The sequence below is a fragment of the Comamonas odontotermitis genome (assembly GCF_020080045.1).
GTDB lineage: Bacteria > Pseudomonadota > Gammaproteobacteria > Burkholderiales > Burkholderiaceae_C > Comamonas > Comamonas odontotermitis.
In genome coordinates, this window is record NZ_CP083451.1 from 2,328,326 (window position 1) to 2,710,000 (window position 381,675).

At 59.5% G+C, this 381,675-nt stretch carries 360 protein-coding genes, 1 tRNA gene, 2 rRNA genes, 8 pseudogenes and 2 riboswitches (1 of these 373 running past the window's edge); of the genes and pseudogenes, 177 read left to right on the plus strand and 194 right to left on the minus strand.

What is annotated here, in order from left to right; all coding sequences use genetic code 11:
* The first annotated feature begins 41 nt into the window (after positions 1-41).
* Positions 42-872 (plus strand): hypothetical protein, encoded by an 831-nt coding sequence (locus LAD35_RS10755; protein ID WP_224149075.1) that lies wholly within the window; start codon positions 42-44, stop codon positions 870-872.
* A 299-nt stretch (positions 873-1,171) separates the two neighbouring features.
* On the opposite strand, the pseudogene LAD35_RS10760 reads toward LAD35_RS10755, so the two are convergent.
* The 13 genes and pseudogenes from LAD35_RS10760 to LAD35_RS10820 form a co-directional block, all read right to left on the minus strand.
* A pseudogene (locus tag LAD35_RS10760) lies at positions 1,172-1,480 on the minus strand (transposase); the annotation flags it as partial.
* Positions 1,386-2,087 carry an IS3 family transposase gene (locus LAD35_RS10765; RefSeq protein ID WP_317986697.1) on the minus strand — a complete coding sequence of 234 codons (702 nt, stop codon included), beginning with the start codon at positions 2,085-2,087 and terminating at the stop codon, positions 1,386-1,388. The pseudogene LAD35_RS10760 and the gene LAD35_RS10765, both read right to left, overlap by 95 nt.
* Before the next feature lie 8 nt (positions 2,088-2,095).
* Complete coding sequence (locus tag LAD35_RS10770) at positions 2,096-2,335, minus strand: hypothetical protein (protein ID WP_224149076.1); 240 nt, start codon at positions 2,333-2,335, stop codon at positions 2,096-2,098.
* A gap of 60 nt (positions 2,336-2,395) precedes the next feature.
* Entirely contained in the window at positions 2,396-2,614 is a 219-nt protein-coding gene (locus tag LAD35_RS10775; RefSeq protein ID WP_224149077.1) for a helix-turn-helix domain-containing protein, read from the minus strand.
* Positions 2,615-2,671: 57 nt separating this feature from the next.
* Positions 2,672-3,589 (minus strand): alpha/beta fold hydrolase, encoded by a 918-nt coding sequence (locus LAD35_RS10780; RefSeq protein ID WP_224149078.1) that lies wholly within the window; start codon positions 3,587-3,589, stop codon positions 2,672-2,674.
* Positions 3,590-3,849: 260 nt separating this feature from the next.
* Positions 3,850-4,920, minus strand: a complete 1,071-nt coding sequence (locus tag LAD35_RS10785) for a branched-chain amino acid ABC transporter permease (protein ID WP_224149079.1) — start codon at positions 4,918-4,920, stop codon at positions 3,850-3,852.
* 13 nt (positions 4,921-4,933) lie between these two features.
* A complete protein-coding gene (locus tag LAD35_RS10790) occupies positions 4,934-5,917 on the minus strand; it encodes a branched-chain amino acid ABC transporter permease (protein ID WP_224149080.1) in 984 nt (327 codons plus the stop codon).
* Positions 5,918-6,008: 91 nt separating this feature from the next.
* Positions 6,009-6,737, minus strand: coding sequence for a branched-chain amino acid ABC transporter ATP-binding protein (locus tag LAD35_RS10795; RefSeq protein ID WP_224149081.1), 729 nt, complete (start codon positions 6,735-6,737; stop codon positions 6,009-6,011).
* A complete protein-coding gene (locus tag LAD35_RS10800) occupies positions 6,734-7,516 on the minus strand; it encodes an ABC transporter ATP-binding protein (RefSeq protein ID WP_224149082.1) in 783 nt (260 codons plus the stop codon). The genes LAD35_RS10795 and LAD35_RS10800 overlap by 4 nt, the downstream gene beginning before the upstream one ends.
* Before the next feature lie 110 nt (positions 7,517-7,626).
* Positions 7,627-9,114, minus strand: coding sequence for an extracellular catalytic domain type 2 short-chain-length polyhydroxyalkanoate depolymerase (locus LAD35_RS10805; RefSeq protein ID WP_224149083.1), 1,488 nt, complete (start codon positions 9,112-9,114; stop codon positions 7,627-7,629).
* A 152-nt stretch (positions 9,115-9,266) separates the two neighbouring features.
* Positions 9,267-10,466: a substrate-binding domain-containing protein gene (locus LAD35_RS10810; protein ID WP_224149084.1), complete on the minus strand. Its 1,200-nt coding sequence runs from the start codon at positions 10,464-10,466 to the stop codon at positions 9,267-9,269.
* 147 nt (positions 10,467-10,613) lie between these two features.
* Positions 10,614-12,122 (minus strand): sigma-54 interaction domain-containing protein, encoded by a 1,509-nt coding sequence (locus tag LAD35_RS10815; protein WP_224149085.1) that lies wholly within the window; start codon positions 12,120-12,122, stop codon positions 10,614-10,616.
* A 91-nt stretch (positions 12,123-12,213) separates the two neighbouring features.
* Positions 12,214-13,722 (minus strand): sigma-54 interaction domain-containing protein, encoded by a 1,509-nt coding sequence (locus LAD35_RS10820; protein ID WP_224149086.1) that lies wholly within the window; start codon positions 13,720-13,722, stop codon positions 12,214-12,216.
* A 193-nt stretch (positions 13,723-13,915) separates the two neighbouring features.
* On the opposite strand from LAD35_RS10820, the gene LAD35_RS10825 reads away from it, so the two are divergent.
* The 4 genes from LAD35_RS10825 (at position 13,916) to LAD35_RS10840 (ending at position 17,677) form a co-directional block, all read left to right on the plus strand.
* Positions 13,916-15,307 carry a GntP family permease gene (locus LAD35_RS10825; RefSeq protein WP_224152660.1) on the plus strand — a complete coding sequence of 464 codons (1,392 nt, stop codon included), beginning with the start codon at positions 13,916-13,918 and terminating at the stop codon, positions 15,305-15,307.
* Positions 15,308-15,371: 64 nt separating this feature from the next.
* Entirely contained in the window at positions 15,372-16,148 is a 777-nt protein-coding gene (locus LAD35_RS10830; RefSeq protein WP_224149087.1) for a 3-hydroxybutyrate dehydrogenase, read from the plus strand.
* Between the two features lie 69 nt (positions 16,149-16,217).
* Positions 16,218-16,634 (plus strand): cupin domain-containing protein, encoded by a 417-nt coding sequence (locus tag LAD35_RS10835; RefSeq protein ID WP_224149088.1) that lies wholly within the window; start codon positions 16,218-16,220, stop codon positions 16,632-16,634.
* 164 nt (positions 16,635-16,798) lie between these two features.
* Positions 16,799-17,677, plus strand: coding sequence for a PhzF family phenazine biosynthesis protein (locus LAD35_RS10840; RefSeq protein WP_263434653.1), 879 nt, complete (start codon positions 16,799-16,801; stop codon positions 17,675-17,677).
* A 60-nt stretch (positions 17,678-17,737) separates the two neighbouring features.
* Here the strand turns inward: LAD35_RS10840 and LAD35_RS10845 are convergent, their stop codons facing one another.
* Positions 17,738-18,514, minus strand: coding sequence for an IclR family transcriptional regulator (locus tag LAD35_RS10845; RefSeq protein WP_224149090.1), 777 nt, complete (start codon positions 18,512-18,514; stop codon positions 17,738-17,740).
* A gap of 187 nt (positions 18,515-18,701) precedes the next feature.
* On the opposite strand from LAD35_RS10845, the gene LAD35_RS10850 reads away from it, so the two are divergent.
* The 9 genes from LAD35_RS10850 to LAD35_RS10895 all read left to right on the plus strand — a co-directional run bounded on the left by LAD35_RS10850 (position 18,702) and on the right by LAD35_RS10895 (position 28,334).
* Positions 18,702-20,024: a CitMHS family transporter gene (locus LAD35_RS10850; protein WP_317986745.1), complete on the plus strand. Its 1,323-nt coding sequence runs from the start codon at positions 18,702-18,704 to the stop codon at positions 20,022-20,024.
* A gap of 10 nt (positions 20,025-20,034) precedes the next feature.
* Positions 20,035-21,039, plus strand: coding sequence for an amidohydrolase family protein (locus tag LAD35_RS10855; protein ID WP_224149091.1), 1,005 nt, complete (start codon positions 20,035-20,037; stop codon positions 21,037-21,039).
* A gap of 32 nt (positions 21,040-21,071) precedes the next feature.
* Positions 21,072-22,040, plus strand: coding sequence for a Bug family tripartite tricarboxylate transporter substrate binding protein (locus LAD35_RS10860; RefSeq protein ID WP_224149092.1), 969 nt, complete (start codon positions 21,072-21,074; stop codon positions 22,038-22,040).
* Between the two features lie 25 nt (positions 22,041-22,065).
* Entirely contained in the window at positions 22,066-23,040 is a 975-nt protein-coding gene (locus LAD35_RS10865) for a tripartite tricarboxylate transporter substrate binding protein (protein WP_224149093.1), read from the plus strand.
* 9 nt (positions 23,041-23,049) lie between these two features.
* On the plus strand, positions 23,050-24,252 hold the full coding sequence (locus LAD35_RS10870) for a CaiB/BaiF CoA transferase family protein (protein ID WP_224149094.1): 1,203 nt from the start codon (positions 23,050-23,052) through the stop codon (positions 24,250-24,252).
* A complete protein-coding gene (locus LAD35_RS10875) occupies positions 24,249-25,079 on the plus strand; it encodes a citryl-CoA lyase (protein WP_224149095.1) in 831 nt (276 codons plus the stop codon). The genes LAD35_RS10870 and LAD35_RS10875 overlap by 4 nt, the downstream gene beginning before the upstream one ends.
* 59 nt (positions 25,080-25,138) lie before the next feature.
* Positions 25,139-25,909 carry an alpha/beta hydrolase family protein gene (locus LAD35_RS10880; RefSeq protein WP_224149096.1) on the plus strand — a complete coding sequence of 257 codons (771 nt, stop codon included), beginning with the start codon at positions 25,139-25,141 and terminating at the stop codon, positions 25,907-25,909.
* Complete coding sequence (locus LAD35_RS10885; protein WP_224149097.1) at positions 25,888-26,265, plus strand: alpha/beta hydrolase family protein; 378 nt, start codon at positions 25,888-25,890, stop codon at positions 26,263-26,265. The genes LAD35_RS10880 and LAD35_RS10885 overlap by 22 nt, the downstream gene beginning before the upstream one ends.
* A gap of 455 nt (positions 26,266-26,720) precedes the next feature.
* Positions 26,721-28,334 (plus strand): inorganic phosphate transporter, encoded by a 1,614-nt coding sequence (locus tag LAD35_RS10895; RefSeq protein ID WP_396022790.1) that lies wholly within the window; start codon positions 26,721-26,723, stop codon positions 28,332-28,334.
* Positions 28,335-28,419: 85 nt separating this feature from the next.
* Here the strand turns inward: LAD35_RS10895 and LAD35_RS22390 are convergent.
* Positions 28,420-28,650 (minus strand): annotated as a pseudogene (locus tag LAD35_RS22390) (integrase core domain-containing protein); the annotation flags it as partial.
* A 197-nt stretch (positions 28,651-28,847) separates the two neighbouring features.
* On the opposite strand from LAD35_RS22390, the gene LAD35_RS10905 reads away from it, so the two are divergent.
* Positions 28,848-30,557: a gamma-glutamyltransferase gene (locus tag LAD35_RS10905; RefSeq protein WP_224149099.1), complete on the plus strand. Its 1,710-nt coding sequence runs from the start codon at positions 28,848-28,850 to the stop codon at positions 30,555-30,557.
* 128 nt (positions 30,558-30,685) lie between these two features.
* Positions 30,686-31,018, plus strand: a pseudogene (locus LAD35_RS10910) (IS21 family transposase); the annotation flags it as partial.
* Positions 31,019-31,367: 349 nt separating this feature from the next.
* Here the strand turns inward: LAD35_RS10910 and LAD35_RS10915 are convergent.
* Positions 31,368-32,498 carry a hypothetical protein gene (locus LAD35_RS10915; protein WP_224149100.1) on the minus strand — a complete coding sequence of 377 codons (1,131 nt, stop codon included), beginning with the start codon at positions 32,496-32,498 and terminating at the stop codon, positions 31,368-31,370.
* 448 nt (positions 32,499-32,946) lie between these two features.
* Here LAD35_RS10915 and LAD35_RS10920 point away from each other — a divergent pair, with 448 nt between their 5' ends.
* Entirely contained in the window at positions 32,947-34,464 is a 1,518-nt protein-coding gene (locus LAD35_RS10920) for a caspase family protein (protein ID WP_224149101.1), read from the plus strand.
* 348 nt (positions 34,465-34,812) lie between these two features.
* Positions 34,813-36,351: an IS3 family transposase gene (locus LAD35_RS10925; RefSeq protein WP_224148987.1), complete on the plus strand. Its 1,539-nt coding sequence runs from the start codon at positions 34,813-34,815 to the stop codon at positions 36,349-36,351.
* 55 nt (positions 36,352-36,406) lie between these two features.
* Here LAD35_RS10925 and LAD35_RS10930 read toward each other — a convergent pair.
* The 5 genes and pseudogenes from LAD35_RS10930 to LAD35_RS10950 all read right to left on the minus strand — a co-directional run.
* Positions 36,407-36,733 (minus strand): annotated as a pseudogene (locus LAD35_RS10930) (IS3 family transposase); the annotation flags it as partial.
* 591 nt (positions 36,734-37,324) lie between these two features.
* Positions 37,325-37,612, minus strand: a complete 288-nt coding sequence (locus LAD35_RS10935) for a hypothetical protein (RefSeq protein WP_224149102.1) — start codon at positions 37,610-37,612, stop codon at positions 37,325-37,327.
* Complete coding sequence (locus LAD35_RS10940; protein ID WP_224149103.1) at positions 37,609-44,847, minus strand: RHS repeat-associated core domain-containing protein; 7,239 nt, start codon at positions 44,845-44,847, stop codon at positions 37,609-37,611. Before LAD35_RS10940 ends, LAD35_RS10935 begins: the two co-directional genes overlap by 4 nt.
* Before the next feature lie 424 nt (positions 44,848-45,271).
* Positions 45,272-45,460 carry a hypothetical protein gene (locus LAD35_RS10945; protein ID WP_224149104.1) on the minus strand — a complete coding sequence of 63 codons (189 nt, stop codon included), beginning with the start codon at positions 45,458-45,460 and terminating at the stop codon, positions 45,272-45,274.
* A gap of 285 nt (positions 45,461-45,745) precedes the next feature.
* Positions 45,746-46,669, minus strand: a complete 924-nt coding sequence (locus LAD35_RS10950; protein ID WP_224149105.1) for an NAD(P)H-binding protein — start codon at positions 46,667-46,669, stop codon at positions 45,746-45,748.
* 1,743 nt (positions 46,670-48,412) lie between these two features.
* On the opposite strand from LAD35_RS10950, the gene LAD35_RS10955 reads away from it, so the two are divergent.
* Complete coding sequence (locus tag LAD35_RS10955) at positions 48,413-48,700, plus strand: hypothetical protein (protein WP_224149106.1); 288 nt, start codon at positions 48,413-48,415, stop codon at positions 48,698-48,700.
* A gap of 794 nt (positions 48,701-49,494) precedes the next feature.
* Here the strand turns inward: LAD35_RS10955 and LAD35_RS10960 are convergent.
* The 3 genes from LAD35_RS10960 to LAD35_RS10970 all read right to left on the minus strand — a co-directional run bounded on the left by LAD35_RS10960 (position 49,495) and on the right by LAD35_RS10970 (position 55,337).
* On the minus strand, positions 49,495-51,924 hold the full coding sequence (locus LAD35_RS10960) for an AAA family ATPase (RefSeq protein ID WP_224149107.1): 2,430 nt from the start codon (positions 51,922-51,924) through the stop codon (positions 49,495-49,497).
* A 307-nt stretch (positions 51,925-52,231) separates the two neighbouring features.
* Positions 52,232-53,500, minus strand: coding sequence for a phospholipase D family protein (locus LAD35_RS10965; RefSeq protein WP_224149108.1), 1,269 nt, complete (start codon positions 53,498-53,500; stop codon positions 52,232-52,234).
* 1,162 nt (positions 53,501-54,662) lie between these two features.
* On the minus strand, positions 54,663-55,337 hold the full coding sequence (locus tag LAD35_RS10970; RefSeq protein ID WP_224149109.1) for an SOS response-associated peptidase family protein: 675 nt from the start codon (positions 55,335-55,337) through the stop codon (positions 54,663-54,665).
* Positions 55,338-55,435: 98 nt separating this feature from the next.
* Between LAD35_RS10970 and LAD35_RS10975 the strand changes: the two genes are divergently transcribed.
* Genes LAD35_RS10975 through LAD35_RS10990 form a run of 4 tightly spaced genes read left to right on the plus strand, consistent with a single transcriptional unit; the run spans position 55,436 to position 57,491 of the window.
* Positions 55,436-55,816: a LexA family protein gene (locus LAD35_RS10975; protein ID WP_224149110.1), complete on the plus strand. Its 381-nt coding sequence runs from the start codon at positions 55,436-55,438 to the stop codon at positions 55,814-55,816.
* Between the two features lie 2 nt (positions 55,817-55,818).
* Positions 55,819-57,111, plus strand: a complete 1,293-nt coding sequence (locus LAD35_RS10980; RefSeq protein WP_224149111.1) for a Y-family DNA polymerase — start codon at positions 55,819-55,821, stop codon at positions 57,109-57,111.
* 1 nt (position 57,112) lies between these two features.
* Positions 57,113-57,280: a hypothetical protein gene (locus LAD35_RS10985; protein ID WP_224149112.1), complete on the plus strand. Its 168-nt coding sequence runs from the start codon at positions 57,113-57,115 to the stop codon at positions 57,278-57,280.
* Complete coding sequence (locus tag LAD35_RS10990; RefSeq protein WP_224149113.1) at positions 57,267-57,491, plus strand: hypothetical protein; 225 nt, start codon at positions 57,267-57,269, stop codon at positions 57,489-57,491. The genes LAD35_RS10985 and LAD35_RS10990 overlap by 14 nt, the downstream gene beginning before the upstream one ends.
* A gap of 6 nt (positions 57,492-57,497) precedes the next feature.
* Here LAD35_RS10990 and LAD35_RS10995 read toward each other — a convergent pair whose 3' ends face one another.
* From LAD35_RS10995 to LAD35_RS11005, 3 genes are all read right to left on the minus strand, one after another.
* Positions 57,498-59,462: a S8 family serine peptidase gene (locus tag LAD35_RS10995; protein ID WP_224149114.1), complete on the minus strand. Its 1,965-nt coding sequence runs from the start codon at positions 59,460-59,462 to the stop codon at positions 57,498-57,500.
* Between the two features lie 164 nt (positions 59,463-59,626).
* Positions 59,627-59,797 carry a hypothetical protein gene (locus LAD35_RS11000; RefSeq protein WP_224149115.1) on the minus strand — a complete coding sequence of 57 codons (171 nt, stop codon included), beginning with the start codon at positions 59,795-59,797 and terminating at the stop codon, positions 59,627-59,629.
* On the minus strand, positions 59,794-60,084 hold the full coding sequence (locus LAD35_RS11005) for a hypothetical protein (RefSeq protein WP_224149116.1): 291 nt from the start codon (positions 60,082-60,084) through the stop codon (positions 59,794-59,796). Before LAD35_RS11005 ends, LAD35_RS11000 begins: the two co-directional genes overlap by 4 nt.
* Between LAD35_RS11005 and LAD35_RS11010 the strand changes: the two genes are divergently transcribed.
* On the plus strand, positions 60,083-60,427 hold the full coding sequence (locus tag LAD35_RS11010) for a hypothetical protein (RefSeq protein WP_224149117.1): 345 nt from the start codon (positions 60,083-60,085) through the stop codon (positions 60,425-60,427). The genes LAD35_RS11005 and LAD35_RS11010 overlap by 2 nt on opposite strands.
* On the opposite strand, the gene LAD35_RS11015 is transcribed toward LAD35_RS11010, so the two are convergent.
* The 18 genes from LAD35_RS11015 to LAD35_RS11100 all read right to left on the minus strand — a co-directional run bounded on the left by LAD35_RS11015 (position 60,405) and on the right by LAD35_RS11100 (position 74,216).
* Positions 60,405-60,749 carry a hypothetical protein gene (locus LAD35_RS11015; RefSeq protein WP_224149118.1) on the minus strand — a complete coding sequence of 115 codons (345 nt, stop codon included), beginning with the start codon at positions 60,747-60,749 and terminating at the stop codon, positions 60,405-60,407. The two genes, LAD35_RS11010 and LAD35_RS11015, sit on opposite strands and share 23 nt — an antisense overlap.
* Positions 60,746-61,375, minus strand: coding sequence for a glycoside hydrolase family 108 protein (locus tag LAD35_RS11020; RefSeq protein ID WP_224149119.1), 630 nt, complete (start codon positions 61,373-61,375; stop codon positions 60,746-60,748). The genes LAD35_RS11015 and LAD35_RS11020 overlap by 4 nt, the downstream gene beginning before the upstream one ends.
* The gene (locus LAD35_RS11025) at positions 61,372-61,611 is read right to left on the minus strand and encodes a hypothetical protein (RefSeq protein ID WP_224149120.1); all 240 of its coding nucleotides are present in this window, start codon (positions 61,609-61,611) and stop codon (positions 61,372-61,374) included. Before LAD35_RS11025 ends, LAD35_RS11020 begins: the two co-directional genes overlap by 4 nt.
* 51 nt (positions 61,612-61,662) lie before the next feature.
* Positions 61,663-61,977 carry a hypothetical protein gene (locus LAD35_RS11030; protein WP_224149121.1) on the minus strand — a complete coding sequence of 105 codons (315 nt, stop codon included), beginning with the start codon at positions 61,975-61,977 and terminating at the stop codon, positions 61,663-61,665.
* On the minus strand, positions 61,974-62,273 hold the full coding sequence (locus LAD35_RS11035; protein ID WP_224149122.1) for a hypothetical protein: 300 nt from the start codon (positions 62,271-62,273) through the stop codon (positions 61,974-61,976). Before LAD35_RS11035 ends, LAD35_RS11030 begins: the two co-directional genes overlap by 4 nt.
* Entirely contained in the window at positions 62,273-62,812 is a 540-nt protein-coding gene (locus tag LAD35_RS11040) for a hypothetical protein (protein WP_224149123.1), read from the minus strand. The genes LAD35_RS11035 and LAD35_RS11040 overlap by 1 nt, the downstream gene beginning before the upstream one ends.
* Positions 62,813-62,815: 3 nt before the next feature.
* Positions 62,816-63,442, minus strand: a complete 627-nt coding sequence (locus LAD35_RS11045; RefSeq protein WP_224149124.1) for a hypothetical protein — start codon at positions 63,440-63,442, stop codon at positions 62,816-62,818.
* A gap of 162 nt (positions 63,443-63,604) precedes the next feature.
* Positions 63,605-64,135 carry a hypothetical protein gene (locus tag LAD35_RS11050; RefSeq protein WP_224149125.1) on the minus strand — a complete coding sequence of 177 codons (531 nt, stop codon included), beginning with the start codon at positions 64,133-64,135 and terminating at the stop codon, positions 63,605-63,607.
* Positions 64,136-64,138: 3 nt separating this feature from the next.
* On the minus strand, positions 64,139-64,726 hold the full coding sequence (locus LAD35_RS11055; RefSeq protein WP_224149126.1) for a capsid cement protein: 588 nt from the start codon (positions 64,724-64,726) through the stop codon (positions 64,139-64,141).
* Positions 64,723-65,169, minus strand: coding sequence for a hypothetical protein (locus LAD35_RS11060; protein WP_224149127.1), 447 nt, complete (start codon positions 65,167-65,169; stop codon positions 64,723-64,725). Before LAD35_RS11060 ends, LAD35_RS11055 begins: the two co-directional genes overlap by 4 nt.
* Positions 65,170-65,229: 60 nt before the next feature.
* Entirely contained in the window at positions 65,230-67,041 is a 1,812-nt protein-coding gene (locus LAD35_RS11065; protein WP_224149128.1) for a coiled-coil domain-containing protein, read from the minus strand.
* Positions 67,042-67,043: 2 nt separating this feature from the next.
* Positions 67,044-67,484: a hypothetical protein gene (locus tag LAD35_RS11070; protein WP_224149129.1), complete on the minus strand. Its 441-nt coding sequence runs from the start codon at positions 67,482-67,484 to the stop codon at positions 67,044-67,046.
* On the minus strand, positions 67,481-69,838 hold the full coding sequence (locus tag LAD35_RS11075; protein ID WP_224149130.1) for a hypothetical protein: 2,358 nt from the start codon (positions 69,836-69,838) through the stop codon (positions 67,481-67,483). The genes LAD35_RS11070 and LAD35_RS11075 overlap by 4 nt, the downstream gene beginning before the upstream one ends.
* Entirely contained in the window at positions 69,835-71,001 is a 1,167-nt protein-coding gene (locus LAD35_RS11080; RefSeq protein ID WP_224149131.1) for a hypothetical protein, read from the minus strand. The genes LAD35_RS11075 and LAD35_RS11080 overlap by 4 nt, the downstream gene beginning before the upstream one ends.
* Complete coding sequence (locus LAD35_RS11085; RefSeq protein WP_224149132.1) at positions 70,995-71,681, minus strand: hypothetical protein; 687 nt, start codon at positions 71,679-71,681, stop codon at positions 70,995-70,997. Before LAD35_RS11085 ends, LAD35_RS11080 begins: the two co-directional genes overlap by 7 nt.
* Entirely contained in the window at positions 71,682-72,755 is a 1,074-nt protein-coding gene (locus LAD35_RS11090) for a hypothetical protein (RefSeq protein ID WP_224149133.1), read from the minus strand.
* A gap of 10 nt (positions 72,756-72,765) precedes the next feature.
* Complete coding sequence (locus LAD35_RS11095; RefSeq protein ID WP_224149134.1) at positions 72,766-73,569, minus strand: hypothetical protein; 804 nt, start codon at positions 73,567-73,569, stop codon at positions 72,766-72,768.
* An 83-nt stretch (positions 73,570-73,652) separates the two neighbouring features.
* Positions 73,653-74,216 (minus strand): hypothetical protein, encoded by a 564-nt coding sequence (locus LAD35_RS11100; RefSeq protein ID WP_224149135.1) that lies wholly within the window; start codon positions 74,214-74,216, stop codon positions 73,653-73,655.
* Between the two features lie 154 nt (positions 74,217-74,370).
* On the opposite strand from LAD35_RS11100, the gene LAD35_RS11105 reads away from it, so the two are divergent.
* The 4 genes from LAD35_RS11105 to LAD35_RS11120 all read left to right on the plus strand — a co-directional run bounded on the left by LAD35_RS11105 (position 74,371) and on the right by LAD35_RS11120 (position 76,301).
* Positions 74,371-74,673: an AbrB/MazE/SpoVT family DNA-binding domain-containing protein gene (locus LAD35_RS11105; protein WP_224149136.1), complete on the plus strand. Its 303-nt coding sequence runs from the start codon at positions 74,371-74,373 to the stop codon at positions 74,671-74,673.
* Positions 74,667-75,002: a type II toxin-antitoxin system PemK/MazF family toxin gene (locus LAD35_RS11110; protein WP_224149137.1), complete on the plus strand. Its 336-nt coding sequence runs from the start codon at positions 74,667-74,669 to the stop codon at positions 75,000-75,002. The genes LAD35_RS11105 and LAD35_RS11110 overlap by 7 nt, the downstream gene beginning before the upstream one ends.
* A 12-nt stretch (positions 75,003-75,014) precedes the next feature.
* On the plus strand, positions 75,015-75,851 hold the full coding sequence (locus tag LAD35_RS11115) for a hypothetical protein (protein ID WP_224149138.1): 837 nt from the start codon (positions 75,015-75,017) through the stop codon (positions 75,849-75,851).
* A gap of 165 nt (positions 75,852-76,016) precedes the next feature.
* Entirely contained in the window at positions 76,017-76,301 is a 285-nt protein-coding gene (locus LAD35_RS11120) for a hypothetical protein (protein ID WP_224149139.1), read from the plus strand.
* Positions 76,302-77,129: 828 nt separating this feature from the next.
* Here the strand turns inward: LAD35_RS11120 and LAD35_RS11125 are convergent.
* The 13 genes from LAD35_RS11125 to LAD35_RS11185 all read right to left on the minus strand — a co-directional run bounded on the left by LAD35_RS11125 (position 77,130) and on the right by LAD35_RS11185 (position 91,233).
* Positions 77,130-77,621: a hypothetical protein gene (locus LAD35_RS11125; protein ID WP_224149140.1), complete on the minus strand. Its 492-nt coding sequence runs from the start codon at positions 77,619-77,621 to the stop codon at positions 77,130-77,132.
* 7 nt (positions 77,622-77,628) lie between these two features.
* A complete protein-coding gene (locus LAD35_RS11130; RefSeq protein ID WP_224149141.1) occupies positions 77,629-78,654 on the minus strand; it encodes a hypothetical protein in 1,026 nt (341 codons plus the stop codon).
* A 136-nt stretch (positions 78,655-78,790) separates the two neighbouring features.
* The gene (locus tag LAD35_RS11135; RefSeq protein ID WP_224149142.1) at positions 78,791-80,776 is read right to left on the minus strand and encodes a hypothetical protein; all 1,986 of its coding nucleotides are present in this window, start codon (positions 80,774-80,776) and stop codon (positions 78,791-78,793) included.
* Between the two features lie 253 nt (positions 80,777-81,029).
* Positions 81,030-82,310: a hypothetical protein gene (locus LAD35_RS11140; RefSeq protein WP_224149143.1), complete on the minus strand. Its 1,281-nt coding sequence runs from the start codon at positions 82,308-82,310 to the stop codon at positions 81,030-81,032.
* 472 nt (positions 82,311-82,782) lie between these two features.
* A complete protein-coding gene (locus tag LAD35_RS11145; RefSeq protein ID WP_224149144.1) occupies positions 82,783-83,682 on the minus strand; it encodes a hypothetical protein in 900 nt (299 codons plus the stop codon).
* Positions 83,683-83,689: 7 nt separating this feature from the next.
* Positions 83,690-84,337 (minus strand): phage adaptor protein, encoded by a 648-nt coding sequence (locus LAD35_RS11150; protein WP_224149145.1) that lies wholly within the window; start codon positions 84,335-84,337, stop codon positions 83,690-83,692.
* 9 nt (positions 84,338-84,346) lie between these two features.
* Entirely contained in the window at positions 84,347-84,805 is a 459-nt protein-coding gene (locus LAD35_RS11155) for a hypothetical protein (protein ID WP_224149146.1), read from the minus strand.
* A 59-nt stretch (positions 84,806-84,864) separates the two neighbouring features.
* Positions 84,865-85,902, minus strand: a complete 1,038-nt coding sequence (locus LAD35_RS11160) for a N4-gp56 family major capsid protein (protein ID WP_224149147.1) — start codon at positions 85,900-85,902, stop codon at positions 84,865-84,867.
* 19 nt (positions 85,903-85,921) lie between these two features.
* Entirely contained in the window at positions 85,922-86,827 is a 906-nt protein-coding gene (locus LAD35_RS11165) for a hypothetical protein (protein WP_224149148.1), read from the minus strand.
* A 35-nt stretch (positions 86,828-86,862) separates the two neighbouring features.
* Positions 86,863-87,084: a hypothetical protein gene (locus tag LAD35_RS11170; protein WP_224149149.1), complete on the minus strand. Its 222-nt coding sequence runs from the start codon at positions 87,082-87,084 to the stop codon at positions 86,863-86,865.
* A 48-nt stretch (positions 87,085-87,132) separates the two neighbouring features.
* Positions 87,133-89,340: a portal protein gene (locus tag LAD35_RS11175; RefSeq protein ID WP_224149150.1), complete on the minus strand. Its 2,208-nt coding sequence runs from the start codon at positions 89,338-89,340 to the stop codon at positions 87,133-87,135.
* Position 89,341: 1 nt separating this feature from the next.
* Positions 89,342-90,637 (minus strand): PBSX family phage terminase large subunit, encoded by a 1,296-nt coding sequence (locus tag LAD35_RS11180; protein WP_224149151.1) that lies wholly within the window; start codon positions 90,635-90,637, stop codon positions 89,342-89,344.
* Complete coding sequence (locus LAD35_RS11185) at positions 90,634-91,233, minus strand: terminase small subunit-like protein (protein WP_224149152.1); 600 nt, start codon at positions 91,231-91,233, stop codon at positions 90,634-90,636. Before LAD35_RS11185 ends, LAD35_RS11180 begins: the two co-directional genes overlap by 4 nt.
* A 28-nt stretch (positions 91,234-91,261) precedes the next feature.
* Between LAD35_RS11185 and LAD35_RS11190 the strand changes: the two genes are divergently transcribed.
* Complete coding sequence (locus tag LAD35_RS11190; protein WP_224149153.1) at positions 91,262-92,050, plus strand: hypothetical protein; 789 nt, start codon at positions 91,262-91,264, stop codon at positions 92,048-92,050.
* A 3-nt stretch (positions 92,051-92,053) separates the two neighbouring features.
* Here LAD35_RS11190 and LAD35_RS11195 read toward each other — a convergent pair whose 3' ends face one another.
* The 13 genes from LAD35_RS11195 to LAD35_RS11255 form a co-directional block, all read right to left on the minus strand.
* On the minus strand, positions 92,054-92,542 hold the full coding sequence (locus LAD35_RS11195; protein ID WP_224149154.1) for a hypothetical protein: 489 nt from the start codon (positions 92,540-92,542) through the stop codon (positions 92,054-92,056).
* On the minus strand, positions 92,539-93,012 hold the full coding sequence (locus LAD35_RS11200) for a hypothetical protein (protein WP_224149155.1): 474 nt from the start codon (positions 93,010-93,012) through the stop codon (positions 92,539-92,541). The genes LAD35_RS11195 and LAD35_RS11200 overlap by 4 nt, the downstream gene beginning before the upstream one ends.
* Positions 93,009-93,323, minus strand: coding sequence for a hypothetical protein (locus tag LAD35_RS11205; RefSeq protein WP_224149156.1), 315 nt, complete (start codon positions 93,321-93,323; stop codon positions 93,009-93,011). The genes LAD35_RS11200 and LAD35_RS11205 overlap by 4 nt, the downstream gene beginning before the upstream one ends.
* A gap of 199 nt (positions 93,324-93,522) precedes the next feature.
* Entirely contained in the window at positions 93,523-93,855 is a 333-nt protein-coding gene (locus LAD35_RS11210) for a hypothetical protein (RefSeq protein WP_224149157.1), read from the minus strand.
* A complete protein-coding gene (locus tag LAD35_RS11215; protein WP_224149158.1) occupies positions 93,839-94,195 on the minus strand; it encodes a RusA family crossover junction endodeoxyribonuclease in 357 nt (118 codons plus the stop codon). The genes LAD35_RS11210 and LAD35_RS11215 overlap by 17 nt, the downstream gene beginning before the upstream one ends.
* Positions 94,192-94,365, minus strand: a complete 174-nt coding sequence (locus tag LAD35_RS11220) for a hypothetical protein (protein WP_224149159.1) — start codon at positions 94,363-94,365, stop codon at positions 94,192-94,194. The genes LAD35_RS11215 and LAD35_RS11220 overlap by 4 nt, the downstream gene beginning before the upstream one ends.
* Positions 94,366-94,409: 44 nt before the next feature.
* Positions 94,410-95,108, minus strand: coding sequence for a hypothetical protein (locus LAD35_RS11225; RefSeq protein ID WP_224149160.1), 699 nt, complete (start codon positions 95,106-95,108; stop codon positions 94,410-94,412).
* Entirely contained in the window at positions 95,105-95,422 is a 318-nt protein-coding gene (locus LAD35_RS11230; protein WP_224149161.1) for a LexA family transcriptional regulator, read from the minus strand. The genes LAD35_RS11225 and LAD35_RS11230 overlap by 4 nt, the downstream gene beginning before the upstream one ends.
* A complete protein-coding gene (locus tag LAD35_RS11235; RefSeq protein WP_224149162.1) occupies positions 95,413-95,961 on the minus strand; it encodes a hypothetical protein in 549 nt (182 codons plus the stop codon). Before LAD35_RS11235 ends, LAD35_RS11230 begins: the two co-directional genes overlap by 10 nt.
* A 2-nt stretch (positions 95,962-95,963) precedes the next feature.
* Positions 95,964-96,713: a helix-turn-helix domain-containing protein gene (locus LAD35_RS11240; RefSeq protein ID WP_224149163.1), complete on the minus strand. Its 750-nt coding sequence runs from the start codon at positions 96,711-96,713 to the stop codon at positions 95,964-95,966.
* A 138-nt stretch (positions 96,714-96,851) separates the two neighbouring features.
* Positions 96,852-97,718: a hypothetical protein gene (locus LAD35_RS11245; RefSeq protein ID WP_224149164.1), complete on the minus strand. Its 867-nt coding sequence runs from the start codon at positions 97,716-97,718 to the stop codon at positions 96,852-96,854.
* Positions 97,708-98,571, minus strand: coding sequence for a ParB/RepB/Spo0J family partition protein (locus LAD35_RS11250; protein ID WP_224149165.1), 864 nt, complete (start codon positions 98,569-98,571; stop codon positions 97,708-97,710). The genes LAD35_RS11245 and LAD35_RS11250 overlap by 11 nt, the downstream gene beginning before the upstream one ends.
* Before the next feature lie 171 nt (positions 98,572-98,742).
* Positions 98,743-99,045, minus strand: coding sequence for a hypothetical protein (locus LAD35_RS11255; RefSeq protein ID WP_224149166.1), 303 nt, complete (start codon positions 99,043-99,045; stop codon positions 98,743-98,745).
* Positions 99,046-99,447: 402 nt separating this feature from the next.
* Here LAD35_RS11255 and LAD35_RS11260 point away from each other — a divergent pair, with 402 nt between their 5' ends.
* Positions 99,448-99,687: a hypothetical protein gene (locus tag LAD35_RS11260; protein ID WP_224149167.1), complete on the plus strand. Its 240-nt coding sequence runs from the start codon at positions 99,448-99,450 to the stop codon at positions 99,685-99,687.
* Positions 99,688-99,839: 152 nt separating this feature from the next.
* Here LAD35_RS11260 and LAD35_RS22395 read toward each other — a convergent pair whose 3' ends face one another.
* Positions 99,840-100,070: a Cro/CI family transcriptional regulator gene (locus LAD35_RS22395; protein WP_224149168.1), complete on the minus strand. Its 231-nt coding sequence runs from the start codon at positions 100,068-100,070 to the stop codon at positions 99,840-99,842.
* Between the two features lie 72 nt (positions 100,071-100,142).
* On the opposite strand from LAD35_RS22395, the gene LAD35_RS11270 reads away from it, so the two are divergent.
* The 3 genes from LAD35_RS11270 to LAD35_RS11280 all read left to right on the plus strand — a co-directional run bounded on the left by LAD35_RS11270 (position 100,143) and on the right by LAD35_RS11280 (position 101,303).
* Positions 100,143-100,619 (plus strand): helix-turn-helix domain-containing protein, encoded by a 477-nt coding sequence (locus LAD35_RS11270; protein ID WP_224149169.1) that lies wholly within the window; start codon positions 100,143-100,145, stop codon positions 100,617-100,619.
* Between the two features lie 107 nt (positions 100,620-100,726).
* Entirely contained in the window at positions 100,727-100,930 is a 204-nt protein-coding gene (locus tag LAD35_RS11275; RefSeq protein WP_224149170.1) for a hypothetical protein, read from the plus strand.
* Positions 100,899-101,303 carry a DUF2335 domain-containing protein gene (locus LAD35_RS11280; RefSeq protein ID WP_224149171.1) on the plus strand — a complete coding sequence of 135 codons (405 nt, stop codon included), beginning with the start codon at positions 100,899-100,901 and terminating at the stop codon, positions 101,301-101,303. The genes LAD35_RS11275 and LAD35_RS11280 overlap by 32 nt, the downstream gene beginning before the upstream one ends.
* A 43-nt stretch (positions 101,304-101,346) precedes the next feature.
* On the opposite strand, the gene LAD35_RS11285 is transcribed toward LAD35_RS11280, so the two are convergent.
* The gene (locus LAD35_RS11285) at positions 101,347-101,604 is read right to left on the minus strand and encodes a hypothetical protein (RefSeq protein WP_224149172.1); all 258 of its coding nucleotides are present in this window, start codon (positions 101,602-101,604) and stop codon (positions 101,347-101,349) included.
* A 3-nt stretch (positions 101,605-101,607) separates the two neighbouring features.
* A complete protein-coding gene (locus LAD35_RS22400) occupies positions 101,608-101,946 on the minus strand; it encodes a helix-turn-helix transcriptional regulator (RefSeq protein ID WP_396022791.1) in 339 nt (112 codons plus the stop codon).
* Between the two features lie 1,130 nt (positions 101,947-103,076).
* On the opposite strand from LAD35_RS22400, the gene LAD35_RS11295 reads away from it, so the two are divergent.
* A complete protein-coding gene (locus LAD35_RS11295; protein WP_224149174.1) occupies positions 103,077-103,409 on the plus strand; it encodes a hypothetical protein in 333 nt (110 codons plus the stop codon).
* Positions 103,410-103,469: 60 nt separating this feature from the next.
* Positions 103,470-103,790, plus strand: coding sequence for a hypothetical protein (locus LAD35_RS11300; protein WP_224149175.1), 321 nt, complete (start codon positions 103,470-103,472; stop codon positions 103,788-103,790).
* Positions 103,791-104,306: 516 nt separating this feature from the next.
* On the opposite strand, the gene LAD35_RS11305 is transcribed toward LAD35_RS11300, so the two are convergent.
* Entirely contained in the window at positions 104,307-104,504 is a 198-nt protein-coding gene (locus tag LAD35_RS11305; protein ID WP_224149176.1) for a hypothetical protein, read from the minus strand.
* Here LAD35_RS11305 and LAD35_RS11310 point away from each other — a divergent pair.
* From LAD35_RS11310 to LAD35_RS11355, 10 genes are all read left to right on the plus strand, one after another.
* Positions 104,503-104,706, plus strand: coding sequence for a hypothetical protein (locus tag LAD35_RS11310; protein WP_224149177.1), 204 nt, complete (start codon positions 104,503-104,505; stop codon positions 104,704-104,706). The two genes, LAD35_RS11305 and LAD35_RS11310, sit on opposite strands and share 2 nt — an antisense overlap.
* 9 nt (positions 104,707-104,715) lie before the next feature.
* Entirely contained in the window at positions 104,716-105,006 is a 291-nt protein-coding gene (locus tag LAD35_RS11315) for a hypothetical protein (protein WP_224149178.1), read from the plus strand.
* On the plus strand, positions 105,006-105,203 hold the full coding sequence (locus tag LAD35_RS11320; RefSeq protein ID WP_224149179.1) for a hypothetical protein: 198 nt from the start codon (positions 105,006-105,008) through the stop codon (positions 105,201-105,203). Before LAD35_RS11315 ends, LAD35_RS11320 begins: the two co-directional genes overlap by 1 nt.
* Positions 105,193-105,516: a DUF551 domain-containing protein gene (locus tag LAD35_RS11325; protein WP_224149180.1), complete on the plus strand. Its 324-nt coding sequence runs from the start codon at positions 105,193-105,195 to the stop codon at positions 105,514-105,516. Before LAD35_RS11320 ends, LAD35_RS11325 begins: the two co-directional genes overlap by 11 nt.
* A 1-nt stretch (position 105,517) precedes the next feature.
* A complete protein-coding gene (locus LAD35_RS11330; protein ID WP_224149181.1) occupies positions 105,518-105,877 on the plus strand; it encodes a hypothetical protein in 360 nt (119 codons plus the stop codon).
* 103 nt (positions 105,878-105,980) lie between these two features.
* The gene (locus tag LAD35_RS11335; protein WP_224149182.1) at positions 105,981-106,127 is read left to right on the plus strand and encodes a hypothetical protein; all 147 of its coding nucleotides are present in this window, start codon (positions 105,981-105,983) and stop codon (positions 106,125-106,127) included.
* On the plus strand, positions 106,124-106,387 hold the full coding sequence (locus tag LAD35_RS11340; RefSeq protein WP_224149183.1) for a hypothetical protein: 264 nt from the start codon (positions 106,124-106,126) through the stop codon (positions 106,385-106,387). The genes LAD35_RS11335 and LAD35_RS11340 overlap by 4 nt, the downstream gene beginning before the upstream one ends.
* 337 nt (positions 106,388-106,724) lie before the next feature.
* Positions 106,725-107,375, plus strand: coding sequence for an ATP-binding protein (locus tag LAD35_RS11345; protein ID WP_224149184.1), 651 nt, complete (start codon positions 106,725-106,727; stop codon positions 107,373-107,375).
* A gap of 45 nt (positions 107,376-107,420) precedes the next feature.
* Positions 107,421-108,092, plus strand: coding sequence for a hypothetical protein (locus tag LAD35_RS11350; protein WP_224149185.1), 672 nt, complete (start codon positions 107,421-107,423; stop codon positions 108,090-108,092).
* Positions 108,093-108,100: 8 nt separating this feature from the next.
* Positions 108,101-108,313, plus strand: coding sequence for a hypothetical protein (locus tag LAD35_RS11355; protein ID WP_184711719.1), 213 nt, complete (start codon positions 108,101-108,103; stop codon positions 108,311-108,313).
* On the opposite strand, the gene LAD35_RS11360 is transcribed toward LAD35_RS11355, so the two are convergent.
* Positions 108,306-108,563 carry a hypothetical protein gene (locus LAD35_RS11360; RefSeq protein WP_224149186.1) on the minus strand — a complete coding sequence of 86 codons (258 nt, stop codon included), beginning with the start codon at positions 108,561-108,563 and terminating at the stop codon, positions 108,306-108,308. The genes LAD35_RS11355 and LAD35_RS11360 overlap by 8 nt on opposite strands.
* Positions 108,564-108,642: 79 nt before the next feature.
* Between LAD35_RS11360 and LAD35_RS11365 the strand changes: the two genes are divergently transcribed.
* The 13 genes from LAD35_RS11365 (at position 108,643) to LAD35_RS11425 (ending at position 115,698) form a co-directional block, all read left to right on the plus strand.
* Positions 108,643-109,446 (plus strand): hypothetical protein, encoded by an 804-nt coding sequence (locus LAD35_RS11365; protein WP_224149187.1) that lies wholly within the window; start codon positions 108,643-108,645, stop codon positions 109,444-109,446.
* A complete protein-coding gene (locus LAD35_RS11370; RefSeq protein ID WP_224149188.1) occupies positions 109,443-109,709 on the plus strand; it encodes a hypothetical protein in 267 nt (88 codons plus the stop codon). Before LAD35_RS11365 ends, LAD35_RS11370 begins: the two co-directional genes overlap by 4 nt.
* Complete coding sequence (locus LAD35_RS11375) at positions 109,709-110,197, plus strand: hypothetical protein (protein WP_224149189.1); 489 nt, start codon at positions 109,709-109,711, stop codon at positions 110,195-110,197. Before LAD35_RS11370 ends, LAD35_RS11375 begins: the two co-directional genes overlap by 1 nt.
* Positions 110,194-110,382 (plus strand): hypothetical protein, encoded by a 189-nt coding sequence (locus LAD35_RS11380; RefSeq protein WP_224149190.1) that lies wholly within the window; start codon positions 110,194-110,196, stop codon positions 110,380-110,382. Before LAD35_RS11375 ends, LAD35_RS11380 begins: the two co-directional genes overlap by 4 nt.
* A 3-nt stretch (positions 110,383-110,385) precedes the next feature.
* Entirely contained in the window at positions 110,386-110,790 is a 405-nt protein-coding gene (locus LAD35_RS11385; protein ID WP_224149191.1) for a hypothetical protein, read from the plus strand.
* Positions 110,787-110,978: a hypothetical protein gene (locus LAD35_RS11390; RefSeq protein WP_224149192.1), complete on the plus strand. Its 192-nt coding sequence runs from the start codon at positions 110,787-110,789 to the stop codon at positions 110,976-110,978. Before LAD35_RS11385 ends, LAD35_RS11390 begins: the two co-directional genes overlap by 4 nt.
* Complete coding sequence (locus tag LAD35_RS11395) at positions 110,975-111,259, plus strand: ASCH domain-containing protein (RefSeq protein ID WP_224149193.1); 285 nt, start codon at positions 110,975-110,977, stop codon at positions 111,257-111,259. The genes LAD35_RS11390 and LAD35_RS11395 overlap by 4 nt, the downstream gene beginning before the upstream one ends.
* Positions 111,256-111,879, plus strand: a complete 624-nt coding sequence (locus LAD35_RS11400; protein WP_224149194.1) for a hypothetical protein — start codon at positions 111,256-111,258, stop codon at positions 111,877-111,879. Before LAD35_RS11395 ends, LAD35_RS11400 begins: the two co-directional genes overlap by 4 nt.
* Entirely contained in the window at positions 111,876-112,583 is a 708-nt protein-coding gene (locus LAD35_RS11405; protein ID WP_224149195.1) for a hypothetical protein, read from the plus strand. Before LAD35_RS11400 ends, LAD35_RS11405 begins: the two co-directional genes overlap by 4 nt.
* 665 nt (positions 112,584-113,248) lie before the next feature.
* The gene (locus tag LAD35_RS11410; RefSeq protein ID WP_224149196.1) at positions 113,249-113,935 is read left to right on the plus strand and encodes a KilA-N domain-containing protein; all 687 of its coding nucleotides are present in this window, start codon (positions 113,249-113,251) and stop codon (positions 113,933-113,935) included.
* A 169-nt stretch (positions 113,936-114,104) separates the two neighbouring features.
* A complete protein-coding gene (locus tag LAD35_RS11415; RefSeq protein WP_224149197.1) occupies positions 114,105-114,320 on the plus strand; it encodes a hypothetical protein in 216 nt (71 codons plus the stop codon).
* A gap of 57 nt (positions 114,321-114,377) precedes the next feature.
* A complete protein-coding gene (locus LAD35_RS11420) occupies positions 114,378-114,596 on the plus strand; it encodes a DUF4224 domain-containing protein (RefSeq protein ID WP_224149198.1) in 219 nt (72 codons plus the stop codon).
* 1 nt (position 114,597) lies between these two features.
* On the plus strand, positions 114,598-115,698 hold the full coding sequence (locus LAD35_RS11425; protein ID WP_224149199.1) for a tyrosine-type recombinase/integrase: 1,101 nt from the start codon (positions 114,598-114,600) through the stop codon (positions 115,696-115,698).
* A gap of 91 nt (positions 115,699-115,789) precedes the next feature.
* Here the strand turns inward: LAD35_RS11425 and LAD35_RS11430 are convergent.
* From LAD35_RS11430 to tolB, 5 genes are all read right to left on the minus strand, one after another.
* A tRNA-Lys gene (locus LAD35_RS11430) sits at positions 115,790-115,865 on the minus strand.
* A 73-nt stretch (positions 115,866-115,938) separates the two neighbouring features.
* Positions 115,939-116,739, minus strand: coding sequence for a tRNA threonylcarbamoyladenosine dehydratase (locus tag LAD35_RS11435; protein ID WP_224149200.1), 801 nt, complete (start codon positions 116,737-116,739; stop codon positions 115,939-115,941).
* Position 116,740: 1 nt separating this feature from the next.
* The gene (gene ybgF, locus LAD35_RS11440; protein WP_224149201.1) at positions 116,741-117,502 is read right to left on the minus strand and encodes a tol-pal system protein YbgF; all 762 of its coding nucleotides are present in this window, start codon (positions 117,500-117,502) and stop codon (positions 116,741-116,743) included.
* A gap of 8 nt (positions 117,503-117,510) precedes the next feature.
* Positions 117,511-118,047 (minus strand): peptidoglycan-associated lipoprotein Pal, encoded by a 537-nt coding sequence (pal, locus tag LAD35_RS11445; protein WP_224149202.1) that lies wholly within the window; start codon positions 118,045-118,047, stop codon positions 117,511-117,513.
* A gap of 67 nt (positions 118,048-118,114) precedes the next feature.
* Complete coding sequence (tolB, locus tag LAD35_RS11450) at positions 118,115-119,428, minus strand: Tol-Pal system beta propeller repeat protein TolB (RefSeq protein WP_224149203.1); 1,314 nt, start codon at positions 119,426-119,428, stop codon at positions 118,115-118,117.
* A 126-nt stretch (positions 119,429-119,554) separates the two neighbouring features.
* Here tolB and msbA point away from each other — a divergent pair, with 126 nt between their 5' ends.
* Positions 119,555-121,375, plus strand: coding sequence for a lipid A export permease/ATP-binding protein MsbA (msbA, locus tag LAD35_RS11455; RefSeq protein WP_224149204.1), 1,821 nt, complete (start codon positions 119,555-119,557; stop codon positions 121,373-121,375).
* A 148-nt stretch (positions 121,376-121,523) separates the two neighbouring features.
* Here the strand turns inward: msbA and LAD35_RS11460 are convergent, their stop codons facing one another.
* From LAD35_RS11460 to mltG, 6 genes are all read right to left on the minus strand, one after another.
* Positions 121,524-122,279 (minus strand): ankyrin repeat domain-containing protein, encoded by a 756-nt coding sequence (locus tag LAD35_RS11460; protein ID WP_224149205.1) that lies wholly within the window; start codon positions 122,277-122,279, stop codon positions 121,524-121,526.
* Positions 122,280-122,320: 41 nt separating this feature from the next.
* Positions 122,321-123,127, minus strand: coding sequence for a TatD family hydrolase (locus LAD35_RS11465; RefSeq protein WP_224149206.1), 807 nt, complete (start codon positions 123,125-123,127; stop codon positions 122,321-122,323).
* Positions 123,128-123,346: 219 nt separating this feature from the next.
* Positions 123,347-123,736, minus strand: a complete 390-nt coding sequence (locus tag LAD35_RS11470) for a PilZ domain-containing protein (RefSeq protein WP_224149207.1) — start codon at positions 123,734-123,736, stop codon at positions 123,347-123,349.
* 142 nt (positions 123,737-123,878) lie between these two features.
* On the minus strand, positions 123,879-124,910 hold the full coding sequence (locus LAD35_RS11475; protein WP_224149208.1) for a DNA polymerase III subunit delta': 1,032 nt from the start codon (positions 124,908-124,910) through the stop codon (positions 123,879-123,881).
* A 2-nt stretch (positions 124,911-124,912) separates the two neighbouring features.
* Positions 124,913-125,599 (minus strand): dTMP kinase, encoded by a 687-nt coding sequence (gene tmk, locus LAD35_RS11480; RefSeq protein WP_224149209.1) that lies wholly within the window; start codon positions 125,597-125,599, stop codon positions 124,913-124,915.
* 100 nt (positions 125,600-125,699) lie between these two features.
* Entirely contained in the window at positions 125,700-126,719 is a 1,020-nt protein-coding gene (mltG, locus tag LAD35_RS11485; protein WP_224149210.1) for an endolytic transglycosylase MltG, read from the minus strand.
* 9 nt (positions 126,720-126,728) lie between these two features.
* On the opposite strand from mltG, the gene ygfZ reads away from it, so the two are divergent.
* The gene (ygfZ, locus tag LAD35_RS11490) at positions 126,729-127,649 is read left to right on the plus strand and encodes a CAF17-like 4Fe-4S cluster assembly/insertion protein YgfZ (protein WP_224149211.1); all 921 of its coding nucleotides are present in this window, start codon (positions 126,729-126,731) and stop codon (positions 127,647-127,649) included.
* 350 nt (positions 127,650-127,999) lie between these two features.
* Here ygfZ and LAD35_RS11495 read toward each other — a convergent pair whose 3' ends face one another.
* The 3 genes from LAD35_RS11495 to LAD35_RS11505 form a co-directional block, all read right to left on the minus strand.
* Complete coding sequence (locus LAD35_RS11495; protein WP_224149212.1) at positions 128,000-128,908, minus strand: YbgC/FadM family acyl-CoA thioesterase; 909 nt, start codon at positions 128,906-128,908, stop codon at positions 128,000-128,002.
* Positions 128,909-128,974: 66 nt separating this feature from the next.
* Positions 128,975-129,925: an alpha/beta hydrolase gene (locus tag LAD35_RS11500; protein ID WP_449720091.1), complete on the minus strand. Its 951-nt coding sequence runs from the start codon at positions 129,923-129,925 to the stop codon at positions 128,975-128,977.
* Positions 129,926-130,154: 229 nt separating this feature from the next.
* Positions 130,155-131,042 (minus strand): 2-keto-4-pentenoate hydratase, encoded by an 888-nt coding sequence (locus tag LAD35_RS11505; RefSeq protein ID WP_224149214.1) that lies wholly within the window; start codon positions 131,040-131,042, stop codon positions 130,155-130,157.
* A gap of 193 nt (positions 131,043-131,235) precedes the next feature.
* Between LAD35_RS11505 and LAD35_RS11510 the strand changes: the two genes are divergently transcribed.
* Positions 131,236-131,685: a putative signal transducing protein gene (locus LAD35_RS11510; protein WP_224149215.1), complete on the plus strand. Its 450-nt coding sequence runs from the start codon at positions 131,236-131,238 to the stop codon at positions 131,683-131,685.
* A 221-nt stretch (positions 131,686-131,906) separates the two neighbouring features.
* Positions 131,907-133,760 carry an AMP-dependent synthetase/ligase gene (locus LAD35_RS11515; RefSeq protein ID WP_224149216.1) on the plus strand — a complete coding sequence of 618 codons (1,854 nt, stop codon included), beginning with the start codon at positions 131,907-131,909 and terminating at the stop codon, positions 133,758-133,760.
* A gap of 199 nt (positions 133,761-133,959) precedes the next feature.
* Here the strand turns inward: LAD35_RS11515 and LAD35_RS11520 are convergent, their stop codons facing one another.
* On the minus strand, positions 133,960-135,033 hold the full coding sequence (locus LAD35_RS11520) for a TRAP transporter substrate-binding protein (RefSeq protein ID WP_224149217.1): 1,074 nt from the start codon (positions 135,031-135,033) through the stop codon (positions 133,960-133,962).
* Positions 135,034-135,376: 343 nt separating this feature from the next.
* Positions 135,377-136,552, minus strand: a complete 1,176-nt coding sequence (locus LAD35_RS11525) for a saccharopine dehydrogenase family protein (protein ID WP_224149218.1) — start codon at positions 136,550-136,552, stop codon at positions 135,377-135,379.
* Between the two features lie 297 nt (positions 136,553-136,849).
* Here LAD35_RS11525 and LAD35_RS11530 point away from each other — a divergent pair, with 297 nt between their 5' ends.
* The 8 genes from LAD35_RS11530 to LAD35_RS11565 all read left to right on the plus strand — a co-directional run bounded on the left by LAD35_RS11530 (position 136,850) and on the right by LAD35_RS11565 (position 144,440).
* A complete protein-coding gene (locus LAD35_RS11530; RefSeq protein WP_224149219.1) occupies positions 136,850-137,227 on the plus strand; it encodes a hypothetical protein in 378 nt (125 codons plus the stop codon).
* A gap of 313 nt (positions 137,228-137,540) precedes the next feature.
* Complete coding sequence (locus tag LAD35_RS11535) at positions 137,541-138,455, plus strand: dihydrodipicolinate synthase family protein (protein WP_224149220.1); 915 nt, start codon at positions 137,541-137,543, stop codon at positions 138,453-138,455.
* A gap of 14 nt (positions 138,456-138,469) precedes the next feature.
* On the plus strand, positions 138,470-139,105 hold the full coding sequence (locus LAD35_RS11540) for a TRAP transporter small permease (protein WP_224149221.1): 636 nt from the start codon (positions 138,470-138,472) through the stop codon (positions 139,103-139,105).
* Between the two features lie 17 nt (positions 139,106-139,122).
* Complete coding sequence (locus LAD35_RS11545; RefSeq protein WP_184711566.1) at positions 139,123-140,388, plus strand: TRAP transporter large permease; 1,266 nt, start codon at positions 139,123-139,125, stop codon at positions 140,386-140,388.
* A gap of 26 nt (positions 140,389-140,414) precedes the next feature.
* Positions 140,415-141,401: a TRAP transporter substrate-binding protein gene (locus LAD35_RS11550; protein WP_224149222.1), complete on the plus strand. Its 987-nt coding sequence runs from the start codon at positions 140,415-140,417 to the stop codon at positions 141,399-141,401.
* Between the two features lie 52 nt (positions 141,402-141,453).
* Entirely contained in the window at positions 141,454-142,707 is a 1,254-nt protein-coding gene (locus LAD35_RS11555; protein ID WP_224149223.1) for an NAD(P)/FAD-dependent oxidoreductase, read from the plus strand.
* A gap of 46 nt (positions 142,708-142,753) precedes the next feature.
* Positions 142,754-143,689 carry a 4-hydroxyproline epimerase gene (locus LAD35_RS11560; protein WP_224149224.1) on the plus strand — a complete coding sequence of 312 codons (936 nt, stop codon included), beginning with the start codon at positions 142,754-142,756 and terminating at the stop codon, positions 143,687-143,689.
* A 76-nt stretch (positions 143,690-143,765) separates the two neighbouring features.
* A complete protein-coding gene (locus LAD35_RS11565) occupies positions 143,766-144,440 on the plus strand; it encodes a GntR family transcriptional regulator (protein ID WP_224149225.1) in 675 nt (224 codons plus the stop codon).
* Positions 144,441-144,525: 85 nt separating this feature from the next.
* Here the strand turns inward: LAD35_RS11565 and LAD35_RS11570 are convergent, their stop codons facing one another.
* A complete protein-coding gene (locus LAD35_RS11570; protein WP_224149226.1) occupies positions 144,526-144,948 on the minus strand; it encodes an acyl-CoA thioesterase in 423 nt (140 codons plus the stop codon).
* Positions 144,949-145,218: 270 nt separating this feature from the next.
* On the opposite strand from LAD35_RS11570, the gene LAD35_RS11575 reads away from it, so the two are divergent.
* From LAD35_RS11575 to LAD35_RS11595, 5 genes are all read left to right on the plus strand, one after another.
* The gene (locus tag LAD35_RS11575) at positions 145,219-146,925 is read left to right on the plus strand and encodes an electron transfer flavoprotein-ubiquinone oxidoreductase (protein WP_224149227.1); all 1,707 of its coding nucleotides are present in this window, start codon (positions 145,219-145,221) and stop codon (positions 146,923-146,925) included.
* Between the two features lie 196 nt (positions 146,926-147,121).
* Positions 147,122-147,781, plus strand: a complete 660-nt coding sequence (locus LAD35_RS11580; RefSeq protein WP_224149228.1) for a lipocalin family protein — start codon at positions 147,122-147,124, stop codon at positions 147,779-147,781.
* A 287-nt stretch (positions 147,782-148,068) separates the two neighbouring features.
* Positions 148,069-149,037: an ABC transporter substrate-binding protein gene (locus LAD35_RS11585; protein ID WP_224149229.1), complete on the plus strand. Its 969-nt coding sequence runs from the start codon at positions 148,069-148,071 to the stop codon at positions 149,035-149,037.
* Between the two features lie 111 nt (positions 149,038-149,148).
* Positions 149,149-150,033, plus strand: a complete 885-nt coding sequence (locus tag LAD35_RS11590; protein ID WP_224149230.1) for an ABC transporter permease — start codon at positions 149,149-149,151, stop codon at positions 150,031-150,033.
* A 21-nt stretch (positions 150,034-150,054) separates the two neighbouring features.
* Positions 150,055-150,849, plus strand: coding sequence for an ABC transporter ATP-binding protein (locus LAD35_RS11595; RefSeq protein ID WP_224149231.1), 795 nt, complete (start codon positions 150,055-150,057; stop codon positions 150,847-150,849).
* A gap of 99 nt (positions 150,850-150,948) precedes the next feature.
* On the opposite strand, the gene LAD35_RS11600 is transcribed toward LAD35_RS11595, so the two are convergent.
* Positions 150,949-152,394, minus strand: a complete 1,446-nt coding sequence (locus LAD35_RS11600) for an MFS transporter (protein WP_224149232.1) — start codon at positions 152,392-152,394, stop codon at positions 150,949-150,951.
* An 88-nt stretch (positions 152,395-152,482) separates the two neighbouring features.
* Here LAD35_RS11600 and LAD35_RS11605 point away from each other — a divergent pair, with 88 nt between their 5' ends.
* A complete protein-coding gene (locus LAD35_RS11605) occupies positions 152,483-153,142 on the plus strand; it encodes a helix-turn-helix transcriptional regulator (RefSeq protein WP_224149233.1) in 660 nt (219 codons plus the stop codon).
* Between the two features lie 10 nt (positions 153,143-153,152).
* On the opposite strand, the gene LAD35_RS11610 is transcribed toward LAD35_RS11605, so the two are convergent.
* Complete coding sequence (locus tag LAD35_RS11610) at positions 153,153-154,613, minus strand: MFS transporter (RefSeq protein WP_224149234.1); 1,461 nt, start codon at positions 154,611-154,613, stop codon at positions 153,153-153,155.
* Positions 154,614-154,795: 182 nt separating this feature from the next.
* Between LAD35_RS11610 and LAD35_RS11615 the strand changes: the two genes are divergently transcribed.
* Together LAD35_RS11615 and wrbA are read left to right on the plus strand one after the other, a co-directional pair.
* Positions 154,796-155,686: a LysR family transcriptional regulator gene (locus LAD35_RS11615; RefSeq protein WP_224149235.1), complete on the plus strand. Its 891-nt coding sequence runs from the start codon at positions 154,796-154,798 to the stop codon at positions 155,684-155,686.
* Between the two features lie 317 nt (positions 155,687-156,003).
* The gene (gene wrbA, locus LAD35_RS11620; RefSeq protein ID WP_224149236.1) at positions 156,004-156,603 is read left to right on the plus strand and encodes an NAD(P)H:quinone oxidoreductase; all 600 of its coding nucleotides are present in this window, start codon (positions 156,004-156,006) and stop codon (positions 156,601-156,603) included.
* 103 nt (positions 156,604-156,706) lie between these two features.
* Here the strand turns inward: wrbA and dkgB are convergent, their stop codons facing one another.
* Positions 156,707-157,513: a 2,5-didehydrogluconate reductase DkgB gene (gene dkgB / locus LAD35_RS11625; protein ID WP_224149237.1), complete on the minus strand. Its 807-nt coding sequence runs from the start codon at positions 157,511-157,513 to the stop codon at positions 156,707-156,709.
* 153 nt (positions 157,514-157,666) lie between these two features.
* On the opposite strand from dkgB, the gene LAD35_RS11630 reads away from it, so the two are divergent.
* Positions 157,667-158,581, plus strand: coding sequence for a LysR family transcriptional regulator (locus tag LAD35_RS11630; protein WP_224149238.1), 915 nt, complete (start codon positions 157,667-157,669; stop codon positions 158,579-158,581).
* Positions 158,582-158,721: 140 nt separating this feature from the next.
* Here the strand turns inward: LAD35_RS11630 and LAD35_RS11635 are convergent, their stop codons facing one another.
* Positions 158,722-161,832, minus strand: a complete 3,111-nt coding sequence (locus LAD35_RS11635) for a DUF5979 domain-containing protein (protein WP_224149239.1) — start codon at positions 161,830-161,832, stop codon at positions 158,722-158,724.
* A 736-nt stretch (positions 161,833-162,568) separates the two neighbouring features.
* On the minus strand, positions 162,569-163,030 hold the full coding sequence (locus tag LAD35_RS11640) for an Lrp/AsnC family transcriptional regulator (RefSeq protein ID WP_224149240.1): 462 nt from the start codon (positions 163,028-163,030) through the stop codon (positions 162,569-162,571).
* Positions 163,031-163,396: 366 nt separating this feature from the next.
* Between LAD35_RS11640 and LAD35_RS11645 the strand changes: the two genes are divergently transcribed.
* From LAD35_RS11645 to LAD35_RS11740, 20 genes are all read left to right on the plus strand, one after another.
* The gene (locus tag LAD35_RS11645) at positions 163,397-164,521 is read left to right on the plus strand and encodes a sterol desaturase family protein (RefSeq protein ID WP_224149241.1); all 1,125 of its coding nucleotides are present in this window, start codon (positions 163,397-163,399) and stop codon (positions 164,519-164,521) included.
* A 104-nt stretch (positions 164,522-164,625) separates the two neighbouring features.
* On the plus strand, positions 164,626-165,432 hold the full coding sequence (locus LAD35_RS11650) for a nucleotidyltransferase family protein (protein WP_224149242.1): 807 nt from the start codon (positions 164,626-164,628) through the stop codon (positions 165,430-165,432).
* A 134-nt stretch (positions 165,433-165,566) separates the two neighbouring features.
* Entirely contained in the window at positions 165,567-166,826 is a 1,260-nt protein-coding gene (locus LAD35_RS11655; RefSeq protein WP_224149243.1) for a glutamate carboxypeptidase, read from the plus strand.
* 311 nt (positions 166,827-167,137) lie between these two features.
* Positions 167,138-168,115 carry a TRAP transporter substrate-binding protein gene (locus LAD35_RS11660; RefSeq protein ID WP_224149244.1) on the plus strand — a complete coding sequence of 326 codons (978 nt, stop codon included), beginning with the start codon at positions 167,138-167,140 and terminating at the stop codon, positions 168,113-168,115.
* Between the two features lie 167 nt (positions 168,116-168,282).
* Positions 168,283-168,777, plus strand: a complete 495-nt coding sequence (locus LAD35_RS11665; protein ID WP_224149245.1) for a TRAP transporter small permease — start codon at positions 168,283-168,285, stop codon at positions 168,775-168,777.
* Complete coding sequence (locus tag LAD35_RS11670; protein WP_224149246.1) at positions 168,774-170,048, plus strand: TRAP transporter large permease; 1,275 nt, start codon at positions 168,774-168,776, stop codon at positions 170,046-170,048. The genes LAD35_RS11665 and LAD35_RS11670 overlap by 4 nt, the downstream gene beginning before the upstream one ends.
* A gap of 208 nt (positions 170,049-170,256) precedes the next feature.
* Positions 170,257-172,548, plus strand: a complete 2,292-nt coding sequence (locus LAD35_RS11675; RefSeq protein WP_224149247.1) for a hypothetical protein — start codon at positions 170,257-170,259, stop codon at positions 172,546-172,548.
* A 111-nt stretch (positions 172,549-172,659) separates the two neighbouring features.
* Positions 172,660-172,762, plus strand: a riboswitch (glycine riboswitch).
* Between the two features lie 21 nt (positions 172,763-172,783).
* Positions 172,784-172,897: riboswitch (glycine riboswitch) on the plus strand.
* A 52-nt stretch (positions 172,898-172,949) separates the two neighbouring features.
* Positions 172,950-174,086, plus strand: a complete 1,137-nt coding sequence (gene gcvT / locus LAD35_RS11680; protein WP_224149248.1) for a glycine cleavage system aminomethyltransferase GcvT — start codon at positions 172,950-172,952, stop codon at positions 174,084-174,086.
* A 72-nt stretch (positions 174,087-174,158) separates the two neighbouring features.
* Entirely contained in the window at positions 174,159-174,533 is a 375-nt protein-coding gene (gcvH, locus tag LAD35_RS11685; protein WP_224149249.1) for a glycine cleavage system protein GcvH, read from the plus strand.
* Positions 174,534-174,661: 128 nt separating this feature from the next.
* Positions 174,662-177,556: an aminomethyl-transferring glycine dehydrogenase gene (gene gcvP, locus LAD35_RS11690; RefSeq protein WP_224149250.1), complete on the plus strand. Its 2,895-nt coding sequence runs from the start codon at positions 174,662-174,664 to the stop codon at positions 177,554-177,556.
* Positions 177,557-177,691: 135 nt separating this feature from the next.
* A complete protein-coding gene (locus LAD35_RS11695; RefSeq protein WP_224149251.1) occupies positions 177,692-178,447 on the plus strand; it encodes a sulfite exporter TauE/SafE family protein in 756 nt (251 codons plus the stop codon).
* A gap of 293 nt (positions 178,448-178,740) precedes the next feature.
* Entirely contained in the window at positions 178,741-180,723 is a 1,983-nt protein-coding gene (locus LAD35_RS11700; protein WP_224149252.1) for a diguanylate cyclase domain-containing protein, read from the plus strand.
* 141 nt (positions 180,724-180,864) lie between these two features.
* Positions 180,865-181,311 carry a hypothetical protein gene (locus LAD35_RS11705; RefSeq protein ID WP_224149253.1) on the plus strand — a complete coding sequence of 149 codons (447 nt, stop codon included), beginning with the start codon at positions 180,865-180,867 and terminating at the stop codon, positions 181,309-181,311.
* A gap of 111 nt (positions 181,312-181,422) precedes the next feature.
* Positions 181,423-181,818 (plus strand): hypothetical protein, encoded by a 396-nt coding sequence (locus LAD35_RS11710; protein WP_224149254.1) that lies wholly within the window; start codon positions 181,423-181,425, stop codon positions 181,816-181,818.
* Positions 181,815-183,248: a TolC family protein gene (locus LAD35_RS11715; protein WP_224149255.1), complete on the plus strand. Its 1,434-nt coding sequence runs from the start codon at positions 181,815-181,817 to the stop codon at positions 183,246-183,248. Before LAD35_RS11710 ends, LAD35_RS11715 begins: the two co-directional genes overlap by 4 nt.
* A gap of 1 nt (position 183,249) precedes the next feature.
* On the plus strand, positions 183,250-184,647 hold the full coding sequence (locus tag LAD35_RS11720; protein ID WP_224149256.1) for a multicopper oxidase family protein: 1,398 nt from the start codon (positions 183,250-183,252) through the stop codon (positions 184,645-184,647).
* A gap of 16 nt (positions 184,648-184,663) precedes the next feature.
* Positions 184,664-185,146 carry a cupredoxin domain-containing protein gene (locus tag LAD35_RS11725; protein ID WP_224149257.1) on the plus strand — a complete coding sequence of 161 codons (483 nt, stop codon included), beginning with the start codon at positions 184,664-184,666 and terminating at the stop codon, positions 185,144-185,146.
* 37 nt (positions 185,147-185,183) lie between these two features.
* On the plus strand, positions 185,184-185,690 hold the full coding sequence (locus LAD35_RS11730; RefSeq protein ID WP_224149258.1) for a DUF411 domain-containing protein: 507 nt from the start codon (positions 185,184-185,186) through the stop codon (positions 185,688-185,690).
* A 29-nt stretch (positions 185,691-185,719) separates the two neighbouring features.
* The gene (locus LAD35_RS11735) at positions 185,720-186,085 is read left to right on the plus strand and encodes a copper-binding protein (RefSeq protein ID WP_224149259.1); all 366 of its coding nucleotides are present in this window, start codon (positions 185,720-185,722) and stop codon (positions 186,083-186,085) included.
* A gap of 52 nt (positions 186,086-186,137) precedes the next feature.
* Positions 186,138-187,352 carry a leucine-rich repeat-containing protein kinase family protein gene (locus LAD35_RS11740; protein WP_224149260.1) on the plus strand — a complete coding sequence of 405 codons (1,215 nt, stop codon included), beginning with the start codon at positions 186,138-186,140 and terminating at the stop codon, positions 187,350-187,352.
* Between the two features lie 53 nt (positions 187,353-187,405).
* On the opposite strand, the gene LAD35_RS11745 is transcribed toward LAD35_RS11740, so the two are convergent.
* The 4 genes from LAD35_RS11745 to LAD35_RS11760 form a co-directional block, all read right to left on the minus strand.
* Positions 187,406-191,251 carry an ExeM/NucH family extracellular endonuclease gene (locus LAD35_RS11745; protein WP_224149261.1) on the minus strand — a complete coding sequence of 1,282 codons (3,846 nt, stop codon included), beginning with the start codon at positions 191,249-191,251 and terminating at the stop codon, positions 187,406-187,408.
* A 192-nt stretch (positions 191,252-191,443) separates the two neighbouring features.
* Positions 191,444-192,274 (minus strand): MetQ/NlpA family ABC transporter substrate-binding protein, encoded by an 831-nt coding sequence (locus LAD35_RS11750; RefSeq protein ID WP_224149262.1) that lies wholly within the window; start codon positions 192,272-192,274, stop codon positions 191,444-191,446.
* A gap of 236 nt (positions 192,275-192,510) precedes the next feature.
* Complete coding sequence (locus tag LAD35_RS11755) at positions 192,511-193,140, minus strand: hypothetical protein (protein ID WP_224149263.1); 630 nt, start codon at positions 193,138-193,140, stop codon at positions 192,511-192,513.
* Between the two features lie 248 nt (positions 193,141-193,388).
* Positions 193,389-193,559, minus strand: coding sequence for a hypothetical protein (locus LAD35_RS11760; RefSeq protein WP_224149264.1), 171 nt, complete (start codon positions 193,557-193,559; stop codon positions 193,389-193,391).
* Positions 193,560-194,097: 538 nt separating this feature from the next.
* Between LAD35_RS11760 and LAD35_RS11765 the strand changes: the two genes are divergently transcribed.
* The 6 genes from LAD35_RS11765 (at position 194,098) to LAD35_RS11790 (ending at position 199,383) form a co-directional block, all read left to right on the plus strand.
* Positions 194,098-194,880 carry an energy-coupling factor ABC transporter ATP-binding protein gene (locus tag LAD35_RS11765; RefSeq protein ID WP_224149265.1) on the plus strand — a complete coding sequence of 261 codons (783 nt, stop codon included), beginning with the start codon at positions 194,098-194,100 and terminating at the stop codon, positions 194,878-194,880.
* 5 nt (positions 194,881-194,885) lie between these two features.
* Positions 194,886-195,479, plus strand: a complete 594-nt coding sequence (locus LAD35_RS11770; RefSeq protein ID WP_184710039.1) for an energy-coupling factor transporter transmembrane component T — start codon at positions 194,886-194,888, stop codon at positions 195,477-195,479.
* A 35-nt stretch (positions 195,480-195,514) separates the two neighbouring features.
* Positions 195,515-196,126 (plus strand): biotin transporter BioY, encoded by a 612-nt coding sequence (locus LAD35_RS11775; protein ID WP_396022745.1) that lies wholly within the window; start codon positions 195,515-195,517, stop codon positions 196,124-196,126.
* A gap of 8 nt (positions 196,127-196,134) precedes the next feature.
* On the plus strand, positions 196,135-197,676 hold the full coding sequence (locus LAD35_RS11780) for an AMP-binding protein (protein WP_224149266.1): 1,542 nt from the start codon (positions 196,135-196,137) through the stop codon (positions 197,674-197,676).
* An 89-nt stretch (positions 197,677-197,765) separates the two neighbouring features.
* Positions 197,766-198,944: an acetyl-CoA C-acyltransferase gene (locus LAD35_RS11785; RefSeq protein WP_224149267.1), complete on the plus strand. Its 1,179-nt coding sequence runs from the start codon at positions 197,766-197,768 to the stop codon at positions 198,942-198,944.
* Positions 198,945-198,966: 22 nt separating this feature from the next.
* Positions 198,967-199,383 (plus strand): hypothetical protein, encoded by a 417-nt coding sequence (locus LAD35_RS11790; protein WP_224149268.1) that lies wholly within the window; start codon positions 198,967-198,969, stop codon positions 199,381-199,383.
* On the opposite strand, the gene LAD35_RS11795 is transcribed toward LAD35_RS11790, so the two are convergent.
* Complete coding sequence (locus LAD35_RS11795) at positions 199,366-200,079, minus strand: nitroreductase (protein ID WP_396022746.1); 714 nt, start codon at positions 200,077-200,079, stop codon at positions 199,366-199,368. The genes LAD35_RS11790 and LAD35_RS11795 overlap by 18 nt on opposite strands.
* Positions 200,080-200,693: 614 nt before the next feature.
* On the opposite strand from LAD35_RS11795, the gene xth reads away from it, so the two are divergent.
* Complete coding sequence (gene xth / locus LAD35_RS11800) at positions 200,694-201,470, plus strand: exodeoxyribonuclease III (protein ID WP_224149269.1); 777 nt, start codon at positions 200,694-200,696, stop codon at positions 201,468-201,470.
* Positions 201,471-201,676: 206 nt separating this feature from the next.
* Here xth and LAD35_RS11805 read toward each other — a convergent pair whose 3' ends face one another.
* From LAD35_RS11805 to LAD35_RS11870, 14 genes are all read right to left on the minus strand, one after another.
* Entirely contained in the window at positions 201,677-203,005 is a 1,329-nt protein-coding gene (locus tag LAD35_RS11805) for a dicarboxylate/amino acid:cation symporter (protein WP_224149270.1), read from the minus strand.
* Positions 203,006-203,392: 387 nt separating this feature from the next.
* Complete coding sequence (locus LAD35_RS11810; protein ID WP_224149271.1) at positions 203,393-204,310, minus strand: ferritin family protein; 918 nt, start codon at positions 204,308-204,310, stop codon at positions 203,393-203,395.
* A gap of 167 nt (positions 204,311-204,477) precedes the next feature.
* The gene (ntrC, locus tag LAD35_RS11815) at positions 204,478-206,040 is read right to left on the minus strand and encodes a nitrogen regulation protein NR(I) (protein ID WP_317986698.1); all 1,563 of its coding nucleotides are present in this window, start codon (positions 206,038-206,040) and stop codon (positions 204,478-204,480) included.
* Between the two features lie 67 nt (positions 206,041-206,107).
* The gene (glnL, locus tag LAD35_RS11820) at positions 206,108-207,190 is read right to left on the minus strand and encodes a nitrogen regulation protein NR(II) (RefSeq protein WP_224149272.1); all 1,083 of its coding nucleotides are present in this window, start codon (positions 207,188-207,190) and stop codon (positions 206,108-206,110) included.
* A gap of 27 nt (positions 207,191-207,217) precedes the next feature.
* Positions 207,218-207,712 (minus strand): hypothetical protein, encoded by a 495-nt coding sequence (locus tag LAD35_RS11825; RefSeq protein ID WP_224149273.1) that lies wholly within the window; start codon positions 207,710-207,712, stop codon positions 207,218-207,220.
* A 378-nt stretch (positions 207,713-208,090) separates the two neighbouring features.
* Positions 208,091-209,506 carry a type I glutamate--ammonia ligase gene (gene glnA, locus LAD35_RS11830; protein ID WP_224149274.1) on the minus strand — a complete coding sequence of 472 codons (1,416 nt, stop codon included), beginning with the start codon at positions 209,504-209,506 and terminating at the stop codon, positions 208,091-208,093.
* Between the two features lie 328 nt (positions 209,507-209,834).
* On the minus strand, positions 209,835-210,728 hold the full coding sequence (locus LAD35_RS11835) for an EI24 domain-containing protein (RefSeq protein ID WP_224149275.1): 894 nt from the start codon (positions 210,726-210,728) through the stop codon (positions 209,835-209,837).
* A gap of 114 nt (positions 210,729-210,842) precedes the next feature.
* Complete coding sequence (locus tag LAD35_RS11840; protein WP_224149276.1) at positions 210,843-211,901, minus strand: sterol desaturase family protein; 1,059 nt, start codon at positions 211,899-211,901, stop codon at positions 210,843-210,845.
* A 70-nt stretch (positions 211,902-211,971) separates the two neighbouring features.
* Entirely contained in the window at positions 211,972-212,736 is a 765-nt protein-coding gene (locus tag LAD35_RS11845; RefSeq protein WP_224149277.1) for a polysaccharide deacetylase family protein, read from the minus strand.
* A gap of 57 nt (positions 212,737-212,793) precedes the next feature.
* A complete protein-coding gene (locus tag LAD35_RS11850; protein WP_377779998.1) occupies positions 212,794-213,771 on the minus strand; it encodes a YVTN family beta-propeller repeat protein in 978 nt (325 codons plus the stop codon).
* A 138-nt stretch (positions 213,772-213,909) separates the two neighbouring features.
* Positions 213,910-214,992: an asparaginase gene (locus tag LAD35_RS11855; protein ID WP_224149278.1), complete on the minus strand. Its 1,083-nt coding sequence runs from the start codon at positions 214,990-214,992 to the stop codon at positions 213,910-213,912.
* A gap of 196 nt (positions 214,993-215,188) precedes the next feature.
* On the minus strand, positions 215,189-216,121 hold the full coding sequence (locus tag LAD35_RS11860) for an N-carbamoyl-D-amino-acid hydrolase (protein ID WP_224149279.1): 933 nt from the start codon (positions 216,119-216,121) through the stop codon (positions 215,189-215,191).
* Positions 216,122-216,136: 15 nt separating this feature from the next.
* On the minus strand, positions 216,137-217,573 hold the full coding sequence (locus tag LAD35_RS11865) for an N-acyl-D-amino-acid deacylase family protein (RefSeq protein ID WP_224149280.1): 1,437 nt from the start codon (positions 217,571-217,573) through the stop codon (positions 216,137-216,139).
* 25 nt (positions 217,574-217,598) lie between these two features.
* Positions 217,599-218,573: a Bug family tripartite tricarboxylate transporter substrate binding protein gene (locus tag LAD35_RS11870; protein ID WP_224149281.1), complete on the minus strand. Its 975-nt coding sequence runs from the start codon at positions 218,571-218,573 to the stop codon at positions 217,599-217,601.
* 124 nt (positions 218,574-218,697) lie between these two features.
* Between LAD35_RS11870 and LAD35_RS11875 the strand changes: the two genes are divergently transcribed.
* The 3 genes from LAD35_RS11875 to LAD35_RS11885 all read left to right on the plus strand — a co-directional run bounded on the left by LAD35_RS11875 (position 218,698) and on the right by LAD35_RS11885 (position 223,663).
* Positions 218,698-219,642 (plus strand): LysR family transcriptional regulator, encoded by a 945-nt coding sequence (locus LAD35_RS11875; RefSeq protein WP_224149282.1) that lies wholly within the window; start codon positions 218,698-218,700, stop codon positions 219,640-219,642.
* Positions 219,643-220,622: 980 nt separating this feature from the next.
* Positions 220,623-222,995 carry a DNA polymerase II gene (locus LAD35_RS11880; protein WP_224149283.1) on the plus strand — a complete coding sequence of 791 codons (2,373 nt, stop codon included), beginning with the start codon at positions 220,623-220,625 and terminating at the stop codon, positions 222,993-222,995.
* A gap of 458 nt (positions 222,996-223,453) precedes the next feature.
* Positions 223,454-223,663, plus strand: a complete 210-nt coding sequence (locus tag LAD35_RS11885; RefSeq protein WP_224149284.1) for a CsbD family protein — start codon at positions 223,454-223,456, stop codon at positions 223,661-223,663.
* A gap of 102 nt (positions 223,664-223,765) precedes the next feature.
* Here the strand turns inward: LAD35_RS11885 and LAD35_RS11890 are convergent, their stop codons facing one another.
* A complete protein-coding gene (locus LAD35_RS11890) occupies positions 223,766-224,776 on the minus strand; it encodes an SDR family oxidoreductase (RefSeq protein WP_396022747.1) in 1,011 nt (336 codons plus the stop codon).
* Positions 224,777-224,968: 192 nt separating this feature from the next.
* On the opposite strand from LAD35_RS11890, the gene LAD35_RS11895 reads away from it, so the two are divergent.
* The 3 genes from LAD35_RS11895 to LAD35_RS11905 all read left to right on the plus strand — a co-directional run bounded on the left by LAD35_RS11895 (position 224,969) and on the right by LAD35_RS11905 (position 226,705).
* Entirely contained in the window at positions 224,969-225,550 is a 582-nt protein-coding gene (locus LAD35_RS11895; RefSeq protein WP_224149286.1) for a hypothetical protein, read from the plus strand.
* Between the two features lie 348 nt (positions 225,551-225,898).
* The gene (locus LAD35_RS11900; RefSeq protein WP_224149287.1) at positions 225,899-226,216 is read left to right on the plus strand and encodes a plasmid stabilization protein; all 318 of its coding nucleotides are present in this window, start codon (positions 225,899-225,901) and stop codon (positions 226,214-226,216) included.
* 117 nt (positions 226,217-226,333) lie between these two features.
* Positions 226,334-226,705: a low affinity iron permease family protein gene (locus tag LAD35_RS11905; RefSeq protein ID WP_224149288.1), complete on the plus strand. Its 372-nt coding sequence runs from the start codon at positions 226,334-226,336 to the stop codon at positions 226,703-226,705.
* Positions 226,706-226,845: 140 nt separating this feature from the next.
* Here the strand turns inward: LAD35_RS11905 and LAD35_RS11910 are convergent, their stop codons facing one another.
* The 16 genes from LAD35_RS11910 to LAD35_RS11980 all read right to left on the minus strand — a co-directional run bounded on the left by LAD35_RS11910 (position 226,846) and on the right by LAD35_RS11980 (position 240,878).
* Positions 226,846-228,012 carry a benzoate/H(+) symporter BenE family transporter gene (locus LAD35_RS11910; protein ID WP_224149289.1) on the minus strand — a complete coding sequence of 389 codons (1,167 nt, stop codon included), beginning with the start codon at positions 228,010-228,012 and terminating at the stop codon, positions 226,846-226,848.
* A gap of 43 nt (positions 228,013-228,055) precedes the next feature.
* Positions 228,056-229,402, minus strand: a complete 1,347-nt coding sequence (locus tag LAD35_RS11915) for an MFS transporter (RefSeq protein ID WP_224149290.1) — start codon at positions 229,400-229,402, stop codon at positions 228,056-228,058.
* Between the two features lie 15 nt (positions 229,403-229,417).
* Positions 229,418-230,398, minus strand: a complete 981-nt coding sequence (locus LAD35_RS11920; RefSeq protein ID WP_224149291.1) for a Bug family tripartite tricarboxylate transporter substrate binding protein — start codon at positions 230,396-230,398, stop codon at positions 229,418-229,420.
* Positions 230,399-230,418: 20 nt separating this feature from the next.
* Positions 230,419-230,697, minus strand: a complete 279-nt coding sequence (gene catC / locus LAD35_RS11925; RefSeq protein ID WP_224149292.1) for a muconolactone Delta-isomerase — start codon at positions 230,695-230,697, stop codon at positions 230,419-230,421.
* 18 nt (positions 230,698-230,715) lie between these two features.
* Positions 230,716-231,519, minus strand: a complete 804-nt coding sequence (gene pcaD / locus LAD35_RS11930; RefSeq protein ID WP_224149293.1) for a 3-oxoadipate enol-lactonase — start codon at positions 231,517-231,519, stop codon at positions 230,716-230,718.
* Complete coding sequence (locus LAD35_RS22295) at positions 231,516-231,644, minus strand: hypothetical protein (protein ID WP_263434654.1); 129 nt, start codon at positions 231,642-231,644, stop codon at positions 231,516-231,518. Before LAD35_RS22295 ends, pcaD begins: the two co-directional genes overlap by 4 nt.
* Positions 231,644-232,309 carry a 3-oxoacid CoA-transferase subunit B gene (locus LAD35_RS11935; protein ID WP_224149294.1) on the minus strand — a complete coding sequence of 222 codons (666 nt, stop codon included), beginning with the start codon at positions 232,307-232,309 and terminating at the stop codon, positions 231,644-231,646. The genes LAD35_RS22295 and LAD35_RS11935 overlap by 1 nt, the downstream gene beginning before the upstream one ends.
* Positions 232,310-232,329: 20 nt before the next feature.
* Positions 232,330-233,031, minus strand: a complete 702-nt coding sequence (locus LAD35_RS11940; protein ID WP_224149295.1) for a 3-oxoacid CoA-transferase subunit A — start codon at positions 233,029-233,031, stop codon at positions 232,330-232,332.
* 30 nt (positions 233,032-233,061) lie between these two features.
* Positions 233,062-234,411, minus strand: a complete 1,350-nt coding sequence (locus LAD35_RS11945; RefSeq protein ID WP_224149296.1) for an MFS transporter — start codon at positions 234,409-234,411, stop codon at positions 233,062-233,064.
* Between the two features lie 40 nt (positions 234,412-234,451).
* Complete coding sequence (locus LAD35_RS11950; RefSeq protein ID WP_224149297.1) at positions 234,452-234,868, minus strand: RidA family protein; 417 nt, start codon at positions 234,866-234,868, stop codon at positions 234,452-234,454.
* Positions 234,869-234,936: 68 nt separating this feature from the next.
* On the minus strand, positions 234,937-235,710 hold the full coding sequence (benD, locus tag LAD35_RS11955) for a benzoate diol dehydrogenase BenD (RefSeq protein WP_396022792.1): 774 nt from the start codon (positions 235,708-235,710) through the stop codon (positions 234,937-234,939).
* Between the two features lie 14 nt (positions 235,711-235,724).
* Positions 235,725-236,744, minus strand: a complete 1,020-nt coding sequence (gene benC, locus LAD35_RS11960) for a benzoate 1,2-dioxygenase electron transfer component BenC (RefSeq protein WP_224149299.1) — start codon at positions 236,742-236,744, stop codon at positions 235,725-235,727.
* 18 nt (positions 236,745-236,762) lie between these two features.
* Positions 236,763-237,263 carry a benzoate 1,2-dioxygenase small subunit gene (gene benB / locus LAD35_RS11965; protein ID WP_224149300.1) on the minus strand — a complete coding sequence of 167 codons (501 nt, stop codon included), beginning with the start codon at positions 237,261-237,263 and terminating at the stop codon, positions 236,763-236,765.
* Complete coding sequence (locus tag LAD35_RS11970; protein ID WP_317986699.1) at positions 237,260-238,621, minus strand: Rieske 2Fe-2S domain-containing protein; 1,362 nt, start codon at positions 238,619-238,621, stop codon at positions 237,260-237,262. The genes benB and LAD35_RS11970 overlap by 4 nt, the downstream gene beginning before the upstream one ends.
* Positions 238,622-238,703: 82 nt before the next feature.
* Positions 238,704-239,639: a catechol 1,2-dioxygenase gene (gene catA / locus LAD35_RS11975; RefSeq protein ID WP_224149302.1), complete on the minus strand. Its 936-nt coding sequence runs from the start codon at positions 239,637-239,639 to the stop codon at positions 238,704-238,706.
* A 51-nt stretch (positions 239,640-239,690) separates the two neighbouring features.
* Positions 239,691-240,878, minus strand: coding sequence for a muconate/chloromuconate family cycloisomerase (locus LAD35_RS11980; protein ID WP_224149303.1), 1,188 nt, complete (start codon positions 240,876-240,878; stop codon positions 239,691-239,693).
* A gap of 144 nt (positions 240,879-241,022) precedes the next feature.
* On the opposite strand from LAD35_RS11980, the gene LAD35_RS11985 reads away from it, so the two are divergent.
* Positions 241,023-241,973: a LysR family transcriptional regulator gene (locus LAD35_RS11985; RefSeq protein WP_224149304.1), complete on the plus strand. Its 951-nt coding sequence runs from the start codon at positions 241,023-241,025 to the stop codon at positions 241,971-241,973.
* An 11-nt stretch (positions 241,974-241,984) separates the two neighbouring features.
* Here LAD35_RS11985 and LAD35_RS11990 read toward each other — a convergent pair whose 3' ends face one another.
* The gene (locus tag LAD35_RS11990) at positions 241,985-243,322 is read right to left on the minus strand and encodes an aminotransferase-like domain-containing protein (RefSeq protein WP_224149305.1); all 1,338 of its coding nucleotides are present in this window, start codon (positions 243,320-243,322) and stop codon (positions 241,985-241,987) included.
* Positions 243,323-243,464: 142 nt separating this feature from the next.
* On the opposite strand from LAD35_RS11990, the gene LAD35_RS11995 reads away from it, so the two are divergent.
* Genes LAD35_RS11995 through LAD35_RS12010 form a run of 4 tightly spaced genes read left to right on the plus strand, consistent with a single transcriptional unit; the run spans position 243,465 to position 246,035 of the window.
* Positions 243,465-243,869, plus strand: coding sequence for a VOC family protein (locus LAD35_RS11995; RefSeq protein WP_224149306.1), 405 nt, complete (start codon positions 243,465-243,467; stop codon positions 243,867-243,869).
* A gap of 36 nt (positions 243,870-243,905) precedes the next feature.
* Positions 243,906-244,535 (plus strand): LysE family translocator, encoded by a 630-nt coding sequence (locus LAD35_RS12000; RefSeq protein ID WP_224149307.1) that lies wholly within the window; start codon positions 243,906-243,908, stop codon positions 244,533-244,535.
* Between the two features lie 57 nt (positions 244,536-244,592).
* Complete coding sequence (locus tag LAD35_RS12005; protein WP_224149308.1) at positions 244,593-245,438, plus strand: PhzF family phenazine biosynthesis protein; 846 nt, start codon at positions 244,593-244,595, stop codon at positions 245,436-245,438.
* A gap of 21 nt (positions 245,439-245,459) precedes the next feature.
* Positions 245,460-246,035, plus strand: coding sequence for a DinB family protein (locus LAD35_RS12010; protein ID WP_224149309.1), 576 nt, complete (start codon positions 245,460-245,462; stop codon positions 246,033-246,035).
* 61 nt (positions 246,036-246,096) lie between these two features.
* Here LAD35_RS12010 and LAD35_RS12015 read toward each other — a convergent pair whose 3' ends face one another.
* The 7 genes from LAD35_RS12015 to LAD35_RS12045 all read right to left on the minus strand — a co-directional run bounded on the left by LAD35_RS12015 (position 246,097) and on the right by LAD35_RS12045 (position 256,869).
* Positions 246,097-248,943 carry a nitrate reductase gene (locus LAD35_RS12015; RefSeq protein ID WP_224149310.1) on the minus strand — a complete coding sequence of 949 codons (2,847 nt, stop codon included), beginning with the start codon at positions 248,941-248,943 and terminating at the stop codon, positions 246,097-246,099.
* A gap of 79 nt (positions 248,944-249,022) precedes the next feature.
* Positions 249,023-249,421, minus strand: coding sequence for a nitrite reductase small subunit NirD (gene nirD, locus LAD35_RS12020; RefSeq protein WP_224149311.1), 399 nt, complete (start codon positions 249,419-249,421; stop codon positions 249,023-249,025).
* A gap of 22 nt (positions 249,422-249,443) precedes the next feature.
* Positions 249,444-251,912 carry a nitrite reductase large subunit NirB gene (nirB, locus tag LAD35_RS12025; protein ID WP_224149312.1) on the minus strand — a complete coding sequence of 823 codons (2,469 nt, stop codon included), beginning with the start codon at positions 251,910-251,912 and terminating at the stop codon, positions 249,444-249,446.
* Positions 251,913-252,244: 332 nt separating this feature from the next.
* Entirely contained in the window at positions 252,245-253,057 is an 813-nt protein-coding gene (locus LAD35_RS12030) for an ABC transporter ATP-binding protein (RefSeq protein ID WP_224149313.1), read from the minus strand.
* Complete coding sequence (gene ntrB, locus LAD35_RS12035; protein ID WP_224149314.1) at positions 253,054-254,046, minus strand: nitrate ABC transporter permease; 993 nt, start codon at positions 254,044-254,046, stop codon at positions 253,054-253,056. The genes LAD35_RS12030 and ntrB overlap by 4 nt, the downstream gene beginning before the upstream one ends.
* Before the next feature lie 26 nt (positions 254,047-254,072).
* Entirely contained in the window at positions 254,073-255,344 is a 1,272-nt protein-coding gene (locus LAD35_RS12040; RefSeq protein ID WP_224149315.1) for a CmpA/NrtA family ABC transporter substrate-binding protein, read from the minus strand.
* A gap of 250 nt (positions 255,345-255,594) precedes the next feature.
* Entirely contained in the window at positions 255,595-256,869 is a 1,275-nt protein-coding gene (locus LAD35_RS12045) for a nitrate regulatory protein (protein WP_224149316.1), read from the minus strand.
* A gap of 461 nt (positions 256,870-257,330) precedes the next feature.
* On the opposite strand from LAD35_RS12045, the pseudogene LAD35_RS12050 reads away from it, so the two are divergent.
* A pseudogene (locus tag LAD35_RS12050) lies at positions 257,331-257,671 on the plus strand (transposase); the annotation flags it as partial.
* Positions 257,672-257,679: 8 nt separating this feature from the next.
* On the opposite strand, the gene panC reads toward LAD35_RS12050, so the two are convergent.
* Both panC and panB read right to left on the minus strand, forming a co-directional pair.
* Positions 257,680-258,531: a pantoate--beta-alanine ligase gene (gene panC, locus LAD35_RS12055; RefSeq protein WP_224149317.1), complete on the minus strand. Its 852-nt coding sequence runs from the start codon at positions 258,529-258,531 to the stop codon at positions 257,680-257,682.
* A 48-nt stretch (positions 258,532-258,579) separates the two neighbouring features.
* Positions 258,580-259,464, minus strand: coding sequence for a 3-methyl-2-oxobutanoate hydroxymethyltransferase (gene panB / locus LAD35_RS12060; RefSeq protein ID WP_224149318.1), 885 nt, complete (start codon positions 259,462-259,464; stop codon positions 258,580-258,582).
* Positions 259,465-259,824: 360 nt separating this feature from the next.
* On the opposite strand from panB, the gene LAD35_RS12065 reads away from it, so the two are divergent.
* Positions 259,825-260,118 (plus strand): hypothetical protein, encoded by a 294-nt coding sequence (locus LAD35_RS12065; protein WP_224149319.1) that lies wholly within the window; start codon positions 259,825-259,827, stop codon positions 260,116-260,118.
* A gap of 365 nt (positions 260,119-260,483) precedes the next feature.
* Here LAD35_RS12065 and LAD35_RS12070 read toward each other — a convergent pair whose 3' ends face one another.
* The gene (locus LAD35_RS12070; protein ID WP_224149320.1) at positions 260,484-261,389 is read right to left on the minus strand and encodes an IclR family transcriptional regulator; all 906 of its coding nucleotides are present in this window, start codon (positions 261,387-261,389) and stop codon (positions 260,484-260,486) included.
* A gap of 37 nt (positions 261,390-261,426) precedes the next feature.
* On the opposite strand from LAD35_RS12070, the gene LAD35_RS12075 reads away from it, so the two are divergent.
* From LAD35_RS12075 to LAD35_RS22405, 9 genes and pseudogenes are all read left to right on the plus strand, one after another.
* Complete coding sequence (locus LAD35_RS12075; protein ID WP_224149321.1) at positions 261,427-263,040, plus strand: acyl-CoA carboxylase subunit beta; 1,614 nt, start codon at positions 261,427-261,429, stop codon at positions 263,038-263,040.
* A 36-nt stretch (positions 263,041-263,076) separates the two neighbouring features.
* On the plus strand, positions 263,077-264,240 hold the full coding sequence (locus tag LAD35_RS12080) for an acyl-CoA dehydrogenase family protein (protein WP_224149322.1): 1,164 nt from the start codon (positions 263,077-263,079) through the stop codon (positions 264,238-264,240).
* 37 nt (positions 264,241-264,277) lie between these two features.
* Positions 264,278-265,153, plus strand: a complete 876-nt coding sequence (locus tag LAD35_RS12085) for an enoyl-CoA hydratase/isomerase family protein (protein ID WP_224149323.1) — start codon at positions 264,278-264,280, stop codon at positions 265,151-265,153.
* A 7-nt stretch (positions 265,154-265,160) separates the two neighbouring features.
* Positions 265,161-267,191, plus strand: coding sequence for an acetyl/propionyl/methylcrotonyl-CoA carboxylase subunit alpha (locus LAD35_RS12090; RefSeq protein ID WP_224149324.1), 2,031 nt, complete (start codon positions 265,161-265,163; stop codon positions 267,189-267,191).
* On the plus strand, positions 267,188-268,990 hold the full coding sequence (locus LAD35_RS12095) for an acyclic terpene utilization AtuA family protein (RefSeq protein WP_224149325.1): 1,803 nt from the start codon (positions 267,188-267,190) through the stop codon (positions 268,988-268,990). The genes LAD35_RS12090 and LAD35_RS12095 overlap by 4 nt, the downstream gene beginning before the upstream one ends.
* A 41-nt stretch (positions 268,991-269,031) precedes the next feature.
* Entirely contained in the window at positions 269,032-270,075 is a 1,044-nt protein-coding gene (locus LAD35_RS12100; RefSeq protein ID WP_396022748.1) for a tripartite tricarboxylate transporter substrate binding protein, read from the plus strand.
* A gap of 5 nt (positions 270,076-270,080) precedes the next feature.
* Positions 270,081-271,298 (plus strand): CaiB/BaiF CoA transferase family protein, encoded by a 1,218-nt coding sequence (locus tag LAD35_RS12105; protein ID WP_224149326.1) that lies wholly within the window; start codon positions 270,081-270,083, stop codon positions 271,296-271,298.
* A 453-nt stretch (positions 271,299-271,751) separates the two neighbouring features.
* The gene (locus LAD35_RS12110; protein ID WP_224149327.1) at positions 271,752-272,573 is read left to right on the plus strand and encodes a DKNYY domain-containing protein; all 822 of its coding nucleotides are present in this window, start codon (positions 271,752-271,754) and stop codon (positions 272,571-272,573) included.
* 61 nt (positions 272,574-272,634) lie between these two features.
* Positions 272,635-272,727, plus strand: a pseudogene (locus LAD35_RS22405) (IS5/IS1182 family transposase); the annotation flags it as partial.
* 292 nt (positions 272,728-273,019) lie between these two features.
* Here the strand turns inward: LAD35_RS22405 and LAD35_RS12115 are convergent.
* The 7 genes and pseudogenes from LAD35_RS12115 to LAD35_RS22410 form a co-directional block, all read right to left on the minus strand.
* Entirely contained in the window at positions 273,020-273,808 is a 789-nt protein-coding gene (locus LAD35_RS12115) for a hypothetical protein (protein WP_224149328.1), read from the minus strand.
* A gap of 177 nt (positions 273,809-273,985) precedes the next feature.
* The gene (locus LAD35_RS12120; protein WP_224149329.1) at positions 273,986-274,336 is read right to left on the minus strand and encodes a hypothetical protein; all 351 of its coding nucleotides are present in this window, start codon (positions 274,334-274,336) and stop codon (positions 273,986-273,988) included.
* A gap of 212 nt (positions 274,337-274,548) precedes the next feature.
* A complete protein-coding gene (locus LAD35_RS12125; protein WP_224149330.1) occupies positions 274,549-275,385 on the minus strand; it encodes a hypothetical protein in 837 nt (278 codons plus the stop codon).
* Positions 275,386-275,401: 16 nt separating this feature from the next.
* Positions 275,402-275,542 (minus strand): annotated as a pseudogene (locus LAD35_RS12130) (SsrA-binding protein); the annotation flags it as partial.
* Positions 275,543-276,132: 590 nt separating this feature from the next.
* Complete coding sequence (locus tag LAD35_RS12135) at positions 276,133-276,510, minus strand: hypothetical protein (protein WP_128572591.1); 378 nt, start codon at positions 276,508-276,510, stop codon at positions 276,133-276,135.
* Positions 276,511-276,701: 191 nt separating this feature from the next.
* Positions 276,702-278,105 carry an AAA family ATPase gene (locus tag LAD35_RS12140; protein WP_027920142.1) on the minus strand — a complete coding sequence of 468 codons (1,404 nt, stop codon included), beginning with the start codon at positions 278,103-278,105 and terminating at the stop codon, positions 276,702-276,704.
* 329 nt (positions 278,106-278,434) lie between these two features.
* On the minus strand, positions 278,435-278,605 hold the full coding sequence (locus LAD35_RS22410) for a plasmid mobilization protein (RefSeq protein ID WP_371260264.1): 171 nt from the start codon (positions 278,603-278,605) through the stop codon (positions 278,435-278,437).
* 525 nt (positions 278,606-279,130) lie between these two features.
* On the opposite strand from LAD35_RS22410, the gene LAD35_RS12145 reads away from it, so the two are divergent.
* The 5 genes from LAD35_RS12145 to LAD35_RS12165 all read left to right on the plus strand — a co-directional run bounded on the left by LAD35_RS12145 (position 279,131) and on the right by LAD35_RS12165 (position 282,787).
* Positions 279,131-279,340: a TraC family protein gene (locus LAD35_RS12145; RefSeq protein ID WP_000101767.1), complete on the plus strand. Its 210-nt coding sequence runs from the start codon at positions 279,131-279,133 to the stop codon at positions 279,338-279,340.
* Between the two features lie 2 nt (positions 279,341-279,342).
* Positions 279,343-279,567, plus strand: coding sequence for a hypothetical protein (locus LAD35_RS12150; RefSeq protein WP_016943284.1), 225 nt, complete (start codon positions 279,343-279,345; stop codon positions 279,565-279,567).
* 268 nt (positions 279,568-279,835) lie between these two features.
* Positions 279,836-280,627: a P-type conjugative transfer protein TrbJ gene (gene trbJ, locus LAD35_RS12155; protein WP_000425121.1), complete on the plus strand. Its 792-nt coding sequence runs from the start codon at positions 279,836-279,838 to the stop codon at positions 280,625-280,627.
* A 250-nt stretch (positions 280,628-280,877) separates the two neighbouring features.
* Complete coding sequence (trbL, locus tag LAD35_RS12160) at positions 280,878-282,458, plus strand: P-type conjugative transfer protein TrbL (RefSeq protein ID WP_224152673.1); 1,581 nt, start codon at positions 280,878-280,880, stop codon at positions 282,456-282,458.
* A gap of 2 nt (positions 282,459-282,460) precedes the next feature.
* The gene (locus tag LAD35_RS12165) at positions 282,461-282,787 is read left to right on the plus strand and encodes a hypothetical protein (RefSeq protein ID WP_027920145.1); all 327 of its coding nucleotides are present in this window, start codon (positions 282,461-282,463) and stop codon (positions 282,785-282,787) included.
* Between the two features lie 551 nt (positions 282,788-283,338).
* Here the strand turns inward: LAD35_RS12165 and repC are convergent.
* The 8 genes from repC to guaB all read right to left on the minus strand — a co-directional run bounded on the left by repC (position 283,339) and on the right by guaB (position 290,972).
* Positions 283,339-283,551 (minus strand): replication protein C, IncQ-type, encoded by a 213-nt coding sequence (gene repC, locus LAD35_RS22415; RefSeq protein WP_349496257.1) that lies wholly within the window; start codon positions 283,549-283,551, stop codon positions 283,339-283,341.
* 333 nt (positions 283,552-283,884) lie between these two features.
* Positions 283,885-284,796, minus strand: a complete 912-nt coding sequence (locus LAD35_RS12170) for a replication initiator protein A (RefSeq protein ID WP_224149331.1) — start codon at positions 284,794-284,796, stop codon at positions 283,885-283,887.
* A 227-nt stretch (positions 284,797-285,023) separates the two neighbouring features.
* The gene (locus LAD35_RS12175; protein ID WP_000410046.1) at positions 285,024-285,254 is read right to left on the minus strand and encodes a helix-turn-helix transcriptional regulator; all 231 of its coding nucleotides are present in this window, start codon (positions 285,252-285,254) and stop codon (positions 285,024-285,026) included.
* A 284-nt stretch (positions 285,255-285,538) separates the two neighbouring features.
* On the minus strand, positions 285,539-286,747 hold the full coding sequence (locus tag LAD35_RS12180) for a tyrosine-type recombinase/integrase (RefSeq protein WP_024248387.1): 1,209 nt from the start codon (positions 286,745-286,747) through the stop codon (positions 285,539-285,541).
* Positions 286,748-287,055: 308 nt separating this feature from the next.
* Positions 287,056-288,672: a glutamine-hydrolyzing GMP synthase gene (gene guaA, locus LAD35_RS12185; RefSeq protein ID WP_224149332.1), complete on the minus strand. Its 1,617-nt coding sequence runs from the start codon at positions 288,670-288,672 to the stop codon at positions 287,056-287,058.
* Between the two features lie 32 nt (positions 288,673-288,704).
* Complete coding sequence (locus LAD35_RS12190) at positions 288,705-289,145, minus strand: type II toxin-antitoxin system VapC family toxin (RefSeq protein ID WP_224149333.1); 441 nt, start codon at positions 289,143-289,145, stop codon at positions 288,705-288,707.
* Complete coding sequence (locus LAD35_RS12195) at positions 289,142-289,402, minus strand: type II toxin-antitoxin system Phd/YefM family antitoxin (RefSeq protein ID WP_224149334.1); 261 nt, start codon at positions 289,400-289,402, stop codon at positions 289,142-289,144. Before LAD35_RS12195 ends, LAD35_RS12190 begins: the two co-directional genes overlap by 4 nt.
* A gap of 94 nt (positions 289,403-289,496) precedes the next feature.
* Entirely contained in the window at positions 289,497-290,972 is a 1,476-nt protein-coding gene (gene guaB, locus LAD35_RS12200; RefSeq protein WP_224149335.1) for an IMP dehydrogenase, read from the minus strand.
* Positions 290,973-291,113: 141 nt separating this feature from the next.
* On the opposite strand from guaB, the gene LAD35_RS12205 reads away from it, so the two are divergent.
* Positions 291,114-291,668 carry a DUF4124 domain-containing protein gene (locus tag LAD35_RS12205; RefSeq protein ID WP_224149336.1) on the plus strand — a complete coding sequence of 185 codons (555 nt, stop codon included), beginning with the start codon at positions 291,114-291,116 and terminating at the stop codon, positions 291,666-291,668.
* A gap of 66 nt (positions 291,669-291,734) precedes the next feature.
* Here the strand turns inward: LAD35_RS12205 and LAD35_RS12210 are convergent, their stop codons facing one another.
* Both LAD35_RS12210 and LAD35_RS12215 read right to left on the minus strand, forming a co-directional pair.
* On the minus strand, positions 291,735-292,079 hold the full coding sequence (locus tag LAD35_RS12210; protein ID WP_224149337.1) for an RnfH family protein: 345 nt from the start codon (positions 292,077-292,079) through the stop codon (positions 291,735-291,737).
* On the minus strand, positions 292,072-292,512 hold the full coding sequence (locus LAD35_RS12215; RefSeq protein WP_224149338.1) for a type II toxin-antitoxin system RatA family toxin: 441 nt from the start codon (positions 292,510-292,512) through the stop codon (positions 292,072-292,074). Before LAD35_RS12215 ends, LAD35_RS12210 begins: the two co-directional genes overlap by 8 nt.
* Before the next feature lie 134 nt (positions 292,513-292,646).
* On the opposite strand from LAD35_RS12215, the gene smpB reads away from it, so the two are divergent.
* Positions 292,647-293,120: an SsrA-binding protein SmpB gene (smpB, locus tag LAD35_RS12220; RefSeq protein ID WP_184709842.1), complete on the plus strand. Its 474-nt coding sequence runs from the start codon at positions 292,647-292,649 to the stop codon at positions 293,118-293,120.
* A 94-nt stretch (positions 293,121-293,214) separates the two neighbouring features.
* A complete protein-coding gene (locus LAD35_RS12225) occupies positions 293,215-293,613 on the plus strand; it encodes a COG4315 family predicted lipoprotein (protein WP_224149339.1) in 399 nt (132 codons plus the stop codon).
* 65 nt (positions 293,614-293,678) lie between these two features.
* On the opposite strand, the gene LAD35_RS12230 is transcribed toward LAD35_RS12225, so the two are convergent.
* From LAD35_RS12230 to LAD35_RS12255, 6 genes are all read right to left on the minus strand, one after another.
* Positions 293,679-294,785: an enoyl-CoA hydratase/isomerase family protein gene (locus LAD35_RS12230; RefSeq protein WP_224149340.1), complete on the minus strand. Its 1,107-nt coding sequence runs from the start codon at positions 294,783-294,785 to the stop codon at positions 293,679-293,681.
* 230 nt (positions 294,786-295,015) lie between these two features.
* Positions 295,016-296,071 carry an acyl-CoA dehydrogenase gene (locus LAD35_RS12235; RefSeq protein ID WP_224149341.1) on the minus strand — a complete coding sequence of 352 codons (1,056 nt, stop codon included), beginning with the start codon at positions 296,069-296,071 and terminating at the stop codon, positions 295,016-295,018.
* Between the two features lie 16 nt (positions 296,072-296,087).
* A complete protein-coding gene (locus tag LAD35_RS12240) occupies positions 296,088-297,245 on the minus strand; it encodes an acyl-CoA dehydrogenase family protein (protein ID WP_224149342.1) in 1,158 nt (385 codons plus the stop codon).
* A gap of 14 nt (positions 297,246-297,259) precedes the next feature.
* A complete protein-coding gene (locus tag LAD35_RS12245) occupies positions 297,260-298,237 on the minus strand; it encodes a Bug family tripartite tricarboxylate transporter substrate binding protein (RefSeq protein ID WP_224149343.1) in 978 nt (325 codons plus the stop codon).
* A gap of 78 nt (positions 298,238-298,315) precedes the next feature.
* On the minus strand, positions 298,316-298,825 hold the full coding sequence (locus LAD35_RS12250) for a MaoC family dehydratase (RefSeq protein WP_224149344.1): 510 nt from the start codon (positions 298,823-298,825) through the stop codon (positions 298,316-298,318).
* A 25-nt stretch (positions 298,826-298,850) separates the two neighbouring features.
* Entirely contained in the window at positions 298,851-300,026 is a 1,176-nt protein-coding gene (locus tag LAD35_RS12255; protein ID WP_224149345.1) for a CaiB/BaiF CoA transferase family protein, read from the minus strand.
* Positions 300,027-300,132: 106 nt separating this feature from the next.
* Between LAD35_RS12255 and LAD35_RS12260 the strand changes: the two genes are divergently transcribed.
* Positions 300,133-301,032 carry a LysR family transcriptional regulator gene (locus tag LAD35_RS12260; RefSeq protein WP_224149346.1) on the plus strand — a complete coding sequence of 300 codons (900 nt, stop codon included), beginning with the start codon at positions 300,133-300,135 and terminating at the stop codon, positions 301,030-301,032.
* Positions 301,033-301,091: 59 nt separating this feature from the next.
* Here LAD35_RS12260 and LAD35_RS12265 read toward each other — a convergent pair whose 3' ends face one another.
* The 8 genes from LAD35_RS12265 to LAD35_RS12300 form a co-directional block, all read right to left on the minus strand.
* Positions 301,092-301,586: a YcxB family protein gene (locus tag LAD35_RS12265; protein ID WP_224149347.1), complete on the minus strand. Its 495-nt coding sequence runs from the start codon at positions 301,584-301,586 to the stop codon at positions 301,092-301,094.
* A 181-nt stretch (positions 301,587-301,767) separates the two neighbouring features.
* Positions 301,768-303,597 carry a translational GTPase TypA gene (gene typA / locus LAD35_RS12270; protein WP_224149348.1) on the minus strand — a complete coding sequence of 610 codons (1,830 nt, stop codon included), beginning with the start codon at positions 303,595-303,597 and terminating at the stop codon, positions 301,768-301,770.
* A complete protein-coding gene (gene truB, locus LAD35_RS12275; RefSeq protein ID WP_224149349.1) occupies positions 303,594-304,625 on the minus strand; it encodes a tRNA pseudouridine(55) synthase TruB in 1,032 nt (343 codons plus the stop codon). Before truB ends, typA begins: the two co-directional genes overlap by 4 nt.
* Positions 304,626-304,628: 3 nt before the next feature.
* Positions 304,629-305,006, minus strand: coding sequence for a 30S ribosome-binding factor RbfA (gene rbfA / locus LAD35_RS12280; protein WP_184709727.1), 378 nt, complete (start codon positions 305,004-305,006; stop codon positions 304,629-304,631).
* A gap of 95 nt (positions 305,007-305,101) precedes the next feature.
* Positions 305,102-307,948 (minus strand): translation initiation factor IF-2, encoded by a 2,847-nt coding sequence (gene infB / locus LAD35_RS12285; protein ID WP_224149350.1) that lies wholly within the window; start codon positions 307,946-307,948, stop codon positions 305,102-305,104.
* Between the two features lie 23 nt (positions 307,949-307,971).
* Positions 307,972-309,456 (minus strand): transcription termination factor NusA, encoded by a 1,485-nt coding sequence (gene nusA, locus LAD35_RS12290; RefSeq protein WP_224149351.1) that lies wholly within the window; start codon positions 309,454-309,456, stop codon positions 307,972-307,974.
* 69 nt (positions 309,457-309,525) lie between these two features.
* Entirely contained in the window at positions 309,526-310,122 is a 597-nt protein-coding gene (gene rimP / locus LAD35_RS12295; RefSeq protein ID WP_224149352.1) for a ribosome maturation factor RimP, read from the minus strand.
* A gap of 205 nt (positions 310,123-310,327) precedes the next feature.
* Entirely contained in the window at positions 310,328-310,693 is a 366-nt protein-coding gene (locus LAD35_RS12300) for a thioredoxin family protein (protein WP_224149353.1), read from the minus strand.
* Between the two features lie 203 nt (positions 310,694-310,896).
* Between LAD35_RS12300 and LAD35_RS12305 the strand changes: the two genes are divergently transcribed.
* Together LAD35_RS12305 and LAD35_RS12310 are read left to right on the plus strand one after the other, a co-directional pair.
* Positions 310,897-311,874 (plus strand): DnaJ C-terminal domain-containing protein, encoded by a 978-nt coding sequence (locus LAD35_RS12305; protein ID WP_224149354.1) that lies wholly within the window; start codon positions 310,897-310,899, stop codon positions 311,872-311,874.
* Between the two features lie 2 nt (positions 311,875-311,876).
* Positions 311,877-312,203, plus strand: coding sequence for a MerR family transcriptional regulator (locus LAD35_RS12310; protein WP_224149355.1), 327 nt, complete (start codon positions 311,877-311,879; stop codon positions 312,201-312,203).
* A 150-nt stretch (positions 312,204-312,353) separates the two neighbouring features.
* Here LAD35_RS12310 and LAD35_RS12315 read toward each other — a convergent pair whose 3' ends face one another.
* The gene (locus LAD35_RS12315) at positions 312,354-312,524 is read right to left on the minus strand and encodes a hypothetical protein (RefSeq protein WP_224149356.1); all 171 of its coding nucleotides are present in this window, start codon (positions 312,522-312,524) and stop codon (positions 312,354-312,356) included.
* A gap of 351 nt (positions 312,525-312,875) precedes the next feature.
* Between LAD35_RS12315 and LAD35_RS12320 the strand changes: the two genes are divergently transcribed.
* Positions 312,876-313,490: a lipocalin family protein gene (locus tag LAD35_RS12320; RefSeq protein WP_224149357.1), complete on the plus strand. Its 615-nt coding sequence runs from the start codon at positions 312,876-312,878 to the stop codon at positions 313,488-313,490.
* Between the two features lie 125 nt (positions 313,491-313,615).
* On the opposite strand, the gene LAD35_RS12325 is transcribed toward LAD35_RS12320, so the two are convergent.
* The 4 genes from LAD35_RS12325 to LAD35_RS12340 all read right to left on the minus strand — a co-directional run bounded on the left by LAD35_RS12325 (position 313,616) and on the right by LAD35_RS12340 (position 317,992).
* Entirely contained in the window at positions 313,616-314,368 is a 753-nt protein-coding gene (locus tag LAD35_RS12325; RefSeq protein ID WP_377779929.1) for an ABC transporter ATP-binding protein, read from the minus strand.
* Complete coding sequence (locus LAD35_RS12330; RefSeq protein ID WP_224149359.1) at positions 314,365-315,144, minus strand: ABC transporter ATP-binding protein; 780 nt, start codon at positions 315,142-315,144, stop codon at positions 314,365-314,367. The genes LAD35_RS12325 and LAD35_RS12330 overlap by 4 nt, the downstream gene beginning before the upstream one ends.
* A 66-nt stretch (positions 315,145-315,210) precedes the next feature.
* Positions 315,211-316,851, minus strand: a complete 1,641-nt coding sequence (locus tag LAD35_RS12335; protein WP_224149360.1) for an ABC transporter ATP-binding protein — start codon at positions 316,849-316,851, stop codon at positions 315,211-315,213.
* A complete protein-coding gene (locus tag LAD35_RS12340) occupies positions 316,844-317,992 on the minus strand; it encodes an ABC transporter permease (protein WP_224152675.1) in 1,149 nt (382 codons plus the stop codon). The genes LAD35_RS12335 and LAD35_RS12340 overlap by 8 nt, the downstream gene beginning before the upstream one ends.
* A 50-nt stretch (positions 317,993-318,042) precedes the next feature.
* On the opposite strand from LAD35_RS12340, the gene LAD35_RS12345 reads away from it, so the two are divergent.
* Positions 318,043-318,627 carry a DUF2127 domain-containing protein gene (locus tag LAD35_RS12345; RefSeq protein WP_224149361.1) on the plus strand — a complete coding sequence of 195 codons (585 nt, stop codon included), beginning with the start codon at positions 318,043-318,045 and terminating at the stop codon, positions 318,625-318,627.
* 22 nt (positions 318,628-318,649) lie between these two features.
* Here the strand turns inward: LAD35_RS12345 and LAD35_RS12350 are convergent, their stop codons facing one another.
* Together LAD35_RS12350 and LAD35_RS12355 are read right to left on the minus strand one after the other, a co-directional pair.
* Positions 318,650-319,678 (minus strand): microcin C ABC transporter permease YejB, encoded by a 1,029-nt coding sequence (locus tag LAD35_RS12350; RefSeq protein ID WP_224149362.1) that lies wholly within the window; start codon positions 319,676-319,678, stop codon positions 318,650-318,652.
* A gap of 137 nt (positions 319,679-319,815) precedes the next feature.
* Positions 319,816-321,675, minus strand: a complete 1,860-nt coding sequence (locus LAD35_RS12355; protein WP_224149363.1) for an extracellular solute-binding protein — start codon at positions 321,673-321,675, stop codon at positions 319,816-319,818.
* A gap of 110 nt (positions 321,676-321,785) precedes the next feature.
* On the opposite strand from LAD35_RS12355, the gene fabI reads away from it, so the two are divergent.
* Entirely contained in the window at positions 321,786-322,586 is an 801-nt protein-coding gene (fabI, locus tag LAD35_RS12360; RefSeq protein WP_224149364.1) for an enoyl-ACP reductase FabI, read from the plus strand.
* Between the two features lie 107 nt (positions 322,587-322,693).
* Here fabI and rhuM read toward each other — a convergent pair whose 3' ends face one another.
* Complete coding sequence (gene rhuM / locus LAD35_RS12365) at positions 322,694-323,677, minus strand: RhuM family protein (protein WP_224149365.1); 984 nt, start codon at positions 323,675-323,677, stop codon at positions 322,694-322,696.
* 113 nt (positions 323,678-323,790) lie between these two features.
* On the minus strand, positions 323,791-326,265 hold the full coding sequence (locus LAD35_RS12370; protein ID WP_224149366.1) for a heavy metal translocating P-type ATPase: 2,475 nt from the start codon (positions 326,263-326,265) through the stop codon (positions 323,791-323,793).
* A 241-nt stretch (positions 326,266-326,506) separates the two neighbouring features.
* Between LAD35_RS12370 and LAD35_RS12375 the strand changes: the two genes are divergently transcribed.
* The gene (locus LAD35_RS12375) at positions 326,507-327,379 is read left to right on the plus strand and encodes a DNA ligase (RefSeq protein WP_224149367.1); all 873 of its coding nucleotides are present in this window, start codon (positions 326,507-326,509) and stop codon (positions 327,377-327,379) included.
* Between the two features lie 184 nt (positions 327,380-327,563).
* Here the strand turns inward: LAD35_RS12375 and LAD35_RS12380 are convergent, their stop codons facing one another.
* Positions 327,564-330,113, minus strand: a complete 2,550-nt coding sequence (locus LAD35_RS12380) for an arginine/lysine/ornithine decarboxylase (protein WP_224149368.1) — start codon at positions 330,111-330,113, stop codon at positions 327,564-327,566.
* Between the two features lie 169 nt (positions 330,114-330,282).
* Here LAD35_RS12380 and LAD35_RS12385 point away from each other — a divergent pair, with 169 nt between their 5' ends.
* Together LAD35_RS12385 and LAD35_RS12390 are read left to right on the plus strand one after the other, a co-directional pair.
* Positions 330,283-330,717 carry an NfeD family protein gene (locus tag LAD35_RS12385; protein ID WP_224149369.1) on the plus strand — a complete coding sequence of 145 codons (435 nt, stop codon included), beginning with the start codon at positions 330,283-330,285 and terminating at the stop codon, positions 330,715-330,717.
* A 279-nt stretch (positions 330,718-330,996) separates the two neighbouring features.
* Positions 330,997-331,914 carry an SPFH domain-containing protein gene (locus LAD35_RS12390; RefSeq protein WP_224149370.1) on the plus strand — a complete coding sequence of 306 codons (918 nt, stop codon included), beginning with the start codon at positions 330,997-330,999 and terminating at the stop codon, positions 331,912-331,914.
* A 127-nt stretch (positions 331,915-332,041) separates the two neighbouring features.
* Here the strand turns inward: LAD35_RS12390 and kdgR are convergent, their stop codons facing one another.
* Together kdgR and kduD are read right to left on the minus strand one after the other, a co-directional pair.
* Positions 332,042-332,824: a DNA-binding transcriptional regulator KdgR gene (kdgR, locus tag LAD35_RS12395; RefSeq protein ID WP_224149371.1), complete on the minus strand. Its 783-nt coding sequence runs from the start codon at positions 332,822-332,824 to the stop codon at positions 332,042-332,044.
* Positions 332,825-332,872: 48 nt separating this feature from the next.
* Positions 332,873-333,670 carry a 2-dehydro-3-deoxy-D-gluconate 5-dehydrogenase KduD gene (gene kduD / locus LAD35_RS12400; RefSeq protein WP_224149372.1) on the minus strand — a complete coding sequence of 266 codons (798 nt, stop codon included), beginning with the start codon at positions 333,668-333,670 and terminating at the stop codon, positions 332,873-332,875.
* Positions 333,671-334,010: 340 nt separating this feature from the next.
* Here kduD and kdgT point away from each other — a divergent pair, with 340 nt between their 5' ends.
* The 11 genes from kdgT to cydX all read left to right on the plus strand — a co-directional run bounded on the left by kdgT (position 334,011) and on the right by cydX (position 347,056).
* Positions 334,011-335,033, plus strand: coding sequence for a 2-keto-3-deoxygluconate transporter (kdgT, locus tag LAD35_RS12405; RefSeq protein WP_224149373.1), 1,023 nt, complete (start codon positions 334,011-334,013; stop codon positions 335,031-335,033).
* 53 nt (positions 335,034-335,086) lie between these two features.
* On the plus strand, positions 335,087-335,848 hold the full coding sequence (locus LAD35_RS12410; RefSeq protein ID WP_224149374.1) for an SDR family oxidoreductase: 762 nt from the start codon (positions 335,087-335,089) through the stop codon (positions 335,846-335,848).
* A gap of 137 nt (positions 335,849-335,985) precedes the next feature.
* Entirely contained in the window at positions 335,986-336,831 is an 846-nt protein-coding gene (locus LAD35_RS12415) for an ureidoglycolate lyase (RefSeq protein ID WP_224149375.1), read from the plus strand.
* Between the two features lie 300 nt (positions 336,832-337,131).
* Positions 337,132-337,461: a hypothetical protein gene (locus LAD35_RS12420; RefSeq protein ID WP_184709776.1), complete on the plus strand. Its 330-nt coding sequence runs from the start codon at positions 337,132-337,134 to the stop codon at positions 337,459-337,461.
* 176 nt (positions 337,462-337,637) lie between these two features.
* Positions 337,638-338,660 (plus strand): P1 family peptidase, encoded by a 1,023-nt coding sequence (locus LAD35_RS12425; RefSeq protein ID WP_224149376.1) that lies wholly within the window; start codon positions 337,638-337,640, stop codon positions 338,658-338,660.
* A 41-nt stretch (positions 338,661-338,701) separates the two neighbouring features.
* Positions 338,702-340,129: a TAXI family TRAP transporter solute-binding subunit gene (locus tag LAD35_RS12430; RefSeq protein WP_224149377.1), complete on the plus strand. Its 1,428-nt coding sequence runs from the start codon at positions 338,702-338,704 to the stop codon at positions 340,127-340,129.
* Between the two features lie 457 nt (positions 340,130-340,586).
* Complete coding sequence (gene cydD / locus LAD35_RS12435; RefSeq protein ID WP_224149378.1) at positions 340,587-342,338, plus strand: thiol reductant ABC exporter subunit CydD; 1,752 nt, start codon at positions 340,587-340,589, stop codon at positions 342,336-342,338.
* Positions 342,335-344,059: an amino acid ABC transporter ATP-binding/permease protein gene (locus LAD35_RS12440; protein ID WP_224149379.1), complete on the plus strand. Its 1,725-nt coding sequence runs from the start codon at positions 342,335-342,337 to the stop codon at positions 344,057-344,059. The genes cydD and LAD35_RS12440 overlap by 4 nt, the downstream gene beginning before the upstream one ends.
* 71 nt (positions 344,060-344,130) lie before the next feature.
* On the plus strand, positions 344,131-345,732 hold the full coding sequence (locus tag LAD35_RS12445) for a cytochrome ubiquinol oxidase subunit I (protein ID WP_224149380.1): 1,602 nt from the start codon (positions 344,131-344,133) through the stop codon (positions 345,730-345,732).
* A 4-nt stretch (positions 345,733-345,736) separates the two neighbouring features.
* Entirely contained in the window at positions 345,737-346,891 is a 1,155-nt protein-coding gene (gene cydB / locus LAD35_RS12450) for a cytochrome d ubiquinol oxidase subunit II (RefSeq protein WP_224149381.1), read from the plus strand.
* Positions 346,892-346,924: 33 nt separating this feature from the next.
* Positions 346,925-347,056 (plus strand): cytochrome bd-I oxidase subunit CydX, encoded by a 132-nt coding sequence (gene cydX, locus LAD35_RS12455; protein WP_224149382.1) that lies wholly within the window; start codon positions 346,925-346,927, stop codon positions 347,054-347,056.
* A 156-nt stretch (positions 347,057-347,212) separates the two neighbouring features.
* On the opposite strand, the gene LAD35_RS12460 is transcribed toward cydX, so the two are convergent.
* The 3 genes from LAD35_RS12460 to LAD35_RS12470 form a co-directional block, all read right to left on the minus strand.
* Positions 347,213-347,926, minus strand: coding sequence for a GNAT family N-acetyltransferase (locus LAD35_RS12460; protein ID WP_224149383.1), 714 nt, complete (start codon positions 347,924-347,926; stop codon positions 347,213-347,215).
* Between the two features lie 118 nt (positions 347,927-348,044).
* Positions 348,045-349,445 (minus strand): L,D-transpeptidase family protein, encoded by a 1,401-nt coding sequence (locus LAD35_RS12465; protein ID WP_224149384.1) that lies wholly within the window; start codon positions 349,443-349,445, stop codon positions 348,045-348,047.
* Between the two features lie 141 nt (positions 349,446-349,586).
* Positions 349,587-350,840 (minus strand): L,D-transpeptidase Cds6 family protein, encoded by a 1,254-nt coding sequence (locus LAD35_RS12470; RefSeq protein WP_224149385.1) that lies wholly within the window; start codon positions 350,838-350,840, stop codon positions 349,587-349,589.
* Between the two features lie 561 nt (positions 350,841-351,401).
* Between LAD35_RS12470 and LAD35_RS22350 the strand changes: the two genes are divergently transcribed.
* From LAD35_RS22350 to LAD35_RS12575, 21 genes and pseudogenes are all read left to right on the plus strand, one after another.
* The gene (locus tag LAD35_RS22350) at positions 351,402-354,941 is read left to right on the plus strand and encodes a hypothetical protein (RefSeq protein ID WP_317986703.1); all 3,540 of its coding nucleotides are present in this window, start codon (positions 351,402-351,404) and stop codon (positions 354,939-354,941) included.
* An 87-nt stretch (positions 354,942-355,028) separates the two neighbouring features.
* Positions 355,029-356,504: a hypothetical protein gene (locus LAD35_RS12480; RefSeq protein ID WP_224149386.1), complete on the plus strand. Its 1,476-nt coding sequence runs from the start codon at positions 355,029-355,031 to the stop codon at positions 356,502-356,504.
* Positions 356,505-356,867: 363 nt separating this feature from the next.
* Positions 356,868-358,733, plus strand: coding sequence for a peptidase domain-containing ABC transporter (locus LAD35_RS12485; protein ID WP_224149387.1), 1,866 nt, complete (start codon positions 356,868-356,870; stop codon positions 358,731-358,733).
* Positions 358,730-360,208 carry an HlyD family type I secretion periplasmic adaptor subunit gene (locus LAD35_RS12490; RefSeq protein ID WP_224149388.1) on the plus strand — a complete coding sequence of 493 codons (1,479 nt, stop codon included), beginning with the start codon at positions 358,730-358,732 and terminating at the stop codon, positions 360,206-360,208. Before LAD35_RS12485 ends, LAD35_RS12490 begins: the two co-directional genes overlap by 4 nt.
* Positions 360,209-360,210: 2 nt before the next feature.
* Positions 360,211-361,920 (plus strand): TolC family protein, encoded by a 1,710-nt coding sequence (locus LAD35_RS12495; RefSeq protein ID WP_224149389.1) that lies wholly within the window; start codon positions 360,211-360,213, stop codon positions 361,918-361,920.
* An 87-nt stretch (positions 361,921-362,007) separates the two neighbouring features.
* Complete coding sequence (locus tag LAD35_RS12500) at positions 362,008-362,217, plus strand: Flp family type IVb pilin (RefSeq protein WP_224149390.1); 210 nt, start codon at positions 362,008-362,010, stop codon at positions 362,215-362,217.
* Positions 362,214-362,780, plus strand: coding sequence for an A24 family peptidase (locus LAD35_RS12505; protein WP_224149391.1), 567 nt, complete (start codon positions 362,214-362,216; stop codon positions 362,778-362,780). The genes LAD35_RS12500 and LAD35_RS12505 overlap by 4 nt, the downstream gene beginning before the upstream one ends.
* A gap of 174 nt (positions 362,781-362,954) precedes the next feature.
* On the plus strand, positions 362,955-363,965 hold the full coding sequence (cpaB, locus tag LAD35_RS12510; RefSeq protein ID WP_224149392.1) for a Flp pilus assembly protein CpaB: 1,011 nt from the start codon (positions 362,955-362,957) through the stop codon (positions 363,963-363,965).
* Positions 363,966-364,084: 119 nt separating this feature from the next.
* Positions 364,085-365,557 (plus strand): type II and III secretion system protein family protein, encoded by a 1,473-nt coding sequence (locus tag LAD35_RS12515; protein WP_224149393.1) that lies wholly within the window; start codon positions 364,085-364,087, stop codon positions 365,555-365,557.
* A gap of 4 nt (positions 365,558-365,561) precedes the next feature.
* Positions 365,562-367,046: an AAA family ATPase gene (locus LAD35_RS12520; protein ID WP_224149394.1), complete on the plus strand. Its 1,485-nt coding sequence runs from the start codon at positions 365,562-365,564 to the stop codon at positions 367,044-367,046.
* Between the two features lie 7 nt (positions 367,047-367,053).
* Entirely contained in the window at positions 367,054-368,373 is a 1,320-nt protein-coding gene (locus tag LAD35_RS12525) for a CpaF family protein (protein ID WP_224149395.1), read from the plus strand.
* Positions 368,370-369,338 (plus strand): type II secretion system F family protein, encoded by a 969-nt coding sequence (locus LAD35_RS12530; protein WP_224149396.1) that lies wholly within the window; start codon positions 368,370-368,372, stop codon positions 369,336-369,338. Before LAD35_RS12525 ends, LAD35_RS12530 begins: the two co-directional genes overlap by 4 nt.
* 88 nt (positions 369,339-369,426) lie before the next feature.
* Complete coding sequence (locus LAD35_RS12535; protein ID WP_224149397.1) at positions 369,427-370,416, plus strand: type II secretion system F family protein; 990 nt, start codon at positions 369,427-369,429, stop codon at positions 370,414-370,416.
* 54 nt (positions 370,417-370,470) lie between these two features.
* On the plus strand, positions 370,471-371,289 hold the full coding sequence (locus LAD35_RS12540) for a tetratricopeptide repeat protein (protein ID WP_224149398.1): 819 nt from the start codon (positions 370,471-370,473) through the stop codon (positions 371,287-371,289).
* Between the two features lie 12 nt (positions 371,290-371,301).
* The gene (locus LAD35_RS12545; protein ID WP_224149399.1) at positions 371,302-371,715 is read left to right on the plus strand and encodes a DUF3613 domain-containing protein; all 414 of its coding nucleotides are present in this window, start codon (positions 371,302-371,304) and stop codon (positions 371,713-371,715) included.
* A gap of 42 nt (positions 371,716-371,757) precedes the next feature.
* A complete protein-coding gene (locus tag LAD35_RS12550) occupies positions 371,758-372,282 on the plus strand; it encodes a TadE/TadG family type IV pilus assembly protein (protein WP_224149400.1) in 525 nt (174 codons plus the stop codon).
* A gap of 1 nt (position 372,283) precedes the next feature.
* On the plus strand, positions 372,284-372,796 hold the full coding sequence (locus LAD35_RS12555; protein ID WP_224149401.1) for a TadE/TadG family type IV pilus assembly protein: 513 nt from the start codon (positions 372,284-372,286) through the stop codon (positions 372,794-372,796).
* Positions 372,793-373,233, plus strand: a pseudogene (locus tag LAD35_RS22420) (pilus assembly protein TadG-related protein); the annotation flags it as partial. The gene LAD35_RS12555 and the pseudogene LAD35_RS22420, both read left to right, overlap by 4 nt.
* A 6-nt stretch (positions 373,234-373,239) precedes the next feature.
* Positions 373,240-374,952, plus strand: a complete 1,713-nt coding sequence (locus LAD35_RS12565; protein WP_224152865.1) for a hypothetical protein — start codon at positions 373,240-373,242, stop codon at positions 374,950-374,952.
* A 50-nt stretch (positions 374,953-375,002) separates the two neighbouring features.
* Complete coding sequence (locus tag LAD35_RS12570; RefSeq protein WP_224149402.1) at positions 375,003-376,421, plus strand: sigma 54-interacting transcriptional regulator; 1,419 nt, start codon at positions 375,003-375,005, stop codon at positions 376,419-376,421.
* Positions 376,422-376,487: 66 nt separating this feature from the next.
* Complete coding sequence (locus tag LAD35_RS12575; protein ID WP_224149403.1) at positions 376,488-377,735, plus strand: glycosyltransferase; 1,248 nt, start codon at positions 376,488-376,490, stop codon at positions 377,733-377,735.
* A 24-nt stretch (positions 377,736-377,759) separates the two neighbouring features.
* Here LAD35_RS12575 and LAD35_RS12580 read toward each other — a convergent pair whose 3' ends face one another.
* The 3 genes from LAD35_RS12580 to LAD35_RS12590 all read right to left on the minus strand — a co-directional run.
* Positions 377,760-378,500: a 16S rRNA pseudouridine(516) synthase gene (locus LAD35_RS12580; protein WP_224149404.1), complete on the minus strand. Its 741-nt coding sequence runs from the start codon at positions 378,498-378,500 to the stop codon at positions 377,760-377,762.
* A gap of 89 nt (positions 378,501-378,589) precedes the next feature.
* Positions 378,590-378,702, minus strand: a 5S ribosomal RNA gene (rrf, locus tag LAD35_RS12585).
* Between the two features lie 148 nt (positions 378,703-378,850).
* Positions 378,851-381,675: ribosomal RNA gene (locus tag LAD35_RS12590) — 23S ribosomal RNA — on the minus strand (it continues 52 nt past the right edge of the window).

Sequence of the window (381,675 nt, forward strand, 5' to 3'; positions counted from 1 at the left end):
TTGGGGTGGAGATCCATCCCACTTTTTCTAATGAGACTTTTATGAAAACGAACAAAATATCTAGTGCACTTTTGGGAAAAAGGACATTTCCCCAAACGCCTGCGAAGAGCGCTTTTGTGGCTCTATTCGCAGGCGTGTTCCTGGTCGGCTGCTCTGGCAAACCGTCCTCTGCAGAGATTGAAAAGGCAATGACCCTTGAGGTTCAGAAAAACTGCGAATATGCTTCGGTGACAAATGTGGAGGTGCTCAATACGCAGTACGGCGATCCGCAAAACAAAGAGCGCATCCATGTAAAGTTCACGGGGGATGTCAATGTGAAGATCACCGGCAAACTTTTGGAGTCGTGGGACAACTTTGACAAGGCCAATGAGATCTTTTGGGCCTGGGGCCTTGCCATTCAGGACTTCAACAAAGAAATTGATGAAGCACGCTCAAAAATAGATGATGCGTACGATGCGGAGAGAGCAGAGTACAAAGAGGCTATGTTTAACGGAGGCGCGTCACCCGAGTTATGGGAGCAAGAGCGTGTAGCAAAAGCTAGGGCAGATGAAAAACGTCAACAGATGGGAGAGTGGATCAAGAAGAATGCCAATGAGATTTTCGAGAAATATGACAAACAAGCCCAGGGTATGTTGAGTAGTTATCTCGATAACGGTATAAGACGGTTTGATCGGATCTCCAAACCAACGGTGCCCTTTGGATGTATGAGCTTTGATCCAAAGACGCCGCTGGGCTTACTCTATGAGAACGCAGCTCAAGGAGGAAAGAACATTGACCCTTACTTCTCGCGCAAGGGTGCAGTCGTGGGTATGCAAGCCGAGCGTACGATGGTGAAGACTGAGAAGGGGTGGATGTTGCTAGGGCAGATGTAGATAAGCTAGACACAGAATTTCAGCTGGAGTGTCGACGTACATATGGCACACATACCGAGGCAATTGCCTCGGTATGTGTGCCTTTTTTTCTTGCTGCAATTGGGCAATCAGACCTTGGCGGGAAACTCAGAAACTCCGTGTTTAGGGCGAGATGGGAATTATACAGAAGGTTGACTGAATCGCTCAACTTAAAGGATAGCGAATTGACTTATGGCCTGCTTCCAATCTTGGGCTGAGCGACTTCATTTGAGTGGCGCTGTTTAGCCGGGCTAATCGGGCGATACCTCGGTGGCGCATTACTCTAGCACAAGGTTCTCGATCTCCCGTACCGTCATGCCTCGGGCATACAAGGCGACGATCTTGTCGTCGAAGCGTATGAAGCGACGCTCGTGCTTGGGGATCAACAGTGGGGCGAAGCTGCCCTCGCGGTCACAGGGTACATTAACGCGGATCTGGCCATCCTCGATCAATACCGTCTTGGTCCCCTTGCCGTTTCGCTGATTGTTCACCGCGTCAGGCTTGTCTGCGCCGACAGGGTAACCCAAGTGATGGTTCTTCTCGCCGGCCAGGGCACGTTCGATGAAAGCCTTCTTGAAGGCTTTGCTTGACACCATAACTCGCCAGCATCGCTCTGTAGGGCTGCATCTTGTAGTGCCAACCTTGGTCGGAGTGCACGATCAGGTCAGCGGCGGACTTGGCGCGCGAGAGCGCTGTCTCGAGCGTGCCGGAAACCAGCTCGAAGACTGGCCGCCGTGCCATGCGGTACGAGACGATCTCGCCGCAGTACAGGTCCATGCAGGCTGACAGGTAAAGCTTTTGGCCGCGTACATTGAACTCGGTGACATCGCTCGCCCACTTCTGGTTCGGCGCAGTCGCGCAGAAGTCACGCCGCAGAACGTTGGGTACGTGCGCATCACTCATGCCCGGGATATGCCGGGAGCGCTTCTTCGCCCGGATCAACGCACGCAGCCCCATCTTTTGCATCAGACGCTGCACGCACTTGTGGTTGACCGGCTCCGCCATTGAATTACACAGCGCTGCCGTGATCCGCCGGTATCCGTAGCGGCCCTTGTGCTCGTCATACACAGTACGAATTCTGGCCTCCATGGCTCGTTGTTGGTCGACGCGCTGGGCCGCCTGGCACTGGTAGTAGAACGTGCTGCGCGCCAAGCCTGCTACCTCCAACAAGTCCGCCAGCTTATAGTCATGCCTCAACCCGGTAATCAGGCGCGCTTTGTCGGCGCAGCTGACATCTTCGACCGGATCAAGGCATGCAATTTTTTTAGGTACGCGACCTCCGCGCGCAGTCGGTCGTTCTCTTCTCGCAGGATTTTCTCCGCATCGGCAACGACCGTGCTCAACGGTTCTGCAGAACGTCGTTTTGGCTTCATCTTGGGCTGTTCTTCTTTCCCGCTCTCGCGCGCCTGCAGGCGGCCTTGATCGAGATTGCGTCGCCAGACCACGACCTGATTGGAATTGCGGATGTCATAGAGCGCTGCGACCTGGCGGCTGGAGAGCTGCTCTCAATCCTGATGAACCAGCACCTGCAGCTTGAACTGCGCACTGTACGCGCTGCGCTTGGGGCGCAAGCCGTCGATGCCGTACAGTCGGTAGTGGCTCACCCAGGTGCGGACCTTCTCCTCAGGCACCGACCACCGACGAGCCAAAAGCTTCGCGCCGCCTTCGCCTGCCAAGAAGCTCTGGACCACTTCCAGTTTGAACTCCGTCTCGTACTTCTTCATGAAACCCCTTGAAGTTCGTCCAACTTCTGGGGGTCAGCTCAATCCCGGGGCGATTCATTACCCTATGATGGCGCCGTCCCGTACAGACAAATTACAGGACCGCTCAAAATTTTCTGCGTGCGCTAAGAAACGGTCCACTATTGCATAGTGCCTAGGCGTGTTGAGCGCAGGTGCATGGCCGCAGTTTGGCACCTCCACGACCTGGAGTAGTCCGTGCATGCCAGGGCCACGCCTAAGCATTTCATCTGTTACCTCGCGTAGGACTAGATCGGAATGCTCTCCACGTAAGCACATTACAGGGATATCTAACGCATCGTAGTGATCCCATATCAGATAGTCATTTTCGTATTTAGTGAATTGCTGCACCATATCCGGGTCGTAGTGTGTTGTCACACGACCATCGGGCAAGCGGCGCATAGAGGTTTCGGTCAGGCGGCGCCACTGCGCGTCACTGAGCCACCCGTAGGGGAGGTAAACCTCTCTAAAAAAAGCCTCGAGCTCATGAACCGTGTCAAATACGGGCGGACGACCAGCATATGCCTTTATGCGCGCCAGGGCCTCGTCAGCAAGGCGTGGTGCGTTGTCATTAAGCAGCAGGCTGCGGATTCGCCCCTTTAGCCGAGGCTCGTAGCGGCCAGCCGCGCCAACGGTGCCAATGGCGCCGCCCATTGAAGTGCCAATCCAGTGCGCACGCTCGACGCCAAGCCTCTCGAACAGATCGCCTGCGAGCCGCGCGTAGAAAGCCAGGCAGTATTCCTCCTCGGGCTTTGTTGCCCACTGGCTCAGGCCTCTGCCCAACGTGTCGGGGCAGATCACCCGGTAGCGGCCGCTCAGATGTGCAGCTAGATCATCCATATCACGCCCCGTGCGTGCCAGGCCATGCCAAGCAATCACCACAGGTGCATCGCGAGCACCCCATTCCATGAAATGGACTTCGTAGCCCGCGCAAGTGGTGTAGTGAGATGAGGGAAACATAGGGGGAAGACCTTGTTATAGGAATAGAGAACGGGAAACAAATTTGTTCGTGCCTACTACCACTGATCTTGTGTTCAATTGACTAGTGGATCGGTCTCTTCATCGTGGCGAGACAGGGGATAGCATCGCCTGCCGCGAATGCCGGGTATTTGTCGGGAATAATGACGGAGCCTGCGAGCCACACGGCGTTCAAGCCTCCTTCATGGGCTTTGTCTCCTGTTGTATTCACGTAAACAGGGAATAGATGCCAGAGGAAATCATCAAACCTTGCGCTGAGTGCTCACACGCAGCCTTCCCACCACGCCGGTGGGGAAGTAGTAGACCGACAGTACGAACAACAGGCCGAGCCACAATAGCCAGCGGTCCGGCGAGAGCAGCGCCGAGAGCCAGGGTAGCGCAGACGTTGCTTCACTCGCGAGGCGCAACAGGTCCTGCAAGTAGCTCTGCGCCGCCAGGAACAGCACGGCGCCAATGACTGAGCCGTAGATGGTGCCCATGCCACCTATGACGACGATGAGCAGGCAGTCCATCATGATCTCGAACGAGAGGGACGTTTCGGGTCCGTTGTAGCGCAGCCAGAGCGCGAGCATGGCTCCCGCGAGCGTGGCGAACAGTGCAGAGATGACACTCGACGTGGTGCGGTACACCACCACGCGGTAGCCGATGGCCTCGGCGCGGAACTCGTTCTCGCGGATGGCCTGCAGCACGCGGCCGAACGGCGAGTTCACGATGCGCAGCAGCGCGAGCACCAGCAGCACGGCGGCCACGAAGAGCAGGTAGTAGCAGATCAGGCGCCCGTCGATAGTGACGCCGAGGAACGGATCGTCGAAGAGCTCGAAGCTCGGCGACAGGATCTCGGGCACCTTGAAGGTAAGTCCATCCTCGCCGCCCGTGATGTCGGACAGCTGCGATGCCAGCGTCTGGAACGCGGCAGCCACCGCCAGCGTGATCATCGCGAAGAAGATGGCACGCACGCGCAGCGAGAACAGGCCCACGGCGAGCGACAGCAGCAGCGAGAGCATGAGCGCCCCCGCTAAGCCCACGGCCAGCGCCGACCAGGTGGGCCCCATGCGCGTGGTGGCCACGGCCACGCCATAGGCGCCGATGCCGAAGAACATGGTGTGCGCGAAGCTCACGATGCCCGTGTAGCCCAGCAGCAGATCGAAGCTCGCCACCAGCACCACGAACACCAACACCTTGGCGGCCACGGACAGCGCCTTGACACCGGGAAAGATGAAGGGCGCGAGCGCCAGGCCCAGCAGCAGGGCCATGAGTATGGCGGCCAGCACGCGGCTTCGCGGATAGTCGCCGGAGAGGAGTCGGTTCAGCATGTAGTTGCCTTCTTCAGCGGTTCGCCACGGGGTACACGCCCTGCGGGCGCCACAGCAGCACGGCCACCATGAGGGCGATGTTGGAGAACAGCGCCACCTTGGGCACGAGAAAGCCCGTGTAGTTGGCCATAAGCCCCACAAGCAGCGCGCCGATGAGCGCGCCGCCCGTGCTACCCAGGCCGCCGATGATGATCACGATGAAGATCAGCACGTTGACCTGCGCGCCCATCTGCGGCACCACGCTTTGCTGGTACAGGCCCCACATCACGCCGCCCAGTCCGGCGAGCGCGCTGCCCACCACGAATACGCCCACGAACAGGCGGCGGATGCGGTAGCCCAGCGACTCGACCATCTCGCGGTCCTGCACGCCGGCGCGGATCAGGAGGCCTACCTTGGTGCGCGACAGCGTCCAGGCCAGCACTGCAAATACTGCCAGCCCCACGAGCACAGCCACCACGCGGTACTTCTCCACCGCCGCGTCGCCGATAAGCCAGGAGCCTTTCATGCCGCCCGGCAGCGGCAGCGGAATCTGCTGCGGGCCCCAGATGACCTTGATGAGTTCCTCGCCGATGATCATGCCGCCCATGGTGATGAGGATCTGCTTGAGGTGCTGCCCGTACACGGGCCGCACGATAAAGCGCTCGAACGCCAAGCCGATAGCTCCCGCCACGAGCATGGCCACCACCATGGCCGACAGCACGGCCACAAGGTTGCGCCAAAGTTCACTGCTGTCGGTGTAGTAGCCCAGGGCGCCGAGCACGCTCGTGGCCACGAAGGCACCCAGCGCGATGAACACGCCGTGGCCAAAGTTCAGTACATCCATCAGACCGAACACCAGTGTCAGGCCCGACGCGATGATGAAGATGATCATACCCATGGCCAGCCCCGCCACCGTGAGCGTGAGCCAGGTACTAGGCGAGCCGATCAGTGGTAACACGATCAGCGCGAGCAGCGGCACTAGGGCCACGGGCTTCCAGTCAAAGTCGCGGGCATTCATGCACGGCCCCTTTGCTGCAAATGGATAGCTGCATCATCGATGGCATTCCATGCCTGAGGGGCGCGCGAAAGAGGTATTTCCTGTTTGAATTTCATAGCGACAATCCAAGCAGCGATTGCTGCAATGCGTCGTCGGCCGCGAGCGCAGCCATGCTGCCCGCATGCACCACGCGGCCGTTGTCCATCACCGCCACGCTGTCGCCCAAGCGCTTAGCAAAGTGGATGTTCTGCTCGACGAGCAAAATCGTCACGCCGCTTTTTTTCAACTGATCAAATGCCTCGATCATGTTGTTGATAATGGCAGGCGCCAGGCCCTTGCTTGGCTCGTCGACGATAAGCAGATCGCGCGGTTCAATGATGGCGCGCGCCACGGCCACCATCTGCTTTTGCCCCCCGCTGAGCTTGCCCGCTGGATGGTTCCAGAACTTCTCTACGGCGGGAAAGAGTTGGAAGATCCATTGCAGCCGCTCCTGGTCCATACGCGCGGCGTTACTCGCTTGGCGTGCGGCGAGCAGCAAATTCTCTTTGACCGTCAGGTCGGCAAAGATGCCCATGTTCTCGGGCACATAGGCAATGTTTAGGCTCGCGATCTGGGGCGTTTGCAAGCGCGTAATGTCGCGCGGGCCAAAGTGGATACGGCCCTGAGAGGCCTGCCACAGACCCATGATGGTACGCAACGTCGTTGTCTTGCCCGCGCCATTGCGGCCCAGCAGCATGGTCAGTTGGCCTTTAGGCACAGCCAAATCCACGCCGTGCAGGATATGGTAGACCCCGATGTGGGTGTGCACGCCCTCCAGTTGCAGAAGATTTTCGGCACTCATGTGGCTTCCTCACCAGCATTTTTGCTGATGCCCAGATAGGCTTCTTGCACCACGCTCGACGCGATCACCTCAGCCGGTACGCCATCGGCCACCAGCGTGCCGTTTGTTAGCACGATAATGCGGTCGGCCAGCTCGCGCACCACGTCCATCTTGTGTTCCACCAGCAAGATGATCTTGGTCTTGTCCTTTTTGAGCGCGCGAATCAAGTTCAGGATTACCGGAGCCTCGTCATGGCTCATGCCGGCAGTGGGCTCGTCAAACATATACACGCATGGCTCCAGCGCCATCAGCAATGCGACTTCGAGCTTGCGTTGGTCACCATGTGGCAGACTGGCCACGGGCGTTTCGGCCCGGTCGGCCATGGCCACCGCCTGCAAGATGGCCTGCGCCCGCACCACCAGTGTGGAGTGGTCGCTCCAGATGCTCCAGAGGTTCAGCCCCCGGTGGTGTTTGCCTGCTTGCCGGGCCTGTACAGCCAGGCGCACGTTCTCCAGGACCGAAAGATTCGGAAACAGATTGGTCAGTTGAAACGCCCGACCCACCCCCACACGCGTACGCGCCGATGCAGACTGCCGCGTGATATCTTGCTCGCCTAGCATCACAGAGCCGCTGGAGGCACGCAACTGCCCTGAGATGAGGTTGAAATACGTGGTCTTGCCCGCACCATTGGGGCCGACAATGGCGGTCAGCGTGCCTGGCTCAAAAGCGCAACTCACGCCATTGACCGCCACATGGCCGCCAAAGCGAATGGTCAAATCCTTGGTGGCCAAGGTGCTCATGGGCGGTGCTTCACTTTCACAGTCAATAAAAAGATGGGCGCGCCCGCTCGTAGGCGGTGCGCTCCAGGGATGCTGCACGAATCCAATCAACGCATCTCTGGCACTTTACTTCAGGGGCAACTGCCAATCACGTAGTAATTTGGCCCGGTCTGCTTGAGCGTCTTGGTCACGAACATGTTCCACAGCCCCATGGCTTGGTTGGAGCCATTGGCATAGGCATTGCCCATTTTCTGATAGGCGCGGCCCGCTTGCACATGGGCGTAGTTGCTGGCTGTGGTGCAGGTGACCGGGTCAGTGCCGGTGCCATCGCTTGCTAAGGTTGTGCCACTGACTGCATTCGATGCCGCACCTTCGGCCCCGTTGAGGTCCACAGCGCGCACTGCCCAGCTATAGGTAGTGGCAGCCGCCAGACTCGTTTCCGAATAACCCGTGGACTCCACTGTCAGCACATTGACCTTGCTGCCGTTGCGGTAGACGTTGTAGCCGCTCGCGTCAGCGACTTCGTTCCAGCTCAACTCCATGGTCTTGGCGGTCGCGCCCCACAGGCGCAGGCCCGAAGGAGCAGGCAACACAGGATCGGGATCAACGCTGCCTGAAGAACCACTGGAGAGACGATCCACCATGGCTTTGATGGCAGCCATCTGCGGACCAGACTTCTTCGCATAGTTGGCGCTGTCATAGCCCCACCAGTCCCAGCAGCCATTGGTAGCGGTGTAGGTGGTTTGGGGGTAAATCACCACCATATTGTTGGTGTCAGCCCAGCGGTTGTAGCCGGTGTTGCGCACGTATTTCTGCTGGACGCTGTTTACGTTCTGCTGGCAGCCATGCAACACCACATGCAGCTTGCAATCGGCGGTACCGCCCGCCTTGCAGGCCTCGGGCACATAAGCCCAGCCCGTGGCAGCCATGCCATGGTTGGTGATGAACTCGCTCTGGTTGAACTCAAGGTAGTTGCCCTCGGCTAACGCATTGTTGTTGCGCGGGTTCAACGTGCCGTACAGGTGCTGCAAAATGGCACCCGCCAGGTCGAAATTGCAATCGTTGATATAAGGCGAGCCGTTGGTGGAACAGGTGTTGCCAAAGTCGTCAGTGATCATTGCGTGCTCGGCGGCCATGTCTTTTTTATAGACCACATTGGCGTCTGGCACAAAGCTGTTGTAATACGTGCGAAGCGTATCCATCACGCCTTGCTTAACCGTGCTGTCAAGCGTGCCGGAAAACAGGTACACCTTGGAGTTTTGCAGGTTAGCCACTGGATCAATCGCCCCCTGCCCCGCCCAGGTATTGGTGGTGCTGACCAAGCTGCTCGTAGGGATGCCCGAGGGAGTCTTCATGCAGCGGCCTGTGGCATTCGTGATGGAGCCCTCCGCACAGTAGAACGGGCCACCCGCCACAATGCCCGCGCCCTTGGCAAATGTGCCCGAATAGGCCACATGCAGTTGCGCGGCCATGAACCCGCCGGACGACAAGCCCGACACCGTGACCTGGGTTTTGTCCACCTTGAGTGCTGGTAGGTTGACGGCGGCAACAGCCGCTCCTGTAGAGAAAAGCGCCAGTGCGGCGATGGCGGTGGCCGCCTGGATGCGTGTAGAAGCCATATTGTCTGTCTCCATGTAGTAAGTTTTTAGGAAAAGCTCCGCCTGCCCCGGGCACTTAGGGGTATCAGGCAGTCGATAAAGTCAGTGGGAAAGTGGCGGTCACCCTTGTAAGGCAACTCCCGACAACCTCTCTGCCGGGCGCGGCCTGCCGTCTAGCGCTTGTTGCGAATCGGCACGTTCATATCTTCAGGGGTGATCTCTCGCACCAGCTCTGGCACGCCCCATGCGAAGGCAGGGTCCACCTTGATCTTGAAGTGGTACATGCTTTGCATGGCCTGATGATCTTCCTTGCGGAAGGTCATCAGGCCCTTGGGCGTATCAAAGCTCATGCCTTCCATGGTCTTGATGAGCTTGTTGGTGCCTGTGTCGCCGTTGGTGGTCTTGAGCGCTGTCACCAGGGCCATCGCGGCGCTGAAGCCGCCCGCGGTAAAAAAGTCTGGCGGCGCCTTGAACTGCTTGTAGTGCGCTGACACCATGGCCTCATTCACCGGGTTCTTGGGAATGCCAAAGTAATAGTAGGTGGCGCCTTCCATGCCGGGGAAGTTTTTGTAGCTAGCCATGGCGGGCAGGATGTTACCGCCGGTGAACACCTCAATGTTGAAGCGCTTTTTTAAATCTTGTGCGGCCAGCGCATTAAAAGGCGGCGTGCCGCCAGCCCAGATCACCTCAATCGCCTTACGGCCGGGCTTGTCCTTGAGCGCATCAGCCACGCGCTGGATGCCAGCAGTGAAGTCAGTAGTGTTCTGCGGCAGGTATTCCTCGTGCACGATCTTTGCGTGCTTGAGCGCATCCTTGAAGGCTTTTACGCCATCGCGGCCAAAGGCGTAGTCCTGTGCCAACGTGGCCACTGAGACACCGTCCTTGTCCATCGCCACTGCGTTGCTGATGGCGTCCTGGCTGCTATTGCGGCCAGTGCGAAAGATGTACTTGTTCCACTTATCGCCCGTGATCGCGTCGGCCACGGCGGGCTCCACCAGCAGGATTTTCTTGTATTCCTCCGCAACCGGCAACAGCGCCAGCGCCACGCCCGATGAGGTGGGGCCGACGGCAATATCGGCCTTGTCGTCTGAATAGGCCGCCGCCAGCAGGTTCTTGCCCATGTCGGGCTTTCCTTGGTCGTCTTTTTCGAGGACAACAATCTTCTTGCCACCCACGACCATGGTACCGCCAGTGGCGTATTCCAGTCCCATCATCAGGCCTGCTTGGGTTTGCTTGCCGTAGGCTTCTAGTGGGCCGGTTTTGCTGTAGACGTGGGCGATGCGGATTTCACCAGACTGGCTGAATGCCGGAGTGCTGAGAGTGGTGAGAGTGGTGGCCAGGGCGGCCATGCCGACCAGTGTACGACGCAGCATGTGATGTCTCCTATTGTAATACCCTTGTACTGCACAGTTCGTGCCACTTTATAAACCATTGATTTTTAAAGAAATTTATATATCAAATTCATATCGTCTAAAATTTAGACAAAATTATTGTTTAAATATTAGACATATGCCTGACATTTATTCAGGGTTTTCCAGTCTCCCATAGAGGGTGGCCCGCGAAATGCCGAGTTGCCTGGCTGCAGCTAATTTGTTGCCGCCATGGGCAGTCAGAGCCGCCTTAATGACTCGACGCTCCAGCTCCGCAACTTGAACGGCCAGAGGACGCAGCAGGTTTTGCGGGTCTGAGCTCCCTCCATGCCCATCAATATTCTGCTCAGGAGCGACAGGCTCCACTCCAGCCTCGCGCAAAATGACAGTGAGCTGCATTGCATCGATGGACAAGGAGTCGCAGCGCATGACAGCCTGCTCCAATACATTGCGCAGTTCTCGGATGTTGCCGCGCCATGTTTGGCTCGCGAGCAACGCCATCGCATCAGGCAACAGCTCGGGCGGTGCAGTGCCATTGCGTAGCGCTAGGTCTTCGCACAGCACCTCAATTAGCGCAGGAATGTCACTGCGCCGTTCACGCAGCGCCGGAACGCGCACGGGTAATACATGCAGACGGTAGAACAAATCCTCGCGAAAGCGTCCCTCGCGCACCAACGCAGGCAGATCACGTGAGGTTGCCGCCACCACACGCACGTTGAACGGCACGAGCCTGTTACTACCCAAAGGCTCTATCTCGCCCTCTTGCAGCGCGCGAAGCAGCTTGGCCTGAAGGCTTGGCGGCATGTCACCGATCTCGTCAAGAAACAGCGTTCCACCGTCGGCCAGCTTGAACTTGCCATCGCGCCCCTTACGGTCCGCCCCCGTATAGGCCCCGGGTACCACGCCGAAGAACTCGGCCTCCAGCAGCGTGTCGGGAACGGCGGCGATGTTCACACTGACGAAGGGACCACTTGCGCGACTCGACGCCGCGTGGATAGCATGTGCAAGCAGCTCCTTGCCTGTGCCCGTTTCACCCAATAGCAGCACAGGACTAGACGACTGAGCCGCTCGCCGCGCCCTGCGCTTAACCTCGACTGCCGCAGGGCTAGAACCCACGAAGCTCGCAAACGTGTATTTGGCACGCCGCTCACCTCCACCCACAATACCAGCCTTGGAGCGCTCGCGCTGTGCAGCCAGTTCACGCCGAGCATCGTCTAGATCGCGCTGCAACAGCGCAAACTTGCCGATAAGCGGTTGCAGTGTAGTCTCTGGGTGATCAAACAATACAATACCAATAGCGCCGATTACCCGGTCAACATCATCACGCAGTGGAATGCGGCTCACCACAAAGGTGCCGGCCTTGTTGGTCAGCAGATCGATGAGCACAGGCTGGCCAGTTTCAAGCACACGGCGCATCTGTGTATTGGGGATTACCTCCTCGACCATGCGACCCACGAACTGATTCACCGAACCCACACCCAAATCGGGAAGAAAGCGGCGGTAGCCCTCATTCACCCAAACGACACGCCCCGCCTTATCCACGAGAAACATCCCCTGACTTATGTTGGAGAACAAGTGGAACATGGAGCGCGCAGCTAGCTCCAAAATGCCCTGGGCATCGAGCGGTAAGGCGGGCATTTCGTCGGCGTGCAGGGTCATACCGCCATCGTAGCATTCATGAATCTTTTAGATCAGGATCATCTACGCCTGACTCCATGAGCCTATTGCCCAACTGCTGCTGCACCCTGCTCTACAACAGCTCAGACTGGTGATTGATGAGGCCCGAGCTTTTATGTGCGCTCAACTTCTTGTAAAAAGAGGCCCGGCTGATGCCTATGCTGGCGGCAGCACTAGCGACATTGTCGGCGTTCGAATGGAGCGCATGAACCAAGTATTGAGCCTCGAACTGCGCCATGGCCCGGGCGTAGTCCAACTGTTGTAGAGGACGTACTGCCGCTCCATTTGGTTTTGCAGGCTCATCCGAAGGTGCTAGTGCAGGTGCTACGGGCACACCCAGCAAGGAGGATATCTCACCGCCATCCACCTCACCACTATCGTGCGTCACCACCAACCGCTCAAGAGTGTTGCGCAACTGGCGCACATTCCCCGGCCACTGATATTCACCAAGCAACTTGAGCGCGGCTTCGGTCAGCACCGGTACATCGCACTCCACCTTTGAGCAAATTTCCTCAAGCAGCACATAGACCAGAGGCAACAGATCGGGTTGGCGTTGCCGCAATGGCGGCAATTGGATGGGGAGCACGTTCAACCGATAGTAGAGATCAGCACGGAACTTCCCCGCCTCCACCAATGCCAGCAAATCAGCTGAAGTCGCCGCAATGATTCTCACGTCAACACTGATGACCCGGTTAGAACCTATGGGTTCGATCTCTTGCTCCTGGATGGCTCTCAGCAGTTTGCTTTGCAGCATAAGTGGCATCTCGCCAATCTCATCCAAAAAGAGGGTTCCACGATGTGCTAGCTCAAATTTGCCCTTGCGCCCCTTGCGATCTACCCCTGTGTAAGCGCCAGGATCTGCACCGAAGAATTCAACCTCGAGTAGCGTATCCGGGATAGCCGCGACATTTACGCTCACTAGTGGTCCAGCGGAGCGGGAGGAGGCTGCATGGATCGCGTGGGTCAAAAGCTCCTTGCCGGTTCCGGTCTCGCCCAAAAGCAGCGTAGGAGCCCCAGACTGAGCAGCAAGGCGCGCCAACCGCTTGACCTCCAGTGTTGCAGAGCAGTTTCCTACAAAACTTGCGAAGGTGTGCTTGGCACGACGCGTTTGTTCTAGTGTGCGACGCGCACTGGCCAATTCCTCTTTCGCCCGGGAGTAGTGTGCAAGTATGGGCGTAAGCGTCTTGAGTTCATCAAATAAGGCAAAGCCGACGGCTCCGACAGTAGCACCTGTGTTGTCCCTAATAGGAAGACGGATCACGACCATGGGATCCTGCTGAGTCTCCAGAACATCAAGCAAGATGGGCTTGCCAGTTTCCACCACATCCCGCAGCAAGCTGTTGGGAACTACTTTTTCACAGTCCAGACCTATCGCCGCTTGAGGTTCGTCAAAACCAAAGCGTGCAGCATAACGCTTGTTGATCCATACCACGCGCGCCTGCGCATCCACGACGATCGTGCCCTCGCTGAAATTCTCAAATGTTCGAAATAGGGACTCCATGGCGCGTCGAGCCACAAAATCGTAGTTCGTTAGCACGTCGAGGTCCTGTGCGCGAAGCGGGTCTTGTTGTACTGTCTCCATTTCGAGAAATATATCAAATTCGAGACAAACTGCAAGAGAATTTTCTCCATTTCGAGAAAAATTGAAAAGAGACTGAGCAAGTCCGAGAGTGGGAGAGCAGCAAAGCCACATGGCATGGTTGTTGCAGCAAATGCGCTATCGCCTGCGGATTGTTTCGACATGCGAGGCCCATAAAAACTTTCTCGGAGACCGAATGTCGTTAGTTATCGTTGTTGCAGCACTTGCTTTCCTAATGTTCGCCGCCTACCGAGGCTACAGCGTCATCCTGTTTGCCCCCCTAGCCGCCCTTGGCGCCGTTCTACTCACCGATCCCTCCGCGGTCGCCCCAGTGTTCACCGGTATCTTCATGGAGAAGTTGGTCGGGTTTCTGAAGCTCTACTTCCCTGTATTTCTGCTGGGTGCAGTGTTTGGCAAAGTCATTGAGCTTTCAGGATACTCCCGTGCGATTGTGGCAGCAGCCATCCGTTACATCGGCAGCTCACATGCGAATGCCGTCATTGTGGCGGTCTGTGCATTGCTGACTTATGGCGGGGTTTCACTGTTTGTAGTGGTGTTTGCCGTTTACCCATTTGCCGCGGAGCTCTATCGCCAAAGCAATATACCCAAGCGCCTCATGCCTGGAGCTATAGCGCTCGGTGCCTTCTCGTTCACAATGGACTCACTGCCAGGAACGCCACAGATCCAGAACATCATCCCGACCACATTCTTCAATACAACCTCATGGGCTGCACCAGTGCTTGGGATTATTGGAGCGGCATTCATCATTTGCGTAGGCCTGTCTTATTTGGAATGGCGCCGACGCGATGCCGTCAAGCGAGGTGAAGGTTATGGGGCTTCGCTTATCTTTGAGTCAGAGCCAGTTCACACAACATCTTTACCAAACCCACTGCTGGCGATTGCACCCTTGTTGCTGGTTGGAGTCTCCAACTTTGCACTGACTAGACTCATTCCAATGTGGTATGGCACCCAAAGTAGTGCCGCTCTGCCTGGGATGGCCAAACCGGTCACGATCCCGACTGCTTCAGTGGTTGCGATCTGGGCAGTAGAAGGAGCGTTACTGCTGGGGATTGCGTTTGTTTTGTTGACGGCTTTCGGAACTGTGCGTGAGCGTTTTTCCGAAGGAACAAAGACTGCCGTTAGCGGAGCGCTTCTCGCATCCCTGAACACAGCATCCGAATATGGATTTGGAGGAGTGATTGCAGTATTGCCAGGGTTTCTTGTTGTCAGCGATTTTCTCAAGAGCGTTCCTGATCCATTGATCAATGCTGCAGTTTCGGTCAGCTCACTTGCGGGCATCACTGGATCAGCATCCGGAGGTATGAGCATCGCCCTTGCAGCAATGGGCGATACCTTTATCCACGGTGCACAAACTGCAGGCATCCCATTGGACGTCTTGCACCGGGTGGTTTCAATGGCAAGCGGCGGCATGGACACCCTGCCCCATAACGGAGCCGTCATCACACTACTGGCTGTAACTGGGCTGACGCACCGAGAATCATATCGAGACATCTTTGCCGTTACCATTATTAAAACACTTGCCGTGTTCTTTGTGATCGCAGTTTTCTATACGACGGGTCTTATCTAGACTTATTTTAATAAGGTTTACATCGTCCTATGCGAGACGACTATAGTACTCACCGAAAGAATCTATGAAAATTTTGACTGGAAAAACTGCCTTAGTAACAGGTTCCACGAGTGGCATTGGCCTCGGGATTGCAAAAGCATTAGCACAAGCAGGCGCAAATATCGTTCTCAATGGGTTTGGCGATGCTGATTCAGCCCTTGCAGATATTCTAGCAACCGGTGTACAGACTATGCACCACCCGGCTGACATGCGTAGTCTTCGAGAAATAGAATCCATGTTCACTGCAGCCAAGGCAAAATTTGAGATGGTGGATATTTTGGTAAATAATGCAGGAATCCAACATGTCGCACCAATTGAGTCCTTCGATCCTCAGAAATGGGATGACATCATTTCCATTAATCTGAGCTCAAGCTTTCACACCACTCGGCATGCACTGCCTGACATGCTCGCGCGCAACAGTGGCCGCATTATTAATATTGCTTCAGTACATGGGCTGGTTGGATCCGCTGGAAAGTCTGCTTATGTGGCAGCCAAGCATGGATTAGTTGGCCTCACAAAAGTAACCGCCTTAGAAACTACTAAAACCGGAGTGACCTGCAATGCCATTTGTCCCGGCTTCGTTCTGACACCCTTAGTACAAAAACAAATCATCGACCTGGCAAACGCAGAACACATCTCCCTAGACGAGGCTCAAGCACGTTTACTGGGAGAAAAGCAGCCCTCCGGTCGCTTTGTCACACCGGAAGAGCTAGGAAATATCGCGCTAATGCTTTGCTCACCCTTGGCAGCGGAGATGCGAGGTACCACCATAGTTGCAGATGGCGGTTGGACGGCCCAGTAAAACACAGATTTTTGGCGGCATGTAGCAGCAACGATATTATTTTTTATTAACCTTTAGAAATATTTAATCATGACAGTTCAAGAAAACACCTTTTCCCATATCAAACCCAGTGATACTCCCTTTACAAGTGGCGGATTACGTGATTTCTTCATCTACCGTGATCTGGGCATCGCCAATGCCACTGGCGGTAAAGTGGTAGCCCATCTTGTGCGAGCAAATAGTGCCCCCGAAGCAGGAACTGGTTGGCATACCCATGGAGCAGATTTCCATATTGTCTATATGCTCAAAGGCTGGGCAAAATTCATGTACGAAGATAAAGAGACATTGGTTGAGGCCGGCGACTGCGTACATCAACGTCCCGGCATCAGGCATTTTCTTTTCGACTATTCGCCAGATATGGAGTACTTAGAAGTAGTTGGACCAGCAGACTTCACCAGCATAGACACAGAGGGCCCCTGCGCTGTTCCCGAGCCTGCCAAGTGGTAAATTTTTTAGCCATAGCGGTTTCAAATCTGAAGTGAACCCCTCCCTGGGGCGTAGTCAGGTTGGCATGGAAATCACACACGCGATACACGTGTACGCGCAGTCTTGTCAAATACGCTCTTAGAAAAATTTCAACTCAGTCAATAATGAAGAGTCTACGAGTCAATTTGTACGATGCATTTGCCTGCGAATTGCACGGCGGCAATGTGGCCGGGGTTGTCTATTGTGAGGCCCCTCTGGCCACCCGACTGATGCAGCACCTAGCCGCAGAACTGGCAGCACCGACCACTGGCTTCGTTTCGCGGGAGTCAAACGGCTGGCGCATTAGGTTTTTCACGCCGAGCCAGGAGATTGACATGTGCGGCCACGTCACAGTCGCGGTGTTCTCATCCCTGGTTGATGATGGCCTGCTGCCGGTCGACCAAGCAACCCGCACCTACGCGTTCACGAAGGCCGGACGTATGGATATCGTAATCGCGGTGGATGGGCCGCGCCCGATGATCGAGTTAAAGCAGCTGCCGCCGAGGTTTCGCGATGTGCACATCAACAAAGATCAGATGGCATCACTGCTAGGGCTCGCAATCGACCGATTGCACCCGTCGCTGCCGCTTGAAGTGGTATCCACAGGGCTGAGCCATTTAGTAGTACCCGTTGTACACGTTGAGGCACTGCGGGAGCTTAAACCGAAGAATGAAGCCTTGGCCTGCCTCAGCAGGGAACTCGGTGTGGACACAGTCCCAGTCGTAGCGTTCAACGGCCTACCAGTGTCCGTGATGGCGAGATCTCGCGACCTTTGCCCCGGCATCGGCAATGCGGAAGAGCCCGCGTCCGGCACGACTAATGGTGCATTGGCTTGCTACATGGCAAAGCACGGGCTGCGCGACAACTCTAGCTCGATAGGATGCGCTGAGCAAGGGGTCGAGATGGGGCGCTACAGCCTGATCGAAAGTAAGCTTCTCTTCGATGCTCACGGATTGGTAATGGGCGTTTCGGTGCGCGGCCAGGCACTACTTTCGTTGACTGGATTGCTGCATCTACCCCAATGAAGTTGCCTCAGGCCCGCTACGACGATCCCAATTCCATATCTATTGAGTTCGTCTACCTGACTAGGGGCAGTCCAGTCCAGCCACTCTGGCCAAAGCCTGCACATATCGACCAGGGGAGCCGCCGAACTCCAATGTCGCTCGGCGCCCCATTTCAAGCAGTTCTGCGACAGCGATTTCCATCTGAGCAGGCTGGCCGAGCCTTGCAAGTGGCCCAGACACCGTCAACGCTCCCTTGAGTTCTCCTAAGGCGCCGAACACTGGGACGGAAGCCGAGGCCGTTTCGGGGTCCCGCTCTCCGTATGACGTTGCCCATAAGCGCGCTCGAATGAGGTCGCCGCTTGGCTTTGCCTCTGTAAACGCAAGCAGGACCTTGCCTGACGCGCCGCGGCTGACGTCAAACTCCTCTCCAATCCGGATCGAGACCCGCACAGCGCGCGCGGGCTCAACGCGGCTGACAACCAATCGCCGGGCGCCCGCTCGCACATAGAACGAAGCAGTCTCTCCGAGTTTGCCGCTGAGCTCTGCAAGCAGCGGCTCAATGATCGAGTCCACCCGAAATGAGCGCTGATAGATCGCTGCCAAACGCATCGGTTGGGGGCCAATGGCGTACTGACCGTCGTCAAGCTTGCGCATGAAGCCGCCGTGCTCAAGTGCCGCGAGCAGGCGAAGCACCGTGCTTTTATAGAGGCCAGTACGGCGCGACAGCTCTGTGAGCGAAAGTCGCTCATCGGTGGGCTCAAAGGCCCCCAGCAATGCGAAAGCCCGATCGAGGACAGCAACGCCGCTTGAGCTATCGGGAGTTTCTATATCTGGTGGGGACTGGGCTTCTGATGACATGCCATTCTTTTGGAGTTCCGCCTAGTAGAACACGGTTGTAAGCTACTTTGTATTAAGGGTTTATACCTATTTCCCACCTCTAACGCAGTCATTACAGTTCTCTTAAATAGAACCAAGTTCTATCGGATAGAACAAATTGCTGTAAATCTAGATGTGTTGTGGTCTCAAATAGGCCCATTTATTGAAAGTGGTGGAGATAGTGGTGTTGCTCGCTCTCGGTTACGGCATGGTCATCACCTTCATGGTGCTGATCATGACCAAGCGCATGGCTGCTCTGGTCGCGCTCGCGCTGGTGCCGATTGCGTTTGGCTTAATCGCCGCATCGCCCGATTCGATCGGCAAGATGATGATCGATGGCGTCACCAAGCTTGCCCCCACGGGCGTGATGCTGACCTTCGGCATCTTGTACTTCAGCATCATGACGGATGCGGGGTTGTTCGACCCGTTGGTCAAATGCATCGTGCGCTTCGTTAAGGGCGATCCGCTGAAGCTGTTGGTGGGCACAGCCGTCATGAGCACTGCTGTTGCATTGGACGGCGACGGTGCTACCACCTATGTGATCTGTGCAGCTGCTTTGCTACCGATCTACAAACGGCTCGGCGTGAAGCTGCAGTACATGGCCACCGTGTTGCTGATGTCAATCGGCATCATGAATATCGTCCCCTGGGGAGGTCCCACAGCACGTGCGGCTGCCGCAATGCACGTCGACGTAGCGGAGGTGTTCATTCCGTTGATCCCGGCCATGCTTGTCGGCTTGGCATATCAAATCGCTGTAGCCGCCATCTTCGGCTTGCGCGAACGCCGCCGGCTCGGTGTTCTAAGCTGCCCAACCGAGGTGTCAAACATCATGGCAGTGGCACAGGTGCCCTCCGAGACGCGCCGGCCAACGCTGATGGCTCCGAACCTATTGCTGACAGGGGTGCTGCTGTATTGCCTGATCAAGGGTGTGCTTCCCTTGCCGGTGCTGTTCCTGGTAGCCACGGCCCTGGCTTTGATGCTCAACTACCCCAAGCTCAAGGACCAGCAGGAGCGCATTGCCTCCCATGCATCGAACGTGCTGGCCGTGGTCTCGCTGATCTTTGCCGCTGGCATCTTCACGGGCATCCTCTCCGGCACGGGCATGCTCGACGCCATGTCAAACAGCCTGCTAAATGTGATGCCGGCATGGATGGGACCGTACATAGCCCCGGCGACCGCACTGCTCAGCGCTCCGGCCACCTATGCACTACTGAGCAACGACGCTTTCTACTTTGGCGTGCTGCCCATCTTGGCCAATACCGCCAGCGCATACGGCATCACACCAGCAGAGATGGCACGAGCCTCGCTGCTGGGCCAGCCTATCCACCTGCTGAGCCCGCTGGTGGCATCGACCTACCTTCTGGTCGCTCTGCTGGACATCAACTATGGCGACAACCAGAAAGCCTCACTGCTTTGGGTATTCGGCATGGTGCTCGCGATGATCGGCGGCGCATTGCTATTCGGAGTGATTCCCTTCGTCTCGAACTTATGAGGTGCGTGCGATGAGTACCAACTACATTGCTGTCCGTGAGGACTGGCTCAAGCTCGGCGAAGAAGAAGCGATCGAGCCGGCGCTTGCCATTATCGATGCGCACCACCACTTCTATGACAGGCCCGGATGGACCTATCTGCAGGACGCCTACCAGGCCGATGCTCGCAGCGGGCATGCGATCGAGTCCTCCGTCTATATGCAAGCGCTTACCCGGTATCGGCAACAGGGCCCAACAGCATTGCAGCCCGTTGGAGAGACCGAGTTTGTGGTTGCTGTCACATCCAATAGCCACGCGTCACAAACTGCCAAGGGCATCGTTGGCTATGCCGATCTGCGCGCAGGGGCGGACGTGGGCGCTGTGCTCGATGCGCACATCAAGGCTGGCGAGGGGCGCTTTCGCGGCGTCCGGCACCTCACCACCTGGGATTCAGACACCTCCTTGGCCAATCCTCTGACCGCTGCAACGCAAGGCCTGCTGGGCGATACGGCCTATCGTGCAGGCCTTGCGACGCTGCTGTCCCGCAGCCTGTCCTACGATGCCTGGCTGTTCTGGCCGCAACTGGACGAACTATACGAGGTTGCCGCCGCGCTCCCTGAGCTGCCGATCATCATTAACCACTGCGGCGGCATCGTTCGCATTGGTGCCTACGCGGGTCGCGACGACGAAGTGTTCTCGCGCTGGTCCGCATCGATGCGCAAGCTTGCACAGCTGCCTAACGTGCACGTCAAGCTCGGGGGCCTGGGCATGCGCATCAACGGCTTTGGCTTCGATGCTGAGCACCTCCCTCCGTCCTCCGATCAACTGGCCGCAACTTGGCGGCCGTGGATGCTGCATTGCATAGACACGTTCGGTCCCGAGCGCTGCATGTTCGAGAGCAATTTTCCCGTCGACAAGGGCTCATACAGCTTCGTCAATGGTTGGAACGCCTTCAAGAAGCTCACGGCAGATTTCTCCGCCTGTGAGCGCCAAGCCCTTTTCCAGGGTACGGCAAGCCGCGTGTACCGGCTCGTCTGACGCATTCGCATCGTACACATCCCGGAGACATCATGAACCTTTTTCCTCGTCTGGCCATCGCTTGCACGTTTGGCGTTGCTGTCGTTGCGCAAGCGCAGACACCTTACCCCAACCAACCGATCAAGTTGATAGTGCCGTTCCCTCCAGGAGGCGGCACGGATGCGGTTGCGCGCATGGTGCTGGACAAAATCCGCATTGGCACAGGCTGGACCCTGATCGTAGAGAACAAGGCCGGCGCGGGCGGCAACATCGGCATGGATGCTGTTGCAAAGGCAGCGCCTGATGGCTACACGCTGGGCATGGGCCAAACTGCCAACTTGGCGATCAATCCAACGCTTTACGCCAAGATGCCCTACGACGCGTCAACAGCTTTCACGCCTATCGCGACAGTTGCCGGTCAAGCGGTTGTATTGGTTGTCCGAGACAACTCTCCTTACAAGTCGTTGAAAGACCTAGTCAATGCCGCGAAGGCTAAACCCGATTCGCTGACCATGGCCTCCGCAGGCAGCGGCACCGTCGGCCATCTCACCGGCGAGGTCTTCACGAAGCAAGCTGGAATCACCACACGGCACATCCCATACAAGGGCGCCGGCCCCGCAGCCAATGACCTTCTGGGCGGCCAGGTCGATTACTACTTTGCCACGCCACAAACGGTGATCTCCTTCGTCAAGGCCGGCAAGTTGCGTGCACTTGCGGTCAGTTCCGCCAAGCGTATGCCTGCGCTCCCTGATGTGCCCACTGTGGCCGAGAGTGGATATGCCGGCTTCGATACCACCGACTGGAAGATGCTCGTGGCACCGGCCAAAACACCACCAGCGATTGTGGCGCAGCTACAAGCTGAAGTCGCCAAAGCCCTGGCACGCAGCGACACCATCGCCACGCTTCTAGCGGAAGGCAGCACACCGGTCGCCGGTTCGTCTCAGGATGCTTCGGCATTGCTGAAGGCCGAGCAACAACGCTGGGGCGCCGTCGTTCGCTCCGGGAACATCAAGATCGACTAGTCACCCTGTACAACGGAAACCTCTCATGAATATCGTCCGCATCCTTTCGGCTGTCGCATTCGCAGCTGCGTCGACTGCCACCGCACCGGTTTCACACGCCCAAACCTTCCCTGCGCGCCCCATCACGATCATCGTGCCCTATGCCGTCGGTGGCACCACAGACATCGTCGCCCGCCTTGCAACCAACCAAGTCGCCAACGGCCTGGGCCAGCCGTTTGTTGTGGATAACCGCGTTGGCGGCGGTGGCCTCATTGGCTGGGGCACTGTGGCGCGCTCCACTCCGGATGGCTACACGGTGCTGACCACTGAAATGTCTTTCACCATCGCTCCAGGCTTGCTGCCCAAGATGCCGTTCGATGCGCAGAAAGGTTTCTCACAGATCATCACTGCCGCATCTGCTCCCCACGTCCTAGTTGTCAATCCCGCTCTGCCAGCCAAGACTGTCCAAGAGTTCGTCGCATTGGCCAAAGCCAAACCTGGCGCCATGAACTATGGTTCTGGCGGCAATGGCACGAACACACACCTGGGTGGTGAGCTGTTCAAGAGCGCCGCAGGCGTGGACCTGATGCATGTGCCTTACAAAGGCGCGGGGCAGGTGCTGACTGATCTGATGGCCGGCCAAGTGCAGGCACTCGTGACCTCGCTGCCCACGGCACTGCCGCACATCAAGTCTGGCAAGCTACGCGCTCTCGTCGTCACCAGCGAGAAGCGTTCGCCGTTGCTCCCCGACGTTCCATCTGCTAAGGAAGCCAACCTGCCAAGTTTCGTCATGGACTTCTGGGTCGGCTTCGCCGCCCCTGCGGGCACGCCACAACCCACAATCGACAAGCTGAACCAGGCATTCGTCGCCGCGCTCAATTCCGAGGACGGCAAGCGCCGTCTGGCGGAACAAGGGCTGACCCCCGTGGCCAACACACCAGCACAGGCGACACAACTCGTCGCAGCAGAAATAAAGCGTTGGGCGACGGTGGTGAAGACTGCCAACATCAAGGCTGAGTAAGGAGCTGCCATGGCGATCAAACCTTTAAGCGGCATCCGAGTATTGGATCTCACGAATGTCCTCGCTGGGCCGTTCGCGTGCCACCAGTTGGCTCACATGGGCGCTGACGTCATCAAGGTCGAGGCGCGGTTAACCGGTGACCTAGCGCGGCAGTTAGGAGCCGACCACGACTTGAACAAAGCGATGATGGGCGTGTCCTTCCTGGCACAGAACCCGGGCAAGCGTTCCATCACCCTGGACCTGAAGCATCCCAAAGGCAAGGAAGCCCTGCGACGCTTGGTGCGCACTGCCGACGTGGTGGTTGAAAACTACCGTCCGGGGGTGATGAAGCGTCTGGGCCTGGGCTATGAGGATCTTCTGAAGGAGAATCCCACGCTAATCTACTGCGCGATTTCTGGCTTCGGTCAAGATGGTCCTCTGCGCGACTTGCCAGCATACGACCAGATCATCCAGGGCATGTCCGGTGTCATGAGCATCACAGGCGCCCCGGAGAATGCGCCGTACCGTGTGGGCTATCCGGTTGCCGACACCATCGGGGGCATCACAGCAGCCTTCGCCATCGCCGCTGCACTAGCGGATAGCAAGCGCAGCAGTGGCGTGTTCATCGACGTGTCGATGCTGGAGGCGGCCATGGCTACCATGGGTTGGGCGGTGTCGAACCACCTGATTGCGGGTCGCGAACCTAAGCCATTGGGCAACGACAACGTCACGGCGAGCCCTTCAGGTACCTTCCGCACCGGCGACGGCCTATTGAACATCGCAGCCAACAAGCAAGAGCAATTCGAAGCCGTGTGTGATGTGCTGGGGCATCCGGAATGGAAGAAGGACTCACGCTTTGCCGAGCGCCAGGGCCGTTTGCAGCATCGCACTGAGTTGAAGACGCGCGTCGAGGAAGCGCTGTCTAGCAAAACTGCGGACGAATGGTGGCAGCTATTGAACAAAGCTGGTGTGCCAGCAGGCCCGGTCTATACCGTGCCACAGGCACTAGACCATCCGCAGATCGCAAGCCGCGGCATGGTCGGCACCTTCTCAGAAGTGCCTGGTGTAGGCCGCGACATCCGCCTGGTTCGCACCGGCTTCAAACTAAACGGCGAGACTCCAAGCGTCGTCCACCCGCCGCCCCAGCTTGGCGAACACACGGCAGCTGTTTTGGCCGAGCTCGGCTACACGGACAGCGAAATTCAAGAGCATATCAAGGAGAAGGTTGTATGAGCACGAATGATCCCCGCGTCTCTGACTGGTGGCGCACCTCCATCATCGAAATGCGCCCTGGCGTGATCCGATTCCGCGGCTACGCCATTGAGGACTTGATCGGCCAAGCCGGCTTCGCGCAGATGATATGGCTGATGACACGCGGCGAATTGCCTACTGACAGCCAGGGCCGTTTGCTCGACGCCGCCCTGATGGCCGGCGTTGACCACGGGCCGCAGGCACCAAGCATCGCCATCGCACGCATGGCTACCACCTGCGGTGTGGGTCTGAACAACGCCATGGCATCCGCAGTTAACGTGCTAGGCGACGTTCATGGCGGCGCCGGCGAGCAGGCCGTAGAGATGTTCGAGGACATCGCTGCACGGCAGGCAGCGGGCGCCTCACTTGAAAACAGTGTGCGCGGCGGCCTGGACACAGCCATTGAGCAACACGGTAAATTCGTCGCAGGGTTTGGACACCGATTCCACCCTGTGGACCCGCGCTCGCCCCGCCTAATGCAACTGGTCGAGGAGGCTGCAACGGCCGGCATCGTTGATGGCAAGTTTGCGGCGATTGGGCGCGCGGTCGAGCGTGAGCTGGCAGAGCGCAAAGGCGGCCGCCGCATCCCCATGAACATCGACGGCGCCACTGCTGTGATCTACGCCGAACTGGGGTTTCCGGCGCCTCTAGCGCGCGGCCTGTTCTGCCTATCGCGCTCGGTGGGCATTCTTGCACATGCATGGGAGCAGAAGCAGCAAGGCGGACGTAACAAGGGTCCTTTACCACGCGAGTACCTGTGGACTTACGACGGCCCTGCGCCGCGCGCAGTTCCGCAGCGCGATGCCTGAAGCTGTTCGCGCCGCACTCGACTGTTTTGACTTCCAAAGGAGGAGACATGAGCCTAACTATGCAAACCATCGTCCGCTGGAGCGCTATTGCACTGGCAACCATCTTTCTTGCCGCCTGCGCGACGCCGGACCGCGAAGAGCACCTAGCCGAGCGCAGCGCATTCTTCACACTAGGTAAATATGCTGGCGACAAGGGAAAAGAGGTGATGCGAGGTGCGATGTACGTCGAGCACCTGCGCCCAGCGCATACCACGCAACCTTACCCGATCATCATGTTCCATGGAGCAGCCCAGACGTCCATGAACTGGATCAGCACGCCGGACGGTCGCAAAGGTTGGGCACCCTACTTCCTGGAGCGGGGTTACGAGGTGTATTTGATCGACCAGCCCGCCCGCGGACGTTCCGCCTGGCATCCCGGCATCGATGGCACGATGCGCAACCTCCCCGCCCCTGTCATCGAGCAACTGTTCACTGCGTCGGCTGCTCTGGGAAAATGGCCACAGGCCAAGCACCACACGCAATGGCCTGGCGATGGCCCGAACAAGGGCCGTGTGGGTGACCCTGTGTTCGATCAGTTCTACGCCAGCCAGGTGGAGTATTTAGCCTCCAATGCCGAGACCCAAACGCTGATTCGCAGCGCCGGCGAGGCCCTGCTGGACCGCATCGGTCCGGCCATTCTGTTGACACACTCTCAGGCGGGCCCCTTCGGATGGCTTCTCGCCGATGCACGTCCGAAGCTAGTGAAGCAATCGTCGCCGTGGAGCCAAATGCTCCGCCGATCCAGGCCTCGCCCGTCTTCAGGGCCAGCATGCAACTCGCCTGGGGTGTGACCGACATCCCCGTCTCCTACACCCCCGCGATCCGAAGTACCGACGAGCTGGTGCTAGAGCAGGAAGCTACAGCCTCACAGCCGGACCTCGTGGCATGCTGGCGGCAGAAAGAGCCGGCGCGAAAATTGACCCATGTCGGCGGACGGCCGATCCTGGTCCTGATTACGGAATCCTCCTACCACGCACAATACGACCACTGCCTGTCGAACTGGCTGACTCAGGCAGGAGTAGCTAACGAAATGGTGCGACTCGAGCAGGTCGGCATCCGAGGGAACGGACACATGGTGATGCTAGAGAAGAACAGCCTCGAAGTGGCCTCTTGGATAGACCGCTGGCTACGCAGCAAAGTCCGATAAAGAGCGTGCCTAGCCCTGGCAAGCCAATCAGGACTTTGGTCGAGAGCCGAGGTTGGTGCGCATTCCACCACCGCGCCGCCTTGGGCATCGCGGCTTACGGATTTGTAATGCCTGAACGCCTCAGCGCCGAAGAAGGTGTCGGCGATTAAAAAACTTCGTCGAACTCCAAGTGCCTGCCCTTCCCGAAGATTACGTCTCCCGCGGCAGTCCTACGCGCCCAGCGCCATATGACAACGTCGATCACGAGCTTGCGTCAGAAACCGGGCCACTAACTGATCATGCGTCTCCCGCCAGTGTCCGTGCTGAGGCGGGGCAGGCATAAAATTGCTCTTGTGACACATTAAGATTGGCAAGCCTTCTCTTAGGGTAATGATCTTGTCATACACGTTGAACAAAATTGTGAATGTCTATACACAACACAGTGCCATCGGCACATAAGCGACATGAGCAGTTCCATGGCCTCTTCAGGAGGCTTGTCAGCGAGTGCTGTCAAGCCAGATTTCAATCAGAGATCCAGCCCTGTGCAGGTAGTGATCTTTCTAGGTTTGTTGGGCATTGGCTTAGGCTATATGGCTTGGGCCTTGGTGACGGATGTCACCGGCTCGCCGGGTGGCAACAGCATCACAATGGTGGCCTTCTTGCTGCTGGCCGTGGCACTGCTGATTGCGCTGGGCTTTGAGTTTGTCAACGGTTTCCACGACACGGCAAACGCCGTTGCCACCGTTATCTATACACATTCAGTGCCGCCAAATGTAGCGGTGGTCTGGTCGGGCCTGTTCAACTTCTTGGGCGTGCTCACGTCCAGTGGCGCTGTAGCCTACGGGATCATCTCATTGCTGCCAGTAGAACTGATTTTACAAGTCACCTCCGGTGCGGGCTTTGCGATGGTGTTCGCGTTGCTCATTGCCGCGATCATCTGGAACCTGGGCACATGGTGGCTGGGCTTGCCTGCATCGTCCTCACACACTATGGTGGGGTCAGTGATTGGCGTCGGCGTAGCCAACGCGATCATGCGGGGACGGGACGCCATGAGCGGCGTGGATGGCCACCAGGTGTGGGGCGTCTTTAAGGCCTTGCTGGTCTCGCCGGTGGTAGGCTTTTTCTGCGCCGCGCTGCTGCTGTTGGCCATGAAGGCATTGGTGAAGAACCGCAAACTGTACGAAGAGCCGACTGACAGTGCACCTCCGCTTTGGATTCGCATCTTGCTGATCTTCACCTGCACCGGTGTGTCATTCGCCCACGGCTCCAATGATGGGCAAAAAGGCATGGGCTTAATCATGCTGATCCTCGTTGGTGTAGTGCCCATGGCCTATGGCCTGAACCACGCTGTGACTGAGAAGCACACACCCCAGTTTGTCGCAGTCGCCTATGCCACTCAGGCCAATCTTGCCAAAGTCTCGACCTTACCCGCGCCGGGGACCGATGCGCTCGCACGCAGCACCGTGTCCGAGTTTATCCGCACCAAGGAAGCCAGGCCCGAGGTAATCCCCGCTTTGGCCGAGCTAGCGGGCAGCATTGGCAAGCAGGTGCAAGAATACGGCTCGTTGGCCAAAGTGCCCTCCACGGCAGTGGGCAATGTGCGCAACGACATGTTCCTGGCCTCGGAGGCCATTTCCGTACTGACCAAGAGCGATGCGATCTCGCTTGATGAAGCCAGCAAAATGCAGCTCAAGACCTTTCAGGCCGAACTGAACACCTCCACCAAGTTCATCCCCGTCTGGGTCAAGGTGGTAGTGGCCATTGCCTTGGGACTTGGCACGATGGTGGGTTGGAAGCGCATTGTCAAGACCGTCGGCGAAAAGATCGGCAAGACCCATCTGACCTACGGCCAGGGAGCGGCCGCTGAACTGGTCGCGATGACCACCATTGGCGCAGCCGATGCATTTGGCCTGCCGGTGTCTACCACCCATGTACTGTCATCGGGCATTGCCGGTGTTATGACTGCTAATGGATCGGGCCTGCAAGCTTCAACCTTGCGCAATATCGCCTTGGCCTGGTTGCTGACCCTGCCTTGCGCCATGATGCTCTCGGGAAGCCTGTACTGGTTGTTCAGTCATCTCCTCTCCTAAAAACGGGGCGGAGGAAATGAGCCGTCCTAAATTCGGTTGAGAGTTTGGACGATTGAACAGGCCGGATCAACCCGGTCAATGATGCCCGGTGCACTGCATCGGGCGTTTGCCTTTTCAGGGATGTGTGCAGCCTCTTGCTGCTGTATATCCGAATGGCCTCTGCCACCATCTGCCTGGCCTGAGCTAGGTCCGACGCCCGGTACTGCCGGATAGCAGAGAGCCTTTGCATTCTTCCGCCCAAAAAATGACTTACGCCGAGTGGATCGTTTGATTCAAGTAGATCTTTGAAAATCGTTCGGTTGATCGCGGTTTGCACCTATGCGCTCTTCATGTGTACAGCTTCCAGACCATGACAGTCTAAAAAGCAGCTCACATGATGGATCATTTGATTCAAATCATACTTAAAAAGGTACAATTACTCCAAACCACTTAACTCTAAAGCGACTTTCCGGGGACGTGGAGCGCACCGGAGGGTGCCAGTCGCTGATCATTCATAGCAGCAGGAGAACACGGATGAATTACGTAAAGACTGCGGTGTACAGTGGCGCGCCCATTGAAAGCCACTTGAGTGAAGCAAACCACACGATGATGTCTCGACGGGGGCTCATCTTTGCCGCAGGGGCCTGGGCATGCACGAGCGCTCAGGCGAGATCCGTCGACACTGAGCGCAATATGGGTCTTCCATTCAGGGAAGCACCTCCGGGGCATGTCCATCGCAATTTCGGCTATGGGGCATCCGCAAATCATCCGGCTGCTGTTGATGCGGCTCAGCAGATTCGCCTTCAAGGGGGAGGCGTTTTTGACATGTATCTGGCCGCGCTAGCGGCCGCGTGGGTCGTTGATCCAGCCAACTGCAGCCCTTTCGGCCGCATGCAGGGGCTGTACTTAAGCAATGGAAACTATAGCTGCCTACATGCGGCGACCCAGATCCGAAATGAGCCTGGATCAACAGTGCCTTTCTCAGGAAACATTCCGGCCTACTTTCACATGCGTAACTCGGGGCGGCTCAGACTATCCATGGCATCGATTCTGGCCCCAGCCATTGCTATCGCCCTGAAGGGCTATCGCCCCACGGATGCGCTGCGCGTTGCAATTCGAAGTTCAGCAGAACAGATGCATCCGACAATGAGAGCGATCTATGTGGATGATGATGGACAGGTGCGGTCGCACATCCGTAATCCTCAATTGGCCGAATTCCTTGAAGTGCTTGCCATGGTACCCGATGAAGGCGGCCTCTGGGATGAACTCTATACTCGCTCGCCAGGGCCATGGCATAGGAACGAGCTTCCGACTAACGCGCCTCGCCAAAGCCAGCCTAAGGGGTTTGATGTACGCGCTCCCGATGGACAAACCTATCAACTGCGTACCACTGGGAATCTTGAGACTTGGGGTACATGGACGCTACTCAGCGCCTCAATTACAGCCGATCTCCAAGCTTCAGGCGTGCTCTCCACGTTAGAGACCGCCATGGAGGCGTACCTTTTGGCGACAATCTTGGTGCTAGACCGGATCCCTTTCAAAGTGGGCACGCTCAAGCCCAAAACAGCCAATCCATCGGTGGACATTGACCTGCAGCATGAGAGCCGCGAGATAGCCCAGCGTGTGCGAAAACTACTTGCCGCTTCACGTGCTGACTTGTGGGCGGACCTGGATCGTACCTACTTCGCCGGAGGAGCTAGCAACACAGATGATACGAACACTAACGCGTTTGCCTTTGCCGTAAACGACGAATTATTGTCCTTCACAACGTCAATGGGTCCTTGGTTCGGCTCAAAGCGCTCATGGTTCGGCGCTGGCCTCGCGTATAGCTACGCCATGAAATCTGGTCAGCTCTTCACCGGCCAAACGCACGACGCCACCGAGATGTCCTCATTGATTATCGAGCGCGAGGGGAAACCCTGGCTAGCAATGGGGGCAGCAGGGAGCGAGAGAATCTTCGGTTCGCTCACTTACCTACTATTTCTAAAACTAGGGCTCAATCACGGCGTTGATATGGCAGAACTAATGATGATACCGCGCCTTTTCCCCAAGGATAGCAAGGTCCGCATCCATCCGGATATGCCGAAAAGCATTCAGCAGCATCTTGTCGATCGAGGATTCAATTTGGATGTCACGAGGTACGACTTGCAAAAGCACCTAGGGATCGTCAACTTGGTTGAGCAGGTAAGGCCGGGCGTCTTCCGCAGTGGGGCTGACCCTTCAGGTGACGGCGGTGCGCTGTAGATGAGGACGCGCACTATCTTGGCACCTGAGTGCAGGCGAGGCTTACTGGGCTTGATGTGATTTACATTCAAACCTGACCCACGCACTAACGCTAGCACGCTGCTTAATTGAGCAGCGGGAGACCAGGACTGATAGACGTGACAATACTGAATTTCACGGTCCATAGGCTTTGGGCCCTGGGAGAGCTGTTGTCCATCAGAGAAATCGCCCGGGCCTATCGCGCAATGCCATCCGCAGGTACCTGCGCGCAGGCGCCGCCAAACCGCGCAACGCCAATCGGGTTGGCCCTGCCAAGCTCGATCTTCGCATTGAAACTTGCCGGCTGGCTCAAGATTGAAGCTGGCCGATCTCGCAAAAAGAGGCGCTCCGTCAAGCAGATATTCGCCGATCTGCAAGCACTGGGCTACACCAGCTCGTACGCGCAGCGCTGGGGGGCGCAAGCCGTCGATGCCGTGCAGTCGGTAGTGGCTCACCCAAGTGCGGACCTTTTCGTCAGGCACCGACCACCGACGAGCCAAAAGCTTCGCGCCTCCTTCGCCTGCCAAGAAGCTTTGGACCACTTACAGCTTGAACTCCGTTTGGGATTTCTTGATGAAACACCTTGAAGTTTGTCAAACTTCTGAGGTCAGTTCACTTGAGTTGGACAAGCGCCAAGGGGCGCCATCAAGAAATCGAACAAGTTCTTGCCCGAGGTCCGTGAGCGTGCGGTGAGGATCGTGCAAGAGCACTGTGGTGAATCTGTGATTCACATACCGTTGAAGTGAGGTGCCTATGTTTGATTCGTCCGGGCGAGGGGGGATCCGAATGTGCTCAGCCCCAGTTTCGTATCTCGCGCGCGACAAGCACTTCCGCGTAACTTCGGTCCAGCTTTTGCGCGACCTCGCGCCGAGCGGCGATCTTGGCAGGCTCCATAGCCTGCCGAGCTTGGTCGCTCAAAGCCTGCTCAAGCTGGGGAAGGAAATCCTGATCTAGGGTCCGTCCTACGGCTTGATTACCCATCTTGTCATCAAGCAGCAAGAGGCGAATGGGATTGAGGCGCAGCAGCCGGCGCCAGCGCGCGTCGAATGATACGAAATAAGGCAGAAAGAAAGAGCACAGTTGTGTCTGTCGGGCCATGTCCTGCAACGAACGCAGGTGGGTCAAATCCCAGGCCATGCCTCGCGCATCCTTCACGATATCGGCCGATGGGCTCATCAGTGGCCCAAAGAAGGCATTTGGTTGCTTGGTGCTCAAGCCATTCCAGATCAGAGCGAGTTCCGTGATTGGGATGCTGCCGAGCTCGAAGATGGAGAAATCCAGCAGGCCGCGAAGGATCGAGGACAGGTCCTGTTTGTGGTTACGTCGCAGCGTCGCCAGCCGCAGTAGCAGAGCCTGCGTGCCCAATGCCTTCACCTCCTGTCTGAGCACACGCGCATCAGTGTACTGACTCGAGAGAAACGCCTCTTCGCCAGGGCGCAGGCGCTTTGCGAGGGATTCGATGTTTTCGCCGAAGTCAAGTCGGCTCGAATCTGCCAAGAAAGCAGGCCAATCAAGATGGTCTAGCATACGGAACGCGATCAGCGTTTCCAGGGGACGCTGGTTCGCCTGGTCGTCACGTGCAAAGCGGATGTTCTCGTTCAAAAACGGGAGGATATCGAATTGCACTCGAGAGTTCTTTGCTTTCAGGCGCAGAACCAAAACTACCCGTTCGCGTTCGACTGCACTCATGTTCCTGCCGTAGACGAGAGCACGTAGATTCTGCGCAAAATTGGAGTCGAAGCTAAGAGAGTAGTCGAGCCGGACCTCCGAGCATCCACCCGACAGGCGCGTCTGCAGCGCCGTTTGCCAAGACAAAAATCGCACGCGAGGGCCTTCAAAGATTGGGGTGACGTAGTCGCAGGAGCGCAGCCCGAGGTCCAAATCAAGATTAATGGCGCCCGGATCGTCGGTGCATGCAACCATGCGAAGATGGACGCAATCCTCCGCGTAGTTGTCCTCAATGTATTGAAGTAGACGGTCATCTCTATTGAGTATTGCTTCATAGAGAGCATCGACGAGGGGTCTATCAAGCATCTCGGTGGAAGTTTAAAGTGGAGTTGAGTTAAAGATGGCGATGACGATGGTGGTTGAAAATCGCAACGGCAAGGCGGAATTGAATGACGTTGTATTTTTCGCAAATTGCTTCCGAATATTGTTCCACTCTATCATTTCGAAGATGCTTTCTTGGCTACTGCTAGTAGGATGATTGGACGATGACCGCTGGGATCGAATGTAGTACTGTCGGTTAGCGCGGTCCAAATATGTTAGCGATCTGTCGATGTGCCTTGAGGTTTGAGAACGACATGATGAAATACACTGAACCGGCCCGAAGTGTGGGTATTCCACTGAAGCATCGCAGAGCCTGCCGCGCATGAGCCCCCGCCTTCAAGCCTTGGTAATTGGCAATGGCGCTTACCAGACAACCTCCAAGCTGTTGAACCCTGTCAATGACGCCGAAGACATTGGCCATCTGCTCGAAACGTGTGGTTTCACAGTGTTGAAAAGTACCGATAGCACGCACCATGAGATGGATCAAGCGTTAGACGAGTTTCAGGTTGCGCTAGAGACGAGCGATGTGGGTTTGTTTTTCTTTGCGGGACACGGGGTGCAGATCAAGGGGGAAAACTACTTGGCTGGCGTGGACGTGAAGGTCAAGGATGAGATTTCCGCCAAGCACTCATCGCTGGCTCTGAATCGCGTCATCGAGGTTATGGACAATTCGGCATGCGCGACCAGCATCGTCATTTTGGATGCCTGCCGCAACAATCCATTCACCCGCGCGTGGTCGCGTTCGATGGAGGACCGGGGGCTCGCTCCAGTGTATGCGCCGCGTGGTACCTTGATCGCCTACGCAACCTCTCCAGGCCAGACGGCTAGTGACGGCAAGGGGCGCAATGGCGACTACACCGCCGCGCTGCTGCAACACCTGACCACTCCCGACTGCTCCATCGAGACCATGTTCAAGCGGGTGCGCAATACCTTAGGTGCCGCCACGGAGCAACAACAGATTTCATGGGAGCACACCTCGCTGGCAGGCGAGTTCTTCTTCAACCTGAGCTTGAGTGTCCGTATCGACATTTACGACAAGACAGCGCTCAGCGACAAGTTATTCGTGCTGGATGACGCCAAGACTTCACACAAAGTAGTTCAGGAGTTGAAGTCCTCCAACTGGTACGCACAAAACGCCGCTATCGACAGTTTCACAGTCGATGTCGCGAACCAAACGTCAATAGACACATTGTTTGTGATCGGACGCAACCTGTATCAAGCTGCGTGTGGGAATGCGAACAATGCGATCAGCTACATTGAAAGATTTGCGTCGCGTACAACAGGCATCGAAACAACAAAGCGTAAAGCCATATTGGACGGTATGTTGTTCGAAGCCTTCTATGACCCGGACGCCAAGTTGCGCGACTCGTTTAAACTCCGGCAGTTTGGAAGCTTGTTCGCTTTGCAGTTGCATGACGAGCTAATGTCTAGCTTCGATTTCATTGCGGAATGCCTGCTGCTTGACATCGGGAGATTCCATGCGATTCCTGGCAAACGCCACGAGGTGGCGGTCGACGTCAAGTTTAAAGCGCTGGACGATGGCGACGACCGGCGAATCGTGGAGGCCGTCATCTTTGGCGGCAAGAACATCCTATGGCTGGAGGATGATGACTATCTTCCCGATCCAAGCAAAGACCCGAGATATTCCAAGTTGAACCGGGAGACCTTGGAGGCACGTTTGTCAGAACAAATGATTGTCCCAGCCCACTTGCTGAAGATCACCTATCCCACGCCGGGGCTATTGGACAGCAACTCCATTCATTTCCCGCTCGGCTGGACCACCCGCAAACGTCCCGGGCCTTCCGCTTCAACACCAACGCTCGACAGCGCGCTTCCTTGAATCCTGAAGACTTGCGAGAACCGTGAAGGTAGGCGAACCTGCAGCATTGTCCACATTTGAAGCTTTAGCGAGAGATAGCTGAAGTACATCTGTCATGATTCGCTTCATGGCCTTTGCATTGGGGAGGCACGCGACTGCAATTGCTACTGCAGATGAATCGCCCTGCCCATGCGACGACAACCTGCTTTGCCTTTGACGTGCCATCCGCTGGCTGAAGGCAAGTCCGCACAAAAGCACCTACGGAAATAGCGGCGAAGATGAGCATGCAATGTTCAGCTCTGTTGATTTCCATGCAAACCTGACCCACCGGGGATGCGGACGAAAACTTGGACTACCAGGAGGTAGTTCATGTATTCCTACGAAGATCGAATCCGAGCCGTTGAGCTCTACATCAAGCTGGGCAAGCGCGTCAGGCCCACCATCCGGCAGCTGGGCTATCCGACGAAGAATTCTTTGAAGGGTTGGTACAACGAGTACCAACTCAAGCTCGACTTGTCCGCTGGCTACGCAGGCCGTGAACCGAAGTTCTCGCAGGCGCAGAAGGCCGCAGCCATCGAGCACTACCTCACCCATGACCGATGCATCGCGGCCACCATGAGGGCGCTGGGCTACCCCGGTCGTGGAACGCTTACCAAATGGGTGCGTGAGGCATTCCCTGAGGCCAGAAGGGCTCTGGTTAGCAGTGTGGGTCAACGAAGGTATCCCGAGAGCTTGAAGCAAGCGGGAGTCATGGAGCTTTGCACTCGGCAGCAAAGTGCGCAAACAGTGGCTGATAAGTTCGGCGTATGCCGGCCAACGTTGTACAACTGGAAGAACCAGCTGCTGGGACGTGAGGCACCCGCATCAATGAAACACACCGATCAATCACCGCAGGAGCGAGAGCGCGAAGAACTCGAGCGCCAGGTTGAGATACTGCGCCGCGAAGTCAGGCAACTGCGCCTTGAGCAGGACCTCTTGAACAAGGCCAATGAACTGTTAAAAAAAGGTCTGGGCGTCGATCTGCAGCTCCTGTCCAACCGGGAGAAGACACTGCTGATTGACGCCCTCAAGGAGCACTACCGCCTGCCAGAGCTCCTCGCACAGTTGGGTCTTGCACGCAGCTCGTACTTCTACCATCGGTCCCGCACAGTGGTCGGCGACAAGTACCTTGTGGTGCGCCAGTCCCTTACCGAGATCTTTGAGTCCAACCACCGCTGCTACGGCTACCGCAGGCTGCAAGCCTCTCTGGCCAGAGAGCAAGGCCCGATCTCCGAGAAAGTGGTGCAGCGGCTGATGAAGCAAGAGAATCTGGTCGTCGCAAAGCCCAAGCGGCGCAGGTTCGCGTCCTACCTCGGCGAGATCAGCCCGGCACCAGATAACATCATCAACCGTGACTTCCAGGCGGCCACCCCAAATGAAAAGTGGCTCACGGACATTACAGAATTCCAGATCCCAGCAGGCAAGGTGTACCTGTCACCCATCATCGATTGCTTCGACGGCATGGTGGTGAGCTGGACCATTGGAACGAGCCCGGACGCAGAGCTGGTCAACTCAATGCTGGATGCAGCTATTGAGACAGTGGCAGACACAAGCGATCGTCCAGTGGTCCACTCTGATCGTGGTGGCCACTACCGTTGGCCAGGCTGGCTCTCTAGGATGAGCGAGGCGAACCTCACCCGCTCGATGTCTCGCAAGGCCTGCTCTCCTGACAACGCGGCTTGCGAAGGCTTCTTCGGCCGCCTCAAGAACGAGTTGTTCTATCCTCGGGACTGGAAGGGCACGACCATCGAGCAGTTCATTGAGGTGGTCGACTCGTACATCCGCTGGTACAACGAGAAGCGGATCAAGATATCCCTTGGCTCTCTCAGCCCTGTTGAATACCGGGCGAGCCTTGGACTTGCGGCGTAAACCAGTCCAAGTTTTTATCCGCATCCCCGGTGGGTCAGGTTTGCGTGGAAATCAACAGCATCACATCGTGCACATCGTCACCCGTATAGCCTTCTGTGGAAGCCATCCAGCTTATGGCCTCGCGGTCACAGCAGTCCAGCGCAAACGTTGTGTGCACGGCCTCGCCGTTATCACAACGGAACTCAAAGCCATCCGAGCACCCGCGCTGGTTACTTGCATCCACCGACACTCGCCCATCATGACGGCGCTGGGGGCGTGCTACTAGGCTAGGACGTTGGAGTAGCAGGCCATGCACCCGTATGACCTGATAGACCCGCTTGTGGTTGACCGCGGACCGCCCTTGGCAAGCCCGCTCGCTGCGTAGCAGCGCCCAGGCGCGGCGTGCGCTTGTCGTGAGCCTGACGCAGACACGCAATCAAGTCACGGCGCAGCTCTCCCACGGGTAAGGCATAGATGCATTTGTAGATGGTTTCGTGTGACACGTGCCTCTTATGGCCCTTGGGGTGCAGGCACCCCAGTATCAGGGCAATCTGCTCGGATGACCAGCGCAGGCGCAGGAATATGCACACCAGGGCGAACAAAACCAAATCAGGGTGGAGCTTACGCGGGGCACGCGCACTGCAGCGGCGCTGCTGGCAAGTGCGCTAGCCACCGAGCTTGCGTAACCCTCAGGATTACTGTTGCCCCCCCCTGCTCGCGGCTGACTGTACGGGCCAAGCGCCCTAACACTGCAGCGATGGAGCGCACGTTGTGGTGTTATTGCTTGAGGCTGGCAATCGTCATTCGATCTTCTGGCTATAGCTGCTGGTGCTGGCGATTCTTATGCATGGGCTGACCTTAGTTGATCAGGTGTTGCACTTCACTGTTGAATCCACCTTGAGAATTTTTAAAGAAAGTATTTATTAAAAATACTGTAAACCCTTTTTTAAAATAAAACAATCACAAAAGAAAATTCATGTAGACAAAAGTCTATTCATTTCAAAAAATTACCAAAGACAATCCACAATGCAATAAAAATTATCAAAAAAAACCCATTTATCCAAAAATTTAAATTTTTAGAAAAAGCATAGAAAATAGGAAAAAACAAAGCTGTCGCCAATATATAAAACTCCAATCCGTGCATTCTTCCAAATGTAATACTTGGTCCAGCCATTAATGCGTATATCGATACACCAAATGCGCTCAGTAATTCAGATTGTAAAAATCCACCAACCACAATCGAGTAGAAAAAATAAACAGCAAATATTTTCGCCAATTTCATTTTTTACATCCGCAATTTTCAAATAAATTTCTAGTGTTGGAAATCGCATTTTCTCTCGATTTTTTACTTGGAAAAATATCCATCAAAAAATGATCCAACTCAAATCTTCCATGGTACTGCTGATAGCCTTCATGTCCACCTGCTGCTTGATCTTGCACTACATGTATAGCTCTTCCGATGCTCTCTGTAGTTCCAATTTTCATCTGTTCTGCAACGAAGGTAGACGCAATTTTTGCAGGATTCCCTGTAATGGAGTTACTTCCCATTGCATGCCAACTAGCGCTCCCTAATGACTGGGATTCATTCCAACTTGGCATCCAGTCCCCTGCAGCCGACGCATATCCAAGGCTTCTTACATATTCCGCACTAAATCCGCATGACCATAATGCTTCAATAGTTAAACCAATATGCTGATCACTGGTAAATAATCCGAGAGGATCGGTGTTATTAACTGAGTCCTGCAAGACATACCCATACAGATTGGTATCGCCACCCTTAAACAGAATTGGGTCCTTCGCAGTCCATCTCCCCGTCTCCGCGTCATAATCCCGAGCCCCGAATCGCGTCAGGCCCGTATCAGGGTCGTACAGCCCTCCAGCAAACCCAAAGGGCTGGAAATTGGGGTTGGTGTCTTCTGTCACGTTGCCCCATACGTCATAGTCTAGGCGCTGTTTGACTTCTCCCGTCTGTGTATCAATCACCAGCCGCACACTGCCCAAGTGATCGGAGATGAACTTGTACTGCTTTCCATCACGCTGCATGCCCGATGGCGAGTTGAGGTTGTCGCCATACAGAAAGACGCTCTTGATGGCCCCTGCTGCATCCAGCTGGGCAATGGGCCGCAGGCTGTCGAGGTACAGCAGGCCGTACTGCAGCACTCCGTTCGTTCGTTTGCCTATACGGCGGTTGGTTGGATCAATGATGTACTCGATGCTGGTGTTGTCTGCAAGCTTGACGCTGCGCAGGTTGCCCAAGCTGTCATACACATAGTCTGTTTTGCCCGCTGCTGTGGTTTTAGAGAGCAGGTCTCCAGCATCGTTGTACTGGTAGGTGTTGCCCTTCCAGGTAAGCAGTCGGTCTTCTGTGTCATAGGTGGCAATGGGGGTACCGTTTTCATGGGTGCGGTTGCCATTGGCATCGAACGACCATGTGGTCTGCGTACCATCCTTGGTGTAAGAGACAAGGCGTCCAGAGTTATCGTAGCTGTATTGGTAGGTGCTTTGCCCACCTATGAGCTGTTCCTTTTGTGCAGTGATGCGGCCAATGTCGTCGCGCTCATAGTCAAACTGGGCAGCAAAACCATAGGTGGATGTATTTGCAAGCATTGCGTTGAGCAATGCATTCATTTCATCAAAAATCACCTGTATTGCCGGGCTGACGAAGCTGGTACAGGGCAGATAATCCCACCCAGTGATCAGGCAAGGGCCGCCTTTGAGCCTTCCCTCCAAGCTGCTGAGGGCTTGTTGAATTCCAGCCAACGATGCTCCATCTTGAGCAATCCATACCTCGATGCTTTCTAGCTCATTCCTAACCAGCTCCACACAATAGTTAGGCTCTCGCGTGACGGGACTGCCGTATTGGGTCAGGTATTGACTCCGGGTATCAGCATCTAGGTACTTGTCATCAGGAACCCAGCGGATACCGTCCGTGGTGTCCCACCAACCAGAGGAACTACAGTTGTCTTGCTTGATGACTTCAGGCAACACCGCGGCAGTCAACAAGCTGGCCTTGGATGCAAGGGCGACCAAGTCCGCCTGCTTGTTGGGTATAAAAATCGAGCCAGGCGCGACATGCGATGCGCGGCCCACTTCCATGAAGCTGTTGTAGTGGTATGTGGACGCGTATTTTTTGAACGAAGTGGTACTCAGCCTGCCGTCGGCTTTTCTGCCAATGCTCAAGTCTCCAAACTTGGAGACCCTTTTAAGCGCGTCGTATTCAAAGGGCAGTGAGTAGGCAGATGAGCCCGCCGTGATGTCGATCTTGGTTGCAAGAATGCTTCTGTTCAGGTTTCTCTGAACACTTCCGTTGATGTCCCCGGACCAACGCGTTCCACTTGGGATGACGTTGGTGTAGTCAATATCAATCTTGTTGCTTCCAAGTGCGATGGATGTGGGTGCTCCAACATTGTCGTAGGTGATGTTGGTGGTTCCCTGCCCATGCTGAATGCTAGATGGCCGTCCACCCAGGTCGTAGGTGATGGCAATGGACTGGCCTCCGGGGCGAGTGATTTTCGTCAACTCCCGGTCAAGGTTGTAGGCCCAAGTCGTGGCCTTCGATGCGATGTCGTAGCTTGCAGGGTTATTGATTGCGTTCCAAGAAAAGCGATGTTCGACGCCTGCAGGGGTGCGCAGGCTGGTCATGTTGCCTACCGGGTCATAACGGTATTCAACCGATCTGCCATCAGGCCCAGCGGAATTGGTCAATTGGCCTTTGGCATCGTATTCAAACTTGCTCTCTTGTCCCAATGCATTGGTGATGCTCGCAAGCTGCCCTTTGCCGTTGCCAGCGGTGTGGTAGGCCATTTGCGCAAAACGGGTGGAAGACACAGGAGTCTGGTCTTGCACTGACGAATAGCCATCACTTTGAATTCGTGTTGGCCGTCCCTTGCCATCTCGCTCAATAGAAACACTTGCACCATCCGTTGGTGTGACGGATGTTGGCCGCATTTGGTCATCGACAGAGGCGTAGGCCTTCTCTCCCAACGGCCCTGTGAGCTCCAAATAACCATTCCTATAATCTATCTTGCTTGATATCCCATTCTCATTCCATGAAGCACTCCATACCCCAGATCCAATGTTGCTAGACACATTAACTCTATTGTATATAGAATCAAAACTGCCTGCAAAATAAATATACTCATCTTTGGTGTTGGACGAGGAATTATATCCATCTGCGCCATATCCTCTTGAAGAGTAATCGCTCAAGCTGTGTCGCAGACCGTTCTCATACGTGGTCGAGAAATTATTAGAATAATACGGTGATGACGTCCATTTTTTCACCAATCCATCAGGATTGATGATGATCTTTTCTGAGCTGTAGTATTGCTGAAGTGGTTGGCTGTATTTGAATACACGGCCTTCAGCACTTGTCAGGATGTTGAATTTCCTCTTTTGCCCGGCAAAATCCTCCTCGGCGGTTCCTAACGACCAACCACCTCCTGCCGCATCCTTATTCCAGGCAAGACGACCATCAGACCAGCCGAATTTATCCGTATTGCCATTCGGGTCTGTATAAGATGCCAGCCGCTTCTGACTCACCAAATCAGTTCCATATGCCATTTGGTGCACGCCCCCACCAGGAAGGCTGACCTTGGACAACATGCCCATGGCATCATAAGAAAACGTAGTGACTTGGTCATCAAAGCCTCGGATGGAAGTGATCCGTCCTGATCCATCGCGGTTGATCAGCGCAGTATCACCATCGGCGGTTTTTACCGACGCAATATGGTCTCCGTTATAACCATATTCAATGATGGATGCACCTGAGAAAGCATTGACCGTGGACTTTATCTTGCCATTCAAGTCAAAGACATCGGCAAACAGCCCGTCATCGCGCAGAACATAAGAGTCGCCATTGGCATAGCCCGGCAATTTTCCTGTTTGCTTATAAATATAGTTATCAATTCGCCAGAGCTCTTTGGCCGAATTGAGGAAGAATTTATCTTTAATGCCAGTGGTGCCCACCATCCCGGAGTTATTTATGTAGCGGTAATAGCCTCTTTTACTGTCATAAAAATACAAACCCCCTTCATTATCTGGAACCATAGACTCAGAAAAATTAATCTCCAGACCAACCCCAAACCCATCGTCCACTCCAGTACCGCCACCTGCCATCAGTTTGATGGATCCACCAGGGCTTATATAGGATATTTTATAAGCGTTTGAATTTGAGAATATCCAGATACCGCCACGGTTATCATTTTTTACATCATAGATATAACCCAAGTCCTGAATAGCCAGACTAGTACGCTCACCATTCGAGGCTATCTGATTTAATTTTAAATTAACATCTGTATAAAAGATATTGTTATCTGCATCGATTGCAAATTTTTGAATATCTAACTTTCCTGAAGTGGCATACTTAATGTTAAGTGTTCTAACAGTTCCAGATGTCTCTATAACTCTCACCACAGTTCCATCTTGATCAGCAAGATAGATGGAGCCATCAATTCCCTCAACAATATTCCTTACACGATTAAAAAGTGCGTTCTTAGCCAGGCCCCCGTCACCGGAATAGCCCATTTGATTTTCGATACCTGCGATGAGCTCATACGATCCACTAGTAGAAATTTTATAAATTAAATTATCATTATTTGCACCATTACTGGAAGCAATGCTATAGAACCCACCACTTTTTGAGGCAATGAATTTAGAGAAATAATTCCCAGGTTGGAGATTTTCTAGTTTTGCTACTTTTGCAAAATCCTGAAGGCTGACCTTGGCAATTTCTGGCTGCTGCCCTCCGGTGTAAAGACGTCCATTCGATTTGTCGTAGTACTTCAGTCCGGTCAAAACCCAGCCGCCAGCATTGCTGACAAATACGTCGGGGCTGTCGTTCTTGAGAAATGTGGTCCAGCTCATCGTGGCGTAAAACTCTGTGTTGCCAGAGTCTCGTGACATGCCAACACCACCACCTGCGCGGGAAGAGAGTGCGGAAAACGCCGAACCTGCACCTGCGCCTGATGCGTAGTAGACCAAGGGGTATACATGCTGCACACCAATTTGCGCCTTTGCGCCTTGCGGCATGAAGCGGCCATAGGCATCTTTTCCGTTCCATTCGAAATCCCAGAATGCGCCTTCCTGGAAGGGACCGTAGGCCGTATGCTCCAACCGTTGGCCCGCAATATCGGCGCGGACCTTGATCTTTTTCAGGCTCGCTGGCACAGGCTTGTCTTTTTTGAGCAGTGGCACACGATAGCTGGCAGCAGAGGTTTTGCGACTGTCGTAATACAGGTTGAAGGGCGAGCCTGGAATGGCGATTCCTTGTCCGAGCGAGCGGTCCTGGAAGATGTCGCAACCAGCCTTGGCGCAGCAATCCTGGCCAGACTTGCATGTATCGTCGTCTGGATCAGCTGGAGGCTCGGGCGGGCCATCTGCATCGTTGGGTGGACCATAGGGCTGATTCAGGTCCCAGGGCGTAAAGTGGCTGATTCGCGTGCGCCAGAGTTTCTTGCCTGCGGGATAGATTTGTCCAAGCACAGCCAGCTCCTGATCGGAGAGCCCCAAGCTGCTCAATTCATCAGGTGTGGCTGGGCGGGCTTCTTTGCTTACCTGAACTGTGGCTTTGCCTGCATCAATACTCAAAATGCTGATGACACGGCCGTTTTCGGAGCCAATCCAGGTTGCCTGTTCGTAGTCGTACCATCCCAAGGGAACCGTTTCCCCGATGGGGAATTCCAGAAAATTCTCCAGGTAAAGCGGTATGGGCTGGCTCAATTGCACAGACTTGGCGCCGGCAGCAATGGCTTCATCAGAAGACAGCTCCACCGCATAGGTGTAGCCCACCGAGATAGGCAGCATGCCAGGCATGGCGTTGGGGCCTGTTTCGCCCATGGTGTATTCCGTGGCCCGGAAGGTCAGTTGCGGCAATGGCTGCGTGCTTCCATCTGCCAGTTTGAGTTGGGCCTGGGTGTTGGGTGGGAAAAGGGCCAATGCTGTCCGTTGCCCACGCGTGTCGTTTGTGGTGGAGCCCATTCCTACTTGCCACTGCTCGCTACCAAGAGCAATGGCAGTGGCACGGCTATCCAAAGTGATCAGCGCTACTTCTTCTGCAATATTGAAGTCTCTCCAGTTGGTGTCGAGCTTGCGTTGCGCTTTCATGTAACCGGGCTTGCTGTATTCCAGCACCATCATGCCCAGTCCATTGGCCGCCATGTCGAACCAGCCGTCGCTTCGCGTTTGGGTGTGCCCAAATTCTGGATGACCCCAAACGCTCACCGTTACGCCGGGGAGCGGGTTGCCATTGCGGTCTGTGACTTTGCCACGCAAGACGATTGCCTTTTCCGGAGAAATGACTGTAGGGTCAATGGCTTTTTGCGTCGGATTGGGGCCTTTGTAGAGAAATTCGCTCGATTGTGCGAACGGGGTTCCCAGTTGCAGCGTTGTCGCCTCTTTGGCGGGGTCTGCAGGAATGTCTGCTGGGTTGGTCACCGAGAGCAGCAAGCTTTGGGTCGTGGTACGCCCTTGACCATCGGTAGTCGACAATGTGATCAGGTGTTCACCAACATCCACGGATGTAGGCGTCCAGTTCAACTGTGCTGGGTTGCTGCCTGAAGCGGCCAAAGCACCAGGGGTTTTAGAACTGCGAACCACCGAGACGGATAGCGGCTTGCCATCGGCATCTTTGGCTTCGACCTGCAAGCTCCACGGCTTTGCGACTTCCAGTTGCTGAGCATGGGTAACACTCAATGTGGGATTTTTGAGCCCCAGGGGATCGGGATTTACGGGGTCAACAGGTCCTCCATCGGTGCGCCCTGCATTGGCGTCGATTCGGATGAAGAACTGTCCATCGCTGATCGCGCCGTAGAGGGCCATCAGATCCGGGGTGTTGAGAACATTGTCACCTTGGGGGTCAGTGGCGAGTGCCGATATACCGGCCCAGTCCGAAATGCTGGTGTCGTGGATGCTGAGTTTGGAGAGTGCATTGGCCGCACTGACAACGCCGGTGACCAAGGCAGAAGATGCCAGCACGATGGTGCAGATCGCCACAACAGCATTGCCTTTGATGCGGCCTGTTTTGATGCCCCACCAGCCAGCCACAGCCATGGCGGCGGCAAGTGCCGCAATGAGTGCGGCGCTCATCAGTGGCACTGGCGTGGCGCTGCTGGTTTGAGGGTTTGGAACCGTGAGACCGATGGAGCCATTCCCCTGCCCGCTGACAGGGCTGATGAGGTAATCGCCCGAAGCACCTACATTGAGCGTCAGGTACTGGCCTGGCTTGACGCCCAGTTGCGCCATGGGAATGGCCGCTTCAATGTGCTCGGTGATTTTTCCTGCCGCTGTTGTGCTGGCGAGCTTGCGGGCGCCGGACTCTACCGGAGCGGGGCTGCCCCAGGCATTGTTGCTGCAGGAGGCAAGGGTAACTGCGTTGACGGTTGCACCCGTTGTGTCCTGGGTGGTGTCGATATGGACCTGGTAGTCAATGCCGGAGAGGCTTTGCGAACCCGAGGCATCCTGAACCGTGGCAGAGCACCCAGTAATGCCACTATTTGCGCCACCGTCCGTATCAATATACAAGGTGTAGCGCTGACTCCCAGTGGCTTGTGCAAATGTAGGGGAAGGAAAGCATGCGTAAAGCGCAACGGCAATTGCCAGGAATTGCAATGCCCACAAGCTGATGGATTGGCTAGTCTTCTGCACCGCCCAATCGAGGAAAACACGAATTGAGCTGGTCTTGCTTGCGCGCATACATCTGTCCCCTCATGTCACAGCAATAGCTGAAGACACCTTGGATTTGTTAATTAATTGCTGGAGACTATTTCATAAGGTAAAGTCTTTGTCAAAGATGGTTGCTAGAGGTAGCGGCTTTGACACCACAGGTCGATCAATGGCCAAGGGCTTTTGGCCGGTTTTGGTGGTCTAGGACGAAGAAGTGATTTCAACTCTTGAACGTTCGCTCGCTCGCCTGCATAGCCCCTGAACGCTTTAATATGTTCCAGGGCTATAGATAGAGCTTGCGCGATACGCCAGCTCCCTCAAACCAAAATACCGTGGCACCAAGCAGGCCTAGACCTTGCTCCCACTCCGGCGCAGCAGAGAATAGGATAGTTGCAATGCGACCATGAACAGCAGCAGTCGTTGTAATGCAGAACTCGACGCCATAGGTTTGCTTCAGGCTGATCTGAGTCATTCACGATCTAGGACCTCAACGGCAGCAATCGCCCACATCGGTCGTTGAGCTCCGCCTGTTCTGAGCGCCCGCTTCATGTACGGAACTGGCCATTCGGCAGTTCGGTTCTCTGCACACCGCCTCGAGTGACGGCTTCTGCGCGCACCGACAGACTCATATCGCCCCATAGCGGCTGTGCGCAGTGCTCCGAAGCGGTCACTCAGAAAACACGATGAGTCGACCGACTGTGATCCAGAAAGCCTGTGCAAGAAAAGGCCCCCTTTCTTTCAGGAAGGCCTTCTTGCTCTATCCCCTGAGGATCACCGCCTGATGTGCCTGCAGAAACTCTCGCATGCCCATTGGGGTCAATCCAGGCAACGCTCTTAACAACTCGCGCAGGTCGCTGACTGGGATCTCCATTTCGCCCTTTGCAGTGCTGCGGTCCATGCCGGCGAAAACGCTGGCCATGCCTGGTAAAGCACCGCATTTGCGCCACGCCGCCTCAAGCTGATCCGGCGGTGTTTCAAGTGCCTCGATCCGGGTGCTAAGGACTTCCGATGCCAATGACGCAAGGGCGCGGGCATCCAACGCTTCTTCCCCAGCTACAGAAAGCACACGACGTCCGTCAAAGCCATCCACCAGCGCAGCCGCAGCGGCCGCGGCGCAATCAGCGCGCGCAACCAATGTCATGCGCCCGCGGCCTTGCGCGCAAGGTAACTGACCGCTCCTGCAAGCCAGTGGCAGGGTCGCGAGCAGCAGTTCGGCATAGATCGCATTGCGCAGAATGCTAAAGCCCGTCTGCCCTTGACGCAGTTTTCGTTCGGTTGCCGCATGGTCGACTGCTATCGGGCTCGGCTGTGCAGCACCGGCAGTAGCAAACGACGTGTAGACCAAATGCTGCACACCGCAGCGCCAAGCTGCCTCGATAGCGTTGCCGTGCTGTGTGGAGCGGCGTGGTGGCACACCCTGCGTGTTGGTGCTCACCAGCAGCATGCGCGACGCTCCCTTGATGGCGACATCAAGCGAGTCGGGTTGGTCAAAGTCCGCAAAGCGCACCGATACACCGCGAGCCGCCAAGTCTTCCAGCTTGTGAGGTTGACGGGTGGTTGCAATGATGGGCTGGTGTGGCCGATACCGCAACAGCAGCTCAATCACTTGGCGCGCGAGCGCGCCAGAAGCTCCGCTTACCAGCAACGAGCCGCTGGTGGAACTGGAACAAATGGAGTTCATGAGAAAAGGTCTTTCGTGTCTGGAGCGCTCTGATTGGCACTCCGTCAGATTCGGTGGTTCCTCCAGGCGGTCAGGCGCGCACATGCCGCGTGCACAAGGCAAGCGAGCAGACCCTAAACAGTGGAGGCGATAAAATGGAAGCGACCCGCGCGCATTAAAGCGCGGGCGGCTTCCAGAATCAGCGAAAGACAATTTGCATGAACGAATAATCGCACACTTTCTCGAGTACAGCTACTCTATTCAGCGCGACCAGCTTGTCAGGGCGAAGGGTAAAGGACGACGAGCATTCAAACGACCAGGCAACCGCTTGCGGGAAAATTCCGCATCAGCGGCGGATGACTGTTGTTGGCCGATCTGCGTCTATCGCATAGTGGCAAAAAAACGTTCAACGCTTAAGCATTCTGTTGCATTTACTAGGGGACAATACATTCAACGATTGAACTGGCCCACCGCACGTTGTCCGCAATAGGCCCTAACGTGCCCCGCCTCCAACACTATGGAAAAATTCGATTGCTGAAATTCGAACCGCTTCCATGGTATAGCAATACTTCGCTCCTCATCAAATAGATAGAAGTCTGGCAGAGCAATCAGCGAGCAGTCTCCAGGCAGTCCGCACGGCGCTCCGTGGAGAGAGTCGTCACTTTCGCTAGCTTTTAGAAATCCATCCACTCGCAAAAGTCGAGTGCAGGAAAACTCAAACACAACATCTGCACGGACACTCCCTGACTCACCCCAACTTGCCGGCGCATTCACAGGCAACTGCGTGAATTGCCCAAGAATCGCAAGTTGGTCGAACTGTGCACGCCAAGCATGCGGAGCGAACGTGCTGAGCGGTGGCGGGCTCCCGCAATAGGGACCGAGTACGCCCTTTGGCTCAGTGAGAAGCGAGGTCCATTCAATGGTTGATATGGTATGCATCAAGGTTTGGTAGTTATCGGCATTGTCCTTTGAATTATGACCTCTACCCCGTCTTTGAACGGGTGGTCCCTTCTCACCCCTCCATCCTACCGAGTGCGCCCCGCCTTGACCCATCTCAAAGCACCCTCCCCACCCTTGCCCTACTATGGACCCTGCCTCTGGGAGCGGAGGCACTATGCTGTAAATGCTTAGCCCGCTGCACGCGGGCTTTTTTTGCGCAACTCCACCTTGGGCTGCAGCAAGGCAGTCTCCCCAGCTAACATTTGTTTTGATAATAAAAGTTGCTATATTTATTTGTCAGACCTATGATTCCCTGGCTTCTGAGAGGTGAGATGGAGAAGCACATTGGCGCAAACCACGCTACAGCCCGCATCATGCGGGCTTTTTTTCGCCTAACGGTGGCGCAGACGTGACAAACGCAAACCTCAGACACATAGCTTCACGCTACTATTGCTTCAGTGATTCCTGCCGAGTTCGTGCTCTCCTCCCTCTCTCCCGTAACTTGCACGAGATCCTTGATCCCTCAAGGTCGGCTTTTTATTTGGCGAACTTTGCCACCCTCGAGGTGGCATTTTTTTGCCTGTGATGTAGCATTTCCGCAGTAGGACGGCATGAACGGGCAACTAGATCCTCACATCGAACTGATCCGCAAAAGGTAATTGGGCAAACTTGTATTTGGGTATGCGAATGAACTGTGATCGCCGTTTTTTACTATCGATTGCCGCATGGCCCGCATTATCGATTGGCTTGCTTTCCTGTGGCAATCAGCGAAGCACCTCCCCAACAGTGTCAATTCAAGGCACTGTTCCTTCAGGAGAAGTCCCCTTGGTTGCTGGTGACTCTTTAGCACTGGAGGTGATAGTGAGAGCGCAGGGTTTAAGCGGCCCCTCTCAAGTTGGAATGGTCATTCAAAGCGCTGACGGAAAAGTACTCGGTGGTTGTGAGCCTATCTCGATCAGCAACGGTGTTCCTACAAGATTAGCCGCAACCATTCGCATCCCTGAAACCACCACTGTCCGCGTAATTACTCCGTTGTACCTTGGCAACTCCGACAAGACCGATGTTCTAGACATCCGTAGCTTTAAGGTTGTCGGTAAGCGCGCAAAAGAATAGATTACCACTGCAAAGTCATGGTGTGTCACTGACCGCCGTATAGGCTCCGTTCCATGGCGCGTAGCCACCACCAGGCAAAAGAAAACCCGCCGAAGCGGGCTTGTCCTAATTCACCACCACCCCTGTCCAGCCCTACTCCTCCTACCCCCCATGCCCAGGCTAGGCTAGGCTTGGTCATGCTCATCTGCAAGAGCTACCTGCACTCGTGGCGGAGGAAGCTGGTACTGCAAAAAATGAGGGCTTGGGCGTAAAAAAGCCCTCCGGAGAGGGCGTTGTCTTTGGGATGTTGATTTCGACGCAGAAATGACCCAGTAACCCCCGGGATTTCCGTCCAAACCTGACCCACGTACTAACCCTAACCTGCTGCTTTGTTAAGCAGCAGGAGACCAGGAGTGATAGCTGATACGGCAGACCTCAGGGATCGGCAGCGCCTATTCATGAGCCGCGATGGCGAACTTCAGTCCCACTGGCAGCACTAATGATCACTTCGGTTGCTCACCTGAAACCGGTCGTTGGGTGGCCGCTAGCGGTGGTGCTTGGCCGGCCGCTATGTGGCCGTGACCGAGAGGTCGGAATACCATCGTGAGCAGCAGCAATCGCTGCAGAGCCGAAGTTGGTGCTTTGGGACCTACTTCAGGCTGGCTTGCTGTCACTCAAGGCAGAAATTTCAATGACTGATGATGCTCAGTGCAGTCATTGAGTTGAGTCTTCTATCTACAAAACACTAGTCGATTCACTGTGAAATAAAAAAGCACCCTAACAAGTGCTTTCTTCAGGTTGTAGCATTGAAAGAGTCAATCAACTCGCTCAGGTTCGCCAATGCTTTTCAAGAGAGCGTTGTATTGCACCTTATCTGATGCATAGATCTTGTCCAAGACAAAGTTGGCAACTTTGGCAATCTCAGGAATTTCAACAGGCTTGAAGCCTCTGTCTGGAACTTCCTCCAAGTGCGAGAACTCGTTGCTAAGGCGATTGACGAGGGCAATGGCTATGTCCTCCTCGTCACCGAAGAACTTCTTGACCCGTTCAAAGGGTTCGCCTTTGTTGTCGTGGTATGGGAACTTAAAGAACAAGAAGGCCTCTAGGAATTTGCGCAGATTATTGCCAAAACCAAAGAATGGCTCGTGGTTCTCTGCTGCGGCTGCTTGGTCCTTGCACTTATAGATTTGGTGGAAGAGGTAGTGAAATTCGGTGGTGTAGTCTTTGAGGTAAGACGGCATCAACATAATGTTGCTTGAGCCACCGTTTCGTTCAATCATGAAGTATTCATGATCGCTGACACTCTTTGCCTTCCCACCATCTGCTGCTGGTACTTTCTTCGACGGAATGGAAAGACGCTTGAGATACTTCAGAAAGTCCAAATTGTGCGTGGATATAAACAATTGCTTGTAGCGGTACGCATTTGGGCAATTTGGCTTCTTCACTGGTCTGGTTATCAAGCTTTCAATCAAACTAAACATAAAGAAGATGTGATTGCCATCCAAGCTTGAAATCGGATCGTCAATGTAGATGATTAATTCTTTGCCTTTGCTCTCTGGAGCTTCAAGCTTGGCCATGAAGTAGCAGAATGCGATGAGGCTGCATTCGCCTTCAGAAAGGTTGTAAGCAGCGTTGCCGCCTCGCGTGATCTCAAACTTGACTGAGGCTTTGTCTGCGTCGTCACGGGCTTCTAGTTTGATACCGTCATGGCCGAAGAAATTGTTGAGCAATTCATTGACTCGTATTGCCCCTTTTCGCTCATCCTTTTGTTTAGCCCTCAATACTTGGATCTCAGCCTCGGCTTCACGAATCTCTTTTTCTGCATCGGTGAAGACCGTGCTTGCGGTGTCAGCGGTGGTCTTAAGTGTGGCGATCCGGCTAAGCTCCTTGTCATAGGTTATGGCCTCAGCAAAGGCGAACACATCAGCCAATCGAAGCGACTCTGTGGCACTGGTTTTGTCTTTTTCCAACGTGGCAGTCTTGCTGTTGCTTGTGCCGATCAGTGCGTTTATGTCGGCAACGTGCTTTGCGATTTCCTTGGGGTCATGGGAAGGAGTCTTGAGAGCAGTGAGCTGGAACAGGTTGTTCTTCCGAGTCTCAAGCGACTTCTTCAGTGCCTCCAGATCTTTTTTGTAGACGGCTAGCGCTTCGGACAGAGCTTTGCTACTGGTTTCAAACGCTGTGCGCTCGACAGCGTAGAACTGAGAACCCGTGAAAGTGTTGAGTCCCGCGACGGTGTCAATTTCGGTCGTCACTGCCGTGATTGCCGCATCCAAGGCCGTTTCCAGATCCCCAGACTCCTTGCTGAAATGCTCATCGAGCACCTGCCAAATGTCGTGCGGCAGATCCTGTCGGCAGAAGGCACATGTATCGCGCTTCTCGCGGTGGTGCCCCATACCCTGCTTGACCCAAAGTTGCAAGGCGCTGTCTTTGAGCAGTTCCTCAACGGCCTTGCTAGGCGTGATCGTCTTGGACAGTAACGGTTCGGCTATGGCGGTCAAGGACTCCAACTTGAGAGCGACAACCAGAGTCTCTGTGATGTCGGGTAACGCTTCCTGCTTGAGCAGCTTGATCCGACCTGCTTGTTCTTCGGTCGTGAGAGCGACGAAGCCTGGCTTGCTGATCGTGGCGATGTCACGTCTGATGTGTTCGATGTTGTAGACGGGGCTGCGGAAGTTCGGGTTCTTCTTGATTTTCTCCGCGGCATGTGAGCGTAGCTTGTCGTCCAACTCATTGGACGCTGAGATGTGGGCAGACTTGGCGCGGTCGCGCTCTTTCTTTTTGGCTTCCAGATCAAACCGAAGCCCTGCCTTGCCTTCCATGCTGCCAAGCTTGGCTTCAATTGCAGCGATGGCGTCGTCAATCTCTTTGTTCTGCTCACCGACGATAGCAAAGGTCTTAATCACTCCACTGGCGTCCTGATTGACCAGAAAGCTGAGGTTGTCGGTTACGAAGTCGCGGTTGTAGACACGCACGTCGTAGTTGTGGGCCAGCAAGTCAGTATGGGCGACAGCACCATTGTCGCCTGTCAGGGTGAAGGCCGAACCGACATAGTTGGGGGGAAGTTTGCGAGTCTCCAGCGAACGGAAGACCCGCGAAAGAGTGGTCTTTCCAGAGTAGTTACGCCCGTACAGCACGTTAAGGCGCTTGAAATACTGGGTCGTCTTGCCTCTGTCCTTGACCGTTTTTTTCCAGTCCAAAGCTTGGAAGCTGCCAAAGCTGGCTATGTCTACCTGATTGATCACCGACTCAGTCCCCCTATAGTGGCACGCAGGCTGCTTGCAACGAAATGTATTCTCAGTCTACTAGGCGTTCCGCTGGTGGTCTAGGGTCTATTCACGTAGATCGTGCCAGTCTTCAAAGCTGAATCGAATTGAGTTTCCTCGAGAGACTGTGGCTTGACTGAACTAATTTATTTATTGTGGATGACTGCTGTTTTGGAAAGAGCAGTCATTCATGTTGTGAACTCGACAGGCAGCAACCGCTGCAAAGAAGAATTAGCCGACAAGGCGGCCTGCAGCCGTTCTCCATAGCGATCGAAGAGCTGCGAACTCAAGAGATCTGTCGAACTTTAGATCCGAAGAATCGCAGAATTTTAGTGGTGCGACCATTGATAACAGGGAGCGCTTCCTTGTTGCGCCATCCAATGAGTTCCTGGACATTAGATTGTCCGAACTCGACGAGTTTGTAGTCCTCGTTGTAGATCATATTTGCCATACGCTCGATCACATCGCCCTCTCCAAATACCAGGTAGGCAAGGGATTTGCGGACTCGTTCAGAGTTGTTCGCCGCCAGAAATGCCTTCTTCCATGTTGGCATGCCGCCATCGAAGAATCTGAGCCGATCATGAAAGGAGTGGCACGTGCATAGGGCGTCAAAAAGTTCGTCGTCGCTCGCCTCAATCACAGCATCGCGAGACCCAAACACACGCATTAACCTAGGGTAATTCTCGCTGACAATCTTGCCCTCAAAATGGGGGGACTTGCGCGCCGCCCAATGTTTCACCAAATCGGCAATAAAGGCTATCTGCTCGGATTCGGTCCTGAACGGTCCTGCTGCCCACGATTCGCCGGTCGCTTGAGTGTCGCGCACGAAGCTAATAAACGAGTCGATTTCGAGCCTCAACGGAATGTCTTGCTCGCTTGCTTTCCGGTATCCCGTTGCCTCATAGGCGCGGCGCACAATTGAAAATGCGCTAACAGCCTCCTGGTAGGTCCTCCGGTAGTTCGCTAGGAACAGGGATTGCTTGCTACGTATCTTCTCGCCGCGCTGGATGTTAGCGGGTGCAGTGTCCCCAAGCTGCCGAGCTATCTCATGCGAGAGCTTTTCCGCAGCATTCTCGTGCACTTCGAATTTTTTGTAAGCGACTTCATAGGTTTGTAGCATCGCCTCCGTAGGAACGTCTGCGCCATCCCAGTAGTTTTGGAAAATACTGGCGAGCTCGGTGAAACGCTCATCGTCGCCCGAAATTCCGACCATCACCTCTTGATTCGAGGTGATCGCCGAATGCGTGAGGTTGGCGGATCCCACTAGCGCGACCTCATCGCCAAAGATATAAAGTTTGGGGTGGAAACTCGTAGAGGTGTAGACCCGCAGATCCACCTTTCGGCGCACCGCCTCTATCGCCGATGGACTCGTAGGAAACCCGAGCCTAACAACCAATCGAACCTTACAACCCTTATCGACTAGGCGATTTACGACCGCGGCTTCAGTGAAAAACGCTACGGCGACAAAGACCTCGCTATCCTTGACAGCTCTCCGCTCGAGCTCATTGATAACGAAGTCGCGGCGCTGAGTCCTGTTAGCAAATACATTTAACATAGCCTCCTACCCCATAATCGAATAGTTCTATACGACGCGCCAGCGCCAAAATGCACCACAAATATCGTCAGCATGGGGCCTCAAGTATGGCGACCGATGCTGACTCAGCTGCCCTCTTATTGCAAGTTTCCATAGTACAAGAAGAGAGAGGTGAGGATGGCTGTTGGCGGTCAATCGCAGATGAGATCAGCGGGCATAGTCATTGACCGCACTATGCGCCGACGCCGTACGTCGGTTTGTGGAGACATGCAGCCATCTTTATACCTTCCCATTGAGGCAAGTGCTCCTAGATTTACGGTTTGGGACGTGCATGGCGCATCAGTACTGCACCAACATGTAGTAAGGGGCGCGATGCCGCTCACAGCGGAAGCTGGGCAGCGGAAGCTGGGCAGCGGATGCCGAAGGACTGCAACCGCTGTATAGCGGCCACAAAGGGCGGATTGCCTATGAGCCGTTTACCCACTTTCATGAAGCCCAGCAGCGTGACCATACAATTTGAGATTGCCGACCACACGCGCCGGAAACAATGATCACGAGTAGCTATATTTCGCAAACGGCTGGTAGCTCAAATGTGCAATAGCACGAGCACGCCATGGAGATGATCAACTGGGACTTGGGGCAATCCCCCTCCCTGCTCCACACGGTAGGGGGGTCGGATTTCTCCCTTGAAGCGATAGCAAATGTCTTTATGCATTCGGCCAGCGATCTCTCCATCAACCTCGCCCTGCATCCACACCTACCTATGCACTGAAGCGAAGTCGCTTGTGCACTAGACCGACGTTGATCACCATACAAAGCAAGCTGATGAACGACAGCACTGGCTATGCCGCTCTCATGTGCAAGCGATCTCCTGAGCACAAGATCAAAATAGAGCGTATTGAAACAAGTTGCCTACAAATTGCCTACAGGTTCACCAAAAACAAAAACCATGCTACAAATAATGCAGCATGGTTTCATTGTATCTCTTGGTGGGTCCTGCGAGATTCGAACTCGCGACCAACGGATTAAAAGGCCACTGAGATATCTAAATAATTCAACGCCTTAGCTTTAAATTAGTTCCGCAAATATTGCGCCAAAAGCACACGTAACCTCATGATTCTCAATGCACCTGAACTGCTTTGCGGAACAGATTTGCCGTGTGTTATGACATGGATTATTGTTCCTAGCCTCTTGGCCGTCCTTGAACAACTTCCAGGCTGGGCAGCTTGATCAGTGCCAGCGCATCCTCAATGGATCCGTTCAGCCACCGATCCCAGGCCTCTTCCTCGATAGGCACCACCGCCCGCTTGTCCTGCTTTGCCAGCGGCAGCGGCTCCTTGGTCTTGGGGTCAAGCTCGGGCTTGTGCATTCGGTTGAGCAGCGGGTGGGCATTGCAGTTCTGGGTCAACATGGTGAAGTTGGGCCAGACCTCCCCCGTCTCCTTGTCCACCCATTCCGAATACAGGCCACCCAGCATCCACGGCTTTTCGTCCTTTCGGGTGAACGTCCACCACACATTTTTTCCGCTCTCCCAGTTCGGCTCGTCATAGCTCAGTGCGGGTATCAGGCAGCGCTGACCCTTGGCCCAGGCGAACCTGAACGTCCACCTTTTCTCTATCCCCTCGATGCGCGCATTGTTGGTGCTCAGGCGCCGCCCCTCCCTCGTCATAGGTATGTGGGTCTTGGAGTCAGGCGGGATCATGCCCCATTGCCCGACCACCCAGCCATCAGGCGTGTAGTACGGCGCGTCATTCAGCGGCCCGACGACGGGCTTGAAAGGCCGGTGCTTTCTGATCTTCTTCCCAGGTGGCAGTTCCGTGAACAGTTCCATCTGAGCGGGCTGGTAGACATTGCACATGCACACTCCTAGGGTTGTTTTGCGGATTGCAATATACTGTATGCATGCACAGTGTTTTACAACCCATATCGCTGGAGATGAGCCCCATGGTACTCCCCATGGCTGGTTCCACTGTGCGCGCCGGCTTCCCGAGCCCTGCGGAGGATTGGAGCCAAGAGCGGCTGGATTTGACCAAACTGCTGGTACCGCACCCAGCATGCACCTTCCTGGTCAAGTCTGGAGGCCTGTCCATGAAGGACGCAGGGATCGATGACGGCGACCTGCTGGTGGTGGATCGCTACATGAAGGCGCAACACCGGTCCATTGTCGTGGCAGTGGTGGATGACGATTTCACGGTCAAATACCTGTACCGTCGCAACGGGCGCGTCCGGCTGCAGGCAGCCAACCCCACCTTCCCCGACATCATCCCTCACGACGGCCAGACGATTGAGGTCTGGGGCGTCGTCACCGCCTGTATCAAACGCTTCGTCAAGGTGTAGCCATGTTCGCCCTGGTGGACGGCAATAACTTCTATGTCTCCTGCGAGCGTGCATTCCGCCCTGCGCTGGTCGGGCGGCCCGTGGTCGTGCTCAGCAACAACGACGGCTGCGCAATCGCCCGGAGCAATGAAGCCAAGGATCTGGGGATCAAGATGGGAGCGCCCTATTTCCAGATCAAGCACCTGGAATACACGTCGGACTTGGTAGCCCTCTCTGCAAACTTTGCCCTCTATGGCGACATGAGTGAGCGCATGATGAGCCTGGCCGCAGGCCTGGGGCCAGAGCAAGAGATATACAGCATAGACGAGAGTTTCATTGGCCTGCAGGGCGTGCGCGATGTGACGCGGCGTGCCTGGGCGATCCGTGAGCGCATTGCTCGGGGCGTGGGCATCCCGTGCGGCATTGGCATCGGCCCGACCAAGACCCTGGCCAAGCTGGCAAACCACATTGCAAAGGACGCCGAGCGTAAGCCCGGCAGCTACCCGGCGCACCTCGCGCGCGTCTGCAACCTGTCCGAAATGCCACCAGCCGAGTTGGCCGCCCTGCTGCAGGCCACCCATGTGGGCGACATCTGGGGCATCGGCCGGCGCATCTCCAAGCAGCTCAATGAAGCGGGCATTGCCAACGTCTGGCAGCTGACCCAGGCTGATCTGGGCACGATCCGCCGTCGCTGGTCGGTGGTGCTGGAGCGCACGGTGCGCGAGCTGCGCGGGGAAAGCTGCATCGCCTTGGAGGATGAACCACCTCCAAAGCAGATGATCGCCTGCACTCGGTCCTTTGGCCGCCCAGTGGAAGACCTGGCGCCACTGATCGAGGCCGTCAGCGAATACGCCAGCCGGGCCAGCGAGAAGCTGCGGCGCCAAGGCGGCGTAGCCGGGCAGGTTCAGGTGTTTGCCCACACCAGCCCGTTCCGGCCGGGCCCCCGCTACAGCCGCGCCATCCTGGTGCCGCTGCTGCGGCCCACCGCCGACACTGCGCTGATTGTGCGCAGCGCCATCAAGGGGATCACCCGGATCTACGAGCCCGGATACCAACTCATCAAAGCCGGGGTCATCCTGCTGGACATCAGCGACCGGGCAATCGTGCAGGAAGAACTGGATTTAGGCGACGACGGAAAGGACCGCAGTGCGCTCTATGGCGCGCTGGACAAGCTCAACCAGCGGTACGGCAAGGGCACGGTGCACGTTGCCTCGACCGGCATTGACAGCGACAGCGCCCGATGGGGCATGAAGCAGGAGCGGCGGACGCCGCGCTACACCACCAATATTGATGACATCCCAATAGCGAGGTGCTGAAATGACAAACCAGCAGTTTTTTATTTGGAATCGCCGTTCTGATATTGTCAGGCAGCTATCAAAACAGAAGCAATCATTACAACCCAACCAGCGCATCGCACCAAAACCGATGACGCCGGCAGAAATCCAGTGCTTGTATAAGAGGCTTGGCCCCGATGTCCCTTACTGAACGTCAAAAGAACGTAGTCGCCCTCTGGCGGACATGGCGCAAGAACATGCGCGATCTCAACGATGGGTGGTTCCCGTACTACGACACGGGCAAACAGATCCATCTGTTCTATGAGTACCTGGGAAAGTCCCACCCTTCTCTTTTGGACATGCCAAAAGAAAACCCATACCTTGTGATCAAGGCATGGGTAGAAAGAAACTTGGACCTCTAAGTATTTCTAGTAAACGCCATAGACCTCGATTTCCGAATAAGCGAGCCACGAAGCAGTATTTGTGCCGCTAATACGTATGTAACGGGCATCTCCGCTCATTGGAATATAGATTGGCGCAAAGTCAAATTGCGTGGGCTCCGTAAAATTAGTCATTACAAATGAATTTCCCGTTGAATTACTAGCTGAACCGCTCACAGTAAAATGAACTGCATTATTGTATGACGGCGCATTGGTTCTTAACGTAATTCGAATCCCGCGAACTTTACGAATTACGCCCATATCCAATATCACATCATGAGAATAGGCGCCAGGATTATAGAAGAATGAGGCATCATAAAATTTCTCATCTTTCAGAGAATTAATATCAACATTACCAAGACTACCCGATAGCGAAGAAATGGGAAATCTAGCAATTGGAGAACTCACAGGAGAGTAAACCGCCTTACGGAGTACATCTCCTGCGCCATTTGAAGTTCCTGGAATCGCATAGCGATTGTTCAGAATTTGCTGTTCACGTTCTATAGGTCGAGTTTGATTATTTCCATAACGCGAAGCCAAGGCTGCAACAATAGGTGCTGCGAATGATGTTCCTGACGATGTCTGGAATGTATTGTTATAAAGATTCCAACCGTAGATTAAATACCCAGGTGCCCAAGCCTCTATGCATCGCCCTATATTTGATCCAAGATCAGAATTTGCGGCACCAGGAAAGCTAGTTGGCGAATTATCCTCCGGCATTATTTGATCATTCATATCAAGTGCACCAACAACGATGATCGCATCATTCAGCCGCGCATTTCCTTGATAGTTATATGACATCAAGCATGCATCTGTTGAATAATTACCCGCAGATTGAGTAATCAAAAACCTATTACTAGCCTTCTTGGCAACAATACCCTTATCTGCATAGTCGTTCCAAGTATTATTTGCCTGCAATCTGGAGGTATTCTTATCATTCGAAGAGATGTTGATAACTGAAAATTCGCCAAGAACCTCTGCCAATCCAGCAGCTTTATTAAGATTTTCTTTCAAAGACTCAGCGAGCCAATTTTGAGCTGGATCAATTGCAAAGAATCGAATACCTTGACCAGGGTTAATACCTCTCCCATATAAATTATTCGACTTACCACCAATGACTTGAGTAACGTATCCCGAGTGAAATTTTGAACTGTAATTTTGCCTCGTAGCTGGAGATTCAGCCGTATACTCAGCATAGCTTACAATATTCACTTCGCTACTCATGTCAATATTGTTGGCAGTATCCAACACATATATGTTATGAGATGGAGTTATTGTTGGATTATCTGCATTCACTGACCTGACAAACCACGGAAGCATTTCGCTATTTGGCGCAGGCACTGCCGGAATATTTGCCCAAGCGCTGACAACATCATCTCCACCAACAACAACTTCTTTGATTGACAAAATGTAATCTTGATTCAGAATGAATTCCGCAGTATCAGCATCAGTCTCCATTTGAAATGAAGAGCTAAGCCAGGAATTGACATTCCTGACTTCAATGCCAAATTTATTCGAAAATTCTTTGATAAAAAGCTGCATCCCAGGCTGAATTAAATTATTTGCATCCTCCAATCTAATTGATTTTGCAATCGTTTTATAACCATCATCTATTGCTTTTTGGTTATATATTTTCATAAAAAATGGATCTATAGTGACCTCATATCGCTTTAAGTCAGCTTGATCCGAGGTTGTACTAAAATTTATTTTCTTTTGATCTGCCCTTGGGAAATTTAGTAAGCGATTTGTAGATTTTTGCGACAAAACCGTATCTAAAATGTAGTCCTTCGTAAAGCGTGACTGTGCATATGATCCAATTGAGAAAATAGTAGCCAACGCAAGGATTGATATCTTGATTTTTTCCATAGATAAATTTCCAGATAACTGACTGATGTTGATAAATCTCATGTCTTGCATCGCTCTAGCGATCATGAGAAAAATCAATCTAATCATAATTTTCTCAAATAACATTAGTGTTTTCACCAATGACCTGGGTAGGGCTTGTGCATACTGCATTCGCTTATGCGTATGCAGTCCGCCTATAAATTCATAGTGATATAAAAAATAAAAAACCCACACCTCCTGGAGAAGGCATGGGTTGAGGCGGATCTGGAGCTTTAAGCGGCCACGCGATTTGCCAGCAGGGTTGCAATCCAGCTGCGCACACTGAATGGACGACGCTTGCCAGCCAGATCGGCTTTGGCTTGGCTGTTGCTCAGCACCTTGAATGGCCGGCCGCTGCGGCGCTTCAGTTCTTCCATGTTCTGTTGGCCAGGGGTTGTGTTCATCGGTTGATCTCCCAAGGATTGCCAGCGGCCGGCTGGCTCGGGTTGATAGGCGCAGTGCACACCGCCAGCGCGGCGCGCAGCTTGTCTTCGTAGGCTTCGCGGCGGTCGATCTCAGCCAGCGCAGCGCGCAGCAGCACGAATGGCAGCGCGCCAGGCTCCAGCGTCTCTGTGGGCATTACCGGGCGGGCGGGTTCAGGTTCGCGGCATTCGACCGGCACAGGCACCTTGACCTGCACGTATTCAGTTGTCTTGCAACCAGAAAGCAGCAATGCCAAAATCAACACCATGAGCACAAGCAGCGAACATCCAACTCCAGAGGAAGTCATCCGCGCGCGCGCAGCGCTCTTCCGGCTGGAAGGCGAGCTTTTCCTGCTGAAAGGTGAACTGTGGCGGCTGGATGGTGAGCAGAGACTTTCAGCTGGCAGAGCTGAACTGCAAAAGTACATTGCCGTAGCAGAAGCGGCAGGAATCACAGACGAACATCCATTGGTCAAAGCCTTGATGAAGCATTGGCCAGAGCCACCAAAGATTCCAGAATTGCCGGAATTACTGCAGCACTTACCAGAGCCACCAGAGCTCTCAGAATTACCCAAGCTGAACATTCCCTTCATCTCGCAGCCCTCCCCTTGAGCCACTCATCGCCCAGATGCTGCATGCTGCTGCAAGCATTCAGCGGGTCGCGCGGCTGCAAACTCAGGGTGTAATCGGCCCGGCGCTCCAGGGGTTTCGCCTTCGCTGCAGCGTCGGCACGGAGCTTCTTGGCATCGGCGGCCCGACGGTTGGCCAACTCGCGCAGGTCTTCTGTGGCATCGCTGCAAGCGTTCAAATCGGTGCGAACGCTGTTCAAGCTGGTGGTGGCCCGCGTGAAGTCGTCACGCTTGCCCAGGTAGGCCCAGCCCAAAAGCCCGTTCAGGGCCAGGCTGACAAGCAGGACAATGTGCACGGGGTTCATGGCGCGGCCTTTTCCGCCACAGACTCGCCGCAGCGCGCCAGCGGCACATTGCCCAGCCGGTTATCCACCCAACCCACGGTGAAACTCGGCATACCCAGTTGCATGTAGTGGGCGCCCTGCTGCACGTCCAGCAGCTTCAAGGTCAGCTCACAGGCCTTGACGCGGCCCCGTTTGCGCTCCAGCGCCCGGTAAGCGGCAATGGTCTGGGCGCCGATCTGGCCGTCCACTGCCACCTTGACGTAGTCTTTTCCGCCCCGGTTGAGCAGGTTCAATGCTTCCTGGTACCAGCGCGCGGCACGAACAGGGCCTGCATTCACACCGGCATCCACCAGCTTGTGACCCACTGCAGGAGACAGGGCGATCACGCGATCGAACCCGGGTTTGCGGATGTAGTCCTGCGTGTAGATGTCAGCAGCAACTGCCTTGGGCAAATCCTGCATCGCCCCTTGGTAGCCATGAGCGCGGGCTACCTGCTCGGTGATTCCGTGATTGGTGGCGCCGCCTGGGTCCTTTGGATCATTGACGAAACCGCCCTCAATTCCAAAGACAGCGACTACCGTTGCCGCCACGGCAGCCGCAACAGATGCCCAGGCCTTAAAGGACGAACGGCCAGCATCCCCGCTCATGGCTTGCCCCAGTCCGTTTCACCATCACGACTACGCCGCGGTGGCCGGGGCTTGATCCAGCCTGCGCGCTCAAATACCGGGCGCCAAACCTTCTTCCAGAACCACTCACAAATCAGTAGAGCTGAGTACAGGAATGCAGCCGCTGCGGCGGCCTTTTCCCACGAGGTGATTCCGAAAGCCACCCAAACGCTGATGAGCTTGGCGACTGGAATGCTGATGTTGCTGCGTTCGTCCATGCCCTGGATGATCCAAGGCTTGTCGCTGGCAGGCGAACCCTAGAGGGGTGCTTAGATCACGATCTGGGCAGCGGCGATGAACATCTCGTCGAGCTGCTGATCCGTCAGGCCCAATGCTTGCGCAGCTCTCGTCAGGAAAGGTGACTCATACCGGCGCCATGTGGAGGTGTGATTCCAGGCGAGATCCACCCACATGGCTTCTTCTTCGTCTGTAATGCTGGCGAAATACGCCTCCACTTGAGGGATGAGCTTCATCGACCCGAGAATTGCACGCCCTTGCGCCCGGCTGATTTCAGCTGGCACGCGGGCGCGGCGCTCTTCTTCGGCGATCTGCTCAGCCGTTTTCATCTGGGACCAGTCGATCATGCTGCAGCTCCTGGTAAAGCAATGCCCCCGTCTGGTGGGTCCATGATGGGCGCTGGAAAACACGCTTCCTGCGGTGCATCCCACGCAATAGGCAGCAACAGCGTCACCTGCAGCTGGCCGCCTGTGCGGGTCACGCTGCCAATGATGTGCTCACTGTCAACAGCATCCCCTGGCAAGATTGCACCTTCAGGAAGTTTGGAGAAGTCGAAGGCTTGTCCGTTCACAGTCAACCTGTCACCCTTCTTGGTGACTTTGAGAACGCCGTCGCGCACCTGTGGAGAAAGATCGATACGCATTAGAACCACCTCCCGATTGCAGTGACGCGGGTTGTGGCAGTGCCAGATTGGCTGGACAAAGCCAGAGGGAAGAAGTTGCACAAAGTGGTTGTACTGTCTCCGGGCGCCATCGGCGTAAGCTGGCTGCCAATACGAGTCTGCGGGATTACCTGGGGAGCAACCGCAAAAGTGGCCGGGAATGTCCAACCCTGGGTTGCAAAATAGAACCCGCTGGCCTGTGTGTTCAAGTTGAGGGATTCGGTAAACGAATGCTGGCAGATCATTGTGCCGTCAGCAAAGCGCACAAACTCGCCATTCGCATTGCTGCCCCGTTGGACGATTGCGCCTGTTGGCACGCCGCCTGACTGAGATACCGTGCCAAGAATAGGTGCTACAGCGGCGGATCCAAGGCCCAATGCTGTGCGCACATCGGCCACGGTACCAGCGGAAACCCCAGTTCCGCCCGCAGCTATGCCGAGAAAGTCGCCTGCGGCAAATTCACGAAGCTCGCCGGTCGTGCCCGAGGTCGGAGTTAGTTTGAGGGGTGTTTGTGCTGCCATATCTCACCCTTGGTAGAAAACAAAGAATTTCACAGGCCGTCCCAGAACCGTTGTGGATGCAGTGGCAGTGGTGGACAGTCGCAGGTGCGTGGTATTCGCAGAAATGTTGAACTGGGCGTCACTGAACCCGTTCCCATCCATCACAAGGAACCCGTCCGAGGTGGTCACGACTGCTCGCACCAGACAAATAACAGCCTGGCTCAGCCCATGCGCAACAATATTCCCGGTCGTACCTGTTGATGCAGGTGCTGTGCCAGTCAGAAGCAGGCACTTCAGGTTCGCAGGTGCCAATTCGCCAAGCTGGGCACCACCACTGAGGGTGCTTGCGCCCGTCACGCCGAGTGCGGAGACATCAGCTCCTGCGCTGAAAGTCTGTTTGCCACTCCAAGAGCGCGCCACGCCAGTGATGTAGCTCACCAGATTGGATAGGGTCAGCTTGAAGTTGGCCGCCGCGCGCCGGATGACCAGCAGATCAGCATCCTGGCCAGAGGCAGCAGTCAGACCATTGAAGTCCGCATCCAGCTTCCCCGAGATGTCCACGGGAGCGGAGGATTCTGGGTTCAAGCCGATGCGCCACACCCCAGCCGCGCCAGTGGATACCTCCCGGCTGGTGCCGTTGGCGAGGTACACAAGCGCAGGCCCAGACGCCCCGATGGTGATTCTTCGGACGCCTCCGCCCGCTAGAGTCACAGGGACACTGCGCTCAGGAGTATCCAGCGTCTCGCCCGCAGGCAATTGCCGGCGCACGCCAGCAATCGAAACAATGGGTCTGCGGACGGCGCTGGGCATGGCTTACAGGACCACGTAGCCCTGATCGTCGGTCACAAGCTCGGTAGCACTCTTCGCGACGCCCAGGTACTGGCTCACCTTGCTCACATTGGCCGTGTCGGTTTCATCCAGCGGGGTGTTGATGACCCCGCCCGCGGTGCCCAGGAAGTAGCGCGCACCGACCGTCAGCCCCGTGAGCCCTGCATTCGTTCCATCCAATGGATAGCCGGTGCCCACCGCACCATTGACCACGGAAGCGATCACATAGCCGTCGGCTTGCCGGCCATTGCTGTTATCCGCCAGCCGCATGCTGAAAACACCCGCGTTGTCCCAGAAGTTGATGAACTTGCCAGCGCCAATTGCTTCGGAGGCCGTGGCCTGGGTGGTATTGGCACCAATGCCGACTGGCATCATGCTCAAGTCCCATCGTCCATCAGGCCCAAGTGCGCCGAGCTTGCCGGCATCAGCCACACCCGCAGACGTAGCGATCCCGAAAATCTGTTTGGTCTTGCCCGCGACGCGCGCCAGGAAGCCTTGTGTGGGTTGGGTAGCCATGGGTCACTCCATTTCAATAGGGTCTTGGATGTTGAGCAGCAGCCGGGTCGGAGACAGCGCTACGCCGATAAGTACGTCGAAACCTGTAGCAGGCGAGGTTTGGGTGAGCTGGCCAGCAGCGCCGAGATACACGCGCACGCCGGGTGTCCAGCCCCAAGCGGCATCGTCAATGGATCCCAGGCGCTGCACCAGTACCTGCTGATTGGCTTCGGCAGCCGTGGTGGTCACACCCAGGAGCGTGAACACCTCGCCCGCTTCCGTAGCATCCGCCAGCCATACCCGGCCAGCAGCGCCCTCAAATACTGCGCGCAATGCACTCAGCTGCTCGCCCGCCGTGCGCTCGAGCACCTGGCCGCCAGCTGGCCCAGGGATACCCGGTGGGCCCTGCTCTCCGGCGGCCACCACAACCTGGGTGTCTTCAACAGGAAGCACCAGCAAATCGGTTTCTTCGTCCAGAGTGACCACCGAAGGCGCAGCATCCTCAATGAACACCGCCGCCTCGGGCACTGGCATGACCAGCACATCGGCTGGCTGCTGGTCCACGATCACATTGGCATCAGGAACCTGGATCACCACGTCTTCGGTGTTCATCGGGTGCCCTCCGGCTCCACGGACCAGGTGATTTCAGCCACGCGGGTTACGTCGTTATTGGGGTGGACGATCTCCAGCTGACCAATAGCCTGGCTCCAAGTCTCGGGAGGCTGGTCGCCGTAGGGAATACCGCTGGTGGTCGCGGCATCCAGCACGAATTTGATCCATCCATTGCCCTCTGAGAGGTCAATGCGGCCGTTCTCGGTCGTCAGCTCCAGCAGCACAGCAGACGCGAGCACCTCACTGCGCAACTGCATGCGTGCCTTGCAGTCGGTCAAGTCCACCGGCACCAGATCGGAATCGGGAACCGGCGCGCCATTGTCAGCGCGCACCAACTTGCCGCAATGTACTTTGGTGGGGTAAGGGGCGGTGCACCAGCGGAAGCCACGCCGGAACGTGGCGCCCTGGTAGATCGTGTAGCAAAAGCGAGCAGGCGCTGTCATGGCTGAAAGTGTCAGCCAGCAGCGCCCGCAGGTCGAACCCTATACGGGGGAGCGCCTCAATCAATCCACCTGATGGACGTAGGTATCGGACGATCCGGCGCTGATACCCGCCGATGCGCTCACCATGGACCAGGCCGAGCCCACCTGCTGCGAACCGGTCACCAGCATGACCTTGGCGGCATCCATGCGCGCATCGTTGGCGTGGATGATGGCGTCGTTGTTGGCCTTCTCCACCCGGTAGGTGATCTCGCGCACAGCGTTGTACTGTGCCACCTCGGCCTCCCAGCGCCGCGCGAACGAGGTGGCCTGTGCCTCTGCAGCATGGGCACCGGCGCGGTAGCCGTCCAGGATGACGGAAGACTGGCGCGCCGCAGCCTCAATGCGTGTCGACTCAGCAGCAAGTCGCGCTTTCCAGCCATCCCACTCCAACCCCTTCGCAGAGATCAAACCTTGGTAGCGGGCCACCTCGGCACGCGCGCGCTCGGCCTGGGCTCCCACCTTGGCGCTGTAGGCCTGCACCATGCGGCCATAGACTTCTGCCTTGGTGCCTTCTGCGCTGATCTGCACCTTGTAGAGTTCAGATTTGGCTTGCTCGGCGTTGATCGTCGCCACGAAGGCCTTGATCTGCTCGCCGCCCGCTTGAATGCGGGTGCGCTCCACCTCCACCAGCGTCTGGGCAGCCTGCACCTGAACCTTGTAGATCTCGACGGCTGCCATGCGCGCCTCGATCTCGGCCTTGTAGCGATCCACCAAGCTCTTGTTGATGTCGGCCTTGGCCTGCTCAGCCAGCAGCAGCGCCCGGAACACTTCAACCTTGGTCTGCTCCGCCTTGATGAGCGTTTCATAGGCAGAGGCAAAGGCCTGGTAGCCCACCAACAGCGCCTTGTACTGCTCGAGCGCGGCGTTGTGTACGGCAATGGCATTGTCGGCAGCGGCCTTGGTGGATTCGTACACCAGCATTTCCCACTTGTAATGCTGGTCCATCAGCTGGCCTTCCAGCTGCAGCGCGGCCTGGATGGAGTTTTGCAGGTTCTGCTGCTCCAGGTCGGCCTGCTTGATGGATACATCGCGCGACAAGCCGGAGAGCTTGTCCTGCAGTTCACGGCGGGCGTCAGCCAGCTGGCCAGCCATCACGCCAGACGGCAGCGGATAGCCCAGCGCCTCGGCAGCCCGCATCACATCCTGTTCCCGGGCCAGGGCGATTTGCGTCTCACGGTCGCGGCCACGGTCCCAGATCTGCTGCTCCACGATGGGTGACAGGCCCGTGCCGCCATGGATGCGGGCGTTCAGCGTGGCCTTGAGGCTGTCCAGCAGCTGCGAGGCGTAGCGTGCACCCGGGGTGTAGCGCATGGGCTCCGGCTGCAGGATGGCCAACTCCGGGATGTTGTCGAGCTTGGCCAGCCAGTCCTCGTGCAAGTCGATCCCGCCAAAAGTGTGCACCTGCAAATCGAGCATCTGCGGGCCGTCAGGCAGGACCACCACGGGCGCATCAGGCATAGCCACATCCCGCATCTCAGGGAGATTGGGGGCCTGGCCTATGGTGATGGTAGGCGCTACGCCGAAGTTAAGCGTGGGCGCTGGGGTGTTGAAGTCCGAGAACTGCACATCCTTCATGCTCCCGGTGAAGGGGCTGGGCATGCCGTCGGGCAGATCGAAGTCGATGCCCGGCACCTTGGGCAGTTCGGGGATCGGCGGCAGATTGGGCGCACCCAGCGTGCTCCATTGGATGGAAATCTGAGGCGGCTGGTAGATGCTGTCATTGAGCGCCTTCTGGAAGGTGCTCACCTCTGCAGCGGCTTTGTCAGCCAGAACCACAGAGCGGTCGTACTTGTCTTTGACGATTTCGGCGGGGCCGTTGACTCCGGTTGCCATGGTTAGACTCTCCGTGTTTTGGATTCAAGGGTGAGGATCTCGATGCGGTCGAGGCTGAATTTCTGGCCGGCCGGGTTGCTCAGGGCAAAGCCCAGGTAGTTCTCGCGGATGCCCTTACCCACGATGCACCGGGTCTGTTCGCTGCACCGCAGTGGAAACTCATAGGCCCAGGGCATGCCATTGGGCCCGAGCACACTGAACTGCGCGCAGCCCGCGCCCTTCATCGACAGGTAGACCATGCTCAGGCGCTTCTTGAGCGTCGATTCGCGCAAGGTGGCCGGCAGCCGGATATTGGCCACGATGGGCTGGCCGTTGTCGGTATCGCCGCCCAGCGTGTAGAGGCCACTGGCATCGCCCGCATGGGTGGGCGTGATGCTTTGGAAGGCGAAGCCGGTGTATTCCGACACAGCGCCACTCAGGGTGTTACAGACGATGGTATTCATACGGATATGAGATGTGCGCTGAATGACTGCAGGGCTCCTGCACTCTGGGGCACCAGAGCATCCAGGGGAGTGAGCACGCCTGCAGGAGAGATGGCTTGGGCATAGACCACCTGCCCAGCTTCATTGGTGACCAGCAGTGCACCCCCACCGCTGTTGGGATCGATGGCGGTTTTCACCCACTGGAGGCCTTCCACTTTGGCCACTGGGTAGATATCCTTCACTCGGTCAATTGCGCTGTCTTTGGTGATTTCGACATCGCCAATGCCGCTTGGAATAATCACGCCGGCTACTGCCGGAACGTGCGTGTTATCCGGTAGGCTCCACAGCGCCCCAATTTTTCCGCGCAAAAGTGAGTGATTGCGGTCAGCAGGAGTGAATGGGCTGAATGAAAAAACACCAACCAGCGTATCGTCCTTGCGCCGCGTGTAGGAGCTTTCAGTGGGTGTGAATTCGACTTCAAATATCTTCTTGTTTTTGAGCAGCACCACCAGTTTCGCAGTAGTACCAGCAGTAGAGACAGTCGTGAACTCACCGGCATTGTTCACCGTGTATTGGCTGGTGGTGATTTCAAGGCAGGCAATGATCCCGAGAATGGGGTTGATATGGACAATTTCTCTGCGCACATGCCTTCCGGAGATACCGGTATAGAGAACTTCCTTTTCTTCTACGCCTGATTCCGAATACCTGCCCCTTGCGTAGTTCTGCTGCATACGCACAACCAAATCAACATCATTGGTGACCAGCTCGCCCCATGGGGTTTCCAGCGTTGTTTTGGATCGAAGTGTCGCCGCACGCTTGGCGATGTATTTTTCGCCAAGCATCGTGAAATCAAACTGCAGGTCAGGCGCCGGATCAGCGTCGAAGTAGGCATTGAAGTCAATAAAGTTGTCCAGGCCTCCGCTGAAATCTGGCGTTATATCGTCCAGATCGATATAGCTGAGAGTGTCATTGGCGGTCCTCCCATTTACCTTCCAAAGTGGTGCACCAAATACAGAATGCACCAAGCCATGGTCGAAATCCTCATTTACCGAAGATTCAACCACTGCATTCTTTTCATCCTCAACTCTTGCAAAGAATGCAATCTTCTGGTCCTGCCAGCCACGGGCAAGATACACAGGCACACGGTAGTTCTTCTTCTTGCGCACGCGCTCGACCGTTTCAGCACGGCCACGCACATCTTTCCAACCAATATCGGTTTGGTGATATGTCCTGACATATTGACCAACACCCGGATCGAAGTATGCAATGTAGCTGGTCGATTTCAGGGGTGTCAGTCCAGAGTCAGCCCAGCCATGCTTGCTGAACTCGAAATGCGTCTGCTCCACCAGATCACCGAATTCATTGGGCGCTTTGGGGGGCTCTAACAGGGTCAACTCAGGCAGCGCGTGCCGAACCACAACAGCCGAATAATCGCCATTTGGAGAAAGTGTCACCTTCAACTCGTGGGTAACGAAATCCACCCAGCCTTCGCCCGTGTCCGTGGCGCCGACTACATTGCCAATGGCAGAAACTGACCAAGCAGGGAAGAACACAGCTGATCCATCGCGCAACCGGCTGAAGGTGGCAACACCATACAAATGGGATTGTGTAAGGTTGAAATCAGGGTTCGATGCCTGTACGGTTTGCTTGGAAGGCGGTACGGTATAGAACTCATCGGGCGTTTCCTCAAACACCTTGCGTTTTGCGAGATCAGCTTCATAAATCTGGGCCGTGAGTGCATCGGTCCGCACCACCTGCACATACTTGCCGGCAGGCGATACCACATTGGCCACATTGGAGGCGCCTCCGCTCTGGAGGCCATAGGCCACCCCCTTCTCTACAGAAGTTGCCCCACCGGCAACAATCAAGCTCGGCAGGTTCTCTTCTGAAAACCTTCGCGATAGATTGGGAGTTGCCCCGCCAGAAGCTGTGTCGTCCGTGAAATATGCATTCCTGGTGCTCGATGCCCATACCCCCGAGCCGCCATAGACGATGGGCGCCCGCCGAATAACCCAGGCTTCATTGCGATAGGCCAGCACATATTGGTACCGCGCGCCAAGATCAAAGGTGGCAAAGAAGCTGACCCCACCCATGGCAAGCCCCTGCTCAGCGACCCCCACAGGCCAGATGGTCATCACCGTGCTATTGCCAATGGTGACGATCTGGTAGCGAGAGCCGTCCTTCAGAACCCCTTGTTCGTTCGGGTTGCGCCAGAACGAGACGCGGCTGCGGCCACAAAAGCGAGCAAACTCCGTCTGGGCCATGGCCAGTTGCTCTACCGTGGCGCGCCCGCCCATGACACGAAGCGCCGGCGGCGCCATGCTGGTGGTGCGGCGCCCGTCAGGCGTCAGGGCATAGGGGTTCCACAGACTCATTGCGTCGCCGCCACATACTGAGGGATGCCGTCCACCTCGCGCCAGGTGGCGCATACCTCTTTGACAGTGGTGCGGTAGCGGTTGGCCGTCAGGCTGGAAGTCTGGCCGCCGTTGAAGCCTGCCACGATCTCGCCACCGGCAATACACACCATGCCCATCCCCGTGCCCGCGCCATCTCCGAACTTGAGGCGATCACCGCGCACCGAAACGCCTGAGCCCAGAACCACGGGGCCGCGCTTGGTGGGCTGGTGGGCCAGCTGGTCCCAGGTGGTGCCCGAGAGGAATATCAGGTCCTGGTCGGTTCCCACGTAGACGCCATCGTCCACTGGCTGGATGGCTGTGATCTTGCCCGCTAGCTGCTTGAAATCGCGCCAGTCCGAGAGGTGCGTCACTGACGGGCGGCTTGCCCAGAGTACATTGCCCTGCGCTACCAACACACGGCCGCGCCAGAAGGCCGTGATCGTTCCCACCGGGAATGGCTCTGCGCCCAGGGTGCGGCAGGGCAGCACCAGCGATGCATTGTTGCCACCGTATTCAAAGCTGCTCCCCGTGGTGGTGCCGGCCAGATAAGCGCCCTCCCCGTCCTTGCCGCTCAGGTAGACATTGATCGCATAGCCAAAAAGCACCGGCAGGCCACCCAGGCGCAAGCCGCCCTGCGCCACCGCCACAGGCGCCGAGCTGATGGCAGGGCCTTCCAGGCGATCCGTGATGCGCACATAGCTCAGGGAGTAGCGGTAGTCGCCGGGGTCAAGCTGTCCGAACGCGGTATCTGGCAGCCCCAGCGACTCAGGCACCGGTACGCTGCGCTCTACGCCTGTGCGCCCATCGGTCACCCCATGGATCAATCCATTGGTGTAAGTGGTGCGACCGTCTGGCAGATCGCAGTACCAGACGCGATCTGAGCCCAGCGCCGGATGGATGACATGCCGCGCGCCATCGGGCCAGATGGCCATGAGCACACTGCCGCAAGTCGCCAGCATGTAGCCCTGTGCCTGGTGCAGGTTCTTGTGGCAGGCCTCATCAGCCAGCGCGAAGCCTCCCCGGCGCGTGATCTCGCCCGTGAGGCCAATGTCTACGTTTTCGGCGGCGATCAGGTCTTTGCCCGTCAGCCGGTGCCCGGGCTGCAGGTTGTTGATGCCCGTGAAGTCTGCAAAGGTCAGCATTCCGTCCCCCGATGAACTGTTGGCGGGGTCAGCCGCAGCGCGATGGATGGCCGCACAAATGCGACTCTGTGCGCGCTGGGCACTCCAAGCCTTAATGGATAAGCGGATTGCGATATTGATTCAAGAGCATCCACCACAATGCTTGCCGTGCCCGCCCGCACCAGCCGCAGGCTCGGCACATGGACAGTGGCAACCGCCGAGGGCGTGCCCAGGCGCAGGGGCTTGGACGATGCAGCAAACCCAACCCGGACTGCGGCAGGCTGTCCCAGGGACAACGGCTGCGCACCTGCGGCAAAGGCCACGGGGGTTGCGGATGGCGTGCCAAGTCGCAGCGGAATAGCCCCCGAAGTCGTTGCAGAGACAGGCCCCGCCTCTGCTCGGGGTGTGCCCAAGGCAAGCGGAAACGTGCTCTTGGCGAGCACATCCGTATGGGATGGCGTCTGAATCTGCAGCGCACTGTGGTATTCGGTCTTGACGAGGCGAATGCTGGGGATCACCAGATCCACATCAAAGCCCACCTTGGCGCGCAGCGGCCCCAGCCGCAAAGGGTGGCTGCCCAGCCCTTCCAACTGGAACTCCGCCATGTGCTGGCCAGTCACCACCAGGCGAATGCTCGGCGTGCCCGAAGCCGATTCGCCGTTGGTGTTGATGGCTGCGCCGTTGATGAGCGGGTAAGACATTTATGCGCCCGCGTCGAAGAAGAAGCCGCGCCAGTAGAAGCGCCCATAGAACTTGCCCGTGGCCGGCGTGTCTACCCGGAATCGGATGCCGGAGACAATCCCGCCATAGCTTGCAACAGGAATGCGGTGCACCTGGTTGGCTTTGGTGACCGTATCCAGCGCAACATGGTCAACCAGCGAGTGCTCGGTGTCCTCACCCCGCAGGAGGATGGATACCACCGGAGCTGTCGTAGCTTCGTAGTAGGTGCAGATGAAGCCCACTTCCGACAGCACCAGGCTGGAAGTCTGGCTGGGCATGTTCAGGATGATGTTCAACGGGTCCGGAATAGGCACCCATTGCCCCACCTCAGCTCCAGCATCAGGCCCGATGGCTGGAAATGGCGAACCCGATGCGTCAAAACTCGCCAGCGGCGTGTGGATGTACTCTGAGCTGGAGTGGTAGTCGCCCAGGTCAAGCAGGTAGTTGAAGCCGGTCGCCGTTGGCGCCTTGACGATACTGCGGTCCGAGAGAAAGCCACCCTCTGCATAGGCTGGAATATCGTTACCCAGTTCCAGGTATGCAGTGCCCCCTACTGACTCCTGAGACATATTCATGTCCTGCTGGAATTCGCCCTGGTCTCCAGATACAGCACTTGCATGCAGGCTCTGGAGCAAATGCACGCCAGAAATCTGCACCACGTTGTAATTGTTGGCCACCCGGCCATTCACCACAAAGGAGCGCTGCCCGTCACGGTCTGCCCGATATGTGCCAGATTCATCCGTCTGCAGGAAATTCTTGAGCTGCCCTGCGGTGATGCGGGCCTGGAACTTTGATCCTGCCGGCCAATCCCGTGCAGACGTACCTTCCTTGCCGCGCTCCACCGTGAAATTGACGCCATCAGCGGTCAGGATGGAAACAATCTCATATTCACCAGGTATGGCGTCATTGGTGATGGTCGCACGCTGCAACAGGCGCCCGCTGGAAAAATCAGCGAAAGCAGCACTGTCCGCCACCTCGATCACGGTGGCATCGATCAGGATGGCCTGCGCCAAGGTTGTGTCAGCGTTGTTGCTGAAACCGTCCTTTTTGATCATGGCTGGCCCCTTATGCTGGGATCAGCGAGAAGATCTTGGCGTTGCCATCCGACCAGCGCAGCTTGAATCCGCCGCCATTGCCAGCGAAAGGCAGGCCCATGATGTCATCCTTGATGATCTGCAGTACAGGCGAAGTGGCGGCATCGGCACCCTGGCGGTACAGTGCAACAGAACCAGGTGATTTGCCTGCAGGGACTGTGCCGAAATCCACATCGGTGGCATCAAAGACACCGCCAGTGATGGATTTGCCAGTCAGCTCAACGGGCGTGCCGATGATCTCGCCCAGGTCGGCCAAGTTTTGGTAGGTGCCTTCATGGTCAAAGGTGGCCGGCAACATCGCAACCTTGAGGGTATCCGTGAGGAAGTTCACCCCAGCCTTCATCACCAGCTCGCCGCCAGAGGGAATGAAGGGGTCATTGAGCACTGCGATCTTGTCCGGACCATCATTCCAAGGGAAGTTGATCGCGCCGCCATTGGTCGCCATGGGCAAGCCGGTCACAGTGTCAAAGAAGAACAGTAGCGGCGAAGTCGAGGCGTTGCCAGTGTTCTTGTAAATCGCCACGGACTTGGCCGTATTCCCAGGCGGCAGCGGGTCGGTCGCCACATCGTCAGCGTCGAACACTCCGCCCGTCACATCCTTGTTGGCCAGCACCATGTCTGTGCCAATGCGTGTTCCCAGGTTGCTCAGGAACTCATGCGCAACGCTGTAGGTGTAGGTGGGAGGCAGGAGCGCGACACGAAGGTCGTCGTTGAGCAGGTTGATCTGGGCGGAGAGCAGTTTCTCCATCCCCTTTGGATAGCTGGTATTGGGCACTTGGCGCACTCCTGGTTGATGGTTTCCAAGGAGTGTTCCAGTGAAGAAGCTTGGTGGCGAACCCTAGAGGGGTGACGAAGCCATCAAGCAAATTTCCATAATGCTTCGTAGATTTGCTTCTTGATGAGGCTAGTGTCTATCGACCAGACCTCACTGGGCGTTGCACCATCAAAAGCCTTCAGGCCGTGCAGCGTCGCCAACTCGTGGTGAGCAGCCTCCAATGCCTTGATTAGCACCGACAAATCTCGCACAGGCATTTCTTGGGCCAAAAGGTCACCCATCGCACTTGCCACATGGCGGTTGGCGTTTTCTGCTTTCTGTGCTGTATCGGAATATTTCTCCCCGATGAACGAACGCGAACCAGGAGTTGGATGTGCAGCGCATGCAGATTGGACTCTGAGCGATGGGGGTTCGTAAATAGATGCAGAAAGTGCTTCATGAAATTCACGAACTTTCTCTGCTTCCTTCCTGAAAACCTCATCGCGCGCCTCTATGCAAGCTGATTGGCCAGCAGCAAACAGCTCAAGCGACCTAGCCTCTCGCTCTTTTCGCTGCTTGCGGTCATTGAACACATAGACAAACGCCGTCAATGACAGTGCCAGCGCGACAAAGCACAGCGCCCAAGTTACTCCATCCAAGAGATCCATCGTCAGCCTTCCACGCCGCCCACCGAGGCGGCTTTCGCTTCATGGTCGGCTATGGCAAGGGGGTGGGCAAGCCCTAGAGGGGGATTGGTCACGCCATAGGGGGTTGCACAAGCATCTCAAAAGTTATAACATAGTAATAACTTCAGGAGATCATATGGAACTAACTATTCGCGCATTTGGAAACAGCAAAGGCATCGTCTTGCCTAAGGCACTCCTGTCTCAGGCGGGCCTAACTGGCGCAACAGTTGCAAGTGCAGAGGTATTGGAGGGCGCTATTGTTATCAAGGCTCTCCCATCCGTTCGCAATGGATGGGCAGATGCTGCAGCCAAAGTTGCAGCAGCTAAAGATGATCACCTTGTCATGGGTGAGTTCTCGAATGCTGGAGACGAAAACTTGGCATGGGACGATTCGCCTGCCCCTCTGGCAAATGCACCCAAGGAGGCCGTGGAGTGGTAAGCAGCAGCCAACACGTCAAACGCGGCGAAATCTGGCTGGTCAACCTTGACCCAACCCAGGGAAAAGAAATCCAGAAGACCCGACCCTGTGTGGTGCTGACACCCAACGAAATGAACTTCGAAATGGGAATCGTGACTGTCGCACCAATGACGACTGGCAGCCACCCAGCGCCGTTCCGCGTTCCGGTCACCTTTCAGAGCACCAAAGGCTTGATCCTACTCGATCAAATGCGAGCAGTAGACAAGTCACGGCTGGTTGAGTGCAGAGGCGAGGTGAAGAGCCAAGTGGTTCAGTCTTGCCTCAAAGTTCTACAAGAAATGTATTCCTGAGCTGTCAGCCAAATGAACACAAGACTTGCTTCAAGCCTCTCGCACTACTTCACTGCGCGCTGGCACCGTGGCCCCAAGGTGCACATTGCACCGACAGCCCGTGACTTGCCTGTACCAGCACCGGAAGACGCGCGCGGTTTGTACTGGCGCGGTGATGTGCACCTGGTTGCCGCCCAGCCAATGGACTCATTTGCACAGGCGCTGGTGCATGAAGCTGTTGGCCACCACGGGCTCCGGCAACTGATGGGTAGCGAGTGGAAGCACTTCATGCGTCACATCAGCGATGGGATTCGTGCTGGTGAACCTGGGCTGCAGCACATCCGCAGGCATATCCGCCGCTCTTACACGGACGATGCTGGCCGCTACATGCTCACCTCAAGGCAGGAGGCCGACGAGGTTGCAGCCTATGTGGCAGAAGAAATGGTTTGCTATGCAACCGGGAGCATCAAACCGGACCGGCCACTGACTCAGGCGCTTCAAGCAGTCAAAGGTCGGGTTCTGCGCGAAGGACTCTGCCTCGACCGCAATGTCTCTCGATCCGAGCTTGAAGGTGCCCTCTTTCTCGCTGCCAAGCACTTGGAAGGCTGGCCCTGGCTGCCAGTGCGTCACCGCATTAGGAGGTTTTGGGGCACTTGCGCTAATATGCTAGGCATGGTTGACAAGTACAAGCCTCCTATGTCCATGGCCGAGTCCGAGCGTTTGCTGCGGAATGAGGCTCAGCGGATTAAAGACAAGGAAGAACGCGCTTTCCTATTCAATGGAATATTCGGAATTCTGTGCCTCATTGGACTAGTAGTGTGTGCAGTGCTTGTACTACTTGGCTTCGGAAAAATTTTCTTCGGCCACTAACCCCGCCCTCCCCCAAGACGAGCCCACTGATGTGGGCTTTTTGCTGGGTGCGGGTGGACGAGGACACGCCGAATGCGAAGGCTTGAAGCATTTCTGCATCGTTCAGCTTATCCCATAGGAACTTCGAGATACATTGCCGTATATATTTACTTCGAACAACACTCAATGAATGACTCTTCACCCAAAGACATCAAGCGCTCTATCAGAAATAAGTACAAACGCCGATTGCGTTGGCTCGCTCATGCTGTAGAACAATATGGATTTGCAGCAACCGAACGCATTGAAAATGGAGGCAATATTCGAGATAGAGAAGATATAGAAGCGATTCTCAAGGCCATTGAACCGTTAAAGAAATTTCTTCCCAAACAAGATGAGCGTGATGAGAAAGCCAACCGCAGCATCAGTGAAGCCCTTGGTATCGAATTTACGCCCCTCGACAAAGATGCATAACTCTGTGCGCAAATATTCGCCGCCTTGACCCATCTCAAAGCGCCCTCCCCGCTACCGCTCTACCATCACCTTGCCTCTGGGAGCGGAGGCGCTTTGCTGTAAGTGCTTTGCCACCCCGGAGGTGGCATTTTTTTACCCACCATGTAGCACCTCCACAGATGGATGGCTTGGCCGGATAGACACCTCAAGGCGTAAGTCTTTGTGTAATCAGGATTTAGGGGATTAAAGAGAGTACTGTGGGGCGAGGCGATCCATCTTGCTTCGCCGCAATAGACCGGAGGTCTATATGTTCTCCCTACTACTTTACAAGCGCCATCTTGAGTTCTGGCGCGATCTCCAAGAGATCTTCCTCAGGCCCCTAGAGGAAGTCACCCTTACACCCAAAGCAGCGCCTCCAGCCACTCCCGCCTATGACTCAGAACCAGCAGAGCCGAAGGTTCCGGAGCAAAGGTAGCTGAGGCGGCAAGCCAGAAGCACACTCCATGAGAAGCCCCCTAGATCATCTATCTACGCATATTCGCAATCTTCTTGCTGCTCATGGTGCTACAACCCTTGAACAGATTGCAGACATGTATCCTCACAAGCTACTGAGCATGCGCAGATTTGGATTCAAGGCACTGCGAAAGGTCGAGTGGCTTCTGCCAGACCAACCCTATTTCGCTCAAACATCTCCCAAAAGACCATTGCGGTGCATGTGCTCATATTGCAGGAATGCAAAGTAGCTTGCTACTACCATCCGCCTTCGGGCGGTTTTTTGTTGCCTTGGCCACCGCCAGGTAAAAGAAAACCCGCCGAAGCGGGTTTTTGACTCAGAGTTCAGCGAATGGTTCAGCCTCGCAAATCCTTTAGTGCAGTCTTTCTCCTAGTCTCAATATCTGCCTGTAATCGTATGCTTTCAAGGAAGTGCTGCACTTCCTTATACCAATACGGCATCAATACAAGATAGGATAAACAAACGCCAAGTAGAAATCCAAACGCTGCTGCATAGAGAACTGAAGTGGCAGGCAGATTCAAGACTGCTAGCAGCCAAGCAACAATGGTACAAGCCAATCCTATACCTGCCATCCAGAAAATCCGCCCCCGAATTACCTCGAGCCGATAACCCAACCGCTCCTGCTCTCGAGACGAGAGCGATGACACTGAAGTATGAAGGCCATCGACCATACGAAGAACCACGAACTCAATGGTCCAAGCAAAGGCGAATATTCCCGACAACCACTTGAGTGCACCAGGCTCAAGCAACTCAGGCAGCACGTACCATGCCAAGCCAAACAGAATTGGCGACATAGTCAGAATCACCAAGCGGAAAATCTTCAGCATCTTTCTTTCATGGATCTACCACGCCGTTTTCCAGCTGTGAAGTGAGCCACTGGCCCATGCTATCCCATAACTTCTGCTCATCAGGTAGCTTGTTAGCGTGCACCTCAACCTCCAGAGTCGAGGAAATCTTCAATTCTTGACCGCGCACCTTGCTACCGTCTTCAAGCTCTAGTTTCACCTGATCGGCCTCAATGTCTCGTAGGGCAACACCTAGCATGTCCATAAGTGCGACTGCATCTTGCCCCTTAGATCGCTTGTAAGAAGGATAGCGAATCTCTATCCATAGTTCGAGATTTCCATCAAACACGCCGTCCAATCCTAACTTCTCAAATGATTCTTCGTCATTGAAGTAGCTTTTAAGCATGTCCATCACTGGCCCAACCGGCCTAAATTTTGTCGCTGACTTCGCAGGCTTCTGGCCTCCTTTTTGGCTCTTGACGCCAAAACTCTGGTCTGCTTGCATCTCCACCTCAGCCATCATGGGCTGGCCAAATGCAATCTTCTTAACATGCGAACGTTTAATTTTTTCCTTTGTTGCCTTCTGAGCCTCATCCGACAATGCAAAAGAGGATGTAGCAGGCAATTGATTTGTCCGCTCTTTCAGGAGCCAACTCAAGTGCGCCTCTAGGCCAGCTGCGCGCAAAGACGCGCTCTGAACAAGCGCAACATGATTGCCATGTATAGCAAAATACACAACACCAGGAACAAACTGCTGCTGGACTCCGCCCTTCTTTGCGGGGGCCAACATGCTCAAGCGGAGACTCGCGGCAGACGGATCGTCTTCTATGACCGGCTGCGAGGCGCCTCGCTCAAAGGCTGTCAAGTATCCGCACAAACATCTATTGAGCGTTGCATGGTGTCCGATGCACCTCAATTCAGTACTTTGCGGGTTGAGAGGCTCCAATCTGTCAGCTGGCTTTGATTTTACTGACAAGGCAGCCGCCACCAATTGCTGCAATGTTTGTCCATTTTTCGGGCTAATTACGCATCTCCGGTAACTGATGGTGCGCAGAATGCTTGCTTTGGTGGCCAACGTTTGCTCCGACGTTTATGAGGAATCCGAAGACTGTCAGTGACAGTCCCTGCAACGCCATGTTACACAGTAGCCATGAGCAAAATTTGCTTACCCCACACTCATAGTCGATCTCTATTTAAGTTACGAAATTTCTCTATCTGCTAGCGACCGCCCACCCGCCCGGCACCTGCACGACCTTCTTGCGCTGGCGGAGACCGGCCATCTCTGCGTCCAATCTGCGGGAGTAGACCGGCTGCTCAGACTGGGCCGACTGCGTGGCGGCGTTTAGGGCGATTGCGGGGGTCGCTGGGTTCAGTTGGGTGCGCTGGGCTGCCGACTTCACGAATCCTGGATTGGTCATCACACTTGCGAGGCCTCTGCCAAGTACTGGAGTGGCCGCAATTCCCATCAGCATCGGAATGTTCCCAGAGGCAATAGCTCCGGCGAGTCCAGATCCCATCCCAATCAGCGACGTTTGGCGTGCTGTGCCGCTAGGATTTGCAAACACCTGAGCACCATCACGACGAAGAGATGCCATCCGGCCCATGGTCTCGATGCGCTGGCGAAGGCCGGGCATGCCGGAGTTGGCGAACAGAGCGTTGCGCGCTGGGGCGGACATTGCCGCCAAATTGGTCAGGAAGGTCTCAGGACTGAAAGCCGAGCCCATCTCATCCTGAGCCGAGTTCCGAGCGCGGCCTAAGCGTTGGAGCACAGCTGCAGTGACCTCGCGGCGGTTTTCGTCGGGCATGGACTTCATCAACCGTTGAATCTGGGTTCCACCGTCGGCCAGGCCACTGGTTGCAGCCTTGAAAATCTTCTCAGGTGCATCGCGGTTGACGATGCCCTCAAGCTGCTCCAATCGCTGGATGCTGGATTTGGTGTACTGGTTTGCACGGCTCCAGGCTTGCTGAGCCTTTGGGCCTACCTGTTCTGCTGCTCCACCCAAATCATCGCTCAGAGCGCTGTACAAAGCTCTCCATTTCGAGCGCGGAACATCTGCCACCAGCGAGTTGTCAGCAATCTCTTGACCAACCATGGTGCGCAGCTTCTGCACCGCCTGATAAGGCAGTTGACCAGGCTGAGGCGCAACACCCATGCCCTGCATGCCGGGGTTGACCCGTCCCTGGGCAAAGCTGTCCAGATCCTTAAGGAAGGCCTGCTCGATGCTGCCGATCTTGGAGTTTTTGAAGAATCTCGACAGACTAGGCGCGCCCGCAATGCCTTCGTTCAGCGCGGCCAGCGCATCCCTGGTGCGGTCAACCTGAACTGGTGTTTGCGCAGGGATGAACTCGTCCAACTTGCCATACAGATTTTTCTGGACGGTTTTCACGTTGTTCTTGAATGTGTCCACGCCCTTGGCAATCGCCTCGCCCGCGCCCCAGCCGTTGGCATTCGGAGCCAGCTTGTTGGTAATGTCGTCTACGGCATCCTGCAGGGCCTTCGCTTGAATTTCTCCACGGCGGGCCATAAAACCGGAGCTACCAGGAACACTGGACAGCCCCGTTTCTGCAGCTTGGATTGCACGGGACTGGGTAGCTTGACCCAGGGTTGGGGTAATCCCCGCGGCCTTTTCGAAAGTGTCGATGTTGTCAGCCATTTGCTGCCGGCCAGCCTCTCCGCCGCGAACCGCGCCACGAAGTGCAGCCTTGCCTGCGAAACTGCCAACCGTTGGTGCCAGCCCCCCAGCCAAACCGGCAACCATCTGAGCCACCTCCCCACCACCATTCTCGCGCGTAATGCCTGATGCAGCACCAGAGGCAGCGCCGCTGACGGCTTGTAACTTCGGCGCCTCCATCAGCATGCCGCCAACGCCCTGCGCTACAGAGCCTGCACTCTTTGCAAGGAGTGGCCCTGCACCGAAAACTCCCGCAAGTGCGCCGGCACCGCCCTCCGCCACGTCTTGTGCAATGCGCTCACTGGCAGTCTCTGGCTGCGGTAGCCCTGCATGGGTCGCCAGATTGCCCGTTGCCTCCTTGAGCATCTGCAGGCGCGGCCCGTTGCCCTCGCCCATCACGGCGTCGACCGCTGCGTTCAGTGGCTTAGCGATCAGGTTGTCAGTGACCATCCCGGGAACGCTGGCCAGACCTTGCGCAAGACTTCGCACACCCAGGCCCAGGCCACGGGCCACCTTGTCGCCCATGGATGCTTCCTCTACAGGTGGAGCATTCCGAGGCTTCAGGCCAGCAAGCAGCTCCTCGTTCGACATTTTTGAATAGTCCGGGCCGGCGGCTGTAGCTGGAGCAGCCGAAACACCTGGGGTCGTCGCTGGTTGCTGGACCGATGGCGTAGGAGCCTGGGATGTTGCAGGCCCAACAGCAGGTGCTGGGTTACGGGGAGGCAGGGAGGCCAGCAGCTCATCGTTGCTCATTGAAGAGTAATCAGGTGCTGCCATCTCAATACCCCATTTCTTTCAGACGTGCCGCCAAGGCAGGATCAGATGCCGCGCGCCGTTGAAGCTCTGTGACTTGAGCATTCCCGGTGTTGGCTGCTACTGCTGCATTGCCAGCACCCACCACCTGACCAATTCGCTGCTCTGAATTAGGCACTTCTGCCTTGATGCCAGCCGTGGCGATGGCCCGGTTTTTCAGCTTCTGATCGATTACCTCAGGGGAGTCACCTGGCTGCGGAAAGTACTGCTGGCGGGCATTGGCAAACTCACCGTCGCTGATTGCAGCCCCGGATTCACGGCGCAGCACAGCGTTGATGAAGTCCCGCTGGCTCTGCTCGACCTTCTGCTGCTCTGCACTTTGCGTCCAATTTGCAGCTGCACCCATACCGACGGCATCAGCTGCACGCTTGAATAGCCCAGGCTGGTTTACGCCTTGATTGGCCAGATCCGATAGCGTCTTGTCGGCCTCCTGCATACGGCTGCCGAACTGCAGCGCCTTGGACTGGACATCATTGAGCGGCGCTTGACTCTTGTCCGCTGGCCCACCAGGGATCGCCTCTAGCCCGCCGCTGGTATTGAACCGATAGCCTGCAGGAGCATTTGCACGGCTGGCAGCTGCCGCCCTCTCCTTGGCCGCTTCAATGGATCCCAGAGCATCAATCATGGAGCGCTGCATGCCAGAGTCTGCTGCAATGTTCGCCTTCTGCAGCTCCGTCTGGTTCGCCTGCTGGCCCAACATGGCCTGCACCAAAGAGCGCTGCTGGTTACCCTGCTGCTCCATCCCCTCCCGCTGCAGGCCTGCGTTGACCTGGTTGGTAGCCATATCGAGGCGTGGTTGTTCCGCCCGGGCCGACAGATCCGCGCGGGCGGCATCCTGGAAGGCCGCTTGGGCGAGTGAGGGCCCATTGATCCGGCCACGACGGGAATCAAATGCGCCGCCGTTGTTCGTGATCGAGCTGGCAGATACCTCCAAGTTGCGCAGATTGTTGCGAGCTTCCCAGTCATTGCCGCTGTGAGCTACCTGTGGTGCATTGAACTGCGGTACCTGTTGCTGCGGCTGCATGCTGAACGCCCGGTCGATCAGAGACTGGCCGGCAGGAGGCTTTGCGGCTGCAGGAGGAGTGTCAAAAGCCCGCGCAACCAGCCCGCCACCCATGCCAGGAGAGCCTGGACTTGCACCATTTATTGAGACATCGCCTCCCACGTTTCCACCGCTGTAGGTATTCGTGGTCGGGTCGAAGCTCACCTTGTTGGACTGTGGAGTCCCTGCAAAAGCACGGCTCACCAGCGAATCTTGAACGGGCGCAGGCGCTTGGGGGTTTGCAACGCCACTATTGGTGACGTTTCGCTGCAATGGGCCTGCTACAGGGCTGGCAGCTGGAGTCGTTGCAGGGGCTGAGGGAGGCTTTGGAGGCGAGGCCATAGCCACCTGCACCATTCCAGGCTTAGAGGCTGCCGCAGCATCTCCGAACGAGTTTGGCCGCGGCGCTCGATAGTCATCCATTGGGATCTGATCAATAAGACTCTGGCGTTGATCATTCGTTGCCATTCCTGCACCTCTAATAGTTCAGATTGCAGTGTCTACAGAGGAGGGATTTACGTCTAACCCTGTAGGGGGTACAATATTGACACCGTGTCCCAGACAGGCAGTGCTAGCTAGGTTGTGCAGTGTTAATGGCAGTTCGCAAGGACTGTGAAAGTACGAGAGGTGGAAATCGGCGCCACCCCCTCCTAGAAGGCCCGCAAAGCCCCGATTGCTAACGCTTCGGGGTTTTGTCGTTTCTGGCCCTCAATCCCTCAGGAACCACTGTGCGGACCTCATAGCCGCTCTCTGTCTGCTGCAAGGGCATGCGTGCATCGAAGGTACGGCCAGATACCGGATCTCTCACGCCAGAATTCAAAAGCGATGGATTCTGCGCCTGCTTGGCCACGTTCAAGTCTGGGCGCGCACGATTGGCCATTGCCATTTCTGCAAACTTAGTCACGTCTGCTGGTTCAAAGCCGTCTTTGTTGATACGACCAGCCAAGAGATGCTCTGTAGCGGCATCAGTCATGTGCACATCGCGTGTTGGCGCTTCTTTCCCGAAAAGCTGGCTCAAGCCTTTAGCCTGCCCTTCAGTCACATCCCCCAGCCGATAAGTCCCGCTCCCCTTTCCAGCAGTCAGGTCAGCCAACAACCGAGTCTTCCCCTCTGGGGACATGGCCGCCATCATGGCGAGACTCTTGGGCAATGCCGCTGGGGTAGCGAGATTGGCAAGAAGCTCTGCAGCAGGCCGACGCTCAGTGGAGATTGCACCAACATCCTCAAGCTTCTTACCAATCCATTCTGAACCGGCTACTGGAGCAGGATGCTGGTATCCCATAGGGGCCATCGCCATGGCAGTCACATCTACGGGCGCACCGGCCAAGGAAGCCAGGCTGCGCCCAGCGAGATCTCGAATGCCAGATGCGACTTGAGGCGAGGTGGCTTTTTCCACCTCATTGGCAAAAGCCGCGTCGATCAGGGAGCGCGCAGGCGCTCTCGGCGCCGCATTGCTTTGGCCAGCGCCAAACAGACGCGCAACAAGTCCATCCGGAACGGGTGCTTGCGCCTGAGGCGAAGCATAGTTGTCGAACGGAATGGAGTCGATGAGGCTGCGAGGTGGGTTGGAAGCCATGTGAACCTTATGCGATTGGTCCAGGCATCAATCCATCGCCCTGGCGTACCCAGGTTTCGTTACGGCCGCTGGACTTGCGCCCAAACTCGGCTTCGAAGTTGGCAAGGGCAAAGGCAGCCTTGGATGGGTCAAAGAGATCAGAATCGGTCTGGCTGTAGACCTTGTAGAGCATCCATTCGACTAGGGCGGGATGCATCTCAGGGCGGATTTCCGGCGAATCGTTGGTGAGGCTTGCCAAGCGCTTAGAAGGAAGCAGCTGCAGTGTCAGGCGAATGCTACAGTCCACATCCGGCCTAGGCCAAAGATTGAGCTTGCTGGTATTGATTCCCGAGACCAAATACCGCGGCTGAGCGCGATTGCCATGGTCCTGCCAGCCACAGAAAATGGTGTCCATCCCATCAGCGGTGATCCCCTCCAATGGCTGGCCACCAACAGATGCACGAATCACGCGAATGGCGTTCGCTGGCAAGGCCACATCTTCTGCACCAGCCTTTGCCTCAACAAAGACTGTTCCTACCAAGAGTTGCCCACGCCGGCATGCCTCCACCTGCGCCTCATTGGCGTAGATAGTCAGAAGCCCGTCATCGGCAAGGAATGGCTCACAAGAGTCCTTGCTCTGTGCACGATAGGCGGCGATCAGCTCTTGGAGATTCATGGCCGTGCCTTAGCGCGCCTCTGCCAGCACACCAGTCAACCATGCGCCGCCGTTGGGGTTGGGGTCGCTCATGACGCTGAAGGGGAAACGCAGGCTGTGCATGGAACGCAACTTGTTGAAACCCTGCTCACCCAGGCGCTCGTCCAGGGTCTGAGCAAAGTCGGTACGCTTGGATCGGGCCAGAACCTCCACATACTTGCGCTTCACCTGGACGGGCTCACCTCGTGGAATGAACTGGTTGACGCCATTCACACCAACTTGAACAAGCAAAGGTTCATCAGCATTATTGGGAGGGTTGACCATGATGGTTACCCTCTCGTTCATGAACGCCTCCATATCGATGGCCTTCTTCGGCATGGGCTTGTCGACCACATCGATACCTGCATGGCCTCCGATCTCGCCCACGGTGCGAATTTCCTCCGCCCCCAGGAATTGCGAGTCTGCATCGATTTGTTTGCGTGTTGCCATTGTGCTTGTCCAGTCAGTTGAAAATGCCCGGCACCCTCATGGAGCGCCGGGCGTGCCCATTACAGGGCGGAGACACCTGCCTCAATCAAGGCCATCCAGCCTTCGTTGAGCAGCGTGCACTGCATGTAGAACTTGGCGCCCACATAGCCGCGCTGGCCCAGGGGATCACTCTTGTCCTTCTGGCCAGGGGGGATGTAAGTGGGATCCACCGCATCGGAACCACGCAGAGCCAGTTGGCCCCAGGCATCCTCACCAACCACGATGAACGGATATACGTCCACCTTGGTGGCTCCCATCAGGCCCGTGGAGCCGATGTCAGCACCTGCACCCAGATAGGGTGCCAGCTCAGGGCTGGTGATAAAGCGGAAGTTCTCGCAAGAGCCCAGTTCCTGCGCATGGACCGGCTTGCGGCTGCCATAGGCACTGACATGCACGAAGCCAGGCAGATCGCGGATATCAGCTTCTGCGTCCGAGTGCACGAACACCAGATAGCTGGCTTCCACCGGCTTGGTAGCGATATCCACGCTGGGGGCCAGAATGCCCGTCACACGCTTTGCGTGGTTCGCCTGCAGGTTGCGGCTGACCTTGCGCAAGGTGTTCAGAGAAATCTTGCCGTCCACCGTGGCACGGCTGGAGCCAGCGCCACCGTAGAACACGTTGGTGCAAGACTTGATGACACCATAGCGGATCATTTCACGCAGCAGGCCCACGCGCTCGCCGCACTGCTTCTTCATTTCAGCAGGCACGTCGTCTTCGTAGGTATCCACCACCTGGTCGGTCAACTCATACAGGCAGCCGTACTGCTTGATGGTTGTGGTGATGTCCTGTGGCACCAGCGTGTCAGCTGCAGGCGTTACGCCTTCGGTCAACTCGTGGGCAACGGCATCCACCACCGGGCGGTTACGCGTATTCCAGTCCGTATTTGCCGCGCCAAAAGGCAGGTAACGGCGGTAAACGACCGTACGGCCGTTGTTTTTGGGGATGGCACGCTGAACACCAGTGATGCCCAGCACTTCCACGCCAACAGCGTGCGCCAGGATCTCACCCTTCAGTTTGCCAATTCGCTCCGCTGGAGCAGTTGTCTTGAATTGAGCCATGATTTAACTCCTTGTTGGGCTATTGCCCTAAAGTGCGTTTGAACGCAGCTTCCATTGCTTCCTGTTCTGTAGGCGCGGCTTGGGGACGCTGGGCAGAGCCTGTTGGCGTAACGGCACGCTGCAGTCGCTGTTGACCTTTTGCCGCCTTGTCAGCTGCTTCCTGCCTCCCAGCAACCCACTTGTCGTATCCATTCACCACAGAGGCGAGTGCTTCGGCGGTTTGTGCCGCCTGAAACGCCTGCCGTGTTTCATCCCCTTGCGCAGCCAGCCACGAACCAAATGGTTGTGACTGCACCTTTTCACGCCACCCTGGTTGAGTGCGATCCATCACAGCAAGCTCGATGAACATCTGGTCTGGCTCGGCCTGCGCCACCACTTGACCAGTGGCCACTGGTTCTTGCGGCGCGACGGGCGGGGCTGCCAGAGGCTGCGGCTGCTGCGACTTAATTAACGCTTGGATGCCTCGGTACACATCCGGATAGTCCTGCTCAAGCTGCTTGATTTCAGGCAAATCTTCAACAGATACAACTGCTGGTTGCGATGCCAGAACCTGTGGAGCTGGTGGTTGCTGCTGCAGGCGGCCATTCAGCTCACCCACCTTCCCCTCAGCCCTTCGCAGGCGCTGCTTGAGCGTTTCCACCTCAGATGCGCTTTCAACCAGGCGCTTTAGCTCACTGCGCTTGAAGCCTTCAAACAACTCGGGGTCATCTTCTGCAGGAAGCTTCTCAACTGGCGTTTCACCGGTCTTGTTAGCTTCCTCAGCATCTGATGCCTCAGGCTGTAGTTCAGGCTCCTGCGGCTCTGCCTCAACCTCAGGCTCTTGAGGGACCTCGGCTACCGGCGTAACCGGTGCGGGGGGCTCAAGTCCACTAGCCTCAGCAAATCCACGTTCAAACGCTGCTAGCTCCTGTTGCTGCTCGTCCATGCGTCATGCACTCCTTAAATCCACTTCCACCAAGGTCAGTAGGTTGGCCCAACGTTGGTGCTCAATTCCGGGTCAGGCTTATTGGCCAGAGCCAGTAGTGACTTAAAGGCTGCAATTCGCCCTCGCATCTCTGCAGTGGCTATTGCATCCAGCACAGGCGAATCGTTCTTCTCTCTCAGAATGGCAATTTGTCCCTCAGCGAACTGTTGAACTGCCCGCCAAGTCTGAGAGCTAATATCGACTGCCTGCTTCGTCATGGAGGCAGTTTCAATTGGGAGGGATTAAGCGTCCAACCCTACAGGGGGTTACAGCACGCCATCAAGGCGTTGTGTCTCTATACCTTGCTTCATGCCGATGTCAGGACTCACCGGGTTACCTGGATGAACAGGATCCGTGTTCTCCTGTGGCTCGATGGGTGGAATGGCAGAAGTGTCAGCCTCGGGGTAGATTGGCGCTATATCCTGGTCTTTGAATCCAACCGATCGAGCCAGGCCATCAGCAAGCCCTGCCGCTTGAGGCACTGCTGCAATAACCTGAGCGGTCTGAACTCCGCTGTAAAGCGTCTCCATGCCGACATTGGTAGCCTCTGCATCTGCTTTGCGAGCCAACGCCAACTCTTTGGTCTGCTGGGCCTCCAGTAGACCTGCCTTGGCCTCCAGTGTTGGATCAGGTGCTGGTTGCTGCGCTTGCGTGGCCTCTTCGTCCATCTGGAACTTCTTCGGATCCAGGCGTTGCCCCTTGCACAGCTCAGCAGCCAGTTTGGCTGGATCGAGTTTGTAAAGCGGATTGGCAGCTGCTTGAAGCATGGACATCAGGAATTGCTGCTGCGCATCACGCTCTACCAGGGCAGATGACGCACGCACATCAACCTGAAAGTCACCCTTGATACTCTCGTCATCGCTGTAAATCATCATCCAGTCGAAGTAGCGACGGATATGCGGAGCGGTCATGTAGTCGTCAAAGCGCTTGGCAAGGCGTCGCAGCACACTGGTGGCATTGTTGTTCTGCATCTGCATGCCACCCAGGGTGTTGGGCGCATCGCCGCGGATACCCTGCAGCATGGCAGGCATGCCGGTTGTGTCCTCGGCCATCTTGAGCGCGAAGTTGATGATGTTCATCAATTCGTTCTGCACAGACGGGACAACAAAGGCGTTGAAGGCGCCGCGCACATCCTGAACTGTGGCATTTGCTTCTGCACGCCACACCTTGCCTGGGCGAAGCGCATAGCTCCCATCAGCAGGTGTTATGTTGTTGCCAATGATGATCTGCGGCGCCGCCGACAGTCCGCCGTTGTCCATCATGGCCCGGGCACTAGCATTGAGCATGCGCTGCGTGGTACGAATCTGGCGGCTGATGCCCATGCCCCATGGCATGCCAGGGCGACGCTGCCAGGCTAGAACGTCATAGGGGAACTCACCATTTTCCTGGGGGCTCATGACACACTTGACCAGCCGATCATTGATCAGGACCGCCATGGTTGGCACACGATCTTCATCATCCTCTTCCAGATCAACACCGATGGCTGCGAGGTGCTCCTTTGCGCAGTAGCCGTAAAAGATCCACATCTCGTACTCATCATCGCCTGGGCGGTAGGTCGCCTCGGTGCCTTCGCGCACACGGCTTGGCCCTTCTTTGAGAGCAGCCTTCAGGGCAGTGGTGTCGTAGCTCTCATCAGCCAGCAACTCCTTGATCTGGCGCTTGCTAATGCACTCGCGCTCCCAGATATAGCTGCCGTGGTGAATGTTCTCTCCGCAAGATGGATCAGGGAAGAGGTTCCATGGATCAATGCGCTTGCTTGCTGGCTGGATTTCGTCCACCTTGACCATTGCAGTCAAGCCGGTCACTGGGTCCTTTTGTGTCACCCGGACAGTGCGCATGACCGGGAATGGCCCTTTCAGGACGCCGGATCCAATGCGTGCCGAATCTTCAATGACCTGACGCACCTCTCCATGCCAATTTGATTCAACCAATGGATCCTCAATTGCATCCTGCATCCGCAAGGCGGCTTCTTCAGCCTGGGCCTGCTGCGCCTCCAGTTGTGATTGCAACTGCTCGGGCCCCTCAGCGCCCATCTGTTGAGCAAGCGCAGCCAGTTTGATGGGTGAAATCTGCGGCAATGGCGTTGGCTTGATCTCCCAGCACCGATCATCGATTGGCAGCAGCATGTCCGATACTCGTGCGCTTGCTGCGTCCGTATAGCTTCGGGTGATGTTCAGGAAGATGACAGAGCGACCGCCCTCATTCCTTTTCATGCTCTGGCCGCTCAAGATGGCAGTCTTACGGCTGCGGTAGAGCTGGTTTGCATTTTGAAAATCGCGGTTGGCATCATCAATGCCCTGATAGTGCTCCTCATCCTCCGTCCACTCTTCCTCGATCCCAGATCCGGCACGGCCAGAAATGGCCTCTTTCCGCTTGGTCAGGAGCGTATTGAGGAAAGTGCGGCCAATATCCGCTCCAGAATCTGGGCGGTCATGCTGCATGTCTGCCTGGTTGTTTTCTGTGATTGCTTGCATGTCAATATCCCATCTCTGGATCATGTGCTACCCAGCTTGAATTAATTGCTATAGGGCGCTCTTGCTGGGCTCGATACATGTGTTCAGCCGACATAGCGATATATCGGAATGCATCTGCCCCGTGGCTGTACTCATCGTGCAGCGGGCCCATGGGCTCGTTCGTCTTGCTGTTGACCGCGCGCTGGTAACGCTTCAGGCATTCCAGCAGCCTGGCGGCCTTGCTCTTGTCGAAGTAACAGCGAGGGAATAGCATGCGCGCAGACTTGATCCCTTCTTCCACACTGAGCGCCGGATTGCACTTAACCTGGCGCCGGCCCAGTAGACGCAGTTTTTGCTCTGCGGTCTGTCCAGTTTGGAAGTTTCCAGCGTTGCCGTCGTGTGGCAGATAGTCCCACCCCCAGCGGTATGGGCGTTTGTCCAGTTGGGCGACATACCAATCCAATGTCCGGTGGCTGTCCTCTATGTAGTCGATGATCCGAACATCCTGCGCGCCGCCAATCTGGACCATAGCGATGGTCATAGAGTCATTCCAGCCCAAGTCCCAGACAGTATGAACCGGCAGACGTGTGTCATAGGGCACATTGCCAACACGTTGGTCTTGGTACAGCGCTTCAATCTCAAAACGATAGATTGCTCCAGCAGAAACGGTGCGGGCCTTGCCCTCCCAGATATGCTCATAGTCTTCCTTGAGCATGGAACGCTTGGCCTTGAGGCGTTCTTCATTCAGGACATCTGGAAACCAGGGGTTGTCCCGCCAGTTGATGTCACAAACCCAGGTATCTTCTGAAGGTGTGGCAATGAAACGCTGGTAGGTTTCATCGGTCTCCATGTCCGGGTTCAGGGTCAGCCAGATCTCGCTGCCTTCCTTGCGGATCGTGGGTGTGAGTGTGTCCCATGACTTTTTACTCACCCCATGGGCTTCTTCCACCCAGACAAGATCCACCCCTTCAAAGGACTTTATCGAATCCACTGTGTGGCTCTGCAGGCCTGAAAACACGATCAGCGTGCCATTGGCGCCCCGAATCTCCGTGTCCAGCACTTCATAGAACGCTTGCAGGCCAAGCTTGATGATCTTGTCCTTGAGCAGCCGATGCACAGAGTCGCGCATGGACTTCTGGATTTCACGGGCGCAGAGGATGCGCAGTGGGTTCCGAGCGCCCTTCTCCAGCAGCACCTCGGCAACACCGTGTGACTTACCTCCACCTCGGCCGCCCTTCATCACTTTGTACCGGCAAGGCTTGTACAGGCCGGCCAGCTTGGCTGGGATTTGCACGTTGATAGCAAGGGGTGCGTTCATTCGTCATCCTCGGAACGCGCAGGGGCTTCGACGAAGGTGACAGTTGACTGAATGGAGATAGGAGCACCACCTGGGCCACTGTGTTCAGCCTGGAGCTTGTCGCCGTATTTCTTCGGAACCAGCTTAGACAGCAGCCACTTACGCGCATCTACTCGCAGACGGTTGCGGGCTACAGCTGTTGCGTCGAATACCACCTCCGTATTGCCGTCACCATCCTCGTCTCTGCTGCCATGTTTGTCGGCCTTAACCATGGTGCACTCTTCGTCAGCAATGGACAGGATGTCTTCTGCCATCGTTTCGGCCTGCGCCTCTCGCGCGCGCGCGTAACGCTCTCTGAGCTTGTCGCCCTCTTCCCCATCCTCAGCGAGCCATCGCATAAAGGTGGCCATTGCAGGCATACCCGGCTCGGCACAGATGGAGCGCAGGCTGTTCCCCTCTACAAGCTTCTGCAGTACAGCATCCGTGACAGTGCGATCAAGGGCATGAGGTGGCCTTGCTGCAGACGCACCTTTGCCTGCCGCCTTCTTCTTGACAGCAGGCTTAGCTTTAGAGTTCTTGGGAGTTGCAGGCCTTGTGCCTTGCTTTGGTGTTGCCATTCCCTGAGTGTTCAGGGAAGGCTTCGTGATGTCGAACCCTACGCGGGGGGCAATGGCATACTTCTTAGCAGTTGATCTAGGAAGCCAAATGCACAAAACTGAAAAACCACTTCAAGCCAACGCAAAGAAAGACTATTCCAGACTCCTGCACGCCTTTAGTCCCAAGGTTGGCGCATGGCTTACTGTGTTGTACCTACTAGGGATGGCAACACTGGTTGCCATTAGGTGGGAAGATTTCTGCGCGATGAAGCTGAACGAGATTGGTGATTTCCTTGCTGGCAGCTTCGGGCCTGTGGCTTTTTTGTGGTTGGTTCTTGGATACCTACAACAAGGGCGTGAGCTACGCCTAAATAGTGAAGCTCTAAATCTTCAAGCAGAAGAACTCGCAAACTCTGTCGCTCAGCAAAAAGAGATTGCAGAGGCCACAAAGACTCAAGTCAACCAATTACTTGAGAATCATCGTGCAAATCTCAAAATTAATTTTACCCTTGGCATCAACAGAGGTGATTACCTCAATGCAGCACCCGTTGAAATAGAAATAAAGAATTTTGGCTACAGGTGTATGGATATTGACATTTTCATTTCTAAGGCCAGCCAGTTTTCTAGCAATCCAGTTTACGAACAATTAAATTTCAATATACCAGTGCTAGACACTAACGACTCAATTGTGCGCAGATTTATACTTAGCACTGCGGTAGATCTCTCTAAGGAAAGAATTACTATTTCCTACAAAGATGGAACAGGAGAGCGAATTAACAAGCACCATATCGCAACAGTAGCAAATGGGCGATTGCATTTTGGGCCAGTAGGCGAATAAAAATTAGATTAACTCAATTGCCATCTGCCGCCCATCCGCCTCCAGCATCTCCTTGAGCCCCGCCACCTGACGCTTGAGCTTCTCCACCTGGTCGGCGAGGCGCACCGTCAGGTGCGTATGCTCCACCACCGCGGCTTGGGCTGCAGATCCTGCTGCAAGCGGGGCCAGCATCCGCCACTCTCCCGGCGTCAGTGACATCACTTGGTCGCCCTTCTCGATCTTGGCGTATCCCCGAGGGAGGATGGTTACGCTGACTGCCTCTGACTGCTCAGGCACCTCGGCAGGCTCATACAGCCCCCGCTCAATGCTGATGATCTTGTCCTCTCGCTTGAGGGATTTCAGGGCTTCGTCGACCGTCACAGTCTTCAATCCCGTTTGGCGCACCAAGGCATCCCGAGTGATTGGGGCGCCGAGGTCGTAGAGTTCCCATACTGCTTCACAGACGCGGGCCTTGGCAGTTCGCTCTTGGGCTGGGGTCAGCTTTTCGGTCATAGGGCCTCCTTTTCCTGTTGAATCTCTGTTTCGGTGATTAGCCACTTGGGAAGATCCCTGGGCCACTTCCCTTGCATCTCGATTTTTCTGCGGGTGTCTGCGCCCCAGGCTTCGGCAACGATGGCGGCGGCAAGCCGCGGATAAAGCTCGTACTGGTCGAACTTTGGGTGGCACCCCTTCACCCCAGGCCGGTCGCAGCACAGCGGGAAGCAGGTGCGATCATCAGTTTTGAGGCCAGTGCCTTTGCCATGATTGGCATGCGCGGCCTGGCTGTACCCGACGATCTTGCAAGCGATACAGGGAAGGCTTGCCACCAGTCGGCGGTAGCCCTCATGGCGTAGAAACGCGCCCTTTGACACTGGGGTAGCTGCCGTCGATGCCTGTGCGTAGTTCGGCGCAGCAGGCAACGGCCGGCACACAGGCTTTGGGGCGATCTGTCGCTCTTGGCGCTTGAATCCACTGCGCTTCATCGTGCGCCCTCCAGCAATCGACGCGCTTCGCCCAACTTTTGATGGACCACCAGCACACTCACCTTATTGGCGTGTGCAAGCGCCTCAACACTGACACCTCGGCTGCGTTCCAGATGCAGATTCATCAGGCGCATTGGCGTCCAGTGGCAGAACTTGCCTTTTTCAACCCGGTGCAAATACCCTCTGTAGACGCATTGCACCCACTTCTGGCTCATCTTGTACTCATCGGCGATCTGCCTCCAGGTCATCCGGCGAGCAACACAGCCGGCCAGGTCGTAGAGTTGGGCATCCGTCCATTGTTTGCGGCTCATTTCCGTGTGTCTCCCAAAGACTGCCATGTGCGCTGAACACCAGCTGCGATGTCGCTATAGATTTGGTTTAGCTCTCGCTCACGTCTCAAACGGCAATACTCTTGCCATCTTTGATAGGCAGAGAGAGGGGTCGCCCCCACCCCAAACCCTATACCTCCAAGGCACAACCAATACCCATACTTAAGGTAAATCCTTGGCTTCATCGCACCACCCTCCCCTCTGCCCGATTGCTTGCTTCCTGTGACCTCCAGATTTCCACCTGCAGCTCAGCTGCCTTCATCTTCCAGCGGAACAACTCCTCAGCCTCTACAGCCGATTCCAAGCCGTTGAGCAGCTCGATGTACTCGGGGTGGCTATAGGCGTAGGCTTCACGGTCGGCAACGGTCTTGCCTTCCGCCTGCTGCATGAGGATGGCCTTCTTGGACTTGCGGAACTCCTCCAACTGGACACGCTTAGCCTTGGCTGCCGCGTAGCGGGGCGCAGTCTGGAGTAGGTAGTCAACCGCAACTTGAGGATCAATTGGCTCGGACATGGCGCACCTCCACTTTCACCATTCCGCCGATCTGGTCGGCCTTGTCGATACCCAGCTTCCAGTTCTTGTCATCAACTCCCAGCACATCAGCCAGACCATCGAGGCCCGACTTCATGCGCGCCAGAGCGTTGTCCAGGTCAAATGAGCGGCGGCTCGGCGGGAAAAAAAGCAGATCAATGTGCAATTTCTGCACTTTGGTCCGGCCAACACCTTGAGCCCGTGCCTGTAAAGCGCACTCGGCGCGGTACGCCTTCTTGGCCTTAGCCACTACCGCCCAGTGCAGGCGTGCGTTGGGACTCAGCGCCTTTGGCGGCCATGGCAGCGTCAGGGCAGCGATCAATCCAGAGGCTTGGCCTCCTCCGGCGATGGCTTGAACCCCTTGGCCTTGAGTTGCTCCCGCACAGCCTCCCGCATCCCGGCCCAGGCACCCGCCGCATCCTGGTCGGCTTCCAGCTTGGCAGCCTGCGCCCTGCTGTACTGCCACCAGCCCGGCGTCATTGCCAACGTCACCAGCCAGTCCCGTGTTTTTAGAAATTCGCTGCATTGCTGCCCCCTCATGCGGCCTTACGCTCAATAAGTTGAGTGAATATCCCGTTTGCCGCGTACTCCCGGCGATTTCGTCCAGACCGAATTCCTTGCGCTGCAGCTTTGGTAATCCCGAAATGGTCGGCAGCCTGCTGATTCGTCCCGACGAACGCACGCAACCCACGCACCATCTCGTCCGTGATGTGCGAACGCTTCTTTCTGCCAATCGATTGGCGCATGCGGTGCAGAAGAGTCATTTTTTTGCCCTTCTGCGCATGGCCACGCTTTACCTTCTTGATGTGACTAAAGGCCACACATGCAGGGTCTTCGCACTTGGGAAGCAGCACATCACTGTTTGTCAACGACTTGCCCGTGGTCGTCTCCCAGATCAGCCTACGCACCGATGTCTTGGGTTTACCACCTGGCACATACACCAGAGGCCCCTGCCGGCCATTTGTTGATCCAGACCAGAGTTCGCAGCCGCTTTCCTTGTCAACACGACACTTGCCAAGGAGGTACGCGAGAAGCTCATCAGCAGACATTTGCCAATCTGGCAGTGCGTAGCCAGTCCATTCACCGACATGCAGCCTTTTGATGCGGCCTTCTGCCTCCAATTGCTTGAGCACTGGTGCAATGTTCTTGCGCCAGTTGAAGCTCGCGGTGTCTCCCAGGCTTTGCGCCAGTACCAACCCTTTGCTGACGAGTTCCATGATTTGCTCTTTGGTCATGCCTCGACCCCCTTGATGCGGGCAAAGCGGTACTTGCCCACCGCGTTCTTTTCCAGATAGCCGAACCGAACCAGCGCATTGACATGCCACTGCATTGCGTTAGGCGTCATGCCAAAACGCTTTGCAGAAACATTGATGGGAGGCAGCTGATCGTTCTCAGTGAAGAACTCGCGCATGAATGCCAAGATGCCAAGCTGGTCTGGAGTGGCGACGGTAGCCGGCGTTCTCCCGCCCTTTCGCAGCACTTCGGTCTTGCCGGTACCACGGATGGCAGCGGCCAGCGCGTTCGCTTCCTTCATGTAGGTCACTGCCATGCCATCCGCCCTTCCATACCCAGGGCCAGACGTGCTTCGCGCTGGCTGTACCTAGTGACCGACTTGTCATTGCGCTCAACACGCCACAAGATGCGACGCGCCCAGTCTTTGCCGTCGTTCTTGGGTTGCAGATCAACCTTAATGGGTTCAAGCTTTGGAGCAGGAAGGGCCTTGATCCCCTGCTCTTGCGCATAGGTCTTGCGGGGCGTCAGTGCTTCACACACCGCCTCAAACTGCGGCAGATTGGGCGGAAACTCGGGGTGCTCTCGTGTCAGCTTCTTGGCTGCGGCCTCAATGGTCGCGGCGGGAAACTTGCTCAATGCAGCATCCCAAACTTTCATGGTCGAACGAATCCCGAGATCCCGCCCCTCCGAATCGGTCACCCCAGTGGCGAACTTTGAGAGAAACAAGGAGCCATAGGAGCCTTGCAAGGTCACAAACAGCAGCTTCACAGTGCTACCCACTTGACGCTCTGCAGCTGGAGTGCTTTGCTGCGCTGCGCGCACAACGGCGTCTTCGAATTCAACAACGTTGTGCATGGTCATGCCTCGTAAATGGTTGCAGCAGCTGCTGCGAATTTGTGAGATGAGGATGACCGTGAGCCAGAATGCTGAATAAGAGCATTGCCACCTGTCTTCGGCTCAAACAGACCCTGCCAGCCAGCAATGGCTGCGTTTTCCAAGGCCAATGCGTGGTCTATGCCTTCCGCTCTCCACTTGGCCAGCTTTTCAACAGCCATCTGCTTTTGGGCATCAGTGGCGTTCTTGCGTTTAGCACACGAGTGCCACGCATCCCAATGCGCTTGATCAATCCAGTCCGGCAGAACAAAGGTCGAGGCGCGCTTGCGCGTCTTTTTGGATTGTTCAATGGACTGTTCAATGGATTGTTCTTTGCGTGTAGCCTGATCGGCTACGGGTGGTGTAGCCCGTTCGGCTACCGTTTGAGTAGCCTGTTGGGCTACCGTCGCCGATTCGGCTACCGTAGCCTGATCGGCTACTTTTTCACCAATTGGCAGATCAGGAACATTCAAGGTGTAGCGAGTGGATTTCGAAAATCCCCCAACGCCTTCCTTAGTGATCCAGCCAAGATTCACCAGGGCAGTAGTCGCACTGCTGATGTTGGATGGATGCAAGCCCGTGCGCTCTGCGATAGAGGCGCGAGACGGCCAGACAGTGTTTGTCGCTTTATTGCGGAATGAGAAGAGCGCAATCAGGACGCGGGTTTGCTCAAGCGTCAATCGCTTGTCCATCACCACCTCCATTGGCACTACTGAGAATTGGCTTTCTGTCATTCCTGTTTCCTATCTATCTGATGCCTTGCCCTACTTTTCTGCTTCTGGTACATTTCGTTCAAAGCATTTACTTCGAGGTTTTTGCTAATGAAGCCCGCACGGTTGCAGCCGATGCGGGTTTTCTCTTGGGGCTAACGCTCAACAGAAATCTGTGCGAAAATCTGATTGCATAACGCCCTTGGCTGCACCTCCGCGTGCAGCCTTTTTCTTTTCGGGGGCGTCGTCTGCCTGAACTGTCCAACCGAAGACGACCCGTACTTGCGAGTACGAAGCAGTTGAGTCTTTGATTTGCACCTTCGTGAGCTTTGCTTTCTCAGGCGAGAAGGCGATCAGGCATCGGCTGAGCATGTCAGCGGTATCAGATGCACGGATTCGGCCATCCACATGAGAGCGGTACAACGACTGAGCGACTGGTGGCATGGCGTCAAAGTGGCTCATTACAAGCGAGCGGTAGACGCTGCGAACATAGTCCACATCAACACCGTTCTTCATCGACATCACTGCTGCCAGGCGTACAGGTGCGGAACTCCAAGTTCTTGCAGCAGTGGGGCAGAATGCAAGCAATGCGTCGTGGTGGCGCTTGATGTTTTCAATGATCGGAATCAACATCGTTGGGGTGACGCTCGACTTGTTGTGAACACAGATCGCCGCGATCAGGCGTGCGGTTTCCACTAGGCGTCGGTCTTCAGAGCGCAAAGCATCTGCAGCAGTCCGCTTCACGCCAATATCCATCGCCTTGAACGCCTCATCCGACAAGCCGCGAGTAACAAGCATCGGAAAAGATCCATCGCGCAGTTCAGAGATTGCGGTCAGACGATGCTGACCATCGAGCAGCACTCCTCCTGTGGAGAAGGCAATGCCTTGGTGGGTTGGCACATACTCGCCGCGCTTGAAAGCCGCCTTCAGGCCTTCCACTGTGGACCTGCGCAACGTGCGATTGCTCGAATTGCAGCTCAGCCAGGTGGCTGCCATTGCAGGAGTCACATTGATAATTTCAGTCTTCATTGCATATCGCCTTTGTTGTCAAAATGGCGCCTTCCACCTCGGCGAGGAGTTCGCGCTCTTCTTGGGTAAAGCTGTCAGCGGCATTGATTGCGCCAATCAGCAGCCGTGCATAGGTGCACAACATTGATACGCCGCGCTCTTGGGCGGCTTTAAGTTCTTCGCGGATAGCATCGGCCTTGGGGCCTGTCTTGGGCTTGCCAACATGGCGGGCGGCCTTGGCCACCTCTTTGACGCGGCCTGCTTCAACTGCAGCGCGCTGCTCTGGCTCAGGCAGTTCAGCAACGAGGGCCGCTGCCGAAATTGACGCCTTGCCGCTGTCCATGGCCTGGACAAGCTCTGGTACAGCGTGTTGCACCACTTTCTTAGCCTGCTCGTAGGTCTTGCCGTTGCCGAAACCGGTGGCCTTGGCGACCAGGTCTCGGGTGTCGCCCGTCGGTTCATTCAAGCCGGAAAATTTTCCGGCTTGATCCTCAGTTTTGCGATCTCCACCGTGGCGCTGCGCGAACTCCCGCTCAATTGCCTCGCCAATAGCAACCCTCTCAGAGGGCGTGAAGTCCTTGCGGAACTCGTTCTCTGCCAGCTCGCCCTTGAGCAACGAATCCAGATTCACAAAGCGCGCCTTGATCTTGTCCAGGCCCAGCTGCTTGACTGCGCGCAAACGGCGCTCGCCGAACACCAGCCTATAGGCCGAGTCGATGCCAATAGGCTGCAACAAGCCCAGCTCTTCGATGCTTGCAGCGAGCGCGTCTATGTCTCCAAAGTCCTTGCGGAATCGGTCTTGCACAACCACCAGATCTACCGCTACGGAGATGATGTTTTCTGTAGCCGAAGATGCGCTATGTGAGGCAATCATTTCTGCACCTCGCATTCAGCAGCGTGCATCGCCTGGCGGTATGCATTGTTGAAGAAATGCCACAAGGGAGTGCCTTGCTCGTGGTGGTTAGCCTCCACCAGCGGAACTCCTTGCGTAGCGGCGTACCTAGCCTGCGAATGGAGCACAGCGGGAGTAAGAGTCTTGATTGATTCAACCATGAGCACCTCCAGATTCGGGGGCCTCAATAGAGCCTATGAGCTTCGTGAGTGCCTCAATACACTTGGCTTCATGGTTAGATTTATCCAAGACCAATTGCCTGTAAGACCGCTTGTGAACGGTCATGTAAATGAAGTCGCGCAGCAAGCTGGCAGTGTCAGTGCGGATGCTTGCGCAGTACTGGAGCCACAACTCTTGAGTGACCGGGTCAATCTTGGTTTTGGCTTCTTCTGTCAGCTTGCCCAGGGGGCCAGCAATGCCTCGGGCAAGCATCGGAATTTCGTCGTGGTCTGCCATGGCGTGATCCTTGTTGAAAGTGCCGAAGTAGCCCGGCAAGTAATTCGTTTTGAGGTTTCGGAGGCTGATCCGCCTGTTAGCGGTGCTGCTCGGCGTGCTATGACTCGGCGAATTCGAGAACTGCCGAAGAACAATCAGGTGCGGCTGGATGAGGACCCGGGTCATCGAATGGCTCATCCATCTCATCCGGCGGAGCGCCCTTGATCAGAGGCCAAACACCTGGGTGGCACTCGATCTGGGTCGCATGCGTCAACTTAAACGGGATGCCATTGCGCTTGCATACGGTGCCTGCGGGCAAGGTGAAGGTGAAAGGATCAGCCAAAGGTCGCCTCCGTATGGGCGCCCGCCCAGCCATGGCTTACGATGGAAGCTCCTACACAACCACCGCCATGGAGGGCGAGCATGAGCAAAGAGCTACTGGACGAAATCCGCACCATCAAAATGATTTGCATCGCCAACTTCATCGAGTTGCAAGAAATCCGGCACAAGCTGGACATAGCAGTGCAGACCAAAGACGACCAGTACGAGTACGCCAACAACACGCAGGAATACGTGAAAGCTCTAGACCAAAAAATGCATCGACTTTTCAAGGACGATCTCCCTCAGCTTTGGGAGCACACTGTCGGAAAATCGGAGGGCTAAAAGTCTGCTCTTCGTGCAAGCGTTCGATGGCTGCGGCCATCGTGCGTTGCGCCACTTCAAGTGCATACGTCGCGTCCGCGTATGACAAGCCATCCAGTTGGCGGAGCACATCAACAGCTTTCGTCTTGATGGATTCAGGGGTGACGAGACACTCAGCCATGGGCCACCTCCTTTTGCTTGGGGGTGCGGCGAGTTGCTCGAACGCGCAAAGCGGGACGATCTGCTCGAAGCTGCCCATTGGTAGCAAGTTGGGCCTGGTATTGACGTCCGTCAGGTACAGAACCAGCAGCAACCCATTCAGCAATGGTTGATTGCGCACATCCCAGCGCTCTAGCTGCTGCTGCCTGGGTTTGGAAAAAGGATATGAGCTGCTTTGGGGACATGCCCCATTATTTCGGAATTCCAATCACCCTGTCAATTGGAATTCCAATTTTTTTTGCATCCAACATTGCACCATGACTCCACTCCCGACCTTCAAGACATTTGGCGAGCGCCTAGCTTGGTGGATTGATGAGCGCGGCTTCTCGCAAAAGGAACTTGCAAAGCAGGCTGGCATGTCACAGGGCGCTCTCAGCGAAATTTGCAGCGGACTGTCCAAGCGCCCCTCCGCTCAGAATTTCATGGCGCTAGCCACCTTGTTGAAGCTACGGCCTGAATATTTGCTCTGGGGCGACGGCCCCGCAGAAGCTACCAGCTTCGCCCAACTAACTGGGCTAGAGGCGCAGCTTGTGATGCTCTTTCGGGGCCTGGCCAATGACGCCCAGCGCGACGCACTGCTCATTGATGTCAACGATGCGTACAACAACAGTAGGACTGTCAAGAAAGCAACCGCCGCTGATCCATTCAATGGCTCTAAGCCAGCCCCATCTCCAGTAAAAGAAAAAGCGCCGAAGCGCACAACCAAGAAGGCTAGCGAGTCTCACTCGCATTGATCCTATGTGGCGGCTCGTTGTATCTTCGGTTTTCAATACGAAGGAATGCCCAACCGTATTACGGTTTAATTAGCGACCTGCTAAAATTTAAGGCTAGGAGGTCAGAAATGAAACATACTGCGAAGTTCCTGGCCGCATTGCTCAGCGGTCTTGGTGCAGTAGCAACTACGTTTGCTGCACCAACATTTCAGCATCGACCACACGGCTCTGATTTGCAGCGTATGCGCGGTGATGTGGAGCGTGTTGGAAACACGATGAACAAGGTGATCCGCCGAGAAAATGAACGCCAAGCAGCAAAAGCCAACAACTAAGACGCCTTCAACGCCAGCTCCTCAAGGGGCCTCTATCGTATCCGCTCAATGGCAAGGGCCTTTGCCACCGCCTGGCGCGCTTGAACAATTCGACAGAATTATTCCCAATGGCGCAGAGCGCATTATGGTGATGTGCGAGAAGGAGCAAAGCGCCCGACTTGAAAATGAGCGCATCTACACTTGGACGGAAGTAATCATTGAGGCGGGCGGTCGCATTGTTGGTGCGATTCTTGTTCTGGCTTGTATAGGGGCGGCAATCTGGAGCATTAGCCAAGGTGCAGACTGGAAAGTGACTGTTGGCTTCCTTAGTGTTCCCGTCATGGGAGCAGTTGCCAAGTTGTTTGATCGCAGCATCCGAAGCCGTAAAAATTGAGCCAGCATCCACTTCAAGCCGCCCCAGGGCGGCTTTTTCATGTCTACACAGTTGACCGCCCTTCATCTAGCTCGAAGTCAGAAATCAAGCCGCCCTCGCCAACTGCTCCCAGGACAGGAATCATGTACGAGCTTCGGTAATGCACCAGTCCACCCAGCGTGATTGCCTGGGCCTGCTGCTCTGGAGTCAAGCGTTCATAGACTGTGGCCAGCCAGGCTGCATAGTAGGCGCCAACATCACGAGGCCTTGGGATCGGCAGCTCCGGCGAGCTGATCAGCTTCAAGATTTCTTCCTTATTCATTCTTCACTCCTTGATTGAAAGTTCTGGCGATATCTGCAGCCCCGCCAGGAAACTTGCCACTTCTGGAGACTGGAATGGTCTACCAAACAGTAGCGTGTGAGCGCATGTGCAATACAGCATTGCCAGCTGCGCAAGTTGGACGGCAGAGGGGCAACTAGCCCCTGTCTCCCAGGCAGACACGCACTGGCGCGTCACCTGCAGCACCTCGGAAACATAGCCCTGAGACATCTTGTCCCGCTTCCGGGCCTCCTTCAGTCGCACGCCTAAGAGTTCCTTTTGGCCTTCTTCCATGGGTCCTTCATTCACTGTTTTTTTATACAGTATTGCACACGAAATTGCCATGCGCAACCGCAAATTTGGCTTGCTATGCAAAGGAGATTTGCACTCCAGGAAAAGAGATAGCGTGCGAACCAGACTCCATGCGACTTTTGCAAAAAAAGTGAAAAAAGTTTGGAATTCCGATTGACAGAAACGTTTGGAATTCCGATAATTCACCCATCGCAGCAACAACCGCGAAACGACCGAAGGGGTAGCGATCCGGCCCCTGAACCGACTCGATGCAAGAGGAAGGTCTAGCTCCAGTGGAGCGCAGCTAGTTGCAGAACGCGATGGGTGTGAAGTGATCGAGCTAACTCCCCTTCTTTAACAAGAGAGAGCGATGTGATGGGCGGCAGCACGGAAGGACGTGTGTGCAGCAAAGCGCGGTGAACAACCCCATTGGGTTCTATAGGCGATTCCTAGGAGAGCGGCTATAGATGCCAATGGGCTGGCAGATGGCCTTGATCCAAGCGGAAAAGTGCAGCCCAGCATGCGGGCAGCCAATGTCGAGTTTGGCCCGCCCATTACATCGCTCTCCTGGTGTGATTTGGAGAGGCGGCGGCAGGAAGCTTTTGCCTGCACCTTGCCAGTGGTATGAGGCCTCCGGTCTGGCTGGCCGGCGCGGTTAAGGATCTACCCGGTCGCCGCGTGATACGCCTTGCGAAGTAGCGATTCGCCCGCCTCTCCCAATCACATCAGACCATATAGCAGCAATAGCCACAGGCAGTGATACACAGCCCAGGCGCGGGTTAAACCCGTCTCCAAGCCGAGCGAGTCGGTACACGGAGCAAACGGAAGGCCTACGGGCAGGAAGTACGCGGAAATTTCAGGTGCGCCGCGTGAGACCAGAGCACTACAACAACACTGGGCAGCCCAGCGCTGCGAAGGAGAAAACATGCGAGATGCATGAGCCGGACAACCCGGCTGCCACCTGGCCGAGCAGTCTCTCGGAGTTGCCGATAGGCGAGTTACCCGGGCAAAGAAAGCGCACAGAGCGCACGGGGTACTAGGGAGTGGCGAACCCGTAACGCAAGCAGTGAAGCCGACGCAAAGATGACCGAGCAATCGGCGCTCCCCTCTGGGCGACATCAGAGGGAAAACACAAGGCGCTTCAAACGAGGCGCCTTTTGCTTTAGTGAGAACAGGAGCAAATAGTGCAACACGAGATTCCAGAAACCCTCCCAACTAGCTGTGGCGTCCCGCATAAGCGAGCGCAAAAAGTGCTTCTGGACACTGGTGGTCACGCTGCATTGGCAGCAGCGCAGCTGGAATTAGAAGAGATTCGAAAGCAACATCCTGGGATTGCTGGACTGACCCTGGCAATCGCTGTGGTTGCCCGTCATGCAGCAGAGAAACAAATGAATTCCTCACGCGAAGTTCTGATCCAAGCCGCACATGCTGGTTTGCCAATCGAGAACCATGCCATCGCACTTGAATTCACTAATGAAGGTTTGCGGCTCAAAGCATACGACGGCCAAACCGGATAGGCCCAACCCCCAAGCGCCCTACTCAGGGCGTTTTCAATTTATGCGCACAGGCGCGGAAGGATGAAGATGGAAGCAAAGCACACGCCAGGGCCTTGGCGCTTCGGAGAATTTGAACTGTATCCAGGTGCAGGCTTGCGCTTCAACATATCGCAAGCAGAAAGCGCAACATACACCCCTCATTACTCAGATGTGGCCCAAACGATCTCAGGCGAAGAATTGAGCATTCAGGAGGCAAACGCCCGCCTGATTGCTGCAGCCCCTGAACTGCTGGCTGCGCTGCAGTTCTACGCAAACCCTGAGGTCTACAAACCAGATTCAGTCGGTCGCACAACAGATCTAACGTGGGTAGCCCAAGAAGCCATCGCCAAGGCAACCACATAAGCACCCCAAGAGCATCATTTCAGCTGATTTGATGCTTTTGGTACTCATATCCTCGAAAGAGGGCCATCACAGATAGGGAATGCGCAGGCTGATGCGCTGGGGAAATCGAGAGCCAGGGGCACCGCCGAAGTAGGCGCAAGGTTCCAAAGCCGGAGATCAGCACCGGCCCCTATCTGTGATGGTGAAAGCGCAATGGTGATGCGCAGAAGGCTGAATGTCGTCAATTCACGCGGCCTAATTCGGTCAGTGCCGCAAGCCGGGATCACCTCCGGCCACCATCTTCATTTTTCGGGCAAAAGCGAATGCCGCCTCTGGGTGCTACCGGGGGAGCGCACGGTGCAGCGAGTAGCCCACCCCATTCATAGATGTTGCCAACCAAGGCAAATCTATTCACCAATCTATTCATATTTACCGCAAGCCACTAATCAGAAAAGCATCCTGGCTTGGACTATCTATTCACGAAACACACTCCAGCACTACCACGCTGGATTCGCCACCTCCGGGTGGCTTTTTTATCTAGACGACTCCAGCAAAGGGGTCGTCAATTGCGGCCTTGTCCCATGCGCTCAATTTGATGTCAGCACGGCTCGTTCTCTCGTCAAACGCAAGGGCCTCCACTGACACAGAAACAAGGCGGCCTGACACGGCCAGTAGCGCTGCAGCCAGCGCTTTCTCTAATTCTTCGGTCGAAACATTCTTAAGAGGTGCTGACATGACTTCTTCTCCAATCTTTAAAGCTTTGAATCTTCTCGCGGAAATTTATGGTCGCACGCCATTGTCGCCTGCAGCGTGCACAGCATTCCAGCAAGCCACTGGAATTCAGGATGAGTCGTTGCTGGTCAACAAACTAAGCCACTGGCTCAAGACCTCTGACCGGTTTCCGTTGCCGCTTGACTTCCGAACAGAGCAATCCTAGGAGAAGCCAATGAATGACTTGTCCAACCATTACGCACTGAGCCGAGCTCAGGCCCGATGGGATGGCATGGAGCCATCATTCCCAGCTCCATCGCTGACCAGCCCATTCCTGCCGAAGTTCTCCGGTGTAGTGGACACCGCGTTCAAGAACTTCGATCCGGGAACGCTTGATGCCATCTGCTGCCAGTTGCTGGCAGGAAACAGCACTGCTGTAGGCGATTTACTGCACGACTACCTGCTGGAGGTCTGCCAAGACGGGGTTGAAGAAGCCTTAGACGAAGAAGCAAGGAGGGATTGGTAATGGAACACCTCAATGCGCCCTACCTGCGGGCCTTGGCGAGTGGCCAGCAAGTGCTGGTGAAACCGCCCTATGACGACGAATTCATACCGCTTTTCGATGCATCCAGCACAGCCCTGGCAGCACTCCTGCGGCCCAGCACGATCGTGAACCCAGGAGTCTGGGAATTCAAAGTTAAGGAGATTGAAGATGACGAGTGAGAACAGCGAACAGACAGCGGCTCCAATAGGATGGATCAGTGTGGATGACCGCCTGCCAACCCCAGGAACACCTGTGCTTCTGGATATTGGTAGCAAATACCCAATCAGAGCCATGTGGGCTGCCAAGCACACCATCGAAGCAGGCGATGACGACACCGACTGGGGCGAATATGTCGAAGCAGACGATATGTACTACTGCCCCGAAGGCTGGTACGAATGGAACGTTCATGAGGAAACGCACTGGAGTGTGAGCGCCAAAGCTATCGCGTGGATGCCGTTGCCTCATCCGGTCACCAAACACATGGAGGTGTGAGATGACCGAACGCGAACTTCTTGATCTGGCTGCCAAGGCCGCTGGGATTGAAATTACCTGGGAGCATGGCCAAGATTTCCCAGAGCGCGTGGAACTGTTCCGGGGGCACCTTGCCAACTATGAACCTTGGAACCCGCTGACCGACGATGGCGACGCACTGCGACTGGTGGTGACTCTTGGCATTGAGGTGAGTTATCACCACGATAAATGCCAGTCTCTGGCGGTGGTTCCAGGCACCTCTCGTGGGCGGGGTGAGTATTGGCATTCTGGTGAACCAATGGAAGCCACCCGCCGCGCCATCGTCCATGCCGCAGCTGCAATCCACTTAGCCAAGGAGCCCCCATGTTCATCTACAAGCTAGGCGCTCATGTGAGTGAGACCCATTACCCATCCCGCCAAGCCGCAACTGATGCGGCCTTTTCTTTGTTCAATGGGCCCGTTGGCGGCCTAGTTGTGAGGCCAGCATGACCCCAATGCCCACCATGCCATCGCGCCCTCTTGTCGCCCCGCGAGGCGAGAAGCAAAGCCGCTATGTGCCAGCGGTAGCAACCGACATCCGCAAGACATTCGACAAGTACCGGCGCCTGATCGCGCTGCAGGAGAAGAAATGAATTTCCCATACACCGGCTGGGTACTGATGCCCAGCTTCAAGCCAGTTGAGTTGACTTTTGTGAAAGACCGTGGCGGCTGGCACAGAGCAGAGAGGGGCAAGGATTATTCAATCCATGACATTTTCCCCGACAAGCACTCTGCAATCTCTGCTGGTCATGCTGCTTTGGTGGAGCAGCAGCTTGCTGTGAACAAGAAGCAAGCCAACATCCAAAAGCGCCGAGCAGCGCTGGAGAAGGCGGCAGGAGAGGCCAAGACTTGAGAACCCTCTTCCACGCATTCCTCTGGAGCGCCATCACGGCGCTTTCTTTTTGTGCGGCCGCTGTGTATGCGGGCGCGATTGTTTAAGGACGCTCTATGCAAACAAGCCCTCGCCAGAGGCAATTGCCTGGCCGCGTAGAAGCGCTGCGCCTGGTAATCGGCCAAGGGGTAGCAAAGAGTAGCCCCGCGTTAAAGCACCTCGCCGGGATGCATGTGCGCCACCAGCCTATGCGCCGACCTCTGCTCGAAACCATCACCTTCTCCAGCGGAATTGACCAACTGTCCGCTGAGGAGCGGGCAGCAATGCCTTTCTAACCAAGCAGCCCCAAGGAAACACCATGTCCATAGCGACCATGATTCTCGGCAACTCAGGCAGTGGCAAGTCCACCAGCCTGCGCAATCTTGACCCGGCATCAACCCTACTGATCCAGTGCATCAACAAGCCTTTGCCGTTTCGCGCAAGTGACTGGAGGCCTTGCACCAAGGCAACGCCAGAGGGGAATGTTGTCCGCACTGATAAGCCAGACGCGATCCTGAAAGTGCTTCAAGGCAGCACCCAGGACATCGTGGTGATTGATGACTACCAGGCGGTGCTGATCAACGAACTGATCAGCCGAAGTGCCGAGCGCGGCTACGACAAGTTCACTGACATTGCCAAGAACGCATGGGAGGTGTTCCAGGCCGCTGGGCGCCTAGCGGATCACCGCCGTGTCTACATCCTGACACATACGCAGACTGATGAGACTGGGCAGATCCGCATGAAGACCGTCGGCAAGATGGTGGACAGCATGATCGTGCCAGAAGGCTATTTCACCATCGTTCTGCGCACAGAGGTGATCAACAGCCAGTACCTATTTGCTACCCAGTCCAATGGACAGGACTGCTGCAAGTCTCCCATGGGGATGTTTGCGGATCAGCACATTCCCAATGATCTAGCCGAGGTGGACAAGCAGATATGCGAGTTCTACGGCCTCACAGCAACCGCCTAACAGGGCGGCTTTTTAATCCCAAGAGCAACCAAGTAAGGAAACACCATGTACACCATTGACAAAAATGCGGCACGCGAGGCAGAGAATTTCAGCAGCTTTCTGACCGAAACCGGGAAGTACAAAGGCAAGTTCATTCGAGCCGAGAAGCTGGTAAGCACCAACAAGGGCACTCACGGCGTGGGCTTCACCTTCGAGTCTGACTCGAAGCAAACCACTCGCTTTGACATCTGGACAATGAATGCCCAGAACGAGCACTTGATGGGATTCAAGACCATCAATGCAATCATGGCTTGCATGAAGCTCAAAGGCGTCACAGTGGCCCAGGGTGAGGTTGAGCGATTCGACTACACCACCAAGCAGTCGTTCAAAGAACAGGCTGAGGTTTTTCCCGAGCTGGTGAACTGCCCTATCGGTTTGGTTCTGCAAAAGACCGAATACGAGAAGATGCGCGATGGTCGCAAGACAGGAGAAACTGGTTGGCGTTTGGAGCTGACTGCTCCGTTCGAGGCTGCCACAGAGTTCACAGCTGCTGAGATCATGGATCGGGCCACGCAGCCCAAGAAGCTGGCATCCATCATGGCCAGCTTGGCAGACCGGCCATTGAAGGCACGCCCTGTCGCGCAGCCCAGCCAAGGCAACTATGGCTACAGCGAGCCGCCTGCAGGCCATCCAGCGAACGGCGGTTTTAACTCGCCAGATGATGACTTGCCATATTGAGGGCGATCATGCTGCCAGACACAAGCGACACTGAAAAGATGGCGCTGATCGGACGGCAGACGGTGTTGCGCAAAGCTAAGCGTGAAGCACTGCAAGAGCTGCGCGACACCGTTGTTCCAATGCTGAACACGGGCGAAGACTCCAGCAACATCAGGGCTCTATTGCTGCCGATCATTGACCGCGTAGAGGCCTGTAATCGGGCACTGGCAGACCTTAGCTAGCCAACGGAACCCGCGTCCCATCCTTGGCAATCAGCGCATTGCTCTCTCTGACTACGAGCTTGACGCCATGGAACTCGTTGAAGTCATTGCCTTCAAGCGGCTTCAGTCCAACAGACTTCCTGATCAGAGTCCGGCCTGCATTCAAGTCATCCAGGGCAATCTTGGTCAGTTCAAAGCACTGCGGATAGGCATTGTCATTGGCTTTCCAGTGCTCACGTAGAGCGCCAAGCATCGAGTCGTAGAGGGTCATAGCCCGCTAGTCTACCGCCCCCAGTGGGCACCTATTCACAGCCCGCCCTGAGCGGGCATTTCCATTTAGGGAGGCCACCATGGCTGACACCATCACCCTGGCTATCGACGCCCTCGCCTCTGCCGCGTTCATTGAAGGCGGGGTATCAATCGAGCGCACCGACGAAGCACGCGAATTCACCGAGCAGCGCAAGCGTGAACTGATCGAAGCAATCGCAGTGGGCCAACTCCAGGCAGTGGCAGCACAGGCGCCCGCAGCAGTGGCTGTGCCTGAGGGCTGGAAGCTGGTGCCGCTGGAGCCGACTCATGACATGCTTGCACAGGCATCTATGCGCCTACAGCAGAACACGTTCCCAGCAGAATCTGAACTGGAATTTCAGGCAGATGCACACACCGCCTGGGACGCAATGCTTTCCGTCGCCCCAGAACTTCCAGCTACCGAGGATTCCTCGGCAGGTGACGTGGTGGAGGTGCAGGCCGAGCCGGTGGCGTGGCGTTACAAGAGGCGTGGAGACTGCTTTGGCGACTTCTGGTTCAAGCCAGCCGGGAAATCTGCAGATTATCTACGCATTGGCCGGGAAGATGGGGTGGTGCTTGCGCCTTGTCCAGATCACTTCGACTGGACGCCTCTCTACACAGCACCCCAGGCCCAGCCCGCTGATGCGCTGGATGCAAAGCGCTATCGGCTCTTGACGATCAAGGATGTGATCGAGGCCGAAGATGAATTCCTGCAAGACGACTGCAGTTGGAAGAAGGACGAAGGAAGGATATGGGTGGGCGCAGGTTGGACACCTTTGCTGCGGACCGTGCGCCGCGCCCTCGTTAGAACAGAGGCAACCACTGACAACGCCCAGGCTGCATCCCAGGAAGGCGGTACAGCATGATCGCGCAACTCTTTATCGCCTTGTTCGGCGTTACTGCCGTAGCGCTATCGCAGTCAACCCTGGCATCTCGCCGCCGTTGGGCTTCCGTCTTTGGCCTTGTGGGGCAACCGCTCTGGTTCTATGCCGCTTGGCAGTCGGAGCAGTGGGGAATCTTCGCTCTCTGCTTCCTCTACACGCTGTCTTGGGGCAATGGCTTCTATTCAAACTGGATCGCCGCCATGGCTGCGGCCCAGGAAGGCGGCAATGCCGCGAAGGAGGCGTGATGCCAATTAGCCCAGAAAATCGGGCGCGCTACCCAGCCAACTGGCAGGAGATCCGCGCCCATATCTTGGCGCGTGCCGGTAACCGATGCGAGAAATGCAAGGCGCCAAACCATGAGCGCATCGCCCGCGGCTGCGATGACGATGCCAACACCTACATGCTGGATACCGCAGATGTCTATGACGCCGACACCGGTCAGCATCTCGGCCAGTGCCGCATGAGCGACTACAGCGTTGCGCGCATGGTCGACATTGTGCTGACCATCGCCCATATCCACGATCCTGACCCGGCGAACTGCGCGGATGACAACCTGATGGCCCTCTGCCAACGCTGCCACAACAAGCATGACGCCCCCATGCGCGCCGTGAATGCTCGGGCAACGCGCAGAGCACGACTTGCCGTTGGCGATCTCTTTGAGGTTGAACAACGCGCCCAGGCGCAGGAGGGCCAGCCCGCCCAGGCCCAACCACAGAAGGACAGCAACCAATGACCGAAACAGCAGAGCAAAGACATGAACGCTGGGAGCGTGAACGCGAAGCTGACTTGGCCGCTATCACCTTGGGCCTGGCCTACCAGACCGAGCAGCACGGAATCATTTACTGGGGCGGGAACGGTGAGCAGTTCCGTTCAGGATATTGGGCGGGCAAGGCAGCCCAGGCCAAGAAAGAGGAATGAGATATGAAATTCCAAATAGAAATTCAAATCGAAGGCAAGCCGCCGCATGTCGAGATTTACGACAAGCACGAGGTACAGAGCCACGCGCGGGCGGTGAAGTGGGCGCAAGAGACCGTGGCTATGTTCAATGCAACGCTGCGCCACGGGGAGCGCCCCAGAACCCTTCTTTCCGTCACCATCATTGATGAAGGCGCAGCTGGTCTGCCGCACACCTGGCAGAAGCAGAACCTGGTGACACAGAGCGACGGCCACGGCGTTTTTGACATCATGAAGTGTGCAGAGTGCGGGGCTACTGGCCGTAGATATGGGCTCAGCGAGAGCATCACGCGCAGCCAGGCCTATCGCGCCAAGAAGTGGAACAACTGCCCGGGCTCCAAGCAACAGCCCGCCCCCAAGGAGGCGCCATGACCCGCCTTTTTTTCGTTTTGGCTCCAGCCATCATCGCTGGTATGGCCGTCTTCGCTTTCGCGCTTTTGCTTGGGAACACCAATCGCGCAGCAGCTGTTCCAGCCTTTCTTCTGTTCTTCTTTGTAGTCGGGGTCGGATGGAGCGCCACAACCCCGCTACCAGAGCGCGGAGAAGGACCTCAGAAATGACCACCCTCCACCTGCCCCTCAAGCGGGAATACTTCGAGGCCATCCGAGACGGCACCAAGACCGAGGAATACCGACTCTGTACACCGTACTGGCAGAAGCGCCTGTACTCACCTTTCGGAAGTTACGACGAGATCGTGCTGACCCTGGGCTACCCCGCCCGAGACGACCACGCCCGGCGTCTTGTGCGCCCTTGGCGCGGCTTCACGATCAAGACCATCACCCACCAGCACTTCGGCACTGAGCCGGTGCAGGTTTACGCCATCGATGTGAGGGCACCATGACCGAATACGAACCAACCCAAGAGCAATTTGAACAAGATGTCGCCAACTGGGGCATGGAAACGTTGCTCGACACCGGCCTCTATCGCCACCTACGTTTTCGCATGAGTTCCGGCGGCTTCCGCTGGTTCGACATAGTGACTTGGCCTGGCAAGCTGGTGATTACCGGTGACTGCGAAACCTACACGTTCGCTCGCTTGGAAGACATGTTCGAGTTCTTCCGCAGTAGTGGTCGCAGCATCAACCCAGGCTACTGGCAGGAAAAAATCTGCGATGGCAGTGACCGAGCCCGAGATTTTGATTGGGACCGATTCTGTGCAGAAGCCCTTGCCGAGTTCGATAGCGCAACTGCCAATGAAACTGACGAAGAGCGCAGAGCCACGGCGCGCAGGGATCTTGAAGACGAACTAGATGAAGCAGACCCTGACAAATTTGGCGCCATTCAGTTTTTGCGCAACTACCAATATCGCCCAGATGGCTACCAAGAACCGGCCTACTTTTGGTTTGACCTGTCGGAGAGCCCGCCCGATGGTGAAGGTTGGAATTACCACTATATCTGGTGCTGCCGCGCCATCGCTTGGGCAATCGAGCAGTACGACGCTCAGAAAGTGAAGGCACCATGACCGACAAGACAGAAGCACAGCCCGAAGCGCTGCGACTGGCCGACCTTTACACAGCTGAGAATTGGCCGGGCGACCTATCGCTGAACAAGTGGGCCTTGTCCGCTGCCACCGAACTGCGCCGCCAGCACGCCGAGATACAGCAGCTCAAGGCCCGAGTGCATGAGCTTGGGCAAATGCACGACCATTCAAATCTTGTTGTTGATGCTGCAAAAGAGCGTATTGCAACCCTGGAGGCCCAGCTATCAGCGCGGCAGGCTGTGCCGAATCCATGGCAACAGGCCATAGACCATGAGTTGGTTTGCTTGCATCACGGAGTGGCAGGAGAAGCGACCAAGGAATCGGCATTGAAAGCGCTGCAGGAATTAATTCAATGTCACGTAGAGATTGCCATTAACCCGCAGACCAACGGCGGCTTGTCGCTGCAGCCACATACAGAGGCGCAGCCCGTGCCGAAGGGATGGCTACCTGTTTGGGCAGTATTCAGAACCCGGCCTGACGAGAACGGCGGTAAGGAGTTCCTTCACTACGCGATGTGGCACGACGACACCATTCTGAGTGAAGGCGAGCGCTATGTGCAAGGGTACTTCGTCCCTGGAGCCGCCCCTCCCCCACCTGAGCGGGAGCCGCTGAGCCAAGAGCAAAAATATGCTGTGATCCAGGAATGGATCATGGATCGCGTACAAGGAGCCGCCAATGCCCGGTAACTTCTTCGACCTACCGCAGGATCAAACCTGCCGCCACCCGGAGCACTTCGCGCCAACGCATCTCTACATTCCCCAGGGGAAGGGTTGGCACCACCTGCACCGCGTGCAGAGAAGGCACCTATCAGGCGGACTGGAATGGCTACTCCACATTCCACCGGTGCAACAAATGCCGCCGTGTGCCGTTTGACCTGAGTGGCCTCTCTCCAACCCTAACGCAGAAAGCCAGCGAATGAAGATTAGACCAATTTGGGAGAGTAATGCCCCTATTTTGCATGGGCACAATGCACTGCTCAAAAAATAATCAAAGACGCTAAGTCCGGTGAAAAGCCATACTTTTTGCACTTATCCACAGACTTAAAAACAAACAACTGTGCATAAATTATCAATAACACTTAATAACAACTCGTTTTATTGCAATTTTTCCTAGCTCTCTGCTAGGATTGGATGCATATCGCCTTGGTGCATAACTAGCATCCTCGATTGCAAAGCCAAAAAAAAGGACCATCCCAATGGGCAGTCCTTAATTCTGGCATCACCCCTGATTGCCGTCCGGCAAGACACATTGCAATCAGGATTTCGTTGTGCGTCGGTGATTTTAACTTGCTAGCGCCTTCAGTGCAAGCCAGTGATTTCCCCACGCATGGGTACAACCGCGAGGATTACCTATGAGTTTTAATGTCCGGGACTATGAAGGACACCCAATTACCTTCCGCGATGACGGCTGGTTTAATGCCACAGAGTCAGCGAAACGCTTCTCTCAAGAAGTACATGAATGGCTCCGACTGGCAACCACTGAGCGTTACATCATCGCCCTCGGAAAGGCACTCGGTTTTGAACCGGGATTTTCCCGGGACAAGCTTGTTCGTACTTCTAAGGTGCGCGGACAAGCTGGGACATGGCTACATCCAAAGCTAGCAATCATCTTTGCACGCTGGCTCTCAGATGATTTCGCAGTATGGTGCGACTGTCAGATTGATAGCGTAATCCGGGGCTCGCAGGACTGGACCCGTGCACGCCATTTATCTGTGGCATCCGCCAAGTTGCTGCAGACGATGATCAAGGAGTGCCGCGAGGCCGATGGCAAGATTGCCGAAGATGTGCATTACATGTGTGAGCATAAGTTGGTTAACTCTTTGCTGACGGGCCAATTCAAGGGGATTGACCGAGACAACCTGACGGGCTGGCAACTTGACTTCATCGGTCACTTTGATATGCGAGACAGCTTCCTGATGGCGCGAGGTATTGAGTATGCTGAGCGCAAAAAACTCCTTGGCGAAGAAGCGAAGGCGTGGCGTGCTGAAAATGTGCTCCGCATCGAAGCCGCCAACGAAGATCAATGCCATATCGCATAGCCCTTCAACACTCAACCACCAAGCCCGCCCAGTGCGGGTTTTTTGCTGCCCGATAGGAGCCACCAATGAAACCAACTAGGCGTCAAATCCGCCGCGCCAAGAAAGAGCGCGAGCAAGACAAATGGAACCAGCCCCGCTCTTGATGCGGGGTTCTTTTTTGGAGGAATGCATGAGCAAATTACGCCTATCTCCTGCGCAGCGCACCATGCTCCACAACGCTGTCAACGGGAAGCCGCTGCTGCTTGGGTTGACGCGCACCAGCGTCAGCCATCGCACCCACAGCACCGCTCAGGCCTTGCACCGCGCCGGGATGCTGTACGGCATTGACCATAAGCCAACTGCCGCAGGCATCGCCTATTTCAAGGCAACTGCGCTGAGTGACTAATGATCTTATGAACAATCTGCCGTCCCAAGAGATGGCATTTTTTTGGAGCGAGCAGGAATGTCCACCCTATTCCTAAATGAAACTGAACTTGCCGAATTGACTGGCCGAAAGTACAAATCTCGTCAGATTGAATGGCTTCGGTCCTCTGGCATACCTTTTCGTGTCAATGCGCGTGGCCATGCAGTTGTTACACGCGGCGCAATTGAAGGCCGTAAACCAGAACCTGAACCAGTTGCACAAAAAAGCTGGAAACCGCGTGTAGTAGGAGTTCAGTGATATGGGCCGCAAATCCAGCCGCTGGACAAACCTGCCTCCTGGTATGCGCGCCAGAGAGCGTGGGCAGAAGGTGCACTATTACTTGGACACAGGTGGCAAACCTCGCAAAGAAATCCCGCTAGGCTCTGACTATGTATTGGCTGTTCAGAAATGGAGCGAGCTTTCGGCCGCCAAAAAACCTAAGGATGCGCAACGTACCTTCCTTGATATCGTCCCAGTATATCGAGCCAAGGCATTGCCACTAAAGGCAGCGCGCACACGCACTGATAACGAAAAGGAGCTGGAATGGTTGCTTAAGTTTTTTGGTGACCCACCTGCTCCATTGGATGAAATTGAGCCATTGCACATTCGCCAGTACATGGAGTGGCGTCTTGAAGAGGCAAGAAAACTTGCTGAAAACGAGAATAAAGAACGGGCCGGGAAAGGGCTAGCCCCCCTTACTATCCCTCCGAACATTGGTCACGTTCGCGCCAACCGCGAGAAAGCCCTGTTCTCCCATATGTGGAACTTCGCCCGCAAAGAAGGAATCACCAAGCAACCGAATCCTTGCGCTGGAATCAGTAAGTTCAAGGAAACAGGGAGGGATACCGTTATCGGTGATGCACTCATGAATCGCATCATGAAGCATGCAGCTACGCCACTACAGTTCGCAATTCGGCTTGCAAAGTTGACAGGCCAACGCCCTGCTGATGTGTTGCGAATGAGCGAAAACCATATCGCAGACGGAATTTTGCATGTTCAACAAGGCAAGACAGCGGCCAAGCTGCGCATCGAAATCATTGGCGAGCTTGCCACTCTATTGACGGAGATCAAAGCTTACAAAGCTCTAGTTCAATCCGCAACTCATCATTTGCTGGTCAATGAGAGTGGCCAGTCGTTGACGAAGAACATGCTTCGCGACAGGTTTGACGATGCTCGGGAATTGGCCCAAATTCCAAAAGCAGATTTTCAATTCCGTGACTTGCGCGCCACAGCTGCTACAAGCTTGGATGACAGCTCGGGTATCAAGGATGCCCAGGCCTTGCTTGGTCACACCACAGAAGCGATGACTGCAAGATACATCCGTCACAAGGTAGGAAAAAAGGTGAAGCCTGTAGCCTAATTGCGGAACATGGCCTTTAATTGCGGAACGTCAGGAAAGAAAAAAGCTCCTGTGCACTTAGCGTAGGAGCTTGATTCATCAATAGATTGTTTGGTGGGTCCTGCGAGATTCGAACTCGCGACCAACGGATTAAAAGTCCGCTGCTCTACCGACTGAGCTAAAGACCCGCCTTGGTTTGCTTAGTCGCTAATAAAAGCTCCCTTGCTCATAACAGACTTAGATTATAGCGTAAGTTTTTTGTCATTTTTTCGAGAATGCCAGTTTTTCCATGATCCAGCCAGCCGCACACATGCCAAAGGTTGCGGTGACCGCCACCGATGAGCCGTAGCCGTGGCAGTTGAGCGAGCCGTCGCCATCCACCGCGCATGACGGATCGGGGCCCGCCACGGCTTCCTTGCTGAATATGCAAGGCACATTCATTTTCTTGCCGTCCTTGGGCGCGCCATACTCCTTGCGCAGGCGGTACCGTACCTGGGCGAGCAGCGGGTCATGCGTGGTGTGGGCCAGGTCTTCCTGCTCCACCTTCCAGGCATGGCGCTTGCCACCAGCAGCGCCAATGCAGACAAAGGCACGTTTATGGCACAGACCCCAGGCCGCCATGGCCACCTTGGCACGCACCTGATCGCACGCATCCACAAAACCGTTGACGCCGTCCAGCAAGGTGGCGCAGTTTTCGGGGGTCAGAAAGTCTTCGACCAGGTCCACCTGACAGTGCGGATTGATCTGCGCGATGCGCTCACGCATCGCATCGACCTTGGCCATTCCGATGGTACTGGAGAGCGCATGGATCTGGCGATTGATGTTGGATTCAGCCACATTGTCCAGATCGATCAGGCGCAAGCGCGAGACGCCACTGCGGGCCAGCGCCTCTGCAGTCCATGATCCAACGCCACCAATGCCGACGACGGCAATACAGGCCGCACGCATGTTGGCAGCCGGTGCTACGCCCAAAAGGCGGTCCAGGCCACCAAAGCGCCTTTGGAGATCTGCGTCCATCTCGGCGTCCTGCCGATCGGACGCCGCAGGAGACAGATCGCTCATATCACTTGAGTTTGGAGAGTCGCTCTTTGGCCGCGTTGGCCGCATCGCTTTCGGGGTAGGCCTTGAGCAGGTCTTCCAAGGTCTTGCGCGCTGCCTTGGTGTCTTTCAGCTCAATCTGGCAATTGGCGATCGACAGGGCCGAATCAGGCGCGCGCATGTGCTGCGGCGCTGTGGCCAGGATTTGCTGGAAATTGCTGATGGCCGGCTTGTAGTCACGCGTGGCGTAGTAGGCATTGCCCAGCCAGAAACGTGCGGATGGCACATAGCCACTCTTGGGGTAACGCTGGACGAAGCCACTGAAAGCGCTGGCTGCATCGGCAAACTTGCCGCTGCGAAACACGCCCAGGGCCGCTTCAAAATCGCGTTTTTCAGCGGGATCGGCCTTGAATTCCTGACCGTCCACGGTAACAGCGACGGGCTCGAACTGCTGTAGGCGTGCTTCCATGCCCTTGGCCAGATCGGTCTGCCCGCGCTTCAAATCAGCAACCTCACGTCGCAGGGTCTCGTTTTCGCCTCGCAGCTTGTTCATCTCGGCGCGCATGGATTCCATTTGCGACTGGAAGTCCAGCAGGCTGCGGCGCACCTGCGAGGTGTCTTCGCCGTTCTGGTTGCTGCCCTGCGTGACCTGGTCGACACGCTGGCGCAATTCCAGAATGGCGCGGCGCGCGTCGGCATCTTCAAACAGTGCGGCCTGGGCGGCGGTTGCGCATGCCCACAAGGCGGCAAGCGCAATCAAACGAGGGGTTCTGCGAGTGAGGATCATGGAGCCTATTAACGGTAGTTCAGTTCAACGCGGCGGTTTTGCGCGTGTGCGTCTTCCGAACTACCTTCAGCAGCCAGCTTTTCCTTGCCAAAGGATACGGCTTCCATCTGGTTGTCGGACACACCCAGCACGTTCAGCGAGCGGCGCACGGCTTCCGCGCGCTTCTGGCCCAGTGCCAGGTTGTACTCGCGGCCGCCACGGTTGTCGGTATTGCCTTCCAACATGACCTTGCGCGAAGGATTGGCCTTCAGGAACTTGGCGTGCGCATCGAGCGTGGATTGGAAATCTGGCTTGACAGAGTAGCTGTCAAAGTCGAAATAGATCACGCGGGCAACGCCCACGGGGCCCTGACCATTGGCGCCGCTCTGGTTCAGGTCGACACCGCCCACGGTGCTCTGGCCTGCACCGCCGGTGCCTGCGCCATTGCCTGCGGTTGTTGCACCCTTGTCTTCCACAGGGGCGTTATCCAGCGAAGGGGCAGAACTGCAACCAGCCAGCACGGCAGCGGCCACCAGGGCCAACGAAGCTTTTTTGAACGACAACATGTATAACTCTCCGAAAGGATTTTTCGTATAAAACTACTGACTCAGAACACTAGCAAAATTCTTGTTTTTAGGGTTGGTATGGGCCCCAATCGGGCTCACGGATGTCTCCATTCTGCCCGGCCAGTCGTGCCTTGATCTTGCCATCAAGCGTCGTGGTCATGAGCGCTTCACGACCTCCTTCGCGGGTGGCATAGACAATGAGTCGGCTGTTCGGAGCAAAGCTGGGGCTTTCGTCGTTGCTGGTATCGGTCACCGATGTCACAGTACTGGAAGCCAAGTCCATGACCTGCAATTTATAGCCACCACCGGCACGGGTGATGTAAGCAAGTGTCTTGCCGTCAGGACTGATAGAGGGAGAGATGTTGTAGGAACCGCTAAACGTCACGCGTTCAGCACCACCGCCCTGGGCACCCACGCGGTAGATTTGCGGTGCGCCGCCACGGTCGCTGACAAAGTAGATATAGCGACCATCCTTGGAATAGGTCGGCTCGGTATCGATACCGCTGCTTTGCATCAGGCGGCGTGGCTCACCACCACTCGATGGGATGGTGTAGAGCTGCGAGCCGCCATCTCGGCTGAGGGTGACGGCAAGCGTGCTGCCGTCCGGCGACCAGGCCGGCGCGCTGTTGGAGCCCCGGAAGTTGGCGATCAGGCGGCGGCGGCCGGAAGACACCTCGTGCACGTACACCACGGGTTTGCGTGATTCAAACGAAACATAGGCCAGCTGTGTGCCGGCAGGCGACCAGGTGGGCGAGATGATGGGCTCGGGGCTGGAGAGCGCCGATTGTGCGTTTTCGCCATCCGAATCCGCCACCCACAGGGTGTAGCGGGCGCCATTCTTGGTGACGTAGGCGATGCGTGTGGAGAACACGCCCTTCTCGCCGGTGATCTTTTCGTAGATGTAGTCTGCAATCTTGTGTGCCACAAGGCGCAAGTCAGCCTGCGGCACGTTGTAGCTCTGGCCACCCAGATCGGCGCCCTTGACTGCGTCCCACAGGCGAAAGCGCACGTCAAAGCCGTTGCCGCCACGCGCCACGCTGCCAACCGACAGGTATTCCGCGCCCTTGGCGGTCCACTTGGCCACATCGGGGCGGGAGGTCTCATCCAGCTCCTCGCCCGATGCGTCCACCGCCTTGAACAGGCCGCTGCGGATCAGGTCGGCCTGGACGATGGCCGAGATTTTCTGGGGCGCACTGCCTTCACCGCGAAACTGGGGAATGGCAATGGGATACTGCCTGATGCCGACACCCGTCACTTCGACGCGGAACTGCGCCAGTGCCGGGAGTGCTGGGGCTGCCAGTGCAGCGCCGAGAAGGTGACGACGATGGAACAGCGGCTTGGCCGCCTCCGAAGAAATAGATGGGAAGCGTTTTTTAGTCATTACCGACCATCATAAATGCGCAATGTATGCCGAACATGCCTCAGAAGGCAGCAGGATGTTACACACCCTACAAAATCACTATTATCTTCCAAGGAAGACAGCCGGCCATTCTAGAATCTTGCACACATGTCCACAACAGAAAAACCATCTTCCGCGCATGCATCTGCGGCCGCGCCAGCACCTTCGGGCAGTGATCCTGCTAGCGCGGTAGCCCAGTTGTCACTGCGCGCACGCCTCTCCCGCCTCACCCCATACTTTGGCTACCAGCGCTGGACCTGGGTGCTCGCCGTGCTGGCCACGGTGGTAGTAGCTGGGACCGAGGTGGCCATTCCCGCCCTTCTGCAACCCCTGGTGGACAAGGGCTTTACCGGTGGCACCCTGCCGCTGTGGGCTGTGCCTGTAGCAATTGTTGGCGTTTTTTTCATTCGTGGTGTTGCGCAGTTCATCAACCAGTACGCACTGGCACGCATTGCCAATGACGGGATGATGCGTCTGCGCGAGAACCTGTTCAATCGCGTGCTGGACGCCCACCTGAGCCTGTTTTCCAGGCAATCGGCCAGTGCGCTGTCCAACACCGTGGTGTACGAAGTACAGAACGGCGCCACCCTGATCGTGCAGGCGCTTCTGATGCTTTCGCGCGACGGTTTCACGGTGATTGCACTGCTGCTTTACCTGCTCTATACCAATTGGCAGCTCACCTTGATCGTGGCGGTGCTGCTTCCCAGCGTGTCATGGATCATGAAAACGCTCTCCAAACGGCTCTATCACATCACCAAGGCCAGCCAGCAGGCCACCGATGAGCTGGCCTATGTGGTGGAGGAGAACGTACTCGCCCACCGCGTGGTGCGCATCCACGCCGCCCAGCCAGCCCAGGCTGGCCGCTTCCTGACGCTGAGCCGCAGACTGCGCCAGCTGGCCATCAAGGCCACGATCGCGTCGGCTGCCATGACGCCGCTCACCCAGTTGCTGGCAGCCGTTGCGCTGTCCGTCGTGATCTGCATTGCGTTGTGGCAAAGCCGCGCCACTGCGGTAAGCGCCCAGGAAGTGACGGTCGGCAGCTTCATCTCCTTCATCTCCGGCATGCTGATGCTCATTGCCCCCATCCGGCGCCTTGCCGATGTGGCCAACCCGCTGACACGCGGCGTGGCAGCGCTGGAGCGCGGCCTGGGCCTGCTGGGCGAGGTACCGCCCGAAACCAGTGGCCAGCACCGCGCAGACAAGGTGCGTGGCGCTGTCCAGCTGACCGATGTGACTGTTGAATTTGGCAGCGACAAGGCCCCTGCCCTGCGCCACCTCTCGCTCACCATCCATCCGGGCGAAGTGGTGGCCCTGGTGGGCCCCTCGGGCGCCGGAAAGACCACCCTTATCAATCTGCTGCCGCGTTTTGTGGAGCCCTCCAGTGGCTCGGTCAGCATCGATGGCGTGCCGCTGCACGACTGGGATCTGCACAGCCTGCGCAGCCAGTTCGCCATGGTGAGCCAGGATGTCGTGATGTTCAACGACACCATTGCAGCCAACGTAGCCTTGGGCGCGCCGGTCGATGAAGCGCGCCTGCAACAATGCCTTGCAGCCGCCAACCTGCAGGATTTTGTGGCACGCCAACCACAGGGCGTGTACAGCATGGTCGGCCACAACGCCAATCAGCTTTCAGGAGGCCAGCGCCAACGCCTGGCCATTGCACGCGCGCTGTACAAGGACGCGCCAATCCTGATCCTGGACGAAGCCACCTCCGCACTCGATACCGAATCGGAGCGGCTGGTGCAGGAGGCCCTGGCGCGGCTGATGCAGGGGCGCACCACCGTGGTGATTGCGCACCGCTTGTCCACCATCGAGCACGCGGACCGTGTGGTGGTAATGGAGCGCGGCCAGGTGGTGGAGCAAGGCACCCACGAGCAATTGCTGGAGCTCGGGGGCCTGTATGCCCGGCTGCAGTCGCGGCCCCACTGACGCCACCACCTAGCTCGGCACAAAAAAAGCACCGAATCTTTCAGAAGATCTGGTGCTTTTTGCTATAGATTTTGCATAAAAGGTGCTTTACTGGTACACGCCAGCGCATGGTTTCATGAAAATCAGCGAGCCAACAACCGACGAGCCATCACCAGTTGCTCTGGATCTTGCGTTTGCCCTGTGGGAAGGCCGGCTGTTGCGGCACATGCCCGCCCGGTGCGCCAGCAGGTCTGGCAGGCTCTGCCGCGCCAGCCGCTGAGGCAGTGCCCGCTGCACCGCCCGCCTGGGCCAGCCAGCGCACCACTTCGGCGCGGTCCGCCCGGGTGGCAAAGTCCACAGCCGTCAAGCCCTGCTGGTTCTTCAGCTTGGGATCGGCGCCTTCCTTGATCAGCAATTCCACCGCGCTGCGGGTGCCGTACTGGGCGGCCATCATGAGCGGCGTGGTGCCATTGGGTGATGCGGCATCGATGTAGGCGTGGTGCTGCAGCAGGAGTGCCACCATCTTCAGGTCGGAGCCGTCTTCGCTGGGGGCCGATACGGCGTAGTGCAGCGGCGTCCAGCCTTCGCGGTTCACATCGGCGTCGCGGGCAATCAAGGCCTTGGCCAGATCCACCTGCCCCTTGATGGCAGCCATCATGAGCGGCGTCTCACCCTTGCTGTTGGGCTGGTTGACCTTGGTGGAAGGCAGATCGATCAGCCCCTTGGCGGCGCGGTAGGAATCGAGCTTGAAGGCCTGCGTCAGCCCCGTCTCGCCGCGCTCGTTCACGGTGTTGGGATCAAAGCCTTGTTTGACCAGGGCGGCAATGCCTGGCGCGTCGTCGCGGATGATGCGGGTAAAGAAGTCATCGTAGGAGCCTGCCTGCGCCAGGCCGCCAATCGCTGCAAAAACAATAGCAGCAAGCACCCTTCGGTATTGCGCTCCAGGCCTATTTTTCCGGAAAAGCGTCATGCCAGCACTCCTGAAAACAGCCGGTCAAAGTTGCGGTTGGTGGCTTCTGCCACGGCTTCCACAGTCATGCCGCGTACCTGCGCAACCTGCTTTGCCACAAACGGCACGTAGGCGGGCGTATTGGTCTTGCCACGAAAAGGCACGGGCGCGAGGTACGGGCTGTCGGTTTCGATCAGGAGCCGGTCTTCGGGCACAAAGGCTGCCACATCACGCAGATCCTGCGCGCTCTTGAAGGTGACGATGCCGGAAAACGAGATGTAAAAGCCCAGGTCCAGCGCGGCACGCGCCACTTCCATGGTTTCGGTAAAGCAGTGAAAGACGCCGCCAGCGCTGCCCGCGCCGCCAGTCTCACCCTCTTCCCGCAGAAGGCGCAAGGTGTCCTCAGAGGCGCTGCGCGTGTGGATGACCAGCGGCTTTTGCACCTGCTGTGCAGCCCGGATATGGGTGCGGAAGCGCTCGCGCTGCCACTCCAGATCGGCAATCGTGCGCCCGCCCTTGCGGTCTTCCATGCCGTAGTAATCGAGCCCGGTCTCACCGATGGCCACCACACGCGGCAGGCCCGCGCGCTGCACCAGATCGTCCACGCTCGGCTCGGTCAGGCCCTCGGTGTCAGGGTGTACGCCAACGCTGCACCAGATGTTGTCATAGCTGGTGGCCAGCGCATGCACGTCGGGAAACTCTTCCATCGTGCAGCTGATGCACAGGGCGCGCGTCACCTGGGCTTCGGCCATCTTGGCACGGATAGCCGGCAGGTCCTGGGCCAGTTCAGGAAAGTTCAAATGGCAGTGGGAATCGGTAAACATCAAAAGGTCAGCAGCAGGCACCAGGAGCGATGCCTTGAAAATCAATGGGGCCGGGAATCTGCAGTGTGCACAGCCAAGGGCAAGGCCCTTGCGTTGTGTCACCGGTATAACTCAAGTCAAGAAATTACCGCTATTGTCTCTGCTCATACGCATTGACTGCTGTCCTTAAAAGCAAAAAACCCTGTCAGACAGGGTCGCGAGAGGAGCAGCCAAGACCGGTCAAATGGTTTGCGTGGCGCGATCCGCCTGCAGTGCCGTGCCCAGAATCTGCTCGATCTTGTAGCGCAACTCGTCGGTTTTGGGGTCTTTCGGGAAGCGCACACCTATGCCCTGGGTTCGGTTGCCGCCGGCGCCTGCGGGTGTCACCCAGCCCACTTTGCCGGCAATGGGGTAACGCTGCGGGTCCTGCGGCAGTGTGAGCAACAGATATACATCGTCCCCCAGCGCGTAATCCTTGGGCGTGGGCACAAAAATGCCGCCGTCCTTGAACAAGGGAATGTAGGCGGCGTACAGCGCTGCCTTTTCCTTGATGGCCAGCTGCAGCACGCTGGGGCGCGCAGCAGCGGCAGACGCTGCGGACGCAGCAGATGCGGGGGTAGGACTGTTCATAGCCTGCAAGGATAACCAAATGTGGTGTCAGCTATCAAGCACATAGCGCAAACTGCGCATGGTTGATGCGCAAGCACCACTTTTACCGAAATTCCGGCCGATTTCAGATGCATTACCGAGCCGGGCCACCATGCCTGCGGTATCAGCGGCGTGACTGCAGCACTGACGCCGCCTGCGCGACCAGCGCCTCCAGCATCAGGCCCTGGTTGAATGGATGGTCTGCCGTCTTCATCGACTGCGTGAGCGCCTTGCTCCAGCGGCTGAGGACCGCAAGGGTCGGCGGGGCGGGCAGATCGGCCTTGTCGAAAAAGCGCGGCGCTGCCCCCACACGCAACATCAGCAGGTCATGGCAGAGCTTTTGCAATGCATCCACCACTTGCGGCCCTGCCAGGCTCGCCAACGCCCCGGCCTGGCCCTGGGCAAGCTCCTTGGGCAGCTTTTTCCAGACCTGTGGCGAGCGCCCGGCCTGCAGTTGCGCGAGTGCGTCTTCGGGGCGGCCGCCTGCGGCCTGCAGGGCGCCTGTGATCTGGTCTGCAGGCACGCCCTGCCCGGCCAGCCAGGCGCTGGCAGCCTCTGCCACCGGCCACTGCATGGTGTGCGACAGGCAGCGGCTGCGGATGGTGGGCAAAAGCTGGTGCGCCGCCTCGGTGGCCAGCACAAAGCGGACATCGCCTGGCGGCTCTTCCAGCGTCTTGAGCAGGGCATTGGCGGTGACGGCATTCATCTGCTCGGCCGGATACACCAGCACCGCCTTGCCCTTGCCGCGCCCGGATGTGCGCTGGGTGAACTCCACCGCATCGCGCATCGCGTCGACGCGGATTTCCTGGCTCGGCTTGCGCTTCTTGTCGTCAATATCGGCCTGCGCCTTCTCGGGCAAGGGCCAGCCCAACGCCAGCATGGTGGTCTCGGGCATCAGCACGCACAGGTCGGTGTGCGCGTGCACGTCAATCGCGTGGCAGCTGGCGCATTGCCCGCAGGCGCCATGCGCACCGGGCGCATCGCACAGCCAGGCACGCACCAGTTCCATGGCCAGTGCAAACTGCCCCAGGCCCGATGGCCCCTGCAGCAACCAGGCGTGGCCACGCTGCTGCAGCAAGGCATCGCGCTGCTGGGCAATCCAGGGCGCGACTGGCGGCGTCACCGCCTGCGCCGTGTTCTTTTCAGAGGTCGCCATGTTCAGGCCTCCACCGCCAGCCAGCCGCGCTGGGCAACGGCGGCGCGCACGGCCTGCCATACGTCGGGGCGTGGCTGGTTGGAATCAATGCGCGCAAAGCGCCCGGGCTGGGCAGCGGCGCGCGCGCCATAGCCTGCGGCCACCTGCGCAAAAAAGGCCTGGGGCTGCGATTCGAACCGATCAGGCACGCGTGCATGGGCCAGGCGCTCGGCCGCCACCTCGGTGGGCAAGTCAAACCACACCGTCAAATCCGGCTGGCGAATGAAATCAGCCCCCAGCGCTTTATTGGCTTGCACCATGCGCTCCAAAGTTAATAGCACCTGCAGATCGAAACCCCGCCCGCTGCCCTGGTAGGCAAAGGTCGCGTCGGTGAAGCGGTCGCACAGCACCACATCGCCACGCGCCAGGGCGGGCTCGATCACCTGCTGCAGGTGGTCCCTCCGACCGGCAAATACCAGAAGCGACTCGGTGAGCGCATCCATGGGCTCGTGCAGAAACAGGGTGCGCAGCTTTTCCGCGAGCGGCGTGCCGCCCGGCTCGCGCGTCGTCACCACCGTGCGCCCTGCGGCCACAAACGCATCATGCAGCCCCTGGATGTGCGAGGACTTGCCGGCACCATCAATGCCTTCAAAGGTGATGAACAGGCCACCGGGGGCCGACGCGGGAGGGGCGGAATGGGAGGGTGTCATGCTGCGGGGAATTGTACGCAGCTTGCGGGCCGGATTGGGCAGCAGGTTCGGCAACGGATTGCTCACCGGATCGGACTGCCACTGCTGTGACCCACCCCGCTCACTTGCCCCGCTGGAAGGTATTGACCGCGCGGTTGTGCTCGTCCAGGCTCTCGCTGAAATGGCTGCTGCCGTCGCCCCGGGCCACAAAGTACAGCGCCTTGGTCTTTTCAGGCTGCACGGCGGCGATCAGCGAGGCCTTGCCCGGCATCGCAATGGGCGTGGGCGGCAGGCCGGTGCGCGTGTAGGTGTTCCATGGCGTATCAGCCTGCAGGTCGCGCTTGCGCAGGTTGCCGTCGAACTTGTCGCCCAGGCCGTAGATCACTGTCGGGTCGGTCTGCAGCAGCATACCGATGCGCAGGCGGTTGGCAAACACCCCCGCCACCAGCCCCCGGTCGGCTGCCTTGCCGGTTTCCTTCTCGACGATGCTCGCCAGAATCAACAGCTCGTCCGCCGACTTGAGCGGGCTGTCCTCCTGCTTGAGCGACCAGGCGGCTTCCAGCCGCTTGTCCATGGCCTGCATGGCGCGGCGCAGCAAGGCGATATCGCTGCTGCCCTTGGAGAAGGCGTAGGTGTCCGGAAAAAAGCGCCCCTCGGCCGCCACACCCGGCTTGCCCAGCGCCTCCATGATCTGCTCGGGCGTCATCACCGCGCTGTCGTGCTTGAGGTTCTCTTCCTTGGCAAGTGCGGCCCGCACCTGCCGGAAGTTCCAGCCCTCGACAATCGTCAGCACGCGCTGGCTGTCTTCGCCACGCACCAGGCGCGCGAGCAGACTCTGCGGCGTGGTGCCCACGGGGATTTCGTAATTGCCCGCACGGATCTTTCGGTCCTGCCCAGAGAGGCGGAACCACCAGTACAGCAGATCGGCATTGACGCCGATGCCCGCCGCCTGCACGGCCTGCGCCACGGCGCGCGGGGGTGTGCCCGGCTCAATCTCCAGCTCCACAGGCTTGTCGCCCACAACGATGGGCTGGTGCAGCCACCAAGCGCCCGCACCCGCCACGGCCAGCGCCGCCACCACGATCAACACCAATAAACGCTTCACAACCCTACCACCTCTGTGCAATGGATCGCGCATCATAATTCACCCATGACACAAGCATTACAAGGACATCTCGCCCTTCAGCACCTGGGTGTGATCCGCGCTGAAGGCGATGACGCCGCCATTTTTCTGCAAGGGCAGCTGACCAACGATGTGCAGCTGCTTCCCGTAGGCCAGGCCCGTCTTGCGGCTTTTCTCTCTGCCAAGGGCCGCATGCAGGCCAGTTTTATTGTCATCAAACGTAGCGCTGGTGAGTTCTGGCTCATCACCAGCCGCGATGTGCTGGCCGCAACGCTCAAGCGCCTGTCCATGTTCGTGCTGCGCGCCAAGGTCAAGATGAGCGATGCCACCGATGCCGTGAAGCTGATCGGCCTGGCCGGTGACGCCGTGCCTGCCGAGGCCCGCGAACTGGCACCCTGGCAGACGGCGCAACTGGGCGATGCATCTATTGTGCGCCTCTTTGCCGCCAGCGGCGAAAGCCGTGCGCTGCTGGCAGCCCCCACAGACAGCGCCCTGCCCGATGCGGTGGCGCACAGCCCGCTGCTGGATGCAGCAGCCTGGCAACTCTCACTGGTGCAGGCTGGGGTGCCGCTCATCACCCAGCCCGTGGTCGATGCCTTTGTGCCCCAGATGGTGAACTTTGAATCGGTAGAAGGTGTGAGCTTCAAGAAAGGCTGCTATCCGGGCCAGGAAGTCGTGGCACGCAGCCAGTTCCGCGGCACGCTCAAGCGGCGCATGTACCGCGTGGCGTCACCCGCGCAGCCCACCGTGGGCCAGGAAGTATTTGTCGCCAGCGACGCCGAGCAACCCGTGGGTACCGTAGTGCAGACTGCCGCCACGGCCAGCGGGTTTGAGGCATTGGTGTCGATGCAGATTGCCGCAGCCACCGATGCCCTGCACCTGGGCAGCAGCACCGGCCCTGCGCTGCAGGTGCTGGCACTGCCTTATGCGCTGAAGGACGATATCTGAGCAAACCCTCTTGCCTTGCGCCTTCTGGCAGGGGCATCTGGCCAAAAATTCATCAAAAATACGACAGATAACCGCCGCTTTCCGCCAATTTTTTGCCAAGTACCTGTTACGCAAGGAATTTTGGCACTATTGCCGTAGTTTTTGCTAAAATTGGCGGACTTTGCAAGCAGGAGCTGCCATGTTGGCTCCACTTGCAAAACGCTACAACTACTCAAGCGCATCTTGACCATCACTCCTCGCCGGGACTGGGAAACCAGGCCCGGCTTTTTATTTGGCAAGATGGCAATGCACCAGACGCTATCAAAAACAAAGTGCAGGCGCTCACCCAGCGCACGCCCGCAAGGTTTTTTCTACAAATCCCGGGTCATCGAGACATGGGGAATGCCCGCTTCCTCGTACCGATCCCCCACCACGGTAAACCCGGCGCGGCGGTAAAAGTTCTCTGCCGTGCACTGGGCATGCAGCTCCACCTGGCGCTTGCCCTGGCGGCGCGCAGCGTCCACCAACGCATCCAGCACCTGGCGGCCCAGCTGGGTGCCACGCAAGGGGCGGGCCACGGCCATGCGGCCGATGCGCATCACATCCGCACGGCTTTCCTGGTTGGCGCTGGGCAGCATACGGCCCGTGGCCACGCACATGCCCAGACCGTTGATGGCGACGGCATGCAGTGAGGTCACATCAAATTCGTCAGCCTCAATTTCCTCGGGGATGCCCTGCTCGCGCACAAACACCTGCATGCGCAGGCGCATCGCCTCCTGACCCAGAACGTTCCAGCTGCCGGTCCTGACCTCCACCACCTCCTCGCCCGCCTCGTAGCGCTGCACCATCTGGCGATAGGCATCGGGCAGCGGCACAGGCCGCTGCGCGCCATCGGCAAACACATAGACCATGGTGGCCGAAACCAGCAGCCGGTCGGCACAGAAAATGCCCGCCTCGAACTGCACCGAGGTATTGCCAAGCCGGGTGACGCGGATGCCGATATCGATCACATCGTCCAGCCGGGCCGAGGCGTGGTACTCGATCTGCGTGGCCTTCAGAAACAGCTCGCCGCCCAGGCGCTGCGTGCCCTCTTCATATGGCACCGCCAACTGGCGCCAGTATTCGGACATGCCGATATCGACATAGTTCAGGTAATGGGCGTTGAAAACCACCTTCTGCAGATCCACTTCGGACCAGCGCACACGCTGGCGGTTACGGCAGCGGAAGTCGCTGAGGGATTGGGCGGGTTGGGGAAACAAAATGACGGGTGCTGCTGACATGGTGTATCTGAAAAACGGGGAGGAATGCAGCAATCCTTTCGCAGGATTGCCATCGATGGGCTGCAATCAATCAAACGCGGCCCTCAATGCCTGGGCCATGTTCGCGTGGCAGGCTCTGGCCTCCTTCAGCGCCCGGCCCATCTTCACAAATTCGTGCGCCACGCCAGCATACATCTCCAGCTCGACCGCCACGCCAGCCGCTCGCAGCTTGTCAGCGTACAGCACGCCTTCATCCACCAGCGAATCACACTGCGCCAGATGCAGGCTGGCGGGCGCCACACCGCGTACGTCAGGTGCCAGCAGCGGGGCAAAGCGCCAGTCATCGCGGTCGGCTGGGGTGCGGGTGTAGTTGGCGAACATCCAGCTGATCATGGGCTCGGTCAGAATGGGGCCTTGCGCATACCGGGCGTGCGAAGGCGTATCCTGGTGCGCGGTGCAACCCGGGTAGATGAGCAACTGCAGCGCCAGTGCAATGCCGGCATCGCGCGCCAGAATGGCGTTGACCGCCGCCAGGGTGCCGCCCGCGCTGTCGCCGCCCACGGCCATGCGCCGGGTATCGGCCCCCAGTTGCATGCCCTCCTGTGCCAGCCATTGCAGCGCATCCCAGGCATCGTTGCTGGCCGTGGGAAACTTGTGCTCCGGCGCGAGCCGGTAATCCACCGAGATCACCATGCAGCCTGCCTGGCGCGCGAGTTCGCGGCACAGAGTGTCGTGCGTGGCCACGCTGCCGATGGTGAAACCACCGCCGTGGGTGAACAGCAGCACCGGCTGCAGCGGGTCCCAGGTCGCGGCATAGAGGCGTGCAGGGATCGGATAGCCATCCCGCGCGGGAATGTGGAGGTCTTCGACACGGTCCAGCGCGGGCTTGGGAATCTCCAGCACGCCCGAGCCCACCTCATAGCCCTGGCGCGCCTGCTCCACCTGCAGCTCCCACATCGGCGTGTGCTGGGCACGGGCCATGCGCTCCACCACGCTGCGCATGGTAGGCGTCAACTCGGCAAGCACCCCGGCAGGCATGGGCAGTTCTACGGCGGCATGGGCGGCAGATCGGGCGGAGGATTCAGGCATAAACGCGGCTTGGCGCAATATGGTAATGCGCTACAAGCTATTAAAACAAGAGCAAAATGACCGTGCGCATGGTGCCAAACGCTCCACCGCCCAGCCATGCGGACTGCGGCGATTATCGGCCATCCGACCGGCCAATCGCCGTCACCTATGCTCCCATACCCATCAGCCCATGGCAGGCTTATTCAAAGGTGACTTCCACGGGTTGTGCGCCCGGCAAGCCTTTGTAGTCGATAGTGATGGTCTGACCCGCCGCCGGAGGCAGCAAGGCCGAAAAGGACCCCAGGCTCACCCAGTCGCCCACCTTCAGCACATGGCCTTCCTTCTGCAGCGCCTGCGTCAGCCAAATGACGGCATTGAGCGGCTGCGCCATCAGATCACCGCCACGGCCACCGCCCAAGCGGGCGCCGGTCTGGTCGCGGATGGTGATTTCCATGCCCTGCAATGCCGCCAGAAAGGCATAGCGCTCGTCACGGAATGCTGGAATCCGTATCGAATCGCCAATCACGCCCAGGCGCGAGCCCACGTTGATCGCCTCCACCGATGCGCCATTCAAGGTCTTGGGGTCTTCCACCATCAGATCGGGCAGCTCGATATAGGGCACCACGCGGTCAATGCTGTTCAGTACCTGCAGTGGCGTCGTGGCGCGGTTGATGGCGGTGCTGGAGACACGCACCAGCATATCGGCCTCGAACAGGGGCCGCGCGCCAAAGCTGGCAGGCACCACCGTGCGGTTGGCCAGCAGCGCGCCCTTGTAGAGGCGGCCCCACACGGGCTGGTCGGTGTTGAAACGCTTTTGCACGGCAGCGCTGGTCAGGCCTGCCTTGTAGCCCACCGGTTTGCGGCCCGCCGCTTCAAATGCAGCCATGAGCTTGTTGCGCGTGCATTTGCCATCTTCGGCGCTCATCTCGGGCGGGTTGGCGGCAGGCGTCCTGGCTTCATAAGCCTGAACCCACTGGGCAATCTGCGCGTCGTCCAGACAGACCGCCTGGGCCCAGGGGGCCGCTGCCAGAGCCAGCGCGGCCACAGCAAGGCGGGAGGGACGAAAAAACGAGGGCTGTTGCTGCATCCAAAATCTCCAGGGCGTTCCAGACAATGCCTCCAACATACCATCGGCATCGCAAGGCCCGACTCAGGGAAACCACGGCACGCGCCCACAATCCAGGGCCTCGCTCAGAGTTCTTGATGTATATCAAGCAACAACCCGCCCGAAGCACGCCTGGCGCTATAGTTGTTGATAAGAACATTTTCAGGAGGCATCCATGCGCAGCGTGTACGAACCCTCTGGTGCCATCCAGGCCCATGTGCTGCAGGATGTGCTGCGCCAGCACGGTATTGCCAGCCATGTACAGGGCGAACATCTGCAAGGGGCGATCGGCGAATTGCCCGCCGGCAATCTGGTACGGCTGCTGGTGGCGGACGGCGATTTCGCAGCGGCCCGCCGCGCCGTGGAGGAATGGGAGCGCGCCATCCCGATGGACGAGGAAGATCTGGCGCGGCTGGACCGCAGCGCGATGGCAACTGCGGCCACCACACCCTCCCCCGCGCCAGTTGTCGGCACTGCGCAGGCCCTGCCGGTGCTGGCATCCCGCGACCGAAGCGACCAAGGCAGCCAAAACGGCCAAGGCGGCCATAGCAGCTCCATCAGTGGCCTGCCGCTGGCAATGGCCATCGGGATTGCAATCGCGCTTCTGGCGTGGGTTTTTCTATGACTTTTGAGGCTTTTTGCCAAAAAAGTATCGATTGAAGATACCTCGCTGGCCTCTTTCGTACACCCTGCCACGAAAAAGCGCACCGGCCGCAACGCGCATCCACAATCGCGCCCATCGCACACCGGTGGGCCGCAAGAGCGTGTTTACGATCGTTCACTGCCCCCGCTGGCCAAAACAAGTGCCAATCGATGCGATGATTGCCATGAGGAGAATGGAAGAACATGACGACGAGCCAAGGCCAGATGCCCGATCTGCGCACCATTGACACCCTGCCCGCGCTTTTTCAGTACCGCTGCAACACCACCCCGGCCCGCGAGGCCTACCGATGGTTCGATGCACCCAGCAACCAATGGCAGTCCTTCAGCTGGAGCGACATGCAACAGGCCGTTGCCACATGGTCAAGCGCCATCGGCAACCTGCAGCTCGAACGCGGCGCCCGCATCGCCACCCTGCTCACCCACAGCGTGCACGCCATCTGCATTGACCAGGCGGGCCTCGCCCAGGGCTGCGTGACCGTGCCGCTGCATGCCAACGACAACGCCGGCAATATCGCCTTCATCCTGGCCGACGCAGGCGCTTCGCTGCTGCTCGTCAACCGGCTCGAAGCCTGGCAGAAGATCGCCGCCACCGGCACGCCGCTGCCAGCCCTGCGCTGTGTGGTGGTGGACGACCCCAACCAGCCCGCTATCGAAACAGGAGCTTCTGGCGCAAGTGAGGCAGGCGCCGTCCGCATTGTTCGCCTGCAGGAATGGCTGCAGGCACCGGCAGTTTCCGCTGTAGCAGCCGCCTCTCAGCCCCAGGCCGAAGATTTGGCTGCCATCGTGTACACCAGCGGCACCACTGGCAAACCCAAGGGCGTGATGCTGAGCCACCGCAATGTGATGAGTGACGTGAAGGCCGTTCTTGGCCGCGTGGTGCCCACACAGGACGATGTGTTCCTGTCCTTCCTGCCCGTCTCCCACACCTTTGAGCGCACCTGTGGCTATTACCTGCCCATGGCCGTGGCCAGCACCGTGGTGTATGCGCGCTCGGTGGCGCAACTGGCCGAGGACATGCTGGCCGTGCGGCCCACCATCCTCGTGTCGGTGCCGCGCATCTATGAGCGCATCTACGCCAAGGTCCAGGAAAAGCTGGCCGGCTCTGCCTTCAAGCACGCGCTGTTTGCTGCGGCCTGCTCCAAAGGCTGGGCACGCCACTGCGAGGCCCATGGCCTTGCCAACAAGGATGCACCTCAGGGTGGCCTGGCGCGCCTTTTGCCCTGGAACTTTCTGCAAAAGCGTGTGGCGCAGTCCATTCTGGACCTGTTTGGCGGGCGCCTGCGCATCGCCGTCACTGGTGGCGCAGCCATTCCGCCCGTCGTGTCGCACAGTTTCCTGGGCCTGGGGCTGCAATTGGTGCAGGGCTTCGGGATGACCGAAACCTCTCCGGTGCTGACCGCCAACTCGCTGGAGCACAACGACCCCTCCACCGTGGGCAAGCCGCTCGCAGGCATGGAAGTGCGCATCGGCGAGAACAAGGAGCTGCAGGCGCGCGGCCCCAATGTGATGGTGGGCTACTGGAACCGCCCCGAAGACACGCAAAAGGCGTTTACCGATGATGGCTGGCTGAAAACCGGCGACCAGGCCGAGATCATCGATGGAGAAGTGCGCATTGTCGGCCGCATCAAGGAAATCATCGTGACCGCCACCGGCGAGAAGGTGCCGCCCAGCGACATCGAGCAGGCACTGTGCGCCGATCCGCTGTTTGAGCAGACCATGGTGGTGGGCGAGCACCAGCCCTTCATTGCCTGCGTGGCCGTGGTCAACCGAGAAGAATGGAAGCTGCTGGCCGCAAGCCATGGCCTCGACCCGGACAACAGCGTGAGCCTGCAGGCCCCTGCCGTGTGCAAGGCAGTGCTCCAGCGCATCGAAAACCTGTGCCACGGCTTTGCCAAATATGCAGTACCTCGTGCCGTGTACCTGGTGGTCGAGCCCTGGACCGTGGACAACGGCCTGATGACCCCGACGCTGAAGCTGCGCCGCCCGCAGCTGATGCAGAAGTACGCGACCGAGATCGCGGCGATGTACGCCAAGTAAGTCGGCTGCGTTACCCGCCTTCTATCGGTCACCAGACAAGAACATCAGGAACAGAGGACAACAGAAGGCAACAGAGGACGATTGCTATAAAATAAAGAGCATCCTGCGCTTACCTGATAAGCGCAAGAAGCTCTTTTTATATGAAAATCGCCGTATCTTCACCCGCAGGCGCGGCAAAGCGCGGCCCGCCTGGCGAGGATCAGCTCTTGCTGGTGGGGAAGTAATAGGTGATCAGCGCGCTCGCGCCCTCCACCCCTGCCTTGCTCGACCATTCGCGGGCAAACTTCTCGCCCATCAGGTCGAGCGTGCGACGCAGCTCGTAGCTGGGCTGGCTGATCTTGGTGCCGTGCTCCACCAGCACGCGCTGGGCGGCATCGTCCGCATCGCGCGCCAGTTGCCAGCCACGCGCCTCGGCCTGCTTGGAGGCAGTCTCCAGGGCCTTTTTCGCGTCCTCGGGCAGCTTGGCCCAGTGCTTTTCGCTCATCAGGATCAGGTTCTTGGGAATCCAGGCGCGCATGTCCACAAAAATACCCATGGCGTTCCACGACTGGCTGTCCACGCCGGTCGTGCTCGATGTCACCATCACATCGACCTGTCCGCCCTGGATTGCCTTGGCCAGGTTGTTGGCTGCCGTATCGACCGGCGTGGCACCCGCGACCTGGGCGATGAACTTGGTAGCATCGTTGTTGACGCGGAACTTCTGGCCCTTCACGTCTTCAAGCTTGTTGACCGGCGCACGGGCAAACAGCCCCTGGCCGGGCCACGGCGCGGTGTAGAGCACGCGGATACCCTGTTTTTGCAGCAAGGCCTCGATTGGCTGACGCGTGGCCTCCCACAGGCGCTTGGCATCGTCAAAGCTGCGTACGATAAAAGGCAAGGAATCAATGCCCAGCAGCGGGTACTGCTGCGCAAAGTTGGACATGAAGATCTCGCCAATGGCCAGATCGCCCTTGCTGAGCGCGGGCATCACCTCGGTCATCGGCATCAGCTTGGCATTGGTGACCACATTGATCTGCAACGCCCCCTTGCTGGCCTCACCGGCCTGCTTGGCAAACTGCTGCAGGTTCTGGGTATGGAACAAGGTGTCGGTATAGGCACCCGCACATTGCAAGGTGGTGGTTGCGGCCTGCGCACCGGCGGGCAGCCAGCTGGCAACGCCTGCACCAGCGGCGGCGCCCAGCGTGGCCAGCAGTTGACGCCGTGTTGGACGGGCAAGCGGTGCCAGTGCCTGTGTCGCCACCGATGCATGAGCCTGTTTGTTGTGATCCACCATAAAACCTTTCCCTCGATGAAGTTCCGCAGGTCGCCAAAGCGCCGCGCACCCTGCCAATGCGAAAACTGCGTTCTGCCAGCCAAGCTTGAATCATAGTCTTACACGACTGACAATTGGTCATAAAGCGCACGGAATCTACCGTGGACATTCCAACTAGGCAATGCGCGTTTGTCTTAGGCGCAACATTTCTTGATATATGTCACGACTGAGACGGATGCGCCTATGGCACTGGCCCTGGCCCTCCTCACCGCAGCCACCATGCCCGAATAGCGCTTGCGGCCCAAAAGAAAAACTGCCCGCACTTGCCATGCAAGCGCGGGCAGCTCCCTGGGAGAGAATGGTGTTATGCCGCCAGTGCCGCGTTCAGATCCTGCGCACGGTAGTACTGGCCAAAGCGGTTGGCGATGAAATCCGAAAACCGGATGGATTCCTGGCCGATGAAGCCCTTTTGCGGCAGCACCTTGCCCGCCACCAGATCAAGCGCACAGCAGATGCCTGCGGCCGTGGTCAGCTGGATGGCGGTGAGCGCGTGGCCGGCCACCGTGGTGCCCACGATGCGGGCGGAATAGGATTCCTGCATCAGGCGCCCACCCTTGCTGCCCGTGGCGCTGGCAAAAATCACGATCACATCCTGGCGCGTGGCAGGGATGGCGCTGTCAAAGATCTTGTTGAGCAGCTCGCGCTGGTCGCGCAGCTTCAGCTCGTTGAGCAACAGTTTCAGAATGGCGCAGTGGCCCGGGTAGCGGATCGACTTGTAATCCACATTGCGGGCCTTGCCGGCCCAGGTTTCGGTCAGGGTGCCCAGGCCGCCGCTGGTGTTGAAGGCCTCGTACTCGATGCCGTCGAGCGCAAAGGTCTCCAGGCCTTCGAGCGCATGCACGGTCAGCGGCTCGCCGTCCACCAGGGCCTCACAGGGGTTGATGTATTCGTTGATCAGGCCCTCGGTGCTCCAGGTCAGGTTGTAGCGCAAGGTGCCCTGCGGGTAGCGTGGCAATGCGCCCACGCGCATCTTCAGGTCATGCAGTTCGTCAAAGTGCTGGGCCACGTCGTTGCCCACGATGCCGATGAAGCCCGGCGCCAGGCCGCATTGCGGCATCAGCACGCTGCCAGCCTTGGCCGCCAGCTTGCGGATTGCGTGGGTGGACTGCACGTCTTCGGTCAGATCGAAATAGTGCACGCCCAGCTTGGCTGCCAGCGTGGCCACCTCGATTGCCATGTGGAAGGGCAAGGCATTGAGCACGGCAAACTGCCCCTGCATCGCCACGGCCAGGTCGTCTCCCTTGCCGATGTGCACCGTCTCCACGCCCAGCGCCGCGACAGCCTTGAGCTGGGCCTTGGACTGATCCGCCATGCGCAGCTGGTAGCCGCCAGCGGCCTGCAGCAGCACCGCCATGGCAAAACCGATTTTTCCCGCGCCCAGAATGGTGACTTTCTTCACTTCAGCACTCCCTGCCGCACCCGGCGAAATGGCAGTGGATGAGTTGGCTTTTCCCAGTTTTTTCTTGGCTTTGTCGCCCATGATTTTTCTCCTTGAATCCGCAATCTGGATGGAGAAATGTTACAAGCAACTCATGTCAATATGAACATGTTAAAACGTCATATTATTTGTTTTATATAGTCAATTTGGCTTTTATTTTAGTCATTTATACCAAAACAAGCACAAACCCTTGAGTCGAGAAATACCAGAATGCGAACATGGAGCAGCCCTGGTGAGCACCCGCAACTTGCGCTGCAGGCACAATGGCAATCCCTGCAACGCCCAAGCACACATCCATAACAAGCCGGGCATCCCTTTTTCAGCGTTTTTCTCACTGCCATGGCCGGTTCTGCATCCAACTCCATCCTGCGTTTTCTGCTTGCCCGCGATATCCGCAAAGGCAAGTCGCGTGAAGACCTGCTGGCCAAGCTGGAGGCCGCGGGCTTCAGCGGCGAGCACGCCGTGCAGTTCATCGCCCAGGCAGAGCGCAAGGTGCTGGCCCGCAACCGGCGCTGTGCGGTGATCTCCGCCATCGTGGTGCTCGTTCTGCTGGCCCGCCTGGTCTGGGGCCCCTACGCAGACCATCCCGACATGCAAATGCTGCTGGGCGTATTGGCGGCCATTTTTTCAGGTGCAGGCTTTTATTTCTGGTTTGTAGCGCGCTGGCAGGCCCCTCCTGCAAAGGTTCCTGCAAAAGTACCAGGTTCGGGGCGTTGACGGCCACGGTGCCAGGCAGCCCGTGACCGGCTGCTTCACCACCTTCCCTCCAAAGGCCCCGCAGGGGCGAATACGGGTGCGGGCGTAACCCTCCCCGTAGCGTTTCCGCGTACGGCATTCCCGCTGCATGGGTTGGCAAGCCCGGTTTGTACAGGCACTCTCGCCGTGCGCCCCACCCCATTACACCCAATTGCGCCAGCCGCCTAGCGTGCTTTTCCTGTGCTCGAAAATACCTAAAGGATATTTTAAATATCTCATTAATATATTTAACAACTTCAACCGGGCGATCCGCATCTACATCAGGAGCACACGCATGAGCAATCCACGCTGGCAAGGCATTTTCCCTGCCGTCACCACCAAGTTCCACGCTGACGAAAGCATCGATGCCGAAGGCACGGCTCGCCATATCGATTTCCAGATCCGCAATGGCATCCATGGCGTCGTGACCTGCGGATCGCTGGGCGAGGCCAGCACCCTGTCGCTGGAAGAGAAGCTGGAAGTGGCGAAGATTGCCCTCGACGCATCGGGCGGCCGCGTGCCGGTGCTGGCCAATGTGTCGGAAACCAGCACCCGCGAAGCGCTGCGCTACATCGACGGCGCCAACAAGCTGGGCGTGGCAGGCTTCATGGTCATGCCATCGGTGATCTATGTGGCCGACTCCCGTGAGGCGATGGCCAATGTGCGCGCCATGGCCAATGCGGCCCAAAAACCCATCATGGTCTACAACAACCCGGTCGCCTACCGCGTGGACCTGAAACCCGAGCACTTTGTCGAGCTGGCAGACAACCCGCACATTGCCGCCATCAAGGAAAGCACCGGCGATATCCGCCGCATCACCGACCTGCGCAACACCGTGGGCGACCGCTACCAGCTGTTCTGCGGTGTGGATGACCTCGCCTACGAAGCCCTGGCGCTGGGCGCTGACGGCCTGCTCGCCGGCGTGGGCTGCACCTTTCCGCGCGAGACGGTGGCGCTCTACGACCTAATGAAGGCCAAGAAGTTTGACGAAGCCCTCAAGCTCTATCAGTGGATGACGCCGATGCTGCACCTGGATGTCTCGAACAAGCTGGTGCAAAACCTCAAGCTGATCGACGTGCTGGCGGGCACGGGCAGCGAGCACATGCGCCTGCCGCGCATGCCCGTGGTGGGCGAAGAGCGCGAGTTCATCACCCGCATCGTGAACAAGGCCCTGGCCACCCGTCCGGCCCAGTACCGCTCGGTCGACTAAAACGGCAGCCCGCCATGCCTTCACAAGAACATACAGGCAACGAAGCACTGGCGGGCCCGCTGTGGGCCCGTGGCCTGCAGCGGGCCTCTGCCGCCATTCTGGGCCTGGAGCGCTGGGCGCTGTCCGGGCTCATGGGGCTGATTGCGGCGCTGATTCTGCTGAACGTCGCCACCCGCTACAGCGGCATGCCGATCTACTGGGTGGACGAGGCGGCGGTGTATCTGGTGGTATGGCTGTGTTTCATTGGTGCATCGGCCATGACCCGACTGCGGCTGGACTTTGCCGTCACCTTGCTGACCGATGCCGTGGGCGAGCGCGCTGCGCGCTGGCTCAAGATGGCGGCCACGCTGTGCGTACTGCTCTTTGGCCTGGCCATGATCGCCATGTGCTGGGTCTGGCTGGACCCGGTGGGCATCGCCAGTTTCGGCTTTGATGCCAAGGCCTATGCCGCCGAAAGCTTCAACTTTCTCTACACCGAGCGCACGCAGACCCTGAACTGGCCCACCTGGCTGGTGCAGATCGTGGTGCCGCTGTTTGCCGTGAGCTTTACGGTGCATGCCGCAGCCAACCTGGCCGAAGACATGGGCGTGGTGCCGCGCGCCACCATCCAGGGGTTCGACCTGGGCAATGCAGAAGAGACCGTCAACTAATCGCCCGGCCGCACACCATGATCACCAGCATCTTCTTTCTTGCCATCATGCTTTTGGGTGTGCCCATTGGCGTGTGCCTGTGCCTGGCGGGCATTGTCTATATCGTCGACACCGACGCCACCGTCCTCTTCCAGTCCTTTCCCACACAGATGTTCGGCGGCGTGGACAGCTACGGCCTCATCGCCATTCCCCTGTTCATCCTGATCGGCGAGATCATGAGCAGCGGGGGCATCACCCGGCGCCTGGTCAGCCTGGCGATGGGCTTTGTCGGGTCGGTGCGCGGGGGGCTGGCCTACGTCAACATTCTGGCCAACATGATGCTGGCATCCATCATCGGCTCGGCGACCGCGCAGGTCGCCATCATGAGCAAGATCATGGTTCCCGAGATGGAGCGCCAGGGCTACGACAAGACCTTTGCCGCAGGCGTCACCGTCTATGGCGGCATGCTGGGCCCGATCATTCCGCCTTCGGTGATGTTTGTGGTGTACAGCGTGCTCGCCCAGGTGGCCGTGGGCGACATGCTGATGGCAGGCATCCTGCCCGGCATTTTGCTGACGCTGCTGTTCTTCCTGGTGATCGCCTGCATGGGCTTCATCTACAACTACCCGCGCAGCGAGCGTAAAACCCTGCGCGAGCGTGCCCGCACCATCGTGCAGGCCTCTCCCACCCTGCTCATCCCCATCGTCATCGTCGGCTCCATTCTGGCCGGCGTTGCCAACCCGACCGAATCAGCGGCCGTTGGCGCACTGGTGTCGGCCCTGGTGGGCAAGTTCGTGACGCGGGAATTCCGCTTTGCCATGCTGCCGCAGATTCTGCTGCGCTCTGCCGTGTATTCGGCCATTGTGCTGTTTCTGGTGGCGGCGGCAGCCGTGTTTTCGTGGCTGCTCATCTACGGCAAAGTGCCGCAGGCAGCGGCTGCGTGGATTCAGACCGTCGCCAAGGATCCGGTGAGCTTTTTGCTGCTCACCAATGTGATTCTGCTGGTCATCGGCACGGTGATCGACGGTATTCCCGGACTCATCATGACCGTGCCCATCCTGCTGCCCATTGCCACCGAGATCTACCACATTGATCCGCGTCACTTCGGCGTGGTGGTGGTGGTGAACCTGGTGCTCGGCCTGATGTCGCCGCCCGTGGGCCTGTCCTTCTTCGTGGCCGCCGCCGTCACCGGCGCCAAGCCGGGCAAGATGTTTCTGGTCACTTTGCCGTTCTTTCTGATCTGCTGCATCGCACTGGTGCTGCTGTCGCTGTTTCCGCAGCTCTCCCTGGCCTTGATCAAGTAACCGCAACTCCTCGAAAGGTGTTTTCCATGACCCATTCACGCCGCCGTTTTCTGCAATGCAGCGCTGCACTGGCAGCCCCCGCCTTCATCGGCCAGGCCCGCGCCCAGGCCAAGGAGTTCCGGCTGGGCCTGATCACGCCGGGCGGCCACTCCTGGAACCGTGCTGCACTCGCTTTTGGGGAGCTATTGAAGAAGGAGACCAACGGCCGCCTCTCGGCTGTCGTCTTCCATTCCGGCCAGTTGGGCAACGAAGCGGCCATGATGCAGCAGATGCAGACCGGCGCGCTGGACATGGGCTGGATACAGGCCGCCGAGCTGGGCTCGCGCGTCTCCACCATCGCCGCCATCAATGCGCCCTACCTGGTGCGCTCCACCACCGATGTCGCCAAGCTCGTGCGCCACGACGCCGCCCTCAAGCTGCTGGAGGTGCTGCCCAAGGAGACCGGCACCATTGGCCTGGGCTGGGGCATTACCGGCATGCGGGTGGTGTTTGCCACCAAGGACATCACGGGCGTCAAAGATATCAAAGGCATGAAGCTGCGCATCAACCCGACGCCCGCCTACCGCGATTTCTACCAACAACTGGGCGCAGCGCCCACCCCCATTCCAACGCCCCAGGTGTTTGATGCCATGGCCAACGGCCAGGTCGACGGGCTGGAAGCCGACATTGAACTGTCGTGGAACCAGCGCTACGACAAGGTCGCCAAAGGCATGCTGCAGATGAACGCGCTGTTCATGCCGTTTGCGCCACTGGTGTCCGGCCGCATCTGGGCCAAGCTCGACAACAAGGACAAGGAGCTGATCCGCGAGCTGGTGCGCCAGTCCCTCGATGCGCAGATCAAGGACATCGTCACCACCGAGCTGGGGCTGATCGACAAGTTCAAGGCCACCAATTTCCCGATGCGCAGCGAGCCTTCGCTGGACGTCGCCGCCCTCGCCCGCGATTACGACAAGATCTGGCTGCCCAAGGCACCCGCCATTGCCGAGCTGCGCAAGGTGGGAGCCTCGCTGTGAAGCAGCCCGCCATGGCCGCCGCACCCGCCCTTTCTGATTGACAATGCCCTCCATGCAAGCAAGCACCTCCTGCGATGTCATCGTGATCGGGGCCGGCATCATCGGCGCCATGTCGGCTTGGTACCTGCAGCGCGAGGGCCGCTCGGTCACGCTGCTGGAGCAGCAGCAGATCGCGCATGGCGCCAGCCAGGGCAACGCCGGCATTCTTGCCTTTCCCGAAGTCAGCCCCATGGCCGCGCCCGGCGTCTTTCGCAAGGTTCCGGGCTGGCTGCTCGATCCGCTCGGGCCGCTCAGCATCCGCCCCGCCTATCTGGCGCAGATCACGCCCTGGCTGTGGCGCTTCTGGCGGGCCAGCAGGCCGCAGGCCTATGCACAGTCGCTCGCTGCGCAAACACAGCTGATGCATCTGGCTCAGACGGAGATGCAGCAGGTGATGTGCGAGCGCGCGCTGCAGTCGCATTTCCGGCAGGTGGGAACGCTTGATGTGTACGACACCGAAGCGAGCCTGCAGGCCGCGCAGAAGGACTGGGACAACCGCGCACAGGCGGGGGCCCGTTTTCACCGCGTGGGCCGTGCCGACATCGACCGCCTGCAACCCGGCCTGGCACCGCAGTTTCAGCACGGCATGTTCACCCCCGAGGGCACACAGGTCGGCAACCCCAGGCAACTGACGGAAGCGATTGCGCAACTGGCTCTGCAAGCCGGGGCAGTGCTGACCACGGGCGCGGCGCGGGCGCTGTCCACCACGCCCGCAGGCGCCCAGGTGCATCTGGCCGATGGCCGTGTACTGCAGGCGCGCACGGTGGTGGTGGCCTGCGGCGCCTGGAGCAAACCGCTCGCAGCCAGCCTGGGCGATATGGTACCGCTGGATACCGAGCGCGGCTACATCACCACCTTGCCGCTGCAAGGCTTTGCACTGCAGCGGCAGCTCTACTTCAACGACCACGCCTTTGTCGTGACGCCGCTGGCCGATGGCATTCGCGTAGGCGGCGCCGTGGAACTGGGTGGTCTGGCACTGCCGCCCAACTTCGAGCGCTCCCGCGCCATGCTGGCCAAGGCCCAGCGCTTTCTGCCGCAGCTCGATACCCAGGGCGGCACACAGTGGATGGGCTTTCGCCCATCGATGCCCGACAGCCTGCCCGTCATCGGCACCGCGCGCGCCACCCCCAACGTCGTCTACGCCTTTGGCCATGGACACCTGGGTCTCACGCAATCGGCGGGTACGGCCCGCCTGGTGGCCGATCTGGCCTGCCAGCGCACGCCGCCGCTCGCCCTGGCATCCTTCAGCGCGGCGCGTTTCGCCTGAGCATTTTTTCGCCCCTCTTTTTCAGCCACCCTCGGAGCTTTCTGCCATGCACAAAATCCATATCATCGACAGCCATACCGGTGGCGAGCCTACCCGCCTGGTGATCGATGGCTTTCCTGACCTGGGAACGGGCAGCATGGCCGAGCGCCGCGCCCTGCTGTCCGAGCGCCACGACGATTGGCGTGCCGCCACCGTGCTGGAGCCGCGCGGCAGCGACGTGGTGGTGGGGGCCCTGCTGTGCGCGCCGGTCAACCCGGCGCATGCAGCGGGCGTGATCTTCTTCAACAACAGCGGCTACCTGGGCATGTGCGGCCACGGCACCATCGGCCTCGTAGCGTCGCTCGCCTACCTGGGCCGCATTGGCCCCGGCGAGCACACTATCGAGACCCCCGTCGGCAATATTTCCGCACACCTGCACGAAGACGGCAGCGTGAGCGTGCACAACGTACCGTCCCGGCGCTACCGCCACCACCTGACGGTGCAGGTGCCCGGCATCGGAGCCGTCACCGGCGACATTGCCTGGGGTGGCAACTGGTTCTTTCTCATCAACGACCACGGCCTGCGCGTGCAAAGCGACAACCTGGACGCCCTGACCGACTACACCTGGGCCGTGCGCCAGGCGCTGGAGGCGCAAGGCATACGCGGCGATGATGGCGGCGAGATCGACCACATCGAGCTGTTTGCACCAGACGACAGCGCCGACAGCCGCAGCTTTGTGCTCTGCCCCGGCAAGGCCTATGACCGCTCGCCCTGCGGCACCGGCACCAGCGCCAAGCTGGCCTGCCTGGCGGCAGACGGCAAGCTCGCACCGGGTGCCGTGTGGCGCCAGGCGAGCGTGATCGGCAGCGTGTTCGAGGCCAGCTACCAGCCAGGCGCCGAAGGCCAGGTGCTGCCCACCATCCGGGGGCGCGCCCACCTCAGCGCAGACGCACACTTGTTGATAGAGGATGGTGATCCGTTTGCCTGGGGAATTAGGCTGTAGACTTTGCTGCGCGGCATCCGATTCGTTGTTTGACGCTGATGGCCTCACCGTCTGGCAGGCATTCTTTCCGTATTCCATGAGCCCACGCACCGCCCAAACCAAGCCTCTTCCTCCCCCCAAGCGCCGGGCTGCCGATGTGGCCTATGACGCCATTGAGGCCTTGATCTGCACGCTGGAGCTGCAGCCGGGCAGCCCGGTGGTCGAAGCCGAAATCGCCGAGCGCACGGGCCTGGGGCGCACACCGGTGCGCGAGGCCTTGCTGCGGATGGTGTCCATCGGGCTGATCGAGCCGCAGCCCCGGCGCGGCCTTCTGGTGTCGGGCATCGACCTGGCGGGCCACCTGGACATCGTGGCCACCCGCCGCGTGCTGGACCAGCTGATTGCCGCCTGTGCCGCACGCCGGGCCACCACCCACCAGCGAGAAGAAATCGTGCGCTGCGCAGCCCGCATGCACGATGCGGCAGAGCGTGGCCGCATCGACGACTACATGCGCGCCGACCATGAACTCGACACCATCAGCCACCTGGCCAGCCGCAATCTGCCTGCCGTCAACTGTGTGGTTCCGCTCATCGTGCAATGCCGCCGCTTCTGGTACGCGTACCAGCACGCAGGCGATCTGATGGAAGGCGCCCGCGCCCACCTGGCGTTTGCGCAGGGCATTTCATCTGGCAACGAAGCGGCAGCCGTCGCGGGCTCCAACCAGCTGATGGACTACCTGGAGCACTTTGCGCGCCGGATCATCGACCAATGATCGGCCAGAGTTTTCGATAAAAAAACAGCCTCCAGCGCATAAGCGTCAAGCACCATAAGCTATATATTCAATAGCAATACCGCCTTCAGCCATCCACCATCGCCCGCATCCACGCGGGCAGATCGACGGCCTTCTGGCGGTCAAAATCCACCCAGATCACCGTGGCGCCACCGTTGGCATACACCACACCGGGCTCGCCTGCCTTCTCGATCTCGTACCAGGTCTCGAATGCCGTGCGGGCCGGGTCGCTCACAGACATCTTCACCACCAGCTGCGCCGGATACTCGATCTGGCGCAGGTAGTTGCAGAAACAGTTGACGACTACCGGCCCCTGGTTGCCATCGTGCGGCGTCTCGCGCGTGGAGCGCAGCCACTCGACCCGGGCGCTCTCCATGTAGCGAAAGTACACGGTGTTGTTGACGTGGCCGAGACAGTCCATGTCTCCCCAGCGGACATCCATGGGAGAGTCGTGCACCCAGCGTTTGTGATCAGGCAGCAGGATTTTCATGCCCGCCATCTTACGGTCTATACAGACCGGGTGCTGCACCGCAGCAACGCAGGCTGTCGCCGACTTTCAGGCACGCGAACCCGCCGTCTCAGAAAAACAGAGTGCTGACGCGCATTTACCGCAATAATCTAGGGCTAACCCTAGGACCCAAGCAGTTACCGCACTGCAACATACACATAAAATCCTTGGCATTGCAGGACACCATGCGCGCAAGACATGGCAGTGTGATTTGCCTGAGCCTTTTTCAAGAATTACCGATACGGAGCCCCGATGACCAACGAAGAAATACTGGCCCAATTTGGCCCCCGCGAGTCGATGGAGTACGACGTCGTCATCGTGGGCGGTGGCCCCGGCGGTCTGGCCACGGCCATCCGCTTGAAGCAGCTGGCTGCAGAGAAAGGTACCGATGTTTCCGTCGTGGTGCTGGAAAAAGGTTCGGAGCCCGGCGCGCATACACTCTCGGGTGCCATCATGGACCCGCGAGCCCTCACCGAGCTGATCCCCGACTGGAAGGAAAAAGGCGCCCCGCTCACGCAACCCGTGACGGAAGACGCCATGATCTTCCTCACCGAGAAATCGGGCCTGCGCACCCCCAACTGGCTGCTGCCTCCCTGCTTTCACAACGAAGGCAACTACATCGTGCAACTGGGCTATGTCGTCAAGTGGCTGGCCGACCAGGCCGAAGCCCTGGGCGTGGAAATATTCCCAGGCTTTGCTGCCGCCGAGGTGATCTACAACGAAGACGGCTCCGTCAAGGGCGTGGCCACCGGCAACATGGGCGTGGGCAAGGACGGCAACCCGACCGATGACTTCCAGCTCGGCATGGAACTGCACGGCAAATACACCATCTTTGCCGAAGGCGCGCGTGGCAATCTGGGCAAGCAGCTGATTGCCAAATACCAGCTGGATGCGGGCAAGGATCCGCAGACCTACGGCATCGGCGTCAAGGAGCTGTGGGAAATCGATCCCCAACGCCACCAGCCGGGCTTTGTCATGCACACCGCCGGCTGGCCGATGAACAACGACACCTATGGTGGCGCCTTCCTCTACCACCTGGACGACAACAAGGTCACGCTCGGCTTCATCACCGGCCTCGATTACTCCAACCCCTATCTCTCCCCCTTTGAAGAGATGCAGCGCTGGAAGACCCATCCCAATATCCGCTACTACCTGGAAGGGGACGAGGCCAAGGGTATCAAGCCTGCCAAGCGCATTGGCTACGGCGCCCGCGCCATCACCGCAGGTGGCCTGATGAGCCTGCCCAAGACCGTGTTCCCGGGCGGCGCGCTGGTGGGTTGCGATGCAGGCTTTCTGAACGTGAGCCGCATCAAGGGCAGCCACGCCGCCATCAAGACCGGCATGCTGGCCGCCGAGGCTGCGTACGATGCCATCGTGGCAGGCCGTCAGGGCGATGAGCTGAGCGCCTACCCTGCAGCGTTCGAGAAGAGCTGGCTGTATGAAGAGCTGAACAAGAGCCGCAACTTCAAGAGCTGGTTCAAGAAGGGGCTGGTGACGGCATCGGTCATGAACGGGCTCGAACAGTTCGTGCTGCGCGGCAATATTCCCTGGACCCTGCACCGCGACAAGCCCGACCACGCCTACCTCAAGCCCGCGTCGGAATGCCAGCCCATCGAATACCCCAAGCCCGATGGCAAGCTGACCTTTGACCGCCTCTCCAGCGTGTTCATCAGCAACACCAACCATGCGGAAAACCAGCCCGCGCACCTGACGCTCAAGGACGCCTCCATCCCCGTAAACGTGAACCTGGCCAAGTTTGCCGGCCCCGAGCAACGCTACTGCCCAGCCGGCGTGTACGAGTTTGTGGCCGACGAGGAAAAAGGCGGCTCGGCCCAGCGCCTGCAGATCAATGCGCAGAACTGCGTGCACTGCAAGACCTGCGACATCAAGGACCCGACTCAGAACATCGTGTGGGTAACACCGGAAGGTGGCGGCGGCCCGAACTACTCGGGCATGTAGGCCCGTCTCACCCTTTCCCCATGGCCGGCAACGGCCATTTTTTTCGCCCCAACCCGGCTGCATTGGCGGCATTGCGCCCTTCCGCAGCCCGCCCTGCTGCCCCACGGCAGTCTTTACCTAGCCTGCCACGGGGTTCTGCGGCAATACCGACATTTACCGACAAGACAGTGTCCGCTCGCGCACCAGAATAAGGCACATGCCAATGCTTCTCGGTTTCAGTGCTACCCACGCCAAGCGCTCCCTGTACAGTTTTGTATGCGGTGCGCTCATGCTGGCTGCGCCCGAAATTGCATCGGCGCAGGCGACACGGGCCGCAACGGCCGCGGCCCCCGCAGCGACCACTGCGCCGCCCAGTGCAGTGATCCTGGAGCTGGCCACCCGCTACAGCGCCGAGCGCTACATGGGCCTCTGGTACAAGGTGGGCAAGACCGAGATACCCAGCAATGAGCTTCGTACCCGGGAACGCTACGAAATGCTGCTGCGCTACGACGGAGCCGTGCGTGTCATCTACACCTACTACCTGCCGCTGTCCAACCAGTGGAAACGGGTCGAGGATTACATGGAGCCGCTGGACAAGAATGGCAGCACCTTCCCCAGTGACCACAGGATCGACCCGCCCGTCACCTTCCGCATCAACCGTTTTGGCAACCTGCTGAGCGTCGACTACCGCACCTTTGCCATCGACGCCAACTACCAATGGGCGCTCGTCAAGGGGCCTGGAACAGGCTCCTATTTCGTGCTCTCCCGCTCGCCCACCATCCCGGAGCCGCTGCGCCGGGCCCTCACGCAGTTAGCCAAACGCAACTACCCCGACATGGGCAACCTCGTCTGGTCCAGCCTCGAGGGCGAGAAGTAGCCGTCTGCCAGCACCTTTGGCCATGCATGTTTACTGCGCCACCCATGCAAAAAACCAGGAACATTGCATTTTTGTAGCGTCAAAAATCGATTTCAAGCACTTTTATTTCCACATCAAGTCCAACTGCGCCTGCAAGCATTCATTTTTTCCGCATCGTCGCAACTAGGGCTCTCCCTGAGTTCAAAAACCATCATCACCCGTTAACAGGGGTGTAGACTGCTGCCACTTGCTTGCAACGCGCGGCGCTGCAGCTACGAATATCAACACACCCTGGCGGAGATACACGAATGAAGAAACTGGCATGGGCGCCTCTGGGCGCAGTGGCACTGGCAATTGCTGCAATCGCGCCGGCGGAGGCCGCCGATCAGAAATCGGTTGCCGTAACCGCCATCGTTGAGCACCCTGCACTGGATGCGGTGCGCGACGGTGTCAAGGCCGCTCTGAAGACCGAAGGCTTTGAAGAGGGCAAGAACCTGAAGTGGCAGTACCAGAGCGCCCAGGGCAATCCTGGCACCGCCGCGCAGATCGCCCGCAAGTTCGTGGGTGACAAGCCCGATGCCATCGTGGCCATCGCCACGCCTTCGGCACAGGCCGTCGTCGCCGCCACCAAGACCGTGCCCGTGGTGTTCTCCGCCGTGACCGACCCCGTTGCTGCCAAGCTGGTGCCCAGCTGGGAGCCATCCAAGAACAATGTGACCGGTGTGTCCGACCTGCTGGCGCTGGACAAGCAGATGGAACTGGTCAAGAAGGTCGTGCCCAACGCCAAGCGCGTGGGCATGGTCTACAACCCGGGCGAAGCCAACTCGGCTGTGGTCGTGAAAGAGCTGAAGGAGCTGCTGCCCAAGATGGGCATGACCCTGGTGGAAGCCGCTGCACCGCGCTCGGTGGACGTCTCCAGCGCCGCCCGCTCGCTGGTTGGCAAGGTCGATGTGATCTACACCAACACCGACAACAACGTCGTGTCCTCGTACGAAGCCCTGGTCAAGGTTGGCCAGGATTCCAAGCTGCCGCTGGTGGCATCGGACACCGACTCGGTGGCACGTGGCGCCGTGGCCGCCATGGGCATCAACTACCGTGACCTGGGCGAGCAGACCGGCCGCATGGTGGCGCGCATCCTCAAGGGCGAAAAGCCCGGCGACATCAAGACCGAAGTCTCGACCAAGATGGAGCTGTTCGTGAACCCCGGCGCTGCCGAGAAGCAAGGCATCAAACTGAGCGACGAGCTGGTCAAGTCGGCCGCCAAGGTGGTTCAGTAATGCCACATTGCCTGCTGCCGTGCTGACCGTGCAGCGCAGGCGATGACAAGATGCAGCCCCGCCAGAAGCGGGGCTTGTTTTATCTAGCCACCTCTTAGATAAGAAAAATCCATGACCTTATTTTCATTTTTGGGAGCCATCGAGATCGGCCTGATCTTCGCGCTGGTCGCGCTCGGTGTGTTCATCTCCTTTCGCCTGCTTCGCTTTCCTGACCTGACGGTGGACGGCAGCTTTCCGCTGGGCGGCGCCGTCTGCGCCGTGATGATCACCAGCGGCTACAGCCCCATCATCGCCACCATTGGCGCAGCACTGGCAGGCGCCGTGGCAGGCCTGATCACCGGCTGGCTCAACGTCAAGCTCAAGATCATGGACCTGCTGGCCTCCATCCTGATGATGATTGCGCTGTACTCGGTCAATCTGCGCATCATGGGCGGCCCCAACGTGCCACTGATCAACGACCCCACCCTCTTCAACCAGCTGCAGCCCTCCGGCATGGAAGACTACGTGTTCCGCCCCCTGCTGCTGATCGTGATCGTGATCCTGGCCAAGCTCGCCATGGACTGGTTCTTCCTCACCGAGCGCGGCCTGGCCATCCGTGCCACCGGCACCAATGCCCGCATGGCACGCGCCCAGGGCGTCAACACCGGCGGCATGATTTTGCTGGGCATGGCGGTATCGAACGCACTGGTGGGCCTGGCTGGCGCGCTGTTTGCCCAGACCCAGGGCGGCGCAGACAGCTCCATGGGCATCGGCACCATCGTGATTGGCCTGGCGGCGGTGATCGTTGGCGAATCCATCCTGCCGTCGCGCAAGCTGATTCTGGCAACCCTGGCCGTGGTGATCGGTGCCATCGTGTACCGTTTCTTCATTGCCCTGGCATTGAACAGCGACTTCATCGGCCTGAAGGCCCAGGATTTGAATCTGGTGACCGCGCTGCTCGTGACCGTGGCACTGGTGATACCCCAGCTCAAGCGCAAGCTCAGCAAAAAGCCCTAAGCCCAGAATCGGAGAATAGCCATGCTGAGCGCAAAAGACCTCAAGATCACCTTCAACCCCGGCACGCCCATCGAAACCCGCGCCCTGCGCGGCATGACGCTGGAGATCCCTGCCGGCCAGTTTGTCACCGTCATCGGCTCCAATGGTGCCGGCAAATCAACCTTCCTCAACGCCATCTCGGGCGACCTGATGGTCGACACCGGCAGCATCGTCATCGACGGCGAAGACATGACGCGCAAGCCCGTCTGGGACCGTGCCCACAAGGTCGCCCGCGTCTTTCAGGACCCGATGGCTGGCACCTGCGAAGACCTCTCCATCGAAGAGAACATGGCCCTGGCGCACGAGCGCGGCAACTTCCGCGGCCTGTCCAAAGCCGTCAAGAACGCCAACCGCGAGCTGTACCGCGAGCGCCTTGCCACCCTGGGCCTGGGCCTGGAAAACCGCCTGACCGACCGCATCGGCCTGCTCTCGGGCGGCCAGCGGCAGGCCGTGAGCCTGCTGATGGCAGCGCTCCAGCCTTCGCGCATCCTGCTGCTCGACGAGCACACCGCAGCGCTTGACCCGCGCACGGCCGACTTTGTGCTCAACCTCACCGCACGCATCGTGGAAGAAGGCCAGCTCACCACGATGATGGTGACCCACAGCATGCGCCAGGCGCTCGACGTCGGCACCCGCACCGTGATGCTGCACCAGGGCCAGGTCGTTCTGGATGTGAGCGGCGAAGAACGCGCCCGCATGGATGTGCCTGACCTGCTGCAGATGTTCGAGAAAGTACGTGGCGAAAAACTGGCCGACGATGCCCTGCTACTGAGCTGACAGGTTTCGCGCATCCAACCCGGCACCCAACAAGGCAGCGGGCCTCCACCACGGTGGACCCGCTGCCTTTCTGCTTTCATCGCTACCGGTTGACTCGTATCAAGCTCGCAGGTAGCGCCGCACCGACCAGGCGGCCATGGCCGGAAAGATGGCAAACACCCCAAACAGCCAGGCCGCAGAGAAACCCAGCACGGCCCGATCGCCTGTCTGCGCGAGCCCCAGCGCATTGGCCGCCAGGCCCACCAGGGCTGCCCCCACCGCCATGCCATACAGCTGCACCGTGGTGATGGCCGATGCGGCCGCATCCGCCTCCTCCTTGCCTGCGTTCAGCATGATGGCATTGAGCACATGCGGCCAGGCCATGCCCACCCCCAAGCCCAGCAGTGCCAATGCCATGCCGCTGGCCACCAGCGCCACACTCCCCTGCCAGGGCATGGCCAGCGCCAGGATCACCAGGGCCAGCGCGCACAGCACCGGCCCCCGGAACATCAGCGCCCGTCCCGCCGCCCCGCTCTTGCCGGAAAACAGCACCGATGCGGCCGACCAGCCGCCCGCCAGCAAGGCGGTGACATACCCAGCCGTCAATGGCCGCAATCCATGCAGGTGCTGCAGCAGATAGGGCACGAACACCTCCGTCATGGTGCCGATCAACAGCAGCGCCACGGCGGCATACAGCATACCCAGCGGGTGGGCAAGCGTGCTGCCGCCCTGGGGCAGCAGGCGCTGCGCAGCATGGCGCTCACGGGCAATGGCATAGGCACCGGCCAGCAGGCCTGCGGCAGCCAACAGCCACTGCCACAGCGGCGCATTCACCACACTGGCCGCAGCCACCAGCAGCACCGACAGCGCCAGCAAGGCAATCTGCTGCACGGCAATACCTGCATCGTTCGAGCCAGCGCGGCTGAGCAGGCGCGAAGGCGCCAGCTGGCGCTGCACCAGAAGCATTTGCAGCACAAGCAAGGGCAGCAAGGCCCCGAAAGCGAGACGCCAATGGCCCGCCTGGGCAAACAGGCCGCCCACCGCTGGCCCGCTCAGGGTGGCGATGCCCCACATGGCCGAAATCAGCGCAATGGCACGCGGCCACAGCGCAGGCGGAAACACGAGGCGGATCAGCGTGTAGCTGAGCGCGCCCACGGTGCCGCCACCCAGGCCCTGCACGGTTCTGCCTGCCAGCAGCAACGGCATGGAACTGGCCATGGCGCACAGCAAGGTGCCCAGTGCAAACACCAGCAGGGCAGCCAGCATTGCCGCACGCGCACCGTGCCGCGACAGCAACCGCACAGACAGTGCGGCCCCCACAATGGAAGCCACCACGAACAAGGTCGTGCTCCATGCGTACCATGCCATGCCACCGATCTCCTGCACAACCGACGGCAGGATGGTGGTGACAATGTGCACATTGATGGCATGCATGGCGACGGCGCCGGTCAAGGCCAGGGCCGTGAGGCCGTGCTGGCGGCCGAGCAACTGGCCCCAGCTGGCGGGGGCCAGTTGCGCATCCGCAGTGCTGCCGGGTGCTGATGCCGAAGAAGTGGTGGTTTCCATGGATATCCTTGCCGATAGATAATGCAAGTATTCTCTTTGAAAATTACCCACCCTCATCAATAAAACAAGTTATCACTTGCATAAATAAATGCAATCCCATTCCGCCACCACCGAACACTCCTCCACCATGCGCATGCTGGAGGCGCTCAAAAAGCAGGCGCCAGCCAGCACCGCAGAGCTGGCCCGCACCTTGCAGATGACCTCCGAGGCGGCGCGCCAGCAGATCAACCGGCTCGCTGAGCAGGCGCTGGTGCAGGCCCACATGCAAAAGCCCGCCGGTGCCGGCAGGCCCCGCCAACTGTGGACCCTGACGGCCGCAGGCCAGCGCCATTTTCCGGATGCCCATGCGCAGCTCACCGTGCAGTTGATCGGCTCCATCCAGAAGTTGTTCGGCCAGCAAGGCATGGACAGCCTGATCAGCGAGCGCGAAGCACAATCGCGGACACGCTACCAGGCGCACTGCACGGCCCCGCAACTAGCACAGCGCCTGGCCCAACTGGCCGCCATCCGAACGGAAGAAGGCTATATGGCGCATGTGGAACCACATGGCCAGGGCTGGCTCCTGGTCGAAGACCACTGCCCCATCTGCGCGGCGGCAAGCGCCTGCCGTGGGTTCTGCCGCTCGGAGCAAGCCCTGTTTCAGGAGGTGCTGGCAGATGTAGCCACCCTGGAGCGCAGCGAATACCTGCTGGAAGCAGGCCAGCGCTGCGTGTATGTGGTGCAACCGCTGCAGCAGCCAGGCCACTGAATTTCAGCGTTCAGGCCGACGCAGCCACCCTTGCTGCGGCGCGCTCAGGCCTGGCCATGGCCGCGCAGACCAGCAGTGCCAACAAGGCCGGCAGTGCAGCGCCCCATTCCGCGTACTGCAGGCCCTGCGCATTGGCCTGGCGCCAGGCTTGCTCGCCGGCATCATGCAGGCCGGCCAACGGCGCTGCCGCCACCATCACCAGCACCGCCAGCCCCAGGGCAGCGCCTACCTGCTGGGCCGTCGCGGCCACGCCCGATGCCACACCCTGCTGCCCGGGCGCAATGCCCTCGCCCACCAGCACCCACATCCCCGTCCAGCTGGCACCCTGGCCGATGCTCATCACCACAAAGCCGGGCACCAGCCACCAGTAGTTGGCCGCCTGTGGCAGCACAGCTGCCGTCCACACCATGCCCAGCAAACCTGCCACCCAACCGGCCAGCAGCACGGATCGCGCGCCGTGCCGCACAAGCCCACGCTCGGCCAGGCGAATGCCCACCGTGCAGACGATGGTGGGCAGCACGAAGGCCAGACCCGCCTGCATGGGGCTCCAGCCCAGCACCTGCTGAAAGTACAGGCCCAGAAAGTAGTACTGCACGCCATAGCTGCCCATGAAAAGCATGGCCAGCAGCATGGCCGTCTGTAGGCCGCGCACACGCAGCATGGCCAGCGGCATCAGGGGTGCCGCGACACGCTTTTCGATGGCGACAAAGGCCGCCAAGGCCAGGATGGCGAGCAGCAGCACCGTGGCGGTGCGCCAGTCCGTCCACCCCCACTGCGGGCCTTGCACCAGCGCCGCCACCAGCAGACTGCTGCCCACGGTGACACTGACGCAGCCAGCCACATCAAACCGGCGCCGCGCACGCGGCACACTGGGCATGGCAGGCAGATAGCGCAGCGCCGCCACGGCGCAAGGCCAGGCAATCGGCACCAGTACCCACAGCACCCAGTGCCAGCCCAGGGTTTCGGTCAGCACGCCGCCAAGCAAGGCCCCTGCGGCAAGGCCTGCAGCACTGGCCATGCTCCAGACGGCCAGCGCGCGGTTGCGCGCAGCGCCTGCGGCGTACAAGGTATTGATCATCGACAAGGTGGCCGGGAACAGCAAGGCCGCGCCCACGCCCTGCCCGGCGCGCGCAGCCACCAGTTGCCAGGCCTCGGCGGCAAAACCGCCCGCCCATGAGGCGAGCCCGAACAGCGCCATGGCAGCCACATACATGCGCCGCTGGCCCAGCAGGTCGGCGCAACGCCCGCCCAGCAGCAGGCAGCCGCCAAAGGCCACGCTGTAGCTGCTGATCACCCACTGCAGGTGGCGGGCATCGAGTTGCAGCTGCTTGCCCATGGCATCGAGCGCCACGAAGACGATGGTCGCATCCAGCGCGATCAGGAGCTGCGCGAGCGACAACAGCGCAAGCGCGGCACGGGGATGGCGCAGCACGGTTGGTGCTGCGCTGCTTGAAACAGATTCTCTAGGCATGGCTTCATCACTCAGGAGGAAAAGGCCTGCAGCGCATGGCGCCACGCAGGCAGTGATGACCGGTCAGGCAGGATCGTATTTAATTCACCAGCAAAGATAAATACGAAAAATATCTTTTACTTATGCAAAAATGAATCAATCAATTACCAATCAATTCCCAGACAGACGATGAGACTGATGCCATGGACCTGAATGCCGTACACATGCTCGTCAAGGTGGCCGAGATGAAGAGCTTCACCCAGGCTGCACACTGCCTGGGCACGACGCAGTCGCGCATATCGCGCGCCATTGCACAGCTGGAGGCTGAGCTCGGCACCCGGCTGCTGCACCGCAATACGCGCAATGTCTCGCTCACCCCCGATGGCTGCACGCTGGTGGACCGCAGTGCCGAGCTGATCGCCGGCCTGGACGAGGCCCGCAAGCTGCTGCTGGACCGCCGCTGCGAGCCCACGGGCGTGCTGCGCATGACGGCGCCCTCGGTGCTGGGGCGCGTAGTGCTGACACCGCTCCTCGGCCAGTTGCTGGAGCAATACCCGGCCTTGCAGATTGATGCCAGCTTCACCGACCGGCTGGTTGACATGGTGGACGAGGGCTTTGACGCGGCCCTGCGCATCGGCCCGCTGGCCGACAGCCGCATGATCGCCCGCAGCCTGCCGCCGCTGCATTGGGTGACGGTGGCCTCTCCGCAGTATCTGGCCCGGCACGGCACGCCGCAGACGCAGGAGGCGCTGGCCGAGCACCGCTGCCTCTCCGTCTACAACCACTACCGGGGTTTTCTGGTGCCCTGGCAGTTCAAGCTGGCAGAAGGCAAGGCCGAAGACTGGCTGCCGCCCGTCAGCATCAGCTTTGACAGCGGCGACCCGCTGATTGAAGGCGCCTTGGCCGGGCTGGGCGTTGCACAGGTCATGGAATTTGCCGTGCGCGAGCACATTGCCAGCGGGCGCCTGGTGCGCGTGCTGCCCCAGCTCGAAGGCCGCAGCCGTGAGCTTTCCCTGGTCTACCCCCGCACACGCCATGCCTCCCCCAAGATCAAGGCGCTGGGCGCGCTGCTTTTGGCGCACAGCCACTGGTAACAGTGTGGGCCCTGCAGTGCCCCGGGGCATCCCGCCCTTTTTGCTATTAATTTCAAAGTTAAAGCGCTTTACCAGCAAGCGCTGTAAGCCGGTTTACGCACGAGTTTCGGCGCCAGAGCGCACGCGTCGTTCAAATTCATGCAACGCTGCGTTCAAATCGCGCATCTACTGCGCACAGTGGATCTGGCTACAGTTGTGTTTCAGGAAATCACACAGAGCCGGACATCCAAAAGCAGGTCCATGTCCATGTGGTTTTCATGTTCTGGCGCCGTGCCCGCTTCCCGGGCCGGCCACTCACTCACACAAAGGAAATCGCAATGGCTAAAGTTCTGGTTCTCTACCATTCCATGTACGGTCACATCGAAACCATGGCCGCCAAGATTGCCGAAGGCGCCAAGAGCGTGCCCGGCACCGAGGTGACGGTCAAGCGCGTGCCCGAAACCATGCCTGCAGACGCTTTCAAGGCTGCCGGCGGAAAGACGGACCAGGCAGCCGCTGTGGCCTCGCCTGCCGAGCTGGGCGACTACGATGCCATCATCTTCGGCACCCCCACTCGCTTTGGCAACATGAGCGGCCAGATGCGCAGCTTTCTCGACCAGACCGGCGGCCTCTGGGCCAAGGGCGCGCTGGCAGGCAAGGTTGGCAGCGTGTTCACCTCCACCGGCACGCTGGGCGGCCAGGAAACCACCGTCACCTCGTTCTGGAACACCCTGGCCCACCACGGCATGGTGATCGTGCCCGCTGGCTTTGGACTGCCTTCGCAGTTTGACCTGTCGCAAGTCAAGGGCGGCTCGCCCTACGGCGCCGCCACCGTGGCAGGCGCCGACGGCTCGCGCCAGCCTTCCGCTCCCGAGCTGGATCTGGCCTTTGCCCAGGGCGCCAAGGTCGCCACCCTTGCTGCCAAGATCGCAGCTTAAGAACGTGTTCACGATCTCTACGCAGCCGTCTGCTTCCTTGCAGCGGTTGCGTTGAGTTCCAGCGGGCCCGCCCTCACTGCAGGGTGGGCTCGCCTGCAAACGCTCAGTCCCAGGCTGGTGCCAGGCCTTCGGGGTTGACTTCGCGGCCGTTGCGCTCCAGTGGCGCGATCAGGGCCATGTCCTCGGCGTCCAGTTTCAGATCACGAGCCAGCAGGTTACTGACCAGGTTTTCGCGCTTGGTCGACGACGGAATCACCGCATAACCCAGTTGCAGTGCCCAGGCCAGCGCCACCTGCGCCACCGTGGCCTGGTGCTTGTCGGCAATCCTGGCCAGCACCGGATCCTTGAGCACTTTGCCATAGGCCAGGGTCATGTAGGAGGTCACCTGGATGCCCTGCTCCTGGAGGAAAGCCGTCAGCTTGTGGCCCTGCAAATAGGGGCTCAGCTCGATCTGGTTGGTGGCAATTTCGCCCTTGCCCACCGCAGCAATCGCCTGGCGCGCCAGTTCGATATTGAAGTTGGAGATGCCGATCTGGCGGGTCAGGCCCAGCGCCTTGGCCTCGGCCAGCGCCTCCATGAATTCGGGCAGTTCCACGCCGTTGCCCGGCGCAGGCCAATGGATCAGCGTCAAGTCCACATGGTCGGTGCGCAGCTTTTTCAGGCTCTCACGCAGGCTGGGCACCAGCTTGGCCCTGCCGTAGTTGTCGGTCCAGATCTTGGTGGTCACGAAAAGATCAGCACGCGGCACACCGCTCTCGGCAATCGCCTGGCCAACCTCGGCCTCGTTGCCGTAAATCTGCGCGGTATCGATGGCGCGGTAGCCCACGTCCAGCGCATTGCGCACCGAATCGATGACGGTCTGGCCGGTCAGGCGGAACGTGCCGACGCCAAAGGAAGGGATAGGGTTCATGAAAGGACTCCTCAGTCAGGTGAATGGAACGCAAAGGACAGGATGCAGCCGTGCTGCAGTTGGGCCGTCGCGCTTGATGGATGACAGTGTGCCCGGTTAATATTTGCAGATTAAGCCCCTTATTCACCAATGTCTCTTGATTAAAAATCAATAATGAAAACCACCCTCGATGAATTGCAAGCCTTTGCGGCCGTGGTGGACACGGGGTCGATCACGGCAGCCTCCGAACTGCTCGGCCTGACGATCTCTGCCACGAGCCGCACCCTGGGACGGCTGGAGGAGAAGCTGCAGACCACCCTGCTGCGCCGCACCACGCGCAGGCTGGAACTGACCGAGGAAGGCGCCACCTTTTTGCAGCGTGCCCGGGCCATCCTGTCCCTGGTGGACGAAGCCGAAGAGCAGATGGCCGCCCGCCGCGTGCGGCCTGCGGGTCGGTTGCGGGTGGACGCGGCCACGCCTTTCATGCTGCATGTGCTGGTGCCGCTGATCGAAGGGTTCAGCAAGCGCTACCCCGAGGTGGAGCTCGAGCTCAACTCCAACGAGGGCATCATTGACCTGATCGAAAAGCGCACCGATGTGGCATTCCGCATCGGGGTGCTGAAGGACTCCACCCTGCACGCCCGCCCCATCGGCACCAGCCGCGTGCGGGTGCTCGCGAGCCCCGCCTATCTGGAGCGCCACGGCATGCCGGCCGAGCCCGCACAGCTCACCCAGCCGGGCGCGCCGTACACCTTGCTGGGCTTTACCCAGCCCGAGTCACTGAATGACTGGCCGCTGCGCGGTGTCGATGGCAACGCCCTGCACATCCAGCCCGCGATTAGCTCATCCAGCGGAGAAACGCTCAGGCACATGGCCCTTGCAGGCCTGGGCATTGCCAGTCTGTCGGATTTCATGACGCGCGAGGACCGCCGCAGTGGCCAGCTCGTGCAGCTCTTTGCAGCGCAGACATTGGACGTGCGCCAATCCATCCATGCGGTCTACTACCGCAACACCGCCCTTGCGGCACGCATCACCTGCTTTGTGGACTACGTGGCCCAGACCCTGGGCCAGCAGGCGTTCGAGGATTGAATCCGCCCTTCACAGTCTTCACAGCGCTTTCGGGCGGCCATGGCAGACGCATTCGCCCTTCATTAGCGAACATGCCCAGCTGCTGATGCAGCCGGGCATGCCTGGAATGTGCTTGCAGTCTCTATATCTATAGCAAGCGATCAAATGCGGCGCTGGCGTGAGGCACAGCAGGCCCCCAACCAGCCCACCATCAGCGCCAGCAGCAGATACCCCAGGGGCCCGCCCGCCGGAACCGGCTTTGGTGTGGGCTTGCTACCACCATCGCCACCACCGTCGCCATTGTCCCCGCCGCCATCACCACCGCCGGTCAGCGGGTTGATCACTTCGGCCTGTGCATTGCCCCCTGTGGGAACGACAACCGGATTGCCGGTGTAGCTTGGTGCTCCCCAATTGAACTTGGCTGGCGCAGCGGCCTTGCCGGTTTCGGTGATCGTGCAGGAGGCATTGGCGGGCAGCGCCGCCAGGCTGACCGAGGCCGTCTGGCCATTGACCACGGCAATGCTGGCAGTGCGCACACCGTCCACACCGCAGTCCAGCGAGAAATCGAATGTGCCATTGACCGAAGCCACGGCTGCCGCATCTCCGGTGATCCGCTTGGTCAGTTGCAGCCCACCGGTCTGGCGCTGCACCCGGTTGGTGACTGTAAAGCCCGTATTCTGCGCGCTGACCTCGGGCGTTCCCACCCAGATGTAGCCTGTAGGTGCTGCTGGCGGGGTGTCTTCGGTTGCGGTGCAGGTGTCGCCGTCAAAGAAAGAAAGCGGGGTGCTGGTGCCGCTGGTGGCGCCCGCAGGCACAGTGGCCGACCAGGCCTGCGCAGGCTGCGAGCCGCACACCATGGTGCCGGTGAAGGTCATCGGGCTGGCCAGACCCGTGGTCAGGCCTTCGATCACCTTGGTCACCGTCCGGGCCGTACTGGTGTTGAAGATCTGCAGATTCACATGGCTCTCGTTGGAGGCCAGGATGGGATCGACCACGCCGGAAGCCACGGCGGCATAGCCGGTATTGGTGTAGGTTCCGGGCAGATAGCCTGCAGTGGTGCGGATCACGAACTGCACCGCCCCCCCGTTGCCCAGGGATGCAATGGTGCTGCTGACCGTGCGCGTTGCTGCATCGTAATTCACCGAAGCACCGCAGGCAGCCGGAGCCGTCAGCACGGAGCATGCTGCATCAACGAAAGTCACGCCCTGGGGCAGCGGATCGGAGAACAGCACATTGGCGGTATCGGAGGGGCCGGCGTTGTAGACATCCACGGAATACGTCACCATGGCGCCGCGATTGGCCGTAACCGGCGCCACCGATTTGTTGACCGAGACGTTGGAGCAACTGAAACGCGACATGGTCACGGTGGCAACGTTGTCCGAAGGTGTCTGCTCATCCGTGCCATCGGGCGGTCCTGCAGAAAACTCATTGACCAGATAACCCGAAGGCCAGTTGCAGCCGCTTTGCGAGTAGCCATAGGTCAGCGAATAGGTGATCGTCAGCGAGCCGCCGACGGGCAGCTTGGGAACCGCGGCCTGGAAGGGCAAGGAAAAGCCGCTGATGCTGCCTGAATATGGCGCAGGAAAGGCCGATGCATCCGGGCACACGGCGCCATTGGCCGCCGAGCAATTGATCACCGATGACTGCACATCGAGGCTTGAACCCAGCTCAAAAGGGATCAGGCGATCGGCGATGCTGGCGCCATCGGCCGGGTTGGGCCCCTTGTTGGTCACCGTCACGGTGTAGGTGACAGGAACGCCCGGCTGGTAGGCGTCGGAGCTTTGTGTCTTGGTCACTGCAAGATCGGTTCTCGGGCAATCCGGCGTTGCTGGGACGATGATGGGCACTGACACAAAATTGTTGCCGGTATTGGAGTCCTCCAGGCCGTCTGGCGGATTCGCAGCGAACTCGTTGTTCAGCCCCCCAAGCGTTCTGCCGCATGGAATCGGGGCATTGATGCGCGTCTGCACCTCATAGACGATGGTGAGGCGCCCGTTGACCGGCAGGACCGGCACCTGCGTATTGAACAGCGTGGCGCCTGACGCATTGCCCGATGGATTGAGGAATTCGGAATTCGCAGGGCATACCGCGCCGAAATCCGCCACGCAGCTTTGGAACTGCGCTGTCGCATCGAAATATGCGGCAGAGCCGCCGTGGGTTCTGATCACGTCGGAGATGTACGCGCCGTCGGCAGCCTCTGGCCCCGCATTGGTCAGCACCATGGTGTAGGTGACGAGGTCTCCCATCTGTGGCGTGACCGGGTCCTGGGTCTTGAGCACCTGCAAGTCTGTCTGCCGGCAAGGGGGCGTGCCGGGCACCTGCAGGATGGCCGCTTGCTGGTTGTTGTTGGGGCTGGTGTCATTCATCCCGTCGAGCAACTGGATCGAAGCGGTGTTGAACAGCTGCCCGGCAGGCCTGCCGCAGGCGGCATTCGGCAGCAGATAGGGTGTCATGGTGTAGGTCACCGTCACGGCGCCGCCCGGTGGCAGCGCCGGAATGGTGGCGTTGAACACCGGGCTGTAGCTGCCCTGCCCGGAACGGTTGGGAAAACTTGCGTTGTCCGGGCACTGCGCGCCGCCGGTTGCCGTGCACTGGTTGAACACCAGATCGGCCGCGATATGGCTGATGAAGCTGTTGGAGAGCGTATCCCACAACACCACGCCGTCTGCGGCGCCCGGCCCGTTATTGGTGAGCCTGATGGTGTAAGTGAGGGGCACGCCAGATTGGTAGGTGTCTGTACTCTGCGACTTGGTAACCTCCAGGTCCACCTCGTAGCGCATGGCGGTGCTGACGGAGCTGGTGTTCGAATTGGGCAAGGGGTCCGTCACACCGGCGGGCGGGCTGATCGTGGCCGTATTCGTCAACGTGGTCGGGCCGGTGACACCGAACCGGCCTGTGATCTCCACCCGCACCTTGCCCAGGTTGGGAAATGTCGACAGCGTGCCAGACACCGTTCCATTGACGACCGACAAATCGGCGGGGCATACCGCGCCACCCGTTGCCAATGTACATGTCGCCTGCACATTGGTAACCCCGGCCGGCAATGGATCCTGGAAGCTCGCACCATTGGCGGCATCCTGGCCGTTGTTATCCATTTCCAGGGCATATGTAAAACCTGTACCACCGATACCCGACGAAGGGCCGAATTTGGTGATTTGTACATCGGCTGTCTGCGCCCAGGCGTGCAATGGTGACGTTACCAGCACCAGCGCAGAAAAAATATATTGAGCAGCCGTCAACAAAATACTGAAAAGTGGATTTTTTTGTGCCATGGAACCGATCCTTTATCTTTGTATAAAGGCCTCTCCAAAAATAAATAAAAATGCACAATCCACGATTTCCACATATATTAACTGCGTGCAGAAATCAAATACCCAACATTCCAATGGAAGTGCGCCCCCCGAAGATCTCTCACTGGCTCTTCAGGAAGCACAATTATCCAGACCAATAGTCTTCACGAGAAGACTTAGTAATTTTAAAAAATCTTAAAACAACATTTGTTTACACTTATACCCAATAAGCCTTACAACACTCATTGCGGCCTAACACACAATGGAAGAAGTTGCAACATTCATTCTGACAGGAAATAATTTAATAGAGTATTTGTATAATGCATCGAGGCATACATGGTAAATCAATAAACTCATGCAGATTTTTTATTATTGATTTTACACATGCATTATTGATATTTTCAGAAATTCTCTTTTAAAAAAGAAAATCACATTCTTTATATTCTCGGATTTTCTTACGCACAGCAAGGCAGGGGCTATGAAAGACGCTTGCCATTGCGACCCGTCGCACTACCACCGATACGCCATTGCTTCGTTGGGGACGCCTAGTTGGGGACGCCTGGTTGGGGACGCCAAGTCTCGTCATGCATTGGCATTGCCCGTGACACCGCCTGACATGGCCCGGCCTGACGCGGCACTGTCTGGCACCGCATGACATCCGTCGCCGCCGCAAGGCTGCCAGGTGACGTTGGCAGCTCTCAAACCGCCATGGGCCCGTTCACACACCCAGTGGCAGATCTGCCTTTTTCAGCGTCCGCAACACGAAGCTCGACTGGCTGTGACGGATGCCCTTGATCTTGTAGAGCTTCTCGCGCAGCAGGCGCTCGTAATCGCGCGTGTCTTTCACCACCACCCGCAGCAGGTAGTCGTACTCGCCGGAGACGAGGTGCGCCTCCACCACCTCGGGGATGGTGGCCAGCATTTCGCCAAACTTCTCCAGCGTGTTGTCCGAGTGGCTGTCGAGCGTGACCTGCACCAGCACCGTATCACCCAGGCCCAGGGCCTGTGAGTTCAGCCGCACGGTATAGCCTTCAATCACGCCCGCCTCCTCCAGCTTCTTGATGCGGCCCCAGCAAGGCGAGGAGCTCAACCCCACGGCATGGCCGATGTCCTGCAGGCTGGCGCGGCTGTTGGACTGCAGCACCGCAAGAATTTTTCGATCCAGACGATCAAGCAGCATATTTTTCCACCATCGTTCATTGATAAGAATTTTTTTCTGATTTTATGAAAATTATCAGACAAAACAAAAATTCTTCCCAGCGACCCAGGCCCATACTTTGGGCATCGAAACACTTTTACCGAAGCCGCTTTCTTGCAGAGCCTGCTTACCGGCAGTCCCTCTCACCGCCCGCCCCCAGGCAGTTACCGCTGCCGTGGGGGCGAGTTGTTTTGCAGCTGTTGCACGCCGTCAACAGTGTTCCTGCAGGCTCCAGGTCCGCTCCCCGGACGTAACAGAACTGTTGCAATTAGAGGACCACGGCATTCTGTCCTACAGCTGCTGCCCGTGGCATAGTGGCGCCAAATCACAAACGACAACGAAGCAGCTATGTTCAAGCGACTCAATGATCTGTCTGAAAGCCACGGCTCCCTGCAGGCTGGCAAGGGGATGGTGGCAGGGGTGATCGCCCTCATCCTGGCGGCACTGTGTTTTCTGGGGGTCATGGCATTTCACTTTCCGCAGTACCTGACGACACCCGAGCTGCGCCGCAGCTATAACGTGGATGTCATGCGGCAGCTGCTGTTCTGGTGCATGGTGATCTCAGGCGGCCTGTCGGTGGCACTGATCGTGCTTGGCCGTGTGCGCTGGCTGGCTGCGTCGGCTTTCGGGCTGGTGGTGCTGTCGGCGCTGCTGGGCGGCCACAAGGTGCCGGTGGGCGAATTTGCCACCAACACACCCTATATTGGCCTGGACTGGTTCATCCTCGATCTACTGGGCAGTTCGCTGATCTTCATCTTCATCGAGAAGCTGTTTGCACTGCGCAAGGATCAGCCGGTGTTCCGCCCCGAATGGCAAACCGACTTCCACCACTTTCTCGTCAACCACATGGTGGTGGGCTTCATTCTGCTGGCCACCAATCTGATGGTGCACAAGCTGTTTGGCTGGGCCGCCAACGACGGTATCCGTGGCTGGGTGGCCAACCTGAACTTCTGGGTGTCGCTGTTCCTGATCATCCTTGTGGCCGATCTGGTGCAGTACTGGACACACCGTGCCTACCACGAGGTGCCGCTCTTGTGGCGCATTCACGCCGTGCACCACAGCGTCAAGAGCATGGACTGGCTGGCCGGTTCGCGCCAGCATATCCTGGAGCTGCTGATCACCCGCACCCTGGTGCTGGCCCCCATCTATGTGCTGGGTTTTTCGAAGGAAGTGATTGATGCCTACATCATCATCGTCGGCTTCCAGGCCGTGTTCAACCACGCGAACGTGAGCGTGCGCCTGGGGCCGCTGCGCTACATCATCGTCACGCCCAACTTCCACCACTGGCACCACAGCCAGGACCAGGAGGCGCTGGACAAGAACTATGCGGCGCACTTTGCCTTTCTGGACTACCTGTTTGGCACCGCAGTCAAGAGCGACAAGCTCTGGCCCCAGGCCTACGGCGTGCTGGGGGACTATGTGCCCAACGGGTTCCTCAAGCAGCTGAAGTTTCCCTTCACCTGGAAAGGCTGAGCGCCCACCCCCATCCACACAGAGCCTCCCTATCGGAGGCTCTATAATTTTGATAGCTTGCTGCGCCCTACGGGCAAGCGCCAGAGCCACTTTTGCAGATAACCATGTCATCCACCACCGAATTCCGTGCCCAGGCCATGGTGCTGGCCGCAGGCCGGGGCGAACGCATGCGCCCGCTCACCGATCACACGCCCAAGCCGCTTTTGCCGGTGCTTGGCAAACCGCTGATGCAGCACAGCCTGGAGCAACTGGCCGCAGTCGGTGTGGACCGCATCGTCATCAACACCGGCTGGCTGGGCCAGCAAGTGGCGGATGCCTGGCCTGCCACGACCGACATGGACGGGCATGCCGTGCAGATCCGCTACTCGCGCGAAGACCTGGACTTTGGCGGCGGCATTGAAACCACCGGCGGTATCAGCCGCGCGCTGCCGCTGCTCGATGATGCGTTCTGGCTGGTATCAGGCGATGTATTCATCCCCGGTTTCCCATTTGATGAGGCTCTGCGCCAGCGCTTTGCCCAGTCGAGTGACCTGGCCCACCTGTGGTTGGTGCCCAACGCGCCACACCACCCCAAGGGGGACTTTGTGCTGACGGAGGATGGCCGCGCCGATGCTGGCCGCGCCTTTGCTGGCCGCGCCTATACCGGCCGTGCCTATGCAGGCCGTGCCGAGACCCCTGCCGCAGACGACGGCCGGCCGCGCCTGACCTACTGCTCTGTCGCCCTGCTGAAAAAGGAACTGTTCGCGCCACCGTTCTGCGACATTCCGACCGGCAACCCACAGGGCCTGAAGATGCCCCTGGTCAACCAGTTGCGTGCGGCCATGCTGGCGGGGCGTTGCGGTGCCAGTCGCTATGACGGGGTCTGGGTGGATGTGGGTACACCCGAGCGCCTGGCGGCCATCGGGGGATGATGGCGCCAGCACGCAGGCGGCTGAGGCGGTCTCTGCCGTGACAGCCTTGGCTTGGCGCTGTTCACATTCCAGCAACAATTGGGCGGTAAACGCAGCGCGCTCACCGCGCCCCCTTCCCCACCCTTTTGATTGCCATGAAAAAAACCTTGCTGGCCATCGCCGCTGCTGCGGCGCTTTCCTTGACCGTATCGGGCTGCTCCGACAGCAGCGCAGCCTCCATCAGCTACAACGCCACGCTCGACCAGGCTTCGCAGGCCGAGAAGGCGGCGGTCCTCAAGACGCTGCAGGAACTGGTCAACATCGAAACCGGCACCAATGACGCGGTCGGCATTCCGCAGATGGGCAACTACCTCGAAGCCCGCCTGCAGGCGCTGGGCGCCAACGTCGTGCGCCACAAGGCAGAAGCAGGCGTGGTGGGCGACAACATCGTCGGCACCTTCCAGGGCAGCGGCACCAAGAGCCTGCTTTTGATGGCACACATGGACACCGTGTATGCGCGCGGCATCCTGGCCACGGCTCCGTTCAAGGTCGAGGGCGACAAGGCCTATGGCGCAGGCATTGCCGATGCCAAGGGAGGCATCGCCGTCATCCTGCACAGCCTGGGCTTGCTCAAGGCGCAGAACTTCAGCAAGTTCAAGACCATCACCGTGATGTTCAACACCGATGAGGAAAAAGGCTCCTTCGGCTCGCGCGACCTGATCCAGAAGCTCGCTGCTGCCCATGACTATGTGCTGTCGTACGAGCCCTCGGGCCTCGAAGAAGGCTTTGGCACGGCCACCTCGGGCATTGCCTATGTACAGGCCGTTGTGCACGGCAAGGCATCGCACGCGGGTGTGGCACCTGAAGCGGGCATCAACGCGCTGACCGAGGCATCGGCCCTGGTACTGCGCACGCAGGATGTTCAGGACAAGTCCAAGGAGCGCGGCTTCAACTGGACCACCATGACCGCCGGCGGCACCGCCACCAACATCATCCCGGACAAGGCCGTTGTCAACGCCGATGTGCGCTACGGCAAGAACGAGGACCTGGAGCTGATGAAGGGCATGCTGGACAAGGCAGCTGCCACGCCCCACGTGCCCGGTGCCACCATCGACATCAACCTGACCCGCGGCCGCCCGGCCTTCAATGCCACCGATGACGGCGTCAAGCTCATCCAGAAGGCCATCACCATCTATGCCGACGTAGGCGGCAAATCGCAGATGTACACCACGCGCGGCGGCGGCGGATCGGACGCGGCCTACGCTGCCCTCTCCGGCAAGCCGGTGATTGAAGGCCTGGGTCTGCCCGGTGCCAACTACCACTCCAACCTGGCCGAATACGTGCTGACCGAGCCCATCGCGCGCCGCCTGTACCTGTCGGCGCAGCTCATCTCCGACCTGGGCCAGGGCATGTAACCGCCTCTGCGATACCTCTCGCTCTTCCCGGCGCCAGCAGACACTGGCGCCTTTTTCATTATTGGGATCGACCGCAAGCGGCTGTCCACCCTGCGACAGCCAGGATGAAATCCGTTTCAGGCAGCGCAACACCTAAATCCCATGCTATCAAGCACTTAGCGATTTTCGCCTCTTCTGCTCTTCAACGCTGCACCGCAGCATCATAAAAACCCCAATATGGATTCACGCTGCTTTGTCCACAATGCAAAGCTCGCGCGGACATTCCGCAGATGGCAATAACGATCAATCGGCGAGGCCGAGGAGACAAGATCATGCAGATGAAGAAACTGGCTTGGGGTGTGGGATTGGCCGTGGGTCTGATGGCAGGCAGTGTTGCCAGCGCTCAGACCACCATGCGCATCAGCATCTCGGTGGCGCAGAATTCACACCAGGGCGTGGCCATTGACACCTTTGCCAAAGAGGTGGAAAAGCGCACCGGCGGCCGCTACAAGGTGCAGACCTTCTACAACGGTTCGCTGGGCGGTGAGCGTGAATCCATCGAAGCCGTGCAACTGGGCACCCAGGAGCTGGCCTTCAGCTCCAGCGGCCCCGTGCCCAACTTCGTGCCCGAGACCAAGATCCTCGACGTGCCCTTCCTCTTCCGCGACAAGGCGCATGCCCGAGCCGTGCTCGATGGCCCCATCGGGCAGGAGCTGCTCGGCAAGTTTGATTCCAAGGGCTTCAAGGCCCTGGCCTGGGCAGAAAACGGCTTTCGCCACATGACCAACTCCAAGCGCGCCATCAACAGCCCCGACGACACCAAGGGCCTGAAGATGCGCACCATGGAAAATCCGGTGCATATCCAGGCCTACAAGGCGCTGGGCATCATCACCACGCCGATGGCCTTCCCCGAGGTATTTACCGCACTGCAGCAAGGCACGGTGGACGGCCAGGAGAACCCGCTGCCGGTGATCACCTCGGCCAAGTTCGACCAGGTGCAGAAGCACCTGTCGCTCACCGGCCACGTCTACTCGCCCTGCATTCTGGTGATGAACAAGGGCGCCTACGACAAGCTGAGCGCCGACGACAAGAAAGCTTTTGTGGAGGCGGCCCAGGAAGCGACCAAGGCCAACCGCGCCCGCGTGGACCAGGATGACGCCAACGGCGTGGCAGAACTGCGCAGCAAGGGCATGCAGGTGATCGAGAACGTGGACAAGGCCAAGTTTGTCGCCGCGCTCACCAAGACCAACGCAGACTTCGAGAAGCAGTTTGGCAAGGCCAACCTCGACCGTATCCGCGACTACAAGTAAGCCCGGGCCGGGGGCCGCTCCTGTGCACAGGCCGGCGGCCCCTATCGATTACTCTCATTTTGATAGCTGCTTGCGCTTGACTGTTGAGCGCAAACAGCTGTTTTTTGTTAAGAAACTGGAGGAGAGAGCCCACGCACTGCCCACGCAGGCCTGCGCTTTCGAACACCATGAAAAACGCATTTCTTGCCCTGGAGCGCTGGACATCAGGCTTTGCGATGGCGGTCGCCTGCCTGATGCTCGCCGTTGCCTCCACCCTCGGCATGTTCCAGATCCTGACCCGTTTCGTGCTGGAGGAACCCGCCGAATGGACCGAGGTACTGATCCGTTTCAGCCTGATATGGATGGTGTTCCTGGCCATTCCCATGGCGTTTCGCCAGGGCGCCATGGTGAGCGTTGACGTTCTGCGCCGCTGGAGCCCGCCCGCCTTTGGCCGCGTGCTGGACTGGCTGGTGTGCATTGCCACGCTGGCACTTCTGGCCGTGATCATCTGGTGGGGCTGGGACTACGCCCGGCGCGGCGGCGTGCAGACCATGGCCGGGCTCGAATCGCTGTCCATGTTCTGGGCCTATGTGGCCATGCCGATCGGCGGCGTGTTTGCCGTGATCGGCGTCATCGGCAACCTGCTGGACCCCAAGAATACCGAACTGGAGAACGCGCAATGACCGCCGTGATGCTTTCCACGATGGTGCTGTGCTTTGCGCTCACCGTCTCCGTCGCTGTCTCGATTGGCCTCGCCTCGATGCTGGGCATCCAGGCCAGCAACGCCAACATGCTCATCTCGGTCAAGGAGATGTTCGGCGCGATCAACAAGTTTCCGCTGGCGGCCATTCCGTTTTTCATTCTGGCTGGCAACCTGATGGAGACCGGCGGCATCTCGCGCCGGCTGGTGGAGTTCGCCAAGAGCATCGTCGGCGGCGTGCAGGGTGGCCTGCCCATGACCTGCGTGCTGACCTGCATGATCTTTGCCGCGGTCTCGGGCTCGTCGGTCGCCACCACGTTTGCCATTGGCGCCATCCTGATCCCCGCCCTCATCAAGCACGGCTACCCCAGGAGCTATGCCGCAGCGCTGCAGGCAACCAGCGCCGAGCTGGGGGTGATCATTCCGCCATCGATTCCAATGATTCTGTATGGCGTGAGCGCCGAGGTATCGATTGGCGAGTTGTTCATTGCCGGTTTCGGCCCGGGCCTGCTCATCAGCGCCGCGCTGATGGTCTTTGTCTGGGCATATTGCAAGTACAAGGGCTGGGGCAAGAACGACGGTGAAGGCCGCCTGGGCTTTGGCAAGGCCACGCTGCAGGCAGGTTGGGCGCTCTTGATGCCGGTCATCATTCTGGGCGGCATCTACGGCGGCGTATTCACGCCGACCGAAGCATCGGCGGTGGCGGTGTTCTATGCGCTGGTGGTGGGCATGCTGATCTACCGTGAAATCAAGATCAAGGACCTGTACGCCATCTTCCGCAAATCGGCCATCTCGTCGGCCATCATCATGTTCATCATCGCCAACGCCGGGCTGTTTGCCTTTCTGATCACGCGCGCCGGCGTTCCAGAAATCATCGGCCACTGGCTGGAACAGGTACTGCAAAGCCCTGCCATGTTCCTGCTGGGCGTGAACGCAGCCCTCTTCGTCATCGGCATGTTCATCGAGACCAGCGCAGCCATCATCGTGCTTGCGCCCATCCTGGCGCCCGTTGCCCAGCACTTTGGCATCGACCCGGTGCACTTCGGCCTGATCATGGTGGTGAACCTGGCGCTGGGCATGATCACGCCGCCCTTTGGCGTGAACCTGTTTGCCGCCTGCACTGTGGCCAAGATCTCGCTCGACCAGATCATCAAGTACCTGCTGCCGTTTGTCGGGGTGATCCTGCTGTGCCTGATGGTCATCACCTATGTGCCCGGCATCTCACTGGGTCTGCGCGATCTCGTGTACCGCTGATATTTCCCTCTTTGCTCCACAGCAAGCCGCGTCAATGGACGCGGCTTTTTTCATGCTGCCCTCTGGCGTTCGGCACGAATTGTCAAAAAATCTTTCACACAAAGTATGAATTTGTGTCAACAGGAGCGCATCTTCATTTCGACATTATAATTTTTAAACATCGAAATTTAATTTTCGTTTGTCTTAAACTATCGATAGAGAGGGATGGATGAGAGCTAGTCTTCCACACCGCTGCAGAACGCCTGCCGCTTCACACTCGCAATGGGTGGCCCTGGGCCTGTTAGCCTCGGCAAGCGTGCTTGCGCCCGCCGCGCATGCCGCCAATGTCGATCTGGTCACCAATATAGAACCGGTTGCCTCGAACGTTCCGGCGCAGACCTTTGTGCCTTACCAGCTCAATGTCAGTTTCTCCAATATCAATGGCACGGCCACCAACGCAAGGGGCAGCATTGTGCTCCCGGCCAACGTCACATCCGTTGCGCTGACCGCAGCCAGTGGCAATGCGCCCAGTTGCCCTGCCGCATCGGCCTTCAGCCCTGTTCCCGCAGGCACCACCGCAGGCGGCGAAACCATGAGCGCCACCCTTCCCTTGATGCTGAACAGGCAGCAATGCAATTACGTGCTCAGTGTCACACCCACCAAGGCAGATTCCGCTTATCTGATGCGGTCATCGATGGCTGCAGGCAGCGGAGATACTGAAACCACGCCATCGACCAATACCAGTGAAAACCCGTTTGCAGTGACGCAATCGAACATCACGCTCGCGGTCGACAAAAAAATCACTGGCGGCGCCACGCAGGACCCCAACGATGCAACGCATTGGATCGGCAACGCCTACAACGCGCCGATTGAATTCACGGTCACCTATACCAACAAGTCTGCAACACCGGTCTCGCTGGGCGCCATTGCCAGCAAATGGAGCGACTGGGAAGGCAGTTGGTCGCCACAGATCGTGCCCAGTGGCTCCGATGGCGGCCTGACCAGTTGCGCGAGCAGCGTGGATGGTGCCGGCAGCGCCATTTGCCAAGCGCTTGGTTTCTCCGGAGCTTCGTCGCAGGCTGGCACCAATGTCAACACCTTCCTCAACACCAACACCACGGGCTTTGGCAATGAAGTGATGCAGGCGGGTGAGAGCGTCACCATCAAATACTGGCGCTCGTTCAAGGCCCCCCTGTGCGGCAGCCCCGCGCTTGCCAACACTGCCACCTGGGCCGTCACGGCTGATGGCGTCAACCTGCAGTGGGACGGGTCAGGCAGCGACAGCAGCACGGTTTCATTCTCGTTTCCAATAGCTCTTTCTACCCAAGGCAGGGATTGCACGGCAGTCAATCTGAACGTGAAGGCAGACAAGAAGCTTCTGTCTGTTCAGGACAAGACAGGCCTCGCCAAGGCCAGCAACCTGATTGAGCAGGACGGCGATGTCGCCATCTACGAACTGACTGTCGACTTGAGCCAGGACACCGCGCCCGCGGGCTCCAACCGTGATGGGATTGACTTCAACGTATACGACACGGTACTGCTCGCAAAGGGCAACATGCCAACGCCTGCACCCGCCAACGCCTTGCAGCTGCAGATGGAATGGATCAGTTGCCAAGACAGCAACGGCAACTGCATTCCGCCCAACAACCCCATACAGCCGTATCGCCCATACTTCACGCCCTCGGTCAGCCAGAACATCCATGTGAAATGGGGTACCAAGGCTGTGATGCAGATCGCACTTCGCTTTAAAATTGATAGCAATCTGCAATGCATGCAGCAAAACGATGCACTGCAGAATCAGGCCGCCTTCAGCGTAGTGTCCGTATCTACCGACGGCTACACCTTTGGCCCTTCCTACATCCAGTCGCCCAGCAATGCCAACCTGCAGGCTACACAGATCAATGTGTTGCCCAATGCGCCTTATTGCGTCAACCTTACGACCAACAAGCGGGTAACCCCCATGGAAGTGCCCGATCTGGCTACTCCGGTGGTGTTTGATCTGCAGTTTGCCAACAATACCTCGCCAGACGGTCCTAAAACGGTACGCCAGGCCATCGCCAAGGACGCCTTGGGCCCTGATTTCAAGGCCACTGCCGCGTCTTGCCGTGTGAGCACCGGCAATGCCACCGTTCCCACCGGCTCGCTGCTGGGCAGTATTGCAGGGGCAAACAACGAGTTGCAGTTGCCCATCACCGACATGGAGCGCGGTGCAATCGTCAACTGCACCATCACCGGCAACCTGTTGCGGTCAGGCTCATTCAAGAATGTCGCGACCGTGGCGCTGCAAGGTTCGCCAGCCAAGGCCCTGTTGAATGACGGCGCAACCGAAGTGGCCGTGAAGGATCTGATGCCGGAGGACGATGTCGCTACGGTCAACTACATGACCGCAGATGCAGTGATGCCCCCGCCCGATCCAGCAGCGCCCAAGCCTGCTCCAGTACCGGCCAACGCACTGTGGAGCTTGGCGGGGCTTGGCATAGCCATTGCTGCACTGGCCCGACGCAGGCAGAGAATCTGCTGACAAAATGAAAACGCCCGGCAAGCCGGGCGTTTTTTTGCATAGAACGCATGCAGCTGCCCTGTCACAAAATTATGGGCGTGCTTTTGGGATATGCCGCGTTTACCGGTAAAATCGCGGCAGTCAGGAGAGAGTCTTCGCCCCAACCGGGCAGCAAGGCCGCCGAAGGCGCAGGCTTCGATGCCGAACGCTCAGGCAAAAGGACTGGCACACGCTGATGCAGGCCTTAGCGCCGCCAGCGTCCCCAGCTGGAGAGAGATGGTGCCAAGACACCATCCACCGAAGGAGCAAGCCCCCCACGCCTCGAAGGTGCGGGGTGAATCTCTCAGGTAAAGCGGACAGCAGGGCAAACAGCATGCGGCTGGCAACAGCTGCGTGGCATTGTTATTTGCCCTGGAGTTTTCATGTCCGCCTCTGCTTCCGCCGCTCTGCTCTCCACGCCATTGAATGCCCTGCACCTTGAGCTGGGCGCCCGCATGGTGCCATTTGCCGGCTATTCCATGCCTGTGCAATACCCCGATGGCCTGATCGCCGAGCACAAGCACACGCGCAGTGCCGCAGGCCTCTTCGATGTGTCGCACATGGGTCAGTTGCGCCTGGTTGGCCCCGACGCCGCTGCCGCCTTTGAAACCCTGATGCCCGTGGATGTGATCGATCTGGCGGTCGGCAAGCAGCGCTACGGCCTGCTGCTGAACGACGACGGCGGCATTCTGGACGATCTGATGTTCTTCCGCGTCTCGCAGGATGAGCTGTTCGTCATCGTCAACGGCGCCTGCAAGGTGGCCGACATTGCCCACATCCAGGCCCGTATCGGCACCCGCTGCCAGGTCGAGCCCATGCCCAGCCACGGCCTGCTGGCACTGCAGGGCCCGCAGGCGGTAACCGCCCTCTCACGTCTGGCGCCCGGCGTTGAAAAGCTGGTCTTCATGACGGGGGGCAACTTCGATGTGAAAGGCATCCCCTGCTTCATCACCCGCAGCGGCTATACCGGCGAAGACGGTTTTGAAATCTCGGTTGCAGGCGACCAGGCCCAGGCGCTGGCGCGCCTGCTGCTGGCCCAACCCGAGGTCAAGCCGATTGGCCTGGGTGCCCGCAACTCGCTGCGCCTGGAAGCCGGCCTGTGCCTGTACGGCAGCGATCTGGACACCACCACCACGCCCCCCGAGGCAGGCCTGAACTGGGCGATTCAGAAGGTTCGCCGCACCGGTGGCGCACGTGCTGGCGGCTTTCCCGGGGCCGAGAAGGTACTTGCACAGATTGACAACCCCGCGACGCTGCCCCGCAAGCGCGTGGGCCTGATTGCACAGGAGCGCATTCCCGTGCGCGAACAGGTGGAAATCTGCACGCCCGATGGCAAGGCCATCGGTGCCACCACCAGCGGCCTGCTCGGCCCCACCATCGACAAGCCCATTGCCATGGCCTATGTGGAGCCAGCCTTTGCAGCCATCGGCACCCGCCTGAACGCGATGGTGCGCGGCAAGCCGGTGCCGGTCGAGGTGGTGACGATGCCATTCGTGGCCCCCAACTATTTCCGCGGCTAAAGTAGCTGCTGGCGTGCGCTGTTGCGCGCCGTTCCGGACATCAGATTCACGCATACCAACTGGAGTTTTCCTATGACGATCAAGTTCTCCCGCGACCACGAATGGATCAACGCCGCTGACGCTGGCGCCGCTGTTGTCGGCATCACCGTGCACGCCCAGGACGCGCTGGGCGATGTGGTGTTTGTCGAGTTGCCCGAAGTGGGCGCCTCGTTCAACCAGGGCGATGTGGCCGGTGTGGTCGAGTCCGTGAAGGCCGCCGCCGATGTGTACATGCCGGTGACCGGCGAGATCGTCGAAGTGAACGAGGAACTGCGCAACGACCCATCGCTCGCCAACAGCGACCCACTGGGCGCAGGCTGGTTCTTCAAGGTCAAGCTTGCCGATGCATCGCAGCTCGACGCCCTGCTGGACGAAACCGCCTACAACGACTTCGCTGCCAACTCGTAAACCCTGGCCACTTGCATTGGCAGCATGCGTACATGCTGCCAATGCTTTCACTCACATATTCATAGCTGCTTCCGCCCGCCTATCCTGCGCTAGTGGCACTTTCAAGCACAAACATCTGGATTCCCACCATGCTGATGTCCTCCAAAGAGCCCCTGGCCGCGCTGGAAAACGCCACCGAATTCATCCCCCGCCACATCGGCCCTGACGCCAATGACCAGCAGACCATGCTGGCAGTCATCGGCAAACCCAGCCTGGACGCCTTGATCCGCGATGTGGTGCCGGCCTCCATCGCCCGCGCCAAGCCCATGGATCTGCCCGCGCCCGTGACCGAAGCGGCGGCGCTCGCCGAGCTCAAGGCCATCGCAGGCAGGAACCAGGTGCTCAAGAGTTTCATCGGCCAGGGCTACTACGGCACCTTCACACCCGGCGTGATTCTGCGCAACATCCTGGAGAACCCCGCCTGGTACACCGCCTACACGCCTTACCAGGCCGAAATCTCGCAGGGCCGCATGGAAGCGCTGGTCAATTTCCAGACCATGGTGTGCGACCTCACCGGCATGCCGATCGCCAATGCGTCGATGCTCGACGAGGCCACTGCCGCAGCAGAAGCCATGACCCTGGCCAAGCGCTCGGTCAAATCCAAGAGCAACCGCATCGTGCTCGCGGGCGATGTGCACCCGCAGACCATCGAAGTCATCCACACCCGCGCCCAGCCGCTGGGCATCGAGGTGCTCGTGGCCAACAGCAAGGAAGAGTGGGAAGCCGCGATGGCAGGCGACTTCTTCGCTGCCGTGATCCAGTACCCCGCCTCCAGCGGCTGGATTGTCGACTGGAAGGCCGATGTGGACGCCATCCACGCCAAGCAGGCTGCCGCGATTGTGGCCACCGACCTGCTGGCGCTGACCCTGCTCACGCCACCCGGCGAATGGGGTGCCGATATCGTGGTGGGCAACAGCCAGCGCTTTGGCATGCCCATGGGCGCCGGCGGCCCGCACGCCGCCTTCATGGCCTGCCGGGACGACTACAAGCGCTCGCTGCCCGGTCGCCTTGTGGGCGTCAGCGTCGATGTGCACGGCAAACCCGCCTACCGTCTGGCACTGCAGACGCGCGAGCAGCACATCCGCCGCGAAAAGGCCACCTCCAACATCTGTACGGCGCAGGTGCTGCCGGCCGTCATCGCCAGCATGTATGCGGTCTACCACGGCCCGGCGGGCTTGAAGCGCATCGCCCAGCGCGTGGCGCGCTTCACGGCAATCCTGAGCCGCGGCCTGGCGCAGCTGGGTTTCAGCGCCCACCACCACGACACCGCCTTTGACACGCTGTCGCTGCACACCAAGGACGCCACGGATGCAATCCTCGCCCGGGCCCTGGCCAAGGGCGCCAACCTGCGCAAGGCCTGGAACGAATACATCTGCATCAGCCTGGACGAAACCACGACGCGCGCCGATGTGGAACTGATCTGGAGCATCTTCGCCCAGGAAGGCGCCACCCTGCCCTCCATCGACGCGATGGACCAGGGAGCCACCTCGCTGATCCCGCAGGAATTGCAACGTACGAGCAGCTACCTGACGCACCCGGTCTTCAACGCCCACCATTCCGAAACCGCCATGCTGCGCTATATCCGCAGCCTGAGCGACAAGGACCTGGCACTGGACCGCAGCATGATTCCGCTGGGCTCGTGCACCATGAAGCTCAATGCCACCAGCGAGATGATCCCCATCACCTGGCCCGAGTTCGCCAACGTGCACCCCTTCGCGCCTGCCAACCAGTTGCAAGGCTACGCCGAGCTGGACGCGCAGTTGCGCCAATGGCTGTGCCAGGCCACCGGTTACGCAGGCATCAGTCTGCAGCCCAATGCGGGCTCGCAGGGCGAATACGCCGGTTTGCTGGCCATCAAGGCCTACCATGCGTCCAAGGGCGAAGCGCATCGCAATATCTGTCTGATTCCCAGCAGCGCCCACGGCACCAACCCTGCCAGCGCGCAGATGGTGGGCCTGCAGGTGGTCGTCACCAAGTGCGATGACAACGGCAACGTGGACATGGCAGACCTGAAGCTGGCCTGCGAAAAGCACAGCGCCAATCTGGCCTGCATCATGATCACCTACCCTAGCACACACGGCGTGTTCGAGACCCAGGTGAAGGAGCTGTGCGAGCTGGTGCACAGCCATGGTGGCCGCGTCTATGTGGACGGCGCCAACATGAACGCCCAGGTGGGCCTGGCGGCGCCCGGAGAGTTCGGTGGCGATGTGAGCCACCTGAACCTGCACAAGACCTTCTGCATTCCGCACGGTGGCGGCGGCCCCGGCGTCGGCCCTGTCTGCGTGGTGGAAGACCTGGTTCCCTTCCTGCCTGGCCACGCCACGGCAGGCATTCCCGGCAAGGTAGGCGCCGTCAGCGCCGCGCCGCTGGGCAATGCTGCCGTGCTGCCTATCAGCTGGATGTACATCCGCATGATGGGTGAGCCCGGCCTGAAACTGGCCACCGAGACCGCCATCCTGAACGCCAACTACATCAGCGCACGCCTCAAGGACCATTTCCCCACGCTGTACGCAGGCGAACACGGCCACGTGGCGCATGAATGCATTCTGGATCTGCGCCACTTCAAGGAAACCTGCGGCGTGATGGCCGAAGACGTGGCCAAGCGCCTGATCGACTATGGCTTCCACGCGCCTACGCTGTCGTTCCCCGTTCCCAATACCTTAATGGTGGAGCCGACCGAAAGCGAAAGCCTGCACGAGCTGGACCGCTTCATCAACGCGATGATCGCCATTCGCGGCGAAATCGCCCAGATCGAAGCAGGCCAGCTGCCGCAGGACGACAATCCGCTCAAGAACGCGCCTCACACCGCCGAAACCCTGCTGACTGCCGAGTGGAACCATAGCTACAGCCGCGAAGCCGCCGCCTACCCTGTGCCCCACCTGCGCCGCGCCAAGTACTGGAGCCCCGTGGGCCGGGTGGACAACGTCTACGGTGACCGCAACCTGTTCTGCAGCTGCGTGCCGCTGGCCGACTACGAGTCCTGATGGTTACAGTGGCTACAGCGCTCCTGCGCGCCAGCTACTAAGATGACAAACGGCCCACACGCCCTGCGGGCCGTTTTCTTTTATCGTTTTCATTAAAAAGAGCCTCTGGCGCTTAATTGATAAGCGCTACCAGCTATGGAAATCATAGTCATCATCCTGGGAGCGGCCCTCGCGGGCTTTGTGCAGGGCCTGTCCGGCTTTGGCTACAGCATGACGGCGATGGCACTGTGGGCATGGACGCTGGAGCCCACGCTTGCCGCCGCTCTGGCCGTCTTTGGCGGCCTCACCGGGCAGATCATCCAGGCTTTCAGTGTGCGGCGCGGCTTTGACTGGCGCATGCTGTGGCCCTTTGTACTGGGAGGGCTGTGCGGACTGCCGCTCGGGCTGCGCCTGCTGCCTCTGCTGAATGCACAGCTGTTCAAGACCGTCCTGGGCGTGCTGCTGGTGGTTTTCTGCCCCCTCATGGCTTTTGCACACCGGCTGCCACGCATCGCCGACTGGCGCTGCATGCAGGGGGCCGTGCTGCACATCGCCAACGGAGCAGCGGGGCTGGCAGGAGGCGTGATGGCCGCCCTGGGCGGCTTCTCGGGGGTTGTGCCCACTCTGTGGTGCCAACTGCTGGGCATGGCCCGCGACCGGCAGCGCCAGGTGATCCAGAACTTCAACCTCACCATGCTGTCCGTCACCTTTGCCAGCTATGTGGCCACCGGCTTCGTCACTTTTCGGATGCTGCCACTGTTGGCCGTCGCGCTGCCTGCCATGCTGCTGCCTTCCATCTGGGGCGGGCGACTCTACCAACGCATCAGCGATGCAGCCTTCCGCAGGGTAGTGCTGGGTCTGCTGACCCTCGCGGGCCTTGCCATGCTGGTGTCTTCGCTACAGCACCGATAGTGGTGCTATGCAGAGCCCTCCCCACATGGGCGGGACGCAGATTGCCCGGCGAAAGCCCATTGCCATTGCCCGCAGGCAGGAGGCATCTGCACGCACTATCGCCACGCAACGCCACATCTTCTAAGTGAATAAACACAAACTTCTTCAACAAATGTAAGAACCCCTGACAGGAATGGAAACAAATAGAGACAAATTGGATAATAGCGTTTCATAGCACCCTACACTGTTCTTCATAGTCGCAATATTGCTGCGCCCGGATGTCCTCCCCCGTCGCTCGATCCTTCGCCACCCCTTTGCAGGAACCTGTCGCTGTACGCGGCCCGGTCGCCTCGCGATGGCGTGCGCGCAGCCTGCGCACCTACCTGATAGTGATGATGCTTGCGGCGGCGCTGCCGGTCTTGATTGCCAGCATCTACACCGTGCAGCACGTGGCCCATTCCTACCGCGACAACAGTCTGCGGCACATGCTGGACACCACCAAGAATCTGGGACATATCATCGAGAGCGATCTGGCCAGCCGCGCAGCCATGCTCCAGGCCTATGCAGCCAACGCACAGTCAGAGGACGCAGAGGCCATGTCCAGATGGCTGACCCTGACGGACATGGGCTCCGACAGCACCCTCATCGTCACCACGGCCAGCAATGCTTCGCCGATCCTGGTCTCCGCGCATTCGAGCGTCAAAGGCTACGTCCCGCCGGACCTGGTGCAACAGGCACTGGAAGGCAAGACGCCTGTGTTTTCCCAGCTGTTCTTTCATGACAACAAGCCACGCATCGCCATTGCCGTGCGCGTGCAACAAGACAGGGGCAAGGTGATGATACTGACCACCACGCCACAGAGCCTGGTCAGCGCAGCGCAGGACACGTCTGACCAAGGTGCGCTGATTGCGGTCACCGACGGCAATGGCCGCATGCTAGCCCGTTCGGTGCAGCCGGAACGGTATATCGGCACCCCGGTACCGGACTGGCAGAAACTCAAGGAAGTGGGAGCCTCCAGCGGCGCCTTTGAGGCCGAGCGTGCCGACAAGGGCAGCGTCATCTTCGCCTTTCAGAAAATCAAGGGCACACCGGGCTGGGTCATTGTTGCCGGCGAGTCACTGGGCGCTTTCAATGCCCGCTGGCAGAAGCCCATGTTCAATATTGCCTTGGTGGGCACCCTGGCTCTCACGGTGGCAGTGCTGCTGAGCACCTGGGTATCGCGCCAGTTGCTGCGTCCCATCCGCCAGTTGACGGATGCATCCCGCACAGGTTCTGCCTACGAGACGCCTGTAACTGATGACAGCCAGGTGCTGATGGTGAAGGAATATGAAAGCCTGCGCCAAAGCCTCGTCAATGCGCGCGCGCAGCTTGAATCCGCGCTCGGCCACCAGCGCCAGATCGCCCACGCGCTGTCCGTCAGCGAACAGCGCACCCGCACGCTGGCACACGCCGGTGCTGCCGTGCTGTGGACGCTGGATGCCCAGGGGCGCGCTACCTCCATGGTCGGCTGGGAGGTGCTTGCGGGCACGCCTGACGATACGGCCCTGGGCTTTGGCTGGTTGCGCCGCATCCACCCGGCGGATGTAGCGGATCTTCGTCGCCAGGCAGCCGACCTTCTGGCCGACAGCGAACATGCGCTGGATGTGGAGTTCCGGCTGCGCACCCATGACGGCCAGTGGCGCTGGATGCGCGCGCGTGGCGCTGCCATCCTGGGTCCGGGTCGGCACATCCACGAATGGCTGGGCGTGCTCGAAGACGTGGACGACCGCAAACGCGCCCAGGCTGCCGTCGCCTACCTCGCCCACCACGACCCCCTCACCGGCCTGCCCAACCGCAGCCTGCTGCAGACCCATATCAACAGTGTCGGCAGCGCCCGGGCCTATGGCGCCCTGCTCTATCTCGATCTGGACCGGTTCAAGCAGGTCAACGATACCCTGGGGCACGCGGCAGGCGACGCACTGCTGTGCTCCGTTGCCGAGCGCCTGCGTGGTCTGCTGCGCGACACCGATCTGGTAGTACGCCTGGGCGGAGATGAATTCTGCATCGTGCAAAAGGCATCCTCCCCGCACGCAGCCGCCAGCCTGGCCCAGCGCGTGATCGATGTGCTGAGCGCAGACTATTTTCTTGAAGGGCAGCGCGTCAACATCGGCGCCTCGGTCGGCATCACCATGCACCTGGGCCAGACACAGACGCTCGACCCGGACCGCCTGCTGCGCGAAGCCGACATTGCTCTCTACGAAGCCAAAAAACAGGGCCGAGGGCGCTACGTGTTCTATACGCCCGAACTCTCCGCATGAACCCAGCCCCTGCAACTGCCCAAGACTGCCGCACAATCCCCCAGTCCAGGGTACATGGCGTACACTTGGGCCTGATTCGCGGCTTCAATGGCCTCATATCGAAGCGGAACTTTTTTTGCGAATAGCCGCTCTACTCTCATCATGCGCTCCTGCCTGTCCCTGCTGCTCGTTCTCACAATGGTCCTGCGCGGCCTGCTGGGCGACGCCATGGCCATGGGCATCGTGGCGCCCGTCGCCCAGACGGGAGCACACGCCGCGCATGCTGCGCGCAGCATCACCCCGGCCGAACAGCACGAGAGCCACCATGGCAGCAGCGCCAACCATGGCGATGCAGCACTTGTCGGCCAGCAAACGCACGAGGCAGCGGCGGCCCACTGCACTGCTGCCGAGCCCGCTCACTGCAGTGACAGCGCTGCACATGGCGCCAACTGCTCGGCCTGTGGCATCTGCCACTCTGCGGTAGGCCTTCCCGCGATGGCAGTGCAGGCCTCAGTGCCTTCTGCGCCTCAGCAACTGGCAGACGCGGCCACGCGCTTTGCCAGCACCTTGCCCGCCTCCATCATCAAACCTCCCATTTCTGTCGTCTGACACCCTAGGTGCGTCCGCAATTGACAGCAGCCACTGTGTCTGCCGTCTGCGCCAGAAGCAAAAGCTCTGACTCTGCGGTCGTGAACATGGTTTCAACGACAGGAATTTCTCATGCGCCACGCGCGTCTCCCATTCGGCACCCGAAAGTGCCTGGCCGTCGGCATTGCCGCAGCGGCCTGGGCCATGGCTTTTCACAGCCTTGCCCAACCCAGCCAGCCAGCCGTCAACCCGGCTGAACCTGTGCCCACCCTGAGTGACCCCGCCTCGCCCCAAGCGCCCACGGCACCCCTGCGCCACCAGCCCATGGCTGCAAGCGGCACCATCGTGGCCCAGCCGGGCGATTGGAAAGAAGCCAACGCTGCTGTAGCCGACTTTCCACGCGGTCATGCCGATGTCATCCGCTGGGAAAAGGACCATGCTGCCATGCATGACCGGGCAGCCGGCGAGGCGCACGTCTGCCCGCACCACCCGCAGCATCATCGCCACAACCCCGGAGGCCAGCCATGAAGCGCGCCATCCTCCGCCTCTCGCCGCTGCTCGCCGCCCTGGTGCTGGCCGGCTGCGCAAGCGTGTCGCCCGACGGCCTGCGCAGCGATGTCGCCCAGCGCACCGAAGGCCGCCTGCCGCCAGGGGCACAGCTCCCGCCCATCGATGCCAAGGCCCGCCAGGAAGCCAAAACGCAGATCAACCGTTGGCTGGAGACACCCGTCGACGCCGATACCGCCGTGCGCATTGCGCTGCTGAACAACCCCGGCTTGCAGGGTCAGCTCGCTCAGCTGGGCGTTGCAGACGCGCAGCGCGTGCAGGCACTCACGCTGCCCAACCCCAGCTTCACCTTCGGCCGCTTTCGCAACAGCCAGGAGCGCGAGATCGAGCGCCAGCTCAGCTTTGGCCTGGTACAGCTGATCACCCTGCCATGGCGTAGCCGCTGGCAAGGATGGCAGATGGAGCAGGCCACGCTGACCGCTGCACAGCAGGTGCTGCTGCTGGCCGCCGATACGCGCCGCACCTGGTTGCGCGCTGTCGCCGCCGAACAGGCGCTGGCCGCCAACGAGCGCATGCATGAAGCCGCCTCGCTGGGCGGCGAGCTCGCTGCACGCATGGCGCAGGTAGGCAACTTCAGCAAGGTGGACCAGGCGCGCGAATTGGCCCTGCAGCAGCAGGCTGCCGCGCAGTTGGCCCGTGCCCGGCTGAATGCGCAGCTCGAACGAGAGCAACTGGCCCGGCGCATGGGGCTGTGGGGCCAGCAACTGGCCTTCCAGCTACCCGCGCAATTGCCTGAACTCCCCAAAAGCGCTGGCGACCTGCGCAGCGGCGAGGATGCCGAGGCTACCGCGCTGCGCCAGCGGCTCGACCTGGGCGCACTGCGCCGCGACCTGGATGTGAGCGCAGGCCGCGAGGGTTGGGCTGCGATTGGCTCTATCTTTGGCGACATTGGCGCCACCTACAGCAACAACACCAGCACCGAGCGGGACGGCGGACACAGCGACAAGACCCAGGGCTGGGAGTTTGATGTGCCGCTGCCGCTGTTTGACTGGGGCTTTGCCGCACGTGGCGTGGCACAGAACGAAGTGCTGCGCAGCGCGGCGGTGCTGCGTGACAGCGCCATCCGGGCCCGCAGCGAGGCACGCAGCCAGTGGCTGGCCTACCGCACCGCCTACGATCTGGCCCAGCAGCAGCAGGCAGAGGTACTGCCGCTTGCACGGTTGGTGCAGGAAGAAACCGTCTACCGCTACAACGGCATGTTCGTGAGCGTGTGGCAGCTCCTGGCCCAGGCCCGTGCAACCACACAGGCCGTAGTGACTGCTACGGAGGCCCAGCGCGACTTCTGGCTGGCCGAGACCGATCTGCAACTGGCGCTCACCGGCACATCGCCCGGCACCGCCCCCGCCATCAACACCGCAGCGCCCGCTGCCAGCACTGAACAAGGCCACTGATATGCAACGCCGCCAATTCTTCACCGGCGCGGCCACCGCAGTGGCCGCCGCCACTGCATCCGCAGCCGTCAGCAGGGTCGCCATGGCTGCCCTGCCCGAGCCTGTCTCTCAGGCCAGCGCCGATACCGCAGCACCGCTGAGTCCGCCCAATGGTAGGCCTTACCACCCGGTCGTTACCCTGAATGGCTGGACCACGCCGTGGCGCATGAACGCCGGCGTCAAGGAATTCCACCTGGTGGCCGAGCCCGTGGTGCGCGAGGTAGCACCCGGCTTTTTCGTCAACATGTGGGGCTACAACGGACAGTCGCCGGGGCCGACCATCGAGGTGGTCGAAGGCGACAAGGTCCGTATCTTCGTCACCAACCGCCTGCCCGAGAGTACCACCATCCACTGGCATGGCCAGCGCCTGCCCAATGGTATGGACGGCGTGGGCGGACTCAACCAGCCCCACATCCCGCCCGGCAAGACCTTTGTCTATGAGTTCGAGGCACGCCGTCCCGGCACCTTCATGTACCACCCGCACTCCGATGAAATGGTGCAGATGGCCATGGGCATGATGGGGCTGTGGATCACCCACCCCAAGGCGAAGCACCCTTTGATCGCCGATGTGCAGCGCGACTATGCATTCCTGCTCAGCGCCTACGCGGTCGAGCCCGGTGCCATGACGCCCCGGGTGGGCGAGATGACGGATTTCAACATCTGGACCTTCAACAGCCGCGCGTTTCCGGCCATCACACCGCTGGTGGCGAGACAAGGCGAGCGCGTGCGCATCCGCGTGGGCAACCTGACCATGACCAACCACCCGATCCACATCCATGGCCACGAGTTCGAGGTGACCGGCACCGATGGCGGCCCCGTGCCACGGTCTGCGCGCTGGCCCGAGGTGACGACCGATGTGGCAGTAGGCCAGATGCGGCAGGTGGAGCTGATGGCGGACGAACCCGGCGACTGGGCCTTTCACTGCCACAAAAGCCACCACACCATGGGCGCCATGGGACACGAGGTGCCGACCATGATCGGCGTCGACCACCGGGGCCTCGTCGGCAGGATCCAGAAGATCGTGCCCGACTACATGCTGATGGGCGAGCGCGGCATGGGCGACATGGGTGCCATGCAGATGCCCTTGCCCGACAACACCTTTCCCATGATGACCGGCAAGGGCCCGTTCGGAAACATCGAGATGGGCGGCATGTTCACCACCTTCAAGGTGCGCAGCAACCTCGCCGCTGGCGACTACAAGGATCCGGGCTGGTATGCGCAACCCAAAGACACAACGGCCTATGAGTGGCAGGGTGCACCACTCGACGCGAAGGCGCCACGCCAGACCCTGCCGGGCGCGGCTCCCGGCGCACCCACGGTGCACAAGCCAGCCAATGCATCAGGCCACGCCAACCACTGAATAAAGGATTAACACCATGAAAACTATCAAATTCATAGCTGCTTGCGCTCTTCTTTCAAGCGCCAGTACCGTATTTGCACACGGCAATGAAAGCCATGCTTCCGTCCCTGCCACCAAAGAGCAAAAGGAATGGGGCATCGGCGGCGATGCCAAGGACGCCAAACGCACCATCACCCTGAACATGACGGACGACATGCGTTTTACCCCCTCGCACTTCAGCGTCAAAAAGGGCGAAACCGTGCGTCTGCGCGTGCTCAACCGTGGCCAGGTGATGCACGAGGTGGTGCTGGGCACCAAGGCCTCGCTCGACCAGCATGCGCAACTGATGCTCAAGTTCCCCGGCATGGAACATGCCGAGCCCTACATGGCCCATGTCGCCCCCCAGAAAAGCGAAGACCTGGTCTGGAACTTCAACCGCACGGGCAACTTTGATTTTGCCTGCCTGATTGCGGGCCACTACCAGGCGGGCATGACGGGCACCTTCACCGTCACCGACTGACCCCATGCACACGATGAACACCTACCCACGACCTACCATGAAACAGACTCCCACCCGCCGCCGCGCATTGCACCTGCTGGCCACTGCCGCTGCCGTTACCGCAGGCCTGTCTTCCGGCTTGCCCGCCCTTGCCGCCAGCCCCGCCCAAACGCCCATCGAAGTCTGGAAAGACCCGAACTGCGGCTGCTGCAAGGACTGGATCGTGCTGATGGAAAAGGCAGGCTTTGCCGTCACCGTGCATGACACCGGCAACAGCGCCATGCGCACCAAGCTGGGCCTTCCAGCGCGCCTGGGCTCCTGCCACACCGCATTGGTGGGCGGCTATGTGGTTGAAGGCCATGTGCCGCCGGCCGACGTGCACAAGCTGCTGCAGCAAAAGCCCAAGGCACTGGGCATCGCGGTGCCCGGCATGCCCGTGGGCAGCCCTGGCATGGACGGCCCCGAGTACGGCGGCCGCAAGGATCCGTTCGATGTGCTGCTAGTCACCAAGAACCTGATGAACAGCGATGTCTCGACCAAGGTTTTTACCAGCTACCGCAGCTGATCCCCGTTATCACCCATCTGGAGAATTTCATGAAAAGCATCACCACCACCCTCGCTGCGCTGGCACTGGCCTGCGCTATGGCACCCGCGCTGGCACAGGAACACGCTGCCCACGGCAGCCCTGCTGGCTCTACCGAAAAAGCGCCTGCAACTGCCGCCACCAATGCCGACGCTGTAATGACGGCTGGAGAAATCACCCGTGTCGATGCACGCGGGGGCAAGCTGACCATTCGCCACGAAGACATCAAGAACCTGGAAATGCCCGCCATGACCATGGTTTTCGCCCTGAAAGACGCGGCGCAGGCCGCGCAGTTCAATGCGGGCGACAAGGTGCGCTTTCATGTGCAGGATGACGGCGGTACCCTGACCATCACCCGTATCGAGCGTGCCAAGTAGGTCTGCGTAATTTTGCAAACGCATGCGCTGCCAGCGCCTACACTGTGCAGCCATGCAAAGCCTTCAAGCATTTCACGAGCAACTGCACAGCGGCGCCCTGCTCGGCACGCGCCAGATCAAGCTGTCTGCGGGTCTGCGGGAGTTTCCGCGCGAACTTTTTGCGCTCGCAGACACCCTCGAGGTGCTCGATCTCTCGGGCAACCAACTCAGCACGCTGCCAGGCGATCTGACGCGCTTTACCCGCCTGCGCATCCTGTTTGCGTCCAACAACCCGTTTACCGAACTACCGCCTGTGCTCGGCCGCATGCCGCAGCTGGAGATGATCGGCTTCAAGGCCTGCCGCATCCGCGAAGTGCCAGCGGAAAGCCTGCCGCCAGCCTTGCGCTGGCTCATCCTCACGGACAACCAGATTCGCCACCTCCCGGGCATGCTTGGCGAGCGCCCGCGCCTGCAAAAGCTCATGCTGGCCTGCAACCAATTGCAGAGCCTGCCCGCAAACCTTGCGCAGTGCACCAAGCTGGAACTGCTGCGCATCTCGGGCAATGCGTTTGCACAGATTCCGGAGGTGGTGTTTGCACTGCCGGCGCTGGCGTGGCTGGCCATTGCAGGCAACCCATTGACTCAAAAAAATGAGCAGCTTGCGCTTTCCAGGTCAGCGCAATCCATGCAACCGGCCATTCCCTACCAAAGCCTGGAGCCGCATGAGCTGCTGGGCGAAGGCGCCAGCGGGCACATCTACCGTGCTTCTCGCATCGGTGGTGGGGATGTGGCGCTCAAGGTCTTCAAGGCAGGCCAGACCAGCGATGGCACACCCGCGTCCGAACTGGCCGCCGGCCTGTCCGCAGGCCTGCACCCCCACCTGTTGACGCCGCTCGCCCCGGTTTCGGGCCACCCGCAAGGCAAGCTGGCCATGGCCTTGCCACTGCTGCCACCAGGTCTGCAGGCTCTGGCCGGCCCGCCCAGCATGGACAGTTGCACGCGCGACGTGTATGCCCCTGCCTCCCGTTTTTCGCCAGCCATCGCGCAGCGCCTGCTGCAGAGCATCGAGGGCGCTGTCGGCCACCTGCATGCGCGCGGCATTCTGCATGGCGATCTGTACGCACACAATGTGTTGTGGAATCCGGCAACCGGCGATGCGGTGCTGAGTGACCTGGGCGCTGCCGCGCTGCTGCATGGCTTGCCGCAAGCGCAGGTGCAGCAGTTGCTGCACATGGAGCAGCGCGCCATGAACATCCTCCAAAGCGAAGTCCAGGCCCGTACCGCCTGACGCCACAGGCGCGCACCACTGCGCGCCGTGGTACGCGCCGCCCTCTGGCTGCTTCAGCGCTGCGTCTTTCCGCGACGCGCGATGGACGTGTGGCGCAGGAATGGCAGGAAGGAGAGTGCCAGCGCCAGCAAGCCCCATGCGCTGAGGGTTGGCACTGGCGTTGCCATGGCCGCCTGTGGCACCACTAGCGCCGTCGGGTCTGCAATGTTGCCATCGGCTACCAGGTCATCATCCCCCAGCCCGCCGTCCTGCAGCTCAAAGCGCACCACCTGCCCGTTCACTTCCGACGGTACACGGTACCAGTGCTTTTCCTGCCTGTCGGATGTACGGCCCCATTTCCACAGCTGCGCGCCCTGCGGCAGCGGCTGCGCGTAGTTCATGGTGACGGAGAGCTTGCCGCCCTGCTCGCAACCGGTGGCATTCAGCACCATCAGGCCATCGGGCAAGGTGGCACCGGGGCTCGGCAGTTGGGTAATGCCCAGGCTTTGGGCGCTGACATACTGCGGAGGCGCCGCCAGCTTGCATCCGGCTCCCTGCAATACCCCCGTCACGCTGCCGCCTGCACCCGGTGTGAGCGCAAAGCTGGTATCAGGATTGCCGGTGGCCGATGCCGTGAACGCATAGCGTGCGGTAACTGCCGTGTTCACGCCGTCGCTCAGGCTCAGGCCCACACCGGCATCTCCCGGTGCCTGTGCCACAAAGCGCGCCTTGGCCAGCTCACCATTGATCTGCGCTGCAGTGCCCTTGAGCTGGGTTCCCGCCTGCTGCGCATCTGCATCAGCAACGCCCTGCACGCTTCCGTTGGTAGCGGTCAGCGTGAGTGTGAGCTGCTCGCTGTCTGCGTCTTCCACGCTCAGTGCAGCAAGCGGTGCGCTCTGCCCCACCGATATCAGTACCGCGCTGCCAGGAACGCCCTTGATCACCGGCGGCTGGTTAACTGGCAGTGCATCCAGGTTCAGGCCCAGCACGATCGGGTTGTGGTCGCTGGAGCGGTAGGCCGTTGCGGCGTAGAAGGACTCGGGCTTGCCATACTCGGTGTTGTAGTCGAGTACCGTCGGTTCTTCGGCGTTGATGGCCCACTTCACCGCCTTGCCCACCTTGGAGACCAGGGTCGGGCTCACGAAGATATGGTCCAGCGAGCCCCACAGCCCGTCAAAGGAGTACGAATAGCCGTGCGTCACCTTGGTGAAGCCGTTCGACTCCAGATAGGTGACCGGGTCTTCCTTGGCATAGGCGTTGAAATCTCCCACCAGAATCACCTTGTCGGTGTCCGAGCCGGTGGGCTGCGTCGCCAGCCAATCCTTGAGCTGCATGGCTGTCTTGACCCGCGCCGGGTTGTTGTTGCCCTGGCCATCCAGCTTGTCTTCGTTACCGCCCGTAGCCAGCAGCGAACCCTTCGACTTGAAGTGGTTCACCACAAAAGTAAGCTGCTCGGAACCTGACGCGGTAGGTACCGAGAAGGTCTGCGCAATCGGCACACGCGCACCGCCCACGCCCGGCGTGAAGGCGTCGTAGGTACCAACGTTGGGAACCGCCGCCGCCCCCACAGGCGTAACACGGTCGCTGCGGTAGACAATGGCCACCGTGATCGCATCCGTGCCCGCTCCGGCAATCGTCGCGCTGCCTCCTTGGTTGAAAGGAGCCTTCACATAATCGTAAGTGGCGCCAGCGGGCTTGTCAGCGTTCGCATTCATGGCGTCCACCAGCAGTGCCAGCGCGCTGTCGCTGCCAAAGCCGTTGTTCTGCACCTCCATCAGGCCATACACATCGGCCTGCAAGCCAATCAGATTGGCAACGATCTTGGCCTTCTGCCTCTCCAGCTCTGCCGTATTGTTGGCGCCGCGAATACCGATGCTGTTGCCCAGCGGCGTGGTGAACACATCCTTGGTATTGGTGCTGGTATCGCCCACCTTGCTGAAGAAATTGAGTACATTGGCCGATGCCACCTTGACCCCAGCCGCACCCACTGCCGCCTGCAGGTCGGCCACGGTGGGGCGTGCGGCGCCCGTGAAGCTCAGCTTCTGCGTCGGCTGCACGCGGTAGCTGGTCTGGTAGATTTCCGGCGGAGACGATGCCTGGTAGAACTGGTCGAGCACGCCCACGACGGCATCCACCCCGTCGCCCGCGCGCAACGTGTTCGATGCAGACAGATCGTTGCCGCCACGGCCCCGCACCACCACCGGATTCTGCTTGCTGCTCAGGTCATCCAGAATGATCTGGCTGCGCTGCATGGTGTTGGCATACTGCGCATAGCCGCTCACGCTGGGAGCGTTTTCGTCAGTGAACTGCGGCAGGATCTTGTCGGCCGACAAGGTCACATCGCCAAAGCGGCCGAGCGTGTAGTTGTCCGACACCACGAGCTTGCCGCCTGCGGTGGCCGATGCCACCTTCACCAGCATGCCTTCGTAACGCTCCCAGCTTGCCATGTCGGCAATCGGCAGCGTGATGGAGATCGGCGTCGGCAGCACGCCTGCGCCCTGCACCTGGAAGGATGTCAGGTTCTTGAGCTGCGTCTGCTTGTTGTATTCGTCCACCGTGCCACTCAGCTGCACACGCTTGCCCACCGTGCTGTCGTCCACACCGGGGTTCTGGCCGCCATAGTAGACAAAGATGCCTTCCGATGTGCCGGCATCGCTGTCGTAATTGGCCTCTTCTTCCTGCACATAGAAACCGCTCAGCCCTGGTGCAATGCCGGTCACCACCCCATTGATGGTGACGGGCTTGCCCAGCAGCGGTGATACCTCGCCAATGCCCTGGATGGCGTGGATGCGGGTGACCGTGGGCGCGGCTCCGGTCGTGAAGCCCAGATCGCCCGTAACCCAGGCATTGCCCGATGCATCCTGCACCGGCGCACCCACGGCGACAATGCGGTAGGCAGTATCCGGCGCCAGCGCCACGCCTGGGTTGAGCGTGACGGTCCGGCCGCCGAACACCACCTTGGCTGCGTCCTGTACAGACATCGTGGCGAGCACGGTGGCGCCCTGCAGCAGTTCAAAGCGCCCATCACCCGCCTGCACTGCTTCGGAGAAGGTCAACGAGAAGCTGCTCGTCGTGGTTGCGACGCCGGTGGCATTGCTGGCAGGCACGCTGGACTGCAGGGTGGGCGCTGCAGTGTCCGGCCCGGCCGTCTTGATCACCACGTCATCAATGGCCAACCCATTGCTTGACCCGCTGGCCGTGCGCTTCTGCACCCAGCGCAGCCTCAGCGTCTGGCCCGCGCCCCAGCCCAGGCCATGCAGATCGCCGCCCACCAGGGGCACCAGGCCTCCGCCACCGCCCTGCGTATTGCCCGCCACGGCGCCAGCGGTGCCGCCGGTCACCGGCGCTAACCAGCCAAACAGATCACCTGCAGGGTTCCAGGTCTGTACAGAGCCAAAGCTGTCGCCCAAGCCCCACTCCAGGGTCATGCCCTGTCCCGCCGTGCTGCCGCCATTGCGCCATTGCTCACCGTTGAAGCGCAGGTTCACTGCATCGATGGCCGCGCCGGTGCTGTTGACCAGCGCCAGCGCAATCCAGCCCGCAATGGCGCCGGATCCCGGAGATCCGAAATAGGTACCGCTGGAGGCCAGCACGCCCAGTGCACGGTCTGACGCATCGGCCCCAAAGCTGTAGAAACTGCCACCGGTGCCGCCGCCGCTGCCCACGGCAATCTGCGAGATGGCCGCACCATCCTTGTTGAACAGCGACCAGCCTGCCAGCGTGCTGTCATTGACCCAGGGCGCAGTAGTGCCGGTATTGGCGAGCGTATTGAAATCCTGCGCGTAGCTGCCGCCAAACGATACCGGCGCCGCCCATGCGCTGGCGGAAACCAGGCTGAGCACCAGGCCGCTGCACAAGGCATTCAACGGAAATGGAAGACGCAGGCGTGAGGAAGATGGTGTATTTGGTTGGAGTGCCATGGGTGTGTGATCTGCTCGAAGAACGCCCCACCCTCCCCGGGTGAGATCGGGGCGATTCTTGGCAAATCACATGACCGCGTGATGACCGCTCGCAGTCAGTTTTGTGGCACCGAAGGTTCGGTAGATGCGCACCCAAAAGAAAAGGGCCGCAAATGCGGCCCTGGGTCTCGCGCCACGCATGGGCGCTACTGCTTACTGCAGGAATGCAGGCTTGGCGTAACCGGCAAACTTGGTATCGACCACCGTCTTGAACTCGTTGGAGCGGAAGGCCTCGGCCAGGTCCTTGGCCCACTGTGCATCCTTGTCCTTGGTCTTGACTGCGGCGATGTTCAGATAATGCTCCGGTGTCTTCTCCAGCAGCACAGCATCCTGCAGCTTGAGGCCCGAGGAGATGGCAAAGTTGCCATTGATGATGGCGAACTGCGCGTCATCAAGCGAGCGCGGCAGGTGCGCCGCATCCAGCGGCAGCAGCTTGATCTTCTTGGGGTTCTCGGCCAGATCGAGCTCCGACACGCGCAGCGGATTCACGCCAGGCTTGAGCTTGACCAGACCCGCCTGCTGCAGCAGCAACAGGCCGCGCGCGAGGTTGCTCGGGTCATTGGGCAGCGATACCTTGTCGCCCTCTTTCAGATCGGCCAGCGACTTGCGCTGCTTGCTGTACACCCCCATCGGCGCGATCGGGCCCTGCACCAGCGCCGTCAGATCGAGCTTGCGGTCGCCCTTGAACTGGTTGAAATACACCTCGTGCTGGAAGAAATTGGCGTCCAGCGAGCCATCGGCCAGCGCCAGATTGGGCTGCACATAGTCATTGAACTCCACCAGCTTGACCTTGTAGCCCTTTTTCTGCAGCAGCGGCACGATGCCGGCCTGCAGCTGGTCGATGTTCGAGCCCGCCGTGCCACCGATCACCAGCTGCTTCTTGGAGGCATCCTGCGCGAGCGCAGGGCCTGCCAGACCCACAGATGCCGCTGCCAGCACAGCGGCGGCGATCAACGAGCGGCGGGTGGAGAAAAAGGTCGTCATGTCTACTATGCTCCTGGTGCTGCGCACCTTGTCATGGGTTGGGAATGGGCACAGTATCTGCGCAGCTCTTCACAATCCCAACGAATAATTTCTCCCATTCTTATACCGCCAAGGCATGAAGGTTTTGACGCCCCCCGAAGCTGGCTCATCAAGAATCGCCGCCTTCGCTTTTCCACAAAAAAAGCCAGCGCATGCGCTGGCTCCCGTACCGGCCCTATACAGGGCTATCGTTTTGCTTATTTGTGCTTGCGCTTCTTGCCGCCTTGCTTGCGCTCCGGCTCGCAGGGGGCAGCATTGGTTTTGACCATGTGCTCAGGCCACAGGCTGTAGCTCAGGTCTTCGTCGGTGCTGCCGTTCACGTTCAGCGGGTAGAGACCAGGCGCAAACTTCTTGCATTCCTTGTACTGTTCGGCAGGGCTGGTCAGTTCGGGACGCACTTCGTAGCTCAGGTTCACCGCGCCGTCGGACTTGGGGTCCTTGGCGGTCACATCGATCTGGTTGCCGGTGCGCTTCCAGGTACCACGGTAGAGCACCTGCTTGCCGTCATCGGCCTTGGCCTTGTAGACCACACGATTACCCTTGAGGAATTGCACGCTGAAGTTGCTGTTGCCTTCGCCGTTGGCAGTGGCGTAGCTCTGCTGCACGAACTTGTTGGCCTTGGCATCGGCGAACTGGGCCGTAGCCTGAGGCACTGCAGGCGCCGGCGCGGGCTTGGCCGCTTCTGCAGCCTTGGCATCTTCCGCCTTGGCCTCCTCAGCCTTGGCAGCTGCAGCCTGTTCTTCTTTGGATGGGCCGGATGCGCAGCCTGCCAACAGCAGCGCCGCCAACAGCGCGCTGGTAGCGCCCAGTGGATTCAGTCGTTTCATAGAGACCTCAAGTAATTGGCTCTCGCCGAGCCGGATATGGAGGAAAGCCCGCCCGCCACTCACAGCAGCACAACGGCAAACCATAGAAATTATGAATCGACGAGGCAAAAGCGAATCTTTTTACCCATCAATTTTTTGCGATGCGTTGCGCACACGCTGCATGCGGCATTCCGTCCGCGCAAAAAAGAAGGCCGCCCGAAGGCGGCCAAAAATTGCCAAAACGCGGCTTGGATGTACCCAAGCGGCATCTACCTCCCCCGCAGCACCAGCTGCAAGCCTTTGAGCATGTGAGCGAACGAGTCGGCAGCCTGCGCCGTGGTGTGGGGCCAGACCAATACCGAAAAAGCCAGGGCCACTGCAACGATCAATCCAACGAAAGTGGCGAAATCTTGCCAGTGGTAATGCGGATGTTCCAACATGGAGGCCTCCTTTCGTACAGGTTGCGTGTTATCCATCATTGGAACCCAGCAACCCGCCTTGTGGTGTCAGCCGAAATCGACAAAGCCCCCATAGCCAATTTGGCAGTTTTTGGGAGTTTTTTCTCATATTGAGATAAAAAACCACGCAACGCCTTACAAAACAAGCGCGTCAAGCTATTAATTTTGAAGCAATCGTTCCGTCTCAGGGCAGCTTCGGTAGTACGCTGGCCATGAAAGATGGCTGCAATTTCCCGCCGGATGCGCACCGCTTCCTTGCAAATCCATCTAACTTCTGGCATTTCACTGGCATCTGGCAGCCATCTTCAGGCATGCATTTCATTGTCGATGGACGCACCCGCCAGCTTGCAAGATGGCGCAGGTGCGACAATACTCGGCAACCCCACAAGCTTGGCGCTGTCGCACACCTGCCGTGAAGCAAAGCGCTTTCTGCAGTGCATTCGACCCGCACACGCCAAGGCTCCAAAGGGTTCCAAAACTGCCAAACCAGGCTATTGCTTTCAGCTTTTTTCACCTTGCCATGACTGCCATTCCGCCCACCCCGCCAGATACGGGCATCCACCTGCAAGACGTGCACCTGACGCGCGGCGCCCGGCCCGTGTTTGCCGGACTCAGCCTGTCGCTCACCGAGCGGCGCGTTGGCCTGATCGGTGACAACGGCGCAGGCAAGACCAGTCTCTTCCGCCTGCTGTGCGGGCTTGAAATTGCAAGCCAGGGACAGGTACACATCGCAGGCCATGATGTGCAAAAGCACCGCGAACAACTGCCCGGCTTGGTGGGCATGATGTTTCAGAACCCGGATGACCAGATCATCTTCCCCACGGTGGAAGAAGAGCTGGGCCTGAGCCTGCAGTACCAGGGCATTGCGCGCAAGGCAGCCATGGTGCGGGCCCGGCAATTTCTGGCCGAGCGGGGCCTGGCCGAATGGGCGCCACGCGCCGTCAGCAGCCTGAGCCAGGGCCAGCGCCAGCAGGTCTGTTTTCTGGCCATGCTGATGGCTGCGCCTCGGGTAATGCTGCTTGACGAGCCCTTTGCCAGCCTTGATCTGCCCGGCCAGGCGCGCCTGGCGGCCGATCTGGACCGCACAACCGCACAGATCGTGGTGTCGACCCATGTGCTCAGCCATGTGCGCCACTTCGAGCGTGTGGTGTGGCTCGCTGGCGGCCTGGTGCGCGGCGATGGCCCGGGCGAGGCCGTGTGCGCAGCCTACGAACTGGATGTGAAAACACGCTCTAACGCTCAGACAGAGAGCGCAGACAGCTTCGAAAACAGTAGCAAAGCCGCTGTTGCGGTACAAGGCTGACCGGCATGGGTACGCTCTACAGTGACATTCCCAGCTGGCTGCACCGTGTGCCAGCCGGTGCCAAACTGCTGGCACTGGCCCTGTGTGGCCTGGGCCTGCTGTTTGTCGTCGATATACGCGGCCAGGCCGCTGCCTTTGCCGTGGTGCTGGTGCTGTACGCGAGCCTGGGAGCCGCCTCGCGCCCCACGCGGCGCCTGGTCGTGGCCGCGCTGGTTGCCTCGGTACTGGTAGGCGCGCTGCATGCCGCCACTGGTCAACCGCTGGTAGGCTTGGCCAGCGGCCTGCGCTTGATGAGTGCCACCATGCTGGGTGCCATGCTGACGGCGACCACGCGCTTTGGCGATCTGCTGGATGTGGCCGAATGGCTGCTGGCCCCTCTGGCCCGCTTTGGTGTGCCCGTGGAGCGGCTGGCGTTGCAGTTGGGCCTGATGATGCGGTTTGCCGAGCAGTTTTTTGTGCAGTGGCAGCGCCTGGCAGATGCCTACCGCGTGCGCACCGGCCGCGCCGGAGGCCTGCGCCTGTTCGCGCCGCTGGCCATCCACATGCTGGTCACCGCCCGCAAGGTGGCCGATGCGCTGGCGATACGGCTCAAGCTGTGACGCCGATCCCCGATTTGATTGATGAAAGCCTGTTCATGACCATGACCTCCACCTCCCACCGCGAATCCCGCGCCCAGCGCATTGCCCTGGTGGCATTGTTTGCCGCGCTGATGGCCGCATTCGGCATGATTCCCAAGATCGATCTGCCTTTGGGCGTGCCGATCACCGCACAGACCATGGGCGTGATGCTGGCCGGCTGCATGCTGGGCGCCAGCATGGGCTTTCAGGCGATGGCGCTGTTCCTGCTGGCCGTAGCGCTGGGCTTACCGCTACTGTCGGGCGGACGCGGCGGCATGGGTGTGTTCTTTCTGCCCTCTGCCGGTTATCTGGTGTCGTGGCCGTTTGCTGCCATCGTGACGGGTCTGGTCATGCGTGCGCTGTCGCGGCCCGCAGGCACTGGCCCTGCTTCGCCCAAGCGCCTCACACTGGCCGCATTTGCAGCCTCGGTGGTGGGCGGTGTGCTGGTGGTCCACGTGTTTGGCGTGGTGGGCCTGATGCTGCTGGCCAAGCTGAGCCTATTGCAGGCGGTCATCGGCACCCTGGTGTTCGTGCCGGGCGATCTCATCAAGTGCGTGCTGGTGGCCGTCATCGTGCACACCGTAGCCCGTGGCCTGCCCGACTGGCGCTTTGGCGGCCGGGCGCTGTGAGCCAGCCGGTGCTCCCCCTGCAGAATTGGCAGCGCCTCGTCCACGGCCCGCTGGCGCACTGGGCGCAGGTGCAGCCCAACGCCGTGGCCATTGACGACGGCACACAGCGCATCCGCTTTGCCCAATTGCATGCCGCAGTGCAGGCGGGTGCCGATCAGTTGAACGCCAGCGCCGCACCCAGCACACGGCTGCTGGATGCCGCGCAGTCCCCCATCGCTCTCATCACCGATTTTCTGGCCACCAATGCCAGCGGCCGCTGCGCTGCACTGGGCGATGCCGCCTGGCCTGCTGCCCAGCGCGCCACTGCAGCGCAATGGATTGGCGACCTGGCAAGCCAGACGCCGGTCTGCGCAGACACAGAAAGCGCAGACCGCTATCCTTTTTATATTGGCTTCACGTCGGGCAGCACCGGAAAGCCCAAGGGGTTCCGGCGGCACCACCAGTCATGGGCCGAGAGCTTTCGCGTCTGCGTGGATACATTCGGCACGGCAGCGCAAGGCCCCGTAATGGCGCCGGGCAACCTGTCGCATTCGCTCTTTCTGTTTGGCGCTCTTCTGGGGCTGTGGACGGGCGGCGGCGTTCAATTGCAGCCGCGCTTCTCGGCCAGCCAGTGCCTGCGCAACCTGCAGTGCAATGCCACGCCCTGCTTGGTAGCCGTGCCCAGCCAGTTGCTGGTGATGCTGCAACTGGCCGAGCGCCGCGCGCTGGCGCCCATCGCGTCGCTGCAACTCGTCCTGATCAGCGGCGCACGCTGGATGCGCCAGCACACCCCTGCGCTGCAGACGCTGTTTCCCAATGCGCGGATTGTGGAGTTCTACGGAGCATCCGAAGCCAGCTTCATCGCCTGGATGGATGCCGATGTCGCAGCCCCACCGCAGGTGGTGGGCCGGGCCTTCAGCAATGTGCAACTGCAGATTCGCAGCGAGACAGGCGCCGCCTTGGCCGGAGGCCAGACCGGCCAGATCTGGATCAAGAGCCCGATGCTCTTCATGGATTACGTGGGCGACAGCCATGATGCCACCGCCGCGCTGCAGGATGGCGAATGGTTGAGCGTGCGCGACATGGGCAGCCTGGACGCGAGTGGCCAGCTCACCCTGGTAGGCCGCGAAAAGCGCATGATCGTCACCCAGGGCAAGAACCTGTTCCCCGAGGAAGTGGAAAACCTGCTGTGCGAGCACCCGCGCATCGCCGCCGCATCGGTGCACGGCGTTGACGACGCACTGCGTGGCAAACAGGTATGGGTGGCGTTGCAACTCAAGGATGCAGCGCCCGCGCCATCTGCGAGCGGCGCGCCACGGCAGGTACAGCCGGCGCTGGATACGCTCGACGCCGCACTGGCCGCAGAACTCTCCGCCTGGTGCCGCAGCCGGCTCGAAGCCTACAAATGCCCGCGCCGCTGGCTGGGCTGGTTCGCGGTCGCACCCGCTGCGCCATGGCCGCAAACTGCCAGCGGCAAGACCGACCACACGGCGATTGCAACACTGCTGCAAAGCAGCATGGATCCACCCATGGCATCCGTGGTTGCAACAGCAGACACGGCGACACGTTAAAGTAGCCCCTGTCGCGCTGCGAAAGGCGCTATCAAAATAAAAGCTGTCAGCGTCCTCTTATAAAGCGCTAGCGGCCGTTTCCTTCCAAAATGCCTGCACACCCCGTCTACATTGCCAGCTACGCCCGCAGCGCCGTGGTTCCGGTGGGTGGCGCCTTCAAAGCCCTGCATGCGCATGAGATCGGCGCGCCCGTGCTGCATGCGCTGCTGGCCAAGGCAGGTGTGCCCGCCAGCCAGGTGCAGACGGTGGTACTGGGCAATGCGCTTGGCGCTGGCGGCAACCCGGCACGCATGCTGGCCCTGGCTGCGGGCCTGCCCCAGACCTGCGCTGCCTACACGGTCGACACCCAGTGTTGTGCGGGGCTGGATGCGGTAGCGCTTGCCGCCAGCCTAATTGCCAGCGGCCAGGCCGATGTGGTGGTTGCGGGCGGCGCAGAAGCCTGGAGCCGCGCGCCCATTCGCGCCACACGCCCTTTGCATGCCGGTGATGTGCCCGTGCCCTACGAGCGCCCCGCTTTTGCGCCGCCTCCGCATGACGATCCAGACCTGCTGCTGGCCGCCGCCCGCTATGCGGCAAGCCAGGGCCACACCCGCGCCGCACAGGATGCCTACGCCGCCGCCAGCCACGCCCGTGCGCTGCAGGCCGCGCACGTGTTGGCCGCAGAGATCGTGCCCATCCAGGGTGTAGCGCAAGATGCCTTTGCGCGCAGGTTGGGAGCAAGGCAGCTGGCTCGCCTGCCCGCCATCGCCCACACTGATGCCGATGTGGACACCACCACACGCGCAGAGCACGCCGTCAGTGCTGTTGCGATCTCGCCCAAGGCCGATGGCGCGGCACTGGTGCTGCTGATGAGCGAAGCCGCCTGCTCGCGCCTCCACACAAGGCCCCGCGCCCGGTGGCTAGGCCATCAATCGGTGGGCGGCACGCCTGCCATGCCCCTGGTGCTGGCCGCAGAGGCAGCCCGCGGCCTGTTGCAGGCCCACCAATGCCACTGGGCGGAGCTGACAGCCATCGAGTTGCACGACGCCTTTGCCGTGCAAGGCCTGCAGTGGCAGGCTCTGCTGCAGTCAGAAGGTGCGAGCGCAGATGTGCTGAACCGACACGGCAGCGGTATCGCGCGCGGACATCCGATTGGCGCGTCGGCCACCGTTGCCTTGGTGCGGGTGCTGGCGGAGCTGGAGCAGGCACCACCCGGAGGGCTGGGATTGGCAGCAATAGCAGGTGCTGGCGGACTGGGGAGCGCAAGCCTGGTGCAGCAGTTGCTCTGATGCATTGATGAATGTCGACCGTATGAAATACATACTGAACACATTGCTGTATCTATTTGCAGCGATCGGGGTGCTGAACACTGGGGTGATGGCCTACGCCCATTTCGGGCGTCCCCTGACCTGCACGCAGTCTGCAATGGCCAAAGCCAATGCGCCCGACAACAGCCAGTGGGCAGAGATCTCCTGGCAACAATGCGACAGCCAGGCAGACCCGGAGCTGCGCCTGTCCCTCTACACCAATGGAGGGAAACGCGGCTACAGCACACGCATCGGCGACCCCACCACTACCGAAGTAGGCCTCAACTGGACCGCCAACCAAACGCTGGAAGTAATCTACCCCGCGTCATACGCGCCCACGCAAATGGCGACACACCTGGCAGGCATTCAACTGCACTGGAAAAAGCGCGCAGCCAGTGGTGATTCAGCAACCGCCCCCTAAGCGCTGAAAGTACTCGCCAAGGGCTGCCCGCGCAGTCACCGTCTGGTTCACTGGCGCATCGGTGTCTTCATACCCCATGGCCATGCCGCACACCACCGTTTGCGATGTCGGCAGTTGCAGCACCTCGCGGATCAGGCCCGGGTACGAGGCCATCGCGCCAATGGCGCAGGTCGCCAGGCCGCGCGACTGGGCAGCCAGCATCAGCCCGTAGATCGCCATGCCCAGGTCCATGTAGCCGCCCGGGCCAAAACCGCTGTCGATGGTAATGATGAGCGCCACCGGCGCCTGGAAGAACTGAAAGTTGCGGCCAAACTGCGCGGTGCGACCAGCGGCATCCCCCCGCTCCACACCCAGCGCGCCATACAGGGCCTGTGCGGCAGCCACCTGGCGCTTGCGCAGCGACATGGGCAGCGGGTTGGGGAAATAGCCGTAGTCTTCCGCCTCCTGCGCACCCGCCTGATAGGCCTGCTGCAGGCGGCCAGACAGTTGTTCGCGCAGATCGCCGCATACCTGCCAGAAATAGCCAGGCTGCAGGTTGGCGCCACTGGGCGCACGGCGAGCCTCCTGCAACACGGCGTGCAGCACAGCATCGGCCACCAGCTGCGGAGTGAAGGCGCGCGCCGAGCGGCGCAACATGGCGGCTTGCGAGGCAACCCCCTCTGCGGAAGCAAAAGAAAGGAAATCAGGCTGTTTCATGGCAGTGGGCGCCATTGTAGACAGTGATGGGCCGGCGATCCGTTTTCAACGGCTGGGCTTTTTCGCACCGATCCTTGACCCTACGGCAGTCAGGAAATGGCAACATCTGACCCATCTCCAATGAAACTGTTCATTCATACAGTATTTTTTGCTATACTGATTTTCCATACAGTATCAACAACCGCACCAAAGGCACGCGGCAATCCATATAAAAAACCATCAGTTCTTCGACACATACCGCTTCTGACACTCGAAATACCCGTGTCATGTTCGCGTTGCAACCTGTCTGCCCCGGCCTTGTACCCCTGCCCCCATGTGCATGCTGTCCGGATGAAATTTTTTGAGCGAAAGCGGATGCTGGTGCGCCCCATGCACCGGATGCAGCGAGTAGCTCCCCTTCTCCTTCGGCGCCAGCGCTTACTGAGCGTCGTTCAGCCACCCTTGCGGTGGCTTTTTTTTGCCATCAGGAGCGTGCCTGCGCCGGTACCCTGCCAGCAACAGCCTTTGCGTCACCCACCCGGCGCGCGTGCTCTACACTTGGCCCATTGCAATGCGCTGTGCGTTGCCCATCCATGGCCTCGCCATGGAAATGGATGAAACGGAATTTCTGAGATATGCAAATTGCCACCTGGAACGTCAACTCCCTCTCCGTCCGCCTGCCGCAGGTGCTGGACTGGCTGGCAGCCAATCCAGTCGATGTGCTGGGGCTGCAGGAGCTCAAGCTCACCGATGACAAGTTTCCGCACGATGCCTTTGCGGCTGCCGGCTACCAGGCGGTGAGCTTCGGCCAGAAGACCTATAACGGCGTGGCCCTGCTGGCCCGGAGTGTCATTGCCGATGTGGTGCGCGCCAACCCGCACTTTGAGGACGAGCAGGCGCGCGTCATTGCAGGCACCATCTCCAGCCCCGCAGGCGACATCCGCGTGGTCAACTGCTATTTCGTCAATGGCCAGGAGCCAGGATCGGAGAAATTTGCCTACAAGATGCGCTGGCTGGGCGGGCTGGAGGCCTATATCAAGGCCGAACTGGCCGCACACCCGCGCCTCGTGCTGGTCGGGGACTTCAATGTGGCCCCGGAAGACCGCGATAGCTACGACCCCGATGGCCTGCGCGAAACCATCCACCACACGACCGAAGAACGCAACCACTTCCAGGGCCTGCTGGCCCTGGGACTGACGGATGCCTACCGTATGTTCGAGCAGCCCGAAAAAAGCTACAGCTGGTGGGACTACCGCATGCTGGGCTTCCAGAAGAACCGTGGTCTGCGCATTGACCACATTCTCGTGAGCGAGGCGCTCAAGGGCAGCGTGAGCGCCTGCATGATCGACCGCGTGCCGCGCAAAAACAAGCAGCCGAGCGACCACGCACCGGTGGTGATCACCCTGGGTTAATCAAGACCAAAGCCATGGAGACGCCTTCCGCAGGCGCTTGATGGCGCCAACGCTGCAAACTGCGGTTTTTCGGCACTGCCTGAACGGCGGCGCAGGCTCCCTGGAAAAACAGACCGACAATGAAAACGGGCGCTGCATGAACTGCGCGCCCGTTTGTTCTATGGCTTGATCAATCTCTGCCAGCAGCCAGGTTGCCTCAGCCTGCATCAAGCCTTCTCAGGCTCCTGCACCGCGTGCATGGCGAGCGCAGCTTCCTCATCGAGCTTGCGCGCCAGCGCCTCGGCATCTGCCTCCGACAGCAATTCGCCTTCCCATTTGGCGACCACGGCCGATGCCAGCGAATTGCCAACCGCATTGGTGGCCGAGCGGCCCATGTCAAGGAAAGTGTCCACGCCCAGGATCAGAAGCAAACCTGCTTCCGGAATATTGAAGTGGCCCAGGGTGGCAGCAATCACTACCAGCGATGCGCGCGGCACGCCAGCAATCCCCTTGGAGGTGAGCATCAGCACGAGCAGCATGGTCACCTGGGTGGCCAGCGACAGCTCGATGCCGTAGGCCTGTGCGATGAACAGCGTTGCAAAGGTGCAGTACATCATCGAGCCGTCCAGGTTGAACGAGTAGCCCATGGGCATGACAAAACTCGAAATCTTGCGTTTGACGCCAAAACGGTCGAGCGCATCAAGAATCTTGGGGTATGCAGCCTCCGAACTCGCGGTGGCAAACGACACCATGAAGGCCTCCTTGATGAGTGCCAACAGCTTGAACACGCGCTTGCCAAGGAAGGCGAGGCCCGCCAGCACCAGAATCGACCACAGGATGAACAGCCCCAGATAGAACTCGCCCATGAAGACCGCAAATTTCAGCAGAATGCCCAGGCCGTTGACCGCCACGGTCGACGCCATGGCCGACAGCACCGCCAGAGGCGCGAGCTTCATCACATAGCCGGTGATCTTGAGCATGACGTGCGACAACTCGTCAATCGCCGCGAGCAAGGTCCTGGCCTTGTCGCCCAGCGCCGCCATCGCCACGCCAAAGAACATCGAGAACACCACGATCTGCAGGATCTCGTTGTTCGACATGGCTTCGGCAAAGGATTTGGGCACCGTGTGGTTGATGAACTCACGCAGCGTGAACTTGCCCGTGGCCAGGTTGGTGGCCGCGCTCACATCCGGCAGCGGCAATCCCAGGTTGTGGCCCGGTTGCAGCACATTGGCCAGCACCATGCCCAGCAACAGCGACACGAGCGATGCTGTCAGAAACCACAGCATGGCCTTGAAGAACACCCGGCCAACCGAAGCGGCATCGCCCATGTGTGCAATGCCCACGACCAGGGTAGAGAACACCAGCGGCCCGATCAGCATCTTGATCAGGCGCAGAAAGATATCGGAGACCAGGGAGATATAGCCGGCGACTTCCTTGACCTCGGCCGGGTCCGACACGCTGGCATGGACGATATAGCCCACCACGATACCCAGCACCATGGCGGCCAGAATGACCAGGGCCGACGACATGCCCTTTTTGCCCGTTAGAGCCATAACGATTACCTTCAATCAGAGCGGTTGTTGGTGCCATCAACGCTCCTAGCGGGGCTCTTGATGCACATCGGCGGTTGTTGTTCTCGTGATCCGGATGTACACATTCCTCTCCGATACCGCGCAGTCTGGCGCGCCAAGGCGCATGCAGGACGCCAGCAGGAGGGAAACCATGAGCCCGCTTTTGACAGCAGGAATGCAATATTCTGCGGGTGCGATTGTAATCGCAACCTCCTGCCTCCCACGGCGCAGGGGGGCCGAATTCCCGTGCGCCCAGCAGGTATCTTGCCTGCCGGAATGCGCATGCGCTCTACCGAAAATAATCAGGTAAAAATGGCTGCAAGCGACCAGCTGGTAGGCGTACAACCTTCAAATTCAATAGCGATAAAATCAGCGGGCACGTGCATCCTGCATGTGCTGCAACTCATCGATATAGCGGCGCAATTGCTGGGCCTGGCCCTGCAGCAGCGGGCGCAATTCCAGTGGCAGGGCAGATTCCAGCACACGCTGGTAGCGCTCCGCAGCCAGCACCAGGCACAGGCTGCATTCGGCGATGAGGTCGCGGTCGGTCACCATGTTGGCGCGCTGCTTGAAATCCGTCCAGCGCCGGTGCAGGCAACCGGCTGCGCTCTGGCCGGGACGCTCCACCAGCGGGCCGCTTTCGGGCAAGGCCAGCAGCACATCCTGCAATTGCCAGTTCAGCGCACGAAACTGCTCGGCCAGTGCATACAGATAGGTGCGCAGCGCAATGGCACGGGCCTGCTCGCTGCCAGCCACCAGGCATTCCTCGCAATCCTTCAGGCCAGTCTGCAGCACCCGCAGCGCATGCTGTACTTGCGCGGCCGACAGCTCCTCGCCGCGAATGCCTTGCAGCGCGTGCTCATACGCGGCGCAGGCAATTTCGCGCGCCTGTGGCCAGGTGAGCGTGCTGCTGCCGCGCACGTGCTGCCACTGCACTTCCAGTTGCGGTGCCACTTCGTCAAAGCCCTGCGGATTGCGCTGCGCGGCAAACCAGCCAAGCGACAGCGCGAGGCGGTATGTCTCAAACGGCTGGCCCACCACGTAAAAATCCATGCCCTGGTAATGGCTGCGCCAGTAGGCCTCTTCCCGCGCGGGATTGCCCCACTGCCCCTTGGCCTTGGGCGGCAGACCTCCGGCCAGCAGGCTGTGCACCACGTCGCCCGCCACATGGGCCATGCCATTGGCTGTGGATACCGCCAGCCGCACGGTATTGAGCATGGCTGAGCGCTGGCGCCCTACCCGCTCCGGCGAGTTGCGGTAGGCCTGGGCCGTGAACACCGAAGACATTTTTTGCATGCTTGTACACGTAGGAAAGCTGTTTCAGCCCATTGTGACATGCTCCAACGAGAGCCGCCCACGGCCCGCTGCCTTCGCTGGCTTCATCGTTCACCGCAGTAGGCCTAAAGGCAATACAGCCCGCATGCTGCGGGCTGTGCTTCAAACCACCAAGCCGCCTACTCGTCGCCTGCTGCGAGACCCAGTTCCTGGATCTTGCGCGTGATGGTATTGCGGCCAATGCCCAGGCGCTGCGCGGCTTCGATGCGTTTGCCGTGCGTGGCAGCCAACGCTGATCGGATCAGTTGGGATTCAAACCGGCGGCTGAGAATGTCCCACACTTCGGTGCTGCCCGACTGCAGCAGCGCATCGGCCTCCCGCGCCAGATCGGATTCCCATGGTGGTGCGGAACCTGAGGTAGCTGCAATGGAAGGGCGAGGTGCTTCTGCAAACGGTACAGCATTGCCATTTGCTACTGAATTAATAGCTACTGACGCTTGTGGAACAAGCGCAATAGGCGTCTCTGGCATCAGGGCCTGCGGTACCGGTGCAGCGGATATGCCAGGCCCAGCCGTGCTTTGCAGCACTTCGGGTGGCAAATCCTGCTCGGACACACGCTGGGCTGGCGCCATCACGGTGATCCAGTGGCAGATGTTCTCGAGCTGCCGCACATTGCCCGGAAACCCGAACTGCGCCAGCCGTGCCAGCGCGCCTTCGGACAGCTGCTTGGGCTCCACCCCCAGCTGGCGGGCACTGGCCGCCAGAAAATGGCGAGCCAGCATCGGAATGTCTTCCTTGCGTTCGCGCAGCGGCGGCAGCCGCAGACGGATCACGTTCAGGCGGTGAAACAAGTCTTCGCGGAACACGCCCTTTTGAACGCGCTCTTCCAGGTTTTGGTGCGTGGCGGCAATCACCCGCACATGCGATTTGACTGGCACATGGCCGCCCACCCGGTAGAAATGCCCGTCGGAGAGCACACGCAGCAGACGGGTCTGCAGATCGAACGGCATATCGCCGATTTCGTCGAGAAACAGCGTTCCGCCCTCGGCCTGCTCAAAGCGACCCCTGCGCTGGGTCTGCGCGCCGGTGAAGGCGCCGCGCTCATGGCCGAACAATTCGGATTCGAGCAGGTCCTTGGGAATGGCTGCGGTATTGATGGCCACAAACGGTCCGCCCGCCACCGGAGAGTGCTTGTGCAGCGCGCGCGCCACCAGCTCCTTGCCCGATCCGGATTCGCCGGTCACCATCACGGTCACATTGCTTTGCGACAGGCGCCCGATGGCACGAAAGACATCCTGCATGGCGGGCGCCTGGCCCAGCATCTCGCCGCTGCCCGCAGACTGGGCCGGGTCCGGCATCTGGCTCTGGCTTTGTTGCACGGCACGCTGGATCAGCTCCACCGCCTTGGGCACGTCAAATGGCTTGGGCAGGTACTCGAAAGCACCGCGCTGAAAGGCTGACACCGCGCTGTCGAGGTCGGAGTACGCCGTCATGATGATGACTGGCAACTCGGGCTGGGCTGCATGCAACTGCTCCAGCAGCTGCAAGCCGTTGCCGCCCGGCATGCGGATGTCGCTAACCAGCACGGACGGTGCCTGCGATGGATCCTCGTTCGAGGCGAGCGCCTCCAGTACCTCCTGCGGATGCACAAAGCTGCGCGTGGGCAGTTGCTCGCGCGCCAGCGCCTTCTCGAGTACGAACCGGATCGAAGGGTCGTCGTCCACTATCCAGATGGGTTTCATTGTCGCTATCGCCCTTCCAAATCTACAAACCATGAATCGTGGTCCTGGCCGGGCTGCGCCATGCAAGCTAATCCGTCAACGGCAGCATGATGCGAAAATCCGTGCGCCCAGGCTCGCTCTCGCATTCAATCAGACCTTCGTGCCTTTGTACAAAGGTCTGTGCCAGCGGCAAGCCCAGGCCCGTGCCGCCATCGCGTCCGGTCACCAAGGGGTAGAAGATCCGCTCCTTGATGTCCGGCTCGATACCAGGACCATTGTCGATGACATGCAATTCCAATGCCAACTTGTGGCGCTTGCGGCCCAAGGTGAGCTGGCGCGCAATGCGCGTGCGCAGAATGATGCGCGCCGTTCCCTGTGCCATCTGCGGCTCCAGCACCTGCGCGGCATTCTGCACAATGTTGAGCAGCGCCTGGATGAGCTGCTCACGGTCGCCTCGGATCTCAGGCAGCGAGATATCGTAATCGCGCTCGATCTTGAGGCCGTTCGGATATTCCAGCAGCACCAACTGGCACACGCGCTCGCATACTTCATGGATGTTCACATCACCTACGGTGTGCGGATGGCGGTGCGGAGCGAGCAACCGGTCCACCAGGGCCTGCAGGCGATCGGCCTCGTGGATGATGACGTCGGTATATTCTTTGAGCTGGCGGTCCGGCAGCTCCATGTCCAGCAACTGCGCAGCGCCTCGAATGCCGCCCAGCGGGTTCTTGATCTCGTGCGCAAGGTTGCGGATCAGCTCTTTGTTGGCCAGAGCCTGCTCACGCACGCGCTCTTCGCGATCCTGGCGCACCTGCTGCTCCAAAGGCCACAGCTCCACCAGAATCTCGGCATCTTCCTGCCACCATGACAGGTTCACATGCACCGGAAAGGCGTCCTGCAGGCTGCGACGCAACTGCGCCTCGAACCTCAAGGACGAAAAGCGCTGCGCCCGCGCATCCACCAGCGCCTTGTGCAGGAGCTCATCGTCCTGAAAGAAAACACCCAGCTCGTGGCCCAGAATGCTTTTGCGCGATACGCCCAGCGCGTTTTCCAGTGCGGCGTTGACACGCACGGCAGCGCCATCGAGCCGAATGACCGCCACCAGGGTTGCGATGTGCTCCAGCGCTTGCCACTCGCGCCATTCGCGGTCGGCTGCGGTCAGGTCAGGCATGGGTTGGGCAGCAGGAAGAAAGTGGGATCAAGGTGCAGGCAGACGCTGCAGCTCTCTTTGAATACCGGCGATATCGCTGTCCATGCGGGTTATCTCCGCCTTCAGGTCTTCCACACGCTTGTTGTAGAAGGCCGGGTTGCGCATCTCCAGCGCATTTTTTTGCGGCTCGCCATTGTTGTACTCACGGGCCAGATCCGCCTTGCGCGTCTCGGCCTTCTTCAGTTCGGTCTCTAGGATCAGTCGCGCATCGGAATCGCGCGCGCGGCCCTCTGCCGAGGTGGAACGTGGCGCAGGCGTTGCGGCTGCCGGCGCGCGGGCCGGACGTGGCGCGGCTGCAGACGGCGCGGGCGCCGGGCTGGCCGCCCCTGCGCCACCTTGCGGGCGCGTGCCCTGCACGATGGTCACATTGGCAGCCTCGATCTGGGCACACCCCCGCTGGCGCGCCTTGGCCGCGTCATTGGTGTACTCATTGCCACAGCGATAGATGCGATCCTGCGCCACAGCGCCCTGTGCACCCGCCATTGCAACCGCCAAAAACAACCACTTGATATGCATAACCTCGATTCGCCCATTCACTCCACAGTGGCAAGTATCACGCCAATCTGTACATCAAAGATTCCAGCACCCCATTGCAACAGCAAACAAATACCAGCTGCAATCACGTTTCATAACGCGGGCAACTGCTGCGGCGTGCACAGGCAGTGTATAGACAAACAGAGGCTGACCATGAATAACAGTTCCTTCTGTTACAGATTCGCAGCACCTTCACCACACATCGCACGGCCCGTGCCATAGTCTTGCTATCAACTTCATATCGAAACGAGACAGAAAAAACGGCCTGTGCAATACAGGCCGTTTTGCAGCAGGACAGCAACAATGCCGCCCTTGCTTCCTGGTGCTTTACAGCGAATAGTACATGTCGAACTCGACAGGGTGCACCGCCTGGCGGAAGCGGGTCACCTCGCTCATCTTCAGCTCGATGTAGGCGTCAAGCATGCTGTCGCTGAACACGCCGCCCTTGGTCAGGAAAGCGCGGTCTGCATCCAGGGCTTCCAGTGCCTGATCCAGGCTGTGGCACACGGTAGGCACCAGCTTGTCTTCTTCGGGTGGCAGGTGGTACAGATCCTTGGTGGCTGCTTCACCTGGGTGGATCTTGTTTTCCACGCCGTCGAGGCCAGCCATCAGCAGTGCAGCAAAGCCCAGGTATGGGTTCATCAGCGGATCGGGGAAGCGTGCCTCCACGCGGCGGCCCTTGGGGTTGCTCACGTAAGGAATGCGAATCGATGCCGAGCGGTTCTTGGCCGAGTACGCCAGCTTCACTGGAGCCTCGTAACCAGGCACCAGGCGCTTGTAGCTGTTGGTGCCAGGGTTGGTGATGGCGTTCAAGGCACGGGCGTGCTTGATGATGCCGCCGATGTAATACAGCGCGAAATCCGACAGACCCGCGTAGCCGTCGCCAGCAAACAGGTTCTTGCCGTCCTTCCAGACGGACTGGTGCACGTGCATGCCGGAGCCATTGTCGCCAGCGTAAGGCTTGGGCATGAAGGTTGCCGTCTTGCCGTACGTGTCAGCCACGTTCCAGATCACGTACTTTTGCACCTGCGTCCAGTCAGCGCGCTCAACCAGGGTCGAGAAACGGGTGCCCAGCTCGTTCTGGCCGGCGCCTGCCACTTCGTGGTGGAAAACTTCGACGGGGATGCCCAGCGATTCGAGCAGCAGGGACATTTCCGCGCGCATGTCCTGCGTGCTGTCGACAGGAGGAACGGGGAAGTAGCCGCCCTTGACGCGTGGACGGTGGCCACGGTTGCCGGAGTCGAACTTGGTGCCGCTGTTCCAGGGGGCTTCGTATTCTTCGATGTCGTAGAACGGGTTGTTGGGTTCGGTGCTCCAACGCACGCCATCAAAGATGAAGAATTCTGGCTCGGGACCGAAGTAGGCCGTGTCGCCCAGGCCAGAGGCCTTCAGGTAGGCTTCGGCGCGCTTGGCGATGGAGCGGGGATCGCGGTCATAGGCCTTGCCGTCGCCTGGCTCGATCACGTCGCACTGCAGGAACAGTGTGGTTTCGTCAAAGAATGGATCGATGTTGGCGGTGTTCGGATCGGGCATCAGCAGCATGTCCGAGGCTTCGATACCCTTCCAGCCGGCAACCGAAGAGCCGTCGAAAGCGTGGCCCGAGGCGAACTTGTCTTCGTCAAAGTGCGAGATCGGCACCGTGACGTGTTGCTCCTTGCCACGGGTATCGGTGAAACGCAGGTCAACGAACTTGACCTCGTTCTCGTCCAACATGCTCATCACATCTGCAACGCTCTTGGCCATCTATAGCTCCAAAGAAAAACATCAATAAAAAGACTGTGGCAAGACTAAAGCAGATTGCGTGCCAGTTTTATGACATCTGCCCGGTCCATGTTGCCGGCAACTACCCGGCCCGGCCTGCCACCGTACCGAGCGTGACTGTACCGCGCTTTGCCAGCTTGGGACAGCCGTTGCAGGGGAATTTGTACAACTCCCTGGCCTGCCCCCACCCTGCTATCGCACCACCTCGGTGCAATTTACCGCCCACGCACAAGCCTCGGCAGGATGCACAGTTTTGACGCTAAATTGCACCAAATTGGTGCAATGTATATTCTACCGCGCACCGATTTGGTCACTTCTCTGGCTGCTCGCCTGCAGGAAGCGCGCCCTCCAAGGCCTTGCCATCGCCCCATTGCGCTTCCGCCACCGGCATCTCGTCCTGCTCTGCACGCAAGGCCTGCAGGGCAGCCAGCCCGAAATGGATGAACCACAGCGAAGAGAATGCAAAGGTGATGGCGTAGATCCATACCGCCAGCGGCACCAGCACCACAAAGCCGATGGTGAAGACGATGCCCGAGGCCCAGACGATGCTGGGCGCAATGCCGATATAGCCGCTGATCACGCCCATCAGCAGGAGCGGCCAGCGATGGCGCTGCAGCAGCGCATCGCGCTCGGACTTGCTCGCGTGCTCAGCCAGTGCGTCGACACTCATGACCCGGTAGGTCAGCCAGCCCCAGATGACGGGCGGCACCACCAGCACAAGGGGAGGAATCAGCCACAACGGCATCGTCACCACAAAGGCAACCACGGCTACGGCTGATGTGCCCAAGGCCCACACTACACTGGCCACGAGGCCTGTGCCGTGCTTTTTGGCCAGCGTGGCAAAGCGCTGCTCCGTCACCATGCGCAGCAGCGCCGGTGTCATCAGCAAGGCGATGATGAGCAGTGCCAGCACGGCCGCCATCGGGGTCATCAGCACCAGCACCACAAATGGCGCCACGCCAGCGGCAAAGCCTTCGGTGCCGCTGCCACCAAACCAGCTGAACATGGTGCGCAGCCAGCCGATGGTCTCCACCCAGTGCTGCACCGCTGCCACGCTGGCCGTCCAGTAGAAGTAGCTCCAGCCGCCCAGCACCAGCAGCATCACGACCAGCGGCACCAGCGACAGCGCAATCACCTTGGGGCGAAAGCAGTACGCTGCAGCGCGCCAGAAAGAATCAAGCATCAGGCTGGAGCCTTGGGACATAGGAGGGGTTCCTTATGCATTAAAAACCGATGATCATGCTAACCGGCAACGGCCAGCCCTGTCGATTCAGCGCCCCACAGCCCCCAGGCGCGCCTGTAAGCACCGGGACAAGTATCAGGCCTTGTTCAGCAGGCGGAGCACCCCGCGCCACTGCTGGCTCCAGAAACCGCTGCCGTAGTCGCGCAACTGGCCTTGCCTGTTGGGCTGCACCTGGTCGCGGATGCCGGTCGGGTCGTAGCGCAGCTCAAAATTGGCAGTGCCAAACAGCATGTCCCACCAGGGCAGCAACACACCGAAGTTGCAGCCTCCCAGGCGCGGGCGGGCTTTTGTAGTGTTGATTGCTTCTTTTTTGATAGCATTCTGCGCTTGACTGTCTTGCGCTGTAGACGTATTTCCCTCCAAACCCTTGGCTGGCGACTCATGCCCGATGCCAATCGCATGGTGGCGGCGGTGAAAGCGTGGGCTGATCCACAGCCGCTCGCCCAGCGTGCCAAACCATACGCGCAGATTGGCATGTTGCAGGCTCTCGCTCAACTGGGTGATGGCGACGATGGCCACAAACTGGCTCGGGGCCATACCGATCAGCACGGCGACCAGCACCAGAATGCTGTCGGTCAGGATATCGTCCAGCAGGTGGTTGCGGTTGTCGCTCCACATCGTCATCTGGCGCTGCGAATGGTGCAGTGCATGCAGCTTCCACCACCAGACGAAGCTGTGCTGGCCACGGTGGATCCAGTAGGCCACAAAGTCGAAAATCACCAGATAGATCAAGAGGCTGACCCAGGCCACATCGGTCACGCCCGGCCAGAGTGCGTCCACATGCCAGGTCTCAAACCCTTGCATGCGCAGGCTGCCTACCAGCCAGTCCCACAGGGGGTCGATGGTAAAAAAGAGCGCCAGGCGGAACAGCCCCAGGCGGTGGATCAGCGTGTAGAGAATATCGATGCGGATGGCGTGCTTGTCGGTCACCGCCTCCACCGGGCGCCAGCGCTGCAGCGGCGCAATCACCAGCACCATGATGACAATCTGCAGGCAGCCCACCAGAAACCAGCCAGCGGCGGTGTAGCCATCTTCCAGAAAGTTGGCCAGGCCCATATTGAACAGGAGCGGCTGGAACACCTGTTCAAACACCCATTGCTGGGCATTGTCAAAAAGAGAGCTGAAGAATTCCATAGCTAGAAATTACCTGTGCCTGCGCGCGGCAAGCCCATTCAGTGTGCCAAAAAACCGCTGATCAAGGCAGTCAATGGCTGCGAATCCATTCACGGTACTGGGGGTGATCGCGCAGGGTGGCAAAGCAGAAGCCCTGTGCCTTGAGGCCCTGGATCAGCGGCTGCAGCACGGCAGGCGCCCAGGGATCCTTGCGGTCCCAGATGCCCAGGTGCGCCAGAAGAATGTCGCCGGAGCGGATGTTTCTGAGCGCCTTGTCCAGCAGCATGGCATTGGGATATTTGTCGCTGGGCAATTCATCGCCCAGAAAACCGGCGGGCGACCAGCCTACGTGGGCGTAACCGCAGCTTTGCGCCGCAGCAATCAGCGCGGGCGAAGTCTTGCCGCCAGGCGCGCGAAACAGCGGCAGTGGCTTGGTACCGGTGATCTGCTGCAGGCGGTCTTCGGATTTCTTGATTTCGGCACAGTATTGGGGCACGGTCATCACCGCAGTCTTGCCCGCAAGAGGCCCCTGCGATGGGCGCACCGTGAAGCTGCGCACAGCGCCCTGCTCCGTCTTCCCATCGGCACGCCAGTACACATGGTCCCAGGTATGCGAGGCAAAGGCATGGCCTTCAGCCGCGCGCGCCTTCCACCAGGGGGTCCAGTGCTCGCCCAGGCTTCCGTCACCCTCCTTGGTGCGCTCGTTGGCGGCAAAAAAGGTGACTTTCACATCTTCCTGCTGCAGCACCTCGGCAATCCTGTCGGCCACTCCCATGTGGCCGGTATCCAGCGTCAGATAGACGGGTTTGCTGCAACTGGCTGCCGAGTTTGCATGATTTTTCGCTCCTACGCCCATAGGCAGAGCGCCAGCAGCTATCAAAAATAGAGTGCTCAGACGCATGCGCGGCCCGTATCAGCGCGGAGCATGGTCCAAGGTCCAGATGCCGTGCGGCGACTTGCCAACCTTGACCTGGTTCACCACCTTGCGTTCCTTGGTGTCGATCACGCTCATCTTGCCCGCCCAGCGGGAGCTTAGATAGATATAGCGCCCGTCAGGCGTCACATCCATGCAATCGGGACCGCTGGGGCCCGGGTACTTGTCCACCACGGTCTGGCTTTGCATGTCGAGCTTGCTGATGGTGTTGGCCACGCGGTTGCTGACAAACAGATGGCGGCCGTCACCCGTGGCACGGAAAGCGTGCGCGCCCTTGTCCGTCTTGATGGAGTTGACCAGTTTGGGCTGTGCACCTGCCACGTCGAACACCTGTACACCCTCGCCGCCGGTGAGCGCCACAAACACGAACTTGTTGTCGGGGCTGCCGTACAGATCGGCCGGCATGGGGCCGGTCTTGATGCGCCACTTCAATGTCTGGCTGGCGATATCGATGGCGACCAGCTCATCACTGTCCTGCATGGTGGAGTAGATCGTCGTGCTCTTGCTGTCGATCCACAGGTGGCTGGGCGTCTTGCCGGTGGAAATGCGCTTGACCAGCTTCGGGTCGGTGCCGTTCCAGCTGTAGATATCGATATGGTTCAGGCGGTTGGCCGCGGTGACAAACCACTTCATGTCGGGCGAGAAGCGCAGATGGTAGGGATCGGAGATGCCCTGGATCACACGCTGCACATCTGCAGTCTTGGGGTCGACAAAGGTCAGCGAGTCACCCGTGGCATTCGCCACGATGACGGATTTGCTGTCGGGGGTGAGGTACAGGTGGTGCGGCTCCTTGCCTGTAGGAATGCGCTTGACCTCTTTCCAGGTCGCAGGATCAACGACGCTGATATTGGCATCCAGCGAATTGAGCACCAGAATGGGGTTTGCCGCCTGGGCGGCCAGCGCTGCCGCTGCCGAAGCGGCCACCAGCAGGGAGCGGGCGAGATTAAAGGGCTTCACAAGCAATCCGTACAAGTAACGCAGCGAGTGTAGCCGCCCGCAAGGCGGTTACCCACAGTACCCGAATGGCGGCAATGTAAATATTCGTCGACTTCGGGCAGGAGCGCCCGTTCTCAGCGCGCGCAATGCAAGTGCACCTTAATATTCGTCAAAGATTCGCTGCAGCTCCTTGGGATCGCTCGTCCGGGTGAGGGCCAGCATCAGGAGAATGCGGGCCTTTTGCGGCGAGTGCATCATCGAAGCGACAAAGCCCGCTTTCCTGAACTCTCCGGTTGGCGTCACGATGCCGGTCGTCACACGCGAGCCGGTAACGACTGCAACGCCTTTTTTCTGGGCTGCTACCAAGCTGTTCATCGTGGCGACCGGCATATTGGCGTGCCCTGTTCCTGCATTGACGATGCCACGTGCACCGGCCGCCACTGCCGCATCGACCAAAGTGCCGTCCGAACCCAGGGTCGTGTAGTTGATATCGACGCGCGGCAAGCTCTCGAGCTGGCTGACGTCGAACTCGCTGTGGGAGGTATGCCGCTTGAGCGGGCTGGAGATGAAGAAAGGCTCGGAGTTCTGCATGTAGCCCAGTTCTCCCCCATCCGGGCTCTTGAACGTGGCCGCATTGGTGGTATTGGTCTTCATTACCCCGAAGGCGCTGCTGATCGTGTCGTTCATGCTCACCAGAACGCCCTTGTCCTTGGCCGCAGGGCTTGCAGCCAGCGCCACGGCATTGACCAGATTCAATGGTCCGTCAGCACTGATGCCGGTGCTGGGACGCATGGAGCCGACCAGAACCACCGGCTTGCTGGTCTTGACCACCAGATTCAGGAAATACGCTGTCTCCTCCAAGGTGTCGGTGCCGTGGGTGATCACCACGCCGTCCACATCCTTGGTCGCCAGGAGTTCATTCGTGCGTCTGGCCAGCGCCAGCCAGTTGGCAATGCTGATCTTGGAGCTGCCCACGTTGAAGAGTTGTTCACCAGAGATATTGGCGAACTTCTCGATCTCCGGAACTGCAGCCACCAGCGCCTGAATTCCCACCTGTTTCATGCCTGCACCCGGCCCATAATCGGTCAGCGCCAGGCTGTCAGCACCGCGGCTGGCGATGGTGCCACCCGTGGCCAGAATGGCAACATTGGCTTTGCCAGGGGTTTGTGCCAAAGCTGGCGCTGCACTCACAGCGAGTGCAGTGGCGCTCAGCACGCAGGCTGCGAATTTCTTGAGATTCATGATGAAGAGCTTCCGTGGGGCTGTTGAAAAATGGGGACAGATATGTGCTTTCCTGGTGGTGTGCCATGCAGGTTGATGCGCTGCGCCATCGGACGGCTTGAGTGAAACAGTCTCTGGATGCTTCAACACAGACTAGCCAGCCGCCCCACCTTCAAACCAGCGCAGCACAAGGTATCGAGGTTGAGGTTTCAAGCGCTCAGGGCAGCGGCTCTCCTGCCCCCACCCGATCCACGATCAGGCGGTAGTGCTCCGGCCGGCGATGTTTGGCAAAATTGAAGACGTGCTGGCGGAAATGCTCGCCCAGCGAGAGATCGGCGCTGACACAGATCACTTCGTCCTCTTCCGTCAGCGTGCAGGCCACAATCTCTCCTGTCGGTGCCACGATGACGGAACTGCCGATCATGTGGTGCCCGTCTTCGGAACCGCATTTGCCTGCTGCAGCCACCCAGACCCCGTTCTGGTAGGCATTGGCCTGCAGCGAGATCAGGTGGGTAGAGGTGCGCAGGTGCACCGGCTCGTTCCAGTGAATGTTGAGCGAGGGCGTGTTATAGCCCAGCATGACCACCTCGGCACTCTGCAGCGCAAGGACCCGGTAGGTTTCAGGCCAGCGACGGTCGTTGCACAGGCACATGCCATACTTCACGGCCTCCGATTCAAACACCCTGAAACCCAGATTGCCCACATCGAAGTACTTCTTCTCGAGGTGCTGAAAAGGGACATCGCTCTTGAGGTCGGCGTGGCCCGGCAGGTGGATCTTGCGGTACCTGCCTGCGATCTCGCCATTGCGATTGACCAGGATACAGGTGTTGTAAGGCCGACCATCCTCCGCTAGTTCGGCATAACCCAGGTAAAAGCCCACGCCCAGCTTGCGCGCCTCATCAAACAGCGGCTGCACTTCGGCGTTGGGCATCTGCGCTTCGAAGAACCGCGCCTGCGCCTCGGATTCGTCCATCCAGTAGCGCGGGAAGAAAGTCGTGAGCGCCAGTTCGGGAAACACCACCATCTCTGCACCGCGCGCCTTGGCTTCCCGCAACATGGCCACCAGCCGCAGAACTACTGCGCTGCGGCTGTCTGTCAGGTGTACAGGCCCCATCTGTGCGACCGCCAGGCCCAGCTTTCTGTTCGACATATCATTCATTCCTTTTCATTGAAGCTTTGGTTCCCGCCGGCGCAGAACCTGACCGGGCAGCGCACCAGTGGCCTGGTGCCCATTCCATACCTGGCGACCATTGACCCAGACCTGCTCCACGCCCTGGCTCACCTGCATGGGCTGCTCGAAGGTTGCGCGGTCGGACACCCGTTGCGGATCGAACACCACCAGATCGGCAAACCAGCCAGGCTCCAACCGCCCACGGCGATCCAGGCCGTATTGCTCGCAGGCCAGGCCCGTCATCCGGTGGATGGCCTCCTCCAGCGACAGAAGCCCGCACTCACGCACCATGCGCCGCAGCACCCGCGTAAAGGTTCCCCACTGGCGCGGATGTGGATGCGGATCGAACGGCAGGCCATCGGACCCCACCATGGTGAGCGGAAACTGGAAGATGCGATCCACATCGCCCTGGTCCATCAAAAAGTAGATGGCTCCAGCGGGTGACAGACGCGCCAGTGTTTCTTCGTCGTCCAGGCCCCACTGCCGCTGCAGGTCGGAAAAATCCCGTCCCTTGGCCTCCGGGCACGCCGTGGACCAGGTGATCATCGTGCGACTGGCCAGGCGCACGCGATCCAGTCGCAACATGGTGGAGGTGGCTGGATAGGGATGGCAATCCACACAGACCGGCTGCGTGGCACTGGCTTGCTGGATCATTGCCAGCGTTTCTGCCGAACGGCCATGGTTGCGCTCTCCAGCCAGCTTGTGGTGGGAAAAGACCACCCTGCAATCTGCCTCGCGCCCCACGGTCAACGCTTCCTGCATGGCAGGAACAATGTCGTCCGCCTCGTCGCGCAGATGCGTCGCATATACAGCCCCCCGCCCTTTCAGCGGCTGACAGACATCCAGCAACTCCTGGGTGGAAGCATGGCGCGCAGGTGGGTAGAACGTCCCTGTGGAGATGCCGAATGCCCCCTCGTCCAGGGCTTCCGTCAGCAAAGCGCGCATCTGCGCACGCTCTGCGTGCGTGGCCTCCCGCTGATGATCGGCCATGACGCCGACGCGCAAAGTCGTATGGCCTACCAGAGCAATCACATTGACTGCGGCGGGTTGCGCTTTGAGCGCCTGCAGCCAGTCTCCAAAGCGCTCGAAACGGAATAGCTCTGGCGGGCCGAGCAGATCCAGCGGCTGCGGTACGTTCGGGTGCACCAGGGGCGCCAGACTGATGCCGCAATTGCCGGTGACCACGCTGGTAATGCCCTGCGAGACCTTAGGTGTCATGTCGCGGTGCGCCAGCAGATAGCCGTCGTCATGGGTGTGGGAATCGATGAACCCCGGCGCAATGACCTTGCCTTGCAGGTCGACCACCGTGTCGTCTGGTTGCACAGGCACGACTCCCACCGCCACAATCCGCTCACCGTCCAGAGCCACGTCGCCAGCAAAAGCGCTTTGACCGGAGCCATCCACTACCAGGGCATTCTTGAATATCAGCACTGTCGCCTTCGCTTTCCGGTACTGATCAGTTGAGCTTTTCGATCTTGCTGGACTGGATGATCTCAGCCCATTTTTTGGTTTCTCGTGCAATCAATTGCCTGAAATCATCCGGTGTCCCGCCCACGGGCTGGGCTCCGAGGCCGTTCAGGCTTTCCCGTACATTGGGAGCCTTCAGCACCTTGTCCAAGTCGGCAGCCAACACCTTGGCCTGCTCGGGCGTCATCTTGCGATTGCCCACCACCCCTCCCCACGAGACGATTTCATACCCTTTGACCCCTGCCTCATCCATTGTGGGTACCTCAGGCAGCTGTTCAATGCGTTTGCCCAGCCGGGTGACGGCCAGTGCCCGCACCTTGCCAGCCTTGATGAGCGGCACTGCCTCGGAGCTGTTGACGAACATATAGTTCAACCGCCCACCCATCAGGTCCTGCAGCGCAGCGGGGCCTCCCTGGTAGGGAACGAACAGGGTGTCGAGCTTTTCAAGATGGTTGAGCAGCTCACCGCTCATGTGCCCAGTGGTACCCACACCAGACGCCCCGTAGGAAAGCTTGCCAGGGCTCCTGCGCGCCTCGGCCATCAGATCCTTGACGGAGTGGACGCTCGAGCCTGCAGGCACGATCAGCACGTTGTACAGATTGAACAGGTGCGAGACCGGCACCAGATCCTTGTCCACGTCATAGGGCAAGGTGGAGAACAAGGAGCGATTGACGGCCAAGGTATTGATGTTGCCGTAACCGACGGTGAGGTCATTCCCCCTGACCACCTGCACAATGCCAATATTGCCTGCAGCACCGGGCTTGTTCTCCACCACCACGGTGCGATGGATGTTCTGGGCCCACTGGTTGGTCACAATGCGGCTCAGCACGTCGGGCGATCCGCCTGCGGCAGATGGCACCACGAAGGTGATGGGCTGGCCGGCAGTGCCCTGGGCGGCCGCCGCGCCAGCGAGCAGCACGACAGGCAACAATAATGCGAGACGGGACAGGTGGCGACGATTCATGGCTGGCAATCCTTCATGGGTCTGAATATTGCTTGCAGCGTAAGGGACGACACCCGCTCTCCCAAATTGAAAAATGTTCGTGCATTCACAAACAAAGTTATCTACACCAGGGGTAAACACCAAGATGCGAGACATTCCACCGGAAACCACCGCACAGCCATCCCGCCCCCGCACACTGAACATGCGGCAACTGGAGGTATTCCACGCCATCATGACAACCGGCACCATCAGCGGTGCAGCCCTGGCGCTGCATGTGTCTCAACCGGCGCTGAGCCGCGCTCTGGCACACTGTGAATCCCGGCTCGGTTACCCCCTGTTTGAACGCCTGGGCCGCAGGCTGCAGCCCACGCCTGAAGCGCTGCGCCTGCACGAAGAGGCGCGCGACGTATACCGAGGCCTCGACCGGCTCAACACCTTGGCGCAGCGCATCGGACAAGGAGGAATGGACACCTTGCACCTGGCCTGCAGCGCCACGTTCGCCAATACGTTGATTCCGCAGGCCCTGAAGCAATTGATGCGGTACAGCCCGCACCTGCGCATCGATTTCCGCACCGCCACCTATGACGAATTGCCCGACTACCTGCTATCGGGACAGGCCGACGTCGGCATCTCCTTGGTGGAATCCAGCCACCCCGGGTTGAAATCCCGCCTTCTTGGCAGGCAGCATCTGCTGTGCGTGCTCCCCATCGGGCATCCGCTGGCCAGCCAGACAGCCATTGATCCCCTGCAGCTTTGCGATACCGCCTGGATCGGCTACCCACCAGACACGCCACTGGGACGCCTTTGTGTCCAGGACCTGGCAATGGATGACACCTCGGCAAGCATTCAGGTTCGCTCGCCAGCCATCGCCCTCAGCTGCGTTCAGATGGGCCTGGGCGCAGCAATTGTGGACGCCTCCTGCGTCTCGCAGATGTCAACCCACGACTGTGTAACCCTCCCACTGACCAGCGCCGTCCACACGGACATCTGGGCCATCACATCGGCGCGGCAGCCATGCTCGGCCGCAGCCCAGCATTTCATCGACGCCTTGCATGCAATCATCCGTCAGATGACCGCCGACTGCCCATAGCCAGGTAGACGAACCCTGTCTATTTCTTGCGCATAGAAGGTCGTCATGCGTACGCGGAGGTTTACTTTGTCGGCTTGAACCCTGTGAAACCTCCTGATCAAGGGACGTTGCAGATCCAACCTTGGTAGTGCCTGGCATGGCATGGCGCGGTGCGACCTGGCGTGGCCCTGCCTGACGCGGCCTGGCGCCTCGTCTTCATCGCCAATCTACGATTGCCAGGTTGCGCAACCTCCTTCATATACTGTATAAATATACAGTTACATGAGGAGAAGCACATGCCCATCACGCGTTACTGGCGATGGCACATCAGAGTCAATGGACGCTGGCAAGAGACGAGCCACCACGAGTGCGCTATCACAATGAAAGCAAAGCACCCGGAAGCCATGCCTGTTCTTGGATCGCTGATCAAGCTTTTTGTACTGGCCCCTGCCCCTATCGTCGATTCAAGGCCTCTCAGGCGATACCCGTTGCCACCAGTACCTGGGCAATAGGCTCTTCTGCTTGAACATGCAGCAATACAACTCGGCTTGGCAGCCGAAGGGCTTCTTGTTGAGGGCGCCCCACCGTCAACGCCACCACTCCACAAGCCGGACACCTTGCCTGCGAACGGTTCTCCAACCTACAACGGAACTGTCCAGAGTCCTGGCTCGTCTTCCACAGTGGATCTCGTCATCACTGGCCCCTGCGTCTATTCTGAAACGATGCAGGCAGTCCTCAATCCCAACCTGCCAACACCGGTGCCATCCTTGAGTGCCTGGGCGTGGCTTCGCTGTCGCTCCTGCTTGCAATGGTGGGCATGGCGCGAGGCCGCAAACAGTAGGCCTGAGTGAAATGTGATGCCTATGAAACCATCTTCGGATGGCTTCTTTCCTGGTTTTGCACAAGTGCGTCACTCTTTCGGTCAGTCCGAGCGTTCAGGCGCTCTCCATGGCGGACAATTGCGACCATATCTGTCCAACCATTGCTTTGCGTCATCTGCCGTGCCATCCCCCAAACGCCAAGGATTCATCCTGACCCGCAATTGGCGAGATACGCCTGCGGGTACCGAGATCGAGTACTGGCTGGCGACCGATTCCGGCCCCTTGAAGGTGCTCTTGAAGGCCCAGACCTCAGTGGCTTTCGTCGAGGCCCGGCACCAGGGGGCGGTGCAGACACAGCTGCTGGCCATGCCCGATGTGGAGTTGCGGGCGCTGGATCTGAAGAGTTTTCACCAAGAGCCCGTGCTGGGGATCTATGCAAAGCATTTTCGCCAGTTGGGACGGCTTGCACGCGCCCTCCAGCAGGTGGGCATCTCCCTTCTCGAAGCCGACGTTCGCCCACACGAGCGCTATTTGATGGAGCGGTTCATCACTGCAGGCGTCCAGCTGGAAGGTGGGCAGCTCGAGAACTCGGCACTGGTGGACTGCAGGCTGCAGCCCGCGCCCGATTTCCGGCCTGCACTGAAGGTGGTGTCACTGGATATCGAGACAAGCCAGCACCAGGACCTCTACTCCATTGCACTGGACGGAATGGCAGAGCGCGTGGTGTTCATGCTGGGCGAGGCGCCTTTCGAGCCCAAGCAGCCGCCAGGCTTTGCGCTGGTCTACTGCGCAACGCGCAAAGCGATGATCGAAGCGCTCAACACGTGGTTCGAACGCAATGACCCGGACGTGATCATTGGATGGAACGTCATCCAGTTCGACCTGCATGTGCTGCAGAAGACCGCAGACGACTGTGCGACACCCCTTCTGCTGGGCCGCGAGCGCAGGCCTATTGCCTGGCGCACCCATCCTGGCAAGCAAGGCTATCTTTTCGCGCCCATGCCCGGCCGGGCGGTGATCGATGGCATCGAAGCGCTCCGGGCTGCCATCTGGAGCTTTTCCTCTTTCAGCCTTGAGAACGTGTCACGTGAACTTCTGGGCGAGGGCAAGGACATCGGCGACGAGTACGACAAGATGGCGGAGATCGAGCGGCGCTACCAGGACGACAAACCCGCGCTCGCCATCTACAACATCCGGGACTGCGAGCTGGTCCTGCGCATCTTCGAAAAGACAAAGCTGCTGCAGTTTGCCATGGAGCGCGCCCACACGACGGGCCTGCAGCTCGACCACTTTGGTGGCTCCATCGCCGCGTTCAGCCACCACTATCTGCCCCGCATGCACCGCCTGGGATATGTGGCGCCCAGCGTGGGCGACATCCAGGGGAAGTCTTCCCCCGGAGGCTATGTACTGGATTCCAGGCCCGGCTTCTACGACTCCGTCGTGGTTCTGGACTACAAGAGCCTCTACCCTTCGATCATTCGAACCTATCTTGTGGACCCTGTCGGATTGGCCGAGGGCCAGCATGCCGGCAACCCCGAACGGCTCATCAAAGGCCCCAAGGGCACGCGCTTTTCGCGAGAGAAGCACTGCCTGCCGGAAATCGTGACCACGCTGTGGCGTGCCCGTGACGAAGCCAAGCGCGCCAGGAACGAGCCCCTGTCCCAGGCCATCAAGCTGGTGATGAATTCTTTCGCCGGGGTGCTGGGTGCATCGGAGTGCCGGTTCTTCAACCCGGACCTGATCTCCTCGATCACCCTGCGCGGCCACGAGATGGTCAAGGCCACCCGTGACCTGGTAGAAAAGCGCGGGTACGAAGTCATCTACGGAGACACGGATTCCATCTTCATCTGGCTGGGGCGCGCCCACTCCAATGAAGAGGCGCATGTGGTCGCAGCCGAATTGGCCCAGGACATCAATGCGTGGTGGGCGCAGAGCTTGCGGCAGGAGCAGGACCTCGAGAGTTTTCTTGAAATCGAGTTCGACACGCATTACAAGAAATTCTTCATGCCCACCATCCGTGGCTCGGACATCGGCAGCAAAAAGCGCTACGCAGGCCTGAGCGTCGACGCGGCTGGCAACGAGGCAATGGTCTACCGAGGCCTGGAGATGGCGCGCAGCGACTGGACGCCTCTTGCACGGCAGTTTCAGGAAGGCCTGCTCTCGCGCGTCTTTCAAGGCGTACCTTACCGATCATTCGTGATCGAGTATGCGCAATCCACGCTGGCGGGCAAGATGGATGACCAGCTCATCTACCGCAAGCGCCTGCGGCACCGCCTGGATGCCTACGTGGCGAACGTGCCACCCCAGGTGCGGGCCGCCCGCATTGCGGATGCGTACAACGCGCGCATGGAGCGCCCCTTGCAGTACCAGAGCGGAGGCTGGATTCGCTACGTCATCACCAAAAATGGTCCAGAGCCGCTGGAGAGTCGCCAATCTGCCATTGACTACGAGCACTACCTGACGAAACAGCTTCAGCCCATTGCCGACTCGATTCTTCTTCCCCTCGGAGAAGACTTCAACACGCTGACATCTTCCCAGCAGGAATTGTTCTAGGGCGCGCCACGGGATCGGCGATACCGGCAGGCAAATTCGAATGTCGGCCTTCTGTCAGTACGCCAAATCACCATGCCCCAGAACCGCTGGATGCGGTGCCATTGCGCCCCAGTCCCCCCGCTCATTGCCAATGCCCACTTTGGGGGCTGCTCCCCCACATCGCGGCATTCAATGCGGACCCCAGCAGCACTTCTGACGCCTGCAATTGCAGCTGCAATCAACCCCGGGTGTCGGCCAAGAGCAGACCGCGGCTGAATCGAAAGTCGACGATTGGCTCAGTTGCATTAGCGGCTCTCAGTGCGTGATGCGTAGGGAAACTCGCATGGCAATGCTTCACGAAAACCTACAGCCACGGGATTTATCTTGCTCTAACATGAATACTCCATCAGCAGTGAATCATTTGAGATTTTATTCTCAGAATATTTCACCATTTTTTATAAATCACAGGAGTTCACACCATGAATGAAGACACCATCAAGGGCAATTGGAAACAATTCAAGGGAAAGGTCAAAGAACAATGGGGAAAACTGACCGACGATGATTTGGATGTCATCAACGGTCAGCGCGAACAACTGGTAGGAAGGATTCAGGAGCGGGAGGGTATTGCCAGAGACAAGGCGGAAGAGCAGGTAAAAGCCTGGGAAACCAGCAATAAATATTACTGGTAAATACATTCCAGCACCTGATGTTTCAAAGACAGTATTTCTATATTTGAAATGACGCATTATAAAAAAGGACTCAAAAAATGAGTCCTTTCTTTTTCATAAAATTCATGCCTCCCCAACGGCTCCTGTAATCGGTAAAACAATACCTGTGATGTAGCTGGAGCATACTGGCGCTGCCAGGAATACATAGGCCGGAGATATCTCCTCGGGCTGCGCGGGACGGCGCATGTCGGTATCCTCGCCAAACTTGCGAACATCCTTGGCCGCCTTGTCGGCAGGATTGAGCGGAGTCCAGACCGGGCCCGGCGCAACCGCGTTGACGCGAATTCCCCGCGCCGCCAGATTGCTCGCAAGCGCCTTGGTGAATGCATGGATGGCGCCCTTGGTGGCGGAGTAATCAATCAAGTTGCGACTGCCGCGCAAACCCGTGACCGAGCCGGTATTGATGATGCAATCCCCCTCACTCAAATACGGCAGTACCGCCTTGGTCATATGGAAATAGCCAAAGATGTTGGTCTTGAATGTCTCCTCAAGACGCTCTTCGGTGATGTCTTCGATATCCGCCGCATGCTCCTGAAAGGCAGCATTGTTCACCAGCACGTTAACCGACCCGAACTCCTCCAGCGCCCTGGCCACCAGATCTTCACACAATGCCGGATCTTGCACGTCGCCAGAGACGGCAAGGCACTGCGCCCCCTCCGCCTCCACCAGACGGCAGGTCTCTGCCGCATCGTGGTGTTCGTTGAGATACCCAATCGCTATATTTGCTCCTTCACGGGCAAACAGAATGGCTACCGCACGGCCAATCCCAGAATCTCCACCAGTGATGATGGCAACCTTGCCTTCGAGTTTGGCACTGCCAACATAATCTTGAGCAAGGCTTTCTGGCTGCAATACCATATCCTTTTGCAAGCCAGGCTTTTTCAGCGTTTGCTCCGGCATCGGAGGCTCAGGCTCGGCATGCCCGGGCCCTGGCGCAGCCTTTTCATCCATATTTTCTTCTGAGGCCTTTGCAAGATTGTCATTGAGCCGCTGTTGCTTCTGGATTTCAGATTGTCTTTTTACAGCAGCTTCAGCCTTTTCATTGAATTTATCGATGGGATTGGACATGGTCATTTCCTTGTCTATAAAAACATCACCATATCGCTGCAAACAGCGTATACACGTAGGGTTTATTCACCTCTCTTCTCAAAATATCAACATGATGTAAATGGCATAGGATCACACCTACGGTTCATATTCTCCTTGGATGGCATTCAGCACATATTGATGGCCCTATCATGGAAATTCATCATCAGGAGATATGCAATGAATAGTTATTTGAAAATCACCAGTGCGCTTGCCATTTCGCTGTATGCTGCCTCTGCATTTGCATTGACCAGCGACGAAGTGAAGACAGAGAAAAAGAGCATTGAAGCGGCTTACAAATCTGCAATGGCCCAATGCAAAACCCTGAGCGGTAACGCCAAGGACATCTGCGAGAAAGAAGCGAAGGGCAACGAGAACATCGCCAAGGCAGACCTCGACGCCAAGGAAAAGCCCAGTGACTCCACGCACTACAAGGCACGTCTTGCCCGCGCGGACGCAGCCTATGAAATCGCCAAGGAGCGCTGTGATGACCAAAGCGGCAATGCCAAGGATGTGTGCAAGAAGGATGCGCAGGCCACACACGTGAAGGCCAGGGAGGATGCCAAGGTCAAGCGTACGCAGGAAGCGCCGTCGAACATGACTCCTCAAGACAAGGCAGCCAATGTCTCCGAGGCTCGCAAGGATGCAGCCCAGGCCACCCGTGACGCGGAGTACAAAGCTGCCAAAGAGCGTTGCGATACGCTGCCCGCAGCCTCGAAAGATGCCTGCGTGAACGATGCCAAGACCCGATTCGCTCAGTAACGTACCGCTGAGCATCGCCACATGCTGTACGACACGCAACATGTTCTGCATTCAGGCAATCCAGGGCTTTCATCATGCGCCGCGCCAGCATGTGTGGAAGTGAACAACCCACCGATGCAAGACCGCCAAACCGGGTGAAGGAATGCAGAACCTCATGCGTAGCAGCAGCTGCAGAGGCAGGCCTGCGCGGCTTTTCTTACCGACAACACGGCTGCCTGACTGCCGTCCTTCGGCCATTCATGGATGAAGGTGACCAGAGCCCTTGGTCCTACGGCGCACACCGGGGCAGCCCATTTTCAGGGAGTTGCGTTGCGATCCCAGCAGACCATTTCCCCCAAGGAGTCTATCGTGCCAAGAGGTGACAAATCTTCCTATACCGACAAGCAAAAGCGCCAGGCCGAGCATATCGAGGAGAGCTACGAAAGCCGTGGTGTCAGCAAAAAGGAGGCCGAACGGCGGGCTTGGGCCACTGTGAACAAGGAGACGGGAGGCGGCAAGAAATCCGGTTCGGGCCGCGGACATTCCGTGGATCACTCCGCGTCACGCAAAGGCGGGCGTCTGGGAGGCAAGGCATCCGCGAGCCGCACCGCAGAGGAGCGCTCAGCTTCCGCAAAAAAAGCAGCTGCCACGAGAAAACGCAACGCCGAAGCAGCAAAGCACGAATGAATGCGGAGGCCGTCCCCTGATTTTCCAGATCGTCATTCTCCCCGCGCCCCTGCCCTCCCCATGCGATTCGGGCCACCAGGAACGCATACGGCGCAGTGCGCTTCGAAAGGCTTGACCATGCAAAGACATTCCGTATTCAGCCAGCTTGCCAGAAGAGTCGCCAGACTGAGCGGGCGACCAGCCAGTTTTGCCATCGCATGTGCAGTCATCGTGCTCTGGGCCCTGTCAGGGCCGATCTTTCGTTTCAACGATACATGGCAGTTGGTCATCAACACCGGCACCACCATCATCACATTCCTGATGGTGTTCCTGATCCAATCCACGCAGAACAGCGACACGGAAGCCATCCAGATCAAGCTGGATGAACTCATCCGAGCAATCGAGCCCGCACGCAATCGCATGCTTTCCCTCGAAGAACTGGATGAAACGGAACTGGATGAACTGCGCAAAGAGTTTGACGAACTGGCAAAGAAAGCCAGACAAACCTGAAGCCATTGCAAAGGAAAAATACGCACTGACATGGCTCATCGGGCCGATGCGTGCCGATATGCATCGATGCTTGTGACCACTTTGTTGTTCCTGGTTCAGGCGCCATGAATGGTCATCGAGCAACTCCTTTTCCCAGGCTCCTAGGCAGCCGAGCGACGCAGATGCAACAGGCCATGCGACGCCATGCCGAACACCACGCCCCAGAAGGCTGCGCCCAATCCGAACAGCGTCATCCCCGATGCCGTGGCCAGGAAGGTGATGACCGCTGGCTCGATGACGGACTCCTGCGCCAGCAAGCCGATGTTGGAGGCAATCGCACCGATCAGCGCCAGGCCCGCCAGCGCGGCGATCAGCGCAGGAGGAAAGGCGCTGAACACCAGCACGATGGTGCCTGCGAATGTGGCGCCCAGGAGATAGAAAACACCATTGGCCATGCCAGCGACATAGCGCTTGTCCGAGTCGGGGTGTGCATCCTTTCCCGTGCACAGCGCAGCAGTGATTGATGCCAGCACGATGCTGATGCCGCCAAAGCACGCCACCAGCAGCGATGCCAGCCCCGTACCTGTGACCGCTGCCCGTGACGGGACGTGGTAGCCGGCCAGGCGCAGCACGGCCATCCCCGGGAGGTACTGTCCCGTCAGGCTCACCAGCAGCAAAGGCACGGTAAAGCTCAGAAAGGTGCCGAGATTGAACACGGGTGCGACGAATACCGGCTCGGCCAGTACCAGCTCCAGGGCCTGCAGATTGGTCTTGCCTGTGATGCCCGCGACCGCAAGACCGAGCACCGCCACCAGCACCACGGTATAGCGCGGCCAGAATCGCCGCCCGGCCAGATACGCAACCAACATGACTAATACCACGGCGGGCAAATCCATGCTGGCACGGAAAGCCTGCACCCCGAATTGGAAAAGAATGCCGGCCATCATGCCCGCTGCAATGCCCTTGGGAATGAGCTGGACGATTTTCTCAAAGTACCCGCTCAGGCCGATCACGACAACCAGCGCCGCCGCGCTCAGATAGGCTCCCACGACCTCTGGCATGGAGATATGCGGAAACAGGCTCAGCAGCAACGCTGTACCGGGCGCGGACCACGCCGTGATGACGGGTATGCGCAGCCACCAGCTCAACAGCAGGCCACTGAGACCTGCTCCCATCGAGATGGCCCAGATCCACGAGCTCAGCGCCTGCGGCGGCATATGGCCGGCCTGCGCGGCCTGAATGAAGATCACCAGTGGCCCACAGTACGAAATCAGTACTGCCAGAAATCCCGCCACCCAGGCGCTGAGGGACCAGTCCTTGAAGTTCATGAATCCACACCTCCCCCCATGTCCGGCGCTTGGCTTCCCAACATCAATGTGCAGCCAGCGGCGCTGACTCGGCAGTGGCAGAGTGCAGCCTCAGGCTCAGAACCGCTATGCCTGCCCACACCAAAGGTACCGCCAACGCCAGAAAAAATCCTGACGGACCGCCCCAGGCCAGAAAGCCGCCGCCTATCGCAGACCCCATAATGGCGCCAGCACGGCCCATACCGATGGACCAGCCCGTTGCCGTGGCACGCAATGCCGTGGGGTAGGAGCCCACGATCAGATAGTTCAGCGCAATCTGCTGGCCCCCAATGCCAAAGCCTGCGGCCCCAGCAAGCACAAACACCAGCGCCCAGTTCTGCCCCGCGACACTCAGGCCCAACGCCACCGCAATGCCAACGGCGAACATCAGGATCAGCAAGCGACGCGTGTCAACGCGTGGCAACAGAAATGACAGCGGTATGGCGCAGATGATGAACACCGCATTGACAATCACCGTCCCCATTGGTGCATCTGCCGCAGGCAGACCCGCCGCCTTGAGCACCGTTGGCAGCCACGACAGCAGCATGAACCAGGCCACCCAGTTGAGCAGGTAGATGGCCCAGATCGCGACGGTTTTCCCGGCATTGCCGTCGGTGAACAGCGCACGCACGCTGGCCCTCTCCACTGCAGATTCGGGCACCGTGAAATGCGCGCCCGCAGGCAACGGGCGGCTGAGAATCTTTGACAGCACTTTGGCGATATAGCGCTGCCCGTCGGCATCCCCTTGCGCGGCGCGGAAATACAGCGACTCCGGCAGCATCAGTGCGATGACTACCAGCATCGCCAGAGGCACCGCTCCCCCAACGATGAAGATGCCCTCCCAGCCAATCAGCGGCAGCATGCGCGCAGCAAGCAGCCCGCCCAGCATCGCACCGGCAGGCAGGCCCAGCAACACGCCGGTCATGATGGCACCACGGTGGCGGGCCGGCCCATACTCGGCCGCCAGCGCCAGCAGCACGGGCGTGCAGCCTCCCATGCCCAGCCCCGCGATGAAGCGCAGCACCAGGATATGGCTGGTGTCGGTGGACCAGGCCGTGGCAAGCGTTGCGCAGCCAAAGATCACCAGGCTCAGCATGATGGTCGGGCGACGCCCGATGCGGTCCCCCACCATACCCAGCGTCATGGCACCGATGGTCATGCCGATGATGCCGGCCGTGAGGATGGGGGCCAGCGAACCTGCAGGCAAATGGAAGGCAGCCAGAATAGCCGGCCCAGTGAAGGCAATGGCCTGCGTATCGAAACCATCGAACAGCGCAATGACAAAGCACAGTGCAAGCACCCGCCATTGGAAGGCGCCCAGCCGTTCGTTATCGATCAATGACGGAATCGCGTGTTCGGCAGCGGAGTTCATTGTCCAGTCTCCCGCTCAATCCAGACGGATGTTGCGTTCCTTGACAAGCCGGCTCCAGCGGTCCAGCTCCTGATTCAGGTGCGAGGCTAGCTCCTGCGGCGTGGAGCCGATAGGCTCTGCACCCACTCCAGCGAGCTTCTTCAGGGTGTCCGGCTGCTTCATCGCACTGTTGAGCACCTGATTGAGCCTGGCCAACACGGTGGCGGGCGTGCCCGCAGGCGCAAACACCGCAAACCAGGGCGACACCTCATAACCGGGCACGCCCGCCTCGGCGATGGTGGGCACGTCGGGCAGCGCGGATGAGCGCCTGGCCGTGGTCACGCCCAGGGCGCGCAGCTTGCCTGACTGGATATGCGGCCGCGCCGAAGTGATGCTGTCAAACATCAGATCGACCTGGCCACCGAGCATGTCAGTGACCGCCGGGCCGCTGCCCTTGTAGGGGACGTGCAGCAATTGCACACCGGCCAGCGCCGCAAACATTTCTCCTGCCAGGTGGATCGAGGTGCCGTTGCCGGCAGAGGCATAGGTGAGCTTGCCAGGCTCGCGCCGGGCATGGGCCAGCACGTCCTTGACGGACTTGTCGGCGCTCTTGGCCGCATTTACCACCAGCACATTGGGCACCACGGCCAGCAGGCTGATGGGGGCGAAATCCTTCACCGGGTCATAGCTCAGCTTGGTGTATAGCGCCGGGTTGGTCGCCATGCCTATGGACGTGATCATGATGGTGTAGCCATCGCCCGGCTGCTTGGCTACATAGTCTGCACCGATGTTGCCGCCGGCACCGGGCCTGTTCTCGATCACGAACGGCTGGCCCAGCTCCCGCGCGGCCTGGTCACCCAGGGTGCGGGCAATGGCATCCATCGCGCCACCAGGTGGAAAGGGCACCACCCACTTGATGGGCCTGCTGGGCCAGTTCGCTTCGGTCTGGGCGATAGCCACGCCGGGCAAAACAAGAGCTGCAGCAAACAGCGAAAGCATTCGTCGGTTCAGGTTCATGGCGATCCTCCGCATTCGGTCTACCGGATGGAAGAAGGGTGCTTGGCCAGCGGCGTCACCGTGATTTTCATGAACGGGAACAGCGGCAGCTGGCTCAGTGTGTCGTGCAGTTCGTCGTTGCTTGCTACGTCGAACACGCTGTAGTTGGCGTACTCGCCCACCACGCGCCACAGATGCGGCCATTTGCCCGAGTGCTGCAGCGCTTGCGAATAGGCCTTCTCCTCGGCCTTGATGCGCGCAGCCTCTTCGGACGGCAGGGTGGCAGGAATGTCGACGATCATGTGAACCAGATACAGCATGGGTTTTCCTTTGAGTGATCAGGTGCTGGCGAGAAAGTCCAGCACGGCTTGGTTGAAGGCCTGGGGGACCTCCAGATTCGAGAGATGTGATGCGGGCACCGTGGCGAGTTGCGCGCCGGAAATTCCGGCTTGCATGGCTTGCGCGTCAGCCACGGTGGTAACCGGGTCGTTTTCGCCTGCCAGCAACAGCGTGGGTGTGAGAATCTTCCCGAGGCTGGCACGCAGATCCGAGGTTGCCAACGCCTCGCAGCAGGCGGCATAGCCTTCGGGGTCGATGCGTGCAATACCGTGCTGCGCGCGTCGCACAACTTCAGGGTTGGCACTCACGAAGCCTTCGGTAAACCAGCGACCCGGTGCGGAATTGGCGAGCTCTTGCATACCCGCGGCACCGCCGATGCGCACCATGGCGGCGCGTTCGCGCCAAGCCTGTTCGTTACCTATCTTTGCGGCGCTATTGCAGACAGCGATGGCATCAAAGCGCTGGCCCGCATGCACGCCCAGCCACAGCCCCGTGTGGCCGCCCATCGATATGCCGCAAAAAGCAGCCTGCTCGACCTGCAGCGCATCGAGAACCGCCAGCGCGTCCTGGCCCAGGTCGTCAAAACTGTATGGCCCTGGCGTGACCGAACTGCCTCCATGGCCGCGTGTGTCATAGCGGATCAGCCGGTGACGCCCGGACAATGCCGCTACCTGCGGCGCCCACATCTCCAGGGTGGTACCCAGGGAGTTGCTCAGAATCAGCGCTGGCGCAGCAGGATCGCCATCGATGGCAACCCGGAAGTCGCCACGCTGGGTGGTCAGTTGGAAAGCTGCTTGGCTCATGGTTTCTCCACGCAAACGGGTTCAACGATCAAGGCAAGGTTCGGGCCCACACCGATGCATATGGCGCGCAGGTCATACCAACCCGACGTTGTGCGGATGGCATCGCAAACGAATACGGTGCTCATCAGAAGCCCTCCTTTACTGCGGCGGCGATAGGCAAGCCCACAATGCCTTCCAATGCCTCGCGGCTGAGACCGGGCACCCCGTCGATCCATTGCAGGCCTGCGCTCGTGCAAGCCAACGTCGCCAGATCGGTATAGATGCGCTTGACGCAGGCAAGGCCCGTCAGCGGATAGCTGCACTGCCTCACCAGCTTGCTCTCGCCCTTCTTGGTGAGCAGGTCCATCATCACCCAGGTCTGCCGGGCTCCGACAGCCAGATCCATGGCGCCGCCAACAGCGGGAATGGCACCGGGCTCGCCCGTGCTCCAGTTGGCCAGATCACCGGTGGCCGACACCTGGAATGCGCCCAGCACGCAAATGTCCAGATGGCCACCACGCATCATGGCAAAGCTGTCGGCATGGTGGAAGAAGGCCCCCCCGGGCAGCAGAGTCACTGGCTGCTTGCCGGCATTGATGAGGTCATAGTCCTCCTGCCCCTCGGGCGGCGCGGCCCCCATGCCCAGAATGCCGTTTTCGCTGTGCAGCACCACTTCCACCCCGGCGGGCAGATGGTTGGCTACCAGGGTGGGCATACCGATGCCCAGGTTTACATAGGCGCCGTCGTGGATGTCCTGCGCAATCCGCCTTGCCATTTCATCCTTGGTTCGGCGCTGGTAGTTCGTTGTCATTCCATGCTCCTTGCTGGATTTCAGCCTCTTGCCTTGAAGCCACCGGCTTCCGTCTTCACGCGCGGTACCTGCACCACTCGCTGCACGTGGATGCCGGGGGTGACAATAGCCTCGGGGTCCAGCGCGCCCAGCTCCGTCAATTCAAAGACGCTGGCGATGGTGAAGCGCGCGGCGGTGGCCATGACAGGGCCAAAGTTGCGCGCAGCCTTGCGGTAGGTCAGGTTGCCCCAACGGTCGCCACGCTCGGCCTGAACCAGCGCCACGTCGCCATGAATAGGCTGCTCAAAGACATACCAGCGGCCTTCGATCTGGCGTGTTTCCTTGCCCTTGGCCAGCTCGGTTCCATAGCCTGTGGGACAGAAGAAGCCGCCAATACCGGCTCCTGCCGCCCGCAACCGTTCGGCCAAGTTGCCCTGTGGCACCAGTTCCAGTTCGATGCGGCCGCTGCGGTAAAGCGCATCGAACACCCAGGAATCGGCCTGGCGCGGAAAACTGCAAATGATCTTGCGCACCCGCCCAGCCTTGAGCAAGGCCGCCAAACCCTGGTCGCCATTGCCCGCGTTGTTATTGACCAGGGTCAGGTCCTTGGCGCCCTGCTCGATCAAGCCTTCGATCAGTTCGACGGGAATGCCTGCCGTGCCAAATCCCCCCACTAGTACCGTGGCGCCGTCTTTCACACCGTGTAAGGCATCGGCTACGGTGCGTACTGTTTTATCGATCATGCAAACTCCTCTCTGCGCGGTACCGCCGGATCAGACAACGGGGCGGGCTACAGCTCCTGAGACGCTGGGCAGTTCGGCCTTGCCGCTGTACCAGAGAATGAAGCAGCCGATGGCCAGCGCCGCCACGAGGCCGGGCACGGCAAACACCAGGAAATTCAGCTTCAGCGGCAGGGCCGCTGCCATCAGCCAGCCACCCAGCAGCGGACCAACGATGGCGCCCGTGCGGCCAATGCCCGAAGCCCATCCCAGCCCCGTGGAGCGAATGGCCAGCGGATAGAACTGCGCTGTATTGGCGTACAGCAGGATCTGCGTGCCGATGGTGGTGGCGCCCGCGATGGCGATCAGCAGGTACAGCACGGGCATCGGGCTGTTGAGGCCCAGCAGTGCGATTGACACCGTTCCCAGTGTGAAGAAGGCCACCACGACCTTGGGCAGACTGAAGCGATCGCCCAGCCAGCCACCGGCAATCGCACCGACCACCCCGCCGAAGTTCAGCATCAGCAGAAATGACAGGCTCGATCCCAGGCTGTAGCCGGCACCAGCCATCAGCTTGGGCAGCCAGGAGCCCAGCGCATACACCATCAGCAGGCAGCAGAAGAAGGACAGCCAGATCATGAAGGTACCCATCGCACGGCCCTGCTGGAACAGATCAAGCATGGGCACGCTCGCGCCCTTCGCATCGGCCTGTACCAGATGCACATCGGCACCCAGTTGCTCCAGAGGCACCACCTGGCCCAGCATCTGGCGCGCCTTGACCTGCTGACCCTGGCGCAGCAGAAAGCCGACCGACTCCGGCAACTTCCACAGGATGACGGGCAGCAGCACCAGCGGTACGGCAGCGGCCCAGAACATGGACTGCCAGCCAAAGCGCGGCAGCATGTAGATACCCAGGCCGGCGCACAGCACGCCGCCCAGCGAGTAGCCGCTGAACATGATGGCCACCAAGGTGCTACGAGCGCGCTTGGGCGCATACTCATTTACCAGCGCCACGGCATTGGGCATCAGGCCGCCGCAGCCCAGGCCCGCGATGAAGCGAAAAATGCCAAACTCGGTGGGTGTCGAGGCAAAGCCACTCAGAAAGGTCGAGACGCTGAAGAGCACGAAGCTGATGGCCACGCCCTTCTTGCGGCCAATGCGGTCCGCCAGTGGGCCGAATACGAAAGCGCCAAACATCATGCCGAACAGCGCATAGCTACCCAGCGCGCCGGCCTCCACCGGGGTCAGCCCCCATTCCTTCATCAACACCGGCAGCACTGCGCCATAGATGAACAGGTCATACCCGTCAAACACCAGCAACAAGGCACACAGGAGCGTCACCATCCAGTGAAATCGGGTGAAGCGGGCGTTGTCAATGATCTGGTTGACTTCAATTGTCTTCATGTCGGTCTCCTGCTGTTTTTCTGTGTCAGGACTGAGTCTTTCAGCCTGGTTTGGACTGGCCAGCTGGCAGCACCGCCACGGCCTTGATTTCCACGATGTACCCCGGCGCACCGCCAAGCATGTGCGCGCCAACTGCCGTCCACGCTGGCAGCGGATGCGCTTTGAAGTAGCGGTTGCGCACCTGCATGAACAAGGGCAGGTCGCGCATGTCTGTATGAAAGCTCGTCAGGTCGACCACATCTGCAAGCGACGCACCCGCCGCCTCCAGTACGAGCCGCAGGTTGTCGAACGCCTGCGCGATCTGGGCCTCACGGGCCTCAACCAGTTGCATCGACGAATCTCGCCCGATCTGGCCCGACACATAGACGGCATTGCCCACTTTCAAGGCGGGGGCGTAGCCGATCTTTTCGTATACCGCCTCCATTCCCGGCGGAATAACGGCTTTGCGATCACACATGGAATCTCCTTGCCCGGCGAGCGAGCGCCGGTTTTCAGGGTGGGAATGGAAGGTGCGGAAGCTGCCGGTCAGCCGTTGTCACCGCCTGCTACCGGCAGCACGGCGCCCGTGATGTAGGCAGCTTCATCCGATGCCAGGAACAGAATCGGCCCGACCTGGTCGTCCAGGCTGCCGTAGCGCTTGAAGAAGCTCGATTCAGTGACCTGCTGAACCGCTTCACCCATCCATACCTGCTCTTGCGCGCTGTCGCCCTCCGCGTTGCGAGGTACCCGTCTGGGCGGCGCGTTGGTTCCACCCGGCGCGGTTGCAACGACACGGATATGCTGTTGCGCATACTCCATCGCCAGAGCCTGCGTCAAGGCATTGACACCGCCCTTGGCCGCCGAGTACGGCACGCGGCGGATGCCGCGCGTGGCGTTCGATGAAACGTTGACGATGGTGCCGCCACCGCGCTCCAGCAGATGCGGCAGCACGGCATGGCAGGCATACAGCGTGGGCATCAGCGAGCGGCGAATTTCCGCATCGATCTGTGTGGGCTCGAAATCCGCATAGGGCCGCATGCGGATGGCTCCGCCCACGCCGTTGATCAGGATGTCGATTCCGCCAAACGTCTTCACCGCAAATGCCATCGCTGCGTCGGCGCCTTCATAGGTTTCGAGATCGGTGACAAAGCCCACTGCATGCGGGCTGCCCGCCTCGACCGCCACATCGGTGATGAAATCGGCGCGGTCAACAAACAGCACCTTGCCGCCTTCGGCAACGGCACGCAGCGCTACTCCGCGTCCGATGCCCTGAGCAGCGCCAGTGACCACCATCACTTTTCCGGCAAACCGCTGGTTCATGCTCGTATTTGCGCTCATGACACTACCGCCAGGTTGGGTGTGAACTTCTCGTAGTGGAAGCTTGCAGGCGCAATGCCTTCTGCCTTGAAGTGCTTTTGCACCGCCTCCACCATGGGCGGCGGGCCGCACAGGTAGACATCGACGTTGCCGCTGTGCAGCACCTCTGGTGCCAGGTGCTGGGTCACATAGCCCTGGCGCGGATGCGTGGTCTGCGGATCGGCGACGCAGGTGCTGAACGTGAAGCAAGAGATGCGGGCAGCATACGCCTCCAGCCGATCGACCATCACCAGGTCCTGGTCACGGGTCACGCCATAGACCAGATGCACGGGTTGACTCGTGCCGTGCATGGCCAGCACCTCCAGCATGGACAGAAACGGCGCCAGCCCTGTGCCGCCAGCCAAGAACAACAGCGGGCGTGTCACCGAGCGCAGATAAAAACTGCCCAGCGGCCCGGTCATCTCCAGCATCTGCCCAGACTGTGCTGTGCCCAGCCAGGTGCTCATCAGGCCGTCTGGCACCTGCTTGATCATGAAGCTCATGCGCTGCGCGCCGGGCATCGAACTGAATGAATAGGACCGGTGCTGGCCACTACCCGGCACACCGATGTTCACATACTGGCCCGGGAGGAACACTGGCGCCGTATCGGCGACATCCAGCACCAGTTCATAGGCTGCATCGCCAAAGGGCCCGACCTGTGCCACAGTAGCCTGGAAGGCAGCGGTACCCGTCTTGCAAGCGCTGGATGGCACGGGCACGGAGATCACGCAGTCCGACCTGGGTACCATCTGGCAGGTCAGCACCAGGCCCTCGGCGGCTTCGTCCCCCGTCAGCGCGTCCTCAATGTAGTCATCTCCCAGGTCGTAAGCGCCGCTTTCGGCCTTGCATTTGCAGGTGCCACAGACACCGTCGGAGCAGTCCATGGGCAGGTTGATGCGATGGCGGAAGGCCGCATCCAGCACCTTTTCGTTGGCACTGCAATCCACGAAACGGGTCACCCCGTCTTCAAAATTCAGTGCAATGCGATAGCTGTTCATTGTCGATCTCCCTGGTGGTCAGATGTGATAGACATCGATGACCTGACGGATATAGTCGTTCTTCAGAACAATCTTCTTGCGTGCAATCAGAAAGCCGCCATCCGCCTTGCGCAGCGTGACGAACACGGTGCCGAAGAAGTGATCGGTCAACTTGTAGCGGTGGCTCAAGGTATGAAAGTTGTAGCGCACATCCACCGTATCGCTGTGCTCGGCCAATACCTCCACATTGGTAATCATGTGGTTGGTGCGTGGCTCGGGCATGGAGGCGCTGGAGCGCTCTGTCTTGATGCGGAAGACCCGGTCTTCCAGGCCGTTGCGGTTGGGGTAGTAGATCAGCGAGATCTGGCTTTGCGGATCATCGGTGAGCCGGTCGTCATCGTCCCAGGCGGGCATCCAGTACTCGGCATCGGGGGCGTACAGCGCCAGCCAGGGCTCCCATTCGCGGTCATCCAGATGGCGCGCCTCGCGATAGAGAAAGGCGCAGATGGCGTTGTATTCTATGGAGGCAGCAGCGTTCATGGCTGAACTCCTTCCCGTTCCTGCTTCAAAGCCTGGCGCATCGTCCTGGCCCAGTAGCTGTGCTGACACACGAACAGGCCCTCGTCTTCGCTACGCTCTCCGCTGAGCAAGGGATTCATGCCCATTTTTCTTGCGTTTTCGTCGGGTCCGTCGATCCACAGCGGCTCGCCACGGCTCATGTCGTTCCAGCGCACGGCCGTGCCGGCATACCCAGCCTGGCAGGCTCGGAACTCCTCCAGATCGTCCGCCGTCCCCATGCCGGAGACATTGAAGAAGTCCTCGTACTGGCGGATGCGGATGGCGCGGTCTTCGGCGCTTTCGCCCTTGGGGCCGAAACAGAAGATGCTGATCTCGGTCTGGTTCACGCTCAGCGGCCTGGCAACGCGGATCTGCGTGCCGAACTGGTCCATCAGGAATACATTGGGGTACAGGCACAGGTTGCGGGTCTGGCTGACGATGATGTCCGCGCGCTCCTGGCCGACGCGCTGGGCGAGTTGCTTGCGCTGGTTCCAGATCGGACGCACCTCGGGATTCAAGGTATTGGTCCACAGCAGGATATGGCCATTCTCGAAGCCATAGACGCCGGCCACCGATTTGCTCCAGTTGTTGGCATCAGTGGCCTTGGTGCCCTCCTCGTGGCGGCGGCCCATGGTGGCCGCATAGTTCCAATGCACCGAGCTGACGTGGTAGCCATCGCAGCCGTTCTCCATCTGCATCTTCCAGTTGCCGTCATAGATGTAGCTGGAGTTGCCACGCAGCACCTCCAGACCATGGGGCGCCTGGTCCACAATCTGGTCGATGATGACTTTCGTCTCGCCCAGGTAGTCCTCCAGTGGCTGCACGTGGGGGTTCAGGCTGCCGAACAGAAAACCACGGTAGCTCTGGAACCGCGCTACCTTGGTCAGATCGTGCGAACCGTTCTGGTTGAAGGAGACTGGGTATTCGGTTGTTTTCTCGTCCTTGACCTTGAGCAGCTTGCCACTGTTGTTGAAGGTCCAGCCATGGAATGGGCAGGTAAAGCTGCCCTTGTTGCCATGTTTGCGGCGACACAGCATGGCGCCTTTGTGCGCGCAGGCATTGATCACCGCATGCAGTTCGCCGTGCTTGTCGCGGGTGACGATGATGGGCTGGCGACCGATCGTGGTGGTGTAGTAGTCGTTGTTGTCTGGAATCTGGCTTTCGTGTGCCAGATAGACCCAGTTCGATTCGAAAAGGTACTTCATCTCCAGTTCGAACAGCTCGGGATTGGTGAATATGTCGCGGCGGCAGCGAAAGACACCGGTCTCCTTGTCGTCTTGCACCGCCGTTTCCAGCAGCGTCTCGACAGCGTCGTATTTGTCAGCAGCAGTCGTGTTCATGGTAGGGTCTCGTTGGGGTGCAGCCATCCCCCGTGGCGCTCGGCCACGGTCTGGCTCTAACAGGGAAACAGGGGAGGTAGGTTCAGGCCGCCAGGCGCGGACGGTCGACGATCTGGTTGTCGACACCGTCGACCAGGGCGCTGAGCGTCAGGTCGAATTCGATCTCCGCGAACGGGCCACTCAAACCGTTGGCCTGGATGCTCGCCGCATCGCTGCGCTCCACCAGCGGGGGCACCAGGCCTTCACGGGTTGCGTAGGCAAAGTCATCGAACACCAGCGGATCGCCATCGATGTTGATCTGCGTGGTCAGCTTGCGGTGGCCGTTGGCCGTGACAAACAAGTGGATGTGCGCGGGACGGTTGCCGTGCCGGCCCAGTTGATCGAGCAGTGCCTGCGTGGGCCCATCGGGCGGACAGCCGTAGCCCACGGGCACGATGCTCTGGAACTTGTAGCGGCCTTGCGCATCGGCAATGATGGTGCGGCGCATGTTGAATGGCTTTTGCTCGCCAGTCGGATCGAAATGGGAGTAAAAGCCCTTTGTGTTGGCATGCCATACCTCGACCTGCGCACCGGGAACCGGCTTGCCATCCGCGCCGTAGATGGTGCCGTGCATGATGAGCGTGTGACCGGCTGTGTCGCTGCCGTCATCCAGTCGTGCAAAGCCCTGCGCCACTGGCGCACCCGCCACATACAGCGGGCCTTCGATGGTACGCGGCGTACCGTTCTTCACTCCCAGTGCCTCGTCCTCGGCGTCCATCCGCATGTCGAAGTAGCGGTCCAGGCCCAGACCGGGAGACAGCAGGCCAGCCTCCCCACGGGAGCCCAGCTGATTCAGGTAAGCCACCCCGGCCCAGTATTCGTCCGATGTGATGTCCAGGTCTTCGATGGCCTTGAACAGGTCGGACAGGATGCGGTGGATGACCTGTTTGGCGCGTGGGTTGCCGCCGTCATTGGTCAGACCGCTGGCCAGGCGCAGAAAGTCCTGCACTTGCGAGGTGTTGAAAATTTGAACGCTCATCGCAGTCTCCTTTTTATGGATGCTTCGTGGAAAAGGTGGGAAGAAATCAGGTCAGGCCGCAGCGCCAACAGATATGCGGGGGCGATCACGGCGGAAATGCTGTATCCGGTCTTCGTCCAGCGTGACGCCCAGCCCCGGCGCCGCCGGCACTGTCAGATGGAAATCCTTGTATTCGAGAGGCGTGGTCAGGATGTCTTCGGTGAGCAGCAGCGATCCAAACAGCTCGGTGCCCCATTGCAGCTCGCGGAATGTGGAGAACGCATGGGCCGACGCAATGGTGCCTACCCCGCCTTCCAGCATGGTTCCTCCATAAAGCCCGATACCCGCTGCATCGGCAATGGCGGCTACCTGTTGTGCGGCCTGCAATCCGCCGGACTGCTCCGTCTTGATGGCAAAGACGTCCGCGCCCGCCGCTCGTGCCAACGTAAAGGCCGAAACCGGGCCGGTCAATGACTCATCGGCCATGATGGCAATCGGATAGCGGCCCTTGAGGCGCGCGAGCACCTCAGCGCTGGCCACCGGCTGCTCGGCCAGTTCGCAGCCAGCATCCACCAGCCCTGCCAGTCCGCGGTGTGCGTCCAGCTCACTCCATGCCATGTTCACATCCACCCGCACCGAGGCTTTGTCACCCAGCGCCTTCTTGACGGCTGCCACGTGCGCCACATCGTCACGCACTGGATTGAGGCCGATCTTGAGCTTGAAGATCTGGTGGCGGCGCGTCTCCAGCATGCGCTGCGCTTCCTCGATGTCGCGCCCCGTATCGCCGGAAGCCAATGTCCATGCCACGGGCAGGCGCTCGCGCAGCCTACCGCCCAGCAGCTCGGAGACGGGCAATCCCTTGCGTTGGCCCAACGCGTCAAACAGGGCCGTCTCGACGGCGCACTTGGCAAAGCGGTTGTCGCGGATGGTCTTGCCCAGGCGGGCCATCAGCGCCGACACGCGGTTGGCATCCGCGCCCCGCATCTGCGGCGCGAAATAAGTGTCAATGGCCAGCTTCATGCCCTCTGGCGACTCGGCGCCGTAGGCCAAGCCACCAATGGTGGTGCCTTCGCCAATACCCACGGTGCCATCCGAACAGCGCACGCGCACCAGCATCAAAGTCTGGCCGTTCATCGTCGCCACCGACAGTTTGTGCGGGCGAATGGTCGGCAGATCGACCAGCAGGGTCTCTATCTGATCCACGACAACCGTGCCTGCAGAAAGCAACGTTGGGTGCTGAGGGCTGTGTGTGTTTTGCATGGCTCGTATTTAACGACGGCACCCCCGCTGCAATCCAAGACCAAATTGATCTAAATCAATACCTCAAAGGTATAGTTAATCAATTACCCATTTAAAAACAATCATTTAAAATCTCTCAATCCCATCTGAATATGGTTTTCCCGTATGGATTTGCGCCAGATTCGCTATTTCGTGGCCGTAGCGACCACCCGTAATTTCACCCGCGCGGCGGAACAGATGCATATCGCGCAGCCGCCACTCAGCCGCCAGATCCAGCAGTTGGAGGATGAACTGGGTGTGCAACTCGTCCAGCGCAACAGCCGCCCGGTGCGCCTGACCGAAGCGGGACGGCTGTTCTACGAGCAGGCACTACAGGTGCTGCACCGGGTGGATCAGATGAAAAACGCCGCCCGGCAGGTGGGACGCAGCCAGCGACAATCGATCTCGATTGCGTATGTGGCGTCCACGTTGTATGGCGGACTCCCCATGCTGGTGCGCATGTTCCGCAAGCGCTACCCGGACACCGATGTCCACCTGGTCGACATGGGGTCCATTCAGCAGATCCAGGAGCTCAAATCCGGCCGCATCGATCTGGGCTTCGGCCGCATCCGGACCAACGACAGCTCGGTGGCGCGCACCGTGCTGCGCGAGGAAAAGCTGGCCCTCGCAATCGCACCGGGATCGCCGCTGGCAGCTGATGGTGGCCGCATCACCCTGCAGGCATTGGCAGACCAGCGCCTGATCGTCTACCCCAAGGACCCGCGCCCGAGCTTTGCCGACCACGTGCTCGGCCTGTTGCATGACCAGGGCATCCAGCCCGTCGAAGTCCACGAAGTGCGCGAGTTGCAGGCTGCGCTGGGCTTGGTGGCCGCAGAGATGGGCGTGTGCATCATGCCGGCAGCGGCGCGGCTGCGCTCCGACCTGGTCTACCGTCTGATCGATGACGAGCGAGCCACCTCGCCCATCATCCTTAGTCACCGGTTCAACGATGATTCCTGGTATATCGCTGCAATCAAACAGTTGATTGCCGAGATGTATGCCCAGAATCCGCCCTGGCTTGATTTCGAGACCAACGCATTCCCGGCTGCAGATGCAAAGGCAAGGCCGCGCGCATAGCATCAAGCCCGTCACTTGAGCAATGCTGCCAGAATTGCCAGAGATTCATTCAGTTCCTCCCAACTGGCGCCGCCCAGGCAGATTCGCAGGCCGCTGGCGCTATCACCGGGTCTTACCATGGTGCTTTGCGGCAAGGTCAGCTTCACGCCCATGTCCATAGCTGCAGAAAAGACACCATCGGCGACATCGCGTTTCATCGGTAGCCAGGCGTTATAGGCATCAGGGTGCCAGACGAGACCGCGAGTGCCCAGGAGCGAGGCTGCCAGTTTGGACCGCCGCCGGGCCTCATGGCGTAGATCTTGCTGGATCGCAGCAATCACGCCAGTGGCCAGCCAGTCATCGACCACTGCGCATGACAGGGCGGACGGAGCCATTGGCAGCTCACGCAGAAAGTCCTGCGCGGCCTCGCACAGACTGGGAGGCAGTGCCAGCATGCCAATCTGCAGCCCCGGGCCGAGCGACTTGGAAAGCCCGTTCACGTGCAGGGCGATCTCGGGAGCCAGTGTCGCCAACTGGGGCAACCCTGGAGATGACGCTGCATACACACCATCTTCAATGATCCAGGCACCCGCTTGTCGACAAATCTCTGCAATGGCTTGCCTTCGATCAACCCCCATGGTGGCGGTTGTCGGGTTGTGCAGCGTTGGCGTGAGGTAGACCGCCCTCCCCTCTGTGGCCTTGATACCTGCAAGTGCCTCGGCGAGCGCCTGCGGCACCATCCCTTCGGAATCGATCTGGGCACCCTGAATCCGGTACCCCCTGCGCCGGGCCAGAGCGATAGCCCCGGGATAGGTGATCCGTTCAGTCAGAATCACCCCATGCCTCCCGCACACAAGATCAAAGGCCAATGCCAGTGCCTGGCGGGCTCCGCTGGTCAGAACCAGGTGCGACGGCTCCACACCCAGACCGAGCGTGTCAAGCCAGCGCGCAAGCACGCGACGGTGTTCAAGATGCCCACCGGGGGGAGCGTACAGATTGAAGTGATCCGCATCGATCTTGCGAGCGATCCCTGTCAATGTTCGCGCCAGTAGCCGCGCACCAAGCGCAGCCGGCGGCGCATTGGCTGAAAGATCGATCTGCCGGCCGCCATGGGCCTGGAGGATTGCCACAAAGGTTCCCCGCCCTTTGATGCTGCGCGTCAGGCCTCTGCGCTCCAGGGCGGCATAGGCCTTGGTCACCGTGCCCAGGCCGATCTGCAATGTCCTGGCCAGATCCCGGTGCGCTGGCAAACGATCGCCGCCTGCCAGCCGGCCTTCGATGATGTCACCGGCCAATGCCAACGACAGCCGTTCGGCGACGTTCGCGCCCGTGCTTGCCAGATGAGGAATCCAGGGTGATTGAAGGAGCACGCTCGCGGCCTCAGAAATATAAGTGTAACGTTACACTATTTAAATACTTCAATAGTGTAACGTTCATACCGATGCTTCTGGAAAGCAGTTTCCCCTTGTGAGAAGGGCCTGACCGCGATGCGGGAAAGGGATGGAGAGCAGGATGTTGAGCCACATTACTGTCGGAGCACGCGATCTTGGGCGAGCGGGTCGCTTTTACGATGCAGTGCTCTCCCCGCTTGGATTGAAGCGCAGAATCGTCTCGCCCGATGGCGGGCCTGCCGCGCTGTGCCGGGTCGGTGCACATGCCACCTTGCCGCGCTTTTATGTCTACAGCCCCTTCAACGGTGAACCGGCAACTGCTGGCAACGGCAGCATGGTGGCCTTTCTTGCACCATCGATAGCGGCAGTGAACACGGCTTATGCCGATGGACTTGCGCATGGCGGCTGCGATGACGGCGCGCCTGGGCCCCGCCCCCACTATGGCGAGGGCTATTACGGCGCCTACCTGCGGGACCCCGATGGCAACAAGGTTCATATCGTCCATCGCGCGGACCTGCAGCCGTAGCGCAGTTCGCGCCACGTAATTCTGGAGCAAACCATCATGACCGCAAGCCAGTTCGCACTCGTCTACGGCACCTATCTCATCGCCACTGCCAGCCCCGGACCGAGCAACATGGCCATCATGGGCACGGCGATGCGTGACGGGCGCCGCCCCGCGCTCGCTTTGGCAGCCGGTGTGGTCACGGGCTCGCTCTTCTGGGCGATCCTGGCAGCCACCGGCGTTTCTGCCGTATTGACCACATATGCACAGGCGCTTGTCGCCCTCAAAATCGCTGGCGGTCTCTACCTGCTCTGGCTGGCCTTCCGCGCAGGAAAATCGGCCATGAAGCGGTGCCACAGCATTGACGAGGTGAGCGTATCAGGCAAGGCGCTGCGCTATCGCTTGCTCTATCGGCAGGGCGTTCTCATGCACATCGGCAATCCCAAGGCCATCATGTCCTGGGTCGCCATCATTTCGCTGGGAATCCACCACAACACCCCTGCCGATGGGGTGGCGGTGATTGTGGGTGGCTGTGTGCTCCTCGGAATTGGGGTGTTCGGCGGCTATGCCATCGTCTTCTCAACCACCTCGATGATTGCCCTGTATGCACGCTTGCGGCGGTGGATCGAAGGCGTGCTCTCGGCGGTGTTTGCAGTCGCAGGGCTGAAGCTGCTGGCCTTGCGCAGTTGAAGACCCTGGCCTTTGCACAGCTCCTCTCCCATTGATTCCAGGTACAGGATCCCAACGATGACCTTCGCTATCCATATGGTCGATGTCTTTGGCTCGGGCGCGCTTTCCGGCAATCCGCTGGCTGTCGTCACCGGTGCCGATGCGCTGAACACACACGACATGCAGCGGCTGACGCGGTGGCTCAACCTTTCCGAAACGGCATTTGTGCTCGCCCCCAGGCATCCGGAGGCGGACTACCGGGTCAGAATCTTCACCTTGGACAGGGAGATGCCTTTTGCAGGGCACCCTACCCTCGGAAGCTGTCACGTCTGGTTGTCCGCCCACAACCGCCTCGAACACAAAGCGGCGATCGTCCAGGAGTGCGGTGCAGGGCTGGTCCAGCTCCGGCGCGATCGAGGGCGGCTTGCATTCGCTGCGCCACCGCTGATCCGTTCTGGCCCGCCAACTCCACCCGAACTGGACGAAGCGCGGCAATTGCTTGGAATTGACGCCAGCGACATTCTGGACGCCGCCTGGATCGACAATGGCCCGGGATGGCTGGGGATCCGGTTGCTTTCGGCGGAGAAAGTGCTGTCGCTCAACCCAGCCAGGCGATGGCACACCCGCATTGATGTCGGCGTAATCGGCCCACACACCAACGGCAGTGATCCTGGGTTCGAAGTTCGGGCCTTCTTCTCAGACCATCTGGGAGCCATCGTCGAAGACCCTGTCACCGGAAGTCTCAATGCCTCGTTTGCCCAATGGCTGTTCGCAACCGGAATGGTCCATGGCGACTACATAGCCGCTCAAGGCACATGCCTCGGCCGACAAGGCCGCATTTATTTGAGCCGCGACGATGCCCGTCAAGTCTGGGTCGGCGGAGAAACACGCACCCATATCGAGGGAGCGTTGCGTGGCCTTTGAAAACATAGGAAGAGTTTGAGCATGTCGACAACCATACGGGGCGCAACCACCCCGGCCCACGCCTGCGATGGCGCCACATCATCAGCCACGGCGATCAACACCTTGAAAATGCTGGTTCGCTACAAGCGTTGGGCGAATGGCCTGACTTTCAAGACTGTACTGGAGCTTCCTGAGGGGGAGGCCCTTCGCCAGAGGCCAACGCGATTCGGCAACATGGTGCACACCTTGAACCATGTGTATGTGGTGGACGATATCTTCAGACACCATCTGCAAGGCAGGAAGCATGGCTACACAGCACGCAATACCGAGCACACGCCTTCTGCCGTCGATTTATGGGAAGCCGTGCAGGAAATGGATCGCTGGTATATCGATCTGGTCGACACATGGTCGAATGACGACCTCGCGAAAGTCGTCCATTTTGAATTCGTTGGCGGCGGGCAAGGCGCCATGACCCGTGAGCAAATCGTGCTGCATGTGGTCAACCACGGCACCTATCACCGCGGCTTTGTCGGCGACATGATGTACCAGGTGCCCTTTATGCCTCCGTCCAACGATCTGCCGGTCTTCATCAGGGATCATTACTGCAGCGAACACTGAAAATTCCCAGGCCAACCGAGGATATCCTCTGGTGCAGGATCTCGACGGGCTTGTTGGGAACTCAGGCAACAGCCGGTAGGGCCGGAACCGCCTGAACCAGTTGCTTGATCTTTGGAATACAGGAGCCGCAACGCGTGCCACAGCCCAGTGAAGACTTGAGTTGTGCCAGCCGTTCGTCGGGCGAACCCTCGCATGCGGATAGCTGCTTGCTGATGCTGGCCTCGTCCACATTCATGCATGCGCATACCTGCGGCGATCTGGCCGGCATGGCGGCGGGCGGCTTCCTGCCCGATGACAGCAGCAGACGGCCATAGGTTTGCACCGATTGCTCGTCACGCAGAACCGGCCCTAGCCACTGGCCCGCGCTGGCATCTCCGCAGAGTAAAAAAGCATCGAGCCGTGGTTCCCCCGCTTGGCGCGCTACCACCATGGCCCGGCTGCACTGGCGGCGCGCATCTGCATAGCGCATGGCCTGCGGCCCATCGAGCTGCAACAACCGATGCAGACGCGCCAGCACTTCGGCGGACGGTGCCTCATAGGCCGCCGCGCGAAACTGCACGCCGGTGCGGCCTTGGCTTGCGTGTTCCAGGGAGACAGTGCGGCCGAAAAGCACGCAACTGGCAAAGTCGAACTCGGCCATCAACGCTGCCAGCGCCTGGCGAACGGACTGCACCTGCGCTTCGCCCAACCATGCCATGCCCAGGCACGTCCAGGGCAGTTCTGCCTTGAGCAACCTGACGGCCACGTGCTTGAGCTCGGGTTGCTTGGAGCGCGGGCAGCGCTCGGGCGTGGTCAGCGCATTGACGCCGGCCAGTTTCTGCCCCCGGGAGCCCATCCCGCTCAGATGCATGCTGCCCCAGTGCATGGGCAAATAGAGCTGCGCGGCCTGCAGCCCTGGATCCGCCTGCACGGGCAGGACGATGGCGCCATAGCGGTTGGAGACATGGACCAGATCGCCGTCCTGCAACTGCAGCCGCTGCATGTCCTGTGGGTTGACCTGCAGCTGCGGCTCGCTCGCATGCGCAAACAGCCGCCCCAGCTGACCAGTCCGCGTCATGCCGTGCCACTGGTCGCGCAGGCGGCCGGTGTTGAGGCTGAAAGGATGGCGTGCATCACGCGGTACGGCCACTGCCTGCCAGGGCTGAATGTCAAAACGGGCTCGACCGTCGTCAGTTGCAAATATTCCATCACCGTACAAGCGCTGTTTGCCGTGGCTTGCTCCGCTGGGCATGGGCCATTGCTGCGGGCCCCCTGCCTCCAGCAAGTCCCAGCTCAGGCCCGTGATGTCCAGATCGCGACCGCGCGTGCTCTCGCGGTGCTCGTTCCAGATGGCTTCGGCGCCCGCTGGCGGGTTCTCCGTGTCGTAGGGAAACAGCGTGGGCTGCCCCGGGCGCAAGCGCTGCTCCAGGCGTTGCGCCAACTGCACGCCGATCTGCCAGTCATGGCGCGCCGCCCCTGGCGCGGCAACGGCGGCCCGCACGCGGGAGATGCGCCGCTCGCTATTGGTCACCGTACCCAGCTTCTCACCCCAGGTAGTGGCAGGCAGCAGCCAGTCGGCATAGGCCGTGGTCTCGGTCACGGCGAAGGCCTCCTGCACCACGACCAACTCGGCCCCCTCCAGCGCCCGGCGCACCATGGCCTGCTCGGGCAGGCTCTGCGCGGGATTGGTGCAGGCGATCCACAAGGCTTTGATCTGTCCGTCGGCTGCGGCTTCGAACATCTCCAGTGCGGATTTTCCGGCTTGTGCAGGCACGGCATCCACGCCCCAAAGCCGAGCCACCTCGGCCCTGTGCTCCGGATTGCCCATATCGCGGTGCGCACTGAGCAGATTGGACAGCCCCCCCACCTCGCGCCCACCCATGGCATTGGGTTGGCCTGTCAGCGAAAGCGGCCCCGCGCCGGGTTTGCCGATCTGGCCGGTAGCCAGATGCAGGTTGATCAGCGCCGCATTGTTGGCTGTACCGCTGCGGCTCTGGTTCAGGCCCTGGCAGTACAGGCTGAGCGTGGGCAGTCTTGGCTCACCAGGCTCTTGTGCGCCGCCCCATGCCATCCAGCGTGCCGCCCGGTACAAGTCTGCCGGCGGCAGACCGCAGATGGCGGCAACCCTCTCGGGCGTAGCCTCGCGCACCAGTTCCTTGAGCTGGGCGAAGCCACTGGTGTGCTGCGCAATGAAGGTGCTGTTCGTCCAGCCTTCCCACAGCATGATGTGCAGCAGCCCATGGCACAGCATCACATCGCTGCCCGGTTGCAGCGGTAGATACAGATCCGCCAGCTCGGCGGTTTCCGTACGGCGCGGGTCGGCCACGATGATCTTCAGGTGCGGGTTGTGAACCTTGGCCTCTTCCACGCGCCGGAACAAAATCGGGTGTGCCCAGGCCATATTGCTGCCCGTGATGAACATGCAGCCCGCGAGGTCGATATCAGAGTAGCAGGCAGGCGGCGCATCGGCCCCCAGCGTGGCCTTGTAGCCCGCCACGGCACTGCTCATGCACAGGCGGGAATTGGTGTCGAGGTTGTTGGTTCCCAGCAGGCCTTTGACCAGTTTGTTGAAGACGTAATAGTCCTCGGTCAGCAGCTGGCCGCTGAGGTAAAAGCCCAATGCATCGCTCCCATGCTCGGCGTGAATCCGGGCCAGGTGCCCGGCCAGCTCGCCCAGTGCCAGATCCCAGCTTACGGCCTGCGGCGCCGCAGTGCGCTGCAACCTGCGCATGGGTTGCAGCAAACGGGCCTGCTGGGCATAGGCGGGTGCGGCCGTCAGATGCAAGGTGCTGCCCTTGGTACACAGGCGCCCCTGGTTGGCGGGGTGATCGATGTCCCCGCGCACGCCGACAATCTGCAGCCCATCGGACTCGATGACCACGCCGCAGCCGACACCGCAATAGGGGCAGGTGGATTTGGTCTCACGCATGGAAAACCTTCAGTCAAATTGCGCCGTGGCGCTTATCACAAAATCGCAATCAGCTATCTAATAGATAGCAAACAAGGCGCTAGACAGAAGCACAGGGGGATTTGCCTGCACAATGCGCGGGCCCTGCATGCGGCCGGGTCTGCTCCAGCGCGCGGCTGGCCAGTTCGTCGGCCCGCAACTGCACCTCGCCGTCCTGCACCCGCACGCTGAAGTGCGGCGTGCAACCCTCGTCGGGCTCCGCAGCTTCACCCGAGCGCAGTGCAATGGTCCAGTTGTGGAGCGGACAGGCCACGCTGCGGCCGAACACAATGCCTTGCGACAGCGGACCGCCTTTGTGCGGACAGCGGTCCAGCAGCGCAAACACCTCGTCCTCTGCATTGCGGAACACTGCCACATCCAGGCCACGGGCGCGCGCCACCCGGCGGGCCCCCAGCACGGGGATGTCGTCCATCGTGCAGATAGAAATCCATTCACTCATTTCGGGCTCCTCGGTGGTTGGCTCAGGCGCTGTCTCTTGCCGTTTGTGCAGCCGTCAATGGCTGGAACTGCCGCACATCCACGGCTGCCTTGTCGGTCTCGAACCAGGGATCGGGCTCGCCCTCCAGGGCGAACTGCAGTTGCTCCCACAGCACCTTGCGGCCTTCGGCATCATCCAGAATGCGCTTTTTCACATAGTCCAGACCCACGCGGTTGATGTAGTGCACGGTGCGCTCCAGGTACCAGCCTTCCAGGCGATACAGCTGCATGAATGCACCGGTGTACTCCATCACCTCGTCGGCAGTCTTGAGCTTGGTGAAGAAGTGCGCGACCTCGGTCTTGATGCCGCCGTTGCCGCCCACGTACATCTCCCAACCCGAGTCCACGCCGATGATGCCTACGTCCTTGATGCCGGACTCCGCGCAGTTGCGTGGGCAGCCGCTGACGGCGAACTTCACCTTGTGAGGTGCGTACATGCGCCACATGGCACGCTCCAGGTCCTTGCCCATCTGGGTGCTGTCCTGCGTGCCCATACGGCACCATTCGCTGCCCACGCAGGTCTTGACCGTGCGCAGCGCCTTGGCATAGGCATGGCCGCAAGGCATGCCGATATCGTTCCACACGCCCTGCAGGTCTTCTTTCTTCACCCCCAGCAAGTCGATGCGCTGGCCGCCCGTCACCTTCACGGTAGGTATCTGGTATTTGTCCACCACATCGGCAATGCGGCGCAACTCGTCAGCCGTGGTCTCACCGCCCCACATGCGCGGAATCACACTGTACGTACCGTCCTTCTGAATATTGGCGTGGCTGCGCTCGTTGATGAAACGGCTTTGCGGGTCGTCCCTTGCCTCCTTGGGCCAGGTGCTGATCAGATAGTAGTTGACAGCCGGGCGACACGAGGCGCAGCCATTGGGCGTGCGCCATTCCATGAAGCGGTACACGGCATCGGTAGTCAACAGCCTGTGCTCACGAATCGCGTCGCGCACGGCTTGGTGGCCGTGGTCGGTACAACCGCACATGGCCTTGGTCTTGGGCGATGCGGAATAGTCGCCGCCGGCCGTGAACATGATGATCTGCTCCACCAGCCCGGTGCAGGAGCCGCAGCTGGCACTGGCCTTGGTGCGCTTGCGCACCTCTTCCAGCGTGAACAGGCCTTTTTCCTTGATGGCCTTGCAGATGGCTCCCTTGGTCACGCCGTTGCAGCCGCACACCTCGTCGCCATCGGCCATGGCCGCGGCCTTGTTCTGGCCCTGGTGGCCGGTATCTCCCAGATTGGATTCGCCAAACATCAGCTTGTCGCGGATATCGGCCACGCTGCGGCCTTCGCGCAGCAGCTTGAAATACCAGCTGCCATCCACCGTATCGCCATACAGGCAGGCGCCGACCAGCTTGTCATCCTTGATGACCAGCTTTTTGTAGACTCCCGCATAGGGGTCGCTCATCAGAATCTCTTCAGTATCGCCTCCGCCCTGGAAATCGCCTGCCGAGAACAGGTCGATGCCCGTGACCTTGAGCTTGGTCGAGGTCAGCGACCCCAGATAGCGGCCGATGCCGAATTCGGCCAGATGGTTGGCCAGCACCTTGCCCTGTTCAAACAGCGGCGCCACCAGCCCATAGGCAGTCCCCCGGTGCGCAGCACATTCGCCCACTGCGTAGATGCGCGGGTCGGTCACAGTCTGCAGCGTGTCGCTGACCACAATGCCGCGATTCACATGCAGATGCATGGATTCAGCCAGCCCCGTGTTGGGACGTATGCCGACGGCCATGACGACCAGATCAGCCGGAATCTCGCTGCCATCCTTGAAGCGCACCGCGCGCACGCGGCCGCTGGCGTCACCCAGCAATTCCTGCGTCTGCGCATGCATGCAGAACTGCATGCCTCGCTCGGAGAGCGATTGCTGCAGCATCTGGCCGGCCCGATCGTCAAGCTGGCGCTCCATCAGCCAATCCCCCACATGCACAACCGTCACCTGCATGCCGCGTTTCATCAGACCGTTCGCGGCCTCCAGTCCGAGCAGGCCACCACCGATCACCACCGCATGCCTGAGTGTCTTTGCCGCCTCGATCATGGCCTCGGTGTCGGCAATGTCCCGGTAGGCCAGTACACCCAGCAGGTCCTTGCCGGGAATGGGCAGAATAAAAGGGTTGGAGCCCGTTGCCATGATCAGGCGATCGTAGCCAGCACTGGCTTCTTCGCCCTGGGCATTGACCGCATGCACCGTACGGCGGGCACGGTCCACGGCTGTCACGGTATAGCCTGCGTGCAGCAGGATGTGATGGTCCTGGTACCATGCCCAGTCATTGAGCACGATATCGCTGAGCGTCTGCTCCCCGGCCAGCACCGGCGACAGCAGGATTCGGTTGTAGTTGGGATGCGGCTCGGCGCCAAACACCGTGATGTCGTACAGATCGGGAGCAATGGCCAGCAACTCTTCCAGCGCGCGTACGCCCGCCATTCCGTTGCCAATCATGACCAGTTTGGATTTTTTCATCTCAGTCCCCGTGGGCTTGGGAAAAAAAAGACGTCTGCGCGTTGCATGACCGGCATGAACGCGTAGACGTCTTTGTCCTTGGACTCCGGCGCAACCTTGCACCTTCACCCTGTGGCCCACCTTGGCCACGCCCAACAACATGCAATTGCCATGCCAGATCTGTCATCCCGAAAACCACACGCCCTGAGATCGCACGCATGCGCCTGGGCCCATCCCTTTTAGGCCATGGCTCCCGGGCTTGCATGCACTGTTTTCGTGCCTGCGCCCTTTCCTGCTGTGCGAAAAACGCGCATGGCGCCCGAAGGCGCCATGGGGCGGGATGGGATCAAGGCTCAGACCGCCTTCTCCACATGACCCTGGCGGGTGTAGAGAAAATCGATCACTGCCTTGCGATAGCTTTGATACTGCGGACTTTCGGCCAGCTCTACCCGGTTTCGCGGGCGAGGCAATTCCACATTCAGCACCTCCCCAATCGTGGCTGCCGGCCCGTTGGTCATCATCACGATCTTGTCGGACAGCAGCACGGCTTCGTCCACATCGTGCGTCACCATCACCACTGTGCTATGCGTGCGCGCCACAATCTCCAGCAATTCATCCTGCAGCTTGGCACGCGTCAGCGCATCGAGAGCGCCAAACGGCTCATCCATCAGCAACACCTGGGGCTCCATGGACAACGCGCGCGCAATGCCTACGCGCTGCTTCATGCCGCCCGATATTTCGCCGGGACGCTTTTGCGCAGCATGGGTCAACCCAACCAGGGCCAGCGCCGCGTCGGTGCGCTCGGCCAGCTGCGCCCGGGTTTCGCTCCTGGCAAAGACACGCTCCACGGCCAGGTGCACATTGCCCCAGCAGGTCAGCCAGGGCAGCAGCGAATGGTTCTGGAACACCATGGCACGCTCGGGCCCTGGGCCCTTGATTTCCTTGTTGGCGCACAACAGTGCTCCGTCCGTGGGCATGGTCAGGCCAGCAATCAGATTCAGCAAGGTGGACTTGCCGCAGCCCGAATGCCCGATGAGGCTCGCGAACTCGCCCTTGGCGATATTCAGATGGATGTCGCGCAGCGCCGGAAACAGCCCTTTGGCAGTCTTGAAGGTCTGCTCCACGCCATGGATCTCGATGTACTTGGCGGACCGCGATCCATTCATGATTTCACCTCTTCAAACGTGAAGGCCGAAGCCAGCTTGACCAGTGCCCACTCCAGCACCAGGCCCACGATGCCGATCACAAAGATGGCAATGATGATGTTCTTGACGTTGAGGTTGTTCCACTCGTCCCAGACCCAGAAGCCTATGCCCACACCGCCGGTCAGCATCTCGGCGGCCACGATCACCAGCCAGGCCGTGCCTACGGCTAGACGAACACCCGTCAACATATAAGGAAGCACGGCTGGAAACAGAATGGTGGTGGCGATCTTCCATTCCGACAGGTTCAGCACCCGGGCCACATTCATATAGTCCTGGGGCACACGTTGCACACCCACAGCGGTATTGATGACCATGGGCCAGATCGAGCAGATGAAGATGGTCCAGATGGCCGCCGGATTGGCGCCCTTGAACACAAGCAAGCCGATCGGCAGCCAGGCCAGCGGCGAGACCGGACGCAGCAGGCTGATCAGGGGATTGAACATGCGCGAGAGAAAACTGAAGCGCCCGATCAAAAAGCCCAGCGGAATGCCCGCCAGCGCGGCCAGGCCGAAGCCGAGAGCCACGCGCTGCAACGAGGACAGCACGTTCCAGCCCACACCCTGGTCATTGGGGCCGCTGCGGTAGAACGGGTCCCTGAACACCTGCACAGCCTGCTCCCAGGTCTCCGCCGGGGAAGGGATGCTCTTGCCGGTGCTGCTGGAAACCAGAGACCACAGCCCGACCAGCAGCGCCAGCCCCAGCACCGGAGGCAAGATCCGCGCAAACAGTGGCTCTGTCCATTGGCGTAACGGGCTGGGCGCCACAATGGCCGAAGCCGAGGCTTGCGCTCTGGGTTTGGTATCTTTTTTCACATCAGACCTTATGTGCTCTTCGCCAACAGCTATCTTTTTTGAATCTTCAAGCAGCGCATCATTGGCCGCCTGGGCGGCCAGTTGCGAATCGTGAGAGGGATCGGATTCGAGCGGTGAATGGAATACGGCACTGACCATGGTGACTCTCCGGCGGGGTGGCGGCCTCAGGCCTTGATCTTGAAGCTGTCTGCGTACTGGGCCGGGTTCTTGCCGTCCCAGACCACGCCATCGATCAGCTTGCTGCTGCGCATCGGTTCCTTGGGCACACTGACCTGGAGTTGGCTGGCAGCCTGCTGGTACAGGTCGATGCGATTGATCTGCCGAGCCACAGCCAGATAGTCGGGATGCGACTTGAGCAGACCCCAACGCTTGTGCTGGGTCAGGAACCACATGCCATCGGACAGATAGGGAAAATTCACCGCCCCATCGTTGAAGAACTTCATGTGGTTGGGGTCGTCCCAGGTCTTGCCCAGACCGTTCTGGTACCGACCCAGAATGCGCTGGTTGATCGCGTCAACACTGGTGTTGATGTAGGACTTCTGGGCCACGATCTCGGCCATCTTGGTCTTGTTCTGCAGGCTGGCATCAATCCAGCGGCCAGCCTCCAGAATCGCCATCATTACGGCACGGCAGGTATTGGGGTTCTTCTGCGCGAACTCGCCCGTGGTGCCCAGCACTTTCTCGGGGTGGTCCTTCCAGATGTCTTGCGTGGTGTTGGCCGTGATGCCAATGCCATCCATGATGGCGCGGTGGTTCCAGGGCTCACCCACGCAGAAGCCATCCATGTTGCCCACGCGCATATTGGCCACCATCTGGGGCGGCGGCACAGTGATCAGCTTGGCTTCGGACAAAGGATTGATGCCCGCCGCCGCCAGCCAGTAATGCATCCACATGGCGTGGGTGCCGGTAGGAAAGGTGCCGGCAAACGTGTATTCGCGCTTTTCCTTGCCCATCACCTTGGCCAGGCTGGGCCCATCTACCGCGCCCTTGTCTGCCAGGGCCTTGGACAGGGAAATCGCCTGCCCGTTGTTGTTGAGATGCATGAGCACGGCCATGTCCTTCTTGGGGCCACCCACGCCCAGTTGCAGGCCATAGACCAGACCATAGAGCACATGGGAAAAATCCAGTTCGCCATTGACCAGCTTGTCGCGCACGCCAGCCCAGCTCGCTTCCTTGCTGGGAATGATCTTCACGCCGTATTTCTGATCCAGCCCCAGCACCGAGGCCATGACCACGCTGGCGCAATCGGTCAGCGGGATAAAGCCTATCTTGACCTCTTTCTTCTCCGGGGCGTCGGAGCCCGCAGCCCAGGCGCCATGGTGACCCAGTGCACCATACAGCGCTGCACCGCCAGCCGCACGCAGGAAATCACGTCGGCCGCCAATGGATGCGGGCTCCAGCTTGGAATTCATCGACAAAGCAAGGCGTTGGCTCATGAGAAAACTCCATCAAGAATCGTGGTGAAGGCGATCCAGAAAACAAAAGGCGCCCTTCCCTCCTCGGGTGAGAGGAGAAAAGGACGCCGTTGTCCCAGGTCGCTCGTAGTTACGCTTTCAGCGCGACCGCCTTTGGTCTGCTGTACAGCAACAGTCATGCACAAACCATGCCAGCGCTTTCTCAGAGGAGAAGACTGGTTTCAGCGCCGATCTGGCCCAAATTTGGTGCAGCGCAGCAATCACGGGACTGTCAAAGCGATGAATTGGTGCTGGCAGGCAGCAGTTCCAATGTGGCCAGAATGGCATCGGCCACATCAAGCATGCGCCGGTTCTGGTTCATGGCCGTCTGGCGAATCAGCTTGTAGGCGTCGCCCTCGCTAAGCTGGCGGTAGTTCATCAGCACGCCCTTGGCCCGCTCTATCGTCTTGCGTTCCTGAAGCGTCGCGCGTGCCTTGTCGATCTCGGCCTGCATATCCTGCAGGCGCATGGATTGCTCCTGTACCAGCGAGACAATGCTCTTTTCGAGTTGCAGCCCATAGGCGCCCTCTGCAGGCAGGGTGGCTGCAGGCTGTCTTGCCCCCAAAAATGCCTCCGCAGCTTCAGCACGCGTCTGCGGCTGCCTCTCCAGCAACTGGCGCTGCTGGCTCAGCGCGGCACTGGCCAGCTCACGCTTGCGCAGGCATTGAACCTCCAGCTCCTGGGCCAGAAACGCCTCAATCTGGTGCATGGCATCGAGCCGGCTGGAACAGGCCTCAAACCAGGAAGCGCTCAGACCCTGCTCCAGCGGTACGCCATCCCCGGCCGTGCAGCCCATGCGGCGCAGCCGCTCGATCACCGTCATATCGGGGCAGGCCCCGCATTGCAACTGCCATCGCTCCCTTCCTGCCAGACTCGCGAAGTCGGCAAACACCTGAAAACATCGCTCCTGCGAATCGATCAGGTGCAGCCAATGGCGCTGACGCTCGGTGTTGCCAATCCCTTCTGTAAACGCTGCGACTCCAGTGGCACGCTCCTGCCCGGCCAGTTCCTTGCCTTGCATGAAATGAAACAGCGCCACCAGCAACTTCGCGATGTCGGGATCGCAGGCGCTGTCGGCGGCCTCGAACACCACGGTCAGGCAGGCGGCAATCATGCGGATCAGCGCCTGTGTGCAATCCTCGGCGCTCAGCTGCAATGCATCCCGCTGGCGGCGCAGCAACGGTAGCGCTTCAAAGCCCTCAAGCGCACTGGCGATCGCATTGAACAGCCGCGCGCCATGTGCGCCCGGCAGGCGCTCACCCAGCTCATCAAGCACCAGGCAGACCCTGCCCATGACCGCGTCTACATGCGGGCCATGCTCCAGCAAGCTTTGACGCGCAAACGCTCCACCACTGAACAGATACATATTCGAGAGTCCCCGCTCCTTCTGAAGCGCGTGGACCAGCTCTGACATGCTCGCCACAAGGCTGCTGGCACTGCTGATCTGCTCCAGCGCAGCCATCTCACTTTGCCGGGCAGCGATCAGATAGTGCAGAGGCGTTTTCATGGGGCATGTCTTTATCAGCATTTCAAACCTGTAAAGATGCACAATTCATGCCATTTTTGAATTAACGGATATTGACTGGGTGTTGCTGGCTGGAGTACGACGGACTGCAAGCAAACGACAGTCTCACATCGTGGCGCTCTCGAGCGCGTCGATAGACCAACGCTTGCCACTCTGCGGAGCAAAGCACTTCATGCCTTGTTCAGTCGGATGTTCAAGGCACCTCGCACCTGCGATGCTGCGTTGTGTACCTTCCAGTTCGTGGTGTTGGTATCGCCGCAGAATCCAGCTCCATTTACTCATCCGACGAGCCTGCCACTGCAGCGTGCGGAGTTTGCGCCACAGCCCAACTCATAGAGCCTGTTCAAAGCCTTGCCTGGATGTGAAAAGCTTGGCGGGGGAGAAAGAGCTAGCCAAGCGACATCAGTCGCGAACAATTCGAGATCATCAGGCCACTGCTGGAGAGCGCGCACTTGATTGTGGACGCGCAGAGCGCAAAGAACACGGATACAGCGGCCCTGAAGAGCCATGACGCGGGCAAGAAGGTATCGGGCATCAAGCGCCACATTGCAATAAATACGCAGGGTTTGCCGCATGCAGTAGCCGTGACCACCGCTGAGGTGACGGATCGCAAAGGAGCGAGCTGCACAGCTTCAAGGTCATGCCCAAGCGCTGGATCGTTGAGCGCAGCTTTGCCTGGCTGGACAAGAACAGGCGGTTATGGAAGAACTGCGAGCGGCTGCTCAATACCAGTTTGCAGTTCGTCCATCTGGCCTTCTTGGATCTGTTGCTCAAAAGAATTTGAACAAACGCCTAGAACTCCAGGTTGTCAATCAGGCGCGTACTGCCCAACCGAGCAGCGCCAAGCGCCACCAGCGGAACATCTGGTATCGGCCCCGTTTGCGGTGGCACACGAAGGCTGTCGCGCTCGCGCACGGTGAGGTAGTCCGTTGCCCAGCCTTTGTCGTGCAGCAGCTTCGCTGCTTCAGCTTCCAGATCGACAAGCTGACGGTGACCCGCGCGCGTGCTGGCCGCCAGTTGCTGCAGGGCACTTGAAAGCGCACCAGCTCTCTGGCGCTCCTCAATGCTCAGATAACCGTTGCGCGAACTGAGCGCCAGGCCATCTTCTGCGCGCGCGGTTTCTACGCCAACGATTTCAATCGGCAGGGCAAACTGCTGAACCATGCGGCGCACCACCAAAAGCTGCTGATAGTCTTTCTTGCCAAATACCGCAAATCCGCCACCTGTCGATCCGAAGACACAGGCAAACAGCTTCATCACCACCGTGCAGACGCCGGTAAAGAACCCCGGGCGAAACTCGCCTTCGAGAATATCCGCGATCTGCGGATCAGGCAGAACCTTGAACACCTGTGGTTCAGGGTATAGATCGAGCTCGCGCGGCGCGAACAGCACGTCGCAACCTGTCGCTTCCAGCTTTGCACAATCTGCCTCCCAGGTACGCGGATAGCTATTGAAATCCTCATGGGGCAGGAACTGCAGCCGGTTGACGAAAATGCTCGCAACAGAGACGTCCCCAATCTCGGCTGCGACGCGAACCAGTGACAGGTGGCCCTCATGCAGATTTCCCATGGTGGGTACAAATCCAGGCCTGCCACGTTGTGCCAGGGCTGCGCGAAGTTCAGGGATGGTCTGTGTGATTTGCATGGTAGTGGCTCAATCGTTTCGCACTGATGAAAATGAAAACTGGAAAAATCACCAGGCATGGAGCACATCGTCTGGAAATTTCCCTTCCTTGACGGCGCGCACATAGGCCTCGATGGCGCCTCTGACCGAGCCTGCGTCCTTGAGGAAATCATGTACAAATCTGGCGTTGTTGCCAAGGTTCACGCCGAGCATGTCGTGCATCACGAGCACCTGCCCTGCGGTACCGCTACCTGCGCCGATGCCAATCGTATGGCAGCGCTGCAGGGCCTGCGTGAGCTTGCGCGAGAGTTCGGCAGGCACCATTTCGAGCACAAGCATGGATGCCCCGGCATCCTGAAGCTCCAAGGCCTGTTCGTGCAGTGTGGCTGCGGCCATGGCGTCGCGGCCCTGTACGCGATAGCCCCCCAGCGCATGCACGGTCTGTGGCGTGAGGCCCAGGTGCGCACATACAGGAACGCCGCGTTCAACCAGAAATTGCACCACAGACGCGGTCCAGCCGCCTCCTTCCAGTTTGACCATGTGCGCACCGGCCTGCATCAGGCGCGTGGCGCTGTGTATGGCTTGCTCGGGGCTTGCGGAATAACTGCCATAGGGAAGATCGGAGATCAACCAGGCGGTTCCTTGGGCACGATGCAGACCTCGCGCCACGCACTCCGTGTGGTAAGCCATGGCGTCCAGCGAAACGCCGACGGTGCTATGCAATCCCTGGCACACCATTCCCAGGGAGTCGCCAACAAGAATGCACTCCACGCCGGCGGCATCTGCGATGGCGGCATAGGTGGCATCATAGGCAGTGATCATGCTGATCTTCTCGCCCGCCTCCCGCATCTGGTTCAGACGAGGCAGGCTGATGGGCTTGCGCCGAGGTAGAGGGGAAGCGGGAGGAATCGTGCCGTAAGGTGTTCCACCGGTGGTGCTGACAGGGATCGACATGGCGTCTCCTTGTGTTCCTTGCTCGAAGTTGTCGCGAGTATAGGGGACTTGCCCGAGACAGTTCCTACAGGTCTGAATCGTCCCAGTTTCAGGGAAGCTGATTGGTTCAAGCCAAGCCACCACAACCGTGGTCTGATTGACGAGTGGTACTTTGATGCTTTGCCAGTCTCCGTTTCCCAGCCTGAAGAACATTGGCACCACCAAACCGCCTCCGGGCGTTTTTTCTCACAGTGCTCAGTACAGACAGCCAACGGCAAAGCCTGCTGCCGCAGGCCTTTTTTACCCTTAGTCGCTGCGAAACCCTATCCTGCCTAACACTTGTTCAAATAAGCACCTCCTAGGCCGCCATATGTCGAATCTATGATTGCGCTGATCCCAACTGTCGCACCTCGGCTCACAGGACTCACCATGCTAAGAAAAATCCTTGACCATTGGCTAACGTATGTAGTGGCCACGCTGCTAATACTCGCTTCCGGTGTACACAGCTACTTGCAACTAGTAGCCTATGAAGCTGGAGAGCGGGTCGTGATGAGTGGCCGTCTTTTTTGGCTCTATCGACACTGTGGAAAAGGGGCTGATGTCGCGCTGACTTTGCTGCTGGCGGCACTTTTCATATGGGCGGCCTGGTTCAAGTATCGCAATCGCCAGCAATAAAGATAAAAACGCCCGCACGGCGTTAAGCAACGCAGGGCTCTAGGCAAGTTCCGCGAACTTCAAGGCCATCCGAGCGACCCAATCCTGCTTCCCAAAGTCCATGATTTAGCCCTTCTGAGGTCAGGTCACGGCATCTTCAAGAGGCTTGAAGTCATAGCAATAAGCGTGATGCAGCTCGTGCCCATAAAACCACTCACGCGTATCAGGGCCGATGTGGCCCTGACCTGAAGTAAGGTGGCGCCTCTCCTCCTGCCTTACGGCTGATCATTCTCTAGATACAAGAAAGATCTAGCGCAAAGAGCGCTGTGGCCCTCTGTAGCAGTGATAGTGCAGATCAAAAAGTCGACAATGGATTGCGGAATACTCTAGAATCTGGCGTGTGTTTGCATGGCTACCACTTCCTGCCTCAGCCAGTTGCCAATATCAATGGCCGCATTTCTGCTCAGGCGAGACGACGGAGCCACGAAACCCAGGGCAGCTTCGCCGCTGACCCCAAAGGAAAAGCGAACGCCCACGCCTCGCACGCCCTTGCCGTGGATGTGCGAGAAGCCTTGTTTCCGCCCCTCTTCCACCCATCTGCGCAGACGGGCAAGTGTCATCCGGTTCTTCAGATACTCTTCTTGAAAGCGCTCGTAATGCGCCAGTACTTCGCCATCGCCCATGTGCGAGAGCATGGCGAAGCTCGGCACACCCAGGCCCAGCAGGCGGATGCCGCCCACAGTTTCGCTGAAGGTTTTGACTGGTCGCGAACCAGCTTCCATATGCAGGCAATGGCTGTAATCACCCGCCCGCGCGACGAGAAACAAGGGCTCATCCACGCGACGAGCAAGGGATTTCATCAAGGCCGTGTATTGCCGCACCAACGGGGGCCGAGGCATGCTGGCCTGGCCCAGGGCATAGGCTTCCAGACCCAGACGATAGCCTTCGGTGCGCGCTTCTCGGTGCACCAATTGGTGCCGCTCCAGCGCTTTGATCAAGCGATGCACGGTGGTGCGATCCAGCCCCGCCCGCTGCACCAGCGCCGGGATCTTGATGCCTTCTCCATGTTGGGCTGCCACCAGACTCAATAGCTCTAGGGCGCGATCCACACTTTGGGCACCATGGGATCGGCCTGGGCCGCTTCCATCTGCGGCTATTTGCTTAGCTTTCGTCATGGCTACATAGTGCACCTTCACAGGCATTGACACCCTCGGGTAATCCCTGATTTGTGCACATAGTGCACAAAACCTGCTTTTTCGTTTGTCTTGTCGAACTGCATCTTTTTCAATCACGGACAACACCATTGATTGCCCTTGCGCAGCTTTCCCCATGACACCGTTTGACACCCGCATTCAAGTCCACAGCCCAGAGTACGGGCTGCAGCGCTCCGGCATGCTCGCACTGATTGAGCAGTTGCAGGCACTGGAGCAGCGTGCGATGCACAAGTCTGCCCAGGCCAAGGCCACCTTTGCCAAGCGCGGCGCATTGCTCCCCCGCGAGCGCCTTGCTCGCCTGCTCGATCCGCTTGCGCCGTTTCTGCCGCTGTGCAATTTGGCAGGCTATGGCATGGACAGCGACGATCTGGATGCAACCATCCCTGGCGGCTCTCAGCTTGCCGGCATCGGCATCGTCAATGGCGTGCGCTGCATGGTGGTGGCGACCGACTCGGGGATCAACGCCGGTGCACTGACCGAAGCGGGCAACCAGAAGCTCATGCGCTGCCAGGAGATTGCACTGGAGAACAAGCTGCCCTTCATCCATTTGGTGGAATCGGCCGGCTCCAACCTGCGCCAATACCGGGTGGACAAATTCATCCGGGGCGGCGGCATGTTCTACAACCTGGCCCGCATGTCGGCGGCTGGCTTGCCGGTCATCACTGTGGTGCACGGATCATCCACCGCAGGCGGTGCCTATATGCCGGGTCTGTCGGACTATGTGGTCATGGTGCGCGGTCAGGCACGTGCATTTTTGGCCGGACCGCCTTTGCTCAAAGCTGCCACCGGCGAGATTGCCAGCGCCGAAGACCTGGGCGGCACCAATATGCATGCGGCTATCAGCGGCCTGGCCGAGTACGTGGCCGAAGACGATGCCCACGCCATTGCCATCGCTCGCGACATTGTGAGCAGCCTGAACTGGGATCCGGCCCAGGCCGGCAGCAACACCGTTGCCCCACGCCTGGAGCCCGAACAATTGGCAGGCGTGATGGTGCTGGAGCACAAAAAGCCCATGGATATGCGCGAAGTGATTGCCCGCCTGGTGGATGACTCGCGCTGGATGGATTTCAAGCCCGACTATGGCCCAGCCACCATTTGCGGCCATGGCCGCATGGACGGGAGTGTGGTCGGATTCATCAGCAACAACGGCCCGCTGGACCCGGCAGGTGCCACCAAGGCTGCTCAGTTTATTCAGTTATGTAACCAAAGCCAGACGCCAATCGTCTTTTTGCAGAACACCACGGGTTTCATCGTGGGCAGAGCCTCGGAAGAGGCCGGCATGATCAAGCACGGCTCCAAGCTGATCCAGGCCTTGTCGAACTCTACCGTGGCACAGGTCACCATTTACTGCGGTGCCTCGTTTGGTGCTGGCAACTACGGCATGTGTGGCCGTGCCTTCAAGCCGCGTTTTTGCTTTTCCTGGCCAAACGCCCGCACAGCGGTCATGGGCGGCGAACAAGCGGCGGCCACGCTGGAGATTGTCGAGCGCGCCAAAGCAGAGCGAAAAAATGAGCCCGTCAACGAGGCTGCGCTTGCGAAGCAAAAGACGGAAATCGTCGCCCACTTCGACAAACAGGCCAGCGCTTTCTATACCAGCGGCCATCTGCTCGACGATGGAGTGATTGACCCGCGCGCTACCCGCGATGTGCTGTTGTTCGCACTGGCCACCATCCGCGAGGCTGAGCAACGACGTCTTCGCCCTCTCTCTTTTGGTGTGGCGCGCTTCTGATGCTGCCATCACTCCTTTGACTTCCAGGAATACACCATGCTCTATACCGCCGAACACCATGAACTGATGGCCAGCCTCCGTCGCTTTGTGACCAATGAGATCGACCCGTTTGTCGACGAATGGGAAGCCAACGAGATTTTTCCCGCCCACGCGCTTTTCAAGAAGATGGGGCAATTGGGCTTTCTGGGTATTTCCAAACCTGAAGCCTACGGTGGTCTGGGCCTGGATTTTTCCTATGCTCTGGCTGCTGCCGAAGCCATAGGGCATGCCAAGGCCCAGGGCGTCAGCATGGGTGTTGGCGTACAGACCAATATGGCAACACCCGCGTTGGCGGCCTTTGGCTCCGACGCGTTGCGCCAGGAGTTTCTGGCCCCCGCCATTGCGGGTGACGTGGTCTGCAGCATCGGTGTCTCCGAGCAAGGCGCGGGCTCCGATGTCTCGTCGCTCAAGACCACGGCGCGCCGCGATGGCGATGACTACATCATCAATGGCTCCAAGATGTGGATCACCAATGGCACCCAGGCCGACTGGATCTGCCTGCTGGCCAATACCTCGGAAGGTTCGCCGCACAAGAACAAGTCGCTCATCATCGTACCGCTCAAAGAGAAAGGCCAACGTGCCAAGGGCATCAGCGTGCAGAAGATCAAGAAGTTCGGCATGTGGTCTTCCGACACCGCACAGATCTTCTTTGACGACGTGCGCGTGCCCGTGCGACACCGCATTGGCGAAGAAGGCATGGGTTTCATCTACCAGATGAAGCAGTTCCAGGAAGAGCGTCTGGACGGTGCAGCCCGCCGCCTCGCCAGCATGGAGCTGATCCAGGAGACCGCCGACTATCTGCGTCAGCGCATCGCCTTTGGCCGCCCGCTGCTGGACAACCAGTTCATCCAATACAAGCTGGCCGAGCTCAAGACCGAGATTGAGGCCTTGCGCTCACTGGTGTACCGCGCCACCGCCGCCTATGTGCAAGGCGAAGACGTGATCGAGCTGGCATCCATGGCCAAGCTCAAGGCAGGACGCCTGGGCCGCGAAGTGGCCGATTGGTGCATGCAGTTCCAGGGCGGCATGGGCTACACCTGGGAGAACCGCGTCTCTCGGGCCTATCGCGACTACCGCCTCGGCTCGATCGGTGGCGGGGCCGACGAAGTGATGATGATGGTGATTGCCCGCAAGATGGGGTTGATGGATTTCAGCGTCTGAGCCCGCGCCCTCCCGCCCAGCCATACCTGAAAATTCCATGAACCACTACAACCACTTGCGAGTGAACCGCGTCCAGGACGTGCTGTTCGTCAACCTGCACTGCCCAGAGACCCGCAACGCGCTCTCGCCTGAAGTCACAGCCGAGCTCTACCAGGTGAGCACGCTTGCGCAAGCCGATGCAGCCCTGCGCGCCATCGTGCTGCGCGGCAGCCAGGGCTTTTTCTGTGCTGGCGGCAATATCGGCAGCTTCCAGTCCCGCCTTGATGCCCACCAACAGACGGAGCCAGCGCAAGACCCCATTGCAGCCCGCAACCGCGAATTCGGCAAGTTCCTGGAGCTGTGGTCTGCCTTGCCCATCCCCATCATTGCTGCGGTAGAAGGCGCTGCCATGGGCGGCGGCATGGGCCTGGCCTGTACGGCCGACATCGTCCTCGCCACCGAAGACGCCAGGTTCGCGCTGACCGAAACCGCCCTGGGCATCATTCCTGCACAGATTGCCCCCTTTGTGGAAGCTCGCCTGGGCCGGCGCAACGCCTTGCGTCTGGGCTTGTTCGGCGAGCGTGTCAGCGGAGCGCAGGCCGTTGCACTGGGTCTGGTGGACGAGCTGGTACCCAATAGTGACGCGCTGGATGAGCACCTGGCGCTATGGCTCAGCCGCATGTGTCGCTGCGCTCCGGGGGCCAACCAGGCGCTCAAGCGCTTGTTTGTCCGTAGCGACCCCGTCCAGCCTTTGCCTCAAATGCTGGATGTTGCCGCCGAGTCCTTTTCGGCCTGCATGCGCAACGAAGGGCCGGAAGGCATTGCCGCCTTCAAGGAAAAGCGCCCCGCACGCTGGCATGCCAGCTTCAACGCCGAGCAGATTCGCCAAGCCCAAGGCAGCGATCAAGCAACGCCCGCCACTCCCAATACCTGAGCCGCCTATGTCCGTCACCAAACAAATCCGTCCCTTTCACAGCGTGCTCATCGCCAACCGGGGCGAGATTGCACTGCGTATCATTCAGTCCGCACGCCTGCTGGGTTTTCGCACGGTGGCCATTTATTCCGACGCCGACCGCGACAGCCCCCATGTGCAAGCAGCTGATGCCGCTGTCTGCGTGGGCGCTGCACTGCCGCGTGAGAGTTACCTGAACATCGAAGCCATTCTGGCCGCGGCCCAACAGGCGGGAGCCGATGCGGTCCATCCGGGCTACGGCTTTCTGGCCGAGAACGAAGACTTCGCCAACGCCGTAGACCAGGCTGGCCTGGTCTTTATCGGCCCGACCGGCGCAGCCATCAAGGCCATGGGCAACAAAGCCCACGCCAAGCAGTTGATGATGCAAGCGAATATGCCCTGCATTCCCGGCTACCAGGGTGCCGACCAGGCAGATGCCGCCTTTGTTGCAGCGGCTCAGCAGATGGGCTATCCCGTCATGGTCAAGGCGGCGGCAGGTGGCGGCGGCCGGGGCATGCGCCTCGTTCAAACGGCAGCAGATCTGCCAAGCGCTCTGGCATCGGCACGCTCCGAGGCTTTGCAGGCCTTTGGCAGCGCAGAACTGATTCTGGAGAAGGCCATTCTGGCCCCGCGCCACATCGAGATCCAGCTGCTGGCCGACAGCCACGGCCATTGCATCCATCTGGGCGAGCGCGACTGTTCCATCCAGCGCCGCCACCAGAAGGTGATCGAAGAAGCACCCTCCACCGCAGTCACCCCAGAGATACGCCAGCGCATGGGTGACGCTGCGGTCAAAGCCGCCCAGGCGATCGGCTACATCGGCGCCGGAACCATGGAGTTTCTGCTCGATGCCCATGGCGACTTTTTCTTCATGGAAATGAACACCCGCCTGCAGGTTGAGCATGCAGTGACCGAGGCCATCACCGGCCTGGATCTCGTGGCATGGCAGTTGCGCATCGCTGCCGGCGAGGCACTCGACTTGCAGCAAAGCGACATCGGCATCCACGGCCACGCGATTGAAGCCCGACTCACAGCCGAAGATGTGGCTGCAGGCTTTCTGCCACAGACTGGCAAGGTCCTGTACTGGCAAGCACCCAATGCAGCCACTCCTGCTTCACTGGCCACGCATCTGCAGCCTTTGGAGGTGCGCGTGGAGCAGGCATTGCGCAGTGGCTGCACCATCAGCCCCTATTACGACTCCATGATTGCCAAGGTTGTGGTGCATGGCAGCAACCGCGAAGAGGCGCGGCGCAAGTTGGTAGCCGCCTTGCAGAACTGCGTGTTGCTCGGGGTACCCAGCAACCAGCATTTCCTGGTCGAATGTCTGCGCAGCCCTCAGTTCACCCAAGGCAAGGACATCCACACAGGCTTTGTGCAGCAGTATATGGGCCACTGCCTGGCGGCTCCACCAGTGGCCTGTGCTCGCAGCCTTGCTTTCGCAGCCTTGGCGCTGTTGGCTCGCGCCCCTTCCAGCAGCCATCTGCAACACTCCCCTTCCGTGCTGGAGCTCGCCGTTGGACAGCAACGCTGGCGTGCCGAGGTACAAGCCATGGGTGACGCCTGGAAGATCAGCCTGAACGCCTCCGAGGCACAAGCTGGTGCCGATGCACTGGTTTTCCTCCTGCGCGATCTGCGCTGGTTCGACGCCGAGCACCAGCACTTCCAGGTGGAGTGCAATGGCCTGGTAGAAAAGGCCATCGCCGTGCGCGACGGGCTGCAACTGGAGCTGTTCCATGCCGGACAGGCCTGGCACATCGAGCAAGCCGATGCACACAAATCCAGCCATGCCGTGCAGAGCGGCGGCGCAGTTACCGCACCTCTGACCGGCCGCGTGGCTGCCGTGGTGGTGGAGCTGGGTCAGACCGTCAGCCAAGGCCAACCACTGGCGGTGCTGGAGGCCATGAAGATGGAACACAGCTTGACGGCCCCCATCGCCGGCCGGGTGGTGGAGTTGCATGCCAGCCCCAACACCCAGGCCACCAAAGGCAGCCTGTTGCTGCGCATCGAGGAGCTCGCATGAGCACCGCACCCTCCTCTGCCAGCCGCAGCGTCCGTATTGGTGGTGCCAGCGGATTCTGGGGTGACTCCAGCATTGCCACACCCCAGTTACTGCAAGTGCCAGGGTTGCAGTACCTGGTATACGACTACCTGGCCGAAACCACCATGGCCATCCTGGCGCGGGCCCGCAGCAAGAACCCAGCGCTTGGCTACGCCACTGATTTCGTCAGCGTCGCCATGGCTCCCCATCTGCGTGAACTGCACACCAAAGGCATCCGGGTGGTGTCCAACGCAGGCGGGCTCCACCCCATGGCTTGCGCCCAGGCATTGATCCAGGAGGCAGAAACCCAGGGCCTGGCGCTGAAGATCGCGGTTGTCACGGGTGACGACGTGAGTGAGATCTTCACCACGCTGCGCCAGCAAGGCCTCAAGGACATGTACACCCACGAGATGCCGCCCGAGCAGTTGAGCTCTGCCAACGCCTATACCGGGGCGCAAGGCATTGCACAAGCTCTGGCCATGGGGGCCGATATGGTCATCACCGGTCGCTGTGTGGACAGCGCCGTGGTGGTAGGCGTGCTGGCCCATGAGTTTCAGTGGGCCTGGGACGACTGGGACCGCCTGGCCGCAGGCACCTTGGCAGGCCATGTCATCGAATGCGGCGCGCAGGCGACCGGCGGCCTTTTCACCGACTGGCATCTGGTGCCGGACTGGGCACATATGGGCTACCCGGTGATCGACTGCGAGCCGAACGGCGCTTTCACACTGAGCAAGCCAACAGGTACGGGCGGGCTGATTCATCGAGGCGCCGTCTCGGAACAGATTCTGTACGAGGTGGGAGACCCCGCCTGCTACCTGATGCCCGATGTGACTTGCGACTTTCGCCAAGTCACGGTGCAGACCATCGACGCCAACAGGGTGCGAGTGCAAGGCGCCCGAGGCCAAGCGCCTACGGCGAGCTACAAGGCCAATGGCACCTACTTGGATGGCTACCAATTGCAGGTATTGATGGCGATACGCGGTTTGGACGCACCGGCCAAGGCCCGCAAGACCGCGGATGCCTTGCTCCAGCGCACCCGGGAGCAATTGGCCAGCCAAAACCTGCCCGACTATTCGGAAACCTGTGTGGAACTGCTGGGCAGCGAATCGCTCTACGGGCCCAACGCTCGGCCGCTGCCTACGCGTGAAATCATCTTGCGCATTGCTGCACGCCATACCATGGCCAAGGGCCTTTCATTTCTGCAACGCGAATGTGCGTCCGCAGGCACCTCGATGGGGCCGGGCACCCGTTCCTCCTTTTCTGGGAGGGCAGATATTCAGCCTGTTTTCAAGGTCTTCTCCTTCCTGGTTCCCAAACAGCTGGTTTCGATGACGGTCACGCTCCAGGGAGAGTCGAAACAGCTGATCGCTGCGCCCACGATTACCGAACCATCCTCTGCGCCACACCACGCCCTGGCTACTGCGGCGCTGGCACTGAATGGCGAGCGTGAGCAAGTCGAGCTGGTTCGCATTGCCTGGGCACGCAGTGGCGACAAAGGCGATGATGAAAACATCGGCGTGATTGCCCGAACCCCCGAGCTCTACCCTGTGTTGCTGGAGCAGTTGACCACCGCGCGGGTCCTGCAGTACTTCAGCCATCTGGTGCAAGGCACTGTCCAGCGCTACGAAGCACCTGGCCTGCATGCCGTCAACTTTGTTCTGCACAACGCCCTCGCCGGCGGCGGCGTGTGCAGCCTGCGCTCAGACCCTTTGGGCAAATCATTTGCACAAATGCTGCTGAGCATTCCGGTTCTGGTCCCGCGGCATCTGCTTCTGGACTGAAATTCTCTTTTCACGACAACCATATACCCCGAGGAGACAACATGAACCAAGTATCAGCAACACCAGCGCAGCGGCCTGCGGCAACAGCTTTGGCAACCGGCAAACGAAAAGGCTTGGGCATTCGCCTGACACAGATGGCCCTGGTGCTCTGCGCCGCCATCGCCGTCCCCTACGCCATGGCGCAAGAAAACTATCCCAGCCGCCCGATCCGCGTGGTGGTGCCCTATACCGCTGGCGGTGTCTCTGACACAGTGACGCGCCTGGTCACCCAGAAGCTGTCCGAGCGCCTGAAAACACCGGTAGTGGTGGAGAATCTGCCTGGCGCCAACGGCCAGATCGGCTCGCAGAATGTGGTCCGGTCCACCCCCGATGGCTACACATTGCTGGTCGTCGTGGCAGGCCACGTGGTAAACCCCAGCCTATACCCCAAAATGAGCTTCTCACCGTTGGCCGACCTGACCGGCGTGAGCCAGTTTGGGCATATCCCGTTGCTCATGGTGTCCAGCGCCGCACTGCAACCCAAAACCCTGCCTGAATTTGTGCAATGGGCCAAAGCCAACCCTGACAAGGCGAGCTTTGCCTCCAGCGGCACGGGCTCTGGCGCGCATCTGGTTGGGGAGCTGTTTGGACAGGCAGCCAAGGTCAAGCTCACACACATCCCCTACAAAGGCATGGCTCCTGCCTTGACCGACATGTTCTCTGGCCAGGTAGCCATGGCGTTCGACTCAGTGCAAACCATGATGCCGCAGGTCAAGGCCGGCAAGCTGAACGCACTGGCCATCACCAGCGAAAAGCGCTGGCCCAGCATTCCCGACGTACCCACCATGAGCGAACTCGGTTACCCGAGCATGACCGGTGGCAGCTGGATCGGCTTGCTCGCCCCTGCCAAAGTTCCCAGCGCCATCATCAACAAACTCTCGGCTGAACTGCAAGCGGCCATCGACTCTCCGGACGTGCATGCCAAGCTCATAGAGTACGGCATCGACCCCGTCGGCGGAACGCCCGCCCAGTTCAACAGCTTTATGCACAGCGAAGCCAAGCGCTGGGCACAGGTCGTCAAGCAAGCCAATATCCGCCTGGAGTAAGCACCATGTCTGCCATTTTGCAAAACATCAAGGTGCTCGACCTCACACGCGTCATCGCTGGCCCCCTATGCACACAGCACCTTGCCGACATGGGAGCAACCGTCTACAAGATCGAAAAGCCCAACGACGGCGACGATACCCGTCGCATGGGGCCTTTTCTCCCGGACGAGGATGGGAAAGACAGCAACGATTCGGCGCTGTATCTGGCCTATAACCGCGGCAAGCACTCGGTCACCATCGACATCAGCCAAGCCCAAGGAGCCGATCTCGTGCGCCAATTGGCGGCGCAATGCGATGTGGTGGTCGAGAACTACAAGGCGGGTGGGCTGAAAAAATACGGGCTGGACTATGCAAGCCTGCAGAAGATCAAGCCCGATCTGGTCTATTGCTCGCTGACCGGCTTTGGACAGACGGGCCCGATGGCCCAGCGGCCTGCATACGACTTCATCCTGCAAGGCATGGCTGGCATGATGAGCACCTGTGGTCAGCCCGAAGGCAGTGCAGGCGCCGGCCCGATGCGAACATCCATCCCGATCACCGACGTGGTCACAGGGCAGAATGCAACCATCGCGATTCTAGGAGCGCTATTCCACCGCCAGCGCACTGGCGAAGGCCAGTACATCGACTGCGCCATGATCGACTCGGCCGTCGCGCTCAATGGCCATCTGGCCTTGGGATACTTGATGACCGGCAAGAGCCCGGAGCGCGTGGGAAACACCAATCCTATAGCGTCACCGTCCGAAGTGTTTGCCTGCTCCGACGGACAGCTCATCATCGCAGCGGGCAACAACACACAGTTCAATGCCTGTTGCCACGTACTGGGCATGCCAGAACTTGCAAGGCAAGCCGAGTTCGCCACCAATGCCAGCCGCGTAGCCAACCGCGACAACTTGCGTTCCGCCATGGCCGAGGCAATTCTCAAGCACTCCCGATCCGTACTGCTGGATGCCTTGGAAAACGCCGGAGTCCCCTGCGGCCCCATCAATGACATGGCCCAGGTTTTTGCAGAACCCCAAACGCAACATAGAGCGCTGGCGCTCACCTTGCAACATGGAAGGCAAATTGACGTTCCAACGCTACGCAGTCCCCTCAACTTTTCCCGAACGCCTGTCAAGCATCTAAGTCCTCCTCAGTTGGGGGCTCACACCGTACAGGTTCTCCGAGAGGTACTGATGCTTCCCCCGGAGACATTGGCGCGCTTGGAAAAATCCGAGGTCATCTGACCATCTTCCCGCACAAGGAGGAGAGGCAGTCCATACACCAATGCTGCCGCAGTTGCTGGCGCCGATGCTCGTTTCGCCAACGCTACGGCATGATTCCTTCTGAGGTCAAAGGTCCAATGCAGCGTACATAAGATCATCGTGCATCCGTGTCAAGCAACGACTGATGTGCTCGTATCAGACGCTTTTCAAGCACCATCTTTTGACTCCTACGCAAACCTGAGCCCCCGGAGGTTACTAGGTCATTTCTGCGTGGAAACCAACACACATGAGGAGAATCCGTCAAGAATACAGCCTCACGGACTCCTCCGCTCTCAGGGCACGCCCCTATTTCTAATGCCTGCATCCCAGAAGGAGCAGCAAAGCAATATGGATGTCTTTGAACCCTGTGCTCCGCGAATTCAAACGGCTCTATCAATGCCACACACCAGAATCCGCATTCTCATGCTAAGTGCCATGGTTGCAATGCAAGGCTGCGATGGCAACCCAGGCTATCAGCGCAGTAGTGCGACAGGCTGGCGTTACGGCGACGCCATTTTTTCACCAAAAGACCCCGCGACCTTTCAACCCCTTGGACAGTACTTCGGGCGTGATTCTCAACAAGGCTACTGCCGAGATAGCCCTGTGGAAGGTAGCGATGGCGTCACATTCGAGGCATTGTCCGAGCACGAGGCTCGCGACCAACATTCTGTGTACTACTGCGACACATACCGCAAGTCACAGGAATACTGGGCCTACCAGCACTTACGCATAACCATCATTGCAGGTGCCGATACCGCCACCTACCATTCGCTGGCATACGGCTACGCTCGTGACCGGCACCGTGCATACGATCAAGGTAAGCCCTTCGCGGTGCGCGACGCGCTGAGTTTCGAGCCATTGAGCCGTCGCTTTGCACGCGACTCACAGCGCGGCTATTTTGAACGCGCGGAAATTCCCGGCAGCCACGGCCCGAGTTTTTCGCTACTGCTCGAAGATGAAGGTTACGCTCGCGACCGTCGCCAAGCATGGCACGGCCATATCGAGGTCAACCAACCCAATCGCGAACCATTCCCCATCGTACGCGCTTTGCGAGGCGTCGACTTGGCCACGTTGCGCGCTCTGGGGCGCGGCTACGCTGTCGATGCACGACAGGTTTGGTACCAAGGCGTTCCATTGTCGCAGGCCGATGCGGCCAGCTTCACGGTTCGGAGCGCCATGGCGGATAACGTGGATGCCCAGGACCGCTCGCACCTTTGGCAGGAAGGGCGCATCGTGCCCGCAACTTCTGCACGCTGACACCATCCATTGGACAGTAGCGGCTCAGCCATCGACTGAGAAATGTCACAAATGAGAAGTCATCCCCGTTATCCCTCCACGCAAAGGAGCGCGGATATGCAGAGGATCTGCACTCACTCATTGCAGTGAAGCAGTCAAGGCGTGCAAGCGATTGTGTGAAAAGCAGAACGTTTGAGCAGCCGGTGGCCACCCTCAACATCAGCGCGTTCACTTTCCTTCGATTCACCAAGCTGAATATGCCCAAACAGTGGCCGTGGCACAACTACGTATAGGGCTGGGGGCGGCCTCATACGGTATTGCGCAACAGCGCATGTGCCAACGCGATTCCCAGAGAAATGGATAGGAAATCCAGGCGGGCCATCCCGCCTGCTGAATCGAGAAATGCCCCTGCTGCAAGCGCTGACAGTTGTATTCGCAATGCAACCGGGATTGCACACGGGTGCGAGCTATCTGTCCAAGGGGAAAAGATAACGAGTGGCCTCAGGCTTGAGTATGGACTTGAGCTTGCCAAATGAGAGGCTCACGCCGCGACCAAGGCACACGCTCCGGGCATGGCCTATGCGTGAGACCACGAAACCAAGCTTGCCCGGCGCCTCGAACATCAGCGCCATGAAGTCGGGCAGCATGTCCGTGCAGTCGTCGTCATCCCGGGGTTCGCGCCGACTGGTAACCGCCTTCCGGATGAATCTCACCAACTGCGGGCTGTATTCGCGCACCTCCGAGCCATGGCTGTAGCCCTTGATAAGGCGCGAGAAGTCTAGATAGCCGCCATGCAGCAGATCCAATGTGAACGGATCGAAGTGATTGTTGGGGTGCGCTCCGCCACAAGAAGGGGAGCCGGACTCGGTCACGCTCATCAAGGTAGTGGAAAGATAGCTGAGCTTGATTTGCTCGTGATCGAAATAGCCCAGTGACCCTGCCTCGGGGTCGAGGCTCTTATAGACGGCAGCCTTGCAGGCCAGCGCCTGCAGACTCATAGTCCAATGACGCTGCTCCAGCAAGGCATTGGCTATGGCCAGTATTCGGGCATCCGGGTGACGTGTCAGGCGCGGATACCAGAATCGGGTACGCGCATCGCGCACGAGCCGCCAGGCCAGGTTGGAAGCCACCACAACCTCTTCGCCCTGCTCCAGCGGGCGGGCCACGCGTAGATAGTCGTAGGGCGTGGCCTGCATGCTGATGGCAATACCCTCCGCAATCCCGCTGCCCGCGCCTTGCACAATGGCCAGAGTCACGGCTTCCACGCCTCGCGGTGCAAGCTTCTCGGGGTCATACTGCGCAACGCGACCAAGGCTGAACGGCAGCCTGCCGCCACGGATGCCATCTTCCCACTCGCCTGTCAGCGCATCGCCTTGCAGGCGGGCATGCCAGATAACCTGCCGCCGCGCTGCGTCTTCGAACAGTGGCTCGTCCTACGTTGTGGCATGCAGCCTTTTTTCCAGCAACTCGCCCGTCAGAGGTTGGGCCTCAGCCAATTGGTCCAAGCGGCCCCGGAGTGGAATGTCCGCTCCATGGCGCAAATAGAAATAGCGCCCTTTGCGCGTGCCGTCTGCCTGGGACTCGCCCAGCTCCATCACTACATCGGCGCTGCCCAGTACTCCGCGATAGACCTCAACGGGAGCGGCCCAGGCGAGGCTTGAGGATGCAATGAAAAAGGCCATTGGAAAGAACAGCAGCTTGGAGATTATTTTCACCATATTAGTGAGTACAGGGTTGTTGGCGATCAGCAGAGCCATCCCCTTGGACTGTCTGCTTTTCGACATGGCTGGTTTCTCAAAACAATCTGCATCACACAGCTGGAATCACCCCGTTTTTTGAGGAGGCTTAACACTCTGAGAGGATTGAGCCATGACGAAGTCGAACAAGTTTTCACCCTAGGTACGCAAGCGTACCGTACGTTTGGTGCACGAGCATTGAGGCGCGTAGCCAATCACAACCGTCTCCCTGAGCGATGTGTACAGAGCCAACGCTGTACCTAGTCTGTCGCATCGGGACGGACGTTCGAGCAGTCCTTTTTCTTCTCATCGCCCTTAACGGACATGATCAGGCAGCGGATTCTCGCGTCCCGCACGCCCACATAATTCTTCGAATGACTGATGCTTGTCGAACCATCGGGATAGCTCACCAGATAACGGTAGCGGTCTTGCGGGACGGACTGAGCAGTGATGGGCTTGTCGTCATGCACCTTGAAAACCAGGTACATGGTGCCCGAAGCCGATGGATCAAAGGTCGGAGGGAGAATGAAACCGAGCGGCGCCAGCCGCAGCTCCTTTTCTGGAGCGTCGTCGTCCGTGATGATCACCGGGACGTATGGAAAAACCATTCTCACGCTGGGGGTGCGGACCGCGTCTTTCGCTTTCGCGAATTCAAAGCTGATCCGATTGGCCTTCACCTCCCTGCCTTTGACCAGCGGGTGCCGCGAGGTGTAAGCGAACGCGGTCTCCAGAGAAGTCAGCATCCACTGACAAGGCCCGCCGCCATCAATAGCAAGATGGCCCTTGTACTGATTACCCATCGGTTCCTTGACGAGCTCCAGGTCCTCATAGTGGGAGGCCCGCATCGTCGCAACGCCACTTTGGGACTGCCCGCCTACGCCATAGCTGCGAGGCTCCTTGCATCGAGCCGAATCGTAGTGGAGCTTTACAGGCAGCGGCCTGGCACCTTCGGGAAGTGTCACCGCCAGCGTCAGCCAGCGGGCGTCGGCGGCAGGACTTTGCGTGCAGTCGGCTTTCTGACTGGTATCGAGCGTTGATGCGCAGCCCGCCATCAAGAAGCAGGCTGCGATAAGTGGGGTGCCCAATACGCGTTTCATGATGCTGGGCTGCGATTTAGCGATGGCCGCACTTCATCGCGCGCTCGGCCTTGCCCTTGGCCAGGGCGATGTCGCATTTGCCGCGGCCATCCTTCCAGTGCAGGTTGATGGGCACAAGTGTATAGCCCTTCTGCTCGACCTCGCCAACCAGGCGCTTGCTGCAGCTGGTGAACTGCCCCTCAAAAGTTGAACACCAATCCAACCTTTGAGGGGGTACATTGGGCTGCAGCCCGGATCCTTCTGACGGTATCGTAGGCAGCATTTTCTTCCGCCTCAAAAGATACCGTCACGACAACCGTCAAATGCGCAAGCTTAGGCAAAGCCGGGTGAGACACCATAAGACTCCTAAGCCTTTATCGCATTTGGAATTTCCGTGATTTCTGAGACTATTTGAGGCAGCGTGAGACGATGCTATTTCACTCCCACTCAATTATCAATTATCATTTTTAATCATTAAAATTCAATGAGATAAAAACTCATCACTTCACCAAAACCATGAAAAATACCATTACTGAATCATATGGATGGCTTAGATTCTGCACAGGAATCGTGTCCAAACGCTCTGTTTATCTGCCTCAACAGGATAGCCAGCTCGGAGTGATCCCCGTCGCGAATAACCTCATCTAAGAGTTGAAGTGAATAGATTGGATCGGCTCGAAAATTCTGAGCCACAACCTCATCATGCTCACGGTCTTTCATTCCAAATAACCATTATCTAATTAAACCGAGCAGCTAATTCATCAGAAGTTAGGTCAGCAGCTCTTTTAGATAAAGAGTGCTGGCATTGAATACTTCACGCTTGTAAGGCTTATCTGGCAGCGTTTTCCCAATCTTCTCAATTTTAGGTACAGTTGGTTTTTTTTGCAAAAGGGCCGGTTTTCCACCATAAAGAACCACAAAACGCTCTTGCAACGAAAATTTATGCCCATAAAAATCTTCCAACAAACCCAATGCATAACGAACAAACTGCCGCGTACTCTTGAATTGACCGCAGTACCCAACCGGATTACCCGACTTCAAATCTATGTAGAGCGCAGTTAACTCCCTTTCCTTTGCGATCAGTACAACACAATCACAAGCCCGGTGATGGTCATGCCCATTGCCAGCCGTCAACAGTGGCGACATTAGTGCGTTCCTCCCGCGCCCTTTATCAGGATTAAAACTGAACCATTCCCCATTCGGAGCCAGTAGTTTCACTAGTTTTAACTTAGCGAGGGCGTCGTCCTCTTTAATCAATATGTTCGTGTGTTGATCACCACGGTATGTACAGCATGAAAGCGATAATCGTAACGCCTCAAGCTCCGCAACTAAAGGCATCAGAGGTCACCCCCATACAAAATTTCACCTTGTATGGCATTCATGACCTCAATAGTGTCATCAAAAGTTTCTACCTCAATTCCGCGATCAGGGTAGATATTAGCCAGCTTCAGCGTCCTTACTTTACCGCGCCGACCAGCACCAGTTGAGGGCTTTGCTATTGTTGCCGTCATGTAAAGTCGAACAACTGCCGGATCAAGAAGTTCCTCATCTACATACTTGTATTGCTGCTGAACAGATCTCGTATGTTCTGTTCTTTGATGCAGCATGATCAGTGTATTTAACTCTTTGACCAAGTAGTCGCTGTGAGTCGTAATGAATACTTTGATACCTGCGTTGACCATACGCGCCACAAGCCGAGCAAAAGCTCGCTGATTCTTGGGATGAAGATTCAGTTCCGGCTCATCAATGATAAAAATATCACCGGAGCGCGCTCGGCATCGCAAGTAGAAACCAACATCCAGCAGGGCGCGAATACAACTCGACGCCTCATTCATCGTAAAGCGCTGTTTACCTGCACCTTTCGCCTGATAGACAAGCTCTTGTTTTACAACCTTATAACTGCCACCGATGATGGCGTCGAAAGCGACTAATAATTCAGGATTATCCGCTGCCAGCTCCCCGGTTCTCTTGTCAATATCCTCAAGCTGTCTGACAAAATCAACGTTATCTTCAACTGGCCACGCATAATCAGTCTCAATTTCTTGAAGTATCTTAAAAGGATTTCTTCTGAGTTCTTTTGAATCAATCTGATTTATGGCCTTAAGCATACGAGTGCGAGCCATATCTAGCTCTTTACGGAAAATTGCTGCTCCCGTTCTTTCGGCACTGGATATGTGAACTCTAGGCAAATGCTGCGCGAAGACAATCTCAGCAATAGCGTCTACGATGAAATCGGTTAGCCCTCCGAAAGGGCGCATGATAACTTCTTCATCCGCCACCAACACTTCAAGCATAACGCTATCGGATTCTTTGGTTAAGGTGGCAAGAACTTTCCCCCCCGTGCCAGCCTTCACGGTTCGTTGAAACGCCTTACTTGAAATATCAGTTTCAAGGCAAGCACTTGGTATGAATACTGTTTTTTCAAATATCTCAGCTTGGGTAGCGAACGCTCTCGGCAATCCGCCGACATAAATTTTACCCATTCTTTTCAAGTAGTCGTCGATCTTTCCATCGAACATCGCCCCAAGATCGATACGATATTGATTAGAATCTTTTAAAAGGGTGTCAATTTCGTCTTCTATAACTACACGAAGTATTTGCCTCCAACTGCGCAAAAAACCATACACTGCATAAGTTGCGTAAGTTTTACCCGTGTTATTTTCTCCGCATATAAGCGTGAGATTAGCTAGCTCCAGGTCAACCTGATCTAGTAAGCCGAGATTTTCAAATTGAAAGTGCATCAGCGCTACGCTCCGTTTTATCATTGATCCTTCGCAATCAGTGCGCGAGTTTTGCGTGTAGCGTTAACCGAACACACATGCATAATTATTTGCAGGATTAGCACTCATCTAAACGGGCCGACTGAAACAGGATCCCCAAGCCATAACATCGCCCCTCGTTCCACACCCGAAAAGTGGTTTAATCAAACGCCATTTTAACCAGCAAATAGCAAAAAAAACACCAAAACAGAACCACTCGCGTGGCTATTTACGCGCGAAAACAACTTGGCTCATTTTGGCTCTGATTTCTGACTGCATAACGCTGAACTCAATCATCAGATTCTCCACGTCTATGGATGTGCGCCTTCCCCTCGGCGCGGCAACAACCACAATTTTAGCAGTCCAGCTACCCGCCCGAGATTTCCATTCAGCTTCACAAGCACGCATACCGCTTCAAGGTCAGCCCGAGACCATATCTGCCGATTCAGCCCTACCGCTCTCAGAAATGCAGAGCAGGACAACCCCTTGGACGATCCGCTTCTCCCTTTGGTGCTTTGTCCTCTTTTATCCCAAACTCCAAGCGCGATTGGTGAGACGCGGCAGCGACCGTCAGCCTCGCAGAGCAGGATGCCATCGAGCCGCAGGCGAGTAAGGGGCGGTGGTGGAGGCCTTAGCTGCGTAGCAGCGTAGGCCTACAACACACATCTTGCCTGCTACCTCTCTGCGATTCTATGCGACTGGAGCAGAATCGCCAGTAAAATATGGCGTAATCGCGTACATTCGCGCTAATTCGCATACACTCGCGTAGCATCGCATTAATCAATTCTTCTAATCGCATAGAATCGCATACATTCGCATAAAAACGCGTTTCCGACTGAGTTCATGAGCATCAAGGACGGACTGACACCAAAAGGAGGGGGCTTTGAGAGGCCATCAGCTAGGCCAGCCAAATCTAAGTCTTGTAAATTGCTCGACCCGGGTGAGAACATAGCCTCCGTTTACGCGCTTTTTTCGAAACTCGATCATCAAGAAACAACGGAGTAATCATGGCACGAAAAACCCTCGCAGAGCGCCGTTCTGATGCCCTTTCGGAGCTTGAAATGGCGAAAGCCAGATTGGCAAAACTCGACAATGAGGCAGCCGAAAGAATCGGAAGAATTGCAATAAAGTCAGGATTGGTTAATCTTGAGCTTACGGACGATCAAGTCCGAGAAGAATTCGACAAAATCGTGGAAAGGATTAGCAAGGGGAATTGATCATGAAGACAGCTCACCGCATCAGCGCATTGGCCAATCAACTCAACGAACTGCAAGCCTGCCTCGGTCGAGCCAGTGGACGGCCTAGCAAGAGCGTTATGGAAGCCCAGCGCATAGCGGCCGAGCTGGCTTCTTCACTCGAAGATTGGCACCTTGAAACGCTACACATCCCTGAACCGGAGCGTGACCTTTATCGCGCACAGAATCCCTATTACGCTGCCCACTGACGCCGCGCACCGCCTTATCAAAAGCTCACTTCGGTGGGCTTTTTTTGTCCGCAAAACGTATCAAACCGGACAGCCGAGCCCCTTTCACGCGTCAAGAAAAACGCGATCAAAATCATAGCGTTGAGAAACAATCTCGTGAAGATTGACGGACAGTTTACGGACATAAATCATTGAATTCTATGCGGATACAAGATTATCCGCATATTTAAAACCGCTCCATATCGGTCAATAATCAAACCTCGGACGATGACAAAATGAGGTATTCGGTATGGAAATGGAATCGCAAAAAACGTCGGCTTATGCCGCCCGAAAATTCGGTCGAGGCGCGGCGCTCGCTCTAGCAATGGCGAGCGCAGGCCTTGGTGTAAGTCTCTACATGGCACCGGCTCCGGCCTATGCCATCTACTGCTCGAACTGCTCTACGTTCTATCAGCAGATGTACGAATACGCCGAAGCGGTGAATACGCAACTGAACACCGCGCAGCAGTTGCAGACGCAGATCCAGCAGTACGACAACATGATTAAGCAGGGCATGTCACTGCCCAGCCGCATGTTCAACACCATCACTGGCGACCTCCAGCGCGTGGCCAGCGTCTACAACTCGGCGCAGTCGCTCGGCCGCAACATCAGCAATCTGGACGAACAGTTTCGCCAGCAGTTCAAGGGCTATGACAGCTATCTGAACTCGATTGGCCAAGGGCAAAACAACATGCCGCAGCGCTATCGGGACTGGGCACAATCCGGCTTCGATAACGCCCGCACGGCCATGCAGGCCGCTGGCGTGAATACCAGCACATTCGAGGATGAGAACGCGATGCTGGACCAGTTGGTAAGCCGTTCACAGTCGGCCGTTGGTCGCCAGCAGGCCATTCAAGCAGGGAACGAGATTGCGGCGCAGAACGTGCAGCAGCTCCAGAAGCTGCGCGATCTGGTGGCCACACAGATCACCCTGCAAGGCAACTACATGGCGCAGCAAAACGAACGACAGTCCGTTAGCGATGCCTCCGAACAGCAATTCCGCAGCCGTGAAAATACACGCGGCCCGTCTGAGGGGTTCTAACCATGATGATTTCTAAGGCGCTGATTGCCGCCCTCTGTCTCGTCTCGGCCCTTGGTGGGTCGGCACTGACGGCCGTGGTCGTCACGAACGCCGCCGCGCCGGAATGCGCAGCGGTCGGCAATGGCCATCAGGATGACCAATTCCGCAGCCGCCCAAACACTCGCGGCCCGTCTGAGGGGTTCTGACTATGCGACGTTCAACCGTTTACGCACTTGTCGGCGCGGTGCTCTTGCTATCCGCAACTAGTGCGATGGCTGCCGGGGTCGATTTGGCGCAGAGCAACACGTCTATGAACAGCCTTCTGCGGCTGATTCAGAACGCTTCAAACCAATGGGCACCGCGCCTGCATGATTACGCCTTGTGGCTCTTGGGATGCCTTGCCGTCATCCAGTTAGTTTGGACTTTTGCTCCTTTGGTCATGCGCGGGGCTGAACTGGGCGACATCCTCCATGAACTGGTGAAATTCATCCTCGTGATAGGGTTCTTCTATGCGATGCTCGATCACGCGACCGAGTGGGGCGGGGCCATCGTCAACAGCTTCCGGCAGGCCGGGGCGCACGCGGCAGGGTTGGGTAGTGCGGAGCTGATGCCGGGGGATATGTTCTCAACTGCTGTGGACTTTTCACGGCAGGTGCTGACGGCCGGTGTTTCGATGTTCAGCCCAATCACATCGGTTGTGGTGGCCGTATCTGCATTGATCGTCCTGATGTGTTTTACGTTTATAGCGGCTCTGGTGTTCGTGACGCTGGTAGAGGCCTACGTCATCATCAATGCCGCCGTCCTGTTTATGGGTTTCGGTGGCTCTCAATGGACACGCGAATATGCACTGGCTCCCATTCGCTATGCCGTTGCGGTAGGTGCCAAGCTGTTTGTCCTGACTCTGATTGTGGGTCTGATCATGCAGGTTTCCGCAGAATGGTCGGCAGCCTACACCAACGACGAAGCGTCGTTGATGACCTTGGTCGGCCTGTCTTTGGTGTGCGCCTACCTGACCAAAACCATCCCTGAACTGATCGGCGGCATGATTAGCGGCACGTCGATGGGCGGCGGCTCTGCAATTGGGGGCATGGCCGCAGCCGGTGCAGCCGGTGCGGCGGCCGCAGTCGCTACTGTTGCAACAGCAGGGGCAGCAGCCCCGGCCGCAGGAGCACTAGGGGCCGCAGGAACTGGCGGAGGCGCTGCCAGTGCCGCGGGTGGTGGACTGGCCTCCGCACTGAACGCCAGCATGGCAGGCGGCAGTACCGCAGGGGGCATCGGTGGTGCGACGGGCGTCAGCAGCGCTGGAATTGGCGCAAGCACAGGAGGGGGCACCGGTGCGGCCGCAAAGGCCGCAGGTTCTCGCGTCGGGGGTGGTGCCGCGTCAGGATCGGCGAATCCAGTGTCGGCGGCCGCTTCGCCAGCTAGCCAAAAAGCAGGCAGCGGCTTGAAACAAGCCGCCAAACAGGCCGGAAGAGCGGCCAAGGGCGGTGACGACGATACGGATCAGCAGGCCGTCGCTCAGCAACGGCAGATGACACCAAAAGAAGGGACCGGCGGCAACGGCAAGGTTGTTGCGCAGGGCGCCGAGGTGGCCACACGGGCGCTTGGCGTGCTGGGCGCTATCAGCGTACCCGGTATGGAAAGCTCCCACGGGCTTTCGCTCGGGGGCACCGGGTCTCCCCCTCCCGTCCCCGGCGGCGACAGTCCAACGCCTGATGACGGCGCAGAGCCGACTACACAAGCGGAATCCAACATTATTCGTCCGACATCGGACACAGCTAGGACCGGAAATGTCGGCGCGCTCAATGTGCCCGGCATGGATTCTGGCGTTAACTCTCAATCGGAGGCGTAATCATGATGAACGATGTATTTTTTGGCCTGATGATGCTCGGCGGCTTTTTTGTTCTCGGTATTGGTATGTGGGCGCTTGGCCAATGGCTCCGACGCAAAGGCTTTGGCCCGCAGCTCGATGCACTGGATAAGCAGTACACGGCACTACAGCATCGGGTGAACCGATTGGCTCTGCCTGCCGCTGCGCATTTCTACGGCGGCATGGGTATGCTTAATCGCATGCCACTTTTCGGCAGCAAGAATCAGGTGGTATTGGTAGAGCGTGTGAGAATGGCCATCCTTCAGATGGAAGAGGAAGAACGGCAGCGACGCAGGGTCATCAATCGCTGACGCGCACAGCCAGTTCCATCACCCACAACCCCGCCTGAGTGCGGGGTTTTGTTTTCCTGCCGCAGCATCTCCGTCTATTACACACCGCAAAAACGGCCTGTATCGCTCTGTGAGAAGTTTTCACACATGACAGTCACAACAACATTCCGACACTGAAAAAACGCCGCCACGGCCCATACAGCAGGGATTTTGGACGCTTTCGCAGGCCGTAAGAGGCCTTATGTCGATTTTGGCCCTGCCCTTCCCTTTTTGGTGCCTGATCGTCTTTTTGCCGGTTTCAACGGCTCGACCAGGTGCTGCGACCGGTGGGTAATCCACGGAACTAGCCGCGTCGGCGACGGCAGGCCCGCCCTACTTTTTTGGTGCCCAACGGCCGTAGGCCGACCAAGAGCAGCAAGCTAGGAGCTGCGCCATCAAGGCGCGGCACTTAGCGCGCATGCTGGAGATTCTTAGAGAATCTTAGATGGAATTTGCGAACGGCCCGCAAACGCCCGCCGTTGCTGGGTTTTCAGAAACCGGCCGGGCGCCGTTAAACAGGGGGTGGGGTGCCGTTAAACAGGGGGGAGCGGCGTTACGGTCGGATGCCTTGGGTCGCCCGTTTCTCCTTTGCCCTTAGCGTACTCGTCCAGCCTCCAACCCACGGCAGCAAGCTCGGCCAGCGCCTTGGGGCGGAGCGAACGCCTTTCATGAGGGAGGGGAGCTGCCGCGAAGCGGTGGGAACCCCGCAAGGGGCCACGCTTTTGGATCGTGGCGCGATTTCGCACGAATAGGAGTTCCGAACTAACGGATGGGGGCCATCGACTTATGCACAGGCAAAAGGGTTTTAAACAGTTTTATATATAGTTTTAAAAGATTTAGCGTAAAAAGAAGGAAATTTAATCTTTTAATTCAATGGATTACGCGCGATGCCGGTTCCTAATAGACGGATACCGGTTCCTAATAGACGGCGAAACGGTTCCTAATAGACGGTTTCAGGTTCCTAATAGACACTCTATCCACAGCGTGGCGGGTTGTTCCCACTTTGTCCGCCAACTGTCCGTCAATCAAAATGAAAAAAGCCCGCAACGGGGCTCTTTTGCGATCTCACTCACCGTCTATTAGGAACCGCCCAGCGGTTCCGACGAGGAATTGCGGTGCCTCATGACCAGTAGAGGGCCATCCTTCCCCGCTTCTTCGCACAAGGCATATTCAGGCAGGTCATCGGCTTTGATGATCCCGCGAAGGAAGAAACAGAATTTTTTGAACGAGCCACCGCTTCCACTGCGTTCGTAAAGGGTCTTGAAAGCCCATTTAGCGCTATCCCTGCCTGCGGCACGGCGAGCCAGTCGGTAGATAAAGCGTCCTATGCCCGGCTCGATCAGAAAGTAGTCCCGGTGTACTGTAAGTACCTCCGGCCGCTTGCCCTCGGTGACTTCTCGATAAATCCACTCCGGGGCTTCAATCTCGACAGAACTTATCTTCTTGGTGTCCGTGCGTGACAGAACACGATAGCGCGCGATCAGCCCCTCGGCTTCGGTTGTCCGGAACTTGCCGCTTTCGCGCACTGTCTTGATGGTAGTACCCCGCAACCGATCTAGCGCGGCTTCCACTCCCTTAACCTGACTACTACCGTTACCACGTCGGGCAAATCTGAGGATGTCGCTAACATGCAGCCGAAACACTCTCCCCGGCTTGCCACCCTTTCCTTCTCGATAGCGGTTCATAGCTTCGGTCAAGTGAGACACCATCATCAGCACAATGTCGTAGTCCCAAATGGAGGCCATTCCGTGCGCTCCTGCGGACACTTCCACGTATCCATCCGGCAGGTCGTAGCGGATCAGTTCTCCGGCTCGCTTGTCCTTCTTGGATAAACGGAACACGGCCACATCCATGACGCTGCGATTGTCGCGGCCGCCCACGTCATAAAGGCTGGGCGCAAAAAAATCTGGCTGAGCGTCGCCTTGTGGAGGCTTGCGGACAAGTGACAACGCTTTGTCCCGCTCTTTTGCCCTTTCCATCTGTTCATGCACGGTCGAGACGTTAGACGGTCTACCGCGTTCAGCAGCCGGAGTTCGGTCACTGTTCCGCTTCCTGATATTTTCAAGGCGTTCCAGTAGCCCGCCAGAGTCGCCTATTACCGCGCCTATGGGCTTAAGACCGCTGTTTCGGCTACTCATGCACGGCCCAACCGGAGCTGTATTAAGCCCAGTACAAGCGGTCTACTCGTAAATGTCGCCTGCAAGTTGGCCGCCACAATTCAGGCCCCCATTCCGGGACGAGGGGCCGGGCTGGAATGTTTGCACGCATCAATCCATGCCTCGACCTCCGCCAAATCCCACACGACCTTGCGGCTACTGAGCGCAATGCGCTGAGGAAATTTCCCCTGCTTTTCAAAGTTGTAGATCGTGCGCTCGCACAGCGGAATCATCTCCAGCAGCTGCTTTTTGCTAATGAGAACTTTACTTGCTCTCCTTAATTCTTTTTCCACACCGAATACCTCGTTTTGTCATCATCCGAGGTTTAATTATTGCTACACAATTCCGGAAAACTCCAGCATCTACGATGATATTTTTTCAATTAAATCAATCACTTAGTGTCCGTAAATTCAACGTTTGACGGACAATCTTGATAACGCAAACCGCTGTTTTAATTAGGTTTGCAATAGGCACTTAAACCCAATTTATCGCGTCCGGAAATTCATCGTTTTTCGGACAAAAAAAAGCCCACCGAAGTGGGCATTTCGCTACAGAATGCAGGTCTCTAGGCTCCGAATCAGTCCTTGAGGCGGGTCTTCCTGATTGTCCACTCGTCGATCATGTCGGCCCAATCTTGGAGCATCGCCCGGCGCTGATCGCGGTACTCGGCCTTGTTGTAGATGGCACGAACGCCCTTCTGTTCGTGCGCAAGGCACTTCTCGATCCAGTCGGTGTTATAGCCCGCCTCATGCAACAGCGTGCTGGCTGTGCGCCGCAAGTCGTGCGGTCCAAACTTGCCAAGTGACTGCCCTTCCTTCTGGGCCAGCCGATAGGTAAGGGTAAGCACCTGATTGAGCGTTGCGCTGCTCATCGGCAAGTCTGAGTCATAACGTGATGGCAGAATGTATTCCGAACCGCCGGCGAAGGTCTTCAGCGCGATGAAAATATCCAGCGCCTGCCTCGACAGGAACACCAAATGGGGATTGCGGCGCTTCATCCGCTCCTTGGGGATTGTCCAGAGCGCGTCGGTGAAATTGATTTCGTTCCACGTTGCGTTGGTCAGTTCGCTTTTGCGAACCATCGTTAGCAACAGCAGCTTGGCAGCCGCTCGAATTGAAGGTGTGGTGCCGATACGCTCCATGTACTGGTACATCAAGCCAATTTCCTCGGGCGTCAGTGCTCGATCTCGCGGCTCAAACTTGGCGATAGTTGACGGGCGCACCAAATCGGCCGGGTTCTCAACCTTCTGTCCGCGTTCGATAGCCCAGCGGAAGACCTGCATCATAATTTCGCGGCAAAGCACGGCCGTTGATGGCCTGCCTTGTTCCACGATGGCATCAGTCAGCGCCCGCAAGTCCTCGTGGGTAATTTCTATCAGTTTCCTGTTGCTGAATTTCGGCTTTAGCTCTCGCTCGTATGTTCCACGGCGCATGTCGCGGGTGGAATCTGCCATTTGATAGCCGCGCAACCACTTCTCGGCCCACGCGCCGAATGTCTCAGCATCCTTGACGCGGGCTTTGTCCCGCGCTTTCTCCTTGGCTGGAGATTTCCCTGCGGCGATCATCTTCTTGGCTTCGCCCAGCCGTTCGCGAGCTTCCGCTAGCGTGATCCCTCCGACACCATAGCGGCCGAAGGTGATGGTCTCTTGCCTGCCGTGGATCGAGTAGTTGTAGCGGAACGAAATCGAACCCGCAGGGGTGATGGCCACGTAGAGGCCGTCACGGTCATTCACTTTGTACAGCTTGTCCTTTGGCTTGAGGTTGCGCAGCTTGGTATCAGTCAGCATGGTCGGGTTGGGTTTCCTCTCAAAAATACCATGCTCAAAAAGCCCCACAAATCCTCAAAAAACTTCTTTAAGGACAATGCGTTACCTAAATTCGATACCATGAACACCCCATCAGAGGCGGCATGGTATCGAGCGCCGAACATGGCATCAGGTTCAAATCGTACCATCTACCATGCCATAGAAACGGTGTGCTTGGCGATGCGAAAATTTGCCAGACAGTGCTACGCCAAGAACGAAAAAAGCCCGCAATTACGCGGGCTTAGGGGTGTTTTAATGCTTCTTGGTGCCAGTCTGTGCCGGACGCGGGATCACTCCCACTCAATGGTCGCAGGCGGCTTGCTCGATACGTCGTAGGTCACGCGGTTGATACCGCGCACTTCGTTGATGATGCGGTTGGACACGCGCTTGAGCAAGCCGTAAGGCAGTTCGGCCCAGTCGGCGGTCATGAAATCGCTGGTCTGCACGGCGCGCAGGGCCACCACGTAGTCGTAGGTGCGGCCATCGCCCATCACGCCCACGCTCTTGACAGGCAGGAAGACGGTGAAAGCCTGACTGGTCAGGTCGTACCAGCTCTTGCCGCTTTTTTCGTCGATCCAGTTGTTCAGCTCTTCGATGAAGATGGCATCGGCGCGGCGCAGCAGGTCGGCGTACTCCTTCTTCACTTCACCCAGAATGCGCACGCCCAGGCCAGGGCCGGGGAACGGGTGGCGATACACCATGCCACGGGGCAGGCCCAGGGCTACGCCCAGTTCGCGCACTTCATCCTTGAACAAATCGCGCAGCGGCTCCAGCAGTTTCAGGCCCAGCTGCTCCGGCAGGCCACCCACATTGTGGTGGCTCTTGATGGTGGCGGCCTTCTTGCTCTTGGCGCCGCCCGACTCGATCACATCGGGGTAGATGGTGCCCTGCGCCAGGAAGGTGGCGCCCTTGCTGCCAGCTGTGGCAGCCTTGAGCTTGGCGGCCTCGGACTTGAACACATCCACAAAGAGGCGACCGATGATTTTGCGCTTTTGCTCGGGATCGGTCACGCCGGCCAGCTCGCCCAGGAACAGCTCGGACGCATCGACCCGCACCACCTTGGCGTGCAGCTTGCCCTCGAACATCTCCATGACCATGTCGCCCTCGTTCAGGCGCAGCAGGCCGTGATCGACGAACACACAGGTCAGCTGGTCGCCGATGGCGCGGTGAATCAAGGCAGCGGCCACGGAAGAATCCACGCCGCCAGACAAGCCCAGAATCACCTCTTCATCGCCGACCTGCTCGCGGATCTTGGCAACAGCCTCTTCGATGTAATCACCCATGATCCAGTCGGCCTGGGTGCCGCAGATGTCGAGCACGAAGCGGTTGAGCAGCGCCTGGCCTTGCACGGTGTGCGTGACCTCCGGGTGGAACTGCACGGCGTAGTAGCGGCGCGCTTCGTCGGCCATGCCCGCGATAGGGCAGGACGGCGTGGAGGCCATGATCTTGAAGCCTGGGGGCAGCTCGGTGACCTTGTCACCGTGGCTCATCCAGACCTTGAGCATGCCGTGGCCTTCGGGCGTCGTGAAATCCTCGATGCCCTTGAGCAGTTCGGTGTGGCCGTGGGCGCGGACCTCCGCGTAGCCGAATTCGCGGCTGTTGGAGCCTTCGACCTTGCCGCCCAACTGGGTGGCCATGGTCTGCATGCCGTAGCAGATGCCCAATACCGGCAGACCCAACTCGAACACCGCGTCAGGGGCGCGGTCGTCCACTTCGTAGACGCTGGCATGGCTGCCCGAAAGGATCACGCCCTTGAGCTTGCCGTCTGCGGCAAATTCGCGCACCCATTCGCTGCTGACGTCGCAGGGATGGACTTCGCAATACACATGGGCCTCCCGCACGCGGCGAGCGATCAGCTGGGTGACCTGGGAGCCAAAATCGAGGATGAGGATCTTGTCGTGTTGCATGGTGTTCAGGGGCTAGGGTGACAGAAAGGGAATCAGAAATCTTCGGGCGCCAGCAGTGCAATGCCGCGCTTTTTTGCAGCAGCCTGCTGGGCTTGGTCAAAAGTGGCCAGCGGCAGGCGCAACGATTGCGCCAGCCACAGATAGGCGGCATCGTAAACAGGCAATCCGGTATCCAGCGCCACATCGAGCACGGCCTTGTGCTGCGCGGGAGCGAGATCGTGCAACTCCACGCGGTGGCGTATGGCCTCCAGCACGCTCCACAGGCCTTCAACGCTGGTGGTGGGGATGCGGCCGTTGTTCACTCCCGATGCGATCAGGTTTCCGCACTCCCATTGCCAGAGGTTGGGGGCCTGCGGATCAACTTCGTCGCGGCGGATACGGGTGTAGAGGCGCTGGGTATGCGGGCTGGCGTTGTCGGGCAACAACCAGGCGGCGGTGACTGTGGCGTCCAGAATGAAGGCCGTTGCGCTCATGCCTGGCTCCTGCCTGTCTGGCGCATGGCTGCTACACCATTCGCAGCATCTGGCGCGCGAACAGTCTGCTGCAGCGCGTGAATCTGCTGCAATTCCCGGGCAATCTGCTCATCGGTGATCACGGGCTTGCGGCGCACCGGCAGCATGCGCACGACTTCCTTGCCGTGCCGTGTGATGCGCACTTCCTCGCCCTGCTCCACCGCCTCGATCAGAGCGGAGAAGCGGGTCTTGGCTTCGTAGATACCAACAGATTGCATGGGCTGAAAATAAAAAAATCTGGCCTGAAATTGAATTCAGACCAGATTTTATCACAAAGACCAGAATTTGGGATTCTGATCAGATTAGCGCTGTTTAGTCAGCCCGGTAGTTCGGCGCTTCCTTGGTGATCTGCACGTCGTGCACGTGCGATTCACGGATACCGGCAGCAGTGATTTCAACGAACTCGGCCTTGTTGTTCATCTCTTCGATGGTGTTGCAGCCGCAGTAACCCATGGCCGCTCGCACGCCGCCTGCCATCTGGTAGACGATGGAGACCATCGAACCCTTGTAGGGAACGCGGCCTTCAATGCCTTCTGGCACCAGCTTGTCGGCATTGGGGTTGCCCGTGGAGGATTCCTGGAAGTAGCGGTCTGCCGAGCCTTGCTGCATGGCGCCGATGGAGCCCATGCCACGGTAGCTCTTGTACGAGCGGCCCTGGAACAGAATGACTTCGCCCGGCGCCTCTTCGGTACCGGCGAACATGCCGCCCATCATCACCGACGATGCGCCAGCGGCGAGCGCCTTGGCAATGTCGCCCGAGAAGCGGATGCCGCCATCGGCGATCAGCGGCACACCCGTGCCGGCCAAAGCCTTGGCCACGCTGTCGATGGCCATGATCTGTGGCACGCCCACACCTGCCACGATACGCGTGGTGCAGATCGAGCCAGGGCCGATACCGACCTTGACCGCATCGGCGCCTGCCTCAGCCAGCGCCAGCGCAGCAGCGCCGGTGGCGATGTTGCCACCCACCACATCGATATGTGGATAGTTCTGCTTGACCCAGCGCACGCGGTCGATCACGCCCTTGCTGTGGCCATGGGCTGTATCCACGATGATGGCATCGACACCGGCCTTGGCCAGCAGTTCGACACGCTCCTCGGTACCGGCACCCACACCAACGGCAGCGCCCACGCGCAGCGAACCTGCACGGTCTCGCGCGGCATTCGGGAACGTGGTCTGCTTGGTGATGTCCTTGACGGTAATCAAGCCCTTGAGCTCGAATGCGTCATTGACGACCAGGATGCGTTCGAGCTTGTGCTTGTTGAGCAAAGCCTTGGCCGCTGCAGGCGTGGTGTCATCCTTTTCATTGACGGTGATCAAACGCTCGCGCGGCGTCATGATGTCACGCACCTTGACGTCGTAGCGGGTTTCAAAGCGCAGATCGCGGCTGGTCACAATGCCAACCACCTTGCCGCCGTCGCACACCGGAAAGCCCGAGATACCCAGGTTTTCCGACAGCTCCAGCACCTGAAGCACGGTGTGCTCAGGGGTGATCACGACAGGATCGTGCACCACGCCAGATTCATGGCGCTTGACCTTGGATACTTCGACGGCCTGCTGTTCGGCTGTCATGTTCTTGTGAACAATCCCGATACCGCCTTCCTGGGCGATGGCAATCGCCAGGCGCGCTTCCGTCACCGTATCCATGGCGGCAGACACCAGGGGCAGGTTCAGCGTGATATTGCGGGAGAATTTGGTAGAGAGAGAGGTGTCCTTGGGCAGGACTTGGGAGTATGCGGGCACCAGCAACACATCGTCGAAGGTGAGCGCTTTTCCGATCAGGCGCATTGTGAAAGCTCCAAAAAAAGGATTCTACCGTCTTTTGCAAATGGTCTGCAGGAGGCAGAATTTTCTGCAAGGGGACACCCAGTGTTTTGCGCAACCAACAACTTGGTGCGCCATTTATAGATGGCGCGCTACACTGCTTCCATGAAATTAATCAAGCTGCTTCTCATCTGCGCGTCCCTGGGTGTGGCTGCGCCCGCCATGGCCCAATGGCAGTGGATCGACAAGGACGGCCGCAAGGTCTTCAGCGACCGTCCACCAGGGCTGGATGTGCCTGATAAGAACATTCTCAAACGGCCCAAGGGCTATGGCGGTGTCCCAGGCGCCAAGACTTCGGGTACCGGCCCTGCCCTGCGCGACGTTGCTGCTCCGGAGGAAGGCGAAGCGACGACCGCCTCCGAAGGCGCCGCCCCCGCAGCCAAGCCAGCGACCAAGACCGCCAGCGGCAAGGACAAGGAACTGGAAGCCAAAAAGGCCGCAGAAGACAAGGCCAAGGCCGATGCAGACAAGGCAGCCAAGGAAAAACAGGTGGCCGCCAAGGCTGACAACTGCAAGCGCGCCCAGCAAGCCAAGGCCATGTACGACACCGGCAAGGCAGTGCGCATGCCCAACGAAAAAGGCGAAATGGTGTTTCAGAACGCCGAACAGCGCGCAGCCGAGATCAAGCGCACCGACGACGCGATTTTCAACAACTGCTAAACCGTCGGCCAGCCGGCAAAAAAGCCACGCAATGCGTGGCTTTTTCATGCGCAGGTCTGCCCTGTATCAGGCGCCATAGCCTTGCTTGGACTGCGGCCTGCGCCGCGAAAACAGCCCTGCCCGGCGCGCGCCCTGCTTGGCAAAACGCTCACGGCGCGCCTTCTTGGGATCTACCTTGAGGGGCTGGTACAACTCGATCCGGTCTCCATCGGCCAATACCGTATTGCGCGGCTGCACGCTGCCCCAGATGCCAACATCCTGCTCCGCACCCAGCACCTGGCCACTGCGCTGGGCAGCTACTGCCAATGCATCAGCCACCGTGGCCCCCACCTGCAACTGCAACGCAAACGACTGCACCTGCCCATCGCACGCCCATGCCACCTCGACATCGATAAAGGCAGACTCAGCCATAGATCTTCTCGGCGCGCTGGATGAAGGCGTCCATCATCGTTGCGGCAATCTTGTCAAAAATGGGGCCCACCACGGCGGCGAGCGTCATGCTGTCAAACCCGTAGCTCAGATTCAACTCCACCTTGCAGGCGCGCTGGCTGCCATCGCCCACCGGATAAAAATGCCAGTCACCCTGCAGGTGGGAAAACGGGCCCTTGACCAATTGCATCTGCAGGCGCCTGCCAAGCTCGTAGGTATTGCGGGTGATGAAGGATTTCTTGATTCCTGCCAGCGCAATACCCACTTCGGCCGTCACTCCGTCTGCATGCTGCTCCAACACGCGCGCATGATCGCACCAGGGCAGAAACTCCGGGTAACGGGGCACATCGGCCACCAGATCAAACATTTCCTGGGGGCTGTACCAGATCAGAACGGACTTGTTGACGGTTTTCATGCAAACGCTGGAGGCGGACCGCATGCGAGAACGCGGCCCTGAATATTCATGGAAAATCACGGATTGGGCAAAAACGCCAGCGCCAACAGCCTTACAGCTCTTGGAAACCTCGTTTTGCCCCTAACATTGCAATTATGTCGAAGACGAACAACACCAACAGCCGCATAGCCGATAACAAGAAGGCGGCATTCAACTATTTCTTTGAAGAGCGCTTTGAAGCAGGCATGGTGCTGCACGGCTGGGAAGTGAAAGCCCTGCGCGAAGGCAAGGCCCAGCTGACCGACGGCTACGTGCTGATCAAGAACGGCGAACTGTTCCTGCTGGGCTGCCAGATCAACCCTCTGAAGACCGCCTCCACCCACGTCAACCCGGATTCGGCACGCATCAAGAAGCTGCTGATGAAAAAGGACGAAATTCGCCGCCTGATCGGCAAGGTCGAGCAAAAGGGCTACACCCTGGTGCCCATCAATCTGCACTGGAAGAATGGCCTCGCCAAATGCGATATTGCCTTGGCCAAGGGCAAGGCCGAGCACGACAAGCGCGATGTGATCAAGGAACGCGAGAGCAAGCGCGAGGTCGAGCGCGCAATGAAGGTGCATACGCGCTAGGCAAAACAGCCCATATCGGGCATCTGTCCCACACGCGGGCGCCCCGTCTTCTGGTTAGAGTGGCTGGGTCTCTTGTCCACCAAGGAGCTCACCCATGTTCCCCCGCATCTCGACTCTGGCCCTCCCTTTGTCCGCCCTGCTGCTGGCCGCCTGCAGCTCAACCGGCACCATGCACAGCAGCGCCAGCACGCCCGTCAAGGCAGCTGACGGCAGTCTGATCGGCCCCAATGGGCACACGCTCTACACCTTCAGCAAGGATGCCGTGGGCAGCGGAAGCTCTGCCTGCTATGGGCAATGCGCCACCAACTGGCCGCCGCTGCCTGTGGCTGAATCGGCCAAGCCTGTTGGAGATTTCAATATCATCGTCCGCGATGACAACAGCCGCCAATGGGCGTACAAGGGCCAGCCGCTGTACTACTTCGTCAAGGACGGCAAGCCTGGTGACAAGACCGGCGACGGTGTAGGCGGCGCCTGGAAGATTGCACGCCCCTGACAGCGACAGCGCCACTGGCAAAAAAGCCGCACGATGTGCGGCTTTGCTTTTGAAGGGGCGATCCTTTACTCAGCCCAGCCCTTCAGGTGCGCCAGCGGATGCGCAGGCGCGGGCCAGGGGCTCACAAACATCCGGGCCACTTCGCCCAGATCCACCTCTTCAATCCGCGCGGGACTCCAGCGCGGGTTGTGGTCCTTGTCCACTGCCAGCGCGCGGATGCCTTCGAGCGTCTCGCTCTTGCGATCTGCCCGCAGGTAGAAGCAGTGGCGCACCATGTCGCGTTCCATGCGCAGATCGTCGGCCAGGGTCTGCTGGCGGGCGCGGCGGATCTGCTCCAGCACCACAAACAGCATCAGCGGCGAGCGCTTGCGCAAGGTCTCTGCCGTTGCCTTGGCGAAATCGCTGTCAGCCGCTTCCAAGGCCTTGATGATGGCGGGTACATCGCCTTTGGAAAAATATTGGCCAATTTCAGCATCAGCGCCCGCTTGGCGAGCGGGAGCTGCTACCAATTTTGAAGCAACATAGTCTTCCACCGCCTTGGCATCGACAAAGCTGCCAGCGGCCAGCCCATCCCATACGGCTGCCTGCTCACTGCTGGGCAGATAGCCATCGGCAAGCTTGTATGCAATGGCGTCGGCTGCGCCGATCATCTGGCCGGTCAGCGCCAGGTATTCGCCCACGTGGCCGGGACAACGCGAGAGGAAATACCCGCCGCCCACGTCAGGGAACAGGCCAATCGCCGTCTCCGGCATGGCCATCTTGGTGCGCTCGGTCACGATGCGCAGGGTGCCGCCTTGGCTGATCCCCATGCCCCCACCCATCACGATGCCGTCCATGAAGGCGATGTAGGGCTTGCCAAAGTGGTGGATCAGGTGGTTGAGCGCATATTCCTCGGTAAAAAAGTCTTCCAGCTCGGGGTTGCCCGCCATGCCCGCTGCGTGCAGAAAGCGGATATCGCCGCCTGCGCAAAAGGCTCCGAACGCGCCCTCCTTGTTGCTGCCGCGAATGGCGACGGCAACGATGTTCTCGTCCTTCTGCCAGCGCAGCAGCACGTCCATCAGCTCGCGCACCATCGCCAGCGACAGCGCGTTCAGCGCTTTGGGGCGGTTCAGGGTGATGAAACCGATGCGGCCATGCACCTCGCTTTGTACGTCTTCCGTGTAAACCGACATACTGACTCCTTATCGTTATTCCGTCTCGCAATCATCCGATTACTTTGTCGGCGTTGTGGGGGCGCCGAACCTTGTCGTGCGTCAGCATTGCCTGCGCTTTGCCTTCGCGTACTCGAATGATTGAGAAACGGATGTAAAAACAAAACCGCAACCATAGCCGAAAAAAGGCGCTGGCTGCGGCCAATCAGGTGCCAAATCCGGCAGCGGACAGGGATGGGCGTGGCGCCGCGTCAGGCCGCAGCGGTGCTGTCGGTGATCTGGCGGATCACATCCAGGCTCATGCCGCCAGCCGCCACCAGGGCCTGGCCTGCCTGCAACTGCCAATAGCTTTCGCTGCCTGCCGTCTGGCGCCACAGGTGCAGCCTGCGGGTGAACAGTTGCAGGTCAAACTCGGTGGTGAATCCAATCGCGCCATGGACGGAATGCGCAAGCGACGCCACCTCCACCGCCGCCTCGCCCGTGCGCGCCTTGCCCACAGCCACTTTGAGCGGATCGGCCAGCACGCCACCTGCCTCGCAGGCGATCTGCGCTGCCATGCGCGCCGCGCTGACGTGCTCGGCCATTACCGCCAACTCGTGCTGAATGGCCTGAAACTTGCCGATCGGCCGGCCGAACTGCTGGCGCTCGTTGGCAAAATTGAGCGTGCTCTCGAACGTGGTGAGGAGGCTGCCTGCCAGCAACGCCGACACCAGCCCCGCCTGCGCCACCAGCAAGGATGCAGGTGCGGGCACGCGCGTGGCCGATACCAGGGTTTCGGCCTTCCAGCGCAGATCGGCATCGAGTACAAAAATGCTCGGGCTGGCCTGCGCACCAGCCACAGGCAACAGCACCAGTTCACCGCCGTGCTGGCCCAGTACCCATTGCGCCACGCGGGCGCCGCGTACACCAGATGTACCAACGCCGCCGCCTTCCACCAACAGATGCGGTGCAAGCGCAATCGCGCCCTGAGGTACAGCCACGCCAGCTGCCACCAGCCAGCCCCGCGCCAGCATGGTTTCTGCCAGTGGCAGTGGCATGGCGTGCTGGCCAAGCAGATCCCAGACGGCAAAGGCGTCGCGCAGCGCAAGGCCAGCGCCGCCCTCGTCCTCGGGTAGCAACAGATCGGCAAAGCCGGTGTCCTCGATCTGCTGCCACAGGGTTGCCGCCGTGGCAGAGATTTTGGTCAAATCCGTCTCTGGCGCGCAACCATTGTGCGCTGCCACTTCATTTTCTATAGCACGCACTATCGCGGGCGTGCATTGCCCGGTCAGCACATCACGCAGGGCATCGATGATCAAATGGTCCATGTTCTTCTCCTTGCGGTCAGCGCAGGCCCAGACCGCGCGCGATCATGCCGCGCAGAATGCTGCGGGTGCCGCCGCGCAGCGTGTAGCACGGCGAGACCAGGGTGAGGTAGTTCAGCGTCAGCATCAGTTCGTGCGGAATGGCGGCGCCTTCCCGCGCCATCAGGTCATCGGCAATCGCGGCGGGAATGTACTGCTCCAGCACCGTGCCCTGGTCTTTGACAAGAGCGGCCTCCACGATGGGGCTCTGGCCCTGCACCAGCTTTTCCTGCACCGCCACGGACAGCGCACGCAGCGGAGCCAGCCGCGTCAGGATCTGGCCTGCGAGCCTGAGCGATTCAGCGCGCGGCGTCGCCTCGGTGCGCAAAAAGGCCAGCCACTGGTCGAACAGCACCACCGATGAGAACAGGCGCTCGGGCCCGCTGCGTTCAAAGGCCAGCTCGGCCGTCACCTGCTCCCAGCCCTGCCCTTCGGCACCCACCAGCGCATCGGGCGCCAGTTGCACGTTCTCGAAAAACACCTCGCAGAAGTGGCTGTCGCCCGACATGTCTTCGATCGGCCGCACGGTCACACCGGGCAGGTTCAGGTCGACAATCAGTTGCGACAGGCCCTTGTGGCGGTCTGCCGCCTCGCCCGAGGTGCGTACCAGCGCAATCATGTACTGGCAGTGCTGGGCGTTCGTTGTCCAGATTTTCTGGCCGTTGAGCAGCCACCCCGCATCATTGGGCACGGCGCGCGTGCGCACACTGGCCAGGTCCGATCCGGCGTTGGGCTCGCTCATGCCGATGCAGAAAAAGCTCTCGCCCCGCGCCACAGGCGGCACATAGCGCTGCTTTTGCGCCTCGGTGCCGTATTTCAAGATCAGCGGCGCACTCTGGCGCTCTGCAATCCAGTGCGAACCCACGGGCGCGCCAAAGTTCAGCAACTCTTCCACCACCACGTAGCGTGCAAAGGCGCCCTGCGCATGGCCGCCGTAGGCGGTGGGAAACGTCATGCCCAGCCAGCCTTTTTCGCCCAGCCTGCGGCTGAAGGCCGGGTCATAGCCACTCCAGGATTTGGCGCGGATATGCGCAGGAATGTCCTTGACCGCATCCTGCAGAAAGGCGCGTACTTCGGCGCGCAGTGCCTCGCCTTCCGGTGGAATGCGCGTCAGGCCCAGTCCATTGAGAATTGTCATGGTCTTGCTTTCAATCAATCCAGAGACACGCCCGTGCTTTTCACCACCCCCGCCCAGCGCTTGATTTCGCTCTGGATGTAGTCGCCATACGCCTTGGGGGTCGAGCCCAGTGGCTCGGTGCCTTGCACGCGCAGCTTCTCCAGCACGCCCGGGTCCTTGAGGGCCTTCATCAACTCTGCATTGAGGCGTTCCACGATCGCATCTGGCGTTTTGGCGGGCACCATCACGCCTTGCCACGCGCCAGCCTCAAACCCTGTCATGCCGCTTTCAGCCAGCGTAGGCGCATTGGGAAAATTGGGAATGCGCGCCGCGGTACTCACAGCCAGCAGCTTGAGCCTGCCGTCCTTGATGAAGGGTGCTACCGAATTGATGGTGTCGGTCATGAAATCGATCTGGCCCGCGACCAGATCCACGTCGGCCGGAGCGCTGCCCTTGTAGGGCACATGACTTGCATCAATTTTGTAGTGCTGCACCACCTGAAACGCCGCCAGATGGGTGACATTGCCGTTGCCGGCCGAGCCATACGAGAGCTTGCCCTTGTTGTCCTGCGCGTACTTCACGAATTCCTGCACGGTGTTCGCGGGCACCTTGGGATTGACGACGAGCCCCAGCGGTACCACCGCCGTCAACGCCACCGGGCGCAGGTCCTTCGCCACGTCATAGCTCAGTTTTTTGTAGAGCGATGGGCTGAGCGCAATCGACGAGGTGTTGTAGAGCACGGTATAGCCGTCAGCCGGCGCCTTGGCCACCATCGCGTTGCCGATGTTGCCATTGGCCCCGGGGCGGTTGTCCACAATGACCGACTGCCCCAATTGCTGGCCCACCTGCTGCGCCAGCACGCGCGCCACCATGTCCGTGGGCCCCCCTGGCGGAAAGGGTACGATCAGCGTGATCGGCTTGCTTGGCCAGGCATCCTGCGCCTGCGCCGCACCACAGACGGCCGCCACGGTGACGGCGAGCAGCGCCGTGCCACGTAAAAATCCGCATTTCATACTGTGTCTCCTGTCGTTTTCTCATCAAGGCGCTAAAAGATAGGCAAAAGGTACAACGCCAACCACAGCCGCGCAGGCCTATGCCCCTCGGCCCGCCAGCAGGCGCACGGCGGTATACACCATCACCTGCTGCTGCCGCTGGTTGTAGACCTCGATCCGCGATGTCACCACCGCGCGGCCACCTTTGCTCGTTGGTTTGATGTCGGTCACCTCCACCAGCGCCTCAACGGTGTCGCCTACCACTACCGGGGCCAGAATCTTCTGGTGCAGCTCCAGCATGGCCAGGCCCGTGCCCTGGATCATGCTTTGCAGGATGAAACCTTCGATCAGGGTGTAGGTGAGCGCACCGGGCACCGGGCGGCCCTGAATGGCGCCGCCGTCGTAGCCGTCTTCGATGAAGATCGCTTCGAGCATGCCCGTGGTGTTGATGAAATTGACCAGATCGGTCTCGGTCACCGTGCGGCGGAAAGTGCGCAGCTGCTGGCCCACCCGCAGGTCCTGCCAGACAAAGCCTTGCCCCATGCGGGGCGTGCCTGCCAGCGCAGCCGCACGGTTTTCAGTAGAAGAAATCAGGTTGCTCACGCTCATTCTGTCTCCGCTTCATGCTATCTATTCAGGAGTCATTCGACTGCAAGGCCGCAATGCGCGCCTCGTCCCAGCCAGCCGCGCGCAGCAGCTCCTGCGTGTGCTCGCCCAGGCGCGGTGGCATGCCGATGGGTGGTTGCGCACCATTGATACGCACGGACGAACGCGGAAACTTCACCACGCCCATTGCGGCGTCTTGCTTTTCCACAAAGAAGCCCGTGGCCTGCAGGTGCGGGTCATGGGGCAGATCGTCCATGCGCGCCACCGGCGCAGCAGGAATCTCCAACTGCTCGCAGGTAGCCAGCCAGTAGGCCGTGTCCTTTTGCGCAACGTAGCCGCTCATCGTCTCGAGCAGCAGGGCAATGTTGCGGGTACGCATTGCCTGCGTGGCAAAGCGCTCGTCCTGCGCTAGCTGGGGCTGGCCGATAGCCGAAAAAAAGCGGCGCCAGTGCGCGTCGGTATACGGCATCATGCAGACATGGCCGTCCTGCGTTCTGTAAGGCTTGCGCCAGGGTGCCATCACGCGCGGATAGCCTGCCCCGCTGAGTGCAGGGGTGAAATGCATGCCATAGAAGTGCTCCACCAGGTTGAAACCCACCATGGTTTCGTACATGGGCACCTCGACAAAGCTGCCCTCGCCCGTGCGCTCGCGCTGGTAGAGCGCCGCCAGCACCGCATGCGCGCCCACGAGGCCGCAGGTCTTGTCGGCCGCAATCGTGGGCAGGTAACGGGCCTCGCCCGTCTGGCGCTCCATGAGGTCTGCCAGGCCGCTCATGCCCTGGATCACGTCGTCATAGGCAGGCAGGCCGGCATAGGGGCCATCTTCGCCAAAACCGTGCAGGCCCACGTAGATGAGGCGTGGGTACTGCCTGCGCAGGCTGTCCGGATCAAGCCCCAGCCTGGCGAGCTTTTGCGGCCGCATGCTGTGCATGAAGACATCGGCACCCTGCAAGAGTGCATGCAGCGCCGCCTGCGCCTCGGGCTTCTTCAGATCCAGCACCACGCTCTTCTTGCTGCGGTTGGAGCCCATGAACATCGCCGCCATGCCCGGCTCCACCGCCGGACCGGTGTAGCGCGTGGAATCGCCCCCCGGCGGCTCGATCTTGATCACCTCCGCACCGTAATCGGCCAGCACCTGGCTGGCCATGGGGCCGAAAATCACACTGGAAAGATCCAGCACCCGCACGCCTGTCAATGCACCCAAGGCTTGCCTCCGTCGTTGTGGTGATAGCAATGGAGGCGATTATTTGATATGTTTGACACACGTGTCTATGTCGTAATTGACAGCTGCTGATATGCAGGAGGTATCAATGGATCTGCGCCAACTGCGCCACTTCGTCACCTTGGCGCAAACCCTGAACTACCGGCAGGCAGCCGAGCAGCTGCATATGTCGCAACCCCCCCTGTCGCAATCCATCCGCAAGCTGGAAGACGACCTGGGCGTGCAATTGTTTGAGCGCGACCGGCGCGGCACCGTACTGAGCACTGCAGGTGTGGCCGCGCTGGAGAGCGCCAAACTCGCGCTCTACCATGCCCGGCAGGTCAAGGCCGTATCGCAGGCCACTGCCAGTGGCGAAATCGGCCGCTTGCACATCGGCTTCATCGGTTCAGCCACGTTTTCGCTGATTCCGCAGCTGGTACAAGCGTTCCGGGCGGCCTACCCTGCCATCGACCTGGTGCTGACCGAATCGACCACGCGAGAAATCTGTGCCCACGTTGCCAGTGGCGATTTTGATGCCGGCCTGCTGCGCTACCCGGTCACACAGGCCACTGATCTGTCCATCACCATGGTCGAGCCCGACCGCCTGATCGCCGCCCTGCCAGCCGGCAACCCTCTGCTGATCAAGGACGAGCTGCGACTGATCGACCTGGCCCATGAACCCTTTGTGAACTACCGCCCGAGCGAAGTGCCCGGCTTGCACGCCCTGGTGGTGCTGGCTTGCCAGAATGCGGGCTTTCTACCGCAGATCAAGCAGCATGCCGTGCAGGCGCAGACCCTGGTGAGCCTGGTCGGTGCAGGCCTGGGGGTAGCGCTGGTGCCCGCCGTGGTGGCCAAGGCAGCCACGCCCGGTGTCGTGTTCCGCGAGCTGGCCGATACCGCCGATCTGCCGCAGATCGGCATTGCGCTGGCGCTGAACCAAAGGCAGCCGGTGGCAACGGCGCAGCGGCTGCGCGAGTTGCTGATGCATCAGCAGTACGGCGCGCCTTGAAGCTTCTGCCGTTGTGCAGCAATTGCCGGGATACAGGCAGCAACGGAAAAGCAGAAAAACTAAGGCGTCGGCGGTCCGATCTGCGAGGCACATTGCCGAAAATCATCGACTGCAGCGGTATCGGCAAACCACGCCTTGGGCATCACCTCGTACAGGTTGTCTGCGATGTACAGCAGGAAGACATGCCTGTCTTCCTTCCATTTGCAGTAGTCTGCCCAAGGCCGCTGGCTGCGTCCGCTCGGACCTTGTCCCTGCAGGTGTTGCGCGTCCCATGTCATCGTGAACGCGCCCGAAAGATCCTTGTACTGCCCATGGAGCTTGTTCACCTTGTAGGGCACATAGAACTTCTCGGCAATCCACTGTCCCAGCAGACCGCCGATGCCCGCCGCCAGCACAACCAAGCCCCACCGATACGCCAACGCAATACCCACCGCGCCTGCCAAGGCCAGCACTGCACAGCAGAGGTATGCAATCCTGACCGCCCGGGCCCGGTGCAATTGCTGCGCCTGCAGGTAAATCGTAGGAGTTATCCGGCCTGAAACAGTGTTTGCCATGGTCTCGCTCTACAACAGTTGGAGATTTATACCATTGCATCTGTCCAATACCGCAGCAGGTACGGCAGCGGATCGCCAGGCACCGCTACAGATTGGGTGGCTTGGCTGCCCAGAACGTGAAAAAGGCCGCAAAAGCGGCCTTTGGGAGGTATTGGAGCGCTCTGCGGCACCCCAGCACGGATTACATACCTTCGCGCTGTGCACGCTTGCGGTCGTGTTCCTTCAGGTGGCGCTTGCGCACGCGCAGGCTGACGGGGGTGATTTCCAGCAGTTCGTCGTCCTCGATGAACTCCACGCCGTATTCCAGCGACAGCTCGATAGGAGGCGTGATCTTGATTGCATCTTCCTTGCCCGAGACGCGGAAGTTGGTCAACTGCTTGGTACGGGTAGCGTTCACCACCAGATCGTTGTCGCGGCTGTGGATGCCGACGATCATGCCTTCGTACACGGGATCGTTGGCCTTGACGAACATGCGGCCACGGTCGTCCAGCTTGCCCAGGGCGTAGGTGAAGATTTCACCGTCGTCCATCGAGATCAGCACGCCGTTCTTGCGACCGCCGATTTCGCCCTTGTAAGCCTCGTAGCTGTCGAAGATGTTGGAGATCAGGCCGGAACCACGGGTCAGGTTCAGGAATTCGTTGGTGAAACCGATCAGGCCACGGGCTGGAATGCGGTATTCCAGGCGGACACGGCCACGGCCATCGGGCTCCATGTTTACCAGTTCACCCTTGCGCTCGCCCAGAGCCTGCATCACGCCACCCTGGTGGCCTTCTTCGATGTCGGCGGTAACCAGCTCGATAGGCTCGTGCTTTTCGCCGTCCACCATCTTCATCACCACGCGGGGCTTGGAGACGGCCAGTTCATAGCCTTCGCGGCGCATTTCTTCCAGCAGAATGGTCAGGTGCAGTTCACCACGGCCAGACACTTCGAAGATACCGTCTTCGTCGGTTTCCTTGACGCGCAGCGCCACGTTGGAGCGCAGCTCCTTCTGCAGACGGTCCCAGATCTGGCGGCTCGTCACGAACTTGCCTTCGCGGCCAGCCAGCGGCGAGGTGTTCACGCAGAAGTTCATGGTCAGCGTGGGCTCGTCAATCTTCAGCATGGGCAGCGGCTGAGGATTGGAGATGTCGGTGATGGTTTCGCCGATACCGATGTTTTCAATACCGCTCACCAGCACGATCTCGGAAGGACCGGCTTCGGTGGCCTGCACACGGTCGATACCCTGGAAGGTGTGCACCTGGTTGATCTTGCCGTTGTAGCTCTTGCCATCCGGGCCGGCCATCACGGCCACTTGCTGGCCGGGCTTGAGCGTACCCTGGGTGATGCGGCCCACGCCGATACGGCCCACGAAGGTGGAGTAGTCCAGCGCCGACACCTGCATCTGCAGCGGCGCCGTGGCATCGCCTTGCACCGCTGGCACGTGTTCCAGAATGGTTTCGAAGAGGGCCGACATGTCGGGACCCCATTGCGCGCCGGGCTCGCCCTCTTCCTTGGACGACCAGCCATTGATACCCGAGGCATACACCACGGGGAAATCCAGCTGTTCATCGGTGGCGCCCAGCTTGTCGAACAGGTCAAAAGCGGCGTTCACGACCTTGTCGGGGTTGGCACCGGGCTTGTCCACCTTGTTCACCACCACGATGGGCTTGAGGCCCAGCGCCAGCGCCTTCTTGGTCACGAAACGCGTCTGGGGCATCGGGCCTTCCTGCGCATCGATCAGCAGCACCACACCGTCCACCATGGACAGCGCGCGCTCCACTTCACCGCCGAAGTCCGCGTGGCCGGGGGTGTCGAGGATGTTGATGTGGGTGCCGTTCCACGACACTGCGCAGTTCTTGGCCAGAATGGTGATGCCGCGCTCGCGTTCGATGGCATGGTTGTCCATCACGGTGTCCACGACCTTTTCGTGCTCGGCAAAAGTGCCGGACTGGCGCAGCAGTTGGTCAACCATGGTGGTCTTGCCATGGTCAACGTGGGCGATGATCGCAATATTGCGGATTTGTTTGCTCATGATGTTTCCAAAATGCCGCTGGCTTGTGGACGCGGCGTTCCTTCCAAAATTTGTTGAATCTCGATGGGGCTGAGAAGCCGGTCGGGAATGAGTTCCCGCGCCCGGATGTGCGCCACGCCCAGCAGTGCCGGTAGGTGGTCATTTGCCTCCAGGCCGCCCAGCGGCACATCGCCATAGACGGCGACAGCCTCCGCATCCGCCCAATCACCCCGCCGGCGCAGGCCGGACAGAAATCTGGCTGCATTATCGCCATCGAGCATGACACGCGTGTGCGCCGCCAGCAATGTATCTGCCGGCAGTGCATATTGCAGGCGTTCGGCATCAGGCGTTGCTTCGATCTGCTCGATGGTGACGGTGCGCGAGAGGTCAATGCCACCGGTCTCGATGCGGCGCAGGCTGCGCAGATGTGCGCCCGCCCCCAAGGCCGTGCCAATGTCTTCCGCCAGGGTACGCACATATGTGCCCTTGCTGCATTGAACGAGCATCTTGATGGCAACGAACGATTGCTCGTCTTCGCAGACAGCCAGTTCCAACCGATAGATGGTGACCGCGCGCGCTTCGCGCTCGACAGTGATGCCGGCACGCGCATACTCATACAGGGCCTTGCCATCGCGCTTCAAGGCGCTGTACATCGGCGGTACCTGCTGAATGTCGCCGGTGAACTGCGCGGCAACCAGGGCCAGGCGTTCAGCGGTCAGGGCAGCGCGTTCTGCAGCACCCAGCTCCCATGTCTGCACCACATCCCCTTCGGCATCGCCGGTGGTGGTGGTGGCGCCCAGGCACACCAAGGCCTCGTAAGTCTTGGGCGCATCGAGCTGCAGTTGGCTGAACTTGGTGGCCGCGCCAAAACACAGCGGCAGCACGCCGGTCGCAAGCGGATCAAGCGTACCGGTGTGGCCAGCCTTTTCAGCGCGCAGCAACCACTTCACTTTCTGCAAAGCGTCGTTACTGGACAGGCCAATGGGTTTATCGAGCAGCACCACCCCATGCACAGGGCGCCGCTGCACCCTGGTGCGAGTGGCGTTCATGCTTCAACCTTCTTCGGGGCCGCGCGACGCCACTGCCTTGGCGATCAAGGCGTTCATGTCAGCCGCACGCTCGGTGGTGCGGTCGTAGATGAAGTGCAAGGTCGGCACGGTATGGATGTGCAGGCGCTTGAACAGCCCATTGCGCAGGAAACCTGCGGCCTGGTTCAGCGCGTCCTGGGTCTGGTCCGGATCACCCACCAACAGGCTGAAGTACACCTTGGCGTGGGCATAGTCCGGCGTCACCTCTACGGCTTGCAGGGTCACCATGCCGACGCGCGGATCCTTCAACTCGCGGGCGATCAACTCCGACAGATCCCGCTGGATCTGGTCGGAGACTTTGAAGCTGCGGTTCGGTGCAGCAGATTTGCGTTTGGTTGCCATGTATAAAAAGTGAGCTGAAGGCGCTTGTCGCACAAGGGATTCAAGGTCTTCTCAACCTCCAATCCTTGCACGACTTGCGCCAGCAGCTATCGCCTTTAGAGCGTACGGGCGATTTCCTTGATCTCGAAGACTTCCAGCATGTCGCCTTCTTTGATGTCGTTGTAGTTGCGCAGCTTGATACCGCACTCGAAGCCTTCCTTGACTTCCTTGACATCGTCCTTCATGCGGCGCAGCGACTCGATCTCACCCGTGTAGATGACCACATTGTCGCGCAGCAGGCGGAAGTGCGCACTGCGGGTGACATGGCCCTGGGTGATGTACGAACCCGCCACAGTACCGATCTTGGAAGCCACGAACACGGTGCGGATCTCGGCCATACCGATGATCTCTTCGCGCTGCTCGGGCGCCAGCATGCCCGACATGGCCGCCTTCAACTCATCGACAGCGTCGTAGATGATGTTGTAGTAGCGGATGTCGACATCATTGCCTTCAGCCGTCTTGCGTGCCTGGGTGTCTGCACGCACGTTGAAGCCGATGACGATGGCCTTGGAAGCCAGTGCCAGGTTGACGTCGGATTCGGATATACCACCGACTCCGGCATACACCATCTGCACCTTGACCTCGTCGGTCGACAGCTTGAGCAGCGAAGCAGCCAGTGCCTCCTGCGAGCCCTGGGTGTCGGCCTTGATGATGATCGGCAAGGTCTGCACATTGCCTGCGCCCATCTCGGCGAACATGTTCTCCAGCTTGGCGGCTTGCTGCTTGGCCAGCTTGGTGTTGCGGAACTTGCCGGCACGGTAGGTGGCAATTTCACGGGCGCGGCGCTCATCGGGCAGCACCATGAAGTCGTCACCAGCTTGCGGCACGTCGGACAGACCCTGGATTTCGACCGGGATCGAAGGACCTGCGTCCTTGGCAGTCTTGCCGTCCTCGTCCACCATGGCGCGCACGCGGCCATAGGTCTGGCCTGCCAGCACCACGTCGCCCACCTTGAGGGTACCCGACTGCACCAGCACCGTGGCTACAGGGCCGCGGCCCTTGTCCAGCTGGGCTTCGATCACGATACCCTTGGCATTGGCGTCCACCGGAGCCTTCAGCTCCAGCACTTCGGCCTGCAGCAGCACCTGCTCCAGCAGCTCGTCGATGCCCTGGCCGGTCTTGGAGGACACGGCAACGAATGGCGAATCACCGCCGTATTCTTCAGGCACCACCTCCTCCACCACCAGCTCCTGCTTGACGCGGTCTGGATTGGCTTCGGGCTTGTCTGCCTTGGTGATGGCCACCACGATAGGAACACCAGCCGCCTTGGCGTGCTTGATGGCTTCCTTGGTCTGTGGCATCACGCCGTCGTCGGCTGCCGCCACCAGAATCACGATGTCCGTGGACTGGGCACCACGGGCACGCATGGCCGTGAAGGCCTCGTGACCCGGGGTATCCAGGAAGGTGACCACGCCGCGCGGCGTTTCCACATGGTAGGCACCGATGTGCTGGGTAATGCCGCCGGCTTCGCCCGCAGCAACCTTGGTGCGGCGGATGTAGTCCAGCAGCGAGGTCTTGCCATGGTCGACGTGACCCATCACGGTCACCACAGGTGCACGTGGCAGGGCTTCGGCTTCGGCCTGGTTCTCTTCCTCGACGGTGAATGCTTCTGGATCATCCAGTGCAGCCACGTGCGCCTTGTGGCCCATTTCCTCCACGACGATCATCGCGGTGTCCTGGTCCAGCGGCTGGTTGATGGTGACCATCTGGCCCATCTTCATCAGCGCCTTGATCACTTCGGATGCCTTGATGGCCATCTTGTGGGCCAGTTCGGCCACGGTGATCGTCTCAGGCACATGAACGTCCAGCACGCGAACTTCCACGGGCGCAGCGGCTTGGTGGTGGTCGTTGCGGCCATTGCCTCGGCGACCGCCGCCACGGGGGCCGGCGCGCCAGTTGTTGCCACGGTTGCCCACACCGCCGGAGCTGTCGCCACGGGTCTTGATTTCCTTTTTCTTGCCGTTGTCGTTCTGGTTGCTCCAGCTCGATGACAGCTTGGCCGACTTGACTTCCTTGTTGACGCCAGCGCCCGGGCCGGTCTTGGCCGCACCCGCTGTACCCGTAGTGGCAGGCTTATGCAGGGTACCCTTCTTGGCGTCAGCCGGCTTGACTTCCTTCTTCTCTTCCGAAGGCTTCTTGGCGACGAGCACCTTCTTGGGCGCATTCATCATGGCACGGATGGCCTCGGCTTCGGCCAGCGCCTTGCGGCGACGGTCGTCCAAATCTGCGGCGCGCGCAGTCTCTTCCGCAACACGGGCCTGGGACTCTTCCTCTGCCTTGCGCTTGGCATCAGCCTGCGCCTCGGCGCGAGCGGCAGCTTCTGCGGCATGCTCACGCTTTTCTTCTTCCTTGGCAGCCTTGGCTTCAGCAGCCTTGGCGACTTCGGCAGCAGCGTAGGCGGCAGCGCGCTCTTCGGCTTCACGCTCCTTGCGTTCGCGCTCTTCACGCGCAGCACGTTCCTGAGCCAGGTCAGCCTCCTGCTGGCTAATCGAATCGGCTTCGCGGCGGGCTTCTTCCTCGCGCTTGACCAGATCGGCCTTGTGCTCGGCTTCCTTTTGCTTGGCTTCGGCGTGCTTGATGGCTTCTTCCGAATTGGCTTCCACCACATCATCGCGCTTGACGAAGGTGCGCTTCTTGCGCACTTCGACCTGGATCGTGCGCGCCTTGCCCGTGGCATCGGCCTGCTTGATCTCGCTGGTCGACTTCTTGGTCAAGGTGATCTTCTTGCGGTCTGCAGAGCCATGAACAGCCTGCAAATGCGTCAGCAGCTTTTGCTTGTCTGCCTCAGTCAGTGCATCGGACGCAGCTTGCTTGGGCAGGCCTGCAGATTGCAGTTGCTCCAGCAAGGTTTCCGGCGATTTTTTGAGTTCAGCGGCGAACTCAGCAACAGTATTACTCGACATATCTTGTTCCGTGCCTCCCGACCTTATTCCTGTCCATCAAACCAGTGCTCGCGTGCCTTCAAAATCAAGGCCTTCGCGTCTTCTTCTGACTGGCCGGTCAGCTCGGTCAATTCATCAATGGCCAGATCGGCCAGGTCGTCGCGCGTGTGGATTCCACCAGCTTCCAGTTGGGTCACCAACTCAGGCGTCATCCCTTCGAGATCACGCAATTCTTGGGAAACACCGGCAACACTCTCTTCACGGGCAATGTCCATCGTCAGCAGCGCATCCTTGGCGCGCGAACGCAGTTCATTGACCGTTTCTTCGTCAAAACGCTCGATCTCCAGCATTTCCTGCAGCGGCACATAGGCCACTTCTTCCAGGCTGGAGAAGCCTTCTTCGATCAGGATGTCGGCGATTTCCTCGTCCACATCCAGCTTTTCCATGAACAGCTTGCGCGAGGTGCTGGTTTCCTCTTCCTGCTTGAGGGCAGATTCGGCAGCATCCATGATGTTGATCTTCCAACCCGTGAGGTCGGAAGCCAGGCGCACGTTCTGGCCGCCGCGGCCGATGGCAATGGCAAGGTTTTCCTCGTCCACCACCACATCCATGGCGTGCTTTTCTTCATCCACCACGATCGATGACACATTGGCAGGCGCCAGTGCACCAATCACGAACTGGGCAGGGTCCTCGGACCACAGCACGATGTCGACACGTTCGCCAGCGAGCTCGTTCGTCACCACATTGACCCGGCTGCCGCGCACGCCGACGCAGGTACCGATCGGATCGATGCGCTTGTCGTGGCTGAGCACGGCAATCTTGGCGCGGCTGCCTGGATCACGGGCGCAGCTCTTGATCTCGAGCAGGCCTTGTTCGATCTCGGGCACTTCGTTGCGGAACAGCTCCACCATGAATTCGGGGGCCGAGCGCGACAAGAGGATCGGTGCGCCACGCAAGGTCAGGTCCACGTCCATGATCATGGCGCGCACACGGTCACCATTGCGTAGATTTTCCTTCGGAATCATTTCCGCACGACGCAGTCGGCCTTCGACACGGCCCGATTCCACGATCAGGTCGCCCTTGTCCATGCGCTTGACGGTGCCCGAGAAGATCTTGTCGCCACGCGCCATGAACTCGTTGAGCAGCATTTCGCGCTCGGCGTCACGGATCTTTTGCAGGATGACCTGCTTGGCAGCCATCGCGCCGATGCGACCGATGGGCAGGGATTCGATCTGCTCTTCCAGGAAGTCGCCGATCTGTGCATCGGGCTTGCGGTCCACCGCATCCATCAGCATTTCTTCGGCTTCCGGGTTCTGCAGACCAGCGTCGTCAGGCACCACCAGCCAGCGGCGGAAGGTGTCATAGTCGCCCGTATCGCGGTCGATGGCCACACGCACATCCACTTCGCCTTCATACAACTTCTTGGTTGCCTGGGCCAGGGCAGATTCCACAGCGCCAAAAACCACATCGCGCTCAACGTTCTTTTCGCGCGCGATGGCATCCACCAGCATCAACAATTCGCGATTCATGCGACGACTCTCCTATTTCAATCTTCAAACAGAAAGTGGAGAACAGACCCACTTCCCATAGCACTCGATTCAGCCCTGCTCATCGGCAGCAGGCGCTGCAGCACGGCCTTTGAAACTGACAATGGGCGCCAGGCGCGCCTCGCGCAACTCCTCCAGCGTGAACCCCATGCTTTGCAGCGGTGCAGGCGGACGCTTCTTGCTGACACGCGCACCAGGCTTGACCGGCGGCGCATCGCTCCAGACGATCTGCCAGCCTCCAACCTCGGTACGCTCCAGCGTGCCGCGAAACTTCTTGCGATTTGCACTGATGCCGGTACCTTCGGCGGCAGCGCCAATGGCTTCCTTCAAGGTCAGGTCAATCACTTCGCCGGTAAAGCGGATGAAATCCTGCTCATGGCGCAGCGGACGATCGATGCCGGGCGAGGACACTTCCAGGCGCGTGTAATCGACTCCGTCGACTTCCAGGGCAAACTGCAACTGGCGGGTGACTTTCTCGCAATCCTCAACCGTCACAAACTGCTCTGGCACACCCTCGGGGCGGAGGTCTTCCGCAGTCCAGGGCAGATCAATGGTGATGCGCAACAGGCCACCAGCGGAGCGTTCGATCTCCACCAGGTCATAGCCCAGGCCAGTCACCGTTTGTAAGGCGATTTCTTGCAAGCTCACGTGTAATATTTATCCCGCAAATACGAAAAACCCGAGAGCCACGGAAAGTTACACATTCCGCAGCTTCGAGCCGAAAAACATGCGACCAAAAAAAACGGGCGGTTGGCACCGCCCGGTTGGTCGTGTATTACATCCATTATAGGGGCAAACCAGTAGCTTTGCAACGACTGGACACCGATTGCGTACCCGCGTGCGTTCCCTGCAATCAAGCCCGCGCGGCCAGCAGTTGGCGCACATTGGCCAGCAATGCGTGGGCTGCATCCCCGGGAGGCAGCGCAGGCGCTCCAGAAGCGGCAAAACGCTCCAGCATGCGCTGCAAGACGCCGATCTGCGGCAGCAACGGCCCCAGAAATACCGGCTGGTCGCCCTGCCCCACAAGCACCGTGGGAAACGTTGCAATATCCAGATCGCCCACCACGTCTTCCTCGTCTTCCACATCCAGCCAGGCGAACTGCATGGAAGGCAATTGCGCTGCCAGCGCATCGAACACCGGCTGGTACTCCTTGCAGGTACCACACCACTCAGCGCACAGACACACCACCAGCCAGGGTGCAGACGCAGCCTCTGTCATACAGACTTTCCCCTTCAGCAATTGCAAAGCCGTGTTTGTACCACCATTGGCAAGCCCGAATCCCAGGTATTAATTTGCAAAACTTGCCGTTGCAGGCTTGAATCATTGAAAAAAACTACCATTTTGTGCTTATTCGGTTGCACACTGGACAATGCAATGGTCAGTGAACGCAGCCAGCCAAAAATCGGGAGCACTCATTCACCATGGATAGCAAAAACTACTACCAAGTTCTCGGAGTGGAAAAAAAGGCCTCGGCGGACGATATCAAAAAGGCGTACCGCAAGCTGGCCCGCAAATACCACCCCGACATCAGCAAGGAAAAGGATGCCGACAAACGCATGGCCGAATTGAACGAGGCCAATGCCGTGCTGTCGGATGCGGAAAAGCGCGCCGAGTATGACGCCATGCTGGACGCGCCGAGCGGCTTTGCAGGCGGGGCGCGTGGCGGCAACCCTTTCCAGAATGCCGAGGGGTTCAATCCGGGCGATTTCAACTTCAGCCGCCAGCACATGGACGGCGACGCCGACTACAGCGATTTCTTCAACCAGATGTTCGGCCAGGCCCGTGCACAGCGCGGCGCTGGCGGGCCCGGCAGTGCGAGCGGCCGCATGCCCCCCATGCGCGGCGAAGACCAGCACGCCAGCATCGAGCTGGATCTGATCGACAGCTACCAGGGGGCCGAACGCATGCTGACCCTGCATGGCCGCCAGGTGGACGAGCACGGCGACGTCGTCACGAAAGAGCGCCAGTTACAGGTCAAGATCCCCAAGGGCGTGCGCGAAGGACAGATGATCCGCCTGGCCGGCCAGGGCGGCCCGGGCTACAACGGCGGCGAAGCGGGCGACCTGCTGCTGGAAGTGCATTTTCGCGCCGACAAGCGCTGGCGCACGGAAGGCAAGGATGTCTACATGCCTCTGCCGGTGGCGCCATGGGAGGCTGCGATTGGCGGCTCTGCCGAGGTGAATACGCCTGCGGGCACGCTGGAAGTGACCATTCCCGCCGGCTGGTCGGCAGGGCGAAAGCTGCGCCTCAAAGGCAAGGGGCTGCCCGCCGCAACGCCAGGTGACCTGTATCTGGAGCTGCAGTTGACCACGCCGCCAGCCGACAGCGCCGAGGCCAAGGCCGCCTACGAGGCGTTTGCCCAGGCCTTCCCTCGCTTCCAGCCCCGCCAAGGAGTCTGAATATGAACCACTACACCGCCAGCATTCACACCACTACGCTGGAAATCCTGGACGACGACGCACTGGACGCCGTCACCCTGGCCCGCGCCTGTCACCGCAGCGTGGAATGGGTGCAGGCCCGCGTCGTGGACGGTGTGCTCACCCCCAGCACCGGCACGCGCCACGCAACTGCCGTAACCAGTTGGCGCTTTGCCAGCCCCTCCATCGTGCGCGCCAGGCGCGTGGCACAGCTTGAGCGCATGTACGACGCCGACCCGCAACTGGCCGCGATGACCGTGGATCTGATGGAGGAAGTGCTGGACCTGCGCCGCAAGCTCCAAGGCTTCTGACAGTGCCGCAGGCAATAAAAAACCGCACCCTATGGTGCGGTTTTCTGTATGACAGCCGGCGGAAAATGCGCCATCCGCATGCCGCGCCTGATCGTGGCAAGCGCGGCATGCGGACGGCACAAAAACGGTTCGCCGCCGCTACGGGGCGAATTAACCGCCCTTGTGCGTACGCTTGCCTGGGTTCTTCTTGGTGCGGGTAGCCACACCGCGAGCGCGGCTCGACTTTTGACCACGGCCTGGGGTAGGCAGGCTCTTGCCATTGGGCAGCGCTGGTTGAGGGGTGAACTTGCGATCAGCTTCCGTAACGATTTTATTGCCCATGCTGGGACCTCGCGATAAAGACAAAACCCTTATTAGGCCACAGAAGCAGCGGAACAAAGAAAAACCAGAGACTAAATCCCACGCATTCGTGCGAAATTAGCCGACTAAACCACGCCAACACCTTGTTTTTCAATAGCCTCATTGCATGGCATTCACGAGGGTGCTTGTAAATTTCTTGAACCTGCTTACGATCCTGTGATCAATCAAGCCATCGAGACTTGCACAAATTCAGCCCAGGCCCCATGTTTTGGCCGCGAGAATATGGCTGTAGAGGCCCGCTTGCCTGGTTGTCTGTCCGTTTGTTTGTACCAGTGCCGCCCATTGTTTATTGCTTGAGGAGAAAGGTTTTCTATGGATGAGCGAGAACCGCAAGATTCCCAGCCCGGTCGCGCGCCGTGGCTGCCTGTGGTCACTGTGGGTCTGTCGGCCCTTGCGGCCTATGCGGTGTACCGGTGGTTCGGCAACCATTCCAGCAAGGTGGTGCCCGCCGCGCAGATCGAGCCGGTGTCCGACTTTGACGTGGAGCGCTTCGTTGGCGACTGGTATGAGATCGCGCGCATCGAAAAAGGCCTGGGCAAGCCGCTGACCCGCTCGCGCATCGAGTACGAACTGCAAGATGACGGCAGCCTGTCCATCACCATGCGGGGCTTTCATGCCGGCACCCACCGCTGGGTGGAATCCACTGGCAATGCGCGCTTTGTCGGATCCCCGCACTTTGGCGCGATGAAAGCATCTTTTCTCGGCCCGTTCTATGAGGGCTACCACATTGTCGCCATCGATCCGAACTACCAGTGGGCCATGATCATGGGCGACACCACGGATTCGTTCAAGTTGCTCTCGCGCGAGCCGGTACTGGACGGCGAAACCACCGAACTGCTGCTCTACCAGGCGGAGCTGATGGGAGTGGAGGCCGAACGCATCCATTGGGTGATGCAGGACGGCGTGAATCCGACGGGGCAATGGTAAGGGATAGAAATCCACTCTGGCGCGCATCCATAAAGCGCCAATAGCTATCAAATTAATATCAAAAAGGAGCATTTCTGCTCCTTTTTGATTTTCAGGCTTTGCACTGACCTTGCCCGGGCCTTCCGTTACACACCAACCAGCCGGGCCCCAGCCCTCTCCCGCTCCAGCAACGCCACCATGCTGCCTTCGAACTGGATTTCGCCCTTCTCCAGCACATAGGCCCGGTCGCTTACCAGTTGGGCGAAGTGCAGGTTCTGCTCGCACAGCAGGATGCTCACGCCATGCGCCTTGAGCTGCAGGATCATCTGCACCATCTGCTCCACGATGACCGGCGCCACGCCTTCCGAAGGCTCATCGAGCAGCACCAGGTAGGGGTTGCCCATCAGGGTGCGCGCCACAGTCAGCATCTGCTGCTCACCACCGCTCATCTGGCCCCCTGGGCGCTCGGGCATGGCTGCCAGATTGGGAAAGAAGGCCAGCAGGCGCTCCGCCGTCCAGTCGCTCGCCACCGTGCCGTCCGGCCAATGGCGGGCAGGCTGGCGGCCCACCTCCAGGTTCTCCAGCACCGTCAGCTCGGTGAAGATGCGGCGATCCTCGGGCACGTAGCCCAGGCCCAGGCGGGCAATCTGCCAGGCTTCATGGTGCGAGATATCGCTCCCGCAAAAACGCACCTGCCCGCTGCGCCGTGCCAAAAGACCCATGATGGCCTTGAGCGTGGTGGATTTGCCCGCACCGTTGCGCCCCATCAGCGCCACCACCTCGCCACGCCGCACGTTCAGCGACACATCAAACAGGATATGGGCCGCGCCGTACCAGGCGTTGAGCTGGCGGGCCTCCAGCAGCACATCTGCGTTTTCAGCATTCACGGCGCCGTTCATGCCGCCTCCCCGTGGGCTGCCGCCTCGTAAGTAGTGCCCTTGCCCAGGTAGACAGCCTGCACTTCGGGGTTGCTGCGCACCTCGTCCGGCGAGCCTTCGGCGATCAGGCGGCCACGCGCCAGCACGATGATGCGGTCCGCATAGGCAAACACCACATCCATGCTGTGCTCGGTGAACAGTACCGCCATGTCGCGCTCGCGCGCCAGGCGCTGCGTCAGCGCCATCAACTGGTGGCGCTCGGCCTGGGCCATGCCGGCCGTGGGCTCGTCCATCAGCAAAAGTGCCGGTTGGTGCGCCATGGCAATGGCCAGTTCCACGCTTTTCACGTCGCCATAGGCCAGTTCGCTGCAGGGGCGATCTGCCTGGGCCTGCATGCCCACCAGCGCCAGCAGGGCAAGCGCCTCGTCACGCCGGAAATCACGTGCCTTCTGCCACAACCCAAAGCTGCGGCCTGCCGCCGACAGCAGCGCCATCTGTACGTTTTCAACCACCGTCAGCGACGCAAAGGTTTCCGCAATCTGGAAGGTGCGCCCGACCCCCAGGCGCCAGATCTCGCGCGGCAGCTTGCCCACCAGCTCGGTGCCATTCAGGCGCACCGATCCGGCGTCTGCCCGCAACTGTCCACCCACCATGTTGAAGATGGTCGTCTTGCCTGCGCCATTGGGACCGATCAAGGCCAGCACTTCGCCGCGCCGCAGCGAAAAGCTGACATCGGCCACCGCCTGCACGCCGCCAAAGCGCTTGCCCAAATGGCTCACCTGCAGCAATTCCGTCATGATTTATGCATCAAAACAATATCCAGCCCTTGCCCATCAAGCGCAATCAGCTATTAAAACAATAGTTCACGGAGCCACCGGCGACAGCTCCAGGCTTGAAGCCATCAGGCGCTGGGTATAGGCCTCGCGCGGGGCGTCCAGCACCTGCATCACTTCGCCCGATTCGACAATCCGCCCGTCCTTCATTACCAGCACCTGGTGCGCCATGGCGCGAATCACCGCGACATCGTGGGTGATCAGCACATACGACAGCCTGCGCTCCTTTTGCAGCCGCTGCAGCAAGGCCAGCACCTGCTGCTGGATGGTGACATCGAGCGCACTGGTGGGCTCATCGAGCACCAGAATATCGGGATTCACGATCAATGCACGGGCAATCGCCAACCGCTGGCGCTGGCCGCCCGAGAATTCGTGCGGGTAGCGCTCAAGCAGACCAGGGAACTGCTCCTCGGTCAGGCCCACTTCTCGCAGCAATGCCAGCACCTGCTGCTGCAGATCGGCGGTGGGCATGCGGGGGTGGGCCAGTTGCAGCCCCTCGCCAACGATCTCCTGCACCGTCATGCGCGGCGACAGGGACGAGAACGGGTCCTGGAACACCACCTGCACCTTGCGGCGCAACTGCTGGTTGGCAGCCGTGTTGCGCTGCGCGGGCAATTGCCAGGGCTGCTGCTCGATGCGCAGCTCACCCGTGCTGGGCAAGAGGCCCAGAATGGCCTGGGCCAGGGTGGATTTGCCTGAGCCCGACTCGCCAATCACGCCCAGTGTCTGGCCCTGCGCCAATTGCAGGCTGGCTTCGCGCACCGCCTCGAACCGACCCTTGCGGAACCAACCCTTGAAGCCCGGCAGCGGCGTGGCATAGGCCACGGACAGGTTCTGCGCCTGCAGCACAGCCTGCGCACCCGCCTGGGGCGCGACGACATCGCGCTGCGGCGTGCTGGCCAGCAGCTTGCGTGTATAGGGATGCTGCGGCGCAGCAAATACCTCGGCCACACTGCCCTGCTCCACCAGCAGGCCTTTTTCCATCACAGCCACCCGGTCGGCAAAGTGCCGCACCAGTGGCAGGTCGTGCGTGATCATCAGCACCGCCATGCCTGTCTCGCGCTGCAGCTCGTTCAGCAGATCCAGAATCTGCCCGCGCAGGCTCACGTCCAGCGCTGTGGTGGGTTCATCGGCAATCAGCAGCTTGGGTTTGCAGGCCAGTGCCATGGCGATCATGGCGCGCTGGCGTTGCCCGCCACTCAACTGGTGCGGATAGCTGCCGGCGCGCCGCTCGGGCTCGGGGATGCCTGTGGTGGCCAGCAGTTGCACGGCCTGCGCCCAGGCCGCCTTGTCCGACAGCCCTTGCTTGAGTTGCAGCACCTCTGCAATCTGCGCGCCCATAGTCATCAGCGGGTTGAGTGCCGTCATCGGCTCCTGAAAGATCACCGCGATCTCATCGCCGCGCACGGCCTGTATCTCACGCTCTGAAATTTGCAGCAGATTGCGCGCACCCATCAAGGCCTCGCCGCGCAATTGCGCGTCACCCACCAGGCGCAGCAGCGACAGTGCCGTCACGGATTTCCCCGATCCGGATTCACCCACCAGCGCCAGCTTTTCGCCCGCATGCATCGAAAAACTCACACCCTTGACCACGTCCTGGCCACCAAAGGCCACATGCAGGTCGCGCACCTGCAACAGCGGTGCGGCCTCTGCCCGAATGGTGTCAACCATGGCGCACCTCCGCGTGTCCGGGCTGGGCAGGCAAGGAAGTCGCTACAGTTTGTGTAGCCGTCTGCGCCTTGTTGGAGGGCGCTGCCGGGGTATTGAGCTGCTTTCTCGGATCGAGTGCATCGCGCAGCGCATCGCCCATGAAGGTGAGCAAAAGCAAGGTGATCACCAGAACACCAAAGGTGGCAAGTGATATCCACCAGGCGTCAATGTTGTTCTTGCCCTGCGAGAGCAGCTCGCCCAGGCTTGGCGTGCCGGGCGGCACGCCCAGGCCCAGGAAATCCAGCGAGGTCAGCGTCAGGATTGCGGCACTCATGCGGAAAGGCAGAAAGGTCACGACCGGTGTCAGGCTGTTGGGCAGAATGTGCCGCCACATGATCTGCCAATTGGGCACGCCCAGCGCGCGAGCAGATTTGACATAGTCCAGCTGCCGGTTGCGCAGAAACTCGGCGCGCACATAGTCTGCCAACCCCAGCCAGCCAAACAGGCTCAGCAGAATCAGCAGCAGCGCCACGCTGGGCGCAAACACCGCGCTGAAGATGATCAGCAGGTACAGCTCGGGCATCGAGCCCCAGATCTCTGACAGGCGCTGCAGCAGCAAGTCGGTCTTGCCGCCGAAAAAACCCTGAATTGCGCCCGCCACCACGCCCAGCAGCACGCCAATGGCCATCAGCGCCAGGCCAAACAGCACGCTGACGCGAAAGCCGTACAGCAGCTGCGCCAGCAGGTCGCGCCCCCTGTCATCAGTGCCCAGCCAGTTGTCGCGCGACGGAGGCGAAGGATTGGGCGCCTTGGCAAAGTAATTGATGGTGGATTTACCGTAGCGGTTGATGGGGAAAATCGCCCAATTGCCATCCTTGGTCAGTTGCTGCTGGATGAAGGGATCGAGAAAATCGGTAGTGGTGTGGAAATCACCACCAAACGTGGTTTCCGGGTAATCCTTGGCCAGCGGAAAGTAGGTGTGCCCTTCGTAGCGCACGACGAGCGGCTTGTCGTTGCTGATCACCTCTGCAAACAGGCTCACCACCACCAACACCACAAAGACCACCAGGCTGTAGAACCCCAGCTTGTTGGATTTGAAGCGGCGCCAGGCACGGGCGGCGGGAGAGCGGCCCGGGGCCGCAGTGGAAACACGCTCGGTCATCGGTATGGTCTGCGGAGACTGTGCTGGCACAGCTCCCCTCCTGTCGCTGAATGGTTGGGCCTGTAGCCGACTATATCGTCATTGAAAGCACCATTGACGGCACTATTGATAGCGCCATTGGCCGACAGCAAAACGGCGCGCCTTCGGCCATGCTGTGCGCCATGCCTGCTGCCAATCCCCCCCATGCCCTGCGCACTGCGCTGCAGGGCATTGCCGTCTTTGAAGCCCTCAAGGGCGTTGCTGCACTGCTGGGCCTTCTGGGTCTCTTGAGCCTGCTGCACCACGATCTGCACCACCTCGCGCTGGAGCTGATCGGGCACTTCGGCCTGTCGCCCGAAGCCCGCTACCCGGCAGTGCTGATCAACTGGGTGGACAGGATCAATGCCAGCTCCATCCACACCCTGGTGCTGCTGGGCTCCCTCTACATCGCACTGCGCTGGCTGGAGGCCTGGGGCCTGTGGCACGACAAGGCGTGGGGCGAATGGCTGGGCGCGCTGTCTGCGGGCCTGTACATCCCATTGGAGATTCGGCACCTTCTGGCGCATCGCCACTGGCAGGGTGCGCTGGTGCTGCTGCTCAACCTCGTGCTGGTGGCCGTGCTGCTGCGCCGCCTGTATCTGCGGCGCAAGGCGTAAGGGGTGGCTGGGCATGCGCGCCTCAGTCAAACTTGACACGCGGATCCACCCACACGTAACACAGGTCGCTGACAAGCTTGGTGACCAGGCCGATCAGCGTAAAGAGGTACAGGGTGCCCAGCACCACCGGGTAATCGCGGCGGATCACGCTCTCGTAGCTGAGCAGGCCCAGCCCATCGAGCGAGAACTGCGTCTCGATCAGGAGCGAGCCGGCAAAGAACGCGCCAATGAATGCCGCAGGAAAGCCGGTCACAATGGGCAGCAATGCATTGCGGAACACGTGGCGCCATAGCACCTGTCGCTCCGACAGGCCTTTTGCGCGCGCCGTCATCACATACTGCTTGCGGATTTCCTCCAGGAAGGAATTCTTGGTGAGCATGGCGGTCACCGCAAAACTGCCCGCCACCATGGCCGTCACCGGCAAGGTGATGTGCCAGAGGTAATCGATGATGCGCGCGCCCCAGCTCAGAGCCTCCCAATTGGACGAGGTAAGCCCGCGCAGCGGAAACCATGCCAGTTGCCCGGCAAACACCACCAGAAGCAGCACGCCCAGCACAAAACCGGGAATGGCATACCCTACCAGCACGAACAGCGAGCTGACCAGATCGAAGCGTGAGCCTGCCCGCACCGCCTTGGCAATGCCCAGCGGCACGGCCACCAGATAGCTGATCAGAAAGGTCCACAGGCCCAGGCTGATGGAGACCGGCAGCTTCTCCTTGATGAGTTGCCAGACGCTCTTGTTCTGAAAGAAGCTGCGGCCCAGGTCAAACCGGGCAAACTGGCCCACCATCTGCACAAAGCGCTCGGCAGGCGGTTTGTCAAAGCCATAGAGCGCCTTGATCTCGTCGAGACGCTTCTGATCAATGCCCTGGCCGCCGCGGTAGCTCATGCCGCCGCCCTCTGCACCACCGCCAGCACCCGCCTTGGCCTCGGCCAGGTACTGCTCCACCGGGCCACCGGGTACGAACTGGATCACGACAAAGGTCAGCAGCAGCACGCCCAGCAGGGTCGGGATCATCAGCAGCAGGCGTTTGAGGATGTAGGCGAACATGCGTGCGGGGCTCCTGCGTCAGGCGTCTGCGTGGCTCACGGAATCGATATCCGTCGAAAATACTATCAAAAACATAGCTCCTTGCGCTTGCACAGTGGGCAGAAAAGGCCTTTTTATCATAGTTTTTCGGGATCGCTTCAAGGCTTGGCTGTTTCTGCCGTCAACGGTGGCAGCCGCGCCCACCAGTTGTTGATGACCCAGGTTTCCCCCGGCGCATAGGCCGGAATCTGCGGCGGCACAACCAGGCGCCAGGCGTCGTACACCATGCGGTGGCTGCCTGCGTAGTACTGCGGAATCAGGTAGTGGCCTGCAACAATGATGCGCTCAAGCGCATGGCAGGCCGGCAGCAGCTGCTCCTCGGTCTTGGCACTGCTCATCTGGGCGATCATGGCGTCGACGGCGGGGCTCTTCAAGCCGATGAAGTTGCCCGAGCCTTCCTGATCGGCAGCGGCACTGCCAAACAGCTCTGCATATTCCTGGCCCGGGTTGTTGGTGCCGGGAATGTTGAGCGTGATGATGTCAAAATCAAACTTGTCCATGCGCTGCTGGTACAGCGCGAAATCCACCACGCGCAGCTTGAGCGTGATGCCCAACTTTTCCAGGTTGCGTGTCCAGGCGCTGACCACCTTGGCGCCCCCTTCGCTGCTGTCCAGGTATTCCAGTACCAGCGGCTCACCCTTGGCATTGCGCAGCAGGCCGTCGCTGCCCACTTTCCAGCCCGCATCTGCCAACAGCTTCTGCGCCTTGCGCAGATTGCCGCGCAGGGTATGTTCGCCCCCCGCTTCGCCTGAGGCACCGTCCGTGCGGGGCGGCTCCTGGATGGGATCCAAGGTTCCCGCAGGCAAATCCTTTTCAAAAGGCTGGAGCAAGGCCAGTTCGGCTGCGCTGGGCGCGCCATGGGTCTCGCAGGCCGTGTTGCCAAACAGGCCATGCACCCGCTGGTAGGCGCCATAGAACATCTGGCGACTCATCCACTCAAAATCGTAGGCCAGTCCCAAGGCCTGCCTTACGCGCGCATCCTGCAAGAGCGGGCGGCGGGTGTTCAGAAAATAGCTTTGAAAGCCCGACGGCAGCTTGTTGGCAAAATCCCCCTTGCGCAGCTCTCCGCTGTCAAAACGCTTGCCATAGAGGCGCCGCGCCCAGTCGCCTGCGCTGAAAAAACGCATCAGGTCGAATTCGCCCGCCTTCAAGGCCTCCAGCCGTGCCGTGCTGTCCCGGTAGATCTTGATGGTGACCTTGTCGAAGTTGTTGCTGCCCACGCGCACCGGCAGATTCTTGCCCCAATAGCCCGGGTCGCGCACGTAGGTGATGTCCTTGCCGAAGTTGACCGGCCCGATCTTGTACGGGCCGCTGCCGATCGGAATGTCGGTCACGATCTGGTCAAACGGCTTGGCCTTGCCATCATCGCCCTTGCCCCAGTCGCGGCTGAAGACCGGCAGACCGCCCACCGTCAGCGGCAGATCGCGGTTGGGCTTTTTGAAGCGAAAGCGCACGGTACGGTCGTCAACCACATCGCAGCCGTCCACATCCACCAGCAGGGTTTTATACCCGGGTGATACATATTTGCTGATCAGCGTTTCATAGCTGTGTTTCACATCCTGCGCGGTGACGGGCTTGCCATTGTGAAAGCGCGCCTCCTTGCGCAGCCGGAAGGTGGCAGACAGGCCGTCTGGCGCCACCACCACATCCTCGGCCAGCAGGCCGTAGCCGGTGGCCGTTTCGTCCAGGCTGCCGGTCAGCAGGCTCTCGAACAGCATGTCGCTCAGGTAGGCCGGGGGCGAGCCCTTGATCGTGAACGGGTTGTATTTGTCGAAGGTGGAGTAACGCAGGCCGCTCACCAGCCGCAGCTCACCGCCCTTGGGGGCGTCTGGGTTGACATAGCCAAAATGCTTGAAATCCGCGCCATAGCGCGGCTCGCCCCACAGGGCATAGGCATGGTTGGCCCAGGCAGGAGCGGCAGCGGCCGCACACAATATCAGCGGAAGGCAAAAGCGCATGCGACAATTCTGCCTCAGCCGGGGGCCTTGCTGCGCATTTTGTGGCGAATGGGCGTCCGACCATTTTTTGGCCGGTCTGCATTGGATCGGTACTTATCAGGAGAAGAACAATGGGTTTTCTGACCGGCAAGAAGCTGCTGATCACGGGTGTGCTGTCCAACCGCTCCATCGCCTACGGCATTGCCAAGGCCTGCCACGAACAAGGCGCCGAGCTGGCTTTCAGCTATGTGGGTGAGCGTTTCAAGGACCGCATCACCGAATTTGCCGCCGAATTCAACTCCAGCCTGATTTTTGACTGCGATGTGGCCGATGACGCACAGATCGAAGCCATGTTCAAGGGCCTGGGCGAGGCCTGGGGCAAGTTCGACGGCTTTGTGCATTCGATCGGCTTTGCACCGCGCGAGGCGATTGCCGGCAACTTCCTCGACGGCCTCTCGCGCGAAGGCTTCCGCATTGCGCATGACATCAGCGCCTACAGCTTTCCCGCCATGGCCAAGGCTGCACTGCCTTACCTGAACGACAAGTCATCGCTGCTGACCCTGTCGTACCTGGGAGCCCTGCGCTCCATCCCCAACTACAACACCATGGGCCTGGCCAAGGCATCGCTGGAAGCATCGGTGCGCTACCTGGCCGAGGCCGTGGGCCGCACCGAAGACGGCCGCGCCATCCGTGCCAACGGCATCTCGGCCGGCCCGATCAAGACGCTGGCTGCCTCCGGCATCAAGGATTTCGGCAAGCTGCTGGGCCGCGTGGCCGATGCCGCCCCGCTGCGCCGCAACGTGACCATTGAAGACGTGGGCAACGTCGCCGCCTTCCTGCTGAGCGACCTGGCCTCGGGCGTGACCGCCGAGATCACCTACGTGGACGGCGGCTTCAGCCAGACAGCAGGCCTGTCGGCCGACCAGGTGTAAGAAGCAGCCCCCGCTTTTTCCGGATAAAAAGGGCCCCGCAAACGGTTGCGTTTGCGGGGCTTTTCTATCGGTTCGAAACCATTACCGGCGATAAAACAGATCACAATTCATCTATCGCCACGGCCTTTTGCCAGCATGTGCATGATCAGACGAATCAGCACGTCCTTTTGCGAGGGATGAGATTCGGCCACCAAAAGCGCCAAGGCCGCCAAACCAACGTCATTGATCACAGGCTGGCCCTCAGAATCCAGCAACCGCCCATTTCGATGCAGGAACTCGACAAATAAAAATGCGCCACTGCGCTTATTACCGTCCGCAAATGGATGGTTCTTGATCACAAAATACAGCAAATGGGCGGCTTTGGACTCAATGCTCGGATAAGCGGGTTCGCCGAACACGCTTTGGTCCAGATTGCCCAGTAGCGCGCCCAGTCCATCTCCCCGCTCTTTTGCAAACAGTTCGGTCGCCTCACCTCGTCGCATCAAATCGGCCTTAAGACCGGCCAGTGCCATTCGGGCTTGATCAACGGTTGGCAACCGACCGCCCGGTTGGGCAAATGGCTCGGTAAGCAAGCCTTCGTCGTAGCGTTGCAGCCATAAAAAGGCATGGGTGTAACGCGTCACGATATCCACCAGCCCGCGACCGGTTTCTACCGTCAATTCCGGTATCTGTGCCGCCTTGCGCACCAACTCCAATGCCGTGTGCAGTTCTGCAGCGTTTGCTTCCAATCTGTGACGATGGAGGGTGTAGCCTCGCGTGAGGTGTTCGCGAAGCACTCCTGTGGCCCATTGGCGAAACTGCACGCCTTGTTGCGATTTGACCCGGTATCCGACAGAGATGATGACATCCAGGTTGTAAAAGCGTACGGGCCTATCGGAATGGGCAACGTGCAAAATTTGCACATTGCTTTCTTCTGCCAACTCGCCTTCCTTGAACACATTGCGGATATGCTTGGTAATTACCGAGCGCTCGCGGCCAAAAAGCTGGGTCATCTGCTCCTGGCTGAGCCAAACGGTATCGCCCTGCACTCGCACATCGACCAGGCCTTGCGGCCCGGAGTAAATGGCAATGGGATGAATTGCATCATGCATGTCTGGTATTACATCAGAACAAAGGGATTGCACTAACCCTTTTTGAGTTGGGCCTCAATATTGGAGGCCAACTTATACGCAGCAACCGCTGACAGCTATTATTTTTATAAACCTCAGTGGTAGCGCTTGAGCCGCAGCGCATTGCCCAGCACGAACACGCTCGACATGGCCATGGCGCCTGCGGCAAACACCGGCGACAGCAGCGTGCCGTAGAACGGGTACAGCAGACCTGCAGCGACCGGAATGAGCGCCACGTTGTAGGCAAAGGCCCAGAACAGGTTCTGGTGGATATTGCGCATCGTGGCGCGCGACAGGCCGATGGCGGTGACCACACCGCGCATGTCACCGCCCATCAGCACCACATCGGCCGATTCGATGGCGATATCGGTGCCCGTGCCAATGGCCACGCCCACATCGGCCTCGGCCAGCGCAGGGGCGTCGTTGATGCCGTCGCCCACATAGGCGAGCGCACCATGCTCGGCCCGCAGGCGCTTGACGGCGTCAACCTTGCCATCAGGCAGCACTTCGGCCACCACCTCGTCAATGCCCAGCTGCCGGGCAATCGCTTCGCCAGTGCGGCGGTTGTCGCCCGTGATCATGGCCACCTTCAGCCCCATGGCATGCAGGCCATCAATGGCCGCCCGCGTGGTGGGTTTGATCGGGTCGGCCACCGCAATCATGGCAGCCAGCTGGCCGTTGATGGCCGTATACAGCGGCGTCTTGCCTTCGGCACCCAGACGTGCGGCATCTTCGGCGAATACCGAGACATCGGCTCCCAGTTGCGCCATCATGCGGTCGGCGCCCACCTCTACCCGGGCGCCGCCCACCTGGGCCCGCACCCCAAAGCCGGTCACCGATTCAAATCCGGCCAGTTGCGGCATCTGCAGGCCTTCCGCCTTGGCGGCTTGCACGATGGCCTGCGCAATCGGGTGCTCGGACTGGCTCTCGACGGCTGCCACCGCAGACAGCACCGCAGCGCGCTCAAAGCCGGGCGCCAGCACCAGGTCGGTCAGGGCAGGCTTGCCTTCGGTCAAGGTACCGGTCTTGTCAACGGCTACGACCTTGGCGTCCTTGAGCAGTTGCAGGGCTTCGCCCTTGCGCAGCAGCACGCCCAGCTGCGCAGCGCGGCCCGTGGCCACCATGATGGAAGTGGGCGTGGCCAGCCCCATGGCACACGGGCAGGCAATGATCAGCACCGCCACGGCGTTGACCAGGGCAAAACTGAGCGCAGGCGCGGGCCCTGCCAGCAGCCATACTGCAAATGTGAGCACGGCGGCAATCATCACGGCCGGCACGAACCACATGGTCACCTTGTCCACCACCGCCTGAATCGGCAGCTTGCCGCCCTGCGCCTGCTCCACCATGCGGATGATCTGCGCCAGCACCGTCCCTGCCCCCACCTTAGTAGCTTCCAGGGTCAGCGCGCCCTTCTGGTTGACAGTGCCGCCCACCACCTCGGCGCCCACCTCCTTGCGCACGGGCACCGGCTCACCGCTGATCATGGATTCATCCACAAAGCTGTCGCCTGCGGTCACCACGCCGTCGACGGGAATGCGCTCACCTGGGCGCACCTGCACGGCATCACCCTGGCGCACCTCGGCAATCGCCACCTCCACCCACTCACCACTGCGCTGCACCAGCGCAGTCTTGGCCTGCAGTTGCACCAGGCGCTTGATGGCCGCAGAGGTATTGCCCTTGGCCTTGGCCTCCATGAAGCGGCCCAGCAGGATCAGCGCAATGATGACCGCTGCCGCCTCGAAATACACATTGACCGTGCCCGCCGGCAGCCACGACGGCGCAAATGTGGCCACCACGGAGTAGAGATACGCCGCAGACGTACCCACCGCCACCAGGGAATTCATATCGGGCGCTGCGCGCAACAACGCTGGAATGCCCTTGGCGAAAAAGCGCCGCCCAGGCCCCGCCAGCGCCAGCGTCGTCAGCACAAACTGCAGCAGCCAACTGGCCTGCTGCGGCAGCCACTGGCTGACCCAATGGTGAAAGCCGGGGATCAGGTGCCCACCCATCTCCAGCACAAACACCGGCAAGGCCAGAGCCGTGGCAATGAGCAGGTCACGCTTCAAGGCCTGCAATTCATGCTGCTGGCGCTCGCTTTGCTGATCGGCGGCCGCCGTAGCGTCCTGTATCGGCCGGGCTTCATAACCTGCCTTGGCCACCGCCGCCAGCAAAGCTGGCAGCGCCACTTCGCCCGTGGCCTTGATGGATGCCCGCTCGGTGGCCAGATTCACGGTGGCGCCTTGCACGCCTGGCACGGCCTTCAAGGCACGCTCGACCCGGCCGACGCAGGACGCGCAGGTCATGCCCTCCACGGCCAGCTCAATCTGCTGCACAGGCACGGCATAGCCCGCCTTGGCGATGGCTGCAATGGCATCACCGCCCACAGCCGATGCCTGCGCGTCGGCAGCCAACTGCAGGCTGGCACGCTCGGTCGCCAGATTCACCGAGGCACTTTGCACGCCCGGCACGGCTTGGAGGGCACGCTCCACCCGCCCTACGCAGGATGCGCAAGTCATCCCTTCAATGGGCAGCTCCAGCGTGGCGGGGTTCTTCAGGATTGCTTGGGTCATGGCGTTCTCATCTTTGTTGGATCACGTTGTCCGCCACTCTAAAGATTGCCATGGTGTGAAGGTCAAGCGCAGGGTTTGCCGGTTGGCAACAACAGCCATTTTGGCCACCAACCCTTATGCAGCATACGCAATGCATTCATTTTTTATAGCAGGCGTTGCCAAACGACGGGCGGCATGGCCTGGATTGGGGGGCGAGCGCTAGCATGCAGCCATTCTTTTCATGCGGTATTCAAAGGCCCCCATGCTCCCCACGCATATTCCACCCCGATTGCGCTATTGGTTGTTTGGCTTGCTGCTCCTCATCGTCTCCGCTGCACAGGCCGCCGACAGACCCGCCCTGTGGCTGGCACAGAAGTACCCGGGAGGTCTGGATCTGCAGCAGTACTGGGTGAGCGAAAAGTACGACGGCGTGCGTGGCTACTGGGACGGAACTGCATTGTGGACGCGCCAGGGCGAGCGTATTGCCCCGCCTGCCTGGTTCACCACAGGCTGGCCCGCAACGCCAGTGGAAGGCGAGCTGTGGGCGGGGCGCGGCCGCTTTGCCGATGCCCAATCCACCGCACGCAAGGTTGTGCCCGCCGATGCCGAATGGCGCCGTATCCGCTTCATGCTGTTTGACGCGCCCGCCACGCCCGGCCCCTTTGGTGCGCGCCTCCCAGCACTCGCACAGTTTGAAAAGGCAGCGAACCAGCCCTGGGTGCAAGCCGCACCGCAATGGAAGGAAACCAGCGAAGCCAGTTTGCTGAAACGCATGGCGCGCGTCGTCAAGGAAGGCGGCGAAGGCCTGATGCTGCACAAGGCGAGTGCCCCGTACCGCAGCGGCCGGGGCGACGATGTACTCAAACTCAAACCGCAGGACGATGCCGAGGCGCAGGTGATCGGCCATATCCCCGGCAAAGGCAAATACGCAGGCCAGACCGGCGCCCTGCTGGTACGCACAACGACAGGCCTGGAATTCAGGCTGGGCAGCGGCCTCAAAGATGCGGACCGCCTGCATCCGCCCGTCACCGGCACTTGGGTCACCTACCGCTACCGGGGCTTGCACGACAGCGGCTTGCCGCGCTTTGCCAGCTATTGGCGCGTGCGCGAAGACGCAACGCCCGTTGCCCCGTGATTGATACGCTTCAAAAAGCGTCGCTAAAAGCGCTTGACTGGCAGGCGCTCTACTTCATTTTCAAGCTGAAACCCCGCAGGATTCATCTCCCCGGCCTCACCACGCCGACAAGTACCGGCAACCATAAAAAAAGCAGCAACGCAGTGCTGCTTTTTGCTTTCGAGCCGAGAGACCCGAGCGCCTGTCAGGCCTTGGGCGTACGCGGCTTGGGTGCCTTGGCAGCCCTGGTGGACTTGGCAGCGGCCTGCGGAGCCTTCTCCACAGGCGAGATCTTGCCGACGCTGGCGTCGCCTACAGGCTTTTCAGCCTTCAGCGCCTTCTTCATGGCCGCTTCCGTCTTGATCTTGCCGGATTTGGCGGGCGCACGGCCTGCCAGCATGGGGCTGGTTTTCTTGCCAGCGGCCACGGGCGCCGAGATCACCTGCGTCTGCACGGCCTGATCGCCCGCATCCAGCGCCACGCAGTCCGCGTAGTAGCGCACTTCGCCCTTGTCGTCCACCAGCTCCACGAGGCCGTGGATATCGGTCTCGAAGCCGGGGCAGAGTTTGGAGAATTCGCGCGCGAAGATGAGGTAATCGACAATCTTGCGGTTGAAGACTTCACCTGGAATCAACAGCGGAATGCCCGGTGGGTATGGCGTTACCAGACCCACGGTCACGCGGCCTTCCAGGTGGTCGATCTCGACGCGGTCCGTCTTGCGGCGGGCAATGTGCGCGTAGGCGTCCGAGGGCTTCATCGCAGGCGTCAGCTCCGACAGGTACATCTCGGTCGTCAGGCGCGCGATGTCGTACTTGGCGTAGAGCTCATGCACATGCTGGCACAGGTCACGCAAGCCCATGCGCTCGTAGACCTTGTGCTGCTGGCAGAACTCGGGAAGGATGCGCCACATCGGCTGGTTCTTCTCGTAGTCGTCCTTGAACTGCTGCAGCGCGGTCAGCATGGTGTTCCAGCGGCCCTTGGTGATGCCGATGGTGAACATGATGAAGAACGAGTACAGGCCCGTCTTCTCGACCACCACGCCGTGCTCGGCCAGGTACTTGGTCACGATCGATGCTGGAATGCCGGTCTTGTCGAACTTGCCGTCCAGGTTGAGGCCGGGCGTGACGATGGTCGACTTGATCGGATCGAGCATGTTGAAGCCGTCGGCCAGCTCGCCAAAGCCGTGCCAGCTGTTGGAGCTGGCCTTGCCGCTCTTGCTCTTCTTGCCCTTGATGATCCAGTCGTCGGCGCGGCCCATGCCCTCTTCGGCCAACTCGTGCGGGCCCCAGACCTTGAACCACCAGTCGTTCTTGCCGAACTCGTCTTCCACCTTGCGCATCGCGCGGCGGAAATCCAGGGCCTCGACAATCGACTCCTCCACCAGCGCAGTGCCGCCGGGCGGCTCCATCATGGCGGCAGCCACGTCGCAGCTGGCGATGATGCTGTACTGCGGACTGGTCGAGGTGTGCATCAGGTACGCCTCGTTGAACAGGTTGAAGTCGAGCTTCTGGGTCTGGCTGTCCTGCACCAGCACGTGCGATGCCTGGCTGATGCCGGCCAGCAGCTTGTGGATCGACTGCGTGGCATACACGACCGAGTGCTTGGGGCGCGCGCGCTTCTTGCCCATGGCGTGATAGCTGCCATAGAAGGGGTGGAAAGCCGCGTGCGGCAGCCATGCCTCGTCAAAGTGCAGGTTGTCCACATAGCCATCGAGCTTTTGCTTGATGGTTTCGGTGTTGTAGAGCACGCCGTCATAGGTGGACTGCGTGAGCGTCAGCACGCGCGGCTTGACCTTCTTGGGGTCCACGCCCTTGAGCAGCGGATTGGCGGCAATCTTGGCTTCGATGGTCTTGGGCGAGAACTCGCTCTCGTGGATCGGGCCGATGATGCCGAAGTGGTTGCGCGTGGGCTTCAGGAAGACAGGAATCGCCCCCGTCATGATGATGGAGTGCAGGATGGACTTGTGGCAGTTGCGGTCCACCACCACCACATCCCCGGGCGCCACGGTGTGGTGCCACACCATCTTGTTGGAGGTGGACGTGCCGTTGGTCACGAAGAAGCAGTGGTCGGCGTTGAAGATGCGTGCGGCATTGCGCTCGCTCTCGCCGATTGCACCGTTGTGGTCGAGCAGTTGGCCCAGCTCTTCCACCGCGTTGCAGACGTCGGCGCGCAGCATGTTCTCACCGTAGAACTGGTGGTACATCTGGCCGATGGGGCTCTTGAGGAAAGCCACGCCGCCGCTGTGGCCGGGGCAGTGCCAGCTGTAGGAGCCGTCTTCCGCGTAATCGAGCAGCGCCTTGAAGAACGGCGGCTGGATGCTCTCGAGGTAGTTCTTGGCTTCACGGATGATGTGCTTGGCCACGAACTCGGGCGTGTCCTCGAACATGTGGATGAAGCCGTGCAGCTCGCGCAGGATGTCGTTAGGCAGGTGGCGGCTGGTCTTGGTCTCGCCATAGATGTAGATCGGCACATCGGGGTTCTTGCGGCGCACTTCGGAGATGAAGTCGCGCACATTGCGCACGATCAGATCTTCGTCGCCGCCCTGCGTGAATTCCTCGTCATCCACCGACAGGATGAACGCACTGGCGCGGCTTTGCTGCTGTGCGAACTGCGAGAGATCGCCATAGCTGGTCACGCCCAGTACCTCGAAGCCCTCTTCCTCGATCGCATGGGCGAGGTCGCGGATGCTCAGACCGGAGGTGTTCTCCGAGCGGAAATCCTCGTCGATGATGACGATGGGAAAGCGAAATTTCATGGGCAGTGCCTCACAATGAACAGAGCAAACAACAGACAAGAAAAGAAACAGGCGCGAAGTGTACGGAATTTAGAACTCCGTTTTATGTAATGAATGTCAATTGCCGCAAAATTGATCAACATATCGCACAATGCAGCAACAAGTCTGAGCGAACAAGGAGGAATCGACAATGGCACTCTCAAGTATCTGGTGGCTGATGGCGGGTATTGCCGTGATTGCCGAGCTGCTGACCGGCACACTGTATCTGCTGATGGTGGCCATTGGCCTGGCTGCCGCCGCCATTGCCGCGCACCTAGGTGCTGGCGAGACAACGCAGGTAGTGGTGGCTGCGGCTGTGAGCGCGGCAACCGTCCTCGCGTGCTACCTGCGGCAAAAGCGCCTGGGCGCCCTGCACAACACCCAGGGGGACCGCAGCATTCACCTCGACATTGGCGAGCAATTGACTGTGGACCACTGGCAGCCCGACGGCACTGCCCAGGTGCGCTACCGCGGCGCGCAGTGGACTGCCGTTCTGCAGCACGGCACGCAACCCACGGCCAGCGGCCACTACCGCGTTGTGCGGCTCGATGGCAACCGGCTGATGGTGGAGCCTGCCGCCGCGTAGTGCCATCTAGTGTCACCGGCAGGGATGCCGCCCGGGCATGTCGGCGCCACGGCCAGGCGTGTCTCGATCAAAAGCAGGAAGATCGGCCGCCATCGCGCACCAGTGGTGCGGCCCTGCCTCCAAAACAATAGCATTCACCCACCCAGGTCATTGCGGCGCCGCATCAGGGCACGCATGTTTTAATCGGGCTACGGGCTCCTATTGAGGCCCACAGGCCCTCGGGCCACTGCCGCCCGCAGTCACTGCGGTCACCGCCGGAATCCATCCAGAGGAGAACACATGGAAATTGCAATCATTGCCCTTGTCATCGTGGTGATATTTGTCGCCATGTCCGTCAAGATCGTGCCCCAGCAGCATGCATGGGTCAAGGAACGCCTGGGCCGCTATGCCGGCACACTGGCGCCAGGCCCGCGCTTCATCATCCCGTTCGTCGACAAGGTCGCCTACAAGCACAGCCTGAAGGAAATTCCGCTCGACGTGCCCAGCCAGGTCTGCATCACGCGTGACAACACCCAGTTGCAGGTCGATGGCATCCTGTACTTCCAGGTGACCGACCCGATGCGCGCCAGCTACGGCTCGTCCAACTACATCATGGCCGTCACCCAGTTGGCTCAGACCTCGCTGCGTAGCGTGATCGGCAAGCTCGAACTCGACAAGACCTTTGAAGAGCGCGACATGATCAATGCGCAGGTGGTCTCGGCCATTGACGAGGCCGCGCTGAACTGGGGCGTGAAGGTGCTGCGCTATGAGATCAAGGATCTGACGCCACCGGCAGAAATCCTGCGCTCCATGCAGGCGCAGATCACGGCAGAGCGTGAAAAGCGTGCGCTGATTGCCGCCTCCGAAGGTCGCCGCCAGGAGCAGATCAATATCGCAACCGGCGAGCGCGAGGCCTTCATTGCCCGCTCCGAAGGTGAAAAACAAGCCGCCATCAACAAGGCCCAGGGCGAGGCCGCATCGATCACTGCCGTGGCCGACGCGACCGCGCAGGCACTGGAGCGCATTGCCGCCGCCATCCGCCAGCCCGGCGGCGAGCAGGCCGTGCAGTTGAAGGTGGCCGAGCAGGCTGTCACCGCCTATGGCCAGTTGGCCAGCGATGCGACCACCACCTTGGTCGTGCCCAGCAACATGACGGAAGTCTCCAGCCTGATCACCTCGGCAATGAAGATGATCCAGACCACGCAGCGCGGCAACTGACCGTCCAACCCATATGGACGGGCTTCAATGTCCGTCCATAAAGCGCAAACCGCTACTGAATCAGTAGCGGTTTTTTCTTGTCCGTGCGACGAAGGTATGCGTCCGGCGCCAGGCCCCGGTTTACGGCTTACTCCACTGGCCGCCAGCCCAGCCGGGCCGAGATCGACTGGCTGGCCGCTTTCAGCAGCGCGGTATAGCGCTCTGGCGTATTCGCATCGCAGCGCATGGTGGGAAAGGAGATCGACAGCGCCGCAATCACCTTGCCAAAGCGGTCGAACACCGGCACGGCGATGCAGCGCAGACCGGGTTCGGCTTCTTCGTTGTCTTCGGCAAGGCCGAGCTTCCACACGCGCGGCAGGATCTGCATCACCGCCTCGGCCGTGTCCAGCGTCTGCGGCGTGAAAATCTTCAGTGGCTGCAAATCCAGCAGCGCCCGCGCCTTGCTGGGCGTCATGTGGGCCAGCAGTACCTTGCCGATGGCCGTGCTGTGCAAGGGCTTGCGCCGCCCGATCCGCGATTGCATGCGCAACCCGAAATCCGATTCGATCTTGTGGATGTAGATGATGGCGTCTTCATCCAGGGCGCCCAGGTGGATGGTTTCGCGTGTCAGCTCGCCCAGGCGGCGCATGTCTTCATCAGCCTCACGCACCAGATCCGTATTCTCCAGCGCCTTGCCGCCCAGCTCAAACAGCTTGAGCGTGGCGCGGTACAGCTCCGATTCGCCGTCCTGCGCCACGTAACCCAGGGCCTTGAGCGTCTGCAGCAGCCGGTGCACGGACGATTTGGACAGCGCCAGCTGCTGGGCCAGCTCGGTCACACTCACATCACGCCTGTTGCCCAGGCACTCCAGAATGGCAAACGCCTTCTCAACGGCAGCTACGGTGTCGGATTTGTCCTGGATGGTGGTCATGGGCAGCAAAACGGGGCGGTCTATGTCTTTGAGGATGTACAGATCCCATTATCGGGCCAGCCAACCGCCATCGACAGCCAGCGTATGGCCATGCACATAGTCTGCCGCAGATGAGGCCAGGAACACGGCCGCGCCGCCCAGGTCTTCCGGCGCGCCCCAGCGGCCTGCCGGAATGCGCTGCAGTATTTCGCGCGTACGGCCCGCATCCTTGCGCAGCGCCTCGGTGTTGTTGGTTTCGATATAGCCCGGAGCAATCGCGTTCACATTGATGCCCTTGGCCGCCCACTCATTGGCCAGCAGGCGCGTGAGACCCAGCACCCCACTCTTGGCCGCCGTGTACGAAGGCACCCGGATGCCGCCCTGAAAGGACAGCAGCGACGCAATATTGATGATCTTGCCGCCGCGCCACGCCCCACCCTGCTCCACCCCACGTGCCAGCATGTGGCGCGCCACCGATTGGGACAGGAAAAACAGCGTCTTGAGGTTGGTGTCCATCACGGCATCCCAGTCTTCCTCGGAGAAATCCAGCGCATCGGCACGGCGGATGATGCCTGCGTTGTTCACCAGCACATCCACATGGCCCATGTCTGCCAGTGCCTGCTCCATCACGCCCGGGATGGCGCTGGTGGATGCCAGATCGGCCCGCACCGCCACAAACCGGCGGCCCAGCGCACGAACCTGCAGCGCGGTCTCGGTCGGCTCACTGCGATTGACACCCACGATATCGGCCCCCGCGCGCGCCAGCGCCACCGCAATGCCTGCACCGATACCGGTGTTGCACCCCGTCACCATGGCCACACGGCCACGCAGATCAAAAGGGTTGAAGGGGACAGCCGTTGGAGACATGGGGTTCCTTTTGTTTTTGTGAATGACGCCGGGATGGCGTTGCTTGCAGATCGATGGCGGCCATGGGTCTCACCAGTCATGGCCCAGAGCCGGGCAATCCTTGAGACATCTTCGGGCCCACACCATCACAGAGATAAGACAAGTATAGAAATCAAATTTATTTTCCGGAACCATGTTCTATTTTTTTCTAATTTTTTTCATTATTTTCAAAATTCCTAGGGTTTACATCATGATTTTTTATGGAATTTCTATGAAACACTGCATGCGTCAAGACTTTGTTGTCTGACAACAAACAAACCACACATAACAAAAGCGCCTGCCGCGGCGCAAGGAAAGAGACATGCACATCAAGAAAGCCATCGAGCGCGTGCCCGGCGGGCTCATGCTGATTCCCCTGCTGCTGGGCGCCTGCGTCCACACCTTTGCGCCCGATGCGGGCAAGTACTTCGGCTCGTTCACCAATGGGTTGATGACGGGCACGGTGCCGATCCTGGCCGTCTGGTTCTTCTGCATGGGCGCCACCATCAACCTCAAGGCCACTGGCGTGGTACTGAAGAAATCGGGCACCCTGGTGCTCACCAAGATCCTGGTCGCCTGGGTGGTCGCCATGATCGCGACCCGGCTGCTGCCTCCCGGCGGCATTCAGACGGGTTTGTTCACCGGCCTCTCGGTGCTTGCCCTGGTGACAGCCATGGACATGACCAATGGCGGCCTGTACGCCGCGCTGATGCAGCAGTACGGTACCCAGGAGGAAGCCGGTGCCTTTGTGCTCACCTCCATCGAATCGGGCCCACTCGTCAGCATGCTGATCCTGGGCGCCACCGGCGTGGCCGTTTTCGAGCCACGCCTTTTTGTCGGCGCAGTGCTGCCGTTTCTGATCGGTTTTGCGCTGGGCAACCTCGATGCCGAACTGCGCGAGTTCTTCGGCCGCTGTGTGCATCCCTTGATTCCGTTCTTCGGCTTTGCACTGGGCTGCTCGATTGACCTGGGCGTGATTGCCAAGAGTGGGTTCACCGGTGTGTTCGTCGGCCTGGCAGTCATCGTCATCACCGGCGTGCCGCTGATCCTGGCCGACAAGGTGATCGGCGGCGGCAACGGCACGGCAGGGCTGGCAGCTTCGTCCACTGCAGGCGCCGCGGTGGCCAATCCGCAGATCATCGGCAACATGATCCCCGAGCTCAAGCCCATGGCCGATTCGGCCACCGCCATCACCGCCACGGCCTGCCTGCTCACCGCCATCCTGGTGCCGATCCTCACCGCGATGTGGGCGCGCAAGTACGGAATGCTGCGAAATAAGGAGCAAACTGCGCAAACTGCACCTGCGCAAAACCCCAATTCACTGGTGCAGGATGGCCATTTCTGACCACCGAACACAGCCAACCCCCAAGGAAAGATCGACAGGAAAGATGAGAAAGAATGAGTAATTTGACCCTCCCCTCCCAACGCCTTGCAGGCAAGGTGGCCCTGGTGACCGCAGCTGGCCAGGGCATTGGTCGCGCCAGTGCCGAGCGGCTGGCCGCCGAAGGCGCGCGCGTGATCGCCACCGACATCCACATGCAGTCGCTCTCGGGCTCCGGCCTGGATGCACGGCAGCTTGACGTGCTGGACAACGCCCAGGTGCAGGCGCTGGCGGCCGAACTGGGGCCCATCGACATCCTGTTCAACTGCGCAGGCTTCGTACATGCGGGCTCCATCCTGGAATGCAGCGAAACCGACTGGGACTTTGCCTTCGACCTGAATGTGAAGGCCATGTACCGCACCATCCGTGCCTTTCTGCCCGGCATGCTGCAAAAGGGCGCTGGCAGCATCATCAACATGTCGTCGGCTGCCTCCAGCATCAAGGGCGTGCCCAACCGCTTTGCCTACAGCGCCTCCAAGGCTGCCGTCATCGGCATGACCAAGTCGATTGCCGCCGATTACTGCACCAAGGGCGTGCGCTGCAATGCCATCTGCCCTGGCACGGTCGATTCGCCATCGCTCGCCCAGCGCATTGCCACGCAGGCGCAGCACGAAGGCCGCTCGGTGGACGAAGTGCGCGCCGCCTTCATCGCGCGCCAGCCCATGGGCCGCGTGGGCAAGCCCGAGGAAATCGCGGCGCTGGTGGCCTACCTGGCTTCCGACGAAGCCGCCTTCACCACGGGCCAGGCGCATGTGATCGACGGCGGCTGGGCCAACTGACTACAGCTGCTCGCAACGAATGACAACGAGTGGGTAGCGGCTGCGTGACACCCCTCGCACCCCGCCCTGCATAGACTAAAGAACATTCTCAAACGGCCCAAGGGCTATGAGAACATTGTTTTGATAATGGAGACTGCATGAAACTGCTGCGCTACGGCCCTGTGGGCCAGGAAAAACCCGGATTGCTGGATGCCAGCAACACCTTGCGCGACCTGTCTGGCGTGGTGGCCGACATCCACGGCGACACCCTGAGCGATACGGCGCTCGCCAAGCTGCGCGCCATTGACCCGGCCACCCTGCCCGCCGTCGGCGGCCAGCCCCGCATTGGCCCCTGCGTAGGCCGGGTGGGCAAATTCATCTGCATCGGCCTGAACTATGCCGACCACGCCGCCGAATCAGGCGCGGCGATTCCCACCGAGCCCGTGGTGTTTGGCAAATGGACCAGCGCCATCTGCGGCCCCAACGACGACGTCGAGATTCCGCGCGGATCGACCAAAACTGACTGGGAGGTGGAACTGGGTGTGGTGATCGGCAAGCCCGCCAAATACATCACCGAGGCCGAGGCGCTCGACCATGTAGCTGGTTACTGCGTGATCAATGATGTGTCCGAACGCGAATGGCAGATAGAGCGCGGCGGCACCTGGGACAAGGGCAAGGGGTTCGACACCTTCGGCCCCATCGGCCCCTGGCTGGTGACGCGTGACGAAGTGCCCAATCCGCAGAACCTCACCATGTGGCTGGATGTGGATGGCAAGCGCTTCCAGAACGGCAACACCAAAACCATGATCTTCACCGTGGCGCAGATCATCGCCTACCTCAGCCGGTGCATGAGCCTGCAACCAGGCGATGTGATCTCGACCGGCACGCCACCCGGCGTCGGCCTGGGCATCAAGCCCACGCCCGTCTACCTGAAGGCGGGCCAGACCATGCGCCTGGGGATTGAGGGCCTGGGCGAGCAGCAGCAGACCACGGTCGCCGCCTGATCCACTGTGGCACCGAACGGCCCGCACGGCGTTGCCCTGCGGGCTTTTGCTATCTAAGCGCTGGCATCTTCGGGGCACCCGGGCCATGTGGATCATTGCTCAGGTCTTCTCGGCGATCTCGGGTTCGGTGGTTGCCAGCAGCACCTTATGCATCAACGAAAGCAATCCAAATTGAGATTCAGATAGAACTTCAACTATCAAATACCTGTTAACGCTGACGTACAAACCAACCATTGCTCATCTTTTGATACAGGAATATCCGCTAAGCTTCGCAGCTTCATTCGCCCATCATGAATGCCCATGAGCCGCCTGCTTGCACAACTTCTTGTTCCTTTGGCCCTGGCCAGCCTGTCTGCTCCCGTCTGGGCGCATGACGACGACCACCATGGACGCCGCCACCATCGCAAGGAGTACAAGGAAGAGTACTGGGACGGCCAGTGCAAGGTCGAGCGCAAGTGGAAGAAGAATGGCGAGTACAAGGAAAAGCGCAAGTGCCGCGACCGGCCCGTCGTCTACCAGCAGCCGGTGTATGTGGAGCCGCAACCGGTTGTGGTGGCCCCCCGCCCCGTGATCGCCGTTCCCAGGCCCGAAGCCATTGTGATCAGCCCGCAGATCGTGATTCGTCCCTGACGGCTGTGCGTCAAGCCACTTGAAGCATTTATGAGCCCTGGCGCCCGATGGGAAAGCGCCTCTAGCTATATAAAAAATAGCAAATCAGTTCACTGCAAAGCGCTGTCAGACACTTGTTTGACAGCGCTTTGGATTTTGTGGCACCTGCGCGCTCAGCCTTGGCCCACAATCGGCCCATGTCTTTCAACGCAAAACAATTTCCGGCCACGGGCGCCATCACCCTGGTGCAAGGCATCGAGGTCGGTCACTTCACGGACAGCCGCCGCCCCACGGGTTGCACAGCCATTCTGGCCAGAGATGGCGCGGTGGGCGGCGTGGACGTACGCGGCGCCGCCCCCGGCACGCGCGAGACTGACCTGCTGCACCCCACCAATCTGGTCGAGCGCGTGCACGCCATCGTGCTGGCCGGTGGCAGCGCCTGGGGGCTGGATGCTGCCAGCGGAGCCATGCGCTGGCTTGAAGAGCAAGGTGTGGGCCTGGACATCTCGGTGGGCCGCATTCCCCTGGTGCCTGCGGCCGTACTGTTTGATGTGCTGGTGGGCGATATGCGCGTGCGCCCCGACGCCGCCGCCGGCTATGCCGCATGCAAGGCGGCCAGCCGCGCCATGCCTACGCAAGGCAATGTGGGCGCCGGTGCGGGCGCTGCCGTAGGCAAGATCTTTGGCATCGACCGCGCCATGAAAGGCGGCATTGGCACGGCTTCTGTCACTGTCGACGGCGTGACCGTGGGCGCCATCATTGCCTGCAACGCACTGGGCGATGTGATCCACCCCGACACCGCCCAGGTGGTAGCGGGCGCGCGTACCGCAGATGGCAGGCAACTCATGGATACGCGCCGCGCCCTGCTGCGTGGCGAGCCGCCCAGGCCGTTGTTGGCGGGCACCAACACCACCATTGGCGCGGTGGCAACAGACGCCACCATCACCAAGGCCCAGGCGAGCCGCCTGGCCACCGTCGCACACGATGGCCTGGCGCGCGCCATCAACCCGGTGCACACCATGTCGGACGGCGACACGCTTTTCTGCCTGGGCACGGGTGCCACCGGCCGCAGCCCTGGCATGATGGTGCTGGCCACCATGGCCGCCGAAGCCGTGGCCCAGGCCACCTTGCAGGCTGTGCTGCACGCGCGCAGCTTACATCTGGATGCCGGAGAAAACCACAAAGCGCTGCACTTGCCCAGCGCCGCTGATTTACAGTAAGCGGTCTTCCAATACCGCTGCATGCGCAGCACCCGAACACCATGGGTGACCGATCCACCACGATGCGCCACAAGGCCTACCAACTGCGCCAGACGTTGATCACGCTGGTGCTCAATATCCGCGATGCAGTGGTGTCCGGCGGGCCCTTGGTGATCATTGCGGTGGCGCTGATCGTGGCGGCCTACTGGTGGCTCAAGCCCAATCCGCCGTCGCAAGTGACGCTCGCCACCGGCCCGGCGCAAAGCGCCTATGCCAGTTTTGGCGACCAATACCGTTCGGCACTTGCCAGCAACAAGATCATGGTGAATCTGGAGGCCAGCGAAGGCTCGTTCAGCAACCTCCAACTGCTGCGCGAAGGCAAGGCAGACCTCGCCTTTGTGCAAGGCGGAACGGCCAGCCTGACCGATGAAGACCTGGAAAGCCTCACCTCGCTGGGCGCGCTCTTTCTTGAGCCGGTCTGGCTGTTCTACCGCACCGATGCGGCGCAGCGCCTCAACAAGCGCCCGCAGTTGACCAGCATGACCCAGCTGGCCGGCTGGAAGGTGAATGTCGGCACGGCTGGCAGCGGCGTGCCCACCCTGTTCAACCAGCTGCTCGAGGCCAACCACCTCAGCCCCAGGCAGCTGACGCTGTCGCAATTGACGGAAACACCGGCCACGGTCGATTTTCTGGCGGGCAAGCTCGATGCCATGGTCTTCGTCTCCGCGCCCGAATCCCTGATGGTGCAGATGCTGCTGCAAACGCCCGGGGTGCAGTTGATGGATTTTCCGCAGAACGAGGCCTATGGCCGCAAGTTCAGGTTCTTGACGCCGGTCACGCTGCCGCGCGGCATCGTGGATCTGGCAGCGAACGTGCCGCCGCGCAATGTGCACCTCCTGGCATCCACCACCTCGCTTCTGGCGCGCGACGATACCCACCCCGCCATCAAGCAGCTGTTTGCCCAGGCGTCGCAGAACATCCACAGCAATGCAGGTTGGTTCAACCGGACGCGTGATTTTCCCAATACCAAGAGCAGCGAGTTGCCGGTGGCGCAAGAAGGCGTGCGGGCCATCAACGAGCCCTCTCCCTGGCTGCAGCGCTATCTGCCTTTCTGGCTGGCCAACCTGGTGGAGCGCATGTGGCTGGTGATGGGTGTTCTGCTGGCCTTCATGCTGCCGCTGTCACGCATCGTTCCGCCGCTCTACCAGTTCCGCGTGCGTTCGCGGGTGTTCAAGTGGTATGGACGGCTGCGCGCCGTCGAGCATGAAATGGAGCAGCCCGACCCTGACCGCGCCGGTATCCGGGCCGAGCTGGAGGAACTCGGCCGCAAGGTCGAGAAAATCACCGTTCCGCTCTCCTACGCCGACGAGCTGTACGCGCTGCGCAGCCATATCCATTGGGTGCTGCAGAAGCTGGACATGCAAAGCCGGGAGCCCGCACAAACCACACAGGGCCCAGCCAATGGGCCAGACCACTCTCCCGCCATCTGACCCTGCTGCGCCAGGCCCAGGCGCAGAGCAGCCTCCCGGTCCGACATTGCTCGCCCATTCGTAACGGTTGACGGATAACGGGCGACAACACCCGCGCCCCGATAGCCTCGGGACAAACCTTGCATTTCTTGACTTACAGCAAGGTCTCGCCACGCCCAACGCACCAGAATGCGGGTAAACCTTGACGTCAGGCAATGTGTTGCCGCGCGCATGAATGGTAGTGCGGTGCCGCACGAAATCAGCTTTATCCGTCTGGAATGTCTTTCTCAAGCCGGCTCAACTGCTAATTTTGATAGCAAAAAACCGCGTGCATTGCGCACGGCTTGGCGCAACAATGCGCCAAGGGATTGACTGTCATCAAGATTCGAGCCTAAGCCCTTGGCATAGGTCAAGTGTTATTTGTATTTACAATACTTTCACTAATTCTTGAAAATTAGAAATTCTATAAATATTCACAATGGCCTCCGACCCGCCCACCTCTTTCACCGCCCCAGCGACAGGTGCGGTGCAGCGCCCCTCCAGAGGCGGAGCGTGGCTGCAAGTGGTAGCGGCATTGCTGTGGCTGCCGCAGGCAGCGGTCATTGCCTGGAGCATTGGTGCCCTGCAACAGGGTTCGGCCTGGAATGAGGTTTGGAAGGCGATGGCCTGCTTCCTGGCCATCGGCCTGGTGCGTGCGCTGGTCGATGCTGCCGGCCTTCGCCTCGCCTTCACAGCAGCACGGCGCTATACGCAGCAGTTGCGCCAGCAGGCGCTGCAAACGCTGGCATGGCGTGCGCCCACCGACAGCCAACGCCCTTCCCCCGGCCTGGCTGCGAGCGTGCTGAACGAGCAGGCCGACCAGATCACGCCTTATTTTGCGCGCTACACCACGGCCCGCAGCAAGGTCGTGGTGGTGCCCTTGGTGATCCTTGCATGCGTGGCCTGGTTTTCATGGGTGTCGGCGCTGGTGCTTCTGGTGGCCGCACCACTGATTCCCATCTTCATGGCCCTGGTGGGCTGGCGTGCTGAGGCCGCCAGCCAGAAGCACTTGCAGGAAATGGGCAACCTCAACCAGTTTCTGCTGGACCGCCTGCAGGGCCTCGCCAGCATCCGCGGTCTGGGCGCCGTTCCTTCGGTAGCCAGCCAGCTTGCCGCCACGGCCGAGCGCCTGCGCAGCAACACCATGGCTGTCCTGAAGATTGCATTCCTGTCATCGGCAGTGCTGGAGTTGTTTTCTGCGCTGGGCGTGGCCCTGGTTGCCGTGTACGTGGGGTTCCACCTGCTGGGCCAGTTGCCGTTTGGCAGTTGGGGCGGTCAGCTCAGCCTGGCCCAGGCCATGTTTGTGCTGCTGCTCGCACCAGCCTTCTTCGAGCCGCTGCGCGAGCTGTCAGCCGTCTGGCATGACAAGGCTGCCGGCCTTGCCGCAGAGCAGGCACTGCAGGCGCTGCAAGAGCCCGGGCCCCGGTTGGTGGGAGCCAGTCACCACGACGCAGCTGCCCCAGAGGTGGATTCGAACCCAAACACCCCACACGGCCTGCACATTGCACTGCATGGCGTGGGCTTTTGCTACACCGAAGGGGGTGCGCAGGTGGTGAATGGCTTCAACGCCGACATCCAGCCTGGTGAAAAGGTGGCGCTCTGGGGCGAAAGCGGCAGTGGCAAATCAACCGTGATGGCATTGATTGCCGGGCTGGCAGAACCATCGCAAGGCTGCATCCATATCGGAGGCCTGCCCCTAGACAGCGCCAACGCTGCCGCGCTGCGCAGTCGCATGGCCTGGGTTGCCCAGAAACCGCATTTGTTTGCCACCAGCCTGCTTGGTAATATCAGCCTGGGCCGCAATCTGGATGACACCCTCTTGCGGCAAGCCGTGCACAGTGCCGCGCTGGGCGATGTGCTGGCCCAGCGCGGCAACGCCATCATCGGAGATGGCGGCCTGGGCCTCTCCGGTGGCGAAGCGTTGCGCCTGACCCTGGCCCGCGCCGCAGCCAATCCGGGCTGCCAACTGGTGCTGGCCGACGAGCCAACCGCCCATTTGGATGCCGAAACCGCGCAGTTTGTGCGCCAGGGTCTTTTGCAACTGGCTGCAGGCGGCGCCACCCTGGTGGTGGCCACACACGACCCGCTGCTGGCCGCCTGCATGGACCGGGTACTGCCCATTCAAAAGGACAGCGGCAGCACCCTCCCCTTCTGCGATGACGAAAAACGCAAGGAAGGAGCCACGGTATGACAAGCTGGAACGCCCTGCGCCCCATCGTCCAACTGTTTGTGCGCTCGGGCTACCGCCGCCAGTTGCTGACCGGCATGCTGCTGGCCGTTGCGACCGTGCTCGTGGGCATGGCGCTGCTGGGTCTGTCCGGCTGGTTTCTGACGGCCTGCTATGTAGCAGGCCTGTCCGCCGCAACCGCCCTGGTATTTGATGTGTTTGCACCGGGTGCCGGCGTGCGCCTGCTCTCGGTACTGCGCACCGCTGCCCGCTATGGCGAGCGCGTGACCACGCATGACGCCACCCTGCGCGTGCTGGCCCAGCTGCGGGTACAGCTCTTTTCGCGCTTTTCTGCCGCGGATGTAGCACTGCGCCTGCGCCAACGCCCCGCGCGCCTGCTCTACCGCCTGACCTCCGACATCGACGCGCTGGACGCCGTGTATCTGCGTCTCTTCACCCCCGCTGCAGCCCTGCTTGCCAGCACCGTTGCCACTGCACTTGCCTTGGGGCTGTTTCTGGATTGGCGCAGTGGCCTGCTGGTGGGTGCCCTGGTGCTGGCGGGCGGCATCGCCTGTATCGCCTGGTGCATGCGCCGGGGCTTTGCGACGGCCATCAGGCGCAGTTTTGCGGGGGAACATTTGCGTGCCACCGTGATTGATGCAGTCGGTGGCCAGACCGAGCTGGTGATGGCCGGCCGCCTGCACCACCAGTTGCAGCAGGTACTGGCCGCAGAGCGCCAGCAGATGGCCGCTGACATGCGCCTCAACCAGATCGAGGCCCAGGTGGGTATTGCCATTGCGATGACCGGGCACGTCGCCACGGCCGCCGCACTGCTGTCTGCGGGCTGGCTGGTGCTGCAAGGCCAGATCGGTGCACCGATTGCAGCCCTGGCCACCCTGGTGCTGCTGGCGGCCCTGGAGCCGCTCTTGAACATACGGCGCGGCGCCATGGAAGCGGGTCGCACCCTGCTGGCTGCCCGCCGCCTGGCTCCCCAATTGCAGACCACTCCCTCCCTCGCTGATCCTCTGCCACCCGCCACGGGCCTGGTGGTCGATCTGCAAGACGCCAGCGTTCAATACTGTGCCAGTGCCCTGGCGACGCTGCAACACATCGATCTGCAGGTGTGTGATGGCGAATGGCTGGTACTCGCCGGCCCGAGCGGCACGGGAAAATCCAGCCTGCTGGCCTTGATGGCAGGGGAGCTGCAGACCTCCACCGGCAAGGTACTGCGCCTGCCTGCCGCGAGCCTGCCGCAGCGCACCGAACTGTTCCATGACAGCATTGCCGGCAATCTGCGCCTTGCCTGCCCCGACGCCAGCAACAAAGCCTTGTGGGAGGCGCTGGAGGCTGCGGGCCTCGCGGCGGTGGTCGCAGCACTCCCTCAGCAATTGGCCACGCCTTTGGGCAGCCAGGGCGCCGGCCTGTCGGGCGGCGAATCGCGCCGCCTCGCCTTGGCAAGACTGCTGCTGCACCCGGCACCGCTTACGCTGCTGGATGAACCCACCGAAGGCCTGGACCGCCACACCGCAGACCAGGTGATGCAGGCCATTGCCGGTTGGCACGCTGCACGCCGCACGAGTACCCCAGGCAAACCCGCCGCCATCGTCATGGCCAGCCATCTGCAGCGCGAAGCGCGCCACGCAGACCGCATTGTGTGGGTGGATCCCGCTTGCACCACATGGCAGGATGCGCGCAAGGGAACACCCGAATTTGATGCGCTGATTGCACGGCTGCGACCGGGTTGAACACTGCCCGTTCACCACTCACCCTCATTTCATCTGGATCGATAAATACCAAGAACGGAAAGGACCATTTCATGGATATCGACATTGTCGGGCTATCAAGGTTGCAGTTTGCAATCACTGCCCTCTACCACTTCCTCTTTGTCCCATTGACCTTGGGCCTGTCGATGTTGATCGCCATCATGGAGACGGTGTACGTGATGACGCGACGCGTCATCTGGCGACAAATGACCAAGTTCTGGGGCACGCTGTTTGGCATCAACTTCGTGATGGGCGTTGCCACGGGCGTGGTGATGGAATTCCAGTTCGGCATGAACTGGAGCTACTACAGCCACTACGTGGGCGACATCTTTGGTGCGCCGCTCGCTATTGAAGGCCTGATGGCCTTCTTCCTGGAAGCCACCTTCGTCGGGCTGTTCTTCTTTGGCTGGGACAAGCTCTCCCCCGTCAAGCACTTGATCGTGACCTGGCTTACAGCCCTGGGCACCAATTTCTCCGCGCTGTGGATTCTGATCGCCAATGGCTGGATGCAGAACCCCGTGGGCGCGGTGTTCAATCCGCAGACCATGCGCATGGAAGTGAACGACTTTGGCGCCGTGCTGACCAATCCGGTAGCGCAAGCCAAGTTTGTGCACACCGTGTCGGCCGGCTACGTATGTGCTTCCATCTTCGTGCTGGGCATTGCTGCCTGGTACCTGCTCAAAGGCCGCCATGTGCAGCTTGCCAAGCGTTCGATGACCGTTGCGGCCGCCTTTGGCCTTGCCGGTGCGCTGTCGGTGGTGGTGCTGGGCGATGAGTCGGGCTACCTCTCCGGCGAACACCAGAAAATGAAGCTGGCAGCCATCGAGGCCATGTGGGAGACCGAGCCTGCACCCGCCTCCTTCACCGCCATCGGTTTTCCCGACCAGGAGGCTCGCGAGACGCACTATGCCGTGCATATCCCATGGGTGATGGGCCTGATTGGTACCCGCTCGCTCGATACCGAACTGCAGGGCATCAACGACCTGGTCAAACACGCCGAGGTGCTGATCCGCGACGGCATCAAGGCCTACGATGCGCTGGAGAAGATCCGCGAAGCGGGCTCTACCACCACCATCTCGCCAGAGTTGAAGGAGCAGTTCGAAGCCAATGGCAGCGCGCTGGGCTATGCCCTGCTGCTCAAGCGCTACGTGGATGACCCACGTCAAGCGACCGACGCGCAGATTGCCAAGGCTGCATCCGACACCATTCCGCAGGTCGCACCGCTGTTCTGGACCTTCCGCATCATGGTTGCACTGGGCATGTTCTTCATCGTGCTGACTGCCGTGTTCTTCTACCTGGCGTCGCGCCACCAACTCGACAAATACCGCTGGCTGCTGTGGGTGGCGGTGTGGTCCATCCCGCTGCCGTGGGTGGCCATTGAATGCGGCTGGTTTGTCGCCGAATTCGGCCGCCAGCCCTGGATCATCGAAGGTGTGCTGCCTACGGCCGTGGCCGCATCCAACCTGGGTGTCACCACCCTGCTGATCACAATTCTGGGCTTCGTGGCGATCTACTCGGTGCTGTTTGTCATCGAGATGAAGCTGATGCTCAAGGCCATCAAAAAAGGCCCCGAGCTGGAGCCCGAGCAACAGGAGCCCCAGCCGCTGAGCTATGCCTCGGTTGCCACTGCACAACCTACCTATTCAGGAAAGTAACACCATGATCTTGCATACACTTTTGGATTACGACACGCTACGTGTCATCTGGTGGGTGCTGCTGGGCGTGCTGCTGATCGGCTTTGCCGTGATGGATGGCTTTGACCTGGGTACCGGCATGCTGCTGCCTTTCCTGGGCAAGAACGATGTGGAGCGCCGCGTCATCATCAACGCGGTGGGCCCTACCTGGGAAGGCAACCAAGTCTGGTTGATTCTGGGGGGCGGCGCCATCTTTGCCGCATGGCCCCAACTGTATGCCGTATCGTTCTCGGGCTTCTACTTGGCGATGTTCGTGATTCTGATCGGTTTGATTCTGCGCCCTGTTGCCTTCAAATACCGCAGCAAGAACGAATCCAAGGCCTGGCGCAATGGCTGGGACTGGGCATTGTTCGCGGGTGGCTTCATCCCCACCCTGATCTGTGGCGTAGCGCTGGGCAACGTGCTGCAAGGCGTTCCCTTCCGCCTGACACCGGAGCTGTTCATCCACTACGACGGCAGTTTCTTCGGCCTGCTCAACCCGTTTGCCATCCTGACGGGTCTGATCTCCGTCGCCATGCTGACCATGCACGGCGCCGCCTGGCTGGGCATCAAGACCGAAGGTGCTGTTGCGCAGCGTGCCCGCACCGTGGGCTCCATTGCCGCCCTCCTGACCGCCGTGCTGTTTGCGCTAGCCGGCGTCGTGCTGTGGAAATTTGTGGATGGCTATGCCATTACCTCTGCCGTGAACACCACCGGCCCGTCCAACCCGCTGTTCAAGACCGCCGCCCACATGCCCGGCGCGTGGATGGCCAACTACAGCAAGTACCCCTGGACCATGGCCGCACCTGTGCTGGGTGTCCTGGGCTGCCTGATTGCTGCAGTGCTGATGCGCGCGCGCAAGGAAGGCTGGGCCATGATCTTCAGCGGCCTGGGCATCGCCGGAATCATCCTGACTGTGGGTGCATCCATGTTTCCGATGATCCTGCCGTCCACAGTCGATCCGCGCTTCAGTCTGACCGTCTGGGATTCTTCGTCCAGCCACATGACCTTGTTCATCATGCTGGTGTGCACCCTCATCTTCCTGCCGATCATCCTGGCCTACACCACCTGGGTGTACCGCGTACTGTGGGGCAAGGTCGATGAAAAGCAGATTCGTGAAGGCAGCGGCCACGCCTACTGAGCCTGGGCTGCGTATCAATAGAAAGGATTATTTATGTGGTATTTCGCCTGGATCCTCGGACTTCCGCTGGCCGCCGCGTTTGCCGTGCTCAACGCGATGTGGTTTGAAATGACCGAAGACCAAAAGCTGCGTGACCAGTTGATGGACGACCCGAACGCCAACTGAAGAAATGCAGCCGCCGTCCCTGCCGTAAAAGGGGCGGGCCTGATACAAAAGGCCCTGGCATCACGCCAGGGCCTTTTCATTGCTATCAATTTTTAGTATCAAGCGCAATGCAGATAAGCGCCCGCACCTGATTTCTCTTGTTTCGGACGATGAGAATCACCGAGCACCACGTAGCTCAGCCAATGAATGCTTCTGACGCCCGGCGGCGTCAAAATTACCAGGCGAGAGCCATGCTTGGAATGCTGCAGCGACTGTGGGCCAATCGCTGTCGATGATGGCGAACCACGCCGTATCGCGGCTGCGCCCCTTGTACACCACCGCCTGGCGGAAGATGCCTTCAAAACTGAAGCCCAGGCGCTGTGCCGTCTTGCGCGAAGGCGCGTTGAAGTGATCACATTTCCATTCGTAGCGCCGATAGCCCAGTTGATCGAACACATAGGCCATCAGCAGATATTGCGCCTCGGTCGAAATCGGGGTTTGCTGCAGCAGCGGCGAGAAGGTGACGCTGCCAACCTCGATCACGCCATTTTTCGGGTCGATCCGCATCAGCGCCATGGTGCCCACCGCCTTGCCGCTGGCCAGATCAATCACGGCATAGTGGCGCGGATCGGTACTCGCCTCCGCGCTTTCCAGGTAGCCGTGGTACGCCTGCGCATCGGCAAAGGGCCCTACGGTCATATAGGTCCACAAGCGCTCATCGGGGGCGCTGCTGAAGGCCGCATGCAGATCGGCGGCGTGCCGGGCGGCGCTGATCGGCTCCAGCCGGCAAAACCGGCCTTCGAGGGTGACGGGCGCGGGCAACTCGCGCGGTGCCCAGTCGGGCAGATCACAGCCAATGGTTTGGCCAAATTCGTTGGTACGGTCGGTCATGCCGGGCAGCTCCAGGGGCAAAAACAAAACCCCAGTGTGACAGCATGGTGGTTTTCAGAGTTGCTCGCTACCCTCCGGACAAATGCCCCTTTTCATGACAGCGCGCCTCAGGCGCCAGTCAATTCTGCGTGTCTTCCGAAAACAGCTTCCACTCGCTGCCCACCTTGCGCCAGTACTGGCGCAGCGACAGGGGCTCGGCCTGGTTCTTTCCCTTGAGGCGGAAATTGGCAATGCGAATCTCGCCTTGTGCATCTTTCCAGGCAAAGACTGATATGTCCTGCAGGGCAGCACCGCCTTTGAAGACCGTCGCCATGCGCTCCTGCATGGCCTGTCCGCCCGCCGAGCTTCGCCAGTCTGGCTGGTAGAGCGGCGACAGCGCCGTCTGCGCATCCGCCTGGCTCCAGCCCTGCTGCCAGCGATCCAGCACGGAGAGAAAAGCGTCGCGCTCGCGCCCCATGGCGGCGTCGGCAGCCGCGACCCAGTGCAGGCGCTCACGCACCAGCACTGGCGAGAGGCGTCCCACAGTTCGCATCAAATGCGTCAGATCGGTATTGGCTAGCACCATACAGCCGTCGCTTGCGAGCGGCAGGCGGGCAAACTGGTCTGGCGGCGTACCATGAAGCCAGATGCCGCTGCCCGAGCGCCCGACCACCTTGTCCCAGTCATTGGGGTAGTTCACCGTCAGGGCTCCCTTGCCGTAGAACTCCGGCAGCTTGGGGCCGGGAATCTGCCTGCCGATGAAATACACCCCCTCGGGCGTGCGCTGGTCTCCCTCTTCGAGTTTGCCCATGCCCAGCTTGCCGACAGAGACGTAATAGTCGCCGGTCAAGCGCGGCTTGCCGCCTTCATTGGCAAACAGATATAGCCGCGACTTGCTCGCATCAATGGCAATCGCCTGGCGCACCGAGGGCGCCAGCGCCAGAAACTCAGCAGGAATGCTGCCGGTCGCCGGCAAGGCATTGGCGCCCTGCACGCGGCGCTTGATCTCGTCCTGCAAACCGCGCAACTGCTCCATGCTGTCTGCGCCGGGAGCTGCACTGGGTTGCGGCGTATGTTTGACCCGCATGGCCCCCGCCTCCGGCAACGGCGCAGGAGACAGCGCGCCCGCATGGCCGGTCTTGTAGCGCAGCAAATCGGCATACACCAGCTGCGCAGCCTGAAAATGCGGTACATCCGAAGTCAGCCGGGATGCCTCCTGCAAAGCCACATCCAGTTTTTGCTGCTGTACCAGATCAATCACCTTCAACAAGCGCGCCTCGGCACTGGCGTGAATGGCGGCAGGCACCGATGCTGCCACCGGCACAGCGGCCAGCGCAGCGACGGTTTTGCTGCCTTTGGCGGGCTCCGAGGTCTTGGTTTTTTTCGCGCGTCGGCTTTCCTTGGCGGATGCAGCAGATTTGGCCGAAGAGCCGGTAGCCGCGCGCTGGCTCTGCGTGGCGCTGCCGGTTTTGCTTTCCGCTGCCTTTCTGGCATGCGCAACACCGAGCGCGCCGCTTGCGGCGACCGCCAGTGCTCCCATGGCCAATGGCCGCCAAAATTGCTTGCTAAAAGGCATTGCCCAGACATCCTCATCCCGCCGCCCGACCACAGGTGGCGCGCTGCGCATGATACCGCGCCGCTCTATTCCTCAGACGCTATTGGTGCGAGATGACACGCAACATCACCCACCGGTTGCTTCGCGGACGATGTGCCACTGCCCCTTCTCGTGACGCAGGCTCAAGGTCTTGCGGGTAGTGGTCTTGAGCGAGCCCGCTGCATAGTACTGGCGGAACTTGGCTGTTGCCTGATCGCCATCCAGGCTGACCTGCAGGTTCTGCACCTTCACATCGATCGACTGCTTGCCGACAATGCGTGCCCGGCGCTCCTCTTTCCAGGCCGCCAGGCTGCCTCCGCCGGCCGGCTGGAACTTGTCGCTGTATGCATCGAGATAGGCCGTCATGTCCTTTTTCTCCCAGGCTGCCGCCCAGGCATGCACGGCGCGCTCCACCTCTGCCACTGCGCTTTGGCGTGCAGCAGGCTTGGCCTCCGCGACAGCAGCGGGCTTGGCTGCTGGCTCGTCCTTGGGCTTGGCGCTTGCTGCAGGTTGTGCCGGCGCTGGAGCTGGGGCCACGGGCGCAGGCGCCGCCGGTGCTGTAACGGGAGCTGGTGCTGGTACTGGTACCGCAGGTTTGGCAACGGGCGCTGACTCTGCCTTGGCGACCACAACGGGCTCGAGCTTGGCCACAGGTTGCGGCTTGGGTGGCTGCAGAGGCTCCGGCTTTGCTTCGGGCTTGGGCTCGGGCTTTCGTTCAGACGCAATTTCGGCCTTGGGCGGTGCTTTTACCGCCGACGGTGCCGCAGCACTTCCGGCATCTGCCACCACGGTCTTTCCCCGGCTGGCGGTGCCAGGCACGATCTGGGTGATCAGGGCCAGCTTGGGACGAATGTCCTGGCGCGAACCGTCCAGCTGCAGAGCCTTGGAATAGGCCTCGCTCGCCATGCGTGCGTACAGGTCTCCCAGGTTTTCGTGGGCGGTGGAATAGCTGGGGTTGGTGCGAATCGCCTGCTCCAGTGCCTCGGCAGCCTTGCGCTCCTGCCCATCGGCGGCATACAGAACCGCCAGGTTGTTATAAGGCTCGGGCATGTTGGGATATTCGCGCGTCAGGGCCGAGAAAATCTTGATCGCCTGTGCATTCTGCTTTTGCTCGGTGGCGATCACCCCACGCAAAAAACGCATCTCCACGTCTGTCGGGTTCTGCTGCAGATGGCTATCCGCCTGCTTGGCAGCCAGATCCGCCTTCCCTTGCTCCAGCAACTGCGTTACCTCTTCAGCAGCGCGGGCCGCCAATGCAGGCAGCCCATGCAGCGCCACGCCACACCCCAGCAATAGCGCTGCCCAGTTGCGATTCCAGTACAAGCGGCGATTGGGTTGCACAGGTGGCAAGACGTGAGGCGCAGTCATCATAAGCAATGGTTCTCTCTGCAATGGCTGGAAAAGGCAGGCAAGGCTGCCGGACATCGAAATGAGCGACATTGTGAGCCACCTGCGTACGCGCGCGACCAAAGGTCGCTAATTATACATTTAGATACATGTATTTTTATCGATAGCACGGGCGCATAAGCAACGGTAGCCCAATCGTCATCAGCATAAGCCATCAGCGTTTGCGGGCAATGCGTATTTTCGGCTCCAGATCAGCACGAATGCGCTTTTCGGCGCACCTCAGGGTAAACGCCAGGCATGGCAAAAAGCTACGGCTCCGTGGTGCCGACGTTACGTAACGTTCCCCGTAACACAGCACGAAACAGCACTGACCAATCCCCATGCCTATCGACGCGGGAGAAAAACACATCAAATGAATCAATAAGTTAGAAACATCTCATTTTTCACCCCACTGTTTCCACATGTTGGCACGCCTATTGCGCTAACCCCGGACATCTGCCGTTCGGCTTTGTTTCCGGACTGGCCGCAAAACCAATTTTTAAAGGGAAACAGTACATGACCGCCGCCAACACATCGACCCTCTGCGTGACCAACGATGCCGCCAAATCCGGCGACGGTGCAAAAATGGCTTCCGCCTCGCTCACCCAAGCGTCTGCCGGTGTGCAGATCGTGCGCGGTGGCCAGTCAACGGCTGCTCAGGCAGGAGGCAAGCTGCAAATCGGCGACACCATTGTGGTTCCGGCTGGCGGCAACGCCCAGGCCGTCATCACCAACCATGACGGACAATCGCAGATCGCCACATTGGCGGCCAATACCGAAGCCACGCTGGATAGCTGCGATAGCGGCGGCGCTGCAGGCGTGGCGGCATTCACGGCGGCTTCGGGCAGCGTGGAAACCGTTCCTGCAGCTGCAGATGCGGCCTCTCCTGCTGCCAAAACAGAAGCAACCGACAGCAACGACGATGCAGGTGGCGCCGTTCTGGGCGACTTCTTGCTTGCCAGCCTGGTCGGCATTGGTGGCGGCGTGCTTGCAGGCGCACTGCTGAACAGCGGTGACGATGACGATGATTCCAAGCCCACCAACCCAGGGACCGAAGAGCCCGGCATGACTGATCCGACGGACTCGACGGATCCAACGGATACAACCAATCCTACGGATACGACCAATCCCACGGATACGACCAACCCGACGGATACGACCAACCCAACGGATACGACCAACCCAACGGATACGACCAATCCCACGGATACAACCAATCCCACGGATACGACCAACCCTACGGATACGACCAACCCTACGGATACGACCAACCCTACGGATACGACCAACCCTACGGATCCAACCCATCCTACGGATCCAACCCATCCTACCGATCCGACCCATCCTACCGATCCGACCCATCCTACCGATCCGACCCATCCTACCGATCCGACCCATCCTACCGATCCGACCCATCCTACGGACCCGACCCATCCTACCGATCCGACCCATCCTACCGATCCGACCCATCCTACCGATCCGACCCATCCTACGGACCCGACCAACCCGACGGATTCCACTGACCATGGTCTGATCACCTCGGTACAGGATTTGGTGGACAACCTGCTGGGCGGCACGGTAGCTGGCCCCGTTGGCAATCTGATCGACACCCTGGTCAACCCCAATACCGGTACGCTGGCAGCGGTAACCGGACTGCTGGAGAGCCTGACCTCCGTCAGTGGTGGCCCCCTGGGTGTACTGACCGAGTTGGTGGATGGCTTGACGCTGATCGATGGCCAGGCGCTGGAGCCACTGATCGATACGCTCAACGGCTTGCTGCAAGGTCTGAATGAACTGGGCACCGGTGGCTCCATCGGCAACGTAGTGAACAATGTGCTCGGCGGCTTGCTAGATGAAGGCGGTCTACTGGGTGGCCTCCTGGCTGGCGTAGGCTCTTTGCTGGGCGGGCTGCTGGGCGACGGCTCCGGCAATCACCCGGGCAATCCTGACTCTGGACTGGTGACTGCGATCCAGGATGTCGTGAACGACCTGTTGGGTGGCACCGTGGCAGAGCCGGTCGGTCAGTTGCTCGATGCATTGACCAACCCCACCGACGGCCTGCTGTCTGCAGTCACCGGCGCGCTTGAGAGCCTGACCACTGTGGAAGGCGGTCCTCTGGGCGTGCTCACCGAACTCGTCAACGGCCTGGCACAGATTGATGGCGAGGCCCTCCAACCTGTGATCGGTACTCTCAATCAACTGATTACAGGCCTTGGCAATGGCCTGGGTGAAGGTGGATTGGGCGGACTGGTCGGAGGCCTGCTGGGCGGACTGATCCCTGGCGGCGGCACCGGTGGCGGCAATGGCGATGGCATCGTGACCTCGGTGCAGGATGTAGTAGACGGCCTGCTGGGCGGCACCGTGGCAGAGCCGGTCAGCCAGTTGCTCGATGCACTGACCAACCCCACCGATGGCACGCTGGCCGTTGTGACTGGCGTGCTGGAAGGTCTGACCAACGTGGACGGCGGCCCCCTGGGCGTGCTGACCGAACTGGTCAATGGCTTGACGCAAGTGGACGGCCAGGCGCTGGAGCCCGTGATCGGCACCCTCAACCAATTGATCGCCGGCCTGGGCAATGGCCTGGGTGAAGGTGGTGGCGGCCTGGGCGGATTGGGTGAACTGCTGGAAGGCTTGCTGGGCGGCTTGATCCCTGGCGGCGGTACTGGTGGCGGCAATGGCGATGGCATCGTGACCTCGGTGCAAGACGTGGTGGACGGCCTGCTGGGCGGCACGGTGGCAGAGCCGGTCAGCCAGTTGCTCGATGCACTGACCAACCCCACCGATGGCACGCTGGCCGTTGTGACTGGCGTGCTGGAAGGTCTGACCAACGTGGACGGCGGCCCCCTGGGCGTACTGACCGAACTGGTCAATGGCTTGACGCAAGTGGACGGCCAGGCGCTGGAGCCCGTGATCGGCACCCTCAACCAACTGATCGCTGGCCTGGGTAGCGGCGTCGGGGGCGATGGCATCAGTGGTCTCGTCCATGGCCTGTTGGGCGGCGTCCTCGGCGGTGAAGGCGGCTTGTTGGGCGGTGTCCTCGGCGAAGGCGGGCTGCTCGGTGGCGTGATTGGCGGTGACGGTGGCCTACTGGGTGGTGTGCTCGGCGGTGACGGTGGCCTCCTCGGTGGCGTCCTTGGCGAAGGCGGCCTGGTTGGTGGCTTGCTCGGCGGTGAGGGCGGCCTGTTGGGCAGCGTCCTCGGCGGCGACGGTGGCTTGCTCGGTGGCGTGATCGGTCAAGACGGCCTGGTCGGCGGGTTGCTGGGCGGCGAAGGTGGCCTGTTGGGTGGCGTGATCGGAGGTAACGGCGGTCTGCTTGGCGGCGTCATTGGCGAAGGTGGTCTCGTGGGCGGTCTGCTCGGCGGCCTGACAGGCAATGGCGGCGGCGCTGGATCGCACGGTCTGGTTTTGTCGGTTCAGAACACTGCCGGAGACCTGCTGGACGGCACCGGTCTGGCTCCGGTTGCCAATGTGCTGGATGCCTTGGTGGAGCCAGTGATCGGCCTGGTACACGACACGGTGGCAGGTATTTCCACCGGAGGCGCAGCGGGCGATGCTGCTGGCAACCTCTCTGGTCTGCTCGATACCGTTCTGAACCCGGTTGCCGGCATTCTGCCCGGTATCACGGATGCTGCAGGTGGCACGGACGATCTCAATGTCGCCGCGCTGGCAGAGGGCTTGCTGGGTGGCGTTGGCACCACGCTCAACAACGTGCTCGGCGAGGATGGATTGGCTGGCACCCTGACAGGTGATCTGACAGGTAGCTTGACTGGTGGCCTCACGGATGGTCTGACCAGCGCCGATGGCGCAGTCAACCAGCTGCTGCAAGGGCTGCTGGGCAACAACGGTCTGACCAATGGCCCGCTGGGAGGTGTATTGGGCGGCGGCGGACTGCTGGGCTTGGGAGGCTCGGTCTCCGTTACCTCCACGGCAGCGCAGGCCTCGGCCGATCTGCATCCGGTTTCGCTGGCCATCAGCAGCCACGTCAGCGGAGCAGACGCCGTAGGCTCCAGCGGCGTGCTCAGCCAGGATCTGCAGCACCATAGCCTGGCACTGTAAGAGGCGTAGGCCCCCACCGCCACAGACCTGTGGCGGTGGGGAACAGAACTTGAGGACTAGAGGGCTTGTCACCCCTGCGAGAACATCATGATGAACGTATCGCTCTTCAGCCGCCCCGCTCCGACTGCAGCCGCCGCCATGGCTGCAGACGACCACCGCGCGCTGCGAGCGGAGCCCGTTGATCTGGCGCAACAACTGGATCTGGCTTTCCGGTTTGTTGCACAGCATGTGGTGTCGCTCCCCGACCCCTATGCCTGCTGCGTGCTGTTCTTTACCGTTGCCGCAGAAGAGTTGCCAGTCAGCAGTTTCAGCATCCGCCGCGTGACCCTGCACGCCGCCTGGCGTGAAGGCGCCACACGCGTGCGCCAATGGGCATGGGCCCACAACGCGAGCGGCGTGGAGCTGCGTATCGACTGGGCCTGCGGCATCCAGCCCGTAACGCCTCAGCAGAGCCAGTTGCGCACGGCAGACCCCACGCGCACCTGGGCGCTGGCCGACGACGAGCTGGAATACACAGAGCTGCTGACGGCCCTGGGCAAGAACACGTCGCGCAATCTGGCCGAAGTGCAAAGCCTCTGCGACCCTGTTCCCGTGACCACACATGCGCGCTGGCAGTTGCTGCTGGAAGGCGTATACATTGACCAGCAAGGCGAGCTGACAGCACTTCCCCGCCCTCGCCTGTCTCCCAGCCATCTGCGCCATGGCCCAGCAGGCCCCATGCTGTACCGTGCCACGCAGCAGTTGCTGGCCCAGCACCAAAGCGATGACGGCAGCTGGCCGGAAGCAGGAACCCTGCTGGACCATCTGGGCATCACCTACGCCTTGCTGCTGGCACACAAGAACACCCAGATGGAGTCTCTCAGGGACGACGCAGGCACCCGGGCCTGCCACCGTGCCATCGCCTATCTGATCGAGCAGATGCGTCGCTGGAGCCTGCATGACTATGCCAGCGAAATGCTGCATGCCATGAGCCTCATCGTGCTGGTGCGTTACACGGAGCAGTTCCCTGGCGCCATCGCGTCTTCGACCGTGAGCAACCTGATCACTTTGCTGTCCCAACAGTTGGGCGGCGTATCACCTGCCCTCCCAGGTGATACGCCGCCATGGGGCGGGCTGAGCCTGGAAGCCCTGCGCCGGCGCCAGCAGCAGTCAGCACCCGATGAACTGCTGCCCTTCCAGGGCTCCAGCCGCAGCTACGACGGCAAATGGCTGCACGCAAGCTGGCCCCAATTGCGCCTGATCGCCGACGACGGTGGTCGCCCCTCGCCCGCTGCCCAGCCCTGGACAGCCATCGCGGTCATGGAATGCGCGCTGCGCCAAGGGCAACCGCAATTCATGAGCGACGGCATGCAGACGCAGTTCAAAGCCAATATGCAGACCCTGTTTCGCGCCTGCTACCAACGCATCGTGTGGCCGGAAGTCGCGCTGTTTCAAGCCAGCAACCACCGCAAGCAGGCAGCCTTTTTCTCGCCTCGCTCAAGCAATGCACTGGTCAGCGACTGCCGAGTTGCCAGCCAGTTGCTCATCACCATCAACGCAGCCATGCACTTTGCAGGCGCCTGAACGCGGCGCCCCCCAAAGACAAGCTCTCCACGACTGGCAGCTGGGTACCACCCGGCACTCACGTTTATTTATTATTTATTTGTATCAATTAATAAAAAAGAATAACAAAATCCATCACCAATTTTCCAAATTCCCTCAAAGTTACGTAACTTACGCACAACTTGCTATCACTACAGAACGCAGTTGTCATTTACTAACATTCATAAAAGTGCAGATTGTCACTTTTTAATACCTATATGGCACTATTTATGGAAATTATTGGTTACATAACCTTCCGATGGTTACTCAATGTCTGCACAATACTTTGGAAACGGTTCCTGATCATTGGTTTCTCGTTGTTATCAACCCGACAGTTTTCCAGCCATGATTGAATTCCTGCTTCCTTACAAACTGGTCTCTGCAGCATCTGCTGCAGCGCCAGCGGGTGTGGCAGGGCCGTTTTCCAGGGCCATTGCCAACAGCTTTGAACGCTCTTCCAGCCACCTGCGTCAGGCAGCCTGGCTGTCGCTGCCCATCAGCCTGCTGGGCTTGCTGCCTTCAATCTTTTTGTTACAGGTGTACAACCGCGTCATCTCGCGCGGTGGCAACGCCACCTTGATCGCCATGGTGGCAGGTGTGCTGTGCTTCTTGATTCTGGAGTTGTGGTTGCGGCGCAAACGCGCTCGTGCCTTGCGCGAAGCAGGCGCCACGATTGACCGCGACCTTTCTCAATCCTTGATGCAATCCATGCTGCGCCACCCCATGCTGGCACTGGAGCAGCGCTCATCCAGCCAGTGGCTGCAGCTGTTCCGCGATATTAGCGCCTTGCGAACATGTGTGGCTGGCGGCGTCGCCTCCTCCATGCTCGACCTGCCGATGGCGCTGGTGGCCTTGATTGTGGTGGGCATCATTGCCTGGCCCGTGCTGCCGGTCATTGTGGTGGCCATGCTGATCCTGGGCGTGCTTGCCTGGTGGTGGGCCGATGAAGTGCGCAGCGGCAAGGTTGAAGAAGTGGAACAAGCCCGCCAGCTGGACCGCAGCACCGCCGAAATCTGCAACGCACGCGCCTCGCTCAAGGTACTCGGATATGACGCAGCTGCGCTGCAGGCCTGGCAGGTCGGCTACGACCGCTGGTTGGCCGAAAGCTTTCGCAAGAACGGCGAGATGGAAAACGCCAAGGAATTCACCCATGTGCTGCTTACCCTGTTCTCGGTGGCGGTCATCACCATGGGAGCCATTGCCATCAATGCGCAATGGATGACGATTGGCAGCTTGATGGCAGTCAATCTGCTGTCGAGCAAGGCACTGGGCCCCATCGCCCAATTGGCCAGCAACTGGCGCTCCCTCGCCCGTGCCAACGAATCCGCTGCACGCGTACAGGCCGTGCTGCAGGAGCCCCTGGAGAACCCATCCCAGAACATCGAATTGCCTCGCCCACGCGGTCAGTTCAGGCTCGACCAGGTCAGCTTTCAGTATCCTTCGGGCCACCAGGCGCTGAACAAGGTCTCGCTCAGCATGGGCCCTGGCGGCATCCATGCCATTGTGGGACGCAATGGTGCCGGCAAATCCACACTGGCCAAGCTGATGGCCGGGCTGTATCAGCCCACCGCCGGAGCCATCTCCATTGACGAATACGACATGGCGCAGTTCTCACGCGCCGACCTGGGCCGCTGGGTGGGATGCCTTGCCCAACAGAACTACTGGTTCAGCGGCCCGATCGTCGATGGCTTGCGCATGGTCAGCCCCGACGCAGACGACGCCAAGATCATCCGTGCCTGCCAGCTCTCGGGCGCGCACGGCTTCATCAGCCGACTGCCGCACGGCTATCAGACCGAACTGGGCGAAGGTGGCGCGGGCCTCTCTGCCGGTGAGTTGCGCAAGCTGGCCGTGGCACAGCTTTTCCTGCGCAATCCTTCGGTACTGATCCTGGACGAGCCCAGCAACGATCTGGATTTCGAAAGCGAGACTGCATTGCTGCAGGCATTGCGCCAGATCGCAGCCAAGCACACGGTTGTGGTCGTGACGCACTCGCTGCGCGTGGCCTCGCAGGCCCAACAGATCTACCATGTTCAAGGGAATGGCCAGGTCGAACACGGTACTCCGGAGCGCATGTTGCCCAAGCTGTTTGGGGTAGTAGCCCGTACCAGCGGACCCGAGCAGCACCAGCCACAGGCGGCACCAGCAGCCAATCAACCAACCGTGAGCAACGATGATGAGCGGGGCGCGATCGCACAGGAGGCCACACCATGACCCGTTCTGGCCGCCACCACGATTTGCCCGAAGTGCTGCAAAATGCCGCACCTGCCGCACCTGCCGCACCTGCCGCACCTGCCGCACCTGCTGCAACGCACGACCGCCATACGCATGCAGCAGCCCCCGATGCCGCCAACGACCACGCCCCACCAAAGCTGGCGCCGTCAATTGGCTCCCCCCTCGTCTCGCCATCTGTACCCACCCGCCCGCCACTGTTGCAGCGCCTGGCAGGTAGCCGCAAGGTGATTGCCTCTGCCGTGGGTGTGCTGGTACTGATGGGACTGTTCTACCCGGTTGAGAACGTCGTGGTCGCCAGCGGTCAGGTCATCCCGTCTGATCGCGTTCAAGCCGTTCAGCATCTGGAAGGCGGCATCGTCACCGCCGTTCATGTCAAGGAAGGCCAGACTGTTGTCCAAGGTCAGCCGCTGCTCGATATCGACCTGGGTGGTGCCAGCCTCAATCTGGAGCAACTCACCGCCCGTCGATCCACTGCACAGGCCATCAAGACCCGGCTGACAGCAGAAAGCCAGGGCCGCCGCCTCATAGCCGCAGACTTTTCCGCCGATCTGGAATCGCGCATCGTGCAAGCGGAACTGGGTGCATTTGCCGCACGCGGACTGGAATACCAGGGCAGCATGGCTGCTGCTCAGGCCATGCTGCAGCAGGCGCAAGGCGATGTAGCGCAGATCCAGGCACGCATCACGGGCCTGCAGACCGGCCTGAAGCTGTATGAACAGGAAGCCAGCATTGCCAACCAGCTTGCAGCCGAGCAACTGATTGGCCAATTGGAAGTGATCGACAAGCAGCGCGCGCTCGAACAGGCCCGCACCGACCTGGCCGCAGCCAGGCAGAATCTGGTCAGCACACGCGCCAAGGTAGAACAAGGCCAGGCCAAGCTGGTGGAAACACAGGGCGCCTTCCGTCGCAGGGCATCCGAAGAGCTGGCGCAGACCGAGCGTGAACTGCACAGCCTGTCCGAAGACCTGTCGCGGGCCCAGAACCAGCGCACCCGCACGGTAGTGCTCGCCCCTATCGATGGCGTCGTCAAGGGCCTGCGCAGCTCGGGCACCGGCTGGGTTGTCAAACCCGGTGAGCCTATTCTTGAAATCGTGCCGGACAAGGACGAAGTCATTGTGGAGGCGCGCCTCAACCCCGCAGACCGTGGCTATGTGCACGTCGGCCAGTCCACCAAGGCCAAGGTCACTGCCTACGACTACCTGCGCTATGGCTTTGTGCCTGGCAAGGTCACACTGGTGTCGGCCGATGCCGACCAGGACCCCAAGCAGCCGGACACCGCCGCGTATTTCCGCATCCAGGCCAGCCTGCAGCAGCCCTGGGTGGGGCGTGCCGACAACCGCATCACCACAGGCATGCAAGCCGAGCTGGATCTGCTGCTGGGTCGCGAGCCATTCATCTGGTATCTGCTGCGCCCCGTTCTGCACATCCAGAGCGAAGCCTTCCGGGAGCCATGACCATGACAGGTACATTGCTCCATTTCCAAAAATCCTGGCGCCGCCAGTGGTGGACAGCTGCCTGTGCTTTCGGCCTGGCTGCGGCCTCTGCGGTATCTGCCCAGACCGACGGTGTTGCAACAGCGGTAACTGCCACTGCGGTAGAAAGCACGGAGCTTGCAGCGGAGGCTTCTGCGCCACCGGTCGACGCCATACAGGGTAGCCGTGAGCTTGAACTGCTGCTTGCGCCGCAACTCAGCCCCCGGTCATTGGCAGGTGAAGCTGCGCAAAAGCAACTCTTGACCGCGCTCTACGCCATGCTGAGCGAGTACCCGGATGTGCGCAAGGCGCGCTCTGCGGTCGATGCAGCAGGCAACGACGTGAGCACCGCCAAGAATGCCCGGTGGCCGTCTCTCAAAATTGGTACTTCGTCGGGCAATGCCTCGCTCGCGCAAAGTCAGAAACGCGAATCCTACACCGCAGTCAACGCCGAAGTGCGCCTGAGCCTGCTCGATGGCGGCGCCATCGATGCGGGCATCCGGTCTGCAGAGTCCACCGAGGCTGCGCAAGGCAGCGCACTCTACAGCACCCGGCAGAATGTGCTTCTGGAAGGACTCACGGCGCTCTTGGAGCTGCACCGCTTTGACACCAAGGCTCGCATCGCAGCCGAGTCGGCAGACATTATCGGCCAGCTCGCCCGCGTGGAAGAGCGCCGCGCCGAATTGGGTGCGGTCGGCCGCAATGACCTGCGCCAGGCCGCATCACGCCGAGCCAGTGCCCTGGCCCAGCAGCATGCCTTGCAATCTCAGCGCATGGATGCACAGGCCCGCTTTGTGCGCTACTTCAACTACACGCCCAGCGTCACGGCATTGCCCCAGTTGCAGATCCCCAGCAATTGGATGCCTGTGGACGAAGCCGCTGCCCTGCAGGCATCAGAGCTGCAAAGCTCCGAACTGAAGGAAATCGCGCATGTAATCGAGCGCGCGCAGGCAGAGGTGGATCGCAGCAAGGCGCAGCGCTGGCCCACCTTGTCTGCTGTGGTGGCCCACACGCGCGACCCCAAGAGCGTGCTCTACAACGACGGCACCCGCTATGGGCTGGAGCTGAACTGGAACTTCGGCAACGGCTTCGAGCTGCGCGACCGCATTCTCAAGGCCTTGAACGAATTACAGGCCCAGCAGGCACAGCAGGAAGCCGTGCGCCGCCAGGTGCATGAAGCGGCCGCCGCCGCCTGGGGCCGCTGGCAGGCCGGGCGTGACCGCGAAATGCAACTCTCCGATGCCGTGCGCGAAGCGCGCGGCGCCTTTGAAGGCTATCGGCGCCTCTTGCAGGTCGGCCGCGGCAGCCTGTCCCAGGTGCTCGACGCCCAGCTCGACATGCAGCGCCTGATGCTGGACGAAGCCGATGCCATTTACGACCAGCGCATCAACGCATTGCGCCTGGTACGCACCACGGGCCAGCTCTTGCCGACGGAGTTGCCTCCGCACTGGCTCGACCAGCTGTTTGCACAGGGTGCCCGCCCTCTACCTCCATCCAGTTCGGGCACACCAGCTGTGCCCCCAGTACCCGGCAGCGTTGAACCCGGTACGGCACCCACCAATCCATCTCCCCCTGTTTCCACGATTTCCGTAGCAACCGCACAGCGCTTGCCGTTGCAGCTCGCACCCCGGCTCAACCCCGTGATGCTGGCTGCGCCCCTCTATCAGGACATGCGCTATGCCGTGCGCTGGTAGCCACGCCTTTTCCAATACAGCGGCCGGTGTTCGCCCATCGCCAGCCACTGTTTTCCTCCATGGGCCTTGTGAAAACTGGAGACCACTATGACGAACTTCATCAAGAACTTCTGGATGGACGAAGAAGGCGCTACTGCGATTGAGTATGGGCTGATTGCAGGATTGATTGCCGTAGCGATTATTGCGGCTGCTACCGCAGTTGGTGGCAACCTGAACAATCTCTTCTGCTCCGTCGTTACCGCGCTCAGTGGTATTCCTGGCGTCACTGCCGCTGCGGCAACTTGCACTCCCGTATGACCACCACCGGGCTCCTTTCCAGCATCCTGCTGCTATGGCTGATCGCCATAGCAGCCATGGATCTGCGCAGCCGCAAGGTACGCAACTGGATGGTACTGCTGGGCCTAGCGACAGGCGCAGTGGCACTGTTCAGCGGCGTTCAACCGTTCTGGGTAGAACCCTGGGGTGGCCTGATTGGCTCGGTCGCGGCATTTGCCGTACTGCTGCCGTTCTATGCGCTGCGCTGGATGGGGGCCGGAGATGTCAAATTCGCCGCTGTGATAGGCCTGTGGTTTGGTCTTTCGCCATACCTGCTGGTCATCTGGCTTGGCGGCAGCCTGCTCGCCGGCCTGCACGGCATGGCGGTGCTGGCATGGCGTCGCCTACAGACCAGCGGCTACGGCAACTGGCTGCAGGCCCATCTGCCTGCACCACTGGCCGCCAGCATGGTGCCTGCAACCACAGTCCCCATCACAGCTGCAGACGGAAAGCACGCCATTCAGCGCAGCATTCCCTATGCGGGCTATATGGCGATTGCCGCCATCTGGGTGGTGCTGCGCACCGGCCCCAGCCTGGCGAACTGAGGACTTCGCAATGCCCACTGCTCTCCCACACCCTCCTCCCAACCCAGGCACCCCGGGTGCTTGGCCCTGGAATCTGCGAGGCGCGCAGCCAGCGCCGCAGTTCCCAAAGCCAAGCATCTGCTGCACCACAGCAATGCAGAGCCCACCACAAGCAAATCATCAGGAGCACACACGATGAACCTCACCAAGATACTTGCTGGCTTGCTGCTGGTGCTTGCCATTGGCCTGGGGGTGGCTGCCTGGATGCTGGGCCGCCAGCCAGCCCGCCCGGTACAGACACCCAACGCATCAACCGTGCAGGCACCGGCGGCGCCATCTGCAACCTACGACGTAGTCGTGGCGGCCAAGGCAGTGCCTGCGGGCCAACGCCTGACCGCAGATGATGTGAAACTGGCCCAACTGCCTGCCGCTGTCGCCAACAGCTTTGCCAGCACGGCACCCGTGGTAGGCCGCACCACGGTCGTGGCACTGCCTGCCGATGCCCCCCTGTTCGAACAGCACCTGCTCAGCGGCCTGGCCCTGCAGATCGAAGCCGGCCAGCGCGCCGTATCGATTGCCGTCAAAGAACCCATGGCTGCAGGCAACCATGTACGCCCCGGTGATTTTGTCGACGTGTTCTTTACCCTTGACGGCAAGAACGACCAGGCAGACGTGGACACCCAGACCCGCCTGCTGATGGCCCGCAGCCGCGTGTTGGCGTATGGCGCCGCCAGCGTGGAAAACCCACCGCCCACCGCCGCACAACGCCAGGCCCAGCAAGACAGTGACAGCAGCACCCGCCGCAGCAACACAAACGCAGCACCGCCTGCCCCCGCAAATACCGCCGTGCTGGCAGTACCGCTGGAAGATGTCGAGCGCCTGACCCTGGCCGAGAAATACGGCCACCTCACCCTCGCCCTGCGCCACCCGGATGACACCACGGTGCCCAACCCAGCCTTGTTCGCCACATTGCCTACGGTACTGCAGCCGGTGGCCGGTAAATTGAAAAAGGACGAGACCCTGCAAGCTGCAGACCGATCCTTTGCGGGCCTGCGCTTCAAGGATCTGGCAGTTGGAGCGCCAGCCAGAAACGAGCGCCGCGCCTCGCAGCCCGCTACCACCAGAACGGCGTCCACCTCAGCAGTTCCTCGCACCCAGGCGGTCGAGGTGTACCAGGGCGCTGCGGTACAGACAGTGAACTATTGATTGAAAAGGAATATGCCGTGAACGCCCATCACGCCCATGCATGAAACGCAAACAGCTATTCATTGAAGAGTGATCGAGAACAACAAAGCCTGCATTGCTCCAGGCAGGAGGCCAGCAATATGACCCCTACTACGCACCCGCACGCCGCTAAGCTCCACCTGATCACCAGTTTGATCGGAGTGGGCCTGGGCACATTCGCACAACCCGCAGCGGCACAAACGCCCGCTGTTGAAGCCATGCGAGCCGATCCAGGCAGACCTGACACGCAGGGCGATCGTGGCACGCCGCTGGAATTGACTGTGGGCAAGCAACATCTGCTGCCCCATGGTGCAGCGGTGGCGCGTATTGCCGTCGGTGATCCCAATGTGCTGGACGTCAAGGTGCTGCGCGATCTGAACAGCGCCTCGCCCGGTGCAAAAGGCACTCCCGAACTCTTGCTCACGCCCAAGGCACCGGGCCAGACCACACTCGTCGTCTGGCCTGCCAAGGGCGAAGCGCAGCACTGGCTGGTGCGCGTGAACAACCCGCGACTGTTATTGGAGAGGCGCCTATCCAGCCTTCCCGAGCATGCCCAGGCAGTCGCCGTTGCCAGCGCTGGCGCCCCCAAGGGAGCGTTCCTTGAGGACCGCTCGCAGATTGAGGTGACCAGCAACACCGTACAAGTCGATGTACAGGTGGTGGAATTCAAGAAGAACGCGCTGCGCCGTGCCGGTGTGAACCTGCAAAGCGGCGGGCCCAACAACCACGGGTTCCAGTTTGGTGTGTTCACGCCGGGCAGTGGCAGCGGCGGTAGCAGCAATGGCGGCAGCAATGGCAGTGGAGGCAGCACAGGTGGATCGGGATCCGATTCCGGCACAGGCACAGGCTCGGGGTCAGGCGGAACATCAGCCATTGCCAGTGCGATGAATCTGGTGCTGGGTTTTGGCAAGGCGTTCAGCGGCGCCGGAATTACTGCGCAACTGGGTTTTCTCGAAGGCAATGGCCTGGCCCGCGTATTGGCCAAACCAACGCTGGTGGCACATACAGGCCAGAGCGCAAGTTTTCTGGCGGGTGGTGAAATCCCGATCCCGGTACCCAGCAGCGCCAGCAACAACATCTCCATTCAGTACAAGGAATTTGGCGTCAAGCTGCAACTGACGCCCACCATCCTGTCAGATGAACGCATTGCACTCAAGGTTGCGCCCGAAGCCAGCGATCTGGACTACTCCAATGGAGTCACGATCAGTGGCATCACGGTGCCTGCACTGCGCACACGCCGTGCAGACACGATGGTCGAACTGGCAGACGGCGAGAGCTTTGTCATTGGCGGACTCGTCAGCCGCAACACCATGTCCAGCGTCAGCAAGGTGCCGCTGCTGGGCGATCTGCCGATTCTGGGCGCATTCTTCAAGAACCTGAACTACACGCAGGATGAAACGGAACTGGTGATCATCGTCACCCCGCGGCTCGTTCAACCCCTGCCGGCCAATACCAATCTGGAGGCGATGCTGCCAGGCGTCAGCTCCGAACAACGCAATGCCCGCAACGTGTGGGCCCCCTACATGCTGGGCACGCCGCCGGGCAGCGCCGCATTGCCGGGCTTTTCGTACTGATGCCATGAACAGCGAATCCCTTGCCCCCACTCCGGTTGCGGCACCCGCCGCAACACCGTCACTGGCCGACTTGTTGTCAGTGCGGCCACCTGCGCAGCAGGACACAGGTGCGGATGTCGTATCCATGCCATTTCTGCGCAGCAACCCGGAGCATTTCTCCTCAATAGGCACAACATCCCCTGGCGGATCGGTGGACACACGCCAGGACGGCAGCCTGACAGCACCTGCGCCGCCCGCGGGAACATCACAACGCGTGCCATTGGTACTGGTGCATGGCAATGGCAGCGATGGTGCGTTGGTACAGACGTGGATGCACCGCGTGCTCAACGGCAGCGAGCTGTATGGAATGCGTTTCCAGGACAACCTCTTTGACGCCGTGCACCGCCAGCAACCCCAGGCGATACTGATCCAGTTCATTCCCGGCGCCATGGAACCGGCCGTGGCTATGGCATCGCAGCTGCAGACAGTCTTTCCACATATTCCGCGCGTTGCCGTGGGACGCGCCAATGATTCGCAATGCATGCTGGCGGCGCTGCGGTGCGGCGTGCAGGATTTTCTTGATATGGATGGCCCGCTGGATACCGCCCAGCAGACCATTGCGCACCTGCTCAGCCAGCCGCCGGTGATGGAGCCCAACCGCCATCAGGCGCCGGTGACGGCCCTGCTGTCGGCGCGCGCTGGCCTGGGCTGCAGCCTGGCAGCCAGCCATCTGGCCTGGTACCTCCAGCAGCATCTGGCAGCCCACATGCCGCACACGGGCCTTGCCAGCGACGACGCAGAGAGCCTGGCCTGTCTACTGATCGAAATGGGGTCTCCAGGCGGCGACTGTGCCATTTATCTGAACACCCCGGGTGAGTTCAGCTTTGGCGATGCAGTCAGCCAGCATCGGCGCATGGACAGGCGTATGGCACAAAGCGCGCTGGCTCGCCACGACAGCGGCCTGCGCCTGTTGACGCAGCCTCGCCCGATACATGCGGTAGCGGCAGCCGACGTGGATGCCCTGTTGTCACGCCTGGGCCAGTATTTTGAACATATCGTGCTCGACCTCGGCGCTGTGGCATCGCCCCAGCTTGCGATGGAAATACTGCCCAAGGCCAGTGACATCTGGCTGTTGTGCGACCAGAGCGTAGCCAGCATGGTGTGGACGACCGAACTGCTCAAGCAACTCGAAAATCACCAGATCGACCGCGATCGCCTGCAACTGATCGTGAGCAGGCATGACCCGCGCCTGGAGATGAGCGCGCAGCAGATGTCAAAGCAACTGCAATTGCCATTGCTGGGAGTCATTCCAGAGCGGCGCCGTGAGCTGGCCCAGGTCGTCAATCTGGGCGCCCTGCTGCCGCTGCAGCCCAGACGTGAGCCTTATGTACAAGCCCTTGATGGTTTGCTGCGCCGGTTGCTGGCTGCAAACCATCCAGCAACGGCTCCGCACGCATCCGCCCCATCCAGCCCCTGGGCTGCGTGGTTGCAACGTTTGAAGAAACACTGAGCAGCCCATGACACCCACTGCATTCCCTTCTACAGCAGCACCCGCGGCCGTCAGCGAGTTTGAGGGCAGCGCCCTGTTTGCCGATCTGAAGAACAGTGCCTATGAACATCTGCTCAGCCGGATCGAGGAACTGGGCGCTGAATTTGGCCGTTGGTCGCCAGCTGCGATTGCGCAGTTTGTCTCTCTGGAACTCGACAGCTACATACGCCTGCACGCCGTGCCTGTGAACGAGGTCGAAGCGCAACTGGTTGCCCACGCGCTGACCCGCGAGCTGACCGGCCTTGGCCCCTTGCAGCCGCTGCTGGAGGACCCGCGCGTGGAAGACATCCTGATCAATGGATCGGAGGTGATCTACGTATCGCGCGGCGGCATTCTGCAACGGGAGCCTTCGCACTTCAAGGACGATGAGCATGTACTGCGCATCGTGCGGCGCATTCTGGCGCCTTTGGGGCGCCGTCTGGACGAGTCCAGCCCCATGGTGGACGCACGCCTGCCCGAGGGCGGCCGTATCAATGTCATCATTGCACCCCTGGCCATCGACGGACCGTCGGTGTCCATTCGCAAGTTCCGCAAGGACCCTCTCACCCCCAAGGAGCTGGTGCGTCTGGGCACCTTCAACGAAGACATCTGTCGCATCCTGGAGATGGCAGTACAGGCGCGCTGCAATATTCTGGTGAGTGGCGGCACCAGCTCCGGCAAGACATCGCTGCTCAACGCGCTGGCGCATTTCATCCCGAGCAGCGAACGGATCGTGACCATCGAGGACACGGCCGAGCTCTCTTTGAACCACACCCATGTGGTCCGGCTGGAAAGCCGCCCGGGCAGCTTTGACGGCAGCGGCCATGTCAGCATCCGCGATCTGCTCATCAACAGCCTGCGCATGCGCCCGGACCGCATCATCGTGGGTGAAGTGCGCAGTGGTGAAGTGCTGGAATTGCTGCAAGCCATGAATACAGGGCATGACGGCTCCATGGGAACGATCCATGCCAGCTCGCCCCGCGAATGCCTGTACCGCGCAGAAATGCTGGCCGGATTCGCCGGATTTCAGGGCAGCGAGGTGAGCCTGCGCCGGCAGATCGCCAACGCCGTGGATTTCATCGTGCAGATCGGTCGCCTGTCCAACGGCAGGCGACGCCTGCTGTCATTGACCGAAGTAACGGGCATGACAGACAACGTCATCTCCATGCAGGAGCTGTACCGCTATGAGCCGCAGATGGGTGCCGATGGCCAGGAAATCGACAACTGGACATCCATGGGCATCTCTCCCCATTCGCCCAAGCTGCTGACCTGGTGGCGCTCACAGCAGCACACAGGGAGCGCGCGATGACATCCCTGGCCCCTGCCATCCTGGTGCTGGCTGCTCTGGCCTGCATTCTGCTGGCCCTGGCCTTGTGGCTGTTTGCACGCGCACGCAGTGGTGAAAATCGCAAGGCCCTGCACGAAAATCTGCAGCGCAACCTGGATATTCAGCGAGAGATGCAGGTGACTCCGCTGGCAATGCCCCTGCCCGGCAATGCGCCCGGCATGACAGCGAGCGCCAGACCCAAGGAATCTTCTGTCAGGCAGAAACTGGAAGACTTTCTGGGCTATGAGGCCTGGGGGATTGCACCACGCACCCTCATGCTGATGGCCTGCATCGGAGTCGCCCTCTCGGTGCTGACGGCATTGCATGGCGGTTTGGCCATGGGCACCTTGGTCCTGGTGGTACTGGTGCTGCTTGCCTGCTTTGGCATCGCCATGCGCCTAAGCCGCCGGCGCGCCAAGATGCTGTCACAGTTGCCCGCCTTTCTGGACAATGTGGTGCGGCTCATCTCCATCGGCAACTCTCCGCATGCCGCTTTCCAGTTTGGCTGCAACAACGTACCCGAGCCATTGGGTGGTGCGCTGCAGCATGTCAGTGCCTCACTCAACATTTCGCCAGATCTCGGGCAGGCCATGACCCAGCTGGAACGCACCTGGGGCCTGCCGGAGTTTGGTCTGCTTGCCGCAGTCTTTCGCATGAGCACTCGCTATGGCGGCCGCGCCGATGTGGTGCTGGAGCGCGTGTCGGCCTACATCCGCGACCGCCAATCCGCCGAGCGGGAACTGCGCGCCATGTCCACCGAGGTGCGGCTATCAGCCTGGATTCTGGCCCTGCTGCCCATCGTGGTGGGCACCATGATCATCGTGCTCAACGAAGGCTACTTCATGCGCATGTGGAACGATCCTACCGGGAGCAAGCTGATATTTGTCGCCGGCGGTCTGCAAGTGTGTGGTTCTTTCCTACTGTACAGGCTGGCACGTCTGAAGTGATGACCATCATGCCCCAAGCCCATCATCATTTCTGTTGCTCTGCTGTCATTGCATCTGCGATGTGTACCGGTTCGGCCAAGGAGCTCCCATGAACTCGCAACAGCTTTGGATCATGAGTCTGGCCCTCGCCTCGCTTGCCGTCGGCCTGATGGCGGCAGGACTGTTGTGGCGAATGCGGCGTTCGTCGCAAGCCCAGGCCCAGGTTGAACGGATTTTGCAGACGCGCCAGGCAGGCACAGCTGGCACACTGCCGTTCCCCATGCCCGGATTGGGCGCGGCACCGGCCTCGGCCAACAGCCGACAAGACAACGAGACCGCCTCCGTCGCTGACAGCATTCGCCCTCCCGCCTGGCTGGAGACAGGCATTGCCAAAGCCCTGTTGGCGGAAGAGGACCGAAAGCTGCTTGACCAGGCAGGCTTTGATCTGGCGCGTGGCGGCTTTTTCTACGTGGCAAGCCGGGCGATTCTCTCCATCTGTTTGCCTGCGCTGGTTTTGCTGATCTTGCAGCCTGCCGGCCTCAGGGCCCTGATATATGGATTTGTTGCATTTGCGCTCGGGTTGATGCTGCCCAAATGGATCATGCGCTCCAAAGCAGCCAAACGCCGGGAGCAAGTGGTGGAAGAGCTGCCCTTGTTCGTGGATCTTCTGAGGCTGCTGCAAGGCGTGGGCCTCAGCATCGACCAGAGCCTGCAGATTCTCGCGTCCGAATTCGGCAGCGTGCTGCGCGTCATCAGCGTCGAGCTGACGCTGGCAAACCGCCTGCACAGCTCTGGCAGGACGCGCGAGCAATCGTTACAGCGACTGTCTTACCTTGGAGCCGATGACGATATGAGTGCCGTGGTCAATTTGCTGGTGCAAGTGGATCGCCATGGCGGCGCAGTACAGGAGCCCCTCAAGGAGTTCAGCGTTCGACTGCGTGAAAAACGCCAGGCCAGCTTCAAGGAAAAGATTGGAACCATCACCGTCAAGATGACGGGAGTGATGGTACTCACCCTGCTGCCGGCCCTGCTCGTGATCACCGCAGGCCCTGGTTTTACGGCAGTCATCCGCTCACTTTCAGCCATGGGAGGCCGATAAATGCCATACAACTGCCAACCATCCCCAGCCCGCTCACGGCATCGTTACATTGTGATGGCCTGTGGCCTTCTGCTGCTGGCCGGCTGTGCCTCCAAACCGCCCCAAGGCTATGGCGTGTCGGAAGCGGGTACCGCCGCACAAGCACAACAGCAGATGGACAAAGCCGAGCAATCGACCCAGGTCGATTCGCAGCAGACCTATCTGAACCTGATCACGCAGATGCAACAGGCCAACCAGTGGTACGCATCTCTGGCGCATACCGATGCCTTTGAGCGCCAGTATGGCGCCAAGCCACAGTTGCGTTTGCTCAAGGCAGACGCCTTGCGCAACACTGGCCAGCTACCGCAGGCCCAGGGCACTTACCAAAGTTTGCTCACCCACAACGATGCCACCGTGGTTGCCCGAGCACGCCGCGGCCTGGGCCTGCTGTTTGCAAGCCAGGGGCAGCTTCCGGAGGCCATCACCCAACTTGAGCAGGCCCGCGTTCTGAACCCGATTGATGCCGACGTGCTGAGCGATCTGGCCTACGCACAAATGCTGGCAGGGCAGCTGGAGCAGGCACAGCTCCCCATCTTGCAAGCTGCGCAGCTGGCTCCCGCCAATGCCCGTGTTCAGTTGAACCTTGCCTTGTACTGGCTGGCCACCGGTGCGCATGACCAGGCGGCGCAATTACTGCAGCGGCTGCAGCAGCCGCAGGCCAAGAATGTCCCTCCCCTCATCAATGCAACGTCCATACAGACCCTGCAGCAGCAGTTGGCGAACGTGCAACAGGCAATGGCCAGGCCTTCGCCTGCTGCGTCGCAACAACAAGGTCTGGCCGCGCCCCTCGCTTCCCAGGCAACGGCAAGCGCGACCATAGAAAAACAACCATAAGGAATACAAGCCATGCCCGCTCAATATCGCCCCTCACAACGCCGTCTTCTCTCCAACGTCTGCCTGTCGGCTGCCACTGCAATGTGGCTGTCGCTCACAACAATCGGCGTACAGGCCCAGACCGGCACACTGCCCCCGTCCTCTCCCTCCCTGGAGTCAATCGAACTGACGGAGCAGGCAGCAAGCGCACGCAATACTTCCAGAACGCGCGAATCCTCCGTCGCCCTCTCTTCTGGCTACCAATACCGCAGCGATGTGGGCTATGCCACAGATAGCTTGCTGGACATGCAGCGCAATGCCCTTGGAGAGCGGGCCCGCAATATTGATGCGGAACAGGCACGCCGCAGCTACGAGCGCTACCTCAAGAGCTTTGAGACCGAAATTCCCGAGCAGTTCGATACCGGGCTGGGTGTCAAGAAGCGCTGAGGCCTCCAAGGCGTGCAGCCCCATTGCGCAGAAGAAGACGCTATGCAGCAACCCACACAGACTTCCGGCTGGCCTGACTGCCGTACCACCGTACACCGCCAAAGCGGTGTATATGCGCTGGAGTGGGCGATCATCTTTCCGGTCTTCTTCATGCTGCTGTATGCCATCATCAGCTATGGACTGGCATTTCTGGTGCGCGAGTCCATGCAGTTCGCCGCCGAGGATGGCGCCCGAGCTGCCCTGCGCTACCAGTCCACCCTGTCCACACGCCTGGCCACTGCCCAAGGCGTGGTCGTCGAAAGGCTCGGCTGGCTACCAAGTACCCTTATCCCCCCCGCAAACAGCATCAACGTCCGTGTCTGCAGAGTTGGCAATCTCGACTACTGCCCCCAGGATCTGACCTGCGGTGTTGCAGTGACCGAGCGTTGCATGGTTCGCCTCGACTTCTCGATTCCCTACGGAACCTCGCCATTGGCCCCGGGCTTGCGCATGTTCGGCATGGACGTTCTCAATCCGTCAACCCTGTCGGCCAGTGCCAGCATCCTCGTCGATCATGGAGGGATGTGACATGGCCCGCTTCACACCTCGACCATTGCGTTCACCGTTGCACCAGGCAGGAGTGGCTGCGATCGAGTTTGCCCTCATTGCCATGCTGATGCTGCTGATGCTGCTGGGCTCTCTGGTGTACTGGCGTGTACTCCAGGCGCAGCAATCGGTCTCCAGGGCTACCGGTGACGGCGCTCGCATGGTACAGAACCTGATCTATGGCTCCTTGACTGCCTACGACATTACCCATGAAGCGCAAACGCATGCGATCCAGGCTGCAGCCGCCGATGTGATCAAGCGCAGCCTGCAAAACAGTGGCATTCCGGGCAATCCTCAACAAGCAACCTCCGTTACCTTGAGTGTCAACACAACGGAAGCACGCCTCAACGTCTCTTACCAGCTACCGCCCATGTTTGGCAGCACAGGCGAACAGCCCCAACCAATCAGGCTGGGCGGATGGGCCGTGGTGGAGCCTGCGCGCCTCCAAGCCTCCTCCCTGGTCTCTTTCCAGCTGGATAGCAGGAGTACGCCATGACCGGCCATCAAAGAAAATCCCTGTCCCGCACCTCCAGAGGCCAGGGCGGCAGCATTCTCGTTCAGTTCGCGCTGATCCTGGGCGTCCTCATTGCCATTCTTGGCATCGTGGACGTGGGCTACATGTACTATGCAAAACGAGACCTGCAGCGCATCGCCGACTTGGCAGCCCTTGAAGCCGTACGCGGCCTGGACTATGGCGTGGGCGGAGCGGCAAATTGCCAGCAAAAGGGCCGCAGCAGCATTCAGGACAACTGGCCTGCGGCGCTCGCCCCTGATGAAACCAATACAAGTATCACCTGCGGCAACTGGGCCCCCCAAAAGCATGCGGCACCTCTCCATTTTGGTGCCAACGGGCCACTCAATGCCGCACATGCATTCGTGCAAGGAACTTCCCCAATCTTGCTGCCTGGCCCCTGGAACCGCACCATCAGTGCAGAGGCAGTGGCCAAGTTCAATGAACCATTGGTCAACTTTTCGGTGGGCACAACGCTTCTCAATGTGGGTTGCAACCAGCAGCTGGCGCCGTTGGTACAGCTACTGAAAATCGTTGGTGTCGGAAACCCGTGCGTCTCCGCGGGAGGTTATGAAGGCCTGGTGGGGGCAAAAATTTCTGCCAGCGGCCTGCTCAAGGCCCTTGGCCTGCCGCTGGACACCAATCTGTCCGTGGTCGATCTCAACGACCTGCTCGCCGCGAAAAAAATTGCGCTGGGCGAACTGCTCAATACTGCACTGACCCTGGGAGGCCATACCGAGTTGCTGGCCCTGAATGCCGAAATACTGCGCCTGCTGGGCTTGCAGATGGGCATTGATGCCCTGAACCTCGAGATCCCACTGGGAAGTGGCCCAAATGGGCCGGGCATTTTTGCGGGAATTCATGCGCCTGACGGCACCACAGCATCCGCTCTGGATGTGCAATTGGACGTTCTGGATGTCGTCACGGCCGCTATCGGCGTGGGCACCTCGGGCCGAGGGGTTTCCATCCCAGGCCTTGGCATACAAATACCCGGCATCCTGCCGAATCTGCTGCAGGTCAAAGCCGGTGTCATCGAACCCCCGTCTATCGGTCTAGGCGGGGTGGGTGCAACCGCCTACAACGCCCAGGTTCGGCTGTATGCAGATGTAGACACCAGCGGTGGAGTGTTGGGCGGTCTTTTGCAGCTTCTGGGTACAAGAATCAAGCTGCCCATATTCATCGACGTGACGCGCGCCAAAGCCACCGTGCAGGACATCAGTTGCAAAGTTCCGGGCAAGGACAGTACCGCAAGAATTCGGGTGGATGCGTCCATCGCCAATGCCTGTATCGGCAAAGTCGCCGGAAACCCATTTTCCACACGCACACCGATCTGCGAAACCATCCAGAACGAAGACCTGGTCAGCGTTCTAGGGCTCATCAAGATCAACAATCACGTCAATGTTGATGCCCTCCAGAACACCTACACATCGCCAGATATGAAGGCTGGCGATTCATGGCGCACGAATGGCAACACCCTGAACCTGGGAACGACATTGTCCAACCTGGTCGGTGAGCTGCTGCGGCTGGTAGGCAATTTGCTGGGCTCCCCCAATGAATCACAGTGGACACCCGCAGAAAATCTGCAAGCGGCCCAGACCATGGCGGACTACTACCTGGGCACGGGCCCTAACGCCTTGTCCGCCCTGCCCAAGGTGAACCTGGGAATCCATATTCCTGCGATTCCTGGTGCCTATGACACCGGTGCACTGGTCAATCGCCTCAGTGCAGACATCGACCGTTCGGGACAGGGATGCCTTCTTGGTATTCCTTTCCTCTGCTGGCAAACCAATGAATGGAAAACCTGGGGTGACAGCGTTGGACGCGTCGATGGCGGATTGCTGATCCCCAAATACATCGGCGGAGGCTCTTGCCTCACCAGCGCTGGCAACTCTTCCAGTGCTTTCAATCAATGTCTGAGAGACAAGCTGAGCGAGGAGCTCCTGAAGAAGCCCAGCAACAAACCCAAAAACTTCCTCCAGGTACTGCTTGCTCCTCTGCTGGATGTTCTCAAGGCAATTCTCGATCCTTTGGGGAACTTACTGGCAGGTCCTGTCCTGCGCGATCTGTTGGGAATCGAGTTGGGCCTCAATGATGTCAACGTGAAATCCGTGGGTTGCGGCAATGCGCAACTTGTCTACTGAGTAAAGAATCCTCTGGATACAAGCATGATAGAAATAGGAGAACCGAAATAGTGAATTCAAGCGATTTGGTCATCTACGTCTGGGAAGGCCAAGCCGATATTGCCGAACGCGTGGAACGCTGCATGCTCAATATGGATGTGCAGGTGGTTCGCGCCGACGGCTTGTCCACGTTCTCCAGCGTGCACGACGGCGGCAATGCAATAGCAGTCGTGAGCGTGTCGGTGCTCGAGGGTGCGCGCTTCACGCGCCAAGGCGTAGAAGGCAGCTATGGCGGCATGCCTGTGCTATGGGTCAGCTCCAGCCTGCGCGATACAAGCGCCGGCAGCTACGCCACCGAGTACTCGCATGTGCTTCCATTTGACTTCACCGGTGCAGAACTGCGCGCCATGCTGATGCGCATTCTGCGCCGCCTGCAAAGCACGCAGCGGCAAGTCCAGCGTTCGGATGACATCATCGCCGTTGCGGACTGCATGCAACGCCTGCTGCATGATGCCGACACCTTTGCCGACTGTGAGCACAGCGTGCTGATCTTTGGCGAAACCGGTACAGGCAAGGAACGCATTGCCGAGCGGTTGCATGAACGCAATGCACACTACGGCCAGGGACCATTCATTGTCGTCAACTGCGGGGCGATTCCTGACGGCCTGTTCGAGTCACTTTTCTTTGGCCACGCAAAAGGCTCGTTCACCGGCGCTGTAACCGCACACAAAGGCTTCTTTGAACAGGCCAATGGCGGCACCTTGTTTCTCGATGAAATTGCCGATCTACCGCTTTACCAGCAAGTCAAATTGCTGCGGGTGCTGGAAGAGCGCACGGTCACCCGTCTGGGCTCCGCATCACCAGTCCGGCTTGACTTCCGTCTGGTAGCGGCCACCAACAAGTCTTTGCGCAATCTGGTGCATGAAGGAAAGTTCAGGGCCGATCTGTTCTTTCGTCTGGCCGTGATCGAACTGCAAATCCCCAGTCTCGAAGAGCGTGGAGAGGCTGACAAGCTGGCTATTTTTCACTCCATATTGCGCAATGTGGTGGGTAAGGAACGAATGGAACAGCTGGGTGAGCCACCATTTTTCATCATGGACATGATTGCCCAGATGTACTTTCCCGGTAACGTACGCGAACTGCGCAATCTGACAGAGCGCATTGGCGTCGCCGCAAGGCAGACCCAGAACTGGCTGGCCAATGGTGCAACCGAGCGAATCCTGCGGCAGGCCCAGAGCCTGGCCGCAACCACCTTTCCGGCCGAGATCGAAGAGGCCGAGCCACTGATCGCGGATCGCAGCAACTGGGACCAGGAAGAGCGCAACCGTGTTATTGCAGCCTTGAATGCCAATGACTGGAAACGGCTCCAGACCGCCCAGCAGCTGGGTATCAGCCGCAAGGTGCTTTGGGAAAAAATGCGCAAATACCAGATCAGCGACGGCGAACCCGAAGTGCCGGTATCCGCGCCGGCACCACTTGGCCACTTCTAACTATCCGGCTCATGGCGCGCGCTCGTCGGTGCGCCTGCAGCCTACAAGAAAGCATACCTCCCTCGCATGCCTAGCCAACCTTTGATCGTCTTTGTGGGCGCTGTCTACCCAAGCCAATATAGCCTGCTGTGCAGTTACCTGCGCAGCCAGAAAATGGCTGACGCATGGTTCATGACAACGCCAGGCCACAAAGCCAAGCATGAAGCACAATGTGATCATCTATTGTCCTTCCAACCCGATGGCAAGATTGTTGGACCACAAAGCTACTACTACTCCAGCAAAGTGGAGCGTTCAGCCCGCATTTGCCGCGGTGTTCTTGCAGCGCTGAAGGATTTTGAAAAAAAGCAGGGACGCAAAATCGATCTGGTCGTTGCCCACTCATTGTGGGGCGCTCCCAATTGGCTCTACGGTGAAATCGACGCCGCGGTCATCAGCTATATCGAATTTCCAAGCTATCTGGCGCATGGTTGGGATGCCGCCTATCCCCCCGATGCAGCCCAACGCCAGAGTGATCGCAATACGGAAATGCTACATTTTCACCAAGTGCTGTGCAGTGATCTAACCATTGTTCCAAGTGCACATGCGCGCTCCATGTTTCCCGCTCTGTTGCAGGACCGCATTGCAGTGCAATTTGAAGGCTTTGATATTGAAGCCCCACCGCATGCGAGCACGGCGCCATCTTCCAACAAGCAGGTATTCACCATTGCCTTCTCGGCGCGCGATCTGTCCAGCGCCAAAGGACTGGAAACCTATGTAAGGCTGGTGGATCGGATGGTTCGCGAAGGGAACGTAAGCAATACGCGCTTTCTGGCCATTGGCGATCCAACGGCTGCCACCTACGGGTATGAACAGCAATGGGTGGAGCGCAAATACCAGGGAAAGGTAACGAGCTTCCGGGACCACTTGTTGAAAGTCTATCCGGCAGCCGAGGTGATCGAGTTCCCCGGGCGCCTGCCCTATGCTGAGTTTGCACAGATGCTCAGCAGTGTTGATCTGTTCCTGTATCCATTGCGGTATGGTGTAGCCAACTGGGGACTGATGGAAATCCTGGCGCGTGGCGGTTGCGTGATTGGTTCCAACTGGGGCTTCATTCCCGAGTTGATACAGAACGATGTCAACGGCCTCCTCCTGCCAGACAACGACGACAGTTGGATCACTGCCATACAACAGTTACGAGCAGATCCTGCAAGGCGCGCGCGTTACGCCCAAGCCGCCATAGAAACCGGCAAACGCTACCACATCTCTGCAGTGGCTCCTCGCTATCTCTCCTTGTTCGAGCGAGCCATGGCGCAGAAGCGAGCCCCCTTGCTCTGAGCTAAAAGCATGCCTTATGGCTCTTTATGGCTTCAGCAAGGCCAACTCTTGCGCTGTCAACCAGCGCCATTGGCCTGGCTGCAGGTCTTCCGGCAAATGCAAACCGCCAATCTGGGAACGATGCAATCCTTCCACACGATTTCCAACCGCAGCCAGCATGCGTTTGACCTGGTGGTACTTCCCCTCCGTCAAGGTCAGGCTCAAGGCATTGTCTCCCATGCTGACACAAGCCGCCGCCTTGACTGGCTTGGGATCATCATCCAGTACTACCCCTTCCAGCAATCTATCAATCTGCTGCTGTGTTACCGCATGCTTGGCAACTACCTGGTACACCTTGGGCACGTGCTTCTTCGGAGAACTCATGCGATGAATGAACTGACCATCATCACTCAGAAGCAGCATGCCCGTCGTGTCTTGATCGAGACGCCCCACCGCCTGCACACCTTGAATGGCATTCTTATTGGGGCGATTACGCAGCGGCGCTGGCAACAAGGTATAGATACTTGGATAGGACGATGGCTTTTGCGAGCATTCCGTTCCAACAGGCTTGTTCAGCAGAACGTAGCCTAACGCGTGGTACTCCCACTCAACGCCTTGAACCTTGAAGCGCAGGCCCTCCGGCTCTACTTCTGCAGTCGAATCCGTCACCTGCAACCACTCTCCGGTATCGCGACTCCATAACTGCACCCAACCTTGCTGTACCAGACCCGAACACACACGGCGAATTCCAAAGCCTTGCGAGTACAACATATCTTGCAACTGCATATCAAACCCTTTTGAACCATGCATCGAGCATAGCAAGCAATAAAAGCAAAACCCCCGCAGTCGAAGACTGAGGGGGTTTGGGAATAAAAGCCTGACGATGACCTACTTTCACACGGGAATCCGCACTATCATCGGCGCGAAGTCGTTTCACTGTCCTGTTCGGGATGGGAAGGAGTGGTACCAACTTGCTATGGTCATCAGGCATAACTTTTTGCTTTGCTGCCAGGTTTGTTAGGCAGCGCAGCGAATTCATAGAGTCTTATCAGCTAAATTTGATTGCGCTTTGGGCATAACTGCAGTTGCAGTGTCTTTGCATGCATCCCATCTAAGGGAGGGATCATCAAAGTTATAGGGTCAAGCCGCACGAGCAATTAGTATTGGTTAGCTTAACGCATTGCTGCGCTTCCACACCCAACCTATCAACGTCCTGGTCTAGAACGACTCTTTAGGGGGTCAAGCCCCCGGCAGATCTCATCTTGAGACGAGTTTCCCGCTTAGATGCTTTCAGCGGTTATCTCTTCCACACTTAGCTACTCGGCAATGCCACTGGCGTGACAACCGATACACCAGAGGTGTGTCCACTCCGGTCCTCTCGTACTAGGAGCAGGCTCTCTCAAATCTGCAGCGCCCACGGAAGATAGGGACCAAACTGTCTCACGACGTTTTAAACCCAGCTCACGTACCTCTTTAAATGGCGAACAGCCATACCCTTGGGACCGACTACAGCCCCAGGATGAGATGAGCCGACATCGAGGTGCCAAACACCGCCGTCGATATGAACTCTTGGGCGGTATCAGCCTGTTATCCCCAGAGTACCTTTTATCCGTTGAGCGATGGCCCTTCCATACAGAACCACCGGATCACTATGTCCTGCTTTCGCATCTGCTCGACTTGTCAGTCTCGCAGTTAAGCACGCTTATGCCATTGCACTATCGTCACGATGTCCGACCGTAACTAGCGTACCTTCGAACTCCTCCGTTACGCTTTGGGAGGAGACCGCCCCAGTCAAACTGCCTACCATGCACTGTCCCCGATCCAGATCATGGACCAAGGTTAGAACCTCAAACACACCAGGGTGGTATTTCAACGTCGGCTCCAGGTGAACTAGCATCCACCCTTCAAAGCCTCCCACCTATCCTACACAGATCTGTTCAAAGTCCAATACAAAGCTACAGTAAAGGTTCATGGGGTCTTTCCGTCTTTCCGCGGGGAGATTGCATCATCACAAACATTTCAACTTCGCTGAGTCTCAGGAGGAGACAGTGTGGCCATCGTTACGCCATTCGTGCAGGTCGGAACTTACCCGACAAGGAATTTCGCTACCTTAGGACCGTTATAGTTACGGCCGCCGTTTACTGGGACTTCAATCAAGAGCTTGCACCCCATCATTTAATCTTCCAGCACCGGGCAGGCGTCACACCCTATACGTCCACTTTCGTGTTTGCAGAGTGCTGTGTTTTTATTAAACAGTCGCAGCCACCTATTCTTTGCAACCGCTTTGGGCTCCATTTGTTCAACTTCACCTACTTGCGGCACACCTTCTCCCGAAGTTACGGTGTCAATTTGCCGAGTTCCTTCTCCTGAGTTCTCTCAAGCGCCTTAGAATACTCATCTCGCGCACCAGTGTCGGTTTGCGGTACGGTCGTGTGTAGCTGAAGCTTAGTGGCTTTTCCTGGAAGCTGGGTATCACTCACTTCGTCTGCAAGCAGACCCGTTATCACCCCTCATCTTAGCCCGGCGGATTTGCCTACCGAGCACGACTACAGGCTTGAACCAACATATCCAACAGTTGGCTGAGCTAACCTTCTTCGTCCCCACATCGCACTACACATCGGTACAGGAATATTGACCTGTTTCCCATCAGTTACGCATCTCTGCCTCACCTTAGGGGCCGACTCACTCTACGCCGATGAACGTTGCGTAGAAAACCTTGCGCTTACGGCGAGCGGGCTTTTCACCCGCTTTAACGCTACTCATGTCAGCATTCGCACTTCTGATACCTCCAGCATCCGTTACCAGACACCTTCTCAGGCTTACAGAACGCTCTCCTACCACGTGCAATAAATTGCACATCCGCAGCTTCGGTAACTGGCTTAGCCCCGTTACATCTTCCGCGCAGGACGACTCGATCAGTGAGCTATTACGCTTTCTTTAAATGATGGCTGCTTCTAAGCCAACATCCTGACTGTTTTAGCCTTCCCACTTCGTTTCCCACTTAGCCCGTTTTAGGGACCTTAGCTGGCGGTCTGGGTTGTTTCCCTCTTGAGTCCGGACGTTAGCACCCGGTGCTCTGTCTCCCAAGCTGTACTCTGCGGTATTCGGAGTTTGCATAGGTTTGGTAAGTCGCCATGACCCCCTAGCCTAAACAGTGCTCTACCCCCGCAGGTAATACTTGAGGCACTACCTAAATAGTTTTCGGAGAGAACCAGCTATTTCCAAGTTTGTTTAGCCTTTCACCCCTATCCACAGCTCATCCCCTAGTTTTGCAACACTAGTGGGTTCGGACCTCCAGTACCTGTTACGGCACCTTCATCCTGGCCATGGATAGATCACTTGGTTTCGGGTCTACACCCAGCGACTTGTCGCCCTATTCGGACTCGATTTCTCTACGCCTTCCCTATTCGGTTAAGCTTGCCACTGAATGTAAGTCGCTGACCCATTATACAAAAGGTACGCCGTCACCCCTAAGGGCTCCGACTTTTTGTAAGCATGCGGTTTCAGGATCTATTTCACTCCCCTCCCGGGGTTCTTTTCGCCTTTCCCTCACGGTACTTGTTCACTATCGGTCGATGATGAGTATTTAGCCTTGGAGGATGGTCCCCCCATGTTCAGACAGGGTTTCTCGTGCCCCGCCCTACTTGTCTGCAGCCTAGTACCACCAATGCGTTTTCACATACGGGGCTATCACCCACTATGGCCGGACTTTCCATTCCGTTTTGTTAACACACTGACTATCACTGCAAGGCTTCTCCGAATTCGCTCGCCACTACTATCGGAATCTCGGTTGATGTCTTTTCCTCTGGGTACTTAGATGTTTCAGTTCTCCAGGTTCGCTTCACTGAGCTATGTATTCACTCAGTGATACCTATTGCTAGGTGGGTTCCCCCATTCAGATACCTCCGGATCAATGCTTATTTGCCAGCTCCCCGAAGCTTTTCGCAGGCTATCACGTCTT

What these genes read in the sequence shown, in the direction of transcription:
- LAD35_RS11615 (WP_224149235.1), top strand. Translation starts at nt 154,796, where the DNA reads ATGGACCTGAATGCCGTACACATGCTCGTCAAGGTGGCCGAGATGAAG.
- LAD35_RS11540 (WP_224149221.1), top strand. Translation starts at nt 138,470, where the DNA reads ATGCCTTCACAAGAACATACAGGCAACGAAGCACTGGCGGGCCCGCTG.
- LAD35_RS11720 (WP_224149256.1), top strand. Translation starts at nt 183,250, where the DNA reads ATGCAACGCCGCCAATTCTTCACCGGCGCGGCCACCGCAGTGGCCGCC.
- LAD35_RS11725 (WP_224149257.1), top strand. Translation starts at nt 184,664, where the DNA reads ATGAAAACTATCAAATTCATAGCTGCTTGCGCTCTTCTTTCAAGCGCC.
- LAD35_RS12085 (WP_224149323.1), top strand. Translation starts at nt 264,278, where the DNA reads ATGAACCACTACAACCACTTGCGAGTGAACCGCGTCCAGGACGTGCTG.
- LAD35_RS10990 (WP_224149113.1), top strand. Translation starts at nt 57,267, where the DNA reads ATGTCCCTTACTGAACGTCAAAAGAACGTAGTCGCCCTCTGGCGGACA.
- LAD35_RS11555 (WP_224149223.1), top strand. Translation starts at nt 141,454, where the DNA reads ATGCAAGCAAGCACCTCCTGCGATGTCATCGTGATCGGGGCCGGCATC.
- LAD35_RS10970 (WP_224149109.1), bottom strand. Translation starts at nt 55,337, where the DNA reads ATGTGCAATGTCTACCAGCCCGCTCAGATGGAACTGTTCACGGAACTG.
- LAD35_RS12205 (WP_224149336.1), top strand. Translation starts at nt 291,114, where the DNA reads ATGAAATTAATCAAGCTGCTTCTCATCTGCGCGTCCCTGGGTGTGGCT.
- LAD35_RS11525 (WP_224149218.1), bottom strand. Translation starts at nt 136,552, where the DNA reads ATGGGCGACAAAGCCAAGAAAAAACTGGGAAAAGCCAACTCATCCACT.
- LAD35_RS11400 (WP_224149194.1), top strand. Translation starts at nt 111,256, where the DNA reads ATGACCGAATACGAACCAACCCAAGAGCAATTTGAACAAGATGTCGCC.
- LAD35_RS11195 (WP_224149154.1), bottom strand. Translation starts at nt 92,542, where the DNA reads ATGACCGAAAAGCTGACCCCAGCCCAAGAGCGAACTGCCAAGGCCCGC.
- LAD35_RS11695 (WP_224149251.1), top strand. Translation starts at nt 177,692, where the DNA reads ATGGAAATCATAGTCATCATCCTGGGAGCGGCCCTCGCGGGCTTTGTG.
- LAD35_RS11150 (WP_224149145.1), bottom strand. Translation starts at nt 84,337, where the DNA reads ATGAATCTCCAAGAGCTGATCGCCGCCTATCGTGCACAGAGCAAGGAC.
- LAD35_RS12100 (WP_396022748.1), top strand. Translation starts at nt 269,032, where the DNA reads ATGAACCAAGTATCAGCAACACCAGCGCAGCGGCCTGCGGCAACAGCT.
- LAD35_RS11145 (WP_224149144.1), bottom strand. Translation starts at nt 83,682, where the DNA reads ATGGCTTCCAACCCACCTCGCAGCCTCATCGACTCCATTCCGTTCGAC.
- LAD35_RS10795 (WP_224149081.1), bottom strand. Translation starts at nt 6,737, where the DNA reads ATGAGTGCCGAAAATCTTCTGCAACTGGAGGGCGTGCACACCCACATC.
- wrbA (WP_224149236.1), top strand. Translation starts at nt 156,004, where the DNA reads ATGGCTAAAGTTCTGGTTCTCTACCATTCCATGTACGGTCACATCGAA.
- LAD35_RS10805 (WP_224149083.1), bottom strand. Translation starts at nt 9,114, where the DNA reads ATGGCTTCTACACGCATCCAGGCGGCCACCGCCATCGCCGCACTGGCG.
- LAD35_RS11535 (WP_224149220.1), top strand. Translation starts at nt 137,541, where the DNA reads ATGAGCAATCCACGCTGGCAAGGCATTTTCCCTGCCGTCACCACCAAG.
- LAD35_RS12370 (WP_224149366.1), bottom strand. Translation starts at nt 326,265, where the DNA reads ATGACCCAAGCAATCCTGAAGAACCCCGCCACGCTGGAGCTGCCCATT.
- LAD35_RS11115 (WP_224149138.1), top strand. Translation starts at nt 75,015, where the DNA reads ATGAACACAAGACTTGCTTCAAGCCTCTCGCACTACTTCACTGCGCGC.
- LAD35_RS11595 (WP_224149231.1), top strand. Translation starts at nt 150,055, where the DNA reads ATGCTGAGCGCAAAAGACCTCAAGATCACCTTCAACCCCGGCACGCCC.
- LAD35_RS11435 (WP_224149200.1), bottom strand. Translation starts at nt 116,739, where the DNA reads ATGAGCGATCTGTCTCCTGCGGCGTCCGATCGGCAGGACGCCGAGATG.
- LAD35_RS11280 (WP_224149171.1), top strand. Translation starts at nt 100,899, where the DNA reads ATGAACGCCAAGCAGCAAAAGCCAACAACTAAGACGCCTTCAACGCCA.
- LAD35_RS11080 (WP_224149131.1), bottom strand. Translation starts at nt 71,001, where the DNA reads ATGCTGACCTTTGCAGACTTCACGGGCATCAACAACCTGCAGCCCGGG.
- LAD35_RS11785 (WP_224149267.1), top strand. Translation starts at nt 197,766, where the DNA reads ATGCCTGCACACCCCGTCTACATTGCCAGCTACGCCCGCAGCGCCGTG.
- LAD35_RS11385 (WP_224149191.1), top strand. Translation starts at nt 110,386, where the DNA reads ATGAAATTCCAAATAGAAATTCAAATCGAAGGCAAGCCGCCGCATGTC.
- LAD35_RS11940 (WP_224149295.1), bottom strand. Translation starts at nt 233,031, where the DNA reads ATGATCGATAAAACAGTACGCACCGTAGCCGATGCCTTACACGGTGTG.
- LAD35_RS11090 (WP_224149133.1), bottom strand. Translation starts at nt 72,755, where the DNA reads ATGATCAAAAAGGACGGTTTCAGCAACAACGCTGACACAACCTTGGCG.
- LAD35_RS10855 (WP_224149091.1), top strand. Translation starts at nt 20,035, where the DNA reads ATGAGTACCAACTACATTGCTGTCCGTGAGGACTGGCTCAAGCTCGGC.
- LAD35_RS12145 (WP_000101767.1), top strand. Translation starts at nt 279,131, where the DNA reads ATGGCACGAAAAACCCTCGCAGAGCGCCGTTCTGATGCCCTTTCGGAG.
- LAD35_RS11205 (WP_224149156.1), bottom strand. Translation starts at nt 93,323, where the DNA reads ATGAGCCGCAAACAATGGACGGATGCCCAACTCTACGACCTGGCCGGC.
- LAD35_RS12345 (WP_224149361.1), top strand. Translation starts at nt 318,043, where the DNA reads ATGGTTGGGCCTGTAGCCGACTATATCGTCATTGAAAGCACCATTGAC.
- LAD35_RS10825 (WP_224152660.1), top strand. Translation starts at nt 13,916, where the DNA reads ATGTCGTTAGTTATCGTTGTTGCAGCACTTGCTTTCCTAATGTTCGCC.
- LAD35_RS12315 (WP_224149356.1), bottom strand. Translation starts at nt 312,524, where the DNA reads ATGGGCAATAAAATCGTTACGGAAGCTGATCGCAAGTTCACCCCTCAA.
- LAD35_RS11175 (WP_224149150.1), bottom strand. Translation starts at nt 89,340, where the DNA reads ATGCAAGCAATCACAGAAAACAACCAGGCAGACATGCAGCATGACCGC.
- LAD35_RS10835 (WP_224149088.1), top strand. Translation starts at nt 16,218, where the DNA reads ATGACAGTTCAAGAAAACACCTTTTCCCATATCAAACCCAGTGATACT.
- tolB (WP_224149203.1), bottom strand. Translation starts at nt 119,428, where the DNA reads ATGACTAAAAAACGCTTCCCATCTATTTCTTCGGAGGCGGCCAAGCCG.
- LAD35_RS12525 (WP_224149395.1), top strand. Translation starts at nt 367,054, where the DNA reads ATGACACCCACTGCATTCCCTTCTACAGCAGCACCCGCGGCCGTCAGC.
- LAD35_RS11190 (WP_224149153.1), top strand. Translation starts at nt 91,262, where the DNA reads ATGTCGAACCCTACGCGGGGGGCAATGGCATACTTCTTAGCAGTTGAT.
- LAD35_RS10860 (WP_224149092.1), top strand. Translation starts at nt 21,072, where the DNA reads ATGAACCTTTTTCCTCGTCTGGCCATCGCTTGCACGTTTGGCGTTGCT.
- LAD35_RS11370 (WP_224149188.1), top strand. Translation starts at nt 109,443, where the DNA reads ATGATCGCGCAACTCTTTATCGCCTTGTTCGGCGTTACTGCCGTAGCG.
- LAD35_RS11310 (WP_224149177.1), top strand. Translation starts at nt 104,503, where the DNA reads ATGACTTCTTCTCCAATCTTTAAAGCTTTGAATCTTCTCGCGGAAATT.
- panC (WP_224149317.1), bottom strand. Translation starts at nt 258,531, where the DNA reads ATGCAAATCACACAGACCATCCCTGAACTTCGCGCAGCCCTGGCACAA.
- LAD35_RS11365 (WP_224149187.1), top strand. Translation starts at nt 108,643, where the DNA reads ATGGCTGACACCATCACCCTGGCTATCGACGCCCTCGCCTCTGCCGCG.
- LAD35_RS12225 (WP_224149339.1), top strand. Translation starts at nt 293,215, where the DNA reads ATGTTCCCCCGCATCTCGACTCTGGCCCTCCCTTTGTCCGCCCTGCTG.
- LAD35_RS11650 (WP_224149242.1), top strand. Translation starts at nt 164,626, where the DNA reads ATGTCATCCACCACCGAATTCCGTGCCCAGGCCATGGTGCTGGCCGCA.
- LAD35_RS11015 (WP_224149118.1), bottom strand. Translation starts at nt 60,749, where the DNA reads ATGAACCCCGTGCACATTGTCCTGCTTGTCAGCCTGGCCCTGAACGGG.
- LAD35_RS11885 (WP_224149284.1), top strand. Translation starts at nt 223,454, where the DNA reads ATGAATGAAGACACCATCAAGGGCAATTGGAAACAATTCAAGGGAAAG.
- LAD35_RS11970 (WP_317986699.1), bottom strand. Translation starts at nt 238,621, where the DNA reads ATGAACACGACTGCTGCTGACAAATACGACGCTGTCGAGACGCTGCTG.
- LAD35_RS11230 (WP_224149161.1), bottom strand. Translation starts at nt 95,422, where the DNA reads ATGGCAGTGACCTACATGAAGGAAGCGAACGCGCTGGCCGCTGCCATC.
- LAD35_RS12090 (WP_224149324.1), top strand. Translation starts at nt 265,161, where the DNA reads ATGTCCGTCACCAAACAAATCCGTCCCTTTCACAGCGTGCTCATCGCC.
- LAD35_RS12080 (WP_224149322.1), top strand. Translation starts at nt 263,077, where the DNA reads ATGCTCTATACCGCCGAACACCATGAACTGATGGCCAGCCTCCGTCGC.
- LAD35_RS10875 (WP_224149095.1), top strand. Translation starts at nt 24,249, where the DNA reads ATGAGCACGAATGATCCCCGCGTCTCTGACTGGTGGCGCACCTCCATC.
- LAD35_RS10945 (WP_224149104.1), bottom strand. Translation starts at nt 45,460, where the DNA reads ATGACTCAGATCAGCCTGAAGCAAACCTATGGCGTCGAGTTCTGCATT.
- LAD35_RS11275 (WP_224149170.1), top strand. Translation starts at nt 100,727, where the DNA reads ATGAAACATACTGCGAAGTTCCTGGCCGCATTGCTCAGCGGTCTTGGT.
- LAD35_RS11210 (WP_224149157.1), bottom strand. Translation starts at nt 93,855, where the DNA reads ATGTCCGAGCCAATTGATCCTCAAGTTGCGGTTGACTACCTACTCCAG.
- LAD35_RS12350 (WP_224149362.1), bottom strand. Translation starts at nt 319,678, where the DNA reads ATGTTCGCCTACATCCTCAAACGCCTGCTGCTGATGATCCCGACCCTG.
- gcvP (WP_224149250.1), top strand. Translation starts at nt 174,662, where the DNA reads ATGCTGATGTCCTCCAAAGAGCCCCTGGCCGCGCTGGAAAACGCCACC.
- LAD35_RS12125 (WP_224149330.1), bottom strand. Translation starts at nt 275,385, where the DNA reads ATGAAACGCGTATTGGGCACCCCACTTATCGCAGCCTGCTTCTTGATG.
- LAD35_RS11835 (WP_224149275.1), bottom strand. Translation starts at nt 210,728, where the DNA reads ATGTCCCAAGGCTCCAGCCTGATGCTTGATTCTTTCTGGCGCGCTGCA.
- LAD35_RS12325 (WP_377779929.1), bottom strand. Translation starts at nt 314,368, where the DNA reads ATGAACGGCGCCGTGAATGCTGAAAACGCAGATGTGCTGCTGGAGGCC.
- LAD35_RS11285 (WP_224149172.1), bottom strand. Translation starts at nt 101,604, where the DNA reads ATGAATAAGGAAGAAATCTTGAAGCTGATCAGCTCGCCGGAGCTGCCG.
- LAD35_RS11000 (WP_224149115.1), bottom strand. Translation starts at nt 59,797, where the DNA reads ATGAACACAACCCCTGGCCAACAGAACATGGAAGAACTGAAGCGCCGC.
- LAD35_RS12340 (WP_224152675.1), bottom strand. Translation starts at nt 317,992, where the DNA reads ATGACCGAGCGTGTTTCCACTGCGGCCCCGGGCCGCTCTCCCGCCGCC.
- LAD35_RS11640 (WP_224149240.1), bottom strand. Translation starts at nt 163,030, where the DNA reads ATGCTGCTTGATCGTCTGGATCGAAAAATTCTTGCGGTGCTGCAGTCC.
- LAD35_RS12575 (WP_224149403.1), top strand. Translation starts at nt 376,488, where the DNA reads ATGCCTAGCCAACCTTTGATCGTCTTTGTGGGCGCTGTCTACCCAAGC.
- LAD35_RS11270 (WP_224149169.1), top strand. Translation starts at nt 100,143, where the DNA reads ATGACTCCACTCCCGACCTTCAAGACATTTGGCGAGCGCCTAGCTTGG.
- LAD35_RS12110 (WP_224149327.1), top strand. Translation starts at nt 271,752, where the DNA reads ATGGTTGCAATGCAAGGCTGCGATGGCAACCCAGGCTATCAGCGCAGT.
- LAD35_RS11070 (WP_224149129.1), bottom strand. Translation starts at nt 67,484, where the DNA reads ATGAATACCATCGTCTGTAACACCCTGAGTGGCGCTGTGTCGGAATAC.
- LAD35_RS10790 (WP_224149080.1), bottom strand. Translation starts at nt 5,917, where the DNA reads ATGAATGCCCGCGACTTTGACTGGAAGCCCGTGGCCCTAGTGCCGCTG.
- mltG (WP_224149210.1), bottom strand. Translation starts at nt 126,719, where the DNA reads ATGATGCGCGATCCATTGCACAGAGGTGGTAGGGTTGTGAAGCGTTTA.
- LAD35_RS11255 (WP_224149166.1), bottom strand. Translation starts at nt 99,045, where the DNA reads ATGGCAGACCACGACGAAATTCCGATGCTTGCCCGAGGCATTGCTGGC.
- LAD35_RS12065 (WP_224149319.1), top strand. Translation starts at nt 259,825, where the DNA reads ATGATTGCGCTGATCCCAACTGTCGCACCTCGGCTCACAGGACTCACC.
- LAD35_RS11570 (WP_224149226.1), bottom strand. Translation starts at nt 144,948, where the DNA reads ATGAAAATCCTGCTGCCTGATCACAAACGCTGGGTGCACGACTCTCCC.
- LAD35_RS11735 (WP_224149259.1), top strand. Translation starts at nt 185,720, where the DNA reads ATGAAAAGCATCACCACCACCCTCGCTGCGCTGGCACTGGCCTGCGCT.
- LAD35_RS12005 (WP_224149308.1), top strand. Translation starts at nt 244,593, where the DNA reads ATGACCTTCGCTATCCATATGGTCGATGTCTTTGGCTCGGGCGCGCTT.
- LAD35_RS11860 (WP_224149279.1), bottom strand. Translation starts at nt 216,121, where the DNA reads ATGTCGAACAGAAAGCTGGGCCTGGCGGTCGCACAGATGGGGCCTGTA.
- LAD35_RS11870 (WP_224149281.1), bottom strand. Translation starts at nt 218,573, where the DNA reads ATGAATCGTCGCCACCTGTCCCGTCTCGCATTATTGTTGCCTGTCGTG.
- LAD35_RS11030 (WP_224149121.1), bottom strand. Translation starts at nt 61,977, where the DNA reads ATGATCGACTGGTCCCAGATGAAAACGGCTGAGCAGATCGCCGAAGAA.
- glnL (WP_224149272.1), bottom strand. Translation starts at nt 207,190, where the DNA reads ATGCCTGACCTGACCGCAGCCGACCGCGAATGGCGCGAGTGGCAAGCG.
- LAD35_RS22395 (WP_224149168.1), bottom strand. Translation starts at nt 100,070, where the DNA reads ATGTCCCCAAAGCAGCTCATATCCTTTTTCCAAACCCAGGCAGCAGCA.
- LAD35_RS11755 (WP_224149263.1), bottom strand. Translation starts at nt 193,140, where the DNA reads ATGAAACGACTGAATCCACTGGGCGCTACCAGCGCGCTGTTGGCGGCG.
- LAD35_RS10915 (WP_224149100.1), bottom strand. Translation starts at nt 32,498, where the DNA reads ATGGTTGCATGCACCGACGATCCGGGCGCCATTAATCTTGATTTGGAC.
- catC (WP_224149292.1), bottom strand. Translation starts at nt 230,697, where the DNA reads ATGCTGTATCTGGTTCACATGATCGTCGACATTCCTGCCACCCTGCCG.
- LAD35_RS10880 (WP_224149096.1), top strand. Translation starts at nt 25,139, where the DNA reads ATGCAAACCATCGTCCGCTGGAGCGCTATTGCACTGGCAACCATCTTT.
- LAD35_RS11025 (WP_224149120.1), bottom strand. Translation starts at nt 61,611, where the DNA reads ATGGACGAACGCAGCAACATCAGCATTCCAGTCGCCAAGCTCATCAGC.
- LAD35_RS12250 (WP_224149344.1), bottom strand. Translation starts at nt 298,825, where the DNA reads ATGAGCGTGAGCAACCTGATTTCTTCTACTGAAAACCGTGCGGCTGCG.
- LAD35_RS11350 (WP_224149185.1), top strand. Translation starts at nt 107,421, where the DNA reads ATGTACACCATTGACAAAAATGCGGCACGCGAGGCAGAGAATTTCAGC.
- infB (WP_224149350.1), bottom strand. Translation starts at nt 307,948, where the DNA reads ATGTCGAGTAATACTGTTGCTGAGTTCGCCGCTGAACTCAAAAAATCG.
- truB (WP_224149349.1), bottom strand. Translation starts at nt 304,625, where the DNA reads ATGAACGCCACTCGCACCAGGGTGCAGCGGCGCCCTGTGCATGGGGTG.
- LAD35_RS10815 (WP_224149085.1), bottom strand. Translation starts at nt 12,122, where the DNA reads ATGACCCTGCACGCCGACGAAATGCCCGCCTTACCGCTCGATGCCCAG.
- LAD35_RS11500 (WP_449720091.1), bottom strand. Translation starts at nt 129,925, where the DNA reads ATGCCTGCCGGGGTGCTTGCCGAGTTGACGCCTACCATGCGCAGCGTG.
- LAD35_RS12150 (WP_016943284.1), top strand. Translation starts at nt 279,343, where the DNA reads ATGAAGACAGCTCACCGCATCAGCGCATTGGCCAATCAACTCAACGAA.
- guaB (WP_224149335.1), bottom strand. Translation starts at nt 290,972, where the DNA reads ATGCGCCTGATCGGAAAAGCGCTCACCTTCGACGATGTGTTGCTGGTG.
- LAD35_RS10780 (WP_224149078.1), bottom strand. Translation starts at nt 3,589, where the DNA reads ATGTTTCCCTCATCTCACTACACCACTTGCGCGGGCTACGAAGTCCAT.
- ybgF (WP_224149201.1), bottom strand. Translation starts at nt 117,502, where the DNA reads ATGATCCTCACTCGCAGAACCCCTCGTTTGATTGCGCTTGCCGCCTTG.
- kdgR (WP_224149371.1), bottom strand. Translation starts at nt 332,824, where the DNA reads ATGACCACCATCCAGGACAAATCCGACACCGTAGCTGCCGTTGAGAAG.
- LAD35_RS11950 (WP_224149297.1), bottom strand. Translation starts at nt 234,868, where the DNA reads ATGTGTGATCGCAAAGCCGTTATTCCGCCGGGAATGGAGGCGGTATAC.
- kdgT (WP_224149373.1), top strand. Translation starts at nt 334,011, where the DNA reads ATGCACATCAAGAAAGCCATCGAGCGCGTGCCCGGCGGGCTCATGCTG.
- LAD35_RS12385 (WP_224149369.1), top strand. Translation starts at nt 330,283, where the DNA reads ATGGCACTCTCAAGTATCTGGTGGCTGATGGCGGGTATTGCCGTGATT.
- LAD35_RS11825 (WP_224149273.1), bottom strand. Translation starts at nt 207,712, where the DNA reads ATGGCGGGTGCACAGGGCGCTGTGGCGCAGGATCGCATCTATCGCTGT.
- cydD (WP_224149378.1), top strand. Translation starts at nt 340,587, where the DNA reads ATGGCCTCCGACCCGCCCACCTCTTTCACCGCCCCAGCGACAGGTGCG.
- LAD35_RS11610 (WP_224149234.1), bottom strand. Translation starts at nt 154,613, where the DNA reads ATGCCTAGAGAATCTGTTTCAAGCAGCGCAGCACCAACCGTGCTGCGC.
- LAD35_RS12445 (WP_224149380.1), top strand. Translation starts at nt 344,131, where the DNA reads ATGGATATCGACATTGTCGGGCTATCAAGGTTGCAGTTTGCAATCACT.
- LAD35_RS12140 (WP_027920142.1), bottom strand. Translation starts at nt 278,105, where the DNA reads ATGCACTTTCAATTTGAAAATCTCGGCTTACTAGATCAGGTTGACCTG.
- LAD35_RS22400 (WP_396022791.1), bottom strand. Translation starts at nt 101,946, where the DNA reads ATGGCAATTTCGTGTGCAATACTGTATAAAAAAACAGTGAATGAAGGA.
- guaA (WP_224149332.1), bottom strand. Translation starts at nt 288,672, where the DNA reads ATGCAACACGACAAGATCCTCATCCTCGATTTTGGCTCCCAGGTCACC.
- LAD35_RS11305 (WP_224149176.1), bottom strand. Translation starts at nt 104,504, where the DNA reads ATGTCAGCACCTCTTAAGAATGTTTCGACCGAAGAATTAGAGAAAGCG.
- LAD35_RS11890 (WP_396022747.1), bottom strand. Translation starts at nt 224,776, where the DNA reads ATGACCATGTCCAATCCCATCGATAAATTCAATGAAAAGGCTGAAGCT.
- LAD35_RS10755 (WP_224149075.1), top strand. Translation starts at nt 42, where the DNA reads ATGAAAACGAACAAAATATCTAGTGCACTTTTGGGAAAAAGGACATTT.
- LAD35_RS12215 (WP_224149338.1), bottom strand. Translation starts at nt 292,512, where the DNA reads ATGAAAACCGTCAACAAGTCCGTTCTGATCTGGTACAGCCCCCAGGAA.
- LAD35_RS11810 (WP_224149271.1), bottom strand. Translation starts at nt 204,310, where the DNA reads ATGTCTTCGGTGTTCACGGCCCAGGCCTACCGCAACTCGCCGGAGCGG.
- xth (WP_224149269.1), top strand. Translation starts at nt 200,694, where the DNA reads ATGCAAATTGCCACCTGGAACGTCAACTCCCTCTCCGTCCGCCTGCCG.
- pal (WP_224149202.1), bottom strand. Translation starts at nt 118,047, where the DNA reads ATGTTGTCGTTCAAAAAAGCTTCGTTGGCCCTGGTGGCCGCTGCCGTG.
- LAD35_RS11765 (WP_224149265.1), top strand. Translation starts at nt 194,098, where the DNA reads ATGACTGCCATTCCGCCCACCCCGCCAGATACGGGCATCCACCTGCAA.
- LAD35_RS11795 (WP_396022746.1), bottom strand. Translation starts at nt 200,079, where the DNA reads ATGAAACAGCCTGATTTCCTTTCTTTTGCTTCCGCAGAGGGGGTTGCC.
- LAD35_RS11320 (WP_224149179.1), top strand. Translation starts at nt 105,006, where the DNA reads ATGGAACACCTCAATGCGCCCTACCTGCGGGCCTTGGCGAGTGGCCAG.
- LAD35_RS12440 (WP_224149379.1), top strand. Translation starts at nt 342,335, where the DNA reads ATGACAAGCTGGAACGCCCTGCGCCCCATCGTCCAACTGTTTGTGCGC.
- LAD35_RS11560 (WP_224149224.1), top strand. Translation starts at nt 142,754, where the DNA reads ATGCACAAAATCCATATCATCGACAGCCATACCGGTGGCGAGCCTACC.
- LAD35_RS11465 (WP_224149206.1), bottom strand. Translation starts at nt 123,127, where the DNA reads ATGTTTACCGATTCCCACTGCCATTTGAACTTTCCTGAACTGGCCCAG.
- LAD35_RS10935 (WP_224149102.1), bottom strand. Translation starts at nt 37,612, where the DNA reads ATGAAATTGGCGAAAATATTTGCTGTTTATTTTTTCTACTCGATTGTG.
- LAD35_RS11715 (WP_224149255.1), top strand. Translation starts at nt 181,815, where the DNA reads ATGAAGCGCGCCATCCTCCGCCTCTCGCCGCTGCTCGCCGCCCTGGTG.
- LAD35_RS12545 (WP_224149399.1), top strand. Translation starts at nt 371,302, where the DNA reads ATGCCCGCTCAATATCGCCCCTCACAACGCCGTCTTCTCTCCAACGTC.
- LAD35_RS12265 (WP_224149347.1), bottom strand. Translation starts at nt 301,586, where the DNA reads ATGGCAAACACTGTTTCAGGCCGGATAACTCCTACGATTTACCTGCAG.
- LAD35_RS12580 (WP_224149404.1), bottom strand. Translation starts at nt 378,500, where the DNA reads ATGCAGTTGCAAGATATGTTGTACTCGCAAGGCTTTGGAATTCGCCGT.
- LAD35_RS11875 (WP_224149282.1), top strand. Translation starts at nt 218,698, where the DNA reads ATGCGAGACATTCCACCGGAAACCACCGCACAGCCATCCCGCCCCCGC.
- LAD35_RS12210 (WP_224149337.1), bottom strand. Translation starts at nt 292,079, where the DNA reads ATGGCTGAGTCTGCCTTTATCGATGTCGAGGTGGCATGGGCGTGCGAT.
- LAD35_RS10985 (WP_224149112.1), top strand. Translation starts at nt 57,113, where the DNA reads ATGACAAACCAGCAGTTTTTTATTTGGAATCGCCGTTCTGATATTGTC.
- LAD35_RS12165 (WP_027920145.1), top strand. Translation starts at nt 282,461, where the DNA reads ATGATGAACGATGTATTTTTTGGCCTGATGATGCTCGGCGGCTTTTTT.
- LAD35_RS12485 (WP_224149387.1), top strand. Translation starts at nt 356,868, where the DNA reads ATGATTGAATTCCTGCTTCCTTACAAACTGGTCTCTGCAGCATCTGCT.
- LAD35_RS11630 (WP_224149238.1), top strand. Translation starts at nt 157,667, where the DNA reads ATGAAAACCACCCTCGATGAATTGCAAGCCTTTGCGGCCGTGGTGGAC.
- LAD35_RS12195 (WP_224149334.1), bottom strand. Translation starts at nt 289,402, where the DNA reads ATGCAATCTGTTGGTATCTACGAAGCCAAGACCCGCTTCTCCGCTCTG.
- LAD35_RS12540 (WP_224149398.1), top strand. Translation starts at nt 370,471, where the DNA reads ATGGCCTGTGGCCTTCTGCTGCTGGCCGGCTGTGCCTCCAAACCGCCC.
- LAD35_RS12410 (WP_224149374.1), top strand. Translation starts at nt 335,087, where the DNA reads ATGAGTAATTTGACCCTCCCCTCCCAACGCCTTGCAGGCAAGGTGGCC.
- LAD35_RS11565 (WP_224149225.1), top strand. Translation starts at nt 143,766, where the DNA reads ATGAGCCCACGCACCGCCCAAACCAAGCCTCTTCCTCCCCCCAAGCGC.
- LAD35_RS12415 (WP_224149375.1), top strand. Translation starts at nt 335,986, where the DNA reads ATGAAACTGCTGCGCTACGGCCCTGTGGGCCAGGAAAAACCCGGATTG.
- LAD35_RS12000 (WP_224149307.1), top strand. Translation starts at nt 243,906, where the DNA reads ATGACCGCAAGCCAGTTCGCACTCGTCTACGGCACCTATCTCATCGCC.
- LAD35_RS11915 (WP_224149290.1), bottom strand. Translation starts at nt 229,402, where the DNA reads ATGAACTCCGCTGCCGAACACGCGATTCCGTCATTGATCGATAACGAA.
- LAD35_RS12105 (WP_224149326.1), top strand. Translation starts at nt 270,081, where the DNA reads ATGTCTGCCATTTTGCAAAACATCAAGGTGCTCGACCTCACACGCGTC.
- LAD35_RS11675 (WP_224149247.1), top strand. Translation starts at nt 170,257, where the DNA reads ATGAGAGCTAGTCTTCCACACCGCTGCAGAACGCCTGCCGCTTCACAC.
- LAD35_RS11060 (WP_224149127.1), bottom strand. Translation starts at nt 65,169, where the DNA reads ATGACAGCGCCTGCTCGCTTTTGCTACACGATCTACCAGGGCGCCACG.
- ntrB (WP_224149314.1), bottom strand. Translation starts at nt 254,046, where the DNA reads ATGGTCAGTGCCGTATTCCATTCACCGCTCGAATCCGATCCCTCTCAC.
- LAD35_RS11105 (WP_224149136.1), top strand. Translation starts at nt 74,371, where the DNA reads ATGGAACTAACTATTCGCGCATTTGGAAACAGCAAAGGCATCGTCTTG.
- LAD35_RS10820 (WP_224149086.1), bottom strand. Translation starts at nt 13,722, where the DNA reads ATGGAGACAGTACAACAAGACCCGCTTCGCGCACAGGACCTCGACGTG.
- LAD35_RS11170 (WP_224149149.1), bottom strand. Translation starts at nt 87,084, where the DNA reads ATGACGAAGCAGGCAGTCGATATTAGCTCTCAGACTTGGCGGGCAGTT.
- LAD35_RS11160 (WP_224149147.1), bottom strand. Translation starts at nt 85,902, where the DNA reads ATGGCTCAATTCAAGACAACTGCTCCAGCGGAGCGAATTGGCAAACTG.
- LAD35_RS11775 (WP_396022745.1), top strand. Translation starts at nt 195,515, where the DNA reads ATGACCATGACCTCCACCTCCCACCGCGAATCCCGCGCCCAGCGCATT.
- cpaB (WP_224149392.1), top strand. Translation starts at nt 362,955, where the DNA reads ATGAACCTCACCAAGATACTTGCTGGCTTGCTGCTGGTGCTTGCCATT.
- LAD35_RS11125 (WP_224149140.1), bottom strand. Translation starts at nt 77,621, where the DNA reads ATGCTGAAGATTTTCCGCTTGGTGATTCTGACTATGTCGCCAATTCTG.
- LAD35_RS11335 (WP_224149182.1), top strand. Translation starts at nt 105,981, where the DNA reads ATGACCCCAATGCCCACCATGCCATCGCGCCCTCTTGTCGCCCCGCGA.
- LAD35_RS11225 (WP_224149160.1), bottom strand. Translation starts at nt 95,108, where the DNA reads ATGACCAAAGAGCAAATCATGGAACTCGTCAGCAAAGGGTTGGTACTG.
- nirB (WP_224149312.1), bottom strand. Translation starts at nt 251,912, where the DNA reads ATGAAAAAATCCAAACTGGTCATGATTGGCAACGGAATGGCGGGCGTA.
- LAD35_RS11855 (WP_224149278.1), bottom strand. Translation starts at nt 214,992, where the DNA reads ATGAATCTCAAGAAATTCGCAGCCTGCGTGCTGAGCGCCACTGCACTC.
- LAD35_RS11340 (WP_224149183.1), top strand. Translation starts at nt 106,124, where the DNA reads ATGAATTTCCCATACACCGGCTGGGTACTGATGCCCAGCTTCAAGCCA.
- fabI (WP_224149364.1), top strand. Translation starts at nt 321,786, where the DNA reads ATGGGTTTTCTGACCGGCAAGAAGCTGCTGATCACGGGTGTGCTGTCC.
- LAD35_RS11660 (WP_224149244.1), top strand. Translation starts at nt 167,138, where the DNA reads ATGCAGATGAAGAAACTGGCTTGGGGTGTGGGATTGGCCGTGGGTCTG.
- LAD35_RS10920 (WP_224149101.1), top strand. Translation starts at nt 32,947, where the DNA reads ATGAGCCCCCGCCTTCAAGCCTTGGTAATTGGCAATGGCGCTTACCAG.
- LAD35_RS12235 (WP_224149341.1), bottom strand. Translation starts at nt 296,071, where the DNA reads ATGGACCATTTGATCATCGATGCCCTGCGTGATGTGCTGACCGGGCAA.
- LAD35_RS12305 (WP_224149354.1), top strand. Translation starts at nt 310,897, where the DNA reads ATGGATAGCAAAAACTACTACCAAGTTCTCGGAGTGGAAAAAAAGGCC.
- LAD35_RS11380 (WP_224149190.1), top strand. Translation starts at nt 110,194, where the DNA reads ATGACCGAAACAGCAGAGCAAAGACATGAACGCTGGGAGCGTGAACGC.
- LAD35_RS12045 (WP_224149316.1), bottom strand. Translation starts at nt 256,869, where the DNA reads ATGAAAACGCCTCTGCACTATCTGATCGCTGCCCGGCAAAGTGAGATG.
- LAD35_RS11010 (WP_224149117.1), top strand. Translation starts at nt 60,083, where the DNA reads ATGAGCACAAGCAGCGAACATCCAACTCCAGAGGAAGTCATCCGCGCG.
- LAD35_RS11415 (WP_224149197.1), top strand. Translation starts at nt 114,105, where the DNA reads ATGAGCAAATTACGCCTATCTCCTGCGCAGCGCACCATGCTCCACAAC.
- LAD35_RS11180 (WP_224149151.1), bottom strand. Translation starts at nt 90,637, where the DNA reads ATGAACGCACCCCTTGCTATCAACGTGCAAATCCCAGCCAAGCTGGCC.
- LAD35_RS12260 (WP_224149346.1), top strand. Translation starts at nt 300,133, where the DNA reads ATGGATCTGCGCCAACTGCGCCACTTCGTCACCTTGGCGCAAACCCTG.
- LAD35_RS12335 (WP_224149360.1), bottom strand. Translation starts at nt 316,851, where the DNA reads ATGGTTGACACCATTCGGGCAGAGGCCGCACCGCTGTTGCAGGTGCGC.
- LAD35_RS11495 (WP_224149212.1), bottom strand. Translation starts at nt 128,908, where the DNA reads ATGTCAGCAGCACCCGTCATTTTGTTTCCCCAACCCGCCCAATCCCTC.
- LAD35_RS10775 (WP_224149077.1), bottom strand. Translation starts at nt 2,614, where the DNA reads ATGAAGAAGTACGAGACGGAGTTCAAACTGGAAGTGGTCCAGAGCTTC.
- LAD35_RS10870 (WP_224149094.1), top strand. Translation starts at nt 23,050, where the DNA reads ATGGCGATCAAACCTTTAAGCGGCATCCGAGTATTGGATCTCACGAAT.
- pcaD (WP_224149293.1), bottom strand. Translation starts at nt 231,519, where the DNA reads ATGAGCCAAGCAGCTTTCCAACTGACCACCCAGCGTGGCGACTTCCGG.
- LAD35_RS11760 (WP_224149264.1), bottom strand. Translation starts at nt 193,559, where the DNA reads ATGTTGGAACATCCGCATTACCACTGGCAAGATTTCGCCACTTTCGTT.
- LAD35_RS10980 (WP_224149111.1), top strand. Translation starts at nt 55,819, where the DNA reads ATGTTCGCCCTGGTGGACGGCAATAACTTCTATGTCTCCTGCGAGCGT.
- LAD35_RS12390 (WP_224149370.1), top strand. Translation starts at nt 330,997, where the DNA reads ATGGAAATTGCAATCATTGCCCTTGTCATCGTGGTGATATTTGTCGCC.
- msbA (WP_224149204.1), top strand. Translation starts at nt 119,555, where the DNA reads ATGTCCACAACAGAAAAACCATCTTCCGCGCATGCATCTGCGGCCGCG.
- LAD35_RS12515 (WP_224149393.1), top strand. Translation starts at nt 364,085, where the DNA reads ATGACCCCTACTACGCACCCGCACGCCGCTAAGCTCCACCTGATCACC.
- LAD35_RS11375 (WP_224149189.1), top strand. Translation starts at nt 109,709, where the DNA reads ATGCCAATTAGCCCAGAAAATCGGGCGCGCTACCCAGCCAACTGGCAG.
- LAD35_RS11155 (WP_224149146.1), bottom strand. Translation starts at nt 84,805, where the DNA reads ATGGCAACACGCAAACAAATCGATGCAGACTCGCAATTCCTGGGGGCG.
- LAD35_RS11805 (WP_224149270.1), bottom strand. Translation starts at nt 203,005, where the DNA reads ATGGCTCTAACGGGCAAAAAGGGCATGTCGTCGGCCCTGGTCATTCTG.
- LAD35_RS11300 (WP_224149175.1), top strand. Translation starts at nt 103,470, where the DNA reads ATGAAGATGGAAGCAAAGCACACGCCAGGGCCTTGGCGCTTCGGAGAA.
- LAD35_RS12520 (WP_224149394.1), top strand. Translation starts at nt 365,562, where the DNA reads ATGAACAGCGAATCCCTTGCCCCCACTCCGGTTGCGGCACCCGCCGCA.
- LAD35_RS11945 (WP_224149296.1), bottom strand. Translation starts at nt 234,411, where the DNA reads ATGAAGACAATTGAAGTCAACCAGATCATTGACAACGCCCGCTTCACC.
- catA (WP_224149302.1), bottom strand. Translation starts at nt 239,639, where the DNA reads ATGAGCGTTCAAATTTTCAACACCTCGCAAGTGCAGGACTTTCTGCGC.
- LAD35_RS12500 (WP_224149390.1), top strand. Translation starts at nt 362,008, where the DNA reads ATGACGAACTTCATCAAGAACTTCTGGATGGACGAAGAAGGCGCTACT.
- LAD35_RS12425 (WP_224149376.1), top strand. Translation starts at nt 337,638, where the DNA reads ATGTCTTTCAACGCAAAACAATTTCCGGCCACGGGCGCCATCACCCTG.
- LAD35_RS11250 (WP_224149165.1), bottom strand. Translation starts at nt 98,571, where the DNA reads ATGATTGCCTCACATAGCGCATCTTCGGCTACAGAAAACATCATCTCC.
- LAD35_RS11935 (WP_224149294.1), bottom strand. Translation starts at nt 232,309, where the DNA reads ATGACAACGAACTACCAGCGCCGAACCAAGGATGAAATGGCAAGGCGG.
- LAD35_RS11050 (WP_224149125.1), bottom strand. Translation starts at nt 64,135, where the DNA reads ATGGCTACCCAACCCACACAAGGCTTCCTGGCGCGCGTCGCGGGCAAG.
- LAD35_RS11405 (WP_224149195.1), top strand. Translation starts at nt 111,876, where the DNA reads ATGACCGACAAGACAGAAGCACAGCCCGAAGCGCTGCGACTGGCCGAC.
- LAD35_RS12355 (WP_224149363.1), bottom strand. Translation starts at nt 321,675, where the DNA reads ATGCGCTTTTGCCTTCCGCTGATATTGTGTGCGGCCGCTGCCGCTCCT.
- LAD35_RS11980 (WP_224149303.1), bottom strand. Translation starts at nt 240,878, where the DNA reads ATGCAAAACACACACAGCCCTCAGCACCCAACGTTGCTTTCTGCAGGC.
- LAD35_RS11470 (WP_224149207.1), bottom strand. Translation starts at nt 123,736, where the DNA reads ATGAACAGTCCTACCCCCGCATCTGCTGCGTCCGCAGCGTCTGCCGCT.
- LAD35_RS12490 (WP_224149388.1), top strand. Translation starts at nt 358,730, where the DNA reads ATGACCCGTTCTGGCCGCCACCACGATTTGCCCGAAGTGCTGCAAAAT.
- LAD35_RS12120 (WP_224149329.1), bottom strand. Translation starts at nt 274,336, where the DNA reads ATGTCGAAAAGCAGACAGTCCAAGGGGATGGCTCTGCTGATCGCCAAC.
- LAD35_RS11065 (WP_224149128.1), bottom strand. Translation starts at nt 67,041, where the DNA reads ATGGCAACCGGAGTCAACGGCCCCGCCGAAATCGTCAAAGACAAGTAC.
- LAD35_RS11645 (WP_224149241.1), top strand. Translation starts at nt 163,397, where the DNA reads ATGTTCAAGCGACTCAATGATCTGTCTGAAAGCCACGGCTCCCTGCAG.
- LAD35_RS10895 (WP_396022790.1), top strand. Translation starts at nt 26,721, where the DNA reads ATGGCCTCTTCAGGAGGCTTGTCAGCGAGTGCTGTCAAGCCAGATTTC.
- LAD35_RS11035 (WP_224149122.1), bottom strand. Translation starts at nt 62,273, where the DNA reads ATGCGTATCGATCTTTCTCCACAGGTGCGCGACGGCGTTCTCAAAGTC.
- LAD35_RS12505 (WP_224149391.1), top strand. Translation starts at nt 362,214, where the DNA reads ATGACCACCACCGGGCTCCTTTCCAGCATCCTGCTGCTATGGCTGATC.
- LAD35_RS11790 (WP_224149268.1), top strand. Translation starts at nt 198,967, where the DNA reads ATGAAATACATACTGAACACATTGCTGTATCTATTTGCAGCGATCGGG.
- trbJ (WP_000425121.1), top strand. Translation starts at nt 279,836, where the DNA reads ATGGAAATGGAATCGCAAAAAACGTCGGCTTATGCCGCCCGAAAATTC.
- LAD35_RS11260 (WP_224149167.1), top strand. Translation starts at nt 99,448, where the DNA reads ATGAGCAAAGAGCTACTGGACGAAATCCGCACCATCAAAATGATTTGC.
- LAD35_RS10785 (WP_224149079.1), bottom strand. Translation starts at nt 4,920, where the DNA reads ATGCTGAACCGACTCCTCTCCGGCGACTATCCGCGAAGCCGCGTGCTG.
- LAD35_RS11585 (WP_224149229.1), top strand. Translation starts at nt 148,069, where the DNA reads ATGAAGAAACTGGCATGGGCGCCTCTGGGCGCAGTGGCACTGGCAATT.
- LAD35_RS11235 (WP_224149162.1), bottom strand. Translation starts at nt 95,961, where the DNA reads ATGCACAACGTTGTTGAATTCGAAGACGCCGTTGTGCGCGCAGCGCAG.
- LAD35_RS10975 (WP_224149110.1), top strand. Translation starts at nt 55,436, where the DNA reads ATGGCTGGTTCCACTGTGCGCGCCGGCTTCCCGAGCCCTGCGGAGGAT.
- benB (WP_224149300.1), bottom strand. Translation starts at nt 237,263, where the DNA reads ATGAACGCTGCTGCCTCCATAGAATACAACGCCATCTGCGCCTTTCTC.
- LAD35_RS11575 (WP_224149227.1), top strand. Translation starts at nt 145,219, where the DNA reads ATGACCAACGAAGAAATACTGGCCCAATTTGGCCCCCGCGAGTCGATG.
- LAD35_RS11745 (WP_224149261.1), bottom strand. Translation starts at nt 191,251, where the DNA reads ATGGCACTCCAACCAAATACACCATCTTCCTCACGCCTGCGTCTTCCA.
- LAD35_RS12300 (WP_224149353.1), bottom strand. Translation starts at nt 310,693, where the DNA reads ATGACAGAGGCTGCGTCTGCACCCTGGCTGGTGGTGTGTCTGTGCGCT.
- LAD35_RS12480 (WP_224149386.1), top strand. Translation starts at nt 355,029, where the DNA reads ATGATGAACGTATCGCTCTTCAGCCGCCCCGCTCCGACTGCAGCCGCC.
- LAD35_RS11710 (WP_224149254.1), top strand. Translation starts at nt 181,423, where the DNA reads ATGCGCCACGCGCGTCTCCCATTCGGCACCCGAAAGTGCCTGGCCGTC.
- LAD35_RS11545 (WP_184711566.1), top strand. Translation starts at nt 139,123, where the DNA reads ATGATCACCAGCATCTTCTTTCTTGCCATCATGCTTTTGGGTGTGCCC.
- LAD35_RS11360 (WP_224149186.1), bottom strand. Translation starts at nt 108,563, where the DNA reads ATGACCCTCTACGACTCGATGCTTGGCGCTCTACGTGAGCACTGGAAA.
- nirD (WP_224149311.1), bottom strand. Translation starts at nt 249,421, where the DNA reads ATGAGTGAATGGATTTCTATCTGCACGATGGACGACATCCCCGTGCTG.
- LAD35_RS11605 (WP_224149233.1), top strand. Translation starts at nt 152,483, where the DNA reads ATGCAATCCCATTCCGCCACCACCGAACACTCCTCCACCATGCGCATG.
- LAD35_RS11905 (WP_224149288.1), top strand. Translation starts at nt 226,334, where the DNA reads ATGCAAAGACATTCCGTATTCAGCCAGCTTGCCAGAAGAGTCGCCAGA.
- LAD35_RS12075 (WP_224149321.1), top strand. Translation starts at nt 261,427, where the DNA reads ATGACACCGTTTGACACCCGCATTCAAGTCCACAGCCCAGAGTACGGG.
- LAD35_RS11505 (WP_224149214.1), bottom strand. Translation starts at nt 131,042, where the DNA reads ATGCAGCAACAGCCCTCGTTTTTTCGTCCCTCCCGCCTTGCTGTGGCC.
- LAD35_RS11055 (WP_224149126.1), bottom strand. Translation starts at nt 64,726, where the DNA reads ATGAACACCGAAGACGTGGTGATCCAGGTTCCTGATGCCAATGTGATC.
- LAD35_RS12030 (WP_224149313.1), bottom strand. Translation starts at nt 253,057, where the DNA reads ATGAATGGATCGCGGTCCGCCAAGTACATCGAGATCCATGGCGTGGAG.
- LAD35_RS11420 (WP_224149198.1), top strand. Translation starts at nt 114,378, where the DNA reads ATGTCCACCCTATTCCTAAATGAAACTGAACTTGCCGAATTGACTGGC.
- LAD35_RS12465 (WP_224149384.1), bottom strand. Translation starts at nt 349,445, where the DNA reads ATGGGAGCACTGGCGGTCGCCGCAAGCGGCGCGCTCGGTGTTGCGCAT.
- LAD35_RS11200 (WP_224149155.1), bottom strand. Translation starts at nt 93,012, where the DNA reads ATGAAGCGCAGTGGATTCAAGCGCCAAGAGCGACAGATCGCCCCAAAG.
- LAD35_RS12180 (WP_024248387.1), bottom strand. Translation starts at nt 286,747, where the DNA reads ATGCTGACTGATACCAAGCTGCGCAACCTCAAGCCAAAGGACAAGCTG.
- LAD35_RS10950 (WP_224149105.1), bottom strand. Translation starts at nt 46,669, where the DNA reads ATGAACTCCATTTGTTCCAGTTCCACCAGCGGCTCGTTGCTGGTAAGC.
- LAD35_RS11330 (WP_224149181.1), top strand. Translation starts at nt 105,518, where the DNA reads ATGACCGAACGCGAACTTCTTGATCTGGCTGCCAAGGCCGCTGGGATT.
- LAD35_RS11515 (WP_224149216.1), top strand. Translation starts at nt 131,907, where the DNA reads ATGACGACGAGCCAAGGCCAGATGCCCGATCTGCGCACCATTGACACC.
- dkgB (WP_224149237.1), bottom strand. Translation starts at nt 157,513, where the DNA reads ATGAACCCTATCCCTTCCTTTGGCGTCGGCACGTTCCGCCTGACCGGC.
- typA (WP_224149348.1), bottom strand. Translation starts at nt 303,597, where the DNA reads ATGAGCAAACAAATCCGCAATATTGCGATCATCGCCCACGTTGACCAT.
- LAD35_RS11840 (WP_224149276.1), bottom strand. Translation starts at nt 211,901, where the DNA reads ATGGAATTCTTCAGCTCTCTTTTTGACAATGCCCAGCAATGGGTGTTT.
- LAD35_RS10810 (WP_224149084.1), bottom strand. Translation starts at nt 10,466, where the DNA reads ATGCTGCGTCGTACACTGGTCGGCATGGCCGCCCTGGCCACCACTCTC.
- LAD35_RS12420 (WP_184709776.1), top strand. Translation starts at nt 337,132, where the DNA reads ATGAGCCGCCTGCTTGCACAACTTCTTGTTCCTTTGGCCCTGGCCAGC.
- LAD35_RS11920 (WP_224149291.1), bottom strand. Translation starts at nt 230,398, where the DNA reads ATGAACCTGAACCGACGAATGCTTTCGCTGTTTGCTGCAGCTCTTGTT.
- benC (WP_224149299.1), bottom strand. Translation starts at nt 236,744, where the DNA reads ATGAACAGCTATCGCATTGCACTGAATTTTGAAGACGGGGTGACCCGT.
- LAD35_RS10845 (WP_224149090.1), bottom strand. Translation starts at nt 18,514, where the DNA reads ATGTCATCAGAAGCCCAGTCCCCACCAGATATAGAAACTCCCGATAGC.
- LAD35_RS11410 (WP_224149196.1), top strand. Translation starts at nt 113,249, where the DNA reads ATGAGTTTTAATGTCCGGGACTATGAAGGACACCCAATTACCTTCCGC.
- glnA (WP_224149274.1), bottom strand. Translation starts at nt 209,506, where the DNA reads ATGGCCAAGAGCGTTGCAGATGTGATGAGCATGTTGGACGAGAACGAG.
- LAD35_RS11770 (WP_184710039.1), top strand. Translation starts at nt 194,886, where the DNA reads ATGGGTACGCTCTACAGTGACATTCCCAGCTGGCTGCACCGTGTGCCA.
- LAD35_RS12310 (WP_224149355.1), top strand. Translation starts at nt 311,877, where the DNA reads ATGAACCACTACACCGCCAGCATTCACACCACTACGCTGGAAATCCTG.
- LAD35_RS11655 (WP_224149243.1), top strand. Translation starts at nt 165,567, where the DNA reads ATGAAAAAAACCTTGCTGGCCATCGCCGCTGCTGCGGCGCTTTCCTTG.
- LAD35_RS12240 (WP_224149342.1), bottom strand. Translation starts at nt 297,245, where the DNA reads ATGACAATTCTCAATGGACTGGGCCTGACGCGCATTCCACCGGAAGGC.
- LAD35_RS12190 (WP_224149333.1), bottom strand. Translation starts at nt 289,145, where the DNA reads ATGAGCGCAACGGCCTTCATTCTGGACGCCACAGTCACCGCCGCCTGG.
- LAD35_RS10865 (WP_224149093.1), top strand. Translation starts at nt 22,066, where the DNA reads ATGAATATCGTCCGCATCCTTTCGGCTGTCGCATTCGCAGCTGCGTCG.
- LAD35_RS11355 (WP_184711719.1), top strand. Translation starts at nt 108,101, where the DNA reads ATGCTGCCAGACACAAGCGACACTGAAAAGATGGCGCTGATCGGACGG.
- LAD35_RS12015 (WP_224149310.1), bottom strand. Translation starts at nt 248,943, where the DNA reads ATGCGTGAGACCAAATCCACCTGCCCCTATTGCGGTGTCGGCTGCGGC.
- cydB (WP_224149381.1), top strand. Translation starts at nt 345,737, where the DNA reads ATGATCTTGCATACACTTTTGGATTACGACACGCTACGTGTCATCTGG.
- LAD35_RS11740 (WP_224149260.1), top strand. Translation starts at nt 186,138, where the DNA reads ATGCAAAGCCTTCAAGCATTTCACGAGCAACTGCACAGCGGCGCCCTG.
- LAD35_RS12430 (WP_224149377.1), top strand. Translation starts at nt 338,702, where the DNA reads ATGGGTGACCGATCCACCACGATGCGCCACAAGGCCTACCAACTGCGC.
- benD (WP_396022792.1), bottom strand. Translation starts at nt 235,710, where the DNA reads ATGAACCAGCGGTTTGCCGGAAAAGTGATGGTGGTCACTGGCGCTGCT.
- rhuM (WP_224149365.1), bottom strand. Translation starts at nt 323,677, where the DNA reads ATGCATGATGCAATTCATCCCATTGCCATTTACTCCGGGCCGCAAGGC.
- LAD35_RS10885 (WP_224149097.1), top strand. Translation starts at nt 25,888, where the DNA reads ATGCAACTCGCCTGGGGTGTGACCGACATCCCCGTCTCCTACACCCCC.
- LAD35_RS11520 (WP_224149217.1), bottom strand. Translation starts at nt 135,033, where the DNA reads ATGGTGGATCACAACAAACAGGCTCATGCATCGGTGGCGACACAGGCA.
- LAD35_RS10830 (WP_224149087.1), top strand. Translation starts at nt 15,372, where the DNA reads ATGAAAATTTTGACTGGAAAAACTGCCTTAGTAACAGGTTCCACGAGT.
- LAD35_RS11995 (WP_224149306.1), top strand. Translation starts at nt 243,465, where the DNA reads ATGTTGAGCCACATTACTGTCGGAGCACGCGATCTTGGGCGAGCGGGT.
- LAD35_RS11185 (WP_224149152.1), bottom strand. Translation starts at nt 91,233, where the DNA reads ATGGCAACACCAAAGCAAGGCACAAGGCCTGCAACTCCCAAGAACTCT.
- LAD35_RS11005 (WP_224149116.1), bottom strand. Translation starts at nt 60,084, where the DNA reads ATGGTGTTGATTTTGGCATTGCTGCTTTCTGGTTGCAAGACAACTGAA.
- LAD35_RS11395 (WP_224149193.1), top strand. Translation starts at nt 110,975, where the DNA reads ATGACCACCCTCCACCTGCCCCTCAAGCGGGAATACTTCGAGGCCATC.
- ntrC (WP_317986698.1), bottom strand. Translation starts at nt 206,040, where the DNA reads ATGAAACCCATCTGGATAGTGGACGACGACCCTTCGATCCGGTTCGTA.
- LAD35_RS11425 (WP_224149199.1), top strand. Translation starts at nt 114,598, where the DNA reads ATGGGCCGCAAATCCAGCCGCTGGACAAACCTGCCTCCTGGTATGCGC.
- LAD35_RS11600 (WP_224149232.1), bottom strand. Translation starts at nt 152,394, where the DNA reads ATGGAAACCACCACTTCTTCGGCATCAGCACCCGGCAGCACTGCGGAT.
- LAD35_RS11550 (WP_224149222.1), top strand. Translation starts at nt 140,415, where the DNA reads ATGACCCATTCACGCCGCCGTTTTCTGCAATGCAGCGCTGCACTGGCA.
- gcvT (WP_224149248.1), top strand. Translation starts at nt 172,950, where the DNA reads ATGTCCGCCTCTGCTTCCGCCGCTCTGCTCTCCACGCCATTGAATGCC.
- LAD35_RS11325 (WP_224149180.1), top strand. Translation starts at nt 105,193, where the DNA reads ATGACGAGTGAGAACAGCGAACAGACAGCGGCTCCAATAGGATGGATC.
- LAD35_RS11020 (WP_224149119.1), bottom strand. Translation starts at nt 61,375, where the DNA reads ATGAGCGGGGATGCTGGCCGTTCGTCCTTTAAGGCCTGGGCATCTGTT.
- LAD35_RS12535 (WP_224149397.1), top strand. Translation starts at nt 369,427, where the DNA reads ATGAACTCGCAACAGCTTTGGATCATGAGTCTGGCCCTCGCCTCGCTT.
- LAD35_RS12380 (WP_224149368.1), bottom strand. Translation starts at nt 330,113, where the DNA reads ATGAAATTTCGCTTTCCCATCGTCATCATCGACGAGGATTTCCGCTCG.
- trbL (WP_224152673.1), top strand. Translation starts at nt 280,878, where the DNA reads ATGGCTGCCGGGGTCGATTTGGCGCAGAGCAACACGTCTATGAACAGC.
- LAD35_RS10925 (WP_224148987.1), top strand. Translation starts at nt 34,813, where the DNA reads ATGTATTCCTACGAAGATCGAATCCGAGCCGTTGAGCTCTACATCAAG.
- LAD35_RS11635 (WP_224149239.1), bottom strand. Translation starts at nt 161,832, where the DNA reads ATGGCACAAAAAAATCCACTTTTCAGTATTTTGTTGACGGCTGCTCAA.
- LAD35_RS11750 (WP_224149262.1), bottom strand. Translation starts at nt 192,274, where the DNA reads ATGACGACCTTTTTCTCCACCCGCCGCTCGTTGATCGCCGCCGCTGTG.
- LAD35_RS11705 (WP_224149253.1), top strand. Translation starts at nt 180,865, where the DNA reads ATGCGCTCCTGCCTGTCCCTGCTGCTCGTTCTCACAATGGTCCTGCGC.
- LAD35_RS12460 (WP_224149383.1), bottom strand. Translation starts at nt 347,926, where the DNA reads ATGACCGACCGTACCAACGAATTTGGCCAAACCATTGGCTGTGATCTG.
- ygfZ (WP_224149211.1), top strand. Translation starts at nt 126,729, where the DNA reads ATGACACAAGCATTACAAGGACATCTCGCCCTTCAGCACCTGGGTGTG.
- cydX (WP_224149382.1), top strand. Translation starts at nt 346,925, where the DNA reads ATGTGGTATTTCGCCTGGATCCTCGGACTTCCGCTGGCCGCCGCGTTT.
- LAD35_RS10965 (WP_224149108.1), bottom strand. Translation starts at nt 53,500, where the DNA reads ATGTTAAATGTATTTGCTAACAGGACTCAGCGCCGCGACTTCGTTATC.
- gcvH (WP_224149249.1), top strand. Translation starts at nt 174,159, where the DNA reads ATGACGATCAAGTTCTCCCGCGACCACGAATGGATCAACGCCGCTGAC.
- LAD35_RS11075 (WP_224149130.1), bottom strand. Translation starts at nt 69,838, where the DNA reads ATGAGTCTGTGGAACCCCTATGCCCTGACGCCTGACGGGCGCCGCACC.
- LAD35_RS11165 (WP_224149148.1), bottom strand. Translation starts at nt 86,827, where the DNA reads ATGGACGAGCAGCAACAGGAGCTAGCAGCGTTTGAACGTGGATTTGCT.
- LAD35_RS11510 (WP_224149215.1), top strand. Translation starts at nt 131,236, where the DNA reads ATGCGCAGCGTGTACGAACCCTCTGGTGCCATCCAGGCCCATGTGCTG.
- LAD35_RS22350 (WP_317986703.1), top strand. Translation starts at nt 351,402, where the DNA reads ATGACCGCCGCCAACACATCGACCCTCTGCGTGACCAACGATGCCGCC.
- LAD35_RS11665 (WP_224149245.1), top strand. Translation starts at nt 168,283, where the DNA reads ATGAAAAACGCATTTCTTGCCCTGGAGCGCTGGACATCAGGCTTTGCG.
- LAD35_RS11240 (WP_224149163.1), bottom strand. Translation starts at nt 96,713, where the DNA reads ATGACAGAAAGCCAATTCTCAGTAGTGCCAATGGAGGTGGTGATGGAC.
- LAD35_RS11315 (WP_224149178.1), top strand. Translation starts at nt 104,716, where the DNA reads ATGAATGACTTGTCCAACCATTACGCACTGAGCCGAGCTCAGGCCCGA.
- LAD35_RS11390 (WP_224149192.1), top strand. Translation starts at nt 110,787, where the DNA reads ATGACCCGCCTTTTTTTCGTTTTGGCTCCAGCCATCATCGCTGGTATG.
- rbfA (WP_184709727.1), bottom strand. Translation starts at nt 305,006, where the DNA reads ATGGCAACCAAACGCAAATCTGCTGCACCGAACCGCAGCTTCAAAGTC.
- LAD35_RS12530 (WP_224149396.1), top strand. Translation starts at nt 368,370, where the DNA reads ATGACATCCCTGGCCCCTGCCATCCTGGTGCTGGCTGCTCTGGCCTGC.
- LAD35_RS11985 (WP_224149304.1), top strand. Translation starts at nt 241,023, where the DNA reads ATGGATTTGCGCCAGATTCGCTATTTCGTGGCCGTAGCGACCACCCGT.
- LAD35_RS11120 (WP_224149139.1), top strand. Translation starts at nt 76,017, where the DNA reads ATGAATGACTCTTCACCCAAAGACATCAAGCGCTCTATCAGAAATAAG.
- LAD35_RS12040 (WP_224149315.1), bottom strand. Translation starts at nt 255,344, where the DNA reads ATGAGCCAACGCCTTGCTTTGTCGATGAATTCCAAGCTGGAGCCCGCA.
- LAD35_RS22295 (WP_263434654.1), bottom strand. Translation starts at nt 231,644, where the DNA reads ATGAGCACCGTATTCGTTTGCGATGCCATCCGCACAACGTCGGGTTGG.
- LAD35_RS10995 (WP_224149114.1), bottom strand. Translation starts at nt 59,462, where the DNA reads ATGATTAGATTGATTTTTCTCATGATCGCTAGAGCGATGCAAGACATG.
- LAD35_RS11100 (WP_224149135.1), bottom strand. Translation starts at nt 74,216, where the DNA reads ATGGATCTCTTGGATGGAGTAACTTGGGCGCTGTGCTTTGTCGCGCTG.
- LAD35_RS11845 (WP_224149277.1), bottom strand. Translation starts at nt 212,736, where the DNA reads ATGGGCGTAGGAGCGAAAAATCATGCAAACTCGGCAGCCAGTTGCAGC.
- LAD35_RS11475 (WP_224149208.1), bottom strand. Translation starts at nt 124,910, where the DNA reads ATGGCGACCTCTGAAAAGAACACGGCGCAGGCGGTGACGCCGCCAGTC.
- LAD35_RS12095 (WP_224149325.1), top strand. Translation starts at nt 267,188, where the DNA reads ATGAGCACCGCACCCTCCTCTGCCAGCCGCAGCGTCCGTATTGGTGGT.
- LAD35_RS12245 (WP_224149343.1), bottom strand. Translation starts at nt 298,237, where the DNA reads ATGAAATGCGGATTTTTACGTGGCACGGCGCTGCTCGCCGTCACCGTG.
- LAD35_RS12010 (WP_224149309.1), top strand. Translation starts at nt 245,460, where the DNA reads ATGTCGACAACCATACGGGGCGCAACCACCCCGGCCCACGCCTGCGAT.
- smpB (WP_184709842.1), top strand. Translation starts at nt 292,647, where the DNA reads ATGTCGAAGACGAACAACACCAACAGCCGCATAGCCGATAACAAGAAG.
- kduD (WP_224149372.1), bottom strand. Translation starts at nt 333,670, where the DNA reads ATGTCTCCAACGGCTGTCCCCTTCAACCCTTTTGATCTGCGTGGCCGT.
- nusA (WP_224149351.1), bottom strand. Translation starts at nt 309,456, where the DNA reads ATGAATCGCGAATTGTTGATGCTGGTGGATGCCATCGCGCGCGAAAAG.
- LAD35_RS11730 (WP_224149258.1), top strand. Translation starts at nt 185,184, where the DNA reads ATGAAACAGACTCCCACCCGCCGCCGCGCATTGCACCTGCTGGCCACT.
- LAD35_RS11135 (WP_224149142.1), bottom strand. Translation starts at nt 80,776, where the DNA reads ATGGGCGACAAGGTGGCCCGTGGCCTGGGCCTGGGTGTGCGAAGTCTT.
- LAD35_RS11085 (WP_224149132.1), bottom strand. Translation starts at nt 71,681, where the DNA reads ATGTCTTACCCGCTCATCAACGGCGCAGCCATCAACACCAACGGCGAA.
- LAD35_RS12495 (WP_224149389.1), top strand. Translation starts at nt 360,211, where the DNA reads ATGACAGGTACATTGCTCCATTTCCAAAAATCCTGGCGCCGCCAGTGG.
- LAD35_RS11910 (WP_224149289.1), bottom strand. Translation starts at nt 228,012, where the DNA reads ATGAACTTCAAGGACTGGTCCCTCAGCGCCTGGGTGGCGGGATTTCTG.
- LAD35_RS12135 (WP_128572591.1), bottom strand. Translation starts at nt 276,510, where the DNA reads ATGTCGCCACTGTTGACGGCTGGCAATGGGCATGACCATCACCGGGCT.
- LAD35_RS12320 (WP_224149357.1), top strand. Translation starts at nt 312,876, where the DNA reads ATGGATGAGCGAGAACCGCAAGATTCCCAGCCCGGTCGCGCGCCGTGG.
- LAD35_RS12555 (WP_224149401.1), top strand. Translation starts at nt 372,284, where the DNA reads ATGGCCCGCTTCACACCTCGACCATTGCGTTCACCGTTGCACCAGGCA.
- LAD35_RS11345 (WP_224149184.1), top strand. Translation starts at nt 106,725, where the DNA reads ATGTCCATAGCGACCATGATTCTCGGCAACTCAGGCAGTGGCAAGTCC.
- LAD35_RS11530 (WP_224149219.1), top strand. Translation starts at nt 136,850, where the DNA reads ATGGCCGGTTCTGCATCCAACTCCATCCTGCGTTTTCTGCTTGCCCGC.
- LAD35_RS12330 (WP_224149359.1), bottom strand. Translation starts at nt 315,144, where the DNA reads ATGACGGAATTGCTGCAGGTGAGCCATTTGGGCAAGCGCTTTGGCGGC.
- LAD35_RS11590 (WP_224149230.1), top strand. Translation starts at nt 149,149, where the DNA reads ATGACCTTATTTTCATTTTTGGGAGCCATCGAGATCGGCCTGATCTTC.
- LAD35_RS12230 (WP_224149340.1), bottom strand. Translation starts at nt 294,785, where the DNA reads ATGTCGGTTTACACGGAAGACGTACAAAGCGAGGTGCATGGCCGCATC.
- tmk (WP_224149209.1), bottom strand. Translation starts at nt 125,599, where the DNA reads ATGACACCCTCCCATTCCGCCCCTCCCGCGTCGGCCCCCGGTGGCCTG.
- panB (WP_224149318.1), bottom strand. Translation starts at nt 259,464, where the DNA reads ATGTCGATCCCTGTCAGCACCACCGGTGGAACACCTTACGGCACGATT.
- LAD35_RS11580 (WP_224149228.1), top strand. Translation starts at nt 147,122, where the DNA reads ATGCCAATGCTTCTCGGTTTCAGTGCTACCCACGCCAAGCGCTCCCTG.
- LAD35_RS10800 (WP_224149082.1), bottom strand. Translation starts at nt 7,516, where the DNA reads ATGAGCACCTTGGCCACCAAGGATTTGACCATTCGCTTTGGCGGCCAT.
- LAD35_RS11670 (WP_224149246.1), top strand. Translation starts at nt 168,774, where the DNA reads ATGACCGCCGTGATGCTTTCCACGATGGTGCTGTGCTTTGCGCTCACC.
- LAD35_RS11245 (WP_224149164.1), bottom strand. Translation starts at nt 97,718, where the DNA reads ATGAAGACTGAAATTATCAATGTGACTCCTGCAATGGCAGCCACCTGG.
- LAD35_RS12550 (WP_224149400.1), top strand. Translation starts at nt 371,758, where the DNA reads ATGCAGCAACCCACACAGACTTCCGGCTGGCCTGACTGCCGTACCACC.
- LAD35_RS10905 (WP_224149099.1), top strand. Translation starts at nt 28,848, where the DNA reads ATGAATTACGTAAAGACTGCGGTGTACAGTGGCGCGCCCATTGAAAGC.
- LAD35_RS11895 (WP_224149286.1), top strand. Translation starts at nt 224,969, where the DNA reads ATGAATAGTTATTTGAAAATCACCAGTGCGCTTGCCATTTCGCTGTAT.
- LAD35_RS11040 (WP_224149123.1), bottom strand. Translation starts at nt 62,812, where the DNA reads ATGGCAGCACAAACACCCCTCAAACTAACTCCGACCTCGGGCACGACC.
- LAD35_RS12375 (WP_224149367.1), top strand. Translation starts at nt 326,507, where the DNA reads ATGCTCCCCACGCATATTCCACCCCGATTGCGCTATTGGTTGTTTGGC.